Raw genomic sequence first — 456941 nt, 5'->3', positions numbered from 1 at the left:
AAGGCCGCCCAGTTCGTCCAGCTGGCCAACCAGCGCGACATCCCGCTGCTCTTCCTGCACAACACCACCGGCTACATGGTCGGCAAGGAGTACGAGCAGGGCGGCATCATCAAACACGGCGCGATGATGATCAACGCCGTCTCCAACTCGAAGGTCCCGCACCTCTCCGTCCTGATGGGCGCCTCGTACGGCGCGGGCCACTACGGCATGTGCGGGAGGGCCTACGACCCCCGGTTCCTCTTCGCCTGGCCCAGCGCCAAGTCCGCCGTGATGGGCCCGCAGCAGCTCGCGGGCGTGCTGTCGATCGTCGCCCGCGCCTCCGCGCAGGCCAAGGGGCAGCCGTACGACGACGAGGCGGACGCCGCGCTGCGCGCCATGGTCGAGCAGCAGATCGAGTCGGAGTCGCTGCCGATGTTCCTGTCCGGGCGGCTGTACGACGACGGGGTCATCGACCCGCGCGACACCAGGACCGTCCTCGGACTGTGCCTGTCCGCCATCCACAACGCACCGGTCGAGGGCGCCCGCGGCGGCTTCGGCATCTTCCGGATGTGAGCACGAGATGTTGAGGACGAGATGTTGAGGACGAGATGTTGAGGACGAACGTGATCACCTCCCTCCTGGTCGCCAACCGCGGCGAGATCGCCTGCCGCATCTTCCGCACCTGCCGTGAGCTGGGCATCTCCACGGTCGCCGTCCACTCGGACGCCGACGCGGACGCCCTGCACGTACGGGAGGCCGACACCGCCGTACGGCTGCCGGGCACCGCCCCCGCCGACACGTATCTGCGCGGCGACCTCCTCGTGGCGGCGGCCCGCGCGGCCGGGGCCGACGCCGTCCACCCCGGCTACGGCTTCCTCTCCGAGAACGCCGCCTTCGCCCGCGCCGTCACCGACGCCGGTCTGACCTGGATCGGCCCGTCCGCCGAGGCCATCGAGTCGATGGCCTCCAAGACCCGCGCCAAGAAGCTGATGGCCGACGCCGGGGTCCCGCTGCTCGCCCCCGTCGACCCGGACACCGCGACCGCAGCCGACCTGCCGCTCCTCCTCAAGGCAGCGGCGGGCGGGGGTGGGCGCGGCATGCGCGTCGTACGGGAACTGAGCTGCCTGGAAGGCGAGTTGGAGGCAGCTGTCGCCGAGGCGCGGTCGGCCTTCGGGGACGGTGAGGTCTTCGCCGAGCCGTACGTGGAGCGCGGGCGGCACGTCGAGGTGCAGGTCATGGCCGACGCGTACGGCACGGTCTGGACGCTCGGCACCCGTGACTGCTCCCTCCAGCGCCGCCACCAGAAGGTCATCGAGGAGGCCCCCGCGCCCGGCCTGTCCGACGCGCTGCGCCGTACTCTCCGCGAGGCCGCCACCGCGGCGGCCCGTGCGGTCGACTACCAGGGCGCGGGCACCGTGGAGTTCCTGGTGGCGGAGGGCGGCGACCGGGCGTACTTCCTGGAGATGAACACCCGCCTCCAGGTCGAACACCCCGTCACCGAGGCGGTGTTCGGCCTCGACCTGGTCGCGCTCCAGATCCGTACCGCGGAGGGCGCACCGCTCCCGCCCGACGGCCCGCCGCCCCCGAACGGCCATGCCGTCGAGGCCCGGCTGTACGCGGAGGACCCGGCCCACGACTGGGCCCCGCAGACCGGCGTCCTGCACCGGCTCCGCCTACCGGACCTACCGGTAGGCGGGGCGCCTGCCCTGCGTCTCGACACCGGCTACACCGACGGCGACACGGTGTCCGTCCACTACGACCCGATGCTCGCCAAGGTCATCGCCCACGCGCCCACCCGCGCCGAAGCCGTCCGCAAGCTCGCCCACGCCCTCGACCGGGCGCACGTGCACGGCCCGGCCACCAACCGTGACCTGCTCGTACGGTCCCTGCGCCACCCGGACTTCACCGCGGCCCGCATCGACACCGGCTTCTACGACCGCCATCTGCCCGAGCTCACCACCCCCGCCCCCGACCCGCTCGCCGCCCTCGCCGCGGCCCTCGCCGACGCGGCCCGCGCGCGGATCGGCGGCTGGCGGAACGTCCCGTCCCAGCCGCAGACCAAGACGTACCGCTCGGAGCCGGACGGCGCCACGCACGAGATCCGCTACCGGGTCACCCGCGACGGGCTGCACGCCGAGGGCTTCCCGGATGTGCGGCTGCACCGCGCGGCGCCCGACCGTGTGGCGCTCGAAGTCGACGGCGTACTGAGGAAGTTCGACGTCGCGGTGTACGGCGACCGGACCCACGTCGGCCCGCACACCTTCACCCGGCTGCCCCGCTTCCCCGACCTCACGACCCGTACCGCCCCGGGATCGCTGCTGGCCCCGATGCCCGGCACCGTCGTCCGTGTCGCGGAAGGGCTCGCGGTCGGGGCCGAGGTCGCCGCCGGGCAGCCGCTGATCTGGCTGGAGGCGATGAAGATGGAGCACCGCATCACGGCTCCCGCCTCCGGCACGCTCACCGCACTCCACGCCGCCCCCGGCCGCCAGGTCGAGGTCGGCGCGCTGCTCGCCGTCGTACGCGAACCGGCAGAAGACGCCCTGCCCGACGCCTAGCTCGACGGCCGATGCAACACCCCTGCCCGTCGCTCAGTCCGCTGTCCAGTCCGCCGTTCAGGAGGAACCGAAGCCATGAGCACCGCCCGCAACAGCACCGCCGGCAAGAGCACCGCAGGCAAGAGCACCGCCCGCAAGAGCACTGTCCTCGAAACCGAAGAGCACCAGGCGCTGCGCGCCGCCGTCGCCGCACTCGGCAAGCGGCACGCGGGCGGCACCCACCGTGACTACGACCGGCAGGCCCTGTGGACCGAGGCCGCCAAGCTCGGCTACCTCGGTGTGAGCCTCCCCGAGGAGTACGGCGGCGGAGGCGGCGGCATCACCGAACTCTCCATCGTGCTGGAGGAGTTGGGGGCCGCCGGCTGCCCGCTGCTGATGATGGTCGTCTCGCCCGCCATCTGCGGCACGGTCATCGCCCGCTTCGGGACCGAGGCACAGAAGCAGAAGTGGTTGCCCGGCCTCGCCGACGGCAGCCTCACCCTGGCCTTCGGCATCACCGAACCCGACGCCGGGTCCAACTCGCACCGCATCACCACCACCGCCCGCCGCGACGGCGAGGACTGGCTGCTCACCGGGCGGAAGGTCTTCATATCCGGGGTGGACATGGCCGACGCGACGCTCATCGTCGGCCGCACCGAGGACGCCAGGACCGGGCGTCTCAAGCCCTGCCTCTTCCTCGTGCCGCGCGACGCCCCCGGCTTCGGGCGGACGCAGATCGACATGGAGATCCAGGCCCCGGAGAAGCAGTTCGAACTGGTTCTGGACGACGTACGGGTGCCCGCCGACGCCTTGGTCGGCAACGAGGACGCCGGGCTGCTCCAGCTCTTCGCCGGGCTCAACCCCGAACGCATCATGACCGCCGCCTTCGCGATCGGCATGGGCCGCTACGCGCTCGCCAAGGCCGTCGACTACGCGAAGACCCGGCAGGTCTGGAAGGAGCCCATCGGCTCCCACCAGGCCATCGCGCACCCGCTCGCACAGGCCCACATCGAGCTGGAGACGGCCAAGCTGATGATGCAGAAGGCGGCGGCCCTGTGCGACGCGGGCGACGACCTCGGCGCGGGGGAGGCCGCCAACATGGCCAAGTTCGCGGCGGGCGAGGCCTGCGTGAAGGCCGTGGACCAGTCCGTACACACCCTCGGCGGCAACGGCCTCACCCGGGAGTACGGCCTCGCCGCGCTCATCACCGCGTCCCGCGTCGCGCGGATCGCGCCGGTCAGCCGGGAGATGATCCTGAACTTCATCTCCCACCAGACGCTGGGCCTGCCCAAGTCGTACTGACAGCCGCTCCGAGGTAGTGCGAGATCGAGAGAGGTAGTGCGAGATCGAGAGAGGAAGCGCGCATGCCGACGTCCGAACCGAAGGCCGTCAGGACCGCCCACGAGCGGGGAATCACCACCCTGACCCTGGACTCGCCGAAGAACCGCAACGCGCTCTCCGCGCGTCTCGTCGCCGAACTCGGGGAGGCGCTGGAGACGGCCCGCTCGGACGATTCGGTACGCGCGGTGCTGCTCGCCCACACCGGGAACACCTTCTGCGCGGGCGCGGACCTGAAGGCACCGGCGGACCCCGGGGCGTTCGTGGCGCTGATGCGGGCGGTCGTCGCCCACCCGAAGCCGGTCGTCGCCCGCGTCACCGGCCACGTCCGGGCGGGCGGGCTCGGCCTGCTCGGCTCGTGCGACATCGCACTGGCCGGACCTGCGGCCGACTTCGCGTTCACCGAGTCCCGGCTCGGCCTGGCCCCCGCCGTCATCTCGATGCCGCTGCTCCCGCGCATGGACCCGCGCGCGGCGGGCCGCTACTACCTCACCGGGGAACGTTTCGACGCGGGGGAAGCGGCCCGTACCGGACTGGTCACCGCGGTCGCCGACGATGTCGACGAGGTGCTGGCCGCCGTACTCGACGGGCTCCGCAGAGCCTCCCCGCAGGGCCTGGCCGCATCGAAGTCCCTGGTCACCGCTACGGTGCTGGAGAACTTCGACCGCAATACGGAAGACCTGACCGCCCGCTCGGCGGCCCTCTTCGCCTCGGCGGAGGCCCGGGAGGGTGTGCAGGCCTTCCTCGAACGACGGGATCCCGCATGGGTGTGGTGAGCAGAGGCCCCGACGGCGGCCCCCGGCAGAACGGCAGCGGCGGACAGGCCGGCACCGGCCCTCACCTCCGAGGCCCCAAACAGGACCGCAGCCGCGCCACCCGGCAGCGGCTCCTGGAGGCCGCCGTGTCCTGCCTGGCCGAACACGGCTGGGCAGGCTCCACGGTGTCCGCCGTCGCCGAACGCGCGGGCGTCTCACGCGGCGCGGCCCAGCACCACTTCCCCACCCGCGAGGACCTGTTCACGGCGGCGGTCGAGTACGTGGCCGAGGAACGCTCCACGGCCCTGCGCACCCTCCCCCCGCAGGACCGCCGGACGGTGGTGGCCGCCCTGGTCGACCTGTACACCGGCCCGCTGTTCCGCGCGGCGCTGCACCTGTGGGTCGCGGCGTCCAACGAGCCGCAGCTGCACGCCCGGGTCACGGAACTGGAGGCCCGGGTGGGCCGCGAGTCGCACCGCATCGCGGTGGAACTGCTCCGCGCGGACGAGTCCGTGCCGGGGGTACGCGAGACGGTGCAGGGCCTGCTCGACATGGCCCGGGGCCTGGGCCTCGCCAACCTGCTGACGGACGACGCGGGGCGGCGGCAGCGCGTGGTGGCGCAGTGGGGAGAGCTGCTGGAGGGCGCGCTGGGGTGAGCGGGACCCACCCCGGCGCGCCCTCCGCCCACCCCGCTCACTTCACCCCACCCACCCCACCCGCTCACCTCACCCCGCGAGGTCGGCGAGGTCCTTGATGTCCGCGAACCCCTCGATCTCCCGGGGGTTCCGCGACCCGGGTCCCACGTACCGCGCCGACGGCCGCACCAGCCGCCCCGTCCGCTTCTGCTCCAGGATGTGCGCGCTCCAGCCCGCCGTACGCGCGCAGGTGAACATCGACGTGAACATGTGCGCCGGGACCTCCGCGAAGTCCAGCATGATCGCCGCCCAGAACTCCACGTTCGTGGCCAGCACCCGGTCCGGGCGCCGCGCGTGGAGTTCCTCCAGCGCCGCCTTCTCCAGTGCCTCCGCGACCTCGAACCGCGGCGCGCCCAGCTCCTTGGCCGTACGGCGCAGCACCCGGGCGCGGGGGTCCTCGGCGCGGTAGACGCGGTGGCCGAAGCCCATCAGCCGCTCACCGTTGTCCAGGGCCCGCCTGACGTACGCGTGGGCGTCGCCCGTCCGCTCGATCTCCTCGATCATGCCGAGGACGCGCGAGGGCGCCCCGCCGTGCAGCGGCCCGGACATGGCGCCCACGGCCCCCGACAGCGCGGCGGCGACGTCCGCGCCGGTCGACGCGATGACCCGGGCGGTGAAGGTCGAGGCGTTCATCCCGTGCTCGGCGGCGGACGTCCAGTAGGCGTCAACTGCCTTGACGTGCTTGGGATCGGGCTCCCCGCGCCACCGGATCATGAACCGCTCGACGACGGTGTCGGCCTTGTCGATCTCGCTCTGCGGAACCATCGGGCTGCCCTGCCCGCGGGCCGACTGGGCGACGTACGAGAGCGCCATGACGGCGGCCCGCGCCAGGTTGTCGCGGGCGGTCGCCTCGTCGATGTCGAGCAGCGGCTTCAGCCCCCAGACCGGCGCGAGCATCGCCAGCGCGGACTGCACGTCCACCCGGACGTCACCGGAGTGGACGGGGATCGGGAAGGGCTCGGCGGGCGGCAGCCCCGGGCTGAACGCACCGTCGACGAGCAGGCCCCACACGTTCTCGTAGGAGACGTGGCCCACCAGGTCCTCGATGTCGACACCGCGGTACCGGAGCGAGCCGCCCTCCTTGTCAGGTTCGGCGATCTCGGTCTCGAACGCGACGACCCCTTCGAGCCCGGGGACGAAGGCGGGTGCGGGGGCGGCAGCGGAGTCGGTAACGGGGTCGGACATCGGGCGGCTCCTCGTGACGGGGACGATGTACGGAGAGACGAGTCTGCTGGCTCCCGCCGGTGGGGGGAAGCGTGACATCCGGCACACCCCCCGCTTGGGGCAGGATGGCCCCGTGCCGAAACCTGATCTGGACCCCGCCGCGATGCGCGAGCAGTACCGCACCACCGTCCTCGCGGAGAAGGACCTCGCCGCCGGGCCGATGGAGCAGTTCACCCGCTGGTTCGCCGAGGCCGTCGCCGGTGGCCTGCACGAGCCGAACGCGATGGTGGTCTCGACGGCGACCCCGCAGGGCAGCCCCTCGGCCCGTACGGTCCTGCTCAAGCGGTACGACCAGGACGGCTTCGTCTTCTTCACCAACTACGACTCCCGCAAGGGCCGCGAACTGGCGGTGAACCCGCGGGTGTCGCTGCTCTTCCCCTGGCACCAGATCGCCCGCCAGGTCATCGTCACGGGCACGGCGTCCCGGGTCTCCCGCGCGGAGACGGCAGCGTACTTCCGCACCCGCCCGCACGGCTCCCAGCTCGGCGCCTGGGCCAGCGCCCAGTCCGCGGTGATCTCCTCGCGCGAGGAACTGACGGATCAGTACGAGGAGTTGGCGTCCCGCTACCCCCTGGGTACGGAGGTCCCGGTGCCGGAGGACTGGGGCGGCATCCGGGTGGTCCCGTTCGCGGTCGAGTTCTGGCAGGGCCACGAGAACCGGCTGCACGACCGGCTGCGGTACGTGAGCGAGGACACGGGGTGGCGGGTGGAACGGCTCTGCCCGTGAGCGCCCGGCGTCAGGGTGTCCGGCGGTCCGCGCGGTCCGCGCGGCCCCGGCGGCGTACGGTCGGCACCCGCCGTACGGTCGGCACACCCCGGCCGCGTACGGAACGCAGAAACCCGCGGGCTCTGGTCCCTCCGGAGAGGGGCCGGCCGGACTAACCGGCGAGCCCGCGGGTCGGTGACTGCTTGGGATTGCGGCCGGCGGTCTGCCGGCACTGCACAGAGTGCGACGACGGGCCGTCAGCCCGCAGCCACCTCGCAAGTCCGAGAAGAAATCACTTCCGGAACACCTCCCTTCTAGCGTGCGGCTTACGTTAGGCACCGCCGCGGCGGCCATCAAGCGATTTATTTCGGGTGGCTTTCGCTGGCGTCGACAACGATCGCGGAGGCTGGTCCATGGGGCCAGGACAGACCGGGCCGAGGTTCAGTCGCCGCGTGGACGCCAGGTCCGCGCTTGGCGGACGGCGACAGTTGTCGCCCAGAGCCACATGAGGATGCCGATGATGAAGACAACTCCCACGGATGCCCACAGGAGTTCACGGGTGATGTAGGACTCTCCCGTGGCGTTCACGGGAGCGGCCAGCCCCGCTGCGACGACGCTTCCCGCAAGCCCGGCCAGGGCCAGTGGCGCCAGAACAGACCATGCTGCGCTGGTGCGGAAGACACGCAGACCTCCGGTGAGAACGGACAGCGGTGCCAGGGCGCGTCCCTGGCGGAGGAACTCGGCCATGGCGCTCAAGCCTGCGGTCACGGTGAGGACGGCGATGCCGATGATGCCGAGCAGGGTGCTCCAGCGGCCCTGGTCACGGTTGGGGATACCTGCCGTGAGCTGGTCTTCCCCAGGGGCTCCCACGCGGGCGCCGCGTGGAAAGACTTTGTAGGACAGCTTTTTCACTGCGGGGACGGACAGAGTTCGGCCGTTTTCACTCACGACGGCCAGGGTGCTCTCTTCGGCGGAGGCGGCTGCCCTCTTGGCGAGTTCCCGGTCGGTAGTACGGCGTATCTCCAGGAGAAGTGCGCCGTGGGGAGTCCAGCGGATCAGTTCCTGCAGCCGCGGGTCCTGAGGCACACCGCCGAGGCGTTGGGCGTTCTTGGGACATTCGATGCGGATGGAGGCGAGTGCGTCGCAGTCTCCGTACAGGGTCATGGGCTTGGTGCTGTTGGGGCCCTGTGCCGGGGGTTCGAGCAGGAGAGCTTGGGTGTTCGGCAGACGCTGGAGGAACGTCTGCATGTCGGCGGTGTCCGTCCTGCCTCGGATCCCGACGGACAGAGCAGTGCGGCCGATGCGATCCAGGGTGTGCTGGGCTTCGGTGCTCTGGGAGGCGAACAGGCCCTGCCAGGCGACGGCCTGCATGAGCACGATCAGTGCGACGACGATGCCGGTGACCAGGCGGGCGGTTGCTTGGGGATATGTGCTGGTGCGTCGGCCGGCGACGAGGGTGCCGGGCAGGCCGCGGGTCTGCCCTGCGCGTGTGAGCAGGCGGCCGGCCGCGGCGGTGAGGGCGGCGACGGCGGCAGGCAGGGTAAGGATGGTGCCGGCGATGCCGGCCCAGCTGATCAGGGTGCGCCAGATGGAATCGGTTCCCACGAGGTCGGGGCCTCGGACTGCGAGCAGGATCATGATCGGGCACAGGCCGGCCAGGCGCGGTAGCCACCGGGAGTGGCTTGGGCCAAGGGGGCGGGTGCCGCTATTGGCCTGGCGCTGAGCGAGGTCGGCTGCCACGACTGCGCCCAGCACGAGGAGGAGGGCGGCGACCGGCGCCGCGGCCATCCACACACCGGTCCGGCGCAGGTAGGCGGCGGAGACGATGTAGTGCGCGTACGGAATGGTGAGGTCGGTGAGCAGGGCTGTGCCGAGGGCCGCGGCGCCGAGCGAAATGCCGGTCAGCGCGGGCAGGGCGGCTTCGCCGATGGCGACCAGGGCGCGGTCGATGCGTTGGCCGCCGAGGGCGGTGACCAGGGCGGTTCGCCGGTCACGGGCATGGGCGCCGGTGCGGACCGCGACGAAAAGCAGCAGCAGGGCGGGCAGAACGAGCATGGAGAGGATGGCGGACTGGAACATCCACTCCGGCTTGTCGTCCTCGCGCCCCGATCCGGGCTCGGCGCCTGGTGCCGGACGCCCCTGGGCGCGGGGGCCGAAGCCAGTAACGATGTCGCTGGGTCCGGCGGCGCTCAACGCCTCCCGAGGGCGGACATAGGCGAGCCGCTCGGTCGGCTCGTCCAGGCCTTCGGCCGTGATGGTGCCGGCCATGGTTCCGTATCGGTCGTCAATGCCTTCGGCGGCTCCGGCCTTGCGAAGAGCCGGGGACAGTACGGCCTGGCCCGGCTCGGGCCAGTGCTGAAGACCCGGCGGTAGCGGTGCGTTGCCGCGGTACGGGCTGAGGTAGACGACACTGAAACGCCGCTGCCCTTCCAGGGTGTCGGAGGCCACCAGCCATTTCGTCGCGTCGGCTGCGTGGGCGGCCTTGTCGTCGATGACAGGGGTGCGGGCCAGGCGTTGTTCTTCCTTGGCGGCGTAGGTTCCGTGCACCGCGACCAGGCTGCCCAGGCCGAGGGCGAGTGCCACGGCGGCAAGTAGCAGGCCGGCGAAGCGGACACCGCCGGCTTCGGCCCGGCGGCCTGCGGTGCGTCCGATGGCCAACAGATGCCGATACAGACTCCGGGGTTGGGTGACCATCAAATCCCTGCCTGAGAAGTGGTGTTCTGCAGGACTCCCGCTGTCAGGTGCAGGGTCTTGTCGGCGCGGGCCGCGATGGCTGGGTCGTGAGTGACCACCAGCAGTCCGCACGCGTAGCGGCGAGGCAGAGCGAACAGCAGGTCGGCCGTGCGGTCACGGGTCTCGGCGTCCAGGGCCCCGGTCGGCTCGTCGGCCAGGACGAGGGCGGGTTCGTTGATCAGAGCCCGAGCCACCGCTGTGCGCTGCCGTTCTCCGCCCGACAGCTCCTGGCTCGTCCGGGCCGCCGGGACACCCAGGTCCTCAAGAAGGCTTGCGGCCCTCCCCCGGCGATCCGTGCGCTTGCCGCGGGCCAGCAAGGAGGCAAGGACTACGTTGTCGACGGGGCTGAGCTCAGGTAGAAGCTCCCCGAACTGGAAGACCATGCCGATCGACTGCGCCCGCACTCGGGCGAGTTGCGAGCTTCGCAGCTGAGTGATGTCCGTGCCAGTGACGCGCACCGAACCCCGGTCCGGCTTGATGAGGCCCAGAACGCAGGACAGGAGCGTGCTCTTTCCGGAGCCGCTCGGGCCGGTCACGGCAACCGACTCGCCGGAATGCAGGGAAAGCGACAGCCCCTCGAACAGGGTCCGTTCGCCGATCGCGTGACTCAGTTCCTCGATGTCCAGCACAGTCGCCGCTGCGGCGTCACTTTCCTTCTCCACTCGCCTTGTTCCTCACTGTCGCCCGATCCTGCCCCGGAAATGACGGCAAGCGGTGGGGCGTTCCGGACCGCCCCACCGCATTAGACGCTTTCAGCAGCCGTCAGTTGCCTCAGCGGCCGTCACCAGGACGGTCGTCCGGGCCGCACTGGTCCGGCTTGAGCTGAATATTGACGCAGGCGGTCACTTTGCGGACGTAGTTGGTCGTGTCCATGCTGCTGCTCGCGGTGTTGCCGTTGCCGCTGTTGTTGTCCAGGCGCAGGCCCGTGTTGTAACGACGGTCGTAAAGGGTGTAGACGGAATGGCTGTCCCCCTTTGTGTCCTTCACCGCAACGGCGCCGTTGGTGCCATGGCTCCAGGCGGACGCCCCATTGGTCGACGAGTCGAGGCTCTCGCCCGCACCGGCGGCGAACGCGGCACCGGCACCCGAGAGTGCGAGCACAGCGGCACCCCCTACGGCGATCTTGCTCATGGAGTTACGGATAGACATAAATCCTCCCCTTTTTGACTGATTCATCCCCATGAATCAAGCGAACGTGTGTTCGAGTTCGTGATCACTCCGTAAAGCTTTCATGTCGTATGCGTGACCACAAACTCATTCCCCGTCACATCCGGAACCCCAGGCGCTTTATTCAGTCACGTAAGGTGTTAGGGCTGTCCGATATTACCGATTCGGTGAGACCTGGGGGATGCCCCCGCTCAACCGCCGGACTCCAGTCGTTACGGTAAGTGAATGGTGATAAATGGCACGTTTAGCGGCCGCGATCACAATTCGATACGAGATCTGGTGTCCGGTTTGCAACCGGGCGTCAAATTTTCCATTTGCTGCACCAGTGCGGCGGCCATCAACCGAATCATTTTCGGGCGAGTCCCACGCTCCGAGTTTCCAGGCAAGGAGCAGCCAGGTGATCACTCAAGGAGCGAAGGTCACAGCGCGATGCGAGGAGTGCGGCAGCGTGCTGATACGCGACACCGGCCAGTACATCGACCACGGGCAGTTGTGGTGGAGCACCGAAGGGGCCTGTGAGGCCTGCCCCAACAGGTGGTGCGAGCAGGACACGGGCGGAGCGAAACCCGAGGAGATCCGGAACGCCCTGCTGGCGGAACATGGGCCCGCCCAACTCCGTCTCGCGGAAGGCGAATCGAACCTCGTCCCCGTCCTGCGGGCCCTGCGCGAAGTGCTGCATCTGCCCCTGCATCAGGCACGTGCGACGGCCACCATGCTCAAGGAGGCAGGCCTGGTCGGCACGCTGGTCGAGATGGAGTTCATCGCTGCTGGGCTGGGGCGTCGGTCAGTAGTGGCAACGATCGAGAGATGCGGCACACGGTCCGGCAGCTGAATCCGCTGGGCTCCGGTTCGCGCGCGGTCTGGCATCCGCGTCAGGGCGGGTAATCGGTGGCGCCCTCCGAGCGGGTGGCGCGCGCCACAGTGTCGGCCGGTCTCTGTCGGTGCGCCTTGCTGAGCAGGCCTTGAGCACGCACGAGTCCCGGGTCCGCCGTTGTTACGAGGCGCCCGTCAGTCGGTCGGAACTGGTCAGATTCGCTCAGTCGGCCGGCTTCTCCCACACCGAGATGTGCTGGGTGCTGTCCTCCGTGAAGGGTTCGCGTGCCCAGCCGCCCCAGCGTTCGCGCAGGCGCAGCCCCGCGAGCTGGGCCATGAGGTCCAGCTCGGCGGGCCAGACGTAGCGGAAGGGCGTCGAATGGGCCTCGCCTCGACCGTCCTCCGTGATGTCGATGTAGTGGCAGGTCGCGTCCTGCGTGACCGTGTCGTAGACGGTGTAGGCCCACCCGGTCGGGCTCGTGTGGAACGGGACGATGTTCTGCCCGGCCGGGATCTTGCGCAGCTCCGGGACCATGACCTCGATGACGAAGCAGCCGCCCGGCGCGAGGTGCCGTGCGGCGTTGCGGAAGCAGGCGACCTGGCCCTCCTGGTCGGCCACATTCATGATCGTGTTGAAGACCAGGTACGCAAGAGCGAAGGGCCCGTCCGCCTCCGTGTCCACCGTCGTGGTGGTGAAGTCGCCGATCGAGACGCCGATGTCCCTGCCCTCCGGCTTGGCGTGCAAACGGGCCACCATCGCCCTGGACATGTCGATGCCATGGACCGGAACGCCCCGTCGCGCGAGCGGCACGGCAATGCGCCCCGTGCCGATCGCCAACTCCAGCGCCCGGCCACCATCAGCGAGTTCGGACAGAAACCCCACGGTCCTGTCGATGGCATCCGGTTGGAACTCGGAGCCCGTGGACTGGTCGTACCGGTCAGCTACTGCTTCTCCGAAGTACCCGTCTCCATCAGTCACCGGCGGACGATATCCCGGTGCCGGGCCCTGGTGCTGATATTTTCGCGGCCGAGAGCAACAACTGGCCCCCCGGAGGCGGCCGTTGACATGGACGGGGGCCTCACCGGCCGGGAAGCTGCACCGCGAGGGCATGGTGGAAGACGTTGCGCGGGTCCCAGCGCGCCTTCACCCGCTGTAGGCGCGGGTAGTTGTCCTTGTAGTAGAGGGTGGTCCAGGGCACCCCCGAGGTGTTCCACGCGGGGTCGGCCAGGTCGGTGTCCGGGTAGTTGATGTACGACCCGTCGCAGTTCCTGCCGGACACGGGTACGCCTCCGGTGTCCTGGTACACGTCACGGTAGAAGTCCCGTACCCAGGTGAGGTTGGCCGCGTCGTCGGCCTCGTCGGTCCAGATGGTGTGGAAGTCGGCCTTCATGACCGCGTCGCGCTGGGCCACCGCGGTCGCCCCCGGCCGGACCGTGTTCACCTGGCCTCCGTACCCGAACAGTTCCAGGGAACCGGCCATCAGGCGCGTACGGGACGCGAGTTCACCCGTTTCCGAACGCGTACGGCTGCGTTCGTGCGCGTACCGGGCGTACGGGATTCTGACCTGGGCCGACCGTCCTCACGGGGTCCGGGTCAGGGCGCGCAGGGCGTCGACCCGTTGGTGTACGTGGTGCGCTTCCGCCGATGCGGCCGGTTCGGGTGGGGTCGGTGTACCGGGGCGGCAGGTGCGGCAGAGGCCGTCGGGGAGTGCTTCGGGGCGGCCGGGGGTGCCGCACTTGGTGCATTCCACGAGGAGGCGGGGCGGTGTGGCTGTGGTGGTGTTGGTGGTGGGCCGGTGTGGTGGTTTCTTGTCCGTGAGCCTGCGGCGGACGAAGCCCCGGGGCGAGATGATCGGTTCGGCGGGGAGTCCTGTGGTGAGGGCCTGGACGAGGTGGGCGGGGGTGGCGCCGCGCTCCAGCCACTCCTGCGCGAGGTCTTCCAGGGTTGCGCAGTCGGCTGCCGAGAGGGCTAACCGGGGGTCGGTGCAGCCGAGTTGGGACAGTGCGTCGTACGCGGGCGAGGGGCGGTCGGGGTGTGGTGCCGGGTCCGGTGCCGGGTCTGATGCAGGGTCTGGTTCCGGCTGCTGCGGTACGGCGGGCGGGGCGGGCGCGGGGCTCGCCGATACCTGCGTCTCGGCCGGGGATCGGCCGTCCTCGGCGGCAAGGAAGGTGGTCCACCACTCGTTGTCGCGTGCGGTCCGCGACCAGAACGTCCGGAAGACCCAGCGGACTTGGTCGCCGTCCCCGGCCAGGCGGCGGATGCGCCGCAGGTATCCGGCGACGGACAGCGCCGTGAGGGCCGTGCTGACAGCTTGCTGCCCGTAGCGCGGGAGTTGCCGGGCGAGGGTCTTGACCGTCATCGCCGCGCCCTCGGGCAGCCGGTCGATGAACGCGGCGATGTACCGCTCACGCTCGGGCAGAAGAAGGAAGTCGTCCGTACGGCGGGGAGCCTGGTCCGGGGCGGAGCGTTTGCCGTAGCCGGGAGCCGCCATCGGATGGGCGGTGGAGGGTACGGATGATGCGGATGCGGGCGCGCGCAGGGCGGCGCTAAAATTCTCGGTAGCCACGGGATCGCTCTTTCGATCTTGGGGTGAGACCCCGGCTTGGTGCTGAGAACACCGCGTCGGGGTCGCTTAGTTGTCGTTGTCGGAACGGTAAGCAGCCACGCCCGCGCGCCGCAAGTTGGTCCCAATTAGTCGTACTTACGCGACGCAGCGGGGTTGGGAGGGGTGGGGAGGACTTCCCTAACCCCCACCCACCTACCAGACTTGGGAAGAAGCTCGACCCTCGGATCCCGCGTCCCGGCTCTCGAATCCCGAGCCCCGAGCTTCGGGCGCACCGACCCCGTACGTACCCCCGAACGAGTGACCGGCCGCTTCACGTGAGGCCCCCGGCCCTCGACTCCCGAGTCTCAAGTCCCGAGTTCCGGGCGCGCGGTCGCAGGTCCGGGCTGAACACGGCGATATCGGCGGCGTTGCGCCGTGGCAGCAACGGTCACGGCCTACTCGCCCGGGTCCCAGGCGCTGAGCTGGTCGAAGAGGCGTCGGTCGCCGTCGAGTTGCAGGGCGTTGAACGGGATACGGTCGTGCAGGATGAGGACCAGCTCGCTGGCCGTGCCCCGGGCGGAGGCGTTGGCCGCGTCCGGGCCCTGGCCGGCAGCGGTGGCCGATATGGTGCCGAGCCCGGGGAGACGGATGGTCCGTGCGCCGTCGGCGGAGAGCAAGAGGCGCCAGGAGCGGCCCTCGGAGGCGTGGAAGTCGATGGCAGCGGGCTTGTGCGGCCAGGCACTCGTCGTTGCGACGCAGGTGGACAGGAACTCGTCGACACCGTCGAGCGCCACCTGGGCCGGCAGCGGCTGCGGGGCACCCACGGTGATCTGGGCGTCGTACGTGTGCACCGCGAACTGCTGGAGCTGGTGCCGAGCTACGGCACCGGAGGTATGCGGCGACTGCGAGGTCTCCCACCACGTCCAGCAACCGCGATCCGGGCCGGCCTTCCGCAGTGCGTCCACCAGTTGCTCCGTGGACTCCGCCAGCCAGGCCAGCAGGGCCTCGCGCTCCCGAGGCGCAGCCGGGGCGCCCTCCGCTGCGGACTTGGCCGGAGCAGGTCCTGCGGCGACGGTGGCGGCCCAGTCGCGGCGCCCCTCGCCGATGTGCTGCGCCAGATCGAACAGCGTCCACTCGGGGCAGGTCGGCACCTGTACATCGAGGCTGGGCGCGGAGGCGACCGCGGCGCGGAAGGCGGCCGACCGTTCGTCTATCAGTCGCAGCAGGTCAGGAAGCTCAAGATTCTTTTCCACACCGGGTTTCTACACCGTGCTCCGATCAACCGGAATCGGTTTTTCACGGCCGACGCTGCGGACGCGCAGCACGGCCGCGAGGCACTCGGGTGACGCGGTGTCCTACTCGGACCGAGCGAGCTTCGGCAACGAGGGCACCGCCGCAACGAGGCGTGCGGTAGTGGTGGAGAGGTGCCCGAAACCGTCGTAATACGGAGTGTGCGTGGGGCTGCCGCCGGACGATGAGTGATGTGTGGGGGCCTGCACGCCCCCGCTGCCGCAGTTCACCGATGGCGATGACCGGGGGAATCTTGCTGAAACTGGACGCTCCGAACGGCAGCGTGGCCGAGTCCGCTATCTCCAACCACGATTACCCGGAGTCCTCTTCAGGGCGTACCGGCCCGGGGTGGAGCTGGATGTGGGTTCCGTTTCCCTTCAACTCCCAATTTGTGCAGGCACGGTTCGACAGCAGGGTGTACCGGCGGTACCAGACGGCACACACCGACCTCCGGGCCTTCATCGGTGAGAACCTCGTGGGGAACGACGAGCGCTGGTCAAAGGCCGCCGTTGCCGCCCTCCGGGACGTCACCGCGCAGGAATTCGTCCTGGTCTGCTCGCACGTCTGGGCGTTCGCCTCGTTCGAGGTCCGCGCGGGCGGGAGCGCGGAGGCGGGAACGGCCTTCTACAACGGGTGGGTGGGTGCGGTGAACGCCGATCCGCGGGCCTCGTACGCGCTGATGACCTCCGGGAAACCTACGCTCATGGTGTGGGGGTGAGCGGGGTGCCCGACGGTCACCGTCGGCCCGGTCCGGGGGATGCGGACTACGTACGGCTTCGCCTCGATGCGGGCACGAGGGCATAGGCTTGTCGGCCATGGAAGAGACTCCGCACGAGGTCGGCGCATGGCGTCAGGGACGGAATCCGCAGCGCCGGAAGGTCGGGGTGCTCGGCTGGGCGTTGCTGGTGTTGTTGCTGGTGGCCCTGTTCACCCTGTGGCCGCGCTGAGCCGATCCGTTCGCCGGGAGGCAGCGGGCCCGGACTTGGCCTGAGATCGCTTTTCCCCGCAACGATTTCCGAAAGTCGAGTGTGGGCCGCGTCACGTTCGCGTTGAATGATCTGACGTGCGGTACATGCGGTTCACGCGGAGGACGCTTCCTGTTGGGGGTGCCGGATGAGTGGTTCCCGGATCGAGACGAGCAGTGCGCTGGGGCCCGACGAGCCGGAGCACGATGCGGGCTCCGTGGGCGCCTCGGCGGTGCCGGGTCCCGCCCCGGGAGTCTCTGACGAGTCCGGCCGCCCCGGCGCCGATCTGCTCGCCGCGCTGCTCGACGGGATGGACGCCGCGCTCTGCGCGTTCGGCGCGGACGGGGTGATCACCCACTGGAACCGTGAGGCCGAGCGGATCCTCGGCTGGTCCGCCGGCGAGGCCGTCGGGCGGGCCGGTTTCGCGGGCTGGGCGGTGCGGACCGCCGACGCCGACGAGGTGCACGGCCGGCTGATGGCGGTGATGGACCGGCCGGGTCGGCAGGTCCACGAGTTCGCGCTGCTGCGCAAGGACGGCGGGCGGGTGCTCGTACGGACCCAGTCCGCCGGGGTGCGCGGCGCGGACGGGACACCGGCCGGGGTGTACTGCGCGTTCAGCGAGGTCCATACGCAGATCGATCTGGAGCGGGCGATCGCGCTCAGCGAGGCGATGTTCGACGACGCCTCGTGGGGGGTGGTCCTGGTCGACGCCGATCTGCGGCCCACCGTCGTCAACGCCCATGCGGCGCGGGCGCTCTCCACCGGGCGCACCACGCTGCTCGGCCGTCCGCTGGGCGAGTTGATCGTGCAGGGCGTCGAGGAGTTGGAGGGTGCGCTCCAGCACGTACTCGCGGAGGGGGCGCTGCCCGCGCCCGCCGAGATGTGGGTGACCGTACGGACCGCGGAAGGTGAGCGGCGGCGCTGCTGGCGCAGCGGGTTTCTGCGGCTGGCCTCACCGCTCGCGGAAGAACCGGTTCCGCTGGGGGTGGGCTGGCTCTTCCGGGACGTCACCGCGGCCAAGCAGGCCGAGCAGGAGGCGGACCAACTGCGCTTCCGCGGCAATCAGTTGACCCGGGCCTCGCGATCGGCCGCCGAGTGCGAGGACCCGATGGAGGCGGCGACGGCGTATCTGGACTTCGCGCTCGCCGGGTTCGCCGACCATGCGCTGATCGATCTTGCTCCCCTGGGTGGGGAGAAGGCGGACAGCTCGGGTGCTTCGGGCGGGCGGTTGGTGCGGGTGGCCGAGACGCCGTCCGGGGGCGCGCCGGGCCCGTGCCTGCCGGGCGCGGGCGCCCTTCCGGTGCGGTATGCGGCCGGGCATCCGGCACGCCAGGCGGTGGACCGGGTGGGCGCGGTACGGGCCAGTGCGGCGGCGGCTTCCCCGGCGGCGGAGTGGGCGGTGGAGCGGCGGTGGCCACGGGACACCGCGCACGCGCTGTGCGTGGTGCTGCGGAGCCGGGGGAGGACGCTGGGGGTGGTGACGTTCCTGCGCGGAGCGAGCCGTAGCGCGTTCGAGCGGCCCGACGCGGTGTACGCGGAGAGCGTGGCGGTACGGGTGGCTTCGGCGGTCGACCTGGCGCAGGCACTGGCAGCGGGCGGCGGGGAGCGGGACGGACGGTAGGGCGCGAGGGGGAAAGGGGGAGAGGGGGGGGCACGGACAGGGCGGCCCGCCGCGCCCGCCGTGCCCTCGGTGTCAGTGCCGGTAGAAGATCCGGTCGCCGTACTCCGTCATCACCCGGCGGTTCCACTCGTGGCCACCGTCCACGTTTCCGGACCGCAGCAGCGGCGGCTCGATGCCGCGCCGGGCCAGCTCGCCCGCTGCGGACGCCATCATCGCCTGCATCAGCGCGCTGGTGACCACGGTCGAGGCGGGCGCGAACGGTGCCTCGACGCCCTCGGCGGTCAGCTCCGCGTCACCCACCGCGATCCGGCTGTCCAGCACGATGTCGCAGTGGTCCTTCAGGAAGGTGCCCGAGGAGTGCAGGGACGTGGTCTCCTTCGCGTACGCGACCGAGGTCACGCCGATGACCTTCATGCCCAGGGCGCGGGCGTGCGTCGCCATCTCCACCGGGAGGGTGTTCCGCCCGGAGAGCGAGATGATCACGAGTACGTCCCCCGACTGCGCCGGGCCGGAGTCGAGCACGGCGCCCGCGAGGCCGCCGACGCGTTCCAGGGCCGAGCCGAGCGTGGCCGGCATGACGTCGACGCCGAGGGTGCCGGGTACGGCGAGGATGTTCATCAGAGCGAGACCGCCCGCGCGGTAGACGACGTCCTGCGCGGCGAGCGACGAGTGGCCCGCGCCGAAGGCGAAGAGCCGGCCGCCCGCCTCCACGGTGTCGGCGATGGCGGCACCGGCCGCCGCCACGTTCTCCGACTCCTCGTCCCGGACCTGCCGCAGCAGGCCGATCGCGGCATCGAAGAACTCCCCGGCAAGGCTGCTGCTTCCGCTGCTCTCGCTGCTCATGCCGATCACGGTGCGGTCCGGACCAGTGTGGTGTCAATACCGCTTCGGCACGCGCGGCCCGGTTGTCGGAGGTATGCGTCAGAATTGGATGAGGGCCAAAGCAGTAGCGGAACATAGGGGCACGTATGAGTGGGCTGATCGACACTACGGAGATGTACCTCCGCACCATCCTCGAACTGGAGGAGGAAGGTGTGGTTCCCATGCGGGCCCGGATCGCGGAGCGGCTCGACCAGAGCGGCCCCACGGTGAGCCAGACCGTGGCGCGTATGGAGCGCGACGGCCTGGTGGCCGTAGCCAGCGACCGGCATCTGGAGCTGACCGAGGAGGGGCGCAGGCTGGCGACGCGCGTCATGCGCAAGCACCGGCTGGCCGAATGTCTCCTCGTCGACGTGATCGGCCTGGAGTGGGAGCAGGTCCACGCCGAGGCGTGCCGCTGGGAGCACGTGATGAGCGAGGCGGTGGAGAAGCGGGTGCTGGAACTGCTCCGCCACCCGACGGAGTCTCCGTACGGGAATCCGATTCCGGGCCTGGAGGAGCTGGGCGAGAAGGCCGAGGCGGATCCCTTCCTGAACGAGGGCATGGTGAGCCTGGCGGAGCTGGACCCGGGTGCGGACGGGAAGAACGTGGTCGTACGGCGGATCGGTGAGCCCATCCAGACGGACGCCCAGCTGATGTACACGCTGCGTCGCGCGGGTGTGCAGCCCGGCTCGGTGGTGAGCGTCACGGAGTCGCCCGGCGGGGTGCTGGTCGGGAGCGGCGGGGAGGCCGCGGAGCTCAACCCCGAGGTGGCTTCGCACGTGTTCGTGGCCAAGCAGTAGTCCGCTTCGTGGCCTAGCAGTAGTCCGGGCAGTAGTCCGCGCGGTAGTCCGCGAGGGCCGGAGCCGCTTTGCGCGGCAACCTTCTGCAACCCCTGTGCAATGGCGCAGGAACGGCCCCGGCTGTGGGCAACCCGTGCAAGGCTGAGGCTTGTGACCTGACGGCTGCCGGTACGACTCGGCTCGCCCGTCCGGTCGGGGAGGGAGCAGGTGGATGCGTCCGTCGCACACGCACCGCGTCTCACAAGGGGAGGGCCCCGGCGCTCTGGAGCGCCGGGGCCTGACCTCCCCTTGTCCCGACCTGGAGCCCCGAGCTCTCAAGGTCGGTCGTGCCGGACCCTCATCCCCGAGTGGTCCGCCCCCGCAGAAAATCTCCCCTGGCCAGCAACCCTCAATCCTTGCGGGGTGTCACTCGAAGGTGGGGTGTTGCGCGAGGAAACCGTGTTTTCGAATGCGGGTTCGATAGTCTGCGGTGTGGCGACAGCGAGCACAGGATCGACCGCAGGGGCGAGCAGAACGGCCACTGAACGGAACGGTCACTGAACGGCCTGCGGCACTTGCGGGGCCGGATCCACTCGGGGGACTGAAGGGGGTGTCAGATCACATGGTGCGTCGCATCGACGTGACCGGACCGGACGGCGTGCGCCTTGCTGCCTGGGAGTTCGCCGACCCGCCCAAGGAGCCCGGCAGTGACGCCGAGCGCGCTCCCGGCGTCTTACTGCTGCACGGCCTGATGGGCCGCGCCTCGCACTGGGCGTCCACGGCGCGCTGGCTCTCCGAACGCCACCGCGCGATAGCCCTCGACCAGCGGGGTCACGGCCGCAGCGACAAGCCCGCCGACGGTCCGTACACCCGCGATGCGTACGTCGCCGACGCCGAGGCGGCGATCGAGCAGCTGGGCCTGGCGCCCGTGACTCTCATCGGCCACGCGATGGGTGCGCTCACCGCCTGGCAGCTCGCCGCCAAGCGCCCCGACCTGGTCCGGGCCGTGATCATCTGCGACATGCGGGCCTCGGCCCTGGGGACGGCCACCCAGCGCGAGTGGGAGGACTGGTTCGCGTCCTGGCCGGTCCCCTTCGCGACGCTCGCCGACGTCCGGAAGTGGTTCGGCGAGGACGACCCCTGGGTGGAGCGCCCGAATCCGGCCAGGGGCGAGTTCTTCGCCGAGGTCATGGCCGAGCAGGCCGACGGCTGGCGCCCCGTGTTCTCCTCCCGGCAGATGCTGAAGTCCCGCGAGACCTGGGTCTTCGAAGCGCACTGGGAGGAGCTGGCCCAGGTCCGGTGCCCGGCCCTGGTGGTCCGTGGCCTGGACGGTGAGCTGGGCCGCGCGGAGTCCCAGGAGATGGTCCGGGTGCTGACCCGCGGTGAGTACGCGGAGGTGGCGGACGCGGCCCATCTGGTCCACTACGACCAGCCCGACGCCTGGCGCGCCGCGATAGAGCCGTTCCTGGACGCGGTGGCCGTGAAGTAGTCCCGGGGCGACCGTGACCGACGGACCGACGGACCGACGGACCGACCGGCCGACGGACCGACCGGCCGACGGACCGACCGACCCCCGGTGCCGTCAGCCCTTGCTGACGGCCGTCAGGATCTCCGGGAGCCGGGTGGCCGCCTGCGGTGCGGCCACCCGCAGGCCGGCCCAGGCGGCCAGCGCGCCGTACCCGGTGCCCACCGGCAGCAGGATCCACAGCAACGGCTCGTTGCCCGTGGTGTGCAGCGTGATCAGCAGGACGATCACCGGGGAGCAGAGCAGCGACGCCGAGACCATGCCGCCGAAGATGGAGATCCAGGCGAGGCCCGCCTGGCCGGGGGCCACGTTCTTGTGGGCGTTGTCCTGGGGGATCGAGTACGGGAAGCGCGCCGAGGTCACGGCGCCCGTCGCCAGCATCGCACCGAGCAGCGCGAAGGCCAGGCCCATCGCCTCCGGCAGCGCCCGCCAGTCGCCGAGCAGCCCGGCCGTGACGACGGTGACCAGGGCGGTGTACGGGAGGGTGACCACCAGCAACGCCAGCGCCCGCGAACGCAGTTCGGTGTAGGCGTCCTGCGGGGTGGAGATCGTCTGCGCGACCATCCAGAACGCCGAGGTGTCCTGGCCGAACTGGTTGTACATCTGGATGCCGAGCATCCCCGACGCGAAGCAGGAGAAGTAGATCGACCCGCTGCCCTGGACCGCGTTGAGGACCGGGACGATCAGCCCGATCGCGAGCGATGCGATCCAGGCGGCCTTGGTCTTCGGGTCGCGCCAGATGTAGCGCAGGGTACGCAGCATCACGGTGCCGGTACGCCCCTCCGGGAGGAAGCGGGAGAGGCCCGCCGCCGACTCCTTGCGGCTCGGTTCGCCCGCCGCGATCGTCGAGCCGTCCGGGGACGTCATCAGCCGGACCAGGGTGCGCTGCCAGGCGAGGAGGAGCACCACCAGGGCCGCGGCGGCGATGAGGAGTTGGGCGGCGGCCTGCCCGTACGAGCCGCGGCCCGCCGAGTCCACCGCGCCGATCGCGGACGCCGGTGGCAGCCACCGCACCACGTCCCCGGCCGGGTCGAGCGCGGAGAGCCCGCCCGCCCTGCCGAGCCGCTGGACGCCGAAGTTGACCGCCTGGATGCCCACCGCGATGACCAGGCCGCTCAGTACGGCCAGATCGCGGCCCTTGCGCGAGGTGAGCAGCCGGACGTTGGCCGCCGCGACCGTCCGGGCCAGCGCCACACAGACCAGCACCGTGAGGGGCACCGCGACCACCGCCACCACCGCGCCCGCCGGGCCCGTCGCCACCGCGACGGCCGAGCCCAGGACGAGGCAGAGCGTGAACAGCGGGCCGATGCCCACGAGTGAGGTGACGAGCAGCGCCCGTACCAGCGGTTCGGGGCGCAGCGGCAGCATCACCAGACGGCTGGGGTCCAGCGTCTCGTCGCCGCCGGGGAAGAAGAGCGGCATCGCCGACCAGCCCACCGCCAGGACGGTGACGAGGATGACGGTCAGGGTGCCCGCGTGGGCGTTGCCGTGCAGGGCGATCAGCCCGAGGAGCAGCAGCACGGCGAGGAACAGTGCGAGCACCACCGAGGCGAGGTACGCGGCCCGGCGGCCCGACGACTGGCGCAGGCCGTTGCGCAGCAGCGACAGCTTGAGCCGGACGAAGACGGCGGTGAGGGGTTCGGCGGGTTGCTGGACGGTCGGCCCGGCGGGCGCGACCGGGGCCGCGGTCATCGGGGGCCACCGCCCAGCCAGTCGAGGCTGTCCCCGGTGTTCCTGCCGTGCGCGCCGACCAGTTCCAGGAAGGCCTGCTGGAGCGAGGGGGCGGCCCCGCGCACCTCGGCGAGCGGACCCTGTGCGCGGATGCGGCCCGCCGCCATCACCGCCACCCAGTCGCAGAGCGACTCGACCAGCTCCATCACATGGCTGGAGAAGACGACGGTCGCACCGGAGTGCGTGTAGCGCTCCAGGACGGTGCGGATCGTCTGGGCGGACACCGGGTCGACACCCTCGAACGGCTCGTCCAGGAAGAGCACTTCGGGGTTGTGGAGCAGCGCGGCGGCCAGCCCGATCTTCTTGCGCATCCCGGTCGAGTAGTCGACGACCAGCTTGTGCTGGGCGCCCGCCAGGTCCAGTACGTCCAGCAGCTGGGTCGCCCGTTTGTCGACCTCGGCGCCGGGCAGCCCGCGCAACCGCCCGCTGTACGCGAGGAGTTCACGTCCGGAGAGGCGCTCGAACAGCCGCAGCCCCTCGGGCAGTACGCCGATCCGGGACTTGACCGCGACCGGGTCCTGCCAGACGTCGTGACCCGCCACCTCGATGGTGCCCTGATCGGGCCGGAGCAGCCCGGTCACCATGGACAGGGTGGTGGTCTTGCCCGCGCCGTTCGGCCCGACCAGACCGATGAACTGGCCTGCGGGCAGTTCGAGATCGATCCCGGCGACCGCGATCTGTTCCCCGAACCGCTTCCACAGTCCCTCTACCCGTACGGCTGCCTGGTCCGGCATGGTGCAGCGCCTCTCGGAGTCCCAGCTCTTGGGGCCACCCTACGGGCGGACGCTGCACGACCCGGCGTTCCCGGGCGGTCGGACCCGTTGCGGGAGGGCAGGTCCTACGCGCGGCGGTCCCGTGTCTCCTGGCCGCAGGCGTACGCGAGCGGGCCGGTCAGCTCGTCCGCGTCCGGCAGCCAGCGGTTGGCGGCCGTCGGGCGGCGCACCCACTGCACCGCGCCGCCCGCCCCGACCCGGGTCGGCGGCGCCGCCAGGAAGCCGCCCTCGCCCCGCACCGTGAGGTCGATCGCCGCCGGGTCCCAGCCCAACCTCCGTACCAGGAACGGCACTTTGGCGCCGGTGCCGGGAAGTACGAAGAACTGCATCCGGCGGTCGGGCGTGCGGGTGACCGGACCGAGCGTCACCTCCATGCGTTCCATCCGCGCCAACGCCAGGAATCCGGCCGTCTCGGGGACGTCGACGGCGTCGAAGGCCCGCCCGGTCGGCAGCAGTACGGAGGCCGTCGGCTGCTCGGACCACTGGGCGCGGGCGACGACGGCGCTGCCGGTCGCCTGCGCCGCCCAGTCGGGGCGCGTGGGGTGCGCGCCGGGCGCGGAACACCCCGTATCGGCGCAGGAGCACCGTTCGACACCCTCTTTCGCCACCAGCCAGGTGCCGGAGAGCACGTCCCAGTGCCGTTGTTCGGCGTACCGTACGGCGGTGTCCAGCAGCGTTTCTCCGCGCTGCCCGGGGATCTGTGCGGCTTCCGTGCCCGTGGTGGTGTCATTCACGTTCAGCTCAACTCCCGCTGTCACCCGGGGTTACGGGCGCACCGCACCCGTCGCGGGGGCGGGCTCCCGGCATATGGGGCGCATGGAGGCACGAACGGGGGCGCGTACGCGAATGCACCCCGCGAGCGGGTATCCATGCCGATGTCCATCTGCGGGGGTGCACGGAGAATGCCGGGATTACTCCCGCTTTTCAGCGCATTCTCCCGACATTTGCCGGGCAGTGATCAGCCTGACCGCATCATTGATCGCCGCACGTCTCAGGGGGTACTCATGGCCGCCAGGCCTCTCGTCGCCCGCCAGCCGAACGAACGGCTGCAGACACTCATCCAGGAAGCGGGCTGCTCGAACGCGGGCCTCGCCCGCCGCGTCAACATGGTCGGCGCGGAACGCGGTATCGATCTCCGTTACGACAAGACGTCCGTCGCGCGATGGCTGCGCGGGCAGCAGCCCCGTGGCCGGGCACCGGGCGTCATCGCCGAAGCGCTGGGCCGCAAGCTCACCCGTACGGTCACGATCGACGAGATCGGCATGGCCGACGGCAAGAACCTCGCGTCCGGCGTCGGGCTCCACTTCGCGCCGACGGTGATCGGTGCGATCGAGCAGGTCTGCGAGTTGTGGCGCAGCGACGTGGGGCGCCGGGACTTCCTCTCGGGTTCCACGGTCGCCGCTTCGGCGCTGGTCGAGCCGAGCCGCGACTGGCTGATCACCGGCGCGGACCCACAGGTGGCGCGGGCCGCCGGGGCGCGGGTCGGCAGGTCGGACGTCGAGGCGGTGCGGGCCACGACCGCCGCGCTCACCGAACTCGACCACCGTTTCGGCAGCGGACATGTGCGCCCGATCGTCGTCCACTACCTGAACAGTGTGGTGTCCGGGCTGCTGGCCGGTTCGTACCGGGACGGGGTGGGCCGGGAGTTGTTCGGCGCGGTCGCCCGGCTGACCGAACTCGCCGGGTACATGGCGGTCGACACGGGCCAGCCCGGACTTGCCCAGCGCTACTACATCCAGGCCCTGCGGCTGGCCCAGGCGGCGGGCGACCGCGGTTACGGGGGATATGTGCTGGCCGCCTCGATGAGCCATCTCGCGGCCCAGCTGGGCAACCCGCGCGAGATCGCCCAACTGGCGCGGGCCGCCCAGGAGGGCGCGCGCGGGCGGGTCACGTCCCGTGTGGAGTCGATGTTCTACGCGGCGGAGGCGCGCGGTCACGCGCTGATGGGTGACGCCCGTACGACCCAGGCGGTGGCGGCCCAGGCGCTCGCCGCGATGGACCGCGCCGAGTCCGGCAAGGAATCCGGCGACGACCCGGAGTGGATCACCCACTTCGATCCCGCGTACCTGGCCGACGAACTGGCCCACTGCCACCGCGATCTCGGCCAGGGCGCGGCGGGTGTCCGGCGTGCGGAGGAGGCTCTGGCCGGCCTCCCGGTGACCAAGACCCGCCGCAGGGCGATCGGCCTGGTGCTGCTGGCGACGGCGCACGTCCAGGAACGAGAGGTGGAGGAGGCCTGCCGGACGGGGACGCGGGCGGTGGAGCTGCTGAGCACGGTGCGCTCGCACCGGGGGGCGGACTATCTGGACGATCTGCGGGAGCGGCTGGAACCGTTCGGGGAGGAGAAGTCGGTGCGGGAACTGGGGGCGCGGATGGAGATCCAGGCGGCGTAGCGGTTGTCCGGGACCGCGCCGGGAACGGGGGCGGGAACGGGGGCGGTGGGCGGCCATCGACCGGACAGGTCCTGGACCCGGCCGGTGGCCGTCGTCGATCTCCGGGTGACCACCTGGTGGGGGCGGGAGGGAACAAGCCACGCGAAGCGCCCGCCCGCCTCCACCGCCCCCATATCAGCGCCCCGCACGGCCCATGTGTTACATCCCACACCCCGGTCCGGCGCCCCGTGGCAGACGCGTCGGTTCACCCGGTAGCGTGAACCGACGATTCCGTAGGTCCACGTGCAGTAGGAGTCCCGGTGACGCAGAACGGACAGGGCGACGAGCCGCAGCTTCCCGCTGTACGGCGCGCGCACGAAGGTGTCGTACTGCCCTCGGACGGAAGTGGGCCGTGGGTGCCCGAGGTTGCCGGTGAGCACACGGTGCCCGCCGGTGGGCAGCCGTGGGGTCAGCCCTGGGGGCCGCAGGACGCGCAGGCGCTGCCGCCGCAGCAGATACCGGCGCAACAGCCGCAGTCCCAGCCGTACATGCAGTCGCCCCACCAGCCTCAGGCGCTGTCCCAGCCCCACCAGCCTCAGGCGCTGCCGCAGGCGCAGCAGCCGCAGCAGCACCTCCCGCAGCAGCCGCAGCCGCAGCCGCAGCCGCAGCAGCCGCAGCCGCAGCCGCAGCAGCACCTGCCGTACCAGGCCCCTCAGGCCCCCCAGGCGCAGCCGATGCCGCAGATGCAGCACCCGATGCACCCGCAGGCGCAGCCGCAATCGCCTTCGTACGCCCAGCCGTTGCCTCCCGAGGCCGTTCCCGGAATGGGCATGGGGCTGGGGCTGGGGGACAGCGACGCCACCCAGTTCATCGCGCCCATCTCCGTACCGCCCGAGAGCCCGGCGGAATCGACGCAGTTCCTCGGCCACCACCCGCAGCCCGGCGCGGCCCCCGGTTCGGACGCCGACGCGACGCAGTTCCTGCCGCCCGTCCCGGCCGCGCCCGCCGCCGCTCCGTACGACATCAGGCCGGGCGCCCCCGAGGACCGCGTGCCGCCCGCCGAGTTCGACAGCCTCTTCCGTTCGGACGCCGCGTCCGGCCCGCAAGCGGCGGGTGAGACACAGCAGTTGCCGGTCTTCGACGCGCAGCAGCCGTACGGGAACGACCGCCCGGGGAACGGCCCGGCAGGGCACGGCCCGGGGAACGGCCGGGGGAACGCCCCGTACGGCAACGGTGCGTACGGGCAGCAGCCCCCGCCTCCGCCGCAGCAGCAGTACGCCCCGCAGCCCCCGCCGCCCGGCTCCCGCGCCGCCGCCGGCGCGGACCGGCGCAGGTCCTCCCGGGTGCCCCTCATCGCCGCGGCCGTCGTCGGTATCGCCGTCGTGGGGCTGGGAGTGGGCGCACTGCTCAGTGGCGGCGGTTCGGACACCAAGGACGACAAGCAGCCCGCGGCCTCCACCGAGACCGCGGCGTCGAAGCCCGCGCAGGCCGCCGAGGACCCCGCGAAGGCGCAGGCGGTCGCGCTCGACAAGCTCCTCGCCGACAGCAACAGCAGCCGCTCCGCGGTGATCGCGGCGGTCGCCCACATCAACTCCTGCCAGAACCTGGACCAGGCGGAGCAGGACCTGAGCGGCGCGGCGAAGCAGCGGCACTCGCTGGTGACCCGGCTGGGCGCCCTCTCGGTCGACCAGCTGCCGGACCACGCGCAGTTGACGTCCTCCCTCACCACGGCGTGGAACGCGTCGGCCACCGCGGACGAGCAGTACGCCGCGTGGGCCCGCAACGTCGCGGACAAGGGCAAGAAGGGCTGCAAGCACGGCCGCGCCAAGCGGACCGAGGCGGCGGGCCGGGGCGACGCGGCCAGTGGTCAGGCGACCGCGGCGAAGAAGCAGGCGTCTGGTCTGTGGAACACCATCGCGGAGAAGTACAGCCTGACGACGCGCAGGGTCGACCAGCTCTGACGGTGCCAGGGCCGGCGGAAAGGCCGTAACCCGGCGGGACAGCCGTCACCTTCAGGGACAGCCGTCACCTTCAGGGACAGCCGTCACCCGCCGGGGGACAGGACCGCCCCCGCCGGGCCGGGCCGTCACCCGGTGAGTGAGGCTTTCTCCAGCGTCGGCCCCACATCCACCGCGCCCTTGCGCAGCGCCACCAGCCGCCCCTCGCGCACCACTTGGTACGTCACCTCGCGGTTGACGAGCCGCGGGAAGTCCCGGGACGCCAGCATGTCCTGGACGCCCCAGCGCAGCGTCGGGGTGAGCCCGCCCGTGCGGACGGCGAGTCCGCCGTCCAGCGCCCGGGTGAGGTCGTCGGCCGTGACGCGGTTCCTGTCGAGCGACTCGACGGCCTGCTTCAGCGCGGTGTACGCGATCCAGGTGGTCTGCACGCCCGCGTCGGCCGGGTCGAGGCTGTTGTCCCCGAAGGCGTACTCCGTGATCACGTCCCGCATCGGCTGCCAGCGCGCGTCCGTGGACTCCGGGTACCAGCCGGTGACGTACGCCCCTTCGTAGGGGCCGTTCTTGCCGCCCGTGCTGTCGACGACGCCCTGCCCGATGCTGCCGAGCACCGAGGCGATCCTGACCTGCTGGCCGGGGCGCTCCAGCCGCCGGAAGGAGTCGAAGAAGGTTTCCGTACGGCCGCCGAGCGCCGCCGTCACGCACCCCTTGGCCGCCTGTTCGGCCGCTCCCGCCCGGCCGAGCCGCGCGGGCTCGTCGGGCCCGGCGCCCACCGCCCGCAGCGCCGCGGCGGCCTGGGCGCCGTACTCGCCCGCGTTCTCGGTGGCCCGGATGTCGGCCGCCGGGGCCTTGCCGGTCTCGGCCAGGCCGGTGTCGAGGAGGACGGGGAGCTCGTCGCCGTCGACGGTCTCGGGGCGGACCAGCGCGACCCGTTCGCAGTCCCGGGCGAGCTGTTTGCCGTTGCCGGCCAGCAGCGCCGCCTGGCCGCCGTTGACCGGGTAGGAGAGCGCCGAGCGGAACTCCTCCGTGGAGACGCCGTAGCCGCCGAGGTACGGGATGCCCGCCGCTTCGAGCACCGGCATGAACGACTGCCCGTAGAGGCTGTACGAGCCGACGACCGCGACCGCGCCCTCGGTGACCGCCCGCCGGGCGCAGGTCCCGGCGGCGATCAGCTCGTTGCGGTCGTTGCAGGTGATGATCCTCAGCCGGTGCCCGTCGATGCCGCCCCGGGCGTTGACCGCGCGGGCGTACGCCCGCGCCAGGGCGGGCATTCCCGGCATGTTCGTCCCGCTGGTGCCCTCGGGTGCCCAGGTCATGACGGTGAGGGGCTCCCGGGAGCCGCCCGAACCGCCCGGCAGTACCCCGCAGCCGGTGAGCGAGGGGACCACGACGGCGGTGCTGAGTGCGAGGACGGTGAGGAAACGTCGCCAACCGGTCATGGACCGGAACACTTCCGCCCCAGGGGTAACGCGATGGTGGTCGGGCCTCGACACAGGGTGACGGCAGGGTGAATTGCGGGGGTCCGGCAGGCGCCCCGCGCCAGGAACGTACGATCGAAATCGTGCAAGGTTCCCCGAACGCTTCCCGCCGCGGCCGTAGCTCCACCACCATGGGCGGCATGCCGCTCACCGACATGCCGTGGTGGCGCTGGCGCGCCAATGTGCGCTCTGCGCTGCATATGCTCTCCGACCCCGTCTTCCACCAGGAGTTCTGGCTGACCGGCCGTGAGGAGTACGGGGACGTCACCGACGCCGTGTACCGGCTGGTCGAGGACACCTGGCTCGACAACTGGTCCGCCGAGAAGTACGTCGGGACCGTCTTCCGCGATTCCGGCGAGGCCGCCCTGGTCGATGTGGCCGTGCTGCGGGTGCTCCGCATCATGCACCAGGTGGGCGCGGACGCCCAGGTGTCGGTCTACATGGAGCACCACGGCTGGCCGGAGGCGGTACGGGCCGCGCGCGAGGCGCACGTCAGGCTGGCCGCGGCCGACGGTGACGACCCGGACGTACCGCCCCGCACCCTCGAAGTGCTCCGCATCGTGACCGGCGCCGCCTGACGGCGGACAGGTTGTGGCACCCTACTGGGCATGACCGACCAGTACGTCCTCACCCTTTCCTGCCCGGACAAGCAGGGCATCGTGCATGCCGTGTCGAGCTCCTTGTTCATCACCGGGTGCAACATCGAGGACAGCCAGCAGTTCGGGGACCGCGACACCGGTCTCTTCTTCATGCGCGTGCACTTCGCGGCCGAGCAGCCGGTGACGGTGGAGAAGCTGCGGGCCGGCTTCGCCGCCGTCGGCGACACCTTCGGGATGGACTGGCAGATCCACCGCGCCGAGGAGCGGATGCGGATCGTCCTGATGGTCAGCAAGTTCGGCCACTGCCTGAACGACCTGATGTTCCGCTCCCGTACGGGTGCGCTGCCGGTGGAGATCGCCGCGGTCGTCTCCAACCACCCGGACTTCGCCGAGCTGGTCGGTTCGTACGGGATTCCCTTCCACCACATCCCGGTGACGAAGGACAACAAGGCCGAGGCCGAGGCCGAACTGCTGGAGATCGTCCGCAGGGAGGACGTCGAGCTGGTGGTGCTCGCCCGCTACATGCAGGTCGTCTCCGACGATCTCTGCAAGGCGCTGAACGGCCGGATCATCAACATCCACCACTCCTTCCTGCCGAGCTTCAAGGGCGCGAAGCCGTACCACCAGGCGCACGCCCGGGGCGTGAAGGTGATCGGCGCGACCGCGCACTATGTGACGGCGGACCTCGACGAGGGCCCGATCATCGAGCAGGAGGTCCAGCGGGTGGGCCACCAGGTCACCCCGGACCAACTGGTGGCGATCGGGCGCGATGTGGAGTGCCAGGCGCTGGCGCGGGCGGTGAAGTGGCATGCGGAGCACCGGATCCTGCTCAACGGCAGCCGTACGGTGGTCTTCGCGTAACCCCCGGGCGCGCCCGGCGATCCCGGGCCTTTCGCGAAAGGCCCGGGGCCCGGGGGGCGGAGCGCGCGGCTACATCCGGCTCAGCGAAGCCGCCGCGAAGAGTACGTCGCGGATCGCCTCCCGGTCTCCCTCCTGACCGGCCACCGCCTCCTCGGGCTTCACGTGTCCTGCCGCCAGCTGGCAGAACTCCACGCCGTCCAGCGCCACATGTGCCACCGCGTGGTCCGGTGAGCCCGGCGCCGGGGAGTCCAGGGCGATGTACCACTCGCCGCCCCCGATGCCCTCGATCTCCAGCCGCAGCGAACGGCCCGGTGTGCCCGCGACCGGTTCGCGGGGCGGGCCCGCCAGGCCGGTGCTGCGGCGGCCCGCCAGGGTGACCGGGAGCATCCGGGCCGCCAGGTCGATCATCCGGTAGAGGTGCGCGGAGGTCGGCGGGTCGTACGGATAGTCCACCGCGTTCGCGATGTCGTCCGCGTGCACCCAGCACTCGAAGGCCCGGTCGAGGAGCGAGTCGCCCAGCGGGAGGGCGAAGCCCCCGTACGGTACGGCGAATTCGGTGGCCCGGGGGCCCGCGAAGGAAGCCGCGCGGATCAGCGAGTGGGACTGCGCGCGCCACGGCTCCCGGATCGTCCGGGTCGCGGGCTCGGTGAGCGTGCGCCAGTACCGGGCGGTGCGCTCCGCCGGGGAGCGCGGCGCGTCGTCGCCGAGGGCGCCGTTCAGGCCGTCGTCGAGTCCGAGCGCCGTGGACACCAGGCCGTCCACGGCGAGCAGGTGACCGATGACTCCGGCCACCGTCGTCCGCCGGGAGGTCGGGTGCTCCTCCTCGAACCACTTCAGCCGGACCGGGGCGTGCCACTCCGCGTCGCCGAAGTCGTTCAGCAGGGCGTCGAGCCTGGCGGTCTCCGTCTCGTAGGGCGCGGCCCACTCCGGTACCGGGATACGGGCGGGCCTTCGGCCCAGGCAGCCCTGAAGGACCCGGGAACGCAGCAGCGGGTCGAGGTCCAGGCTCCGCTCGGTGTGCAGCAGCGCCACCGCGTCCCGCAGCCGCAGCGCCTCTTCGGCGCAGGGCGCGCACTCGGGGAGATGGGCCTCGACGGACTCCGTCTCCTCCGGCGAGCAGGCCGACAGCGCCCAGGCCCCGAGCAGCGAACGCAGCACCTTGTGCGAGAGCTCCACCGGCGGCGTGGGCAGGAACGCGAGGTCGTCGGCGGCCCCGCGTGGTCCCGGTATCCGCGAGGGGAGTTCCTCGTCGGGGCGTCCGGACCGCTCCTCGGCCGGCCCGGTCACAGCGCACGGCCGTATCCGGGCGGTGGCGCCCCGTCCGCCGGGCGGGTGTTGGCCGTGGAGAGCAGCTGGAGTCCCAGCCGCAGCCGTCTGCGCGCCTCGTCCTCGGTCACGCCGAGGTCGGCGGCGGTCTGCCGGTAGTCCCTGCGCTGGAAGTACGCGAGTTCCAGCGCCTTCCGCAGCGGCGCGGGCATGGAGGTGACGATGTAGTCCGCGCGGGCTGCGGCGGATGCTCTGCGCACTTTCTGCTCCAGCTCCTCCGTGGTGCCTTCGCCGCTGGTGGCGAGTGACGCCGTCTCCGCCAGCCGCAGTTGCTGAACGGCCTGCCGGTGCGCGAGTGCGGCGACCCAGGACCGCATCGGTCCGTGCTTGGGCTCGTACTCGTCGGGGTGCTCCCAGATGTGGACGAAGACCTCGCGGGTGATCCGGTCGGCGGCCTCGTCGTCGTCGAGCACGCGGTGGGCCAGGCTGTGTACGAGGGACGCGAACCGGTCGTAGAGCTCTCCGAGCGCGGCGGCCTCGCCCCGTGCGAGTCGCTGCTGCATCCTGCGGTCCCAGCGGGGTGGTGCGTCCTTCGGCATTAGGCCCCCAAACATCTGCCCCTCGTCGCTCCGACAGTAGTCGGACGGGCAGTGGAGTGCGCCTCTTTGCACCAAGTGCGGCCTCTGGGCGGCCCGAGGTGGTAAAGGGGCCGACAGCGACAGCTTTTGGCCAGACCTGGGCGGTCAAATATGATCTTTCTGTCCGAAACCTTCCGCGTGTTCCCTGTGCGCACGGTGTTTCATGAGGGGGTGGTGGGGCAGCCGCGAGGTGGAACGGAAACTTCCGGATCTTCCGGACCGACAGCTGAAAGGTCCAGTCCCGTGATGCTGAACGTGAGGGAAGCCGAACACGGTGTATGGCTCGTGCTGCGCATATCGGGCGAAATGGATCTGGTCAGCTCGCCCGCTGTCCGCCAGCGCGTGCACGACGCGGTCGCGGTCGGCTGCCACGACGTGGTGCTCGACCTCTCGGACGTGGTGTTCTGCGACTCCAGCGGCGTCAGTGTCCTGATCGCGGCCCGCCGGCTGATGCGCTCCTGTCAGGGACGGCTGCGGCTGATCCTGCCGTCCGACGGTTCGGTGGGCGGCATGTCCGGCCGGGGCGGCGCCGCACACGTCAACAAAGTGCTGGCCGCGCTGGGCGTGCGCCGCCTCTTCGACGTGTACGCGGACGTGTACGAGGCCACGGCGGAGGACGACGCCCACCCGATCTCGGCCTGACCCCGCACCGGACAACGGCCGTCAGCTGTCGGCCAGCCCCCGCACCGGACGGCAGCCGTCAGCTGTACCGCTCCCGCAGCTTGTACTTGAGCACCTTCCGCAGCGCGTCGTTGCGCGGCAGCGCGTCCACCACCTCCAGCTGCTCCGGCAGCTTGTACACCGAGAGCCCCTGGCCGCGCAGGAACGCCGAGACCTCGGCCAGCGTCAACTCCCCGGCGCCGGGCGCCCGCTCGACCACCGCGCAGACCCGCTCCCCGCGCTCCGGGTCCGGTAGCCCGATCACCGCCGCGTCCCCCACCCCCGGGTGTTCATGGAGCAGATCCTCGATCTCCTTGGCGGAGATGTTCTCGCCCTTGCGGATGATGATGTCCTTCACGCGCCCGGTGAGCACGAGGTGGCCGCTCTCCGTGAGGTGCCCGACGTCGCCGGTGATCAGGAACCCGTCCGCGTCGAAGGTGTCCGCCGCCAGGGCCGGGTCCGCGTACCCCTGGCAGACCGCCTCCCCGTGCAGCCGCACGTCCCCGTCCACCCTGGCCGGTACCGGCTTGCCCGCCTCGTCCACGATGCGGATCTCCATCCCGGCAGGCGGACGGCCCTCCGTCGTGGCCAGGTTCTCCGCCGTGTCGTCGGGCGCCCCCATGGTGATCATGGGGACCTCGGTCATGCCGTACCCGTGGGTGAGCTGGACGCCCATCTCGCGTACGACCGCGTGGTAGATCTCCGGCGGTTTCGGCGCCCCGCCCCCGGCCAGCAGCCGCAGGGTGGGGATCAGCTTCCGGTCCGGGTCCTTGCGCTGCTCGGTGAGGAACATCGAGTAGAACGCGGTGGACCCGCCCGCGACCGTGACCCCGTGCCTGCGGTAGCCCTCCAGCGCCGCGGGCATCGCGAAGTGCTCGAACATCACGGCGGGGAAGCCGTAGAGGAGCAGCATCACCGTGTAGTCGGGGCCCGCGATGTGCGCGAAGGGGAAGGCCATCGAGCCGACGTCGGACGCCGACAGCTGGAGCGCGTGGGCCAGGCAGGAGCCGCCCGCGATCAGTGAACGGTCGGTGTGCAGCACGCCCTTGGGGTCGGACGTGGTGCCCGAGGTCCAGTAGATCCACCGCACCGCCGTACCGTCGGTGGGCGGCGGCGGGAGGACGGCGGGGTCGCCGTCCGGCAGGTCGTCGTACGCCTCGAACACCCCGCGCGCGCCCAGTCGTTCGGCCATCGCCCCGTGGTCGAAGCCGCGCCAGGTGCCCGGTACGGCGAAGAAGTCGGCCCGCGACTCGCGCAGCGCGAAGCCGACCTCGCGGTCCCGGTAGAAGGGGATCACCGGGGACTGCACCGCGCCGATCCTGGCCAGCGCGAAGGAGAGCAGCGCGGTCTCGATCCGGGTGGGCAGCTGCCAGGTGACGACGCTTCCCGGCCGTACGCCCATGCCGTACAGCCCGGCGGCGACCCGTTCCGAGCGGTCCCGCAGTTCGCCGAAGGTCAGGCGGCGGTCCTCCTGGAGCAGGACCGGCCGGTCCGGGGTGAGCGCGGCCCGGCGCTCGATGAGCTCCCAGAGCGTGCGGGACGCGCCCAGTGCGTGCGCGGTTTCGTCCATGCGGCGAACTCCCTCGCGGCAGACAGTACAACTGACGGGTAGTCAGATCGTGCGGAGAGCGTAGGGCTCTGTGCCTTGTCGGTCCAGAGGGTCGGGGCTAGCCTGGTTTCTGACGGGCCATCAGATATCCGCGCACCGGATGTCCGGCCACCGGATACGCCGGAAGGGACACCATGACCGAACTGCCCCGGATCATCAGCGTCGACGACCATGTGATCGAACCGGCGCATCTCTTCGAGACCTGGCTGCCCGCGAAGTACCGGGACCGCGGGCCGAAGCCGCTGACGGCGGGCATCGGCGAGCTGGCCTATGTGGCGGGGAAGTACCAGATCACCATGGACCCGGCGGGCCCGCCGACCGACTGGTGGATCTACGAGGACCTGAAGTTCCCGTACAAGCGCAACATCGCCGCCGTCGGCTTCGACCGCGACGAGATGACCCTGGAGGGCATCACCCGCGCCGAGATGCGGCGCGGCTGCTGGGACCCGGCCGCGCGGCTGAAGGACATGGACCTCAACCACGTCGAGGCCTCGCTCTGCTTCCCGACCTTCCCGCGCTTCTGCGGCCAGACCTTCGCGGAGGCGCACGACAAGGAGGTCGCGCTCGCCTGCGTCCGCGCCTACAACGACTGGATGGTCGAGGAGTGGTGCGGTGACAGCGGCGGCCGGCTGATCCCGCTCTGCCTGATACCGCTCTGGGACATCGACCTCGCGGTCGCCGAGATCCGGCGAAACGCCGCGCGCGGGGTGCGGGCGGTGACGTTCAGCGAGATCCCCACCTATCTGGGGCTGCCGTCGATCCACTCCGGGTACTGGGACCCGTTCTTCGCGGTCTGCGAGGAGACCGGGACCGTCGTCAACATGCACATCGGCTCGTCCTCGCAGATGCCCGCCGCCTCCCCGGACGCACCGCCCGCGGTGCAGGCCTCGCTGTCGTTCAACAACGCGATGGCGTCGATGATGGACTTCCTGTTCTCCGGGGTGCTGGTGAAGTTCCCGGCGCTCAAGCTGGCGTACAGCGAGGGCCAGATGGGCTGGATCCCGTACGCCCTGGAGCGCGCCGACGACGTCTGGCAGGAGCACCGGGCCTGGGGCGGGGTGAAGGACCTGATCCCCGAGCCGCCGTCGACGTACTACTACCGGCAGATCTTCTGCTGCTTCTTCCGCGACATGCACGGGGTCGCGTCGCTGGACACCGTCGGCCGGGACAACGCCACCTTCGAGACGGACTACCCGCACGTCGACTCGACCTTCCCGAACACCAAGGAGGTCGCCCTGGAGCACGTCAAGGGGCTCGACGACGAGACCGTCTACAAGCTGATGCGCGGCAACGCGATCCGCATGCTGGACCTCGACTTCGACAAGCCGGGCAGGACCGGCCGCTGATGGACCTCACGTCCACGGCGGAGGAGGAGGTCTTCCGCGGGCAGCTGAAGGAGTGGCTGGCCAAGGCCCTCCCGACGCTGCCGCCCGCGCCGGATCCGCTGGACTGGCCGGGACGGCGGGCGTACGACACGGCGTGGCAGCGGATGCTGTACGACGCCGGGTACGCGGGGCTGCACTGGCCCGCCGACGCGGGCGGGCGCGGCGCCACCCCCACCCAGCACCTGATCTTCCTGGAGGAGACGGAGCGGGCCGGGGCGCCGTACGTCGGGGCGAACTTCGTCGGGCTGCTGCACGCGGGCCCGACCGTCGCCGCCGAGGGCACCGCCGAGCAGCGGGCCCGCTGGCTGCCGCCGGTGCTGCGCGGCGACGAGATCTGGTGCCAGGGGTTCAGCGAACCGGACGCGGGCTCCGACCTGGCCTCGCTGCGGACCCGCGCGGTCCGCGACGGCGACCACTACGTGGTCAGCGGGTCCAAGATCTGGACCTCGCACGCCGAGGTCGCGGACTGGTGCGAACTGCTGGTCCGTACCGAGCCGGTCAGCGAGAGCGTCCCCAAGCACCGGGGGATCACCTGGCTGGCGATGCGGATGGACGCGCCCGGCGTGACCGTACGGCCGCTGCGGACCCTCGCCGGATCCACCGAGTTCGCCGAGATGTTCCTCGACGAGGTACGGATCCCGGTGACCGACCGGGTCGGCGAGGAGAACGACGGCTGGCGCGTCACCATGGTGACCCTGTCCTTCGAACGCGGCACCGCCTTCGTCGGCGAAGTGGTCGCCTGCCGCCGCGCGCTGGGCGAACTGGCGCGCGCCGCACGGGAGAACGGCCGCTGGTCCGACACCGTGCTCCGCCGCCGACTGGGCAGGATCGGCGCCGAGTTCGCCGCGTTGTGGCGGCTCACCCAGTGGAACGTGAGCGAGGCCCAGCGCAGCGGCGGGGTGCCGGGTACCGGTGGTTCGGTATTCAAACTCCGTTACTCGCACGCCCGCCAGGAGTTGTACGAGGTGGCTGCCGAGGTGCTGGGACCGGACGCGCTGGACCTCTCGCACCCCTGGAACCAGGACCGGCTGTCCTCGCTCTCGTACACGATCGCCGCCGGTACCTCGCAGATCCAGCAGAACATCGTCGCCGAGCGCATCCTCGGCCTCCCCAAGGGGCGCTGATGGACTTCCGGCTCACCGACGATCAACTGGCCCTGCGCAACGGCTTCCGCGAGCTGCTCGCCGGACGCTTCGACCGGGAGGCACTGCGGGCGGCCGTGGACCGGGGCACCCTGGACCGGGCGCTGTGGCGGGAGCTGGGCGACGCCGGGCTGTTCTCGCTGCGGCTCCCCGAGGCGCGGGGCGGTGTCGGGCTCGGACTGCCCGAGGCCGTACTCGTCTTCGAGGAGGCGGGGCGGGCGCTGCTGCCGGGCCCGCTGGTCGCCACGCACCTCGCGGCCGGCGCGGTGCCGGGCGCCGACACCGGGGAGGCGGTGGTCACCGCGTCGGACGGCGCCCTGGTGGAGTGGCTGGCGGAAGCCGACGACGTGCTGGGCCAGGACCTCGCCCAGGACGCCCGCCCCATCCGGTCGGTGGACCCGCTGACCCCGCTGCACCGGGTGGGCGGGGAACGGACCGCCGGGCCGGACGTGGTCCTGCCGCCGGGCACGAACGTGGTGACCCTGACGCTGCCACCGGACGCGACCGCGCTGACCGCGGCGCTGCTGACGGCGGCGCTCCAGCTCGGCAGCGCCGCCCGCACCACCGAGCTGGCCGTCCAACACGCCCGGCAGCGCGAACAGTTCGGACAGCCCATCGGAGCATTCCAAGCCGTCAAACATCTGTGCGCGCAGATGCTGGTACGGACCGAGATCGCCAGGGCGGCCGTGTACGCGGCTGCCGTCACCGCCGAGGCGGCGGCGGACGAGGCGGACGTGACGGGCGCGTGCGTGCCCGACGCGTACGAGGCGGCCGGTGCGAAGCTGCTCGCCGACGACGCGGCCGTCCGTAACGCCCGGGACTGTCTCCAGGTCCACGGCGGTATGGGATTCACCTGGGAGGCAGATGTTCATCTCCACCTGAAGCGGGCCTGGGTCAGGGCCGGGCAGTGGATCACCGCGGCCGAGGCCGAGGAACTGGTCGCGTCCCGGTTGTGAGGCGCCGGAGGCTCCGCCACCGACGCCGCCGCCGCTGTCCGGCGGGCGGCACGGCGGCCGTCGCGGCGGGGTCACCGAGCGTTGATATCGGGTTGTGTCCTCCGGCGGACTCGTCACGGGCCGGAGTCGGGGCCGCGCTCCGGTACGCTCCGAGTGATGCGAACGACCGTGTTGCGCGGATGTCCCGGTGTTGCCTGTGAGGTGGACACCGGGCGGGGAATGCGTGCCGTTCGCACCGTACGTGGGTGCGAGAAGTGCCCTCGTTCGACTGTCCGCAACAGGCGTCGCACAGTATGCACCACGCCTACTCCTTCGCGCTGGAATATGCCCGAAGCGCTTGTTGCGGTGACTGTACGTCAACCATGCTGTCTCTCAAGGGAATCACGGTCCGTGACTCCTGGGAGGCGCTAGGCGATGTTCCCCCGGTGCTTGAAAAGGGTGGGGGTACCCCCGGCCGGTTCGGATGGTGTGAGCGGTGCAGGTGCTTCAGGTGCAGCTGGAGATCGGACCCGATCCCGCGGAGGTGGGACGGGCCCGTAGATGGGCGCGGTCCAGGCTCGTCGGATGTGGAATAAAGGTCGACGAGCCACTGGCCGAGACGCTCATTCTGTTGATCTCGGAACTGGTCACCAACGCCGTGGTGCACACCGGTTGTCCGGCTGTGCTGCGGATGCTGTTCGGCCCGGCCGACGACACGGGCACGGTACGGGTCGAGGTCGCCGACACCAGCGCCTGCCCGCCCCGGCCGCGGCACGCGGAGGGCGAGGACACCAACGGCCGTGGCCTGGAGCTGGTCGACGGGCTCGCGGACCGCTGGGGCTGGCAGGCCGAGGGGCGCGGCAAGTCCATCTGGTGCGAGGTGGACCGGGGCGTGTGCGAGGCCGCGGGTGGTGCGCCGGGGCGCACGGAAGGCACCTGCGAGCCCAGGTATCAGCCCGTACGCCAGGTCACCCGTCCTGCGTGACGCGCAAAAGGTAATAAGTCGGTCGTAATGGTGCGGAGATGGCGGGCGGTTCTGCCGTCATCCGGAACGCACCTCCAGCCGGTCGCCCGTCACAGGACGGCCACCGGCGCGACCGGTGATCCCGTGCCACCCGCGAAGGGTTCGGGTGTCGCGGTGAGCAGGAAGGCGTACCGCCGCTCTTCTGCACAGGCTGTGGACAACTTTTCGAGATTCCAGTTCTGGCCCTGGAGCATGCCCATCTCCACCAGGTCCAGGGCGTGCACGGGCATCCAGAGATCCTCGATCTCGGGCGGGAACACCTCGAACGTGACGGTGTCGTTGGCGACCGCGGCGACATCCCTGGCGTGGAACCACTCCGGCGTACGGACGGACAGTCCCGGCGACGGATAGGTGTAGCCGTGCTTGTCGCCGCCCAGGTAGAGCTGCATCTGACCGGTCCGTACGAGCACGACGTCCCCGGCGCGCACCTTGACTCCGCCGAACTCCTCCGCCGCCTCCAGATCTTCGGGCGTCACCGCATGACCTCCCTCCAGGCGGTCCACGCCCCGGGCGCGCGCCACGTCCAGCAGTACGCCGCGCGAGACCAGGTGCCGCACGGTCCCGATCCCGCTGAACTCGGCTCCCGCGTGCGCGGTGACGGAGGTCGCGGGGCGGCCGTTGTAGATCTTCCCGGAGTGCGACGCATGGGTGAGCGCGTCCCAGTGGGTCGCCGTCTGGAGGCTCATCGTCACGATGTCGTCGCTGGTGGCGACGGTGCCGGGGCCGAAGAGCTCCTGGTTGATCTGGACCATCGCGTGCAGCGGGTTCACCCGCCCCGGGATCATGCCGGTCTGTACGCCGTCGTGCTCCAGCGGTATCGCGAGGGGGATCCGGCGGCCGGTGCGCACGGTCGCCGCGGCCTCCCGTACGACCTCGTCGGTGATCAGGTTCAGGGTGCCGATCTGGTCCTCGGAGCCCCAACGCCCCCAGTTGTTCACGCGTTTGGCGATGTCGTGGAATTCCGCCGGCAGGGACATCGGGCCTCCAGGGGGCTTGTGCTCGGCTGACTGGCTACCCGTAAAATCTAACGGTCCGTCAGAAACCGCGGGAAGGGGCCGGACATGGGGAACTTCTTGGCAGGCAAAGTCATCGCCGTGACAGGTGCCGGGCGTGGCATCGGCAGGGCGGTCGCATGCGCCGCCGCAGCCGAGGGCGCGAAGGTCGTCGTCAACGACTACGGCGTCTCCATCGAGGGAGGTGAACCCGCCAGCGAGGTCGCCGAGTCCGTCGTCAAGGAGATCGAGGCGGCGGGCGGCGAAGCGGTCGCGGTCGCCGACGACATCTCGACGATGGCGGGCGGTCAGCGGATCGTCGATGTCGCACTGGAGCGGTACGGGCGGATCGACGGCGTCGTGTGCGTCGCCGGGATCCTCCGCGAACGCATGCTCTTCAACATGTCCGAGGAGGAGTGGGACCCGGTGGTCGCCACCCATCTGAAGGGCACGTTCACCGTCTTCCGGGCCGCGTCGGCGGTGATGCGCAAACAGGGCTCGGGCACCCTCATCGGCTTCACCAGCGGCAACCACCAGGGCAGCGTCGCCCAGGCCAACTACAGCGCGGCCAAGGGCGGCATCATCTCGCTGGTCCGCAGTGCGGCGCTCGGCCTCAACAAGTACGGCGTGACCGCGAACGCGGTGGCCCCGGTGGCCCGGACCCGGATGTCCGCGAACGTACCCATGGAGCTGAAGGAGATCGGCGAACCGGAGGATGTGGCCGCCCTGGTGACGTACCTGCTCTCCGACCGGGCGCGCGCGGAGAAGATCACCGGCCAGGTGTACACGATCGCGGGCCCGAAGATCGCGGTCTGGGCCCAGCCGAGGGAGCTGCGGGCCGGTTACGCGGAGGGCGCGCCCTGGACGCCCGAGCGGATCGCGGACTTCCTGCCGGGGACGGTGGGGGTGGACCCGATGCCGATGCTGGCCCAGCTGGAGGAGATGGCGCGGGCGGCGGCGGCGAAGGAGCGGCCCAATGGGTGATCCGGCGGCCGTCCGCCGAGCCGGTCGCCCGCACGCTCCCGTGGAGGAGGCGCACCGTGGACTTCACCCCCGGGCCTGAGGACAGCGCCTTCCGCGCGGAGGCCCGCGCCTGGCTCGAAAGCCACTTCGTGGGCGAGTTCACCGCCGCCGAATCCATCGGCGGACCCGGCACCGAACACGAGGCACCGGAGCTGCGCCGCGCCTGGGAACGCGAACTGGGCGCGGGCGGCTGGGTCGGCATCGGCTGGGACGGCGAAGGCCGGGGCGGCGCCGGTCAGGGCGAAGGCCCGGCCGGTACGGGCCGTGGCCCGTACGGGAACCGGCGCGCCACCCTCACCCAACAGGTCGTCTGGGCCGAGGAGTACGCCAGGATCCGCGCCCCCGGCCGGGTCGGCCACATCGGCGAGAACCTGCTCGCCCCCACCCTCATCGCCTTCGGCGACGACGAACAGCGGGCCCGCTTCCTGCCGCCGATCGCCCGTGGCGAGGCCCTCTGGTGCCAGGGCTACAGCGAGCCGGGCGCCGGTTCCGACCTGGCGGCGGTGCGCACCGCCGCCGTACCGGACGGGGGCGGCGGCTACCGCGTCACCGGCCAGAAGATCTGGACCTCGCTCGCCCGGGAGGCCGACTGGTGCTTCGTACTGGCCCGCACCGAGGCGGGCAGCCGCGGCCACCGGGGGCTGTCGTTCCTGCTGGTCCCGATGGACCAGCCGGGCCGGATCGACGTACGGCCGATCCGCCAGCTCTCCGGCACCAGCGAGTTCAACGAGGTCTTCTTCGACGGTGCGCGGGCGGACTGCGTGGTCGGCGGCGAGGGCAACGGCTGGCGCGTCGCCACCGGCCTGCTCGCGCTGGAGCGCGGGGTCTCCACACTCGTCCAGCAGATCGGCTTCGCCGCCGAACTGGCCGAGGTGGTGCGCACCGCCGTCACGTCCGGGGCCGCCGACGACCCGGTGCTGCGCGACCGGCTGGTACGCCAGTGGGCCGAGCTGCGCACGATGCGCTGGAACGCCCTGCGCACCCTGGGCCGCACCGACGACGTCGGCGCCCCGAGCGTGGCCAAGCTGCTCTGGGGCGGCTGGCACCAGCGTCTCGGCGAGCTGGCCGTACAGGTGCAGGGGGCGGGCGGCGCCGTCGGACCGTACGACTGGGAGCCGGCGAACCCGTACCGACTCGACGCACAGCAGAGCCAGTTCCTCTTCAGCCGGGCCGACACGATCTACGGCGGCTCGGACGAGATCCAGCGCACCATCATCGCCGAGCGGGTGCTCGGCCTACCGAGGGAGCCGAGATGAGGGGTGTCGTCTTCGACGGCAAGCAGGCCCGGGTGGTCGACGACCTGGAGATACGTGACCCGGGGCCCGGCGAGGTCCTGGTGGACATCGCGGCGGCCGGTCTCTGCCACAGCGATCTGTCCGTGATCGACGGGACGATTCCCTTTCCCGCACCGGTCGTTCTCGGCCACGAGGGCGCGGGCGTCGTCGAGGCGGTCGGGGCGGGCGTGAAGCACGTGGCGCCTGGTGACCACGTGTCGCTGTCCACGCTGGCCAACTGCGGCGCGTGCGCGGACTGCGACCGGGGCCGCCCGACGATGTGCCGCAAGGCGATCGGCCGACCGGGGCAGCCGTTCTCGCGCGGTGGCCAACCGCTGTACCAGTTCGCGTCCAACTCGGCCTTCGCCGAACGCACGGTGGTCAAGGCGGTCCAGGCCGTCAAGATCCCCCAGGACATCCCGCTGACCTCGGCCGCCCTGATCGGCTGCGGGGTACTGACGGGTGTGGGGGCGGTACTGAACCGGGCGAAGGTCGACCGCGGCGACTCCGTGGTGGTCATCGGCACCGGCGGCATCGGCCTCAACGTCCTCCAGGGCGCGCGGATCGCGGGCGCGGCGACCGTCGTCGCGGTCGACGCGAACCCCGACAAGGAGGCGGTGGCCCGGCAGTTCGGGGCGACGCACTTCCTGACGTCGGTGGAGGGCGTACGGGAGATCCTGCCCAAGGGCGCCGACCACGCCTTCGAGTGCGTGGGCCGGGTGGAGCTGATCCGCCAGGCCATCGACCTCCTCGACCGGCACGGCCAGGCGATCATGCTGGGTACCCCGCCCGCGACGGCGGAGGCGTCGTTCCTGGTGTCGTCGATGTTCCTGGACAAGTCGATCCTGGGCTGCCGGTACGGGGCCTCGCGCCCGCAGCGGGACATTCCGCTGTACGCCGGGCTGTACCAGCAGGGGCGGCTGCTGCTCGACGAACTGGTGACGGAGACCTACCCGGTGGAGGACTTCGCGAAGGCGGTGGACGACGCGGAGCACGGGCGGGTGGCACGCGGGGTCCTGACGTTCTGATGCTCAGACGTTCTGAAACTCGGACGTTCAGACTCTCTGACTCTCTGACGTTCTGAGCCTCGGACTCTCCGACGTTCGGAAGCTCCGATGTCCGGACCTTCCGGCTACCCGGCCTTCCGGCTATCCGGCTATCCGGATACCCGGCTATCCGGCCTTCTGACTGTCCGGTGATCCGGCTGCTCGTTCGGAGCAGCCGGATTCGGCCGGGTTTCGGCCCGCCACGTGCCTTCCCCGCGTGCTCCGTCCAGTCGCTGCGGCCCCGGCGGCGGTACCCGGGGCTCGCGATCGCGCCTTTCCGGCAACCGTCACACGCACGATGCGTGGCGTTCAGCGGTACGGCCACTCGGTCCTGTGACTCTCGTTCGCGACAAGAGGCCCCAGGAGCCAGGGAGTCAATTCGCATGCCCGCAGCAGACGCAGCACGCTCCGCTCTCACCGGCCGCCGCCGGTTCCTCGCAGGTTCCGCCGTCGCGCTCGGCGCCGCGGCCACCGTCCAACTTCCGTTCTCCGGCGCCGCATCCGCCGCCACCCCGGCCCTCCCCGACGGGCTGTTCCGGCTCGGCATCGCGTCCGGCGACCCGCTGCCGGACGCCGTCGTCCTCTGGACCAGGCTCGCACCCGACCCGTTGAACGGCGGCGGGATGCCGGACGCCCCGGTCACCGTCGAATGGCAGATCGCCGAGGACGAGCGCTTCCGCACCATCGTGCGCCACGGCACCGAGAGCGCCGTACCGGAGCGTGCCCACAGCGTGCACGCCGACGCCAAGGGGCTGAAGCCGGACCACAGATACTGGTACCGGTTCCGCTGCGGCGGCCAGGTCTCGCCCGTCGGCCGCACCCGGACCGCGCCGGATCCGCTCTCCTCCGGCGGCAAGCTCCGCATCGCCCTCGCCTCCTGCCAGAACTGGCAGCAGGGGTACTTCACCCCGTACGCGGACATGCGCGCCCAGGACCCCGACCTGGTCCTCTTCGTCGGCGACTACATCTACGAGTCCACCCCGTCGGCCGCCGCCGTGCGCGTCCACGAGGGCCACGGCGAGCCGTACACCCTGGGCCAGTACCGCAACCGTTACGCCCAGTACCGCACCGACCCCGACCTCCAGGCGATCCACGCGCAGGCGCCCTGGGTGGTGACCTTCGACGACCACGAGGTCGACAACGACTACGCCGGCCAGGTCCCGCAGGATCCGGCCAAGCAGTCGCACGAGGCGTTCGTCGCCCGGATCACCGCCGCCTACCAGGCGTACTACGAGCACATGCCGGTGCGCGCCGCGCAGGTCCCGAACGGGCCGCACGTCCAGATGTACCGGCGCTTCGACTACGGCCGCCTCGTCCGGCTGAACGTCCTGGACACCCGCCAGTTCCGCAGCAACCAGGTCACCACCCAGGCGGGCGCGGAGGACCCGAAGCTCACCATGCTCGGCGCGCGGCAGAAGGAGTGGCTGCTGCAGGGGCTGCACCGCTCACCGGCCCAGTGGAACATCATCGCCTCGCAGATCATGATGGCCGAGACCGACCTGAAGCTCGGGGCGGGCAAGCTCTGGTACTACGACGCCTGGGACGGCTACCAGGTCGAACGCAACGCCCTGATGGCCGAGTTGCAGAAGGTCCACAACCCGGTGGTGCTCTCCGGCGACCGCCATCTGACGATGATCAGCGACCTGAAGAAGGACTTCGCGCACCCGTCGTCGGCGGTGGTCGGCGCGGAGTTCGTCGGTACGTCCATCTCCAGCGGCGGCGACCAGGACCTGGCGGCGTTCCACAAGGAGTGGGACCCGCTGAAGGCCGACAACCCGCACTGGAAGGTCATCGACGCGCACCGCGGCTACCACCTGTTCGACATCGGGCAGTCGTCGGTGGACGCGCAGGTGCGGGTGGTGGACACGGTGCTCAGCCGGAAGGCGAAGGCGAGCACCCTGGCCCGGCTGCAGGTGCGGTCGGGGCGGCCGGGGGTGCAGCTGCTGCGCTGAGCCCGGTGTTACGGTCCCGGCCGGTTCACGGTGCCACGCTCCCGGCCGGGGTGCCGTGTGCCTGGCGGTCCCCGGCCGGGGCGCCGTGTGCCGTACGGAACGTCCGCCGGTACGCGGTCGGCGTCACCCCCAGCGCCGCCTGGAAGTGCTGGCGCAGCGACTGCGCGGTGCCGAACCCCGCGTCCTGTGCCACCTCGTCGACCGACAGGTCCGAGGACTCCAGCAGATACCGGGCACGTTCCACCCGCTGACGGGTCAGCCACTGACCGGGGCTGATGCCCGCCTCCTCCCGGAAGCGGCGGGTGAAGGTGCGGACGGACATCGACTCCCGCGCGGCCAGGTCCCGCAGCCGGATCGGCTCGTGCAGCCGGCCCAGCGCCCAGGCCCGTGCCCCGGTCGTCGTCGCCGACTGCGCGTCCGGCAGCGGGCGTTGGATGTACTGGGCCTGGCCGCCGTCCCGGTGCGGCGGGACGACCGTACGGCGGGCCACGTCGTTGGCGACCGCCGTTCCGTGGTCGCGGCGCACGATGTGCAGACACAGGTCGATGCCCGCGGCCACGCCCGCCGAGGTCAGTACGTCGCCGTCGTCGACGAACAGGACGTCGGGGTCGACGCGCACGGCGGGGAACAGCCGCTGGAAGTGCTCGGCGGACGACCAGTGCGTGGTCGCGGGGCGCCCGTCGAGGTATCCGGCCGCGGCGAGGACGTATCCGCCGGTGCAGATGGAGACGAGCCGGGTGCCGGGCCGGATGTGGGCAAGGGCGGCGGCCAGCTCGCCGGTGAGCCTGCCCTCGGTGTGCACCGGGCCGAGTTCGTACGAGGCGGGGACGACGACGGTGTCGGCGGTGGCGAGCGCCTCGGGTCCGTTCTCGACGCTGATGGAGAAATCGGCGTCGGTACGGACGGTGCCCGGCGGGCGCACGGAGCAGGTGACGACCTCGTAGAGCGGGCGTCCGTCGGAGCCGTGCGGGCGGTCGAAGATGCGGTGCGGGATGCCGAGTTCGAAGGGGAGCAGCCCGTCGAGGGCGAGCACGACGATCCGGTGGGGCCGGGGCATGGGGCTCTCCGTTCCTCCTTGTGAGACAGGACTGGTGGTCCAGACCACTCCTTGATATGCATCAGACACTGTGACTGAAAAGCACCTGACCGACCAGGTCATTCCCGAACTCCCTTCCCCGCTCTCCCCGGCAGGCTTCGACAGTGAGCCGCTGACTCTCTGGAACCGCAACTTCCGCTACTTCTTCACCGCCCGTACCGTGGCCCGCTTCGGCGACGGCATGGTGCCCGTCGCCCTCGCCGCAGGGCTGCTGGACACCGGTCATGGCGCCTCCGCCGTGAGCTTCGCGCTCGGGGCCTGGACGGTGAGCTTCGCCGGGTTCGTCATCGTGGGCGGAGTGCTGGCGGACCGCTTCACCCCCCGCCGGATGATGGTGCTCGCGGATGCGATGCGCCTCGTCGCCACCACGGTGCTCGCGCTGGTCTTCGTGACGGGCGCGCCGCCGCTCTGGCTCGTGTACGGGCTGAGCGCGGTCAACGGCCTGGGCGCCGCGCTCTTCCAGCCGGGCGTCGCGAGCATGCTGCCCAAGGTCGTCCCCGACGTGCAGCGCGGCAACGCACTGCTGCGGGTCGCCGAATCGCTGACGACGATGGCGGGCCCCGCGGTGGCGGGCGCCCTGGCCGGAATGGGCGGCCCCGGCACGGTCTTCGGCCTGAACGCGGCGACCTTCGCGGTCAGCGGCATCTGCCTCTTCCTGATCCGGATGGCCCCGATGGCCCGCAGTCACGGCGAGTCGCTGGTGGCGGAAATCGTGGGTGGCTGGAAGGAGTTCAAGGCACGTACCTGGCTCTGGGGTGTCATCGCCGTCTGGACGGTGTACGGGGTGATGGTCCTGGGCCCGCTGATCCCGCTGGAGGCGGTCGTCGTCACCGGGCGGCACAGCTCCGCGATGTACGGCCTGATGATGACGGTCAACGGCGCGGGCAACGCGGTCGGCGGCCTGATCGCCATGCGCGCCCGCCCCCGCCGCCCGCTCTTCGCCGGTACCTTCGCCCTCTTCGGGATGATCGCCAACCTGCTGGTCCTGGCCTACGACGTACCGCTGGCGCTGCTCTCCCTGGGCTTCTTCATCGGCGGTGTGGCGTCCGCGTTCTGGCTGGTGATGTGGTCGACGACGGTCCAGACCCACGTACCGACGGAGGCCCTGAACCGGCTGCACGCGTACGACGTGGCGGGCTCGATGATCATGCTCGCGGTCGGCCGGGCGCTGGCCGGACCGGTCGCCGACGCGGTCGGTATGAAGCAGGTGCTGGTGACCGGGGTGGTGATCAACGTGCTGGTGTGCGCGGTGCTGTTCGCGGTCCCGGCGATACGGGGGCTGCGGCGCAAGGTGTAGGCACAGGCCGCGGGGCGTGCAGGCCGTACGGAGGGCGCGCACGCCGTCCGGGTCGCTCAGGGCCGTAACGGTCGCGCAGGCCACTCGGACCCGGTGGCCCGATCGTATCGAAGGCTGTCCCCCGGGCCACTCGTACGGCCCGGCCGCCCGCGTGATGCTGGGCCGCGTGACGCAGACAAGCGAACATCTCGCCGCCCCCGAACGGCCACCCCTCGGCCGCCGACCGCGCCTGCACCGCGCCTGGTTCGTCGCCGCGGTGACCTTTGTGACGATCATCGGCGCCGCGGCCTTCGCGTCGCTGCCGGGGCTCCTGATCGATCCGTTGCATCGGGAGTTCCACTGGTCGCGCGGCACGATCGGCTTCGCGGTCTCGGTGAACCTCGCGCTGTACGGGCTCACGGCGCCGTTCGCCGCGGCCCTGATGGACCGCTTCGGGATCCGCCGGGTGGTGGCGGTCGCGCTCACCGTCATCGCGGTCGGCTCGGTGCTGACGGTGTGGATGACGGCCGCCTGGCAGCTGATCCTCTACTGGGGCGTCCTGGTCGGTCTGGGCAGCGGCTCGATGGCGCTGGCGTTCGCGGCGACGGTCACCAACCGTTGGTTCGTCGCCAAGCGGGGCCTGGTCACCGGCGTCCTCACCGCGGCGGGCGCCTCCGGCCAACTGGTCTTCCTACCGTTCCTGTCCTGGCTGGTCGAACACCACGGCTGGCGCCCGGCTGCGGTCACCGTGGCACTGGCGGCGCTCGCGGTGGTGCCGCTGGTCTGGATCCTGCTGCGCGACCACCCCGCGGACGTCGGTCAATCTCCCTACGGTGCAACAGAGTTCGTACCTAAGCCGCCGCCCGCCACGGGTGCGGCCCGCCGTACCCTGGACGTGTTGTTCCGGGCGGCCCGCACAGGGCCGTTCTGGCTGCTGGCCGGTACGTTCGCGATCTGCGGCGCGTCCACCAACGGCCTGGTGAAGACCCACTTCGTCCCGGCCGCCCACGACCACGGCATGCCCGTCACGGCCGCCGCCTCGCTGCTCGCGGTGATCGGCGTCTTCGACATCATGGGCACGATCGCGTCGGGCTGGTTCACCGACCGCTTCGAGTCCCGCCGGCTGCTGGCGGTCTACTACGCGCTGCGCGGCATCTCGCTGCTCTTCCTCCCGATGCTGCTCGCTCCGTCCGTCCACCCGCCGATGGTCTTCTTCATCGTCTTCTACGGCCTCGACTGGGTGGCCACGGTCCCGCCGACCATCGCCCTCTGCCGTGAGCACTACGGCGAGGACAGCGCGATCGTCTTCGGCTGGGTGCTGGCCTCGCACCAGGTGGGCGCGGCACTGGTCGCGTACCTGGGCGGTCTGGCGCGGGACGTCTTCGGCTCGTACGACGTGATCTGGTACGCGTCGGGGGCGCTCTGCGCGGCGGCGGCGCTGATGGCACTGGTGATCAGGCAGCGGCCGGTGATGGCAGTCGCGGCGGGCTGAAACCTAGAGGGGGGGAGCTCCTCAGGCCGAGAAGCGGCTGCCCGGGTTCATGCACCGAGGTTCCAGCGTCGGCCGTCCGGTGCGTACCAGGCGTGCACATGGCCGTCCGGTGCACGAGTGATTCCGTAACGGGACTGGTCGGGCATCCCTTGCTCGGTCCACCACCTCCAGGCAGCTTCGACCTCCTCCCACAGCTCTCCGGGGCCGCCCCAGGTGACGGTCGCGCCTCCGTGTGGCGCTGTCAGCGGTGTGCGCGCCCATGCTCCGTCCGGTGTCTGGAGTTGCAGAGCGGTCCGGCCGTCGTCGTCGATGTGGTAGACGAGTTCGGCGTCAGGCAGGGTGAAACCGAGCAGCAGCCGGAACGGGTAGCAGCCACGGATGTCGGTGGCCGTCACCACGGTCGGTCGCGTTCCGGTCTCCGTCGCGTACGGCGCGCGTTGACGGTTCGGGTAGGTCGTGGGTGCGCTCCGTGCGGGCATGAAGCGCCCGCTCGTGCGGGTGTAGTGCCCGGTTGCCGTGCCGTCCGCTTCGACGGCGAGGCGGACGATCCCCCCGTCGATCCCGAACGCGAGGTCGGTGAGGACGAACCCGCCCGGCTCTGTCTGCTCGATCCACGCATCCGGGATCCGGGGCACCGAGCACGTGGCAATGATCCGGTCGAACCGTCCCCCTCCCGGGAAGCCGCTCTGCCCGTCTCCGACTGCGAGGTGCGGATGGAAGCCCAGCTGTCCGAGACGGGTCCGCGCGAGCTGTACGAAGTCCGGGTCCACGTCGACGGAGTGCACCAGATGGTCAGCGAGGCGGGCAGAGAGCAGGCCCGCGTTGTATCCGGTACCCGTTCCGATTTCCAGGACGCGCTGCCCGTCCTGCACCGACAGGTCGTCCAGCATTCCCGCCATCAGGCTCGGCAGAGTGCTGGACGACGTGGGGATCCCCGTCCACGCCTGGTCATCCACCTTCTCGGCCGAAGCCGGGTCGAGGGCCGTGACGAGCGTGCGGTCGCGGTAGACATCCTCAAGCCCGCCCTCGTGGACGGTGTGCCGCAGGCGCCACACCGTAATGCCCCTGGCATTGGTCTCCTGTTCGTACCAGCGGGGCACGAGAACGTGCCGGGGGACCTTGGAGAACGCCTCGGCCCACTGCGGCGTGCGGATCACGCCGGCCTTGGCCAGTTCGTCGGAGAGCACGGCCAGGTGCGGTCGTGCGATGTCGGCAGCTGACTGATTCACGCGGCTGCTCCTTGCAGTTCGTCGGCGATGGCTTCCGCGATCGGCAGATCCGTGGCGTGCGCGATCCAGTCCCATTGTCCGCACGGATTCGCCTCAAGAAACGTCCACTCCCCGGCGGGCGAGACGACGAAGTCCAAGGCGGCGTAGCGCAGATGAAGCATGTCGAGGAGTCGACGCACCCCGCTCGCGACGTCGGCGGGGGTGTCGGTTGCCGCATAGGTGAGCGACGCGTAGTCGGTGCGCCAGTCCTCGTACGCGGCATCGCTCCCGGCATGGATCTCCGCAGCGAACATGCGGTTCCCGACGACAGTGAGCCGTACTTCGTACGCCTTGTCGGCCCACGCCTGGAAAAGGTGCGCGGTGCTCTCGATGCCCCGCAGGTCCGTCAGGCCGTCCGCGTCCAGGCGCTTCGAGTAGACGGCCTTGAGCTGGTTGCCTTCGATGAACACCGGGGACGCGACGGGCTTGCACACGATCGGGCCCCGTGCCTCGGCCGCGAAGGCCCGTACGGATTCAGGTCGGTTGGTGATGAGGGTCGGAGCGATCCGCAGGCCGGCTTCCCGGGCTGCGGCCAGCTGGACCGGCTTGTACTCGGCGCGGGCCATGGCGGCTGGGTTGCTGACCCAACGGCAGCCCTCCAGAGCGGTGATGACCCCGCCGAGCCCGGCGCGGGCCTGCGCGGCGGCGAAACGCCGTTCAGGCCCGGACATGTCTTCGGGGAAGGAGAATCCTCCCGGCGCCCGGAAGTAGACAGCGTCGATGTCGGCCAGATCCACCGTCCGGCTGTCCGTGGCCAGTTCGCCGTGCCAGGTGGCCGCCTGATCGATCCGGGCCGCCACCCCCAAATGCTGGGGAAAGTCAGCGGTGTCCATGCGGAATACCCGCGCCCCGCGCTCGCCGAGAATCTTGATGACGCGGTCGGTCGGCCAGTCGTCCCGAGCCGCGATGACCAGGATCGCCGACATCAGTCCTTGGCCCCCTCATCCAGCGGGGGCGGGTTCGTGGTGCTGCCGTCGGGAATCGTCGGGGAGTGCGTATTGGCCATGACGGTGACCGGATTGCCGTCGGTGGTGAGCGACATCTGAAGTTCGTCGTCATAGGCGGTCTCGGGTACGACGGTGGCCTGCTGGGCGTCGGGGACTCGGACGAAACGGAGAATCCACGGTCGGCTGCTCACAGGGGAGGGCTCTTCCGCACTGGACGGCAGACGGTCGCCTTCAGGCGCCATGGGAAATGCTTCACGTGGGTGTGCGACTGTGGTCACGATCTCTCTCTTCCTTCGTAGTGGAGCGGGGCCGGGCCGCTCAAGCTCGATTACTCCTGGCCGTAGGCGAGTTGGGTAGTCGCCTTCTCTCTCTCATGCGTTGCGGTCGGAGGCCCGCTCCGGCCGGGTCTTACGGGACTCCGGCCGGGGCGGGTGTTGTCGGGTGCGACCCTTGAACCCGATTCGGTCGCCATGGGGTGTGGTGCGTGGGTTATACGGCCAGGTCGTGAACGCGGAACATGAGGAGCGGGACAGCGACGAGGCAGGAGAGCACCGTCAGGGCGGCGAGGCGGTTCTTCGGCTCACGCATCGCTGTTCCGGGGCGGTTGGTGATCGCAGGGGCAGGGACGGGGCTCACCCGGGCGCATCCGCCTGCCCTGCAACTCCGTACTGCTGACGCCCGTGCACCCGTCATGGTCCGTCCTGAACACCCGGGCCTGCATGCATGGTTCGCAGGCCAGCAGGGTTCGCGGGCCGAGCGCCGCATCCAACTGCTCCTCAAGCGCGGCCTTCAGCTGCTCCGCGTCGGTGAGGTAGCGCAACGGTTCAAGCGGGACCTTCCACCACAGGCCCGGTCCTTCGGTGCGCTCCACGGACGGTACGAATACGTACGAGGCGCTACCCAGTACGGTCACGCACGATCCGGGCCGGTGCTGCCATGTGTCGGCGGTGCCAGGCTTGATGAGCCAGTACAGCTTCTGTGCGTAGCCGTCCTGGATCACCGCGCCGCAGTTCTCGCCGAGTTGGTCGACGACGGTGGCTCCGATGCTGCACGGGGCACGGACGGCGTCCCAGGAGCGTCCGGCGGCCACCAGCTCGCCCACGGTCCCCTGCGGAGGCTTCCACGGTGCGACGCAGTCACTCACCGCACGCCTCCAGGTTCTCCAGGTGCGTGCACAACGCGTCCACCGAGCGCGCCAGGCGCTGCGCATAGCTGAGCACGACGGGCAGCCGGTATCCCTGTGTAGCGCTCAGGCGTCGACGCGCCTCACCGATACCGGCCGCCGTAGTAGCCCGCAGTTCGTCCTCCGGGGGGCGCTGAGAAGCGAGCTCCGAAACTTCAGGGATGAGCAGCATCAGATGCCCACGAAGTTGCAGGCACATGGTGTCGAGTTCTTTCAGAGAAGGGAGTTCTGCGTTCTCACCCAGCAGACGGGCGGTGATGACGCGCATCGTCTCGACATCGACCGGACGTGGGTCTCTGTTCGGCTGCGCCGGTAGAACTGTAGGTTTCTGCATGTCGGTCTGCTCCTCAGATCGGCCACGCCCCCGGGCCGTTCACGCGGCTGCGGGGGTCCTGACTCTCACTGTGCAGACAGAAGAAGGCCGGAACTGTCAGAGTTCACTGACAGTTCCGGCCAGAGGGTGACACTACGTCATAGGCCCAGCCATGAGCCGTAGTTGCCAAAGGTCTCGGGCATGCGGCGACGCGCGGCATGCAGTCCCGCGTACGTCTCACGGACCGTCGGGTGATAGCGAGTCTGCTGTGGAGCGAGTTTCCGCGCCGTCTGCAAGCTCTTGAACGCCGACTCGGTGTGCCCGGTCCACATCTGTGCCCGAGCCACCTCCGCGTAATGGTGCGCGAGTCGTGACGGCGGCCAGCCCTCCGGGACGGTGATCCTGGCCGCTTCTTCGACGGCCTCCGGGTACAGGTCCAGTTCAGCGAGGACGCCCACCCGGTGCACGCTGACATTCGTCGGTCCGAAGGAGAGCCAGTGGACCGTCTCCGCGGGCCCTGTGATCTCCGCGAGGCGCTTGGCTTCACCGAGATGCGCCTGCGCGGTCTCCCGGTCCTTGTCGCGGCCTGCCAGGACCGCAACGCCCAGGTGGAGCTGTCCCATGGCTACGTCCGTCACCCGGCCTGGCTCGGCCTGCTCCAGCGCGGACATGCCGAGCGCGATCAGCCGCTTGCCCGTTCGGTAGTCACTCGCCCGCAGGTAGGCCAGGGCGCGCATGTACTGCCTCAGCCCACTCAGTACCGGGTCCGATGCCCGCCGGGCAGCCCAGTCCATCCGGTCCAGGGCCACCGTGCACAGGTCCGCGAACCCGAGCTTGGTCGTCACGTCGTACGCAGTGCGGTACGTGCTCGCCAGGAGCTGCCACACCCGGTCACTGTCCTGCGTGTGCGCGGCCGTCGTCGCCTCATGGATGAGACTCGGCAGCGCGGCCGCGACCTGCTTGATGTTTGTCTTCCGCACCAGTGCGCACAGCCGCTCGGCGTCCGCCTCAAGCTCTTCCAGGGAACGCGGCGCGATGTCGGGGTCGGCACCGAGGTCGTAGATGTTCAAAGCCTCGCGGATGGGATTGATCAGACCGTCCAGCTGATCCTTTCGCAGCTCGTCCATGTACGGCTGGCCTGTCAGCTCCGTGATGGGGACGGACAGTGCACGGGCCAGCGCCCCCATCACGGATGGGCTGGCGGGCATCGCACCTTGCTCAACCTTGGTGATGGTGCTGTACGAGATGTGGGAGAGGTCGGAGAGTTCTCGCTGGGTCAGCCGACGGACCTTGCGAGCGTGGGCGATGCGTGCACCGGCGTGCTCTTCGACGTGCGGGGGCATACGGATCTCCGTTTCTGGCGGCCACTAGGAACGGTACGCCCGCTTGAGACGGTGCTGCCGGACGAAAGCCCCTGCGAAATAGCCTCGTTGGTCACTTTCGTGCCTGTCCGAACGGGTCTCCCGGACTCTGGTCGGACGGACATCCGTGGGAGGACGTGGTGGCCCGCTCGCTGATCGTGATCGCCGAGGGCCTGCGGTATCCCCATCAGGGGTGAGGCCACTGTGTGAATCTCTGGCGCTGGGCCCCGGAGAGCAGGGGCCACGGCAGCACCCAGGTGGCTGGTCGCCGGGCGGCTTTGCCCGCGTCGTGGGGTTGCTACTGGTCTCTGGGCTCGCTGTACGTGGACGCGAGCTCGACGCCTTGAATTCTGCGGAGCCAGCCGACGAACAGCCGGAGCGCGATTCCGCATCCGGCACACCAGCCCCAGCCCGCGGTGACAAGTGCTTGCAAAATCGGGCGCTCTGCGCGGGGGCCGAAGGCTGAGAGGGGCAGCCCCCTCAGGCCGTGAAGCGGCCGAACTTCCCCTGGTGGAACAGCAGCGGCACACCCTCGCCCGTGCCGCCCAGTGCCTCCACCCGGCCCACCACGATCAGGTGGTCGCCGCCCGTGTGCACGGCGTGGATGCGGCAGTCGATCCAGGCCGGTACGTCCGCGAGCAGCGGTGCGCCCGTCACGGGCGCGGGGGTGTGGACGACGCCCGCGAACTTGTCCGCGCCGCTCACCGCGAAGCCGCGGCACAGTGGGCCCTGGTCCGCGCCCAGGATGTTGACGCAGAAGGTTCCGGCGCGGGCGATGCGCGGCCAGGTCGTCGACGTACGGGCGACCATGAACGCGACCAGTGGCGGGTCCAGGGACAGTGAGGCGAACGACTGGCAGGCGAAGCCGGTCGGGCCGTCGGCGTCGGTGGCCGTGATGACCGTGACGCCGCTGGCGAAGTTGCCCAGTACGCGGCGGAATTCGGCCGGGTCCACCGGCAGCCGCTCGTCGTCCGCGACGGCCCGCAGGTCGGGGCGGGGGAGCGGGTCGACCGGCTGTGCCGTCGTCGGGGCGCCCACGGACCTGAGGTATCGGACGGCGGCGACCGCCATCCCTGCGTGTCCCATCACTCCTCCATTGAAGCTGACGGTGCGTCAGATGGGAACCCCCGGGCGCCCGGACGGCTTGTGGGGGTACCTGTCGGCGTTGCCCTGAGTCTGTGTCATCATCCTTTCACTAACACGTTAGTGAAAGAGGGTGGAGAGAGGGTGGAGATGGTCGCATTCCGGATCGACCGGCACAGCGGGGTCGCCACGTACCTGCAGATCGTCCATCAGGTGAAGACCGCGCTGCGCCTCGGCGCACTGGAGCCGGGGGACCGGCTCCCCACGACCCGGCAGGTGGTGGAGGCCACCGCGATCAACCCCAACACCGTGCTCAAGGCCTACCGCGAGCTGGAGCGGGAAGGGCTCGTCGAGCCACGGCCCGGCAAGGGGACCTTCGTGTCCCGCTCGCTCTCCAGACCGGAGGCCGCGGCGGGCTCCCCGCTCCGCGCGGAGCTTGCCGACTGGCTGGCGCGGGCCCGCGAGGCCGGGCTCGAACGCGAGGACGTGACGGCCCTGGTGGCCGACGCGCTGGACGAGAGCCATCCGCGTACCCAGAACATCCCGCGCTCCCAGGGCACCCCGCGTTCCCAGGACTCCCCGCGCTCGTCGAAGCCGCGCTCATCGAAGCCGGGCTCATCGAAGCCGGACTCGTCGGAGCCGGACTCATTGGAGGAAGAAGAGTGACTGTTCCGACCGCAGACACAGCGGTGCGGGCGCAAGGCCTCGGGCTCAGGTTCGGCAGCGGATGGGCCCTGCGTGACTGCGACTTCGCGGTACCGGCGGGCCGGATCACCGGCCTCGTCGGCCCCAACGGCGCGGGCAAGAGCACCCTGCTGCACCTCGTCTCCGATCTGATGCGCCCCACGACCGGCGAGGTCCGCGTCTTCGGTGCCCTGCCCGGCGCCCCCGGGGCCCGTGACCGTACGGCCTTCCTCGCCCAGGACAAACCGCTCTACGCCGGCTTCACCGTCGCCGACACCCTCCGGATGGGGCGCAAGCTCAACCGTGGCTGGGACGCCGCCCTGGCCGAGAGCGTCGTACGGGCCGGGGACATCTCCCCGCACGCCCGGGTGGGCACCCTCTCGCCGGGGCAGCGCACCCGGATCGCGCTGGCCGTGGTACTCGGCAAGAAGCCCGATCTGCTGCTGCTCGACGAGCCGTTGGCCGACCTCGACCCCGTCGTACGCCACGAGGTCATGGGCCTGCTGATGGCCGAGGTCGCCGAGCGTTCCATCAGCGTCGTCATGTCCTCGCACCTGCTCGCCGAGCTGGAGAACGTCTGCGACCACGTCCTGCTGCTCAAGGGCGGCGGGGTCCGGCTGACCGGTGACGCCCAGGACCTGTGCGACAGCCACACCCTGCTCACCGGCCGCGCCGACGAGGGCGCCGCCGACGGGCTGCCGCCCGAACTGGACCGCGCCACGGTCGTGGAAGTCACCGTCACCGGGCGCCAGGTCACCGCCATGGTCCGCGGCGGCGGTCCCGCCGGAAGCCGCTGGGACACCGCCCGCCCCTCGCTGGAAGAACTCCTGCTCGCCCACCTCCGCGCCCCGGTGCCGCCGCTCCCGGGCCAGGGCGCCGCACCGTCCGTACCCACCACAGAGGAGGCCGAAGCGTGAGGGGCACCCTCTGGCTGGCCTGGCGCCAGCAGCGCATCCAGATAGCCGTCGGCGTGGTCGTCGTCGCGGCCTGCGCGCTCTATGTCGCGCTGCAGCGCGCGGACATGACGTCGTTCATCGACAGTCATCACGTCGCTCTCTGCAAGGGGTGGAACGGCCCCTGCGTCGACAGCCCGTACGTTCTCGAACTGCTCTACACCCACGCCGACCACATCAGGATGCTCGGCTGGATCAGCGCGGCCCTGCCGGTGCTCATCGGCCTCTTCTGGGGTGCGCCCCTGATCGGCCGCGAGCTGGAGAGCGGCACCTACCGGCTGGCGCTCACCCAGGGCGTGGGACCGGTCCGCTGGTTCGTCTCCCGCTTCGGTCTCGCCGCGCTCTGCACGGTGGTGGGCTCGGCCGCGTTCGCCGGGCTCGTCGCCTGGTGGTGGGCGCCGATCTCCAACATGCTCGACGGCCCCTACTGGTACGACAGCGCCATCTTCGACGCCACCGGCCCGGCCGCCGTGGCCGGCGCCCTCTTCGGCCTCGCCGCCGGAACCGCGGCCGGGCTGCTGGTGCGCCGGGTGCTGCCCGCGATGGGGGTGACGCTGGTCGTCGTCCTGGGCGTCCGCGCCGTACTGGACGCGTGCCGCTTCCACCTCGGCTGGCTCACCCCGCTCACCCGGACCAGCCCCGGTATGCAGCCCAAGGCGCTGATCGGCAGCGCCAGGTCCGCCGGGGACTGGGGATACCTCACCCCGTCCGGCAAGCACGAGGGGATCGTCAACTGCGAGTTCTCGGGCGCCGAACTCAAGCGGTGCATGGCTGAACACGGTTATGTCGGCCGCTTCTACAAGGTCTATCCCAGCAGCGACTTCTGGTCCTTGCAGGCGATCGAGTCGGCCGTCTTCCTGGTGCTGGCCGTGGCGCTGATCGCGCTGATCGTCGTGAGGCTGCGCGGCCGGCGCTTCTAGGACGGGTCCCGGGGCCGGCCCGACTCAGCCCCGTCCCCGCCCGCCCGTCTCCGTTTCCCCGTCTCTGCCTCCCCGTCCACCCGTCCATCCGTCCACCCGTCCATCCGTACGCACGTCACACCACACCCGCCGTCACCTCGGAGGTCCGCACCGTGTCGTCCAAAGCCATGCTCAAAAACCGAACCAGCTTGTCCCACAAGGTCCGTTATGCAGTGATGAATCCCGCTCGGGTCGCGCCGTACGTGAAGCGGACCGCGCGGGACAGCTGGCTCCGTATCAAGCACCCGAACCACGTCGACTACTACCGCGCCGTCATGGCCTCCGACACTGCCCGCAACCCGGAGGCGGCCGTCGGCAGCCAGACCCACGACCGGTGGCTGGCGCTCGGCAAGATGCAGTTCGACTACCTCGGCGAGCACGGGCTCACTCCCGCGCACCGGATGCTCGACATCGGCTGCGGCAACCTCCGTGCGGGCTGGCGCTTCATCGATTACCTGGACAGCGGCCACTACTACGGCATCGACATCTCGCCCGACATCCTCATATCCGCCAAGGAGACCCTGACCAGGTACAACCTCCAGGCGAAGCTGCCGCACCTGACCATCACCCAGAACCTGAAGCTGGAATTCCTCCCGGACGCCCACTTCGACGTGGTGCACGCGCACAGCGTCTTCTCGCACTCGCCGCTCGACGTCATCGACGAGTGCTTCTCCCACGTCGGCCGCATCCTGGCACCCGGCGGCTTCTTCGACTTCACCTTCGACCGGACCGAGGGGACCGAACACCAGGTACTGCGGGAGGACTTCTACTACCGCACCGGGACACTGATCGCGCTGGCCGAGAAGCGGGGGCTGCGCGGCCGGTTCATGGACGACTGGGAGACCCGCAAGCACGGCCAGTCGAAGATCCGGGTCAGCAACCCGGAGTAGGACCGACCGGCATGGGGGCGGCGGCCGGGCGGCATACGCGCGCCCGGCCCGCTTTCCACCGGCCGGGCGCCCGCTCCGCCTTCCATCGAGAGGGTGCCCGGTCCGCCTTCTACCGGCCCCGGTACTCCGGCGCCCTCCGCTCCACGAAGCTCGCCACTCCCTCGTTCGCGTCGGCCGTCGTCATGTTGATCTCCTGGGCGGCGGCCTCGGCGGCGAACGCGGTGGCGCGGTCCGACTCCAGTGAGCTGTTCACCAGTTGCTTGGTGAGGGCGAGGGCGCGGGTGGGCCCCTGCGCGAGGCGCTCGGCCCAGGCGTGGGCGGTCTTCAGCAGCTCCTCGTCGGGCACCACCCGGTTGACCAGGCCCATCCGTTCCGCGTCGGCCGCCGGGAGCGAGTCGCCGAAGAACATCAGCTCCTTGGCGCGCTGCGGGCCGACCAGCCGGGGCAACAGATACGCGCCGCCGCCGTCCGGGACCAGCCCGCGGCGGACGAACACCTCGATGAACTTGGCGGATTCCGCGGCCAGTACGAGATCACAGGCCAGCGCGAGGTGGGCGCCGATCCCGGCCGCGGTGCCGTTGACCGCGGCGATCACCGGCTTCTCGCAGTCGAGTACGGCGGCTACGAGGCGCTGCGCGCCCAGCCGGATCGTGCGGGCCACATCGCCGGGGACCCGCTCGCCGGTGGCGGGCGCGCCCCGGAGGTCGGCGCCCGCGCAGAATCCCCTGCCGGTCGCGGTGATGACGACCGCCCGGATGTCCGGGTCGGCGGTGGCCTCCGCCAGCAGGCCGATGATGCGCTCGCGCTGCGACCAGGTGACCGCGTTCATCGCCTCGGGCCGGTTGAGGGTGATGAGGGAGACGGAGTCACGGACGGTGTGCAGGACGGTGTCCGGGACGGAGGTGGGGGCCGAGGTCGGGGCTTCGGGCGTCGTGCTCTCGGAAGTCATCGGGGCCTTTCGGCAGTCGGGCGGCCGGGTCACGGCGCCGGGTCGGGCGGGGCGTAACCGCGTGCGCGGACCAGTTCACGGGTCAGGTCGGTGAAGGCGCGGGCGGCGGCGCTCCGGTAGGCGCCCTCACGTCGCAGCAGCGTGACGGTTCGGGCCGGGAGGGGCGGTTCGAGGGGGACGGGCGTCAGATGGGGGTGGTCGTGGGTGATGGCGTCGGGCAGGACCGTGGCCAGCGGGGTGCGCCGGACGATTTCGGTCAGGGCCTGGATGGAGTTGGCCTCCACCGCGATGTGCGGTCGCACCCGGTGGGCCGCGAAGTAGGCATCGATGTGGCCACGGGTGGCGAAGTCCGCGCTGAGCAGCGCGAGTTGTTGTGCGGTCAGCTCCTGTACGGAGCGGGGCGCGCCGGGTTCGGCAGCGGCGCCCGGCCGGTGGTCGCCCACGACCAGGCTCAGGGTCTCGGTGAACAGTGCCGTCGAGGCGATACCGGCCGGACGGGGGCCGTCGAAGGCGATACCGAGGTCGACCGTGTCGGCCAGCAGCCCGGACTCGATGCGGTCCTGGGTCGTCTCCCGTACGTCCAGCGTGATGCCGGGGTGCCGGGTGTGGAGTTCGGCGACCAGGGGACCCACCAGGTAGGCGGTGAAGGTCGGGGTGACCGCCAGCCGCAGCGTTCCCCGCGAGAGGTCGGCGACATCCAGTACGGCGCGTTCGGCCGCAGCCAGATCCCGCAGGGCGCGGCGCGCGTAGTGCGTGTACGCCCGGCCCGCGTCGGTGAGCCGTACGGTGCGGCCCGTGCGGTCGAGCAGCTGGGCTCCCACGGTCCGCTCCAGCTGCCTGACCTGCTGGGACAGGGTGGGCTGGGAGACGCGCAGGTCTTCCGCCGCGCGGGTGAAGCTGCCGTGCTCGGCGACGGCGAGCAGATAGCGCAGATGACGGAGTTCCGGAGCCATGACCGCAACTATAGATGTCACCAATGGCTGGCATGCGTAGTGCGTCTTGGACGCTATAGGGCCAGCTCATGCATGGTGGATTCCGTCGGCCCCGCAGGACCGGCAGCCACCGAAGGGAGTGACCATGCATGACCTTGCCGAAGGCGTCGCCCGATTCCAGCACGACGTCTTCCCCGCCAAGGCGGAACTCTTCACGCACCTCGCCGGTACCCACCGCCCGACGACCCTGTTCATCAGCTGCTCCGACGCCCGGGTGGTGCCCGAGCTGATCACCCAGAGCGAGCCGGGCGAGCTGTTCGTCATCCGGACCGCGGGCAACCTCGTACCGGCGCACGCCCCCGGCCCGGACGGTGTCGCGGCCAGTATCGAGTACGCCGTCGCCGTCCTGGGGGTGTCCGAGATCGTGGTGTGCGGGCACTCCGCCTGCGGCGCCATGACCGCCCTCGCCGAGCAGCACGACCTCACCGGGCTGCCGGCGGTCGCCGACTGGCTGCGGCACGCCGATGCCTCCCGGGCGCGTGCCACCGCCGCGAACGGCGCGACGGGTGGGACCGGTGGGACCTGTGGGACGGACGTGGCCGCTCTGGTGCGCGAGAACGTACGGGCGCAGCTGGTGAACCTCGCGACCCACCCCTCGGTGGCCCGCGCCCTCGCCGAGCGCACGCTGAGCCTGCACGGCTGGGTCTACGACATCCCGGCCGGGACCGTCGAGGTGCTCGACCCCGCGGGGCCGCCACCTGCCATGGGCGCCACCGATTCCACCGGCTTCACCGATTCCCTGGGCCACCCGGCTGCCCTCGCGGCCTGACCGTTCGCCCGTACCCCCCACCCCGAACCCCCCGCCGCGCCCCGAACCCGGCGCACGGCACCCCTCCGGAAGGAAGTCCCTCCCATGCTGCACGCCCAGCTCGACCCCACCGCCCGCCAGGCCCTGGCCGTGACCGCCGTCGAGGCGAAGGTGCGCAAGGACCTGTCCTGGCAGCAGATCGCCGACGCCGCCGGTCTGTCGGTCGCCTTCGTCACCGCCGCCGTGCTCGGCCAGCACGCCCTGCCCGAGGAGTCCGCGCGCGCCGTCGCCGAGCTGCTGGGCCTGGACGACGATGCGGCGCTGCTGCTCCGTACCGTCCCGATGCGCGGCTCCATCGAGGGCGGCATCCCGACCGACCCGACCATCTACCGCTTCTACGAAATGCTCCAGGTCTACGGCACCACGCTGAAGGCGCTGGTCCACGAGCAGTTCGGCGACGGCATCATCAGCGCGATCAACTTCCGGCTGGACGTGCAGAAGGTCGCCGACCCCGAGGGCGGGGAGCGCGCGGTCATCACCCTGGACGGCAAGTACCTCCCGACGAAGCCCTTCTGAAGGCCGCATCGGTGATTGCCGAGCCGGTGACTGCCGCATCGCGGTGGTCACCGGCGCCCGGCCCCGGCCCCGCCCCTCACGCCCCCTGAAGGAGACCCGATGGACTTCGCACAGCGCACGATCGACCTCGCCCGCCGCAACGTCGAGGAGGGCGGGCGCCCCTTCGCGACCGTCATCGTCAAGGACGGCGAGATCCTGGCCGAGAGCGGCAACAAGGTCGCCCAGACCTCCGACCCCACCGCGCACGCCGAGGTGCTCGCCATCCGCGAGGCGTGCACGAAGCTCGGCACCGAGCACCTGACCGGCACGGTCATCTACGTACTCGCCCACCCGTGCCCGATGTGCCTGGGCGCGCTGTACTACTGCTCCCCGGACGAGGTGGTGTTCCTGACCACCCGCGACGCCTACGAACCGCACTACGTGGACGACCGCAAGTACTTCGAACTGGACACCTTCTACGGTGAGTTCGCCAAGGACTACACCCAGCGCCGCCTGCCGATGCGCCACGAGCCGCGCGAGGCGGCCACTGATGTGTACCGGACGTGGCAGGAGCGCAACGGCGGTGAGCGCCGGGTACCGGGCGCCCCCACCGCCTGACCGCCCACGGCCTGACCGCCCACGGCCTGACCGCCCACCGTCTGACGGCCCGCAGTCCGGCCGCCGATGGGGCGCCGGGTCCCCACGCCCCGGCGCCCCCGCTCGCGTCACCGGAACCGGAACCGTCACCGGAACCGTCACCGGCACACCGCGAGCGCGTCCAGCGCCACCGCCCCCTGCCCGCGTCCCAGCACCATCAGCGGATTCACATCCAGTTCCGCCAGCTGGTCCCCCAGCTCCAGCGCCATCCGCTGCACCCGGAGCACCACCTCCACCAGCGCGTCCACGTCCGCCGGCGGCGCCCCCCGTACCCCGCCCTCCAGCAGCGGGTGGCCGCGCAGTTCGCCGAGCATCGCCCGTGCCTGGTCCTCGCCGAACGGGGGCACCCGCACCGCTGTGTCGCCGAGCAGTTCGACCAGGACGCCGCCCAGGCCGACCGTCACCGTCGGGCCGAACAGGGCGTCCGTGGTGACGCCCACGACCATCTCCACCCCGCGTTCCACCATCTGGCAGACCAGGATGCCATCCAGTTCGATCCCTTCGTACCGGGCGATGTCGGTCAGCTCGCGGTACGCGTCCCGCACCTGGCTGGCCGAGGTCAACCCGACCTTCACCAGGCCGAGTTCGGTCTTGTGGGCCAGCTGCGCCCCCGACGCCTTCATGACGACCGGGTAGCCGACGAGACCGGCCGCCCGTACCGCGGCGGCGGCGCTCGTCACCAGCTGTTCGCGCGGGACGCGGATCCCGTACGCCCGTAGCAGTTGCTTCGCCGCGTGCTCGCTGAGCTGCTGGTTCGGGCGCATCAGGGCCTGCGCCTTGCGGAAGGAGGGGGACGGGGTGCGGGGCGCCTCGTCGAAGGGGGAGGTGTAGTGGGCGGTGAAGCGGTGGTGGTCCAGGTACGCCTTCACCGCGGTGACGCAGTTGCCGAAGGTACGGAAGGTGGCCACCCGGGACGAGCCGAGCAGCGTCGTGCGGTACGCCTCCTCGGTGCCGACCGGCGACCCCCACACCACACACACCAGCTTGTCCGTGGCCTCGGCCGCGTCCACCAGGTCCTGGGCCAGTTTGTCGCTCATCGGCGGGAACGGGCCGGTGATCGGACAGATCAGGACCCCCACCTCCGGGTCGGCGAGAATCGCGTCGATGATCTTCCGGCCGCGCCAGTCGCCCACCGGGTGGCCGCCGTTGTCGACGGGGTTCGCGACGTTCAGGTACTCCGGGATCCAGGTGTGCAGCTCGTCCTGCTTGTCGGCGGACAGCGTCGGCAGCGCGATGCCCGCCGCCGTCGCCAGGTCGGCGAAGTGCGCACCCGTGCCGCCAGAGATCGAGTAGACCACCACGCCTTCGGCCTGCGGCTTCCTGGCACGGGCCAACAGGGCGGAGGTGTCCTGGAGTTCGTCCAGCCCGTTCACCCGGACCACCCCGAACTGCCGCATGGCCGCGTCGACCACCTGGTCCGCGCCGGTGAGCTTGCCGGTGTGGGAAGCGGCCGACCTGGCGCCAAGCTCCGTACGCCCCACCTTGACCGCGACCACCGGCACCCCCGCGCGCGCCGCCCGGTCCGCGGCGAGCAGGAAGGAACGGCCGTCCTTCAGGCCCTCGACGTAGCACGCGATGGCCCCGACCTCGGGGCGCTCGGCGAAGTACGAGATGAAGTCGGAGGTCTCCAGGTCGGCCTCGTTGCCGGTGGGCGCCCAGTGCGAGAGGCGTATGCCCAGCTCCTGCATGGCGAAGACCGGGCGGCCCTGGTGGCCGGACTGGGTGATCAGCGCGACCGCCGGGCCCTCCAGGTCGTCGCGGAACTTCTCGAAGGCGTTGAGATTGGTGTTCGGGCCCAGCAGCCGCAGGCCCGAGCGCTCCACGGCCGCCGTCAGCCGGGTCTGGGCGCTCGCGCCCTCCTCGCCGGTCTCGGCGAACCCGGAGGCGAAGGCCACCGCGAACTTCACCTTGGCCTCGGCCAGTTGCTGGATGACCGGCAGTGGGTCGGCGACCAGCAGGACGGCCAGGTCGACCTGTTCGGGCAGCGCGGCCACGGTGGGCGAGCAGGGGATGCCGAAGACCGACTCGCGCGTCGGATGTACGGGGAACAGCCGGGCGCCCACCCGTTCCGACCAGGCCATCAGCTGGCGGGTGATCCCGGTGTTGGGCCGCCCTTCGGCGTCGGACGCGCCGATGACGGCCACCGACTCGGGCCGGAAGAACCGGTCCAGGTCGGGCACGGACGCGTACAGCGGGCGTCCGCTGACATCCAGGTCGCCTTCCGCTGCTGCCGTGCCGTGGACGGCGACGGGGGGCTGCTCCCCGCAGGCCACCACGCGCGCACGGAAGTCGGTGGTGAGGGTGCCGTGAGTCGATCCAAGCATCGTTTCCGCCCGCTCCTGCTCGATGGCCGAAGAACCTGACACTTAGTCAGGTTACTGAACTGACGGCCCGTCAGGAACAGTGCTGCAAGCAAAGACTGTGGCGGAGGGGGCGGCGTGGCCCGTCCCGCTCGGCCGGGCGAGGCGCCCCGGCTCGTCCCGGTCAGCCGGGTGAGGCGCCCCGGCCCGTCCCGGTCAGCCGGCCGAGGCGGCCCGGCGGTGGCCGCGCAGGGCGTGCACTCCCGCCGCTGCGGTGCCGACGCACAGGGCGGCGGCGCTGAAGCCCAGCGACGCGTGGACGCCGATGGCGGCGCCCAGCAGGCCGACGGTGAAGCCGCTGCCCGCGCGCAGTCCGTTGGCGGACATGCCGTAGACGCCGAGGACCCGGCCGCGGTCGGCGGCGGGGGCGACCAGCTGCACGACGGTCTGGCCGATCGACATCGAGGCCAGGTTGGCGACGCCGCCGACCAGCAGCAGCATCAGGGCCACCGGGTAGCTGGTGGTGAGGGCGAAGAAGAGGCTGGTCACGCCGTACACGGCGGTACTGATGACGGCGGCGGGCACATGGGGTTTGATCCACCCGGTCGCCTCCAGGACGATGCCGCCGACGACTCCGCCCGCACCGTTGGCGAACAGCAGGACCCCGTAGGCGAGTCCGGCACTTCCGGCGCCGAGGTCGTGGGCGAAGATCGGCATCGAGGACTGGAGCGAGGCGCCGACGAAGAAGGAGCCCAGACCGCCCAGGATGATCATGCTGACCAGGGTGCGGTTGGCCGCGATCTGCCGTATGACACGCAGCGATTCCAGTGGTCCCACCCGTGGCCGGCTGTGCCGGTCGCGGGTGTGGCCGGTGAATTTGGTACGGAAGAGGAAGAGCGTCAGCGGCAGGTAGAACGCGACGTTGGCGAAGATGCCGGCGGTGGGGCCGAGCCCCAGCAGCAGCGCGGATCCGACGACCGGGCCGAACAGGACGCCCAGGCTGCGGAAGGTGGCGTTCAGCCGTACCGCGCTGGGCAGTTCGGTGGGGCCGACGAAGTCGTGCAGCATCAACTGCTCGCCCGGACTCCACAGCGAACCGGCCAGGCCGTGCAGGACGAGCAGGACGCACGCCTCCCACATGTGGAGGGAGTCGGTGAGGAACAGGATGCCCCAGGTGACGGAGACCGCCATGAACAGGCCCTGCGCCGCCTGGATGATGCGGCGGCAGTCGTAGCGGTCGGCCAGCGAGCCGAACCACATCGAGAGCAGCAGGAACGGCACCCAGTGGCTGATGACCTGGAACCCGGTCAGCGCCGGGGAGTGGAACGTCTGCCACAGCACCCAGTAGGTGATGACGTGTTCGATGTTGTCGGCCATCATCGAGAGCGCCGCGCCGAACAGGTACGGACGGCAGTCGCGGTTACGCAGCGCGGCGAACCGCTGGGGCGGGCCCGCGGGCGGGGCGGAGTTCAGGGTCTTGTCGGTCAACGCCCCGGTGGGCGGGCCCTCTTCCGGCTCCGCCAGGTGGGTGGAAATGCCGCAGGCGGCACACATCCTCGGTTGTCTCCTCATGAGATTCAGGCTGTGAACGTGTGAGCGAAGGTGTAGCCGCTAGAGTAGACGCACCGTTGCGTGAGGTCTAGGGCGGCTGACTATCCTGGGGTAAAGGGAGGCGCCATGGGAGTTGCGGCAGGATCCGCCCGGGGTGGGGCCGTCGGTACGTCGGGCCGACGCCACCACGGCAATCGGCACGGGCGCAGCGAGATCGCCCGGTTCGCGGTGCTGGAGGCGGCCGACGACCTGCTCGCCGAGAAGGGCTTCGCGGGCGTCACGATGGAGGGCATCGCGGCGCGGGCCGGGGTAGCCAAGCAGACCATCTACCGCTGGTGGCGCACCAAGACCGAGGTCCTGATGGACGCCTTCCTGCAGGATGTGGCGGAGGAGCCGCCTTCGCTCGACCACGGCGATGTCGCGCGCGACCTGAGCGATCACCTGGGCCGGCTGGGCCACTTCCTCGGCGGGACCGATCCCGGGGCCGTCTTCAAGGCGCTGATGGCACAGAGCCAGCACGACCCGGCGTTCGCCGAGGTCTTCCGGGCCAGGTACCTCGACGAGCAGCGCCGCCGCGACCGTGCGCCGCTGGAGCGCGCCGTACTGCGCGGGGAGCTGCCCGCGGACCTCGACGTGGCCGCCGAGACCGACCAGATCGTGGGCCCGCTCTACTACCGCGTCCTGGTCACGGACGAGCCGGTCGGCAAGGACTTCACCGACCGGCTGGTCGAATCCTTCCTGCGCCGCCTGGGCTGACAGGGCGGCTGGCAGGGCGAGTGACGGGGCGGGTGACGGGGCGGCGCCCGTCGGGCCGGGCCGGTAGCGCCGTGCTCACCGCCGGGCGATGGCCGAAGCGATCTTCCGCGCGTCGATGGCCAGCTCGCGGAGCATCCCGCTGATCGGGTTGGTGAACCCGGTGAAGTAGAGCCCCGGCGCCTGCTTCGGCGTGCGGCGCCCGTGCGTGACCGGCCGCCCCCGTCCGTCCAGTACGCCCAAGTGCCCCACCAGCGGCTCCAGTCCGCGCCGGTAGCCGGTCGCCGCTATCACCGCGTCCGGTTGGATCCGGGCGCCGTCGGCCAGGACCACCGTGCCGCCGTCGAAGGAGTCCACGGCCGCGACCGGTTCGACCCGTCCGGTGCGCACCGCGGCGATCAGCCCGACGTCCTGCACGGGGATCGCCCCCTGGCGCACCCGCGAGTACAGACCGGTGTCGGGGCGCGGCAGCCCCTGCGCGGAGAGGTCGGGCACCGCGATCCGGCTCATCAGCCCGGCGGCCCGGTCCACCAGCCGGGTCGGCAGTCTGCGGACCAGGATGCCGGTGTACTGCGCGGGCCACCCGGCCGTCGAGCGCCGGAGGATGTGCGGAACCGTACGGATCGCCAGCCGTACCCGGGCCGCGCCGCCCTCCATCAGGTCGACGGCGATCTCCGCACCGGTGTTCCCCGCGCCGACGACGAGCACGTCCCGGCCCGCGTACGGACCCGCCTCGCGGTACTCGCCCGCGTGCAGCAGCTCCCCGCTGTACGTGTCCGCGCCCGCCCGGTCCGGCAGCGCCGGGGTGTGGTTGTAGCCGGTGGCCACGACCACCGCGCGCCCGTTCAACTGCCGTCCACCGGTGGCGTGCAGCAGCCAGCCGGAGCCCTCGGCGGGGGTGATGCGGGAGACCTCGACCCCCGTGACGATCTCCAGCTCCTGGTGCCGCGCGTACGTCTCCAGGTACCGCACGACGTCCTCGCGCGCCACCCAGCGCCCGAAGGAGCGCGGCATCCGCAGCCCCGGCAGGGACGAGTGCCGCCGGGTGGTGTGTAGGTGCAGCCGGTTGTAGTGGCGGCGCCAGGAGGCCCCGACGGCGTCGGACTTCTCCAGTACGACGGCCCGTACTCCCTGGTCGCGCAGCGCGGCGGCAACGGCCAGGCCACCCGGTCCGGCGCCGATGACGTAGACGGGCCGGGCGTCGTTCGTGTCGTCCATGAATCGGAGCGTAACCGCCCATTCCGTTGATAGGTCACGGTCAAGGTCACAACCGGTTGCGAATCGATCACGCCTGCACGCCCCTTGCGCGCGACACCTTCCATCGGCTGAACTGACGTACCGTCAGAAAGCTGATGGGTACGTTCGGAAGGCGAGTGAGGAAGCCCCGATGCATTCGATCTGGCTCAGCGGCGCCGAATGGCTCGCCGTACTCCGTATCGGACTCGGTCTGTGGTGGCTGGAGAGCTGGCGCCACAAGGACAAGTCGGCCTGGTTCGAACGGGGTACGGGCATCGCCTGGGCGGCGGACGTCGCGGGCAAGCACAAGTGGCCGGTGGTGAAGCGCGGCTTCGAGAAGGTGGTCGCGCCCCGCCCCAAGGTGATGGCGTACGTCGTCGTCTACGCCGAACTCGCCCTGGGGCTAGGCCTGGTGGTCGGCCTCCTGACCCCCGTGGCGCTCGTCGCGGGCCTCCTCCTGAACCTCCTCTACCTGGTGCTGATGATCCACGACTGGGCCGAACAGGGGCAGAACGCGATGATGGCGCTGATCTCCCTGGCCGCCCTCGGCGCGATGGCCTGGCAGACCTGGTCCCTCGACCACGCGATCGGACTCTTCTCATGACCAAGCCCGCGACCCCGTCCGCGACCCAGTCCGCCACGCCTGCCGCGACCCCGCCCGCGCGCCCGGCCGCACGGTTCGACCTCCCCGAACCCGACGCCTTCACCGAGCCCTACTGGGACGCCGCCCGCGAGGGCCACCTGCTGATCCGGCGCTGCGGCGCCTGCGCGAAGCCGCACCACTATCCGCGCGAGTTCTGCCCGCACTGCTGGAGCGAGGACGTCACCTGGGAACGGGCGAGCGGCCGGGCCACCCTCTACACCTGGTCCGTCGTCCACCGCAACGACCTGCCCCCCTTCGGCTCCCGCGTCCCGTACACGGCCGCGGTCGTCGACCTGGCCGAGGGGCCGCGCATGATGACGGAGATCGTCGACTGCCCGGAGGACGACCTGCGGATCGGCATGGCGCTGGACGTCACCTTCCGGGAGCTGACCCCCGGTACGTCCGTACCGGTCTTCCGGAAGGCTGCGACGCCGGACGCCGCGCGGTAGTCGCCGGAACGGCGGTAGGCGAAAAGGCCTGTGCAGGAAGCCACTTGGACCGCCAAAAGGCAACTTCGACATGGCCCGCAAAGGCAGCTACCTTCACCTGGCGTTCGGCGGTCGCCCATGGTCGTACAGGGGTTCCTTCAGGCTGAGCCACCTGTCACGGGACGAGTGGGTCACACCCCACGAATCCTCGCCCATGCGTAGTCCACCGAATCGGGTCCGCACCAGGCACCCCCGACCAGGGAGAGACGCATGCCCCATCTTGCTCTGTACACCTTCGGCGTCCTGAAATCACCCCTCGCCGATCCCGCACGTCTGACGAGGGAGTTCCACGAGAGCGGTGCGGCCGTCTACCGGGAGATCGGCGGGCACCCCGCGTACATCGCTCGTGCTGAAGCGGCAGATCGCAGCCTGGGCGCACGGACGGATTTCGAATCGGACTGGGGTGAGTGGGGAGAGTTCGCTGTTCCGGCCTGGTACGAGAAGGGCCGCACCCCGGAAACCATCGCCCTGGCCGCGACCCTCTCGCTCTGGACCGACCTGCGCCCCGCCTTCGACTCCCTCTACACCGGTCCGCACCGCGCGGCGCTCAGCAGGCGTTCCGACTGGTTCGAGAGGACGGGACACCCGGGTCATGTGCTCTGGTGGGTCGCCGACGGCACGATACCCACCTGGCAGGAGGGGGTTTCCGGGCTGGAACACCTCCACGACCACGGACCCGGGCCGCACGCCTTCACCTTCCACCACTCGTTCGCACCGGACGGAACTCCGACCAGGAGCGAAGGCGGCGGGCCGGGACCGACGCGCGTCGAAGTGCATTGAGCCGCAGATTCTCTAGAGTTGCCAAGAGCCCCGGCAAGGTCACGGCGGCGTAGAGGCAGCAGCCCGTGAGCCACGCCCTGGGTATCCCCGACGACCAGGACCTGTCCGGTCACGGCCGCAGCGATGAGTTCGGCCGATCCGGCGAGTCTCATCACCGTTGTCGACAACACAGGAGGAACACGTGGCTCAGCTACTGAGAGTCCAGAACATCACCGTCTCCAGTGACGGGATCGGTGCCGGTGAGGACCAGACCCTTGAGAGGCCGTTCGGGCATGTCGATCCCGAGAGGCTGTTCTCCTGGGCCGGCGCCACAGCCAGCTGGCCCATGCGCACCGACTCCGGCGGGAGCCGCGGCATCGACGACTACTTCACTCGGGACTTCACCCGCAACATCGGCGCCGAGATCATGGGCCGCAACAAGTTCGGACCCCAGCGCGGGCCCTGGCAGGACCACGACTGGCTCGGCTGGTGGGGCGACGAGCCGCCGTTCCACACCCCGGTGTTCGTCATGACCCACCACGAGCGGCCTTCGTTCTCGCTCTCCGACACCACGTTCCACTTCGTCGACGGCGACCCGGCCACCGTCCTCGAACAGGCGCGGGAGGCGGCGCAGGGCAAGGACGTCCGACTCGGCGGCGGCGTCACCACCATCCGGGAGTTCCTGGACGCCGACCTCGTCGACACCATGCACGTGGCGGTCTCGCCGGTGGAGCTCGGGTCCGGAGTGCACCTCTGGGAGTCACCCGACGAGCTGCTCGACCGGTTCCACCTCGAGGTCGTGGCCAGCCCGAGTGGTATGTCGCACCACCTGTTCTGGCGGAAGTGACGCACGGTCCCACTCGGGGGTGAGCGGGGTCAGCTGCTGGTTGCCGACCCCGCGCATCCACGACGTGGGCGGATCCCGGAGTCGAACATCCGGGAGACATCCGGGAGACATCCGGGAGACATCCGCAAAGCCTGAACACCCGCCCCCTCGGCGGACCCCCACCGCCCCCGCGTGTTCAATAGCCGTATGACCGACATGCGGAACCAGCCGGAGGTGTACGGACTCGGCCTCGGCCTGCGCCCCTGGGACGTGGCCGATGCCGCCGTGCTGCTGCGTGGTGTCACCGACCCCGAGTTCCGGCGCTGGAACACCGTCCGGCGCCCTGTCACCGATCTCGAATCCGCCCGCGCCGCGATCGAGAGGCGGGCCGAGGCCTGGCGCCGCGACGAGCTCGCGCAGTTCGCCGTCCTGGAGGACGGAGCGGTCGTCGGGGGCGTGGGGATCACCCGCATCGACCGTCATATGCGCCGCTCGGGCGTCGGCTACTGGGTGCTGCCGGAGCGCCGCCGCCGGGGCATCGCCACCCGCGCGCTGGAGCTGTGCAGCCGTTGGGCCTTCGAGCAGGAGAACCTCCACCGCATCGAGCTGGGCCACGCCCTGGAGAACGCCGGGTCCTGCCGGGTCGCGGAGCGCTGCGGCTATCTGTACGAGGGAACCCGGCGCGGGGCCATGCACCAGGCCCAGCGGATCGGCACCTACCGCGACCAGCATCTGCATGCCCGGCTGGCCTCGGACGCGTATCCGGAAGTCGACCAGCCGTGCCCACCTCGCCCCGGAGCGTAACGCTCCACCGGTCGAGGACGCAGGAACAGATGACGAAGGGGGTCCGGAAATGGGCGAGGGACGCGCGCTGACGGTCACTGGGTGGGTGCTGGGCGGAATCGGTGTCGTACTTCTGGCCGTCGCCGCCTACTGGGGATTCCGGGGGTACGAGTCGGTCACCATGTCGACCGACTCGATGGCACCGACCTTCCGCAAGGGGGACCGGGTGGCCGTCGAGAAGAGCAACGGCAACGGACTGCACCACGGTGAGATGGTCATCTACCGCACCTCCGACCGCTACGACGGCGCCGACGTACTGCAACGCGTCATCGCGCTCGGCGGCGACCACCTCGTCTTCGACGGGACCCAGCTCCTGCTCAACGGCTCGGCACTGGTCGAGCCGTACCTCGACGGCGGGAACCAGGGCACGTCGCCCGCCTACGACGTACAGGTCCCGAAGGGCCGGATGTTCACCCTCGGCGACAACCGTGCCGACTCGATGGACTCCCGCTTCTTCCTGGCCGACCAGTCGGGAACCCTCTCCGTACGGGTGGTGCGCGGCCGGACCATCGACAACCCCGCCATGACGCTGCTGCTGGGCGGGAGCGCCCTCGGCGGCACGCTCCTCGCCCTCGCGGGCGCCGGGTTCGGACTCGCGGGCCGGGTGGTCCGCCGCCGGCACCTGGCCGCCGTGGTGCCCTACGGCCAGAGCAGCTCCCGCCCCCAGCTGCGCCCCTTCGTACGCCGGTAACGCAGCCGCACATGACGCCGCCGGGCGTCGCCCTGGAAGAACTCGACCTCGACCGGGTCCAGTACGTACCGCGTCCAGGACGGCACCGGCGCCTCCGGCTCGGCCTGCGCCCGCTCCCACGCCGCGGCCGAGGCCCGCTCCAACTCGCCGAGCGAGCCCAGCACCTCACTCATCCGCCCGGTCAGCGCGGCGGCCAGCGCCCCCGTCGACCGCCCGTGCAGATCGGCCTGTCCCTCCGCCGACGGCGCCGCCGTCACCGGCCCGCGCACCCGCACCTGCCGGGCCTGCGCCGCCCAGTAGAACCCGAGCGCGGCAGCGGGCCGCTCGGCGAGCTGGCGCCCCTTCGCGCTGCCGGAGTGCGAGGCGAAGTGCCAGCCGCGCTCGTCCGCCCCGTGCAGCATCAGGGTCCGTACGTCGGGACACCCCTCGGCATCGACGGTGGCGAGCGTCATGGTGTGCGGCTCGGGCTGCCCGGCAGCGGCGGCGGAGCGCAGCCACTCCCGGAAGAGGGGGAGCGGCGCGTCGGGGGCCGAGTCCGGGTCGAACTGCGGAAGTTCGGGCAGGTCCCAGACGCGCAGGGTGTGCAGGAACTCGGTGAAGTCGTCCATACGGACATTGTGGCCATGCCGGGCCCCGGTCACCTCATGGTCTCCTCCGGATCGCGGCAGAGCTGCGCCGTGATCACCCCGTGCAGCAGCTCCGGATCGACGAACGTCCCCTCCACCGGCGGATCGCACCGCCACTGGAGCGGATACGTGTTGCCGTCCGGCGCCGGGATCCCGATGTACTGATCCCGCGCGGACGGCCCGTAACAGGTCACCCCCGGCGGCCAGTCGAACTCGTGCGAGGACCCCGGCGGAATCAGGAAGTACGTCCACCGGCCCCCGGCGATCTCCCGCACGACGGGCCCCGGGAACCCGTCGGTGAGCGTGGCGAGATGGTGCAGTACGGCCTCACCGCGCACACCCCGGACCCGGATGGCATCGAAGTGCACCCCGGTCAGTCGGAGTTGGTGGCCCGTGGCCGGTACCCAATCGGGGAGATTTTCCGTCGTCATGGCTACGAGCATCGGGCCGATTGCGTAGCGTGACCAGAGGAATCCGGTGCACATCGGGACGATGTGGAAAGGCAGGATGATCTTGTGGCAACCAGCAAGCCGAGTGAAGTGAACGCGGCCCAGCCGTCCCCGGCGAGGCGGCACGTAGGGGACCTGATCAGGAACTTCCGCTCCCGGGCGGGCCTGACCCGGCAGGACGTGGGCGAACGCCTGCTCATCTCGGAGTCCCTGGCCGGGGCGTACGAACGGGGCGAGCGCATCCCGACGACGAGCTTCCTGCACGACGCGGACGGGGTACTGGACGCGCGGGGCGCGCTCAAGTCCTGCATCCCGCTGATGGAGGACGAGAAGTACCCGCGCACGTTCGTGGGGTGGGTACGGCTGGAGAAGATCGCGTCCAGCATCAGCGCGTACGAGAACATGTTCTTCCCGGGTCTGTTGCAGACCGAGGAGTACATCCAGGCGCTGTACGAGGAGCGCGTCCCGCAGTTCTCCGAGGCGGAGATCGAGAAGCACGTCGAGGCGCGGCTGGAACGACAGGCGGTGCTGATGCGGGACCCGCTGCCGATCGTCTCGTACGTCATCGAGGAGTCGGTACTTGAGCGGCCGATCGGCGGGCGGACGGTGCTGCGGAACCAGATGCTGCACATGCTGAAGTGCATGCAGACGATGCACCATCTGATGGTGCAGGTGATGCCTACGGCGAGGCCTGCGCATGCGGGCCTGAACGGTCCGATCAAGTTGATCAGCACGCCGGACGGCCGCAATTGGGCCTACGAAGAGGTTCATGCCGGAGGTACGTTGATCTCCAAGCCGCAGCAGGTCAACCAGCTCATCGACCGCTTCGGGAAGCTGCGGGCCCAGGCGCTCACGCCCTGGGAGTCCGCAGAACTGATCGAGAGGATGGCAGATCGGCTATGAGCACCGAACTCACGTGGTTCAAGAGCAGCTACAGCAACAACGAGGGCGGTGACTGCCTCGAAGTCTCCTACGACTGGCGCAAGTCGAGCTACAGCAACAACGAGGGCGGTGCCTGCGTAGAGGTGGCAGCCCACCCCCACGCCATCCACATCCGCGACTCCAAGGTCCCCGACGGCCCGACCTTCACGGTCGCCCCGGCGGCCTGGACGACCTTCGTGGAGCAGCTCCCCGGCTGACCGCATCGAAGCAGGGCGGCGATCTCCGTACCGTCGACGGCGACACACGAGGTACGGAGAAGCCGCCCGTGCGGGACAGCGGGCTACGAGCACCGGCCGACGCGTTCGGCGGCCAGGCAGGTGCGGACGATCGCCACCCGGATCGTCGGTCCGCCGATGCCGCACTTGATCACGTAGAACAGGAAGACGTTGGTCGAGGCGACGGCGAGCGCGTACACGTAGGTGTCGTGCAGGAGTTGCAGGTAGAGAAAAGTGCCGATGGTCAGTACGGCCGTGGCGTAGAAGAGCGAGGTCGGCACCCACTGGGTGAACTGGGACAGGCCGGTGATCTTGCTGTCGTCGGAGGGGACCGTGCTGAGCCCGAGGTGTCGTGAACGGGCGATGACCGCGCGGATGTAGGCCAGGGTCAGGAAGTTCGCGAGCCAGGTCAGGCACTGCCCGATCGCGGAGTTGATCGGCCACCAGCGTGGCTCGACCAGGGTGATCGCCAGCACGAGCATGCACGGCGCGACGGCCATGATCCGCATGATCGTCTCCGTTGCCAGGGCAAGGCGGCTGAGCGCACCGGCTCTCCATCCGATCACGATGGGCGTGAGGCCGGAGAACAGCATCTGGTAGTACTTGGGCGCCGCGATCGCGTAGGAGAGCCCGACGATCCGGGCAGGCAGGTTCGCCCGCCAGTCGGGCACCCGGTAGTCGCTCGCCCGCCAGGAGTCGACGATCGGCAGGCCCGTGGGGTTGTGGCTGGCGTGCTGCACCAGGTCGACCAGTGAGTTTCCCCAGGAGAGGTCCAGGTCCCGCAGGATCCAGGTGAGGACGACGGTGTTCGTCACTGCCCAGATCAGCGCCGACAGCAGGGACCAGAAGAGCAGCCAGTTGGTGAACTGGCTGCGGTGTGCGTCCGGGCGGTCGCCCTGTCGCCTCCGCATCTGCCACAGCCGCCATTCCCGGCCCGGATCCCCGGCCAGCGGGCGCAGCAGCTTGGGCAGCGCCCGCCAACCGGCCTCGACCCGCAGAACGGTCTCGTCCCGCTCGGCGGCCTGCACCATGTCGAGCTCCGTCAGGAAGCCGCTCTTCAGCTCCGCGAAGGAGAATGCCGGCTCGGGTCCGGTCCCGGGTCCGGTGGAGAAGATGAGCAGTCTGCGCGCCGGGTCGGCATCGATCAGATCCTCGATGAAACGCGCGAGCGGCGTGGCGCGCATGTAGAAGATGTCCGGCACCACGCCGTCGGTGCCTGCTCGTCCGCTGCCGAAGAGGATCAGCAGCTGGCCGAGCGAGTAGAGGTCGGCCCGGCCGATCTCGTTGTCCCCGGCCTTCGCTTCCGGCGCGACGTAACAGGACTCGGCACCCGTCGTCCCCGTGATGGTGTGGGTGTAGAGGTAGTTCCGGCCGAGGTCGATGAGTTTGAAGGTGCCGTCGGCGTCGGACACGATGATGTTGGACGGCGAGAGGTCCGCGTGGAGGCCCTTGACCCGACTGTGCTCCGGACTGTCCTCCGCGATGCGCTGGAGCTCCTCCATCGCCTCGAAGAGCAGCAGCCCCTTTGTTCTGAGCCTGTCGAGCCGGAGCGTGGGTACCTGCCCTGCGGATGATTCCTGTTCCGACTCCTCGCGGACGACCTCGGCGAGCGTCTTGCCCTTGATGAAGTCCATCAGGATCCAGCTGTCGAAGCTGGCCCAGACGCGCACCAGGTGCTGTGAAGCGGTGCTCGAAGTGCCGTACGTCTCCGCGTACGTGCGCGTGGCATGCGCGAGGGTGCTGATCCGGGTGAACGGATAGAGGATGAGCTTGAGAGCGAATTCCGGCCGGGTTCCATGAACGGAACTCGCTGTGTTTCCGCGCAGGATCATGGACGTGGTGCCGTGCCGGTGGAACCGTAACTTCCGGTCCAGGGCCCGCCATTCGCGCTCGGCGGGATCCAGGTTCGCGTCGGCCCGTCGGCGGCCGGTGACCGGCTGCGGGCTGTAGACGGCGCTGACGGCTTCCGCGACCGCGTCCTCGGCGATGAGCACGCCGCAGATGCTGCCGCAGTCATGAGTCAGCGCCTGACCACTGCCGCCGGGGGGCGCCGAAGACTGCGGGAGCGAGCGCTGGGCCTCGGACTCCGCGAGGCCGAGCAGGGTCAGCAGGAACAGGCCGACGAACCCGAACAGCGCGTCCGGCCCCGCCTGGCGCCGCCTGCTCGGCGCGAGGTAGCCGAGGCACCAGGGGACCAGGCTCGCGAGGGTCGCCCGTCTGCTGCCGAGTCCGAACCGGCCGTCGAAGGAGACCTCGTCCAGCGATATGTCCTGGAGCAGCCGCCGCCACAACTTGAGGCGGCGGGTCCGCTGCCTAGCGGTCTCCGGCCGGCCGTCCGTGTCCAGCTCCAACAGGGTCCGCAGGGGAGCCAGACGCCGTTCGCTATACCCCGCCAGCTCGCGAAGTGCCGCTACCAGCAGATCCAGCGTCGCGCCTTGGCTCTCCATCCGCGCTCTCCACCACCATCAGTCTCGGCATGGCCCGTATGCTCCCCCGGCGAATCAGCTCGGGTGGCCTGCCTTCGGTGGCGCAGAACGCCGTCTCGTACGCCATCCGCGCGCTCTCCAGGATTTCGTGCTGGTCCAGTTCGTGGCGCTTGAGTTCGGGCATCCAGGGCAGCGGCGCCAGATCGAGGACGTACGGGGTGCCGGCCTCGGGTGCGGTGCGCATCCGGCGCAGCCATTCCTGGTCCCGGTGCTTCTGGCGGATCGCTGCCAGGTAGCCGCTGCCGAGGCCACGGCGCATGCGCTCAAGGTGCAGGTAGGTGTAGCGGTGCAGCAAGGAGAGCCCGGTACCGCTCGGACGCATCGGCCGCGTACTGAGGGACAGGATGTGCGTGCAGCCGTCGTCGACCGCCAGCCGGAACGGCAGCGCCGTGAGCACCCCTCCGTCGACGGCGCGTCGTCCGTCCGGTGTCCGCGCGGTGCCGGGAACGGCGATGGGCAGCCAGGCGGACGCGCGCAGCGCGGACTTGAGGTCCTGTGCGGAGGAGAACTCCCGCAGGACGACGGTCTCCAGGGCATCCACATCGGTGATCGGAACAGCCAGCCTTATCGGAGAGGCGATGACCGCCTCGTAGTCCAGTGGCTTGACGCGTTCCATGATGCGGTCGAAGGAGTAGCCCAGGTCCAGGATCGGGCGGCGGCGCAGAGCGCGGGAGAAGTCGACGAACTGCTTGGTCGTCAGGTCGTCGTAGTAGATCGAGAGCGGATACCAGGTCTCCCCGGCCAGGAAGTAGGCTCCGTTGATGCCGCCGGAGGAGCAGCCGTACACCACGTCGAAGGCGTTCTTGAAGCCGTAGTCCTCAAGTTGGGACAGCATCGCCGCCGACACCACCCCGCGCATGCCGCCGCCCTCGACGGCCAGGGCGACGGTCGCACCGTCGTCGCGCTGCCCCGGTAAGCTCCCGGAATCCCGCCGGGCACGCAGGATCTCCAGAACAGGATGCTCCGGATCCCAGTATTCGAGCGTGCTCTTGGCATCACCGGTCTGCATGGTTCCCCCGCAGGATCAGGTCCTTGGACTCCCGCCACCGCACATCAGCACTCTGGCAGAAACGGCTTCCACCGGCCACGGATTCCCCGAAAATCAGTTCGCAGTAGGGAAATCCGCGAACGAGCGGGAGGTGCCGCCCGGGTACCGCCTCGCCGGTCCCTTCGGTGCGCTGGTCGGTGGGCTGGTCGGTGGGCTGGTCGATACGGATGGTGAGGCCGGGCGTGCCCGCGCCCTGGCCGAGGCGGACCTCAGGAACGGCCCTCCGGCACTGGACCCGCAGGCGGTGGAAACCCAGAGGTACCTGCTGACCGACGCACTGGACGACCTCACCGACGCGACCGACCTCATCGAGCGCCTGGCGGTGGCCGGGTTCGTCCTCAACGCTGCGGCCGAACTGCTCTGCGGCTACCACCGCGCCTGGACCGGCAGCGGAAAGTGGCTGCCGCGCCGTGTGCTGGAGGCGGACGAACCGCGTGGGGGCGCCCTGTTGGACGGTCACTTGCACCTGTGCGAGTCGGGCGACCCCGCGCGCCTCATCGACGCGGCGTCGGAGATCCTCGCCCTGGTCGGTGGTCCGCTCCGCGAGGGCTATCGCCGGGTCTGGCACGGCGACCCCGAGCCGGTGGGCGCGGCGGTCGGGGGCTGACCGGAGGTCGCGACGCCTCTGACGACGACCTTCGCGGAGCAGCTTCCGGCCTGGCTCACGCCACGGTGTACTCGGCGTCGCCGAAGTCGGCGACCACGCGGAGACGCCCGCCGAGTGCCTGGACGTACGTGGTTTACGTGTCGAGCGTGGGCGCGGCCGGTACTGGTCCCGTGGCGTACTGCCTGCGCCGATCGGCGAGGCTGCGGTCGGTCACATCGGTGCTGTCGATGTACTGGTCGATCGCCCCGACAGGCGGCAGCGCCCTGACCCGGGGGTCGTTGACCGTGGCCATCAGGGCATCGGTGAAGCGGTAGCCGTCGATGACCAGGAACGGCCGGGTGTGGAAGTAGCGGGGTTCTGTCTCCAGCGGTTCGGTCAGGCCCAGGTCGTTGTGCATACCTGCGGCGATCTCGTAGGCCGGGGCCAGATGCCGCTCGCGTTCCTGCCAACTGCGCGCCGCCAGCGCGGCGGAGAGGAGCGGCTTGAGCGTCGCAGCGCACGGAAGTTCGGAGAACGCGGTGCCCAGCCATTTGCTGTAGGGCGGATAGACCCGGTTCATCAGCAGACAGAGCTTCATCAGGTCGCGTACCTGTCGGGCGGCCACCACTGCGGAACCCAGGTCGTCACCGACCTCACCGCAGCGCCCGACGAACGGTTCCTCCTGTGACAGGCGCATCCACTGAGAGGCCAGGACGTAGCGCCAGATGTCGTCCGGATACCAGGCGAGTTCCTTACGGTAGGAATCCAGCAGGCCGAGCCCGTCGTGGAAGACCGTGCCCCCGGTCAGCTCGCGCAGGACCTGCGTCGGCGTCGTCAGCCAGCCGGACGGCGACAGGCCGACGGCCGGGTCCTCGCCGAGCTGCTCGGTGAAGAAGGCCTGAAGGTCGTTGACGTGCACCCAGTGCCGGGCCGGTGCGTTGTCGGGAAAGGGGAAGCGGACCGGGTATCCGCGGAACGTCTGCGGCAGCTCGCGGTCCAGCTGGGCATCGAGTGCGTCCGCGTGCGTACGGAAGTCGTCGCTGCTGAGGAACACCTGCATCCTGGGGCCCCAGGCGTGGTCGGTGGAGCGCGCGGTGTCGAAACCCTGCACTTCGGAGCCCCAGCCGAGCAGCGCTGCCGAATACGGCACCCCGCCCAGCGCCGTGCTCAGGATGGGGGCGACGACCTCGGTGTGAAACAGCCGCGCCAGCTCAAGACCGGGCAGGAAGACACGTGTCATGGCCGCCAGCCTGACAGAAGCGTGCGACCCGCAGCCAACCGATATCGAGCGCGTTTGTGACGCTCCAGTGGGCGACCGGGCTGCCGCGCTTCAGGCTGGTCTCGTTGTCAACAGGGCGGAAGCCGAATTCCGGCCCTCGATCCACGCCCACGGGAAGCCGTCCTTGCGTACTGGCTGGCCGTGGCGTGAGGCACCGGCCCAGCTGTCAGGTACGGAGAGCGGCGACCAGCGCAGGCAGTTGATCCAGTTCGCGGTAGGTGCCGAGGCTGTCCATGTAGTCGCGGGCATGGACGATCCGGCCGTCCCGTACCTGGAGGATCAGAAGCCCGGTGGCCGAGAAGGTACGGGCCTCGGGCGCCGAGGTGCTGCAGGAGCCCATGGACCAGCCCTGGGGCCCACGCGACTGCGCGTTCCGGGACCCCTCGGGCAACATGGTGCGCATCTCGCAGGCGCCGAAGGGGTAGCGCGGCGGGCCGTCGGCATCAGTAGGGGCGCATCCGGTCGAGTACCCGCGCCCCGAGCTTGACGATCTGCTCGGCCTTGGGAAGGTCGTTCTCGACGTCCTCTGCCGTGATCTCGGGTGTGTCACGGTCCGGGTACTCGGCCCCGTTCCGCCGACGCCGCATGCGGTCGAAGGGGCGCAGGATCTTGCCCAGCGGCGGCTCGAACTGTGCCAGAGCCGCGTCGCGGATGGCGAGGTGCCCGCCTCTGCTCGTGGCCCTGAGCCCCTGGTTCTCCAGGGTGGCCGACAGCGCTTTACGCGCGGCGTCGTAGACGAGTTGGTAGGCCCCCACCGCATCGTTGGCTGCCGCTGCGCGCGCCGTTTCGAGGTGTCTGACCGCCTGCGCCATGAGGCGGTCCGCCTGCTCGCGGCTGGCCGCGACCTTCTGCAGTTCACCCTTGCTCAGCATGGCGTCGATTTCCGAACGCCCTTGTTCCCACCGCATGTCGGACCCTCCCCGGTCTCACTCCTCGGGGAGAACGAGCGGGACCATGGGCTGGGTACGCACGGTCTCCAGAAAGGGGCCGCCGTCCGTCTCGGCCCAGCTGCGGCGGGACACGCGGTGGATGTTCACCTCACGGCCCAGCCGGGATTCCGCGGACCGCGCGGCGTCGTCCAGGTCGTCTTCGTCGGCGGTGCCGATCACGAGGACGTCGATGTCGCGGGGGACCGGCCCCGGTACGCCTTCGTGGCGTGCGGCCCACGAGCCGTAGATGTACGCCTCGGCCACCCCGGCCACCTCTGCGAGCAGTTCTCCGAGTACGGGCAGCGGGCCGAAGGTGGCGGCCAGCAGATCCGTCAGTGGGCGGGAGACCACCGTGTCGGTGGCAGCCCGCACGAGCCGCATGTTGCCGTACCTGCGCTCCTTGATCAGCCCGGCCGCGCCCAGACGGTCGGCCTCGCGGCTGACCGTGGCCACGGACACCTGCAGCTGGGCGGCCAGTTCGGAGAGGGAGTACTCCTGCTCCGGGTGGAGGTAGAGCAGAGCGAGCAGCTCGCCCTGTGTCTGCGAGCGCAGTAGAGGCAGGAGCAGCGACACCGGCGTTTGCATAAGATGAAGCTTAGCTTGCATGTTATGCAAACGCCCGGAAGGCCTTCCGGCCGAGAACGCCGTGTGGCTTCAGCTGCGCCATGCCCCCGGTACCTGGTGGATCCCCCTCAGGGCTCTGTCAGTGCTCGCGTCTAGGTTCATGGGCGTGACTGAACCCACCTACCTCACCGCGGTCCGCGAGTCGTACGACACCGTCGCCGCCGACTACGTGGCGCGCGTCAAGAATCCCGCCGAGCTCGATCCCGTGTCGCGCGCGATGCTGGCCGCGTTCGCCGAACTCGTGCGGACCGCCGGCCGGGGGCCGGTCGCGGATCTGGGCTGCGGTCCGGGGAAGGTGACTGCGCACCTGGCGGGGCTGGGGGTGACGGCCTTCGGTGTCGACGTGTCACCGAGGATGGTCGAGCTGGCCCGGGAGGCCTACCCGGAACTGCGGTTCGCCGTGGGCTCGATGACCGCGCTGGAGCTGGAGGACGACGGACTCGGCGGCATCCTCGCCTACTACTCCACTCACCACACGCCGCCGGAACTGCTGCCGGTGGTGTTCGCCGAGTTCCACCGCACCCTGGTGCCCGGTGGCCATCTGATGCTGGCCGGCCATGTGGGCAACGACGAGGTCCGGCGGCCCGTGCAGGCCTACGGCGGTCACCCCGTGTCCTACGAGTCCCACCTGCTGCCACCGGCCCGGATCGCCGACCTGCTGGGCCGGGCCGGACTCGCCGTCAGCGCGCAGCTGGTGGAGGCGCCGGAAGAGGGGGCGACGCGGACGTACGCCACCTTCATGGCCCGCAAACCGGAGTCCGTGGCCGGTTGACGGGATCCCTGGCCCGGCGGGGGCCGGAATCCGCGGGCCTTTGAACGGAGGCCGGAATCCGGGGCCCTCTGGCCGGGGGTCGGCCCCCGTAGCCCGCCGACCGGCGTCCGCCTTCCGGCCGCCGCGCAGGGTCACCCCCGCCCCAGTACCACCGTCCCCGACGAGCAGAACCAGCCGCCCGTGCCCGACGCCACCGCGATCTCCGGGAGGCGTCCGCCCGACTTCAGGACCTGGCGGCCCTCGCCCGCCTCGCCGCGGAGCTGGCGTACCGCCTCCACCAGGAGGAACAGCCCGCGCATCCCCGGATGGCAGGCCGAGAGGCCGCCGCCGTCCGTGTTCACCGGGAGGTCGCCGTCGCGCAGCAGGCGGCCCTTCTCGACGAACGCGCCGCCCTCGCCCTTCGCGCAGAAGCCCAGGTCCTCCAGCGTCACCAGCGTCATATAGGTGAACGCGTCGTAGATCTCCGCGAGGTCCACGTCCGCCGGGCGTACCCCCGCGCGTTCGAAGGCCAGCCGACCGCTCACCGCCGCCGGGGAGACCGTGAAGTCGTCCCACTCGGACATCGTGGTGTGCGAGACGTGTTCGCCCGTGCCCAGCACCCACACCGGGGCCTTCGCGCAGTCCGCCACGTACTCCTCGGCGACCAGCAGGACCGCGCAGCCGCCGTCGCTCCTGATGCAGCAGTGCAGCTTGGTGAACGGGTCCGCGATCATCGGGCCCGCCAGGACCTCGTCCACGGTGATCGGGGTGCGGTACATCGCGTCCGGGTTGTGGGCCGCGTTGGCCCGTGCCTGGACGGCCACCGATGCCAGCTGTTCCAGGGTGGTGCCGTACTCGTGCATGTGGCGGCGGGCGGCCATCGCGTACTTGGCGATGAGCGAGTGGCCGTGGGGCACCTCGAACTGGAGCGGGCCGCGCGCGCCGAACGAGAGGTTGGACGTGCGGCGCTTGGCCTTGATGTCGGCGCGGGCGGTCGAACCGTAGACGAGCAGAACCGCGTTGGCGTGGCCCGCGGCGATCGCGTCGGCCGCGTGGGCCGCCATGACCTCCCAGGTGGAGCCGCCGACAGCGGTGGAGTCCACCCAGGTGGGTTTCAGGCCCAGGTACTCGGCGACCTCCACCGGGGCGAGGGTGCCGAGGCCGGCCGAGCCGAAGCCGTCGATCAGGTCGCGGCTCAGTCCCGAGTCGGCGAGCGCGCGGCGCGCGGCCTGGGCGTGCAGGGCGTAGGGGGTGGCGTCGTCGACCTTGCCGCAGTCCGACAAGGAGACACCGGCGACGGCAACTCGGCGCCGTGGCAGGGCAGATATGACAGAGGACATGAATCTGACGGTACATCAGATTTGGTGGGTGGTGCCGGTCCCGCGGGATCCGTGTACCGGCCGCCTCGTGAATCCCGCCACCGGCCGCCCGGCGCATCTCGCGGACCGGCCGCCTGGCACATCTCCTGCACCGGCCGCCCGGCGCATCTCGCGCACCGGCCGCCCGGCGCATCTCGTGTACGGACCCTGTGCATCTGGGACGGCGCGCTCTAGTATGACGCGCCGTCAGATCAGGAGAGGGGCCCGCCCATGGATGCCGCCTTCACCGCGGAGCAGGACGAGATCCGTCGTACCCTGCGCGAACTGCTCACCAAGCGATGCGGTCCGGACGAAGTCAAGGCCGCGGCGGCCACCGCTGCCGGGTACGACCGGGAACTCTGGGGGGCCCTCGCCGAGCAGCTGGGGCTGCCCGGCCTCGCGATCCCCGCGGAGTACGGGGGAGTGGGGTGCGGCACCGCCGAACTCGTGCTCGCCTGCGAGGAGACCGGGCGGGCGCTGCTGCCGTCCCCGCTGTTCGCGACCGCCGCGCTCGCCGCGCCGCTGATCGCCGCACTCGGTACGGAGGAACAGCGCGCCGACCTGCTGCCCCGGCTGGCCTGCGGGGAGCTGACCGCCACCCTGGCCGCACCGCTGGGGGCCGCGCTCGGACTGGTCGGTGCCAACACGGGCGACTGGGCGGGCGGCGGCCGGGCCGGTGGCGTACAGGCGCGGCCCGTGTCCGGCGCGTGGCGGCTGTACGGGCAGGCCGAGCAGGTCATCGACGGCCACAGCGCGGGGCTGCTGCTCGTGGCCGCGCACACCGGGGGGTTCGCCCGGAGCCGGACGCTGCTCTTCCTCGTACGGCCGGACGCCGCCGGGGTGTCCCGCGTACGGCAGACCGCCCTGGACGCGACCCGGCCGCAGGCCAGAATCGAACTTCGGGACGCAGAGGCGGAGTTGCTCGGCGGGAGTGACGAGGCCGATGTGCCGGGGGCGTTGGCACGCACCGGGTGCGTGGCGGCGGCCGTCCTGGCCGCCGAGGCGGTCGGCGCGGCGGACCGGGCGCTGGCGCGGACCGTGGAGTACGTCCAGCAGCGCGAGCAGTTCGGGCGGGCGATCGGTTCGTTCCAGGCGGTGAAGCACCGGCTGGCGGGGCTGTACGTCCAGGTGCAGGCGGCCAGGTCGGCCGCGTACTACGCCTCCTGGGACCCCACGGCGGGCGGGCTGGCGCTGGCACAGGGGCTGGAGGCGCTGCGCAGCGCGGCCTCCGAGGCGATCCAGCTGCACGGCGGGATCGGCTTCACCTGGGAGCACGAGGTGCAGCTGTACTTCAAGCGCGCGGCGTCCGACGAGCTGCTGTTCGGGCCGGTGCACGGGCTGCGCGCGCACGCGGCGGAGAGTGCGGGGCTGTTCACCGGCCCAGAGGCGGTCGCGGTCTGATGCTGCCGGGAAAACGACTGGTCCAGAAAGTCTCGTCCACGCGGACGTTCGCGAAGTTCGCGCCGCATGTCGTGCCGGTCATGGACCGCACGGTGCACCGGCTGACCCGCGGAAAGGTGCTGCTCAGCGCCCAGATGCTGCCGGGGGTGATCCTGACGGCGACGGGTGCGAAGTCGGGGCAGCCGCGGGTGACGCCGCTGGCGTGCATGCCGGAGACGGCCACCGGTACGTGGATCCTCGTCGGGTCGAACTTCGGGCGTCCCGGGCATCCCGCGTGGACGGCGAACCTGCTGGCGCACCCGGAGGCCGAGGTGAACTGGAAGGGGCAGGACATCAAGGTCACAGCGCGGTTGCTGCAGGGGGAGGAGCGGCTGCGGGTGTGGGACCGGGCGCTGGTGTTCTGGCCGCCGTACGCCGCGTACCAGGAGCGGGTGGACCGCGAGATCCGGCTGTTCAGGCTGGAGCGCCGCGGCTGAACGGGGGCTGCGGGGTGCCTCTGCGCTGCGGGGTGTTTCCGTGCCGCGGGGTGTCTCCCGGCAGGTACCCGCGGGGTGTCTCCGTGCCGTGGGTGTGGTGCCTCCCGGCAGGTACCCGCGGGGTGTATCCGTGCCGTGGGTGCGGTGTCTCCCGGCAGGAACACCGACGGCGGACCACCTCGGTGGTCCGCCGTCGGCGCGACAGGACGAAGGACGTGGTGCCGTCCCGAGGCCGTTACTTGGTCGGCTTCTTGCCCGTGATGCCCAGATGGACCAACATGGCGAGGTTCGGGCGGAGTTCGGCCTGTTTGACGCCCCAGGTCTGGAACCCCTTCTGGTGCGCGGCCACCGCGGCGAGCATCGCGACCAGGGAGCCCGCCATCGCGGCCGGGCTGACGTCCTTGTCGACCTTGCCCTTGGCCTGGAGCTCCTTGACCGAGTCGGTGAGGGAGTTGGTGACGGAGTTCAGGATCTTCATGCGGATCTTGTAGAACCGCTTGTCGCCCTCCGCCGCACCGAGGTCCACGACCCGGAGGATCGCGTCGTGGCGCCGCCAGAAGTCGAGGAATCCCTCGACGAGTTCTTCGGCGGTCTGCCACCCGGCCTTGCCGACCCAGGAACGGCCGGAGACCAGCTCGGTCAACCCGGCGCCCTCCTTGGCCATTTCCTCCGCGATCTCCAGGACCGCGCCCTCGACGTCGGGGAAGTACTGGTAGAAGGTCGCGGGCGAAGTCCCCGCCTTCCGGGCCACGTCGATGACTTTGACGTCCCGGTACGGCGAGGAGCTGAGCATCTCGCTGAGGCAGTCGAGCAGCTTCTGCCGCGTCGCCTGGCCTCGTCGTCCGGCCACGCGGCCGTCGACGGTGCGTACTTGTCCTGTCATGCCGTCAGCTTACCGAGGGGTGATCGGAGCGCGATTCGGCCGACTGCAAATGGGGTTCGGGCTGGTATTGGGGCGGCTCGTGAGAGCGGCATTGTTATCAACAGCCTGTGGACAACTTCAGTGGACAACTTTGCGAGGGGTGGTTTTCCGAGGGGGCGATGTCCGGGTAATGGGGCAAATGTTCGAATGTGATGGCTGTGGGTAACCGGTAGAAGCTGTGTGGCGATGGTGTGACGGGGGTCACCGTACCCGGGGTTCCGGGCCTGTTCGGCGCTGCTCGGCCCCGTTCGGCGCGTGAGGGCGTCCGGTACGGGCCGGTGCGCCGCCTGTCGGCCCCGGCGTACGCCGCGTCGTGTCCGGATCGCGGTAGGACACCCCGATCCGCCCCCGGGTTCGCCACCACCGCCCCAGCCAGGAACAATCGGGGTGCGCACCGCCAGGTGGTGCCCAGTGGTGAGACGCTGAACTCAGCTGTATGTCGCGGACCCCTTCCGTCGGGGCCGTACGGGGAGGTGGCAAGCGCGTGATGGAGCAGCTGACGCAGCACGATCCGAGGCGGATCGGCCCGTTCGAGGTGCTCGGGCGGCTCGGCGCCGGTGGTATGGGCCTCGTCTATCTGGCGCGTTCCGCGTCGGGCCGCCGGGTGGCGATCAAGACCGTACGGACCGAGCTCGCCGAGGACCAGCTGTTCCGCGTCCGCTTCTCGCGCGAGGTGGAGGCCGCCAGGGCCGTCAGCGGCTTCTACACGGCGGCCGTCGTGGACGCCGACGCACGGGCCGCGGTGCCGTGGCTGGCCACCGCGTACGTACCGGCGCCCTCCCTCGAAGAAATAGTGAACGAGTGCGGGCCGATGCCCGCCCAGGCGGTGCGCTGGCTGGCGGCCGGGATCGCCGAGGCGCTCCAGTCGATCCACGGCGCGGGCCTGGTGCACCGGGACCTGAAGCCGTCCAACGTCCTGGTGGTGGAGGACGGGCCGCGCGTCATCGACTTCGGGATCGCGTCCGGCGTCTCCAACACCCGGCTGACCATGACCAATGTCGCGGTGGGCACGCCCGCGTACATGTCGCCCGAGCAGGCCAAGGACTCGCGCAACGTGAAGGGCGCGAGCGATGTGTTCTCGCTGGGGTCGACGCTGGTGTTCGCGGCCACCGGGCACGCGCCGTTCCACGGGGGGAACCCGGTCGAGACGGTCTTCATGCTGCTGCGCGAAGGTCCCAACCTGGAGGGGCTGCCGGAGGAGCTGAGGCCGCTCATCGAGGCGTGCATGCAGCAGGACTTCAGGCAGCGGCCGAGCCCGGAGGACCTGCAGGCGCAGCTGGCCCCGCACCTGTTCTCCTCGGGCGGTGACGACAGCGGGACCGCGTCCGCGTGGCTCCCCGAGCGGGCCACCGCGATGATCGAGACCCGGCGCGGCGGACGGCCGCCCGCGCCGCCGAGGCCCGCACAGCCGTCCCCGCCGCCGAGGCCGACGTACGACCCGCCGCCGCCCCGCCGCAGGCCCGATGCCGGCCCGCAGCCGCAGCACCAGCCGCAACATCAGCAGCCCCAGCACCAGCAGCCGCAGGCTCCTCCGGGGCATCCGCAGTCCGACTGGCGGGACGGACCGGTACGGCTGCCCGGCGCGCAGGTGCCGATCGGCCCCGGGCCGCGCGTCTCGGAGGCCCGCGCGCACGCCGGCCTGCAGGCCGGACCCGCGACCGGCTGGGTACGGCCCCCCACCGGTCAGACCGGCGCGGAAGGGGCGCCCCCGGCGCCCGTACCGCCGCCGCAGCGCGCCCCCGAGGACCCCGTGCGCTGGCGCCCGTGGCGGTTCCGGATGTCGAACGACGTGTGGGGGACCCCGGCCGTCGAGGGCGACCTGCTGTACGTCACCTCCTTCGAGGTGCACGCCCTGGACGTGGGCAGCGGGCGGCGCCAGTTCAAGACCCGGGACGTGGCCTGGGCGATGGCCGTGTCCGCCGGCCGGATCCACGCCTCCGACGGGCCGACGCTGTACGCACTGGACGGCACCGACGGCTCCGACCGCTGGCGGGTGTCGACGGACGCCTGGGTGTACTCGCTCCAGGCCGTCCGGGGCACGGTCCTCACCGGTACGCGCGGTGGCGGTGTCCAGGCGTGGGAGGCGTCCAACGGCGAGAAGTTGTGGGAACTGACCGGCGCCCAGACCGACTTCGAGACACCGGAGTCCGGGCCCGCGATCCACGACGACACGGTGTACGTCTGGAAGGACGCCAGGCTCTTCGCGCTCGACCCCCGTACGGGCACCGAGCGCTGGTCGTACCCGGTCGGCGACGCGGCCTCGTGCGGGGGCGTGCCCGTCCGCGTGACGTCCGCCGACGACGGCTGCGTGTACATCGCGGCGGGCACCCGCGTCCTGTCCATCGACCGCGTCTCGGGCCTCGTCCGCTGGCACTTCGAGGCCCCCGCGGTGTTCCTCTCCGCCCCGGCCTTCGCCCCGGGACCCGCGGTGGCCGGGGGCGGCGTCTACCTCGCCGACTACCTCGGCACGGTGTACGCGCTCGACGCCACGACCGGCAAGGACCGCTGGCGCATCGCGACGGAGTCCCGGCAGTCGCTCCACCCGGTCCTGGTCACCCAGGGCAACGTCCATGTCGGCAGCGGCAGCGCGCTCTACACGCTGGACGCCGTGACGGGCACGCCGAAGTGGCGGTTCGCGGCGGGCGGCGAGGTGGTCGGCGCACCGGTGGTGGCCGACGGCCGTCTGCACTTCGGCTCGGCGGACCACTGCCTCTACACCCTGGACGCGGTCGGCGGACAGCTGCGCTGGAAGCTCGCGACGGGCGGTGAGATCACCGGGTCGCCGGTGGTCCGCGCGGGCGTCGTCTACGCGTGCAGCAAGGACCGGTGCGTGTACGCGCTGGACGCGGTGAAGGGAACGGGCACGGGGCGCAGCTGACCCCGGGGTCCGGCTCCCGGGGGACTCGTCTACTCCCCGGGCCGCCGCGCCCGCGTCGCCCCGCCAGGCTGGTCGTCCGCCCGCGCCCCCGAGCTCCCCGGCGCCGATTCCGGAGCGCCTTCAGGAGTCCCTTCCGGGGCGCCGTCCGGGGCCGTGAGCTCCGCCGGCAGATCGGCCGAACTGAACGACACGGTGTCGTGCTCCGTCCCCGGCTCGTACGGCTCGTACGGCTGGTACGGCGGCGGCTCCGTCCGCGGCCCCGGTCCCGGCTGCGGGGCGGACTCGTACGGACCGGGCTCGTACGGGGAAGCCCCGTACGGAGCGTCCTGGTACGGGGGCGGCGGGGGCGGCGGAGGCGCGTACCCCGCATCCGGCCCGGCCTGCTGCCGAGCCGCACTCCGCCGTCCGCTCATCAACGCCGAGCCCAGCAGCATCAACACCCCGCCCGCCAGCGCGTACGCGACGCCGATCCCCAGGCCCGTACCGTCCGAACTGATCGCCAGGGTGTGCTGCGCCATACCGACCCGGACCATCCACAGCACGGTGAAGCCGATGGTGATCACCCCGGCGAGCGCGACCAGCCAACGGGTGCGCAGCAGGATGCCGATCACGGTGACCAGCGCGGCGAACGCGAACGGGATCAGGATGGATCCGCCCCAGTCCGGTCTGGTCGCGGTGATCCCGTCGAACAGGTCCTGGATCCGGTACGCACTGCCGTGGCGGCCGTCGTACCAGTTACGGAAGGGGCTGTATACGGCGGCCGCCGCTCCGACGAGAGCGACGAGGGAGCCGGTGACGTTGCGGATCATCTACGGTCTCCTCGCCGGGTCTCGGTTCCGACGCTACGCCGGGGGTGTGGGCGACGCCACCAGGGAACACCCGCCCGGTTGCGCTCCACATACGGAGATTCCGTAGGCGCCGGACATCAATTCGGTGACGGAGCCCCCGCACCGGCATCTGCGCCCTCCCGCCCGCGAATTCCGGCCCCGGACGCCTGTTACGGTGACGCCCGAATCCGGGGGAGACAACATGATCGTGCGACGTTTGAAGTTCGGGGCCGTCCTGGTGGGCGTGGTCCTCTCATTGACCGGCTTCTCACGAGGCCACGGCTCCAGCCACGGCTCCAGCCACGGTTCCAGCCACAGTCACAGCTACGGTCACGGCTCCAGCCACAGTTCCAGCGGGGGTGGCTGCTCCAGCCACAAGACCCACAACAACGACTACAGCTCGTCGAACCGCAACAGTGACGACTCCACGCCCACCCACGCGGCGAAGCCCACGACCACTCCGTCGGCCACCGGCACGGTCGTCACCTGCGTACGGCCGGGCACGACCTCGGCCACCGTCCGGGTGTCCGCCACCTCGGGAAGCGGGAAGCGCACCTACCGCGTGGACATGAGCTTCCTGGGGGCGAACGGTTCCGTGGTCGACACCGGCATGGCGGACGTCGATCTGTCCGGCAGCAGAGGCGCGACAGCGACCGTGAAGGTGCCGATGAACGTGGCGTCCGAGGTCACGTCGGTCGACCACTGCCGGGTCGACTCGGTGTCGTTCCAGTACCAGTACTAGCTAGTACCGGTACTGGGGCCGCCTCACCGCACCCTGAACTCGGGCTTCCCGCCCCCCTTCCCCGAGGCTTTCTCCCCGCCCTTCCCCTTCCGCGCCCCGAACAGCTCCGCCTGCCGGTCGGCCGGGAGGTTGCCGAGGGCCACCAGGTGGGGGGCCTGTGCCAGGGCCTGGGCGCGGGCGCTCTCCTTCGCGGCCCATACCGCCCGTACCGTTCCCTGGACCGCATCCGTGGGGTACGAGGCGATCGTCGTCGCGCAGGTGACCGCTGCAGCCAACTCATCGCCGTCCGACGTGAGTTCGCTGACCAGGCCCGTCTCGTACGCCCGCCGGGCCGAGATGCGTTCCGCCGTGCCCATCAGTGCCATCCGGGCGACCTCCCCGAACGGCATCCGCTGGGCGAGGTAGATGGTCTCGTACGCGCTGACCATCCCGTACGTCGTGTGCGGGTCGAAGAACGTCGCCGTTTCGCCCGCGATGACGAACTCCGCCTCGCCCAGCAGGTAGAACGCCCCGCCGCAGGCCATCCCGCGCACCGCGGCGATCACCGGCTTCCACAGGTCGTTGGCCTTCGGGCCGATGGCGATCATCGGGTCGTCGATGGAGTACGGGGACGGCGGCTGCGCCACCGACACCGAGCGGTCGATCCCCGTGCAGAAGGCCCGGGTGCCCGCGCCGGTGACGACGGCCGCACGTATCGAGTCGTCGAAGCGCAACTCCCGCCAGACCGTGGAGAGTTCCACCGCCGTGGTCAGGTCGATGGCGTTCAGCCGGTCCGGCCGGTCGATGGTGACGACCGCGACGCCGGTCCCGGTGTCCCGCTCCACGCGCAGGCTCATGACCGCTCCTGTCGCCGGTGCGGCACCGTCGCGCCGCTCATGACCGCTCCCGCCGTCGGTCCGGCACCGTCGCGCCGCTCATGACCGCTCCAGCAGCCAGCGCGGCAGGGTCATGCCGTCCACCTCGGTGAACGCCACCTGCACCCGCGCCCCGATGCGCAGCCGCGCCGGGTCCACGGAGTTCAGCGGGGCGTCGGCGTCGGCCACGACGTTGCCGACGAGGCGGATCTGCGGGGCGTCGGCGAGTTCCACCAGGACCGCGTTGTACGGGGCCATCGCGGCGTAGTCGGGGAGCAGCGGCGGATGGGGGAGTACGTACGACCAGATACGGCCGCGTCCGCTCATCAGGCGCCACTCGCTGTCGAAGGACTGGCAGTGCGGGCAGCAGGGGCGGGGCGGGAAGCGCGGGGTGTCGCAGTCGGCGCAGCACTGGACGCGGAGCTCGTGCTGTGCGGTGTACTCCCAGAAGGGGGCGCCGTCGTCGTCGGGGACTGGCTGGAGCATCTCTGTCTCAACTCCTCAGGAGCAGTGCGGAGGTGGGGACTCCTTCACCCGCCGTGACCAGGCAGGTGGCGGCGTCGGGGACCTGGGCGGTGGAGTTGCCGCGCAGTTGCTTGACGCCTTCGTTGATGAGGTTGAAGCCGTGGACGTACGCCTCGCTGAGTCCGCCGCCGCCGGTGTTGAGCGGCAGCCGCCCGCCGATCTCCAGGGCGCCGCCCTCGGTGAACGCGCCGCCCTCGCCGCGCCCGCAGAAGCCGTAGCCCTCCAGGGAGAGCGGGATGAGGGGCGTGAAGGCGTCGTAGATCTGTGCGACATCCACGTCTTCGGGGCCGAAGTCCGCCTGCTTCCACAGGTGCCGGGCGGCGGTCCAGGCAGGGCCGGTGAGCGGGTCGTCGTTCCAGTAGTTGACCATGCCGTGGTGCTGGGCGGGCAGGCCCTGGGCGGCGGAGTGCACGTACACCGGCTTCTGCCGGCAGTCGCGGGCCCGTTCGGCGGAGACGATCACGCAGGCCAGCGCGCCGTCCGTCTCCAGGCAGTTGTCGAAGAGGCAGAGCGGTTCGCTGATCCAGCGCGAGGTCATATACATGTCGCGGGTCATCGGGCGTTCGTACATCATCGCCGCGGGGTTCTGGTTGGCGCGGTTGCGGCAGGCCAGGGCGACGTTGAAGAGATGGTCGCGGGTGGCGCCGTACTCGTGCATGTAGCGGCGGGCCAGCATCCCGATCTCGTCGGCGGGCCGCAGCAGGCCGAACGGGCGGGTCCACTGGGCCGGGGTGGGGAGTTGGACGGCCGTGTTCTTCCAGGGGCGCGGACCGCTGCCGCGTTTGCGGGAGCGCCAGGCGACCCCGACGGTCGCCTGCCCGGTCGCGACGGCCGCCGCGAGGTGCGCGACGGTGGCGCAGGATCCGCCGCCGCCGTAACCGATCTTGGAGAAGAAGGTCACGTCACCGGCGCCGACGGCCTTGGCGACCTCGACCTCGTCGGTCTCCTCCATGGTGTACGAGGAGAACGCGTCCACCTCGGACGGTGCGATCCCGGCGTCGTCCAGCGCGGCGAGGATCGCCCGGCAGGCCAACGTCTTCTCGGATTCGGGGAGTTGTTTGGCGAAGGGGGTCTGACCGACCCCGACTATCGCTGTTGCGTCTTTGAGCGTCGCCACTGCCATCGGCCACCTCCGGGGACGTCCTGACTGCTGACAGCGGGGAAGGCTACAGCTAATCTGACGGATAGTCAGCTACTGGGTTCTGGGAGGCATGCGATGCGCGGGGACTTGGAGTGGGGCAGCATTCCGGCGCTGGTGCGGTCCGCTGCCGAACGGTACGGGGACCGGGAGGCCGTCGTCGACGGCCGTACCCGGATTTCGTACACGGAACTCGGCGAACGGGTCGAGCGGGCGGCGGCGGCGTGCATGGCGTCGGGGGTCCGCGCGGGCGACCGGGTGGCGGTCTGGGCGCCGAACACCGTCGACTGGATCGTCTCGGCGCTGGGCGCGGTGACGGCGGGCGCGGTGCTCGTTCCGCTGAACACGCGCTTCAAGGGCGCGGAGGCGGCGTACGTACTGGAGCAGAGCCGCGCGCGGATGCTCTTCGTCACCGGCACCTTCCTCGGCACCTCGTACGTGGCGTCCCTGCGGCGGGCCACGGCGAAGGGCCCGGGAACCGGCCCGCTGCCCTCACTCCCGCATCTGGAGGAGGTGGTGGTCCTGGCGGACGACGCCCCCGACACCTTCCGGACCTGGAAGGACTTCCTGGCCGGCGGCGAACACATCCCGGCGGCAGCCGTACGGGAACGGGCGGACGCGGTAGCCACCGACGACCCCTCCGACATCATCTTCACCTCGGGCACCACGGGCCGCCCCAAGGGCGCGGTGATCACCCACGCCCAGACCCTGCGCGGCTACGGCATCTGGTGCGATCTCGCCGGTCTGCGCGAAGGCGACCGCTACCTCATCGTCAACCCCTTCTTCCACACCTTCGGCTACAAGGCGGGCGTCATCGCCTGTCTGATGCGGGGCGCCACGATGGTCCCGCAGCCGGTCTTCAACGTGGACACGGCGCTCGCCAACATCGCGGCCGAACGCATCTCGGTGCTGCCGGGACCGCCCACCCTCCACCAGTCGCTCCTCGACCACCCGGCCCGCGACCAGCACGACCTCAGCGCGCTGCGGCTGGTGGTGACGGGAGCCGCGGTGGTGCCGCTGCGGCTCGTCGAGCGGCTGCGTGGGGAGCTGCACATCTCGACGGTGCTGACCGCGTACGGCCTCTCCGAGGCGAGCGGCATCGTGACGATGTGCCGCCGGGGCGACGAGGCGGAGGTGATCGCCTCGACCTCGGGGCGGGCGATCCCGGACACGGAGGTGCGCGTGGTGTCCGCCGACCCGGACGGGCCCGGCGAGGTGCAGGTACGCGGATTCCACGTCATGCAGGGGTACTTCGAGGCACCCGAGGAGACGGCGGAGGCCTTCACGGAGGACGGCTGGCTGCGGACGGGCGACGTGGGGGTACTGGACGCGGCGGGCAATCTGCGGATCACCGACCGGATCAAGGACATGTTCATCGTCGGCGGCTTCAACGCGTACCCGGCGGAGATAGAGCAACTGCTCGGCCTGCACCCGGACGTGGCCGACGTCGCAGTGATCGGCGTACCGGACGGCCGGCTGGGCGAGGTCGGCAAGGCGTACGCGGTACGGCGCCCTGGCTCGACGCTCACCTCGGACGACCTGATCGCCTGGGCGCGGCGCGAGATGGCGAACTACAAGGTGCCCCGGGCGGTCGAGTTCGTCGCGGAACTGCCGCGGAACGCGAGCGGGAAGGTGCTGAAGACGGTGCTGCGGGGACGGGGGCAGGGGCTGCGCGCGGAGTGACGGGCCGCGGGCCCCGCCCTGGGTCTGACGATCACTGACCGACGGCCTGAAGAAGAAGCTCCGCGGCCCGCGGCCCGCGGCCCGCGGCCCGCGGCCCGCGGGTACCGGTGCGGTCCGTCCGGGGCCGGTGCGGTCCGTCCGGAGCCGTGGGACCGGCAGCGCGTGCCGGTCCCACGGCCGACGGGTTCGTCACCCGGCGCGGGACTCCAGCGGGACCGAAGTGATGTGGCCGTTGTCCGGGCCCACGGTGGGGCCGGTCCGGACGCGGACGGTGTCCGGGCCGGGGGCCGTCGCATGGGCGTTGGCCAGGGCCGGCGCCGCGGACACCGCGGCTGTGGCGACCACTAAGGCGGCGGTGGTGAACAGCTTCTTCGTCAGGGTCATGGCAGCTCTTTTCTTTACGGGTGGGTGCGGACATGCGGCAGTGGCCGTGGTGGCTCCCCCTCCGGGCCACCACAGCCACTGTTCCCCCGGTTCCCCCGTGCCCCGTCGTGATGGTCTCGGCTCACGCGAACCCGGTCCCGGTTCGCGGACTCGATCTCAGCTCACGCGGTCTTGTCGGTGATGTGCGCGTTGGCGGGCTTCACCGTGGTCTTCGCAGCAGTCGGCTTGTCCGTGATGTGCGCGTTGGCAGGCGCGACAGTCGGCTTGTCCGTGATGTGTGCGTTGTCCGGATCGGTGGGCGCATCAGTCTTCGGCTCTGCGGCCATGGTGCTCAACTCCCTGAAAGTATGCGCGGGATGGATATCGAGGTCCGTCCGGCTGCTCCCCCGAGCGCTGCCGGACGGACCTTCCACAGATCCGTCACCCTGGTCCGCGGGTGTGGGACCTGTTCTGACGACCCGTGTACCCCCCGTTGCGGCGGGTCGTCGATGGAATGAAGTATGTCGGACCGCGATAAACAAACGATGAACGGCAACGGCGTTCCGCCTCCGGCCGTACAGCGGGGCCCCTGGGCGCCAGGCCGCCGACGACGCGTCAGGCCACCGACGACGGGCTTCGGGCCGCCGCTGACGGGCCTCGGGCCACCGCCGACGACGGGCCTCAGGCCGCCGCGGCGGGCGTCAGCAGGGCGCGTACCCCGTCCGCCTCCGGTGACTTCAGCTCCTCGTAGATGGTCAGCGCCTCCAGCCAGCAGACCCGCGCGCGGTCGGACTGCCCTATGCCGGTCAGCGCGCGGCCCAGCGCGGTGAGTACGTTCCCGCGCCGCCACTGGCCACCGATGCCGCGCAGCACGGTCAGCGCCATCTCCGCCCCGGCCGCCGCCTGGGCCGGGCGGCCCGCCGCGATGTCGACCTCGGCCAGCCGGAAGAGAGCCATCCCCTCCCACAGGCGCTGGCGGCTGTCACGGAACACGTCCAAGGCCTCCTTCAGCTGGTCCGCGGCGGCGGTGAGCTGACCGCTCTGGGTCAGCGCGAGCCCCAGCGCGTAGCGGCCGTTGGCCCCCTTGAGCGCGTGTCCCATGCGGTCGTACATCTCCGTGCCCTGACGGGAGAGCAACACCGCGTCGGTGACGTCTCCGGTGACGAGGCGCAGCCGCGACAGATTGCACAGCGCGCTGGCCTCGCCCGCCATGTCCCCGCAGTCGCGGAACCCTTCGAGGGCCCGGGTGAGATGCTCCGTCCCGGTGTCGAAGTGGCCCTGGTAGAACGCCATGATGCCCAGCAGGTTGGCCGCCCAGCACGCGGACAGCCGGTCCGCGGTCCGCAGGGCGAGCCGGTCCGCCTCCTGCGCCTCCTGACCGGCCTGCTCGAACCGCCCCGCGACATGGTGCACATAGGTCAGGGTGATGGCCGCCCGTCCCTCGGCGTGTTCGTCCCGTCCGGCGCGCGCCGCGTCCCGCAGCAGGGTGGCGGCGTAGCTGTACTCCTTCGAGTTGGCCCCCGACTCGGCCAGGTCCAGCGAGGCCCAGAGCAGGTCCACCGCCCGCCGCAGCGTGCCCGGCCGCGTCGACTGGCGTACGCAGGCCAGCAGCGACATCGCCTCCGAGTACAGCCAGTCCTGCGCGTCGTGCCGGTGCGTGAAGACCAGGCCCTGGTACGTCGTCGGCTCCAGGTGGTCCACCAGCCGGTCGCCGGGCCGCTCGATCGCGTACACCCGCGCCGCCGTCGCCAGATAGAAGTCCAGCAGCCGCGACAGCGCCAGCTCCCGCTCCACCGGCGGGTGTTCGTCGCGCTCGGCGCACGCACGCGCGTAGAGCCGTACGAGGTCGTGGTAGCGGTACCGGCCGGGCGCCGCCGACTCCAGCAGTGAGGTGTCGACCAGCGACTCCAGCAGGTCCTCGGCCTCCCTGGCCGGCATGTTCAGTACGGAGGCGGCAGCCGCCAGCGAGATGTCCGGGCCGTCGGCCAGGCCCAGCAGGCGGAACGCGCGGGCCTGCTGCGGCTCCAGCTGGCCGTAGCCCAGCTCGAACGTCGCCTTCACCGCGAGGTCGCCCGCCTGGAGCTCGTCCAGCCTGCGCCGCTCGTCGGCGAGCTTCGCGGCCAGCACCGAGACCGTCCAGGTGCGGCGGGCGGCCAGGCGGGAGGCCGCGATGCGGATGGCCAGCGGCAGGAAGCCGCAGGCGGCCACCACGTCCAGGGACGCCTGGCGTTCGCTGGTGACCCGCTCCTCGCCGACGATCTTCGTGAAGAGCTGGAGCGCCTCCTCGGGCGACATCACGTCCAGGTCGATCAGGTGCGCGCCCGCCAGGTCGACCATCCGGGCGCGGCTGGTGACCAGTGCCGCCGAGCCCGTCGTACCGGGCAGCAGCGGGCGGATCTGGGCCGCGTCCCGGGCGTTGTCGAGCAGGACCAGCACCCGGCGGCCGTCGAGCGCGGTGCGGTAGAGCGCGGCGCGTTCGTCGAGGGAGTCCGGGATGGCGGAGTCCTGCGTACCGAGGGCGCGCAGGAACGAGCCGAGTACGGTCTCCGGTTCGGCGGCCCGTGCCCCCGCGCCCTGGAGGTCGACGTACAGCTGGCCGTCCGGGAAGTACGGCCGGGCCGCGTGCGCCACGTGCACGGCGAGCGTGGTCTTGCCCACGCCGCCGATGCCCGCCAGCGCCGACACGGCCATCACGGATCCCTCGTCGGTGGCGAGCCGTTCGCTCAGCTCCTTGACGAAGGAGGCCCGGCCGGTGAAGTCCGGGACGGTGGCCGGGAGCTGTGCCGGGCGCGCGGCGGTGGGCGCGGCGGGTTCGGGTTCCTCGGCGGGGCGGGCCAGCTCCGCGTCGGCCTGCAGGATGCGCTGCTGGAGCCTGGCCAGCTCCGGTCTCGGGTCGACGCCCAGTTCGTCGGCGAGCAGCCGGCGCGTGTCGGCGTACACGGCCAGCGCCTCCGCCTGCCGCCCGCTGCGGTACAGCGCCAGCATGAGGAGCTCCCGCAGGCGTTCGCGCAGCGGGTGGGCCGCGGTCAGGGCCGTCAGCTCGGAGACCGCCTCCGCGTGGGCGCCGACCTCCAGGTCCATGTCCAGCCGCGACTCGGTGAGCTGGAGCCGCCACTCCTCCAGGCGGGCGCGCTGGGTCTCGGCGTACGGCCCCGGCACGTTCGCCAGCGGCTCGCCGTCCCACAGTTCGAGGGCCTCGTCGATCAGGGCGCGGGCCGCCGCGCGGTCACCGGACGCGGTGGCCTTCTCGGCGCTCACGGCCAGCTGCTGGGCCCGGTTGAGGTCGACGGCCTCGGCCCGGATCCGGATCGCGTACCCGCCCGACTCGCTGACCAGGACCCCCGGATCGAGGATCTTGCGCAGCCGGGAGGCGTACGTCCGTACCGCGGCCAGCGCCTGCGAGGGCGGGTCGTCGCCCCAGATCGCGTCGATCAGCTCGCCCGCGGTGGCCGTGCGGCCGTCCCGTGTCAGCAGTGCGGCCAGCAGCGCGCGCTGCTGCGGGGAACCCGGCGGCAGCGCCTCGCCGTTCCGCCAGGCGCGTACCGGTCCGAGCACGCTGAAGCAGAGCCCCTGGTCCGGGGTCTGCCGCGGTGTCCGCTGCTCCGGTACGCGCGGCCCGCTGTCACGGTCCATAGCTGCCTCTGCCTCCTGCCGCATGCCCTGCTGCCCGTACCGCTCGTATGGCACAGGCCAGTTTGCCTTGTTCATGGCGACTGCGTCAGCTCTGGGTGGTCCCTCTCCACAAGCTCTTCGCCAAGCTCCTCGCCGAGCTCTTCGCCGACGTACGACGGTACGACGGCGGGACGACCACGGTACAGAGAGCTGACGGTTCGTCAGATCGGCGCTACGGTGGAGGACATGGAGACCTTCCCGAAGATCATCTCGGTGGACGACCACACGGTGGAACCTCCCCATGTCTGGCAGGACCGGCTCCCGTCGAAGTACCGGGACGTCGGCCCGCGTATCGTTCGCGCACCTTTGAAGGAAATGACCTTCATGGGCGGAAAGTTCGCCCCGGTCATGGGTGCCAAGGGCGACGACGGGCCGATCGGCGACTGGTGGGTGTACGAGGACCTGCACCGGCCGCTGACCCGCCTGGACACGGCGGTCGGCTACGACAGGGACGACATCAAACTCGAAGTCATCACCTACGAACAGATGCGGCCCGGCTCCTTCTCGGTGCCCGACCGCCTCGCCGACATGGACGTCAACCACGTCCAGTCCGCCCTCTGCTTCCCGACCTTCCCGCGCTTCTGCGGCCAGACCTTCACCGAGGCGAAGGACCGGGAGCTGGGGCTCCTCGGTGTACGCGCCTACAACGACTGGATGGTCGAGGAGTGGTGCGGCCCCGAGGCGCACGGCCGCCTCATCCCGCTGCCGATCGTCCCGCTGTGGGACGCGGAGCTCGCGGCGGCCGAGGTCAGGCGCAACGCCGCACGCGGGGTGCGCGCGGTGGCGTTCTCCGAGATACCCCCGCACCTGGGACTGCCGTCCATCCACTCGGACGACTGGGACCCCTTCCTCGCCGCGTGCGACGAGACGGGCACGGTCATCGGGATGCACATCGGCTCCTCGTCGAAGATGCCCTCGACCTCGGCGGACGCCCCGCCCGCGGTGGGTTCGACGATCACCTTCGCCAACTGCTGCTACTCGATGGTCGACTGGCTGATGAGCGGCAAGTTCGAGCGCTTCCCGAACCTGAAGATCATGTACGCCGAGGGGCAGATCGGCTGGATCCCGTACATCCTGGAGCGCGCCGACGTGGTCTGGGAGGAGAACCGCGGCTGGGGCGGGGTGGCGGACAAGGTGCACCGGCCGCCGTCCGAGCTGTTCACCGAGCACGTCTACGGCTGCTTCTTCGACGACGCGTTCGGCCTGAAGAACCTCGACTCGATCGGGGTGGGGAACGTGCTGTACGAGACGGACTACCCGCACTCCGACTCGACCTGGCCGAAGTCCAGGGAGGTCGGCGAGGCGCAGATGGGGCACCTCGCGCCCGACGTGGTGGACCGCATCGTCCGCGGCAACGCGATCGACCTGCTCGGCCTCACCCCGGACGGGCTCTGGCCCGGGGCGTAGGACGTGTCCGCAGTGTCCCGCCGTGTCCGCGTCGCACCGACCGGTCGCCGAGCACCGGTCGCTTACTGAGAGGGCTCCCATGACACGGGTCTTTCCCGAAGGGCGGCTGGTGTACGGGATGCAGTTGCCCGTGCAGTCGCAGAGCAGCATCTACGCGGAGGACTGGGAGGCGGCGGCCACCCCCGGTGACCTCGTCGAGATCGCCAGGACCGCCGACCGCAGCGGATTCGCGTACATCGCGTCCTGCGACCACGTCGCCATCCCGCGGCGGCTCGCGGACGCGATGGGCACCGTCTGGTACGACCCGGTCGCCACCCTCGGCTTCCTGGCCGGGGTCACCGAGCGGGTCCGGCTGATGAGCCATGTCGCCGTGGCCGGGCTACGGCACCCGCTGCTGTCCGCCAAGCAGTACGCGACCCTCGACCACCTCAGCGGGGGCCGGCTGATCCTCGGGGTGGGGGCCGGGCACGTGCCCGAGGAGTTCGACGCCGTCGGCGCCGACTTCCCCGGGCGCGGGGCGGTGCTCAACGAGACCATCGACGCGCTGCGGGCGGCGCTCGGCCCCGAGGAGTACCCCGAACACCACGGGGAGCGGTACGACTTCGAAGGGCTCGGGCAAATGCCCAGGCCCGCCCAGCGGCAGGTGCCGCTCTGGGTCGGCGGGTCCTCGCCCGCCGCGGTGCGCAGGGCGGCCGAACGCGGCGACGGCTGGCTGCCGCAGGGCGATCCGCGCAGCAGGCTGCCCGAACAGATCGCCCGGGTGAAGGCGCTCCGGGAGGCGGCCGGGGTGAGCGGACCGATCGAGATCGGGGCCATCACCGAGCCGCTGTACGTGGGGGAGCCCGGCTGGCCGACCGGCCGCCGGACGCTCACCGGCAAGGCCGACGCCCTCGCCGAGTCGCTGCGCGCGTACGCGGCGATGGGCGTCGACCAGATCCAGGTGCGGTTCCGCAGCCGGAGCCGCACCGAACTGACCGATCAGATGGCGGCGTTCGCCGCCGACGTGGCTCCGCACCTCAACGAGTAGGACCGGCAGGTCCAGGCAGGGAGAGCGGTATGGGCAAGCTCGACGGGCGGGTCGTCGTCATCACCGGCGCGGCGCGCGGGCAGGGCGAGCAGGAGGCACGGCTGTTCGTCGCCGAGGGGGCGAAGGTCCTCCTCGGCGACGTACTGGACGAGCAGGGATCGGCGCTGGCCAAGGAGTTGGGGGAGGCCGCCGTCTACGTCCACCTCGACGTGACGCAGGAGGCGGACTGGACGGCCGCCGCCGCAGCGGGCAAGGCGGCCTTCGGCAAGGTCGACGGGCTGGTCAACAACGCGGGCATCCTGCGCTTCAACGAGCTGGTGTCGACGCCGCTGGACGAGTTCCAGCAGGTGGTGCAGGTCAACCAGGTCGGCGCGTTCCTCGGGATACGCACCATCGCCCCCGAGATCGAGGCGGCGGGCGGCGGGACCATCGTCAACACCGCCTCGTACACGGCGCTGACCGGCATGGCCTTCGTGGGTTCGTACGCCGCGACCAAGGCCGCCATCGTCGGGCTGACCCGGGTGGCGGCGATGGAACTGGCCGCGAAGGGGATCCGGGTCAACGCGATGTGCCCGGGGGCCATCGACACCCCCATGAGCAACCCGGCGCAGCTCGACCCCACCGCGGACCCCGCCGAGTCCTCGGCGGCCCTCGACGAGCTGTACAAGAAGCTGGTGCCGCTTGGGCGGGTGGGCAAGCCGGACGAGGTCGCCAAGCTGGCGCTCTTCCTGTCCGGCGAGGACTCCTCGTACATCACCGGGCAGCCGTTCGTCATCGACGGCGGCTGGCTGGCCGGCGTGAGCATCTTCTGACTCACTTTCTGACTGACCGTCAGCTATTGACGGCCCATGCGCACGGTGCCACAGTCGACTCCATCGCAAACTGACGGTGTGTCAGATCAAGCTGGATGCGCCGGACGAGTCCCAGAACAGTGGGACAGAGACCTAGGGACGGTGAACCCCTTTGGAATTCGGGCTCTTTGTACAGGGATACGTACCGAAGAAGCGCGCCCAGGCCGATCCCGAGGCCGAGCACAAGGCGCTCATCGAGGAGACCGAGTACGTCATCCAGGCGGACAAGTCCAACTTCAAGTACGCCTGGGTCTCCGAGCACCACTTCCTGGAGGAGTACTCGCACATCTCCGCCAGTGACGTGTACCTCGGGTACCTCGCACACGCCACGGACCGCATCCACCTCGGATCGGGCATCTTCAATCCGCTGGCACCCGTCAACCACCCCGTCAAGGTCGCCGAGAAGGTGGCCATGATGGACCACCTGTCGCGGGGCCGCTTCGAGTTCGGCTCGGGGCGCGGCGCCGGGAGCCACGAGATCCTGGGGTTCATGCCGGGTATCACCGACATGAACCACACCAAGGAGATCTGGGAAGAGACGATCGCCGAGTTCCCCAAGATGTGGCTCCAGGACGAGTACACCGGCTTCCAGGGCAAGCACTGGTCCCTGCCGCCGCGCAAGGTCCTGCCCAAGCCGTACGGGAAGTCGCACCCGGCCATGTGGTACGCCGCCGGGTCGCCCGCCTCGTACGCCATGGCGGGCCGGAAGGGCCTCGGCGTACTGGGGTTCAGCGTCCAGAAGGTCTCGGACATGGAGTGGGTCGTCGAGTCCTACAAGAACGCGGTGAAGGAGGCCAAGGCGGTCGGCGACTTCGTCAACGACAACGTCATGGTGACCTCGACCGCGATCTGCGCCGAGACGCACGACAAGGCGGTGGAGATCGCCGTCAACGGCGGGCTGAACTACCTGCAGTCGCTGCTGTTCCGCTACCACGACACCTTCCCGAGGCCGGAGGGCATTCCGGAGTGGCCGGAACTCCTGCCGGAGTACAGCGCGGAGATCATCGAGCTGCTGATCGCCGAGGAGCTGATGATCTGCGGCGATCCCGGCGAGGTGCTCCAGCAGTGCAAGCGGTGGGAGCAGGCGGGGGCGGACCAGCTGTCGTTCGGGCTGCCGATCGGCATCTCGCCCGAGGACACGCTCAACTCGATCAAGCTGATCGGTGAGCACGTGATCCCGCAGATCGACACGGATCCGGTGCACCGGACGACCCGCTTCCGCCAGGCGGCGGGGGCCTGAGCGGGTCCCATGTCGGACGGCGACCTCATCCCGGAGGGGTGCTGTCCGGTTCCGGCCGGGGCGTACGGGGTGCGCGGCCTGCCCGTACGGCCCGGCCGGAGCCATGTGCGGTGACGGGGGCCTGGCCTGCCCGGCCGGGGTGTGGCCCCAATCGCCGGCCGGGCTCGATGTGGTTGCGCATGCTCCGTCGCCCGCCGGAAGTTACTGCCAGAGGCCGGCGCACGTCGGGCCCACTCCCAGCCCGTCCGGCGCTTGAGGACGAAAACCACCCGCCGGACGCGCCAGGCCACATCCAGCCCGTCCGGCGCCTGAGGACAAGGGGCCCGACCGCCACCCCAGGTCGCACCCCGCCCCGCCCACCCCACCCGTACAGAAGGGACCCACCCCCATGCTCGACCACCTCATCCGCAACGCAACCGTCGTGGACGGCACCGGCGCCCCCTCGTACGTCGCCGACCTCGGCATCCGGGACGGCCGTATCGCCGTCATCGCCGAACCCGGCACCGTCCCCGAGCCCGCCACCACCACCGAGGACGCCACCGGCCTCGTCCTCGCCCCGGGTTTCGTCGACCCGCACACGCACTACGACGCCCAGCTGTTCTGGGACCCGTACGCCACCCCGTCCATGAACCACGGCGTGACCACCGTCGCCGGCGGCAACTGCGGCTTCACCCTCGCCCCGCTCAACCCGGACCGGCCCGACGACGCCGACTACACGCGCCGCATGATGTCCAAGGTCGAGGGCATGTCGCTGGTCGCGCTGGAAGAGGGCGCGCCCTGGAACTGGTCGACGTTCGCCGAGTACCTGGACGCCCTGGACGGCCGTACCGCGGTCAACGCCGGTTTCATGGTGGGACACTGCGCCCTGCGCAGGCACGTCATGGGCCCCGACGCGATCGGCGGGCAGCCCACCGGGGAGCAACTGGCCGAGATGCTGCGGATCTTCCACGAGGCGATGGACGCGGGCGCCTGGGGGTTCTCCACCACGCAGTCCTCCACCCACTCCGACGGTGACGGCAAGCCCGTCGCCTCCCGGCACGCCGGGCCCGCCGAACTGCTCGCCCTGTCGAAGGCGGTCGGGGAGCACGAGGGCACCCAGATCGAGGCGATCGTCTCCGGGTGCCTCGACCAGTTCAGCGACGCGGAGATCGATCTCTTCGTGGAGATGAGCGCAGCCGCGGGCCGGCCGCTCAACTGGAACGTGCTGACGATCGACGCCGCCGAACCCGACCGCGTACCGCGCCAGCTCGGCGCCAGCGAACGGGCGCGCGCCGCGGGCGGCCGGATCGTCGCGCTGACCATGCCGATCCTCACCCCGATGAACATGTCGCTGGGCACCTTCTGCGCGCTGAACCTGATCCCCGGCTGGGGCGACATCCTGTCGCTGCCGGTGCCCGAGCGGATCGCGAAGCTGCGCGACCCCGACGTACGGGCGGAGATGCTGCGCCGCGCGGACAGCAAGGAGGCCGGGGTCTTCCGGCGGCTCGCCAACTTCGGGCGGTACGTCATCGGCGACACCTACTCCGACGCCAACGAAGGACTCAGCGGCCGGGTGGTGAACGACATCGCCGCCGAGCGCGGCCAGGAGCCGTTCCACTGCCTCGTCGAGATCTGCGCCAACGACCAGCTGCGCACGGTCCTCTGGCCGATGCCCACCGACAACGACCCGGACTCCTGGGCGCTGCGGCAGCGGACCTGGGAACACGAGGACGTCATGCTCGGCGGTTCGGACGCGGGCGCGCACCTGGACCGGATGTGCGGCGCCCCGTACACCACCCGTTTCCTCGGGGACTGCCTGCGCGGCCGGAAGCTCGTCGGCCTCGAAGCGGCGGTGAAGATGCTGACGGACGACCCGGCGCAGCTGTTCGGGCTGCGTGAGCGGGGCCGGATCGAGGAGGGCTTCCACGCGGACCTGGTGCTCTTCGACCCGGAACGGATAGCGGCGGGGCCCGCGACGCTCGTGCACGACCTGCCCGGCGACAGCCCCCGCCTCGACTCGCGGGCCATCGGCATCGTGTCGGTACGGGTCAACGGGGTCGAGACCATCAGGGACGACGAGATCACCGGCGCGGTACCGGGCACGGTGCTCCGCTCCGGCCGCGACACCAGGACGGTGGCCACCAAGTGAGTGCGGAACAAGTGAGTGCGGAACAAGGTCTGTTCATCGACGGCGAGTGGGTCGCACCCGACCGCGGCCACTACGACGTGATCAACCCGGCGACCGAGGAGAGCGTGGGCCCGGCGCCGGAGGCCAGCCGCGAGCAGGTGTACGCGGCGGCGGCAGCCGCCCGAGCGGCCTTCGCCGGCTGGTCGCGTACGAAGCCGGAGGAGCGGGCGGCGATCCTCGACCGGGCCGCCGGCATCATGCAGCGGGAGTTCCTGCCGTACGCGGAACTCGCCCAGGCGGAGAGCGGCGCCACCACCGGCACCGCGCGCGGGATGCAGGTCGGGGTGGGCGTGTCCCGCTTCCGGCGGTACGCGAAGGGCGCCCTGGAACCGGTCGAGACCGGGCTGCCCCCGCAGATCAACGAAGCCGGGCCGATGGGCAAGGCAGGCGTCTTCGGCGCGCTCGCCGTGCGCCAGCCGGTCGGGGTCGTCACCTGCATCACCTCGTACAACAACCCCTGGGCCAACCCGGCGGGCAAGATCGCACCCGCGCTCGCCATGGGCAACACGGTGGTCGTGAAACCCGCCCCGCAGGACCCGCTCTCCGTCTACCGCATGGCGGAGGCGCTGGCCGAGGCCGGTGTGCCGCGCGGGGTGGTGAACGTGGTCAGCGGGACCCGTACGGAGGTGGGCGAGGCGGCCGTCGACTCCCCGGACGTCGACATGGTCAGCTTCACCGGCTCCACCGGCGTCGGCCGGAGCATCGCGGAGGTCTGCGGCCGGGGCATGAAACGGCAGCTGATGGAGCTCGGCGGCAAGGGCGCGGCCGTGGTCTTCGACGACGCGGACCTCGACTCGGCGGTCGCCGGGATCGGCACGACGTTCGCCTTCTACAGCGGCCAGATCTGCACGGCCCCCACCCGCGTCCTGGCCCAGCGCGGCATCTACGACCAGCTGGTCACCCAACTGGCCGCGTACATGGGCTACTTGAAGGTCGGCGACCCGACGGTACGGGGCACGGTCGTCGGCCCGGTCATCTCGGCGGCGCACCGCGACCGCATCGAGTCGTACGTCGAACTCGGCCGCAAGGAAGGCGCGACCGTCGTCGCGGGCGGCGAACGCCCCGCCTTCGACAAGGGCTTCTACGTCACGCCCACGCTGCTCGCCGACTGCACGAACGACATGCGGGTGGTACGCGAGGAGATCTTCGGCCCGGTCGTCGTGGTCGTCCCCTTCGACGACGAGGAGGAGGGCATCGCCCTGGCCAACGACAGCGAGTACGGCCTGCTCGACTACGTCTGGTCGGGCGACGTGGCGAAGGCGTTCCGGGTGGCGCGGCAGCTGCGGGCGGGCGGGGTGGGCGTGAACACCATCGGCCGCAACATGGAGGCGCCGTTCGGCGGGTTCAAGCAGAGCGGGGTGGGCCGGGACGTGGGCTCGTACGCGCTGCACGCGTACAGCGAGACGCAGTCGATCGTCTGGCCGGGATAGGACCTTTCCGGTGCGCTGACTTCCGGAGTTCACCAGGGCGGACGGGTCTCCCGCACCGAAGGGACGGCACGGGCCGGGACGGCACGGCACGGCACGGGCCGGGACGGCACGGCACAGGATGGCACGGGCTTCCGGTCCGTGCCATCCGTCGTTCCCGAAGGCCCGCCTGCTTCCGCGCGGCGGTGAGACGGCCGGGCCGGTCGGGCTATCCATCGAGATACCGGTGTCCGACATGGCCTGCTGACTGGTCTGCCGCGTTGCCCCCTTGGGCGTTCCCCCCCCAGGCGTTCCCCCCTCAGGCGTTCTCCTCCCCGACGGCTCCCCCGTAGGACCGCGCCTCGGAGGACCGCGCCGCGGCGAGCACCGCAGGGGGCTCGGGCCGGGGGCGGCGGTCGCCGCGGGCCGGGATGCGGAGTCCGCGTTTGCGCATGCGGTCCAGTGCGGCCCCCGGGCTTCGTACCGGCAGGGGTTGCGGCAGGTCCGGCTGGTCGGTCATCGTCGGCCTCCTACGGATGACGTTCTCGGTAGAGACGGATGAATCGCTTCGCGAGGCGGGCGAGTTCGCTCATCTCGTACAGGGCGGAGTACAGCGCGGAGTACGGCGTGCCGTCCGCCGACCGGCCGGTCAGGTCCAGCAGGCGCCGGCCCGCGCGGTACATCTCCAGGGCGGCCGGGTCGGTCTCGTAGCCCAGGTCTTCGCTCATGAAGAGGTGGAGCGCGCGTCTCAGGCGCAGCGTCGTGGCGTGAACGGCCTGCCGGTCGGGCGGGGACAGCCGGATGGACAGGGCGTCCGCGATGGCGGCGCTGATCTCCGCGATGTCGACGGCACCGGGGTGGGGACCGGGGCGGGGACAGGGGTGGCCGTCGGCGGAGTCGGCCTGCTCGGAGCGGTGGTCCTTGTTCGTCGCGGTGGTCATCGCGCGTTCCTCGTTCTGCTCCCCCGGTGGGGAGCGGGTGGGGTGCGAGGCGTCGATCTGCTCGTTCCGCGCACCGATCGATGCGGTACGTGATCGACTGACTCCAGCGTGGCAGCAGAACCGCTAATCTTGAATGCCATCAGCAGAATTCTGATCTCAACTTTCGACGGCAAGTTCCATTGGCATGCGCCCAGTTCGTGGGGGAACGTGCAGCCTTCTGCTGGGACGCAGAACGTTTTTCGCCCGCGTGTGACGTCTTTCGCCGCACTGGGCGATGCCTACAGGGAGGTAGCAGATGATCACGGACATAGAGTCGGCCACGCCCGCTCTGTGCCGCCTGCAACTGGGTAGTGAACTGCGCCAGTTACGCATCGCGGCCGGGATGAAGGCGTCTCAGGTCGTGAAGCAGCTCCTGTGGAGCCCCTCGAAACTGACGAGACTGGAGACCGGCGAGAACGCGTCGGTCGAGAAGCCCGACGTGATGGCGCTCTGCGAGATCTACGGAGCCAGCGCCGAGAAGCGCGCCTTGCTCATCGGGTACGCGGCGGTCACGAAGACACGCCAGGACTGGTGGCAGTCGCCCGAGTACCGGCCGGTCATCAGCCCGGGATTCAAGGCGTTCCTCGGGCTGGAGGCGACCGCGTCCACGCTCCAGACGTACGAGTCCGAGTTCGTGCCGGGGCTGCTCCAGACCGAGTCGTACGTACGGGTCATCCACCAGCGGGCCCATGAGCGTCTCGGCACGGGCGAGGTCGACCGGCTCGTCGCGGTGCGGGTGACCCGGCAGGAGGTACTCCGCCGCGAGGTGGCTCCGCTCAAGTTCACGGCCATCATCAACGAGGCCGTGATCCGCCGGAGAGTGGGCTCCGCCGACATCATGCGTGAACAGCTCCGGCACATCGTCGACATGGCCGAGTCCATGCCCCATGTCCGGGTGCAGGTCGTCCCCTTCGGGCACGGTGCGCACTCCGGGATGAACGGCCCCTTCGTGCTCCTGCAATTTCCGGACAGATCGGTACTCAAGCCCATCGTCTACCTGGAGAACCTGGCGGACGCGTGGATCGCGCGACGGGACGCCACCGTCGAGCGCTACGCCGAAGTGTTCGCGGACCTGACTGCCTTGGCTCCGGGACCGCAGGAGTCCCTGCGCCTGATCAAGACAGTACTCAAGGAGTTTTGAACATCCATGCCCATGAGCACCATGGCTGAGACCGCGATAGTGCGCGGAGCGGACTGGTTCACGTCGTCGTACAGCAACGACCTGGGCGGCAACTGCGTGGAGGGCGCCAGGATAGAAGGGCGCGGGATGGCCGTCCGCGACTCCAAGGACGCCGGGCGCGGCGCGTTCGTGGTCCGGGCCCCTGCCTGGCAGGCGTTCCTCGACGACGTCAAGGCCGGTGTCGGTGCGGGTGCCGGTGCCGGTGCCGGTGCCGTGGTCGCGGACGGGCCGCGCGGCTGACGGATCCCTCCTGCAACCGGAGCCCTCAGCCGGCGGCGTCTCACTCAGCCCCCCAGGAACACCGGGTTCGTGAGCGCGGCCAGCGGTCCCGGCAGCCCCGCCGCCTTCGGGGCGTGCCGCACCTCGGCCCGTACGTAGGCGGCGTACGAGGGAGTCGTCTGCCACTCCACCGTGCCCGAGCCCGAAGCGGGCAGCTCGGTGCTGAAGAGCGTGCCCTGGTCCGTCACGAAGTTCGCCGTGCAGCCGGGCGCGCCGGTGACCTCCAGGCGGACGGTCACCGGGGTGTCGGCCGCCACCCGCAGCCGCTCGCCGATGCCCGCGTGCCGGGCCCGGCCGCCCGAGGCGCCGAAGGTGAGGGAGATCGCCGAGGACTCGGTGATGTACGAGTGGCCCGCGCGGATACCGGCCAGGATCGCGTCCCGGCTCAGGTCGTCGGCGAGGACGACGGTCTGCGGGGTGCCGATCGCGTCGGGGTCCTTGTGGGCGTCGCTGTTGCCCATGGCAGGCGTCCAACTGGCCCCGCTCACGAGCGTGTTGTCCCAGTCGGCCACCGACACCTCGTCGTCCAGGGTGTACGGGCCGTTCCACACCTCCACCGCGTCCGCCTCACCGAAGCCGAACTTCCAGTTGCAGCCGATGCAGGTCGCGTGCGGGTGCGCGGGCACCACCAGGCCGCCCGCGCGGCGGATCTCCCGGGCGTAGTGACCGAATCGGTTGTCGCGGGCCCGGTAGCGCCAGTCCACCCAGGTGCCGTGGTCGGTGGAGATCCCCAGTACATGGCCGTTGCGGGTGGTGATCTCCTCGCCGGTCAGGATCAGCAGGTCGTCACCCCACAGCCCGTCCCACGCGCTGTGGCCCGAACTGGTGTTGTGCTCGCTGGTGTTGATGAAGTCCAGCCCCGCCGTGCGGGCCAGCGCGGCGATCTCGGCCGGGGTGCGCTTCCCGTCCGAGTGCACGGAGTGGATGTGGCAGTCGCCCCGGTACCAGGCCCGGCCGCGCCCCTTGGCCCGCACCGGCGGATACACCGGCTTCGGCGAAGCGGGCGTCGGACCGAACCGCAGGGTGATCGTCACGGCGTACGGCAGGCCCCCGGGCGCCGTGGTGTACGGGCCGAGCGCGATGTTCCACCGCCCCGCGCGGACCGGACCCGGCAGATAGCCGGGCGTAGCCGCGTCGGCCCGGATGAAGAACTCGCTGCGCGCCCCGCCCGACCAGCCCCGGAACCCCTGCCCGCCGAGCGCGGTGCCCCGCTCGTCGAAGATGCCGATGTCCAGGGCATTGCCCTGGGTGCCCGCCGGGACGGGCGTCTTCTCGTACGTGTAGGAGACGGCCAGCTCCCGTACGCCACTCGGCACGTCCACCGGGAGATAGACGTAGTCGGGCGAACCGGGCGGGAGCGTGCCCCGCACGGTCTTCGTCCGGTCGGCCTGCGCCCCGCCGTTGTCCGCGCCGTCTGCCGGGGTTGCCGCGCTCGCGAAGCTCACGCTTCCCAACGTAAGCGCGCCGGCGGCTCCCGTCACCAGCAGGCCGCGCCTGCCCATCTCTCCAGTGGTCATGCCAACGGCTCCAAGGTCTGTGGGGGACACGAGCGATGCAGTTGAACCCTGGTATTCAGCCGTGAACCGGGAGAGAAGGGAAGAGGGCGTACGGGGGGCCGGGGCGCGGCGCCCGGACTTCGTTCGCCGCGCGTTCTCCGTACGCACTCGGAATTCCCACCCGTACGTCATAACCTCGCGCCCACGGGCCACCGAGGCCACGCGGCACCGAGGGATGAGGGCAGAAGTCATGCGGCTGAGCACCACGATCTTCCTGACCGACCGGACAGTCACCCCCGTACGACTCGCCCGCGAGCTGGAGCAGCGGGGGTTCGCCGGGCTGTATCTGCCCGAGCACACCCACATCCCGGTGGAGCGGACCACCCCGTACCCGATGGGCGGCGAACTGCCCGAGGAGTACGGCAGGACGCTGGACCCGTTCGTCGCGCTGGGCCAGGCCGCGGCCGTGACGGAGACCCTGACCCTGGGCACCGGCATCACGCTGATCGCCCAGCACGACCCGATCGACCTGGCCAAGCAGATCGCGACCCTCGACCACCTCTCGGGTGGCCGGTTCACACTCGGTCTCGGCTTCGGCTGGAACAAGGAGGAGGCCGCCGACCACGGAGTGAAGTGGACGACCCGGCGCGAACTCGGCAAGGACCGGATGGCGCTGATGCGGGCGTTGTGGGCAGCCGAACCTGCATCGTACAAAGGCGAGTTCGGCTCGGTCCGGGCCAGTCACGCGTACCCGAAACCGCAGGGCGGCAGCGTACGCACCCTGGTCGGCGGGGCGGCCGGTCCGAAGCTGTTCGCGGACATCGTGGAGTACGCGGACGGCTGGATGCCGATCGGCGGGCGCGGCCTGAGCGAGTCGATGCCGGTGCTGCGCCAGGCCTGGACGGACGCGGGCCGCGACCCGTCGAAGCTCCAGGTCGTGCCGTACGCGGTACTGCCGTCGCCCGGAAAGCTGGCGCACTACGCGGAGTTGGGCATCGAGGAGACCGTGCTGCAACTGCCTTCGGAGGGCGAGAAGGGCGTACTGGACGTGCTCGACGCGTACGCCTCTTTTCTGGGCTGAGCGCCGTCCGGGGGACCTGCCTGAAAGACCCGAGCCCCGGGCTTCGGGTGTCGGGCTTCGAGTTCCGGTACCGGCCGGTTCACTCTTTCGTGGGTACGAGGTGGGGGCCGGACCCGGCGCTTGAGCTTCGGGATCCGGTGGCCGGGACCCGGGCTCCGGGATCCGAGCGCTCTCTTCAACCGGTGGGTGGGGGAGGGGGGTTGGGGAATCCTCCCTCCCCTCCCGGACCCGTCGCGACCGGTAAGTATGACTATCGTGAGCGGCTTGCGACGCACCGTAACGGCTGCGTACGTTGCCCTCAACGAAAAAACGACCCCGACGCGGTGCTCACAACACCAGGCCGGGGTCTCACCACAAGATCGATGAAAGGTCGAAAGGTCGACCCCGTGGCTACCGAGAACCATAGCTCTGCCCTGCACGCACCCGCGTCGTCCCGCCCGCACCCGAAGGCCAACCACGGCTACGGCAAGCGATCCGCGTCGGACCAACTGCCTCCGTGTCCAGCGGACTTCACGATGCTGCCCGAACGGGAGCGCTACATCGCCGGTTACGTCGACCGTCTCCCCGACGGTGCGGCGATGGACATCAAGACGCTGGCCAAGAACATCCCGCTGTACGGGCAGATGGCCGTCGGCAGCGCCCTCAAGGCCCTGACCGTGGCCGGTCATCTCCGGCGCGCGCAGTGCCGGACCGGCGGGAGCGACAGCCGCTGGGTCACCCTCACGTACTGGTCGCGTACCGCGCGCGACAACGAGTGGTGGGACGCCTTCGCCGAAGCCGAGAACCACCGGGTCGTGGAGGACGTTACGGCGGCCGAACCCGAGGTTCCGCCGCCGTGGGCCCAGGCGGAAGCCCCCGTGGAGCAGGTCCGTGCGGAAGCCTCCGTGGCACTGCCCGCTCCTACGGCTCCCGTACTTTCCGTGCTTCCCGTGCCTTCCGTACCGTCCGCACCTTCCGTACCGCAGCAGCGAACCGCCGGAACGGTGGCGGCCCCGGACCACTCCTCGCCCGCCTATCTCGCCCTGGCCAGCCTCGGCCGTACCGACCCGCGGCTGGCGCTCTCCGCCGCCGACTGTGCGGTACTGGAACCTCTGGCCGCCGCCTGGCTGGACCGGGGCGTGAACCCGGACTACCTGACGCACGCGCTCAGTTCGGGCCTCCCGGCCCAGGTCGGCTCTCCTGTCGGCTTCGTACGCCGCCGCCTCCGCGACAAGATCCCGCCGCACCTGCCCGCCATCCCCGCACCGGCCGCGCCCGGCACTCCCGTACAACGCCGACTGCTGCTGGAATGCACGGAGTGCGGCGCACCCGGACCGTCCGGCGCCCTCCCCGACGGCCTCTGCCGCCCTTGCCGTACATCTGCGCAGGGCCTGTCCCCGACTGCTGCTGTCGACGTGCCCGCCGAACGTGACATCCACGCGCTGGTCGGCAACCTCCGCCGCCGGATCACCGCCCGGGGCAGGTCCTAGCCGGTCTCGCTGACAGCCGGGCGTACGCGCGCGTGGTTTTCGGCGGCCGGCACGATCCCCGCCAGCAGTGCAGCGCAGGCCGCCAAGACCTGGGGGTAGCCCCACCAAGAACCCGGAGTCCAGGTGCACCGGACACTCACCGTGCAGCCCCATCGTTCGGCGGCCCGCGCCTGGCGAGACTTGAGGAGTTCGCAGCAAGCGTCGAAAGCATTCAACAAGCCGATCGGCGCCCGGTGTTTTCCTCTCCCTCTGGAGCAGAGTCATGAGTGTCATGAATTCATCCGCATCATCGTCGCGCCGCCGCCGCCGTCAGGCAGCATTGACGACCGTGGCCTTGGCCGCTGTGGTGACCGGGGCCCTCGTCGCGTGCGGGAATTCCACGGGCTCGGCTGTCGCCGCCACACCGGCCGCAGCAGGTCGGCATTCGGCCACCGCAGCTGCTACCGGTACCGCAGCCGCTGATCCTTCGCTGCACATGATCGAGAACAACGGGCACAAGCTGGCCTTCCACGTCACGCCCGGCCACCTCCCGGCCATCGTCCTGGATGCCGGGGGCGGTCTGGACTCGTCGCAGTGGAAGAAGATCGCGCCCGCCCTGGCCAAGAAGACCGGATCCGAGGTCATCACCTATGACCGGACCGGAATGGGAAAGAGCGAAGAAATCATCGGCTCCTGGAATGCGGAGAATGCCGCATCGGATCTGGAGGCCGGTCTCACCAAGCTCGGTGTCACCCACAACGTGATTCTCGTATCGCATTCCCAGGCGGGCGAGGTGGCCACCTATTTCGCGAAGAAGAATCCGCGCTGGCTGTCCGGCGCCGTGCTTGTGGACGCGAGCCTGCCCAATTTCTACACGGACAGCGAAACTGCGCGAATCGAGGCGGCGAACCAGGGGCAGGTGGCGGCGCTCGACGGTCAGCTCTCGACGAGGGTGACCCGCCAGCTCCTGGCCACGGCAAGCAACTACGGGCCGATGCACCGGGCTTACCACGCGGTCTCGTGGCCGAAGAGCGTCCCTGCGACCGTTATCGCGTCGTCGGCGACGCCGTTCGACACGCCCGAGGACGCGCAGCTGTGGCGGGACGCGCTGCGGCAGTTCGCGGACGCGTCCGCGAACCGGCAGCTCGTCGTCGCGGAGAAGACCTCGCACGACATTCCGGCCGAGCGTCCAGATGTCGTCATCAAGGCCGTCGAGAACATGGTGAAGGCTCACGGGTGACGTCACGACAACACGGGTGACGTCACCACGACCGGGTGGTCAGGCTGTTCGGTCGACGGCTGTGGTGCACCAGATGTCTGACCTGTCGGGAGCCCTGACCTGTCGGCTCCCGGAGGTCAGCTGTCGGTCAGCAGCGGCCCGAAGGTCGTCCGGCCGATCCTCTCGGCACTCGCCTGGTCGACGACGGTGCCGTTCACATCGGGGTGCTGACCGGCCCAGGCCGAAGCGGTCCGGTCGGCGAAGAAGTTCAGGGTGTCGCAGCAGACGTCGGCAGCCGGCGCCGGGAGACTGCCCCGGCCGACCAGGTCCAGCGCGTCCCCCGCGCAGCAGTCGCCGTCCGCCGGGTCGGGCAGGCCCGTCGAAGTCAGGTCCGTCGAAGTCAGGCCCGCCGCAGTCAGGACCGTGCGCAGTTCGTCCACGCTCGGCGCCCCGTCGACTTCGCCACCGGCGTGCCGGTAGATCCGGCACGACACGCTCGGCGTCGCCCCGGCGCTCCCGAACGGGTCGACGCCGTCGAGCAGGACGGTCGGCGAGCCGGACATCCCCGCCCGTTCGGCCTCGGCCTGCTCGGATACCTCGACCAGCTCCATCTCGGCGTCCCGGCCACCCAGCGCGGTCGTGATCCGCGCTTGCACGACCGGCCCGTTGGGACAGTCCGGAACCGTCAGCACCGTGATCCGCATGGCGTCATCCTCCTGGTCGTCCGAAGCCTTTGCAGGCCCGTAGACCTCTGCTGGTCCGTAAGCCTCTGCAGTCGACGCTAGACCTTCCACCGCACTGGAAGGTCAAGAGCTAGCCTGAAGACATGCGCATCGGGGAACTCGCCACACGGAGCGGACTGACCACCAAGACGATCCGCTACTACGAACAGGCCGGCCTGATGCCGGAACCGCCACGGACCCCGGGCGGCTACCGCGACTACCCGGCCACCGCCGAGCCCCGCCTCGCGTTCATCCGCGACGCCCAGCACGCCGGCCTCACCCTCGCCGAGATCCGTGGCGTCCTCGCCCTCCGTGACAGTGGCGAGGCACCCTGCGGCCACGTCACCGACCTCATCCACCGGCACCTCGAAGAGATCGACCGGCGCATGGCAGAGCTCCGCAAGACCCGCACCGCCCTGCGTGGCCTCGCCCGGCTGGCCGATGAGACCGACCCGCAGTCCTGCAGCGACGCCGAGAACATCTGCCGCATCATCAGCCCACCCCGGCGGGACGAATCCTGAACTCCGGCTGCTCCGGCTGCTCCGGCTGATCCAGCTACTCCGGCCGCACCGTCCACTTCGGCCAGTCCCGCTACTTCGGCTACTCCGGCCCAGCCGCACCCGCGTGCTCCGCTACCTCGGTGTGTCCGGAACACGCGCGTTGAGATGCCGGTCCCGGCTGTGCCAGCGGCGGGACACCGTGCGCAGGTTGCCCTCCGGGGTGGTGGCGTCCTCGGGGTGGACCGCGTACAGCCGCGTGAACGAGCTGGCGGCGAACACGCACAGCCAGGTGGTGACGACGAAGGGCGCCGTCAGGACCGGCAGTCCCACCGGGGCGAGGACCGTGGTGAATGTGCCCTCCACGACGACGCTCAGCGCGGCGGCCACCGCGGCGAACACTGCCGAGCGGTAGCTGAGCAGGTAGTACAGACCTGCGAGGGCGATGGCGGTCAGTACCCCGTTGTACCCGGCCAGCCCGGACCGCAGCGTCGCCTCCGAGGCGCCGAGCCCCCACGCCACGAGCAGCCCGATCAGGCTCCCGGCCACCGTGGCCGCCGCGGAGATCCGCGAGTTGACGGCGATCCCGACCAGCAGCGCCACCCCGGTCCACAGGCCGGTCTGCAGCGGCACCTCGGCGATGCCGTTGAACAAGCCGTGCAGCAGATCGCTCGCTGTCAGGTCCTGCGCCCCGGACAGCGATTCGGTCGGCAGCCGCGCCGCGGGCAGGGCCGTGCTCCCGGACAGCCGGCCGAACTGGCGCAGTCCGGCGAGGAACACCCAGGTCGTCGCCACGAACGCGGCGGTCAGCGTCGGGATGTGCGCGGAGTTCACGAAGTTGTGGACGGCCGCGGTGAAGGCCGTGACGGCGACGCAGGCGAACACGACATAGCCGAACCGCGCGTATCCGTGGGTGGCGTAGGCGGACAGGGCGATCCCGGTCAGCGTGCCGTTGAATCCGTACAGGCCGTGGCGGACCGCTGCCCGGTCCACCCCCGCCAGCATCGCCGTGGCGGTGGCCACCGCGGTGCCCAGCAACGCGTACAGCCCCGCGGTCGTACTGCTCAGGAAGATCCCCACCAGGAAGATCGCCCCGGTCAGCGGGTTGTCCTGCAGCATCACCTGCCCCACACCGCGCAGCACCGCCTCGACGAAACTCCCCACCGGGGAGCGCACCACCGATGTCACCAGGCCCGATGCCACTCCGGTTCACCCCCGGTCCGCTGATGGGTCTTGTGCACGGCGGTCCCCTAACTGAATCTGTATTGATCTGGACGGATCTGTCTCTCTCTGTGAGAGATGTCTGATGTGCTTGATGGTGTCCCGTATCCGTCGTTCTCCAGAGGCCTACCAGCCGGCAGGCACCCGGCGTCGGAGACCGGCCGGGGAAGGCGCCGGAGACAGTGCCAAATGACGCTCGTATGCTCGGTTCATGACTGATCCGCAGCCCGCAGGACCCACCGCAAATGCCATGCGTCGCGCGCTCAAGCGGGCCAGGGACGGCGTCGCCCTCGATGCGGGGGAAGCAGCCGTACTGCTCCAGGCGCGCGGCGACGACCTGCGCGATCTCGCCGCTTCGGCCGCCCGCGTCCGGGACGCCGGACTGGAAGCGGCCGGGCGGCCCGGCGTCATCACGTACTCGCGCAAGGTGTTCATCCCGCTGACCCGGCTGTGCCGGGACAAGTGCCACTACTGCACCTTCGTCACCGTGCCCGGCAAGCTCAGGGGTGCTGGACACGGCATGTACCTGTCCCCCGATGAGGTACTGGAGATCGCCCGGCAGGGCGCCGAACTCGGCTGCAAGGAAGCCCTGTTCACCCTCGGTGACCGCCCCGAGGAGCGCTGGCCCGAGGCGCGCGAGTGGCTGGAGGCCGAGGGGTACGACGACACCCTCGCGTACGTCAGGGCCATGGCCGTCCGCGTCCTGGAGGAGACCGGCCTGCTGCCGCACCTCAACCCCGGCGTCATGACCTGGACCGACCTCCAGCGCCTCAAGCCGGTCGCCCCCTCGATGGGCATGATGCTGGAGACCACCGCCACCCGCCTCTGGAGCGAACCGGGCGGCCCCCACCACGGCTCGCCCGACAAGGAACCCGCCGTACGGCTGCGCGTCCTGGAGGACGCCGGGCGCTCCAACGTGCCCTTCACCACCGGGGTGCTGATCGGCATCGGCGAGTCGTACGAGGAGCGCGCCGACGCCTTCTTCGAGCTGCGCAGGACCGCCCGCTCCTACCACGGCATCCAGGAAGTCATCGTCCAGAACTTCCGTGCCAAGCCGGACACCGCGATGCGCGCGATGCCCGACGCGGAGCTGGAGGAACTGGCCGCAGCCATCGCGGTGGCCCGGCACATCCTCGGCCCGTCCGCCCGTATCCAGGCCCCGCCGAACCTGGTCGACGCGGAGTACGCGCTGCTCATCGGCGCGGGCATCGACGACTGGGGTGGCGTCTCCCCGCTGACCCCCGACCACGTCAACCCCGAGCGTCCCTGGCCGCACATCGACGAACTGGCCGCGCGGACCGCCGACGCCGGGTTCCAGCTGCGTGAACGCCTCACCATCTACCCGGAGTTCATCCAGCGTGGCGAACCCTGGCTGGACCCCCGGCTGCTGCCGCACGTCCGGGCGCTGGCCGACCCGGAGACCGGGCTGGCCCGCGAGGGCGTCAAGCCGTCCGGGCTGCCCTGGCAGGAGCCCGACGAGGGCTTCACCGCGACCGGCCGCACCGACCTGCACCACACCATCGACACCGAGGGCCGCACCTCCGACCGGCGCGACGACTTCGACGAGGTGTACGGGGACTGGGAGGCGCTGCGCGAGCAGGCCGCCCCCGGCATGGTCCCGTCCCGTATCGACACGGACGTCAAGCAGGCCCTCAGCCAGGCCGCCGCCGACCCGACGCTGCTCACCGACGACGAGGCCCTCGCCCTGCTGCACGCGGACGGCCCGGCGCTGGACGCCCTGACCCGGATCGCGGACGAGCTGCGCCGGGACGTGTCCGGTGACGACGTCACGTACATCGTCACCAGGAACATCAACTTCACCAACGTCTGCTACACCGGCTGCCGTTTCTGCGCGTTCGCCCAGCGCCGTACGGACGCCGACGCGTACACCCTCTCCCTGGACCAGGTCGCCGACCGCGCCGCCCAGGCGTGGGACGTCGGCGCCGTCGAGGTCTGCATGCAGGGCGGCATCCACCCGGACCTGCCCGGCACGGCGTACTTCGACATCGCGAAGGCGGTCAGGGAGCGCGTCCCGGACATGCACGTCCACGCGTTCTCCCCGATGGAGGTCGTGAACGGCGCGACCCGCACCGGTATGTCCATCCGCGAGTGGCTGATCGCCGCCAAGGAGGCGGGCCTCGGCTCGATCCCCGGCACGGCGGCGGAGATCCTGGACGACGAGGTCCGCTGGGTCCTCACCAAGGGCAAACTGCCCACGGCCACCTGGATCGAGGTCATCACCACCGCCCACGAACTGGGCATCCGCTCCTCGTCCACGATGATGTACGGCCACGTCGACCAGCCCCGCCACTGGCTCGGCCACTTCCGCACCCTGGCGCAGATCCAGCAGACGGCGCTGGCGAAGGGCGTCGAGGGCTTCACGGAGTTCGTGACGCTCCCCTTCATCCACACCAACGCCCCGGTCTACCTGGCCGGAATCGCCCGGCCGGGCCCGACCACCCGCGACAACCGCGCGGTCACCGCGATGGCCCGGCTGCTGCTCCACCCGTACATCCCCAACATCCAGACCAGCTGGGTGAAACTGGGCGCGGAGGGCGCGGCGGAGATGCTCCGCTCCGGGGCGAACGACCTGGGCGGCACGCTCATGGAGGAGACCATCTCCCGCATGGCCGGGTCGAGTTACGGCTCGTACCGCTCGATCCAGGACCTGATCGCCATCGCGGACCTGGCGGGCCGCCCGTCGCGCCCCCGGACGACGCTGTACGGCGAGGTGCCGGAGGAACGGGTGGCGGCGGCGACGGCCTCGGACGGTCATCTGCCGGAGCTGCTACCGGTGTTGGGGGACTGAGAGCTGTGGCATGAGCCGGTCCGCGCGGTGCGGTGCGCGCGGACCGGCTCACGGCTCGGGGCTGTTCGACGCCGTGGCCTCAGCAGAGAAGACCCTGTACGCCAACCCTTGCGAGCCCGGTGAGATCCTGGCATTCGAACTCGACAGCACACTGCGAGTCTTGATCGCTGCCGAGTCTGTTGATTGGCTGGCCGACATGACTGAACTCGGACCCGTCGCCTGGCCGCCTGCCCCGATCCGGACCGAGAGGCTCGTGCTCCGTGAGTCCGAGGCCCGGGACCGTGCGGCGTTCATCGAGCTGCTGGCGTCGCCAGAGGTGCACACCTACCTCGGCGGTCCCCGCCCTCGCGATGAGCTTGAGCGGGAGATGCCCGGGGTGCCCGAGCGGTGGCCCGGGAGCTTCGTCGTTGATCTCGACGGGGCGATGATCGGCCAGATCCTGCTCAGGAGAGCACCGGAGCACGGTCGCCCGGCTGCCGCGGGGAAGGTCGATCTCGGCTACCTGTTCCTGCCGGGGGCGTGGGGATTCGGGTACGCCGCCGAGGCGTGCGCGGCGGCACTCGACTGGTTCGACGGCGTCCTTCCCGGGAATCCGGTGGTGCTCCACACCCAGAGCGCCAACGTCGGCTCGATGCGCCTCGCGGCAAAGCTGGGATTCACCGAGGTGGAGCGGTTCCGGGCCTGGGACGCCGAGCAGTGGCTCGGCCTGCGGTCCCCGGTCCCGCCGTCCGCTTGAGCTCGTGCTCGACCCAGCCGGGACAGCGCCGGGATCGGTCCCAACAGTGCCGAGCCGACGTCACACATCCGAATTCGGCAGCAGCCCCTGGGCCACCGCCGCGTCCCTGACTTCCCGGTACAGCGTGGTCAGGGCCTCGCTCGCCTGGACGCGCGGCAGCTGGAGCCGGTCCAGTGCGGTTGCGTCGGCACCGACGTCCTGCCAGCCCTGACCGGTCAGGAGACGCATCAGCGCGGGGTTGAGCCGGTCCACTCCGCGTACGAGCCGGGCCTCGGGCGTCGCGCCCTCCTCGTACTCGTGCCACAGCCCGAGGAACTCGGCACCGAGCCCGTCCGGGAGCCCGGAGAACCGGCGCTGGGCGACCTCCTCCTCGATCCGGGCCTTGTCGCCGTCGGGCTGCGCGCTCCAGGCCGACGGGTCGCCCGCGTCGATCTCCACGAGGTCGTGCATCAGGCACAGCTTGAGCATCTTCTCCAGATCGAGCGCATGGCCGTATTCCCGCTCGAACTCGCGGTGCAGGATCCAGCTGACCAGCGCCAGGTGCCACGAGTGCTCGGCCACGCTCTCCTTCCTGGCGGAGGTGGCGTTGTTGTGCCGCTCGACTTCCCGCAGCCGGGCGGTGAAGGCGATGAAGTCGAAGAGTTCGCGGAGGTTGTCGTCCATGGCATCTGCCCTGCCTTTCCGTGACGTTGCCGAGCCCTGTCCAGCAGTCCGCCGTGAACAGCTTGGCCGGCGCGGGATCAGCACACTTCTACGCCGCCGTCAGCGTGGCGGCCAACTCATCCAGGCTGTTCGACCGCCAGCTGAAGGTGTCGGTCCTCTTCGGAGGATCCCCGACCGGTCTCCGAACGTATGCGGTTCGCATTCCGACCGTCTGAGCTCCGCGAAGGTCCCAGGCGTGGGCGGCGACCATCAATACGCGCTCCGGCGGGCATCCTGCCGCGTCGACCGCGAGCCGGTAGACGTCCGGCGCGGGCTTGTAGGCCTGGGCGTCTTCGGCGGAGAGAGCTTGGTGCCAGCGCAGCCCGGCGTACGCGTTGAGGCGGAGCAGGGTTGCGCGACTGGCGTTGGAGAGCCCCAGTACGGGAAATCGCCGCGCGAGGCGCGTGAGTCCGGAATGGGAGTCGTCCCAGGGACTCAGGCGCTGCCCTGCGGTCGCCAGTCGCTCGATGACCGTCGGATCGGTGAGTCCGGCGCGGGCGGCCACGCGTTGAGCTGCCTCACGGTCGATGATCTCGGTGTTGGCGTATGCCCGGCTGTCTTCGCCGATGCGTTGCTGCTCGTGCTCGACATGCTCTTGCCACACGGTGAGCAGGTGGTCGACAGACGCATCGTCGGACGCGGGCACCGCCTCGCGAATGGCTGCTCGAAGTCCGCCTTGCTCGTCGACCATCGTTCCGAGGACGTCGAAGACGACGACTTCGACGTCGCACACCTCGGCCATCCGGCCTCCTCTCGATGGTTGCGTCACTGGTTCAACCGGTGACGAGTGTTGCTCGACCTCGCGTCACCGGTCAAGATGGTGACGTGAGATTCGCATTCGTGAGTGGCAACCCAGCTCTGGACCTGGTGGGCACCGTGGGGTCCCGTCGGGACAAGCCCGTCGACCTCCTGGTCGCCCCCGCCGATCTTGAGCAGTGGGTCCTCGAATGCGACGAACTCCCCGACCAGGTGACCGCCGATGCCGCGACCTTCACAGCCGCGCTGCAGCTCCGCGAGGCGATCCACCAACTGGCGCTCGATCGCATGCGGGATCGTCGCTTCGCGCCGACCGCCCTGGAGATCGTCAATGACGCAGCCGTCGGGCCGGAACCCACGGTCGAACTCAGCGACGCAGGCTTGCATCTGTCAGGGGATCTCCGCTCCGCGCTGGCCCACGTCGCACGCAGCGGGATCGCCGTGCTCGCCGACCGCCACGCGTGCTTGAAGGAGTGCGGTCGCTCGGGCTGTACTCGCCTCTATCTCGACCGCTCCCGTGGTGCACGTCGCACGTGGTGCGGCATGGAGGCTTGCGGCAATCGCGTAAAAGCCGCGGCCTATCGAGCCCGCAGGCAAGCCGCCGAACAGGGACGCGATGTCGGGGGGAATCAGTCGCCGATGTTCCGGGAGCCGCGGCACCCGGAGTAAGAGCAACTCCCGTCCCGATCAGCCCCGATCAGCCCCGATCGGCCCCAATCAGGCCGGAGATCTGGTCGACCGTTGCCGCCGGACCCTCCGCCACGGGTGCGCCCCACCGGCCGCGGTTCAGTTGTCCTCGCCGTCCTTCAGGGCGAGCAGCACGGTACGGAGGTCGTTGTTCAGGCGGTGCTGGCGCTCCGCGGACAGCGCTGAGAGCAGCCGCAGTTCGGTCTCGGTCTTGGTGGCGAACACTTCCTCGGCGCGGGCGGCCCCCTCCGCAGTGAGGGTGACCGTGACCGAGCGGCGGTCGTGCGGTGCGAAATCGCGTACCAGCCAGCCCTTGGCCTCCAGCCTTCCCACCCGGTTGCTGACGGCTCCCGAGGTCAGCTGCATTTCGGTGGCCAGGGCTCCGGCGGTCAGTTGTCGCTGCGGCGCCCGGAGCAGGCATGCCAGGAGTTCCAGTTCCCACAACTCGATTCCGTGCGGGGCCAGTTCGCGCTTGAGTTCCGTCTCCAGGCGGTGGGCGACCCGGCGCAGCCGGTAGGCGAGCGCCTTGGCCTCCAGCAGTGCGGGGTCGTGCGTCTGCGCGAGGGTGGAAATCAGGCGGTCGATACCGTCGGTGCCACCGGCACCCTCGATACCGTCGGCATCCTTGACGCCTTTGGCACCCTCGATACCGCCCGTGCCCTCCGCGCCCTCGGTGCCCCCCGTGCCCTCGGTGCCGGATTTCTGGGTCATGTGATGCAGCGCTTCCTCTGTTGCAGCTCGTCTTGCCGGGCGAGTGCCGGAAGGCCCATATGTACAGGGTCAGTTGACCGAACGGCAGTGGCCGGAAGAGGTCTTCCGCCCGCCGAATCACCCGGCATAGGGTTCATTATCTTAACGTTCACAGGTTAGGGGAGAAGCCGATGCGAACAGCTCGGAAGAACGCCGGATCCCTGCCCCCGTCGCCACCGCGCCCGCGAGGAACAGCCCGATGAACGCGGACGTCGTCGTCGCCGGGGCGGGCCCGGTCGGCCTGCTGACCGCCGCACTGCTGGACGCCGCCGGGCTGAGCGTGCAGGTCTTCGAGCGCAACGCCGGGCCCAGCGCGCACTCCAAGGCCATCACCATGCATCCCCGCACGCTGGAGGCGCTCTCCACGCTCGAAGCCGGGGGACAGCGGCTGTCCGAGGTCCTGGTGGAACAGGGCCGGCCGACACCCCGCGCCCATTTCGCGGTGCTGCCCGAGATGCTGGACTACTCGGCGCTCGACACTCCGTATCCCTTCGTGCTGATGATCCCGCAGGCACGCACCGAGCGGATCCTCGCCGACCTCCTGCGTGAGCGCGCGGTCCCGGTGCACTACGGCCAGGCCGTCACCGGGTTCGAGCAGGACGCGTCGGCCGTACGGGTCAGGGTCGGGGACGCGGCGTACGAGGCCCGCTATCTGGTGGCCGCGGACGGTGGGCACAGTCTGCTGCGCGGCCTCGCCGGAATCGACTTCCCCGGCAGCCCGCCGACGACTGCGGGCTTCACGGCCGACGTGGAACTCGCGGATCCGCCCGCTGCGCCGCAGCACCGCTGGCACCGGGACACCGGCAGCCTGAGCATCGTGCCGCTGCCCGACGGGCAGTACCGGATCTTCGGCACCGAGGCCGTGGACACCGGCCTGGCGCCCGACGAGGTACGCAAGGTGCGGGCCGAACCGCTGACGCTGCCCGAGCTGCGGGCGAAGGTGCGGCGGATCACCGGGACCGACTGCGGGATACGGGACGTCTTCTGGAGCTCATGGGCGACGGACAGCACCCGGCACGCCGACCGGTACCGGTCCGGGCGGGTCCTCCTCGCCGGGGACGCCGCACACATCCATCTGCCCGCGGGCGGCCAGGGGATGAACGTCGGGATGCAGGACGCTGCCAACCTCTGCTGGAAACTGGCCGCCGAGCACCACGGCTGGGCCCCGGCCCACCTGGTCGACGGTCCCTTCGACTACACCCACGAACGCCAGCCAATAGCGGCCCGGCTGGCCGCCAACACCCTTGCCCAGGGCGTCCTGATGAACACCTTCACGCCCGGGGTCGAGGCCCTGCGGACGCTCTTCAGCGACCTGATCGCGCGGGGCGGCGACACCGCGCGAGAGCTGGCCGGCTGGCTCTCGGGACTGGACCTGGCCTACCCGGCCCCGGCGGGCGCCCACCCGCTGACCGGCACCAGGGCCCCCGACCTGACGCTGACCGGCGGCACGCTGCTGCACGCACTGCGGCAGGACCGTTTCGTACTGGCGGACTTCACACCGGAGCAGCGCTTCGCCGGGCTCGGTTCCCCCCGCGTGGACGTACGGTCCGCACGCCCACGCCCCGGCGTCTGGTCGGAGCTGGAGGCCGCCCTGATCCGGCCCGACGGCTACACCGCCGTGGCCACCGGGTCGGCCTCCCCGGACGAACTGTCGGCAGTGGTTGCCGAGTGGACCACGCCTGGCCAGGCCTGCTGACCCGTGCGGGCGGATCACTCGCCGCCCTGACCGGCGCTTCCGATCGGGCCGATCTTCACCGGCTCGCCGGAGCCGTCCGTGGCGGGCAGCGAGGCCTCGCCCGGCCAGTTGAGGGTGACCGAGTGCGTCTCGTCCGGCGGGGTCACGACGAGACCCGTGATGCGGACACCGGTGCCGCCCGTCTTGTTGAACGGGTAGTTGATCGGGAAGTCGATCTCCTTCCCGTTCTTGAGGACGGTCGAGATGGTCTCCTGACCCGTGCGCTTCGCGGAAATGGTCCCCGCGTTGGTCTTCAGGTCGACGCCCGCGTATCCGGAGATCCGGCAGTCGTGGCCGCTGGCGTTCGTGAGCGCCACCACGACGGTGGCGTCGGGGTCGCCGTCGATGGTGTTGTCCGTCGCCGAGATCTTCAGGTCGGAGGTGAGGCACTTGCCGATGCCGCTGCCGCTCGCGTGGGAGCCCGTACCAGCGGCCGTGCCCTTCCCGTTGGCGCTGGTCTCGGTAGCCGTGCCCTTCCCGCTGGTGGAGCTCGTTCCGGCGGCCGTACCCTTCCCGCTGCCCTGATCCGAACTGCCCGAGTCCGAACCGCTGCCCGAGGTGGACGCGGCAGCATCGGTGGACGTGGACGACTGGTCGCTCTTTCCGGTGGCGGCGGCGTTGTCGCTCTGGCAGGCCGTGAGCGAGAGACCGGCGGCAACGGCCAGGGCGGCGATGGTGAGCTTGTGAATGCGCATCGTGTTTTCCTCAGTGTCGGTTGGCAGTGCCGGCCGCTCGGTACGTGTCGGTACGAGCGAACGTTTCTGAACACCAGGACCCACCCGACCCGGTCAGCCGTTCCGCCCAACCACGCCCTAAGACACTCCTGTTACACGTGTGGTCGGGCATGATGCGCACCCACACCGGGCGCACCGTGCAGGGGCCCGCCGGAACGGCGGTTCCTGCCATCTCTCGGCATCCGGTGGCGGTTGCCGTCCCCTGGGACAGACCCGTGACCCGGCGGATCTTGACCGCGGCTGGTGGCATGCCGTCCTCAGGTCGCTTCTTCCGCGCCCCGAGCAGGCAGCCAGTCGGCCACACCACCGCGCGCCCGGCCGCGATTCGGACGCACACCTTGCGGTAGTCGGGTGCCAAGTCCCCCTCGGGGAGTCTGCGCGTCAACGGCAGGGCCTATCAGAATCCGTCGGGCTGCCTGAACATCAGCAACGAACCCGGCGACCTGGAAATCCGCAACCTTCTCCAGGGCAATGTGGTGACCGTCTGGGATGGCCCCAACTGCACGGGCGACCAGACCGGCGAGGTCGGCCCCGGTGACGGCCAGGACCTGTACGGAGCCAGCATCAAGATCGAGGAGTGAGACCTGACTCGTCCAGTCGGTGCGCCGCTGCTCACGGCTGCGTCTTTGAATCACCGTTTCGGGGCGCGGTCGTCCTGAGCTGAACGTCCGGTCGGGCCCGCCCCTGCGCTGCGGCTCGCGGCGCAGGGGCGGCCTACACGTTCCGCTTCGGAACTCGCCCGTCAGGCTGCTTACGGTGCGTCTGCCCGTACGTCCTGGACGAAGGCCGTCCAGGCGGCAGCTGGGAAGACGAGCGCGGGGCCGGTGGGGGCCTTGCTGTCGCGTACGGGGATGAGCCCGGGGAAGTTGTCGGCTACCTCGACGCAGTTGTTGAGGCCGCCGTCGCTGTAGCTGGACTTGCGCCAGCAGGCATTGGAGAGGTCGGGCGTGCGGTTCATTCTCTGTGCTCCTTCAGGACGCCCCTGATGAAAGCAATGGAGTCGGACGGGGGCAGCGCCAGATCTCGCAGCCGATCGTAGGACAGACGGGCTCGCGTGACGTCGGCCGGATCTTCCATCAACTCGGCGCACCGATTGCCCTCCGTGTAGGCAACTGCGCTCCCATCTTCCTGCCACAGCAGGGTAAGTGAGCCGTGCATCAAATGATGGGCTCCTGCAGAGAAGGGCAGAATCTGAAGGGTGACCAACGGCAACTCGGCCACCTCGATGAGGTGCTCCAGCTGTGCTTCCCACTCCTCGGCGTCAGCCACCGACCGTCGTAGCGCGTACTCGTCCATGATGATCCGGACCGAGGGAGCCGGATTGCGGTAGAGCAACTGCTTCCGACCCAGGCGCGCTATGACCTGGTCCTCCACGAGCTCTGCCTCGCTCTCCGTTTCCTGATCCCCGGACAACAGTGCACGAGCCACTTCCTCGGTCTGCAACAGCCCGGGGAGCCCAAGAGTGAAGACGTGCATGATCCGGGCGGTGAGTTCCAGCCGTACGACTTCCTTGTACTTGTTCTTGAACACCTCCCGCCGAGCCACCTTCCATAGCTGCACCAGCAACCCCCCGGTCTCGTAGTGCCGATCCAGGTCCTCCATCACCGCGAGCTTCGACAGCCGCTGGCTCACCTCCAGCCGGTACAGATAGCTCTTGTCGTACCGCGTCTCGCCGGCCAGCTGGCTCAGTGATTTCCCGGATTTCTCCCTCAGATACCGCAGGGTTCGCCCGAGCGCCGCGCGCCCCGACCCCTCTTCTACAGCGGTGACTTCGTCGGCCATCGCGTCCCTCCCGTTGCCGTGCGCGAAGGCAATCGCGCGTCTCTTTCCGAGCGTAGGGGCAAGCCGTAATCATCGGGACACGAACGGTAATCGCCGCTCGTCAGTGTGATCTCGACCCGTCCACCCCCACTCCCGTGAGGCACCGACATGCCTGATTCCCTGCTCCGTCTGCTCCCGTGGACCACCCCGGAAGGCAAGCCCTGCTACCTCAGCAGCGACAACCCCCGCAGCATGCTGTCCCGGCTGGCCGACGACCTGGAGGAGCAGCAAATCGACTCCGCCGAGCTGGTGTTGGAGGGGTCGCTCGCCGTGCTTGCCGATCGGGCGGCGGGTGAGCGCGCCGTGCGGTTCGCGCTCACCCGGGCCGCCGAGTCGCTGGGGGATGTGCTCCGTGTCGCGTGCAGCCGGGGTGCCCGCATCGGTGACGACGGGGCGGGTGCGGCGCACTGCGGAGTCGAGGGGGAGTGATGACGGTGACCGACGCGCCTGAGCTATTTGCCTAAAGGTGTTAGGTAAATGCATACTGGCTTCTGGTGAACGGGAGGCAGGATATGGCACGTGTAGGACTGACCAGGGAACGCCTGATCCAGGCGGGAGCGGAACTGGCCGACGAGGTCGGCTTCGAGCAGGTGACCGTCTCGGAGCTGGCCAGGCGGTTCGACGTCAAGGTCGCGAGTCTCTACTCGCACGTGAAGAACTCGCAGGACCTCAAGACGGGCATCGCCCTCTTCGCCCTGGAGGAGCTGGCCGACCGGGGCGCCGCCGCCATGGCGGGCCGGGCTGGGAAGGACGCCCTGGCCGCCCTCGGGAACGTCTACCGCGACTACGCGCAGGAGCACCCCGGCCGTTACGCCGCGACCCGGATGAGGCTCGACCCGGAGACGGCAGCCGCCAGCGCGGGCGTCCGGCACGCGCAGATGACGCGGGCCATCCTGCGTGGTTACGACCTGACGGAGCCGGACGAGACGCACGCGGTCCGGCTCCTCGGCGGCACTTTCCACGGCTACATCAGCCTGGAGCTGGGGGGCGGCTTCAGCCACAGCGCCCCCGACTCGCAGGAGACGTGGTCGCGGATCATCGACGCCCTCGACGCCCTGCTGCGGAACTGGCCCGCGCCCTGACCGGGGCTGTTACGGACGGCGCGAGCCCCGACCCGGGCCGACCTCGCCTCTCGCCCCTCACGACTCATTGACCACCAGGTGGAGAAGAGGAGAAGACCTGAGATGACCACGGACCCGACGGACACCACGGACACCATGGACACCACGGACACAGAGCAGAACTGGATCACGACGCCCGTCACCGAGGACCTGCTGCGCGGCGCCCTGGACCTGGAGCGCACCGAGCACGGGCTCCTGCCGCACCGGCTGCCCGCGCGGGCCCGTGCGCAGTGCGCCGACGGGCAGTTGGCCATGGCGGAGGCCCAGCCCTCCGGCGTACGGCTGGTGTTCCGTACCCGTGCCACTGCCGTCGAGCTGGACACCCTCCGTACGAAGATGGCCTACGTGGGCGCCCCGCCCCGGCCCGACGGGGTGTACGACCTGCTCGTCGACGGCCGCCTCGCCGGGCAGGCCGGTGTGAACGGCGGGAACGTACGGCTGGTGGACATGACCACCGGGTCCGTGGAGAACCGTCCGGGGCCGGTCGGCACCGTACGGTTCCCGGGGCTGCCCGAGGGCGTCAAGGACGTCGAGATCTGGCTGCCGTACAACGAGATCACCGAACTCGTCGCGCTGCGCACCGACGCCCCCGTCGAGCCCGCGACGGACCGGGGACGCAAGGTGTGGCTGCACCACGGGAGTTCGATCAGCCACGGCTCGGACGCCGCCAGCCCGACCACCATCTGGCCCGCGCTCGCCGCCTCGCGCGGTGGCGTGGAACTGATCAACCTGGGCCTGGGCGGCAGCGCGCTGCTCGACCCGTTCACCGCCCGTGCGCTGCGCGACACCCCCGCGGACCTGATCAGCGTCAAGATCGGCATCAACATCGTCAACGCCGACCTGATGCGCCTTCGCGCCTTCGGCCCGGCGGTGCACGGCTTCCTCGACACGATCCGCGAGGGGCACCCGACCACGCCGCTCCTGGTCGTCTCGCCCGTCCTGTGCCCCATCCACGAGGACACCCCGGGCCCCAGCGCACCGGACTTCAGCAACCTCAGCGAGGGGAGGCTCCAGTTCATGGCCGCGGGCGACCCCGCCGAGCGGGCGGCCGGGAAGCTGACGCTCAACGTCGTCCGGGACGAGCTGAGCCGCATCGTGAAGCAGCGGGCGACGGACGACCCGCACCTGTACTACCTCGACGGCCGCGAGCTGTACGGCGAGGCCGACTTCGCCGAACTGCCGCTGCCCGACCAGCTCCACCCGGACGCGGCCACCCACCACCGCATCGGCGAACGGTTCGGCGCGCTGGTCTTCGGGCCCGGGGGGCCGTTCACCACGGACGGTGCCTGAGGCGTCCGGCGTCCGGCGTCGATTGCGGCGCCGGCCGCGCCGGTCACTGTTCGGATCGGCCCTTCACGCAGATCAGTGTCTGCTGACCGGTCGCCACGAGCGTCCGCCGGTCGCCCTGGACCCCGAACACTTCCAACTGGCAGACGGTCAGCGTCCGTCCGGGCTTCAGGACCGTACCGACCGCCTCGATGTGATCGCCCTCGGCGGGTGCCAGGAGGTTGATCTTGTACTCCACCGTGAGCACCGAGGTGTCCTCGGGGAACAGGGTGAACGCGGCGTAGCCGCCCGCGCTGTCGGCGACGGCGCTGGTGGCGCCCGCGTGGAAGTAGCCGTGCTGCTGGGTCAGTTCCGGCCGATTCGGGAGCACGATGTGCACACGGCCGGGCCCGATGTGCGCCAGGCGCGCGCCGAGATGGGCCATCAGCCCCTGACGGTCGAAACTGGCCTGGACCCGGGCCTGTACCTCAGCGCTCGCCGGTTCGTGCGGTGTCTGGTCTTCCACGGGCGCTCCTTCAGTGGACGGACGGACGGAATGAGATGGACGGACGGGGCAGGGAAGCGGAGACGGTGATTTACGCTCCTCGGGTCCATTCCGAGTGCATCTTCCCGGCGGCCAGGGCGTACACATGGGCCAGTACGTTCGGGCCCTGCTCGCATTCCTCGTCGGTCAGAGTGCAGCCCATGCGGTCCCGCAGCACTTGCCGGGTGGTCGCAACACGCTCGGCGATCTGGGCGGCGCTGGGCTGCCGCGCGGCGATCTGCGCGACGAGTCGGCCCAGGCCCAGGCCCCGCTCCTCGGCGAGTTGGGCAAGATGATCGCGGGTCTCTTCCGGAACCTGGATGGTCGTGGTTGTCATGACGCCACTATGGAGGAGCCTTCGTGGTCCCTGGATGTCGTACATCGTGGGACCGTCCTCTGCCGGTCAAAAACGACCAGCAGGACGCCGAATCACATTCCTACGCGTACCCGGATCGCACCTTCAACCGACCGTTCCGGTTCGATTACAGTGCTGCGCAGTCGCACACGGACGGACCGACGGGGAGGGGCCGGGTGAGCACAGGGACCGCTGCCCTCTGGGGCCGTGCGGAGCAGCAGGACTTCCGCAGTCGTGTTCGCGGCTGTTTGCTCGGCGGTGCTCTCGGTGACGCGCTCGGCGCCGGTGTCGCCGGGCTCAGCCTGGCAGCGATACGGGAGGCCCACGGCGCCGGCGCCCTCACCGACCTCACTCCCGTACACGGCCGACGTGGTGCGGTGACCGCCGTCACCCAGCTCTCCCTGTTCACCGTGGACGGGCTGATCCGGGCCCAGGTGCGCCGCGACACGGGCGCCTGGCACCCGCCCACCGATGTGCACCGCGCGCATCTGCGGTGGGCCGCCACCCAGCGTGACTGGGGGCCCGACGAGCGCCGTGCGGACAACGGCTGGCTCGGCTGCGAGGAGTGGCTGTACCAGCGCAGGGACCCGGCGCGGGCCTGTCTGAACGGGTTCGGCGACGAGGTGATGGGGACCCTGGAGAAGCCCAAGAACCCCGAGGCCCGGGACGCCTCTGCCGTCAGCCGGTCCGCGCCCTTCGGGCTGCTCGTCGGGTGGGAGCCGGGGCTCGTCTTCCAACTGGCCGTCGAGTGCGCCGCGCAGACCCACGGCCATCCGACCGGGTGTCTCAGCGCCGGGGCGTTCGCCGTGATCGTGCACGGGCTGGCGCGCGGGGACAGCCTCGACGCGGCCGTGCAGCAGGCGCTCGGGCAGCTGACCCCGCGCCCGGGGCACCAGCCGGTCACCGACGCCCTGCAGCACGCGCTCGGCACCGTACGCCAGGGCATGCCGAACCCGGAGCGGGTCGAGAAGCTCGGCGACGGCTCGCTGGCCGAGGACGCGCTCGCGATCGGTGTGTACTGCGCGCTGGTCGGCGAGGACGTACGGCACGGGCTGCGGCTCGCGGTGAACCACAGCGGTCCCTCGCAGGCGACCGGCGCGATCTGTGGCAGCCTGCTGGGCGCCCTGCACGGCGAGACCGCGCTGCCGCCCGCCTGGCTGTCGGAGCTGGAGGGCCGGGCCACCGTGCTCGAACTCGCCGACGACTTCGCCATGGAGATGACCCAGGGTCCGGCACTGCACGGGCCCGCACTCACCACACCGGGGTGGCTGGCGCGGTACCCACGGGGGTGACCGGGCACGTGAGTACGGGTGGGCACGTACGGATGGGGCTTGTACCGGTGGAGCACGTACGGGTGGAGCACGTACCGGTGGAGCACGTACGGGTGGGGCCCGCCCCTGAAGCCGCTCGGGCTGTCAGAGGCGGGCCCCACCGGGTCCGTAAGGCCAACTGCCGTCAGCCAACTGCCAACTGCCGTCAGCCGTCAGCCGTCCGCGCCTTCGCGCCCCGTCACCTTCCTGTCCCGGGCCCCGTCCCGCGCCCCGGCCTGCGCCGGCACAGCCGCCCCGGCCCCGTCCGGACCGTCGCCGTCCGCGTTCACCTTCGCGATGATCGCGTCGCGTTCCGGGGTGTCCTCCGGCTTCACGAAGCCGATGAGGACGTAGAGCACCAGCGAGATCGCCAGCGGCAGCGAGACCTGCCACTCCAGCGCGACACCGGTGTTGACCGAGCCGTCCAGGTGGTAGTTGGTGAAGTAGAACGCGAGCAGCCCGGCCGCCCAGCTGACCAGCGCCGCCGTCGGCCCGGACTTCCGGAAGCTGCGCAGCAGGCCGAGCATGAACGGGATCGCGATCGGGCCCATCAGACCGGCGACCCACTTGATGACCACCGAGATGATGTCCTTGAACGTCGGCGAGTTGATCTGCGTCGCCAGCGCCATCGACAGGGCCAGGAAGCCGAGCGTCGAGACCCGCGCGGCCAGCAGACCGGTGCGGCTGCTCCACTCGCGGGCCGCCCGGGAGACGGCCGGGGCGATGTCCCGGGTGAAGACGGCCGAGATGGCGTTGGCGTCGGAGGAGCACATGGCCATCGTGTGCGAGAAGAAGCCGACGACGACCAGGCCCAGCAGCCCGTGCGGCAGTAGCGACTCGGTCATCAGGGCGTACGAGTCGGACGCGTCCGGCTTCTGCGCGTGCACCAGCAGCGGGGCACACCACATGGGGAAGAAGAGGACCACGGGCCACACCAGCCACAGCAGGGAGGAGAGCGTGGCCGAACGGGTCGCGGAGCGTGCGGAGTCGGTGGCCATGTAGCGCTGGGCCTGGTTCCACATGCCGCCGTTGTACTCGAAGGTCTTGATGAAGAGGTACGCCAGCAGGAAAGTCACCGTGTACGGCCCGGCCGTCGGGTCGGTGTGGCCGCTGGGCAACTTGTCCCAGACGGTCCAGATCGCGCTGAAGCCGCCCAGCTTGCCCATGGTGGCGACCAGCATCGCGACACCGGCGATCAGCTGGATGATGAACTGCCCCAGCTCCGTGAGCGCGTCGGCCCACAGGCCGCCGACCGTGCAGTAGACGGCCGTGATCACGCCGGTGATCAGGATGCCCTGGGTGATGGTGATGCCGGTGAACACGGCCAACAGGGTGGCGATGGCCGCCCACTTGGCGCCGACGTCCACGATCTTCAGCAGCAGACCGGACCAGGCGAGCGCCTGCTGGGTCTGGATGTTGTAGCGGTCCTTCAGGTACTCCAGCGGCGATGCCACGTGCAGACGTGAGCGGAGCCGGTTGAGCCGGGGGGCGAAGAGCTTCGCGCCGATCCCGATGCCGATGGCGATCGGCAGCGACCAGGTCACCATGGAGGTGAGGCCGTACTGGTAGGAGATTCCGGCGTACCCGGTGAACATCACCGCGCTGTAGCCGGACATGTGGTGCGAGATACCCGATAGCCACCAGGGCATTCTGCCGCCGGCGGTGAAGAAGTCGCTGACGTCGTCCACACGTTTGTGGGACCAGACGCCGATCGCGATCATCACGCCGAAGTAACCGATGAGCACGGTCCAGTCGAGACTGTTCATGTGCCCCCTCCAGGGGTCCGCCTGTACTGAGTTCATCTCGATGAACCTCGATGAACGGGAAACGCTTCGCCAGTACGTCGTGCGGGCCAAGTCCCCGTGCGGGACCGGGGACTTCACGGATTGAACCCTCTGCGCCAAGGGCGGGTCAAGGGTTTCAATGGTCACAAGCATGAACACGGATCAGCAAGTAGAACGAATTTACTCGCTCTTGACCTCTGGACCGGTTGCTCTCGGAGTGACGGGGGCCACACCATGAGCGGGCACTTCGCCAGACACAGCCGGAAGGCAGAGGCCAAAGGGCAGAAGCCGGAAGGAAGAGGTCGGTACGGAGAGGCCGGTACGAAGCGGTCTCGGCGGCCGAACGGAAAGACCGCACGGGATGCGGGTCCCGTGCGGTCGAGAAGAGGAGGTGTCGACGTCCCTGTTCAGTACATCGGTTCAGCGCATCCGTTCAGCGCATCAGTTCACCGGCGTTGACCAGCAGCGACTGGCCGGTGATCGCTCGCGAGCGGTCGGAGGCCAGGAAGATCGCGGCCTCCGCCACGTCTCCGTCCGTGGCGAGTTCGGGCAGTGCCATCCGGTCGGTGAGCCGCGCCAGGACGTCCGCCTCCGGGATCTGCTCGGTGTGCGCGGTGAACTGGACGAACGCCTGCACCGGCGGGCCCCACATCCAGCCGGGCAGCACGGTGTTGACCCGGATCCGGTACGGCCCCAGCTCGCGCGCCATCGAGTACATCGCCGAGGTGAGCGCCCCCTTCGACGCGGCGTACGCGGCCTGGTGCACCTCTGACGGGGCGGCGACGGCCGACTGTGTCCCCACGATGACGACCGCCCCGCCCCGCGCCTTGAGGCCCGGCAGGCAGGCCCGCGTCATCCGCAGCGTGCCGAGCAGATTGACGTCGATGACGCCCTGCCAGGTGCTGAAGTCGGCGTCCTGGATTCCACCGAAGTAGCTGTCCCAGGCGGCGACATGGACGACCGCGTCGATCCCTCCGAACCGCTCGACCGCCAGCGCGGCCAGTGCGTCGCACTGTGCCTCGTCGCCGATGTCCGTGGCCAGCAGGGCGGTGCGCGCGCCCGACGGGTCGATCTCGGCGGCGCACTTCACGAGGTTCGCCTCGGTGCGGGCGCCGAGCACGGCGTTGCCCCCGTCCCGTACGACGGCCGCGGCCACCTGATGACCGAGCCCGGCGCCCACGCCCGACACGACGACGGTCTTCCCGGTGAGCGAACCGGAAGGCGATCCGGTGGGCTGTTCGCCGGGCTGTTCGGTAGCGCGGGTTTCCAGGGGGTCGGTTTCCATGGTCGGGCCCTCCGGACTCTGGCAGTTTGTCTGACGGAGCGTCAGAGTAGGGCGGTCCGGTGGAGGAAGGAAGACGGAGGAAGCGGAAGGATGGCGGATCGGATGAGCCAGTCAGCAGGTGCCGGGAAGGCCGGGGGAGCCGAGAAGGCCGGGGGAGCCGAGGGGGCCGGGAAAGAGGACACCCGCAGCGGGACGTACGCCGAACTGGCGTCGGTCGGGCCGTACGGGGTGCGCCCCGGCCACGCGCTGATCACCATGGTGGAGCCGCACCCGGGCCACGAGTACGCGTACAACCGCTGGTACGAGGACGACCACTTCTACGCGGGCGCCATGGCGATGCCGTGGATGCAGGCGGGCCGCCGCTGGGTCGCCACCCGGGAACTCCAGGAGCTGCGCTACCCGGAGAAGTCGGCGGTCGCCCAGCCGGTGACGGCCGGCTGCTACCTCTCGACGTACTGGGTGACCGAGGGCCGCTACGACGAGCACATGAAGTGGACCGTCGGCATCAACAAGCGGCTGAACCGCGACGGCCGGGTCCATCAGGAACGTACGCATGTCTTCACGTCGTTCCAGGACCACGAGGCGACGGTCTACCGGGACGGGGACACCGGGCCACGGGACTTCCACGCGCTCGACCATCCGTACGCCGGGCTGGTCCTTGAGGTGATCGATGCCGAAGGGCCCGCGCAGCGCGCCGAGTTGCTGGAGTGGCTGCGGACCTCACACCTGCCGCAGCGGCTTTCCGGCGGGCCCGCAGCGATGGTGACGGTCTTCCGGCCGACACCGTTGCCGGGCGACCGGATGACGTACGTCAAGCAGGTGGAGGGGGTCGATACCCGGCTCACCCTGCTGTGGTTCCTTGAGGCCGACCCGCGGGAGGTCTGGCAGTCGCACTTCGCCGCGCTCGACGGGGACCTGGTCGAGCGCGGCCTCGGGCGGGTGGAGCTGGTCGCGCCTTTCGTACCTACCGTGCCGGGCACCGACCGCTATGTGGATCAGCTGCGGTAGCCCACCACTGCTGTACTCGGCAGCGGTGCGCTCGGTGGCGGCATGCTCGGCAGGGATGCGCTCGTTCGGGAGGAGCCCCCTCGGCTGGGACGGCGATCCAGTCGAGAGGGTCCTGTCCGATGCGCTGGTGAAAGGAGGCCCGGCATCAGCCGAGGTCGAAGGCGCCCCGGCTCACGTCCGTGACGAACGCAGTCCATGATCCGGGGGCGAAATCGATACGGGGCCCCGCGGTGACCTTGGAATCCCGTACGGAAATGGCCTGAACGGAGGGGGACTTGACCTCCACGCACGCGCCATTTCCGGCGGAATACGACGACTTGATCCAGTTCGTTGCTGCGCCTTGCTGAATTGCCATTTTCGCTCCGGTCTCGCCAGTGTCGATGGGTGCCAGCGTTCTCGATGACACGATCGACGCTACTCGTGAACCCTCAGCCACAAGACGGGCGTTCACTCGACCGGATGACATGTCCCCTCGAAGTCTTCCCTTGCCTGCGGGGAGGCCTGTACTCTTCGCCCGCTGCAATGGAATCCCTGTGTCAGAGAGCGAATTCCTTCGCGACCTTCGAGATGAACTCACGGGTCTGGTCGGCGTTCAGGGCCTGCGCCCGCAAGTGCTCGTACATGACGCTGTACCGCTGCACATCCGGCGATTTCTCCAGATACAGATCGCTGGTGACGCCCTCGATGTAGACCACGCTCGAATCGCCGGCGTCGGGGAACTCAAGAATGGCGTACTGCCCGGTCACTCCCGGATGCGCGCCCACCGCGAACGGCAGCACCTGCAGGGTGACATGCGGGAGTTGCGACCATTCGATGAGGGATTCCAGCTGCTCGATCATCGCCTGGCGGTCTCCCACGAGGCGGCGCAGGGTCGCCTCGTCGAGCACCGCCCACAGCCGCAGTGGGGAATCGGCGGCCCGGAGCCGGTCCTGACGGCGCAGGCGGACCTGCACGCGCTTCTCGATGTCGGTCGTCGAGGTCTCCGGCATGGCGCCGGTGATCAGCGCCTCCGCGTACCGGCTGGTCTGCAACAGCCCCGGCAGGACCTGCGACTCGTACACGCGGATCGAGGCGGCGTCCGTCTCCAGGCCGATGTAGACGCTGTACGGGATGTCGCCGAAGGCGTGCCACCAGCCCTGCTGGCGGGAGTCCTTGGCCATCTGCATCAGCGAGTCGACGATCCGGAGGTCCTCGACCTCGTACACCCCGCAGAGGTCGCGGACATCGCGCTGGCTGATGGAACGGCGGCCGTTCTCCAGGCGGCTGATCTTCGACTGGGAGACCAGCAGACGCTCGGCGACCTGCTCGGCCGTCATGTTCTTCTGCTCACGCAGTTTGCGGAGCTCCTGGCCGAGTCGGCGTCGCCTGACTGTGGGATTGACGTTGGACGCCACGGGAACAGCACCTCCGGCTTTTGACGTACACAGACCCACCTTGAGGGGGCGCGGTAGGTCTTACTGCTCAGCAGATTGCCACCAATGCAACGCGCTGCGCTGGGAAATGGCCAGAGAGTGAGCGCGCGGGGCCGACGACGTGTCGGCCCCGCGCGCTCGTGTTGCGGCTCCCGAACCGGGTCTGTGGGGACGTCGGTGCGGCGGTTCGCGTGGTGCTGGTGGTGCCGGCGCCCGGGTGGACCGGGCGCTCCGGTGGTGCGGGTCGCTCGTGTGACGCGTGTGCGGTGATGCGGTGTGCGGTTGCGCTCAGTGCGCCGCCACGCGGGCCATCGGCCCGTGGTGCGACTGCATCGGCGCGGCGTTACCCGGTGCCGGTGCTGTCCGGCGCGGCTGTGCGACCGCTCCGTTCTGGACGTCCATCACGGCGTGCGCCACGAGACCGCCCATGGGGTCGTGTCTGATCAGGTCCCGGAGGCGGGAGCGCGATGAACGCCCCTCGTTGCCGGGGTAGAGGTGCTTGCCGAGCCCCACTGCGTGAGCGAGCGCGGCGAGCGCCGCGGTCCGCGGGTCCGGCGGTACGCCGGTGCGGATCGCACTGTCCAACCGGGCGCGGATGTCCCGGCTGATGGCTGTCTCCGTCGCCTGGTAGCGAGTCGTCGGCAGCACTCCGCACATCTGGCCCGCCACGGCATGCACCATGCCGCACCGCTCCAGATGAGCGAGATAAATCTGGCGGAGCCCCAGCCGGGGCCCGCCGATCCAGTGGACTGCCCGAACCGGGCTGCCACGCCTGCGCAGCAGTTCCAGTGCGGAGTCCAGTGTCGGATCTCCTGTCGGCCGTGCCATCACCACGGCGATACGATCCCCGTCCGGGGCTATCCGTCCTGCCAGAGCCAGCTCTACTAGCTGGGCCCCGGCCAGGCCGAGGTCGAGCGACTGCGGCTGCGCTGTGGTACCCGTGGTCGGGTCCAGAGCGAGCAGTAGAAGCTCTTCCGGAATCGTTCTGCGGCTCCTGCCCATCCATGCCTCCCCGCGTGGATGAATGACAGGGTGACCCCTCTCACATTGGTCTGTCGAGAGCGCCTGGGTGTTTTGTGCGTCAATCAAGACGTATGTCGTTCTCGTCCAGTGCAGCGGTTAAGCGCCCACACAGGACACTGGTAGATGGTTCGGACAGGCGGGATTTCCCGCGCGGCGTATCGCAGGAGGCATCGGTGGCGGGCGAGTCCCCCGACAAGTCGGAGCAGCGGAAGTCGTCGGGGGTGACGACTCCGGATACCAGCGATCCGAGGCTTGCGGTCTTCCGCGACGCATCGGAACCCGAAGCGAGTGCGGTGTCCGGCTCGCAGTCGGGTGACGCACGGCTGCGCGCGGCGGTCGCCGCGTGGGTGGCGAAGGCGGACGGGCCGTCTTCCCCGGACGCGGAGCCGTCGGAGCCGTCGGGGGAGGACGGCGACGCGGATGCCTCTGCGGCTGCTGACGGCGGCGCGGAGCCCGCAGGGGAGCGCGAGGGGCGCGAAGGTAGCGAACCGGCGGAGGGGGGCGCTCAGGGCGCCTCAGTCGCCGCGCCCGCGGACGTCGCTTCCTCGGGCGCCTCCGAGAACGCGGAGGCCCGTACGGACGCTTCCGGCGACGCGGATGACGTGAACGACTCGGACGGCGTGGACAGCTCGGACGGTTCGGGCGACGACGGGGATGCGGTGGCCGACGCGTCGAAGGGCGAGACGCGTGCGGACGAGGCGCGTGCGGGCGAGGCGCGTGCGGACGACGCGGAGGAGCCGGAGGCCGCCGACGCGAAGGCGGACACCGCCGAAGCGGATGCCGAGTCCGAGTCCGAACCCGGGTCCGGGGCAGGCCCCGAGGCGGACTCCACCGCCGATGCCGGTAAGGCGAAGCCGGAGGCGGACGCGAAGTCCGACACGGACGCGGACGCGGACGACGGCGGGGCCGACGACTCCGACGACACCGAGGGTGACGGCGCGAAGCCGGATGCCAAGGCAAAGGCCAAGGTCAAGGCCGAGTCGGATGCCGACGACGCCCCTGAAGCGGACCTCCCTGAAGCCGACGCCCCTGAAGCGGACGCGAAGGCGACCGCTGGCGACACCGACGCGAAGAAGCCGGCTGCCGACGACACCGACGACGCTGGCGACGGCGACACCGACGACGCCGAGGACTCCTCCGACGTCACGCAAGCAAACCCCGTCGACCAGCCCACCGGCGTCTTCCGTGTGCCCACGCGCCCCGTGGTCGACCGGCCCACCACCACCCTGAAGCGCAGCACCTTCGTGCCGCTGCGCCCCGACGACGTACCCGGTGAGCGGAAGAAGAAGCCCGCACCGGTCCCCGCGCCGGCCGGACCTCCGAGCGAGGCGCCCGCCGCCACGCTCACCGTTCCGACCTGGGCCGCTGGTGGCACCGGCACCGCGGAGGCCGCGCCCGCGGACATCGTCGAGCCGACCCGGCAGCAGCCGATGCCGCCCAAGCCGCCGCTCGATCTGCTGGCCGAGCTGACCAACACGCCGCCCCCGCGGCAGACCCCGGTACGCACCGTCGTGCGCCGGTTCAAGATCTGGACACCGCTGGTCGTACTGCTCCTGATCATCTTTGCGGTTGCGCAGGCCGTACGGCCGCTGCCGACGCCGACCCTCGGGCTCTCCGCGGAGCCGACGTACACCTTCTCCGGCGGCAAGCTCTCCATGCCGTGGCCCGGCCAGGGCCAGTCGGCCGTCACGGTCGACGGCGTCGGCAGCATGGGTACGGACGGGACGCAGACGCCCGCACCCATCGCGAGCATGGCCAAGGTGATGACGGCGTACGTGGTCCTCAAGGACCACCCGCTCAGCGGAAAGCAGCAGGGCCCGGAGATCACGGTCGACAAGCAGGCGGGCGACGAGGCCAATTCGCCCGACGAGTCGACCGCGCCGATCAAGGAGGGGCAGCACTTCACCGAGCGCCAGATGCTCGAACTGCTGCTGGTCCCCTCGGGCAACAACGCGGCCCGGCTGTTCTCCCGCTGGGACGGTCCCTCGGCGGACTTCGTCAAGAAGATGAACGCCGCGGCCAAGGACCTCGGGATGACGCACACCACGTACACCGACCCGAGCGGCCTGAACCGTACGACCCAGAGCACCGCGTCCGACCAGCTCAAGCTGGCCGCCGCGGTCATGAAGAACGACGTCTTCGCCGAGATCGTCAATCTGCCCCAGGTCAAGGTCCCCGGCATCGACACGACGATCTACAACAACAACACCCTGCTGCTGAACCCGGGAGTGAGCGGCATCAAGACCGGTTCGTCCACCCCGGCGGGCGGCAACCTGCTGTGGGCCGCCGACACGGTCGTCGACGGCAAGACGCGCCGGATCCTCGGTGTGGTGATGGGGCAGCAGAGCCCCACGAAGGTCGTGAACGACAGTCTCGACCTGGCGAAGGCCAACGGTCTCAAGCTGATCCAGCACTCCCAGAAGACCGTCACCTCGGCCACGGTCGTGAAGAAGGGTGACGTCGTCGGGTACGTCGACGACGGGCTCGGCGGGAAGACCCCCGTCGTCGCCACCAAGGACCTGAAGGCGGTCGGCTGGCCGGGCCTGAAGGTCGACCTCGAGATCGGCGACGGCGGCAAGGCCGTACCGCACTCCGCGAAGGCGGGCACGGTGGTCGGCCAGGTGACGGTCGGTTCCGGCACCGGCCAGGTGGCCGCCCCCGTCGCCCTCCAGAAGGACCTCGCCGAGCCCGGGTTCGGCGCCAAGCTGACCCGTCTGGGCTGAGGGCCGGCCGAGCGAGAGCCGGGCCGGGCCGCAGCCGCCCGCCGGGCCGAGCGAACGGGATGCAAGGAGATACCCCCGCCGGGGTTCACAACCGGCGGGGGTATCCCATATCCGGAGGGGGCGTCCCATTTCGTACGTGTTAGCGTCGCTGGGCAACTCTGGGCGCGGGGACTGCGTCCTCCTTCGCAGGAGAGCGAGCCTTGGTGACCACTGCAGAACCGACACGTGAAGAAGACGGGAGCAGCCCCCGCGCCGGGGGCCGGATACGCCTGCCCTCATGGGGCGAGTCGCCGCCCGGATCGCGCCCTTCCGGCCGCATGCCGTGGTCCTGGCTGACCCGCCACCCGGTCGTCACGGTGACCGCCGTGGCGGCGGTCACGCACATCCTCTGGTTCTTCTTCTTCGCCAACAGCGGCGGCGACATCGCGGCGCAGGACGCCTGGGCGGAGTTCGTCGGCCGGCACCCCGCGTCCGCGTACAACCTCGCCTGGTACGGCGGGATGCACCCCGTCTCGTACAGCGTCGTCTCCCCGTACCTGATGTCGGTGCTCGGCGTCCGGTCCACGATGATGATCGCCGGTACGGTCTCGGCCGCGCTGACCACGCTGATCCTGGTCCGCCTCCGCGCGGTCCGTAATCCGCTGCTGTGCGGGCTCGCCGCCGACTTCGCGCTGCTCTGCAACGCCCTGTCGGGGCGGGTGACGTTCGGGCTCGGCACGATGTTCGGGCTGGGCGCGGTGGCGGCGGTGTTCTGCTGGCCGCACCGCTGGCGGACGAAGCGCTGGGCGAAGGCCGCGGTCGCCGCCCCGCTCGCCGGGCTCGCGACGGCGAGCAGCCCGGTGGCCGGTCTGTTCCTGGGCGTGGTGGCCACCGCCCTCTTCCTCAACAAACGGCGCCCCGGCGCGTACGCCCTGGGGCTCGCCCCGGTCGCCGTGGTCGCGCTCTCCGCCTGGCTGTTCCCGTTCTCCGGCACCCAGCCGATGTCGGTGGGCACGGTCTCACTGCCCCTCCTGTACGGGATCCTCGTCCTCCTGCTGGTCCCGAAGAAGTGGCGGACCGTCCGTACGGGCGCGGCCGTCTACTCGGTGGGCGTCGTCCTGACATGGCTGATCGACTCGCAGATCGGCTCGAACATCTCGCGCCTCCCGATGGTCTTCGCCGGGGTGGTGCTGCTGGCGGCGCTGCCGTACACGGTGCCGCGCTCCCGCAAGTGGTACGCGGTGGTGATCGCGTTCATCGGCCTCAACGTGTGGATCGGCTTCAAGGGCGTCGACGACGTGGTGCGCACCGCGCCCGCCGCTTCCTGGAGCCGCGAACTCGCCCCGCTGGTCAACGAACTCCAGAAGCTGGGCGCGGAGAAGGGTCGGGTCGAGGTGGTCCCGGCCAGCAGCCACCGTGAGGCGTCGGCGCTCTCCCCGTACGTCAACCTGGCCCGCGGCTGGAACCGTCAGGCCGACATGCAGCGCAACCCGCTGTTCTACGACGACACCCTGGACTCTGCCAGCTACCGCGCCTGGCTGAGCCGCTGGGCGGTGCGGTACGTGGTGCTGCCGATGGGCCAGCCGGACTCCACCGGGGCGGGCCAGGAGGAGAAGCTGGTCCAGGACGGGCTGCCGTATCTGAAGCGGCTCTGGGGCGACGAGAACTGGCAGCTGTTCGCGGTCGACCGGCCCACTCCGATGGCCGACCCGCCGGGGACGGTGGAGCGGGCGGCGGAGGGCGAGTTGACGCTCCGGGTGAAGAAGGCGGGCCGGGTGCTGATCCGGATTCCGTACTCGCCGTGGCTGGGCCTGGTGGACGAGCACGGCAAGAGCGTCGAGCCTCCGCAGGAGACCGAGGCTTCCAAGGGCCGGGCGGACGGGGAGCCGAAGGTCTTCTCCAACGTCAACGGCTGTCTGGTGAAGACGGACAAGGACGCGGACGGCGACGAATGGACGGAGCTGCTCGCGCCGAAGCCAGGGGTCTACCACCTGGCTTCCCCCTACCAGCTGCCGCGCGGCACCCCGTGCCCGGACGAGCTGAAGGACACGCTTCCGGCGGGCGGCGCGGTCCCCGGGGGCGATGTGCTCCCGGCGGCGAGCAGCGCGAGCGGTCCGGGCGGCTCGGGCGGTTCGGACAGCGCCAGATAATCGCTTGCACCCACAACCTGGTGCCCCTAGCTTTCCGGCGAGGGGCACCAGGTTTCTTGGCTTCTTGGTTCCGGCCGACCTCCGGACCAGGGTGGCAGGGAAGCGCTGGTCGCATTCGCCGATGCCTACCGGGAGTTCGCCCTGGCGCATCCCGGTCGGTACGCGGCGACGCAGATGCAGCTGCCCCCGGAGGCCGTCGCCGGATCGCAGGGCCTGGTGTGCTGCGGTGAGGCGACGTACGTAGGTACGGGAGACCATGAGCAACCTGAGGACAGGTACGAGGACAGGTACGAGGAGTGGCACCCTCCGCGTACCCGGCGCGACGCTCTACTACGAGGTGCGCGGCACCGGACCGCTCCTGCTGGTGATCCCCGGCGGAGGTGGTGACGCCACCATCCTCGGCGGACTGGCGGACGGGCTGGCCGCGCGGTACACGGTGGTCACCTTCGACGCCCGCGGCTACTCGCGCAGCCTGCTCGACGGCCCGCCGGTCGATCAGCGGGTGGAGGTCCAGAGCGACGACGCGCACCGGCTCATCGAACTGCTGGCACCGGCGGGGGAGCCGGTGTACGTGTTCGGCATCAGCTCCGGGGCCATCGTCGGCCTGGACCTGCTGGTCCGCCACCCGGAGCGGGTCCGCCTGCTGATCGCGCACGAGCCCCCGGCCGTGGAGGTACTGCCCGACGCGGCGGAGCAGCGGGCGTTCTTCGCGTCGGTCCACGCGACGTTCCGCAGGCAGGGGACCGCGGCGGCGACCGCCGAGTTCGCCCGGGGAATCGGCTTCTCCGTACCGGAGGAGCCGGAAGAACCGAAGGAGACAGAAGTGACGGGGGAGTCGGCAGGGCCTGCGGCGGAGGACCCGGAGACGGCCGCGATGATGGCGCGTCTGACGGTCAACCTGCCGCTCTTCCTGGAGCACGAGGTGCGGCAGTTCACCTCGCACCCCTTGGATGTTCCCGCGATCAAGGCCCGGCGCGCGCAGCTGGTCCTGGCGGCGGGCCGGGAGTCGCGCGGCCATCTCCCGTACCGCCCGGCGGAGTTGCTCGCCGAGCGCCTGGGGCAGCCGTTGCTGGAGTGTCCGGGCGGGCACACCGGTGCGGTCGAGTACGCGGCGGAATTCGTCGAGTTGCTGCACCGGACGTTCGAAGCTGGAGCGGCGCCGGGGCTGTCCGAGTCCCGGTGAACTGACCCTCGGGAAAGGGATGGCGGCGTGGCCGATTCCCATACCTGCGGACGTGCCGAGTGGCAGCATCCCGGTACGTGACCGACGACCGAAGCGCTTTCCGGGCCATTCTCCGGACCGTGTTCTGCTGCCGACCAGGAGCTTCCTCATGAGCGATGAGCCGGATCAGCGCGGTCAGCCCGGTCAGACCGGTCAGCAGATCAAGAAACCGTTCCTGTACGTCGTCGTGTGCGCGGCCGGAATCGCCGGAGACGTGCACCAACTGATCACGGCCGCCCAGCAGGCGGGCTGGGACGTGGGGGTCGTCGCCACCCCGCTGGGCCTCGGCTTCATCGACGCGAAGGCGGTCGAGGCCCGGACCGGCTACCCGATCCGCTCCGCATGGCGTTCCCCGGGCGACCCGCGCCCGCTGCCGCCCCCCGACGCCATCGCCGTGGCCCCGGCGACGTTCAACACGATCAACAAGTGGGCGGCCGGGATCTCCGACACCCTGGCCCTGGGCATCCTGTGCGAGGCCTACGGCTTCGGCCTCCCGACCTGCGCCCTCCCCTACCTGAACTCGGCCCAGGCCGCCCATCCCGCGTACCGGCTGAGCCTGGAGCGGCTGCGGGAGATGGGTGTCCTGATCGGGTCGCACGAACCCCACGAGCCCAAGTCCGTTGGCGGGGCGGAGAGTTTGCGCTGGGAGGAGGCCCTGGAGCTGCTGACCCCGAAACTGCCGGGGCCGGCCTGACGCCCTTGCGGAGACGGGCGGGACAACGAAGGCCGCGCCGGTTCCAGGCTTTCGGCCCGGAACCGGCGCGGCCTTCGTTCAGCCCGCTACGAGACGGTGAGATGAACCGGGGCGGTGGCCTCCGACAGCAGGCCGGTCACCGGATCGGTGCCGACCGCGGTGAGTACCGTCCGGCCGGACCGGACGTGCGTGTCGCAGTGCCAGTTGCCGTTCCGGTCGGTGGGGAGGTTCACGCAGGCCGGTGCGCCGGACAGCGAGACGGTGATCAGTTCGCCCGCGGTGGCGGTGCCCTCGATCCGCACCTGGCCGGGGTGGACCGTGGCCCGGTCCGCCGGCCTGGTGACCGTCGGTGTCGGGGCCGGCTTGCCGGGCCTGCTCACCAGGGCTCCGGCGATGGAGGCCCAGGTGCCTTGGGACGCGGGGTTCTTCGTGCCGGTGACGGTCACCGTCAGCGTGTGCTGCTTGTCCGGGTCGAGACCGGTGCGGGTGAACACCGAGGTCGGCGTCGGGCTGCCGCTGTCGCGGTAGAGGTCGACCGCGGTGGGGGTGCCACCGTCCAGCGATACGTCCACGATGCCCTGGTTGCTGTAGGTCAGGGACTGAAGGGTGACGTTGTCCCCCTGGAAGGCCAGCTCCGCGTGGTCACCGGTGGTGTTGTTCCAGGTGTTTCCGCTGCCGGACTGCCAGGTGCCGCTGTACTGCCACTGGTTCGTCGCGCTGCCCGTGGTGTCGTAACCGATGTTCGTCACCACTCCGGGGGCGTGCGCGCCTTCCGGCAGTGACACCGGGACGGCAAGGTCGGTCAGCGTGCTGACCTTGAGGTTGTCGTACTGGTCGCCGCCCGAGTAGCCGTCGGCGACGAGGCCGACCTTGCCCGCGGACAGGGTGGTGTCGGTGACCGAGCCGACCCTGGTGCCGTCGACCGAGGCGATGATCAGCGATCCGTCGAAGGTGAGCGCCAGGTTGTGCCAGGTGTTCAGCCCGGCGGCCGAGGGCAGGGTTCCACCGGCGAGGGACTTCGGGATGTTCCCGGAGCCGTTCGCCAGGTTGATCGACCAGGCACCGGCGTCGCTGAGGGTGAGCGAGTAGGAGTTCACCTTCGACGGGTCGCCGGTCTGGGCGCCGAGGTTGCTCTGGCGGCCCAGGATCCCGACGGAGCCCGGCTTGGCGTTCCGTACGTCGGCGGACACCTGGTAGTTGCTCCAGGCTTTGCCGCCGCCCGTCGTGTACGGGTAGAACGACTCGTGGCTGCCCCACTCCAACGGCCGTACCGGGGTGTCGAGTTGGACGCACTTGCCGTGACGGCCCGCGCACGGCTGGACGCTGAACGCGCCCTCCATGTTGGCCAGGAAGCGGGCCTGCTGGCCCTGGGCGCCCTTGTCGAACGAGTCGGCGTACGGCAGCGGGAGCGGCTTGCTCGAAGGCGAGGCGGCGTTCCCCTTGTGCTGCCCGGTCGTGGTGGTGAACGAGTAGATGGAGTCGGGCTTCAGGGTCATCGTGACCGTGCCGTGCGCGTCGGGCACGAGCGTCCGGTCCTGTACGAACCACTGCGAACGGTCACCGGACACCAGGTCGGTGCTCCAGACGTGCACGGGCCGGGTGGACAGGCCGCCGCTGACCGTGAGCGAGACCTTCTGCGGGCCGGTGGCCCGGGTCGTCTCGACGACGGAACTCCAGTCCTGGTGGTCGGGCGACTTGAGGGTCACATAACTGCCGACCTGGTCGGAGGTCTCGCCTCCCAGATAGCCGCTCCCGCCGTCCAGGTACTGCCATCCCGGCTGCGCGAACTGCGTCGTGTGCGCGGTCACCCAGGTCGACATCCCGACGTCGTACCGGCCCGACCAGGGTTCGTTGGCCAGGACGAGGCCCTGGTCGGCGTAGGCCACGTCCGAGTAGGCCGAGGCGACGACGGGCCAGTTGACGCTCGCGGTCATCCGGCCGTCGACGTAGTCGATGTTGTTGGCGCGCGCCATCGGCAGGCCGCCGGCGCTGTACTGCATCGAGCCCTGCTCGCTGGCCCACAACGGTGTCTTCAGCGCCTGGGTGTCCGCCGAGGTACGGCAGTCCGTCTCCACGTTCGGGTAATCGGAGACCGGCGTGGGGCCGTTCCACCCGCAGGGGTAGTGCTCGCCGATGACGGAGACGGCCTTGGCGAACTCCGCGTCCTGGGCCATGGAGCCACCGACCTCGGAGAACGAGTCCACCTGATCGGCGGCCACCAGCTTGACGGCTCCGAACCCGTGCTCGTCCAGAGCGGCCCGCAGGTCCTTCCACCAGGCCGTGGTCCAGCCGCCGCGCTCGTTCCAGCCGCCCAGGTAGGAGATGGTGAGACCCTGTTCCTTGGCGCAGCCCAGCCAGTCGAGCAGGAACTGGATGCCGTTCTGCGAGTACATGCTCGAACCGACCCAGCCCGGCGCCGACCAGGTCAGCCCGCTGAGCGTGAGGTGGGGGTTGCGCTTCACCGCCTGGTGGGCGAGCCAGAACTCGTACCCCACCTTGCAGTTGATCACCCCGCGGGTCTCTTCGATGGTCTGCTCCGCGCCGGACGTGGTGTTCCCGTCCCCGCCGGTCTCCAGCTTCAGCATCTGCAGGTTCGCGCCGTAGCCGGGCTTGAAGAGGTAGTCGAGGACGGCGTCGCGCTGCGCGGGCGGGTAGTCGGTCAGCAGTCGGCTGTTGCCGCCGCCGCCGCTGATCGCGCCGATCCCGTCGAAGGTCCGGCCGGTGTCCTGACCGTTTACCGCGATCGAGGTGTCCGGTATGGCGGTTGCGGTTGTAGCTGCGGCTGTGGCTGCGTCCGCTCGGGCCGGGGCCAGCAGGACCGCCGCGGCGGCCATGAGCATGGCCAGAACAGCGGTGATCGCGACGAAACGATCCCCGCCGCTCGCCCATCGCCTCTGTCGGTAGGTGTCCCTGTATGTATCCCTGTACGTGTCCATGGGGCTGTCTCCTGGAGGACGACGTGTTCATCGGGTGGATGACGAAAGCTGTGGAATCCCGTCCGGAAGCCGGCCGGAACCTGTCCGGCCGGTCCGTGCCGGGCCCGGAGGCCCGAACGACCGGGGCCCGAAGGCCCGGCACGGACCGGACCCGGCCGGCCGGACAGTTCTGCGTTCCTGTTGTTCCTGTTGTTCCTGTTGTTTCTGTTGCTCCTGTGTTCCTGGGTTTCTACGCCCTTACGCCCTTACGCCCTTACGCCCCTACGCCACGGTCAGCGCGAAGACGTGGATCTTCGGACTGGCCGGGAGCTCGACGGTCGCGATGGTTTTCCCGGAGTCGAGGGGGATCTCGTTGCGGAACACCCGGTAGGCGCCACTGGTGTTGGCGTATCCGCCGGGTGTGTTGCGTCCCTGGGTGGAGACGGCCAGCGTGGAGCCGAACTCGGTCGGGCTGGAGTCCGCCCAGTTCGGGAACCCGACGGACGCGGTGCTGGTGGTGCCGTCGGTGTAGGCGACCGTGACGTGGTCGGTCACGTCACCGGCCTCGGACCCGAGGAAGGCGAGCGTGCTGCCGCCCCGGCCGGAGCCCTGGATCACCGCTGAACTGCCGACGACATTGTCGGGCGTGCCCGCGGCAGCCTTCGGCCAGGCGAACGCCGTGCCCTTCACCGTCACGGTGGAGCCGGGGGTGACGTCGGCCGCGGCGAGCTGTTCGGCGGAGAAGCTGTTGCCGGCTCCGTCGAAGTTGCCGGGCGTGACATCGGTCTGCGAGGTGATTCCCACGTTGTCGAACGCCGACGTCAGGCTCAGCGTCCCGGTGGTGGGCTTCGGGTTCCCCTTGTGGATGGTGAAGGTCTGCCGTGCGTCCGGCGTCCCGGGAGCGCCGGTGCCGGTGAGGGTGAACGTGGAGGTGGCGCCGGTGGCCGGGATACCCGTGATGCCCCCGGTGTCGGCGTTGAGCCGCAGACCGGCGGGCAGGGCGCCCGCGGTGACGCGGTAGCGGATGATCGAGGGGACGTTCGCGGCAGGCCGTGCCTCGTACAGCTTTCCGGCCGTCATGCCTGGCAGGCCGGTGTCCCGGAAGCCCGGCTTCGGGACGGTGACCGTCCGCGGCGCGCCGATGTCCTTGCCGGAGGCGTCGCGCTGCTGAAGCGACCAGGACGAGCCGGGCGTGATGACGCTCAGGTGCCAGTGCGTGGACTGGTCGCGGAACTGCGCGCGCTGTCCGTCGGTGAACGCGCCGAGGTTACGGGCCGTCTCCCACTGCTTGACGGAGTCCAGCAGCGCCGACGTGTTCTGCCCGCCACCGGTCAGGCTGGACACGGAGGTCTCGAACCCGGCACCGGCGTTCAGACCGGCGCCCCGCGCGAGCGTGTCCTCGACGTTCGGCAGACCGGTGTTTCCCGGCAGCGCGATCCAGCCGAGCATCCCGGGCAGGTAATTGGCCTGGTAGTAGGCGTTGTTGATGAGTACCTGGCTCATGCTGGTCGAGCCGACCTCGCCCCAGCTCGCCCGGGACAGCCCGTCCCAGATGTTCGAACCCATCCGGCTGGTCTCGGAGATGAAGCCGTCCTTGGCCTTCAGCTGCGCGTAGGCCCCGTTCACCATGCGAGCCATGCCGTACTGGCCCCAGCCGGCGTCCGAGGCGGACTCCAGCCCGTCGAACGAGGTCGCGGTGATGCCGGTGGTGTTCCAGATGTCGGCGAAGCGGGTGGCGACGGAGTTGATGATGTTCAGGTTGCCGTAGGCACCGCCGTAGCCGTTCATCTGCACCCGGGCAACGGTGTCACCGGCGGCGTGGGAGGCCGCCGCCGACGACCACTGCCCGCGGGCCAGTCCGGTCACCTGGCACTCGCCGTCGACCGTGCTGGAACCGGTGTAGGTCAGGAACTCCTTGCCGATCAGCAGCCGGCTGCCCTGCAGTCCGGCGGCCAGCGGGGCGCAGCTCGCCAGGGAGAGCGAGGTGTCGCCGGCTGCCAGCGGCCGGGTCAGCGTGGTGCTCTGCCCGAGTGCGAGATCGGGGCTGGCGGTGGGGCTGACGTAGGAGTCGTTCGTGTCGATGAAGTTCGACAGGGTGTGGGCGCCGACCGCGACCCCGTTGGAGCTGGACGTCTTCACCAGACCGGTCGCGGCGGCGTCGTTGCTGCCGAAGCTGGAATTGAACTGGTAGTGCCCGGCCGACTGCCAGGGACCGTCGGCCCCGGGCAGCGAGTAGACCATGTCGATGCCTGCGGCCTTGGCGAACTTGTCGGCCGCATCGACGTTGCCGGTGTTGAGGTCCGACAGGACGAGGATGGACTTGGAGGTCGCCTGCGCCGTCTTCTGCCACTGCCCGTCGATCGTCGGGTACGGCAGGTTCTGGCCCTTGGCGATCGTCGACAGCACGGTCGGCGCGAGATCCGGCGTGGTGCCGTACAGCGCGACCTCCGACCCGACGATTCCGCCGCCGCTGGGCAGCGGCCCGACCGGGATCCGGTAGCCGGAATCGTTCATTCGCAGGCGCTGCTTGGTGTAGTCGAAGGTGAAGGCGCGCAGCAGGTTGCCCCAGGAGGTGTGGCCGCCGGTGCTCCACTGCTCCAGCGGCGCCACCTGCAGATCGGAGGGGTTGTTCGACACCTCGCTCTCCCAGCCCATGCCGGTGTCCTCGCGGGGCCAGCCGCCCTCGGTGCGGTCGTTGAGGACCTTCATCCCCGCCGTGAAGCCGCTGTTGCCGGCGACGCCGGCCGACTCCCCGAGCGTGTCGGTGAGCGTGGTGGCCAACGGGCCCCACAGCAGGGTCTGTACATCGGCGCCGTGCGGCGCCTTGACCTTGGTGACGGTGAGCGTCGTGTACGTCGTCCGGTCGAGCACCGCCACATCGATCTCGGTGCCGGCGGCGGAGTTCCTGAACACCAGCTTGTCACCGGCCCGCTTCAGCGAGGTCGGCCTCACCTGCTTCCCGCCGATCACCAGACTGACCAGGGGAGCCGTACCGTGCCCTGCCACCAGGTAGTTCCGGCCGTTGCGGGAGTCGACCAGACTCGTGACCGCTCCGGTGTCGTCCATTCCCACGCGCAAGTACCCGGCGTTCACCAGGACATCGCCGGAATGGTTCGATCCGGTCGCGGCCGACGCGCTCTCCGCACCTATCGCTACCGGTCCGGCGGTCAGCATGCCGGTGACCGCGATCGTGGCGGTCAGACGTGCGGTGAGTTTCCGTCTCGGGTTCATTCGTTTCAGGTTCATGCGTGATGCGTCCTTCCACGGACGAGGATGTGCACTTCACGGTGGTGGTGCGGTGACGCGATGACGCGATGACGCGATGACGCGATGACGCGGTGGTGCGGTGGCACCGGTGGCACCGGTGGGACGACACACCCGTCGCTCTCGTGAACCCGACCCCTCTCCTCCCGGAGCGCATCGCAACGGGTGCCTCACGTGACCCGCCGGAGCAGTTGGGGACCGGCGGACGCCTCTCAGGACCCGGCCTCCCCTCCGTCCTTGATTAGATAACAAGACTTCTTTAACATTTGGAGAAGATAGTGCCCCGCTTCGACCGGCTGTCAAGAGGGGAACCAGAACGATCACCTCCGAATCCCACTCCCACTCCGACTCCGACTCTCACCCCGACTCCCGAACCCCGAATCGAGCGATGGGCCAGATGCAAATCACGGGCGGGGGCCCGTCCGCGCTGCGCAGGCGGAACTTGGCGACGATGCTCCACCAGGTGCACGAGCAGGGAGCCCGGACGGTCACCGAACTCGCCCGGTCCACCGGCCTGTCCCGGCCGACCTGCGAGGAGGGGGTGGCCGAGCTGGTGGCCCAGGGCTGGGCCGCCGAGACGGCGCCACCGGACCCGACCGCCGCGCGCCAGCCGGGACGGCCGGCCAAGCGGTACGAGTTCAACGCCGACGCGGGCCGGGTCCTGGGTGTGGACGTCGGCGCCCACAAGATCCTCGCGACGGTGGCGGACCTGCGAGGCACCGTGACCGCGGTCCGGCGTACCGACGTCGATCCAGCCCTCCCCGCCGCCGAGCGACTGGCGGCGATGGGCGACGCCGTCACCGCGTGCCTGGCCGCCGAACGCGCCCCCGGCCGCAGCCCGTTGCTCGCCGCCGTGATCGCCTCCCCCGGGGTCATCGACGCCGAGGGCCGGGTCGTCCTGTCCAACCCGCTGCCGGAGCTGACGGGGCTGAACCTGGTGGACGAACTCGCCCGGGTCCTGGGGCCCGGCAGGGTCGACGGCCCGATCCGAGCCGAGAACGACATGCGCCTGGCCGCTCTCGCCGAACAGTGGCGGGGCGTCGCGGTCGGCGTCCCCGACCTCGTGTACATCCACGCCGGCCACCGCCTGGGTGCGGCTGTCCTGATCGACGGCAAGCCCTATCGCGGCCACCGGGGCGCGGCCGGGGAGATCGGCACCCTCGGCCTCCTGGACTGGGCGAACAGCTACCGCCGACTGCTGTCCTACGCCCCCGACAGCACGACGATCGACGCGACGCTGCGGGTCTTCACCGACCTGCGCGAGGGCAACACCCTGGCCCGCGAATTCGTCGACCGCTTCGCCCGCGACATGGCCACCGGGGTCGCTGTCATGTCGATGACCATCGACCCGACGCTGGTCGTCGTCGGCGGCGGCATCTCCCTGGCCGGCGACGCCATCATCGAACCGGTCCGCCGGCACCTGGTCGACCTGTGCCTGTTCCCACCGGACATCGAAGCCTCGAACCTCGGCGACGAGTCCGTCGCGCTCGGCGCCGTACGCTTCGGCCTCCAGCAGGTGGAGGCCCGCCTGTTCGGGGCAGCTCCTTCGTTTCCCCGGGAGGCCGTCTGACGCAAGGGAATTGCCCTTGATGTGACGGCCACGTGCGACGGAACGGAACCGCTACCGACCTGCCCGGCCTCAGCCGGTTCGTCCAACGCCTCGAACGCGACCGTGACGCCGTTGTCGCGGGCCCGACCCTGCCCTGGAACTCCGGCGTCATGGAAGGCCATGCCAGCCGTATCAATGTGCTCAACCGCCCAGATGTTCGGCCGCGCAGGCTTCGAACTCCTCCCCGAACGCGCCCTGTTGGCGTGATTGAGCGTCACCTCACCATACGAACCGGACCGACTCCGAAGATCAATGACAAGCTACGAAGCATGAGTCGCCGCGTCACTGCTCATCCAGGGGTGCCTGCCGGGCAAGGAACTCCTCGAACGCCGCCTTCTGCTTCGGATCCATGAAGCCTTGACGGACATCGCGGGCCTTCTCCTGGAGCCAGTGCGCCTCGCCGGGGTCCAGGAGCTCGGCGACCACCACGCCTTGGCGAGCAACCGCTGTGCGCCCTCCTACGCGACGGCGGAAGAGCGTGAACGCGCCGTATTCCGCTGGGTGGGCCAGCTCCGGCTCCTCCGCTCCGGCCCGGTTCCTGTCCCCGGCGCCACGCATCGGGTAGGCGGTGGGGGCCCAGTGCTCCCAGAGCGCCAGGGTGGCTGCGGGCACCAGCACCGCGCGTTCCGCCTCTTCACCCCCCTCCCATATGAACGTGACAGCGACGGGCTCGCCGACCGCCTCGGCCAACCCGAGCACCCTCTCCACCTCGTCGTTGACCGGGTAGTCCACCACTGCATTGATCTGAATTCCCATGGCGCCTGAGGCTACTGGCCGCCTCTGACATGCCAGGCCCACAACTCCTGCTCGCGCCTCGTCGACCACGGTGCACCGGGTGGACCGTCCAGGACCGGCGCGGTCCTGCTCGTGAGGGCTCGTACTTCACCGTCCGCTCACGCATCGCTCCCTTGCGAGAACGTTGAACCCCCTGCCGGGCTGTGGCCTTGCCGCGCTGTCGCCCTGGGGCGGGCGGGTGTCGTCGCGTAGGTGCGGAACATGGCGGGCAGGTAGCCGGGGGCGTCGATCCGGCCGCGCCCGGCACCGAATTCCTTCGGGCCGTGCCCACCTCCGGCCACGGTGCTGAGCTGGTGCGTGCAAGGGCCTGCCGTGCTGTACTGGCGAGGTGGAGCGAAAGCACGCACTGGCATCGGTCACCCACCTGCGGCGACACGGCGGGGCGGCGTCCGACCGTGTGAGTGACCGGCGGGCCGAGCAGGTGCGCACCCGGGTCCGGCTCATGATCGAGATCACGGCGCAGGCAGGGGCGTACCGGAAAGGGCTGGTCGCGGCCGCTCTTCGCCTCAGCCCGGAGGAAGCGGCGATCCTTTCGGATCTGGAGCGCCACGGACTACAGGTGCCCCAGTTGCACGACGTGCTGTGCGGCGGCCATGTGCTGGTCGATGATCCGCAGCTGTACGAGGACTGGCGGTTCGCCAAGGTGAGTCACAAGCGCCTGTCCAGCCATCACCGTGACATCGACAAGGCGCTCTATCCCGACATCGGGATGAGCGGGGACGTGGTGCGCGAGAAGCTGCACGGACGCACCGCCCAGGGCACCTGGGTGCAGTTGGAGAAGACACCGGCTGCTTTCGGCGGGCGGAAGCTGCCCACGGTGAGCGACCTTCGCCACCTCATGGACTACGTGGTCTACCGGGTCACGCGCAGCAATGTCGGGCCCTGGGGGCTCTCCCGGATGACCGAACGGCGCCCGCTGTACCTGGCGCCGCTCCTTACCGTGCCGACGTCCCTGACGCCCCCGGTCGCGCGGGTGCTGACCCAGGCACTGCGCCGGATCGAGGAGGCCGACGACGTCACTGCCGTTTCCGCGGACCTGGCGGCTCGGTTCCCGCCTCCGGACCGGGAGGACCTGGCCGGCGAGCTGGGACAGTCGCTGTCCGGCAGGGCGGGCCGTGGTCTGTTCGGCAACTCCGAGGTGTCGGTGACCGAGACCCTCTCACGCAGCGCTGCCACGGTGCTCCGTGAGAGTCGTGTGCCGCCTGCGGTAGAACTGTTGCAGCCGGGAGGACCGTCATGAGCGGCGACGATCAGCGGGATGTTCCACCTGCGGCGCCGTCGGACGCGGGTGCTGCGTCCGCCCCTTCGGGGCTGGTGTCGGCCGTGGTGAACCTGGTCGACACAGGACCGGTGCTGCTCGGCGCGTACACCATCGCGGAGCTCACCGCTGTGGACGCGATCGTGGACTTCCTGGAGGCCAGGCCGTCGGACGACGTGATCGCCGAGGCCGTCCGCTCGCTGGCGGCCCGACAACTGCTGCTGGCGGGTGACACGGGCGAGCAGGTTCAGGTGCAGGGAGACCTGGGCATCGCCGTGGCGTTCCAGCAAAGGGCCCGCAAGGTGCTCGACGCCCGCACGACCGGGTCGGGTCCGGGTGAGCCGTGGCGGATCCTGTTGCTCCCCCAACCCGAGCGGATCTGTCTCATGGTCCGCATCGATGCGCTCGGCGTCCACCAGATGGGGCTGTACAAGCTCGACGAAGCCCTGAACATGCTCACCGAGTGGCTGCCCCGAGGCTCGTCGGCGGCCCCTGATGAGGCAGCGGACACCGAGGCCGTGCTCGCTGCCGCGGAGCGCTCCGCGCTGATCACCGTCACCGACTACACGGCGCAGGGATCGGCCGAGACCGCGGGCAGCAGCAGGGATCTGGTGCTGGCCCGCAGTGGCGGACGGCTGCACGTCCTTGCCCGGGACCCCGGCGACCGGGAGAAATTGGTGCCGGACCCCGACGCAGGCAAGGACAACGTCCGCGAACGGCTCGTCGGCCTGCTGACGTAGACGACTGCCGAGAGCCCCTCCCTGGGGGAGAAACCCCCAGGTCAGAGCGGTAATGCTTTGTGCCCCCGGCAGGATTCGAACCTGCGACACCCGCTTTAGGAGAGCGGTGCTCTATCCCCTGAGCTACGAAGGCGGGGATCTGCCGGAAACCGTGTCCGAAACCCGGCCCGGGTGGGCGAGGGATTCAGGCCGGTCAGCCGACAGGGTTGTGGTGACCGGGCCTGTGAGGGCTAGGTCACCGCGGACAGTGTAGCGGGTGGGGCGGTGTCGGTCCGAGCGGCCGGGGAGCTGGGGAGGGTCTCTGGGGTGGGAAGGCCGGGTGCGGTGGTGGGGGGCCTGTTTCTCAGACCGATCTGAACCTTCAGTCGTGCGGCGACGCTCTTCGCTCACTCCAGCCGATACGGGCCCCTGCGGGTTGCGCGGGAGCCCGTGCGTGCGGTCTTCTGCCGTAGCCACTGCGTGAGCGGTGTCGTTGAAGGCGGGACGGGTTGGACTCTGTGACACGAGACGAGCTGATGAGGTCGCTGGCCGCGCTGCGGCAGGCACAGATCGGCAGCCGCCGGGCGCCGCACAAGCCGTTGCTGGTGCTCTGGCTGCTGGGGAGGTTCTCCGCGTCCGGCAGCACCGCAGTCACGTACGGCGAGGCGGAAGACCCCGTCAGCCGGCTGATCAACGACTTCGGTCCGGCCGTGACGAGCGTCGCCCGCGCGAGGCAGCGGGCCGCCATGCCGTTCGTGCACCTGGAACGCGACCTGTGGGATCTGCGGGACCGGGACGGGGTACCCATCGGGCCGGACGTAGCCGAGCGGGGTGGCCTCCTGCGGGATCGGGGTGCTCATGGGCGGCTGCGGCCCGAGGTCGAGATGCTGCTGGCCGATCCGGGGACCCTCGCGGCGGCGGCCCGGCTCCTGATGGAACAGCACTTCACTCCGGCGTTGGACGTGCTCATCCGCGATGCCGTCGGGCTGGATCTGGCCGATGCCGATGCCGACGCCGACGAGACGGAGCAGGCGCCGAGGGGGAGGAGACGGCGGAGGCGGCGGGCCGGGTTCGCCGAGGAGGTGCTCCTTGCCTATGGGTATGCCTGTGCCTTCTGCGGGTTCGACGGCGCGCTCGGGCGTCACCCCGTGGGGCTGGAGGCCGCGCACGTACGGTGGCACAGCCAGGACGGCCCCGACGAGGTGAACAACGGGCTGGCGCTGTGCTCCCTGCACCACACGCTCTTCGACCTCGGGGTTCTGGGGCTCCTGCCCGATCTGCGCATTCAGGTCTCCCAGCTGTACGTGGCGCGAAGTCGGGCCGGCCGGGCCGTCGACGACCTTCACGGACAGCCGGTCGCGACGGGCAGACCCGGGCGACCCGCTGTCGAGCCGGAGTTCGTCGTCTGGCACGGGAAGCAGGTCTTCAAGCGCCCGGGGGCGCAGGTGGGGCGATAGGAGGCGATAGGAGTGAGAGGGATCTTGAACTCGGCTGTAGTGAGCTGTAGTTGGGATCTGGGGGGTGGGCGGGACGTGCTCGCGCCCTGTGTCTATGCGCGAAGGTGATTGCAGGACCGCCTTTTCGGTCGTACCTGCGCACGACCTCTGGACCGTCACTTGGCCCGCCCCTATCGTCTGGCATCCGATGTCAGAGTCGTCGAGCCTCGGGACGGTACTGCTCATGAGACGTTTCATCCGGCATGTCCTGCCGGTCGTACTGCTCGTCGTCGGCGCCGCTCCCCTCGGAGTCGCGGGCGCCGCCTCCGCCTCCGCCTCGCCCGTCACTGCCGCTGCCGCCGCCGTCAATCGCGCTCCGGCCGTTCAGCCCGGGATCCGCGAATGGCGCGGCGGACACGGTGAGTTCCGTCTGGCGCCCCGCTCCCGGATCGTCCTCGGTGGCGCCGATGCCGCCGAACTCCGTTCCACGGCACGTACGTTCGCGACCGATCTGGGGGCTCTCGCCGGGCGCACCCTGCCCGTCGTCACCGGTACTCCGAAGGCTGGTGACATCGCGTTGCGGTCCCGTAGCGCCGATGCCCAACTCGGGGCGCAGGGCTACGCGTTGAACATAGGTAACGTCCTGGAGGTGGACGCCACCGGGGACGCCGGGGTCTTCTACGCCACCCAGACCATCGAGCAGGCCATCAGGCTCGACGACCGCCACACCTCGATCCCGCGCGGCACCGCCCGCGACTGGCCGGACGTCGAGCAGCGTGCGCAGATGCTCGACGTGGGGCGCAAGTTCTTCTCCATCGGCTACCTCAAGACGCAGATCCGTGAGATGGCCTGGCAGAAGCTCACCACCTTCCATCTGCACCTCACCGACTGGGAAGGCTTCCGCATCCAGCTGCCGCAGTTCCCCGGTCTTGCCGCAGCTGACTCCTACAACCCCGCTGACCTGCGGGAACTGCAGGACTATGCCCGTACGTACCATGTCGACGTCATCCCCGAGATCGACCTGCCCGGCCACGCCACCCCCCTCACCACCTACGATCCGAAGCTGCGCTTCGCCTGTACCTCGATGGACCAGGGGAAGTGGCCCGGTGGTGAACTCGGCGGCTGGACCCTGGACATCACCAAGCAGCACACCCGTGACTTCGTGCACGATCTCCTCGAAGCCGTCATCCCGTTGTTCGACAGCAAGTACGTGCATGTCGGCGGCGACGAGATCGGTCTGGACGACAAGAAGAACGCCTGCCCGGAGCTCGTCTCCTACAAGAACGCGCGTGGCTTCGGTTACGCCGGGGACGTCTTCGTCGACTTCCTCAACACCCTGAACAAGCAGGTGCGTTCGCACGGCAGGACCACCGAGGCGTGGGAGTGGTGGGACCAGTACGGACAGCAGTCCTCGATCGCACCCGACAGGACGATCGTCCTCGACGACTACATCGACAGTGATCCGTCGCCGCTGGTCGCCAAGGGCTACACCGTGGTCGCCTCGCCCGAGCCCGTGCTGTACGTGAGCCCCGGCTTCGGGCAGAAGATCGGCGACTACGGCTACGTCGACATCGGTGACACCTACGAGAACTACGCGTTCCCGACACCGGCGGTGGGCGGCGGACGGGTTCTCGGCTACAAGGTCTCCCGGTGGTCCGACAGCGCCGAGACGCAGAGCACCGCGTTCTTCGACCACTTCGCGCGCCGGCCCCTGGAGGTGTTGGCCGAGCGCACCTGGGGCTCGCCGCGGGTTCCCTCCGCATGGACGTTCCTGAGCCAGGTGGATGCCATCGGTGGCCCGCCCGGCAGCACCGCGTTCAGCCTGCGTGCGCTGCCCAAGGCCGGGATGACGGTCAGCACCGACAGCGAGGAGACCACCGCGGAGGACGGGCGCGCGATCAATGTCCTCGACGACGATCCGTACTCGGCCTGGCACACGGCCTACAGTCCGGCCGCGGCACCGATGCCGCACCACATCACCCTCGACCTGGGCGCGAACCGGCAGCTCGCCGGGTTCCGCTACCTGCCCCGGCAGGACGCCGGGACCAATGGGCGCATCGGGGCCTGGACCTTCGACGTCAGCTCCGACGGCGTCCACTGGCGTACGGCGGCCCGGGGGACCTTCGCCGACGACCAGACGGAGAAGGAGATCACCTTCCCGACGACCTCGGCACGTCACGTCCGGCTCACGGCGACCTCCGCGGCGAACGGCCTGCCGTACGCGGGGGCGGCCGAACTCACCCTGCTGCGGCCCGATTTCGACAGCGGGCCGGACAAGTCCTAGTGGGACGGACCCGGCCGGCCCGGGATGTCACCCGGGATGTCAGAAGACGTCGGTGTGGTCCCCGGTGGCCGTGGCGGACGTCCGTGTCCCGTCCGGGGCGGTGCCGGACACCGTCAGGTTCGGCGTGAATCCCTGGTCGAGGTCGGCCTGGGTGATCATCCGCCGGCCGCTCGCCGCGCCCCGGCAGATGTAGTCGGCGCCGGGCGCGAGGGTGGCTTGTGCGCACGCCGCCAGGTTGCCCAGATCGCCGGTCAACTGCACGTCGGTGAGCGGGGTGTTGAACGGGGTTGGACACCCGGATCCAGTACGACATGACGTCGTCGAGCGCTCCGGTGGCACCTGCTGCCTGGATGTTGTCGAGGACCGGCAGCGCCGATATCCGGGGCGCCGCCGGGGCGTTCGCGGCGGGGGTCACGCTGACGGTGGCCGTGCCGTAGGCGTGTGCGTCACGTACGGAGTAGACGGCCTTGAGCTGCGTCCGGCCCGTCGCGGTGAGGGGTACGTCGACGGGCAGCGTCACGGTGGCGCCCTGGCCCGGCTTCAGCGCCGGGACCGTCACCGCGGACGCCTTCCATCCGGCGGGCAGCTCGATCTCCGTACGGCCGGTCGGCAGGGGCTGGTCGTTCTGGTTGACCACACGGATCGACAGGTCCGTCCGCTCCCCCGCCTTCACTTCCTTCGGCGCGGTGACCGTGACGGGGGCGCAGACCCCGCCGAGCCACTTGAGGTCGAAGGAGGAGTAGGTGATGTGCTGGTAGCCGGAGCGTTGCCGGGGCTTCAAGACGCCCCTGGTGAGCCGTCAAGGGGTCCGTGGGACGGGTGAGTTGAGATGCCGTGACGCGAGAACGGCGAGCGGGGCGCGGCGTCCCGGAGGCGCCGCGCCCCGCTCGCTGATGCCTGGGAGGCTCATGTCAGGGAGGCTCATGTCAGGGAGGCTGATGCCCGGGTGGTCGATGCCCGGGTGGTCGATGCCCCGGGGGTCGATGTTCGGGAGCACGGACCCGCGCCTCCCCGCGCACTCCGGGATCTCGCCGGAGCGTGACTGGCTGACAGCTTCCTGAAGCCGCGGACCGGCCGGTGTCCGGAAGCGAGCGACGGGGTCTTCCCCGAGCCGGCGTACTCACGTGGGCGGGCTCGGAGAAGACCCCGGTGCGGGATCGCCGGGGATCCGTCCGATCCCCGACAGCCGTGTCTGTCAGGAACGGAACGACAGCAGCTGGGCCGGGTCCGTGCTCTGCGGAGCCGTCACGGCCGAACCGTGCTTGTCCAGGCTCAGGGCGAGCCCGCTGTAGCGGTTGACCAGGCGGTACGTGCCGGTGGCCTTCGAGGCGCCCCCCTTGGCCGGGGACTTCACGATCTCCTGGAGGTACCACTGGGCGGTGGCCGGTGTCTCGGCGCCCGCCGTACCGGACGATACGGCGGCGCCCCAGGCGCGGCCCTTCGTCCCGTCGGCGACGCGCAGCGGGCGCCCGTCGCCTCCGGTGACCGTGTAGAAGCCGTCACCGGTGCCGGTGACCTGCCACTTCTGGGGCTTGCCACCGGCCAGGGCGTTCGGACCGGACAGTGCGTTCGGACCTGCCAGTGCGTTCGGACCGGACAGGGGGACCGGCTGGGACAGGGCGACCGGCTTCCCGCCGGAGAGCGCGAGCGACCTGCCGTTCGCGGCCTTGATCTGCCGGGCCTTGCCGCCGGTCGGGGAGGCGGGCAGCTCCGTCTTCGACGTGGGCTCGATGGTGATGTCGGCGTACTCACCCGTGTACGTGTCGCAGTAGAACGAGCAGTACGAGCGGAACGTCCGGCCCACCACGTTGGACGTGGTCTTCGTCTCCGAGTCGAGGAACCACCGGTACCACGAGGCGTTCTGGTTCTCCGCGACGCTGCCCATGTCCACCCACTTCTGGGTGGCCAGGTCGTCCGTCGCGTAGAAGTGCAGCGGGGACTTGGTGTCGGTGGCCTGGGCGATGTTGTTCTGCGGGGTGCCGATGTACTTGCCCAGGTAGGCGTTCCAGGTGATGTTCATGACGGTCAGCTGGGAGTTGTCCGGCATGGCGCCCTGCGTGACCTGGTCCGCGGCCTTCCCGGCGGTGGACGGCTGGTACTCGTCGGCGGGTGCGGTGTAGCCGGTGCCGTTGCCGTCCGACGGGATGATGTTGGATTCCGCGCCGCCGGTGCCCGGCGACTGCCAGGTGCCGTCGTGCCACTTCCTCCATGAGGACGGCGCCATCTTCTGCGCGATGGGCGCGCGCGCCACGTGCTGGTGCCAGACGCTGCCGCCGCCGGACTTGTTCAGCACGCGGTCCGCGTAGAAGACGTAGAAGTACCCCGAGGCGTTGTCCACGTACAGGCGCGGGTCGCCGTCGCCGTAGTCGTACGTGTCCTTCGGGAACTGGCCGGTGTCGTCGCGCTTCGTGCTGTACGGCGAGGTGATGACGTGGTCCTCGATCGACCAGGTCCTGCCCTGGTCCTTGGAGACGGCGTAGTCGATGCCGTCGTAGTGCATGCCGTCGCCGAAGGGCTTCGGCGTGAACTCGTTGTGCACCAGGCCGTACCAGTCACCACTGCCCGGATCGACCCACACGCCCGCCAGGTCGCAGTAGTTGGGCTGGGCGTAACCCGTGGAGCCCGGGGTCGGGGTGGCCTCCTTGCCGGTGGGGCTGTTGTTGCAGCGCCATGTCGTGTCGTCGTTGCGGTCCTGCGCGTTGGCGGGGTTCACCGCGCCGGATATCGGGTCGGGCTTCGCGGAGTCGAAGTCGGCGCCGCTGAAGAACGCCCAGGTGCGCGGGTCGTTCGCGCCGTACAGGGCGTCCGACTGCTGGTAGTAGAACCGGCCGTCCTTCGCGGTGAACACTCCGGCCGGGGTGTCGTCGGGGTTGTCGTACGCGACGGGGGCACCGCCCGAGAGCCGGTACGCCGGGCCGGGCGCCGACCCGGCGGTCCACTGCTGGGTGAGCTGCTTCGGGTCGCACGAGGCGAGGCCGACGCGCGAGTGGTTCACGACCTGTCCTTGTACGGCCACGCACTTGCCGGACTTGGCGCTGTAGATGGTGCCGTCGGGCAGGTACCTGAACTTCTGCTGGTTCACCCGCGCGCAGTCGTAGAGCTGGACGAGCGCGCCGGTGGCGTCCGAACCGCCGGTCACGTCCAGGCACTTGCCGAGCACCTTGAGGGTGCCGTCGTCCGCCCAGCTGAACTGCTGGGCGGTGCCTCCGTTGCAGTCGAACAGCTGGAGGGCAGTGCCGTTGGCCGAGCTGCCGTCGGTGACGTCGAGACACTTGCCGCCGAGGGTCACCGTCCCGGAGGCCGCGGCTGTGCTTGCGGTGTTTGCGGTGCTTGCGGTGCTTGCGGTGTTTGTGGTGCCTGCGGCGGTTGCAGCGTTCGCGGCGGGCAGGCCCGCCACCCCCGCTGCCACTGCCATGGTGAGCGCGGACGTGGCCGCGAGTGCGGCCCGTCGTCCTGTTCCTGGCTTCACTGTTTCTCCCTCGGAATCACGTGATGAAGGTGGTACGGGGGGACTGCGCCGAACTGTCGGGAGCGTTCGCCGGGGCGCGCTCAGGTCCTGATGGTGGCCACGAGCCCGTCGATGAGCTCGGCCCACTCGGTGCGCGTGGCCGGTTTGCCGGGGACGCCCGGCCGGCTCTGCCAGGGCAGCGGGCCGTCCTCCCGCCGGTACTCGACGCCGAGCGCGTCGAGCCGGGCCAGGTGGGCGCGCAGCCGTACCCGGAAGTCGTCGAAGTCGCGCTCGCCCCCGCTCCACAGCGCCTCCGCGATCGCGCACAGGCGCGGGAAGACGTAGTAGTCGACGGTCCGGGGCGAATCCATGTGCTCGGTCCAGATGTTGGCCTGCCCGCCCAGGATCCGGGCCGTCTCCTGCTCGGTGAGCCCGTCGGGGACCGGGTCGAAGCGGTACGCGTCCGCGAGCGTCAGCGGCACCGCGAACGGGATCGGCTCGCTGTCCAGCTCCGACTGCCGGTAGTCCAGGTACACCTGGTCGTCGGGGCAGGAGATCACGTCGTACCCCCGGCGCGCCGCCGTACGGGCACCGGTCATGCCGCGCCAGGAGGCGACGGCCACTCCCTCGGGAACCTCCCCCTCCAGGATCTCGTCCCACCCGAACACCCGGCGCCCGCGCGCGGCGACATGCGCGCCGATCCGGCCGAGGAACCACGCCTGGAGCTCCTTCGAACCGCCGAGCCCCCGCTCACGCATCAGCTCCTGGGTGCGCGGGTCGGTGTCCCACTGGTCCTTGGGGCACTCGTCGCCGCCGATCCCGATGAACGGGGCCGGGAAGAGGTCCATCACCTCGTCGAACACCCCGAGGAAGAAGTCGACCGTCGACTCCTCGGCGTTCAGGATGTTCGTGTTGATGCCCCACCGCGGGCTCGTCTCCAACTGTTCGCCCCGTACGCCCAGTTCGGGGTAGGCGGCGATGGCGGCCTGCGAGTGGCCCGGTACGTCGATCTCCGGCACGACGGTGATGTGCCGCTGGGCGGCGTACGCGACGATCTCGCGCAGGTCGTCCTGGGTGTAGTAACCGCCGTGCGGGCGGCCGTTGTCGGGGGCGTCCGGTGCGGCGCCGAGCTGGGACTCGCGGCGCCAGGAGCCCACCTCGGTCAGCCGGGGGTGGCGCAGGATCTCCACCCGCCAGCCCTGGTCGTCGGTCAGGTGCAGATGGAGCGTGTTGAGGCGGTGCATCGCCAGCAGGTCGAGGAAGCGCAGTACGTCGTGCTTGGGCATGAAGTGCCGGGCCACGTCCAGCATCGCGCCGCGCCAGCGGAACCGCGGGGCGTCCTCGACGGTCCCGTACGGCACCGCCCAGCGCACCCCGGCCACCGGGGCCGCGCGGTAGACCTGCGGGGGCAGCAGCTGGCGGAGCGCCTGGCAGCCGTAGAAGACGCCCGCCGCGTCGCCACCCGCGAGGGCGACTCCGTCCGGGCCGCAGGTCAGGCGGTATCCCTCGGCGGGGAGGGCCGGATCCAGGGTCAGTGCCAGGGCGGGGCTGCCGGGGGCGGGGCCGGCCACGCCGGTCACCGGCAGCGGCAGGCCGGTCGCCGGACGCAGGACCGACTGGAGCCAGTGGGCGGTCGGCGCCAGTTCGCCGGGCGCGGTGATCCGGGTGGACGGGTCCAGCGGGAACGAGCCGTCGCCGGACGAGGCCGAAGCGGGGCGGGGAAGGAGCATGGTGCGGGTCATCCCTTCACGGCGCCGGCGGACATGCCGGACACCAATTTGCGTTGGATGATCAGGAAGAAGACGACCACCGGCAGGGAGAAGATCACCGAACCGGCCATCTGGCCGCCGAAGTCGGTGCCGGTGACCGGGGTGCTGAACGACGCCAGCCAGACCGGCAGCGTGTAGTGGTCCTGGTCCTTCATGAACGTGTAGGCGACCAGGTAGTCGTTCCACGCCGTGATGAACGCGAAGATGCTGGACGCGATCACGCCCGGCGCGACCAGCGGGAAGAGGATCCGGGTCAGGGTCTGCCAGGTGGTGGCGCCGTCGAGCCGCGCGGCCTCCTCGACCTCGGCCGGGACGGTGAGGAAGAACCCGCGCATGACCCAGATCGAGAACGGCAGCACGGTGGCCACGTATGCGAAGACCAGCCCGATGTAGGTGCCCAGCAGCCCGAGTTCGTTGAAGATCAGGAAGGTCGGGATGAGCAGCGCCGTGATCGGCAGCATCTGCACGATCAGGATGGCCACCATGAGGGTGCGCCTGCCGCGGAAGCGGAACCGGGACAGCGCCGCCGCGGCGAACGTCCCCAGGACCACGGCCAGCAGCACCGCGCCGCCCACCACGATCAGGCTGTTGCGCAGGCTGGTCAGGAAGCTGGTCTGGTTGATCGCCACGTCGAAGTTGCGCAGCGTGGGGGAGTGCGGCCAGAAGTGCGGGGTCGGCGTCATCGCCTCGGAGCGGGGCTTGAACGCCGTGTTGACCATCCAGTAGACGGGGAAGATCCACACGAGGCAGAAGGCGACGGCGAGGGTGTTGTTCAGCCGGCCGCCCCGGGGGCTCCCCGCCCGGTAGCGGCGGTTCTTCACGCGGTTTCCCGTACGGCCGCTCACAGATCCTCCCCCGAGCGCAGCAGGTTGCGGATGTACACAGCGGTGATCCCCAGCAGGATTGCGGTGGTGATGACCGACAGGGCCGCGCCCTGACCGATCCGGAACGATACGAACGCCGTCTTGTACGCGAAGATCCCCAGCGTGCTCGTCGCCGAGTCGGGGCCGCCCGCGGAGACCAGCCAGATCTGGTTGAAGACGTTGAAGTCCCAGATCACCGACATGATCGTGACGAGCAGCAGGGTCGGGCGCAGGAACGGCAGCGTCACCGACCACCACACCCGCCACTCGCCCGCCCCGTCCAGCCGCGCGGCCTCGGGCAGCTCCACGGGCATCTGCGTGAGCCCCGCGTACAGGGTCAGCGCGATGAACGGCACCGCCTGCCACACCACCAGCAGCCAGATCGACACGTACGCGAGCGAGGCGTTCTGCCCCCAGTCGGTGTTGGTCATGTCGCCGAACACGTGCACCTGGGTGAGCAGCCAGTTGACGACCCCGTAGCCGGGCTGGAACAGCCACTTCCACACCAGGGAGGAGGCGACGTTCGGCATGGCCCAGGCGAAGATCAGGACGACCGTCACCGTCATCCGCATCGCGGTGCGCAACCGGGTGAGGAGCTGGGCCACACCCATGCCGATCACGATGCTGCCCGCGACCATGGCCACGGTGAACAGCACGCTGCGCACCAGCGACTTCCAGAACTCCGGGTCGGAGAACATGTCGGCGTACTGCTGGGTGCCGACCATGTTGAACTCGCCGGTGAACAGGGTGCGTTGGTTGTAGTCCGTGAACGAGGTGAAGATCAGGAACAGTACGGGCGCCACGCTGAAGGCGGCCATCACCAGCCCGGCGGGCGTGAGCAGCCACACCACCGCCCACTGCCGGCGGGGCTTCACCGGCCGCTCTCCGGGCCGTCCGGTACGAGCCGTGGCGGGCGCTTCCGCATCCGGCTCCCGGCCCGGCTCGTGGCGGGGCTTGCGTTTCGACGTACGTGCCGACTTGCGTTCCGACTTACGTTCTGCGGGGTCCCGGTCCTCGGTGAGCAGGTCGCGGGCGCCCGGCGTGCGGGTGCGGCCCGCTCCGTCAGCCGGTCGCATTGAGGGCCTTGTCCACCGCCGCGTCGAAGATCCCGGCCGCGTCCGCCGGGGACTTCTTGCCGGAAGCGACCGCCGAGAACAGCTGGTTGACGGACTTGTCCGCCTCCAGCGCCGCCCACTTCGGGCTGGCCGGGGTGGCCCGGGAGTTCAGCGCGGCCTCGAAGAAGCCCTTCTTGAGCGGGGCGGCCTTGCCCATGGCCTTCTCGTTCGCCTCGGCGCTGTTCGGGTTCCAGCCGTCGTGTCCGACGATCCACGTGTCCTGGACGGCCGGGCTCGCGGCGATCTTCATCCACTGGAGAGCCAGGTCCTGGTGCTTGCTCTTGGCCGCCACGCCCCACACGGCGCCGCCCAGCATCACCGGCTGTGCGTGGCCGGAGGCGCCCGGCAGCGGGAACGACCCCAGGTCGGCGTCCGTGAGCTTGGGGTTGGCCTTCTCGATCTGGGCGATCTGCCCGCTGGTCGCGGTGATGGCGCCCGCCTTGCCGTCGGCGAAGACCTGGAGCTGGTCGGGGTTCTGCGGGTCGGCGGTACGGGAGGCGGGCGACGAGTACGCGTTCTGGAACTTCTTGAACGCGGCGAGACCGGCCTGCCCCTTGGCGGTACCGAAGCCGCCCGTCCACTTGTCGCCCTTCCGGGTGGCTATCTCGCCCCCCGCGTCCCAGACGAACTGCAGCCCGGTGGCCCAGTGCTGGCCGGGCAGGTAGAACGGCGAGAAGTCGGAGGCCTTGTTGGCCGTCCTGACCTTCGTCAGGGCCGCGGTCAGTTCCTCGTAGGTCTTCGGCGCCTGCTTGACGCCGGCCTTCGCCCACATCGTCTTGTTGTAGATCACGGCGCGCGCGGCGGCGAAGCCCGGCACGGCGTACAGCCTGCCGTCGACGGTGGAGGGGTCCTCCAGGCCGGGGAGCCATTTCTGGCCCTGCTTGAGGTCCTTGGCGTACGAGGTCAGGTCCATCAGGCCACCGCTGGAGGCGTAGCTCGCGACCTGGGTGTTGCCGAGGTCCAGCACGTCCGGCGGGGTGTCGGTGGCCAGCGCCGTGGTGAGTTTGGTGGCGATGCCGTCCCAACTCTGCGTCTGCATGCTGACCTTGGCGCCGGTCTTCTCGGTGAACGCCTTCTTCATCGCCGCGAGCGACTCGGGGGAGTAGTCGTCCTGCATGACCCAGACGGTGAGGGTCTTGCCCGTGCTCTTCGCGGCGGAGACCTTCTGATCCCCGCCGCCGGAGCCGCCCGTTCCGGAGCCGTGGCAGCCGGTCAGGGTGAGAACCGAAGCCAGTCCGAGGGCGCCGGCCGCGGCGAACCGTGAGTGTTTCATCGCAACTCCTGTGAGTAAGGGGAAGGATCAAGCAGGAAGAAGGGCGTGGGGAACGCGGAGAAGGTCGCAGGACAGCGCGCGGGTAGGGCCGACCGGTACATGGGGGCCGACCGGTTCGTGGGGGCCGGCCGGTACAGGGGGGCCGACCGGAACCTGGGGGCCGACCGGTACAGGGGGGTGGGCCCGTGTCACAGCACCCCCAGCTCCGCGGCGAGCACCAGACACGCACCGCCGAGCAGGGTCAGATCGGTGTCCCCGGCGAGGGAACGGATGTCGAGAGCGACGTTGACCGGGCCGAGCGTGCGCGCCCGTACGACCTCCCGTGCGGCGTCCAGGAATTCGCCGTCGACCAGTTCGGGCGGGCCGGTCAGCACGATCTCGTTCAGGTTCAGGACGCTGATGATCGGGGCGAGTACGGCGCCGAGCGCCCGGCCCGCCTCCGACCGGAGCGCGGGCCACTCCTCCTCGGCCGCCAGCTCCAGGCGCCTGCTCAAGTGGCCCGCGTCGATGGCCAGATCGAGGCAGCCGCGCCGCCCGCACATGCACAGCTCGCCGTCCTCGTCGACGGTGACGTGCCCGATCTCGCCCGCCGCGAACTGCTCTCCCTCGACGCGTTCGCCGCCGACGATCAGCCCCGCGCCGACACCGTGCTCGATCGAGATCACCATGAGGTTCTGGGTCCGCGCGTCCCGGAAGTGCAGCACCCCCAGCGCCGCGAGGTTCACGTCGTTGCCGACGTACGCCGGGATGCCGAAGTGCTCGGTCAGCTCCGCCGCCAACGGCAGGTCCGTCCAGCCGAGATGGGCGGCGAGACGGATGACCCCGGAGTCGTCGATGATGCCCGGCGAGCCGACGCCGATCCCGAGGACCCGGCGCGGCGCCGCCTCGACCAGTTCGGCGGTGAGCCGGAGCACCAGTTCGTGGGCCGCCCGGCCGAGGGCGTTGCCGAGCGGTACGTCCCGGCGTTCGACGGCCTCGCCCCGCAGGTTGAGCACCGCGCCGCTGAACCGGTCGTTGTGCGACAGGTCGAGCACCACGAGGTTCACCGCGTCGTCCTCGATCCGGACGAGGCTCGCGGGCTTGCCGAGCCGGGTGCCGTCCTGGCGCGGGCCGATGTCGGCGACGAGCCCGTCCTCCTCCAGGTCCGCGACCAGCGCGGAGATGGTCGGCGCGGTCAGCCGGGTCGCCCGTGCGATCTCCGAACGGCTCCGGGGGCCCTCGTGGTACAGCGTCGCCAGCACCAGCGACCGGTTGTGCACCCGGCTGTCCAGCGTGCTCGCCTTGGTCCGCTCCGGAGGCCGCCGCTCCAGCGCAGGCACCTGGAGCAGACTGCGCTGCGGACGGCGGGACCTGGCAGGGGGGACGGCGGATTCGGCCATGGAGTGAGAACGCTTCCTAAAGAGGCTTTACTTAAGATGCTTTAGAGAGTCGGGGTGCACCCCGGCCGCCGTCAAGAGGAAGGACGAAATATTTCGGCCACGCCAGGCGGCCCGGCGTGCGACGGCCTAGGCTCGATGGAGGCCGCCCGCGGAACCCGGCAGGCCGGGCGGGCGCACGGTTACGTCGCGGAGGACGCCATGGCGGAGAACGTCGGCTATCACCGGATCTATGACGACACCACGCCGCAGGACGGCACCCGGGTGCTGGTGGACCGGATCTGGCCGCGTGGCATACGCAAAGAGGACGCCCATCTCGACGAGTGGATGCGCGAGGTCGCGCCGTCGACCGAGCTGCGCAAGTGGTACGGGCACGATCCGGAGCGGTATCAGGAGTTCCGGCGCCGCTACCTCGTCGAACTTCGCGACAGCGAACATCAGCAGGCGTTCGAGCGCCTCGGTGATCTCGCCGGGAAGGGGCCGGTGACCCTGCTGACCGCGAGCCGGGACCTGGAGCACAGTCAGGCCGCGGTCCTCGCCGAACGGCTCTCCCGCAAGGGCCGGGCCGGGGCCTGAGCCGGGGCCTGAACAGGACTCGGACGCAAGGGGCCGGGGGCCCGAAACGCGTTTCGGCCACTGCCGGGCGTGCTGCCCCGGCAGTGGCCGAACGGTGTACGGATGGAGCCGCTCTCAGCCCGCCGACGCCGTTGCTACTCCCGTCGGCGCCGTCGCTACTTCAGTGCCCTCAGCGCCTTCATTGCCCAGCGCCCCCGACGTGTCCAGCACCTGCCGGATCGCCCGGCCCGAGGCCAGCTCCTCCAGCGCGTCGTTGATGCCGGTCAGCGGGAGCGTCCCGGTGTGCATCTTCTCCACCGGCATCAGGCCCGCGCGCCACAGGTCGAGGAAGCGGGGGATGTCCCGGCGCGGCACCGCGTCGCCCATGTAGGAGCCGAGCAGGGACTTGCCCTCGCCCGCGAAGGCCAGGGCCGGCACCTCCAGTACGCGGTCGGGGGCCGGGAGACCCACCGAGACGACCCTGCCGCCCCGGGCCACCGCGGTCAGGCACTCGGCCATGACCTTGGGGCTGCCCACCGCCTCCACCGCCAACTCGGGGCCGCCGGAGGTCAGTTCACGGATCGCGGCGAGCGCGTCGGCGGGTGCGTACGCATGGGTCGCGCCCAGCTGGAGCGCCAGGGCGCGCTTCTCCTCGACCGGGTCGACCGCGATGATCGGGTAGGCGCCCGCCGCCCGCGCGCCGAGCACCGCGGACAGGCCCACACCGCCGAGGCCGTAGACGACCGCCGACTGGCCGGGGCGCAGGGCCGCCGTGTTGATGACCGCGCCCGCGCCCGTCAGGACCGCGCAGCCGAACATCGACGCGACCGTGAACGGGACGTCCTTGGGGATCGGGACCAGCGACTCCTGTGCCACCACGGTGAGTTCGGCGAACGCGGAGACCCCCAGCTGGTGGTGGACCGTCCGGCCGGCCGAGTCCCGGAGGAGCGACGGACCGTGCAGCAGGCCGCCCGAGCCGTTGGCCGCCGCCGCCTGCGCGCACAGCGCCGGGCGGCCCGCCGCGCAGTCGCCGCAGAAGCCGCAGCTGGGGACGAACACCAGCGCCACGTGGTCGCCGGGGGAGAACCGGCGCACGCCGGGGCCGGTCTCCTGGACCACGCCCACCGCCTCGTGGCCGAGGGCCATCGGGAGCGGGCGGACCCGGTCGCCGTTGACGACCGAGAGGTCGGAGTGGCAGAGGGAGGCGGCGGTCACCCGGACCAGGACCTCGCCCTCGCGCGGACCGCCCAGGGTCAGTTCCTCCACCTCGACGGGACGGGTCCCGGAGTAGGGGCGCGCCGTCGACACGTCACGCAGCACCACCGCGCGGGTCTTCACGCCGTCACCTCCGGACGCGGGGCGCAGCGCAGTACGTCGCGGCTCTCCAGGAGCGGCACGACCTGGCCGAGCACGATCTCCTGGAAGTGCGGGGTGGCGCAGTGGGCGGTGAAGTCGGCCTCGGTCGCGTACTCCTCGTACAGCACGACCGCCCGCGGGTCCTCGGTGCCCTGGTGGACGCGGTAGCCGAGGTTGCCGGGCTCCTGGCGGGAGGCGGCGGACATCGTGTCGAGGAGGGCGAGGACGGTCTGTTCCGCGCCGGGCCGGGTGCGGTAGCGGGCTATGACCACGTACGTCATGGGGGTTACTCCTGGGGTGTGGCGGGCCTCTTGAGGGCGGACGGCGGGACCGGCGGCAGCTGGTCGCGGCGCAGGTGCCAGAGGCGGGGATCGGACGTGGCGGCGGCCACCGACCCGAGGGCCAGCGCGAGTGCCACGTCCGCGGGGGTTTCCACGAAGCCCGCGGCGACCGACGGGGACATCGCGCGCTGGGCCTGCGCGCTCATCCGGCCGATGATCGGGGCGGGCATGATCTCGACCAGGTCGGGCGCCCCGCGGGAGATCGCGTCGGTGGAGCGGCGCAGGTTGGACCGGTCGGTGACGAAGACCTTCATCATCGTCAGCAGGCCGAGCGGGCGGCCCTTCTCTATGAGGGAGAGCCGGGTGCTCACCACGCCGTGGGCGCCCATGTTCTTGATGAACTCCAGCGCGCCCCGGTCCTGTGCCAGACCGGGGCTGCTGTCGACGTTCACGAACACGGTCTTCCCCGCCCGGCCCAGCGCCGGTACGACCTGGGGCAGTTGCCCCACGGCGAACGACGCGAGGATGCACACCTTGACCGGTGCGGTCAGGAACTGCCGCAGCGGCTGGGCGCCGACGACCGACGCGATCACCGGCACCTCGGCGAAGGCCGGGGCGAGCCGGGGATCGAGTGCGGCGCCGGGCCGGGGGGAGGAGCTCATACGGATGCCTGCCTGGGACGGGCGGGTGGGTGCCCGCTGGGTCAGTTCAGCGGAGACGTACCGAATCGGCTGGGAAGCCCCAGTTTGCCAGGGTTGAGAATCCCGGTCGGGTCGAGGGCCGTCTTCACCGCGACGAACGTGGCGAAGCCCGCGCCGAGCGCCTCCTCCAGGTACGGACCGCGCAGCAGACCGCAGCCGTGGTGGTGGCTGAGCGCCGCGCGGTGCTTGATGAGCACGGCGTTGGCCGCGTCCCACACCGAGCGGTACCAGTCGCGGCGCGACTCGGGCGCCACCTCGCCGCGCAGCGAGAAGTAGACGCAGGCGCCGTCGGTGTACGCGTGGGACTGGTGGGCCGAGGCCGCCAGGGTGCCGGGCACCGACTGGATCGCGGCGACCACCTCGTCGTAGATCACCGGGAGGTCGGTCCAGGACGCGGCCATCTCCAGGGTGTCCGCGACGAAGCCGGGGCCCGGCGTGAAGCCGTCCGCGGACTTGCCGACCAGCATCCGCTCGTCCAGCCAGCGCTCGAAGACCGCCTTGCTGTCCAGCTCGGGTCCGAACGCCGCGCACACCTCGGACGCCACCTTGATCGAGGCGTCGACGATGGTGGGGTCGCCCTCGTCGGCGATCAGCAGGAGGTTGGTGTCCGGGTGCCCGAAGTGGGTGCCCGACTCCAGCTTGTCGTACAGACGCAGTACGGCCGGGGTCGCGCCGCGCTGCATGATCTCGCGGCAGGCGTCCAGGCCTTCGGCGAAGGTCGCGAAGCCGTACGCGACGGCGTTGGCGTACTCCGGCAGCGGGTGCACGCGCAGCCGCGCCGAGACGATGACGCCGAGGGTGCCCTCGGAGCCGACGAACAGCTGGCGCAGGTCGGGGCCGATGGCCGCGCGGGCGTAGTCGCCGTACGTGGCACGGGTGCCGTCCGCGTGGATCACGTCCACGCCGATGACCATGTCCTCGATCTTGCCGTAGCGGGTGGAGAGCTGACCGGCGCCGCGGCAGGCGATCCAGCCGCCGACCGTGGAGACGGCGAACGCCGACGGCCAGTGGCCGGTCGTGACGCCGTACTCCTCCTGGAGCTGCTTCTCGAAGAGGTCGCCGAACATGCCCGCCTCGACGTCCACCACGTTCGACTCGGCGTCGAAGCCGGTGATCCGGTTCAGCGCGCAGACGTCCAGGACGACACCGCCGAAGACCGGCAGCGCCGCGCCCGTCACGTTGGAGCGGCCCGCGGACGGGGTGACCGGGATGCCGGCCGCGTGGCAGATCCGCAGCACGGCCGCGACCTGGTCGGCGTCGGCCGCCTCGACGATCACGGCGTCCGTGGTCGCCGGGCGCCCCTCGGTCTCGCCGATCATCGAGCCGGCCCACCAGTCGCGGGTCCGGGTGACGACCTCGTCGCGGGAGGTGTGCACCGCGTGCGCGGCCTCACGCAGCGCCTCGATCACGGTCTCGGGGACCTCGACCGGGTTCACCTGGAGCGCGGCCTCGCCGTCGCCGATGGGGGTGTTCTGCGCCCACTTGGCGAAGCTGGGGGCGCCGACCGTGTAGTTGCCGCGGTTGAACGGGTGGGTGATGGTCTGACGGCTGATCATGCTGCTGCTCCTTCGAGGAGTACGGACTTCTCATGACGGACTGCTTCGAGGTACTCGGCGACCGAACGGTCCACCGCCGCCTCGTCGAGGTTCAGTTCGCGGCCGAGGATCTCGCCGACGGCGGTGGCCGCGTCGGCGGAGGCGTCCCGGGCGAACAGGCGGGCGCGCATCCGGCGGGAGAGGACGTCGTCGACCGAGCGGGCCAGCTCGGCGCGGGCCGCGTACACGACCTCCGCCTTCGTGTACGGGAGCCCCGCGACGATCGGTTCGGCCAGCGTCGGGTCGTCCTGGATCAGGTCGCCGACGAACCGGGCCTCGGTGCCGAACCGTTCGCCCAGGTGCGCGGCGATACCGCCGGACGCGGCGACGGCCTCGGCGTCGTAGCCGGCGCCGCCGAGCAGCGGCAGGTTCGCCGTACGGCTCTTGCCCTTGCGGCCGAGGACCGTCATCACCTTGTCGATGACGAGCTCGCCCATGTGACGGCTGGTGGTGAGCTTTCCGCCGGTCACGGTGACCATGCCGGTGCGGCCGACCGAGATGTGGTGGTCGCGGCGCATGTCGAGCGTCGCGCCCTCCTTGCCGCCGACCAGCGGACGCAGCCCGCCGATCGAGCCCACCACGTCGTCCGGGGTGAGCTTCCCCTCGAAGGCCGTGTTGGCGCCCTCCAGAAGGAAGTTCATCTCCTCGCGGGTGCAGTGCACATCGTCCGGGGAGCCCTGGTAGTCCTCGTCGGTGGTGCCCAGGACGACGCTGTTGCCCCAGCGGGTGCAGGTCGCGCGACGGGCCCGGCCGGGGATCGGCACGGTGACCGTGCAGTTGATCCGCACCTTGTCCCACGGCACCACGATGTGCACGCCCTTGGCGGGCCTGACCTGCGGCTGGTGGCGGTCGTCGGCCTTCGCGTCCAGCTCGTCGGTCCACACCCCGGTGGCGTTCACGACGGCCCGCGCCCGTATGTCGAGGGTGTCGCCGTCCACGGAGACCCGGGCGCCGGAGACCTTGCCCATCTGGGTCAGCAGACCCTCGGCCTTGGCGCCGTTGAGGACCGTCGCGCCGAGCGCGGCGGCGGTGCGGACGATGGTGAGGACCAGCCGGGCGTCGTCGGTGCGGGCGTCGAAGTACATCAGCCCGCCCTTGAGGTTCTCCGCGCGCAGCGTCGGCGCCTGCGCGAGGACCTCGGGGACCGACAGACGCTGGTGGAGCTTGCCGATCCGCCAGCCGCCGACCAGGTCGTACGTCCAGAGCAGCCCCTCGAAGCCCTTGGCCAGGCGGGCGTCGAAGATGCCCTCCTTCTCCAGGATCGGGAAGAGGAACGGCAGCCGGTGTACCAGGTGCGGGGCGTTCTTGCGGAAGCGGTGACGCTCCAGGAGCGAGTGGCGCACCAGGTTGACGTTGCCCTGCTCGATGTAACGCAGGCCGCCGTGCACCATCTTCGAGGACTTCGAGGACGTGCCGGACGCGAAGTCGTCCTTCTCGATCAGGGCCGCGCGCAGCCCGCGCGAGGCCGCGTCGAGGACGGCGTACGCGCCGGTGATGCCGCCGCCGATGACGAGCACGTCGTACGTGTCGTCGGCCAGCCGGCGCTTCGTCGCCGCGCGGTCCAGCAGCAGCGGCTTCACACGGGTCGCCGCGGCGCCGCGCCCCGGTTTCCTGGCGGGCATGGTGATCACAACATCAACTCCTGGTGGTTCGGTGCGACGGCCGCGCGGTCAGGTACGGGCCGTCCAGGCGACGGTCGGGGCCGTCGGTGGGGGGCGTGAGGTCAGTGAGGTTCAAGAGGTTTCAGGGCCGGGTCGTCCAGGTGCGAGATCAGGACGTCGCGCCAGGCGGCCCGCTGTCCGGTGCGGTCGGCCGCGCTGATCGCGGGCTCGAAGGTCGTGCCGCGCGGCTGCGCCTCGACGACCTCGTCCAGCGAGGACCACAACCCCTGGGCGACACCGGCCAGATAGGCGGTGCCGCGCAGGCTGGCGGTGGCCGAGTCGGCGACCCGCTCCAGCGACAGGCCGGTCAGGTCGGCCTGGATCTGCAGGAGCGGGTCGCTGCCGGCCACCCCGCCGCCGACCCGGAGCCGGGTGAACGGCGCGCCCATGGTGTCCGCGACCCCGTCGATGAGGTCGCACACCGAGTGCGCGATCCCGTCTAGCACGGCGCGGGCCAGGTCGGCGCGGGTGGTGGCGAGGGTGAGCCCGGTGAGGGAGGCGGTGGCCTCCGGATGCCAGACCGGCGTACGGACCCCGGCGAGTGCCGGGACGAAACGCGGGGTGCGGCCCGGCCGGGTGGGGACCCGGCCCGCCTCCTCACCGAGTTCCTTCGGCGATGCGAACAACCCCAGGTCGTCGCAGAGCCAGCGCAGCGCCGAACCCGCTGTGGAGGTGTAGGCCTCCAGGCTGTAGTGGCTGATGTCGCCCTGCCGCCGGCCGGGCTGGGCGAGCACCCCGGAGATGTCCGGCCGGGGCAGGGCGGGCTCGGTGCCGGTCGCCGCGTCCACGAAGGCGCCGGTCCCGTACATGCACATGCCCTGCCCGGCGGCGAGCCCGCCGAGCGCGATCAGTGCGGCGTGCTGGTCGCCCATGGAGGCGGCCAGCGGGACGGCGATCCCGAGGATGTCCGGGTCGGTCGTACCGAACCCGGCGTCGTCGGACCGGAGTTCGGGCAGCAGGTCGAGGGGGAAGCCGAGCCGGTTGATCCACTCCTCGTCCCAGGCGTGCTGTTCGAGCAGATAACCGCCGGTGGACGCGGCGTTGGTGGGAGTGGTGGCGTGCACGGCGCCACCGGTGAGGCGCCAGATCAGCCAGGTGTCGACGGTGCCGAAGAGCAGCCGCCCCGCGCGGTGCGCGGCGGCCACCTCCGGGTGCGCGGCGATCTGCCGGGCCGCCCAGAGGAACGGCGCGCGGGCGCCGACCGGCCGGCCCTGCCGGGCCAGCAGCGCGGCGTCCCACTCCTTCTCGTACGAGGTCAGCTCCTGCGCGTACCGCCGGTCCTGCCACACCACCGCGGGCAGTAGCGGCTGCCCGGTGACCCGGTCCCACAGCATCGCGGTGGCCCGCTGGGTGGAGAGCGCCACCGCGGTGATCCCGATGCCGTCCTCGCGGGCCCGGCCGACGGCGCGGCGCGCCACCTCGACGGTGGCGGACCAGATCTCCATCGGATCCTGCTCGACCGAGAGGTCGTCCGGATGGCTGACCTCGATCGACCGGTAGAACACCTCGTGGGCGGCGCCGGAGTCGAGGACGACTCCTGCTCTGGTGCCCGTGGTGCCTTCGTCGATGGCCAGCACACCGCGCCGTGGGGCGGCGCCGGGGAGCGTCTGCGTCATTGCAGCCCTTTCATTGCGAGCATCGCGAACGTGCTGAGGGGGAGGGGATCATCGTGTGGTGCGGCAGGCGCGGCGGACGGTCAGCGCGCGGTCGCGGGCTCCGGCGAACCTGCCGCACCCTCGGCCGCCGCCTCGTCGGGCGACTGCGCGCTCTTCGTCGGGTCCCACTTGATCGCCAGGCAGGTGATCATGCCGAGCAGCGGTACGACGGAGATCACCAGGAAGGTGTCGGCGAGCCCCAGCGAGTCCTTGATCTGCGGGAACACATACAGTCCGGCGACACTGCCGAAGCTGCCGACCATCCCGGTGACACCGGTGCCCAGGGCGCGCACATCACTGCTGTACGAGAGCGCCGCGATGGACTTGCCGTTGGCGCCGGGGCCCGCGGAGTGGCAGAGGATGAACAGCACGGGCAGCAGGAACGCCACGGCGGTCGGGACCTTCTCGAAGGTGAGGCCCATCGCGACCAGCGCGACGAACACCCCGCCGAACCCGAAGGCCGAGCTGAGCCGCAGGCCCAGGCGGCGGCCGAAGTACGCGGAGAGCAGGCCGCCCGCGATACCGAAGGCGTTGAACACCATCGAGCCGATGGTGGCCTTCTGGAAGCTCTCGCCGAAGATCGTCAGGCTGATCAGCGGGAGGTACCAGCCGACCGCGAAGTACTGCATGGACTGCCCCAGCGAGATCACCGAGGAGAGGATGGTCCGGGGCAGGTACTCGCCCTTGAAGAGCAGCCCGGCCTGGCGCATCCCGATCGCGGGGGCGGTGGTGGCGGCGCGGGTGGCGGCGTCGGGCTTCCCCGCGACGGCCTTGATCTTGTAGATCCGGTCCAGGCTGCGGACCGCGTCGTCCAGGCGGCCCTTGCCCGCGAGCCAGGTGGGGCTCTCGGAGAGCATCGTCCACTGGAGGATCAGCATCACAGCGGCCACGACCCCGGCGGAGCCGACCGACCAGCGCCAGATGTCCTGGCCCACGTCCAGGTTGAAGAAGACCAGGGCGAGCGCGAGGTTGCTGGTGGTGGCGACGTACCAGACGGCCTGCCACAGATTGAGCCGGCCGCTCATCTTCGCCGGGGTGTACTCGGCGAGCAGTGCCATGGCGACCGCGAAGTCGATCCCGTACGCGATGCCCACCAGGACCCGGCCCAGCCAGACGACGGTGAAGTCACCGGCGAAGCAGGCCAGCAGGGCGCCCGCGATGGCGAACACCTTGGCGATCAGCAGCGGGGGAACCCGGCCGAACCGGGTGGCGAGCCAGCCGCCGACCGGGTTGAAGATGATCGCCAGGGCCGGGGCGGTGGCCGTGAGGATCGAGACCTGGGTGCTGGACAGATGCATCTGGGCCGTCATGGGTCCCAGACCGGCGCTCAGCGCGGCGTTCGAGTAGGCGTCGAGGAACAGCCCGCCGAACACGAGGAACCAGATGACTTGCGCCCGGCCGGTGATCTTCCCCAGCCCATCGATGAGCGCAACGACGTCGGCGACGCCTTTGACGCTCGGACGTTGTGCCATGAATCCGCCTTCGAATGAAGACCCATCGGCGGCACGGGGAGCACAGAAAAAGCAGGCATGACGAAACCACCGACAGGTGGTCTATGTCTGTGCCTGCCAAAACACTGCGGAAAGCGCCGCAGCACGTGAACAACGAGAGTGCGTACTACTCAGTGAGGTTAGGAACCAGCCAGAGAAGCGTCAAGAGTTTCGGCCAGGTTACGCAAACGTGACGCGCGGCCCGCGTTGCGGGCCGCGCTCCGTACGCCTCGGTCCTGGCCGATCCCTGGGCCTGGCTGACCCCTGGCTCCGGCCGATCGCTGGCCCTGGCCCCCGCCTCAGTCCTCGACGAGCATTCCGCTGCGCAGCCGCTTCAGGATGCGCGCCAGCAGACGGGACACATGCATCTGCGAGATGCCGAGCTGCTCGCCGATCTGGGCCTGGGTCAGCTCCTCGCCGAAGCGCATCTCCACGATGCGGCGTTCGCGGGAGTCGAGCGTGTGCAGCAGGGGAGCCAGGGCGTGCAGGTCCTCGACCGTCTCCATCGCCGGGTCGGGCTCGCCCAGGACGTCGGCGAAGGTACGACCGCTCTTGGCCGCCTGGCTGTCGCTGCCCGAATCGTTGGGCATGTCCAGCGAGCCCGCGGTGTAGCCGTTGCTCGCGACGATGCCCTCGACGATCTCGTCCTCGGTGAGGTCGAGGTGCGCGGCCAGCTCGGCGACCGTCGGGTCGCGGTCCAGCAGAACCGCCAGGTGTTCCTTCCCCTTGGCGATCTCCACCCGCAGCTCCTGGAGCCTGCGCGGCACATGGACGGCCCAGCTGGTGTCGCGGAAGAAACGCTTGATCTCGCCGACGATATAAGGGACGGCGAACGTGGTGAATTCCACCTCGCGGGACAGGTCGAACCGGTCGATGGCCTTGATCAGACCGATCGTGCCGACCTGGGTGATGTCCTCCATCTCGCCGCTTCCGCGGTGCCGGAAACGGCTCGCGGCGAACCTGACGAGTGAAAGGTTCATCTCGATAAGGGTGTTGCGGGCGTACTGGTATTCATGGGTGCCCTCTTCGAGCACCTGGAGCTGATCGAAAAAGAGCTTGGAAAGTGCCCGCGCGTCCTTCGGTGCCACCTTCCCCGCATCCTCGATCCACGGAAGGCCGCCCACCTCCGGCGGAGCCGGAGCGGTCGGTACCGATCCTGCGGGCACAGCAGGTACCGGCTCGGTCGTGGCAGCATGCGCGGACTTCAGCGCCATGGTGTTCAGCCTCCCCAAGTAGCGGACCCCGTTCAATGTCCGCTCCTGCCCGGGGGTGATGTCTTCAATCCTCTCGCAGCGAAAAGCGGGCAGGATGGATGGGTTTGTTCTGTTATGGCCCATCCATCCTGCCCATCCCTGACGGGTGATGCGGTCTACCAGCGGTACCAACGTCCCCTGCGGCTGCTGCCTCCTGCCGGATGGATCAGGAATCCGAGCAGCCACACCACCAGCACCACGATCGCGATCCACCACAGTGCCTTCAGTGCGAAGCCCGCGCCGAAGAGAAGCAGGGCGAGAAGAAGAACAAGAAGTACGGGGCCCATCGATATCAGCCTCCACTGCATTCGTTTTATTCAGCGGTCTTTGTGTCGACGGTCTTCACGTCGACGGGTGCATTGATCCGCCGCTTCGTCGTTGCGCTGATCATTCGGCTGCCCGGCCTTTTCGATTTCATGCGTACGGGTGAACGGCAGGCTCTTTTCGCTGATTTCCCGCTGGATTTCGCTGGATCCGGCTGTCCGGGGTAGGCGCGCGGTGGCAAGAAGTGAGGCGAGTGCAAGGAATGCAGCAAACGTGCCGCGAGGGGCGTTTCTGTCGATGGGGTGAGTCATGTGCAGCGGGAAATGCGCCACGGATACGGCGATCGGTGCGGCGATCGGTGCGGCGGCGGACAAGGGCGGCCGGACCTCACCAACTGGACCTGTCGGCCGCAACTGGCGGCCGAGGCGCGGGAGGCGGTGTTCGGATTCCTGTCGGGACTGCATCCGGCGCCGCCCGCGCACACCAGTCAGAACCTGGTCCTGCTGGTCTCCGAGCTCGTCACCAACGCCCTGCGGCACGCGGGCGGTGTGACCGTGCTGCGGCTCACTGCCGACCGGCGGTGTCTTGAAGTCGCCGTCGCCGATCCCAGCCCCGCCCATCCGCAGGACCGCACGCCCGATCTGACCGGGTGCGGGGGCGGCTTCGGCTGGCCGATGGTGCGGCGGCTGGCCCGCACCGTCGAGGTGTCGCCCCGGCCGGACGGCGGCAAGGTCGTCTCCGCCACCCTCGTCCGCTGAGGTCGCTGAGGCCGGAGACCGGGTGAGGCCGGGTGCCGCCCAGTCGCACCGTTCAGGAGTATCAGAAGCATCAGGAACGCGTGATGCGCACCTCGTAGCGGCCCGACTTGTCCTTCCCGGTGACGGCGACGATGACCCCGCGCGCCGCGTCCGTGAAGGTCTGGCCCACCATGAACGGCGCGTCCGACAGCTCCGCCTGCACATTGGGGCGCATGGTGCAGCCGCTGCTGTCCGGGGTGCTGTCCTTGACGGTGATGGGGCCCTGGCCGGTGTCGACGTCCCCGTCGACGCGGTAGACGAGGACGCCGGCCCGGCAGACCGCGTCGTCGTTGCCCGAGCGGGTGCGGACCTCCAGTACGTAGGCGGCCGACTCCGACATCGGGATCACCGCCAGTTTGGTGCCGCCGCGGGTCTCCAGCGGGGAGAGCGTGGCCTGGTGGGTGCCCGGGGTCGACGCGCAGCTGACCTGACTGTCGTCCAGCCAGCCGAGCTTCCACTTGTGCCAGCCCAGCATGTCGTTGTCGGCGCCCCAGTCCTCGGACATGATGTCCCAGTGCCCGACCGAGCCGCCGCCGCTCGACGTGTAGAGGTCGGGGAGGCCGAAGTCGTGGCCGTTCTCGTGCGGCAGGACGCGGTAGCCGGTGTGGTCGTACGAGCCGGATCCGTCGTCCTGGCGGCTGTAGATGAACGACATGTTGGAGAGCCGGACGCCGTCGGTCACCGGGGCCTCGTCGTTCCCGGAGAAGGTCACGGAGAGCACGGTGTCCAGCGCCGAGGGGCCCGCGTTGGGGGTGGCGATGACGTTGACCAGGTCGTACTTGCGGAAGTCCACCTGGCTGCGGGCCGCTTTGACGATGTCCCGGGCGAGGTCGCGGTAGCCCGGTTCGTAGGGGGAGCCGCGCTGTATGCCGTACGCGGTGAACGGTTTCGGCATCCGCAGCCAGTGTTTGACGGGCGTATCCGGGCGGTAGTCGAGCCGCCCGTACGAGCTGGTGCGGTACCAGTCGGCGGTCTGCGGGAAGAACTCGTCGTACCGGCTCATCGCGTTGCCGCGGCCCTCCGCGTCCGGGAAGTCGATCATGAGGGTGAGCGCGTGGACCGTGCCGGTCGAGCGGGCGTAGCCGGGGGCGGTCGGCAGGCCCTCGGACATCTGGACGCCCATGGCGCCGCCGATCTTGCAGGGGCCGAGCGATACGGAGCCGCCGTGGTCGGTGGGGTGGGCGAGCCGCCCGGCGGACGCGGGGGCGGAGCCGCCCGACGGAGTCCTCGGTACGAGGGTGGTGCTGCCCGAGGTCAGTGCCGCCAGCGCGAGTGCGGCGAGGGTGACGACGGCCAGTGGGCGGCGCGGCGTACGTATCCGTGAGCGGCCAGTGCGGCTGCCGCTCGTCCTTGGGCGGGTCAGATGCATGCCTTCGCCTTCGGGCCGCGGCAGCCGACGGATCCGTACTGCGCTTGTTCGATCACCCTGTGTCGGGGGCGGCGGACGCGCGCGCTGAGTGGGCCGATCGTGGGTTCTTCGGCTCAAACGCACGTGACTCAGGTCACAAGCGTTGCGGGAAATAACCGGGGATGGTTTCCCCGTTTGAACCCTTGGTTGCAGCGAAGTGGGGAAACCCTCCCCGCTTGCGTGACGCCAGTGACACCAGCTCCATCAGTGACACCAGCGACTCGACCGATGACGTGAACCACATGACGTGAACCGAAGACCTCAGGAGAGGGAAGTGGACGCCGTGCACACCGCCACCGCCGCCCGGCCGCGCCCCAGGGCCGACGCCCTGCGCAACCGGGAGCGGATCGTCTGTGCCGCGCGTGAGGTCTTCGTGGAGCAGGGGCCCGACGTCCCGCTCGACGAGATCGCCCGCCGGGCCGGCGTCGGCAATGCCACGCTCTACCGCCACTTCCCCGACCGCACCGGCCTCTTCCGGCACGTGGTGCTCTTCGTCATGGCCCACTTGTCGGACCAGGTGGAGACGGCCATCGCCGAGGAATCCGACAGCTTCACCGCGTTGCGCCGCTTCGTGCACGCCGCGGCCGGGGAGAAGATCGGCGCGCTCTGTCCGATGCTCGCCGACGGCTTCGACCGTGCGGACGCGGAGATCACGGCCGCGCGTGACCGGCTCACGGACTCCGTGGAAGACCTGATGGAACGCGCACGCCACGAGGGGCAGCTGCGCGCCGACGTCGCCGTCGGAGACCTTTTCGTAGCCCTGTCCCAGCTCACCAGGCCGTTGCCGGGCACCGGCTGCCTGGACCTCGACCGCTTCGTCCACCGTCATCTGCAGCTGTTCCTCGACGGGCTCCAGGCCCCGGCGCGGACCGTCCTTCCGGGGTCACCGGCGACCCTCGAAGACCTGCGCCGTCAGTCGTGATCCAGCTGTAACGCCTCCGTATTCCACCTCCCGTCAACTCCTGTTCGGGACGCTGTCCTCAGACCTGTTCACCCTTCTCCGCACCCCTAGGTGGCCACCACCATGTCGAAATCCGCCATGCCGAAAACTGACGACATATCACTACCTGATCCCAACCGCTGGAAAGCGCTGGTCTTCATCGCGCTGGCCCAGCTGATGGTGGTGCTCGACGCGACGATCGTGAACATCGCGCTGCCGCACGCCCAGGTCGACCTCGGGATCTCCGACGCCAACAAGCAGTGGGTCATCACGGCCTACGCCCTCGCCTTCGGCGGGCTGCTGCTCTTCGGTGGCCGTATCGGCGACCTCTGGGGCCGCAAGCGCGCCTTCGTCATCGGGCTGCTCGGTTTCGCCGCGGCATCCGCGGTCGGCGGCGCCGCCGCCAACGAGGCGATGCTGCTCACCTCCCGTGCCGCGCAGGGTGTCTTCGGCGCGCTGCTCGCGCCGGCCGCGCTGTCGCTGCTCGCCGTGACCTTCACCGATGCCAAGGAGCGCGCCAAGGCGTTCGGCATCTTCGGAGCCATCGCCGGTGGCGGTGGCGCCGTGGGCCTGCTGCTCGGCGGATTCCTCACCGAGTACCTGGACTGGCGCTGGACGTTCTTCGTCAACATCCCGTTCGCGGCCGTCGCCGCGCTCGGCGCGTACTTCGTGATCCGTGAGCCCGCGGGCGGCCGTAACCGCTCGCCGCTGGACATCCCCGGTGTGCTGCTCTCCACGACCGGCCTGGTCTCGCTGGTGTACGGCTTCACGCGCGCCGCGTCCGACGGCTGGTCCGACCCGGTCACGATCGGCCTGTTCGTCGCCACCGTCGTGCTGCTCGGCGCGTTCGTCCTCGTCGAGTCGAAGGTCAAGGCCCCGCTGCTGCCGCTGCGCGTGGTCGCGGACCGCAACCGCGGTGGTATCTACGCCTCGCTGGGCCTGGCCATCATCGGGATGTTCGGTCTCTTCCTCTTCCTGACGTACTACCTCCAGGTCGTGCAGGGGTACTCCTCGGTCCGGACCGGCTTCGCCTTCCTGCCGATGGTCGCCGCCATGATCACGGGCTCCACGCAGATCGGTGCCCGGCTGATGACCCGGGTGCCCGCCCGGTTCCTGATGGGCCCCGGCTTCGCCGTCGCGGCCGTCGGCATGCTGCTGCTGACCCGCATCGAGGTCGGTTCCTCGTACGCCGGAGTGATCCTGCCGGGCATGATCCTGCTGGGCCTCGGGATGGGTACGGCGTTCATGCCTGCGATGTCCCTCGCCACGCACGGCATCGCGCCGCGTGACGCGGGTGTCGCCTCGGCGATGGTCAACACGTCGCAGCAGGTGGGTGGCGCGATCGGTACCGCGCTGCTGAACACGATCGCGGCCTCGGCCACCACCGCGTACCTCACGAGCCACGCGGCGGCCGGTGCCAACGCGAAGCTGGTCCAGGCCCAGGCGCTGGTGCACGGCTACACGAACGCCATCTGGGTGGCCGTCGGCATCCTGGCGATCTCCTCGGTGATCGCGCTGACGCTCATCAATGCCGGACGCCCCTCGGTCACTCCGGCGGCCTCTCGCCCCGGTTCCGGCTCTGGTTCCGGTTCCGGCTCCGGTGAGACCGACGCGGTCGAGGACGAGGTGCAGATCCCGGTGATCGCGCACTGACCGTTCCGAACGCAGCAGATCTGCCCTGGTCCCGCACCGGCACCGTGTTCCCTGCCGGTGTCAGCGGAGCCAGGGCAGATCCGCGTCCGTACCCGTCGGCTGGAGGCCCTCGGCCATCACGCGCATGATCTCGCCGAGCTGGCCGACCTGTTCGGGGGAGAGCCGGTCGAAGAGCGCCTGCCGTACGGCAGCGACATGGCCGGGCGCGGTCCGCTCCAGCACCTCCATGCCGTCCGGCGTCAGGACGGCGTACTGGCCGCGCTTGTCGGAGGGGCAGTTCTCGCGGCTTACCCAGCCGTTCTTCTCCAGCCGCGCTATCGCGTGCGAGAGCCGGGACCGGGTGATCTTCGCGTCCATGGCCAGCTCGGTCATCCGCATCCGCCGCCCGGGGGCCTGGGAGAGCTGCACGAGCAGCCCGTAATAGGTGTGCGGCATTCCGGCGTCGCGCTGCAACTGGCGGTCGAGGTGATCCTCCAGGAGCGTGGAGGCATGGAGATACGCACGCCAGGTGAGCTGCTCCTCGTCACTGAGCCAGCGCGATCCGGCAGCGGTTCCGGCGGCGGGGCCTTCGGCGGCTCCGGCGGCGGGGCCTTCGGTGGTTCCGGCGGCGGGGCCGTCGGAGCGGCTGTCAGGGGGCGGTTTCGTGGCCATGCGCTCCACTCTACGACTCTTTCTTGAAGATTAAACTAGATCTGGTCTAAGGTCTTGGGTGAAAGCTTGAGACTTCAAGTATGGGAGTTGCCGCCATGACCGCCACCGCCCCGGAGCGCATGCCCGCCCTCTATCTCTCCCACGGCGCGCCGCCGCTCGCCGACGACCCGGTCTGGCCCGGTCAGCTCGCGGCCTGGTCCGCCGGCCTGCCCCGCCCCAAGGCGATCCTGATGGTCTCCGCGCACTGGGAGGAGGCCCCGCTGGCGCTTGGCGCGACCGCGACGGTCCCCCTGGTCTACGACTTCTGGGGCTTCCCCGAGCACTACTACCAGGTGGAGTACGCGGCCCCGGGCGCACCCGTCCTCGCCGAGCGGGTCCGGAAACTGCTGCGCGGCGCGGGCTCCCCGGTCCAGGACATCGAGGACCGGGGGCTCGACCACGGCGCGTACGTCCCGCTGGTGGAGATGTTTCCGGCAGCCGACATCCCGGTACTCCAGATCTCCATGCCCACCCTCGACCCGCAGCAGCTGATGGACATCGGGCGCAAGCTAGCCCCGCTGCGGGACGAAGGGGTGCTGATCGTGGGCAGCGGCTTCTTCACCCACAACCTGGCCGCGCTGCGGCACGAAGGGATCCCCGGGTGGTCGGCGGAGTTCGACGCATGGGGGCGGGAGGCCCTGGAAGCACTGGACATCGACGCGCTGCTCGACTTCGAGAACAAGTCCCCGGCCGGACGGCTGGCCCACCCGCGCACCGAGCACTTCGCGCCGCTGTTCGTGACGCTCGGGGCGGCGGGCGAGGAACTGGGCGATGCGCGTCAGGTGATCGACGGGTTCTGGATGGGGCTGGCGAAGCGGTCGGTGCAGTTCGGATAGACGGTCCGGGCCTGTCCGGCCGGGCCTGTCGGATCAGCTCGGGGTCGGCCGGGCCTGGTCCGTGCCGAGGGGCCGCTCGAACCAGGCGACGTCGTGGTACGTGCCGAACTTCCGGCCGACCTCCCGGTAGGTGCCCACAGGGGTGAAGCCGAACCGCTCGTGCAGCCGCACCGAGGCGGCGTTGGGCAGGGTCACGCCCGCGTACGCCCGGTGCACGTCCTCGTTCTCCAGGGCCTCGAACAGGGCGGTGTAGAGCAGCGTGCCGAGGCCCCGGCCGCCCGCGTCGGGGGCGCAGTAGACGCTGACTTCGACGGACGTGGCGTACGCGGCTTTCGGCCGGAACGCGCTGCTGGTCGCGTACCCCAGAATTCGGGCGGACGGAACATCCTGCGCAACCAGGAGGCGGTGGGCGCCGTCTTCAGGGTGGGAGAGCAGCCACGGACGGCGTTCCTCGACGGTGAGGACATTCGTGTCAAATGTGATCGCAGTCTCACGGATGTAGTGGTTGTAAAGATCGGTGAGAGCGCCGAGGTCCGCCTCGATGCCCGGCCTGACCTGCACTTCCGTGCCTTCCATGGACATCTGCTCCCCCTCGGTGGCCGGACAGGGTACTGCATGATCACGAAAATCAGAGCGTGCCATGGGAATTCTGTCCGGATTCCAGTCGTTGTTTCCATCAGATGCAGGACACCGACCAGGGTGTTCCGCACCACACGAGCCACTGATTCGCGACCTCATCACGTTACTTACGTTAGGGAGCACGCATGGCAACCCGTGCCGTCGCCCGTCGTTCCGACAGGGCAAGCAGCGTTCGCGCCGTAGGCGGGGAGATCGCCGACCGCGACCTGGTCGGCATGTACCTCGACGAAATCGCACGTACGCCACTGCTCGACGCCGCAAAGGAGGTCGAGCTGTCTCAGACCATCGAGGCGGGGGTGTACGCCCAGCAGGTGCTCGACGGTTCCGTGCAGAGCGAGGCGGGCGGGGCCTCGCGTGAGGAACTGGAGGCGCTGGTCGCCGCGGGAGAGCGGGCCAAGGACGTCTTCATCCGCTCCAACCTGCGACTGGTCGTCGCTGTCGCCCGCCGCTATCCGCGAGCCGGGCTGCCGCTGCTCGACCTCATCCAGGAGGGGAACGCCGGCCTGGTGCGCGCGGTCGAGAAGTTCGACTACGCCAAGGGCTTCAAGTTCTCCACGTACGCGACGTGGTGGATCCGCCAGGCCATCACCCGGTCCATAGCCGACCAGTCCCGGACCATCCGGCTCCCCGTCCACCTGGTGGAGGAACTGGGCCGTATCCGCCGGGTCCAGCGGGAGTTCAACCGTGAGCACGGCCGGGACCCGGAGCACTCGGAGATCGCGGCCGAGCTGGACGCCAAGCCGGAGCGGATCAGCGATGTCCTCGACTGGGCCCGCGACCCGGTCAGCCTGAACATGCCGGTGGACGACCAGGGCGAGACACAGTTCGGTGACCTCCTGGAGGACACCTCGGCGGTGTCGCCCGAGCAGTCCGTGATGACGCTGCTGCGCAGCGAAGAGCTGGACGAACTGATCGGCAAGCTCGACCACCGCACGGCCTCGATCATCAAGATGCGGTTCGGCATCGACGACGGCCGGGAGCGGACGCTGACCGAGGTCGGCAAGGAGCACGGCCTGACGCGCGAGCGGATCCGGCAGATCGAGAAGCACGCCCTGCTCGAACTCAAGAAGATGGCCGACGACGTGGGCTTCGACGCTGCGGCGTGAGCGCCGCCCGCCCGCCTCGGCAGCGAAGCCGCACACCCCGACCGCCGTACGGACCGTTTATCGGTCCCGTACGGCGGTCGAGGTGCGTCCGGGGGTCGCCGGGGCAGGCGGCGCGTCCGGTACCGCGAGTGGTCCGGAGCGGTCCTGAGTGGCGCAGGCTCAGCCGGTGAGTACCGGCTCCTTCGCCTCGTCCGTCCCGGCCGGTCCGCCGACATCGCCGGCCTCGTCCGCCACCGACGCCGCTTCAGCACCGGCCGGCGCCCGCTTCGGCAGTGCGAACATCAGCAGGAAGATCGCGCCGAGCACCCCGGCCACCCACCACAGCGAGTTCATGAACGCGTGGGCGAACGCCGGACCCGTCGCGCTCGGGGCCAGTCGGTCGCTGATCGAACCGAAGAAGACCACGGACACCAGCCCGAGCCCCAGCGCGTTGCCCATCTGCTGCACGGTGTTGATCAGCCCGGACGCCGAACCCGAGTGCTCCTTCGGTACGTCCGCGAGCACCGCGTCCGTCAACGGCGCCACGATCAGACCCATGCCGAGTCCCATGACCACCAGCGGCAGCGCCATCTGCCAGGACGCGATCCCCATGCCGTACCGGTCGGCCTCCCAGATGTAGATCAGCAGGCCGGTCATCATCAGCAGCGCACCGGTCTGGAGCACCTTGCGGCCGAAACGCGGCACCAGCTTCTGTACGGACATGGCCGCAGCCACCGACACGGAGACCGAGAAGGGGATGCCCGTGGTCCCGGCCCGCAGCGCGCTCCAGCCGAGCCCGATCTGCATGTACATCGTCCAGACCAGGAAGAAGATCCCCAGCGCGATCCCGAACGTGGCCTGCACCGCGATGCCCGCGGCGAAGCTCTTCACCTTGAACAGTTCCAGCTCGATCAGCGGCGAACCGTCCCTGCGCGCCTTCTGCCGCTCGTACGCCACGAGCCCGGCGAAGACCAGGATGCTGCCCGCCATGCAGAGGAAACCCCAGACCGGCCAGCCCAGTTCACGGCCGCGGGTCAGCGGGTAGAGCAGCATCAGCAGCCCCACCACCACGAGCACCACGCCGACGACATCCAGGCGGAGTGCCCTCGGGGCCTTGGACTCGCTGATGAACTTCCGGCCGAGGAGCAGGCCGACCACACCCACCGGCAGGTTGATCAGGAAGATCGGCCGCCACTCCAGACCTGCGATGTTCCACTGGGTGAGCAGCGCGCCGAGCAGCGGGCCCGACACCGCGCCCAGGCCGACGATCGCGCCGAACAGGCCGAAGACCTTGCCGCGCTCCTCGGCGGGGAACGTGGCGTGCACGATCGAGAGCACCTGCGGGACCATCAGCGCGGCCATCGCGCCCTGCAGGATCCGCGAGGCGACCAGCATCTCCGGGTTGGCCGCGAAGCCGCACAGCGCGGACGCCAGGGTGAAGCCGGCTATGCCGATGAGGAAGAGCTTCTTGCGGCCGTGGATGTCTCCGAGCCGGCCGCCGGTGATCAGCCCCGCGGCGAAGGCGAGCGCGTAGCCCGCGGTGATCCACTGGATCTGGCTGAAGGTGGCGCCGGTGTCCTTCTGGATGGACGGAATCGCGATGTTGACGATCGTGACGTCGACGAGATCCATGAAGGCCGCGGTCATCACGATGGCCAGCGCGAACCACCGGCGGCGGTCCGCGCTGAGCGCCTTTTGCGCCGTCTGCGCGTTCTGCGCGGTCTGCGGGGGTGTTGAGGTCATGTCTCCAAGCTAAAGGGGATGTAGGTCAGAAAATGTCCCAGTGGGGCGGCATCCTGAGTGACATGACGGACACTCCGGCACGGCTGCTGCAACTGCTCTCGCTGCTCCAGACTCCGCGTGAATGGCCGGGGGGTGAGCTCGCCGACCGCCTGGCGGTCAGCCGGCGCACGATCCGGCGGGACATCGACCGGCTGCGCGACCTCGGCTACCCCGTGCAGGCCACGATGGGCGCCGAGGGCGGATACCGCCTGGTCGCGGGCAAGGCGATGCCCCCGCTGGTCCTCGACGACGAGGAGGCGGTGGCCATCGCGGTCGGCCTGCGCGCCGGGGCGGGGCACGCGGTCGAGGGCATCGAGGAGGCATCCGTACGGGCACTGGCCAAGCTGGAGCAGGTGCTGCCGTCCCGGCTGCGCCACCGCGTCGCCACGCTCCAGGCCGCGACCATCCCGCTGACCAGCGGCGACGGTGCGACGATCGACCCGGCGACCCTGACGGTGATCGCGGGCGCGGCCACCGGGCCCGAGCGGCTGCGCTTCGGCTACCGGGCCGGGGACGGTACGGAGACGAAGCGGCTGGTCGAGCCGCACCGCCTGGTCTCCACCGGGCGGCGCTGGTACCTCGTCGCGTACGACATCGACCGGGAGGACTGGCGTACGTTCCGGGTCGACCGGGTCAGCGAGCCGTTCCCGACCGGAGTGCGGTTCGTTCCGCGGGAGCTGCCTGCGGGCAATGCGGCGGAGTTCGTCAGCCGGTCGCTGTCGCGGCGCCAGCCGGTGGTGGATCTCGACGTCACCTTCGAGGCGCCGGCGGAATTCGTGGCGGCGCGGCTCCCGAACGGGATGGCCACGCCGGAGGCCCTGGGGGAGCGGCGCTGCCGACTGCGGCAGCCGATCGCCGACTCGCTGGAGTACCTGGGGCTGCGCCTCTCGCTGGTGGACGCGGAATTCACCGTCCACCATCCGTCCGAACTGATCGACCACCTGGCCGAGTTGGGGGCTCGGCTGGTCCGGGCAGCGAGTGACGGATGACGGATGACGTGGAAAGGGCGCCGACGCGAGGTCGGCGTGGAACCGGCGCGCGTCGCACGCGGGCGCGTCATCTCACGCGGGCGCGCAGCTCCATCGCGGTCCGGGCGGCGCTCTGCGAGGTGTACACCTCGCACATGTGGCGGCCGTCGGGCGTGGCCGTGTGCTCGACCTCCCAGAGGCTGAACTCCTGGCCGTCGAGCAGCAGGAAGGCGTGCTCGTAGAGGGTGAAGCCGGCGTCCTCCCCGGTCTCGAAGCGGCACTGGGTGCCGAAGGCCTGGCTGATCTGGTGGGCGAATGCGGAACGCAGCAGCCGGGCCACGTCCTCGCCGGGACGGTCCGGGTTCTCCGCGCGACGCAGTACGCGGCGGGCATGGTCGGCCGACCGGTCGGCCGAGTAGGTCCGGGCCACCGGGGCGGGCGGGGTGGACTTCAGGGCGCTCAGGATGCCGAGGTCGTCCTCCGGGTCCTCGTCCGGGAACATCGCGGCGGCATCCGCGCCACGGATACGGGTGACGGCGAGCCGGGCCTCCTCCTGGCCCGTGTACAGCTCGTGCTGCGGGCCCGCACCGGCACCCGTGTCGTACACCAGCTCCCACAGGGTCAGGTCGCTGCCGTCGGCGATGAGGAAGGTGTGCCGGTACGTCTCGCGGTGCAGCCCGGCGCCCGAGCTGTGGTGCGAGGAGTGCAGCGCGCTGTTGTGCGCCAGCGCGCAGTCGAGCCGCTCGATGGTGGCATCGGGCAGCTCGAAGGAGTTCAGCGCGCGGCCGAGGAGTCGCGCGAGGTGCTCCTCGGTCGTCTCATGCGGATCGCTCAAGGTCTCTCCAGGCCGTCGCGGCAAGTCATGGTTCTGGGACTCAACGTAGTCCCTGGGTCTGACAAGGTGGCCTTCGTTCGGCAAAACGTCCAGGGGGCGCGGAAAGTTCCTGTCCTCTCGGCCAACTCGCTTGTCCGGTACGTCAGTAGATGTGCCGTCAGTTCAGTACAGATCACGGTGGGCCGGGAACGTTCCGCCCGGCCCCTCCACCGACTCCGCCGCTCTCACCGCCCGCACCACGGCCCGGCACAGCGCGTCGGCACCTGCGGCCAGCACTTCGTTGAGCACCCCCGGATCGGGGAGCCGACATGTGCCGGTGGCGAGCGTGAACACGGTGTCGCCGTCGTGCAGCAGGTGGACGGGGCGTACGGCGCGCGCGAGTCCGTCGTGCGCCGTACCGGCCAGCTTCTGCGCCTGGGCACGGGTGAGTTCCGCGTCGGTGGCGACCACGGCGATGGTGGTGTTCAGCGGGGGGCGCGCGTGGCGCCCGCGCGCAGCGGCCAGCCGCCTCTGCGCCTCCGCGTGCACGGCGGCATCCGGATACTCGGGCCGGCCGTCGCCGTACTCGCCGTAGAGCACGCCGGTCTGCGGATCGACCGTCGAACCCACCGCGTTGACCACGGCGAGGGCGCCGACGGTGACACCCGAGGCGAGTGTGATGCTCGCCGAGCCCACACCGCCCTTGAGCCCACCGGCGACCGCTCCCGTACCGGCGCCCACGTTGCCCTGGGCGACCGGGGCGCCGGATTCCGTACGGGCGGCAGCCTCCACCGCCGCGCGTCCGGTCGCGGCGTCCGGCCTGGCCCGCCAGTCACCGCCGCGCCCCAGGTCGAAGATGCACGCGGCGGGGACGACCGGGACGACCTGCGCGGGGTCGGGCCCGACCTGGAAGCCGCGCCCCTGCTCCTCCAGCCAGGCCATCACACCGGACGCGGAGTCCAGCCCGTAAGCACTGCCGCCGGTCAGTACGACGGCGTCCACCCGCTGCACCAGATTCCGCGGATCGAGCGCGTCCGTCTCGCGGGTGCCGGGTCCGCCCCCGCGCACATCCACCGCGGCGACCGCCCCGCCGGGCGGGGTCAGCACGACGGTGGTGCCGCTCAGCGCCCGGCCGCCGGGCACTCGCGCGTGCCCGACCCGCAGACCGGCCACATCGGTGAGCGAGTCGGTGAGCGAGTCGGTGGGCGAGCCGGTGGCCGCGCCGCGGGCTGCGTCGACCGGCGCCTCCGCCGGCGCCTCCCGTGCGTCTTCCGGTGCGTCTGCTGGTGTCTGGTCCCCTGGTGTCATGACCCCATGGGACCACTGCGCCACTGATCCAGCGGCGTCCGAGCTGAATGCCATCTGCACCGCCGGTGAGCGACCGTACGCGCGTGACCGTCGGCGAAGTGGACGGAGGACGGCGGGACGGAGGACGGCGGGACGGAGGACGGCGGGACGGTACCGGCCGGTCGCCGTACCCTTGCCGTATGAGCAGCACCTCCGCCCCCGGCCCGCGTGACGACGAGCAGCCCAGGCCCAGGCCCAGGCCGACGCTGATCTTCGACGACCCGCTGGACCAGCAGTCCCCGGACGACACGGACCGGGGCTGGGGAGAGCGGCCCTCCTCGACCGACGGCGCGGCCGACCTGGCCCGCTTCCTTGACGAGAAGCCGCCTCACCACATCTGACCCACCACGGATCTGATCCACCACGGATCTGATCCACCGCGCCGGGGCGTCCGGTGACGTCAGCACATCGTCACCGCCAGTCTTGAGGTCGCGCCGGCGCCCGCCAGCGCGGTCGCTGTGGCGCGTGGGACCGCGAGGACGATCAGTGCCCCACCGTCGACGGGGAAGTCACCCGCACCCGCCGGTACATCGGCCACCCGGACACCTCTGGCCACCACCCTGGCGGTGCCGGTGCCGGTGCCGGTGTCCGCCGTCGCCGGTCCTGCTGTCGTGTCACCGGCCGCGATGACGTCGACCCGGTCACCCGGCGCCAGCAGCCGGACCGTCGCCGCGTCAGCGATACGCACCGGCGCCGACACCAGATCGGGTGGGCCGTGCCCGGGAACGGCCGGCGAAGCCCGTACGCCCGCCCGCTCCTCTGTCCGTTCACGAGCTCGTTCACCCGTCGGTCCGCCGGCCTGCGTACCCGCCCGCTCACCCGCATGTGCGGCTGCCTGCGCGGCAGCGGGCCCGGTGTCGCGCGACGCCCAGAGCGTCGGCGCGACAGCCGCGAGCACCAGTCCCGCCGCCATCGCCCGGCGCCGCCGGTTCAGGGCCTGCCACAGGCGGTGCCGCCCGGAGCGCACCCGCAACGGGGGGAACGACGGTACGCCGCGCGGTTCGGGCGCGGACACGACTGGTGCGGGCATGGGGATCATGACAACCACCGCCTGGTGAGAGGAGCTTGCTCGTGTCGAGTGCTCCCCACCATCCAGCGTTCCGCGCCGTCCCGCTGAGACCTGTGGGCTACCCGTGAGTTGTGGACAACTCACTCACCCCTGAGCACACCCAGCCCCCTGAAACAGCCCCCTGAAACAGCCCCTGAAGCAACCTCCTGGAGCAGCCGCTGAAGCAGCCCGCTAAGGCAGCTCGATCCCCGTATCGACCCCGTCCAGCGCGTGCGAGCACAGGCACTCCCGCGCGTTCTCCGCAGGCAGCCCGGCCACCGCGTCGAAGAGCACCGTACGCAGCCGGTCCACATTGGCGGCGAAGACCTTCAGCACCTCGTCGTGGGAGACCCCCTCGCCCGCCTCGGCGCCCGCGTCCAGGTCCGTCACCAGCGTCATCGACGCGTAGCAGAGCCCCAGTTCACGGGCGAGAACCGCCTCGGGGTGCCCGGTCATGCCGACCACCGACCAGCCCATCGCCGCATGCCACCGCGACTCGGCCCTGGTCGAGAAGCGCGGTCCCTCGATGACGACCAGCGTCCCGCCGTCCACCGGCTCCCAGTCCCGGCCACGCGCCGCCGCGAGGGCGGCCCGGCGCCCTGCGGGGCAGTAGGGGTCGGCCAGCGAGACGTGCACCACCTTCGGCCTGCTGCCGTCCGGCAGGGCGTGACCGTCGTAGTACGTCTGCGTACGCGCCTTCGTACGGTCCACCATCTGGTCGGGAACGAGCAGCGTGCCCGGTCCGAACTCCGGCCGCAGCCCGCCCACCGCACACGGGCCGAGCACCTGCCGTACGCCCACGGACCGCAGCGCCCAGAGGTTCGCGCGGTAGTTGATGAGGTGCGGCGGCAGATGGTGGCCGCGTCCGTGCCGGGGAAGGAAGGCGACCCGCCGCCCGGCGATCTCGCCGAGGAAGAGGGAGTCGCTGGGCTTCCCGTACGGGGTGTCCACCTCGACCTCGGTCACGTCCTCCAGGAAGGAGTAGAACCCCGAGCCGCCGATGACACCGATCTCTGCATTCGCCGCGTTCGCCATGCCGGTCACACTATCCGGGGCACCGGAAACGCCTAAGGCCCCACCGTCGGTGACGGCAGGGTCCTAGGGAAAGAAGTACTGGCGAGAGCAGTACGGGCAATACGAGGAGCAGTACGGGGACGGCACTTCCCGGACAGGTCCTAGGCGGCCGAGCTGCCGCTCGAAGAGCTGCTCGACGCGGAAGAGGACGACGAAGCCGAGGACGACGCCGACGACGCGGAAGCCGACGACGAGTCGGACGACTTGGCAGCGCCCGCCTTCGAATCGGAACCCGAGGAGCCCGAGGACCCCGACGAGGACGACCCGGCAGGCTTCGCGGAAGCCGCCGTGCTGCTCGACGAGGCTCCGCGGCTGTCATTCCGGTAGAAGCCCGAGCCCTTGAAGACGATGCCCACCGCCGAGAACACCTTCTTCAGGCGTCCTTCGCAGTTCGGGCACACGGTGAGGGAGTCATCGGTGAACTTCTGCACCGCCTCAAGGCCCTCGCCGCACTCGGTGCACTGGTACTGATAGGTCGGCACTTGCTCCTCCTGGCACTCTCACTCAGTGAGTGCTAACGACGTTCTATAGTGACGCATTCCGCTGGATCAGTCCACCGAGACCGGCACGCGGTGACCGATCCCACGCTCGGTCCCGCTCGTCCGTCGTGCTTCCGACGTTCCCGCGGACCCGGCTCCCGCCTCCGCGAACGCCGTGCCCGACACCGGCTCCGCGCCCTTCGGGGTGAGCCGGGAACGCAGTGCCAGCAGTGTGATCAGGGCCAGCACCGTGCCGCCCATCGGCACCAGGAATCCGGTGCTCGCGTTGTACGCGTCGGCCAGCTGCCCGGCCACCGAGACCGCCGCGGCCTGTCCCAGCGCCACCGATCCGGTCAGCCAGGTGAAGGCCTCGGTCCTGGCCGTGGCCGGCACCAGCTTCTCCACCAGCGTGTATCCGCTGATCAGGGCGGGCGCGATGCAGAGTCCCACCAGCAGTCCGAGCCCGGCGATCAGCGGCGCCGTGTGCATCGCCCAGAGCCCGGACGCGGTCAGCGCCAGCGCCGTGTAGGCGATCAGCAAGCGGTTCTTCGGACCGGTCTTCCAGGCGATGGCCCCACAGGCGATCCCCGCGAGCATGTTGCCCGCGGCGAAGATCCCGTACAGCAGACCGTTCATCCCGGGTCGGCCGATCTCCTCGGTGAACGCGGTGAGCGATACCTGCATTCCGCCGAAGACCGCCCCGATCCCCAGGAAGGCGATGGCCAGCGCCCGCACACCCGGTACGGACAGGGCGGAGGCGTGCTTCACGCGCGGCTGGCCCGCGACCCGGGCGCCGACGGCGGGCTGGGTGCGACGCTGCGCCGCGAAGACCAGACCGCCGACCAGGGTCAGTGCGGCCTCGGTGACCAGACCGGCCGCCGGGTGGATCCCGGTACACAGCGCGGTGGTCAGCACCGGACCTATGACGAAGGTGAATTCGTCCGTCACCGATTCGAAGGCCGCGGCGGTCGACATGAGGGGGGACCCCTCCAGCTTCACCGCCCAGCGGGACCGGACCATCGGGCCGATCTGCGGAATGGACGCACCGGTCGGCACCGCGGCGAGGAACAGCGCCCACAGGGGCGCGCCCGCCAGGGCCAGCACCACCAGGGCGCTCACCGACACCGCGTGGACGATCACGCCGGGGAACAGCACGGCGCGCTGCCCGAACCGGTCCGCGAGCTTGCCGCTCTGCGGTGCGAACAGCGCCATGGAGACACCGCTCACCGCGGCGACCACACCGGCGCTGCCGTACGACCCCGTCGTGTGGTCCACCAGCAGCACGATGCCGATGGTCAGCATGGCGAAGGGCTGCCGCGCGGCGAAGCCGGGCAGCAGGAACGTCCAGGCGCCCGGCGTACGCAACAACTGCCCGTATCCCGGACGGGCCTCGGAGACCGTGGACACCACGGCCTTGCCTTTCTGCCGCCTGGTGGCGCTCCCCTGCGGGTACGGCATGCGGGAGGCAATGCGTACGGGAGCTGCCGAGAGCTGTCCTCTTGCGCGGAACTGCGGTAGATGCCGGGCCGCCTCGGCGGGCAGAACGCATGTCACAGAGAAGCTGGACAACTGCGCGGGACCACGACGAGGGTGCCACGACCGCCATACGGTCGCGCCAGCTCTGCATCAGGCAGAGTTGGTCGATCAAGTCAATCGGTTCATGGTACCGCTGTTCGCCAGCCAACCGGCCAGCTTGCCGCCCTGGCCGATCGCCCGCAGCCGTGCCTCGGCCGCGTCCCGTACCGGGTCCGTCGCCACCACCAGCAGCTCGTCCCCCCGGCGCAGCACGGTCGACGGCAGCGGGACGAAGCTCGTGCCGTCCCGTACGACCAGAGTCACCGCGGCGCCCGCGGGCAGCCGCAGCTCGCCGACCTCCACGCCGTGCATCTTGGACTTCGCCGGGATCGCCACCGAGAGCAGATGGCCGCGCAGCCGTTCCAGCGGCGCCGACTCGATGCCCAGGTCGGAGGCGGTCTCCGCGTCGTCGCCGAGGTTCAGCTTGCGGGCCAGCCAGGGCAGGGTCGGCCCCTGTACCAGGGTGTAGACGACCACCAGCACGAAGACGATGTTGAAGACCCGTGAGCTGCCGTCGATGCCGGACACCATCGGGATGGTGGCCAGGATGATGGGGACGGCGCCGCGCAGCCCGGCCCAGGACATCAGCGTCTGTTCCTGCCAGGGCACCCGGAACGGGGCGAGGCTCAGCAGTACGGAGACCGGCCGCGCCACCATCGTCAGCACCAGGCCCACGATCACCGCGGGCCAGAAGTCGCTGCCCAGTTCGTGCGGGCTCACCAGCAGACCCAGCAGGACGAACATGCCGATCTGGGCGATCCAGCCGAGCCCCTCGGCGAAGCCCCGGGTGGCGGGCCAGTGCGGCAGTTTGGCGTTGCCGAGCAGCATCGCGGCGAGGTAGACGGCGAGGAATCCACTGCCGTGCGCCAGCGCGCCGCCCGCGTACGCCGTGATCGCGATGGCCATCACCGCGATCGGGTAGAGGCCGGACGCGGGCAGCGCCACATGCCGCAGCCCCCACGCACCGAGCCAGCCCACCGCGAGTCCGATGGACGCGCCGATCGCCAGTTCCAGCGCGATCTCGCCCACCAGCACGTACCAGTGCTCCACGGGGCCGACCGTCGAGAAGGCGACCACCAGGATCACCACAGGGGCGTCGTTGAACCCGGACTCGGCCTCCAGCACTCCGGTGATCCGGGAGGGCAGCGGGACCTTGCGCAGGACGGAGAAGACCGCGGCGGCATCCGTCGAGGACACCACGGCGCCGATGATCAGTGCCTGGCGCCAGTCGAGTCCGACCAGGTAGTGCGCACCGGCGGCGGTGATCCCCACGCTCACCGCGACACCGAGTGTCGACAGCACGACCGCCATCGGCAGGACCGGCTTGATCTCTTTCCACTTGGTGCCCAGGCCGCCCTCGGTGAGGATCACGACCAGCGCGGCGTAGCCGATCACCTGCGTCAGTTCGGCGTTGTCGAACTTGACGTTGAAGATGCCGTCCTGGCCTATCGCCATCCCGATGCCGAGGTACAGCAGCAGGCTGGGGAGACCGCTGCGCGACGAGATGCGCACGGCGGCCACGGCGATCAGCAGAACGAGCGAGCAGATCAGCAGGAGCTCGTTGAGATGGTGGACAGTCAGTGGCCGTTCCTTCCCTCGTACGCCTGCAGGTACTTCGTTACCCTACCTAATCCTTGACGTTTCCTTGACGCTTCGCGTGGTTGTGCGAACCCGGCTGTGGGCCTGGCTGTGAAGCCGTTGGCGAACCCGGTGGGGATACCGCGTCCTGACCGCGGCGGCGCTGCGCCTATGGTTGCTCCAGCACTCAGGACCACCCTGCCCCTCGAAGGACAGCGATGCCCGCCGCCACCATCTCCGCCGCCCCTTCCGGCACGAAGTCCCGCAAGAAGAAAGGGCGTCGCGCCCGCCTGCTCGTGATCGTCCTGGTCCTGGCGCTCGTTGCGGGTGTCGGATACGGGACGTACTGGGGCGTAAGCACCGTGCGGGCGTCCCTCCCGCAGACCACCGGGGAGATAAAGCTGCCCGGTCTCTCCGGGAACGTCGACGTGCAGCGCGACAACTACGGCGTCCCGCAGATCTACGCGGACACCGACGACGACCTCTTCCGCGCGCAGGGCTTCGTACAGGCCCAGGACCGCTTCTGGGAGATGGACGTACGCCGTCACATGACCTCGGGCCGTCTCTCCGAGATGTTCGGCTCCGGACAGGTCAAGACCGACTCCTTCCTGCGGACGCTCGGCTGGCGCCGCGTCGCGCAGAAGGAGTACGACACCAAGCTGTCGGCGAAGACCAAGGAGTACCTGCAGGCGTACGCGGCAGGGGTCAACGAGTACCTGAAGGGCAAGGACGGCAAGCAGATCTCCGTCGAGTACGCCGCCCTCGGACTCACCAACGACTACAAGCCCGAGAAGTGGACGCCCGTCGACTCGGTGGCCTGGCTCAAGGCCATGGCCTGGGACCTGCGCGGCAACATGCAGGACGAGATCGACCGTTCGCTGATGACCTCGCGGCTCGACACCCAGCAGATCGACGACCTGTACCCGGCGTACCCGTACAGCAGGAACAAGCCGATCGTGCAGCAGGGCGGGATCGACCCGGTCACCGGGAAGTTCGACCCGAACGCGAACCCGGCCGGTTCCGTCGACGGGACGAACACCGCGGGTGACGCGGTCCAGGGCATGCAGTCGCAGCTCTCCTCGCTCTCGGACACCCTGGACGAGATCCCGGCGCTGCTCGGCCCGAGCGGCAGCGGCATCGGCTCCAACTCCTGGGTGGTCTCCGGCAAGTACACGACCACCGGCGAGCCGCTGCTCGCCAACGACCCGCACCTGGCGCCGCAACTGCCCTCGCTCTGGTACCAGATGGGCCTGCACTGCCGGACCGTCTCCAGCAAGTGCGGCTACGACGTCGCGGGCTACACCTTCTCCGGCATGCCGGGCGTGATCATCGGCCACAACCAGGACGTGGCCTGGGGCTTCACCAACCTCGGCGCCGACGTGACCGACCTCTACCTGGAGAAGGTCAGCAGCACCGGCTATCTCTACGACGGCCAGGAGAAGCCCTTCACCACCCGCGACGAGACCATCAAGGTCGCGGGCGGCAGGTCGCGGCAGATCACCGTCCGCGAGACGAACAACGGCCCGCTGGTCTCGGACCGGGACACCGAACTGGCGAAGGTCGGCCAGAAGGCCCCGGTCGCCTCGGCGGCCCCGGACCGCGGCAACGGCTACGCGGTCGCCCTCAAGTGGACCGCGCTGCAGCCCGGCAACTCCATGGACGCGGTCTTCGAGCTCGACAAGGCCAAGGACTGGACGACCTTCCGCGCGGCGGCCAAGGACTTCGAGGTCCCCTCGCAGAACCTGATCTACGCCGACACCAAGGGCCACATCGGCTACCAGGCGCCGGGCACCATCCCGATCCGCGCCAAGGGGTTCGACGGCACGATGCCCGCCCCGGGCTGGGACTCCAAGTACGCCTGGAAGGGCAGCATCGCCTTCGACAAGCTGCCGTACGAGTACGACCCGAAGAGCGGCTACATCGTCACCGCCAACCAGGCCGTGATCGACGCGAAGAAGTACCCCTACCTGCTGACCGAGGACTGGGGGTACGGCGCCCGCAGCCGGCGGATCACCGATCTCATCGAGTCGAAGATCAAGGACGGCGGGAAGATCTCGACCGAGGACATGCAGAAGATGCAGCTCGACAACAGCAGCGAGATCGCCAAGCTGCTGACGCCGCTGCTGCTGAAGCTGAACGTCAAGGACCCGGATGTCCGCCAGGCGCAGAAGCTCCTCGAAGGCTGGGACTACACCCAGGAGCCGGACTCGGCGGCAGCCGCGTACTTCAACTCGGTCTGGCGCAACATCCTCAAGCTCGCCTTCGGCAACAAGCTGCCCAAGGAGCTGCGGGCCGAGGGCGACTGCCTCAACGTGCCGCCCGCCGACAGCTCCTCGGGCCCGGCCGACGAGCAGAAGAAGCTGGTGCGGGAGTGCGGCCAGCGCTCCGCCGACTCGGCCCAGCCGGACGGCGGCGACCGGTGGTACGAGGTCGTGCGCAACCTGCTGAACAAGCCGGACAGCGACTGGTGGAAGACGCCGCAGACCCGGCTGGACGCCGCCACGCACAACCGTGACGAGCTGTTCGGGCGCGCCATGAAGGACGCCCGCTGGGAGCTGACGGCCAAGCTCGGCAAGGACATGGACACCTGGAACTGGGGCCGGCTGCACCAGCTGACCCTGAAGAACCAGACCCTCGGCACCGACGGCCCCGGCGTCCTCAAGTGGATGCTCAACCGCGGCCCGTGGAACCTGGGCGGCGGCGAGGCGGCCGTCGACGCCACCGGCTGGAACGCGGCGGGCGGTTACGGCGTCGTGTGGGTCCCGTCGATGCGGATGGTCGTGAACCTCAAGGATCTCGACAAGTCGCAGTGGATCAACCTGACCGGGGCGTCGGGGCACGCGTACAGCGCGCACTACACCGACCAGACGGACATGTGGGCCAACGGCGACCTGCTCACGTGGTCGTTCAGCAAGAGCGCCGTCGACCACGGCACGGTCGACCACCTGGTGCTGAAGCCGTGACGCTCACCCGGTGAAGTGCTGGACGCCTCCGGGCGTCACCACCGCGTGAACGGGGTGGTCGTGCGGTTCCTCCGGGACCCGGGCGACCACCTCGTTCGCGTAGAGGAGCACCACCAGGGCGGGGTCGGCGCCCTCGCGCGCGAGCCGGGCGAGCACCCGGTCGTAACTGCCGCCGCCACGCCCCAGCCGCATCCCCCGCCCGTCGACGGCCAGTCCGGGCAGCAGCACGGTGTCGGCGTCGAGCACCGCGCGTACGCCGAGCCGCCCGCCGCCCGGTTCGAGAAGCCCGCGCCCGGCGCGTTCCAGTGAGCCCGCGCCCTCGTACGTACCCCAGTCGAGGTCGTTGTCGGGGAGCAGCACCGGGAGCAGCACCCGGACCCCCCGCGCGCGGAGCGCGTCCAGCAGGACGCGGGTGCCGGGCTCCTTCCCCACCGAGACGTACGCGGCGACCGTCCCGGCCCGCGCCAGCTCGGGAAGGGTGAGGGCCCGCTCGGCGAGAACCGCGGCGGCCGATTCTGCGTCGTTACTGGTCAAGAGCGCTCTTGCGGCGAGCAGTTGGCGGCGCAGGGTTGCTTTGTCCGGTTTTTCGGTGATCATGGGAAGCGCGCAATCCTCTCGTAACCTCAAATATGAGGATCTATTAACCGGAGCATCATCTTCCGCCCCGAGTCACCGGATATGGTGCTTCCCATGACTCAGTCGCGCCCCAGGATCAGCAAGGCTGTCATTCCGGCAGCAGGCCTCGGCACCCGGTTCCTGCCGGCCACCAAGGCCACTCCGAAAGAGATGCTGCCTGTCGTCGACAAGCCGGCCATCCAGTACGTCGTCGAGGAAGCGGTCGCGGCCGGACTCTCCGACGTACTCATGATCACCGGCCGCAACAAGCGCCCGCTGGAAGATCACTTCGACCGCAACTACGAGCTGGAGTCCGCGCTCACCCGCAAGGGCGACGCCGAGAAGCTCGCCCGGGTGCAGGAGTCCAGCGACCTGGCGACCATGCACTACGTCCGCCAGGGCGACCCCAGGGGCCTGGGCCACGCGGTGCTGTGCGCCGCTCCGCACGTCGGTGACCAGCCGTTCGCCGTCCTCCTCGGCGACGACCTGATCGACCCGCGCGACCCGCTGCTCGCGCGCATGGTGGAGATCCAGGAACGGCACGGCGGCAGCGTCATCGCGCTCATGGAGGTCGAGCCGAGCCAGATCCATCTCTACGGCTGTGCGGCGGTGGAACCCGCCGGGGAGTCCGACGTGGTGAAGATCACGGACCTGGTCGAGAAGCCCGCCGTGGCCGACGCCCCGAGCAACCTGGCGATCATCGGCCGCTACGTCCTGGACCCGGCGATCTTCGAGATACTGCGCCGGACCGAGCCCGGCCGCGGCAACGAGATCCAGCTCACGGACGCCCTCCAGCTGCTGGCCCACGACGAGAAGGTCGGCGGCCCGGTGCACGGCGTCGTCTTCAAGGGCCGCCGCTATGACACCGGCGACCGCGGCGACTATCTGCGTGCCATTGTCAGACTCGCGTGCGAACGTGATGACCTGGGCCCCGACTTCAAGGCCTGGCTTCGCCGTTATGTCACCGAGGAGATGTAGCACGTGAGCAACAGCCCGATCTGGTCGGTGGACGAGCACCTGGACGACATCCTCGGCACGGTCCGCCCACTCGAACCGATCGAGTTGCAACTGCCCGACGCCCAGGGCTGCGTCCTCGTCGAGGACGTCACGGTGGAGATCTGGCTGCCACCCTTCGACAACAGCTCGATGGACGGGTACGCGGTCCGCACGGCCGACGTGCAGGGCGCGAGCGAGGAGTTCCCCGCCGTCCTCACCGTGGTCGGGGACGTGGCGGCGGGCGCGGGTGAACTGCCCACCGTGGGACCGGGGGAAGCTGCCCGCATCATGACCGGCGCCCCGCTGCCGCCCGGCGCGGAAGCCGTCGTCCCGGTCGAGTGGACCGACGGCGGTACGGGCGGGGGCGCGGCCACCACCATGCGCGCCGCGAGCGGCGCACCCGAGGACGCGAGCGGTGAGGTCCGGGTGCACCGCCCCGCCGAGGCCGGTGCGCACATCCGCGCGCGCGGCAGCGACGTCCGCCCCGGTGACCCCGCACTCGAAGCCGGTACGGTGCTCGGCCCGCCGCAGATCGGGCTGCTCGCCGCGATCGGCCGGGGCACCGCCAAGGTCCACCCGCGTCCCCGCGTCGTCGTGATGTCGACCGGCAGCGAGCTGATCCAGCCGGGCGAGGTGCTCGCCGACGGCCAGATCTACGACTCCAACAGCTTCGCCCTGACCGCCGCCGCGCGGGACGCGGGCGCCATCTCGTACCGGGTCGGCGCGGTCGCCGACGACGCGGAGACGCTGCGCGCCGCCGTCGAGGACCAGTTGATCCGGGCCGACCTCCTGGTCACCACCGGCGGGGTCAGCGTCGGCGCGTACGACGTCGTCAAGGAGGCGCTCTCCTCCGTCGGCACGGGGGGCGAGGACGACGTGAGCGGCGGTGTCGACTTCCGCAAGCTCGCGATGCAGCCGGGCAAACCGCAGGGCTTCGGCACGATCGGACCCGAGCACACCCCGCTGCTCGCGCTCCCCGGCAACCCGGTCTCCAGCTATGTGTCGTTCGAGCTGTTCGTGCGCCCGGCGATCCGGGCCCTGATGGGGCTGAAGGACGTCCGCCGCCCGACGGTCCGCGCCACGCTGGAGGCCGACAAGGCGCTCACCTCACCGGCCGGACGGCGCCAGTTCCTGCGCGGCAGGTACACCCCGGCCACCGAGACCGCCCCGGCCACCGTCACCCCGGTCGGCGGGGCCGGATCCCACCTGGTCGCGGCCCTCGCGCACGCCGACTGCCTGATCGTCATCCCCGAGGACGACACCGGGGCCGAGCCCGGCGCGGAGCTCGAAGTGGTCCTCCTGGGCTGAACGCGGCGCTGTGGCGGTACCGTGTCTGACCACACAGGCCTGACCGGGAGCGCCACAGCAATGAGTACGCAGCAAGGGCTCACCCACATCGACGAGGTGGGCGCGGCCCGCATGGTCGACGTCTCGGAGAAGGACGTCACCGCGCGCACCGCGACCGCGAGCGGACGGGTCCTCGTCTCGCCGCGCGTCGTCGAACTGCTGCGGGGGGAGGGCGTCCCCAAGGGCGATGCCCTCGCCACCGCCCGTATCGCGGGCATCATGGGCGCCAAACGCACCCCGGATCTGATCCCCCTCTGCCACCCGTTGGCGGTCTCCGGGGTCACCCTGGACCTGGCGGTGGCCGACGACGCGGTCGAGATCACCGCGACGGTGCGGACCACGGACCGTACGGGTGTCGAGATGGAGGCGCTGACGGCCGTCGCGGTCGCCGGGCTCACCGTGATCGACATGGTGAAGGCGGTCGACAAGGGCGCGGTCATCACCGATGTCCGCGTCGAGGCGAAGTCCGGTGGCAAGTCCGGCGACTACCACCGGTCCGCGCCGACGGGCCCCGACGCATGACCGCGCCGTACACCGCCCTCGTGGTGACGGCGTCGAACCGCGCCTCCGCCGGTGTCTACGCGGACCGCGGCGGCCCCCTGATCGCCGCCGCGCTCACCGAACTGGGCTTCACCGTCGAAGGTCCGCGGGTCGTCCCCGACGGGGATCCGGTCGAACAGGCCCTGCGCGACGGTGTCGAGGCCGGGTACGACGTCGTCGTCACCACCGGCGGTACGGGCATCTCGCCCACCGACCGCACCCCCGAGGCGACCCGCCGCGTCCTCGACCGCGAGATCCCCGGCATCGCGGAGGCGATCCGGGCCGAGGGGCTGGCCGGGGTCCCGACGGCCGCGCTCTCACGCGGCGTCGCGGGGCTGGCGGGCACCACGCTGATCGTCAACCTCCCCGGCTCCACCGGAGGGGTGCGCGACGGACTGGCCGTACTGGGGCGGCTGTTGGTCCACGCCGTCGACCAGATCCGGGGCGGCGACCACCCCGGACCCAGCCCCCGGACGCAGTCCGGGAGGACCTCCGGGAGCATGAGCTGAACCTCTCACCGTGGCCCGTGGAACTGGCGGAAGGCCCCGTCGTTCTCCGCCCCATCAAACTGCGGGACCAGAAGATCTGGCGCGAGGTCAACCGGCGCAACCGCGAGTGGCTGCGCCCCTGGGAGGCGACCGTTCCGCCGCCGGCCCCCGGCGGCCCGGTGGCCCAGCGCCCCACCTACCGCCAGATGGTCCGCCATCTGCGCGCGGAGGCCCACGCGGGCCGGATGCTGCCCTTCGTGATCGAGTACCAGGGCCGGCTGGTCGGGCAGTTGACGGTCGCCGGGATCACCTGGGGCTCGATGTGCTCGGGCCATGTCGGGTACTGGGTCGACCGGGAGGTCGCGGGACGCGGCGTCATGCCGACCGCGGTCGCTCTCGCCGTCGACCACTGTTTCCGGCAGGTCGGTATGCACCGCATCGAGGTCTGTATCCGTCCGGAGAACGGGCCCAGCCGCCGCGTCGTGGAGAAACTGGGATTCCGTGCGGAAGGGATGCGTCCGCGCTATCTGCACATCGACGGCGGCTGGCGGGACCATCTGGTCTTCGCGCTGACCGCGGAAGAAGTGCCTGACGGGCTGCTCAACCGGTGGCGTCGGGCCCACCCGGGAACAGCCAGGAACATCCCGTAAATGAAATAAGTGTTCGAAAGCGATCGCGAATGACCAGTCTTCGGATGTGAACACGCCCACAATCGATGACTGTTGATCCGAACAATCATAAAAAAAGTTCGAGATATCAGCCGGATCGTGCGACACACCGGGCCAATTGGCAGATGGCCCCACGTGCACCCCTCTACGGTGTGAGGGTGAGCAGTAGTGGCCTCATCTACGCAGTCATCGTCGGGGCCTGGGCCGCCTACTTGGTGCCGATGTGGCTCCGCAGGCAGGACGAGTTGAACGAGGCTCGTCCGACGGAACGCTTCAGCACTGCCATCCGGCTCCTGTCCGGACGGGCGGGAATGGAGCGCCGGTACGCCAGGGAGCTGCAGGAACGCGCAGCCGGTGAGAGCGGTTCCGACGATGCGGACCCGGATGTCACGACGGAATCCCCGAGTTCTGTCGACGTCCGGTCCTTCGCCATGTCCCCGACGGATCCGCCCACGGCCCGCCAGGAGCGGACCGCCCCGCCGGCGCGCCCGGCGCGGCCCGCTGCCGGTCCTTCCGCCGAGCGAGCCCGCCGCACGAAGGCACTCGCGCGCCGCAGACGCACCACCGTGCTGCTCTTCCTCGCGTTCACCCTCGGCGCGATCGTGGCCGCGGTCGGCGGCCTCGGTTTCCTGTGGGCGCCGGCCGCCCCCGCGCTGCTGCTGAGTACGTACATCGTCTACCTGCGCACGCAGGAGCGGCGGCGCTTCGCCTTCACGATGGACCGGCGCCGGGCCGAGGTGGCGGCTCAGCGGCTGCGGGAGACCCGGTCGCGCCGTCCGGGCGCGGGCGCCGTCGAACAGGACGCCCCCGCCGACGACCGCCGGCACCCGGAACCCGAACCCGCACCCGCGGTCTCCGCGCAGGAGGCCGGCCGCCGCGCCCTGGTCGAGCAGACGGACCACGCGGAGTGGGTCGACCAGCAGCGCGAGCGCGGCCGGGTACAGGGGGACAGCTGGGAGCCGGTGCCGGTCCCGCTGCCGACGTACGTCACGGCCCCGGTCGCTCCCCGCGCACCCGGCAGCATCGACCTCGGAGCCCCGGACACCTGGAGCTCGGCCCGCTCGTCCAGCGTCGCCGAACCGGCCTCCGACGAGCCTCCGGCGCCCGCCCCGCGCGACCGGGGAGCGGCGGCCCGCCGCTCCCGCGAGCGCGGGCGTACGCCGCTCTTCGACCAGTACGAGGAAGAGGACCGGCCGCGTGCGGCCAACGAGTGACCGGGCATCCGTGACCAGCGGGGGAGCGGATTTCCGAGCACCCCGATCGAGGTGCTAAAGTTTCACTCGTTGCAAGGGCCTGTGGCGCAGTCTGGTAGCGCACCTCGTTCGCATCGAGGGGGTCTGGGGTTCAAATCCCCACAGGTCCACCGCAATGACTGTTCTTGAGTCCGCTCAGGAATGGTTGACGAAATCCCGTCCGATCGCTTCGATCGGACGGGATTTCGCGTTTTCCGAAGCGGTTTCGCGAAGGGGTCGTGACGCGTTCCACGATGCGTTCCCCCGACGTGTTCCCGATGCGATCCCGATGTGTTTCCCCGAGCCGACAGTCGGCCCCGCCGTTCAGGAGGTCCCCGTGAGCATTGCGTACACCGACGTCACCGCCGCCCGCGCCCGCATCGAGGGGCACACGCGGCGGGTGGCGCTCTCGCCGTCGGAGCATGGCGCGGAGGAGTTCGGCGGTGCGGAAGGGTGTTTCGCCTACGAGTTCGTGCAGCACACCGGGTCCTTCAAGGCCCGGGGTGCGGCCAACTTCGTTGCCGCGCACGCCCAGGCCGGTACCTTGCCGGAGGCGGGCATCGTCATCGCCAGCGGGGGGAACGCCGGACTGGCGTGTGCCTGGGCGGCGGCGCGGCACTCCACTCCGGCCACCGTCTTCGTGCCCGAGACCGCTCCCGCGGTCAAGGTGGCCCGGCTGCGGGCCCTCGGTGCACGGATCCGGCAGGTCGGCAGCGAGTACGCCGAAGCGCTGGAGGCATCCCGGAAGTACGCGGCCGAGACCGGCGCGCTGGAGAGTCACGCCTACGACCATCCGCTGATCGCCGCCGGGGCCGGCACGCTCCTGGAGGAGATCCGGGACGCGCGCCCCGACGTGGAGACCGTCGTGGTCGCGGTCGGTGGCGGCGGCCTCTTCGCCGGTGTCGCCGTCGCGGCCCATGAGCACGGGATCCGGGTCGTCGCCGTCGAGCCGGAGGGGAGCCGCGCCCTGCACGCGGGCCTGGCTGCCGGTGCGCCGGTCGACGTGCCGGTGCAGTCGGTGGCCGCGGACTCACTGGGCGCCCGCCGGGTCACCCCGATGGCGCTGGAGTGGGCGGAGCGCGCCGGAGCGGTCTCCGTGCTCGTCCCCGACGAGGCGATCACCGCGACCCGCGCTGCCCTGTGGGACCGGCGCAGGCTCGCGGTGGAACATGCCGCGGCCACCGCCCTCACCGCGCTGAGCACCGGGGCGTACGTCCCGGCCGCGGGGGAGAAGGTCTGTGTCGTGCTGTGCGGGGCCAACACCGGGCTGGGTGATTTCCCAGCCTCGTGACGGGGGTGGACGGGGCCGGAGCGGGCCCCGTTACGCTGGCCGCGATCCTGGTACGTGTTCCGAGATTCACCATCCGGAGGAGCGATCCCGTGACGGCCGCCAGCGACAAGCCCCTGATCGACACCAGCCGACCCCACCCGGCGCGCGTCTACGACTGGCTCCTGGGTGGCAAGGACAACTACCCGGTCGACCAGCAGGTGGGCGAGAGTCTGCCGCCGGAGGCGCGGGGCATCGCGGGGCGGAATCGGGCCTTCATGCAGCGGGCCGCGGCCTGGCTCGCGCGCAGCGGGGTGGATCAGTTCCTGGACATCGGCACCGGCATCCCGACCGCGCCCAATCTGCACCAGATCGTCCAGGCGATCACGCCCGCGGCCCGGGTCGTCTACGCGGACAACGACCCGATCGTGCTGCGGCACGCGGAGGCCCTGCTGGTCAGCAGCCCCGAGGGGGCCACCGACTACATCCACGCGGATGTGCGCGAACCGGAGCTGATCCTCGAACGCGCGCGTCAGCTGCTGGACTTCGACCGGCCCGTCGCCCTGTCGCTCATCGCGCTCATGCACTTCCTGCCGGACGACCAGGACCCGTACGGCATCACCCGCACCCTGGTGGACGCCCTGCCGTCCGGCAGCTATCTGGTCTTCTCGCACGGCACGGCCGATCAGCACCCGGAGCTGGAGGCCGAGACGGAGACCGCGTACAAGAGCGGCTCCATCGCGCTGCGGATGCGTACGCGCGCCGAGGTCGAGCCGTTCTTCGCGGGGCTGGAGCTGGTCGAACCGGGGCTGGTGCCCGCCGTGGAGTGGCACCGGGACGGGCCCGCGCCGAAGAAGGAGCGGAGCGGGTTCTACGTGGGGGTCGGCCGGGTGCGCTGAGCGGGCACCGGCCGCGGCCGTCTCAGCTGTCGGTGGGAGTGAGGCCGTCGGCGGGAGTGAGGCTGCCGACGGGGACGGATTCGTGGACCGGGGCGGGGCTGTCGGCGGGGGCGAGCTGCTTCTCGAAGCAGCGGCTGGTCTCGTACTCCCGGTAGTGGCCGAACTTCTCGCACAGCGTGTACCCGCTCGACAGGTACAGCGCTATCGCTTCCGGCTGCTTGTCGCCGGTCTCCAGCACCATCCGGATCCGTCCGGCCGCGCGGGCGCTCTCCTCCAGGGCGGTGAGGATCCGCCGGGCCAGGCCGAGGCCGCGTGCCTCGGGGATCACGTACATCCGCTTGAGCTCGGCGTCGCCCGGCCGGTACCCGTGGTCGCCCGCCGTGTCCTGGTTGCGCCAGCCGCCGGTGGCCACCGGCTGGTCGTGTGCGTCGTACGCGAGGAGATAGAGCCCGGACGGCGGGTCGAACATCGTGGCGTCGAGCGGGGTGACGTCCCCTCCGTCGCCGTAGCGCTCGTCGTATTCGAGCTGGACCCGGTCGTTGAGCTTGACGGCGTCGGGGTGGTCGTAACGGATCGGGCGGATATTCATGCGGACCATCGTACTTCTATGCGGGCGGATGCGAGGGTGTCGTGGGCTGTCGGTAAGGTGCCTTGATGCTCACTGTGACAACCGTAAACGTGAACGGACTGCGCGCCGCCGCCAAGAAGGGCTTCGTGGAGTGGCTGGCGCAGACCTCCGCCGATGTGATCTGCCTCCAGGAGGTACGGGCCGAGCCCCAGCAGCTGACCGACGAGGTCCGCGAGCCGGCGGGCTGGTTCACCGTCCACGCCCCCGCCGCCGCCAAGGGGCGCGCCGGTGTCTCGCTGTACGCCCGGCGTGAGCCGGAGCGGGTGCAGATCGGTTTCGGGAGCGAGGAGTTCGACGGGAGCGGGCGGTACGCCGAGATCGACCTGCCCGGTGTCACGGTCGCCAGCCTGTATCTGCCCTCCGGCGAGGTCGGCACGGAACGGCAGGACGAGAAGATCCGGTTCATGGCGGAGTTCCTGCCGTACCTCCAGGGGCTGAAGGAGCGGGCCGCCGCGGACGGCCGCGAGGCCGTGGTGTGCGGTGACTGGAACATCGCCCACCAGGAGGCCGACCTCAAGAACTGGAAGGGCAACAAGAAGAACTCCGGCTTCCTCCCCGAGGAGCGGGAGTGGCTGACCCGGGTCTTCGACGAGGCGGCGTACGTCGATGTGGTGCGGGCGATGCACCCGGACGTCGAGGGCCCGTACTCGTGGTGGTCCTACCGCGGGCGCGCCTTCGACAACGACTCGGGCTGGCGCATCGACTATCAGGTCGCGACCCCCGGACTCGCCGCGCGTGCGGTGAAGTCCTGGGTGGAGCGGGCGGCCACGCACGAGGAGCGGTGGAGCGACCACGCGCCGGTGACGGCGGTCTACGAGTCCTGAGTCACCGTGCGGGCAGCGGGCGGTCCCGGTCGAGCCCGTCCTTCTCCGCCCGGACCCGCCGGTCCAGGGACATCGACAGCTCCGCGTCCACCACGCTCTTCGCCAGCGGGCGCACCCGCTCCATCGCCCCGGCGAACTCCTCGTCGGGCAGCTGATCGCGGACCAGCTCGGCGAAGAGTTCGGTGAGGGCCTCCGTGTGCCGGCGGACCTCGTGGCCCGCCGTGAGGACCGCGGCGAGCGGGACGCCCTCGCCGACCAGGGCCGCCGACACGTCCAGCAGCCGGCGGCTGACGTGGATGATCTCGTCGCCGTCCGTCGCGAGATAGCCCAGGCGCAGCGCCGTGGCCAGGTTCTCCGCGGTGACCTCGCCCTCGAAGTAGTCCGCCAGCTGTTCCGGGGTGAGGCGGACCGGTTCCTCCTCGGTCCAGGCGGGGGCCTCGGTGGCGGCCAGGCCCAGGAGCTGCGCCACGTCCCGGCCGCTCTCGAACGCGGTGGCCAGGTCCGCGATGCCGCTGAGCGTGTGGCCGCGCTCCAGCAGGGCCGAAATCGTACGCAGCCGGGCCAGGTGGTGGTCGTCGTACCAGGCGATCCGGCCCTCGCGGCGCGGTGGCGGGATCAGCTTGCGCTCGCGGTAGAAGCGCAGCGTGCGCACCGTGATGCCGGCCATCTCGGCCAGCTCCTCCATGCGGTACTCGCGCCCCGTTGTTTCCTCTGCCACGCGGGCAGCCTATGCCGTGGGGGCGGGAACTTTCCGGCGCTTGCCCCCTACCCATGAGTACGGAGCTGCTCTACTCTCCGAACTGTGCCAGTGATTACTGGCAGGGTTCGGGGCACTGCGGGAGGCGGCAGCATGACCCAGCACGAGCATGTACGCGTGGCGGTGATCGGATCCGGATTCGGCGGCCTGGGCGCCGCCGTCCGGCTGCGCCGCGAGGGGGTGACCGACTTCGTCGTCCTGGAGCGGGCCGCTTCGGTCGGCGGGACCTGGCGTGACAACAGCTATCCGGGGTGCGCCTGCGACGTACCGTCCCACCTGTACTCGTTCTCCTTCGCCCCCAACCCGGACTGGCCGCGCACCTTCTCCGGGCAGCCGCACATCAGGGCGTACCTGGAGAAGGTCGCCGACACCTTCGGGCTGCGCCCGCACATCCGGCTGAACCACGAAGTGCGGCTGATGCGCTGGGACGGCGACGAACTGCGCTGGGAGATCGAGACCGCGCAGGGGACCCTGACCGCCGACGTGGTCGTCTCGGCGACCGGACCGCTCTCGGACCCGAAGGTCCCGGACATACCCGGTCTCGCCGGATTCGACGGCAAGGTGTTCCACTCCGCGCAGTGGGACCACGGCTACGACCTCCGTGGCAAGCGCGTCGCGATGATCGGGACCGGGGCGTCCGCGATCCAGATCGTGCCCGCGATCCAGCCCCAGGCCGGGCGGCTGACGCTCTTCCAGCGCACTCCGCCGTGGGTCATGCCGCGCATGGACCGGGCGATATCCGGTGCCGAGCGGTGGCTGCACGGGAAGCTGCCCTTCACCGGGGCCGCGCGTCGCCGACTGCTGTGGGGCATCCGGGAGTTGCAGGTCAGCGCGTTCACCAAGCACCCCAATGAGCTCGGGCTCATCGAGTCCCTGGGCAAGGCCAATATCGCCCGGTCCGTCAAGGACCCGGCACTGCGCAACAAACTCACGCCGTCGTACCGGATCGGCTGCAAGCGCATCCTGCTGTCCAGCGCCTACTACCCGGCGCTCGCGCAGCCCAACGTGGACGTCGTGGCCTCCGGCCTCGAGGAGGTCCGGGGCAATACCCTGATCGCCTCCGACGGAACCGAGACCGAGGTGGACGTCATCATCTTCGGCACCGGTTTCCATGTGACGGACATGCCGATCGCCGAGCGGGTGGTGGGCGCCGACGGCATCACCCTCGCCGAGGCGTGGAAGGACGGCATGGAGTCGCTGCGCGGGGCGACCGCGGCCGGGTTCCCCAACTGGATGACGATCATCGGGCCGAACACCGGCCTCGGCAACTCGTCGATGATCCTGATGATCGAGTCCCAGCTGAGCTATCTCGCCGACTACATGCGGCAGTTGAACGTCCTCGGCGGGCGCGTCGCGCTGAACCCGCGGGTCTCCGCGGTGAGCGCCTGGAACACCCGGGTGCAGGAGCGGATGAAGCGCACCGTCTGGAACACCGGCGGCTGCACCAGCTGGTACCTCGACGCCAACGGCCGCAACACCACGATCTGGCCGGGCACCACGAGCGAGTTCCGCCGGGCCACGCGGGCGGTGGACCTGGGCGAGTACGACGTCGTACGGGCGGGTGCGGGTGCGGGTACCGGCGCGGGTGCCGTTGCGGTGGGCGGGGCGGCTGCCGGTGCCGAGGCCAGTGCCGGTGCCGAGGCCAGTGCCGGTGCCGAGGCCAGTGCCGGGACCGTACCGGCCGCGCGCCGGGTCACGGACAAGGAGGCGGTGTGAGCGGCGTGCGTGAGCTGACCGCCGTCTCCGCCGACGGCGCGCGGATCCATGTCGAGGTGTACGGGCCCGAAGGCGCCCCCACCGTGCTGCTCTCGCACGGCTGGACGTGCTCGACCCGTTTCTGGGACGCGCAGATCAGGGACCTCTCGGCGGAGTTCCGGGTGGTGGTGTACGACCAGCGCGGGCACGGGCGTACGCCCGGCGCGGACCCACGCGGCTACTGCACGGACGAGCTGGCCGACGATCTGGAGGCGGTGCTCGCCGCCACGCTCGCGCCCGGTGAACGGGCCGTGCTGGCCGGGCACTCCATGGGCGGGATGACGATGATGGCCGCCTCCCGCCGCCCCGGATTCCGGGAGCACGCGGCGGCGGTGCTGCTCTGCAACACGGGCAGTTCGGACCTGGTGGCCGAGTCGACCGTGCTGCCGCTGCGGAAGGGACGGCTGCGGACCCGGCTGACCCGCGGCGTGCTCGGGGCGCGCGCTCCGCTCGGTCCGGTCACGCCCCTGTCGAAGCGGATCCTCAAGTACGCCACGATGGGCGCGGGTTCGGCCCCCGGCCGGGTGGCCGCGTGCGCGCGGATCGTGCACGACTGCCCCCGGACGACGCGGGTGGCCTGGTCGCATGTGCTCGCCGGGCTCGATCTCGACGCGGACGTACGGGAGTTGACCGTGCCCACCGCGGTGATCGCCGGGGCGTCGGACCGGCTGACCCCTGTTGTACACGCGCGGGCGTTGGCCGCCGCGCTGCCGCACTGCCTCGGCCTCACCGAGCTGGTGGGCGTGGGGCACATGTCGCCGATAGAGGCGCCCGAAGCGGTCGGGGGGCGACTGCGTGAGCTGGTCGAGGCGTACGTACGAGTGGAGAAGGAGGAGGCCGCATGAGCAGGAACAGCCTGGAGGGCCAGGTCGCGGTCGTCACGGGGGCCGCGCGGGGCGTCGGTGAACTGCTGGCCCGCAAGCTCTCGGCACGCGGCGCGAAGGTGGCGCTCGTCGGCCTGGAGCCGGACGAGCTGAAGGCCGTGTCGGAGCGGCTGCACACCGAGAGCGCGCACTGGCACGCGGACGTCACCGACCACGAGGCGATGGCGCGCGTCGCCCAGGAGGTCAAGGCGCACTTCGGCAAGGTCGACATCGTCGTCGCCAACGCGGGGGTGGCGTCCGGGGGACCGTTCGTGGACTCCGACCCCGAGGCGTGGCGGCGGGTCATCGAGGTCAACCTGGTGGGCGGCGCGGTGACCGGGCGGGCGTTCCTGCCGGTCCTGATGGAGAGCCGCGGCTACTTCCTCCAGATCGCCTCGCTCGCCGCGATCACGCCGGCCCCGATGATGTCCGCGTACTGCGCGTCCAAGTCCGGCGTCGAGGCCTTCGCCCACTGCCTGCGGGCCGAAGTCGGTTACAAGGGCGTGCGGGTGGGCGTCGGCTATCTGTCCTGGACGGACACGGACATGGTCCGCGGCGCCGACGAGGACGACGTGATGCGGGAGTTGCGGCAGCGGCTGCCGTGGCCCGCGAACCGTACGTACCCGCTGGGCCCGGCCGTCGACCGGATCGTGGCCGGTATCGAGCGGCGGTCCTCCCATGTGTACGCGCAGTGGTGGCTGCGCGGGATGCAGTCCGTACGGGGATACCTCCCGTCGCTGATCGGTACGGTCGGCCAGCGCGAGATGAGGCGTTTCGAGCCGCGGCTGGCGGGGGTCGGACGGGGGCTCGTCGGTGCGGGCGGGGCGGCGGACGAGAAGGCGCGCACGGAGAGTTACTGATCGAAATGCGTTGAATGTCCGTGCGTGTCAGTCTGGTCGAGGCCGAGAGGCCCAGGGGGCCGAGGCGCCCCCTACCCCGTCAGACTTCACATGGGAGTGAAACCACATGGGCATGAAGGACCAGTTCCAGGACAAGGCGCAGGAGCTTTCCGAGCGGGCCAAGAAGCAGATGGCCGGTGCGAAGGACGAGGCATCGGAGCGGTCTTCGCAGGGCCGGGACGCGGCGGACCAGGCGCGGGAGCGGGGCCAGGAGTCGGGGGGCCGGGCGGCCGACCGGGCTCGGGACGAGTTCGACTCCTGAACTTGAGTCGGTGAGGGCGCGTCTTCCCTTCGGGGGAGGCGCGTTCTTTCTTTGGGTGGGTGTGGGTGTGGGTGTGGGTGGGGGGTGCGGGTGCGCGTTCGGGGGCAGGGGGGCGCTGCCCCCGGACCCCCGGTCCTCAATCGCCGGACGGGCTTGAGTGGGTCCTCGATCGCCGGACGGGCTTGAGTGGGTCCTCGATCGCCGGACGGGCTTGAGTGGGTCCTCAATCGCCGGACGGGCTTGATTTTGGCCGCTGTTCGTTGGACGGGCTTGGTTTTTTCCGGTGTTCGTCGGGCGGGCTCGATGGGTGGGATGTCTACCGGGGCGGCAGTTCCGGGCGCCTCTTGTCCGGGACCGCGGTGTAGTCCGGTGGGGCCGCCGCCGGGTGGGCGGCCAGGAGGTCGAGTGCCGTCCATACCGCGTCGTCCAGCTGTGCGTGGCGCCCCTCCGCCCAGTCCAGCGGGGTGCGCAGGGCCTCGATGTCCGGTTCCACGCCGTGGTTCTCGACCGACCAGCCGTACGCGTCGAACCAGGCCGCGTTCATCGGCACCGTGATCACCGTGCCGTCGCCGAGCTGGTGGCGGCCGGTCATGCCGACCACGCCGCCCCAGGTGCGCTGGCCCACCACCGGGCCCAGGTTCAGCAGGCGGAAGGCCGCCGTGATCATGTCGCCGTCCGAGGAGGTGGCCTCGTCGGCCAGGGCGACCACCGGGCCGCGCGGTGCGTTCGAGGCGTACGAGACCGGCTGGGCGTCACGGGTGAGGTCCCAGCCGAGGATCCTGCGGGTGAGCTTCTCGACCACCAGCTCGCTGATGTGTCCGCCCGCGTTGCCGCGTACGTCCACGATCAGTGCGGGCCGGGAGACCTCCAGGCGCAGGTCCCGGTTGAACTGTGCCCAGCCCGAGCCGCCCATGTCGGGGATGTGCAGGTAGCCGCACCGGCCGTCGCTCAACTCCCGTACCACCGCGCGCCGTTTGGCCACCCAGTCCTGGTAGCGCAGCGGGCGTTCGTCGATCAGCGGGACCACCGCGACCCGGCGGGAGCGGCCCTCGCTGCCGGGCGGGCGGAAGGTCAGCTCGACCGTGGTGCCGCCCGCGGCGGCCAGCAGCGGGTAGGGGCCGGCCACCGGGTCCACCGGGCGGCCGTCCACATGGGTGAGCGCGGAGCCCTCGCGGATCCCCGTACCGGCCAGCGGGGAGCGGGCCTTGGAGTCGGAGGAGTCGCCCGGCAGGATCCGCTGGACCAGCCAGGCGCCGTCCCGGCACACCAGGTTCGCGCCGAGCAGGCCCATCGCGCGCTGGTAGTGCGGGGGGCCTTCGTTGCGGCGGGCGGGGGTGACGTACGCGTGCGAGGTGCCCAGTTCGCCCAGCACCTCGCGCAGCAGATCCGCGAACTCGTCGGGGGACGCGACCCGTTCGACGAGCGGGCGGTACTGCGCCAGGATCTCCGGCCAGTCGATGCCGCACATGTCCGGCTCCCAGAAGTAGGAGCGGATGATGCGGCCCGCCTCGTCGTACGCCTGGCGCCACTCCGCCGGCGGGTCCACCTCGTGCAGGATGCGGCGCAGGTCCAGATAGACCGTGGTGTCGTTGTCGCCGGGTTCGGTGGCGGGGACGGCCCGCAGGTCGCCCTCGTCCACCACGACCAGGCGGCTGCCGTCGCCGCTGATCGCGAACCAGTCGAGATGGCCGACCAGTTCGGCCTTGCGGGCCTTGGCGATGTCGAAGTGTTCGAGCGTGGGGCGCCCCGAGGTGTCGGCCGGGTTGGCGAAGGTCTCGCCGAGGGCGCCCGAGATCGGCCAGCGCAGCCAGACGAGGCCGCCTCCGCTGACCGGGCAGAGCGCCGAGTACTTGGACGCGGGCACCGGGAACGGGGTGACCCGGTTCTCCAGGCCCTCGATCTCCACCAGCATCCTGATGCCGTCCCCCACGTCCCCCACGTCCTCGACCGGGTCGAGGCCGCCCGCTGCCGGACGGCCGTCGGGGGACAGCGCGAAGGGCGAGGGGGTCGTGGAGGAGAGCGGCACCAGATACGGGCGGCAGCCCAGCGGGAAGGACAGGTCCCCGGTGTGGACGTCGTACACCGGGTCGAAGCCCCGCCAGGACAGGAACGCGAGGTAGCGGCCGTCGCTGGTGAAGACCGGGTTCTCGTCCTCGAAGCGGCCGTTGGTGACATCGACGACCGTGGGGGCCATCGGCCCGGCGATCTTCGCCATCTTGATCTGCCGCAGGGAGCGTCCGATGCCCGGGTGGGACCAGGTCAGCCAGGTGCCGTCGGGGGAGAAGGCGAGGTCGCGGACCGGGCCGTTCAGGGAGCGGATGAGTTCGGTGACCTCGCCGGGCGGCGCGGGCACGCCGACGCCGGGCTGCGGCTCCGTCCCGTCGGCAGTCGCGGAGCCGGCAGTCGCGGAGTCGCCAGTCGCAGGGCCGGGAGCGGCGGTGTCGGCAGCCGCGTCGTCGTCCGGCACGGTGAGCAGCAGCAGCCGCCCGTCGTGCGAGGCGATCGCCAGCCGTTCGCCCTCCGGGTCCGAGACCAGCTCCTGGACCCGGCCGAGCCCGCCCGACGCGAGCCTTCTGGGCGGCAGGTCGCCGCTGGCGCGTGGCATGTACGCGAGCTCGATCGCGTCCTCGCCCTCCGCGTCGGTGACGTAGACGACCTGGCCCGCGCTGCCGAGCATCTCGGGGAGGCGGACCCGTACCCCCGGGGTGTCGGCGAGGGTGCGGGCCGGGCCGTCGCGGTGGGTGAGCCAGTACAGGCTGCCGCGTACGACGACGGCGCTCGCCCGGCCCGTCTCGTCGACGGACAGCCCGTCGACGTTGCTCGACGCCGGGATCTGGTAGCTGCGGCGGCCCGTGCGCGGTCCGCCGGTCCGGATGTCCAGCTTGCGCGGCACCGCTCCGGGAGACAGGTCGTCGGCCAGCCAGAGGTCGCCCGCGCACTGGTAGACCACCCGGTGGCCGTCGGTGGACGCGTTCCGGGCGTACGAGGTGGCGTGGTCGGTGTGGCGGCGCAGGTCCGTGCCGTCCGGCAGGCAGGAGTAGAGGTTGCCGATGCCCTCGTGGTCGGAGAGGAACGCGACCCGGCCGTCCACCAGCATCGGGCAGGCCAGATGCCCCCCGATGTCGGCGAGCAGCCGCTCCCCGTGCAGCCAGAGGCGGCCCGTCGCACCACCCCGGTAGCGCTTCCAGACGGCCGGTTCGTGCGGTGGCTTCCCGGTGAGCAGGAGCGTGCGGCGCTCACCGCCGATGTCGCCGATCGCGATGTCGTGGACCGGGCCCCAGGGCAGTTTCGAGCCGGGGGAGCCGTCCGTGCCGACGGTGTAGGCCCAGCTGAAGTACGAGAACGGCTGGCTGTGCGAGGTCACGGCCAGGATGTCGCCCTCGGGGGTCCAGCCGCAGACCCGGGTGTCGAGCGAGCCCCAGTAGGTCAGCCGCCGGGACGGGCCGCCCTCCACCGGGGCCAGATGGATCTCCGGGTCGAGGCTGCGCCAGCTCGTGTACGCGAGGTGTCTGCCGTCCGGGGAGAAACGCGGCTGGCCGACCCTGGTCCGGTCGACGGTGATCCGCCGGGCCCGGTCGGGACGCACGCCTTCCGCGACGAGCGGGGCGACCCAGAGGTCGTCCTCGGTCGCGAAGCACAGCAGATCGCCGTGGAGGTGCGGGAAGCGGAGGTACGCGGCATCGCCTGCATCGACTTGGCTCACTCCTCAATGCTTTCCACGCGGAGGGGGCCCGGCAACTTGTGGCGGCATCCGATTGCGGGTGACCGGATGGCGGACGACAGTGCGGCGGTTCGACGACAGGCCCGTGCCACGACAGCACTTCGCGCGCCGACCTGGGAACGGTCGGCGCGCGAAGCGGGGTGGGAACTGTCAGTTGGCCGGCTCGTGGCCGAGGGCCACATCGAAGTCGGCGTGGTCGGCGCCGTTGATCCGCAGCGGTGTGGCGACCGGTGCGTAACCGCTGGCGATCACCGTGTACTCGCCCTGGTCGAGATCGGTGAACCCGAAGGTGCCGTCCGATCCGGTGGTGGCCGTGTGGATCACGTTGCCGGCGACGTCGATCAGGGTGACGTTGGCGTCCTCCAGCGGCCGGCCGCCGGGGGTGCGCACGGTGCCGCTGACCCGGGCTCCGGGCGAGAGCGGCACCTCGTACCAGTTCGAGGCGCCACTGGCGACCTCGACGGGCACGGCGGACGGACGGAACCCGTCCGAGCTGACCGCCAGGGTGTAGCTGCCCGGGACGAGTTCGCGCAGCTCGAAGCCGCCGTCGGCACCGGCCTTGCCGGAAGCGACGACCTCGCCGCGCAGATCGGTGGCCACGACCAGCGCGCCGGGCAGTGCGGCGCCGCCCACCGCGTTCCGGATCACGCCGGAGAGCGTCGCCGCCCCGCTGAGCAGCAGGTCGAAGCGGAGCGGTTCGTTGCCGACGGCCACGGTGGCCGCCTGCGGCTGCCGGGCCCCCGCCGAGCCGATCAGGATGTAGGTCCCGCTGCCGGGCGTACCGAGGGAGTAGCTGCCGTCGTCACCGCTCGACGTGCGGCTGAGCTGTCGGCCGCCGACGTCGATGAGGGTGACCACGGCCTGCGGCACCGTGTCGCCGTCGCTGTCGCGGACCTGGCCGTGCACGGCGGGGCCGGGAAGGCCGGGCCCGTCCGCGGGGAGCGTGTCGGCGCGGCGGTGGTGACCGTGGCCCGTTCCGGCGGCCTCGGCGAGGGCCGTCGGTGCGGCCTCGTGCGTGGGCTCGGCGGCCACCGCGGTTTCGGCGCCGGTGCCCGCGCTCTCGGCGTCCTCCGCCGCGCGGGCCTCAAGACCGGAGACCTGGCGCAGCGGCACCTCCTTGATGAACAGCACCAGCAGGAAGGCCAGCACGATGACGCCCGCACCCAGCAGGAAGACCACGTGCATGGAGTCGGCGAAGCCCTGCTTGAAGGGTTCGGCGAGGCGCGGGTCCAGCTTCTGGATGAACGAGGAGTCGCTGAGGACGCTCGCACCGCCGCCCGCACCCGGGTTCTTCAGCATGTCGAGCACCGGCTTGTTGGCCGGGTTCGACAGGACGGCCGGGTCGTGCAGCGCGGCCTGGAACTGCGGGGTGTGCGCGGCGGACTGGAACGCCGAGGAGATCTTGCCGCCGACATTGCTGAAGAGCACCGACAGGAAGATCGCGGTACCGGCGGTGGCACCCATCTGCCGGAAGAAGGTGGACGACGCGGTCGCCACACCCATGTCCTTCGGCGGTACGGCGTTCTGCACCGCGAGCACCAGGGTCTGCATGCAGCAACCGAGGCCGAGGCCGAAGACCAGCATGTAGATCATGGTCTGCCACAGCGGGGTGTCCCACTGCACGCGGAAGTGGAACAGCAGCATCGCCGCGACCATCAGCACGGTGCCGATGACCGGGAAGATCTTGTACCGGCCGGTCTTCGACGTGACCTGGCCTGCCGCGATCGAGCTGATGATCATGCCCAGCATCAACGGCAGCATTTCCAGGCCGGACTTGGTGGGGCTGGCGCCCTTCACGATCTGGAGGTACTGCGGGATCATCAGCATCCCGCCGAACATGCCCATGCCGATGAGCACGCCGAGCAGGCTGGTCTTGCTGAACGTCCCGTTGCGGAACAGCCGCATCGGGATCAGTGCGTCGTCCCCCATCCAGCGTTCCACGAAGACCCAGGCGATGATGCCGACGACGCCGATCCCGTAACAGGCGAGCGACCGCGTCGAACCCCAGCCCCAGTCCCGGCCCTGCTCCGCGACGAGCAGCAGCGGCACCACACCGACGGCGATGGTGAGAGCGCCCCACCAGTCGATCCGGCGGTTGCGGCGTACGTGGGGGATGTTCAGCACCTTCGCGACGACGAACAGCGCGAAGATCCCGATCGGGACGTTGACCAGGAAGACCCAGCGCCAGCCCGTGATGCCCAGGATGGAGTGCTGACCGGCCAGGAAGCCGCCGATCAGCGGGCCGGCCACGCTGGAGGTGGCGAAGGTGGCGAGCATGTAGCCCTGATAGCGGGCCCGTTCGCGCGGGGGCACGATGTCACCGATGATCGCCAGCGCGAGCGACATCAGACCACCCGCGCCGATGCCCTGGAAGGCGCGGAAGGCGGCCAGCTCGTTCATCGAGGTGGAGAAGGTGCACAGCGCCGAACCGACGATGAAGATGGTGATCGCGGCGAGGAAGTAGGGCTTGCGGCCGTGGAGGTCGGACAGCTTGCCGTACAGCGGCGTGGTGATCGTCGAGGTGATCAGATAGGCGGTGGTCGCCCAGGCCTGCTGGCTCAGCCCGTGCAGGTCGTCCGCGATCGTTCTGATCGAGGTGCTGACGATCGTCTGGTCCAGAGCGGCCAGGAACATGCCCAGCATCAGACCGCTCAGGATGGTGAGAATCTGCCGGTGGGTGAGCCCGCCCGCCGTGGGTATCGCTTTGGTCCCCTCGGCCGTGGGGGGTGCGGTGCTACTCATTCGTGCTTTCTCCCTGCTGTGCAGCGCTGTCCGAATGCCGTCCGGCCGCGCGCTGCAAAGGTTGATGTTTCACCAAGTCATCGGTCAGGCGGGCCAGCAGCCGCATCAGCTGGTAGCGGTCCTCACCGGGCCAGGCCTGCAGGAACTTGGTGAGTTCGGTGTCTCGTTGACTGCGGTACTGCTCGAACCTCTCGCGTCCTGCCCCGGTCGCGGACAGCAGCGAACCCCGCCGGTCCTCCGCATCGGGGTGGCGCTCCACCAGGCCGCGCTCCACCAGGGAGCGCACCTGTCTGCTGACGGTCGACAGATCGAGGTACGCGGCGGCGGCCAGATCGGTCGCCCGCTGGGGGCCGTCGGTCACCAGCCGGGCGAGCAGCACCCGGTCCGCGGCGCCCGCCTCGGTCTTGGCGCGCTGTTTCCACGCCGCGATCAGCCGGGTCATCCGGACCAGCTCCGTGCCCAGCGCGGCGGCGGCCTCCTCGGCACTTGCCGTGCCTTCGGCCGGAACCTGCCGCGTCGCGGACTCGCTGCTCTCGGTCGTACCGCAGTCCATCGCATTCCAAGTCGTTGCTCGTACACAGGTAGTTGCTTGTACTCAGCAAGTCAGCGTAATGCGTGCCCCAAGCAACTTTCGCCGGTTCGGCTCGACGCGGTGCAAAAACAGTTCAAAATGCTCGCTCTTATGTCGAGCTGACAACCGTGACGGACCCCACAAGCGAAACGTTGCCGTTTCGCTGAGGCGGGGCGTACCGTCGAGCTGTACGAAATCGTTTCGCTCCACCGGACCGGACAGGAGGTCGGGAATGGCCGGCAGACTCACACCTGAGCGTGAGGGTGAGCTGTACGAGGCCGTGCTCGACCTGTTGCGCGAAGTCGGCTACGACGCCCTGACCATGGATGCCGTCGCGCTTCGCACCCGGTCCAGCAAGGCCACCCTCTACCGTCAGTGGGGGAGCAAGCCGGAGCTGATCGTCCGGGCGCTGCGGCACAACAAGCCTGTCGGGGCCGACGAGATCGACACCGGCTCGCTGCGCGGTGACTTCCACGCCATGGTGGCCCGCGAGGACGACTGCGAGATGGAGAAGAACTCCGCACTGATGCGGGGCCTGATGCATGCCGTCCATGAGAATCCCGATCTTTTCCAGGCTCTCCGCGAGCTGCTGATCGAGCCCGAGATGACGGGCCTCGAACGGTTGCTGCGGCGGGCCGTGGAGCGCGGCGAGGTCAGTGCCGACAACCCCGCGCTGAATCTTGTTCCGCACATGCTGGTCGGCGCGGTCGTCGCCCGGCAGCTGATCGAGGAAAGGCCTGCCGACCAGGCCTTCCTCACCCGTTATCTGGACGCCGTGGTTCTCCCCGCTCTCGGCATCCAGCCCTGCGAACACACCGCCTGACCCGAGCCCTACCCCTCTCCACCTGACACGCCGCTCTCGTCGTCGGGCTGGTTCCTCATGCCCTTTCGCACCGACCTGACCGGGAGAAGCCCTCGTGGCCACGTACCTCTACAAACTCGGACGGTTCGCCTTCCGGCGCCGCCGTTATGTCGCCCTGGTGTGGGTGGCCCTGCTGGCGCTCGCCGGATTCGGCGCCGCCAGTGCCTCCACCGCGACCTCCAGTTCCTTCTCGATACCGGGTACGGAGGCCCAGAAGGCCTTCGACCTGCTGGAGCAGCGCTTCCCCGGAGGCGGCGCCGACGGCGCCACCGCACGGGTCGTCTTCAAGGCGCCGTCCGGCGAGAAGATGACGTCCGCGGCCAACAAGGCCGAGGTCAAGAAGGTCTCGTCCGAGCTGCGGGCCGGCTCCGACCAGATCATGACCGTGCACGACCCGTTCGCCGAGAACGCCGTCTCCAAGGACGGCAGCACGGTGTACGTGCAGGTCGCCTACAAGGTCAACTCCATGGAGCTGACCGACGAGACCAAGGACTCGCTCCAGCACACCGGGGAGAAGGCGCAGCACGACGGCTACACGGTGGAGATCGGTGGTGACGCGCTCCAGGCCATGCCGGAGACCGGCTCCGGCGAGATCATCGGGGTGGTGCTCGCCGCGATCGTGCTGGTGGTCACCTTCGGCTCGCTGATAGCCGCCGGACTGCCGCTGCTGACCGCGATCATCGGTGTCGGCGTCGGCGTCTCCACGATCACCGCGCTGGCCAACGTGCTGGACCTGGGCAACACCACGTCGATGCTGGCGATGATGATCGGCCTCGCGGTCGGCATCGACTACGCCCTCTTCATCGTCTCGCGCTTCCGGGCGGAACTCGCCGAGGGCCGCAAGCCGGAGGAGGCAGCCGGACGGGCGGTCGGCACAGCCGGGTCCGCGGTCGTCTTCGCGGGGCTCACCGTGGTCATCGCCCTGGTCGGCCTGGCCGTCGTGAACATCCCGATGCTCTCCAAGATGGGCTTCGCCGCCGCCGGTACGGTCGTGATCGCGGTCCTCATCGCGCTCACCCTCATCCCCGCACTGCTCGGCTTCGTCGGGAAGCGCGTGATCGGCCGCAAGGCCCGTAAGAACCCGCCGGTCAAGGGCGCCGAGGTCAAGGCCAACGGCGGTACCCGCTGGGCCCGCTTCGTGCTGCGCCGTCCGGTGATGGTGCTGCTCGTCGGGGTGATCGGCCTGGGTGCCGTCGCCGTACCGGCCGCCTCGCTGGAGATGGGCCTGCCGGACGACGGCTCCCAGCCCACCAGCACCACGCAGCGCAAGGCGTACGACCTGCTCTCGGACGGTTTCGGGCCCGGCTTCAACGGCCCGCTGCAGATGGTCACCGACGTCAAGGGGGTGGCCGACGGCAAGGCCGCGGTCGACCAGGTGCACCGCAAGGTCGCCGCGCTCGACGGCGTCGTGTCGGCCTCGCAGCCGGTCTACAACAAGGCGCACGACACCGCGATGATCACCGTCGTCCCGAAGGACCGGCCCTCCTCCGTGAAGACGGAGGACCTGGTCCACTCCATCCGGGACGTGGGCGCGCAGGTCAAGTCGGACACCGGGGCGACGGTGCTCGTCACCGGTGCGACAGCGATGAACATCGACTTCTCGCAGAAGATGAACGACGCCCTGGTGCCGTACCTGGCGCTCGTCGTCGGGCTGGCCTTCCTGCTGCTGATGTTGGTCTTCCGCTCGGTCCTGGTCCCGCTGAAGGCGGCGCTCGGCTTCCTGCTCTCGGTGGTCGCCGCACTCGGCGCGGTCGTCGCGGTCTTCCAGTGGGGCTGGCTCGGCTCGCTCCTCGGGGTCCAGCAGACCGGCCCGATCATGTCGATGATGCCGATCTTCATGGTCGGTGTGGTCTTCGGTCTCGCGATGGACTACGAGGTCTTCCTGGTCACCCGCATGCGGGAGGCGTACGTCCACGGGGAGAGCCCCGGCCAGGCCGTCGTCACCGGCTTCAAGCACGGTGCGCGTGTGGTCAGCGCCGCCGCCGTCATCATGATCGCGGTCTTCTCCGGCTTCATCGGAGCCAGCGACTCGATGATCAAGATGATCGGCTTCGGTCTCGCCATCGCGGTCTTCTTCGACGCCTTCGTCGTACGGATGGCGATCGTGCCCGCCGTCCTGGCGCTGCTCGGCAAGCGGGCGTGGTGGCTGCCGCGCTGGCTGGACCGCGCCCTGCCGAACGTGGACGTCGAGGGTGAGGGCCTGAACAAGCACACCGACGCGGACGAGGGCGAGCAGCGGGAGCTGGTCAGCGCCTGACGCTCGGACGTGCCGGACGCTCCGGCCGCAGAGGCTCCTCGTGCCGTACGGCGCGGGGGGCCTCCGCGTATGTCCCGCGCAGGAAGCGCATCAGCGGTGTGTTGTCGAACTGCACCACGGCGACCCCGTCGGCGGAGTGGAACTCCACCACCACCTGGGCCCGCCCGCACGGCCAGATCCCGATGTCGCCGGAGCGTTGGGGGCTGCGCAGTCCGGCTTCGAGGAGTTCCCGCGCGAAGACCCACTCGGTGCCGCCGGGGAAGAAGAACCGGACGATCCCGGGGGCGGCCTCGGCGTCGTACCGGAGCGCGACGTGCACCACCGTCCACTCGCCGGGGACATCCGTCACGACATGGCCACGTACGGGCACATCAAGGGCGGGGGACATCGCCAGCTCCTCACTCGGGGTACTCAGCACCGCTTTACGTCTATTTGTAATCTAATGTCCCATATATTCATCGAGGCTGCCCTGATCAGGGCGTGAAGGGGCAGGGGAGCGCACCTGGGAGGCAGGCGCTCTTGCGAACCATTCGCAACAAGGCTCTATCATCGAACGGTTCACCACCGCCGGTGCACCACCACGAGGAGAGAGTCGCCACATGCATGTCCCCGACGGATTCATCAACGCCCCCGTCTCGGCGGTGACCGGTGTGATCGCCGCGGGAGCCGTGGCCGTCAGCCTCCGGGGTGCCCGCCGGGAGCTGGACGAACGCACCGCGCCGCTCGCCGGTCTCGTCGCCGCGTTCATCTTCTCCGTGCAGATGCTGAACTTCCCCGTCGCCGCCGGGACCAGCGGACACCTGCTGGGCGGGGCGCTGGCCGCGATCCTGGTCGGCCCGTACACCGGCGTGCTCTGTGTGTCCGTCGTCCTGCTGATGCAGGGCATCCTCTTCGCCGACGGCGGCCTCACCGCGCTCGGGGTGAACATCACCGACATGGCGATCGTGACGACCGTCGTCGCGTACGCCGTCTTCCGCGGCCTGGTGAAGGTGCTGCCCCGCCGCCGCAGCTCGGTGACCGCCGCCTCCTTCGTCGCCGCGCTGCTCTCGGTGCCGTGCGCCGCGCTCGCCTTCACCGCGATGTACGCACTCGGCGGGACCACCGACGTCCCCCTCGGCAAGGTGCTCACCGCGATGGTCGGCGTGCACGTCCTCATCGGCATCGGCGAGGCCGCGATCACCGCACTCACCGTGGGCGCGGTCATCGCCGTACGCCCCGACCTGGTCTACGGCGCCCGCGGGCTGACCGCGCCGCTCAAGCTCCGGGTCGGCGGCGAACTGGTCGACGCGCCCGCCGCGGCCCCGGTCGCCGCCCGCTCGCCCCGCAAGGTCTCCAACCGCAAGGTCTGGGGCATCGGCCTGGTCACCGCCCTGGTGCTGGCCGGGTTCGTCTCCTTCTACGCGTCCTCCAGCCCCGACGGCCTGGAGAAGGTCGCCCACGACAAGGGCATCGACACCAAGACCAAGCCGCACCACACCGAGGACTCCCCGCTCGCCGGGTACGGCGTCAAGGACATCTCCGACGCCCGGATCTCCGGCGGCCTCGCCGGTCTGATCGGTGTCGGCACCACGATCGTGGTGGGCAGCGGCGTCTTCTGGGCGGTCCGCCGCCGCCGTACGGAGACCGCGGCCGGACCGCACGCGGAAGCCGTCTGACATGGGCGCGGGACACGCACACAAGCTCTACCGGGCCGGGCACTCGCCGGTCCACGCCCTGCCACCGCACTGCAAACTCGCCGCCGTCTTCGCCTTCGTGATCGTGGTGGTCTCCACCCCGCGCGAGGCGATGTGGGCGTTCGCGCTGTACGCCGTGCTGCTCGCGGCGGTCACCGCCGTGGCCCGCATCCCCGCCGCGTTCCTGCTCAAGCGGCTGCTGATCGAGGTCCCGTTCGTGGCGTTCGCGGTGCTCATGCCGTTCGTCGTCCCCGGTGAACAGGTCCACGTCCTGGGCATGTCGCTGGGCGTGAACGGCCTCTGGGGCGCCTGGAACGTCCTCGCCAAGGGCACCCTCGGCGTCGCCGCCTCGGTACTCCTCGCCTCGACGACCGAACTGCGCTCCCTGCTGCTCGGCCTCCAGCGGCTCAAGCTGCCGCCGATGCTCGTCCAGATCGCGTCCTTCATGATCCGCTACGGAGACGTCATCACCGACGAGATGCGGCGGATGTCGATCGCCCGCCGCTCCCGCGGGTTCGAGGCGCGCGGCGTACGCCAGTGGGGCGTCCTGGGGAAGTCCGCCGGGGCCCTCTTCATCCGCTCCTACGAACGGGGCGAGCGCGTGCACCTGGCCATGGTCAGCCGCGGCTACACCGGCACCATGCCGGTCATCGACGAAGTGACGGCCTCGGGCGCGCAGTGGCGGTCCGCCGCGGCACTCCCCGTCGCGGCGCTCTGCATCTGTCTGCTGGGATGGACCTTGTGATGGACCCTGTGACTACCGCTCCCGCATCCCCCGCACCCTCCCTCGACGTCTCCGGTCTCGCGTACGCCTACCCCGACGGCCACCAGGCCCTCTTCGGTGTGGACCTGACCGTCCGGCGCGGTGAACGGGTCGCCCTGCTCGGCCCCAACGGCGCGGGCAAGACCACCCTCGTCCTGCACCTCAACGGCATCCTGACCGGCGGCGCGGGCTCGGTCACGGTGGCCGGCCTGCCGGTCGCCAAGGAGAACCTCGCGGAGATCCGCCGCCGGGTCGGCATCGTCTTCCAGGACCCGGACGACCAGCTGTTCATGCCGACGGTCCGGGAGGACGTGGCGTTCGGCCCGGCGGCGTCCGGACTGCGCGGCCCGGAACTGGAGGCGCGGGTCGTCGCCGCGCTCACCCGGGTGGGCATGGAGTCGTACGCGGACCGGCCCCCGCACCACCTCTCGTACGGGCAGCGGCGCCGCGTCGCCGTCGCGACGGTCCTGGCGATGGAGCCCGAGATCCTGGTCCTGGACGAACCCTCGTCCAACCTGGACCCGGCGTCCCGCCGCGAACTGGCGGACATCCTGCGGGCGTTGGACGTGACCGTACTGATGGTCACGCACGACCTGCCGTACGCGGCGGAGCTCTGCCCCCGGTCCGTGGTCCTCAGCGGCGGGGTCATCGTGGGCGACGGCGCGACGGCGGACCTGCTCGCGGACGAGGAACTGATGGGCGCGCACCGTCTCGAACTGCCGTTCGGCTTCAACCCGCGGGCGGTCGTCTGACCGTCCGTCGCGGCCCGGTGTTCCGTACGGGGACGGGCAGCCGTCCGACCGGGCGCCCGCCCGTGACTCCGTACGGAAACGGGTGGAGCCGGGGTCAGGCGCGGCCCCGCGCCCGTTCGGCGACCCCGTCGAGGAGGCGGCGCCGCTGCCCCTCGGACGTCGCGGCCTCGACACCGGCCAGCGCCAGCGCGGTCGCCCCGTCGAGCACCGCCCGGTCGGCGCCCGGACTCTTCCCGTAACCGGTGAACTCGGGGGTGTGCTGCTTGGCGCCGCCGGTCTCGTAACCGATGGTGGGGTGGATCGTCGGCAGCTCCCGCGAGACGTTGCCCATGTCCGTCGACGCCAGGGTCTCCCCTTGCCGTGACTCCACCGTGCGGCCCAGCCCGCGGGCCGCGCGGACGTAGGCCTCCGTCAGGAACGGGTCCTGGCGCAGATCGGCGAAGTCCCGTCCGTGCACGCCCAGTTCGAGCTCCGCCCCGGTGGCGAGGGCCCCGGCCTGGAAGCAGGCCCGCACCCGCTGCCGCACCTGGTCCAGCTGCTCCAGTGTCGGGGCGCGGACCTCGTAACGGGCCCTGGTCCGGGCGGGGATGACGTTTACGGCCTGGCCGCCCTCGGTGACGATCCCGTGCACCACGGAGCCGGGTGGCAACTGCTGCCGCAGCAGCCCGACCGCGGTGTGGGCGAGGGTCATGGCGTCCAGCGCGTTGACGCCTTCCCAGGGGGCGACCGCCGCGTGCGCGGGCGCCCCGCGGTAGGTGATGTCCCAGGCGCCGATGGCGAGTGAGGAGGAGCCGACGGAGTCGTACGGCGCGGCGTGCACCATCATCGCCGCGGCCACGTCGTCGAAGACCCCGGCCTCCAGCAGCAGCACCTTGCCGCCGATGTCCTCCTCGGCGGGGGTGCCGATCAGCTTGACGGTCAGGCCGAGCCGGTCCGCGACGGCGGCCAGCCCGACGGCCGCGCCGACCGATGCCGCGCCGTTGACGTTGTGCCCGCAGGCGTGACCGATGCCGGGCAGCGCGTCGTACTCGGCGCAGAACGCCAGCACCAGATCGCCCGACCCCCGGGTGGCGACCAGCGCGGTGTCCAGGCCGCCGGTCCCGCGCGCGACCGCGAACCCCGCCGCCTCCAGCAGGTCCGCTGTCTTCGCGGCCGAGCGGTGTTCGGCCAGGGCCGTCTCGGGCTCGTCGTGCAGGCTGTGGCTCAGCGCCAGCAGCCGGTCGCCCCAGGACCGTACGGCCGCGGCCACCGCCTGCCGTACGTCGCCGGACCCGCTGCCGTGTTCGCCCGTCATGCGAGCCCACCTTCCTGAGATACGTGACCGGGCTGAGGTCCGGGCTGAGATCCGGGCCGGGATCCGGGCCGGGATCCGGAGTGCTGTACGGGCTCGGTGCCCGCGGCCCCCGGACTGCGGTAGCGCAGCGCCGCCGCCCCGCCCAGCAGCGCGACCACGGCGCACGCGCCCCAGGCCCACCGGAAACCGGACACCTCGATGTGTGTGGTGCCGTGCACCTCGTGCGCCGCGAAGAACGCGCCGATCACCGCGGCGCCGATGGCCGCGCCGAGCGACAGGGCCAGCTCGTTGATGCCGACCGCGAGCGCGGTCTCGTGCTCCTCGACGGCCTCCGCCGACAGGGTCCGGCTGATCGACTCGAAGACTCCGGTCGCCAGCCCCACCACGACCGCGGCGGTCAGGTACTCGGCGAGGGTGTCGTGGAAGAAGATCATCGAGAGGAAGCCCAGCGCGGCGAGCACACAGCCCGAGGCGAGCACGGCGCGGTCACCGGTCCACCGGGCCAGCCGCGGACTGAGCGTGGAGCCCACGAAACCGGCCAGCACCATGCCCAGGGAGACGGCGGCGATCGTCTGCGAGCCCATCCCCATGCCGTAGCCCGTCTCCGCCGGCGAAGCGCCGAGGAAGAGGGCGTTGGCGCCGAGGAAACCGATGGTGCCGAAGGCGGCGCAGAAGGTGTACCCGCTCACCACCGCCAGCCGGGGGTTGCCCAGCATCCGTACGTTCACCAGCGGATGCGCGGACCGGTACTCGACCGCCGCCCACGCCGCGAGCACCGCGACGGCCGCCACCGCGAGACCCAGGGTCAGGGGCGAGGACCATCCCCACACGCTGCCCTGCGCCAGCACCAGGACGAGCGCGACCAGCCCGGCGGTCAGCAGTGCCGCCGCCCCGAAGTGGAAGCGCCCGCCGCGCGGTACGGCGCTGTCGGGCAGCAGCAGCCCCGCCACCACCGCGAGGACCGCGACCGGAACGGCCGTCCACAGCCCCTTCGCCGCCTGCTGTTCGCTGAGCACGCCCGCCACCAGGCCGCCCACCCCGATCGAGATCAGCAGCACCCCGACGAGCAGCGAGATCCCGGTGCGGTTCCGCTCGGGCGCCCGGGACCGCAGGATGCCCACCAGCAGCGGGAAGAAGCCGACCAGCGCGCCCTGGAGCACCACCCCGACGGCCAGCGTCACCGCCGACGGCCACGCGGCCATCAGCAGCGAACCGCCCGCCACCATCGCCAGCGCCACCCGCAGCAGCTTGCGGTGCCCGTACAGATCGCCCAGCCGCGACAGCAGCGGCGTCATCACCGCGAAGGCCAGCTGGGACAGCAGATAGATGTTGTTCTGGCCGACGCTGCCGATGTGCAGACGGAGACCGAGGCCGGGCAGCAGGGGCGTCAGATAGCCCTGCACGATCCCGCTGAACAGCACGACGACCGCCATCGCGGCGAGCATCCCGGGACCGGAGCTCACCGCCCCCGGCCGGAATTGCGATATGCGAGTGGACACAGCCCCACCTCATCCGATGGCCGGAACCGACAGTGGTGGCTACTGTGCGGGTGGAGGTACGAGTGAGCCCGAATATCGTTGGATTCGTACGTACGGGGCAGGCCTGATGCAAGAAACGGTCACCCCGAGCGAGCTGGACCTCGCCCTGGTGAATGCCCTCCAGCTGCGGCCCCGGGCAGCCTGGACCGAGCTGGCACCCCTGCTCGGTGTGGCGGCGAGCACCCTCGCGCGGCGCTGGGACCGGCTGACCGGGGCCGGGCTCGCCTGGGTGTGCGCGGCGCCGGGGCGGGAGTTCTCCCGCGGCCGGGCCACCGCCTTCGTACTCCTCCGCTGCCGCCCCGGCGCACGCTCCCGGCTGGCGGACCGGCTCAGCAAGTTCCCCGAGACCGCCACCGTCGAGGTGACCGGATCCGGCAGCGCCGATCTGCTGCTGGACGTGCTCGCCCCCGATCTGCCCTCGCTCAGCCGCTTCCTGACCGGGACGCTGGACCAACTGCCCGGCGTCACCTCGGTCAGCTCCCTCTTCGCCACCTCGCTGTACGTCGAGGGGAGCCGCTGGCGGCTGCGCTCCCTGGACCAGAGTCAGCTGACCGCGCTCGGCAACTCCGCCTCCACGGCGCCGGAATCGGTGCATACGCGCGAACTCGACCTGGTCGACCACGCCCTGCTCGACGAACTCGTCCGCGACGGGCGGGTCGGCCTGGCCGAGCTCGGCCAACGCACCGGCACCAGCCCGGCCACCGTCCGCCGCCGGCTGCGCCGTCTGACGGACTCCGGCATCCTCACCTTCCGCTGCGACGTCGCCGCCCCGCTCGCCGGGCACCCGGTCCCGGTCTCCCTCCTCGCCCAGGTCCCCGCCCGCGACATCGGCACCGTGCACCGCACCCTGGCCGCCACTCCCGAGTGCCGCCTGGTGGCGGGCGTCACCGGGCCCGCCAACATCTTCGCCACGCTCTGGGTCCACGACATCGGCGACATCCAACGCCGCGAAACGGCCCTCTGCGCCCGCGTCCCCACACTCACCGTCACCGACCGCATCGTCGGCCTGCACACGGTGAAACGCATGGGCCACCTCCTCGACCACGAGGGCCGCCGCACCGGGGTGATACCGATCTCCCCCTGGTAACGGACCCCTTGAGCCCGCGCCGGGCACCCGCGCACTGCCGACGCCCGCGTATTCGGCGGGTCCGGTGTTCGAGGACGACCTGACGTGGCAGACACCCGCGCATTGCCGACGCCCGCGTATTCGGCCGGTCCGGCATTCGAGAGCGACCTCACGTGGCAGACACCCGCGCATTGCCGACGCCCGCGTATTCGGCCGGTCCGGCATTCGAGAACGACCTCACGTCGCAGACCCTGCACACTGCCGACGCCCGCGTATTCAGCCCGTCCGGCGTTTGAGGACAAGCCCACGCACCCAACACCCGCACAAATCCAGCCCGTCCGGCGATTGAGGACACACCCCAGCCGGTCCGGCGCTTGAGGACACCCCAGCAGCCCCCCACCCCGCACCCCACCCCCCCAACCCCACCCCCCGGCAACCCTCGCCGGAGCCGCCCCCCACCATGGACCTGTACGCCGACCGGGCGTGCGGGGAGACGTGGGAGCACGACGTGGTGGACGTCCAGGGCACAGTGGCGGACGGATTCGAAGCGGTCCGGGACGCGTTCGTACGTAACTTCGACCAGCGCGCGGAACGCGGCGCCGCCGTCACCGTCTACCGCGACGGCCACAAGGTCGTCGACCTCTGGGCCGGTACGAAGGACTTCGACGGCCCCGAACCCTGGGCCCTCGACACCGCGCAGATCGTCCGGTCCGCCACCAAGGGCGTCACCGCCGCCGTCCCCCTCCTCCTGCACCAGCGCGGACAGCTCGACCTCGACGCGCCCGTCTCCACGTACTGGCCCGAGTTCAAGTCGGGCGGCAAGGAACGCGCCCTCGTACGCCACTTCCTCGCGCACCGCACCGGAGTCCCGTTCCTCGACCGGCCGCTCACTCCGGAGCAGGCCATCGACGGGATCTCCGGCCCGCGCGCCGTCGCCGCGCAGCAGGCCGCCTGGGAGCCCGGCACCGATCACGGCTACCACGCGCAGACCTACAGCTGGCTGCTGAGCGAACTGGTCAAGCGGGTCACCGGCCGCACCATCGGCCGCTGGATCGCCGAGGAGATCGCCCGCCCCCTCGACATCGACTTCTGGGTGGGCCTGCCCGTCGAGGAGGCGCACCGCGTCGGACGGATCGGCAGTGTCGACACCGTCCCGGTGGGCGGCGGGCTGAAGTTGCGGCCCAAGCGTTCCGTGAGCGAGGCCTACCGCGACCCCGAGTCGTTCACCAGCCGCGCCTTCGGGGCCATCGCCCCCTTCCCCGACGAGAACGCCCCCGACTACCGCGCCGCCGAACTCCCCGCGTCCGCAGGCATTTCCACCGCCCGCGCCCTCGCCCGGGTGTACGCGGCGATGATCGGACACGTCGACAACGGCAACCGGCTCTTCGCCCCGGCCACCCTCGCCCTGGCCCGCACCGAGGAGTCCTCGGGGCCCGACCGCGTCCTCGTCGTCAACACCCGCTTCGGCCTCGGCTTCATGCTGCACGGCCCCTCGGCCCCGCTGCTCGGCCCCGGCTCGTTCGGCCACCCCGGCCGTGGCGGCTCGCTCGGTTTCGCCGACCCGGAGTCCGGGATCGCCCTCGGATACGTCACCAACTCCCTCCAGAAGGGCGTGACGGCCGATCCCCGCGCCCAGGCTCTGGTCAGGGCGGTCCGTTCGGCGACATGATCGCCCCATGGATGGAATGAGGCGGTTCGAGGGTTACTCAGTCCTGATCACCGGCGCGGGCAGGGGAATCGGCGCGGCCACCGCCCGCCGGTTCACCGAGGAAGGCGCCCGCGTCCTGGTCACCGACCTGGACGGCGCACGCGCCGCGAAGACAGCCGCCGAACTGCCCGGCGCACTGCCGTTCACCTGCGACGTCACGGACCGGGCGGCGGTCGAGGCGGCGGTGGCGTACGCGGTCGAGCAGTTCGGCGCACTCGACGTCCTGGTCAACAACGCGTACGCCTGCTCGCCGGACGCCCCGCTCTTCGAGGACGAGGACGACGAGTCCTGGCACCGCGACCTCGACGCGACCCTGTCCGGAGCCTTCCGGGCCTCCCGGGCCGCGCTTCCGCACCTCGCGGCGGCGGGCGGCCGGGGCGCGATCGTCAGCGTCGGCTCGGTCAACGGCGAACAGGACTTCGGCAACCACGCCTACAGCGCGGCCAAGGCGGGCCTCGCCAGCCTGACCCGCACCCTGGCGGGCCGGGCCGCGCCCAGAGGAGTACGGGTCAATCTGGTCGCCCCCGGGACGGTCGCCACGGACGCCTGGACGCTGCGCCGCCCCGGGGTCGGTTTCGAACGGGCCGCGGAACACTACCCGTTGGGCCGGGTCGGCCTGCCCGACGACATCGCGGCGGCCATCACCTTCCTCGCCTCCCGCGACGCGTCCTGGATCACCGGGATCACGCTCCCGGTCGACGGCGGCCTGCTCAGCGGAAACATGGGGCTGCGCGGCGCGCTGCAGTAACTGCGCCGTTCCGCACGAACAGTGCGCTCCCGGGCGGCAGTTGTCCTCGGTGCGCGCGGGCTCAGGCCGGCGCGGCCGTGGCTGCCGGAGCCGCGGCCTTCACCGGTGGCGGGCTGATCCGCGCCACGACGACATGGCAGACGACAACGGCGACGATCACCAGGGGCATGACGGTCACCCCGCTCTTCCCCAGGAGCAGCGTCGCGAGCAGCACGGCCGTCATCGGCAGCCTGAGCAGCGCCACCGCCAGCGCGCCCATCCCCATCGCGGCACCCGTCACGAACGGCAGCCCCGGCAGATGGGACAGCGCGATCCCACCGGCGGCCCCGATGTACAGCGCCGGGAAGACCGGCCCGCCCCGGAACGCTGACAGGGACACCCCGTAGGCGAGTCCCTTGCAGGCGATCAGCAGCGTCAGCACCCCAGCGGAGTACGCGCCGCTGTGCAGGAGGAGTCCCGGCAGCGCGCTCTCCCCGGAGAACAGCACGTCGGACGCGTCCTTCCCGCTGCCCTCCGCGTAGGCGATGGCCAGCCCCGCCACGACCAGACCGCAGACCGGGGTCCACACCAGGCGGCGGCGGTTCACTCCCGGCTGGAGGAAGAGCCCCAGGCGGCGGATGCCCGTACCGACGAAGCCCGCCGCGACGCCGATCAGCAGCGCGTAGCCGAACTGGGCGAGGTCGGGGCGGTCGGCCGGAGGAAGGTTCGGGATGATGAGCGTGCCCTTGCCGACGCCCGCCCACGTACCGAGGCCGGTGAACACCAGGGAGCCGATGCCCGAGGCCAGCAGTCCCGGAACGAGCACGATCCCCAGCATCGGCCCGCCAAGACCGGAGACCTCCATCAGCAGGAAGGCGCCGATCAACGGCGAGCCCAGCAAGGCACTGATGGCCGCGAAGCTGCCCGCCGCCGCCACGAGGGCCTGGGAGGAAGCGTCGGCTTCCGGCTTGATCAGCCGGAAGCCGTACAGTGCGATCCCGCCGCCCAGCGCGATCAGCGGGGCCTCTGGACCGACCACGGCGCCGAGGGTGAGGGAGGCGAGAGCCGCGAGCAGGACGCCGGGGAGCTCGGCGGCGGAGACCGTACCCTGGGCCTTGAACCCTTCGGCGGGCTGGTGGCCGCCGTTGCCCGGCAGATACTGAACCGTCGCCGCGACCAGCAGGCCGGCGAGGGCCAGCAGCGGCAGGGGCCACCAGAACGGAGCACCGTCGAAGCCGAGCGCCTTGGGCAGCGAGGTGTAGACGGCCTTCTCGATCTCTTCGACGGCTTGCAGGAAGCCGTACGCCCCGGCCGAGATCACCACCCCGAACAGCGCGGTCAGGGCAAGGAGCATGAGGTAGCCCCGGCTCCGCAGCGGACCGAACGGGTCCGCGCGCAGGGCGGCTTGAGGGTCTCCCACCGGCGCGTCCGCTGGCATCACTGTCTCCTCGGGGCTGTGGGCACTGCTGCCTGCCCGATCATGGCAGTAATGCGCCAATTTCTGAGTATTTGACCAGTGTGGATCCGGAAGAAGAGGGAGCACAACATGACGTCGGAGCCTGAGCCGGAGCGGTTCATCGTCCTCACCGGAGGGCCCGGATCAGGGAAGAGCACCCTGCTCGACTTCCTGGAGACCCAGGGCCACGCCCGGTCCCAGGAGGCGGGGCGCGGGATCATCCAGGACCAGGTCGCCATCGACGGGCGCGCGCTGCCCTGGACCGACCCGGCGCTCTTCGCCGAACTCATGCTCTGCTGGGAACTGCGCTCGTACCGCATCGCGGCAGCGCGGCCGGAACGGGTCTTCTTCGACCGGGGGGTGCCCGACATCGTGGGCTACCTGAGGCTGGAGGGACTGCCGGTGCCGGACCACGTCCACGCCGCCGCGAAGAGCTTCCGGTACCACCGTCGCGTGTTCCTCGCCCCTCCCTGGCCGGAGATCTACGCCCAGGACAGCGAGCGCAAACAGTCCTTCGCCGAGGCGGAGCGCACCCAGGGCCTTTCGTTTGGTTCACGCCGGGCTCGCGGGGTCTGGCACTTCCCCAAGGTCTCGGCTTCGCTCGACCAGGGGAGACCCCATTGCTCGCCGCGTTGTCGTCGGTCACCATGGCTCCTTCCCCAAGGCCTTGAGGGCCAGGGGAGACCCCATCTGCCTCCCTCCTCCGCCTTGCGATCGCACGCACCAGACCCCGCTCCCTGATCCGGCCTGATCCAAACGAAAGACCCTACGCGTCGATGGCCGCCACCTACACCGACTACGGCTACGAACTCGTACGGCTGCCCCTCGCACCGGTCGAAGAACGCGCCCGGTTCGTCGAAAGTACGTTGCTCGGGTAACCGCAGGGGTTGAGACTGCCGTCATGCCTTCCCTGGTCGCTCCCGCGATACCCACCGGTTCTCTTGCCGCAACCAGCCAGCCTGTTCTGCCAGTTGCGAGGGACGTGCTGCTGCGTCCCTGGCAGCTCACCGACGCGGAGGCGGTACGGGAGGCGTACCAGGACCCGGAGATTCAGCGCTGGCACGCGCGGTCGATGGACTCCGTGGACGAGGCGCGCGAGTGGATCGCGAACTGCCGGCGCGGCTGGCAGGACGAGACGGGTCTGCACTGGGCGGTGGCCGACGCCGGAAGTGACGTGCTGTTGGGGCGGATCTCGCTGAGAGACCTGGTTCTGGTGGACGGTCAGGCCGAGGTCGCCTACTGGATGGCCCCGGCGGGCCGCGGCCGGGGCGCCTGCACCGCCGCGGTCGTGGAGCTCTCCCGCTGGGCGCTGGAGGAGGGCGGCTTCCACCGGCTCCAGCTCGACCATTCGACCACCAACGAGGCGTCCTGCCGGGTCGCGATCAAGGCGGGGTTCGCGGCGGAGGGCACACGGCGCGGGGCGGTCCTGCACACGGACGGCCACCACGACATGCATCTGCACGCGCGGATCCGGGGGGACGGGCTGGCTGCGGGGGCGTAGGCCGGATGCCTCTCTGGTCGGCGTCCCGTCGGCCACGCGGTCCGCAGGGCATTGTCAGTGGCGGATGCGACGATCGTTCGCATGACTGAAGCAGCCTTCAACTGGCCTTCCTTCCTCCAGCGTTGGAGCGACGAGTGGGCGGATTCCTGGGCGCCCGATGAAGCCCTCGACGAGGCGGACGAGGAGGCCAGGCGCGCCCGCTGGCTCGGCTTCGCGCCCGCGTCAGCCGAGCGGATCGCCGCGCTGGAGGAGCGTCTCGGCTGCCCGCTCCCACCGTCGTACCGCTCGTTCCTTGAGGTCAGCGACGGATGGCGGAACGCAGGCGGTTTCGTCTACGTGCTCGCCGGAACCGAGAGCCACGGCTGGCAGGAGGACGAAGTCGGCATCGGGGAGATGTACCGGGAGGAGCTGGACGAGGACTCCACCGAGGAGGAGATCCGGCTCGTCGAGGACATGTGGGACCGCACGCTACCCCTGGACGTCGAGTCCGATGCCACCTACGTGATGCTGAACCCCGGGGACCTGGGCGCCGACGGTGAGTGGGCGGTCTACTGCTACCGCACCTGGGCCGGTGAGATGCCGGAACGGTACGCATCCTTCAGGGAGTTCATGGCGGAGATGTACCGGGAGTTCCACCACCTGCGGGCCGGTGACCCCGGCAGCGCCACGGAGTTCGTCAACGCCACGACCCGGAAGCTGGACGCTGTGGTCGAGCAGGCACGGTGCGACGCCCTGGCGGGGGAGTACCGGCGGGCCGAGGACGCTCTGGCCGAGGCGGTGGAGTACGGCAGGCCCCGCGCGGCGGCGCTGCGGGACCAGATCCGGTGGCTGCTGGGGGACAGCTACCTCGCCGGTTTCGACGGACTGACGGATGACCCGGTGTACGCACTGGAGATGCTGTCCGTGCTGGCGGTCGGGCATGTGGAGCGAAGCCATGACGACGCGGTGTGGGCGTACACCGTGCGGCCCGCTCCCGGTGATCTCCATGAAGCGGCCGACGAGATACGGCGGCAGGTCGGAGCGGGGACCTTCCGCTACGTCACGTCCGGCCCGTTCGGGGACGCACTGGACGAGGCACGGGAGCTGGCGCGCTGGGGCGAAGCGGACGCCGCCTGGCGGACGGTGCTGGCTGCGCTGCCGCAGTGGCGACCGCTGGGCCCCTGCCACCTGGCACCGATCGGCCTGCTGGCCGACGCTCTCCTCGGCCCGCTGCTCACCCCGGAGCGTGGCCGCGAACTGCTCGCCGCCCCTCGGGGCGAGGCGGCAGGCGGTGAGGTGGCGGCCCCTGTCGACCTGGAGCCCGGGGGCCTCGACTGGCTGGCGGCCCCCGGACCGCACCGGACCAGCCGCGAGGCATACCGCTTCATCCTGGTGGAATCGGCGCATCCGGCCGAACTGCCGGACCGTGTGGGCGCCGAAGGAAGTTCCGGGCTGAACACGCCGATGACGGCGTGCGAAACACAGACGACGCTGCTGAACCGCGGGGAGACCTCGTCGTACGACGACAAGGCACTGGCCTCGGTGGGGCGTGCCGGATCCGGCTGGAGCTTCGCCTTCGACGGGCAGCCGAGCCCCTTCGACGAGCAGCGCTTCGTCTCCCCTGCCGCAGCCGCCTCCGGGCCCGGACACTCCGGCTCAGGCCCCGGTTCGCGTTCCGGTTCCGGCTCGCGAGCGATGGTGGTCTGGAGCGATCCCGGCCTGCCTCACCATGGGTCCCCGGCCCTTTTCCACTTCTCCCTCGCGGAGAACGGCGAGGAGCGGTACGACTTCACGGTCCACGGTTCGACGATCCGGCGCAGCGGCGAGATACCTCCGGCGCTGGACCCGGATCGACTCTTCGGCAACGCCGCCGCGGACACGTCAGCCGATCCGGATGCCGATCCGGATGCCGACTCGAATGCCGACCGGGATGCCGATCCGGCTGCCGCGCGGGCGGAACAGCACGCGCTGGAGGCGATCGCCACGGAGTTCGGCGTCTCACTCCCGCGCTTCGCGCTGACACACGGGCGCCTGCACACGTTCCAGACATGTTCCTGGACGCGCCCACCGGGGCCGGGCGAGACGTACATGACGGTGACGCTCGGGCAAGTCGACGAGACCATCGCGCGCATGACCGATCTTCAAAGCGGAGCGACGTGAGGGGTGTTCGCGGGTTCGGCAGGTGATGACTCAGCGAATGCGCAGGCGCTGATGGCCGTCGAACAACAGTAGCCTCTGGCCATGGCTATGCGACCTGACGAGTTCTACGCCCACGCACGTACCGCTGCGGATGGTGAGCAACGGCTCCCGCTGGCCCGCATGACGGGGTGGGACATCAGTCCGTTCGAGCCGGACGGCCTGCGCGTCGCGCCGCTCCGCCCGCCGGTTCTGCCCGAACCGGCGCGGCACGGCGAGGACCCCTCGGACTGCGACGCGTGCCGCAGCCGGGACGAAGGGATCTGGCTCGACGACCGTTGGCGGCTCACCCGGATCGCGGGAGCCGGCGTGCCGCTGGTGCTGATGCTGCATCCACGCGATCACTTCGACCTGGCGGACCTGCCCGACGAACTGGCCGCCGAACTGGGCGTGCTCACGACCCACATCGCCCGCCACGTGCAAGCACTGCCGCACATCTCGCGGGCCCACGTCTACCGCATCGGAGACGGCGGCGCCCATCTGCACATCTGGTTCTTCGCCCGCCCCGAGGGCCAAGCCCAGCTGTACGGATCGTGGATGGTCCTCTGGGACGACCTGCTGCCGGAGTACCCGTCGGACGTGGCCGAGGCGGACGCGGAGATCGTGGCAGACGCGCTGGTCGCCTCCTACGGAGGCCATCGGCCGGATGTCGGCGAACTGCCGCGCACCTGATCTGCCGGAACGCAACCCCGGGCCCGCACCCTTGGCCGGGCAGGGTGCGGGCCCGGGGTGTTCCCCCCTCCCCGGCGCTGGGATCAGCCGTCGGTCCAGCCGGTCCAGGCCGTCAGCCGACGCTGAACTGCCCGGTGAACGCGGCGTTCCTGACTCCTCCGAAGGGCGCCCCGGCGGTGCACTTGCCCGCTCCGCCGAAGAGTGCGGTGGTGAACTCGCCGCTGAAGCTCTGCTCCTGGAACGGGCCTTGGCGGACGTGGCCGCTGACCGAGGACGTGTTGAGGATGGTGTGGTCGATCCTGAGGTCCACCTGGCTGGAGAGCTTCGTGCCGTCGTCCAGGGTCCACTCGATGATTCCCGATCCGCTGCCTGTACCGAATCCGCCGGCGACACAGCTGATGATCACGTCCCTGAACCCGGCGGAGATCTTCGCCTCCCGGATGCCGACGCCACTGTTGTCCACGCACCCGGAGTTCTTCCCCTCGTAGGCGATCTGTTGGGGCAGAGGGAAGAGCTGGACACCAGGAGAGAAGTGGGTCTCTCCGGCAGCCGTGCACGACACGGAGATGTGGGGATCCGCCTGGGCCGTGGCCGGGGCACTGAGGCTTACCCCGACGGCCATTCCGGCTGCGGTGAGGGTGAGGGAGGTGCGGCGGGTGAGGAGTGCTGCCTTGCTGTGGGTGCGGGAGTTCATTGCGGACGAGCCTTCCTGAGCGTGTTGAGCAGCGGCGCGGGCGGTCCAGGGTGAGCGGTGTCTGCCCTGGGAACGCGGCTGTCGGTGATCCGAAGTGGGACGTCCTCCACCTTGGATGGTCACGCAGAGCAAGGTCAATATGACAATGGGTAGTTGAGGGCACTTTCCCTCGACCGGATGACGTGCGCTGCCCGTAAACCGGTTCTGAGCGGCGCAAATGACTACTGATGAGGTGTGGTGGCGGAAGGAACCAACTGCTGTCGCGCCCGGCTCGCAACCCGAGAGCACCGCACGCTCCGTAACCGCCGGAGCCGCCCCTGAGGGCTGTGTGTCAGCTCGGGAGGGCTTGGGGTGCGGTCTCGACCGTGCGGCGCTTGATCAGCAACACGATGATCAGGGCGACCTGAAGGAGCACGACGAGGGCAATGCCCAGGGATACCTGGGGCTTGTCGCCCACGAGGTTGGAGAGCAGGCTGGTGTCCCAGAGCCCGTGGACGAGCATCGGTAGCAGGATGATGCCGCCGACGCGCAGGCACAGGTAGAAGAAGTAGCCCGAGGTGGAGACGACGAGGGCCTGAATGATGGCCTGTGATCCCTCGCCGAAGGCGTTGCTGATGTGCACGGCGCCGAAGACGAGCGAGGAATAGAGGGCGACCTTGCCCTCGGTGAGTCCGGCCCGGCGGAAGACGTGGACGCCGATGCCCCGGAACATGAGTTCCTCGCCGACGCCGACGAACAGGCCGAGCAGTAGCAGGCAGGCCACGAGGGAGACGCTCTGGTCGGCGAGGTGCCCGTAGTTCAGGCCGATCAGGGCAACGGTGATCATCGAGATCGGTACCCAGCGCACCCAGCGCCGCACGGGGACGCGGTAGTGCAGGATCTCGCGCCACCAGCCGAGCCACGTGACGACGGCGGCGGCGAACACGATGGACGCCCCGATCGGGATCAGTGCGTTGCGCACCAGTGATTCGGTGGTCGGGAACTGACTGTCGGAGTAGCTGGTGTCCACGCCGATCAGCCGGCCCAGGCCCTGGATGATGCCCGCGTACGCGATGACCACCACCAAGAACCATGGCCATGGCAGTCTGCGTCCGGGCCGGCTGTCCGGTATTGCTTCCGCACTGTCGTGCACTGTGTCGCCCATTCGTCGGGCGGCGGGGATCTCCACCCCATGGGGGCGCAGGCCTACGTCGCCGCAGCTCTCCCCCTAGAGTCTCATGCGAAATCAAACGTATGTCGTGGATGATCGCTTGGCCGACAAGATCAGTGAATGTCTGTATTCTTCGGCGCCCCTCCGACAGGATCCGGCGGTGCGCCGAGCAGGCAGACGGCCCCGGTCGGGTTCGGTACCGGGGCCGGTCTCGCGGGTGTCAGGCGGAGAGCCGGCCGCTCTTCACGGCGGCGACGAAGGAGGCCCAGCCGGTGGCGGGGAAGAGCAGCGCCGGGCCGTGGGGGTTCTTGGAGTCGCGTACGGGGACAGCGGCGTATCCGTCTGCCACTTCGAGGCAGTCGTCATTGCCGGGGCCGCTGAAGCTGGACTTGCGCCACTCGCGTATGAACGCCGGGTCGGGAACGATGCGCGCGTTACTGTTCACGTTCGTACTCCTTCGCTACGGCCCTGATCAGGGCCAGTGATTCCTTGTGTGGCAGCGCGTCGCCCAGAGCCAGATCGTAGGCGAGGTGACAGTGGTTCACCATGGCCGGATCGTCGAAGACATGCCCCGTCCCAACGCCCTCTACGTAGGCGATGGATGGAGCTTCGTCGAAGCTCATCAGATACAGCATCCCTGCCAGTAGAGCGTGCGCCCCGACGCCAAATGGCAGGACGTGCAGGCGGATTCGTTGCGCTTCCGCTAGGTCGGCGACCTTGTGCAACTGTTCGGCCATGACCTGTGGGCCACCGATCTTCCGCCGCAGTGCCGCTTCGTCCAGCAACACCCAAAATACGGTATCGGTCGATTCCGTAATGATCGGCGCACGTTGCATGCGGCTGACGACGTGCTCGTCAACAGGTGCCGTCGGGTCGAGCGCGGTGTGCGCGCTGAGTACCTCCCGTGCATACGCGGCCGTCTGGAGAAGGCCAGGGATCAGCGAGGCACCGTAGTGCCGCATCTCCCTGGCCTGTTGCTCGAACTCCGCCACCCGGGCGAAGTGGCTGGCGTACTTCGGATCCAGATCCCGCAGCCAGCGCGCGAAGAACCCGTCCGTCCCCAGTACCCGGTCCAGCCGCTGCGCATCGTCCGGGTTGGGCAGGCGGCGCCCCGCCTCGAAGTGGCTGATCAGCGTCGGGGAGCAGACCACCCCCTCGCTCACCGCCTCCTGGGTCAGACCCGCCGCCATGCGCCGGATCCTCAGCTCCTCGCCGTACTTCTGCCGGATCGAGCGTGGTTGGGGTGCTGCTGCCATGAGATCAACTCCCTCACTTGAATTGCCCGTTGTCAGGGCGAAACCCCTAGAAGCGTAGCGACGCAAGACACACGCTGTGAGTTATTCGTCACAGTGCGAGACGTTCGCACCGGACCCCGGCAGATCTTCTGAGGAGCTTCGCGATGGCACTGAGTTCGGAATCGGACAGCGCGGTGGTGCGCCGCTGGAGCAGGCGTCCGGGCTGCGTGGGGCAGGCGCGGGCGGATCTCCGTACGGCGCTGGCCGGTTGGGGGCTGTCGTACCTGACCGACGCGGCCGTACTGATCCTCTCGGAGCTGCTGACCAACGCCGGGCGGCATGCCGTCGTCTCGCCCGGCCGGGAGATCGAGACCCGGTTCCTGGTCGGCGGGGGTGTGCTCCGTATCGAGGTGCACGACGCGTCGTCCGTGCCGCCACGGATGCCGGTCCCGGACCTGGAGGCGCCGGGCGGGCGGGGGTTGTTGCTCGTGGCCGCGCTGGCCGACGACTGGGGGTTCGGCGCGCGGCTCGGGCCCGGCAAGGTCGTCTGGGCGGAACTGGCGCTGGGCGGCGGCGGTGCTCGACGTGGTACGTGAGGTGTGCGCCGTGCTGGTGCTGCGCGGTGACCTCGTACGGATCCGGGGGTGCTGGCACGAGGTGCGGGGTTCGCGGCTCGACCGGTTCGTCACCGGGGGAGCGGTCGTGGTGCTGACGCTCGCGGACCGGCGGCCGGTACGGATGCCGGTGTTCCTGCGGGTGACGGTGATTCGGGATCCGGCGCCCCGGGATCCGGCGCCCCGGGCTCCGGTGGCGACTCACCTTCCGGATGGCGATCCGGTCGCCCGATATGCTGTTGAATCTCCGTAAATGCGGCCTGGAAATACGGCAGGCATCGCGTCGTTGTCTCGGCTCCGGGAAGGTGCGTCTTGCCCAGTAGGCCCGTGGTTCACAGGGCGCCCGGCATCCGTGGCGAGTCCATGCAGCGGCTGCTGTTCGGCGGTGTGTACGGCGCCGTGCTCGCCAGCGCGCTCGCGGCGGCGCTGGACCACGACAGCGGCCTCCCGGACCCCGGTTACGACGCGGTGTGGGTGCTGGTCGCGGGGCTCGCGTCGGCTGCGGCGCACGGCTACGCCCACGCCATCTCCCACCGGACGGCTGACGGAACACCGGTCACCGTGCACGTCGTACGGTCCGTGCTGGAGGAATGGCCGCTGGTGGCCGCGGTGCTGCCCACTGTGGCGGTGCTGTCCGCCTCGTACGCGGGGTGGTGGAGCGAGGACACCGCGCTCGAAGTGGCCCTGGCCCTCAACACGGCGGCCCTGTTCGGCTGGGGGCTCTGGGCCGCGCGTGTGACGGGCCAGGGCTGGGCGTCGTCGTGCCGGGTGGGCGGCGCGGACATGCTGCTCGGGCTGTTCATCGTGGCGGCGAACGTACTGAGCAAGTGACGCAGGCGCAGCCGACCGGAGCCGGCCCTGGTGCTGTTTCCGGTCGTCCGGTGGAGGTTTGCCTCCGGCTACTGCGAGTTGTACGCCTGGATGCTCACGGCCGGGGCCTCGGGGCTCTGTGGCCGTACTCATCCACCACATCAGACAGCCCACACGCGGACAGCAAGGTCACGCCTAGAGCAACCGCCACGATGGCGGCACCAAGTCTTCGTCGTCCGAACCCCATGATGTGCCCCTCCCCTTGTCTGATGACTGTCGGCCAGACGCTGTCCGAGCGCGATCCCGGTCTGTTCTTCAACTCCGGTCCGCTGCCCGGTGCTTGCCGACGGATGAAATTGAGGTGCGTGCCGTCGGCTCGCTGACCAGACTCGCGGGCATGACCGAGAAGATCACCCGTATCAACCCCGAGCAGTTGCATCACACGCCCGGCTACCACCACGTCACCGTCGTCGAGGCCGGCCGCACGGCCCACCTTGCGGGGCAGTGCCCGCTTGACAGGAACGGTGACCTCGTCGGTCCCGGCTCCTTCGAGGAGCAGACCGACCAGGTTGTGGCGAACGCGTCCGTCGCCCTCGCAGCCGTGAGCGCTCAGCCGCACCATGTGGTGCGGTCGGTGATCTACGTGCGGAGCGACGACAGAGACGTTCTGGGAGCCACGTGGGACCGGCTCACCAACTCCGCCATCGGCCCGGCGTTCACCACCGCCAGCACCTTGCTGGGCGTCACCCAGCTGGGCTTCTCCGGACAACTCGTCGAGCTGGATCTCACCGTGGCGCTGCCCGACTGAGTCCGCCCCGCCGACAGGCCTCGCCGGCCTGGCTAAGCCGTATGCAGCATCAAGCCGATGCCGACCACCATCAGCCCCGCCGCCGCGATCCGCGGCAGCCCGAACTTCTCCTTGAAGAAGATCGCACCGATCGCCGCGCCCACGATGATCGACGACTCGCGCAGCGCCGCGATCGGGGCGAGCGGGGCGCGGGTCTGGGCCCACAGGACCAGGCCGTACGCGACGACCGACATCGCGCCGCCGATCAGGCCCTTCGTGGCGTACGGCCTGAGCTGCGCGACGAGTTGGCCGCGTCGGCGGTACGCCGCGTACGCCGGGATGGCGATGCCCTCCAGGACCATCAGCCAGGCGATGTAGCCCAGCGAGGAGCCGGAGTCGCGGACGCCGACGCCGTCGACCGTGGTGTACGAGGCGATGGCCAGGCCCGTCGCCAGTGCGGCGATGATCGCGGGCCAGTGCGGGCGGGAGCCCTTCAGGCCCCATACGGCGACGCCGACCAGCCCGGTGCAGGCGACGGCCACGCCCGCCAACTGCCAGCCGTTCGGGATCTCATGGACGAAGATCGCGGCCAGCACGGTCACCACGAGGGGCGCCGTGCCGCGGGCGATCGGGTACATCTGGCCGAAGTCGCCGAGGGTGAACGAGCGCATCAGCAGCAGCATGTACGTGACGTGCAGCGACGCCGATATGAGCAGGTACGGCCAGGCGGCGGCAGCCGGGAAGGGGACGAACGGCGCGGCCAGCAGGCCGATCAGCAGTCCGCCGCCGGAGATCAGCGTGAAGGAGACCAGCTGATCCTTGATGTGGTGGGCGATGGCGTTCCAGCTCGCGTGTGTGATCGCCGCGAGGACGACCGCGAGGATGACGACCGGTGTCACGCGGTCGGCTCCCGTGCATCGGTGAGCGTGAACCGAGGATGGGCGGCAGGTTCAGGAGTGGTCATGACCTGCACGCTAGCGTTTGCTGTACGGGCCACGCGAACGTGTTACGCGGGCGGTTCAGGACAGGCCTGCGCCCCGGCCGCCGGGATCGCGACCGTGTGACGATCCGGGCAGCCGGTACCGCCGTGTTTACGGCTCGGCCGCCCGAACCGCCGCGTTACGACCCGGCTGCCAGTACCGCCGCCACCACCGGGCCCGCCGCGTCCCCGCCGTGTCCGCCGGACTGGACGACCGCCGCCGCAGCCAGGTCGTTGCTGAACCCGGTGAACCAACTGTTGGACTTCCCCTGGGCGTCGACCTCCGCCGAACCGGTCTTGGCGCCCTTGTAACCCCCGACGCCGGACATGGCCACGGTGCCCGTGCCGTACGGAGCGGTCGCCGTCGTGTGCATCATGTCGCGCAGCTGCTGCGCCGTGTTGTACGGCAGCGGCTGGGCGGTCGCGACGGCCCCGTCGAGCATCGACCTGGGCACGATGACCGGTTGGTGGAAGCTGCCGCTGCGGGCGGTTGCGGTGACGGCCGCCATGTTGAGCGGGTTCATCTGGACCAGGCCCTGGCCGATCATCGCCGCCGCCGTGTTGGGGCCGGTCGTCTCCGGGACGCTGCCGTCGGCCGACGCGATGCCGACGTTCCAGACCTCACCGATGCCGAAGTACTTCTTGGCCGTCGACGGCAGCGCGGTGTCCGCGACGTGGAGGTCCGAGAGCTTGCTGAGCGGCTTGATGAAGGCGGTGTTGCAGGAGCGCGCGAAGCTCGTCTCCAGAGTGCCGCCGGCGATCGAGAAGTTGTCCAGGTTGTGGAAGGTCTGGCTGTGCCAGATGGCCTCCGACGGGCAGAGGACGGGGCTCTTCTCGGAGGCCACACCGTTGTTGATGAGCATCGCGGCCGTCATGATCTTCATCGTGGAACCGGGGGCGAGCTTGCCCTGCATGGCCGCGTTGAAGGAGTCGGCCCGGTGGTTGGCGACGGCGCGTATCTCGCCGGTGCTCGCCTTGACCGCCACCACCGAGGACTCGTCGAACTTCTTCACCGCCACCTCGGCCGCCGCCTGCGTCCGCGCGTCGAGTGTGGTGTGCAGCAGACCGGGGGTGCCCTTGGCGAGGACCACCAGCGTCTTGGCGGGGGCCGTGTCGGCCGACGTGCCGTCCGAGGACTTCTCGATGTACGTCTCGATGCCGGGCTTGCCGCCCGCCTTGCTGCCGTACCGCTCCCGCATGGCGTCCAGGATCGGGCCGAGCGAAGGGTACTTCTCCTTCGTCAGCTCGATGTTGTTCCGGTCGACGGCCTTGACCGGTGCGGCTTTCGCCTCACCGGTCGTGAGCGTGTCGCCCTTCTTGAGCTGCGGGTGGATGACGGACGCGTCCCAGTCGACCAGCGCCCGGCCGGTCGTCAGCCCCCGTACGACCGTGAGCGACGAGGAGTACGACCAGGGCTTGGTCTTCCCCTCGAACGACAGGGTGGCCTCGACGGTGAATGGCACCTTCGCGCCCGTCGGCGCACCGGGCGTCAGCGTCACCTTGGTGACGTGCACGTCCTCGCGGTAACCGGCCAGCAGGGGCTGCGAGTCCCCGGCGTTGTTGGTGAGCTGCGAGGCCTTCTCGGCGTCGCCGTCGGACCAGGCGGTGAGGAAGTCCTTCGCCGTCGAGCTGATCTCGTCGTCGGTCGGCGGGCCGGTGCGTACCGGCGCCGCCTGGGTCGTACTGCTCGTGCCGCTGCCCCCGCCGGAACTGTTCAGCCCGGTCCAGATGTTGTACGCGCCGTAGCCGACCCCACTGGCCACGACCGCCAGTACCCCGCTGACCATTCCTATCTTTGCCCCGTTGCGCATCGCTGCGTTCCCTCCCCAGGAATCTCCTTGAACACGTTCAAGAGAGTTACGCCGAGCAGCGTACGGGACAGCGGTGACACCCGGCCGGGGTCGTTACCCGACCGGGACCTGCGGCGGACGGGGCGTCCGAAACCGTTCCTAGATCCAGGTGTTCAGCCACATCCGGTTGTTCCACTGGCTCAGCGGAATCGCGTCCCCGGTGAACAGCGGCCAGAAATAAATGAAGTTCCACACGATCAGCAGCACCAGCACGCCCGCGCCGATCGCCCCCACCGCTCTGCGCCGCTCACTGGACCCGCGCGGCCCCAGCATCGCGCCGATCATCATGGCGACGGCCAGGCAGAGGAACGGCACGAAGACGACCGCGTAGAAGAAGAAGATCGTCCGCTGCTGGTACATGAACCAGGGCAGGTACCCGGCCGCGATCCCGCACGCGATGGCCCCGGCCCGCCAGTCCCGGCGGAAGATCCAGCGCCACAGGATGTACAGCACCGCGAAGCACGCCGCCCACCACAGCAGCGGGGTGCCCATCGCCAGGACCTCGCGGGCGCAGCTCTCGGTGCCCTTCGGGCAGCCGTCGACGCCCGGCTTGGGGGACTCGTAGAAGTACGAGACGGGGCGGCCCATCACGAGCCAGCTCCAGGGGTTCGACTGGTACTGGTGCCCCTCGGTCAGATTCACGTGGAAGCTGTAGACCTCGGCCTCGTAGTGCCAGAAGCTCCGCAGCGACGCCGGGACCCAGCTCATGTCGAACTGCGGCAGGTGGACCGTGCCCAGCACCGGGAGCTTGACGTGGTCGGGGGAGAGCCCGGCGCGGTGGGCGGCCCAGTCGCGGAAGTAGCCGCCCTTGGTCACGAACCAGCCGGTCCAGGACAGCATGTACGTCACCACGGCGACCGGCACCGTCGATACGAAGGCCGGGAGCACGTCGTGGCGGAGCACGGCCCGGTACGGGCGGACGGCGCCCGCCGTGCGGCGCGCGCCCACGTCCCAGAGCACGGCCATCACGGCGAAGAAGACCAGGACGTAGAGCCCGTTCCACTTGGTCGCCGACGCCAGGCCCAGCATCACGCCGGCCGCGATCCGCCAGGGGCGCCAGCCGAGCCGCAGGCTCCCGGCGACCGCGTTGTCGGGGCGCGGCCCGCCCTCCTCGCCGACCGGCAGGGCATCGGCGAGCCGGGCTCTGGCTCTGTCCCGGTCGATCAGCAGACAGCCGAAGGCCGCGACCACGAAGAACATGACGATGAGGTCGAGCAGCGAGGTGCGGCTCATCACGAAGTGCAGCCCGTCGACGCCGAGCAGCAGCCCGGCCAGACACCCCAGGAACGTCGAGCGCAGCAGCCGCCTGCCGATCCGGCAGATCATCAGCACCGAGAGGGTGCCGAGCAGGGCGGTCATGAAGCGCCAGCCGAACGGCGTGAACCCGAAGAAGTGCTCACCGAGGCCGATGACCCACTTACCGATCGGCGGGTGCACCACATAGCCGGGGTCGGTGGGCACCGAGACGCGCGAGGGGTTGGCGAGGATCGCGTTGTTGATGTTGTCCGGCCAGTGGCCCTCGTACCCCTGGTGGATCAGCGCCCAGGCGTCCTTCGCGTAATACGTCTCATCGAATATCACCGCGTGCGGGCTGCCCAGGTTCCAGAACCGCAGGATCCCGGCGACCAGCGTGACCAGCAGCGGACCGCCCCACGCCGACCAGCGCAGCAGCCGCTCGGCGAAGGCCGGGGAGATGCCCAGCACGGTGAACGCCTGGGGGCCCGGTGCGGCGTACGGAGGCACCAGCCGTTCGCGCAGACCGGTCCCGCGCGGGGCCGCGTAGCCGAACCGGCGCAGCCGGTGTCCCCAGCTGGGCGGCTGATTCCCGGCGTCGTGGCCCTTCGGGGGGTGAGGCGCTGTACTCGTCACCGCGCCATCGTAGGGAACCCGACTGTGTGAGTGGTGTGCACGGGGCTGGGAGAATGGAGTCGTGACAGGAACGCTGGTACTCGCAGGCACCCCCATCGGTGACGTCTCGGACGCGCCGCCCCGGCTGGCCAGGGAGCTGGAGACGGCCGATGTCGTCGCCGCCGAGGACACCAGGCGGCTTCGCAGACTGACCCAGGCTCTCGGGGTGCACACCACGGGGCGTGTCGTGTCGTACTTCGAGGGCAACGAGACCGCCCGTACGCCGGAGCTGGTCGAAGCGCTGGTGGGCGGTGCGCGGGTGCTGCTGGTGACGGACGCGGGCATGCCGTCCGTCTCCGACCCCGGGTACCGGCTGGTCGCCGCGTGCGTGGAGCAGGACATCAAGGTGACGGCCGTCCCCGGCCCGTCGGCCGTCCTCACCGCGCTGGCACTCTCCGGGCTGCCCGTGGACCGCTTCTGCTTCGAGGGCTTCCTGCCGCGCAAGGCGGGCGAGCGGCTGGGCAGGCTCCGGGAGAACGCCGCCGAGCGCCGGACGATGGTCTACTTCGAGGCCCCGCACCGGCTCGACGACACCCTCGCCGCCATGGCCGAGGTCTTCGGGGACGGGCGCAGGGCGGCCGTCTGCCGGGAGCTGACCAAGACGTACGAGGAAGTGAAGCGCGGGCCGCTGAAGGAACTCGCCGAGTGGGCCGCCGAGGGCGTACGGGGCGAGATCACCGTCGTCGTCGAGGGCGCGGGCGACACCGGGGAGCAGGACCTGGACCCCGCTGAGCTGGTGCGCAGGGTGCAGGTGCGCGAGGAGGCGGGGGAGCGGCGCAAGGAGGCCATCGCCGCGGTCGCCGCCGAGGCGGGACTGCCCAAGCGGGAGGTCTTCGACGCGGTGGTCGCCGCGAAGAACGCGGCCAAGGACACCGCGAAGAACGCCGCCAAGGACGCCTCGAAGGATGCTTAGAAGGACGCCGCTCGCGCGGGGACGCCGGGGGGCCGTGCCGTACCCCCGGAGGAGAATGCCACCGGAAGGTAAAGGACGCGCGTGAATGGCAAAGGCCGCAACGTGATCACGGGGCCTTTGCCCACGAGCAGGCCAAATCCGCTCCAATAGTCGGCTGCCCCTGGTGCATTCCGGGAGGTGGAGGCGTCCACTGGAAGTGGGACGAAATCGTTCCACGGAAGGCTTGTCCGCAGGGCAAGAGGAGCTGGCATGAGTGAGATCACTGAAACCACCGCTCACGAGGCGTATGCGTTCGCGTGCATGCGGTGTGGCCACGGCTGGGAACAGGCGTACGAGATAGAGCATCACGTCGATGCTTCCGGCCAGGCATTTGTTGTGTACAAGGCCGATGGCGAACGGGTTCCGTCGCCGCTGTCCAACCCGAGCTGCATGAACTGTGGCGGGCACGTCATCAGGATCATGCGGTCGGGGCGCGTCTCCTCCGTGCAGAACCTGCTGTACCACCCCGAGCGGGTGACCACCGCACCCGCGACCGCGACCACCACCGCACCCGCGACCACTCCCGCGTCGGCGCTCACGACCGCCGCCGCCCCCGAGCCGCTTCCCGTCCCGGTCGGCGGGGCGTCGCCGGCGCCGCACCACCACTGGCATCTCTCGGATCTGCTGCACCCGTTCCACCGGAAGTAGCCCGACGGCCACCGGGAGCAGCAGCCCGTCGGCCACCGGGAGCAGCCCGCCGGCCACCGGAAGCAGTCCACCGGGCGGGTGACCGTAGGATCGGGCGCCATGAGCCCGAAAGCCCCCAACGACACACCGCCGCCGCTGCCCGAACCGCTGAAGGTGCCGGTCGCGGACTCGCACACCCACCTGGACATGCAGGCCACCACCGTCGACGAGGCCCTGGAACGGGCCGCGTCGGTGGGGGTGACCACGGTCGTCCAGGTGGGCTGCGACCTGACGGGCTCCCGCTGGGCGGCCGAGACGGCGCGGGCGTACGAGAACGTGCACGCGGCGGTCGCGCTGCACCCCAACGAAGCACCCCGCATCGTGCTGGGCGATCCGGAGGGCGGAGCGCGGCAGGGGGTCCGCGCCCCGGGCGGCGAGGCGGCCCTCGACGAGGCGCTCGGCGAGATCGAGCGACTGGCGGCCCTCCCGTACGTGCGGGCCGTCGGCGAGACGGGCCTCGACCACTACCGCACCGGACCCGAGGGCATTACGGCCCAGGAACGGTCCTTCCGGGCGCATATCGAGATCGCCAAAAGGCACGGCAAGGCGCTGGTCATTCACGACCGCGAGGCCCATGCGGATGTGCTCCGCATTCTCGAAGAAGAAGGCGCACCCGAACGCACCGTATTCCATTGCTATTCCGGCGATGCCGCAATGGCGGAAATCTGCGCGGCAAAGGGCTATTTCATGTCCTTCGCGGGGAACATGACGTTCAAGAACGCCCAGCCGCTGCGTGACGCCCTCGCTGTCGCACCGCTGGAACTCGTTCTCGTCGAAACGGACGCGCCTTTCCTCACCCCGGCTCCGTACCGTGGGCGGCCCAATGCGCCTTATCTGATTCCGGTCACGGTAAGGGCGATGGCCCAGGTGAAAAGCGTCAGCGAGGACGCCCTGGCCACGGCGATCATGGCGAATACGGTCAGGGCGTTCGGGCTGGGCGGCGAAACCGGCTGAGGCGGAGTCGGGGGCGAGCCGGGGGCGCGTCAGGGGCGATACGGAGGCGATACGGGGGCGCACCGGGGCCGCCGGACCGGTCCGATGCGCCTACGAGCCTGGCGTCCGGCCCCGGGGGCGAGCCCGGAGCCGTACCGCGGCCGTAGGCTTTACGGGTGAGCAGCACTGAACCCGACGCCCCCGAAGCCTCCGACGCCCTTCTGGGCCCCGCCGACATCCGTGAGCTGGCGACCGCACTCGGCGTACGCCCGACCAAGCAGCGCGGCCAGAACTTCGTCATCGACGCCAACACGGTGCGCAGGATCGTACGGACGGCCGAGGTGACCCGGGACGACGTGGTCGTCGAGGTCGGCCCCGGCCTCGGATCGCTGACCCTGGCCCTCCTCGAAGCGGCGGACCGGCTGGTGGCCGTCGAGATCGACGACGTGCTGGCGGGCGCGCTGCCCGCGACGATCGAGGCCAGGCTGCCCGCCCGCGCCGACCGCTTCACGCTGGTCCACGCGGACGCGATGCAGGTCCAGGAACTGCCGGGCCCGCCGCCCACCGCGCTGGTGGCGAACCTTCCGTACAACGTGGCGGTCCCGGTCCTGCTCACCATGCTGGCCCGCTTCCCCACGATCGAGCGCACGCTGGTGATGGTCCAGGCGGAGGTCGCGGACCGGCTCGCGGCGGAACCGGGCAACAAGGTGTACGGCGTGCCGTCCGTGAAGGCCAACTGGTACGCGCACGTCAAGCGGGCGGGCTCCATCGGCCGCAACGTGTTCTGGCCCGCACCGAATGTCGACTCGGGCCTCGTCTCCCTGGTCCGGCGCACCGAACCGATCCCGACGACGGCCACCAAGGAAGAGGTCTTCGCGGTGGTCGACGCGGCGTTCGCACAGCGCCGCAAGACGCTGCGGGCCGCGCTGGCGGGCTGGGCGGGGTCGGCGGCGGCGGCCGAGGCGGCGCTGGTGGCGGCCGGGATCTCGCCGCAGGCACGCGGCGAGTCGCTCACCGTGGAGGAGTTCGCACGGATCGCGGAGGGCAAGGCGTGAGCGTCCCGGACAGTCGTCGCGTCCCGTCGGGTACGGGGGCTCCCGCGGGCGTGACCGTCCGCGTCCCCGCCAAGGTCAACGTCCAGCTCGCGGTCGGCGGCGCACGCCCCGACGGCTTCCACGACCTGGCCAACGTCTTCCTCGCGGTGTCGCTGTACGACGAGGTCACCGTGACCCCCGCCGACTCCCTCCGCGTCACCTGCACGGGACCCGGCGCGGACCAGGTCCCCCTGGACCGGACGAACCTGGCGGCGCGGGCCGCCGAACTGCTCGCCGCGCGCCACGGGATCACCCCCGACGTACACCTCCACATCGACAAGGACATCCCCGTCGCGGGCGGCATGGCGGGCGGCAGCGCGGACGGTGCGGGCGCCCTGCTGGCCTGCGACGCGCTCTGGTCCACCGGCGCCTCGCGCGAAGAACTCCTGGACATCTGCGCCGAGTTGGGCAGCGACGTGCCCTTCAGTCTGGTCGGCGGCGCAGCGCTGGGCACCGGCCGCGGAGAGCTGCTGACGCCGCTGACGGTCGGTGGCACGTTCCACTGGGTGTTCGCGATGGCCGACGGCGGCCTCTCCACCCCGACGGTCTTCCGCGAGTTCGACCGCCTCACCCCCGACGCCGCCCCGCCGGCAGCCGCACCGGCCCTGCTGGCGGCGCTGCGCACAGGCGATACGACGGCGCTGGCGGGGACCCTCTCGAACGACCTCCAGGCGGCGGCGGTCTCCCTGCGGCCCGCGCTCGCCGACACCCTCGCCGCCGGTACCGCGGCGGGCGCCCTGGCGGGACTGGTCTCCGGCTCCGGCCCCACGACGGCCTTCCTGGCCAAGGACGCGGAGTCGGCGGAACGGATCGCCTCCGAGCTGCGGGCCTCCGGGACCTGCCGGGCCGCCCGGGTGGCATCCTCGGCGGCGCCCGGGGCGACGGTGGTCGGCCGCCCCGCCAGGCGTCCCGGGCCCGGCAACGATCGGCCGGCCAGGTCCTAGGCCGGAGGAGGTGCGGCAAGGAGGCCCCGTCGCCGCGCCGTACCCTGGAGGCCGATCCATCCCCTTCCCAGGAGCGTCAATGGCCGTCAACCTCGTCAACGTCGAGGCCGTCAGCAAGGTCTACGGCACCCGTGCCCTGCTGGACGGTGTCTCTCTCGGCGTCTCGGAGGGCGACCGCATCGGCGTCGTGGGCCGCAACGGCGACGGCAAGACCACGCTCATCCGGATGCTCGCCAAGCTGGAGGAGCCCGACACCGGCCGGGTCACCCACAACGGCGGCCTGCGCAGCGGCGTCCTCACCCAGCACGACTCGCTGGACCCGGCAGCCACCATCAGGCACGAGGTCATCGGCGACCTCGCCGACCACGAGTGGGCGGGCAACGCCAAGATCCGCGACGTACTGACGGGACTCTTCGGCGGGCTCGACCTGCCCGGCTTCCCGCAGGGCCTGGACACCGTCATCGCCCCGCTCTCCGGCGGCGAGCGCCGCCGGATCGCCCTCGCGAAGCTGCTCATCGCCGAGCAGGACCTGATCGTGCTCGACGAGCCCACCAACCACCTCGACGTCGAGGGCATCTCCTGGCTGGCGGGCCACCTCCGCGCCCGCCGCTCCGCGCTCGTCGTGGTCACCCACGACCGCTGGTTCCTGGACCAGGTCTGCACGCGCATGTGGGACGTCCAGCGCGGCGCCGTGCACGAGTACGAGGGCGGCTACAGCGACTACGTCTTCGCCCGCGCCGAGCGCGAACGCATCGCGGCCACCGAGGAGTCCAAGCGCCAGAACCTGATGCGCAAGGAGCTCGCCTGGCTGCGGCGCGGCGCCCCCGCCCGTACGTCCAAGCCCCGCTACCGCATCGAGGCGGCCAACGAACTCATCGCCGACGTGCCGCCGCCGCGCGACACCTCCGAGCTGATGAAGTTCGCCAACGCCCGCCTCGGCAAGACCGTGTTCGAGCTGGAGGACGTCACCGTCCGGGCCGGTGACAGGACGCTGCTCCAGCACCTGACCTGGCAGCTCGGCCCCGGCGACCGGATCGGCCTGGTCGGTGTGAACGGCGCGGGCAAGACCTCGCTGCTGCGCGCGCTCGCCGAGGCGGCCCGTACGCAGGGCGATGTCCAGCCCGCCGCCGGGACGATCAAGGTCGGCAGGACCGTCAAGCTCGCCCACCTCTCGCAGGAGGTCTCCGAACTCAAGCCGACGCTGCGGGTCCTCGAAGCCGTCCAGCAGGTACGGGACCGGGTCGACCTCGGCAAGGGCCGGGAGATGACCGCGGGCCAGCTGTGCGAGCAGTTCGGCTTCTCCAAGGAGAAGCAGTGGACCCCGGTCGGCGATCTCTCGGGTGGCGAGCGGCGGCGGCTCCAGATCCTGCGGCTGCTCATGGACGAGCCCAACGTCCTGTTCCTCGACGAGCCGACGAACGACCTCGACATCGAGACCCTGACCCAGCTGGAGGACCTGCTCGACGGCTGGCCCGGCTCGATGATCGTGATCTCGCACGACCGGTTCTTCATCGAGCGGACCACGGACCGGGTCTTCGCGCTGCTCGGCGACGAGGCCCTGCGGATGCTGCCGCGCGGGGTCGACGAGTACCTGGAGCGCCGCCAGAAGGTCATCGAGTCCCGCACCCCGGCCGCTGTCCAGGCCCCCGCGAAGGACGTCCCGGGCGTCGTGTCGTCGAAGGACGGCCGCGCCGCGAAGAAGGAACTCCAGAAGATCGAGCGCCAACTGGACAAGTTCTCCGACCGGGAGAGCAAGCTCCACGCACACATCACCGAGAACGCCACAGACTTCGGGAAAGTGGCCGAACTGGACGCGCAGCTGCGCGAACTGAAGGCGGAGCGTGAAGAGTTGGAGCTGCGCTGGCTGGAGCTCGCGGAGGACGCGTAGCCGTACGGCGGGACTCGCGTAACGGCGGTATCACGGGCCGGTTCTCCCTTGGGAACAGGGGTGGACCGGCCCTGCTTGTCATGAACTCCGGGTGATAGAAAGAACTCCCGCTCGACTGACGTTGATCTGTGGGATCCACACCCGATTCGCTCCTTTCCGGCGCCGCTGGCTGCCGGAATTGCGGGGGAGGCCGGTCGGGCAGCGGACCCCGCGTGAAGAGGTGTGTGCTGATGACTCAGCCGCCTGACCAGCAGCCGCCGCAGGGCGGTTTCGGCGCTCCGCAGAATCCGCCCGGTGAAGGTCCGGGCGGTTTCGGCGCCCCGCCGCCGCCCGCTCAGCCGCCGCAGATGCCGCCACCGCCGCAGGCCCCGCCGGGTCCGCCGCCCGCGCAGGGTCCGCCGCAGAGCGGCCCGCCGAGCGCGCCCCAGGGGCCGCCGCCCCAGCCGCAGCCCGGTTACGGCTACCCCCAGCAGGCGCCGCAGCCCGGCCCGTACGGTCAGCCCCAGCAGGCGCCGGGACCGTACGGACAGCCGCAGGCCGGTCCCTACGGACAGCCGCAGCAGGGCCCGTACGCGCAGCAGCCGCCGCAGGGACCCTACGGTCAGCAGCAGGGTCCGTACGGCTACCCGCAGCAGCAGTACCCGGGCGCCCCGGTCCCGCCTCAGGGCGGTGGCAAGAACCCCTTCAAGGGCAAGCCCGGCGTCATCATAGGTGCGGCCGTCGCGGGGCTTCTCGTGGTGGGCGCCGGGGTGTACTTCGCGGTCGGCGGGGGCGGCGACGACAAGAAGCCGGTCGCGAGCGACACCAAGAACTCGGACGACAAGCCGTCCCCGACGGGAAGCGTGGACCGGGGCGACGGCACCGGGGACGGCCGTCAGGGGAACGACGACCTCAACGCCGGGCGCAAGCCCGGTGAGGCCAAGGTCGACTGGCTGCAGACGAACGACGTCGCGCTGCCGCAGAACGGCGCCGAGAGCTACGGCATGTGGTTCGCCGGCGACACCGTCGTACGCGCCATGTACAAGAAGGTCGTCGGCTACGGGGTGAGCGACGGCAAGGTGAAGTGGACGCTGCCGTTCGACCACGCGATCTGCGCCGCGCCGCACCAGGCCACCGCCGACGGCAAGATCGTCATCGCGTACAAGAACAACGACACCGACAAGTCCGACTGCAACCAGTTGCAGGTCGTCGACCTCGCCACGGGCAAGGGCGGCTGGAAGAAGGAGATCCCGAAGGAGGGTCTGTTCGACATCATGACCTCCGTGGAGCTGACGATCGCGGGCAACACCGTGACCGCCAGCCGGATGGGGTCCTCCAGCGCCTTCTCGGTCACCGACGGACACAAGATCTTCGGGAAGTTCGAAGGGGCGTGCCAGCCCGACGCGTTCGCGGGCGGCAGCAAGCTCATCGCGGTCGAGGAGTGCACCAAGAACGGCCAGCCGGACGCGACGGAGCAGGTGCAGGAGCTGGACCCGGCGACCGGCAAGTCCAAGTGGACGTTCGGGCTGCCCGCGGGCTGGCAGGTCAAGAAGGTCTACTCGGTCGATCCGCTGGTCATCTACTCGACCAACGAGAAGAAGAAGTCCTGGAACATCTCCGTCCTCACGCACAAGGGCGACAGGCGTTCCCAGCTGACCACCAAGGACAGTTTCCAGCCCGAGTGCGGCATGTCCTTCATCGACCGTGACCTCCAGGGCTGCACCGGCACCGCCGCCGACGCCAACACGCTCTACCTGCCGACCGAGGCGAAGAGCGGCGCCAACGACGTCGTGGCGTTCGACCTGAACACCGGCAAGGAGAAGTGGCGGGTGCCCGCGGACGACGACCGCACGATGCTGCCGCTGCGGATGGACGGTGCCAACCTCCTCGCGTACAAGGAGCCTTCGTACGACGGCGGTGGCGCGGTCGTCAGCATCCCGCCTACGGGCGGCAAGGCCACGGTGGTCCTCCAGCACCCGGAGTCGACCGCGAGCATCGAGAACTCCTTCTTCTCGAAGACGGTCGCCTACCAGGACGGACGGTTCTTCCTGATGTCCGGGCAGGTCAGGGGCAAGAAGGGCGACAACACCGAGAAGACGATGCTGGTCTTCGGCAAGTGAGCTGTCCCCGGTCCCTCAACTCCCCTTCCGCAAAGGCAGAAAAGCGATGACGCAGCCGCCCCAGCCGCCCGACGGACCCCCGCAGGGGGGTTTCGGCAAGCAGCCCCCGGCACAGCCCCCGGCCGGGGGGTACGGCGCACCGACGCCGCCCCTCAACCCGCCACCGGCCCCGCCGCAGATGCCCCCGCAGGCACCTCCCGTGCAGGCACCGCCGCCGCAGATGCCCCCGCAGGGTGGGCCTCCGCAGTTCGGCCACCCGCAGCACCAGCAGCCGCAGCCCGGTCAGCACCAGCAGCCCGGTCAGCCGCAGGATCCGGCGTACGGCTATCCGCAGACGCCGCCCGGCCAGCCCGGCTACGGCTATCCGCAGCACCAGCAGCCCACGCCGCCCTACGGCCACCCGCCGCAGCACCAGCAGGGTCAGCCGCCCGCGTACGGCTTCCCGACGCAGCCCACGCCGCAGTACGGCGGTCCGGGCGCCGGTCCGGGCGGCTCCGGCTCCGGCGGAGGCGGGAAGTTCGGCGTCCAGGCGAAGATCATCACCGCTGCGGCCGTAGCGATCGTGCTGATCGTCGGCGCGGGCTTCGTGTACTCGTCGAGCAAGGACGACAACAAGAACCAGGTGTCCACCGCGGGCCCGACCGGCGGCGGCAAGGACGGCAAGGGCGACGGCGGCGACAGCGGCACCGCGGGCGGCAAGGAGAAGGTGCCCGCGAACACCGACTCCAAGGTGCTCTTCCAGATCCCGGCGCCCAAGGTCGCCGACGTCACCGGTGTCAACGGCTCCTGGATGACGGACAAGCTGTACGTGAAGTCCGGCGTCAACGAGATCATCGGCTACGACGCGGTCAAGGGCAGCCAGGTCTGGAAGCTGCCGCTGCCGGGACCGCTCTGCGTGGCCAGCAGCGAGGTCAGCAAGGACCACCGGACGGCGATCGGCTTCCAGGAGAAGGTGCCGACCAAGGCCAAGCCGTACTGGGGCTGCACCGAGATCAGCGCACTCGACCTCGACACCGGCAAGCTGCTCTGGCAGAAGTCGTACAAGGACGGCGACCGCAAGGTCGACGTCAGCGAGCTCACGGTGGGCCCCGGCGTCGTCGCCGCGGGCAGCCTCAGCGGCGGCGCGGCCTGGGACCTGGAGAGCGGCGCCCTGCGCTGGTCGCCGAAGCCCACCACCGACCGGTGCGAGGACGCCGGTTACGGCGGCGGCAACGCCCTGGTCGCCGTGCGCCGGTGCGGCGACTACGAGAACCCGCAGCTCAGCATCCAGACCCTGGACCCGAAGACGGGGGCACCGGCCTCCACGTACCGGATGCCGTCGGGCATCCAGTACGGGCACATCGTCTCCTCGGACCCACTGGTGGTGGCCGCCGACATCAACGACAGCGCGGGTGACGGCAGCAGCATCTCCGACTACTTCTCCATCGACGGGAAGACCGGCAAGCTGCGCGCCCGGATCTCCGCCGACGCGGACCAGTACGGCGGCGACTGCGACAGCACCGAGGTCCAGCCGTGCACCAACCTGGCGGTCGGCAACGACCGGCTGTACGTCCCGACGGAGAAGCACGACGGTGTCGGCGAGGGCGCCGGCCAGACGAACGAGATCGTCGCCTTCGACCTGGCCACGGGCAACCTGGCCCCGGGCAAGGCCAACGCGGGACCCGGCTACGCCGCGTACCCGGTGCGGATGGACGGCTCCAACCTCATCGCGTACAAGACGGGCCCGTACGACAAGGGCGGCCAGGTCGTCTCCATCAACGGCACCACCCTCAAGGAGACGGTGCTGATGAACAACCCGGCGGACGAGGCGGTGCGCCGGGCGGAGCAGACGTTCCTGCCGGACCACGCCGAGATCCGGTTCGCCAACGGGCGGCTGTACCTGGCCGACGACACGATCAGCGACCTCACCTCCGAGTCGGAGAAGAGCTATCTGGCCATCGGCTTCGGTACGGGCTGACACCCGGTCCGACGCAGTGATGTGGGGGTGCCGCCCAGGACGGGGCGGCACCCCCACACGCATGTCCGGCCCGCGAATAGCCCTGATTGGCCGGGAATTAGACAATCCGGTGGGCTTCTGATCCGTAGAGGGCGCGCCGCGTCGAACTAGCGTGTAACTTGCCGGGGCAGGCGGGGGCCGGTGCGCCGGTGAGCCGACGGCAGGGGTGGCCCCGGTGCAGGGGTATCAGGGGGGAAGGGCTCGATGGGCGTGCGGCTCATGGTGGTCGACGACCACCGATTGCTCGCCGAGGCGCTGGCCTCGGCGCTGAAACTCCGCGGGCACCGGGTGCTCGCCGCCGCGGCGCCCACCGGGGGCGCGGCCGAACTGGTGGTGAGCCGGGCGCCCGAGGTGTGCCTGTTCGGTACGGCGATGCCCGCCGAGCCCGGGGTCTTCGACCCGATCACCCGGATCAGGCAGGAGCGCCCACAGATCGCCGTACTGGTGCTGGGACCGGTGCCCAGCCCGCGCGGCATCGCCGCCGCGCTCGCCGCCGGTGCCTGCGGGTACGTGCGCCACGACGAGCGCATCGAGGGCGTCGAGCGCGCCATGGTGAAGGCCAGGGCGGGGGAGGCGGCGATCGCGCCGCAGCTGTTGCAGGGGGCCTTCGCCGAACTGCTCAACCCGGCGGCCCAGCCGGACGACGAGGGGCTGCGGCTGCTGGAGCTGCTCACCCCGCGCGAGGCCGAGGTGCTGGTACGGGTCGCGGAGGGCGAGGACACCCGGCTGATCGCGGCCGGGATGCGGATAGCGCCCAGCACCGCCCGTACCCATGTGCAGCGGGTCCTGATGAAGCTCGGTGTCGGCTCCCGGCTGGAGGCCGCGGCGCTGGCGGCGCGCACCGGGCTGCTCGACCGCGCGACGAAGCGCGCCGAGGGTGCGTCGGCCGCGCCGGAACCGAGCTGAGACCGGCCGCTCCGCCGCCGGGCCTGACCTCGGCCGGTACCGGCCGTCCGCAGCGGGGCGGCGCCGGATGCCATGAGCCAGGCGCCCGTCAGCCCCTGGTGTTCTTTGTTTGATCGTGAGCGGGCGTACAGGCGTGCCCTGAGGGAAGCGCTTGCCGCAACTCAGCAATTCCCTCCCATTGACTGTTCTGTTGAGTTGTGGTTTGTTGTGTTCGGTTCTGTTGGGTGGGAGTGGGCGAGGAGCGCCAGCGTGAAGAAGACATCGACCCGACTCGCCGACGGTCGTGAACTGCTCTACTACGACTCCCGGGACGACGCGGTGCGTGCCGCCGTCGACCGGCGCCCCCTCGGCCCCGTGGCCACCGCCTCCGAGATCCGCCGCGACCCGCTGCTCGGTGACGCGGTCGCCGTCTCCTCGCACCGCCAGGAGCGCCCGTACCACCCGCCGGCCGACGAGTGCCCGCTCTGCCCGTCGCGGGACGGCAGACTGAGCGAGATCCCCGACGCGGACTACGCCGTCGCCGTCTTCGAGAACCGCTTCCCCTCGCTCGCCGGGGACTCCGGCCGCTGCGAGGTCGTCTGCTTCACCTCCGACCACGACGCCTCCTTCGCGGACCTCACCGAGGAACAGGCCGCACTGGTCCTCGGCGCCTGGACCGACAGGACCGCGGAACTCGCCGAACTCCCCCAGGTCAAGCAGGTGTTCTGCTTCGAGAACCGGGGCGCGGAGATCGGCGTCACCCTCGGCCACCCGCACGGCCAGATCTACGGCTACCCCTTCGTCACCCCGCGCACCGCGCTGATGCTCCGCTCCGCCGAGGCGTTCCAGGAGAGCAGCGGCGGGCGGAACCTCTTCGACGAGACCGTCGCCCGCGAACTGGCCGAGGGCACCCGGGTGGTGCTCACGGGCGAGCACTGGGTGGCGTTCGTCCCGTACGCCGCGCACTGGCCGTACGAGGTGCACCTCTACCCGCGCAAGCGCGTGCCCGACCTGCGCTACCTCGACGAGGAGGCGCGCACAGAGTTCCCACAGATGTATCTGGAACTGTTGAGGCGGTTCGACCGGATCTTCGGCGAGGGGGAGCCGCCGACGCCGTACATCTCCGCATGGCACCAGGCGCCCTTCGGCGAGCTGGAAGGATTCGGTGTCGACCGGGACGAATTCGCGCTGCATCTTGAGCTTTTCACCATTCGCCGTACTACGGGCAAGCTGAAGTTCCTCGCGGGTTCCGAGTCGGGCATGAACGTCTTCGTGAATGACGTGCCGCCGGAGGCCGCGGCCGAGCGACTGCGAGAGGTAGCGAGCAAGTGAGTAAGAAGTACCTGGTCACCGGTGGTGCGGGATATGTCGGCAGTGTCGTGGCCGCACACCTTCTGGAGGCCGGTCACGAGGTGACCGTGCTCGACGACCTCTCCACCGGCTTCCGGGAGGGCGTCCCGGCGGGCGCCGCGTTCATCGAGGGCCGTATCCAGGACGCCGCCCGGTGGCTCGACCCCTCGTACGACGGAGTGCTGCACTTCGCCGCGTCCTCACAGGTCGGCGAGTCGGTGGTCAACCCCGAGAAGTACTGGCTGAACAACGTCGGAGGCAGCACCGCGCTGCTCGCCGCGATGCGGTCCGCGGGCGTGCGCACGCTGGTCTTCTCCTCCACCGCCGCGACCTACGGGGAGCCGGAGAGCGTACCGATCAAGGAGAGCGCCCCCACCGCGCCGACCAACCCGTACGGCGCGACCAAGCTGGCCGTGGACCACATGATCGCCGGTGAGTGCGCGGCGCACGGCCTGGCCGCGACCTCGCTGCGGTACTTCAACGTCGCCGGTGCGTACGGGAGCCACGGCGAGCGCCACGACCCCGAGTCGCACCTCGTCCCGCTGGTCCTCCAGGTCGCGCAGGGCCGCCGCGACGCGATCTCGGTGTACGGCGACGACTACCCCACCCCGGACGGCACCTGCGTCCGCGACTACATCCATGTCGCGGACCTCGCCGAGGCCCATCTGCTCGCCCTCGACGCGTCGACGCCGGGCGAGCACCTGATCTGCAACCTCGGCAACGGCAGCGGCTTCTCGGTCCGCGAGGTCATCGAGACCGTACGGAAGGTCAGCGGCCACCCGATCCCCGAGATCGCCGCCGGGCGCCGCGCGGGCGACCCGGCCGTGCTCGTCGCCGCCGCCGACACCGCCCGCGACCGGCTGGGCTGGACCCCGTCGCGCTCCGATCTGGCCGGCATCGTCTCCGACGCCTGGACCTTCGCGCAGAACATCCGCCACGACAGTGGCATCTCACAGCAGGGGAGTTGCTGAGGCATGAGCTTCGAGGAGCTGTACGGAACCGCCCCGGAGGGCAGCTGGGCCGCACCGGGCCGGGTGAACCTCATCGGCGAGTACACCGACTTCAACGACGGCTTCGTGATGCCGCTCGCCCTGCCGCACACCGCCGTCGCGCAGGTCTCCCGGCGCACGGACGGAGTCCTGCGGCTGTACTCCGCGGACATCGAGGGCGGCATCGTCCAGCTCCGCACCGACGAGCTGGAGCCGCTCACCAACACCAGCTGGGCCGCCTACCCGGCGGGCATCGTCTGGGCGCTGCGCGAGGCGGGCCACGCGATAACGGGCGCGGACATCCACCTCAGCTCCACGGTCCCCACCGGCGGCGGGCTCTCCTCGTCGGCGGCCCTGGAGGTCGTCACCGCGCTCGCACTCAACGACCTGTACGAATTGGGCCTGAGCTGCCAGGAGTTGGCACTGGTCGCACAGCGCGCGGAGAACGCCTTCGTGGGTGTTCCCTGCGGCGTCATGGACCAGACCGCCTCGGCCTGCTGCACCGAGGGCCACGCGCTGTACCTCGACTGCCGTGACCTCTCGACCCGCCAGGTGCCCTTCGACCTGGCCGCGCAGGGGCTGCGGCTGCTGGTCGTCGACACCCGGGTGAAGCACGCGCTGGGCGACGGCGCGTACGCGGAGCGCCGCGCCGGATGCGAGGAGGGCGCGCGCATCCTGGGCGTCCCCGCGCTGCGCGACGTGCCGTACGGGGAACTGCCCGCGGCGCTGGCCAAGCTCACCGACCCCGTCGTGCACGGCTACGTCCGCCATGTCGTCTCCGACAACCACCGGGTGGAGCAGACCATCGCACTGCTCGAATCGGGCGATGTGCGCGGCGTCGGGCCGATCCTGACGGAGGGGCATGCCTCGCTCCGGGACGATCTGCACGTCTCGTGCGAGGAGCTGGACCTGGTGGTGGAGTCCGCGAACGCGGGCGGCGCGCTGGGTGCGCGGATGACCGGCGGCGGCTTCGGCGGATCGGCGATCGTACTGGTCGGCGAGGAGCACGCGGACGCCGTGGCGAAGTCGGTGACGGAGGCCTTCGCGGCAGCCGGTTACACACCGCCGCGGATCTTCCCCGCGGTGCCTTCCGCGGGGGCGCGACGGGTCTCGTAACGGCGCACGCACGGCGCTCCCGGCCGCGCATTGTCCCCAATCACCGTACGGGCTCCAGTTACCGCCCGTACGCTGAACCACCCGCACCGGTGGGGGCCGATGCGCGCTCTGGGGGTTCATGTGGTTCGTATCCGGGTTCTGGTCGCCGACGACCACCGCATCTTCGCCGAGTCGCTCGCCGCGGCTCTCGCCGCCGAGCCCGACGTGGAGGTCACCACGGCCGGCAGCGGGCCCGCGGCGCTGCGCTGTCTGGAGCGAGCCGTCGCCGACGGGCGAAGATACGACGTGCTCCTCGTCGACGCCGACCTCGGCGTCACGGTCCCGCGGGGGCGCGTCCCGTCGCAGTCGCCGTCCCTGTCCCCGTCCGCCTCCCCGTCCCCGGACGGCGCGGAAGGCGCCCGGGAGAGCGTCCCGGCCGACGGCATCTCCCTGGTCGCCGTCGTGCGCGCGGGCCGGCCCGCCGTCCGTATCGTGGTGCTCGCCGAGCAGGACGACCCGCGCAGAGCCGCCCTCGCGCTCCAGGCGGGGGCGTCCGGCTGGGTGGCCAAGGACAGTTCGCTCCAGCGGCTGCACGCGGTGATCCGGGGCGTCCTGCGGGACGAGACGCATCTGCCGCCCGCGCTGCTCACCGGCGTCCTGCGGGAGTTGACCGCGGCCCGCAAGCACCGCACCGAGAGCGAGCGGCTCGTCGAGGCGCTGACGCCGCGGGAGCGCGAGGTGCTGCGCTGCATGGTGGCGGGCTTGGGCCGCAAAGCCGTCGCCGAGCGGCTGTTCCTCTCCCCGCACACGGTCCGTACGCACATGCAGAACGTGCTGGGGAAGCTGGGTGTGCACTCCACCCTGGCGGCGGTCGCGCTGGCCAGACGGGCCGGGGTGGGACCCGCGGGCGCCGACCCGCTAGGGGATGTTGTCGAACGGGGCGGTCAACTGGCGTAGCAGATTGGCCAGTTCGCCCCGCTGGGTGCGCGACAGCTCGGCGAGCAGCGCGCGCTCCTGGGCGAGCAGCCCGGCCAGCGCCTGGTCGGCGCGGTCACGGCCCTCGGGGGTGAGGCGGACCAGGACGCCGCGCCGGTCGCTGGGGTCGGGCAGCCGCTCGACGAGGCTCTTGGTGGCGAGCCGGTCGATCCGGTTGGTCATGGTGCCGGAGGTGACGAGCGTCTGGGTGAGCAACTGACCGGGGGAGAGCTGGTACGGGGCGCCCGCGCGGCGCAGCGACGTCAGTACGTCGAACTCCCAGGGCTCCAGATTGTGCTCGGAGAAAGCCAGCCGACGGGCCCGGTCGAGGTGGCGGGCCAGCCTGGACACCCGGCTGAGCACCTCCAGCGGTTCCACGTCGAGGTCAGGGCGCTCTCGGCGCCACGCAGCAACCAGCCGGTCGACCTCGTCCTCCATATCGATCAGTGTAAAGGGTCCCTCGACATGAAGTCTCTTGATTTCAACTATCTCGATTCCAATGATCTCAAGGATAACTATCTTGACATCGAGACACATTGGCGGGAATGCTTCCACCATGACGCCACCCACCTGGGATCCACAGCAGTACCTGCGCCACGCGGACCATCGGACCCGCCCCTTCCACGACCTGCTCAGCCGCATCACCGGCACACCCACCCGGATCGCCGACCTCGGCTGCGGCGCCGGGAACGTCACGGCGCTGCTGTCCGAACGCTGGCCCGAGGCCCGGGTCACCGGCTTCGACAACTCCCCGCAGATGCTGGAACAGGCCCAGCGTTACGCGGGCCCGCGCCTGACCTTCCGGCCCGCCGACGCCGCGACCTGGACCCCCACCGTCCCCTACGACCTGCTCGTCTCCAACGCGCTGCTGCAGTGGGTCCCCGGCCACGCCGACCGCTTCCCCGACTGGCTGGACGCCCTCGCACCCGGCGGCACCTTCGCCTTCCAGGTGCCCGGCAACTTCACCGCCCCCAGCCACACGATCCTCGCCGACCTGCGGGAGTCCGCCCGCTGGAAGCCCCGGCTGGGCGGCGTCGGCGACCGCACCGCAGCCGTCCTCGCGCCCGGTCAGTACCTCACCCGCCTCACCGACCTGGGCTGCGCCGCGGACGTCTGGGAAACGACCTACCTCCAGCTCCTGACCGGCGACGACCCGGTCCTGGACTGGGTCAAGGGAACGGCCCTGCGCCCGGTCCTCACCGCACTGGCCGACGACCCGGAGGCCACCGGGGCCTTCCTCGCCGAGTACCGCGACCTGCTCCGGGCGGCCTACCCGCCGGGCCCGCACGGCACGGTCTTCCCGTTCCGCCGCATCTTCGCCGTCGCCCGCAAGAAGTCCTGAAGGAGTCCCGATGATCGCCGCACTCGACCATGTCCAGCTCGCCGCCCCGCCCGGCACCGAGGCGGAACTGCGGGCGTACTACGCAGGGGTACTCGGGATGACGGAGATCCCCAAACCGCCGGTCCTCGCCGCCCGCGGCGGCTGCTGGTTCCAGGCCGGGCCCGTACAGCTGCACCTCGGGACGGAGGACGGATTCCGCCCGTCCGCGAAGGCCCACCCGGCGCTGCGCGTCACGGACATCGAGGCGTACGCGGAACGGCTGACGGCCCGCGGCGCGAAGGTGACCTGGGACGGCAACCTCCCCGGCCACCGCCGCTTCTACTCCTGGGACCCGGTCGGCAACCGCATCGAATTCCTGGAACCGGTGTCCTGACCTCCCGACCCCTCTGACCTGCCAGATCTCACCCTTTCGGATGATCGGACCGCATACCGGCCCAGCGGGCCGCAGGGGCTCCTAGCTTGGCGGTGTCGCTTGTGCCGCAGTGGCGCCCGCGCCCACACTGATGGAGGAGGTGCTTCACGATGACCGCTCTCGCACACGAGGTTTCCCCGGCTGTGGACGAATACCCGGTCTCCGACCTGGACGAGGTCCTTTGGCAGGCGTGGAAAGCCATGGATCTCCCCGAGGGCTACCGGGCCGAGATCATCGAGGGGTCCATCGAGGTGTCACCTACTGGCCGTCGCCGTCACGGCGTGCTCATCGGACGAATCCGCCGGGCGCTGGACGCTCACCTGGCGGGCGGAGATCACGGAGACGTCGTCCACCATGACATCAACGTGATCCACCACCGGAAATCGTGGATTCCGGATCTCTTCGTGGCGCCGCTCGATCTGGACCAGATCCCGGACGAGGAAGGTCTCGGAGTCGATGCCGCCGGGGTCTCCATGGTCATCGAGGTTGTCTCCCCGGGGCACCGGAACGAGCAGCGGGACAGGGTCCGCAAGCGCCGTGAATACGCCCGCGCGGGCATTTCGCTCTACGTCCTCGTCGACGACCACGACGGCGACGGCACGGTCGTCGTACTGGCGTCGCCCAACTCGGAAAAGGCCAATTACGCCGACGAGCACCGAGTCCCGTACGGCACGGACGCGGTGATCCAGGAGGGCCCGGCGAAGGGCTTCGTCATCGGCGCGGACATCACCCGGAGCTGACTGCCGGGATCCCGGTCAGAGCTGCTCGAGGGTGCCCAGCGTGATGTCGATGTCGATGTCGTACGGAACGGTGACCTTGAGCTGGTCGTGATGGATGCCGGACAGCGCGTACGTCTTGGACAGCGGGTCGAGTTCGTAGACACGTACGACCGGGTGCTGGTCCGCCCCGGCCATCTCGACGAGCCAGAAGTACGGGATACCGGCCGCGGCGTACTTGCGTGGCTTGGTGTCGCGGTCACGGGACTCGGAGTCGGGGGAGACGACCTCGACGGCGAGCAGGAGGTCGGCGGCTTGGAAGCGGGTCTGTTCAAGGTGCGCCCGTGCTTCGGCCCGAACGATGCAGATGTCGGGTTCGGGCCCATTGCGCCGGTCCAGAACCACGGTCATCTCCCGGCGGACCTTCAGCTCCGGGGGCACGGTGCGACGCAGCCCGGCCATCAGCAGGTCGATCACTGTGCTGTGAAAATCCCGCTGAGGACTCGCGAATACCAGGCTCCCGTCGATCAGCTCTGTATGAGGCGGGAGATCAGGCAGCGTGAACAGATCGTCCACGGTGTAGCCGTCCTGTGGCGGCACAGGCCAGCGGCAGCCCGGTTCGGCGATCGACTCGGCGGTCATGGTGCCTCCCATGGGGGGATTGTCGGCCTGCCCTTCCAAGGTAGCGGTCAGGATCCGGCAGCGTCATCACGAAGAGTGACACCCCGCCCGATGGCGACTTCAGCCCCCACGGGCACCTGACTCACTTGCCCAGATCCCTGGCCCTGGCGGCACGCCGGGCGAGCATCTCGTCCTTCGACGCGGCCATTTCACGGAGGGCCGTCTTCCGTTCCCGCTGGGCGAGCCGGTCCAGGTACAGGCGGCCGTGAAGGTGGTCCGTCTCGTGCTGCAGGCAGCGGGCGAAGTAGCCCCGGCCCTCGATCACCAGCGGCCTGCCGTCCTTGTCACGGCCGCGTACGACGGCACGGTCCGGGCGGGGCACCACGCGGTACGGGCCGGGCACGGAGAGGCAGCCTTCCGGCTCCTCGATCAGCTCGCGCCGCTCGGCCGGGATCTCGTCCAGGACGGGATTGGCGAGGTGCCCGACGTGGCGCACCCCCCACTCGTCCGTGATGTCCCATACGAACAACTGCAGGTCCACGTCGACCTGGTTGGCGGCGAGCCCCGCGCCCTCCGCCACCTGGTTCGTGGCGAACATGTCGTCCACCAGCTGTGACAGTTCCGGCGTGCCGAACCGGGTGACCTCCTGGCACCGGCGGTGCAGGATCTGCTCCCCGACGACGGTGATGCGGCGCACCGCACCCCGTCCGGCCTCCGGTACGAGCCGGGGGTAGGAATCGACGGGTTCGCCCAGCACGCGTACCCGGCGGTCCTGTGCGGTGTCACCGGACCGACCAGCCATGAGTATCAACGCCTTCCGCGCGTGCAACGCGTGCCCCGGCCGCCCGACTTGACCGACCGCTTTGCAAAGTAGCACTCTTTGCAAAGTGAGCGATGAGAAACGTCAAGCCGCATCCGAGAACCCGCTGCTGAACCGCGCCCGGCAGGTCCTCCCCGACCATCCCGTGCGTATCGCCCTGCTGGACCTGCTCGCCGAGACCGGCACCGTCACGTCCACGCAGGCAGCGGCCCGCCTGGGCCACAGCTCCGGGCTCTGCTCCTTCCACCTGCGCCAGCTCGCCCGGCACGGCCTCATCGAAGAAGCGCCGCACGACGGCGGGCGGGCCCGGCCGTGGCAGCTCCGCTGGGCGCCCTCCCAGCCGTCCGGTCAGCCGTCGGGGCAGCCGTCGGGGCAGCAGACGCCGGAAGAGTTCGACGCGCTCGCACGCGGACTGGAGGACGAGAGCTACCAGCACTGGCTGGCCCACCGGGAGCAGGCGCCGGCCGAGTGGCAGCAGGACGAATCCTTCAGCGCCGTACTCCACCTCACCCCGGCGGAGACGGCCGAACTGGCCGCCGCCGTCCGCCACCTGCTGGCCGGCTACCGCGAACGGGACCGGAACCCCGCCACACGCCCCGCGGGCACCGCAGCGGTAGCGGCGGTCACCCGGCTGTTCCCCCTGCTGCCCGAGAACCCAGGGCAGCCACCGTCGGCCTGAGCTGCCCGGACCGGACGGCGGGCCGGGGCCGTCAGTTCTTCCGGTGCCCTATCAACCGCGGCTTCGGCTCCAGATTCTCCAGACCGTGCCACGCCAGATTCACCAGGTGCGCCGCCACCTCCGCCTTCGGCGGCTTCCGTACGTCGAGCCACCACTGGCCGGTCAGCGCCACCATGCCCACCAGCGCCTGCGCATACAGCGGCGCCAGCTTCTGGTCGAAGCCGCGGGCCTTGAACTCGCTGCCCAGGATGTCCTCCACCTGCGTGGCGATATCACTGATCAGCGAGGCGAACGTACCCGTCGACTGGGCCACCGGGGAGTCCCGCACCAGGATGCGGAACCCGTCCGTGTACTCCTCGATGTAGTCGAGCAGCGCGAACGCGGCCTGCTCGCACAGCTCACGCGGATGGCCCGCCGTCAGCGAGCCGGTCACCAGCTCCAGGAGCTGGCGCATCTCGCGGTCGACCACCACCGCGTACAGCCCCTCCTTGCCGCCGAAGTGCTCGTACACCACCGGCTTGGAGACCCCCGCCTTCGCGGCGATCTCCTCCACCGACGTGCCCTCGAACCCCTTCTCGGCGAAGAGGGTGCGGCCGATGTCCAGCAGCTGCTCGCGGCGTTCCTTCCCGGTCATCCGGACCCGGCGCGGACGCCGCCCCGAGGCCGTTCTGTTCTTTCTGCCGCTGGTACTGCTGCCTTCGATCGCCACGTCTGTCATCATGCCGTTTCTGTGAGCTCGCTCTTGCGCCGGGCATCGATCCGGGAAGCGGACGGCCAGCGCACGTCGTACGCCCAGCCGAACTGCTCGAACCAGCGGATCAGGCGGGCGCTGGAGTCCAGCTGGCCGCGCAGGACCCCGTGCCGTGCGGACGTCGGGTCCGCGTGGTGCAGGTTGTGCCAGGACTCCCCGCAGGACAGGACCGCGAGCCACCACACATTGCCTGAGCGGTCCCGCGACTTGAACGGGCGCCTGCCCACCGCGTGACAGATCGAGTTGATCGACCAGGTGACGTGGTGGAGCAGCGCCACCCGGACCAGCGACCCCCAGAAGAACGCCGTGAACGCGCCCCACCAGGACATCGTGACCAGACCGCCGACCAGCGGCGGGATCGCCAGCGAGACCACCGTCCAGTAGATGAAGTTCCGCGAGATCCACCGGATCGCCGGGTCGTTGACCAGATCAGGCGCGTACTTGCGCTGCGGCGTCTGCTCCTCGTCGAACATCCACGCCATGTGCGCCCACCACAGCCCCTTGAGCAGGGCCGGGAAGGTCTCGCCGTACCGCCACGGCGAGTGCGGGTCACCCTCGGCGTCGGAGAACTTGTGGTGCTTGCGGTGATCGGCCACCCAGCGGACCAGCGGCCCCTCGACCGCGAGCGACCCCATCATGGCCAGAACGAGGCGCAGCGGACGCTTCGCCTTGAAGGCGCCGTGCGTGAAATACCGGTGGAAACCGATCGTGATGCCGTGGCACCCGACGTAATACATCACCACGAGCAGCCCCAGGTCGAGCCAGCTCACACCGCCCCAGCTCCAGGCCAGCGGCACCGCCGCGACCAGAGCGAGGAACGGCACGATGATGAAGAGCAGAAGACCGAACTGCTCCACGGAGCCCTTGCTGTCCCCGCCCAGTGTCGCGGAGGGGAGTGGAGGGCCGGTCGGGGTCTGGGCGTCATCGATCAGATCGGGACCAATGGTCATGAGTGGACGTCCCCCGTGGGGTGAGGAGTGCGGCTGATGCCCGGCTACGGTTCCGTAACCTACGGCCTCGTAAGTATGTCAGCGGGGAGCCTCGCGGCAAGAGGCTGTGGGTGATGCCCCGAGGCGGACACCTATCCTGGGTGCGTGTCGTCGGACAGCGCGGTCCGTTCTGTGACTTCTGGGAATGACACCCAGACCCCTTTGCCAGTCGTGCCAACACTGCAAGGAGCCGCACCTGTGAGCAGTGCCGACCTGACCCCCACCCCGACCGCCAGCCCCGAGCTGCGCGCCGATATCCGCCGGCTCGGCGATCTGCTGGGCGAGACCCTCGTACGGCAGGAAGGCCCCGAACTCCTCGAACTGGTGGAACGCGTACGCGCGCTCACCCGCGAGGACGGCGAGGCAGCAGCCGAACTCCTCGGAGACACCGGCCTGGAGACCGCAGCCAAGCTGGTGCGCGCCTTCTCCACCTACTTCCACCTGGCCAACGTCACCGAGCAGGTGCACCGCGGACGCGAGATGCGCGCCGTACGCGCCGCCGAGGGCGGCCTGCTGGCCCGCACTGCGGACCGGCTCAAGGACGCCGACCCCGACCACCTGCGCGAGACCGTCAAGAACCTCAACGTACGGCCCGTCTTCACCGCGCACCCCACGGAAGCCGCCAGGCGTTCCGTACTGAACAAGCTGCGCCGTATCGCCGAACTCCTCGAGACCCCCGTCATCGAAGCCGACCGGCGCCGCCACGACCTGCGGCTGGCCGAGAGCATCGACCTCATCTGGCAGACCGACGAACTGCGCGTCGTACGTCCCGAGCCCGCGGACGAGGCGCGCAACGCCATTTACTACCTGGACGAACTGCACGCGGGCGCCGTCGGCGACGTCCTGGAGGACCTGGCCGCCGAACTGGACCGCGTCGGCGTGGAACTCCCCGCGGGAACCCGCCCATTGACCTTCGGCACCTGGATCGGCGGCGACCGCGACGGCAACCCCAACGTGACGCCCGCCGTCACCTGGGAAGTGCTGATCCTCCAGCACGAACACGGCATCACCGACGCGATCGACCTCATCGACTACCTGCGCGGTCTGCTCTCCAACTCCATCCGCTACACCGGCGCCACCCAGGAACTGCTCGACTCCCTCCAGCTCGACCTGGAGCGACTGCCCGAGATCAGCCCCCGCTACAAGCGCCTCAACTCCGAAGAGCCGTACCGCCTCAAGGCCACCTGCATCCGGCAGAAGCTCGTCAACACCCGCGAGCGCCTCGCCAAGGGCACCCCTCACCAGGACGGCCGCGACTACCTCGGCACCGCCGAACTGCTGACCGACCTGACGCTCATCCAGGTCTCCCTGCGCGCACACCGCGGCGGACTCTTCGCCGACGGCCGCATGGACCGCACCATCCGCACCCTCGCCGCGTTCGGGCTGCAGCTCGCCACCATGGACGTACGCGAACACGCCGACGCCCACCACCACGCCCTCGGCCAGCTCTTCGACCGGCTCGGCGAGGAATCCTGGCGCTACGCCGACATGCCCCGCGAGTACCGGCAGAAGCTCCTCGCCAAGGAACTCAGGTCACGGCGCCCGCTGGCCCCCACCCCGGCCCCGCTCGACGCCGCGGGCGAGAAGACCCTCGGCGTCTTCCACACCGTCAAGCAGGCCTTCGAGCGCTTCGGACCCGAGGTCATCGAGTCGTACATCATCTCGATGTGCCAGGGCGCCGACGACGTCTTCGCCGCCGCGGTACTCGCCCGGGAGGCCGGACTGCTCGACCTGCACGGCGGCTGGGCCAAGATCGGCATCGTGCCGCTCCTGGAGACCACCGACGAGCTGCGCGCCGCCGACGTCATCCTCGACGAAATGCTCGCCGACCCCTCCTACCGGCGCCTCGTCTCGCTGCGCGGTGACGTCCAGGAGGTCATGCTCGGCTACTCCGACTCCTCCAAGTTCGGCGGCATCACCACCAGCCAGTGGGAGATCCACCGGGCCCAGCGCCGACTGCGCGACGTCGCCCACCGCTACGGCGTGCGGCTGCGGCTCTTCCACGGCCGCGGCGGCACCGTCGGCCGCGGCGGCGGCCCCTCGCACGACGCGATCCTCGCCCAGCCCTGGGGCACCCTGGAGGGCGAGATCAAGGTGACCGAGCAGGGCGAGGTCATCTCCGACAAGTACCTGGTCCCCGCCCTGGCCCGGGAGAACCTGGAACTGACGGTGGCCGCCACGCTGCAGGCCTCCGCGCTGCACACCGCGCCCCGCCAGTCCGACGAGGCGCTGGCCCGCTGGGACGCCGCGATGGACGTCGTCTCCGACTCCGCCCACACCGCGTACCGCAGGCTCGTCGAGGACCCCGACCTGCCCGCGTACTTCTTCGCGTCCACCCCCGTCGACCAGCTCGCCGAACTGCACCTGGGCTCCCGCCCCTCCCGCCGCCCGGACTCCGGCGCGGGCCTCGACGGGCTGCGGGCCATCCCCTGGGTCTTCGGCTGGACCCAGTCGCGGCAGATCGTGCCCGGCTGGTTCGGCGTCGGCTCGGGCCTCAAGGCCCTCCGCGAAGCCGGACTCGACACGGTCCTGGACGAGATGCACGAGCAGTGGCACTTCTTCCAGAACTTCATCTCCAACGTCGAGATGACCCTGGCCAAGACGGACCTGCGGATCGCCCGGCACTACGTCGACACGCTCGTGCCCGACGAACTCAAGCACGTGTACGCCGACATCGAGGCCGAACACGAACTGACCGTCCGGGAGGTCCTGCGGATCACCGGCGGCCAGAAGCTGCTCGACTCCCACCCGGTGCTCCAGCAGACGTTCGGCATCCGCGACGCCTACCTGGACCCGATCTCGTACCTCCAGGTCTCCCTGCTCGCCCGCCAGCGGGCAGCGGCCGAACGGGGCGAGGACCCGGACCCGACCCTCGCGCGGGCACTGCTGCTCACCGTGAACGGCGTCGCGGCGGGACTGCGCAACACCGGCTGAGCCGACCGCCCGGCCCAGGCCCCCGGCCACCCCGGCCGGGGCACCGGACTTCTGTCCGGTGCCCCGGCCGGTGGCCTATCGTGGGTCCACCTGCACCCCCACGGATCGGCGATCATGAAGCGACCGGCGGCACCCGGAACGGCACACGCCGGCTTCCGCGGCCTGCTGGGACTGCTCGTCGCCGTCGTGGCGTTGCTCTGCGCGTTCGGCCACACCGAGCGCGGCGGACGCGTGGCCGAACGGGCCACCACCTCCGCCACTTCGCCCGCCGCCGCTTCTCCCGCCGCCGCTTCTTCCGCTGTGCCTTCTGCCGTGTCTTCCGCGGGCACCGCCCTGCACCACGTCCGGAACGCCTCCGCACACGCCACGGAAGCCGACGGCTCCACCCCCGCGTGCGGCAAGAAGGTGCTCCCGGACCCGCGAGCCCAGCGGGCGGAGAACCACCGGCACGCCGACAACTGCGCCGCCCGGCCCACCGGTCCGACACCGGTCACGCCCGAGCGGACCCCCCGCCCCGCGACGTCCCCCATAGGGCCCGCACCCCCACCCCCACCAGCCCTCCTCTCCGTTCTGCGGATTTAGGACCTGCCCGGTCCTGGACCGACCCCTGAGTCGCGTCCGTGAATCCTCGGAATCGGAGCAACTGAACATGTCCTCTTCCCCGCGCTCCCTGAGCCGGGCGGGTTCGGCACTGCGTCACTGGCAGCGCCACCAGTGGGCCGCGGCAGGCGCAGGCACGCTGCTGACCGCCGTACTGGTCGGCGTGCCCACCGACGTGATCCCCACCCCGCTGTTCTCCCGGTCGGTCCCCGTACAGGGCTGGAACTACCCGGCCCTCGCCGTCACCGCCGCCCTCGCAGGCATCGTCCTGAGCACCTACGTACGCGGGCCAGCGACATCCGCGACACCCACGGCCCCCTCGGCGCCGGACCCCGCGACCGGCGGCCGACTCGGCTCGCTCGGCGGCATCCTGTCGTTCCTCGCGGTCGGCTGCCCGGTCTGCAACAAACTCGTCCTGCTGCTGCTCGGCGCCTCCGGAGCGCTCAGCTACTGGGCACCCCTGCAACCACTGGTGGCCCTCGCCTCCGTCGCCCTGCTCACCGAAGCCGCACTGCGCCGCCTGGCGGGCCAGACCGCCTGCCCCGTACCGGCATCCGCCTGACCCCGGGCCCCCTTCACCCCTTTCTCGTCCTCCGCATCAGGACCTCCGCATCAGGAGAGGCACGCCATGCCCCACAACAGCACCACGCCCGCACCCCGCAGGAACCGCAAGCGGACCGTCCTCGCGTCCGCCGTCCTCGTGGCCGCAGCCGCCACCGCCACGTTCGCCCTCACCCTGAACGGCACCGACAGCCACACCCCCGAACCCGCCGCACGGCCCGCACCCACCGCCACCACGAGCGCGCCCGGCGACACCCCGTCACCGGACAACGAACTGGCCGCCCTGGCCCGCCGCGAGAAAACCGACCCACAGGCCACCGGGCGCGCCGACGCACCGGTCGTACTGATCGAGTACTCCGACTTCCAGTGCCCGTTCTGCGGGCAGTTCGCCCGCGAGACCCAACCCGCACTGCAACGCTCGTACGTCGACCAAGGCATCCTGCGCATCGAATGGCGCAACTTCCCCATCTTCGGCAAGGAATCGCAGCAGGCCGCCCTCGCAGGCTGGGCAGCCGGCCGGCAACACAAGTTCTGGGAGTTCCACACCCTCGCCTACAGCGAGCCGCACAAACGGAACACCGGCCACTTCGACCAGGACCAACTGACCACCCTGGCACGCAAAGCAGGCGTCGAAGACCTCGACCGGTTCCGCGCGGACATGACCTCCGCAGCCGCACACAAGGCCGTACAACGCGACCAGGAAGAGGGCTACGCCCTGGGCGTCACCAGCACCCCCGCCTTCCTCGTCAACGGCACACCGCTGCTCGGCGCCCAGCCCACCGACACCTTCCGCAAAGCCATCGACGCGGCGGCGAAGGCGGCCCGGCCATGACCGAGGTCAGCCTCCTCATGGCCTTCCTGGGCGGACTCCTCGCGCTGCTCAGCCCCTGCAGCGCCCTGCTGCTCCCGGCGTTCTTCGCGTACTCCTTCACCAGCCGCACCCGACTCGTCGCCCGCACCGCCCTGTTCTACGCCGGACTGTGCACCACCCTGGTACCGCTCGGCGTCGCCGGCTCCTTCGCCAGCCGTCTCTTCTACGGTCACCGCGACACACTGATCACCGTCGGCGGATGGACCGTCATCGCACTGGGAGCGGCCCAGATCCTCGGCCTCGGATTCGGCTCACGCCGCCTCCAACAGGCCGCCGGCGCCCGCCGCTCGGGATCGGCGGCCTCCGTCGTCGCACTGGGCGCCGTCTACGGACTCGCCGGGTTCTGCGCCGGACCCGTCCTGGGCGGAATCCTCACCGTCTCCGCCGTCGGCGGCGACCCGCTGCACGGCGGACTCCTGCTCGCCGTCTACGCCCTCGGAATGGCCCTGCCCATGTTCGTCCTGGCCCTCCTGTGGGACCGCTTCGACCTCGGCCACCGCACATGGCTCCGCGGCAGAACACTCACCGCGGGCCCCCTGACACTGCACACCACGTCACTCGTCGGCGGAACCCTGTTCATCCTGCTCGGCGCCGCGTTCCTGCTGTTCGACGGCGCGTCCGCGCTGCCGCCGCTGCTCAGTACACACACCGAATTCGCCCTGGAGGAACGGGTGTCGGCCCTCGGCACCGCCGTCCCGGACCGGGTGGCGCTCCTCGTCCTCGCGGGGCTCGCGGCCGTGGCAGCCGTCGCCGTTCTGCTGACACCCCACGGTCGGCGCACGGCCGACGACACCGACGCGCACGCTCACGGCCCGAAGGAGAGCGACTGACACCGCCGGGCCCGTACGGGACCCCCGCCACCGCACGGGCCCGGCCTCAACTCCGCTCAGCTCCGCGACGTACACCGCCCGGAGCGAACCCGCTCACAGCGCGAGGAACGCCGCCGCCAGCAACGCCGCACCCGCGCCGCCCGCCACCCACGCCGTACGCGTCATCCGCAGTCCACCACCGATCACCAGCGCCGCCAGCACCAACGCCCCGCCCAACGGCACCCAGGCGTGCAGCACCCCGGCCCACCCGGTCCGGATCGCCTCGTCCGACCCGGGACGGACCACCACCGGCAGCTCCTCGCCCTTCTTCGCCGCCGTCGACTTGTCGATGCTCAACCCCGAGTGCGGCTCCGACCCCGCCGACGGCGTGTACGGGCCGGTACAGGTGTCGCCCGCGCAGGAGGCCACCGTCAGCGTGCCGTGGTCGCGGCCCTTCGCGAGGATCACGTGCTGGGCCGTCCCCCACGAGGACCAGAACCCGGCGACCAGGATCAGCGCCGCGACACAGCCCATGGCTGCCCGGCGCGCGTACAGCAGGACGCCACGACTCCGCTTCATGGGGCGCGATCCTTGGCCATGCAACCGCATCCGGTCAACCCGGGCGGGAAGAACGCCCGGGGGAGTCAGGAGTTGTACGTGGTCTGCGCGCGCTCCAGCCCCTCGATGATCAGCGCCTCGACCGCGTCCGCCGCCCGGTCCACGAAGTACCCCAGCTCCTTGCGCTCCGCCGAGGAGAAGTCCTTCAGCACGAAATCGGCGACCTGCATCCGCCCCGGCGGACGCCCGATACCGAACCGGACCCGGTGGTAGTCGGGGCCCATCGACTTGGTCATCGACTTCAGACCGTTGTGGCCGTTGTCGCCACCGCCCAGCTTCAGCCGCAGCGTGCCGTAATCGATGTCCAGCTCGTCGTGGACGGCGACGATGTTCGCCGTGTCCACCTTGTAGAAGTCGCGCAGCGCGGTGACCGGACCGCCCGAGAGATTCATGTACGACATCGGCTTCGCCAGCACCACCCGGCGGTTGGCGGGACCCGGCGGACCGATCCGCCCCTCCATGACCTGGGCACGGGCCTTGTGCGCCTTGAACCTGCCCCCGATGCGCTCCGCGAGCAGATCGGCCACCATGAAGCCGACGTTGTGGCGGTTGGCCGCGTAGTCGGGGCCGGGGTTGCCGAGACCCACGACGAGCCAGGGCGCGGTCGGATCGGTCGTCATCTGCACGTCTCCCAGGGGCAGCCGGTGAAGCGGGTGAAGCCGGAAAGCGAGTGAAGCCGGAAAGCGGGTGAACCGGAAAGCGGGTGAAGCCGGGAAAGCGGGTGAACAGCCAGCCGCCGCCCGCGCCTTGCGGCACGGACGGCGGATTCAGCGAAGTCCCGGAACAACGCGGCCCGGGATCAGAGCGAGGCTCAGGCCTCGGCGCTCTCGCCCTCGGCGGCGTCGGCAGCGGGCTCCTCGGCCTGCGCGGCCACGATCTGGATGACCACGGCGTCCTCGTCGATGGCGAGGGTGGTGCCGGCCGGCAGCGGGATGTCCTTGGCCAGGATCGACGCACCGGCGTCCAGACCCGCGACCGAGACGGTGACCGACTCGGGGATGTGGGTGGCCTCGGCCTCGACGGTCAGGGTGTTGAGCACGTACTCCAGCAGGTTGGAGCCCGGCGCCAGGTCGCCCTCGGCCTGCACCGAGACCTCGACGGTGACCTTCTCGCCCAGCTTGACCGCGAGCAGGTCGACGTGGGTGATGGTGCGCTTGATGGCGTCACGCTGGACGGCCTTGGGGATGCAGAGCTCGGTGCGGCCCTCGATGTCCAGGCTGAGCAGAGCGTTGGCGGTCTTGAGCGCCATCATCAGCTCGTGGCCCGGAAGGGTGATGTGCACCGTCTCGGCGCCGTGACCGTAGATGACCGCGGGAACCTTGTTCTCACGACGGGTCTGACGGGCGGCGCCCTTGCCGAACTGGTTACGGACTTCGGCGCTGAGCTTGACCTCGGCCATGTGGCACTCCTCGTAGGTGACGAAAAACGGCTGGGTCACCCGGCCACGTATCGCGGCCTGCTACGAAGAGCGCGTCGATAACGGAGCGCCGTACCTATGAGTACGGCCTCCCTCGCCGAGCAACTCCGTGAGTCTACCCGGCGGGGAGGCCGTCCCAGAAATCGATCTTCAGGCTGCCCTCGGGCAGCCTTCAGACGGTTACTCCTGCTCCTCGAAGAGGCTGGTCACCGAGCCGTCCTCGAAGACCTCGCGCACCGCGCGGGCGATCGTCGGCGCCATCGAGAGCACCGTGATCTTGTCCAGGTCCAGATTGCCCGGGTCGGGCAGCGTGTTCGTGAAGACGAACTCGCTGACCTTCGAGTTCTTCAGACGGTCGGCCGCCGGACCCGAGAGGACACCGTGCGTCGCCGTCACGATGACGTCCTCGGCGCCGTTGGCGAACAGCGCGTCGGCCGCGGCGCAGATCGTGCCACCGGTGTCGATCATGTCGTCCACCAGCACGCAGACGCGGCCCTCGACCTGACCCACGACCTCGTGAACGGTGACCTGGTTCGCGACGTCCTTGTCACGGCGCTTGTGGACGATCGCCAGCGGCGCACCGAGACGGTCGCACCAGCGGTCGGCGACCCGTACCCGGCCCGCGTCGGGCGAGACGATGGTCAGCTTGGAGCGGTCGACCTTGGCGCCCACGTAGTCCGCCAGGATCGGCAGCGCGAAGAGGTGGTCCACCGGGCCGTCGAAGAAGCCCTGGATCTGGTCGGTGTGCAGATCGACCGTGAGAATGCGGTCGGCGCCCGCGGTCTTCATCAGGTCCGCGATGAGACGGGCCGAGATCGGCTCCCGGCCGCGGTGCTTCTTGTCCTGGCGGGCGTAGCCGTAGAACGGCACGATCACCGTGATGCTCCGGGCCGAGGCCCGCTTCAGGGCGTCGATCATGATCAGCTGTTCCATGATCCACTGGTTGATGGGAGCCGTGTGGCTCTGCATCAGGAAGCAGTCGGCACCACGGGCCGACTCCTGGAAACGGACGTAGATCTCGCCGTTCGCGAAGTCGAAGGCCTTAGTCGGCACCAGGTCCACACCCAGATTGGATGCGACCTCCTCGGCCAGCTCGGGGTGGGCGCGGCCGGAGAAGAGCATCAGCTTCTTCTCGCCGGTCGTCTTGATCCCGGTCACAGCACAGTCTCCTCAGACGTGTTGATTGCTGCTGGGCGAGCCAGCCGGTGCGATATGTCCGGGGCGAACCCCGTAAATCCGGCCCGAGAGCCGGGGCATGTCCGGCCCGTGGGCCGGTGCGTGTATCTATCACGGTACGCGCAGATGAACACACCTGTTTCCGGTCAGCTTTCGCTGACCGGCTCCTCCGACGCCGAGAGAGCGGCCTCCGCGGCGGCGCTTCCCGGACGCTTCCTGGCCACCCAACCGTCGATATTCCTTTGCTGGCCCCGGGCGACGGCCAGTGCGCCCGGCGGCACATCCTTCGTGATCACCGAGCCGGCGGCGGTGTAGACGCCGTCCCCGACCGTGACAGGCGCCACAAACATGTTGTCCGAACCGGTACGGCAGTGCGATCCGATCGTGGTGTGGTGCTTGTGCTGCCCGTCGTAGTTCACGAAGACGCTCGCGGCGCCGATGTTCGTGTACTCGCCGATCGTCGCGTCGCCGACATAGGAGAGGTGCGGCACCTTCGTGCCCTCGCCGATCGTGGCGTTCTTCGTCTCGACGTACGTGCCGATCTTGCCCTTGGCCCCGAGCCGCGTACCGGGCCGCAGGTAGGCGAACGGGCCCACGGTCGCCTGCTCGCCGACCTCTGCGCCGTCCGCCACCGTGTTGTCCACCCGGGCGAACCTGCCGACCGTGGTGTCCTTGAGCCGTGAGTTGGGGCCGACCTCGGCGCCCTCCGCGAGGTGGGTGGTGCCGAGCAGCTGCGTGCCGGGGTGGATGATCGCGTCCGGCTCGAAGGTGACGGTCGCGTCGATGAACACCGACGACGGGTCGATCACGCTCACCCCGTCCAGCATCGCCCGCTCCAGCAGCCGGGCGTTCAGCAGCGCGCGCGCCTCGGCCAGCTGCACCCGGTTGTTGATGCCGAGGATCTCCCGGTGGTCACCGGCGACGGACGCCCCGACCCGGTGCCCGGCCTCGCGCAGGATGCCCAGCACGTCGGTGAGGTACTCCTCGCCCTGGCTGTTGTCCGTACGCACCTTGCCCAGCGCGTCCGCGAGCAGCTGCCCGTCGAACGCGAACACCCCGGAGTTGATCTCCCGGATCACCAACTGCGTGTCGGAGGCGTCCTTGTGCTCGACGATCGCGGTCACGGCGCCGCAGTGGTCCCGCACGATGCGCCCGTAGCCGGTGGCGTCGGGCACCTCGGCGGTCAGCACGGTCACGGCGTTGCCGTCGGCGGTGTGGGCGGCCGACAGGGCGCTCAGCGTGGCGCCGGTGAGCAGCGGGGTGTCACCGCAGACGACGAGGACGGTGCCCCCGGGCACCGAGCCCAGCTCTTCGAGCGCGGTCCGGACGGCGTGCCCGGTGCCCTGCTGGGTCTGCTGCACGGCGGTACGGACGTCCGCGTCGATCTCGCCGAGGTGGGCCTGCACCTTCTCGCGCTCGTGCCCGACGACCACGACGAGGTGCTCGGGGTCCAGCTCACGGGCGGCGGCGACGACGTGCCCGACGAGGGAGCGGCCGCTGATCTCGTGCAGGACCTTGGGGACGGCCGACTTCATACGGGTGCCCGCACCCGCTGCTAGGACGACGACGGCCGGGGGGTTGGCGCTCACGGTGGTGCCCTTCGGCTGCGGGGGGTGGACACCCGCAGGATACCGGGGGGGTTCGGGACGGAAACGAAGGCGGGTCCCGGCCGTGGAGGCCGGGACCCGAATTGTGGCTCCGCCGGCTGGATTCGAACCAGCGTCTCAAGACTCCAAAGGTCTGCGGGATGCCGCTACCCCACGGCGGATCACAGCGTCAGACCCTACCTGAGGAGAGACCGCGTCTCATCCACGATGCCATGCCACCAGCCTTCGATGCGTCGGTACAGCTCAGCTCCCTGCGCGACGCGGATGACGAGGCAGCCCCGGTAGTTCTCACCGGTGTTCTTCCGAACCGTCTTCGGATTGTGTTTCTTGAGGGTCGTCTTCTGGAAGACGGAGACATCGACGCCTATCAGCTCGGCCCAGTAGAGCTTGGCTGTCTCCACATCGGCTGTCTCGTGAATCATCAGCCGGTAGCAGATACGCTCCGGGGCCACTTCGAGCAGCCTGAGCCATGCCAGGTAGACCTCGATCACCCCAGGGTCGCTGTTGACGAAGGTGACGTTCTCCCGGCGGTCGTACGGCTTGTCCTTGGTGCCTTCTGCCCAGTACAGGGCTACGCCGACGAAGAAGAGCTCCCGGTCGGACAGGGTGCCGATTTCGTCTGCCGCAGCGGCCTTGGTCTTCTGGCGCTCGATGTCGCGTACCGCCAGTTCGTGCTCCCATCGCAGACGGCCGGCGAGTTTCGCCTGCTCGGTGGTAGTGCGTCGGGGAGGCGTCGGCAGATCCCGCACCCACAACGAGATCGAACCTTTCGAGCACCCCAGCTCCACCTGTATCTGGTCGTACGTCATCCCCTGGAGCCGCAGCTCCCGTGCCTTCGCCCGCAGGCCGTCCTTGGCGCGGGGGCGTTTCGTCCACTCCGGCGCGGGCTCGCCCTGCAACAGGCGGTTGAGGATGTCGTTGTTGTCGATGTACAGCCGATCGCGGATCTGGCGGCGGCTCAGCCCCTCCCTCCGCAGAGCGACCGCCCGCTCACGCAACCCCTCGAAGTCGCTGTATTTGCTGCTGGTGTCCGTCATGTGACGAGCCTCATCCGATATGCGCTCACCCGCTTCGAAAGCTTGGCCGATTCACTGGTTCGGGTGGTCGTCGCGTATCGCACGTAACCTCCCGCATCGAAATTCGTGAGCCCGGGACCGGCCCGCCCGTACGCTGGACGGCATGACCGCAACGGGGGCGTACCAGGACGCCACGGCCACGGGACTGACCGCCCGTGGCTGGTGGTGGTGGGAGCGGCGGCGCAGCGCCGTGCTGGATGTGGGGCTGGGGGTCGTCTCGGCGCTGGAGTGTGCGCTGGAGGGGGTCGACTTCTCCGGGCAGGCGGGGCTTCCCCTGCCGTTCGGGGTGGTGTTCGGGCTGCTGGCCGGGGCGGTGCTGGTGTTGCGGCGGCGGTGGCCGATCGCTGTGGTGCTGGTGTCGGTCGCGGTCACGCCTGCCCAGATGGGCTTCCTCATGGGCATCGTCGGGCTCTACACGCTCGCGGCGTCCGATGTGCCGCGCAGACTGACCGGCGCGCTGACGGCGATGTCGCTGCTGGGCACGCTCATCGTGACGTTCGTGCAGCTCCGGCACGGACTGGGTCCGCGTGACGGCCTGTTCGTGGTGCTGGGGTCCGTCTTCATGTCGCTGGGTCTGACCGCGCCGCCGGTGCTGTTCGGGTTGTACATAGGGGCGCGCAGGCGGCTGATGGAGAGTCTGCGGGAGCGCGCGGACAGCCTGGAGCGTGAGCTGTCGCTGCTGGCGGACCGGGCCGAGGAGCGTGCCGAGTGGGCGCGTACCGAGGAGCGGACGCGGATCGCCCGGGAGATGCACGACGTGGTGGCGCACCGGGTGAGTCTGATGGTGGTGCACGCCGCGGCGCTCCAGGCGGTGGCGTTGAAGGACCCCGTGAAGGCGTCGAAGAACGCGGCGCTCGTCGGGGACATGGGCCGTCAAGCGCTCACGGAGCTGCGCGAGATGCTGGGGGTGCTGCGTACGGGGGATGCGGTGCGGGCTCCGGCGCCGGTGCCGTTGGCGGCTGTCGGAGCTGCGGCTGCCGCGGCGGCTGCGGCGGCCGGGGGTGACGGCCCGTGTCTGGACGAGCTGGAGGCGTTGGTCGGGCAGTCGAGGGCGGCGGGGATGGTCGTGGAGCTGGTGGTGGAGGGCGAGGCGGGGCGGTACGACGAGGTGGTCGAGCGGACCGCGTACCGCGTGGTCCAGGAGGCGCTCACCAATGTGCACAAGCATGCGGCGGGTGCGAAGACCTGGGTGCGGCTCGCGCACCGGGGGGCCGAGGTGGCCATGCAGGTGGAGAACGGTCCGTCGGACGCGGGGGTGGCCGATGCGGGGCTGCCCAGCGGGGGGAACGGCCTGGTGGGGATGCGGGAGCGGGTGACCGCGCTGGGCGGGGCGTTCGTCTCGGGGCCGACGGATGCCGGGGGGTTCCGGGTGTCGGCGCTGCTGCCGGGGCGGCAGGCGGCCTGAGCCGGTCGTGGTTCGTGAGGGCCCGGGTCGCGGGTGCGCGTGCCCCGGGCCTGCCGGGGGTCAGCCCGAGGTGAGCCGGAGGGGTTGCAGCCCGGTGATCAGCGTGGCGAGGCCTTGGTCGATGTCGGGGCCGAGGTACCAGTCGCCGGTGTGGTCGATGCTGTAGATCCGGCCGTCCGAGTCGATCGCGAGGAGGGCCTGGCCGTCTCCTTCTTCGCCGAGCGGGGCGATCTCGGTACCGAGGGCGCGTCCGAGGTCGGCGAGTGTACGGGCGAGGTGCAGGCCGGTGAGCGGGTCGACGAGGAACGGGGCCGGGGCGTTCTGGCGGCCGGGTGCCGGGCCGGTGATCCGCAGTCCGCCGAACTCTGCCCAGGCCTCGACGGCCGCGGGGAAGACGGCGTGCCGGTGGCCTCCGGGGGAGACGTGGGCGCGCAGGGCGTCGGCCCACTGCTCGGCGCCCCGGATGTCCCAGCGTCCGGGCAGCCAGCCCGCTGTGCGCAGCGCGGCGTCGACGGTGTCGGGGAAGCGGGTGCTGGGAGCGTCCGGCGCGTCCTGCGTGTGCGGCGGCATCTGCGGTGGTTCAGCCCTTCTCGGTGGTCGGATCGACTGCGCGTACCCCGAAGTGGGCGAGCATCGCCGTACAGGAGCGGCACGGCGGTGCGTAGCTGCCGTGCAGCGGGTCGCCGTCCTCGCGGATGCGGCGGGCGGTGATCTTGGCGTGTTTCAGGGTACGGCGGGCTTCGCCGTTGGTGAGGGGCTTGCGGGCGGCTCGTTTGGAGCGGGTGCCCTCGACGGCGGTGAGGTGCCGGGAGAGCAGGATCGCTTCGGGGCAGCGTCCGGTGAACCGTTCCCGCTGGCCGCTGGTGAGGGTGGCGAGGAAGTCCTGGACGAGGGGGTGGAGCGCGGGTGGCTGGTCGGCCTTGCCCGCGGTCGAGGTGAGGGTGTCGGCGCCGCGTACGGAGAGTGCCGCGGCGACGGTGGGCAGGATGCCGTCCCGGCGGTGCAGGAGCTCCGGCGGGCGGGATTCCGTACTGCTCCAGCGCAGGCGTGGGTCGCCCGATGGCCCGGTTTGTGGTGACTGTGCCGTGTGCATGGCTGTGATACCCCTCCCACCCCCTGCAGCTGTTGCTGCCGGTGTTGCGCCCCCCGTGTTGCGGGGTCAGCCTGCCAAATGGGACGGGTGGTGCGGAAGCTGGGGCTGTTGATCGGGGTGTTGTGTCGCTTGCGGGTCACTCGAACGTGACGGTCCGTTACGGCTGTGGGCCGGTGGGAACTGGGGCGGGGCCTCTTCTTGCCCCACCGCATAGGCTGTCCGTCACTAAGACCGCCCCGGGCGGTCTAAGCCATTCGCAGCAGGGGGCAACCGCCATGACGACAGGTCGGCTCGGGCAGCAAGCCGCGCCACCGAATGCGGCCTACACCGGGCAGCTCGTGAACTTCCCGGACCCGGTGCGGGCCGCGCGCCACCCCCGTGGTGTGCGGGTGGACGGAGACGGCTTCCCGGATTTCTCGCCGTACGCGCGTGCCGCCGCGGAGATCGCGGAGCCCCCCGAGGGGTTCGGTGTCGATGAACTGCGGCTGACGGACTACGTGTCGGCCAATGCGGCGCTGGCCGCTTCGGGGCACGAGTTGTGGGACACGATCCCGGCTGTTGCCACTCCGCACGGCTGGACCTGGCACCACGTGCCCGGGGGGCGTCGGCTCGAACTCGTACCGGTCGAGGTCAAGGCGTTGCTGCGGCACCACGGTGGGCTCGCGACGGCGGCTGTCGACCAGGAGAAGAGGGGTACCCGCCCGCTCCAGGACACGCGTCCGGCGCACTTCGGGCTGCCGAAGGGGTCGGTGGCGGTCGGTGAGCAGCAGGTTCTGGGTGTCGAGGAGGATCTGGGGTACCGGTTGCCTGCCGCGTACCGCTCGTTCCTGAAGGCGGCGGGCGGTTGCGCGCCGGTCGGTGCCGCGCTGGACGCGGAGTTGGGGCTGTTGGTGGACCAGCCGTTCTTCACGGTGCGGGACGAGGCCGCGGTCAATGACCTGGTGTACGTGAACAAGTGCTTGCGGGACCACCTGACGAAGGACTACCTGGGTGTCGGTTTCGTCCAGGGCGGGATCCTCGCGGTGAAGGTGAAGGGCGGCGGGGTCGGCTCGGTCTGGTTCTGTGCGTACGACGATGCGCGTGACCAGGATGCCTGGCCGCCGGCCGAGAGGGTGGAGCGGCTGTTGTTGCCGTGCGGTGCGGATTTCGATGCGTTTCTGGAGCGTCTTGCGGGGAATCCGCCGGAGCTGGAAACGGTGGCGAACCTGATGGTGGACGGCGGCTTCGCGCAGGCCGTCCCGGTCTCGGCCGAGGGGTGAAGAGCCGATGGTGACCTTTGCGCAGGCGCAGGAGCGCGCGGAAGAGTGGGTCAACGGGGACGTTCCCGCGTATCAGCACCGTGAGGTGCGGGTGCGGGAGTTCGACCTCGGGTTCGTGGTGTGGGCGGAGGACCGTGCGGAAGGCCCTTCGGGTGGTGGTGGCCGGCAGCGGCTGGTGATCGCGCGCGACAGTGGTGAGGCGACGCTGTGGCCGGGGCTCGCGGTGGGTGAGGTCGTCCGCCGTTTCGAGGAGGAGTACGGGGTGGCGGGTGAGGCGGCTGCCGCGTCGCCGGAACCGCCGCAGCGGATCGATCTGAACCAGACGTCGTTCCTGCTGACTCCGCCGGAGTGGTTGCAGGACGCGGCGGACAAGCTGGGGATTCCGGACCGGCGGTCGGGGGCGGGGTCCGGCTCGGATGCCGGTTCCGGTTCCGGTGCCGGGAGTCCCGTGGGCGCCGGTACGCCGTCGTCGGGCGGGAGTTGGGGTACGTCCGGCGGGACCCCGTCCGCCGATGCGGGCGGGTCGTCCTGGCCGAACGCCGGTGGCCCCGGTGCCGATCACGAGCCGACGGCCAATGACGGCGTTCCCGTGGACGGCACTCCGTGGGCCGGGACGGACACGAGCGCCGTTCCCGGCGGGGAGGACGCGTCCGTACCGCTGCCCGCGACGGTGTTCGCGCCACCGCTGGCCGGTTCGGACGACGAGAGCGACGCGCCGCCCGTGGTGGCGCCGGAGGCCAGGACCGCGCTGATGTCGGGCGGCAGCGGGTTGCCGTCGACGACGCTCGCGCCCGCGCTGGACGGTCCGGGGAAGCGGCCGGAACCGCACTCGCCGCAGTCCCAGGCGCCGCAGCAGTCCCAGGTACCGCAGTTGCCGTTGCCGTCGCAGCCGCAGCCGCCGTCTCAACCGCAGTCGCCTCAGCCTCCGCAGCAGCAGTCCCCGCTGCCCCCGCCGATGCCGTTGCCCGAGCGTTCGGCGCCGACGGCTCCGCCCGTAGCGCCCGCTGCCCGTCCCGGCCCCCTCCCCGCGCCCGGTCCTGCCGCGGGTGCGAGTGACATCGCCGACGCCGCGACCAGCAAGGCCACGGCGCCCCCGCGCGTGCCCAGGGGGGCCCGGGGTGCGGGTGCCGGTACTCCGCCGCCGCCCGGCGCCCCGGGTACGCCGGGTGCGCGTGCCCCCGAGGGTCCGCCACTGCCGCCCGGGGTTCCGGCCGGTGGATACGTCCCGACGCAGCTGGTCTCGCAGCTCGGCGCCGACCGGCCGCTGCCGCCCGGTGTCCCGGGCCCGCCCGGTATCTCGGGTGCGCCGCGACCGCCCGGTCCTCCGAAGCCGCCGTCCAGCGGCGGTACGGGTGGCGGCGGTACGGGCGGCGGGGGTGGGGTCCACCACGCCGCGACGATGCTGGCCACCCCGAGCCTGGGCGGCCAGGGCAGTCTCGGCGGGGCCCGGCCCCCCGGTCCGCCGCAGCCCCCGGGCCCGCCCGGTGTTCCCGGCGCGCCGCAGCCGCCCGGTCCGCCCGGTGTTCCGGGTGCGCCGCAGCCGCCCGGTCCGCCTGGTCCTCCGGCGCCGCCGTCCGGCGGCAGCATGGGCGGCGGGGTGCACCAGGCGGCGACCATGCTGGCCGGTCCGGCCGTGTCCGGTCCCGTAGCGCCGCCCGGTCCCGTGCCGCCCCAGCAGGGTGCCGCGTACGGGTATCCGCAGCAGCCGCCGACCGGGCTGCCGACCGTGGGCCCCGGTTACCAGGCGGTGCTGCGCTTCCGGGCGCCGGACGGGTCCGAGCAGCAGCTCATCCGGCGTTCCGCGCCCGGCACTCCGCACCCGGAGTGGCAGATGCTGCACGAGCTGCGTGCCATGAACGTGCCGCCGCAGCAGGTCATCGAGCTGCACACGGAGCTGGAGTCGTGCGAGCTGCCCGGCGGGTACTGCGCGCGGATGATCCGGGAGACGTGGCCGCAGGTGCGGATCACCAGCGTCGCCCCGTACGGCAGGGACCATGCCAGCCGTCAGCAGGGGATGCAGCACCTCCTGACCCACCAGGGTGAGCTGCACCAGGTGGCGGACGGTCCGGCGCGGCCCGCGCCGGTGCGTGCGCCGCTGCCCGCGGTGCAGCCGGCGCCGCCGCTCCCGCCGCAGGGCGTCGCGCAGGAACTGGCGCAGAGTTTCGGGCCGCAGGGTGTCTTCCGCTTCGATCAGCGGGCCGTTTCGCGTCAGGGTGTCCCGGACGTCGTGGCGCAGACGCTGGTGTGGGCGGGGCTGCCGGTGGACTTCGGTCCGTTCTTCTGGGCGCAGGCGGTGCCCGGTCAGCCGGTGCCGACACTGGCTGAACTGGCCGCCCAGCGGCAGGTGCAGGCCGCCTCGGACGCCGGTTCGTATCTGGTGATGGGGTCCGACTTCGGCCGGGCGCTCTGTGTCCAGTACGGGACGGCGAACATCGTGGCCGTGCCGGTGGAGGCGGGTCCCGGGGGGCAGCCGGTGCCGCCGCAGTTCGTGAACTCGGGGCTGCCCGAGTTCGTGCGTTCGCTGGCGCTGCTGGGCCGGATGTGGCGGCTGCGTTTCGGGCTCACCCCGGAGCAGGCGGGCCGCTGGACCGTCGATTTCCAGGCACAGTTGATGATGCTGGACCAGGCCGCGCTCGGTTCACCGGACAACTGGTGGTCGGTCCTGCTGGAGCAGATGTGGGACGGGCTGCTCTGACACAGCCTTCCTGGCACTGCCCTTCCTGACACAGCCCTTCCTGAGGCGCCCGGCCGCGATGCGCGGCCGGGCGCCTCTGTCGTGTGCGGGTGCCGGGAGCACCCGGTCCTGAGGGTCGGCCGGGGGCCGGATCCGGCCGCTGTCGGACCGCGATGCCGGCTTCCGGGACGGAGTGCCGCATCCTGGGTGGATGAGATGGGCGGAGTGTCGCGTTATGAGCGCTTCGCGATGATCTACCAAGATGTGCGCCGGGCCGTGTGGAATGCCGGGCCGCACATCGTGTTCGAAGAGGGGCTTGAAGGATGAGTTCAGCATCGGTGTCACCTCATGGCTTCACCGGCGTGCGGGGCCGCGGGTACCGGGCGGAGCAGGTCGACCGTTTCGTCGCGGGACTCTCGCAGGAGCGCGACGAGGCGTGGGAGCGGGCGGCGCGGCTGACCGTACTCGCGAAGGAGATGGAGGCCGCCGCCGTCGCCCTGGGTGAGCAGGTGGCCGCGCTCGCCCCGCAGACGTACGAGTCGCTCGGCGCTCGGGCGCAGACGCTGATCACGCTGGCCACGGAGGAGGCGGAGGGCCTGCGCTCCGAGGCGCTCGCGGCGGCTCAGCGGCTGTACGACGAGGCCGGAGCGGCGGAGCGCGCGCTGCGGGACGCGGCACGCACGGACGCGGACGCGGTACGGGCCGCCGCCGACGCGTACGCCCAGGAGCTGCTGGCGGGTGCGCAGGGCACGTCCGACGAGCTGCGGATCGGTTCGCGCCGGGACGCGAAGCAGTGGCGGGGCGAGTCGCTCGGCGTGCTGCGGGAGATGCGGGCGCGTACGGCGGACCTGCTGGCGGAGCTGGAGAAGGAGCAGGGCGAGCGGGGTGAGGCCGCGGAACACGAACTGGCCTCCAGGGAAGCCGACTTCGAAGCCCGTCACACCGAGCTGATCTCCCGCGCGGAGGCCCGCCTGGCGGAGGCGCAGCGCGCCCTGTCGGTGACGGAGGAGCAGGCGCGGCACGGCCAGGAGGATGCGGAGGCCCGCGGCGCCGAGCTGATCGCGCAGGCGCGGGTGCGGGCGGAGCGGGTGGAGCGCGAGACGGAGCGGGTCCTGCGGGAGAACACCGAGGCGCAGGAGGAACTGCGCGCGCACATGGCGCACGTACGGAGCAGCCTGGCGTCGCTCACCGGCAAGGCGCCGGCGGAGGGGTGAACGCCCCGGCCGGGGCGCGCACCTCTCGGGGCCGGGTCAGGGCTGGGCGAAGAGCTCCCCGGCGGATGCGACGGACCAGGCCCGGTCCAGCCAGGCGGCGAGAGTCGGAAGGTTCGTGCAGCGGTTGACGCGGTCCCGCACCTCGGGGGGAACGGCGACACCGCGCCGCTCCAGCACCATCAGCACGGCACCGGCCTGCGCTTCCGCCCGGCCTTCTTCGCGTCCCTCTTCCCGGACCTGCTGGGCGGCCTCGGACTGGAAGAAGTAACTCAGGGTGGTCATCAATTCCCTCCAGATCTGTCGTGCCCGGGTGTCTCCCAGGAACTGACCACGCGAAAAGGTTTTTCTCCGGCAAGCGCCGCACATGGGTGCGGGCTTGCTCTCACCCCAACGGGTCATCCCCCGCACGGCGTTGACGCCAACGGGATGACTAACCGCACTACCGCGGCCCGGTCGTCGTGCGCACCCGTATGTCCCGTCGTGCGTACCCGTACGTCCGCAGCCCGGTCCCCGGGGAACCCCTAGGGTCCGCCCCTTACACATGGCCGGGGAGCGTTCGTCCCGGCGGAGGACGAGCGGGACCGGGGCTGTTCCTTAACGTTTGTTCATGGCCGCTCGCACGACCGGGCGGCCCGCCGCAGGGGTGGGGTGGGGAAAACCCCAGGGCGGAGACGGAGACGTGCACCAGTGCGCCGGTGCACCCCGGATCGACAGACTTCTTGCCTGCTTGCTGACAAGCGGGTGTTGACCGACATAGGAGACTTACCGTGACAACGGCTGTGACCATTCCCAGGCACGGGGGTACTGGAGGGCGTACGGCTGTTGCCGCACGGGCGCGGCAGGTCGTCAAGGCGTACGGCTCGGGGGAGACCCGGGTCGTCGCCCTGGACCATGTCGATGTGGACATCGCCCGGGGGCAGTTCACCGCGATCATGGGGCCTTCGGGCTCCGGCAAGTCGACGCTGATGCACTGCCTCGCCGGGCTCGACACTGTCAGCTCCGGGCAGATCTACGTGGACGAGACCGAGATCACCGGGCTGAAGGACAAGAAGCTCACCCAGCTGCGACGCGACCGGATCGGCTTCATCTTCCAGGCGTTCAACCTGCTGCCCACGCTCAACGCGATCGAGAACATCACGCTGCCGATGGACATCGCGGGCCGCAGGCCCGACGCCGAGTGGCTGCGGCAGGTCGTGGAGACCGTCGGGCTCAAGGACCGGCTGAAGCACCGGCCGACGGAGCTCTCCGGCGGGCAGCAGCAGCGCGTCGCGGTGGCGCGTGCGCTGGCCGCCCGGCCCGAGATCATCTTCGGTGACGAGCCGACCGGGAACCTCGACTCCCGTGCGGGCGCCGAAGTGCTGGGCTTTCTGCGGAAGTCGGTCTCCGAGCTGGGGCAGACCATCGTGATGGTCACGCACGACCCGGTCGCCGCCTCGTACGCGGACCGGGTGCTGTACCTCGCGGACGGCAGGATCGTCGACGAGATGTACGGCCCCACGGCCGACCAGGTCCTCGACCGTATGAAGGACTTCGATGCGCGCGGGCGGACGTCATGACCGTCTGGAAGACCTCGATGCGCAACTTCTTCGCGCACAAGGGGCGGATGGCGCTGTCCGCCGTCGCGGTCCTGCTGTCGGTCGGCTTCGTGTGCGGCACGCTCGTCTTCACCGACACCATGAACACCACGTTCGACAAGCTCTTCGCGGCCACCGCGGCGGACGTCACGGTCAGCCCCGAGGCCGCGAAGGGGGCCGACGAGAACCCGCTGAACGGCAGGCCCGACTCGCTGCCCGCCTCCGTACTGGCGAAGGTCGGGAAGGCCGACGGGGTGAAGTCGGCGGTGGGCGGCGTCTCCAGCATGAGCGTGACCGTCGTCGACCGCCACAACACGGACATGGGCTCCAGCAGCGGCGCCCCGACGATCGCAGGCAACTGGACGGCCGACGACAGCAAGTCGATGGCGGTCACCTCCGGCCACCGGCCGCAGGGCCCCACCGAGGTGATGGTCGACGCCGACACGGCGAAGAAGCACCACCTGAAGCTCGGTGACGAGCTGCGCACCATCACCGCCACCGGTGACATCCGGGCGAGGATCAGCGGCATCGCCACGTTCAAGGTGACCAACCCCGGTGCCGCCGTCGTGTACTTCGACACCGCCACCGCGCAGCGGGGACTGCTGGGCGCCCCCGACCGGTTCACCAGCATCGGGGTCACCGCCCGACCGGGTGTCAGTGACATCGAGTTGAAGCGGAACGTGGCCGCCGCGCTGCCCGGACCGTACAAGTTCCAGACCCAGAAGGAGAACGCGGACGCCAACCGCGCCGACGTCGGCTCCTTCCTCGACGTCATGAAGTACGCGATGCTCGGCTTCGCCGGGATCGCCTTCCTCGTCGGCATCTTCCTGATCATCAACACCTTCTCGATGCTGGTCGCCCAGCGCACCCGGGAAATCGGCCTGATGCGGGCGCTCGGTTCCAGCCGGAAGCAGATCAACCGCTCGGTGCTGGTCGAGGCACTGCTGCTCGGCTTCTTCGGCTCGGTACTCGGCGTCGGCGCCGGTGTCGGCCTGGCCGTCGGGCTGATGAAGGTGATGGGCGCCACCGGCATGGACCTGTCCACGGACGATCTGACGGTCCTCTGGACGACCCCCGCGATCGGCATGCTCCTCGGCATCGTCGTCACGGTCGTCGCCGCTTACATCCCGGCCAGGCGGGCCGGGAAGATCTCCCCGATGGCCGCGCTGCGGGACGCCGGTACACCGGCCGACGGCCGGGCCGGCCGGCTCCGGGCAGTCATCGGCCTGGTGCTCACCGGCGCCGGTACGGCGGCGCTCCTCGCCGCCGCGGGAGCGGACAAGTCCGGCCAGGGATCGGCGTATCTCGGGATCGGCGTCGTCCTCACGCTCATCGGTTTCGTGGTCATCGGCCCGCTGCTCGCGGGTGTCGTGGTCCGGGCGATCAGCGCGGTGGTACTGCGGGTGTTCGGCCCGGTCGGCCGGATGGCCGAGCGCAACGCGCTGCGCAACCCGCGGCGTACGGGAGCGACGGGCGCCGCCCTGATGATCGGGCTCGCGCTGGTGGCCTGCCTGTCGGTGGTCGGCTCCTCGATGGTGGCCTCCGCCACGGACGAGCTGGACAAGTCGGTGGGTGCGGACTTCATCGTCCAGAGCCCCCGGGGCGCGCTGATCGTGCCGCAGGCCCGGAAGGCGCTCGCGGCGACGCCGGGCCTGGAGCACGTCACCGACTACAAGGCGGTCGACTCCGAACTGACCGCCCCGGACGGTACGAAGGAGAAGCAGCCGGTCGTCGCGGCCGACCCGACGTACGCGCAGGACCTGCGGCGCGAGACCGTCTCCGGTGATCTCTCGGCGGCGTACGGCAAGGACGCCATGTCGGTCGGTGACGCCTACGCGAAGAAGCACGGCATCAAGGTCGGAGACACCCTGACCGTCGCGTTCGAGGGCGGGCGTACGGCGAAGCTGCGGATCGCGGCCGTCACGTCCGACGACACGAGCGTCGACAAGGGCGCGATGTACATGAACATCACGACGGCCAAGCGGTACCTGCCCGCCGCGAAGGTCCCGCTGAACGTCATCATGTTCGCCAAGGCCAAGGACGGCCAGGAGAAGGCCGCTTACGCCGCGCTGAAGAAGACGCTGACCGACTACCCGCAGTACAAGGTGCAGGACCAGACCGACTTCAAGCAGACGCTGAAGGACCAGATCGGCCAGCTGCTCGACATCGTCTACGGGCTGCTCGCCCTGGCGATCATCGTGGCCGTGCTGGGTGTGGTGAACACCCTTGCCCTGTCGGTCGTCGAGCGGACCAGGGAGATCGGCCTGATGCGGGCGATCGGCCTCTCGCGCCGTCAGCTGCGCCGGATGATCCGGCTGGAGTCGGTGGTCATCGCGCTCTTCGGTGCGCTGCTCGGTCTGGGGCTGGGGATGGGCTGGGGCACGTCGGCCCAGAAGATCCTCGCGCTGGAGGGCATGGGCGTCCTGGAGATCCCGTGGACGACGATCCTCACGGTCTTCGTCGCCTCGGCGTTCGTGGGTCTGTTCGCCGCGCTGATACCGGCGTTCCGGGCGGGCCGGATGAACGTACTGAACGCGATCGCGACCGACTAGGACAGGTCCTTGGACCGGGGGAACGGGGGAACGGGGGAACGGGGGAACGGGGAGACGCGGCCCCGGCAGGCGCACCAGGCGCCTGCCGGGGCCGCGCCGTCGTCAGCCCCCCGGGGGCGGGTCGGTCGAGAGGAAGGTGGTGGACGGTGTCGTGGGGATGCTGCTGGGCCAGTCGGACGGGGAGGCCGTGGCGGAACCCGACCAGGGGCTCGTCCGGTCGCCGCGGACGGAACTCTGTGGGCCCGGCGGGGCGGCCGGAAGTACGGGGGCGGCGGACCGGAACTGGACCGCGGCCACCGCGGCGCCGCTCGCCAGCACGCACACCGCGCAGGCGGCGGCCGAGGCGAGCACCCGGCGCCGGCGCCGGGCCCCGCGCGCCGAGACCAGCGCGGCCGGTGCGGGCACGACGGCCCGGCTGCCCGCGTCGGCGGCCTGCTTGAAGGCGCGGGCGAGGGCGTCGTCGGGCTGGTACTCGTAGGTGTGCGTGCCGGCGGATCCCGTCCCGGATCCCGCCCAGGCGGATCCTGCTCCGGCACCTGCCCCGGATCCTGCTCCGGCGTTCGCTCCGGCGCCTGCCCCGGAGCCCGCCCCGTATCTCTCCCCGGCGCCGCTCCCGGAGCGGTCGTCCCACCCGTCGTCCTCGTGCTGGTACTCGGTCTCAGGCACCGTGCTCCTCCTCGGAGAGATGCGGCGCGAGCGCGGCTCGGGCGCGGGAGAGATGGGTCTTGACCGTGCCCGTCGATATCCCCGTCTCGGCGGCGACCTGCTCGACGGTGAGATCGCACACGTAGTGCAGGACCGCCACCCGCCGCTGCCGCTCGGACAGCTGCCGCAGGGCGGCGATCAGTACGACCGTGCCCGGATCGGGCTCGGACACCGCGGCCGGGCGGGCGTCGCTGTGGCGGCGCCAGGCGTCGGCGCTCCGGCCGCGCCCCCGCCACCGGCTCACCGCGAGCCGCCAGGCCACCGTCCTGATCCACGCCTCGGGCCCGGCGTCCTTCCGCAGCGCGGAGCGCCGGCCCCAGGCCCGTACGAAAGCCTCCTGCACCACGTCCTGGGCCTCATGCAGGTCCCCGGTCATCAGGTAGACCTGCCCCACCAGCTGCTTTACGGAGTGAGCGTAGAACTCCTCGAACTCCTCGACAGTCATGCAGCTCCCTGGCGGACGTGGTCCCATCTCATGAGGACATACGACCAGACGGCCACTCCGGTTGACACAGCACACCGACTTTGCCCGGAAGTCGTACGCTGGAGAACCCCGGCCCGTGACACGTGTCGGGTCCTTCGCGTTGCGCACCGCAGTACGGCCGCGCCACGCCCGCACGATGCCCGCCACCACCGGATCTCCGGATCTCCCGGACGGAAAGCGTTCTTCATGAGTCTGCACGGTCTGCTCGATGCCGCCCTCTCGGACCCCGCGCTCGCCGAAGCGGTGAAGGCCGCCACCGACGGGCACCGCATGCATGTCGACCTGGTCGGCCCGCCCGCCGCGCGGCCCTTCGCCGTCGCCGCGCTGGCGCGCGAGACCCGGCGGACCGTGCTGGCGGTGACCGCCACCGGCCGGGAGGCGGAGGACCTGGCGGCGGCGCTGCGCTCGCTGCTGCCGGAGGACGGGGTGGTGGACTACCCGTCGTGGGAGACGCTGCCGCACGAACGGCTGTCGCCCAGGTCGGACACCGTGGGGCGGCGGATCGCGGTGCTGCGCAGACTCGCGCACCCGCGTGCCGACGACCCGGCCGCCGGGCCGGTCAGTGTGGTCGTCGCGCCGATCAGGTCCGTACTCCAGCCGCAGGTCAAGGGGCTCGGCGACCTGGAGCCGGTGGCGCTGCGGTCGGGGCAGTCGGCCGATCTGGGTGAGGTCACCGGGGCGTTGGCTGCTGCCGCCTACGCCCGGGTCGAACTGGTCGAGAAGCGCGGCGAGTTCGCGGTCCGGGGCGGCATCCTCGATGTGTTCCCGCCGACCGAGGAACACCCCCTCCGGGTGGAGTTCTGGGGTGACGAGGTCGAGGAGATCCGCTACTTCAAGGTCGCCGACCAGCGCTCCCTGGAGATCGCGGAGCACGGGCTCTGGGCGCCGCCCTGCCGTGAACTGCTGCTGACCGACGAGGTACGGGAGCGGGCCGCGGCGCTGGCGCTGGCCCACCCGGAGCTGGGCGAACTGCTCAACAAGATCGCCGAGGGGATCGCCGTCGAGGGCATGGAGTCGCTGGCCCCGGTCCTCGTCGACGACATGGAGCTGCTGCTCGACGTGCTGCCCGCGGGGTCGATGGCCGTGGTCTGCGACCCCGAGCGGGTGCGGACCAGGGCGGCGGACCTGGTGGCCACCTCGCAGGAGTTCCTGCAGGCCTCGTGGGCGGCGACGGCGGGTGGCGGAGAGGCGCCGATCGATGTGGGTGCGGCCTCCCTGTGGGGGATCGCCGACGTCCGCGACCGGGCCCGTGAACTGGGCATGATGTGGTGGGCGGTGAGCCCCTTCGCCGCGGACGAGGACATCGCGGACGACATGATCAAGCTGGGGATGCACGCCCCGGAGTCGTACCGCGGCGACACCGCCCGTGCGCTGGCCGACACCAAGGGCTGGATCGCCGACGGCTGGCGCACCGTGTACCTCACGGAGGGCCACGGCACCGCCAGCCGTACGGTCGAGGTCCTCGGCGGCGAGGGCATCGCGGCCCGTCTCGACGCCGATCTCGTCGAGCTGACCCCGTCGGTCGTCCATGTCTCCTGCGGCTCCGTCGACCACGGGTTCATCGACCCGGCGATCAAACTCGCGGTGCTCTCCGAGACCGACCTGACCGGCCAGCGCACCGTCTCCAAGGACCTGGGCCGGATGCCGGCCCGGCGCCGGAAGTCGATCGACCCGCTGACGCTGGAGACGGGCGACTTCATCGTCCACGAACAGCACGGCGTGGGCCGCTACATCGAGATGGTGCAGCGCACCGTGCAGGGCGCGACCCGTGAGTACCTGCTCGTGGAGTACGCCCCGGCCAAGCGCGGCCAGCCCGGCGACCGGCTGTACATCCCCACCGACCAGCTGGAGCAGGTCACCAAGTACGTGGGTGGCGAGGCCCCGACGCTGCACCGGCTCGGCGGCGCGGACTGGACGAAGACCAAGGCGCGCGCCAAGAAGGCCGTCAAGGAGATCGCCGCCGATCTGATCAAGCTGTACTCGGCGCGGATGGCGGCGCCCGGCCACTCCTTCGCCCCGGACACCCCGTGGCAGCGCGAACTGGAGGACGCCTTCCCGTACGTGGAGACGCCCGACCAGCTCTCCACGATCGCCGAGGTCAAGGAGGACATGGAGAAGACGGTCCCGATGGACCGGCTGATCTGCGGTGACGTCGGCTACGGCAAGACGGAGATCGCGGTGCGCGCCGCGTTCAAGGCCGTCCAGGACGGCAAGCAGGTGGCGGTCCTCGTCCCGACCACGCTCCTCGTCCAGCAGCACTTCGGCACGTTCACCGAGCGGTACGCGCAGTTCCCGGTCACCGTCAGGGCGCTCAGCCGCTTCCAGTCCGACACCGAGGCGAAGGCGACGCTGGAGGGCCTGCGGGACGGTTCGGTCGACATGGTCATCGGCACGCACCGGCTCTTCTCCTCGGAGACGAAGTTCAAGGACCTGGGCCTGGTCATCGTCGACGAGGAGCAGCGCTTCGGCGTCGAGCACAAGGAGCAGCTGAAGAAGCTCCGCGCCAACGTCGACGTCCTGACGATGTCGGCGACGCCCATTCCCCGTACGCTCGAAATGGCGGTGACCGGCATCCGCGAGATGTCGACGATCACCACACCCCCGGAGGAGCGCCACCCGGTGCTGACCTTCGTCGGCCCGTACGAGGAGAAGCAGATCGGGGCGGCCGTCCGGCGCGAACTGCTGCGTGAGGGCCAGGTCTTCTACATCCACAACCGGGTCGACTCGATCGACCGTGCCGCGGCCCGGCTGCGGGAGATCGTCCCCGAGGCGCGGATCCAGACCGCGCACGGGCAGATGGGCGAGAGCGCGCTGGAGCAGGTCGTCGTCGACTTCTGGGAGAAGAAGTTCGACGTGCTGGTCTCCACGACGATCGTGGAGTCGGGCATCGACATCTCCAACGCGAACACGCTGATCGTCGAGCGCGGTGACAACTTCGGCCTCTCGCAACTGCACCAGCTGCGCGGCCGGGTCGGCCGTGGCCGGGACCGCGGTTACGCCTACTTCCTGTACCCGCCGGAGAAGCCGCTGACGGAGACCGCGCACGAGCGGCTCGCGACGATCGCCCAGCACACCGAGATGGGCGCGGGCATGTACGTCGCGATGAAGGACCTGGAGATCCGCGGCGCGGGCAACATGCTCGGCGGTGAACAGTCCGGCCACATCGCGGGCGTCGGCTTCGACCTGTACATCCGGATGGTCGGCGAGGCGGTGGCCGACTACCGCACGCTGGTCGACGGCGGTACGGAGGAGGAGCCGCCGCTGGAGGTCAAGATCGAGCTGCCGGTCGACGCGCACGTCCCGCACGAGTACGCCCCCGGGGAGCGGCTGCGCCTCCAGGCGTACCGGTCGATCGCGTCCGCCACCACGGAGGCGGACATCAAGGCGGTACGCGACGAGCTGACCGACCGCTACGGCAAGCTGCCCGAACAGGTGGAGAATCTGCTGCTGGTGGCGGGGCTGCGGATGCTGGCACGGGCCTGCGGGGTCGGCGAGATCGTCCTCCAAGGTCCCAACATCCGTTTCGCACCGGTGGAGTTGAGGGAGTCCCAGGAGCTGCGCCTGAAGCGGCTCTACCCGCGTACGGTCATCAAGGCGCCGGCCCGCCAGATCCTGGTCCCGCGCCCGACGACGGGGAAGGTCGGCGGGAAGCCGGTGGTGGGGCGTGAACTGCTGGCGTGGACCGGGGAGTTCCTGACGACGATCCTGGGGTCGTGATCACGGGCTCGTGATGACGGGGTTGCGATCTCCGGGGTGGGATCACGGGGGCGTGAACCCTGGGGTGCTCTCCGTCCCAGGGGTGCGGGTCGGGATCCCGGGGGTGCTCTCCGTGTCCGGCGCGCGGTAGTCGCGGGTGCGGGCGATGAGCAGTGCGACGTCGTCGTGGTTGCCCGGGTGCCGCAGCGCGCGGAGGAGGTGGTCGCAGGTGTCCTCCAGGGTGTTCTGTTCCTGGGTGAGCAGCGACAGCAGCGCGTTCAGCCGTACGTCGATGGCCTGGTCGCGGGTCTCGACCAGGCCGTCGGTGTACAGCACCAGCCGGTCGTCGAGGCCGAGTTGCAGGGTGGTCTGCTCGAAGGGGACGTCGCCGACGCCGAGCGGGGCACCGGTGGGCAGGTCGAGCAGTTCGGGTCCCCGGCCGCGGCGGACCAGGACCGGCGGCAGATGGCCCGCCATGGCGATGGAACACCGGGTGCGCTCCGGGTCGTACAGCGCGTAGACGCAGGTGGCGAACGCCGGATCGAGGTCGGCGGCGACGCGGTCCAGGTGCTGGAGGACGTCGGTGGGGCAGAGGTCGAGCCCGGCCAGGGTCCGGGTGACGGTGCGCAGCTGTCCCATGGTGGCGGCGGCGTTGACGCCGCTGCCCATCACGTCGCCGATCACCAGGGCGGTCTTGTTGCCGGCGACCGGTATGGCGTCGAACCAGTCGCCGCCGACCTCGACGGCCGCCTGGGCGGGCTGGTAGCGGTAGGCGAGTTCGAGGCCGTGCCGCTGCGGCGGCCGGGGCGGCAGCAGATGGCGCTGGAGGGTGAGGGCGGTGCGGCGTTCGCTCTGGTACAGCCGGGCGTTGTCGATGTACACCGCCGCGCGCGCGGCCAGTTCGCGGGCCAGGACGACATCGTCCCGGGTGAACGGCGCGGGGTTGCGGGCCCGTACCAGGTCCAGGGCGCCGAGGACCTCACCGCGGGCGATCAGCGGGACCGCCAGGTAGGAGTGCAGGCCCTCCGTCGCCAGCTGCTCGGCGGCCTCCGGGCCGGAGGCGATGCGCAGCAGGTCCTGTGCGTTCACGTGCTCCACGAGTACCGGACGGCCGGTGGTGACGCACTGGGTGATCAGACGGTTGGCGGCGTACGTGGCGATGTGGCCGACCGGGTCGGCGGCGTCGACGGCGGGCGTGGGGTACGCGGAGGTGACGGCCATCGCGCGGAAGAGCGTCGGCTCCCCGGGCGACGGGGCGGTGTGGCGGCGGCCGTCCAGGATGCTGTCGAGGATGTCCACCGCGGCCAGGTCGGCGAGTTCGGCCACGGCCACGGCGGCCAGTTCGTGGGCGGTCTGCTCGACGTCCAGGGTGGTTCCGATGCTGGCGGACGCGTCGGCGATGACGGCGAGCCGCCTGCGGGCCTGGGCCGCTTCCAGGGTGGCCCGGTGCTGTTCGGTCACGTCCACCACGGAGGTCGCCACGCCGATGACCCGCCCGGCGGGATCCTCCAGGCGGTAGTAGGACACCGACCAGGCGCGGTCGTCCTGCGCGCCGGGAGGGCGGCCGACCGTGAACAGGTTCAGTGCCGGTGTGCCGGTGTCCAGTACCTGGCGCATCGTGGCCGCGGCGGCCCCGGTGTCCAGGAACGGGAGGGTTTCGCGGACGTCGCGTCCGATGTGCTGCTCGGCGGACAGGGCGTTCATGGTCTCCAGCGCCGGGTTGACCATCACGTACCGCAGGTCGGTGTCCAGGACGGCGAGGCCGATCGGGGACTGGGCCACCAGCCGCACCGACAGCGCGAGGTCCTGCTCGACCTGGCGCAGGACGTTCTGGTCGGTGGCGATACCGAGGGCGTAGGAGTTCGCCTGTTCGTCGAGGAGCCGCATGTTGCGGAACTCGACCGGGCGGGTGCTGCCGTCCTTGTGGCGGATGGGGAAGACCCCCGCCCAGGTCTCGCCCCCGCCGATGACCTGCGCGAACAGCTTCAGCGCCAGAGCGACGTGCTCCGGGGCCACCAGGAGTTCGGCTGCGAACCGGCCGAGGGCCTCCTGCGCGCTCCAGCCGAACAGCGCCTCGGCCTGCGGGCTCCACAGGGTGATCCGGCCGTCCGCGTCCAGCATCACCGCGGCCACACCGAGTACGTCCAGCAGACCGCCGGGTTCGGACGGGCCTGCCTCCACCGGGCCCACCTCCACCGGCGCGGGATCGCCTGCGGCGCCGGGATCGCCTGCGGGGGAATCGTCTGTGGCGGAATCCTCCGAGGTGGAATCCCCTGGGGCGGAATCCCCCGGGGCGGAATCCTCCGGGAACGTGCCGGTCGCATCCATCGGAACACCTTCCTCCGCGCCCGGTCACCCGGTGGTGAGAGGTAGCCGGCTCTGGCCGTCCTGAATCCGCACGACCAGGATAGTTCGCCGGTACGGATCGGACGCGGTGTCCGGCGGACATTCCGGCACGGGAGGCGGACCCGGACGCCCGGTGGCAGGCTGGGAGCAGCGACGGTCCGGGGTGCCCGCCAGGGGCAGTGTGCGCCGGGCCGCGGCCCGCGCAGCGCGCGCCGGGCGGCCCCGGTAGTCCTGAGGGGGCACCCGGCATTGTCACCTGGTATCGGAGCGTGCCCCATGACGGACATCCAGCCGCAGTCGGAGCCGAACCTGAACCCGGAGGGGAACCCGGAGCCGAACCTGAACCCGGAGCCGAGCCGGGAGCCGCGCACCGCTGCGTACCAGCTGATCGCCGCCCATCTGCTCGAAGGGCGGGCGGTGCCCGGTGAGGAAATCGCGCTGCGGGTCGACCAGACCCTCACCCAGGACGCCACCGGGACCCTGGTCATGCAGGAACTGGAGGCCCTGGGCCTGGACCGGGCGCGTACCGAGGTCAGCGTCCAGTACGTCGACCACAACATCCTGCAGGCCGACGAGCGCAACGCCGAGGACCACGCCTTCCTGCGCTCCGCCGCGCACCGTTTCGGCCTCTGGTACTCGAAACCGGGCAACGGCGTCTCGCACCCCACCCACATGCAGCGGTTCGGGATCCCCGGTAAGACACTGATCGGCTCCGACTCGCACACCTGCGCGGGCGGCGCGCTGGGCATGCTCGCGATCGGGACCGGGGGCCTGGACGTGGCCCTGGCCATCGCCGGGCGCCCCCTCTACCTGCGGATGCCGAAGATCTGGGGCGTACGGCTGCACGGCAGCCTCCCGGACTGGGTCAGCGCCAAGGACGTGATCCTGGAACTGCTGCGCCGGCACGGAGTCAAGGGCGGCGTGGACCGCATCATCGAGTACCACGGCCCGGGGCTGGCACAGCTGACCGCGATGGACCGCCACGTCATCGCGAACATGGGAGCCGAACTCGGGGCCACGGCCACCGTCTTCCCCGCTGACGCGGCCGTACGGGACTTCCTGCGCGCAGAGGGCCGGGAGTCGGACTTCGTACCGCTCGAAGCCGAGCCCGGCGCCCGGTACGACCTCACCGAGGAGATCGATCTGGGCGCGCTGGAGCCGCTGATCGCCCGCCCGACGTCCCCCGGCAACGTGGTCCCGGTCCGGGAGGTCGTCGGTACGCCGGTCGGGCAGGTGGTCATCGGTTCGTCCGCCAACCCCGGGCTGCGCGACTACGCGATCGCCGCGGCGATGGTCACGGGTCGCCAGACGAGCAGTGAGGTCAGCTTCGACGTCAACCCCAGCAGCCGCGAGGTGCTCCAGGACCTGACCCTGACCGGGGGGACCTTCAAGCTCATCGCCGCGGGGGCCCGGATCCACCAGGCCGGGTGCATGGGCTGCATCGGCATGGGCCAGGCCCCGGCGCCCGGACGCAACTCGCTGCGGACCTTCCCCCGTAACTTCCCCGGCCGGTCGGGCACCACCGGGGACGCCGTCTGGCTCTGCTCCCCGGAGACCGCTGCGGCCTCCGCGCTGACCGGGGTGATCACCGACCCGCGGGAGTGGGCCGCGCGCGAGGGCGTCGAGGCGCCGGTCCTGGACCTTCCGGCGCGGGCCTCGGTCAACCTGGCCATGCTGGAAGCGCCGCTGCCGCCCGAGCAGGCGGCCGGGGTCGCACTGGAACGGGGGCCGAACATCTCCGCGCTGCCCGAACTGGACGCCCTGCCCGAGGTGATCCGGGGCCCGGTCCTGCTCAAGGTCGGCGACAACGTCTCCACGGACGAGATCTCCCCGGCCGGTACGGAGGCACTGCCGTACCGCTCGAACCTGCCCGAGCTGTCCGAGTTCACCCTGATCCGGATCGATTCCGAGTACCCGCGGCGGGCCCGTGCGGCGGGTACTCACCTGATCGTGGCGGGCGACAACTACGGGCAGGGTTCCTCGCGTGAGCACGCCGCGATCACTCCCCGGCTGCTCGGCCTGCGGGTGGTGCTCGCGAAGAGCTTCGCCCGCATCCACTGGCAGAACCTGGCCAACTTCGGTGTGCTGGCCCTGGAGTTCGCGGATCCGGCGGACTACGAGCGGATCGAGCAGGGCGACGAGCTCGAAGTGGCCGGGCTGCACGAAGCCCTGGCGCCGGGCAGTGAACCGGCGCTGCGGGTCCGCAACACCACCCGGAACGAGGACTACCCGGCCACCCACCGCCTGTCGGCCCGCCAGCGGGCTGCCGTGCTGGCGGGCGGGGTGATCCCGGCACTGGCGGGCGACTAGGCCGTGTTTTGAAAGTAGCGTCGTCCGCCCGAAGGGCGGGCGCAGGCGGGACTTTCAAAACACGGCCTATGGGCTGTCCCGTGGCCGCCGCCGCGCTCCGATCGGCTCGCGGAGCTACCTGCGGGCCGGTGCCTCCGTAGGGGTGCCGCCCGAGGGCAGCTTCAGGTCCGGGCAGCCCCGCAGCACCTTCGTCATGGCGTCCTTCTCCGCCTGCGTCACCCACACCCCGTACTTCTTCTTCACGGCGGTCTGCCCCGCCACGTAGGTGCAGCGGTACGACGCATTGGCGGGCAGCCAGGTCGCCGCGTCGCCGTCGCCCTTCTGCCGGTTGGCGGAGGAGTCGGCGGCGACCAGGTTCAGCGGGTCGTTCGCGAAGGCCCGCCGCTTGTCGGTGTTCCACTTCGCCGCGCCCTTCTGCCAGGCGTCGGACAGGGCGACGAGATGGTCTATGTCGACCTTGCTGTGTCCGCGTACGTAGGTGATGCGGGTCCCGGTGTACGGGTCGGGGTCGAGCGTTCCGCGCATGACCTTGCAGCCGTCGGCGGCGCGGGAGACCGAGTGGAGCTGACGGCCGAGTATGTCGTCGCGGGTCCCGCAGCCGTTGTGGTCGGTGTCGGCCCAGGCGGTGCCGAAGTCCTTCCGCTCGTAGCCGGTCTTGGGCGCCCTCCCCTTCACGGGAAGACTCTCGGCGGCCTTGAGGGCGGTTCCCGTCGCCGCGGGAGAAGTTCGGGTGGACGAGTCGTCCGTGCTGCCTGCCCCGTGGCACCCCGTCAGCGCGAGGGAACCCGTCAACAGGAGTGTGAGGGACGGGAGAAGGGCGGTCGTACGCCGGGCGGCGGTGCGCGGGGTGTACGGACGCGGGGCGGACGGGCGTCGGGCGGCGGGGCTGAATATCACGGCGGTCCAGAGTGAGGTGTCGACAGGGAAGCTGCCGCGCACCGAACACGTGAGCGGCAAATGGGCTCAACTGTATGCCGGTTACGGCAGTCCCCGACAGCAGTCCCCGACACCGGTCCCCGACACCGGTCCCTGTGGCAGCAGTCCCCGACAGGCGCCATCGGCCGTCTCCCCGTCGGCATCAGCCTTCTCCCCGAACGGCATCCGCCGTCTCCCCCGTGGACGGCGGATGCCGGCTCTGCGCCTGGCCGCGTCAGCCGGCCAGGTCGACTATGTCCTTCTTGGCGGGAGCCTTCGCGTCGACCGGCTTCTCGAACTCGGAGAAGGCCAGCGTGCCCGGCTGGTCGCCGCCCTTCATGATGGTCTTGAGGATGTACGGCTTGCCCTCGGCGGCGACGTACAGCGTGTAGTCCGTCTTGCCGTCCTTCTCGGTGAGGGTGGTCGCCTTCTGCCCGTCGACCGTGAGGTCCTTGCCCTTCTTGGCGGCGGTGTCGGTGCCCTTCAAGTCGCTGAGCAGGTCCTTGAGATCGCAGAGTGCGGCGAGGTCCTTGATGTCCGGGTCGGTGGGGGACATCTTGACCCAGTGGCCGGCGAGCATCTTCACCGCCGCGTCGACGTCCGCCTTGGACTCGCCCTTGCTCTGGGTGCGCAGCATCTTCTCGTCGTACTGCATGTAGACGACGCCGCCGGTCCGGATGATGCCCATGGTGCCCTCGTCACCCAGGCCCATCGTGCCCTTGCACTCGCCCTTCTTGTCCAGGCTGAGGTCCAGGCGGACCTTGCCCGATTCGCTGTCCGAGATGTCACCGTTCACGTGGAGCGAGGACGCGCCGCGGGTGGCCTTCATGGCCTTGGTGGCGAGCTCGCCGCCGTCTTCGGACGTCGGGTTGCAGGCCGTGAGGCCCAGCGCGGCGGTGAGGCAGAGCGCGGTGAGAGTGACGGTGCGGCGCATGGCGGATTTCCCCCCTGGGAAACGGTGGTTCGTCGATCGGGCGGGCAGCGGCGGGATGCGCCGAGCCGCGAAGCAGTGGGTCAATAAGAACAGAAGCTGTGAACCGAATCAACATGGCATTGGTTGAAGAGTGAGTTAACAGCGTGAATCGATGTCTCCGGTAATCATCGGTATGCTCGGCGCGCACGTGTACGGCCCCGCACGTGTACGGCCCGCAGGAGAACAGCGCGCAGTGAACGCCCGCAGCCGACGACCACGCGGCGGGCAACGGCGGAGACCGGCACGCACGAGGGACACGAGGGAACACGAGGGAGCAGTCAGGTGCCTGACGAGAGCACGGCAGAAGTGACCGCCGCCGGGATCGCCCGCCTCGCCGGGGTCGGCAGAGCCGCCGTCAGCAACTGGCGGCGCAGGCACGCCGACTTCCCCAAACCGGTCGGCGGCACCGAGACCAGCCCGTCGTTCGCGCTCCCCGAGGTCGAGCAGTGGCTGCACGACCAGGGAAAGCTCGCCGAGGTCCCGCTCCGCGAGCGCGTCTGGCAGCAGCTGGCCGCACACCCCGCGGGCGCCGCCACCGCCCTCGCCCACGCGGGCTGCGTGCTGCTGCTCGTACGGGACAGGCACCCCTCCTGGCTGGAGATCAGCGCCGTCTCCGACGCACGGCTGGCCCGGCTGCTGCCTACCGCCTTCGAAACGGTGCTCAGCGCCCGTTTCGGCGGCCACCCGGCGGTCCGCACACCGACCGCGCACGCGCTGCAGCCCTCCGTCCCGTTGCTGCGCGCGAGCGCCGAACTCGCCGCCGAGCTGGGCGCGTACGAAGCCTTCGAGTTCCTGCTCGGCCGTCACTTCGAGGCCAACCCCCGCCAGTACACGCTCACTCCGCCCGGCACCGCCGAGCTGATGGCGGCGCTCGCCGGGGTCTCGGCCGAGAAGTCCACCGCGGGCAGCCGCACCGGCACGGAACAGCCCGCGGTCACCGTCCTCGACCCCGCGTCCGGCACCGGGTCCCTGCTCTGCGCCGTACGCCGGCCCGCCGCGCTGTACGCACAGGAGGCCGACGCCGACCTGGCCGCCCTCACCGCCCTGCGGCTCGCCCTGCACTCCGGCGCGGACGTCGGCGCGCGGGCCGGTGACACCCTGCGCGCCGACGCGTTCCCGGAACTCGGCGCGGATGTGGTGCTCTGCCACCCGCCGTTCAACGAACGCAACTGGGGCCACGACGAGCTGGCGTACGACCCCCGCTGGGAGTACGGCTTCCCGGCCCGTACGGAGTCCGAACTGGCCTGGGTCCAGCACGCCCTGGCCCGGCTGCGCGAAGGCGGCACCGCCGTCCTGCTGATGCCGCCCGCCGCCGCGTCCCGCCGCTCCGGCCGCCGGATCCGCGCCGACCTGCTGCGCCGGGGCGCGCTGCGGGCGGTCGTCGCACTGCCCGCGGGCGCCGCGCCCCCGTACGGCATCCCCCTGCACCTGTGGGTGCTGCGCCGCCCCGGCGCCGCACAGCCCCACGCCCCCGAAGTCCTCCTCGTGGACGCGGCGGGCACCGGCCACGACAACGCGGGCACCGGCCACGACAAGCAGCCCTGGCCCGCCGTCCGGGCCACCGTCCTGGACGCCTGGCGCGCCTTCGACCGGCACGGCACCGCCGAGGAACAGCCGGGCGTGAGCCGCGCGCTGCCCGTCATCGGACTCCTCGACGACGATGTCGACCTGGCGCCCGCCCGCCATCTGCCGCCCCCGGCCGCCGACCGCGGAGCCGCCGCGCTCGACTCCGTACGGGAGCAGCTGACCGGCACCCTGCGGCGCACCGCCCGGCTCACCCCCCGCCCGGCCGCGCCCGCCGGGCCGGTACGGCTGCCGCTCACCACCGTCGGTGAACTGGCGCGCGCGGGCGCCCTGTTGCTCCGCGTGGGCGGCCCCGGAGCCGGGACCGTGGCCGGTCCCGTCCTCACCGAGCACGACGTCGTCGCCGGGACGGCCCCCTCCGGGGCGCTGCCCGACGGCCCCGACGAGGAGCCCGTACGCACCGAGGCGGGCGATGTCGTCCTGCCCGTGCTGGGCGGCGGCTCCGTCGCCCGGGTCGTCGACGAGGCGACGGCCGGAGCGGCACTCGGCCGCAACCTCCAGCTGCTGCGCCCCGACCCGGCCGCGCTCGACCCGTGGTTCCTCGCCGGATTCCTGCGCGGCACGGCCAACCACCGCCAGGCCAGCAGCTATGCCTCCACCGCGACCCGGCTGGACGTCCGCCGCCTCCAACTGCCCCGGCTGCCCCTGGCCGACCAGCGCCGTTACGGCGAGCGCTTCCGTACGCTGGCCGCCTTCGAGGACGCGCTGCGGCTGGCCGGACAGCTGGGCGAACAGCTGGTGCAAGGGCTGTTCGACGGCCTGACGGACGGCACGGTGAGCCCGGAGTGAGCCCGGAGTGAGTCCTGCGTGAGCCCGGAGTGAGCCGTCGGCGCCGCCCGTAGTGATCGGTCGGACAACGGTTCGGTACATCAGGGCCGGGCTGTGGGCACCGGTGTATACGCTCGAACCCGTATCGGCACACCGTTCGGTGGCCACCTCACCGTGACGTCCCCTGGATGTCCCGGCGGTGTCCGCAGCCCGCCCACAGGTTCCAGGAGCAGACATGTACGGCCCAGGCCCCGAGCCGTCCTCCCCCTCCCCGGCCCCGAGCGGGAACAGCCGGATCTTCCTGCGCGTACTGTTCGCCGCCTCCTCGCTGCTGACCTGCGGCTTCCTGATGAGCCTGCCGCTGTTCCGGATTGCGTTGCTGCGCGGGCGCCGCTACGACTGGGCGCTGGCCGTGGTGAGCGTGCCGGTGGCGGTCACCTGCTTCGCCGTCGTCGGCGAGCTGCCCGAGGCGGACCCCAGGACCGATATGGCCATGGCGTTCATGATGCTCTGCGCCGTGGCGAGCGCCGTCTACTTCCTGGTCGTCGACCTGCGTCACCACGACCGGCTGCAACAGGGCGCGGCCCCCGGGTACTTCGCCACACCCCAGGGTTACCCGCCGCACGCGCAGACGGTCAGCGGCTACGGATTCCCGCCCTCGGGCCACCCGATGCCGGGCCCCCAGCCGATGCAGCAGCCCGTGCAGCAATCCATGCAGCCGATGCAGCAACCCATGTCCCAGCCGGTGCCGCACCCCGCGCCCCAGCCGATGCCGGTACCCCAGCCGCAGCACACCCCGCCCCCTGCCCAGCAAGCACCGCACCAGCCTCCCCAACCCCCCCAGCCTCCTCACCGGAGCAGCCCGCACCGCATCGACCAGGTCAGGGCCGAACTGGACGAGCTGAGCGACTACCTCCGCAAGGAGGAGGGCCGTTGACCGGCGGACGGGTCGTCGCCGGGCGGTACGAACTGGCCTCGGTCATCGGCCAGGGCGGCATGGGCCAGGTCTGGACGGCGTACGACCAGCGCCTGGACCGCCGCGTCGCGGTGAAACTGCTGCGCCCGGACCGCGTCGCGGGTTCCGACGACGCCGAGGAACTGCGCCGCCGCTTCGTGCGCGAATGCCGGGTCACCGCCCAGGTCGACCACCCGGGCCTGGTCACCGTCCACGACGCGGGCAGCGACGACGACGACCTCTACCTCGTCATGCAGTACGTCGAAGGCGCCGACCTCGCCGACCATCTCGCCGAGCACGACCCGTACCCGTGGCCGTGGGCGATCACCGTCGCCGCCCAACTGTGCGCGGTGCTCTCCGCCGTACACGCGGTGCCGATCGTCCACCGCGACCTCAAGCCCCGCAACGTCATGGTGAAACCGGACGGCACGGTCACCGTCCTGGACCTGGGCGTCGCCTCGGTGCTCGACACCGACACCACCCGCCTCACCCACACCGGTACGCCCATCGGGTCGCCCGCGTACATGGCGCCCGAGCAGGCGATGGGCGGCGCCGTCGGCCCGTACACCGATCTCTACGCCCTGGGCGTGCTCCTGCACGAACTCCTCAGCGGGGACGTGCCGTTCGCCGGCTCCACCGCGCTGGGCGTGCTCCACCGCCACCTCTACGAACCACCGCTCCCGGTCCGCCGCCTGCGCCCCGAGATCCCGGCAGCGCTGGAGAGCCTGGTGCTGCGCCTCCTCGCGAAGGACCCGCAGCACCGCCCGGCGAGCGCGCAGGAGGTGTACGAACACCTCGCCCCGCTGCTTCCCCACCCGGGCGCGAACGGCCCGAACGGCCCGAACAGCGCGAACGGCCCGATGAGCCCCCTCTACCCGACCCGCCCCACGGGCCCCCTCGACCCGACCCGCCCCTTCCTGCGCCCGCACGCCCCGTGGCCCGACCGCGTCACCACCCCGCCCGCGGACCGCCCCACCCCCACGCCGACCCCGACCCGACCGGACGTGGCGGCGGCGGTCGACGAGGTCAAGCAGCTGCTGGGGGAGGGCCGCATCACCCAGGCCGTCGACATCCTCGGCGGCATCCTCCCGGCGGCGGCCGAACAGCACGGCGAGAAGTCCACGGTCGTCCGCATCCTGCGCAAGCAGTACGCGGCGACGCTGCTGGACGACGGCCAGTACCGCCGGGCCCTGCCCGAACTGCGCAGACTGGCCGACGCCCGCGCGACGGAGTCGGGCGCGGCCGACGAACAGGCCCTCCAGTACCGCTTCGACGCCGCCCAGTGCCTGGAACAACTGGGCGAGCCGGCGGCGGCACTCGCCGAGTACCGCGCGATCCTGCCCCCGTACCAGAACCAGTACGCGGCAGGCACCGACCCGGCCCGCTCCTTCGAAATCCGCCATCGCATCGCCCACTTGCTCCTGGCGATCGGCGACCACGGAGCGGCCCACCGCCAACTCCAGGAACTCCTCTACGACACGGAACGCCGGTACGGCCCGCACCACCCACTGCCCCTGGAACTGCGCCGCTCACTGGAACGCAACCAGGAGATGCGGCGGGGATAGGGCAATGGACAACCCTGGTGCTGTCATCACCGGGCCGCTGGCTCCCGAAGCGGTCTGGCGGCAGCGGGTGTCGGAGGTCCTGGCGGACTCGGCCCGCCTGAGCGATTTCTCCGCCGCCTTCAGCGCTACGACGCGTGAGGAGGAGCCGCCCACGCATCTGCATTTCCATGTGGCGCGGATTCTGCAGGGTGCGGTGGGGATCCCGGAGACGGTCGGGATGTACCGCGTGGCGATCGATGACGTCAGCGCTTGGACCATGGGCGACTTCAGCTACTTCAGCTACTCCGACCACTGAATCACTGCGCGCTGAGGAATCTCCCGGCACGCGGTGAGGGTCCGACCGGCGCCTGCCGGGTCGGACCCTCACTGTTGTTCTGGTGGCGGCTCGTGCCTGCCCGCCGGTCAGACGGCGGCAGGGGCACCGAGCATCGCGGAAGCCTGTTGGAACGGGCTGGGAGCCCGCTTGGGCGCGGCGGTGTGGGCAAGGCCGGGGCAGGTGAAGCCGAGCTGGGTCATGGCCCGGAGGATTTCACCGGCGCTGAAATCGCGGCGGTCCTGGCGCGTGATGACCTGCCCGACCTGCTTGATCGGATAGGTGCGGCGGCCGATGATCACGGACTCGCCGATGACCTGTTCGGGCTTGACGCCCTTCATGGATTCCAGGACGCCGCTCTTGGTGAGGTCGAACGGGAAGCGGGCGATAACACAGCGCATGAAGCCTCACAGAGGGGAAGAAGGGGATGGTTGTGCCGCGGTGAGGCGGTCAGTGGGCAAGGGCGAGGACGCCCGGAGCGCTGCACTGCTCGTCGATGACCGAGAGGGCCACTGCGACGGTCATGTCGTCGCAGACCTGCGGTCAGGCTGTGTCCATGGCGTCGGCCACCGTCCTGTGGGCAGGGGCGCCGCTCGACGGGCGGGGGTGCATGTGAATCAGTGCCGCAACGTGCCTCCTGCAGAGACAGGCCAGTTTCCTGATCACGGGTTCAGGCCGCCGCGTCGAAGGAGGACTGCCGCACGGTCGTGCGCCGGGCAGCTGATGCGGGGCTGCGTCGGCCGCGGGAGGCCGTGCTGCGGGTGCGCTCACGCCGTGCGGCCACCGGCGCGGTGATCGTCACGGGGATACCGGAGGGTGTCCGGGCGCCGGTGATCCGGCTGAGTGCTTCTTCCCCTGAGCGGACCGGGGTGGTCTGGGGGACGATGCCTGCGGCCGCCAGGAGGCGGGTCATGTCGCGGCGCTGGCCGGGGGTGACCAGGGTGACGACACGGCCGGACTCGCCGGCCCGCGCGGTGCGGCCACCACGGTGCAGGTAGTCCTTGTGGTCGGTCGGCGGGTCGACGTTGACGACGAGGTCGAGGTTGTCGACGTGGATACCGCGTGCCGCGACGTTCGTCGCGACGAGCACAGTGACGTGCCCGGTCTTGAACTGGGCCAGCGTCCGGGTGCGCTGCGGCTGCGACTTCCCGCCGTGCAGGGCAGCGGCCCGCACCCCGCTGTTCAGCAGATCCTGCGTCAGCCGGTCAACGGCGTGTTTGGTGTCCAGGAACATGATCACCCGGCCTTCGCGGGCCGCGATCGCCGTGGTCGTCCGATGCTTGTCGGCGCCGTGGATGTGCAGGACGTGGTGCTCCATCGTGGTGACCGCGCCTGCAGACGGGTCGACGGAGTGGACGACCGGGTCGGTGAGGTAGCGGCGTACCAAGAGGTCGACGTTGCGGTCGAGGGTGGCGGAGAAGAGCATCCGCTGGCCCTCGGGCCGTACCTGGTCCAGGAGCGCGGTGACCTGGGGCATGAAGCCCATGTCGGCCATCTGGTCGGCCTCGTCGAGGACGGTGATCGCGACCTGGTTCAGCCGGCAGTCGCCTCGGTCGATGAGGTCCTTGAGGCGGCCCGGCGTCGCGACGATGACTTCGGCACCACGCCGCAGTGCGCTGACCTGCCTGCCGATCGGCATTCCGCCGACGACGGTGGTCAGGCGCAGGCTCACCGAGCGGGCGTGGGGGGTGAGAGCGTCGGTCACCTGCTGTGCCAGCTCACGCGTCGGCACGAGGATCAGCGCCAGCGGCTGGCAGGGTTCGGCGCGCTGTCCGGCGGTGCGGGCCAGCAGGGCCAGGCCGAAGGCGAGGGTCTTACCTGAGCCGGTGCGCCCGCGACCGAGGACATCGCGGCCCGCGAGGGTGTTGGGCAGGGTCGCGCCCTGGATCGGGAACGGGATGCGCAAGCCTTGCACGGTCAGTGAGGCCAGCAGCCGCTCGGGCATGTCGAGATCAGCGAACGCCTCGACGGCGGGCAGCGCGGGAGTGACTGTCTTCGGCAGGGCGAACTCGCCCGAGACCGCTGCGGGCCGCCGGCCCTGGCCGCCCGGGCGGCTCGGCCCTGCGGAACGGCGCGGGGCGGGCGAGCCGAAGCGGTTGCCGCGTTGCGAACCAGCGCCAGAGCCGAAAGCGGGACCGCCGGTACGGCTGCGAGAGGAGCGGTTGTTCGTACGTGTGGGGTTCATTCAGAACCTTCCTTGATACGGCACGTATCAAGGAATTCCCGCAGCGGAAGAACAGTGCGGGGAATCACAAGAACGGACCGAACGAAATGCGAAAGCAGATCTGGCCCGCGGCGAATCCGGTGTGAGTGCAGGCTATGAAATGGGTGGCGTCATGTGGACGTTAAATCCCGGACGTCTACGGGCGCACCTTTGAAGAGGCCCGCATTGCTGAAGAGGAATCCGCGGCGTCGTTGCCCCACAGGGGTAGACGCGGGAAATGCCCGTAGCTGGGGCCTGCACCCCGAGGGATGCGGGCCCCAGCTACGAAGTGCTCGTCGGCGTCAGGCGGGAACGATGTTCTCGGCCGTCGGGCCCTTCTGGCCCGCCGCGATGTCGAAGGTGACCTTCTGGCCTTCGAGCAGCTCCCGGAAGCCATCGGCGGCGATGTTCGAGAAGTGGGCGAACACGTCAGCGCCGCCGCCGTCCTGCTCGATGAAGCCGAAACCCTTGGCCGCGTTGAACCACTTCACTGTGCCAGACGCCATGTCATATCTCCTTGTGGGGCAGTACGCCGGGACCCGCAATCCACGGATACCGGGTCGCCGCGATGATGCCCCACCCGAAGAATAACCGGAAATACAAAACACTTCCTGCGGCTGAAAATACCGGTGAAAGTGTTGAAGTTTTGGGAAACCACTACTGCAACTGGGATCGACAGTAGCATGCGGTAGCGGCCTGTGTACGGCTAATAACTTCAATCTGCTCGTTGCGGTAAACACACTGTCCGCGCGGCGCATTAAACTCTCGTCTCGCGGTCATAGATATTGGGCCACCTGAAATTCAGGGTTTCAGGAAGAGCGGTCGCTCTTTCCGGCTCGGCGCGCACCACTATTTGCGGGTGACACCGCCCTGCGGCGCCGCCCCCCATCAGCCCGTATGCCGGTCCCGGCGCTGAGCCCGTAGGCCGGTCCGGCGCAGATCAGCGCCGCGCAGCAGCAGTGCTGCTGCGCGGCGCTCACACGAGTGCCTCAGATACCACCACCATCGCGCGAAACAGGCGGGTGGCAGGGCCCATCCGGGAAGCGGCTGTATACGAGCGCGGGCGGGAAGGTCGGGCGGGTGCCGGGACGCGCCGCCTCAGTCCGCAGTCGTCGGGTTCTCCGACTCGGCGGCGTGGCGGTATTCGGCGTTGATGCGCTGGGCTTCTTCGAGCTGGTCCTCAAGGATGACGATGCGGCAGGCGGCCTCGATGGGGGTGCCCTGGTCGACGAGCTCCCGGGCGCGGGCGGCGATGCGCAGCTGGTATCGGGAGTAGCGGCGGTGGCCGCCCTCGGAGCGCAGCGGGGTGATGAGGCGGGCTTCGCCGATGGCGCGGAGGAAGCCCTGGGTGGTGCCGAGCATGTCGGCGGCCCGGCCCATCGTGTAGGCGGGGTAGTCGTCGTCGTCGAGACGGCCGAACGAGTCGTCTGCTGTCATTTGCACCTCTCTGTGGAACGCATGGAGGGGCCCGGGTGCCATATGGCACCCGGGCCCCGAAGGAACTGCTACACCATCTGCCGGCCCTGACGCTGCACCGGCCTTCTGTTTCCGCTGACCCGACCTGGAAGTTGTCGGGGTTGCGGGGATCGCGGTTGCTTGACCGGAGACCACCTCACTATCGATGTCCTGCGGTACCCGGGCTCAAGACTTCCGCCCGGGCGATCCTGATGGCGCCTGGTCCTCCGTTTCTTCCCTCTGGGATCAGTCACTTACCTACTGCTGGTACTGCTCTCCTGCGTACTGCTCTGTGACCTGTAAAGCGCCACTTTCCGACAGCCAGCCCCGTCGCCCGTCCTGCATATGCTCTGGCTTAGAACCCCACTGCCGAACCTCCCGGTGCGCGCGTCCGCAGCCGACGCCTTCACCGAGGTGCTGCTCACTGACTTCACTGCGTACTGCACTTGCGGGTACTCGTTACTGCGTGAACTGCGGTACTGCTCGCGGCGGCCCCTGATCACTGCGGGCCACCCGGTCCGGCCGTCAGCCCCGTCGCCATCCTGCAACAACCCTGGCTTCGGAACTCCACCACCGCACCGTCCTGCGAACTGCAATTGCGGTACTCCTGCCCGGCAGTTCGTCTCTGCCGGGCCCTGCTGTCTCTCTGGGCTACGAGAGAAACCATAGCCACACCACCGCTCAATGTCTACCCCGGCCGACACAGATTTCCGTGGCCCGGGTGGGGAGGTAGTCGACATCGGCCACGGAACAGATGCGCGGCGTCGCACTCCAGCCAGGCTCGCCCGCACCATCGCTGTGACCCGCCAGGCAGCCGACGGCAAACCCGTAAGCGCCCTCCTCGTCCGGTAGTGCCAAAACCGCCAGCACCTGCCGGCCTCCCCGGGATCGCTCTCGTATATGGCCGCTGTACCGAGGTGGTCAAGGCCGAAATCAGCGAACCCGCGCCCAGGTGTCGGCGCCTTCTCGGTCGTCTGTCTCCATGGGCAGGCGGGTGATGGCCGAGGGCGTCAGACGGTGGCCACCAGCAGGTCCTCGCCGCTCGACGGGCGCAGTCCGTCGGTCCGGTCGGCGAAGTACCGGTCGGCGAAAGAGCTTCCTGACACGTGCCGGGTGTTCTCGAAGCCCGCGTCGCGGGCCAGTGTGAGCATCTCCCGCGGGGTGTAGAAGCTGATGAACGGTGTTCCGGATGCCTTCGCCTGCGGTTTGGTCGCTTCCAGGGCGGGGCGGTCGGCGTCGTCGATGAGTTCGGTGGGCAGCATGAACGTCATGGCGAGTGTCGAGCCGGGGGCGAGCGCGGTGAGCGTGCGCAGGGTGGCCGTGGTGGCGTCCTTGGTGAGGTACATGGTGACGCCGGTGCAGACGACGACCGCCGGCCGGGTGGGGTCGAAACCGGCGTCGGACAGCTGCTGCCACCAGTCCCCGTCCGCCTCGAAGTCGACCGGTACCAGGCGCAGCCAGTCGGGGATCCCGTAGCCGAGTTCGATCAGGCGTCGGCGTTTCCAGGCCTGGGTGCCCGGCTGGTCGATCTCGAACACCCGCAGGTGGGAGGCGACTTCCGGCCTACGCTGGGCGAAGGTGTCCAGCCCGGCGCCCAGGACGACGTACTGAGTGACGCCGTGCCCGGCCTGCTCGACGACCAGGTCCTCGATGAAACGGGCGCGGGCCACGATGGCTGCCCGGAACCCGCTGGTGCCGCGCGGGTCCATGTCCGGGCGGCGCCGCCAGCCGTCGTCGGGGGCCACCAGCCGCAGCCCGACCTCGTCCTCGATCACGTGCGGCGGCGGGTCGGCCTGTACGTGCAGCGCCCGCCAGAGGGCGGTACGCACCGCGGTGCTGTCCGGCGCTTCGTTCTGTTCGTCAGCCATGGCGTTCCCCTGTCTGTCGCGGTCGTCGTCGGCGCGGTCAGTTCTTTGCGGGGGCCTGGAGGCTCCACAGTCGGCCGTCGGGGTCGCGGACGGTCATCTCCCTGGTCCCGAAATGGGTGTCGATGAACGGCGTGACCACCTCGACGGCAGGATCGGGACGGAACGTGTCCGCGTCCGGAACCTTCAGCACGATCTGGGTCTGCGGCTCTCGGTCCTCGGGGACCTCGGCGATGAAGAGGTAGGGGCCGTCACCGTTGCGGAGCCGGCCGGAGTTGTGGTCGGTCGAGAACTCCAGCTCGTAGCCCAGCCCCTGGAAGAACTTCGCCGCCTTGCCCCAGTTGTGGGTCGTCAGGAATACGGCCTCGATGCCTTCGGTCGCCATATCAGGTCTCCTTCTCGGACGATTGCGGTTGCTGCCCATGGGCGTCGTCGAGGTAGGCGCGCAGGGCATCTGCGACCAACGCCGACAGGGACGAGCCCGAATCGATGGCGCGGTATTTGACCTGCTTGATCAGCCCGACAGGCAAGTACACGTTGAACTGCTTGACCTCTTCGTCACTCACATAAACGATGCTAGCACTCTAGCAAGCTAGGCGCCCAGTCCTGTGGGAGGTGAGAGTCAACAGGTCGGCGTGGGCAGTGGCAGCGCACTCCTTGCACCGTCCCGGCTCCGGCGCACGGAAGGCGCGGTCGCAGGAGTCGCAGGTCTGGAACGGGTGCGGGCGCGCGTGCGGTGCCGGTTCCGGCGGGAGTGGCGCGGGCGCGGTCCGGGGCTGGTCGCGGGGGCGGGTCGGTGAGCTGATTACCCAGTACAGCGACTTTTCCCTGGGCGCGGTCGGAGCCTCCGTGCGTCGCGGAACGCTACTGGTACGCGAAGAGCCCCGACCGCCGCCCCGCACGGGCTGACGGCCAGGGCATACGGATCAGCGCCTCGGGCTCGGCACCACGAAACCGCGCACGGGACGGACCCCGCCACGCGACGGCATTTGTGCCCGATTCCACGCTGCGACCAGTTCGGCATATCGCGGGTCGATGCTCTCCTGCACGGCTGGTCTCCTTTCTTCCCGGAGACTCCCTATCGGCGAGGAGTGCCCGGGTGATGACGGGGATCGGGGACGGGTCGGGACCGGGGCTCGGAGGGCGCTCACACTGATCTCCTCTGATGCGTTCGGTGGGGATTGACCCCGCCCTGGCCTGCTGCTCCGCCAAGAGGTCTGGCCGGGGCGGGAGTTCTCGTACGGCAGGTCGCCGCGCGGGCAGTCGGTCATTTCCGCGTCTCCCTTACGATGCGGCGCAGTTGTGCGCCCACAGGGCAGCCGGTGGTCAGGCAGTCCGGGCACTGTTCCGCGTGGGCGAGCACGGCCCGGTAGGCGGCGGTGCCGTCGTGGCGCTTGCACGCGCGGGGGAACCACTGGGTGGTGTGGTCGAGTATCCGTACGTCACGCGGGCCGAGATCGACGGCCGTCCCGGGGGCGAGGGTGATCCCGCACCACACGCAGTCCATGCCGCGTTGCTGGCGCTGGGACAGCGAATCGATCGCCGGTAGGGGTCCGAGGGGTGTGGGCATCCCGTGCCTCCGCAACGTGGTGCAGATGGTCAGCCCGGCACGGGAGGTCGAGCCGGGCTGCTGCTCGGGACGCTAGAGGCGGTACGGGTGCCGCTGCTACTGATGTGCATGGATGTGCATATACGGGAGCGCCCTAGGGGGATGGCCAGTTCACACCCTTGACCCGTGCTCCACGGTCGATGAGATTGGTGCACATCACCGCACAGCAAGACACGGAGGGTGGCCATGAACTTAGAGTTCATCGGGATCGATCCGAACACAGGGCAGAACGGTTCACCGACCGCATGGGTGGACCGGGAGAATGCCGACATCGTGCTGCAGAGCTACACAGCCGACGACGCCACCCGCGCGCAGTGCATGGAGAACACCGCACCGGGACACGCGAAGGGAATCCCGGAACACGAGAGCGTCATCCGCGTTCCCGTCCACCTGGTGCCGATGCTGAGGGAGGCCTGCGATGCCGCAGAGCGAGCCAAACTTTCGTGAACTGATGGAGACGGCACAGCATTCCGCCGTCCACCTGGAGATGCGCGACGTCTACGGGGTGGGCGACGAGGCCGATGACTTCACCCGCTGGCAGACCACAGAGCTTCGCGACGTCGATCCCGCCTCGGCCTACTGGACACCGTGGGTCGACCTCATCTCCCGCGCCACAAAGCGCGGCGTTACCGTCCGTCGGGCGCGCGTGGTCTCCGAACCTGTCACCGAGTACATCCGGTACGAGCACGCAGGTACACCCGTCAACGTGCATGCCGGGGAGCAGGTTCGGTGGCTGCCGCGACATCGTGCCGCAGACCTTCTGCTCCCGGGCAGCGACTTGTGGGTCTTCGACGGATCGGCGGTGCTGTTCAACCACTTCACCGGTGAGGGGAACTGGGCCGTACCGGGGATGGAGTTGCGCACGGAGCCGGACCTCGTCAAGCAGTGTGCTGACGCGTTCGAAGCGGTGTGGGAGCGTGGGACCCCGCACGACCAGTACGAGATCCACTGACAGGAAGCACCGAACAGGCCGACTCATGCCCATCTCTCCGTCGTCCTCAGCCCAGGAAGCCCGCGAGAACGTGGCGCGGCGACTCCGTGACCTCAGGAAGGACGCCGGGCTCACGGTCGTCGAGCTGGCCGTTCAATGCGGCTGGCATCACGCCAAGACATCGCGGATCGAGAACGCGAGGACACCACCGTCCACGACGGACATTCGCCTGTGGTGCCGCACGTGCAGCGCGCCCGACCAGGTCGCTGATCTGATCGCCGCATCACGGCACGCCGAGTCCCTGTACACCGAGTGGCGGCGCCGGGTGCGCACGGGGCTGCGGCAGTTGCAGGACAGCTACGTGCAGCTCTATCGCTCCACCCGCACGTTCCGGGTGTACTCCCCGACGCTTGTCCCTGGTTTCCTTCAGACGGAGGGCTATGCGAGGGCGTTGCTCAGCACGAACGCGCGGTTTCTCGATGTCCCCGACGACGGGCCGGAGGCAGCGGTCGCCCGGTTGGAACGCTCGCAGATCATCCACGAGTCGGGGCATCACTTCCTCCTGCTCATCGAGGAAGCGGTGTTGCGCTACCAGCTGGGCGATGCCGAAGCCATGGCAGCACAGTTGGGACAGTTGCTGACCGCCGGTGCGCTGCCGGCCGTATCGCTCGGCGTCATACCGATGGCAACGCCGGAACGAGCGCTGTGGCCGCAGGAGACGTTCAACGTGTACGACGACACCCTGGTCTCCGTCGAACTGCTCTCGGCGCAGGTGAATATCACGCAGCCGTCCGAGATCGCCCTGTACCTCAAGGCATTTGACGAGCTACGGGGCATGGCCGTGTACGGTGCGGCGGCACGCGCTCTGATCGTCAAGGCGATCGAAGCCCTGCACTGACCCGCGTGCGCGTGCTGTGCCTGTCGAAGTGTCCGTGTGCCCATGAACAGGACGGTAGACGGCTGTGTTTCTCAGCTGGCGCCGTGTTTCTCGCTGTTTCTCTTCAGGTCCCGGTCGTTTCCGATGTTGCTCAGGCGGCTTCAAGGCATGCGCGGGCGCGGGCGTTGACGAACCAGGGGCTGGTCGCGTCGTGTGGAGGCGCGACTCCTCGGTGGAACTGGCGGTACTCCTCCGTGGCCTGGTCGGCGGCGTAGTCCCGGCGGGTCTCCAGCCGCCAAGCGGTGTGCTCGAAGCTCTCCCGGAAGAAGTCGAGGATCTCCTGGGCTGGAACGGCGTCCTGCACCGTCACTCCTTCGGCGAGAAATTGATCAGCAACGCCCGGTCGACCACGACCATGGTTTCACCGGACAGGGGATTGACCATCTGTGCGATGTCCTCCGGCTCGGCAACCTCGTCCGGTGCTGAGCAGGGAGCCGTACTCCGACGGTCGGATCGTCAGTTGCTGAGTGCCAGCCTCAAACCGAAGGCGCCGATGACCGTGCCGGTGATCCGGTCGAGCAGGCGACGGGCGTGGGGCTTGCGGAGCCAGCCATGCAGGACGCGAGCGAAGCCGATGAGGACGGCAGACCAGAGCAGACCGATCAGGATGTGCACCGTGGTGAGCAGGAGGCCCATGGTGAAGTGGCCGGTGCCTGGGGGGATGAACTGAGGCAGGACGGCGACGTAGAAAGCGCCCATCTTCGGGTTCAGGAGGTTGGTGAGCGTCCCCTGCCGCCAGCCGCCGCTGACCGAGTCCGCGCCGGCGGCCAGAAGGGAATCGTCCACATCTGCCGCAGGCAGTCCCCGGAAGGTGTCCCGGAGCATGCGGGCCCCCACCCAGATCAGGTAGACGGCACCGATCCAGCGCAGCGCGGTGTAGGCGAGATGGGAAGCCGTGAGAAGCGCGGTCACTCCGAGGGATGTGAACGCACCCCACACCAGGGTGCCGGTCTGAATTCCGAGGACGACGCCCCAGGCTCTGTTGCGTCGGCCAAGGGCCGACGTGCGCAGGATCAACGCGGTATCGAGTCCGGGAGTCAGAGTGAGAAGCCCTACAACTAGGGCGAAGGACCACAGGGCGGAGCTTATTACCATGCCAGCTTACCTCGCCAAATCGCCTGCTTTGCCAGCGGGTCCGGTGGATCTTGAGCTGGTTGGCTTCGACGCCGAGGAGACAGGCTCTAGCTTCCACCGGCAGCGCACTCCTTGCACCGTCCCGGTTCCGGCGCGCGGAAGGCGCGGTCGCAGGTCTCGCAGGTCTGGAACGGGTGTGGGCGTGCGTGCGGTGCCGGTTCCGGTTCCGGTGGGAGTGGTGGTGGGAGCAGGGTCGTGAGGCGGTGGGCCAGGAAGCCCGCCGGGTGGTGCAGGGGTTCCTGGGGCAGCAGTGTGGTGAGGGTTTGCTGTACTGCGGTGGGCTCGATGCCGCGTTCCAGCCAGGTGGACACGGCCGGGGTGAGCCTGCTGATGTCCGCAGCGGAGAGCAGCAGGCGGGGGTCCCGGGCGCGGAGTCCGGCCAGGAGATCGGCTGCGGTACGGGCGCGGGCCAGGTCGGGGGCCAAGGGCCGGGGGAGCGGAGTGGCGGCGGCGGTCGACGAGGTCAAGCAGCTGCTGGGGGAGGGCCGCATCACCCAGGCCGTCGACATCCTCGGCGGCATCCTCCCGGCGGCGGCCGAACAGCACGGGGAGAAGTCCACGGTCGTCCGCATCCTGCGCAAGCAGTACGCGGCGACGCTGCTGGACGACGGCCAGTACCGCCGGGCCCTGCCCGAACTGCGCAGACTGGCCGACGCCCGCGCGGCTGAGTCGGGCGCGGCCGACGAACAGGTCCTCCAGTACCGCTTCGACGCCGCCCAGTGCCTGGAACAACTGGGCGAACCGGCCGCGGCACTCGCCGAGTACCGCGCGATCCTGCCCCCGTACCAGAACCAGTACGCGGCAGGCACCGACCCGGCCCGCTCCTTCGAAATCCGCCACCGCATCGCCCACTTGCTCCTGGCGATCGGCGACCACGGAGCGGCCCACCGCCAACTCCAGGAACTCCTCTACGACACGGAACGCCGGTACGGCCCGCACCACCCACTGCCCCTGGAACTGCGCCGCTCACTGGAACGCAACCAGGAGATGCGGCGGGGATAGGGCAATGGCCAACCCTGCTACAAAACACCGGTGGGTCCGATGGACTGGCTGGCCGGTCCGCCACCTGCCCGCCGAACCGACCCACTGCCCCTCACCCTCACATGCTGCTCGATACGCCGCCCGGGAGCTCAGCCGAGCTTGGTCGTCAACTCCGGCATGTTGTCGTGGAACATCTTATGAATCCACAGCTTCTCGCCCCCGGATTCCAACGGCGCCCAAGTACCCGACAGCGGCCCTACCTTGGTCCCCTTCGGCAACCGGGTAACCACCTTGACCGGCTTCTTGGCGGTGAACTTGCCACAGGCGAGCAGCACCACGGACCGGTCGGTCTTGAGAATCACCCGGCGTGTGGTCAGCATCGTGGCGATCAACCAGCCAACGAACCCACCGACAAGCCCACCGAGCGCCCCGAAGCCGCCCGGCTGTCCCATGGCGCCGCTCAGCCCCCGAACGAGCACCAGCCCGACCACGGAGAAAGCGATCAGGGACCAGGGGTTGATTCCGCCTTGCGCGAGATAGACGCGCGACACGGACTCGCCTGGCTCCAGCAATCTCCGCGATTTCTCAGTCACCACATTTGCAATAGTTCGAGACATTAATTCCTCGGTTCGTGAAAGGTGGACTCGCGCTATTTTCAGCATTTATGGCGCGACGGCAGAGATGTGCATAATTTATGGAGGAGAATCACGAAAAGGCTTACTGGATGCGCCATTTGGTGCATCCCACCAAATTGTGTACTATCCGTGTTGTTTGAGATGTTTTGCACGAGTTCCAGCGAGGCGGTCTTTGCCCGGCAATGCCAAAGCGTCAAGCAGTCACCCAAGGAGGTCTTTGGGGTCAGAAGGTGGACCCGCTCTGCGCTCCCGGTAACGTCAACTGCGCACTCAAATTCACCAGGCGTCCGACCTGGTCTGATGACACGCTAACTCGCAAGAATTGTCAGAATGTTCCGTCTCCTATCGCCTGCTCGGACTTTGGGTGTTCCGGCATTCGGTAGGACTTTTTTCTGGAGATACTTGCTAATTTCACTACCGTGAGGCTTGTGAAATCCACTCCTCCAGTCCCAGTACAACCGTTTCTAGTTGGTCTTCGAAATTTGCTTCAGAGAGCTCTCCGCTGTCGAAAGATCGCCACAATTCGATCAGGGAGTCAATTAGATCAATCTGTCCCATGAGGAGATCGGCCAACTCTTCTCCGCTCCGCGAATGCTTTCCTCTGGAAAGCATCCAGACGACGCTGGCTGCATCCGCCGAGATTCCTCGGCCCGCGAACTCGACAGTACGCCACGAAACCCTTGAGTCAGCAGCAACTTTGAGGAATACATCTAGCGCTTCAGAATTTCTTGCAGCCATCCGTTTTCCTTATGATCGGGAACTCCGGCGAAGAGTTCGGGACGGCCCTCCTGGCGTCGCATCCGGGAGGCCACCCCGTCCTCGATATCGCGCACCACTCCGTGCAGGTCCGCGTACCGGGACAGAACGCTGCGCGCGTACTCCGGGGTCTGGAAGATCCCCGGGATGACGGATGCGGAGATGCCACGGAGGACCGTGGTCCTCTGATGCTGGGCACCGATCGCGTCCTGCACCGCTCGATGCCCGCCTGCGAGCTGCCGATGCCACGAGCGGTATCGGGACTCCAGCCCGGACAGGCGGCCTTTCAATTCCGCAGCCGCCTCCGGCCTGTTGACTCCCGCAGCCCACACGTCAAGGTCCCCAGGGGTCGCGGTCTGGCGGCCGTTCTCCAGCTTGGACACCTTCGACGGGGGCCACTGACATGCGGCGGCCAGAGCGCGGACGGTGAGCCCGGCCTCGGTGCGCAGCTCGCGCAGCCGTGCACCAAGGGCAGCCCTGGCCTGCTGGTAGTCGGTGCTCACATGGGGAAACGTACCCGCGTCTTGAACTCCTCGTAACGTGCGGCGTGATGCCAGGCCGCATCACGGGCCTGGCACGCCCTCAGGACCATCCCCGGATCTGACGTCAACTCCATGCGCCGTGCCGGGTCGTCCCAGTTGAAGACGGCCATAGTGCGGGAGTCGAACAGCCAGAAGTCGTATTCCGGCAAGCCGAGTTGGTTGGCATCCGGCCTCGTCATGAATCGGATGTCCTCACCTGCGGCCAGGTTGTCCGGGGTGGTGGCGAGGAGGTACTGCTGATTGTCCGAGGGCGGCTCATCGATCAGGCGCACCCGCTCGATCCGCTTGCCCCGGGCAGTCTGCTCGCGGGCGTTGACGAACCAGGGGCTGGTCGTGTCGTGCGGGGGCGCGACTCCTCGGAGGAACTCGCGGTACTCCTCGGTGCCCTGGTCGGCGGCGTAGTCCCGGCGGGTCTCCAGCCGCCAAGCGGTGTGCTCGAAGCCCTCCCGGAAGAAGTCGAGGATCTCCTGGGCTGGTACGGCGTCCTGCACCGTCACTCCTTCGGCGAGAAATTGATCAGCAACGCCCGGTCGACCACGACCATGGTTTCACCGGACAGGGGATTGACCATCTGCGCGATGTCCTCCGGCTCAGCAACCTTGCCCTGTACGAGGACTTCGCCGGTGTCGATGTCCTCGTACAGGGTCGGGCATTCGCCGGTCTTGCTGTTCGTACCGAGCATCCGCAGCCTGCGGGCCATGAGGGTCCCCTCTCGGTGGGCCGGTCTGGTGGGCCGGACGAAAGCTGACGGTAGTGGCGCGGGCGAGAAACACACCAGGGCTCCCGGACGAGAGCCCGCCACCCGGACGTACTCGCCGCCCAACGACGCGAACGCGCCCGCATCCGCAGCGAGAAACACATCCGCTGGGGCGGTAGACCTCTCCAGCTTGCGGCCTGAATCGGAGACGTGTTGGTTACAGCATCAGTCGTCGAACTCGAAGCCTGCCGTCTCGGCGCGGGCAACAATCTCGCGAACCGCGCTGAGGCTCGAGATCACGGGCTCAAGGACAGTCTTGAGCTGCGTGAGGTCACGCAAGCTCCCGAGTGCACAGAACATGCCGCCCTCGCTGTCGAAATCGAGGCGCTCAGCAAGATCCGGCCAGGCGAACTGCACAAGACCTTCCCAGAAGTACCCGTTGGGCTCGTGTCCGGCGGCAACCACAGCCGCATCAGCGGCCAGGCCGCCGACAGTGAGCGTCAGCGAGTGCTCACCATCAAAGTCATGCAGGGTGATAGTCACCACGCGATCTTCCCACTCCCAGTACACAGGCTGCCCAGCCCATTCAAACTGCTTGTCTGCTCCCAGCCCGGCGAACCTCTCCGGTCAGAGCACTAGCTTTCGTCGGCAGCGCACTCCTTGCACCGTCCCGGTTCCGGCGCGCGGAAGGCGCGGTCGCAGGTCTCGCAGGTCTGGAACGGGTGTGGGCGTGCGTGCGGTGCCGGTTCCGGTTCCGGTGGGAGTGGTGGTGGGAGCAGGGTTGTCAGACGGTGGGCCAGGAAGCCCGCCGGGTGGTGCAGGGGTTCCTGGGGCAGCAGTGTGGTGAGGGTTTGCTGTACTGCGGTGGGCTCGATGCCGCGTTCCAGCCAGGTGGACACGGCCGGGGTGAGCCTGCTGATGTCCGCAGCGGAGAGCAGCAGGCGGGGGTCCCGGGCGCGGAGTCCGGCCAGGAGATCGGCTGCGGTACGGGCGCGGGCCAGGTCGGGGGCCGAGGGCCGGGGGAGCGGGGCGGGGGTGGGCCGGGGCTGGTCGCGGGGGACGGTCGGTACGGGTACGGGTACGGGATCGGGAACCGGAACGGGATCGGGTCCAGCCGGTAGGGGTCCGGTCGGTACGGGCATGGGTACGGGCATCGGTGCGGGCGTGGGTACGGGTTCAGCCGGTACGGGTGTGAAGCCGGCCGGGGCGGGTTCAGCCGGTACGGGCCGAGGCGGCCGGAGGTCCATTGCGGGTGGCCGAGGGGCTGCGGGCCGTTCCCCATCCGGGTTGTTGAACGACGTCGTCCGCGTCACGATCCGCCCCGACGGCAGACGTACCTTCGTCCGGCTCAGATAGCCGTAGGCCTCTAACTCCCGTAACGCTGCGGCGATTCGGGACGCGCCCTCGCGGAATTTGGCGGCCAGGGACTTGATCCCGACCAGCGCGCCCTCCGGCAGCGACTGGATGTGGGTGGCCAGGCCGATCGCCGTCAGCGACAGAGCGGGGTGCTGGGCGAGGTGGTTTCCGACCACGGTGAAGCGCTCGGGGTGACGTACGACTACATGTCCAAGTCCCGTTCGGGAACGGCCGGAACCGCCGGACCGGGCGCGCACAGGCGCATTAAACTGCTGTTCAGCCATCGGGAAGCGCTTCTTCCTGGGTGGTCAGGCCCTCGTCCGGGATTGCAGTCCCGGCGGGGGCCGTCTCGTGTCGGTTGCGTGATGCGGCCGACCCTGCCCTACCGAATCCCTTGATCGCCAGCTGAGTTGCTACCTGTCACCCGTGCGGGTGACCAGGCCGGGAGGGGTGGGGTTGGGTTGGTTCTTTCCCCGGTTCTTTGGCTTCTGGCGTCGCGTCGGGCTGGATCGCGGAAGCCCGGATCACGGGAACCCGGAACCCGGTCGGACGCGCACCCGACCCCGTGCCCGACCCCGTGTCCGACCGAGTGCCGGACCGCGTGCCTGACCGGGTTCTTGCCCATGCGGTCACCGGGGTGAGATCCAGCTCCGCCCACACCGTCTTGCAGGGCGAGGGCCCGACGTACGTCCCCCAGCGGTCGGCGTACGCCTCCACCAGCAGCAGGCCCCGGCCGGATTCCGCTTCCCGGGGATGGGGGCGGCCCAGCTGCGGCAGACGCTCGGGGCGGGCATCGGTCACCTCGATGCGCAGCACGGAGGCCCCGCACCACATGAGCGTCAGACGGAAGCCTCTGCCGCGCACATGACCATGCGTAGCTGCGTTGGCGGCCAGCTCGGCCACGATCTGAGCGGCGGCGTCGAACGGGAGCCCCCAGTCGCTGAGTTGCTGCACGCTGAACAGGCGTGCCTGGTGGGCCCCTCGTCGAGTCGCGGACAGCAGCACGCTGAACTGCTGTACCGGGGCGGCGGAATGGGCGATTTCTTGGTTCATGTCACTCAGCGTGGCCAACTGTGTCTAGGCTGAAAAGGACTGACGCCGGTACGGAGCGTCACTGTCCGGGTGCGGTCCGGTTCTGTCCGGTCCGTACCCCGTGTCGAAGGTGGGCGGCATGGAACATGCGATGGACGACGAATCGGCTGCGGTGCTCAGGGCGGTCGGTCGGCAGATCAAGCTGTGGCGGGAGCGGGCAGGCCTGACGCAGTCGGAGCTGGGCGCTGCGATCGGGTACGGCGAGGAACAGGTCTCGTCGGTGGAGCGAGGGCGGCGCGTGCCGAAGCCGGAGTTCCTGGACGCGGCGGACCGGGTGCTGGGCGCGGGCGGGATCATCTCCGCGATGAAGAAGGACGTGGCGGACGCCCGACTGCCGAAGAAAGTAAGGGACTTGGCGAAGCTGGAAGCGGGAGCTGTTGAGCTGGGGGCGTACGGGAACCACAATCTCCAAGGACTGCTCCAGACCGAGGAGTACACGCGGGCGCTGTTCCAGATGCGACGGCCCGCCTACTCGGAGGACGAGATCGACCGTCAGGTCGAGGCGCGCATGGGACGCCGCATCATCTTTGAGCGGCGCCCCTCACCCACTCTCACCTTCGTGCAGGAGGAAGCGACGCTGCGCCGACCGCTCGGTGGCAGGCCGGTGCTGCGGCGTCAGCTTGAACACCTCCTGGAAGTAGGCCAGTTGCGTAATGTCGAGATCCAGGTGATGCCGACGGAGCGCGAGGACCACGCGGGAATGGGCGGAGAGATCCAGGTGCTGAAACTGGAGGACGGCTCGGCGGTGGGGTACACGGAGGCCTCGTTGTCCAGCTACCTGATCTCCGATCCGAAAGAGATTCAGATCCTTGAGCTCCGCTATGGGATCATCCGTTCCCAGGCGCTCACACCGCGCGAGTCGCTGGCCTTCATCGAAAAACTGCTGGGAGAGACATGACCGCCACCGAGCTGAAGTGGTTCAAGAGCAGCTACAGCGCCAGTAACAGCAACGACTGCGTCGAGATCGCAGTCGCGCCAGCTGTGGTTCACGTGCGTGATTCGAAGGACAGGGGCGGCGCCTGTCTCGGCTTTGCCAGGGATCCGTGGGCGGAGTTCGTGGCGTACGCCGTCGGCTGCTGAGGGAGAGACATGACCACCGCCGAACTGAAGTGGTTCAAGAGCAGTTACAGCGCTACTGCTGTGACCACATAGGTTCGCCGGGTTGGTCGTCGTGGCGGTTGGACGTGCGGTGACGTCCGATCCGACCGCTGGAGGCGCCGGTGGCCGAGCCTGTCCGTGTGCGCAGACCGACCGACCAGGAGGGGCAGCGGCTGGGGCCGGTTCAGGAGAAGGGCGGCTCCAGGGGAGAACGACTCAAGAGGCGGACGGCTCGATCTCTCCCGCGAAGACGATGACCTGGTCGATGAGGCTCCGCCGCAGATGGACGACGTCCGTTCCCGCCAGGCGGGGGCCTCCATCCGGCGTCGTGAAGACCCACTGGTACCGGGCCCACTCGTCCGGCATGTCCACCGCCGAACAGCGCACCATCGTGCCGGTCCCCGCGGGGTGGCGCCGGATGTCCAGCACGAACCGCTCGACCGCCTCGATCCCCTCACTGCGGCCCAACGGCCCCCAGAAGACCACGTCCGAGGTTAGGGCCTGGGAGAGCAGCGCAGTCACATAGCTGTCGTCCGAGGCGTTGAAGGCGGAGATGAACGTGTCGATCGCGGACCGCGCGGTCTCTTCTCGCATGCACCAGTAATACCAGTCGCCTCGCGGACCGCGCTCGTCCGTGAGCCGTCTCCCGACCACGGTGAACCATCCCGGTCACAGCACTGGCGACAACAACGACTGGGTCGAGGTCGCAGCCGCGCCTGCCGCTGTCCACGTGCGTGATTCGAAGGACAAGGGCGGCGCACGCCTCGACTTCGCCCGGGATTCGTGGGCAGAGTTCGTGACGTACGCCGCCGTGCCTGGTGCTACTTGCTGAAGTTCAGCGAGGCGGGCCGGGAGGCGTTCCCGTACGTGTCGAGGGCGACGACCTGGGCCGTGTACTTACCGCCGGCCGTGACCGCCGCAACAGGGACGTCAAGGGTGTTGGGGCGGGGCATGAAGTAGTACTCGGACAGGATCTTGGTGGAGAGCACCTTCTTGCCGGTGGCCTTGTCGGTGATGTCGACGTTGTAGTGGTGGACCATCTGGTCGTCCTTGGCCTGCTGGATCCGCAGCGCGGTGCCTCCGGCGTCGGTCCGGACGGCCGTAAGGGGCTGCTGGGCCGTGAACTTGGGCGCGACGGTGTTGCGGGCGGTGGCGGTGTAGCGGAAGTTCTTCTTGATCTCCTGGTTGTTCTTGCCCTTGAGCTGGAGGGTCCAGGTCGGACCGCTGAGCGTCCCGGAGCTGGAGTACGGCGGGTTCGGGTTCGCCGACCACTCGCCGCCCTGGTAGATGTCGTGCTTGTCGGCAGCCATGTTGACGCGCGCGATCTCCGTGCGGTCCTTGTAGACCTCGACGAAGAGGGCCTGCGCGGTGGTCGCCTCGAAGCGGTCGGCCAGGCCGGTGTCCGTGATGGCCTGGTAGCCGTGGTCGACCTCGACGTAGGACATCGATCCGTCGTTGACGGCGGTGAAGTCCTTCTGGGCGATGGACCGTTCGTCGTTGATGTTGAGGTGCGAGTGGCCGCTGAAGTAGACGGCCTGCGGGAACGCGGCCAGGTCCTGGGTGAGCAGCGGGTTGGACGTCTGCTGGTCGTCCATCACGGTGCTGCCGGTGGCGGGCCGGTGGCCCTGGATGAGGATCGGCTTGTTGACGCTGGCCGGATTGGCGGTGATCTGTGAGAGCCGCTTCTTGAGCCAGTCGCGCTGCGCGGTGTCGGAGTTGTACGTCTCGGTGTTGACGGTGAAGAGGTGCACGCCGTTGACGTTCGACTCGTAGTAGCCGCCGCCGTTGTCCGGGAACCACTCGCGGGGGTATCCGGCGCGGATCGCTGCGAGGCTGGCGTCGTGGTTGCCGTTGGAGATCAGCAGCTGGGTGTCGGTCATGCCCTTGCGGGCGAGGTTCGCCTCGAAGATCTCCGCCACGGCCTTGTGGTCGGGGCCGTGGCCGTCACCGTTGTCGTTGATCATGTCGCCGTTGGACAGGATGGCGTCGGGCTGCGGAAAGATCGAACCGATGGTGTTGAAGAAGGCGTTGTAGCGCGCGTCGCCGGTGGCGTGGCTGCCCGTGTGGACGTCGGACATGATCACGAGCTTGGCGACCGGCTCCTCCTTGGTCTTGATGAGGTAGCCGGCCGAGACCGCGGGGCTCGACGTCTTTCCGTTCTTCCCGCTCTTCCCGCTCTTCCCGTTCTTCCCGTCGAAGGCGGCGGCCGTCAGGTTGGTGTCCTTGCTGATCCGCAGCGGCTTTCCGGGGGTGTACGCGGGGCTCGTGTTCGTGGGGGTGGTCCCGTCGAGGGTGTAGCGGACGACGGTTCCGCGCTCGGACTTCAGCTGTACGGAGACGGCCTTCGTGTAACGACCGCCCGGGACGCTCATGGTGGGCGCGGCTATGGCGTGGCCCGTGGAGGCGGAGGCAGAGGTGGAGGCGGATGCGGAGGAGGAAGCAGGCGTGGGCTTTGCGTCGGCGTGCGCGAGTACGGGGGAGACGAGCGTGACGGAGGCCACGGCAATCGCGAGGGGCGCGAATCTCACGGGGGATTCCTTGTCGCTGGTGCGGATACGGATACGGATGCGGATGCGGATGCAGATAACGGATTGGTAACCGGTCTGAACCAAGAGATTAGGGCGCGCATGCCAGCAGAAAGGGGGCGTTCCGTGGTCCCCGCAGTGAAGCGACCGTGAACGTCCCGCCCCTGGGGTCGGTGGTGCGGGTGGTGGCCGTACCAGGGGGCGCCGGACCTTCACTTTCCATCCTGGAAAGTATGTGCCAGGATGAAAAACGCCAGGCCGGATGCACGTCCGGCGCACGAGGGACAGGAACCGGAGCGCGTGATGACGATGCACGAGGACAACCCCGCACCTGCACAGGGCGTGGCCATCACCGTCGACGGCGCGACGGACGCCCTGCGGAACATCGATGTGGCCAGGGAGCGGGCCGCCCTGAACTCGCGGCTGATGCCCGCCTGGTACGGCCCGGCCGCAGCGGCAGCCCTGATCGTGCCTGCCGCGGGGGAGGCCTGGGCCGGGAGCAAGGGCGCGTGGGGCGCGCTGCTGTCGCTCGTGCTGTCGCTCGGAGGTCTGGCGGTCGTCATCGCGCTCGCCGTGGCCGTGAAGCGTGCGGCGAGGGTTCAGGTGAGCCGGTCCCTGTCCTCGCGTCTCAGGCAGCGCTGGCTCGGGCTGCTGGTCGCTGTTGCTGCGGGTGTCGTGGCGTGGGTGGTGTGCTCGCTGTCCGGACTGGGTGCGGGTGCAACGCGTATAACGGTGTTCACCCTGTGGGGGCTCGGCGTGTGGTGCGTCTGCGTCGTACGCAACGCCGCGATCAAGCAGAAGCTCGGGGAGCTCGTGTGACCACCGACGGCAGACCTCCGGGGCCGGATGGCAGTCTGGGGGCGGATGATGGCCCGACGCCGGATGATCGCCCGGCTCTCGACGAGACGATCCATCACCCCACCCGGCTGGCTGTCGCGGCCTTCCTCTCCGCCTGCGACGAGGCAGAGTTCGCCGCCGTACGCGACGGCTGCCAGGTCTCCGACTCCGTCCTCAGCAAGACCTCCTCCGCGCTGGAAGCCGCCGGATACCTCACGGCCCGCAAGGGCTACGTCGGCAAGCGGCCCCGGACCTGGCTGTCTCTCACCCCGGCCGGACGGCACGCACTTGACGGGCATATCGCTGCGCTGCAGAACATCGCCGTCGCGGCCCGCGAGGTGGGCGCCAGGGGGCAGGCGGAGCGGGCGGGACAAGCCCGCCAGTAAACATACATCGATGTATGATACGTCGATGTATGTTACGGGGGCGACGGAAGGTGAGCGGGCGTGGACTTCTACGGACGCCGGTACGTATTCGACGACCTCGGCCGCCGACTGGACCGTATCCGCGACACCGGCACCGGTCAGCTGCTCGCTGTTCGCGGGCGACGACAGGTCGGGAAGTCCCGGCTCTTCACCCGGTTCGTGGAACGGTCCGGACTGCCGTATCTCTACTTCACCGCCGTCAAGAACGCGGCCCCCGCAGCTCAGCTCCAGACCCTGGCCGCCGACATGCGTACGTCGACCACCCCGCTGAAGGACGCGGATTCCCTCTTCGCCGCGCCGCCGACGGACTGGCGGGACGCGCTGGGCCGGATCGCTGTGGCCTGCCGGGATACGCCCTCCGTCGTGGTCGTCGACGAATTCCCGTGGGCGGCGGCGGCCGATCCGTCGCTCGAAGGGCAGCTGCAGAACGCCTGGGACCGCCAGTTGGAGCACACCCCCGTGCTCTTCGTGCTGATCGGCTCGGACGTCACGATGATGGAGCGGCTGACCGAGCACGACCGGCCGCTGTACGGGCGGGCGAAGAACCAGACGATCTCGCCGTTCAACCCTGCCGAATGCGCTGAAGCGCTGAGTGCTGGAGTCGGTACCGAAGCGGACGCCGTCGCCGCGTTCGACACCGCGCTGGTCACCGGCGGCTACCCCCGACTGGTCGCCGACCGGGCGCGTGCGGAGAGCACCACCGCGTTCGTTCACGAGCAGCTCGGCGACGAGAACAGCGATCTCGCGGTCATGGGGCAACGCTCCCTCGACGCCGAATTCCCCGATGCGCAGCAGGCCAGGAGGGTGCTCTCCGTCATCGGGGGCACCGAGATCGGCTCCAGTACGTTCAACCAGGTCGTGGGCCGGCTCCCCGGAGCTGACTCCACCGCGCAGACCGCGGTGACGCGTGCCATAAGGGTTCTCTCCGACAAGGGCGTGGTGACCGTCGACGTCCCCGTCGGGAGCGGCGCGAACAGCAAGCTGCGCCGCTACCGCATCGCCGATCCCTGTCTCCGCTTCTGGTTCCGTTTCGTCGAGGAGCAACTGCCGCACATCGCACGGGGGCGGCCGGACATCGCCCGCAGCGCGTTCGACCGCGGCTGGCTGAGCTGGCGCGGGCGGGCCGTCGAACCACTCGTCCAGGACGCCGTGTCGCGCCTCGGCCCCGACCTGCCCGGACTGGAGGGCGCAGGGCAGGCCGGCAGCTGGTGGAACCGTGACAACAGCACGGAGTACGACATCGTTCTTCCAGCGGCAGCCGGGAAGAAGGCGCTGCTGGTCGGCTCGGTGAAGTGGCGTGGGAACAAGCAGTTCGGCGCCCGGGACCTCGCTCATCTCGCCGAAGCGCGGCACCATGTGCCTGGCGCCGACACCGCCCAGTTGCTGGCGGTGTGCCCTGCCGGCCTGGCCGACGGGGTGCGGCCGGACGTGGCGCTCGGTCCGGCGGACCTGCTCGCTGCCTGGCAGAGCTGACGCACCGGCCTTGGGCGGGCAGGCCGATGCCCTGCCTCAGGTCGACGCCCGCCTCAGGCCGATGCCTGCCTCAGGTCGACGCCCGCCTCAGGCCGGTCCCGCGAGTGTCAGCGTGCTGCCCCCGCCGCTGCGCCGCGCCCGAACTGCCCGCCGTACGACCGCACTTCCCGCCAGCACCAGTACCGCCAGTGCTCCCGCCGCCGACCCCGCCCGCAGTCCCGGTGGCCGGAACGTGCAACTCACCGTCGTTGCCCGGCCGTTCAGGGGTACGGACACCAGGCCCAGGTAGGAGCCTGCCAGGTGGTCGGGGCCGTTTCCGGTGCGGCACTGCCAGCCGGGGATGCTCGGCATGGCAAGGACGGCTGTTCCCCTGGAGCTCGGGGGGAGTTGGGCGCGGATCGAGTCGTCCGTCACCGTGACCGAGGTCGCTCCGGTGGCCTTCAGATGGGCCACTGCCCGCGCCAGCCGTGCCTTCGACAGGCAGCCCGTCTCCCCGTGCGGCGACGATCCCGCCTCCCCGTGCGGCGTGACGGTCTCACCGTGCGGTGTGACCGTCTCCCCGTGCGGCGTGTCCCTCTCCCCGGACGTGGTGATCGCCGCACCTCCCGGCGTGACCGCGACCCCGCCCGGCGCCGTCCCCATCGGCTGCACGGCCGCCCGTCGGCCCTTCTGGCCGCCGTTCAGCGCCACCTCCGTCGGGCCCAGGCGCACCGTGCCCGTGAAGTTCGGCGCCGAGTAGTAGACCTCACTGCCCGCCGGGCACGCGGCGGCATACGTATATACGGACGCGCCCAGCAGCGCCTCCTGGTTGCGGAACGGCGAGCGGCCGAAGTGCGGTACCGGGCCCGGCGGGCGCACCGTCACCAGTGGGGGGACCTCGGCCCGGGTCACGGTCGGCGGCCGGGTCCCGTCCGGTGACGGGTCGTCCGGTGACGAGTGCACCCGTGCGCCCACCGAGAAGATCGCGTCGGTGACCGGGTTGTCCAGCGACTGGATGTTCCGCCCGCGCGAGGTCCAGCCGTCGCCGAGCGCCGCCATCGTCCGCGTGTACACGTCCGGCGTCATGCTGCTGTAGTACGAAGCCCCCTGCCCGCCGACCAGCAACGGGTCGTTCCCGGTGGTCTGTTCGCGCCCCGGGTCGGTGCGGTAGCGCGGCCAGCCGTCCGCCTTCGCGACCGCCGCCGCCTCCTGGTCCAGATGGCGGCCCCAGGGGGCGTAGTCGTCGAGGCGGTGGATCCGGACCCGGTCCGCGTACGCCGTCGTCGCCGCCGCCTGCCCCGCCTGCGAGGCCGCCAGCAGCAGCACCCCCAGCGCCACCATCCCCCGCCGGCCGGTGGCCCGCGCCAGTACCAGCAGGCCGCCCGCCAGGGCCGCCAGGCCCAGCACGAGGAGCGGGTACGTGAACACGGTGACGATCCGGGAGGACGCCGCGACTGCGCCGATCACGGCCAGCACCCCGCACCCCCCGAGCAGCGCGCGCCGGTCCGGCAGACCGTACGAGAGCGCGGTCCAGGCCGCGATGACCAGCAGCCCGCTGAGGACGAACGTCTGCCGGTACGGGCTGCCGTTCGGTGTCGCGAAGAGGTGCCAGAACAGATGCGTGGGCTTCCACTGCAACGACAGCGCGACCAGGACCACGAGCCCCGTCCAGGCGGCGCGTTCCCGGACCGGCACCGCCCGGTGGAAGGCCAGCGCGAAGACGAGCAGCAGGGTGCCGGTGCCGAGGAAGAGCGCGGGGGTGGAGAAGCTGTACGTCGCGGGGAGCGTCCGGGCGAACAGGTCCGTCCAGGACGCGGGCGTGAACTCCCTTGTCCAGCCCGGGTAGGCCTGCTCGGTCCCGAGGAACACCGGGTACAGGAGGGGCGCGGCGAGCGCGATGCCGAGGAGTACGGTCCGGGCGGCGCGGAGCAGCGCGCGTATCCGTATCCGCGCACCCGCCCCGACTGCCCCGGCTGCCTCCCCGGAGCCGCTCTCCAGGAGCAGCCGCACCACCAGCACCAGCGCGGCGCCGATCGTCGCCATGTACGCGGTGTAGAAGTTCGCCGTCCAGGCCAGCGCCACCACCACCGGTCCCAGCAGCGGCCGGCGGCTCTCCCTCGCCCACTCGCCGACCAGGCACAGCAGCGGGAAGGCGATCAGCCCGTCCAGCCACATCGGGTTGTACGACGCCTCCAGCACCGACCAGCCGCACAGCGCGTACGAGGCACCGAGCAGCCCGGCCGCCCACCAGCGGCCGGGCCGCAGGGTGAGGAGCAGCGAGGCCATCGCCGCCGAGGCCGCCGCCATCTTGAGCAGGGTCACGACGTACAGAGCGAGATCCACCCGGTCCTTCGGGAAGAAGCCGACGACCAGGGCGAACGGGCTGCTCAGATACGTCCCCAGGTCGGGCAGGAAGGACATCCCGAACCCGGACTGCCAGTTGACGAACAGCCCGCCGTCGGCCCGGCCGTGCAGCAGGTCCTGGAGGTGGGCGTGGAAGGGGACGTACTGATTGCCCAGGTCGCTGACGCTGCGGTGGCGCGGGCCGTACGGGTAGATACGGGCGGCGGCATCACCGGTGCACACGGCCAGTACGGTGAGCAGCGTCGCCAGTACGGTGGCGCGGAGGCGGGGCGGCAGGGCCCTACGGCGGAACGTCATCCGTCGAATATGGCAAGGAATCGGCTGAATTGGCCCGTAGTGCGGGGAGTTCACCGAACCGTCGCCCCGACTTCACCGGGAGGGGCTGCCCCTCCCGACTTCACCGAGAAGGGCTGCCTCTCCCTGACTTCACCGAGAGGGGTCGCCCCTCACCCCTGCCTCCTGGAGCTGTACGCAGATGACCGCCCCGATCGCCCAGCTGGTCCGCTTCGCGCTGGTCGGTGGGGTGAACACCGCCACGTACTACGGCTGTTACCTGCTGCTCCTCACCCAGCTGCCCTATCTCGCCGCGCACACCCTCGCGTTCTGCCTCAGCATGATCGGCTCGTTCTTCATGAACGCCCGGTTCACCTACCGGATCCGGCCGACCTGGCGGAAGTTCCTGCTGTTCCCGCTGACGAACGTGGCGAACTTCGTGATCACGACGGGCGGTGTCTACGTCCTGGTGGACCTGGCCCACCTCGGCCCGCACTACGCGCCGCTGGTCGCCGCCGCGGCGGCCATTCCGCTCACTTTCGTCATCTCACGGACGATCATGCTCCGCCCCGACAACCCGGAAGCCTCCGAATCGTTGGTCGAACCAGTGGCCCCCGCCACGCCGAATGCCTAACATCGATCACCGCAAGGCCTTGTGCTACCCGCTCGTCGCCAGGCCCTGAACCCCCTTGCCGGGGGCGCCGGGCACCCGCACCGATGTCTGCACAAACTCGCCGCCAGGAGGCTCCTTTGCACCGCCGCCGTCGCACTGCGCTCTCCGTATCCGCCGCGCTCCTCGGCGCAGCCCCGCTCCTCGCCGCCTGCGGCAGTCAGGCGCATCCCGGGGCCGCAGCCGTCGTGGGCAAGGACCGGATCACGGTCGCTGCCGTCCAGGCGCAGGTGAAGGAGGTGCGCGACGCCCAGAACAAGTCCCCGCAGGCCGCCGAGATGATCAAGAGCAGCAACAACCTCAGCGGAATGAAGCTCGGCGGCATGATCTTCGACCGGGTGCTCGCCAGGGCCGCGGCGGACGCCGGGGTCAAGGTCACCCGCAAGGACGTGCAGGACGCGCGGGACCAGCTCGCCAAGCAGGCGGGCAGCGAACAGCGGCTCCAGCAGGTCTACCTCCAGCAGAACGGCGTGGCCCCCAGCCAGATCGACGCGGCGCTCCAGGAGCAGGTCACCGCGTCGAAGCTGGCCCAGCAGCTGGGCGCCGACCTCGGTACCTCGGCCGGGCAGACCGTGGTGCTCCAGGCGATGGCGAAGACCTCCAAGGCCATGGGGGTCGACGTCAATCCCCGCTACGGGGTCTGGAACGCGAAGAAGAGCCAGCTCGGCGAGTACCAGGCACCGTGGATCGCGCAGACCGCCAAGGGGCAGGGCATCCAGACCGGGGCGTAGGGCCTCCGGCCGGCGGGGTACGTTCGAGGGGTGACCGCTGAAGACACCCCGAACGCCTCCGACGCCGCCTCCGTCCCCGCCGGTCCGGAAAGCCCCGACGGCGCCACCGGCCGCATCGTGCTGCTGACCACCAGCCACCGTGTCGCGCCGGGGCTGCTGTCCTGGCCCGCCTGGCAACTGCTGCACGCCGCCGACCGGGTGCTGTGCGGGGACGAGACCCACCCCCAGCTGCCGTACCTGCGGGAGGCGGGCGTCACCGTCGAGCACGCGTCGCCCGACGCGCACCGGCTCGTCGAGGAGTGCGCGGGCGGCCGTACGGTCGTGGTCCTCCCCTCCGGCGAGGGCGACCGGCCACTGACCGACGGTCTCGCCCGGCTCGCGGGCAGCGGCCGGGTGCGGATGCCGGACCTGGAGCTGCTGCCCGGCTCGTACGACCTGCCGGGCGCGCGCCTGCTCGACCTCGTCCAGGTGATGGACCGGGTGCGCCGCGAGTGCCCGTGGACCTCGCAGCAGACCCACCGGGGGCTGGCGAAGTACCTCATCGAGGAGGCGTACGAACTCGTCGAGGCGATCGAGGACGGCGACCGCGACGAACTGCGCGAGGAGCTGGGCGACGTACTGCTCCAGGTCGTCTTCCACGCGCGGATCGCGGAGGAGGCGAGCGGGGAAGAAGGGGACGAGCCGTTCTCCATCGACGACGTCGCGGGCGGCCTCGTCGACAAGCTCGTCCGGCGCCACCCCCATGTGTTCGGCGACGAGACGGCGCTGACCGCCGAGGACGTCCACGCGCACTGGAACCGCACCAAGGCGATCGAGAAGCAGCGGGCCTCGGTCACCGACGGTGTTCCGGTCGGCCAGCCCGCGCTGGCCCTCGCGGCGAAGCTCAGCTCCCGGGTGCGCGCCGGGGGACTGGACGTTCCGCTGCCGCAGGGGGAGGGCGTCGGCTACCAACTGCTCGCGCTCGCCGCACGGGCCGAGGCGGAAGGCACCGAACCGGAGTCCGCGCTGCGGGCCGCGGCGCGTGCGTACCGGGACGCGATCCGGGCCGCTGAGGCGGGAGTTGCTGAGTAACGTGGTGGCCTGGACGCCGTGATGTGGGGGAGCGATGGGTACGCAGGGGGACCGCTGGGCCGAGGACGGTGCGGCGCGCGTCAGTAACGGTGTGTCCGGTGGCACCGTGGGTCCCGTCGTTCAGTCGGGGTACATCGGATCCGTCCACTTCAACGGCGGCACGGGCCCACTGCCCGAATCGAGGCAGTGGCCGCCGGCAGCCGACGCGGACCCGGTCGCGCTCGGTGTACGGCGTCCCTGGCGGGCCAAGGGCAGCCCCGACCTTCCGCTGTACATCAGGCGGGACACCGACGACGAACTGCGCCACGCGGTAAGGGAAGTGGCGTGGACCGGAGGGCTGGTGCTCGTCACCGGCGAGCCCTTCTCGGGCAAAACCATGAGCACCTGGGCGGCGATGACCGCTGAGATGCCGAACGCCTGCGTTCTCGCGCCGCGCCGGGGCGCGCCGCTCCATACGCTTCCCCCGCTCTGCCGGACGAGCCGGCCCGACGAGCGCCCCAGGATTCTCTGGCTGGACGACCTTCCCCGCTACCTGGGGGAGAACCCGGGGGAGAACGGCCTGGAACCCGGCCTGTTGAACGAGTTGCAGAGGCAGCGGGTGGTGGTCCTGGCAACGATGCGGAACGAGGTCTACGAGAGGGTCCGGTACGGCACCGGACCCGCGTCCACCGTGCTCGACATGGCCAGGGCCACCGTCGATCTGGCGTCCGAGTGGAGTGACGCGGAGTTCGCGGGCCTGGCGTGGAAGGGCGATCCACGGCTGAACGACGTGCACCAGCGGTGGCGGCCGACGCGCCGGGTCGGTGAGTATCTGGCCGTCGGCCCGCTGCTGTGGGACGAGTGGCGGCGCTCCCGGCAGGCGGCAGGCAGACGGCGTGGGCACGCCCTGGTGCAGGCTGCGATCGACCTGGCCCGCTGCGAAGTTCCGGGACCGGTGTCGGCCCTGCGGCTGCGGGAGGCGCACGAGTTCTATCTGGATGCCGTTCCCGCAGCGGGTCGGGAGAGCCTGGACGAGGCGTTCGACTGGGCGTCCGGCGTACGCCACGGGGTGACCGGACTCCTCGTACCCGGTGAAGAGCAAGGGACCTGGCGGGCGTTCGGCTCCCTGGTGGTGATGGCCGCACACGATTCGGCACGGTCGCCCGTGCCGCTGGCGGTGTGGCGGTGCGCGTTGCGGGCGGCCGAGGGAACGGACGGCCACGACGCCGTGGTGAAGGCGGCGGCTGCCGCCTACCGGTCCGAGGCCGAGGCCGGAAGCGCCGAGGCGATGTTCGGCCTCGCCGATCTGTTCGTGGCGGCCGAGGACATGGACTCCGCCGAGGAGTGGCTACGGAAGGCGGCGGAAGCCGGTCATGTGAAGGCGGCCGGGCGGCTGGGCCGCATCCTGGTCGACCGGGGCGAGTTCCGGGAGGCCGAACCCTTCCTGGAAGTGGCGGCCGAGACCGGGGACTCCGACGCGGCGGGGCTGCTCGGACAACTGCTGCAGGACCGCGCGATGCGGTGGCTGCGCAGCGCGGCCGAACAGGGCAACGGCGAGGCGGCGCACGATCTGGGCGACATGCTGGTCGGCACGGGTGAGACGGCCGAGGCGATGCGTTTCTACCGCACGGCCGTGGCGGCGGGGCGCGAGGAGGTCGCGGCCAGTATCGGTTCGCTTCTCCACGACTGGGGGCAGACGGTGGAGGCGGAGAGCTGGTACCGCAAGGGGGTCGACGCCGGGGACGCGCGTGCTGCGCACAACCTGGCGCTGCTGCTGCATTACCAGGGTGGTTGGGCCGAGGAGGCGGAAGCCCTCTACCGGCAGGCCATGAAAGCCGGGCGTCCTCAGGCGCCCACCGGTCTGGCCGTACTGCTGGAACGGCAGGGGCGCTTGGTGGAGGCAGAGCCGCTGTACCGCCTGGGGCACGCGTGGGGCGACGAGGGGGCCGCGTTCCTGCTCGCGGGGAATCTGAAGCGGCGCCACCGGACCGCCGAGGCCAGGGAGTGGTACCGGAAGGCCGCGGACGCGGGCAGCGACCAGGCCGCGATCACCCTCGCCCAGCTCGACAGCGACGCGGCCCACCTGGAGTAGCACCGCCCCCTCTCCCCCTGTCCCTCTCTCCGGAGCCGATGCGGCAGACGGAGACAGGCCCGTCTAACGTCGAGACGTGACCGACGAGACTGCCGCAGGCCCCACCCTCGCCCTCTTCACCTGGGAGTTCGCCACCGATCCGTACCCCGCGTACGCCTGGCTGCGCGAGCACGCCCCCGTGCACCGGACCGCGCTGCCCAGCGGTGTGGAGGCCTGGCTGGTGACGCGGTACGCGGACGCCCGTACCGCCCTCGCCGAACCCCGGCTGTCGAAGAACCCCGCGCACCACGCCGAGTCCCCGCACGCGAAGGGCAAGACCGGCATCCCGGGGGAGCGCAAGGCGGACCTGATGACGCATCTGCTGAACATCGACCCGCCGGACCACACCCGGCTGCGACGCCTCGTCTCGAAGGCCTTCACCCCGCGCACCGTGGCGCTCTTCGCGCCCCGCGTGCAGGAACTGACGGACCAGCTGATCGACGCCTTCCTGGAAAAGGCGGATGCGGAGAAGGGGGAGGGAGAGAAGGGGGAGGCGGACCTCATCCATGAGTTCGCCTTCCCGCTCCCCATCTACGCCATCTGTGATCTGCTCGGCGTCCCGCGCGAGGACCAGGACGACTTCCGGGACTGGGCGGGAATGATGATCCGGCACGGCGGCGGCCCGCGCGGCGGGGTCGGACGGGCCGTCAAGAAGATGCGGAACTACCTGGCCGAACTCATCCACCGTAAGAGGGAGGACCTGGGCGACGACCTCATCTCGGGGCTGATCCGGGCGAGCGACCACGGTGAGCACCTGACGGAGAACGAGGCGGCGGCGATGGCGTTCATCCTGCTCTTCGCCGGGTTCGAGACAACCGTCAACCTCATCGGGAACGGCGTGTACGCCCTGCTGCGCAACCCGGACCAGCGCGCACGGCTCCAGGCGTCCCTGGCCGCGGGCGAGACGGAGCTGCTGGCCACCGGGGTCGAGGAACTTCTGCGCTACGACGGCCCGGTCGAGCTGGCCACCTGGCGGTACGCCACCGAGGAGTTGGAACTGGGCGGGCAGACGATCGCGGAGGGCGATCCGGTGCTCGTCGTCCTGGCCGCCGCGGACCGGGACCCCGAGCGCTTCTCCGAGCCCGACACCCTCGACCTCTCCCGCATCGACAACCAGCACCTCGGGTACGGCCACGGCATCCACTACTGCCTGGGCGCCCCCCTGGCCAGACTGGAGGCACAGACCGCGCTGGCCACCTTGTTGCGGCGGCTGCCGGACCTGCGACTTGCGGGGGAACCTGGCGATTTGCGGTGGCGCGGCGGGCTCATCATGCGCGGACTGCGCACCCTTCCGGTGGAGTTCGGCCCCAGCCAGAAGTGACGCACCGTCAAGGATGTGACATTCACGTGATCTGCGCTGCATCGACTTGTGACTGACGTTCGAGTACGGCTACGTTCACCCCTCGACTCATCCGTCACACGGAAGGCCACCGCATGCGCACCGGGAACGGTCGGCACCGCCGCCCCCGTCAGGCTCCAGCTCTTGTCGTAGCGGCAGGAGTCACGGGCTCCGCCATGGCCCTTCCACTGCTGGCCGCGACCGGGGCGCACGCCGCCGACGCCTCCACCTGGGACCGGGTCGCGCTCTGCGAGAGCGGCGGCCTCTGGAGCGCCGACCTCGGCAACGGGGCCTACGGCGGGCTCCAGTTCTCGCAGAAGACCTGGGACCAGTACGGCGGCACGCAGTACGCGGCCCGCCCCGACCTCGCCAGCCGGGCCCAGCAGATAGCCGTGGCGCAGAAGGTCCTCGCGGCCGAGGGTTCGAAGCCCTGGGCCAGCTGCGCGGACATCTCGGGCCTGACGGAGAGTGACACCGCGACCCCGTCCGTGGATCCGGGCGCTCCGGACACCGCGAGCCCCACGCCCTCGGCGACCGATTCCGCTTCGGATCCGGCTACGCCCGCACCGAAGTCCTCGGCCTCGGCGCCGCGATCGAAGGGCTCCGCTTCGGCCGCATCGCCCAGTTCGCCCGCTTCACCCACTTCACCCGGTTCATCAAATAAGTCCGGTTCATCAAGTAAGTCCCATTCTTCTGGACCGTCCGACTCTGCGAACCCCTCCGGCTCTGACTCCGGCTCACCTTCCGGCTCCACGTCGGCGCCTGAGGGTGCCACGGGATCCGGTCAGGGGGGAACGGCGGGCAGGCACCGTGGCGGTGAGGCGCAGGACGGTGCGGGTGTCGGCCGTGACGATTCCGGCCGCCACGCCTCGCGCTCCGCCGGTCCGGCTCGCGATACCGCCCGTACGGACGGCACTTACACCGTCCGCGAGGGTGACAACCTCTGGGCGATCGCGGAAGCGCACGATCTGCCCGGCGGATGGCCCGCACTCTATGAGGCGAACCAGCGGACGGTCGGCGCCGACCCGGACCACATCGTTCCTGGCCAGAGCCTTGATCTCGACCAAAAACAAGGGTAGTTCGCGGGGCTATGTCCGCTTCGTTCGAGTGAGACATGGCTCTCGTTCGACTTGCTGAATGTCCAGACTGTCCGCCCGGCGTGCGCCGCCCCTCACCTGCGAAAACAGGATGCGGGGGGTTGTAAACCAGGGCGTTCCGCCCTTCATGGTCATCTTTGAATATCGGAGAGTCCTGTGTTTTTGTCAGACCGCTCGCACCGCGGGCCTCTTCGATCGCCACGCCGAATCCTGCCATCGGTCGAGGGGAAACAGTCGACGCGTAAAGCGCCGTAGGCAGGAGCGGGGGACCCAGGTAAGCGCCGGGGCCGGCCGTCCGTTCGTGAGTCAGCGAACGGTACGAACTGGAACCGGCTTGGGGTGAAGCTGTGCGCTAGGTCGCGCAGCCGGGCAACTCATTGGCCCGAACCCGACAGCTCACCTCGTAGGCGTCGGTGAGGAGAGTCCCCATGCTGTTTTCCAGCAAGTCCAAGCACCGTCGCCCCTCCAAGGCCGTCCGCATCGCCACGCTCGCCGGTGTCGCCGGTGCGGCCGTAGCCGTGCCGCTGCTGGGCGCGACCTCGGCCTCCGCCGCTTCCGTCTCCACGTGGGACGCCGTCGCGCAGTGCGAGTCCGGCGGTAACTGGTCCATCAACACGGGCAACGGTTACTACGGTGGGCTCCAGTTCTCCGCCTCCAGCTGGGCCGCCGCCGGTGGTACGCAGTACGCCCCGCGTGCCGACCTGGCCACCAAGGACCAGCAGATCGCCGTGGCCGAGAAGCTTCTCGCCATCCAGGGCCCGGGTGCCTGGTCCTGCGCCGGTGCCGGAAACCTGAGCAACGACGGTGTCGACCCGGGCGTCAACACCTCCACGTCGAGCCACTCGGGCAGCTCCAGCGCCAGCTCCAGCACCAGCCAGCAGAGCAGCCGCGGCGAGCAGCAGACCGCTTCGCGCGGCGAGGCCCGCACCACCACGAAGGCCGCCCCGAAGCAGGCTGCCCCGAAGCAGGCCGCCCCCCGCCACGCCGCTCCCCGCCACGCCGCCCCGGTCGTGATCCAGAAGGGCGACGGCGAGTACAAGGTCAAGGCCGGCGACACCCTCAGCGAGATCGCCGCCGCCGCGCACACCCCCGGTGGCTGGCAGAAGCTGTACGACCTGAACAAGAACATCGTGAAGGACGCCGACCTGATCTACCCGGGTCAGCAGCTTCACCTGAGCTGATCCCCGGCTCTCCTCCCCTGAACGCCCCGGCCCGGCGCGACTCCCCCGTACGCGCCGGGTCGGGGTCTTTTGGCTACTGGTCAGTACTTCACTGACTTCCGTACCGTAATACGAGCTTTTGGGCCCTTTTTCGTCCCAGGGGCCGGGCGCCCTGCCGGTGGCGGTGCCCTGGGCGGTTAGGCTCTTGTCGCAAGGCCAAAGAGACCCTGCGCCCATAGCGTCACATCCCAGAAGGAGATGCTAGTGCCGTCGATCGACGTCGTCGTAGCCCGGGAAATCCTGGACTCCCGAGGTAACCCCACGGTCGAGGTCGAGGTCGGCCTCGACGACGGCAGCACGGGTCGTGCTGCAGTTCCGTCCGGTGCTTCCACCGGTGCGTTCGAGGCCATCGAGCTTCGCGACGGTGACCCGAACCGTTACCAGGGCAAGGGCGTCGAGAAGGCCGTCCTCGCCGTCATCGAGCAGATCGGCCCGGAGCTCGTCGGCTACGACGCCACCGAGCAGCGGCTGATCGACCAGGCGATGTTCGACCTGGACGCCACCGAGAACAAGGGCTCGCTCGGCGCCAACGCCATCCTCGGCGTCTCGCTCGCCGTGGCGCACGCCGCCTCCGAGGCCTCGGACCTCCCGCTCTTCCGCTACCTGGGCGGCCCGAACGCGCACCTGCTGCCCGTTCCGATGATGAACATCCTGAACGGTGGGTCGCACGCCGACTCCAACGTGGACATCCAGGAATTCATGATCGCCCCGATCGGTGCGGAGTCCTTCTCCGAGGCCCTGCGCTGGGGCGCCGAGGTCTACCACACCCTCAAGAAGGTCCTGAAGACCAAGGGTCTGTCGACCGGCCTCGGTGACGAGGGCGGCTTCGCGCCGAACCTGGAGTCGAACCGCGCCGCCCTCGACCTCATCCTCGAGGCCATCAAGGAAGCCGGTTACGCCCCGGGCAAGGACATCGCGCTCGCGCTGGACGTCGCCGCCTCCGAGTTCTACAAGGACGGCACGTACGAGTTCGAGGGCAAGTCCCGCTCGGCCGCCGAGATGACCGAGTACTACGAGGAGCTCGTCGCCTCGTACCCGCTGGTCTCCATCGAGGACCCGCTCTTCGAGGACGACTGGGCCGGCTGGAACGTCCTCACCGAGAAGCTGGGCTCCAAGATCCAGATCGTCGGCGACGACCTCTTCGTCACCAACCCGGAGCGCCTGGCCCGTGGCATCGAGGAGAACTCGGCCAACGCCCTGCTCGTCAAGGTCAACCAGATCGGTTCGCTGACCGAGACCCTGGACGCCGTCGAGCTGGCCCAGCGCAACGGCTTCAAGTGCATGATGTCCCACCGCTCCGGCGAGACCGAGGACGTCACCATCGCCGACCTGGCCGTCGCCACCAACTGCGGCCAGATCAAGACCGGCGCCCCGGCCCGCTCCGAGCGCGTCGCCAAGTACAACCAGCTCCTGCGCATCGAGGAGATCCTGGACGACGCCGCGGTGTACGCGGGCCGTTCGGCATTCCCGCGCTTCCGCTCCAGCTGATCCGCTCCCGCCTCCGTCCGTCCTCGCACCCGGTCCCGTACCGTGTCCGGGGACGGACGTGCGTACACGGGGAGGCGGCATGGCAGGGAACCGGGACCGGTTCTCCACCGCGACCAGACTGAAGGCACTCGGCGAGCAGACCGCGGCCCGCGTCTACCGCTCCCAGTCGAAGCGCCAGGCGCGCAGGCCCCGGCTCACCGGCCGGGCGGCGGTCCTGCTGATGGTGCTCTGCACGCTGGTGGTGGCCCTGGCGTATCCGATGCGGCAGTACGTGTCGCAGCGCAACGACATCGCCGACCAGCGACGTCAGGTGCATGACGCGAAGGCCAGGGTGGAGGAGCTGCGGGACGAGAAGGCCCGGCTCCAGGACGACGCGTACGTGGAGCGGCTGGCCCGCGAGCAACTGCACTACGTGCGGCCGGGGGAGACGAGCTACATCGTCGTCGACCCCGACTCCCGCACGCAGCGCCCCGAGAAGCAGGGGGCGGCCGACCGGCCCTGGTACGCGAACCTGTGGGACGGCGTGGACAGCGCCGACCACGACAAGACGCACTAGTGCACGACCGATCAGATTCAGATACCGACCGATGAGTTCCTGGCCGATCCGTTCATGACCGATCCGTTCATGACCGTTCGGTTCACGACCCACGAGTGACAGCCACTCAGATCCAAGGCAGGCATGGAAACGCCCCCTCCGCAGACCGACCGCACCGAGCCCACCGACGCGGACATCGCCGCGTTCAAGGAGCAGCTCGGCCGCCCGCCCCGCGGGCTGCGCGCCATCGCGCACCGCTGCCCGTGCGGCAACCCGGACGTCGTCGAGACCGCCCCGCGTCTGGAGGACGGCACTCCGTTCCCGACGACGTACTACCTGACGTGCCCGCGTGCGGCTTCCGCGATCGGCACGCTGGAGGCGAACGGGGTCATGAAGGAGATGACCGAGCGGCTCGGTACGGACCCCGAACTGGCCGCCGCGTACCGGGCGGCGCACGAGGACTACATTGCACGGCGTGACGCGATCGAGGTCCTGGAGGGCTTCCCCAGCGCGGGCGGCATGCCGGACCGGGTGAAGTGTCTGCACGTGCTCGTCGGGCACTCGCTGGCCGCCGGGCCGGGCGTGAACCCGCTCGGGGACGAGGCGATCGCGATGCTGCCGGAGTGGTGGCGCAAGGGGCCGTGCGTGTCGCCGTGCGGCGGGCCGGGCGAGGGCTGAGCGTTTCGTTCGGGGGCTCCGCCCCCGGGCCCCCGCTCCTCAATCGCCGGAGGGGCTTGAATCGGGGCCCCGCTCCTCGGTCGCCGGAGGGGCTTGAAAGGGGCGCCGGCCCCGGACTCGTGCTCCTCAATTGCCGGAGGGGCCAGATGCAGGAGTACTCATGACTCGCGTTGCCGCCATCGACTGCGGTACCAACTCGATCCGTCTGCTCATCGCCGACGCCGACCCCGCCACCGGTGAACTCGTCGATCTCGACCGGCGGATGACCATCGTCCGGCTCGGTCAGGACGTCGACCGGACCGGGCGCCTCGCGCCCGAGGCGCTGGAGCGGACCTTCGCCGCCTGCAAGGAGTACGCCGAGGCCATCAAGGCCCACGGGGCGAAGCATCTCCGCTTCGTCGCCACCTCCGCCTCCCGGGACGCCGAGAACCGCGACGCCTTCGTGAGCGGGGTGCTGGACATCCTCGGTGTCGAGCCCGAGGTGATCACCGGTGACCAGGAGGCCGAGTTCTCCTTCACCGGGGCCACCAAGGAGCTGACAGGGCAGGGCGGGGAGTACCTGGTGGTGGACATCGGGGGCGGCTCGACCGAGTTCGTCGTCGGTGGTGAACACGTCAGTGCCGCCCGGTCGGTGGACATCGGCTGCGTACGGCTGACCGAACGTCACGTCCGGCACGACCCGCCGACCCTCGGGGAGATCACCGCGGTCCGCGCCGACATCGCCGACGCGCTCGACCTGGCCGCGGAGACCGTCCCGCTGACGGGCGACCGTACGCTCGTCGGCCTCGCCGGATCGGTGACCACGATCGCCGCCATCGCGCTGGGCCTCGACACGTACGACTCCTCGGCGATCCACCACTCGCGGATCACCGCCGGGCAGGTCGCCGAGGTCGCCGGTTCGCTGCTCTCGGCGACCCACGAGGAGCGCGCGGCGATCCCCGTGATGCATCCCGGGCGGGTCGACGTGATCGTGGCGGGGGCGATGATCCTGCACGCCGTCATGCAGCGCACGGGGGCCTCGGAAGTGGTCGTCAGCGAGCACGACATCCTCGACGGGATCGCCTGGTCGCTCACCTGAACGACCCCTGGAGGCAGTCCGGTCGGTCCTCCGCGGGAAAGTTCGTGAAGTTCTTCACAAGGAATTGGCGCCTGTCGGCCGAAGATCCGGGGCCGTTGGTCCTTATCGGGGGCCCACAGGTCCCGGTTCTGCGCATTACGGGCAGTGTCGTGGGTGTTGCGGGCGGGTGAAATCCGGCAGTGGTCCACTCGGCTCTGCCCAGTGATTACCAGCTCAGCAGGGGTGAACAACGTTCATTCCGGGGCAGTGGTTCCCTCGCGGGAGGATGATCTCCGTCACGTGGGCCGCGCAGTGTAGCAGAGGCGCCCGAGGACCTTGTGAAGGGGCGCACGAGGTACCCCCCTCCTGGAGGTGGATACTCGTTGCCATGAGCACCACGGAGCGTCCCAGGATCCTCGTAGTTGGAGGCGGGTACGTAGGCCTGTACGCAGCTCGACGCATTCTCAAGAAGATGCGCTACGGCGAAGCGACCGTCACGGTCGTGGACCCGCGCTCGTACATGACGTACCAGCCCTTCCTCCCCGAAGCTGCTGCCGGCAGCATCTCGCCTCGGCATGTCGTCGTCCCGCTGCGACGCGTGCTGCCCAAGGCTGAGGTTCTCACCGGCCGAGTCACCACGATCGACCAGGACCGCAAGGTCGCCACGGTCGCGCCGCTCGTCGGCGAGGCCTACGAGCTGCCCTTCGACTACCTGATCATCGCGCTCGGCGCGGTCTCCCGTACCTTCCCGATCCCCGGCCTCGCCGAGCAGGGCATCGGTATGAAGGGTGTCGAGGAGGCCATCGGCCTGCGCAACCACGTCCTGGAGCAGCTCGACAAGGCTGACTCGACGACCGACGAGGACGTCCGCCGCAAGGCGCTCACGTTCGTCTTCGTCGGCGGTGGCTTCGCGGGTGCGGAGACCATCGGCGAGGTCGAGGACATGGCCAGGGACGCCGCCAAGTACTACACCAACGTCAAGCGCGAGGACATGCGCTTCGTGCTGGTCGACGTGGCCGACAAGATCCTTCCCGAGGTCGGGCCGAAGCTCGGCGCGTACGGCAAGGAGCACCTGGAGTCCCGCGGTGTCGAGGTCTACCTCAAGACCGGCATGGACTCCTGCGTCGACGGCCACGTGGTCCTGAACAACGGCCTCGAGGTCGACGCCAACACCCTCGTGTGGACCGCGGGCGTCAAGCCGAACCCGGTACTGGCCCGCTACGGCCTGCCGCTCGGTCCCCGTGGCCACGTGGACACCTCCGAGAAGCTCCAGGTGCAGGGCACGGACTACATCTGGGCCGCGGGCGACAACGCCCAGGTGCCGGACATGGTCGGCCGCAAGGCCGGCAACCCGAACGCCTGGTGCCCGCCGAACGCCCAGCACGCGCTGCGTCAGGCCAAGGTCCTCGGTGACAACGTCATCTCCGGGATGCGCGGCTTCCCGCAGGGCACCTACGAGCACGCCAACAAGGGTGCGGTGGCGGGCCTCGGCCTGCACAAGGGTGTCGCGATGATCGTCGTCGGCAAGATGAAGATCAAGGTCAAGGGCCGTCTCGCCTGGTACATGCACCGTGGCTACCACGGCCTCGCGGTGCCGACCTGGAACCGCAAGATCCGCGTCGTCGCCGACTGGACGCTCGCGATGTTCCTCAAGCGCGAGGTGGTCTCGCTCGGCGCCATGGAGACTCCCCGCGAGGAGTTCTACGAGGCGGCCAAGCCGGCCCCCCGTCCGGCCGCGGTTCCGGCCGAGACCGAGAAGGCCAAGGCCTGACCGGGCAGCACCAGCACGTCAGTTCATGCCCGAAGGGGCCGTTCGCCATCCGTGGTGCGAGCGGCCCCTTCGGCATTCCCGGACAGATATACATGTATCGACCATGGATTTTACGGTCCCGTTACGTGGTATTGGGACTGTGACGGCACGTGTGCGTTGTTTACCAACTGCTGAGCCTTTTCCATCTGTACGGAGGTGTGCGCCATGGCCGACGCCGCGCTGCGGCTGACCACTCTTGCCGAGGAGCTGCTGGGAGCCCCGCTCCCGGTCCGTATCCGGGCCTGGGACGGCAGCGAGTCCGGGCCCCCGGGGACACCCGTCCTGGTGATCCGTCACCGTCGGGCCCTCAGGCGGCTGTTGTGGAAGCCGGGAGAGCTGGGACTCGCCCGTGCCTGGGTGGCCGGTGAGATCGACGTGGACGGTGATCTGTACGCCGCGCTCGGGCTGCTGGCCGGACTGATCTGGGAGCGCGGCGACGACGAGGCGGACACCAAGAAGGCCCGCCACCCGCTGCTCGACCCGAAACTGCGGGCCGCCGCCCGGGGGCTGCTGGACATCGGCGGGCTGCTTCCCCCGCCGCCCCCGCCGCCCGAGGAGATCCGCAACCGCCGCGGCACGATCCACACCAAGCGCCGCGACAAGCAGGCCATCAGCCACCACTACGACGTGGGCAACGACTTCTACGAGCTGGTGCTCGGGCCCTCGATGGTCTACTCCTGCGCCTACTGGGACGAGGACTCCACCCTGGAGACCGCCCAGCGCGACAAGCTCGACCTGGTCTGCCGCAAACTGGCGCTCAAGGAAGGCATGCGGCTGCTCGACGTCGGCTGCGGCTGGGGCTCGATGGCCATCCACGCGGCCCGCGAGTACGGCGTACAGGTCACCGGCGTCACCCTCTCCCGCGAGCAGGCGGCGTACGCGCGCAAGCGCATCGCCGAGGAGGGCCTGACCGACCGGATCGAGATCCGCGTCCAGGACTACCGGGACGTCAGGGACGGCCCCTACGACGCGATTTCGTCCATCGGGATGGCCGAGCACGTCGGCTCGGTGCGCTACCGGGAGTACGCGGACGACGTCTTCGCCCTGCTGAAGCCGGGCGGACGGCTGCTCAACCACCAGATCGCCCGCCGCCCCGAGGCGGACGAATCGGCCTACGAGATCGACGAGTTCATCGACGCGTACGTCTTCCCGGACGGGGAGCTCGCGCCGCTCGGCCGCACCGTGTCGATCCTGGAGGAGGCGGGCTTCGAGGCCCGTGACGTCGAGACCCTCCGCGAGCACTACGCGCTGACCCTGCGCGAGTGGGTGGCCAGGCTGGAGGCGAACTGGCAGGAGGCGGTCCGGCTGACGAGTCCGGGCCGGGCCAGGGTCTGGCGGCTGTACATGGCGGCCTCGGCGCTCGCCTTCGAGCACAACCGGATCGGCGTCAACCAGGTGCTGGCCGTGAAGACCCCGGAGAGCGGGGCCTCCGGGCTGCCGCGCCGGGCGCGTGACTGGCGCCGGACGCACTGACGTACCGCTGTCGGCCCGTCGCTGATCCGCGGGGGACCTGACCTCCGGGGACGGCCGCGGGCGGGCGTACGGACGGGGAGGCCCCGGGACATCGAAACTGTCCCGGGGCCTCCCCGTCCGTGTACCCCCTGACGGAGGGCTACTCGGTCTTGATCGCCGTCAGCATGTTCAGCCGGGCGGCGCTGCGGGCCGGCCAGAGCGAGGCCAGCACCCCGACGAACGCCGCGAGCAGCAGGAAGATGCCGATCCGGCCCCACGGCATGACCAGGACGTAGTGCGGGATGCTCGACCTGATGGTCTGGCCGATCGCCCAGGCCAGGAACGAACCCAGCACGATCCCGACGACCGCGCCGAAGACCGAGATCACCACGGCCTCCAGCCGGATCATCCGCTTCACCTTGGCCCGGTCCAGGCCGATCGCCCGGAGCATCCCGATCTCCTGCTGGCGCTCGAAGACCGACATCGCCAGGGTGTTGACGACCCCGAGCACCGCGATGATCAGGGCCATCGCGAGCAGCCCGTACATGATGTTCAGCGCCGTGTTGATCATGCCGCCGAACGCGTTGCGGATGTCCTTCTGGTCCATGACCGAGATGGCGGGGTTGTCGCCCATCGCGTTCACCAGGGACTGCTCGGCCGCCTTGCTGCTGCCGCCGTCCGTCTTGACGAAGATCTCGCGGATCTCGGGCTTCTTCTCGTGCGGGGTCACCACCGTGGTGGAGGCCAGCACGTCGGAGACGAACTGGTTGTCCTCGAAGACCGCGCCGACGGTCAGTTCGCCCTTCTTCTCGTCCAGGTACGTCACCGGCAGCTTGCTGCCGGGCTTCCAGTGGTGCCTGTCGGCCGTCTTCTGCGCGATCGCGACCTCGCCCTTGCCGAGCGTGGCCAGCGAGCCGGAGACCGTCCTGACGTTCAGCACCTGCTGGACGGCGCCGGGAGCGACACCGGAGACCGAGAGGCCTTCGCCGCCCAGGATCAGCTGGGTGCCGATGTGCGGCGAGACCGCGGTGACGCCCTTCGCGTGGTCCAGCGCGGTGACCGTGGAGGGGGCCAGCGGCATGCCGTTCGCCATCTGGACCATGTAGTCGGCCTTGATGTTGTCCGTGGTCACCCGGTCCACGGCCTGGCTCATCGTGGCGCCGAGCACCGAGAGCCCGGTGACCAGGGTGAGCCCGATCGCGAGGGCGGACGCGGTGGCGCCGGTGCGGCGCGGGTTACGGACCGCGTTCTGGCCCGCCAGCTTCCCGGACACCCCGAACAGCCGGTTCAGCAGCGGCCGTACGAGGGCGATGACCGGCCGGGACAGCAGCGGGATCAGCACGATCACGCCGATCAGGGCCAGGAAGGCACCGGCCGCGATCATCATCCGGCCGTCGGAACCGGCCGCCGCGCCCGCCACGATCACGGCCGCGCCGAGCAGGGTGATGACGCCGCCGATGACGTTCCGCACCACCAGGGACTTGGTCGACGCGGGCAGGTGCGCACTGCCCATCGCGGCCACCGGCGGGATCCTCGCGGCCCGGCGGGCGGGCAGCCAGGCGGCGAGCATCGTGATCAGTACGCCGACCAGCAGCGCGGCCAGCGCGGTGGTGGGCGCCACGATCAGCGGACCGCCCGGCACCTTCGCACCGAACGCGCCCATCGCGGAGCGCAGTCCGACGGCCAGCCCGATACCCAGCCCGAAGCCGACCGCGGACGCCACCAGACCGACCACCAGGGCCTCGGCGAGCACCGACCGGGTGACCTGCTTGCGGGAGGCGCCGACCGCGCGCAGCAGCGCCAGCTCCTTGGTGCGCTGGGCGACCAGCATGGTGAAGGTGTTGGAGATCAGGAAGATCCCGACGAAGAGGGCGACTCCGGCGAAGGCGAGGAGCATCTGGTTGAGCCCCGACATGCCCTTCTCGATCTGCTTGGCCTGGTCGTCGGCGAGCTGCTTGCCGGTCTGCGCGGTGGCGTTCTCCGGCAGCAGCGGCCTCACCTGGGAGAGGAGCTGCGTGGCGGACGTACCGGACGCGGCGGAGATGTTGACGTCCTGGAAGTAGCCGGGCTCCAGATAGAGCTTCTGCGCCACGGCCGTGTCGAAGAGGACCAGGCTGCCGCCCGCGCTGACCGCGCCGTCCTCGGTGGTGAAGACACCGGAGAGGGTGTACTTCTGCACCGGCCCGTTGGTCGCCACCCGCACGGTGTCGCCGACGTGGTACTTGCCCTTGTCCGCGGTGTCCTGGTCGAGGGCGATCTGACCGTTCTTCACCGGGCCCGAGCCGTCGGTGAAGGTGTACTGGGCGTCCTTGCCCTGCGGTCCGGGTGCGAAGTTCCCGCCGGAGTTGGACCAGCCGTTGCCGATCAGCTTGCCGTTCCGGTCGGCGACCCCGGCGAATCCGGAGACCCGGCCGGTGGCCGAGGTGACCCCGTCCAGCCGCCCTATCTTCTCCAGGGCCGCCGCGCTGACGCCGGGGTTCTGCTTGCTGCCGTGGTCCTGGCGGTAGGAGGTGACGGCGACGGCGGTCTTGTCGTAGCTCTTCGCCGACTGGTTGCGGAAGGCGTGGCCGAGGGTGTCGGTGAAGACCAGGGTGCCGGAGACGAAGGCCACGCCGAGCATCACGGCGAGTACGGTCATCAGCAGCCTGGCCTTGTGCGCGAGCACGTTGCGCAAGGCGGTACGGAACATGGTGTGTCAGTCCTGAGGTGAGGAGCCGGCGGGGGTGGGGCAGGGCCGAGCGGGGTCGGCGGGTGCGGTCCGGTGTCAGCTGGTCCGGCCCCGGGCGTCGAACTCCTTCATCCGGTCGAGCACGCCGTCGGCGGTGGGCGACAGCATCTCGTCGACGATCCGGCCGTCCGCGAGGAAGATCACCCGGTCCGCGTAGGCGGCGGCCACCGGGTCGTGGGTCACCATGACGACGGTCTGGCCCAGTTCCCGTACGGAGTTGCGCAGGAAGCCCAGCACCTCCGCCCCCGAGCGGGAGTCCAGGTTCCCGGTCGGCTCGTCGCCGAAGATGATCTCGGGCTGCGAGGCCAGCGCGCGGGCCACCGCCACGCGCTGCTGCTGGCCGCCGGAGAGCTGGGTGGGCCGGTGGCTGAGCCGGTCCTTGAGCCCCACCATCTCGATGACGTTCGCCAGCCACGCCTTGTCGGGCTTGCGGCCCGCGATGTCCATCGGCAGCGTGATGTTCTCGGCCGCGGTCAGCGTGGGCAGCAGGTTGAACGCCTGGAAGATGAAGCCGATCTTGTCCCGGCGCAGCTGGGTGAGCTGCTTGTCCTTGAGGGTGCTCAGTTCGGTCTCACCGATCCGTACGGAACCGGAGCTGAACGTGTCCAGGCCTGCCACGCAGTGCATCAGCGTCGACTTGCCGGAACCGGACGGGCCCATGATCGCGGTGAACTCGCCCTGCCGGAAGTCCACGGAGACGCTGTCCAGGGCGACCACCTGGGTCTCGCCGTGGCCGTACACCTTCGACAGTTCGGTGGCGCGAGCGGCCACCGCGGTGGAGCGGCGAGCGGTGGTGGTCGTGGTCACGTGAGGCTCCTCGGGACAGGCTGTGGGGACCTCTTCATCCTGTCGCCGGTCCTGGGCCGGAACGTCCGTCCTCATGCCCGTTCCCGGGGCCGCCTTGAGACTGACCGAGGGCCGCTCGCCTCCTCCTCGGGGATGACACCGGCCCTGAGACGGTCCGCCGGAGGGACCGGGCGGACCGGCCGGGCGGCGACTTTCCGTCAATCCCGTACCCCCCAGTACGAGGCGTCCACCACGTGCGGCATGTGCCGATGGCCCATCCACTTGCTGACGCACCTTCAGGCATCAATAAAATAAGACAACATCGGGCTTCTCGTCCGATGCTCGGCGGGCGGGTCCGGATAGTCTCTGACTCGCGAATGCGGTGCCGCGCGCCCTGCCCGGATGGTGGAATGCAGACACGGCGAGCTTAAACCTCGCTGCCCCTCGGGGGCGTACCGGTTCAAGTCCGGTTCCGGGCACTTCGCCAGTTCCTGTGTGTCCGCTGGGAGAGCATCCCGCACTGATGTCGCGATTGTCCGGGTTCGCCGCGGAAAGATCCTTCTCAGGCAGTAGGGCCTTCTCTTTGCTGTCCCATTACTCTTGCCCTGAGGCCACGCACCGTGGCCACTGAGGAGTGAGATGAGGAGCAGCAACCCGGTCTTCTCGCGACGGGGCTTCAGCCGCGACAACGGCTACGCGGGCTTCAACGCGGCACCGCAGGCCGGGGGCCCCGCGGTAGGGACCAACCCGTACGTGACGAATCCGTATGCCACGAATCCGTACGCGCCCGACCCGCACGGCCCGCAGGCGCCCGCCCGTACCAACGCGATGACGATGGACGACGTCGTCTCCCGCACGGCCATGACGCTCGGCACCGTCGCGGTCGCCGCCGTACTGGCCTGGACGCTGCTGCCGGTCTCCACCACCAGCTACGGGCTGGCCTTCGGCTCCGCGCTGGTCGCCTTCGTGCTGGCCATGGTGCAGTCCTTCAAGCGCACGCCGGTGCCCGCTCTGATCCTCGGTTACGCGTTCTTCGAGGGCATCTTCCTCGGCGTGATCAGCGAGATGTACAACAGCCAGTGGGCGGGTGCGCCCTTCCAGGCGGTGCTGGGCACGATGGCGGTCTCGGGCGCCACGCTGTTCATGTACAAGCAGCGCTGGATCCGGGTGACCGCGCGCTACGCCCGCATGGGCATGACCGTCGCCTTCGCGTTCATGGGGCTCCTGCTGGTCAATCTGCTGCTGGTCGTCACCGGGGTGGCCGACCAGGGCGGGCTGCGCAGCTTCGGTCCGCTCGGTGCGCTCGTCGGGATCGCGGCGATCCTGATCGGCTGCTTCTTCCTGACGCTGGACTTCAAGCAGATCGAGGACGGCATCGCCTTCGGCGCCCCGCGCGAGGAGTCGTGGCTGGCCGCGTTCGGTCTGACGGTGTCGCTCGTGTGGATCTACACGGAGATGCTGCGGCTCGTTGCGATCTTCAGCGGTGACTAGCAGGAAGTACTGAGGCGACGTCAGGGGACTGACGTGTACCCGCCGATGGCCGCCCGGACCTGGTCCGGGCGGCCATCGCTGTTCCACCGTCAGCCGCGGCTCCTCGGGTGCCCCGTGGTGACCTCGATCGAGTCGATCAGCAGCTTCCGGTAGTACGCGGGCACGCTCTCCAGCGCCCAGGTCGACGCGACGTCGATCCGGACGTAGCGGGCCCTGGTGTCGAGGTCGATGAAGCGCACCGCCTTCGCGCTCTCCAGCTCCGCGCTCGCGATCACGGTCGACCAGTTCCGGCCGTCGCGGCTGACCTGGACCCCGTACTCCTTGATCCGGGCCGAGTCCTCCTTGCGCCCGAAGGTCTCGCGGTTCTGCGTCGGGGACCACTCGTGGTGGTTGACGCCGAGGCAGGCGACGTTGCGCACCTCGCCGAGATCGAGGGTGATCGAGACCGGGATGGTGTCGCCGGCGTCCCAGTACGTGGTGAAGTCACCGTCCACCAGGTTCGACGCGGGGAACCCGGCCTTCGACGAGGTGGCGGTGGCGCGGACCCGGTGGCCCGGCAGGACGAAGGCGCGGTCACCGGTGGTCCTGATGCGGAAGACGGTGTCGTAGTCGTCCCACGTGGAGACGGAACGGATCGTCAGGGTGCCGTTCTCCTGGACGAACGGCATCCGCCGGCCGGTGCGCAGGTCCTCGACGCGGGTGATCCGGTAGCCGTTGTCGCGGACCCGTACGAAGGTGTCCGACGTGGGGCGGGTGGTGACGTGCAGGTACTGGAGCCGGGGGTCGTGCCGGGCCACGGTGACCGCGGCGAACGCCCCGTCGTTCAGCCAGCCGGGCTGCAGGCCGCCGTACATGTAGCCGCCGCCCTCGGTGCCGTCGACGGACTCCCACATGCCGTCGAACCAGTCGGCGACGTAGTTGTTGAACGCCTCGATGTTCGGGGTGAAGCGGCCACTGTGCTGGGCGCCCTCGGCTATCAGCGAGCGGATCGAGGCGCCCACGTTGCTGATCACCCGGCGGATGGTCAGCGGGTAGTCGACGGTGTTGTTCTTGCCCTCGTACCACCAGTTGCCGCCGACCGTGAAGCAGCCCTCGGCCAGCCGCGGCAGCGGTGTCCAGGTGGCCGCCGAGTAGTCGTAGTCCGGCAGCATCCCCTTCTTCTGCTCATGGCTGACCATGTCCATGATCGGGGTGTCCTCGTTGTTGTTGCTGAGCGTCATGTCCGGGCGCTCGGTGCGGATGCGCTCGTAGAGCTTGTTGCGCTCCCAGTACTCGTTGTCGTTGTCGATCCAGAAACCCGCCAACTCCGGGTAGTTCCGCATGAGTTCGACGAAGACGTCGTAGGAGTACTCGCCGAAGCCCTCGCGGGTGGTGAGGTCGACGGCCTTGCCCTTGTACGCGGAGTAGGCGGCCGAGTCCAGGCACTCGGTCCCGGTGGCGTCGTGCCACTGGGGGTCGTCGGTGACGTAACAGATGACCTTCAGGCCGCGCTTCTTCGCCGCCGCGATCAGTTCGCCCAGGAAGTCGCGCCGGGTGGAGCCGCTGCCCGGGATCTGCGAGGGCCAGGCGCGGGCGTAGCCGAGGCGGCTGTGGAAGGTCACCAGGACCAGGTAGGACGCCTTGAGCTTGAGCGCTTCCCGGACCCAGTACTCGGCGGTCCAGCCGGAGCCGGTGACCTCCGCCTCCCACGCGGCGGCATCGGTGAAGGCGGGGGCGGTGAACATGCCCCAGTGCAGGAAGAGACCGGTGCGGGCGGTACGCAGCCAGGGGTGTTCCCGGTACAGCGGCGGGGTCGGGGCGGCGGGGGCGGTCAGGCCGGTGGACGACCGGGCGGCGGACGGCCCGGTGACGGACGCCGGGGCGGCGAACGCGGGTGCGGCGGCGCCCAGGCCGGTCGCGGCGCCGGCCACGGTGATGCTCGCGGCCAGGAAGCCTCTTCTGCCGATGGTGCTCATACGGTGTGCTCCTCGGGTGCGGTGGGGGTACGGGACCGGACAAGCGCCGGGGACGGGTGGAGCGTCTCCCCGGAGGTCATGAGGGCATGGCGAAGGTGCGCGCCGTGGGGGTGGCCGCGGCGGTGGTGGTAGGGGGCGTGGTGGGTGGCGGCGGTGGTGGGCGGGGGCGTGGTGGTGGGTGCGCCGCGGGGGTGGCGGTAGGGGGCGTGGTGGGTGGCGGCGGTGGTGGGCGGGGCCGTGGTGGTGGGTGGGCGGTCAGCTGGACGCGCGGATCACCAGGTCGGGGACGATCACGGCCTCCTCGGGCCGGTCACCGGACATCAGCGCCTCGACCTGGCGTACGGCGGCCCGGCCCAGCTGTTCCTTGTCGATGTGCAGCGTGGTGAGCGGGGGGTCGACGAGCCGCCCCAGCATCAGCCCGTCGCAGCCGACGAAGGCGCAGTCCCCGGGGACCGAGAGCCCCCGGGCCAGGGCGCGGCGCATGGCACCGATGGCGATGAGGTCGTTGTACGCGACCACCGCGGTGACCCCCGGAAGGGCCGCCAGCAGCCGGTCCATCGCCTCCGCGCCGCCGTCCAGGGAGTTCTCGGCGGGCAGCACCCAGGCCTCGTCCACGGGCAGCGCGTGTTCGGCGGCCACCCGCAGGAAGAGCCCGTGCCGGGTGTCCGGCAGCAGGGCGTCGCTGTTCGCGCGGTCGTCGAGCATGGCGATCCGGGTGTGGCCACGGGCGGTCAGATGGCCGACCGCCTGCCGGATCCCCGACTCGAAGTCGATCCGGACACCGCCCACCGAGGGCGGCGGCGCCTCGTGGTTCAGCAGGACGAGCGGGATGCCGGAGGCGCGGATGCGCTCCACCGCCACCGGGTCGATCATGAACGCCACACAGGCGTCGACGTGTTCGGCGACGGTGTCGGCCACCGACGACTCGCGTTCCGTCGCGTGGCCGGTGCTGTGGACGGTGACCTGCCAGCCGCGTTTGTCGGCGGCCTCCATCACCCCCGACACCACCTCGGGGAAGAAGGGGTTGAGGACGTCCGCGATGACGAGTCCGACGGTGGTGACCCCCTGGCTGACCATGCCGCGGGCGAAGCGGCTCGGCCGGTAGCCCATCGCGCGGGCGACCTGGAGCACGTGCTGCCGGGTCGCCGGGTCGATCTCGGGCTTGTCGTTGATCGCCCGGGACACGGTCTGCCGGGAGACCCCGGCCGACCGGGCGACGTCGTCGATCGTGGCCCGTCGTGACGTGCTGGCTGCGGACAAGTGCGTCGCCCTTCTTGCCCCGGCCGGTGAACGGCCGGTGAGGGATGGGAAGACGGTGAGGACGGTGGAGGGAGCCGGGTACGTGAGCGCTCCCGGGAGCGCTCACGGGGTCATGATTCTGGCGCCCGGGATGCCTGTCAATACCGCCGGATCTCTGAAATCCCTTCCGGGCGGCGGCACTTGGCCCGTCGGGCGTCGTGGGCGCTCGGTGCGTCCGTGGCACGGCTGCCCGGCACGTCCCGGCGTGCTCACGGTCAAGGCGCGCGGCACGACAGCACTTCGCCCCGCAGGCCGGAGCCGACGGGGCGAAGACGGGGGGAGGGGGACCGTACGCCTCAGCGCAGCCGTCGGGCGGCTCGCCGCAGGTCGTACTCGTGGATGATCGCCTTGGCGTGGCCGTAGGCCAGGTGGTGCTCGGTCCTGAGCCAGCTGACCTTCTCGTCGAAACGGACGAGGGTGGGGCCTTCGTCGACGGCACGGAGCCAGTCGGACACTTCGCGGCCCGTGCACTGGGGGATGCGGGAGAGCAGATTGCGATGGGTCTCTTCGGAGAAGACTTGGGACATCGGCGCCTCCGGAGGCGTTGCGCTGAGTCGGCCGTGGAGAGCCCGGTGGTAGCGGGACGGGCCCTCGTGCTGGTCCTTCACTGCACCGTGCCTGAGCGTCGGCCCGTTGGCAACAGTCCTGGACGGGCGCGTAAGGTCGCGGCGTGCTTGATACGACCCCCCTCACCGCCGCAGTGGAACGCTTCGCCGACCGGCTGCGCGCCGCCCCGCAGAGCCGTCTTCAGCGGGGCGCCGCCGCCGACGGGCTCGCGCTGGCCAGGGAACTCTCGTCCCGCGCACAGCGCTTGGAGGTGCAGCGTCGGCAAGGGGCGGGCGCTGCCGTGCGGGTCATGCCGGACGCCGGGATATTCGCCGTGGCCGACCAACTCGCCGTAGCGGGGAACGACTTGGCCCTGGAGCTGCGAACGGCCTCGTCCGTGGAGCTGGACGAGGCCGTGAAGTTGGTGGAAGCGGCCGAGGCCGGTTCGGGTCTGTGAGGGGCGGGTCGGGTCCGCGGAGGGCCGTCGGGTGCGGGTGCTGCGGGGACTGCGGGCGCTGAGGGCGCTGCGGGACTACAGGGACGCGATGACGCGGTCGGCGAGGATGTAGACGTTCTCCTCGCCGCAGGTGAAGGTCAGCGCGTACGCACCGGAGATGCCGGAACCGCCCAGCAGGACCGGGGTGTCGCCCGCGCGCAGCGCCTCGGCGAGCCGTTCGGCGGTCTCGCGGTGGCCCGGGGTCATGCAGAGCGTGGTGCCGTCGGCGAAGACGTACACATCGAGCGTGCCGAGCGGGCCGGGGCGTACGTCGGAGAGCGCGGTGCGGGTCTCGGCCAGCTCTTCCAGGCGGGTCACCATGCGCTCGTGGTCGGTCACCACCGGTGTCCGGACCGGTACGAAGTCGGGGTGCGAGGGGTGCCTGCGGCGGGCGGCGGCCAGCTCGGCACTGTCGTTGGCGTACTCGTCGACGCCCGGCTCGTCGTCCGCCTCGATGCCCGCGTCGACGGCCGGTTCGAGCTCCGGCGCGAAGGGCGATTCGAAGCCGCGCCCCAGAAGGGCGTCGTTCAGGGCGCTGTCCAGGCCACCGTCCGGACCGGATTCGAGGCCGGATTCGAAGCCGGTGAAGTCGGCCTGGCGCGGCAGGAAGAACGCGGCGTCCTCGCCGAGTCCGGCCAGACCGCCCAGCAGGGAAGGGGTGTCCGCGGCGTCACGGGACTCCTGCGCCGCCCAGAAGGCGCGCGCCTCGGCCAGTTCGCGTTCGCGTTCCTCGGCCAGCGCCTCGGCGACGGCCGCGCGTATCTCCGCGACCGGAGTCTCACGGGCGGCCGGTACGGTGGCGCCCCGGGTGCCGCGGGACGTGGCAGCCAGGTCGTCGCGCAGGGCGGCGATCTGACCGCGCAGGCCGTGCGCGGCATAGAGGGACGCAGCGCCGACGGCCGTGGCGGCGGCCGTCGTCAGCAGCAGGGCAATCGACAAAGTGCTCACTGACTTACTCCCGGATTCAATCGTTCCCCGACTTCCTACATCAGCTTGTCGTGAGAGTGCTCCCACCGGCAGTGCATTACGTCATGAATTGGACAGGTCTTTGTGCCCTATGTTCTGTCCCGATACTGCTGTGACCTGCGGAAACAACTCTCCCCCGGGACGTAGGTCACATCCTGGGGGAGATTCGGTCACAGCTGGGTGGCGAGAGGCTTACCTGAGGCACGGTTGTGACAGGGGCGGCATCAGCCGTGCCTCTGGGTAGCGGAGTACTTCAGGCCGAACAAGCTGATTCAGGTCAGCTGAGGCGCTCGATGACCATGGCCATGCCCTGGCCGCCGCCGACGCACATCGTCTCCAGACCGAACTGCTTGTCGTGGAACTGGAGGCTGTTGATCAGTGTGCCGGTGATCCGCGCGCCGGTCATGCCGAAGGGGTGACCGACGGCGATGGCGCCGCCGTTGACGTTCACCTTGTCCAGGTCGAGGCCCAAGTCCTGGTAGGACGGGATGACTTGAGCGGCGAACGCCTCGTTCAGTTCGGCCAGGTCGATGTCGCCGATGGTCAGACCGGCCCGCTTCAGCGCCTGCTTCGACGCCTCCACCGGGCCGTATCCCATGATCTCGGGGGACAGGCCGGTGACCCCGGTCGAGACGATCCGGGCCAGCGGGGTCAGCCCCAGCTCGCGCGCCTTGGTGTCGCTCATGATGACGAGTGCGGCGGCGCCGTCGTTCAGCGGGCAGCAGTTGCCCGCGGTGACCCGGCCGTCGGGCCGGAAGACCGGCTTCAGGCCCTGCACGCCTTCGAGGGTGACTCCGGCGCGCGGGCCGTCGTCCTTCGAGACGACCGTGCCGTCGGGGAGCGTGACCGGGGTGATCTCCCGCGCCCAGAAGCCGTTCTTGATGGCTTCCTCGGCGAGGTTCTGGGACCGTACGCCGAACTCGTCCATCTCCTGGCGGCTGATGCCCTTGAGCCCGGCCAGGTTCTCGGCGGTCTGCCCCATCGCGATGTACGCGTCGGGCACCAGGCCGTCCTCGCGCGGGTCGTGCCAGGAGGCGCCCTCGCTCTCCGCCACCGCCGCGGTGCGCGCCTCCGCGTCCGCGAAGAGCGGGTTGTGCGTGTCCGGGAGGCTGTCCGAATTGCCCTTCACGAAGCGGGACACCATCTCGACACCGGCGGAGATGAAGACGTCGCCCTCGCCCGCCTTGATGGCGTGCATCGCCATCCGGGAGGTCTGGAGCGAGGAGGAGCAGTAGCGGGTGACCGTGCAGCCGGGAAGGTGGTCCATCCCCATCTGTACGGCGACGATGCGGCCCATGTTGTTGCCCTGCTCGCCGCCGGGCAGCCCGCAGCCGAGCATCAGGTCGTCGATGTCCGTGGGATCCAGCTCGGGGACCTTGGCGAGGGCGGCCTGGATGATGGTGGCGGTGAGGTCGTCGGCGCGCAGGTCCTTCAGCGAGCCCTTGAAGGCGCGGCCGATGGGGGAGCGGGCGGTTGACACGATCACGGCTTCGGGCATCACGGCTCCAGAGGGTGCGGTGGTCGGGTGACGGGGTGCTGGGGGTGGTGGTCGGGTTGCGTGCGGGCGGCGCAGGAAGGCACGGCTGATTGGAAGTTACCCGGACGTACCGTGAAGGTCACCGGACCGGGCATGTGATGCGGGACTCTTTTCTAAGCGACCGCTCAGGACGCGCCGGGGCGGTCCCGGATCTCACCCGTGCGGCGCAGTGTCGGCCGGTTCCGACGCCTCCGGTGTCTCCGGCAGCCGCCTCCGCCTGCGGTGCTTCAGCAGCGCCCACGGGGCCCGCGCCCCGGTGACCTCGGTACCCGCCTCCGACGCCGCCGCCGATGCGGCCTTCGCCACCGGGAGCATGTCCTCGTCGCGGGTCGCGTCCAGCCGGTCGGCCTCCGGCCACAGGCCCAGGGCCGCGCAGAGGGTGGGCAGGACCGCCATCGCGGCCGTCGCGTACCCCTCCGCCGACGGGTGGTAGTTGTCCGGGCCGAACAGCTCGCGCGGGTTCGCCGCGAACTCGGGGCCCAGCATCTCGCCCAGCGACACGGTCCGCCCGCCCTGTTCGACCACGCCGATCGTCTGGGCCGCCGCCAGCTGCCGCGAGACGCGGCGGGCCAGCCAGCGCAGCGGCTGGTAGACCGGCTCCACCGTGCCCAGGTCGGGGCAGGTCCCGACGATGACCTCCGCCCCTGCCGTGCGCAGCCGCCGTACCGCCGTGGCCAGGTGCCGCACGGACCGGGTGGCCGGCATCCGGTGCGTCACGTCGTTCGCGCCGATCATGATCACGCAGACCTCCGGCGTACCGGCGGGATCCGTGAGCACCAGCGTCACCTGGCGGTCCAGGTCGTCCGACATCGCGCCGGGCAGCGCCACGTTCCGCAGGTCCACCGGCCGCTCGGCCACCGCCGCGAGCCCGGAGGCCAGCAGCGCGGCCGGGGTCTGGCCCGCCCGTCGTACGCCCTGCCCCGCCGCCGTCGAGTCGCCGAGCATCGCGAGCCGCAGCGGCTCCAGGCGTTCGGTGCGCCCGGCGAACGCCAATCCGTACCGCCCGTCCGCGCTCGGCGCGTCCGGGGCCCGCCCACCGCCCACCGACCGCTTCGCCAGCTGGACCTCCGCGAGCACCACACCCACCGCAGCCGCTCCGACCAGGCCGATGCTTCCTCCGCCGTACGCCGCGCCCGCGGCGATCCGGCGTGCCACCCTCGCCCTCGACACTGCCACCTCCTCATGGCCGGACACCTGCCGGGCGGTGTCCGGCCGACCAAGTCGTAACTGCCCGGAGACCGGTGCCGCTCAATCTTCTCCAATACGCTGACCGCCATGGTGCACTTCCACGACTCGATGATCAGCCTCGTAGGCAACACCCCGCTGGTGAGGCTCAACCATGTGACCGCCGGTATCAGGGCGACCGTCCTGGCCAAGGTCGAATACTTCAACCCGGGCGGCTCCGTGAAGGACCGCATCGCCGTACGCATGATCGAGGCGGCGGAGCAGAGCGGTGAGCTGCAGCCCGGCGGCACGATCGTCGAACCGACCTCCGGGAACACCGGTGTCGGCCTTGCGATCGTGGCCCAGCAGAAGGGCTACAAGTGCATCTTCGTCTGCCCGGACAAGGTGTCCACGGACAAGATCAATGTGCTGCGGGCGTACGGCGCCGACGTCGTCGTCTGCCCGACGGCGGTCGACCCGGACCACCCCGACTCGTACTACAACGTCTCCGACCGCCTGGTCAGGGAGACGCCGGGCGCCTGGAAGCCCGATCAGTACAGCAACCCCAACAACCCGCGCTCGCACTACGAGACCACCGGTCCCGAACTGTGGGAGCAGACGGAGGGGAAGATCACCCACTTCGTCGCGGGTGTCGGCACCGGCGGCACGATCACCGGCACCGGGCGCTATCTGAAGGACGTCTCGGACGGCCGGGTCCGGGTCATCGGCGCGGACCCCGAGGGCTCGGTGTACTCCGGGGGTTCCGGGCGGCCGTACCTCGTCGAGGGCGTCGGTGAGGACTTCTGGCCGACCGCGTACGACAGGACCGTCACGGACGGCATCGTCGCCGTGTCCGACAAGGACTCCTTCCGGATGACGCGCCGGCTCGCCAAGGAGGAGGGCCTGCTGGTCGGCGGCTCCTGCGGGATGGCGGTCGTGGCGGCGCTGAAGGTGGCGGAGGACCTGGGCCCCGACGACATCGTCGTGGTCCTGCTGCCGGACAGCGGACGCGGATACCTCTCGAAGATCTTCAACGACGAATGGATGAACGACTACGGGTTCCTGGAGCAGCCGGGCGACGAACCGTGCGTCGCCGACGTACTCGAGTACAAGTCGCACGGCATCCCCAGCCTGGTGCACATGCACCCGGAGGAGACGGTGGGCGAGGCGATCGAGGTGCTGCGGGAGTACGGCGTCTCGCAGATGCCGATCGTCAAGCCGGGGGCCGGACATCCGGACGTGATGGCGGCCGAGGTCATCGGCTCGGTGGTGGAGCGCGAGCTGCTCGACGCGCTGTTCACCCAGCGGGCCTCGCTGGGCGACGCCCTGGAGAAGCACATGTCGGCGCCGCTGCCGCTGGTCGGTTCGGGCGAGCCGGTCGGCGATCTGATGGCCGTGCTGGGCAAGGCGGACGCGGCGATCGTGCTGGTGGAGGGGAAGCCGAAGGGGGTCGTGACGCGGCAGGACCTGCTGGCGTTCCTCGCCAAGGTCGAGGCGTGACCGGCGCACGCTGAACGTGGAGCGTCCCTGATCCGGGCCGTCCTGATCCGGGCCGTGCCGGTTCGGGCCGTGCCAATTCGGTACGTGCGTGTCACGTCCGCGCAGCACGGGCTTAACACCACTGGGGCACATTGGTGAGTGCCGGAAGGGAAACCTTCCGGCACCACGAACGGCGTCAAGGACCTCCGGAGCGGCTCCCGGCCTCCAGGACGCCACGGACGCGGTACCCCGGCCCTGACCCGGGACCGCGTCCCTCGCGGGGACCGTCGTCGTCCCGCCCTCCGGCCCGCCGGAGGTGCGGCGGTCCCCGCGGTCACCTCTCCGGCGTTCAGCTGTCCCAGTCGGAGTGGGAAGAGGGGGCGGATGTCGGTGGCTTCGCCGGGTGGGGCCTGAGCAGCCCCCGTCCCGCGCTGCGTGCACCGCCGGAGGTGCGGCGGTCCCCGCGGTCACCTCTTCGGTGTTCAGCTGTCCCGGTCGGAGTGGGAAGAGGGGGCGGATGTCGGTGGCTTCGCCGGGTGGGGCCTGAGCAGCCCCCGTCCCGCGCTGCGTGCACCGCCGGGGGTGCGGCGGTCCCCGCGGTCACCTCTTCGGCGTTCAGCTGTCCCAGTCGGAGGAAGAGGACGAGGACGACGACTTCACCCGGTGGAACCCGAACAGCCCCCCGTCCCGCGCCGCGTGCACCATGTTGACGCCGACGATGCCGACCCAGGTGGCGATGAGGCCCGGCAGATGTGCGTTCACCACGCCGATCGCCGACAGCGGGACGGCCAGGATCATCGTGACGATCCCGAATCCGAACCGCTCACCGAATCCGCTCTCCGACTGCGCCGGACGGCTGCCCCGGGCCACCGCCACCTGCTGCTCGGCGAACTGCCGCCGGACCCGCCGGTCCACCGTGCTGTCGAGCCGCTGCTCCACCTTCTCCAGGAACGACTCGACCAGGGCGGAGTCGTACTCCTCGCCCAGCTCCCTGCGGGCGTGCAGGGCGGCGTCGAGTTCCTTCTTCAGCTCTGCGTCGCTGGCTTCCATGTCGTACACGGTACGAATCCGGGGGCCCCGGAGCAGTGGGGCTAACCCCCCAATCCGATTCGGGGCTGCCTCCGGTCCGGCTCGTTCCGCCGGCCCGGCACCTGGCCCGGCACCTGGCCCGCCGCCGTGACGATCGTCGCTTCCGGGATGTGTGACGTGTCCCGGCGGGCCAGCAGCCAGTACAGCGCCGCCGGGACCACCAGCCCCACGATCCAGGAGATGTCCGCGCCGCCCAGCGGGTCCACCAGCGGGCCCGTGTAGAAGGACGTGGCCAGGAAGGGGAATTGGGCCAGCAGCCCGATGCCGTAGACCAGGAGCGCGTCCCAGCGCCAGGCGCCGTAGCGGCCGTTCGGGTCGGACAGGGCGGGGATGTCGTAGCGCTCGCGGGAGATCAGGTAGTAGTCGACCAGGTTGATCGCCGACCACGGGGTGAAGAAGGCCAGCAGGAACAGCAGGAAGTCCTTGAAGGAGTTCAGGAAGCTGTCCTTGCCCGCGAGCGCCACCGCCGTACCGGCGAGCATGATGAGCAGGATGTAGAGCGTGCGTCCGCGCGGGGAGAGGGTCTTCTGGCCGCGGAATCCGCTGATGCTCGTCACCATCGACATGAAGCCGCCGTAGGTGTTGAGCACATTGATGGTGAGTTTGCCCAGGGCGATGACGAAGTAGAGGACCGAGGCCATCAGGCCGGTGCCGCCGAGGCCGACCACGTAACCGACCTGGTCGTCGAGGAACGCGTCGCCCGCCGTGGCCGCGACGAGGACGCCGAACGTCATCGACCACTGGGAGCCCAGCGCGGTGCCGCCGAGGGTCCACCAGAACGTGGCACGTCCGCTCGTCGTGCGCGGCAGGTAGCGCGAGTAGTCCGCGACGTACGGGCCGAAGGCCAGCTGCCAGGAGGCCGAGAGCGAGATCGCGAGGAGGAACAGCGGGACGGAGAAGCTGTGGTCGTGCAGGACCGTGGAGAGGTCGATGCGGTCCAGCAGCCGGATGCCCAGGTAGACGAAGGCCACCGCGCACACGATGCTCGCCACCCGGCCCAGCGTGTGGATGATCCGGTAGCCGATGACGGCCATCACGGCGGTGATCGCGCCGAAGACGATGATGCCGGTGGTGTCGCCGAGGTGGGTCAGCTTGCCCACCGCCTCGCCCGCCAGGACCGTGCCGCTGGCGAAGAACCCGACGTACATCAGGATGACGAGGAGGAGCGGGACCACCGCTCCCCTGACCCCGAACTGGGCGCGGGACGAGATCATCTGGGGCAGACCGAGCCGCGGTCCCTGCGCCGAGTGCAGCGCCATCACCGCGCCGCCCAGCAGATTGCCGAGCAGCAGGCCGACGATCGACCAGAGCGCGCCGCCGCCGAAGACCACGGCGAGCGCGCCCGTGACGACCGCGGTGATGTGGAGATTGGCGCCGACCCAGAGCGTGAACTGGGAGAAGGCGCTGCCGTGACGCTCCTCGTCCGGGACGACATCGATCGACCGCTGTTCCACCAGGCCTGCCATCCGACGGCCTCCTCTCTCGTCCCCCCGCACCCTCATGTATTGATCTATGCAGAGTGTGCGGTGATGAATGGAAGGTCAATAGGTGGCGGTCGATCGACTCGATAATCAGCGGATTCTCAGGCTGCGGGAGAGTCCATCGGTCGGAGTTCGTCCGCATATGAGACGGAATGGCGTCGCATCAGGCCGTCATCGCTGATGTCGTACTGGCCGAGCCGCCAGAGCGGCGGCGAGTACGCGTGGATCGAGACCGCGTCGTCCGTGGCCCCGGTGAGGCGGTGGATGTGGTCCGGGCCGAAGCAGAACGAGGTGTCCGCGCCGACCGCCGTGGCCAGGTGGTGGCCGCCGATGCGGGGGTTGGACTCGGTCAGCGCGCCCTGGACCACCCGGACCGCGCCGGACGAGATGTCGTGGTCGTGCCAGCCGGTGTCGTTCTGCCGGGTCCAGCAGAGCAGCCAGATGTCCACGTACTCGTCGCGGTGCAGCGAGGCGTAGTGGCGGTCGGTGTCGGAGAACGCGACCTCCGAGCGCCACAGCTCCGGCCTGGCCGCCAAGTCGTCGACCAGGGCCCGGAGTTCACGCTTGTCGAGATTGCGGTCGGGCAGCGCGGCGTCGTACGTCATGGGCGTGCTCCGTTCAGGAGGCGGGCGGGGTTGGTGGCACGCAGGGCGTGGACGGCGGCGTCGGCCCCGAGGTCGGGGTGGACGGGGACGGCGTACGGGCGGTCGCTGCCGGAGACGACCACATCGATGCCGACGGCCCGGACCAGCGCGTCCACGGCCCGGGTGCCGTACGAGGAGGTCTCGTAGAAGGCGTCGAAGTCCACCGGGCCGCGTCCGCCGCCGCGCGCCGCGAGGCGCTCGCCGTGCAGCGGGGCGAGGCCCGCCAGGGCGGCGAAGCAGATGCGCAGCCCGGGATGGCGCGGGCGGCCGAACGCACGGAAGGCGAACCACGCGGCGTGCATCTGCTGGAGGTACGGCACCAGAGCGGGCCACCACGGCGGCGCGCCGGGGTCGCCGGCCGGGGCCGCGCCCGGGTGGACGAAGAGCGGCTTGTCCGCGCGGGTGAGGGTGTCGATCAGCGGGGCGCAGTGGGCCCAGCCCGCCTCGTCCAGCAGCGCGGTGGCCGGGAGTTGGAGGCCCGCGCAGCCCCGGTCGAGGGTGTCGGCGAGCGAGTCCGGGTCGGGGGCGACGAGACCGGCCGAGGCCCAGACACCGAAGGGGGCGGGCAGCGCCAGGGCGCCCTCGTGGAAGGCGGCGAGGAGCGGGGCCGACTCGGCGGGTGGCAGATATTCGATACCGAGGGGGCTGGAGAGCGAGACGAGTGCCAGCCCGAGGCCGTCGGAGCGGGCGAGCGCGGTGCGGGCGGCGAGGTCGTGGTCGGCGGGGTCGACCTGGTACGGCGGTTCGCCCGGCAGGTGGAGCGTCCATCCGTCGAGGTGCGGACCTGTCCGGCGGGCGCGCAGCAGCTCCGTGAAGGCCGGGGGCCAGAGATGTTGGTGGACGTCTACAAGCAAGGGTCACTCTCGTGTTAAGCGGTTCAGTGATGCGCTTAAGTGAAGCGGTTAACGAGGCGGGGTGTCAAGAGCGGCCGGTAGGCTTCCGGGCATGGCCAGGCCCAGCAAGCGCACCACCCTCCGCGAGGTGGCCGAGGCCACCGGACTCTCCACTGCCGCCGTCTCGTACGCCCTGCGCGGCAAACAGGTCTCCAAGGAGACCGAGGAACGCGTCCGCAGAGCCGCCGCCGAGCTGGGTTACGAGGCCGATCCCATCGCCCGTGCCCTCGCCAGCGGCCGTACGAGCATGGTCGGCGTCCTCGCCGGTGACCTCCAGGACCTCTGGCAGCAGCAGTTGATGGCGGCCATAGGACGGGAACTGCTCGCGGGGGACCGGTACGCGCTGATCCTCGACGCGGGCGGCGACCCGGACCGGGAGCTCGTCCTCGCCAAACAGCTGCGTGACCAGCGGGTGGACGGCCTGCTGGTGTCGCCCGTCGACCCGTCGGCCGGGGGCTGGGCGAAGATCGCCGACGCGGTGCCGGTGGTCTCGATCGGGGACTCGCTCCAGCAGGCGAGCACCGCGGGCGAGGTGCTCTTCGACAACCGGGCCGGTATCGATGCGGTGCTCGGGTACCTGGCGGGGCTCGGGCACCGGTGCGTGACGGTGCTGACGCCCACCGGGCCCAGTACGCCCGACCGGCCCGCGGACGTGTATGTGCGGGAGGCGGCGGACCGGCTCGGCCTGGAGGTCGAAGTCGTGCCCTGCGCGCAGGAGTTGGGCGAGGCCACCGGGGTCGCCCGAGGGGTTCTCGGGGGGCGTTCGACGGCGGTCTTCTGCTTCTCGGACTCGATCGCGTACGGGGTGTACGCGGCGGCGGCGGAGGCCGGGCGGGTGATCGGGCGCGATCTCTCGGTGGTCGGCTTCGACGACCATCCGGTGTCGCGGGTGCTGACACCCGCGCTGACCACGCTGGACTGGGGGCTCGCGGAGATCGCCACGCAGGCGGCGCGGCTCGCGGTGGCGGCGATCGAGGGGCGCCGGGTACGGCGGAAGCGGGTGCTGTGCGCGCCGCGGCTGGTGGAGCGGGGGTCCGCGACCCGGGCCGGGTAGACCTGGGCCGGGCAGGCCTGGGCCGGGCAGGAAGTCCGGCCGGTCGGGAAGTCGGGCCGGTAAGGAAAGTCCGGCCGGTCTCTGCCCCGCCGGGAACGGAAAACACCGCAGGCCCGGTGCTTGCGCACCGGGCCTGCGGTCTTCAGTAGCGGGGACAGGATTTGAACCTGCGACCTCTGGGTTATGAGCCCAGCGAGCTACCGAGCTGCTCCACCCCGCGTCGGTAACCCCGACAGTACGGGTTCGGGGACCAGGTGGGAAATCGCCCCCGTCGCGCCCCTGCGCTCGCGGCCGTCATCCGAGCCCGGCGAAGCCCCCCCCCGGACATGGCCTACGCCGTCACCCAAGCCCGGCGAAGACCGGCCGGACACGGCCCGCGCCGTCATCCGAGCCCGGCGAAGACCCACCGGACACGGCCTACGCCGTCAGCTTCTGCCGCTTGAGCCACGCGTCGGCCACCCGGTCCGGGTCCTGCTTGTCCTTGTCCACCAGCCGGTTCAGCCGGGTCAGTTCCGCCGTGGTGAGCGCGTTGCCCAGCTCCGCCAGCGCCTTGCGGACCTTGGCGTCCGCCTTGCGGGCGGCGACCAGCGGGACGATGTGCTGCGCGGGCACCAGGTTCTTCGGGTCCTCCAGGACGACCCACTTGTTCGCCGCCACGTCCACGTCCGTCGTGAAGACGTTCGCCACGTCCACGTCGCCCTTCTTCAGCGCGCCCTTCACCAGCGGCCCCGACGAGTCGAGGGCCTTGAACTCCTTGAACTCCACGCCGTACTGGTCCTTCAGACCGACGACTCCGACGACCCGCTTCTTCATCTCGGCGGCGGCCCCGAAGACCAGTTTCCCGTTGGCCTTCTTCAGGTCGGCGAGGGTCTTCAGGCCGTACCTGTCGGCGGTCTCGCGGGTGACCGCGAAGCTGTCGCGGTCCTCGGCCGCCGCGTACGGCAGCACCTCCAGGCTCGCCGGGAGCACCGCGGCGAGCGCGTTCTGCATGGCGCCCGCCTCCGTCTCGGTGGCCTTCGGATCCAGGTAGAGCAGCAGGCTGCCCTGGTACTCGGGGAGCAGGTCGATGTCGCCGCCCTTCAGCGCGGGCACGATGATCTCCCGCGAGCCGAGGTTGGGCTTGACCGTGGTCTTGATGCCCGCGGCCTTGAGCACCCCCGCGTAGAGGTAGCCGAGTATCTGGTTCTCGGTGAAGTTGGCGGTGCCGATGACCAGGCCGCCCGAGCTGCTGCCGGTGTCGCCGCCGGATCCGTCCCCGTTCAGGGACGTGATGCCGGACGAGCAGGCGGCGAGCAGCGGTGCGGAGGCACCGGCCAGCAGGGCGGTGAGTGCGGTACGTCGGTTCATCTCGGGTCTCCAGAAGTTCAGCGGGCAGTCAGCGGGCGGTGGTGGGCCGGCCGCGCAGCAGCAGCCGCTGCACCCCGCCCAGGGCCAGGTCGGCGAGGACGGCGAGGACGGCGACGAGCACCGCGCCGCCGAGTACCTGCACCAGATCGCGCTGGGCCAGGCCGTCGAACACGTAGCGGCCCAGGCCGCCGAAGCTGACGTAGGCGGCGATGGTGGCGGTGGCGACGACCTGGACGGTCGCCAGCCGGATGCCGGTCATGATCAGGGGGAGCGCCAGGGGGAGTTCGACCTGCCAGAGGACCTGGTGCCCGCGCAGGCCGACGCCCTTCGCCGCGTCCTTGACCTCGGGGTCGACGGCGGCCATGCCCGCGTACGTATTGGTGATGATCACCGGCACGGCGAGCGCCACCAGCGAGATGTACACCGGCCAGATGGAGAGGCCGCCCGCGAGGAAGACCAGGGTGACCAGGCCGACGGTCGGCAGCGCGCGGCCGAAGGAGGCCAGGTTGACCGCGAGGAACGCGCCGCGTCCGGTGTGGCCGATCAGCATGCCGATGGGCAGCGCGATCACGGCGGCGACGACGGTGGCCAGCAGCGAGTACTGGAGGTGTTCGACGAGCCGGTGGGCGATGCCTTCCGGGCCGGACCACTGGGCGGAGCTGGTCAGCCAGGTGGCGAGGTTCTTGAGGAGTTCGATCACGGCTCAGGCACCTCGCTCGTGGGTCCACGGCGTGCACAGCCACTGGACGGTGACCAGCAGCGCGTCCGCCACCAGGGCGAGCAGCAGGGTCAGGACCACCCCGGCGACGACCGGGGTGGGGTAGTTGCGCTGGAAGCCGTCGGTGAAGAGCTGGCCGAGGCCGCCGTACCCGATGTAACTGGCCACGCTCACCAGGGAGATCGACATCACGGTGGAGACCCGGACCCCGGCCATGATCACCGGGAGTGCGAGCGGCAGCTCGACGGTGAGCAGGGTGCGCAGCGGCCTGGTGCCCATGGCGGTCGACGCCTCGCGCACCCTGGCGGGCACCGCGTCCAGGCCCTCGACGGTGTTCCGTACGAGCACGACCAGGGTGTACGCGGTCAGCCCGGTGATCGCGGTCGTCCGGGTCAGCCCGGTGATCGGGAGCAGCAGGACGAAGAAGGCGAGGGACGGGATCGTGTAGAGGATGTTGGAGAGACCGAGGGCGAAGCCGCGCAGCGGCCGTACCCGGTGGGCGAGGACCGCCAGGGGGAGCGCGATCAGCAGGCCGAGGAGGACCGCGGGTACCGCGGTGGAGAGATGGTCCGCGGTGAGATGGGTCATCTCACCGGTGTGGTCGGGGAACCAGCCCCAGTCGATGGTCATGCGGCGCTGCCCGTGCCCGCTGCCGCGTGGGCCTCGCCCGCGCGGTCGTGGATGTCGTCGCGCGCGGTGACGCCGGTCAGGACGCCTGCCGCGTCGACGCGGGCGACGAGACCGGCCGGGGAGGCGACCGATTCGTTGAGCGCGGAGAGCAGCGAGTCGGTGTCGCGCAGGGCCCGTACGGGCAGCAGCCGGGCGTCGCCCGCGGTGTCGTTCGTGGGGCCGGACGCCTTTTCGGCCTCGGCGTCGAGCCAGCCGAGCGGCTTGCCGTCGGCCGAGACGACCAGCTGCCAGCGGGCCGCGCCCTTGGCGGCGGAGAGCTTCTCGCCGGCCCGGACGGTGGGGGCCGCGGTCTGCGGTACGCCCGCGAGCGTGGACAGCGAGAGGAGCTTCAGCCCGCGCTCGGCGCCCAGGAAGTCCGCGACGAAGGCGTCGGCGGGACGGGCGAGGAGTTCGGCGGGCTCCGCGCACTGGACGAGATGGCCGCCGGTACGGAAGACGGCTATTCGGTCGCCGAGCCGCACGGCCTCGTCTATGTCGTGGGTGACGAAGACGATCGTCTTGTCGATGTCCTGCTGGAGCCTGAGCAGCTCGTCCTGGAGCTGGGTGCGGACCACCGGGTCCACCGCGCCGAACGGCTCGTCCATGAGCAGGACCGGCGGGTCGGCGGCGAGCGCGCGGGCCACGCCGACCCGCTGCTGCTGGCCGCCGGAGAGCTGGTGCGGGTAGCGCTTCGCGGTGTCGGCGTTCAGTCCGACGGTCTCCAGCAGCTCGGCGGCGCGGGCACGGGCCTTCTTCCGGCCCCAGCCGAGGAGGAGCGGGACCGTCGCCACGTTGTCGAGGATCGTCCGGTGCGGGAAGAGCCCGGACTGCTGGATGACGTAACCGATGCCGCGCCGCAGGTCGGCGGCGTCCGCCTCGCGGATGTCCTTGCCCGCGAGACGGATGGTCCCCGAGGTCTGCTCGACCATGCGGTTGATCATGCGGAGCGTGGTCGTCTTCCCGCAGCCGGACGAGCCGACGAGGACGGTGATCTGCCCCTCCGGCATGTCCAGGCTGAGGTCGTGGACCGCGGTGGTGCCGTTCGGGAAGCGTTTGTGCACGGAGTCGAATTCGATCATCGGTCATCCCTTGCCGGGCTGCATATGGTCATGCAGAGTTCTTGGTGGCTGAATAATTTGTCATGGGGCTGTGGTGAGAGGTCGGGCGGTACGAGGCCATGGGGCAAGACCGTATGTCGGAAAAAGGAGGCGTTCGCGCATGATGTCGTCCCGCACGGTGGATACCCCGACCGGCATCGTGGTCCTCGACGGTGAGTCCCTTCCGGTTTCCGATGTGGTGCGACTGGCGCGTGGTACGGCCAGGCCCGTACCCGGATCCGAAGCGATGAAGCGTGTCGAATGGTCGTGGGACGCGGCCCGTGAGCTCGCCGCGTCGGGCCGCGTGTACGGCCGCTCCACCGGTGTCGGGGCCAACCGTAACGAGTCCGTGCCCTCCGGCGCCGCCGCCGACCACGGACTGCGGCTGCTGCGCTCGCACGCCGGGGCCATCGGCGACCCGCTCCCCGCGCACGAGGTCAGGGCCATGCTCGCGGTCCGCGCCAACCAGCTGCTCGCCGGTGGGGCCGGACTGCGGCCCACCGTCGTCACCGCGCTCTGCGAGGCCCTGGAGTCCGGCGCCCACCCCGTCGTCAACGAGTTCGGCTCGGTCGGTACGGGAGACATCGCCGCCCTCGCCCAGCTGGGACTCGCCCTGGCCGGCGAGCACCCCTGGGAGGGCGGTGCGCCGCCCGCCGCGCAGCCCCTCGACAACAACGACGCCCTCGCACTGATCAGCAGCAACGCCCTCACCCTCGGCCAGTCCGCGCTCGCCCTCGACGAGCTGCGCCGGCTGGTGTCCGCGACCCAGGTGGTGGCCGCGCTGTCGCTGCTCGCCGTGGACGGCTCGTTCGAGGCGTACGCGGAACCGGTGCACGCGGCCCGCCCGCACCCCGGCTCGTACGCGGTCGCCGCCCGCAGCCGCTACCTGCTGGGCGCCCCCGAGCGGCCCACCCCGCCGCTGGGCCGCATCCAGGACCCGTACGGTTTCCGCTGCGTACCGCAGATCCACGGCCCCGCACACGACGCGGCCGACCTGCTGGAGCGGACCATCGCCATCGAGATCAACGCGGCGGCCGAGAACCCGCTGATCCGCCCCGCCGACATGGCCGCCTACCACCACGGTGGCTTCTACATGGCCCAACTGGTCCTGGCCCTCGACCACTTCAGGCTGGCCCTCACCCAGACGGCCCGGCTCTCGACCTCCCGGCTCTCCGCGCTGAACGAACCCGCGCTCACCCGGCTGAGGCCCTTCCTGGCCGACGGCGAGGCCGCCTCGTCGGGCGTGATGATCCTGGAGTACGCGGCCGGGGCGGCCCTCGGTGACCTGCGGGCCTTCTCCGCGCCGGCCTCGCTCGGGCATGCTGTTCTCTCCCGCGGCGTCGAGGAACAGGCCAGCTTCGCCTCACTGGCGGCCCGGCAGGCGCTGCGGGCCGGGCGGGCGTACCGGTACGTCGTCGGCTGCGAACTGGTCGCCGCCGTAAGGGCGTTGCGCCAGCGCGAGCTGCGGATCGACCCCGGCCTGCCGGTCGGCCGCGCCTTCGAGCTGGCGGACGCGGTACTCGATCCGGACCTGGCGGACCGGCCGCTGACCGGCGATGTGGAGGCGGCAGCCGCGCTGCTCGACCGGTTCAATGAACTCTGACACGGACATGGATCTTGAGGGGGACGGCATGAGCGACAGCCCGGCCGCACGGCTGCAACAGCTCTTCGAAGGGCACCGGCTGACGCCGACCCAACGGCGGATCGCGCACTGCATGGTGCGCCGGGCCGCCGACGCGCCGTTCCTCTCGTCGGTCGAGCTGGCCGAGCTGGCCGGTGTCAGCCAGCCCTCCGTCACCCGCTTCGCCGTCGCGCTCGGCTTCGACGGCTACCCGGCGCTGCGCAAGCACCTGCGGGAGGTCGCACCGAACGGGCGGGCGGTCGGCGGGGACAGCCTCAACGAGTACCAGCAGGCCGTCCAGGGCGAGTTGGAGAATCTGCGGCAGCTGTCCGAACTGCTCGCCGACCCGTCACTCGTGGAACGGGCGGGACGGCTGCTCGCCGGGTCGCCGACCCTGCCGGTGCTCGGCCTGCGTGCCGCGTCCTCGCAGGCCAGGGGGTTCGCGTACTTCGCGGCGAAGGTCCACCGGGACGTCCGGCTGCTCGACGAGGGCGGCACGATGCTGGCCGACCGCATCGACGCGTCGGTACGGGCGGGCGCCACGGTGCTGCTCTGTTTCGCGCTGCCGCGCCACCCGCGCGAGGTGGTCGAGGCACTGGCGTACGCGCAGTCGGCGGGGCTGACCGTGGTGACGGTCGCCGACTCGGCCTTCGCGCCGGTCGCCAAGCACAGCGACATCCTGATCCCGGCGGCGGTCGGCACCGGTCTGGCCTTCGACACGGCCTGTGGGCCGATGCTGCTCGGCCGGGTGCTGCTGGAGGCGATGTGCGACGAGCTGCCGCAGGCGCAGTCGCGGCTGGAGGAGTTCGACGCGCGGGCGGCGGCGCGGGGGCTGTTCGTGGAGTAGCGCCCGTTCTCGTGGTGTGCGCGGCGCCCTTCCGCGTCCACGGCGTGCGCAGGGGCCCGTTCTCACGGTGCCCCGTTCTCGCGGCGTACGCGGAGACCCGTTCTCACGACGTACTCAGAAAGCGTCGCTAATCTCCGCCCGGTCCAGGAACAGTGTGCGGAGGGAGCGGGAACGTGGGGCGTGGAAAGGCGCAGGGACAGGCGCGGACCGTGGCGAGGGTCGCGGTGCTGGTACGGGCCGGAGCCGCCCCGCTGTGGTGGCTCGGGCTGCTGGCCGCCGCTGTCGGTGTGCTGCTGCCCGGACCGACCGGGCGCCGGATCGGGCTGCTGGCCGGGGCCGCGCTCTTCCTGATCGTGGCTGCGGTCGTCGCCCTGGCCCGCGGGCGCCGGTTCGCCCATCTGTCGAAGTCCCCGGTGCGGGCCGGCCGGTCCGACTTCCTCCAGGACCGGGCCGTGACCGTACGGAACTGGCGGCGGGCGCACCGCTGGTGGCTGCTCGCCGCGTTCGTCGTGGCGGTGGGCTCGTCGTTCGCCCTCCCCGCGGCGGGTGGGCTGGCGCTGGCCGGGGCGGGCGCCGGACGCTGGCTCAAGGCGGTCCGGCTCGGCCGCCGGGAGCACGCGGACGACCTGCTCCTCTGGGTCCGTACGGACTGGATCGCCCGGGGCCCGGCCGGGAAGCAGGTCAAGGGCTACCGCTCCACGGGCGTACTGGCGGGCGACGCCGCACCCGGCGGGGCGCGGCGCCGCTGACCGGGCTCACACCTCCAGCTCGGCCTCGATCTTCCTCAGCTGGTGGCGGGCCATCGCGAGATTGGCCCGGGACTTGTCCAGCGCGAGGTAGAGGAACAGGCCCGTGTTGTCGCGTCCCTTGAGCAGCCGGATCAGGTGGTACTGCTCGCCCAGCGTGATCAGGATGTCCTCGATCTCGTCCTTCATGCCGAGGTGCTCCATGGTCCGCACCTTGGCGCGCACCACATCCGTGTTCCCGGCGGCGGCCACCGCCAGATCGAGGTCCTTGCCACCACCGAGCGTGCCGAGGGCCATGCCGCTGGTGAAGTCGACGAGCGCCGCGCCGAGCGCGCCCTCGATCGAGGTCATCGCGTCCTTGAGTGCGTTCTCGGTGTTCGCCATGAGGGGTGCACTTCCTTTCTCGTGGGTGGATTTCCTGGTGTGGTTCCGTGCGTGGTCCGGTGCGGTCCTGGCACGGGCGGCGCCGGAACGGCCCGCCCGTGAGGGGGAGTTGGTCATGGGCTCTCCAGCCGGTCGAGGGCGCCGTCGACCAGCTCGCCGATCCGGGTGCCGGCCCGGCGGGCTTCGAGGTGCAGGCGGCCCACGTTGACGCGCGGCCGGGCGAGCAGGGTGAGGACGGCGGACGGGCCTGCCGCGTAGGTCGCGACATAGCCGTTCTCGCCACGGACCAGCAGCTCGCGGAAGCCGCCCTGGCCCGTCGTCTCGGTCAGCCGCTGGGCGACACCGAGGGCGGCGGCGGTCAGTGCCGCGACGGACTCGGCCTCCGCCGCGGCGTCCTGCGCCAGCACCAGTCCGTCGACGGTGGCCGCGAGCGCCCCGCCGATCAGCGGCACCCGGGCTCTCAACCGGCGTAGCTCTTCGAGGACTTCGGACTCGGCGGACATCAGCTGTCTCCTCTCGGCGCGCTGCCGCAGGGAGCGGATCACAGCGTGGCCTCCAATGCGTCTCGCAGCCGTTGGAGCAGGGCGACATCCGGGTCCCGAGCCACCTCGCCGACCCAGGCGGGGACGGCGGAGGCGGGCGGCGCGGGTGTCCGCGGGGTCTCGACGGCGCCGGCGGCTGCCAGCCTGCGGACGTCGATGAGGACGTGGAAGGCCGGGCGCCCCAGCGTCCGCGCGATGTCCGGCGGGGTCCGTACGCCGTCGGCCAGCGCGAGTACCGCGCGCTGGCGCGGGGTGACGGGCGTGCCGGGGACGTCGGCCGCGCGGCTGCGGTGCGGGGCCCGCACCACGGGGGCGCTGTCGAGGTCGGGGTACGGCCACAGCCGGTCGAGCAGTTCACGGCGGCGCGCCGCCTCCCGCTCCACCGCGTCGGCGGGTACGGGGTGCACCGGGCCGATCCAGTGGGCCACCCCGTAACGGAACCGGGTGGGGCCGCTGCCCGGCGCCAGGGCGAAGTACGCCGCGTCGTGCAGCGCGCCCAGGTGGCAGATCTCCAGCTCGCCCCCGGCCACCTGCCCGCTCTCGACGAGGAACCGGCCGACCGATCCCTTGGCCCCGGCCCGGTCGACGGCCTGCTGCCACCCCTCGGGGCGGAGCCGTCCGGTGGTGGTCAGCAGGATGTCGATACCGGGGGCGGCCGGGCTCTCGGCGTGCACCACCTGGCCGTCGACCAGGTAGAGGGTGCCGCGGTCACGCAGCAGGGCGCCGGTGGCGCGTTCGCCCGCGAGGCGGACGAGCATCGGGGAGACGCTGCTCTGCGGCGCCGGGCCCATCACAGCACCAGTCGTTCGGCGAGGTCCCGCAACCGTAATCGGGCGAGCGCCAGATTGCCCTCGTCGCGGTTCAGCCAGAGATGGAGGAAGACGCTGCTGTCGAAGGTCGTCTCGACGAAGTGGAGGAGGTGGTAGCCGGTGCGGGTGGTGACGATGACGTCCTCCACGGAGAGGCCGCCGTCGTTCCCGTCGCCGTTCCCGTCGCCGCTCCCGTCGCCGCTCTCTCCGCTGCCCGCGGGCGCTGTCGCACCGAAGGCTGTCGCACCGAAGGCCGTCGCGCGGAAGGCGGGGTGCTCGGCGGCCATCCTGGCCAGCTCCGCCGTCTCGGCGGCGGTCGCCTCGTGGTCGTCGTTGGGTGACTGGCCGATGGTGCCGAGCGTCAGCCCGCTGGTCCAGTCGACCACGCCCGCACCGAGGGCACCGGGCAGTCGCATCGCTTCCAGCAGACACTCGTCGATTCCGGGCACGCGGAACTCCCCTCCCGGCGTGGTGCGCACGGTGGCCGTCGTGACCGCGGGGGGCGGCCGTGCGGCAGTAACCGTGAAGTTACGGGGACGGTCCTCCGGCCAGTGGGACTTCTGGCATTTTCCAGCGGAACATGCCCAGCGGGTCTAGAGTCCGCGACCCGGCGGGCGGCAACGGCCGGGACGGGAGCGGAAGGCAGGGCAAGTCCCTTTGGACACACGCGAGTTGCAGTCGTCGACAGCCCGCCTCAGAGCAGCGCGTCCGCGTGCTCGCCGCCCGACTCCGCCACGATCTCCGCCACGCTCTGCGCGTCCCGCACCACGGCGAACCGCACCCCGTCCGCCCCTGCGGTGAACCCGTGGATCCCCGGCCTGGCCAGGCTGTTGTACGCGTAGTGGTGCGCGAAGTAGTACGCCCCCGTGTCCAGCACCGCCGCGTAGTCCCCCGGCTCCAGCAGCGGCAACTCCCGGTTCTCCGCCAGCAGATCACCCGCGAAGCAGGCCGGTCCCGCCACGTCCTGCGCGACCGCGGGCCCGGTCCTGGGGCGCCCCTGCGCGTCGAACGCGGCGATCCGCAGCGGCCAGGACGCCGGCGCGTACACCGTGCGGGTCGCCACCTGGACCCCCGCGTGGGTCACCGCGATGGGCCGCCCGCCGGCGGACTTCGTGTACTCGACGCGGGCCAGGATCGTGCCGTGCCGGGCGAGCAGCGAGCGGCCGAACTCGGTGACCAGGCCGTAGCGGCCGTCCAGCAGTCCGGGCGCGGTCCTCTTGAGGAGGCGGGCGTAGTCGGCGTACGTGGGGGTCTCCTCGTCGGACGAGAAGTTGACCGGGAGGCCGCCGCCGATGTCGATGGTGTCGATCTGCTGCCGGCCGGCCGCGGCGTTGATCTCCTCGGCCAGTTCGTGGACGGTCCGTACCCCCTCCGCCATCAGGGCCAGCGGTACGCCCTGCGAGCCCGTGTGGGTGTGCAGCCGGGTCAGCCACGGGCGGTCCAGGTAGGCGCGTACGACCCACGCGCGGGCGCCCTCGTCGCGCAGCGCCACCCCGAACTTCGACGTCGCGGTGGCCGTCGACAGCGCGCCGATGGAGCCCGCGCCGATCTGCGGGTTGACGCGCACGCCCAGCGGGGACGTGGTCGGGGCCGACCGGACGAGCGCGTCGATGCGGGCCAGTTCCTGCGGGTTGTCGGCGTTGACCGCGATCCCCAGGGCCAGGGCCTCGCGCAGCTCGGCGGGGGTCTTGGCGGGGGAGTCGAGGACGGTGCGGGCGGGGCGTACCCCGGCCGCGCGGGCCAGCGCCAGCTCGCCCGGACTGGCGACCTCCGCGCCGATGCCCTCCGCTCCGAGCAGCCGCAGGACCGGCACGAGCGGGCACGCCTTCACCGCGAAGGCGTGCAGGACGGGTGTCCCCGGCGGGGTGACCTCGTCGAAGGCGGTACGCAGGGCGGCGGCGCCGCCACGGATGCCGGAGACGTCCAGCAGCGCGACGACGGGGTTGTCGGGGCCGACCAGGCCGGCCGCGACCGCGGCCTCGACCGCCTGCTCACGCCGTACGACGGTGCCTGTTTCGAAGGCCGGTCCGGAGCTCGTATGGGAAGCCATGCGATCCAGCCAATCACCGGCCGGGGGCCGGCGGGAGGCCCAGCGGTATTGACTAACTCTATTCAGCTCATCAAGATGTGAATAGTTCATGCAACAGTGGGAGATCGCAGCGTGAGGCCACGGTGCGGGATCACACTGCGACATCGAGGTCGCGACACCGAGGAGGCAGAACCATGTCAGGACCCCGGCCGGTACGGGCCCCGCGCGGTACGGAGCTGAGTGCCCTGGGATGGCAGCAGGAAGCCGCCCTCCGGATGCTGCAGAACAACCTCGACCCCGAGGTCGCCGAGCACCCCGACAAGCTCGTCGTCTACGGCGGCACCGGCAAGGCCGCCCGCGACTGGCGCTCCTTCGACGCGATGGTGCGTACGCTGCGCACCCTCAAGCAGGACGAGACCATGCTCGTCCAGTCGGGCCGTCCGGTCGGTGTGATGCAGACGCACGAGTGGGCGCCGCGGGTCCTGATCGCCAACTCCAACCTGGTCGGCGACTGGGCCAACTGGGAGGAGTTCCGGCGCCTTGAGTCGCTCGGGCTCACCATGTACGGCCAGATGACGGCCGGTTCCTGGATCTACATCGGGACCCAGGGCATCCTCCAGGGCACGTACGAGACCTTCGCCGCGGTCGCCGCCAAGCGGTTCGACGGCACTCTCGCCGGGACGATCACGCTCACCGCCGGTCTCGGCGGCATGGGCGGCGCCCAGCCGCTCGCCGTGACGATGAACGACGGCGTCGCGATCTGTATCGACGTCGACCCCCGCGCCATCGAGCGCCGGATCGAGCACCGCTACCTGGACGTACGCGCCGACAGCCTGGAGCACGCCCTCCAGCTCGCCGTCGAGGCCCGCGACGCCCGTAAGCCGCTCTCCATCGGCCTCCTCGGCAACGCGGCCGAGCTGCTGCCGCGGATGCTCGCCGAGGGCGCCCCGATCGACATCGTGACGGACCAGACCTCCGCCCACGACCCGCTCGCCTACCTCCCCCTCGGCATCGACTTCGACGACATGGCCGCGTACGCCGCCGAGAAGCCCGCCGACTTCACGGTGCGCGCCCGTGAGTCGATGGCCCGGCACGTCGAGGCCATGGTCGGCTTCATGGACGCGGGCGCCGAGGTCTTCGACTACGGCAACTCCATCCGCGGCGAGGCCCAACTCGCCGGATACAGCCGGGCGTTCGACTTCCCCGGCTTCGTCCCCGCCTACATCCGTCCGCTCTTCTGCGAGGGCAAGGGACCGTTCCGCTGGGCGGCGCTGTCCGGCGAGGCCTCGGACATCCACAAGACCGACAAGGCGCTCCTCGACCTCTTCCCCGAGAACGAGTCGCTGCACCGGTGGATCAAGATGGCCGGCGAGCGCGTCCACTTCCAGGGCCTGCCCGCGCGGATCTGCTGGCTCGGCCAGGGCGAGCGCGACAAGGCCGGGGCGCTCTTCAACGACATGGTCGCCGACGGCACCCTCGCCGCCCCGCTCGTCATCGGCCGCGACCACCTGGACTGCGGCTCGGTCGCCTCCCCGTACCGCGAGACCGAGGCCATGCTCGACGGCTCCGACGCCATCGCCGACTGGCCGCTGCTCAACGCCATGGTCAACGTCGCGTCCGGCGCCTCCTGGGTCTCCATCCACCACGGCGGCGGGGTCGGCATGGGCCGCTCCATCCACGCCGGTCAGGTGTCGGTGGCCGACGGCACGCAGCTCGCGGGCGAGAAGATCCGCCGGGTGCTCACCAACGACCCGGGGATGGGCGTCATCCGGCACGTCGACGCCGGGTACGACATCGCCGAGCGGGTGGCGGACGAGCGCGGGGTCCGCGTCCCGATGCGCGAGGGCGACGACGCGACCGGTGCCACCGCGGGCGCCGGCAGCACCACCGGCACCAACGGTGTCGCGAGCGGCGAGGGCGATCCCCGGTGACCTCCTCGTTCCACGAGATGTGGGCGGAGCTGCTGCCCGTCGGCCGCAGCTCCGCCTCCGGCGGGTACCGGCGGTACGCCTGGACCCCGGCCGACGCCGACTGCCGCGCCTGGTTCAAGGACCAGGCCGAGTCCCGCGGTCTCACGTACGAACTGGACCGCAACGGCAACCAGTGGGCCTGGCTCGGTGACCCGCAGGGCTCCGACGCCGTCGTCACCGGCTCGCACCTGGACTCCGTACCGGACGGGGGCGCCTTCGACGGCCCGCTCGGCGTCGTCTCCTCCTTCGCGGCACTCGACGAACTCCGTCGCAGGGGAGCGGAGTTCAGCAGGCCGCTGGCCATCAGCAACTTCGGCGACGAGGAAGGCGCCCGGTTCGGGCTCGCCTGCGTCGGCTCCCGGCTCAGCGCCGGACAGCTCACCGCCGACAAGGCCCGCCACCTGCGCGACGGCGACGGGATCTCCCTGCCCGAGGCCATGGAACGGGCCGGGTACGACCCGGCCGCCATCGGCCCCGACCCCGAGCGGCTGGCCAGGATCGGCGCGTTCGTCGAGCTCCACGTGGAGCAGGGCAGGGCCCTCGACCTCAGCGGCGACCCGGTCGGCATCGCCTCCGCCATCTGGCCGCACGGCCGCTGGCGGTACGACTTCCACGGCGAGGCCAACCACGCGGGCACCACCCGCCTGGTGGACCGCCGGGACCCGATGCTGACGTACGCCGAGACGGTCCTCGCCGCCCGCCGCGAGGCCGAACTCGCGGGTGCGGTCGCCACGTTCGGCAAGATCGCCGTCGAGCCGAACGGGGTCAACGCCATCCCCTCCCTGGTGCGCGGCTGGCTCGACTCGCGCGCCGCCGACCAGGCCACCCTCGACACCGTCATCGCCGGTATCGAGCAGGCCGCGAAGGAACGCGGCGAGCGCGACGGCGTGGACGTCCGCGTCACCCGGGAGTCCTTCACCCCCGTGGTCGAGTTCGAGCACGCCCTGCGGGACGAGCTCGGCAAGATCCTCGGCGGCGACGGCTCGGACATCCCCGTACTGGGAACGGGCGCGGGACACGACGCCGGAATCCTCTCCGCGTCCGTCCCGACCGCCATGCTGTTCGTACGCAACCCCACGGGCATCTCGCACTCCCCGGCGGAGACCGCCGGCGAGGACGACTGCCTGGCCGGGGTGACCGCACTCGCCGATGTTCTGGAGGGCCTGGCGTGCAGGTGACGTACTGGCTGGAGCATGCCTGGCTCGACACCCATGTCGAGCCGGGCGTCGCCGTGGAGACCGAAGGCGGCAGGATCACGGCCGTCAGCAGAGACGTGCCGCAGCCGCCGCCCGGCGCGACCGCCCTGCGCGGCCTGACCGTCCCGGGCCTGGCGAACGCCCACAGCCACGCCTTCCACCGCGCCCTGCGCTCCACGGCCCAGGTCGGCTCCGGCACCTTCTGGACCTGGCGCGACGTGATGTACGGGGTGGCCTCCCGGCTCACCCCCGACTCGTACCACGCGCTGGCCCGCGCCGTGTACGCCGAGATGGCGCTGGCCGGGATCACCGTCGTCGGTGAGTTCCACTACGTGCACCACGCGCCGGGCGGCAAGCCCTACGACGACCCGAACGCGATGGGCGAGGCCCTGATCGCCGCCGCGGCCGACGCGGGCATCCGCATCACCCTGCTCGACACCGCCTATCTCGCCTCCGGCATGCTCGACAAGCACCGCAGCGCGGCGCCCGAGAAGCACCAGCGGCGCTTCTCCGACGGCACCGCCCAGCAGTGGGCCGAGCGCGCCTCCCTGCTCAAGGACCGGGACCACGCCCGGATCGGCGCGGCCGTGCACTCCGTGCGCGCGGTGCCCGCCGACCAGCTCGCCACCGTGGCCCAGTGGGCCGAGGCGCGCACCGCCCCGCTCCATGTGCACCTCTCCGAGCAGACCGCGGAGAACGAAGCCTGCCTGGCGGCCCACGGCTGCACGCCCACCCGGCTGCTCGCCGACCACGGTGTACTGGGCCCGCGCACCACCGGCATCCACAACACCCACCTCACCGGCGAGGACATCGCCCTCCTCGGCTCGACGGCGACCGGTACCTGTATGTGCCCCACGACCGAACGGGATCTCGCCGACGGCATCGGCCCGGCGGTCCAGCTCCAGCGCGCGGGCAGCCCGCTCTCCCTCGGCAGCGACAGCCATGCCGTGATCGACATCCTCGAAGAGGCACGCGCCCTGGAGCTCGACGAGCGTCTGCGGTCCCGCACCCGCGGCCACTGGACGGCCGCCGCCCTGCTGCGCACCGCCACCGCGGGCGGCCACCAGGCCCTCGGCTGGTCCGAGGCGGGCATCATCGAGCCGGGCGCCCTCGCCGACCTCACGACGATCGCCCTCGACACCGTCAGGACAGCGGGACCGGTGCCACGCCTGGGAGCGGAGACCGCCGTATTCGCCGCCTCCGCGGCGGACGTACGCCATACGGTCGTGGGCGGCCGTCATGTCGTACGCGACGGGGTCCACGCCCTGGTACCCGACGTCCCGCAGGCGCTGGCCGACGCCATCGGGGCCCTGCACCCCTGATTCCGGCCCCGGCGCCGTTCCCGCTTCCGCCCCCGTCTCCGTTCCTGTTCCCGTTTCCGTAGGAGCACACCGCGATGCCGAGCACCACGGCCATCACCCACATCAGCAGCCTGGTCACCAACAACCCCTCCCTCGGTGACGGATCCCCGCTCGGTCTGATCCAGGACGCGGCGCTCGTCATCGACGGTGACCGCATCGCCTGGGTCGGTGAATCCAGCAAAGCACCCGCCACTGACAACGCGGTCGACGCGGGCGGCCGGGCGGTCCTCCCCGGGTTCGTGGACTCCCACTCGCACCTGGTGTTCGCCGGCGACCGCACGGCCGAGTTCAACGCGCGCATGTCGGGCCGCAGCTACTCGGCGGGCGGCATCCGCACGACGGTCGCGGCCACCCGCGCGGCCACCGACGAGCAGCTCTCGGCGAACGTACGGACGTATCTGGGCGAGGCGCTGCGCCAGGGCACCACCACGCTGGAGACCAAGTCCGGCTACGGCCTGACCGTCGCCGACGAGGCCCGCGCCCTGCGCATCGCGGCCGAGCACACCGACGAAGTCACCTACCTGGGCGCCCACATCGTCCCGCCGGACCACGCCGACGACCCCGCCGGTTACGTGGACCTGGTCACCGGTGACATGCTCGAAGCCTGTGCCCCGCACGCCCGTTGGATCGACGTCTTCTGCGAGCAGGGAGCCTTCGACGCCGACCAGGCCCGCACGATCCTCACCGCGGGCCGCGCCAAGGGCCTCCTTCCGCGCATCCACGCCAACCAGCTCAGCTACGGTCCCGGTGTGCGGCTGGCCGTGGAGCTGGACGCGGCGTCGGCCGACCACTGCACGCATCTCACCGACGACGACGTGACGGCCCTGGCCGACGGCAACACCGTCGCCACGTTGCTGCCCGGCGCGGAGTTCTCCACCCGCGCCGAGTGGCCCGACGCCCGCCGCCTCATCGACGCGGGCGTGACGGTGGCGCTCTCCACCGACTGCAACCCGGGCTCGTCGTTCACCTCCTCCGTGCCGTTCTGCATCGCCCTGGCCGTACGGGACATGGGCATGACCCCGGACGAGGCGCTCTGGTCGGCCACCGCGGGCGGCGCACAGGCCCTGCGCCGTACGGACATCGGCCGTCTCGACCCGGGGGCGCGGGCGGACCTGACGCTGCTCGACGCCCCGTCCCACGTCCACCTCGCCTACCGGCCCGGTGTCCCGCTGGTCTCGGGCGTGTGGCAGCGCGGGGTCCGGGTGGTCTGAGACCGACCGGCACCCGGGGGGTCCGGAAAAGCTCTGGCGGGCCCGGTGCCCAGGGCCGAGCATGGCGGGCATGACTGGACCCCTCAGACGTGCCGACATGTTCATCGACACCGCCGACGATCCCCGGGAGGACGGGCCCACCCTGGGCGGTGAGCTGGCCACACTCGTCGAATTCCTGCGCTGCCAGCGGCTGACGCTGGAGTTGAAGTGCTCCGGGCTCGACGCCGAAGCCCTGGCCCGGCGTGCTGTGGAGCCCTCCACGATGTCGCTGCTCGGGCTGGTGCGGCACATGGCCGACGTGGAGCGGCGGTGGTTCCGGGTGCGGATGGCCGGGCTCGACGCGCCGCCGTACTACCGCACCGACGCGGACCCCGACGGGGACTTCGACGGCGCGGTGGCCGATCCGGCGGTGGTCGCCGACGCCTGGGACACCTGGCGGGACGAGACGGCGTTCGCCGATCGGTTCGTGGCCCGGGCGCCAAGCCTCGACGTCATCGGGGACACCGGCAACGGCCCCATCTCGCTGCGGGAGTTGCTCGTCCACATGGTGGAGGAGTACGCGCGGCACAACGGCCACGCCGATCTGCTGCGCGAGCGGATCGACGGCAGGATCGGCGAGTAACCGGCCTTCCCCGACACAGAGGAGCCGGTCTCGACGCGGAAGAGCCGTCTCCCGACGCGGAAGAGCCGTCTCCTACACGGAGGAGCAGTCTCCCTACGTGGAAGAGCCGGTCCCGACGAGCGGGACCGGCTCTTCCACCGAGGAGCCCCGGGCTCCTCGCGGCGGTGCGTCACTGCTCCAGGGTCAGCCCCTTGCGCAGCTTCACCAGCGTGCGCGACAGCAGCCGCGACACATGCATCTGTGAGATCCCCAGTTCCTCGCCGATCTCCGACTGCGTCATGTTGGCGACGAACCGCAGCGAGAGGATCTGCCGGTCGCGCGAGGGCAGTCCGGCGATGAGGGGCTTGAGCGACTCGATGTACTCGACGCCTTCGAGGTCGTGGTCCTCGTAGCCGATCCGGTCCGCCAGCGCGCCCTCGGACTCGTCCTCCTCGGGCTGGGCGTCGAGAGAACTGGCGGTGTACGCGTTGCTCGCCGCCATCCCTTCGACGACCTCTTCCCTGGTGAGGTCGAGGCGCGCGGCGAGTTCCGCCACGGTCGGGGCGCGGTCCAGCTTCTGTGCGAGTTCGTCGCCCGCCTTGGCGAGGTCGAGACGGAGCTCCTGGAGGCGGCGCGGTACCCGGACCGACCAGGAGGTGTCGCGGAAGAAGCGCTTGATCTCGCCGATGATGGTCGGCATGGCGAAGGTCGGGAACTCGACGCCCCTGCTGAGCTCGAACCGGTCGATCGCCTTGATCAGGCCGATGGTGCCGACCTGGATGATGTCCTCCATCGGTTCGCTGCGGGAGCGGAAGCGGGAGGCGGCGAACTTGACCAGAGCCAGGTTCAGTTCGACGAGTGTGTTGCGTACGTACGCGTAATCGTGTGTTCCCTCTTCGAGGGATTCGAGACGCGCGAAGAGCGTCTTCGACAGGGCCCTGGCATCCAGCGGGCCCACCTCGTCGTACGGCGGAATCTCGGGAAGATCCTCGATTCCGGACTCGATCCGGTTGGGCTGGGTAGTCTGAAATTTCGACGGATCACTGTGGGATTCGTCGAGCCGGGGTGACATGGCGTCCTCCATGGTTCTCGGCATATGGCTGCCGATGCCTGCGTGTCAGCGGTGTAGCGGCGCCTCCAAAGCCGGCCGTGTTCGAATGCTGTCGCTCCTACCCCTATCGGCTAGTGAGGGACCAGCGCAAGTATCGAATGTCCGTATTGTGATGGTTCGTTGGCGTTGTTCGGGTACCGGACGGCGCGCGGAGGGCGTAGTCTTTCTCGCACGTCAACGACATCTCCAACACGGTGAAGAGGGACGGACATGGACCGCGGGACGGTCGGCAGCGCGAACCGGGGCCGGCTTCAGGTCGGAGTCCGGTCCGAAGGCCGGAGCGAAGTCGTGACCCCGGCGGGTGAGCTGGATCACCACACCGCCGAATTGCTGAGCGAGCCGCTGGACAGGGCTCTGGAGCGGGGTCGGTCCCGGCTGGTCATCGACTGCTCGGAGCTGGAATTCTGCGACTCCACCGGCCTGAACGTGCTGCTGGGGGCCCGCCTCAAGGCGGAGGCCGCCGGGGGCGGGGTTCATCTGGCGGGGATGCAGCCGGTGGTGGCCAGAGTGTTCGAGATCACAGGCGCCGAGGCGGTCTTCACCGTGCACGATTGCCTGGAAGACGCACTGCGCGACTGATCCGCACACTCTGTCGAAAGAAAATGAGTGTTGTCACCATTCGGCAGGGCAGGAGTCCCTGCGCAATCCCTGTAACGCTGACTTTTTGAACTGGTGAATCGGTGAGGTGAAGCGCTGATGAGCACCACCCGGCAGCAGCCGCCGGGGGACCTCGGCCCCGAGCGCGACAGCGCCGGACCAGCCTCGACCGTGTCCGCCGACGGCCGCATCCGCACGCTCTCCTTGCAGAGCGCCAGCGGCATCGTTCCGCTGGCGCGCGATTTCACGCGGCAGGCGCTGTACGACTGGGCCTGGCTGCCCGCGGCGAGCGCCGACCGGCGTGCCGCGGCGGAGGACGTCCTGCTGGTCGTGTCCGAGCTGGTCACCAACGCGTGTCTGCATGCCGAGGGCCCCGAGGAGCTGCGCGTCTCGTACGGGCCGAAGGTGCTCCGCCTGGAGGTCAGCGACCGCGGCGCGGGCCAGCCCGCGCCGCGCAGCCCGCACCGGGCGGGCCGCCCCGGCGGGCACGGCATGTTCATCGTCGAGCGGCTCTGTCTGGACTGGGGAGTCGTCCGTACGCCGGGCAGGCCCGGCAAGATGGTCTGGGCGGAGCTGGCCGCGCCCGCCTGAGGGCGGAACGGCCCGCACGGCAGTCCGTACGACCGGCGCACGGGAGCGCCTGAGCTCCCGGTGTCCGCCCCTGTTGTCCCGCATCCCCCAGAGCGCACCGATCCGGTGCGCTCTTTGTCTTCCCTCGGCAAGGCCCCGGGCGTACCTTGAGCGCCCAATCTGATGTGTCGTCAGTAACTTAGCGGCGGCATCCGGCATAAGGGGACACGAGGTGTCGTACCAGAAGCGGACAGCGTTTGCGCTGGCGGCGGCGGTCGCGGGCTCGGTGGTGCTGATGACCGCACCGGCGGCCCACGCCGACGTCGTGGACGTCAACTACCAGTGCAAGACGCCGATCGGGAACAAAGGAGCCGTCTCGCCCATCGACATCAAGGGCGTCAAGAGCGGCAGCGGCTACACCCTCAGCATGTCCTTCCAGAAGGGCGTCTCCTCCAGCCCGGTGGAGCTGGGCAAGGGTGCCATGAAGCCCAACGCGCTCATCCAGCTGGGTGGGGCGGAGAGCGGCACGGTCGCGGTCGCGGGACCGGCCAACGACGCGGCCATTCCCGCCAACACCCCCATCAAGATCAGCACTCTGACGGGCACGTACACGCCCAAGAAGAGCGGCAAGGTCACCTTCACCGCCTCGACGCTCACCATCAAGGCGCTCGGGACGACGACCACCTGCACCCCGTCCAACAGTCCCAAGCCTTCCCTGGAACTGACGGTCGCGGGCTCGGGCGGCGGCGCGAGCGGCGGTACCGGCGGGAGCAGCAGTTCCGGCGGCAGCAGTACGAGCGGTGGCACCTCCCAGAGCGCGTCGGGCGGCGACCTGCCGAAGACCGGACCGCTGGACTCCACGATGGCGCTCGGCACGCTCGGCGGGACCGTCCTGCTGACCGGCGCCGCGGGTGTCCTCTGGCTGACCCGGCGGGGCCGGCCGGCCTGAGGTCCGGTGTCCGCGTGTCCTCGCCTGTCCTCGCGTAAGCCGGTACCCGGGAGTCGTTTCATGCCGACGCGCATCGTCCGTTCCGCCGCGCTCACAGCCGCCGTGCTGCTGTGCTCGGCCCTGTCCGCACTCGTACCCGCCCACGCGGCGGGTCCCGCCGCGGGCGATCACGCCTGGACGGCGGCTCCCGCGTCCGGCGGCGGGAGCAGGCCCGGCGAGGACGGCCGCCCGTACTTCTACCTGGAGGGCGCGGCGGGAACGGTACTGGAGGACACCCTGACGCTGACCAACCCGGGCACGAAACCGGTGTCGGTACGGCTGCGCGGGGCCGAGGCGTACAACACGGCGTCCGGTGCCTTCGCGATCCGCGGTACGGACGACTCGTGGATCACCCCCGCCGTCCGTACGGTGAAACTCCCGGCGCGCACCCGGGCCGACGTCCCGTTCAGCGTCACCGTCCCCGCCACGGCCGCACCGGGCGATCACCCGGCCGCGATCGTGGCGTCGGCGGGCGGGCGCCAGGCCGGGGTACGGGTGCAACTGCGGGTCAGCGGGCCCACGCTGTCGGCGCTGACCGTCGAGGACGTCGGCGTCGACAAGGGCCGCGGGCTCATCCGCTACACCGTGGTGAACCGCGGCAACACCGCCCTCACCCCGAAGCTCGAAGTCCGCGCCGACGGCCTGTTCGGCCGTGTACTGCACCGGGCCCCGCACGCGCTGCCGATGGAAGTGCTGCCCGGCCAGCGTGTGCGGCTCACGGAGAAGTGGCCGCACCCACCGGCGCTGGACTCGGTACGGGTCCGGGTGACGCTGACGGCGGGAGGCGGCGCCCACGGCACCGGAACGGCCTCGGCGGTGTTCGTCCCCTGGGCGTGGGTGGCCGGTCTCGCGGCCGTCGTCGCACTGGGCGCCGGGGCGTGGTTCGTACGCCGGAGACGGCCTGCGGAACCGGAACGGGCGCCTGCCGCCGGGTCGGACAGCGGCGACGGAGCCGACGGGGCCGACGGAAATGGCGACGGAGCCGACGGGGCCGACGGAAATGACGAAACGCACGTGAAGAACAGCGAACCGGCTACGGCGGGAGCGGCAACGTGAAGATCAAACCCGTCCGGTCCCCGAGGGCTCCCCAGCCCCTGCGGACCCTGCGGAACCTGGGAGTCTGGGGGGCGGCCCTGACGCTGCTCCCCGCCCTGGTCCTCCTCCCGGCCACCGGCGCCGTCGCGGACGGTGGTCCGGGCGCCACCCTCTCCCAGCAGCAGGCGGGCAAGGGCGGCGACATCACCGTCAAGGGCACGGGCTGGCGCCCGCACGCCCTGCTGATGATGCTGATCTGCGGTCAGTCCGCGCCCGGCCGCGGCGTGATCGGCGGTACCAACGCCTGCGCCAACGCCGACGGGCGCGCGGTGACCACCGACGCCAAGGGCACCTTCGACAAGAAGCTGCCGGTCGCCGAGCCGCCCAAGCCCTGCCCCTGCGTGGTGCACATCGCGACGGTGACCGGTGAACCGGCCGCCGCCGACGTGGTGTTCAAGGTGGCGGGCCATCCGGTGGCGCCCCTCCCCGAGGCCCCGGCGGGCGGGCGGCTCGCGGTGCTGTCCGCCGCCCGGCTCGAAGGGTCGAGCGGGATCCTCACCTGGTTCGGGGCACCGCCCAGCCGGCAGATCGTCTTCACGGTGGGCAACCTCGGTTCGACACCGGTCAAGGACCCCCTCTTCTCGCTCGGCACCTCGCACGGGGTGTTCGCGCCCCAGTGGGAGGACCGGCAGTGGCACGGCACGATCGCGCCCGGCAAGAAGGCGCAGATCAAGCTGGACACCGAACTGTCGGCAGGAGCACACGGCGACTACCAGATCGCGGTCAGGTACAGCGGCAAGGTGCTGATCGAGCAGCCGTGGGGGGTGGGGCGTCCCTGGGGCGTCACGTTCTTCTGGCTGCTGCTGTGCGTGGTCGTGCCGGCCGCGGTGTTCCGTATCGGCATGGCGGTGGTCGACAAGGTCCGGCCGCGGACCGGGCGCGGACCTGGCGCCGGGCGCCACCGGACCGGGCTGCTGCCCGAACTCACCGTGAAGATACCCGCGTTCCGCAGGCCCGAGCAGGCGCCGAAGGCACCCGCCGACGGGCCGGAACCCCAGACCGCCACGGTTCTTCCGTGGTTCACCCCGGACACCGCACCGTCTGAGAACCATCCGACGAAGGGACATTCGTGACCAGACAACGGAGGATGAGCGCGGCGGGATTCGCGCTGATGCTCGGCGGCGCGGGAATCGTGCTGGCCGCGGGCCCCGCCCAGGCCGCAGACATCTCGTACAAGACCGAGTGCATACCCCCGGCGATCTCCGGCCTGCCGCCCATCGAGGGCACGACCAAAGTGGAGATCACGGCGCCCGCGACGGCAAAAGTGGGCGACGAGGTCGACGTGGTGTGGAAGACGGTCTCCGCCGCCTCCAACAATCCGAACATCCTCGACCTGGCCGCCGACACGGTCCAGCCCACGGGCACCGTCAAGGTGGCCGGGGCGCAGACCGCCGACCTGTCCATGCAGGGGCCCCGGACCAATCCGCCGATCGCCAAGGGCAGCCCGATGCTCTTGTCCGACATGACCGGCAAGCTGAAGCTGACCACGGCCGGTGACGTCACGCTGACCGCGGACCAGTACAACATCAACGTCAGCAAGCCGATCTCCACGGACACCAAGTGCACACCGAAGGAGACCGTCCCGAAGTCGGTCACCATCAAGGTGACGGACGGCGGCGGGGGGACGACCACGGGCGGTACCACCACGGGCGGTACGACCACGGGTGGCACCACCACCGGCGGTACGACCACCGGCGGTACGACCACCGGTGGTACGGACACGGGCGGGACGACCACCGGCGGTACCACCACAGGGGGCACGACCACCGGCGGGACGTCCACGGGTGGCACGACGACCGGCGGTACCGGCGGGGGCGCGACCGACTTCCCCGGCAAGCAGGTCGATGTCGCCTACACCTGCAAGACCCCCATCGGTGACAAGAAGGCCACCTCCCCGGTGAAGATCAGCGCCAAGAAGGACGGCGGCTCCTACGGCCTCACGGTGAACTTCGCCAAGTCCGTGATGGACAGCCCGGTCGACATCCCCGCGGGCGCGGTCGTTCCCTCGATGGAGGTCAAACTGGGCGGCTCCGACAAGGGCACCGTCCATGTCGTGGGCCCGGCCAACAAGGAGGGCTTCAAGCAGGGCGCACCGATCGCGATCCCTGACCTGACCGGTACGTACAAGCCGGGCGCCGACGGCAAGTCGACGCTCAGCCCCGGCGTGCTCACGGTCAAGGCGCTCGGTACGACCACCACCTGCACCCCGCCGGCGAACGTCGGCGTCTCGCTGGAGCTCGACACCTCGGCCCAGCCGGGCGGAGCCTCCGGCGGTACGTCGACCGGCGGCACCACCGCGGGCGGCACCGGCGGGAGCACCAGCAGCAGCGGTGGACTCGCCGAGACCGGTGCCAGCGACAACGGCAGCCTGCGGGCGCTCGGCCTGGTGGCCGGGACCGCGATCCTGCTGGGCGGCGCGGTGTTCACCTTCACCCCGTGGCGGAGGCTCCGCGGCACCCGCTGACCCGTGCACGCCACGTACCCCGCTACAGGAGAGGGCCCGGCCGCACCGGATCAACCGGTGCGGCCGGGCCCTCGCCCGTGTTCAGGACGGCGTCAGCGGACGTCGCCCATGAGTTCCTTCACCTTGCCGCGGTACATCCAGACCGCGAAGGCCGCGACCACCGCCATCGCGGCTTCGAGGCCGACCATGCCCGACTTGTCGAGGTTGACGCCGGCCAGGGACATCAGGCTGGTGAAGCAGTCGCCCGCCGTGACGGCGAGGAACCACACGCCCATCATCTGGCTGGCGTACTTCGCCGGGGCCATCTTCGTGGTGACGGAGAGCCCGACCGGGGAGAGGCAGAGCTCACCGACGGTCTGGATGAAGTAGATCGCCACCAGCCACATCGGGCTGACCTTCGACCCGTCGGTGGTCGACATCAGCGGCAGCATGAAGACGAAGAACGACACCCCGATCAGGAACAGACCCGACGCGAACTTGACGACGGTGCTCGGCTCCTTGCCCCTCCGGTTGAGCGCCAGCCAGATCCAGGCGACGACCGGGGCCAGCGCCATGATGAAGACCGGGTTCACCGACTGGTACCAGGACGTCGGGAAGTGGAAGCCGAACAGGGTGTTCGTGGTGGAGGAGTCGCCGAAGAGCGACAGCGTGGAGCCGCCCTGGTCGTAGATCATCCAGAAGACGGCAGCGGCCACGAAGAACCAGATGTACCCGGACATCTTCTTCTGCTCCAGGCCGGACAGGTCCTTGTCGCGCTTGATGCGCACCAGGACACCGATCGGGATGAGCAGGCCGAGCACGGTGATCGGGTAGAGCGCCCACTTCTCCGTGAAGAGACCGCCGAAGACGACGATGCCGTAGAACACCGCGGCGACGATCAGGCAGATCAGGCCCTTGGTCAGGGTGGCGTTGCGCTCCTGGACCGACAGCGGCTTCGGGACGACGCTGCTGCGCGCGCTCAGGTGGCGGGTGCCGACGAGGAACTGGACGAGTCCCAGCGCCATGCCGACGGCCGCCAGGGCGAAGCCGAAGTGCCAGTTGACGTTCTCGCCCACGGTGCCGATGACCAGCGGCGCGAAGAAGGCGCCGAGGTTGATGCCCATGTAGAAGACGGTGAAGCCACCGTCCCGGCGGGGGTCGTCCGGACCCTTGTAGAGATGGCCGACCATCGTGGAGATGTTGGCCTTCAGCAGTCCCGAGCCGAACGCGACGAGGGCGAGGCCCGCGAAGAACGCGCCGGTGCTGGGCAGGGCGAGCGTCAGATGCCCGACCATGATCACCGAGGCCGCGATCGTGACCGTTTTACGGGGGCCCCAGACCCGGTCGCCGAACCAGCCGCCGGGCATCGCGAGCAGGTAGACCATCGCCAGGTAGATCGAGTAGATCGCCGTGGCGGTGGCCACGCTCAGGTGCGGACCGCTGTTGGAGACGAGGTACAGGGGGAGCAGGGCCCTCATGCCGTAGAAGCTGAAACGCTCCCACATCTCGGTCATGAAGAGTGTTGCCAGGCCGCGGGGGTGGCCGAAGAAGGTCTTCTCCGCACCGGGGGCGCCGGTCGGGTCCTTCGTCAGGCTTGACGCCATGGTCGTTCCTTGCTTTTCGGGACGCGCCGCAGTCGGTGGTGCGCCCTGTGGGGGGAGGCCGGCACCGGTATGGCTCGTTCCCGCGCCCACGTCCGGGGGCCGGCCGGAATGGATCCGTGCCGAAGGGGAAGACCACACCGGGATCCACGCCCCGCGTGCTGTGTCGCACGCGGAGCCCGGCCGCTAGGTCAGTCACTTTGTACCCGGCCGACAGAGTCGACCGGGTACAGAAAAGGGGCCTTTGCCGCTCTATAGCGGGTCAAAGAGCCCCGAATACTGTTACAGACGTATCGCAACCATAAAGAGCAAGCTGGGGCATATGGAAGGACTTGAGAGATGGATCACAGGTGGATACGGAAACCAGCCAGCCAATTCAAAGGAAATGCTCGACATTAATTCTGTATCCGAAGGGCTTGTCGATCGCCTCACGAGCAGTACCTGTCGCGGACTACCATCACCCTCATGACCCGTGTACTGCTCGCCGAGGACGACGCATCCATCTCGGAGCCACTGGCCCGCGCACTGCGTCGGGAGGGCTACGAGGTCGAGGTGCGGGAGGACGGACCCACCGCGCTCGACGCCGGCCTCCAGGGAGGTGTCGACCTGGTCGTGCTGGACCTGGGTCTGCCCGGAATGGACGGCCTGGAGGTGGCCAGGCGGCTGCGCGCCGAGGGCCACACCGTGCCGATCCTGGTGCTCACCGCCCGCGCCGACGAGGTCGACACGGTGGTCGGCCTGGACGCCGGTGCCGACGACTACGTCACCAAACCCTTCCGCCTCGCCGAACTGCTGGCCCGCGTACGGGCCCTGCTGCGGCGCGGCGCCACCGAGACCACCCCCCAGCCCGCCACCCACGGGGTGCGCATCGATGTCGAGTCGCACCGCGCCTGGATGGGGGACGAGGAACTCCAGCTCACGGCCAAGGAGTTCGACCTGCTGCGGGTCCTGGTCCGGGACGCGGGCCGGGTCGTCACCCGGGACCAGCTGATGCGTGAGGTCTGGGACACCACCTGGTGGTCGTCCACCAAGACGCTCGACATGCACATCTCCTGGCTGCGCAAGAAGCTCGGCGACGACGCGGCGAACCCGCGCTACATCGCCACCGTGCGCGGCGTCGGCTTCCGCTTCGAGAAGAGCTGATCCCTTCCGGGGAGCTCCGGCTGCGAGACTGACGGCATGCGCCGCCGACTCATCAACTCCACGCTCGCCGTCGTGCTCGTCGTGATCGCCGTCTTCGGTGTCTCGCTCGTCATCGTCGAGACGCGCACCATCAACAGCAGTGCCCAGGAGAGCGTGGACTCGGAGGCGCTGCGGCTGGCGAGCATCGTCGAGAGCCGGCTGGTCGGCGACGAACGGGTCACCCAGGCGATCCTGCGGGACCAGGTCGCCGTCGACCGCTACGCCGTGATCACCATCCCCGGCAAGCAGACCATCCGGCTCGGCACCGAGCCGCAGGGCGGCGTCATCCGCGGGAAGGCCACCGGCGGCCACGGCGAGCACGTCACCGTCGAGGAACCGGCCTCCACCGTCACCCGCGAGGTCGGCCGCACCCTGCTCATCATCGGCGCGGTGGCGCTGCTCGCGATCGTCTCGGCGGTACTCCTCGCCGTACGCCAGGCCAACAAGCTGGCCTCCCCGCTCACCGATCTCGCCGAGACCGCCGAGCGCCTCGGCTCCGGCGACCCGCGCCCCCGGCACAAGCGGTACGCGGTGCCCGAGCTGGACCGGGTCGCGGACGTGCTGGACTCGTCGGCCGAGCGGATCACCAGGATGCTCACCGCGGAACGGCGGCTGGCCGCCGACGCCTCGCACCAGCTCCGTACGCCACTGACCGCGCTCTCCATGCGCCTGGAGGAGATCACCCTCACCGACGACCTGGACACGGTGAAGGAGGAGGCGACCATCGCACTGACCCAGGTCGAGCGGCTGACGGACGTGGTGGAGCGGCTGCTGACCAACTCCCGTGACCCGCGCACCGGTTCTGCCGTCACCTTCGATCTCGACGACGTGGTGAAGCAGCAGCTCCAGGAGTGGCGTCCGGCGTACCGCAGCGCCGGGCGGGCGATCGTGCAGTCGGGCAAGCGCGGGTTGCAGGCCATCGGCACCCCGGGCGCGGTGGCCCAGGTGATGGCCGCACTGATCGAGAACTCGCTGATGCACGGCGGCGGGACCGTGGCGGTCCGCACCCGGGTCACCGGCACCCAGACGGTCGTCGAGGTGACGGACGAGGGGCCCGGCGTACCGCCCGACCTCGGGGCGCGGATCTTCGAGCGGACCATCAGCGGACGCAATTCCACCGGCATCGGGCTGGCCGTGGCGCGTGACCTTGCGGAGGCGGACGGCGGACGGCTGGAAATGCTCCAGCAGCACCCGCCGGTCTTCGCGCTCTTCCTCAGCCGGGTCTCCAAGAACCCGCCGCCGCCCGCGGAGAACCCCGAGCCGACGATCAGGTGAGGCGGTTCAGCGGGCGAGAGGCTCCGCGACCGGAGCGCCGTCCCGCACGGGCAGTGCCCGGAACACCCAGGTGCGGTAGGACCAGAAGCGGAAGAGCGTCGCGACGGCGATGCCGAAGAATTTGAAGAAGTTGCTCTGCAGCGGGGAGTTCCAGTCGGCGCCGTACGTCGCCGCGTACAGGATCCCGTTCTCGATGACCGCGCCGACCACGCTGAACAGCAGGAACAGGGTCATCTCCCTGGCCCGCCCGCTCTTCTCGCGGTCCCGGTAGGTGAAGTACCGGAAGCCTATGTAGTTGAAGACGATCGCGAGCGCGGTGGCCACCAGGCTGGCCCGGACCACCTGCAGGGAGGTCGTGTGGCGCAGGAGGTTGAACGCCGCCATGTTGACCAGCAGGCCCAGAGCCCCCACCAGGCCGAACTTGGCGACCTCCCGCCAGAGCCGTCGCACCCGCGTCCGCACGCCGCCGGAATCGCTCATGGTGGTCGCTGGCCCCGTTCGGTCGGTTGAGTCGACTCACCCATGTGATCGAGTCAACATGCCCATGCTAACCAGTTCCCCCTTCGGGTGCCTCTCGCGGACCGGGTACGGGTGGCGAGCCCTCGGCCGGCCTGCGGATACCCTGGGATACGTGACGTTCCCCGTAGTCGGCATGGTCGGTGGCGGTCAGCTCGCCCGTATGACCCACGAGGCGGGCATCCCCCTCGGCATCAGATTCAAGCTGCTCAGTGACACCCCCCAGGACTCGGCGGCCCAGGTGGTGAGCGAAGTCGTCGTAGGCGACTACCGCGACCTGGCCACGCTGCGCGCCTTCGCGCGCGGCTGCGACGTGATCACTTTTGATCACGAGCATGTGCCGACCGAGCACCTGCGGGCCCTGGAGGCGGACGGCATCCCCGTCCGGCCGGGCCCCGAGGCGCTGGTGCACGCCCAGGACAAGGGGGTGATGCGCGAGAAGCTCACCGAGATCGGCGCGCCCTGCCCCCGCCACCGGATCGTCTCGGACCCGTCCGACGCGATGGCCTTCGCGGACGAGGTGGGCGGCCTCCCGGTCATCCTCAAGACCGTGCGCGGCGGCTACGACGGCAAGGGCGTCTGGTTCGTACGCTCCCGCGAGGACGCCGAGGCGCCCTTCAAGGCGGGCGTCCCGGTGCTGGCCGAGGAGAAGGTCGACTTCGTACGGGAGCTCGCGGCCAACGTCGTCCGCTCCCCGCACGGCCAGGCCGTGGCGTACCCGGTCGTGGAGTCCCAGCAGGTCGACGGCGTCTGCGACACCGTGATCGCCCCCGCGCCCGGCCTCGACGAGGACCTCGCGGGCGAAGCGCAGCAGCTCGCCCTGCGGATCGCCGCCGAGCTCGGAGTGACCGGCCATCTGGCGGTCGAGCTGTTCGAGACCCGGGGACCGGACGGCAAACCCGGCATCCTCGTCAACGAACTCGCGATGCGCCCGCACAACTCCGGCCACTGGACCCAGGACGGCGCGATCACCTCGCAGTTCGCCAACCACGTCCGGGCCGTCCTGGACCTGCCGCTCGGTGACCCGCGCCCGCGCGCCCGGTGGACGGTCATGGGCAACGTCCTCGGCGGCGACTACCCGGACATGTACCAGGCGTACCTGCACTGCATGGCCCGCGACCCGCAGCTCAAGATCCACATGTACGGCAAGGACGTGAAGCCGGGGCGCAAGGTCGGCCACGTCAACACCTACGGCGACGATCTCGACGAGGTGCTGGAGCGCGCCCGTCATGCCGCCGGATATCTGCGAGGGACGATCACCGAATGACCTCTCCTGTAGTAGGCATCGTCATGGGTTCGGACTCCGACTGGCCGGTCATGGAGGCGGCGGCCACCGTCCTGGAGGAGTTCGGCGTTCCGTACGAGGTCGACGTCGTGTCGGCGCACCGGATGCCCCGCGAGATGATCACGTACGGCGAGCAGGCGGCCGGGCGGGGCCTCAAGGCGGTCGTCGCGGGCGCCGGGGGCGCGGCCCATCTGCCGGGCATGCTCGCCTCGGTCACCCCGCTGCCGGTGATCGGCGTTCCCGTACCGCTGAAGTACCTCGACGGCATGGACTCCCTGCTCTCCATCGTCCAGATGCCGGCCGGTGTCCCGGTCGCGACGGTCTCGGTGGGCGGCGCCCGCAACGCCGGGCTGCTCGCGGTCCGCATCCTGGCCGCGTCCGACCCCCAACTCCTCGTGAAGATGCAGGAGTTCCAGCAGGAACTGAACGACCAGGCGACCGAGAAGGGCAAGCGGCTGCGGGCCAAGGTCCAGGGCGCGGGCTCCTTCGGATTCGGGAAGTAGAACGTTCGGATCCGGAAAAGTAGAGACGAGAGGCTCCTGATGGGCAATCACCTCACCGAAGCGCTTGATCTGCTCGCCGAGTACCCGGTCGTCGACGGTCACAACGACCTGCCGTGGGCGCTGCGCGAGAACGTCCGCTACGACCTCGACCGGATGGACATCGCCCGCGACCAGACGGGCCACCTCCACACCGACCTGCACCGGCTGCGCAAGGGCGGCGTCGGCGCGCAGTTCTGGTCGGTCTACGTCCGTACAGACCTGACGGGCGACGAAGCGGTCAGCGCGACGCTGGAACAGATCGACGTGGTCGCCCAGTTGCTCGACCGCTACCCCGGCGACCTGGTCCGCGCGCTGACCGCCGACGCCATGGAGTCGGCCAGGAGCCAGGGCCGCATCGCCTCGCTGATGGGCGCCGAGGGCGGCCACTCCATCAACAACTCGCTGGGCACGCTGCGCGCCCTGCACGCCCTGGGCGTGCGGTACATGACGCTGACCCACAACGACAACATCGCCTGGGCCGACTCGGCGACCGATGTCGTGAAGGCCCACGGGCTGACCGCCTTCGGCCACGAGGTCGTACGCGAGATGAACCGCACCGGCATGCTGGTGGACCTCTCGCACGTGGCGGCCTCGACGATGCGCGACGCGCTGGCGACCTCCACCGCGCCGGTGATCTTCTCGCACTCCTCGGCCCGCGCGGTCTGCGACCACCCCCGCAACATCCCGGACGACGTGCTGGCGCAGCTCCCGGCCAACGGCGGCATCGCGATGGCCACCTTCGTACCGAAGTTCATCCTCCCGGAGGCGGTCGAGTGGACCGCCCGCGCGGACGAGAACATGCGCACCCACGGTCTGCACCACCTGAACACCACGCCCGCGGGCATGAAGGTCCAGCGCGCCTTCGAGGAGGCGCACCCCCGCCCGGTGGCCACCCCCTCGACGGTCGCCGACCACCTCGACCACATGCGTGAGGTCGCGGGCGTCGACCACATCGGCATCGGCGGCGACTACGACGGCACGGCCTTCACCCCGGCGGGCCTGGAGGACGTGGCGGGCTACCCGAACCTGATCGGTGAGCTGATCGGGCGCGGCTGGTCGAAGACGGACCTGGCGAAGCTGACCTGGCAGAACGCGGTACGGGTGCTGCGGGCGGCCGAGGACGTGGCCCGCGACCTGCAGTCGAGGCGCGCCCCGTCGAACGCGACGCTGACCGAGCTGGACGGCTGACCGTACGGTCCACGGCCCCTCAGCCCTCAGCCCTCAACCGCCGGCCGGGTCACCCCCGGTCGGCGGTCGGGGTCGGCCGGTCGGCACCCCCGCGTCCGCCGGGAACCGCAGCGTGAACACCGACCCGGCCCCCACCGTGCTCTCCGCGGTGACCGACCCGCCGTGCGCCTCGGCGAGCTTCCGTACGATCGACAGCCCCAGACCGCTTCCGCCCGTCCGACGGCTGCGTGACTTCTCCGCCCGCCAGAACCGGTCGAAGACCTGCGGCAGTTCACCGGGCCCGATACCGGTACCCGTGTCGGCCACCTCGATGAGCACCACGTCGCCCTCCCGCCGGGACCGGAGGGTGACCGAGCCGCCGGGCGGGGTGTGCCGGACGGCGTTGGTGAGCAGGTTGCCGACCGCCTGGCGCAGCCGTACGGGGTCGGCCTCCAGCTCCAGGCCGTCGGGCGCCGACACCACGAGCGACACCCCGGCGCCGTCCGCCCCGCCCCGGTGGGCGGCGGCCGTCTGGGCCAGCAGTTCGGCCACCTCGGTCCGTTCCGTACGGATCCGCAACTCGCCCGCGTCCGCCGCCGACAGGTCCCGCAGATCGTCGATGAGGTGCTGGAGCAGCAGCGCCTCCTCGTGGAGCGAGGCGAGCAGCACGTCGTCGTGCGGGACCACCTCGTCCTGCGCGGCCTCCAGCCAGCCGCGGATGTTGCTCAGCGGAGTCCGCAGCTCGTGGGCGACATCGCTGACCATCGCCGTGCGGGCCGCCTCCAGCTGCTCACGCCGCCGGGACATGGAGTTGAAGGCCAGCGCGAGCCGTCCGATCTCGTCGCCGCCGGTCACCCGTACCCGGGCCGAGGCGTCCCCGCGCTCCATCCGCTGCGCCGCGTCCGTCAGCGCCCGCAACGGCCTGACCAGCCGTACCCCGGCCAGGGTGGTGACCGCGAAGGTCACCAGCAGGACCAGCGCGGCGCCCCCGGCGATCCGGGCCCGGTTGCCCGCCGACAGGTCGAAGAAGGTCGTCGCGCTGCGGCCCGGACTGCTGACGTACAGCAGGGCGGCGGGGGCGACATAGGGGGTGAGCTGTTCGGTGCGGCTCCGGTCGACGCACGAGGTGACGAGCGAGGGATCGGTCGTCGCGCGCGGGTCGCGCGGCGTCCAGCTGCCGTCCAGCGCGAGCCGCACCCCCGGCGCCCGGCCGCGCGCGAGGCAGGTGTCGACCAGCCTGTTGAGCGCGGCGAGCGCCTCGGCCTCGGTGGGGGTGGGCCCGGCCAACTCCTCGGCGGCGCACCGGACACCGGGCGTGAGCGGGCCGTTCGCGGAGTCCGTACGTGGGCGCCCGCTCGGCCCCTCGACGACCTGCGCGTCGATGTGCAGCGTGGTGCGCAGACAGGCCGCGGAACGCTCGGCGGCGGTACGCAGCCGGGCCCGTTCCCCCGGCGGGAGCCGGAAGGGCCCCACGGCCCGTGGATCGATGCGGTCGGGGGCCGAGCCGGGCAGCAGCTCCGGGTCGACCGCCAGTGGGTCGATGACCGCCGTGGGCTTGGCGGGTGGCTCGTACGGGCGGCCGGGATCGGGGGCGGAGTCGCCGACCGGAGCATGGTCCCGGGTGGTCAGCACGATGCGGTGGCCGGTCAGCCGGGCCAGCGAGGCGACCGTACCGGCCACCGAGTCCCAGTCGGGGTGGCTCGCCGCGTACCCGAGCAGCGCGTCGTAGACCCGGGCGTCGTCGGCGAGCGCCTGGCCCTGCTCCTGCTGGATCGCGACGGCGGTGGTGCGGATCACCAGCCAGGCGGTCGCCGCCACCGAGCAGACGCCGACCAGCGCGGACACGGCGAGCAGCCGCAGCAGCAGACTGCGCCGCAGCGGCACCTCACCGGGCACGGTGCGGCTCCTGAGGCTCCTGCGGTTTCTGAGGCTCCTGAGGTTTCTGAGGCTCCTGCGATTCCTGAGGCGCCCGCGGGCCGCTGTCAGCGAGCTTGTAGCCGACCCCGTACACCGTCACCAGACAGTCGGCCCTGCGCGGATCGCGCTCGATCTTCCGGCGCAGATTCATGATGTGCACATCCACGGTCCGCGAGGTGATGTACCGGTCGAAGCCGTGCAGATGATCGAGGATCTGCGCGCGGGTGAAGACCTGGCCGGGTCGCGAGGCCAGCACTTCGAGCAGCCGGAACTCGCCCGGGGTGCAGTCGATCCGCCGCCCGTGCGCCCACACCTCGTGGCGGCCCGGATCCACGGTGAGCGCGCCGACCGTCAGTACGGGATCGGCGGCGGCCCGCTGCCCGTGACCGCCGCGCCGCAGCAACGAACGGATCCGGGCCATCAGTTCGCGCGGGCTGAACGGTTTGGACATGTAGTCGTCGGCGCCCAGATCCAGGCCGAGCAGCAGATCGTCCTCGGTCGACCTGGCGGTCAGCATCAGGACCGGGAGCGCGGCGAACTCCGGCTCGGCGCGCAGGATCCGGCACACGTCCAGACCGTCGGTCCTCGGCATCATCACGTCCAGCACGAGCAGGTCGGGCGTGACCCCGCGGACCGCCTCCAGCGCCGCCCGTCCGTCGTGCACGACCACCACACGGTGCCCCTCGCGCTCCAGATAGCGACGGACCAGCTCGGCCTGCTTCTCGTCGTCCTCGGCCACCACCACATGCGCACACATGACGGTGAGTCTAGGAACGTCCGTCCGGGTACGGGCGCCCGCGAGCCCCGGGACCATCACCGCGCCACGGCTTCCTGACAGCTTTCTGACATCTTCAGGAAATCGTCGGGGCCATGCCGAACCAGACAGTCCGCAGTACCCCGGTGGCCCGTGCCGCAGCCCTCTGCGCCGCCGCCCTGATCTCCCTGGGCGCGCTCAGCGCATGCAGCAGCGGCATCAGCGAGGTGAAGGGGGAGAAGAGCGAGAAGGGCGTCGACTCGCTGGCCGACGGCGCATCGACGTCCGGCTCCGCCGCGCACGGCAAGGGCAACACCACGCCGAAGGACAGCACCGCGGGCCGCCCCCAACTGCGCCTCGACACCTCGCCCGAGGAGGCGCAGCGCCTCGATGACACCTACAACGCCTGTCTCCAGGCCCACGGTGTCCCGATGAACACCAAGCGCGCGGCTCTCGCGGGCGCCAAGCAGGCGGCGCCGCTCCAGAATCCTGACCCCACGAAGGCGCATCAAGCGGCCTACGACGCCTGCGAGATCAAGCTGCCGCTCCGGCCGCCGGAGACGAGGCCGGAGACCAACGCGCACTTCGCCGACGACTACCGCGCGTATGTGAAGTGCCTCCAGAAGCGCGGCATGAGGATCCACATGGTGCCCGACACCAGCGTCAGCCCCGACGGTCTGTCCTGGCGGTACGACGACAGCAGCGGCGAGACCCTCTCGGACGCCGAGCAGACCAAGGCCGACCGCGACTGCATGACGGAGGCCTTCGGTGGCAAGGGATAACGCCGCCGCCCACGCGCCCCGCCGCCGTACGGGCCGGCGCATCGCCCTCACCGCGGCGGTGGCCGTCCTCGTCGCGGGCGCCGGGGCCGGAGCGATGGCGCTCTCCGCGCACGGCCACGCCTCGGACCCGAAGCCCGCGGCGGCCCCGTCCGCCCGCACGGTCGCGATCGTACGGACGGACCTGTCGGACAGCCGCTCGGTGACCGGGACGCTGGGCTTCGGTGGTGGCTCCCCGGTCAAAGGAGCGGGCAAGGGGCTTGTCACCCGCCTGCCGGAGCCGGGTACGACGGTGGCCCGTGGCAAGCCGCTGTACTGGGTGGACGACCGGCCGGTCATGGTCTTCTTCGGGGACACCCCGGTCTTCCGCGAGCTGGCGAAGCCGGGCGTCACCGGCCGTGACGTCACGGTGCTCGCGGAGAACCTCCAGGCGCTCGGGTACGACACGGGCCCGGTGCGGCAGCACGCGGACGGCGCCGAACTCACCCCCGCCCTCGCCGCCGCCCTCAAGCGGTGGCAGCGCGACACCGGGCAGCAGGCCACCGGAACCCTGGGGATCGGGCAGGTCGCCGTACTGCCGGGGGAGGTACGGGTCAGCGCGGTCAAGGCGCAGCTCGGCGACGAGGCGGCGGCCGGCGAACTGCTGACCGTCACCCCGGTCGCCAAGGTCGTCTCGGTGAAGATGGACGCGGCGGACGCCGAACCGGTCCGCAAGGGCGACCGGGTGACCATCACCCTGCCCAGCACCAAGACGGTCCCCGGCAAGGTCACCGCGGTGGGACAGACCGTGCAGGGCGGCGCGGACGACGACGGGTCGGGCGAGCAGGCCCCGCCGACGCTCGGGATCACCATCGTGCCGACGGACCCCGGCACCGTGAAGAAGCTGGACTCCGCCTCCGTACAGGTGCAGTTCACCACCGGGACCAGGAAGCACGTCCTGGTGGTGCCGGTCGGATCGCTGCTCGCGCTGAGCGAGGGCGGCTACGCGCTCCAGAGCCCCGAGGGGAAGCTGCGGGCCGTGCAGACCGGGCTCTTCGCGAAGGGCATGGTCGAGATCTCCGGGCCGGGCATCAGCGAGGGCGACCGGGTGGTGACCACCTCATGACGGCGCCCCCCGCGGCCGGCCCGGCGGCCGGTGCCCCCAGGACCGCGGCCGACCCGGCGGCCGGTGCTTCCGGTGCCACGGCTACGGGCCCCGCGGGCCCGCCGCCGGTGCTGGCCGTCCACCGGGCGAGCAAGGCGTACCCCGGCGGAGTCACCGCACTGGACGACGTCTCGCTCTCCGTCGGCCGGGGCGAACTGCTCGCCATCGTGGGCCCGTCGGGCTCCGGCAAGTCCACCCTGCTCAACATCATGGGCACGCTCGACCTCCCGACCAGCGGCTCGGTGGAGTTCGGCGGCGTGGACGCGGCGGAGCTGTCCGACCGGCGGCTCTCGGCGCTGCGCGGGCGCTGGCTCGGCTTCGTGTTCCAGCAGTGCCACCTCACCGACGGGCTCAGCGCCGAGGAGAACGTCGCCACCGGCCTGCTGTACGCCGGGGTGCCGCGCCGCAAGCGGCAGCCACTGGCCCGTGCGGCGCTGGCCCGGGTGGGCCTCGCCTCCCGGGTGCGGCACCTCCCGCACCAGCTCTCCGGCGGCGAGCGCCAGCGCGTCGCCATCGCCAGGGCGCTGGTCAACGAGCCCGCACTGGTCCTCGCCGACGAACCGACCGGCGCCCTGGACACCGCCAACGGCCGGGCCGTACTCGACCTTCTGATCCAGCTGAACAGTGAGGGCACCACCATCGCCGTCATCACCCACGACCGGGACATCGCCGCCCGGCTGCCGCGCCGCGTCGAGATCCGCGACGGCCGCGTCACGGCCGACACCGGTTCCGGAGGGTACGTATGACATCCGCCGCGCCCGCCTTTGATTCCGATCCTGCACCCGATTCCGCGCCCGGCTCCGACCGTACGAAGCCGGTGCGGCTGGCGCCCTCCGACGTGCTGCGGCTCGGGCTGCTCGGGATCCGTACCCGCCGCATGCGCGCGGCGCTCTCCGCGCTCGGCATCTCCATCGGCATCGCCACCCTGATCCTGGTGACGGGCATCCCGGCCTCCAGCCAGCGGGACCTGAACGCCCAACTGTCCGCGCTGGGCACCAACACACTGCGCGCCGAACCGCAGCCGAACCAGAGCCCGCCGGTGCTGCTGCCCGAGAACGCGGACGAGTCGGCCGCCCGCATCGGTCCGGTCACCGTGGCCAGCAGCGTCGCCAACACCCATGCGCTCGTGCGGCGTTCGGACCGTACGGATCCGCAGGACGGCTCGGGACTGACCGTGCTGGCCGCCAAGTCCGACCTGCTGCCCGCGGTCAACGGGAAGATCCGTTCCGGCCGGTTCCTGAACGCGTCGACCGAGCGGTTCCCCACCGTCGTACTCGGCTACCGGGCGGCGTCCCGCCTCGGCATCCCCCGGCTGGTACCGGGCGCGGAGGCACCGCAGATCGTCATCGACGACCGGTGGTTCACGGTCATCGGCGTCCTCGACGAGCTGCCGCTCGCGCCCGATCTCGACCGCTCCGTACTCGTCGGATGGCAGGCGGCCCGTACCGAGCTGGGCTTCGACGGCCACCCCACGGTGATCTACGTGAAGGCCCGCGAGGACGCCGTCGAGGACGTCGCCGCGGTGCTGCCCGCGTCCCTGTACCCCGAACTGCCCGGCATGGTCAGGGTCAGCCGCCCCTCGGACGCGCTGACGGCGAAACGCGCCACCGAGACGACGTTCTCCGCGCTCTTCCTGGGCCTCGCGGGGGTCGCCCTGCTGGTCGGCGGGATCGGGGTCGCCAACACCATGTACATCTCGGTCCTGGAACGCCGCAGGGAGATCGGCCTGCGCCGGGCACTCGGCGCGGGCCGCGGGCAGATCCGCGTGCAGTTCCTGACGGAGTCGGTCGCGCTGTCGGTGCTCGGCGGCATCGCGGGCACCCTCATCGGCGTGCTGGCGACGCTCGCCTACGCCCTGTACCAGGGCTGGCCCGCGGTCGTCCCGCCCACCGCGCTCGTCGGCGGCACGGTGGGCGCGGTGCTGATCGGGATGGCGGCGGGCGTCTACCCCTCGGTCCGCGCCGCCCGGCTGACCCCGACGGAGGCGCTGGCCGCGACGTGACCCCGTACGGTGCGCGGGCTCAGTCGAAGCAGAGGCAGAACGGGTGCCCCGCCGGGTCCGCGTACACCCGCCAGTTGCACGACGGGTCCGTCGCGTCCGGCGCGTCCAGCAGCTTCGCGCCCAGTGCCAGGACCTGTTCCTCCGCCGCGTCGATGTCGGTGACGGAGAAGTCCAGATGGAACTGTTGAGAGCCGTCGGCGGACGGCCACGACGGGGGTACGAATCCGGGCGCCTCCTGGAACGCGAGACGCGTGCCCTCGTGCCCTTCGAGGACCACCCACCGCACCTCTTCGCCGTCCTCGGCCACGGGCGTGCCACCGATGACGGCGGCGTAGAACGCGGCGAGCGCGTGCACGTCCGGACAGTCCAGGACGACACTGCGCAGCTTGGCTACGGTCATGGGTTCTCCCTAGTTCGAGGCCGCTGGTTACCGCTTGCAGGGCTCATCCGGTAACCGTTACCTCATGCTGCCGCATGGAAGGTAACGTCGCAAGGGTGAATGAGAGGGCAACCGCCCCGGGCGGGCTCGCGCTCGTGGAGGCGCTGGTGAACACGGTGAGCCTCGACACCGGCGACGACCGGCTGGCCGAGGAGTTCTCACTCGGCGGCGGCGCACTGGCCGAAGCGGCCGAGCTGCGCGAGGCGCTGCGCGCGGCCTGCCGGGCGCACGCGGGCCAGGACATGCCGACAGCGCAGCGGGAGACCCTGGCCCGGCTGCTGTCGGACGCCCCGCTGGTGGTCACGGTCGACAAGGAGGGCGTGGCCGCGCTGGCCCCGAAGGACCCGTCCGCGCTCACCTCCCGTGTCGCGGCGGCCGTCGCGACAGCGGTCACCGAGGGCACCTGGCAGCGCCTCAAGGCCTGTGAGGCGGAGGACTGCCAGTGGGCGTACTACGACCGCAGCCCGGCGGGCCGCGGTCGCTGGTGCACGATGGCGGCGTGCGGCAGCCGGGCGAAGATGCGCGCGTACCGGGCCCGGAAAGCGGGCCGCACGGCATCGGATCCGCCCGGCACCTGAGGGGCCGGCGCCGGGCCCGCACCAGGAATGCGTACCCGGGGACTACGCCCGGGGCCGTCCCATCGCCCGGTAGACCCACCCGGCCTCCCGCCACGCCACCGGGTCCAGCGCGTTGCGCCCGTCCAGCAGTATCCGCTCCGAGGCCACCGCCCCCAGCTCCGCCGGGTCCAGCTCGCGGAACTCGCGCCACTCCGTCAGGTGCAGGACGACATCCGCACCCCGCACCGCGTCCAGCGCGGTCTCCGCGTAACCGAGCGTCGGGAAGAGCCGCCGCGCGTTCTCCATGCCCTTGGGGTCGTAGACCGTGACCTGGCCGCCCTGGAGATGGATCTGCCCGGCGACATTGAGCGCGGGCGAATCCCGTACGTCGTCCGAGTCCGGCTTGAAGGTCGCGCCGAGCACCGCGACCCGCTTGCCCAGGAACGAACCGCCGCCCACGGCCTCACGGGCCAGCTCCACCATGTGCCCGCGGCGCCGCATGTTGATCGAGTCGACCTCGCGCAGGAAGGTCAGCGCCTGATCGGCGCCCAGCTCGCCGGCGCGGGCCATGAAGGCCCGGATGTCCTTGGGCAGGCACCCGCCGCCGAACCCGATCCCGGCCCGCAGGAACTTCTTCCCGATCCGCTCGTCGTGCCCGAGCGCTTCCGCGAGCTTCGCGACGTCGCCGTCGGCGGCCTCGCAGACCTCGGCCATCGCGTTGATGAAGGAGATCTTCGTGGCGAGGAAGGAGTTCGCCGCGGTCTTCACCAGCTCGGCGGTGGGGAAGTCGGTCACCACGAACGGCGAACCCTCGCCCACCGGTCCCGCGTACACCTCACGCAGCAGCTTCTCGGCCCGCTCGCTCTCCACGCCGACGACGATCCGGTCGGGGTGCAGGGTGTCCTGGACGGCGAAGCCCTCGCGCAGGAACTCCGGGTTCCACGCCAGCTCCACCGCGGCCCCGGCCGGAGCCAGCTCCTGGAGCAGCCCCACCAGCCTGGCCGCGCTGCCGACCGGCACGGTCGACTTCCCGACGACCAGCGCGGCCCGGTTCAGATGCGGTGCGAGCTGGGCGAACGCGGTGTCGACGTACGACATGTCGCACGCGTACTCCCCGTGCTTCTGCGGAGTGTTGACGCACACGAAGTGCACATCGCCGAACTTTCCGGCCTCTTCCGGCGAGGTGGTGAACCGCAGCCGGCCGGTCGATCCCTCGATCCCCGCGACGTGCCGCCGCAGCAGTTCCTCGAGACCGGGCTCGTACATGGGGACCCGCCCCTGCGACAGCATCTCGATCTTCTCGGGCACCACATCCAGCCCGAGCACCTCGAACCCCAGCTCAGCCATGGCCGCGGCGTGCGTGGCACCGAGGTATCCGGTACCGATCACGGTGATTTTCAGGGCCATGAAGATGCTCCAGGGGGCGTACGGGATCGGGTGCGCGCCCGAGCATAGTCGGGCTGTCCGATGGCGGGCTTTCCCCCTGTCGCCAAGCTCACGTATCCCTGGGGGCGGCCAGCCCCTAAAATCGGGTTACTTAACGGTAGTTAGCATCTGGGGAGTGAGTGACCTTGGCAGGTTCGCCCGAATTCGACCTGTACCGCCCGGCCGAAGAGCACGACATGCTCCGCGACTCGGTCCGCTCCCTGGCCGAGGCGAAGATCGCGCCCTTCGCGGCTGCGGTCGACGAGGAGGCGCGCTTCCCGCAGGAGGCGCTGGACGCGCTGAGCGCCGCCGACCTGCACGCGGTGCACGTACCGGAGGAGTACGGCGGCGCGGGCGCCGACGCGCTCGCCACGGTCGTCGTCATCGAGGAGGTGGCCCGCGTCTGCGCGTCCTCCTCCCTCATCCCGGCCGTGAACAAGCTGGGCTCGCTCCCCGTGATGCTCTCGGGCTCCGAGGACCTCAAGCGGAAGTACCTGACCAAGCTCGCGCAGGGCGAGGGCATGTTCTCGTACTGCCTCAGCGAGCCGGACGCGGGCTCCGACGCGGCGGGCATGAAGACCAGGGCCGTCCGCGACGGCGACTTCTGGGTCCTCAACGGCGTGAAGCGCTGGATCACCAACGCGGGCGTCTCCGAGTACTACACGGTCATGGCCGTCACCGACCCCACGAAGCGCTCCAAGGGCATCAGCGCGTTCGTCGTCGAGAAGTCGGACGAGGGCGTCTCCTTCGGCGCCCCCGAGAAGAAGCTCGGCATCAAGGGGTCCCCGACGCGCGAGGTCTACCTCGACAACGTCCGTATCCCCGCCGACCGCATGATCGGCGAGGAGGGCACCGGCTTCGCCACGGCGATGAAGACCCTGGACCACACCCGCATCACGATCGCGGCCCAGGCTCTCGGGATCGCCCAGGGCGCCCTCGACTACGCCAAGGGCTACGTCCAGGAGCGCAAGCAGTTCGGCAAGCCGATCGGTGACTTCCAGGGCATCCAGTTCATGCTCGCGGACATGGCCATGAAGCTCGAAGCGGCCCGCCAGCTCACCTACGCGGCAGCGGCCAAGTCCGAGCGCCTGGACGGCGACCTGACCTTCTTCGGCGCCGCGGCGAAGTGCTTCGCCTCGGACGCGGCGATGGAGATCACGACGGACGCGGTCCAACTGCTGGGCGGGTACGGGTACACGCGGGACTATCCGGTGGAGCGGATGATGCGGGACGCGAAGATCACCCAGATCTACGAGGGCACGAACCAGGTCCAGCGGATCGTGATGGCGCGGAACCTGCCGTAGAGCGGTTCTCGCCGGGCCGTAGCCATCCTTGGTGGCCGGCGGTCAAGGAACGCCCCCGTCAGTCACGACGGGGGCGCTCGTCTGCCAGTGGGCAGCATGCTCAGCCGGAGTCCGGCGCATCGTCAATCTTTATCAGCAGATGTGACCGCAGCCGGGCGCCTCTCTGTCCGCCCGTTCGGTCGACGTGGGGAGTCCCTGTCAGGCGGAGCGCTTGCGTACCAGCCCCCGCAGTTGACGGACCAGATCCTCGCCCGCCTGCACTGCCGCACGGGGGAATTCCAGCCGGGCGACCCGGCCGTCGGCAACGCTGATGTCCACACGCAGAGCCTTCGCCATGCCCGTGGTCAGTACGGGCTTGGAAACCCCGTCCACGTCGTCGAGCTCTATGTCCCAGAGCAGTTTCCTCGGCTGCGGCGTGATGAACCCGCCGAGCGAGAAGATGAGCACCCGGCCGGTCGTCAGGGCCAGGACGTTGCGTTCGTTCACCGGGAAGTCGGCCCCGGCGGACCGGTCCGTGGCGGCGTCCGTAGCGCGCTTGCTCCTGTCCCGTGCGATCTTCTTGCCCGCGAGCGCCCCGGCACCGCCGCCCCCCGCTGCCCCGAGCACCTCCCCCTTCATCCCGGACACGACCCGCGCCACCCGCCCCGCGGGGTAAGCCAGCGCGACGGCCAGCACTTCCTCTCCCTCGATTCCCTCGGACGTCAGATACTTCCGGACTCGGCTCTCCTGTGACGGCTTCACCTGCGATTACGCCTCCGATGTCGTCAACTCGCTGGCACAGTCGACTTATTGAAGCACCGGCCCGCGACGGCCGCAGCGGTGAAGCCGGAGAACAGGGAAACTGGCCGGTCAGCCGCCGCGCAGGGGGGACACCCGGCCAGTGGTCTCGGGCCGCTGCCCGCAGGACCGCGTCACCGAATCACCTTTCTTCTGTATTTCCGCCCACTTGCCGGTTCCGGTTCGGCACAGTGGAACGATGGATGAGCAGAAGCAGAGGCCGCCGGACCACCTCGTCATCAACGTGGAGCACCGCGAGGATCCGGTGGCCCGGGTCACCGAGGTCGATGCCTTCGCTGCCACCAGGAAGTACGGGAAGATCGTCGTCCGCGGCCCGCTCTTCGGCTACGCCGAGCAGCGGCCTGGCGAGCGGCCCCGGTGGCGCCTGCTCGGCGGCATGGACACCGGGTACCCGCAGGACGCGCGGGACGATCTCAACTCGTACCTCTGGCTCAAGGCGAGGGACGAGGCCGAGGACCACCTGGAGCGTCGCGCCCTGCTGGCCGGGGTGGCCCGGCTGGAGACCGAGCCGGTGGACAGCCTGACCGCCGCCGGTACGCGCTACCGCATCGTGCGCGCCGACGAGTTCGCCAGGATCGGCGAGCACCAACTGGAGCCCCCGCGGCCCACGGATATCGACCTGGACGGCTGGGACGACAGCCAGGACGGCGGCCGGTCGCCGGCGCACACCGAGGGCGTCGTGATCGACCACGCGGCGGCCGTCGGGCTGACGGAGGGCCTGGACCGGGTCGGCCTGCTGCCGGTCTCGTACACCTCCGAACGGTTCCCGCCGGACGTACTCGCCGATTCCCGCCGCGCGTTGACGACACATCCGGGTGTGGTGCTGCTGCCCCCGGTCTTCCGGGTGATGGAGCACAAGGAGCTCTCCTGGTCCATGGTGGGCGGCGGCTACCACGGCACCCCGCAGGAGGCCCGGCGGGCGCTCGTCCACTACCTGACGGAGTTCCTGCCGATGTATCACCGGATCGAGGAGAAGGACGTCGCGGTGTACGCGAAGGCGGCCGAACGGTTCAAGCAACAACGCCGGGCGAACGAGCTGCGGGTGCGCGGGCGTTGCTTCGAGATCGTCCGGGTCGAACGGATGATGCGCATCGGCCCGGACGGCCCCGAGCCCCCGCGCCGGTCGGACACGGACATCCAGGAGCCGATGAAGATCCGCCCCACGATGGACGAGTGGGGGACGATCACCACGCAGTCGGCGAGCGAGGAGTGAGGGGCGGTCGGATGCGGTTGCGGGATGTGCGGATCAGCGATGTGGATGCGTACGTACGGATGCGGTGCGACCCGGTCATGATGGCCGAACTGGGCGGCCCGCTGCCCCGTGAGGGCATGGCCGACAAGGTCCGGCGCGACGTCCGGAGCGCGGAGGCCGGCACCGACTGGATCAAGATGATCGTCCCCGACCGGCGCGAAGACGGGGACGGGGCTGGAGTCGGATCCGGCGAGGCGGCAGGCATCGTGACCCTGTACACCCACACCGCGGACGGGGAGCTGATCTCCGAGATCGGGTGGATGGTGCTGCCCGAGTTCCAGGGGCAGGGGCTCGGCAAGCGTGCCGTCCGCGCCGTACTCGAACGGGCTCGGGACGACGGCCGTTGGGGGCTCGTGCACGCGTTTCCCTCGGTCACGAACGCCGCGTCGAACGGCATCTGCCGAACCCTCGGCTTCACGGCCGTGGGGGAGAAGGACGTGCCGTTCGCGGGCCGGATCTTCCGTACCCGCCACTGGACGATCGACCCCGCGCTCATTCCCTGCCAGGCCCCGTGACGTCCCACGCGGGGCGGGAACGGGATTCCCGCCACGTCCTAGACTCGGTCGAATGGCCAACGACACCACCACCACGTCCACCCGCCCGGTCGTGCTTCCCCCGGACCCCGCCTGGCAGTCGCGCGGTCGCGCCATCGCCGACGAGCTGTGCGCGGCGCTCGCCCCACTGGCACTGCGGATCGAGCACATCGGCTCCACCGCGATCCCCGGCATGGCGGCCAAGCCGGTCTACGACCTCCAGGCGAGCGTCGAGGACCTGGCAGCAGCGGCCGACGCGTTCGCGGGGCCGCTGGCGGCCCGTGGGTTCCAGCGCTCTCCGTACGAACGCGACCACGTACCGGCCGGGTCCGACGACGACCCCGCCCGCTGGGGCAAGCGGCTGTGGTGGCTGCGCTCGGAGACGGGCGAGGACGTCAACCTCCATGTACGGGTGGCCGGTTCACCCAACGAGCGGCTCGCGCTGCTCTTCCGCGACTGGTTCCGGGCCCACCCGGAGGCGGTGCCCGCGTACGCGGCCTTCAAGCGGACCCTCGCCGACGCGGTGCCCGACGTGGGGACGTACGCCGATGTGAAGGATCCGGTGGTGGACCTGGTCGTGGGGATCGCCGAGCAGTGGGTGACCGAGACCGGCTGGACGCCGCAGGGCTGACGGCCTGGTTCAGGCGCGGTCGGCCCGGGGCGTGTTGCCGCGTTTGACTGTGGCGAGCAGGGCGCCGAGTGATGCGGGGGTCGTGGTGAGGATCGCGCTGGGGGAGTCGCTTTCCCGGAGTGCGATGCCGCCGTCGGGGGCTATGGCGACGTTGACGCAGTTCGCGCCCTCGGTGCTGTACGAGGACTTCTGCCAGGTGTATACGGGCACAGGGGATCCCTTCTCAGATGCTCTTCGTGATTCTGCGGGTGAACTTCCGGTGCCTGACTGCGGCGAGCAGGGCGCCGAATGAGGCGGGGGTCGTGGTGAGGATCGCGCTGGGGGAGTCGCTTTCCCGGAGTGCGATGCCGCCGTCGGGGGCTATGGCGACGTCGACGCAGTTTGCGGCTTCGCCGCTGAAAGAAGACTTCTGCCAGCGATAGGTGTCCATGTGCGCCCCTTCAGATGGCCTTTGCGATCTGACGAATGAAGTCACGGCTCTTGCCCGGTGGAAGCGCACAGGTCTCCATGCGGTCCAGGACAGACCGGTACCGGTACACCTGCGCCTCCGCGTCCAGAAACTCACAGCCGTGGTCGGAGTCCAGCAGGACGGTATCCAGCTGCGGGACCGGCCCGCTTGCATAGCTGATGGGCTGGCCGGAGGCCGGGAAGTGTGGCCGGTCGAAGGGCACGACCAGAATCCGCACGTTGCCCCGTTCGCTCATCGCGATCAAGTGACTCAGCTGGTCGCGCATGATGTCCGGCCCGCCGAAACCCATGCGGAGTGCGGCCTCATGGACGATAGCCGTGTACGGGGTGGGCGGACTTGAGTGGAGAACAGCCTGACGCTTCACCCGGAATGACACCCGGTGCTCGATCTCATGTGGATGCATCGTGGGAACGCTCTGCTGGAATGCGACCCGGGCGTGCTCAAGGGTCTGTACGAGACCGGCCATCGCCACGACTACACCCACTCGCAACTCGGTTGCGTAGTGCTCGAATTCGGCAACTTCGACCAGCGAGGCGGGAAGAAGCTCGCGGTACTCGTCCCACCATCCTCGACCGCGCCCGCCCGTCATCGCTGCCAATGCCTCGACCAGGGTCGTATCGGGGCAGGCGTAGGCAGACGCGAGTGCGCGGACGCGGTCGGCGCTGACCGCGTACCTGCCAGCTTCGATCATGCTCATGCGGGCTTGCTGGATGCCGACCTCAGCAGCGGCGGCGGTGGAGCTCAGTCCCGCCCGTTCGCGCAACTTTCTCAACTCGGTGCCCAAGCGGCGTTGCCGCAATGTCGGTGGCATTGCCGTGGCCATACACATCCTCCCGCTGTCACTTTTATGTCCCGGCCCGTCACCCACATGGATGAAAGTGGGAGCTGGATCAGTGCATTACTGATAGATCTACTAGGCCCTGGCTAGGGTTACTCGATGAGTCAACTCGCATCCTGGACAGAGGACTTCACATGGCAACCGTATCCCCGGAGCAACCCGCCTCCGCCCGTCCCGACGGCTTCGACCAGGAAGTCCGCGACCTCGTCGAAGCCACAGCCCCACGCCTCTTCGCCGTGGTGGAGGAGTTCCGCGCAGGTGACGGCGACGCCGATCTAGACGCCCACGTCCTCGCCTGGGGCCTGGCCCATCCCGACGGCAGCGCCGATGTCTCTGCCGTTTCGGGTGGCTCCCGCATGGTGCTGCGCTCGCCGGAGCGGGCTGTCATGTGGTTCTCCCGGCTCGCGGGCGGCGGAGTACGGCTGGTGTGGCCGTGCGCCAGGTAGGCGCGGAGTGTCCCGTGCCGCACCTCCCGTACGGAAACGGCTGCCAGACTGGGCACATGCAGGACAACCATTTTGCGCTGACCAGGGTCAGGCTCCGGCAGTACCGAAGCATCGCGGAGGCTGACGTCAAGCTGGGGCGGCTGCTTCTCCTGGTAGGGCCCAACGGGTCGGGCAAGAGCAATTTCCTCGACGCGCTGCGGCTGCTTTCCGAGTCACTGCAGACCTCGCTCGACCAGGCGCTGCGGAGCCGTGGCGGGGTCGCGGAAGTACGGCGGCGGTCCACCGGGCATCCGACGCACTTCTCCATCGACCTGGAGTTCAGCGGCCCCGGTTACGAGGGGGAATACGGGTTCGAGGTCGCCGCGGTGAAGGGCGGCGGGTTCCGGATCGCCCGCGAGAACTGCGGGGTGTGGTTCGACGCGCGGACCGGCGAGGGGCAGCGGTACGCCGACGCCCGGTTCCGGGTCGAGAAAGGGGTGCTGGCGGATCAGTCCGAGCCGGTGATGCCGCCGGTGAACGACAGGCGTCTCTACCTGGTGTCCGCGGCGGGGCTCGACGCGTTCCAGCCGGTTTTCGACGGGCTCGCCGGGATCAGTGTGTTCAGCCTGACGCCTGATGTCATGCGGCAGCCGCAGACACCCGACTCCGGGGAGTTCCTGCACCGGGACGGCGCCAATATCGCCAGCGTGCTGCACCGGCTGGACCGGGCCGACAAGGCAAGGGTCGAGGCGTATCTGCACCAGATCGTTCCCGGGATGCGCGAAGTGTCCCGTTCGGAGCTGGGTAATGGGGAGACGCTGGAATTCGTCCAGGACGTACCCGGGGCGAAGAACCCGTGGCGCTTTCAGGCCCAGTCCATGTCGGACGGCACACTTCGGGCGCTCGGCGTGCTGGTCGCTCTCTTCGCCGGCACGGGGCAGACGCTCAGCCCGGTCGGCATCGAGGCCCCGGAGAGCGCGCTCCACCCGGCAGCGGTATGTGTCCTACTGGACGTGCTGCGCGACGCGAGTGAACGGCGCCAGGTCATCGTGACCACCCACAGCTCCGACCTGCTCGACCGCCATGACTTCGAACTGGCGCAGCTGCGCGCGGTCCGCTCGATCGGTGGCGAGACGAAGATCGGGGCACTCGATGCCGCCGACGCGCTCGCCATGAGCGAACAGCTCTACACACCAGGCGAGTTGCTCCGAACCGACCAACTTCTCCCGGTGACGAAGCTCCTCTCCGGTCAGGTCCGGTGAAGGCTCAGATGCGAAAGACAGCTGGACAGCGAAAGAGCCCGGACAGTGAAAGGTTCGGACAGCGAAAGAGCCGCGCAGCGAGAAGGCCCGGACGGCGAACCGTCCGGGCCTTCTCGCAGTCGCCGTCTAGTTCCCGGTGACCGTCACCGTGTCGTCGTCCTTCAGCTGCTGCACCAGCTCCTTGACCTTGGTCTTGTCCCAGACCAGGTTGCCGCCGGTGGAGCCCGAGATCGGCATGTTCATCTGCTTGCCGTCGCCGCCCGACACACCCTTCATGGCCCAGAACATGGACGCCAGGTTCCACAGGCTCATGTCCTTGTCCACGATCACCGTGTCCAGCCCCGCACCCATCACCGGGTAGAGCTTGAACGGGTTCATGACCGTGGTCGGGGTGGCCGTCTGGCTCGCCAGTGCCGCCAGGAACTTCTGCTGGTTCTTCGTACGTTCCAGGTCGCTCGCCGCGAAGGCGTGCCGGGTACGGACGAAGGCGAGCGCCTGCTGGCCGTTGAGGGTCTGCTCGCCCGCCTTGAAGTCGGCGCCCGAGTACTTGTCCTTGAAGCCCTTGGGGAGGTTCATGTCCACACCGCCGACCGCGTCCACGATCTTCGCGAAACCGTCGAAGCCGATCTCCGCGTAGTGGTCGATGTGCAGCCCGGTGTTGTACTCGATGGTGCGCACCAGCAGTTCGGGGCCGTCCTCCGCGTACGCGGCGTTCAGCTTCTCCTGGCGGCCGGTGTTCGGGTAGAGCTTGCCGGACTGGGAGCCCTTGTACGACGGGACCGTGACGTTCGAGTCGCGGGGGAGCGAGATCATCGTGTTCCCGTGGTCGCCCACGTGCAGGATGATCATGGAGTCGGTGCGCTTGCCCTCGGCCGAGCCCGTGTGGAGCTTCTTCTTGTCGGCGGCCGACATCCCTTCGCGGCTGTCCGAGCCCACGATCAGGTAGTTCGTGCCCTTGCCGGTGGCGGGGCGGTCGATGACCTTGGACAGGTCGACCTCGCGGCGCAGCTTGCCGTCGGCCCAGAAGTACGTACCGATCGAGGTCGCGAGGACGACGACGACCAGGACCAGCACACCGACTCTGATCCGGCGCCCCCAGTTCGGGGCGCGGCCGGGGCGGGCGCCGGTGCGGGGGCCGCCGGGACCGGGGCCGCCGGGGCCGCGCTGGTTCCCGGGACCGCCCTGGCCGTAGACCTGGCCCGTGTTGTAGCCGCTGTCGTACGAGCTGTCGTAGCCCTCTTCGTACGTCCGGCCCTGGCTCTGCTGCCCGTACTGCCGCTGGGCGGGTGCCGAACGCTGCACGTGCCGCATGACCCGAGCGCCCTCGGGCTGCGCGTTCTCGCTGCCGCGTCCGTAGCGGTCCCTGTCATCCATGTGGACCAGTGTGCCGTCACGGCGCGTTCGTATTACAGGGTGGGTGACGGATCGGGGCAGGGCTGTTGCGAAGCTGATGCAATGTGCTGGTGAGCGGCCCCTCCCGGCGCTGCGGGGAAAACCGGAAATGAGCCCTAAGCTGGCACGTATGACTGATATTCCGGGCAAGCCCACCTCGGCCTCCCGTACCACCCTGAGCCACATCATGACGGGCACCGACACCAATCTCCTCGGCACGGTGCACGGTGGCGTGATCATGAAACTGGTGGACGACGCGGCCGGTGCCGTGGCCGGGCGGCACTCCGGCGGGCCCGCGGTCACCGCCTCCATGGACGAGATGGTCTTCCTGGAGCCGGTACGGGTCGGTGACCTGGTCCATGTGAAGGCCCAGGTGAACTGGACGGGCCGGTCCTCGATGGAGGTCGGGGTCCGGGTGCTCGCCGAGCGGTGGAACGAGTCCACCCCGGCCCAGCAGGTCGGCAGCGCCTATCTGGTCTTCGCCGCCGTGGACGCGGACGGCAAACCCCGCGTCGTACCGCCGGTGGTCCCCGAGACCGAGCGGGACAAGCGGCGCTACCAGGAGGCGCAGATCCGCCGTACGCACCGGCTCGCCCGGCGCCGCGCGATCAAGGAGCTCAGGGAACAGCGCATCGCCGACGGCATCGACGACTGACGCTGCCCCCCTGTCCCCTGTCACGGACGCCCCGGTCCGTCCACCCGCCGCCGCGCCGCCCTACCGGCAGACCACCTGGTCGCCGGTGACCGCGCCGAACTGGCCGGCGGCCGGTTCCTCCGGCCGCACCGGTGTCACCGACGTGAAGTCCGATCCGAGCGTCACCTTCAGCGTCGGGCCGAGCCCGTTCACCTTCCGCAGCTCGGCGCCCGGCAGGGCCGCCGCCACGGACTGCACCGAGCGGTTCCAGCGTGGGTCGTACTCGATGTAGGTGTGCTTGACGTTCTGCGGGGCCGCCCGGCCCGGGGCGGTGACCGCGACCGACGACAGGAAGCCGCTGGCGTGCAGGCCCTTGTCGGCGCGGGCGGCCAGACCGGTGGTGGCGGTCCCGTTGGCCACCTGGACCCGGATCTGGTTCGGTTCCACATCGACCTGTTTGGTCTTCGCCGTCGCCGACCGGTGCTGGGCGATCGGCTTGTCGTCGCGGAGCGCCCGGAAAAGCTTCCCAGCCTTCCGGGCGTCCCACTTCACGGTCGAGCCAATGCCCCTGACCAGGTAGTTCATCTGCCCGATGGGCACGGACGTGAACTCCGACGACGACGGGGAGAAGCCGCGCATCGCCTGGCCGAGGCTGAGCATCTGGTCGGCGTCGAAGCCCTTGTCCGCGCGGACCGAGTCGAAGACCGTGGACGTCACCTCGCGGAACCTGACCGGGTTCAGCAGCACCCCGCTGCTGGTGGCCTTCTCGATCAGGGATGCCATGAAGCGCTGCTGGCGCTGCATCCGGCTGATGTCGGACGCCCCGTCGACGTGCCGGGAGCGCACGTACTGGAGCGCCCCGCCCCCGTCGAGCCTGCTCGTCCCCACCGGCAGGTCGAGGCCGCTGTACGAGTCCTTCAGCGGGCGGACCGTGCAGACGTCGACCCCGCCGAGCACGTCCACCGTCTTCATGAAGCTGGTGAAGTCGACCTCCAGGTAGTGGTCGACCTTCACCCCGGTCATCTGCTCCACGGTCCGTACGGTGAGTCCGGGGCCACCCTCCGCGTAGGCCGCGTTGAGCTTGATCGGGTGGGCGTCGCGCTTCCGGCCGTCCGCCTCGGTGCGGGCGGGAACCATCGCGTAACTGTCCCGTGGCAGGCTCACCACACTCACCCGTGAGCGGTCCGCCGAGACGTGGACCATCATCAGCGTGTCGGTGCAGTGACAGGGCGCCCCGCCCAGGTGGTACTTCTTCTTCTCCTCCGGCGTGATCTTGTCCCGGCCGTCCGTGCCGACCAGCAGCACATTCATGCCCCGGCCCGCGGCGGGACGATTCTTCATGTCCTTGAAGGGATCGATCCTGCCGATGCCGTCCAGCTCGCTGAGGAGCGCGTGGCCGATTCCTCCGGCGCCGAGGACCAGCACGGAGAGGGTGGTGGTCAGCCGCATGCCCCAGCGGGGACGCTTCGGCGGCGGCCTGCGGCGGCGGGGCGGGGGCACGGGGGACACGGAACACCTCAGAGGGGGACGGGCGGGGAAGCGGCCACCGTATGCCTTTGTGATCAGCATTCCGGGTATGCCGCCCCGGGCGCCGCTCCGGGTGTCCCCCGTTCGCGGTAACGTGGCCCGTCTATGAACGCCACGCCCGCTGTTTCTGTGATCATGCCGGTCCTCAACGAGGAACGGCATCTGCGCAACTCGGTCCGCCACATCCTGGAGCAGGAGTACGACGGCGAGATGGAGGTGGTGATCGCCATCGGCCCGTCGTCGGACCGTACCGAGGAGATCGCCGCCGAGCTGGTACGGGAGGACCCGCGGGTCCACACCGTCGCCAACCCCACCGGCCGTACCCCCGCGGCACTCAACGCCGCGATCAAGGCCTCCCGGCACCCCGTCGTGGTGCGGGTCGACGGCCACGGCATGCTCTCGCCGAACTACATCGCCACCGCGGTCCGCCTCCTGGAGGAGACCGGCGCGATGAACGTCGGCGGCATCATGCACGCCGAGGGCGAGAACGCCTGGGAGGACGCGGTCGCCGCCGCGATGACCTCCAAGATCGGCGTCGGCAACGCGGCGTTCCACACCGGCGGCAAGGCGGCCCCCGCGGAGACCGTCTACCTGGGGGTCTTCCGGCGCGAGGCGCTGGAGCAACAGGGCGGGTACAACGAGGAGTTCATCCGCGCCCAGGACTGGGAGCTGAACTTCCGGATCCGCGACGCGGGCGGCCTGATCTGGTTCTCGCCCGAACTGCGCGTCCAGTACCGGCCGCGCCCCTCGGTCCGGGCGCTCGCCAAGCAGTACAAGGACTACGGCCGCTGGCGGCATGTCGTCGCCCGCTACCACGAGGGTTCGATCAACCTCCGCTACCTCGCGCCGCCGACCGCGGTCTGCGCGATCGCGGCGGGCATCGTGGTCGGCGCCGCCGTCACCCCGTGGGCGTTCCTCGTACCCGCGGCCTACGCCGCGGCCATCGTGGCGGGCTCGGTGCCGGCCGGCAAGGGCCTGTCGCTCAAGGCGCGGGCGCAGATCCCCGTCGCGCTGGCGACGATGCACATGTGCTGGGGCTTCGGCTTCCTGACCAGCCCCCGCTCGCTGGCCCGGAAGGTCATCGCCAGCCGCCGCCCGACGGTCCGCGCCGCGGCCTGACCCGGTCCCGTACGCACCTCCGCCCCCGACAGCCTGAGCCGTCGGGGGCGGAGTGCGTTCCGGGCCGCGCTACCAGGTGTACGCGGGGTCGACGTGCATGCACGCCGACTCGTCGTCACCCTGGAGCGCCTCCGCCGATTCCGGCGTCTTGCCGTCGTCCGCCTGGGACTTGGGGTAGGTCGTCCCCGTACGCCAGTCGCTGCCCACGATCACCGTGACTCCGGTGACGTCGGTGGACTTCTTCACGGAGTGCAGCGGCACTCCCATCGCCTTCGCCACCGCCTGGGCGTCGCCCTCCAGGTCGGCGCTGGGGAAGAGCACGGTGGTCTTCGCCTGCGGATCCAACTGCTGGGAAGCAGTGGCCCGGGTGAAGCCCTGCCCGGTGAGCAGCGCGGTGATCTCTCCGGCGCGGCCCTTCGTGGGCAGCCCGCCGTCCCCTGCCGTGCCGTTCTGCACGGTGATGCCGATCTCCGCCTTGGGAGCCGCCGGATCGTCGGAGACCTTCTCGGCGGGCTTCTTCCTCTTGGAGGCCTTGCCGTCCAGCGGGATGTCGTCACGGACCATCGAGAACAGCTTGTCCGCGTCGCCCGCCTTGGGGTCGACCTTCTCCTCGAAACCGGGCCGTACGGAGTTGACGTTCGGCATCGTGGTCATGGTGATCCGCGAGGTCGGGACCTTCTTGAGCTCCCCGGCCAGGTCGTACAGCTTCAGGCCCGTGTCGATCGCGTCGTCCACGGTGAGTGCGTTGGTCGCCGCCTCGGCGAGGTCCATCAGCTTGCCGGGATTGGTGAGCTTGGTGCCCTTGCGCAGCTGGCGGACCATCGAGTTCATGTACATGTGCTGGGCCTTGGTCCGTACGACATCGGTGTCCGGCCAGAACCCGTAGCGCGTACGCAGCCACTGGAGCGCCTGCTGCCCCTTGACCGGGGTGGTGCCCTTCCTCACCTTCAGCCCGGAGCCGTGGCCGTCGTGGGTGTGCGAGTAGACGTTGGCGTCCACGCAGACCGGGACACCGCCGATCGCGTCGGCCATCGAGACCACACCCGAGAAGTCGATCTTCATGAAGTGGTCGATGTGGATGCCGGTGAGGGACTCCCAGGTGGCGACGGTGCAGCCGGGACCGCCGCGCCCCAGCGACTCGTTGGCCAGCGTCCAGCCCGTCGCCGGGTATTCCTTGCCGTCCTTGGCCGTGCACTTGGGGATCTTCAGCACGGTGTCGCGCGGCAGGCTCACCACCGACATGTTGCTGCGGTCCGCCGAGACGTGCAGCAGCATCTGCACATCGGCCAGCGGCGGGGCGCCGAAGGTGTTCTTGGCGCCGCCGAGCTTCTGGTTCTCCTTGGAGTCCCGCGCGTCGGAGCCGATCAACAGGATGTTCAACGGGGTCTGGCCCGCCGCGTTGGCCTTCGTCTTCGGGGCCTGGTGGTCGCCGAGGTTGAGCGCGTCCTTCTTCAGATTGCCGTTCAGGTGGCGGTAGTAGAGATAACCGGCGCCGGCGGTGCCGATGATCACCAGGGAGACGGCAGCCGCCACCCAGCGGAGTATTCGGCGTTTCCCACGCCGCCCGCGTCCGCGCGGTCCGCCCTGTCTGCGGCGTCCGCCACCCTCGCCGCCAGGACCCGGGCCGGCAGCCCCCGGCTCGTAAAGACTGTCGTCCCAGCCGAGTTGACGGGCGCGTGAGTTCCGCGTCCCCTCGCCCCGCACGCTGCTCTGTCCCACCAGGTCCCCCTGCTATTCACGTGTCCGTACGCCCCGGAGAACTGGCGTCACTTGGGACACACGGTCTTGTCTGCTTCCACGCGCTGGATGTCTTCCGGCGCCTTTGCCGGAGCGGCTATCGGTGTCCCCGCGGCCTTGAAGTCGGCTCCCAGGACGAGAGTCATCGGGGTGAGGCCGACGGAGTCCGTCGTGCCGGGCTTCAGCGCCGATGCGGGCAGGCCCATGAGGTCCGCGAGCTTGCGGGCCTGGTCTGCCTGGTTCGGCGCGTACGTGAGGGTGGTCTTGGCCAGATCGGGCTTGTGGTTGCCGCCGTTCTCCGACTTCAGTACGCCCTCGGTGTTCTGCAGCCAGGTCAGCGTGGTCTGTGCGGAGCCCGAGACGGCGCCGCCGTTGAGGACCTTGACCCGGACGTCGGACGCCTGGGCCCGGGGGCCCTTGAGGAGTGCGGCCTGCTTGCTCTCGGCCGCCTTCGCCTTCTTCTTCACCTCGGTGAGCGAGACGTCCTCGCGCATCATCGAGAACACCGGGTCGGCCTTGGCGCTGTTCAGCACCACGGTGACGGGGACCTTCTCCGCCGGGTTGTCGAGGACCGGCAGCGTCGTGAAGGTGACGTTCTTCGGATTGACCTTCTTCAGGTCCATCGCGAGGTCCTTGAGCTTGTCGATGCTGCCGATCGCGCTGTCGACCGTGAGCGCCTTGGTCGCCGCGTCCGCCAGGGTGTACAGCTTGGTGGGGCTGGTGAGGATGTCGCCCGAGGTCATCTTGCGGATCAGCGAGGCGAGGAACTGCTGCTGCACCTGGATACGGTCCAGGTCGCCGTGGTTGCCGAAGCTGTGCCGGGTGCGGACGAAGGCCAGTGCCTGCTCGCCCTCCACCGTGCTCTTGCCCTTGGGGAGCTTGAGGTGCGATTCCTTGTCGTCGATGTCCCTGCCGACGCAGACCTCGACCCCGCCCACCGCGGTGCTGAGCGTCTTGATGGCGTTGAAGTCGGCCATCATGAAGTGGTCGACGTTCAGACCGGTGAGTTCCTTGACCGTCTTCATGGTGCAGCCGGGGTCGCGGCCGTCCTGGCCGAGGCTGGTGTTGAAGCGGACGTGCGGCGTCCCCGGGATGACCTTCGTCGAGCCGTCCGGCTGCTTGGTCTCGCAGTCCGGGATGTCGGTGATCAGGTCGCGGGGGATGGAGAGCGCGGTGGCGTTCGTCCGGTCCTTGGAGACGTGGAACAGGATGTTGGTGTCGGCGTGGCCGACGCTGCCCTTGTCGCCGTAGCCCTCGTTGCCCTTGCCGGTGCGCTTGTCCGTACCGATCAGCAATATGTTGACGGCCCTGTCCTTGGTGGAGCCGGTCGAACCGCCCACCACGTCAACGGTGTTGAGGTTGCCCTGGAAGTGCTCGTAGAGGGCGTACCCGCCGACGGACACACCGACGAGGACGAAGGCCACCACGCCGCCCGTCCACATCAGGGCCTTCTTCTTGCGCGCCTTCGGCTGCTTGCGCTTGCGGCGGCCCGCCGCGGACTGCTGCGGACCGTCCGGCCCGTCGCCCCCCGCGCTTCCCGCCCGGCGGCTGCGCTGGGCCGGCACGTCCCGGCGCGGCGACTGCTGCGGCACCGACGGCTGCCGCGACGAACGCCGGGAGCCCTGCGCGGGAGGCGAATCCCGGCGCCGGGTACGGCCGGAACCGGATTCGGATCCCCGCGGCGCATTTCCCCCTGATTGCGTTCCGGAGGGATTCAGTCGCAGTTCGTAATTGCCGGTGTCCGGGTTGAGTACCCATTGGTCCGCGGGGTCGATATCGTCATCGCCCGCCCGCCCACGGCTATGCGCGTCCACGGTTGCCTGCGTCCTCCGTCGGTGCCACGCGATGCGCCCTCCCCCCAGGCGCTCGGTCTTTCGATCCAGCAGTGCGCGGCCATCTGGCCGGATGCACCGGGTTGCGTCACACTATCTGCCCGGATCGCCGTCCAGCGACGTGCGTGACACATTCAGCACTTCTTACAACTGGGCATAACGCGCAATCCACATGCGCTGTGCATCCGGGTTTGAAAATTGTTTACCCGCACGCCCTGACAGAGGCGTTCGTACCCGCGAAAGTGGACTGCGGGGAAGGGGTGGCCGACCCCTTCCTGCCCGATTCCGACCCCGTCCGGGAACTGCTCGCGGGTTCGCCGCTGCTGCCGTGGGTCACCACGACCGGGGCGTCGTCGCGCAGCCGCTTGAAGAGGTTGTCCGCGTTCGGCTGGACGAGCTGGTCGCGGTTCCGGTCGGCGGCGTACGGCTCGCGCGGCACGGTCAGGAACTGGACCTTGTCGGTGGGGATGTCCCGCATCCGCCGCGTCAGGTCGTACAGGTCCTTGAGGGTGTCCAGACCCGGGTCGGTGGTGACCGACTTGGTCGCCGCGTCGAGGACCGGGTAGAGCCGCGTCGGGTTCAGCAGGACGCCGTTGCTCTGCACCTTCTTCACCAGCGAACCGAGGAACTGCTGCTGGCGGTCCATGCGTTCGGTGTCGCTGCCGTTGCCGATGGAGTGCCGGGCGCGCACATATCCGAGCGCCTGCTCGCCGTTGAGCGTCTGACGGCCCGCGGGCAGCTTGAGATGGGCGTCCTTGTCGTCGACCGGCTTCTTGAGACAGACCTCGACACCGTCGACCGCGTTGACCATGCCCTTGAAGCCGTTGAAGTCGATGACCATGTAGTGGTCGATGCGGATGCCGGTCATCTTCTCGACCGTACGGACGGTGCAGGCCGTGCCGCCGAACTCGAACGCCCAGTTGAACTGCACGAATTGCTTCTTCGTGCGGGTCTTGTCCGCCTTGATGCAGCTGGGCACGTCCGACATCAGGTCACGCGGGATGGAGACGGCCGTCGCACTCTTCTTGTCCGCCGAGAGGTGCAGCAGGATCGTGGTGTCGGAGCGCTGCGACCCCTCGTCCCTGCCGTACTTCTTGTTGTCGCCCGAGCGTGAGTCGGAGCCGATCAGCAGGATGTTCTCCGCGTTGGCCGCGACCGGGGCGGGGCGTTCCTTCTCGTACGTCCGCAGCTCGGCGGTGGCGGTGTTGTCGGTCTTGATGTTGTGGTCGAGCTTGTTGTAGAACCACCAGCCCACGCCCGCGGCGGCGAGCACCACGAGCGAGACGCCGAGCGCGGTCCAGCGCAGCCAGTGCCGTGTGGGCCGGTCCGGCGGCGGGGGTGCGGTCGCAGCGGTCGCTCCCGGGTCCGAGTCCGGTGTGTCCGACTGGGGCTCGTCATCGGGCGTGCCAGCACTGTCCGTCACGTCTGCGTCCATCCTTCACGGAGTCGGCGACGCGCTGGGCCGCCGATCGAACGGATAGACGACTGAACCGCGCGCTTGGTTGTGCTCTCTGCTGATCATGTACCGGAGACCGCGCGTGTTCCTGAGGACTCGGCCCGCGGTGGGCCGGACGGGTGGCCCGGACGGTCGGTCCGGACCCCCTGGACGGGCGGTCCCGGCTTCCGTACGGGCGGCCCGGACTACTGCGGCACGGAGTGCGTGACCCGCTCGCTCTCGATCCGCTTCTCCAGCCCGCCGTCCGCCAACTGGTCCAGATTGCGGCAGAGGACCACCGACGCGCCGGCCGCGAGCGGGGCGTAGAGCCCGTCCGAGAGACCGGCCCAGGTGTCGTAGCCGCGACCCGACAGGATCCGCGCGCCGGGGGCGAGCCCGACCCCGGCGGCATCGGCGAGGGACCGCTCCACCAGCCCGGCGCCCGTCAGCTCGGTCCCGCCGACCGCGAGCGCGGGTGCGTTCGCGTCCACCGGCGCGTACGGCTCGAAGCGGTCGCCCTGGCTGGGGACCTCCACGGCGTAGTCCGCGAAGCCGGCCGGGGGCTGCGGGAAGCGGCCACCGAGCGGACGCAGCGCCAGCGCGACGCGCTCGCCGCCGCAGGCACGCGCCTCCTCCAGGGTGTCCGGACCGCTGACGACCAGATCGGCCTTGCCGGGTTCACCGCCGACATCGGCGAGCACCCCCACCGACGAGCAGGCGAGCAGCCAGACCGCGGTCTGCCAGTGCGCGGGGAGCAGCAGCGCCAGCCGGTCGCCGGGCTCGGCGGACAGCTCGCCCTGGAGCAGATTCGCCGTCTTGGCCACCCAATTGGCGAAGGTCGCCACGGAAAGTTCGACGCGCTCGCCCGTCGCGTCGTCGTAGAACGTGACAAGAGGGCGGGCCGGTTCCCGGGCGAGTGCGGATCGCAGCAGGTCGGCGGGGGTGTGGTCGCTGGCAGTCATCTGCGAAGGGTACGTGGCCGAGTGCGCCGGGGGCGGCTGTCGGCGCGGAGCCGATGACCCGGGTGACCCGACGCGCCGTCAATTCCCGGATGGACAGAGTTATCCAGCTATGCCCAACATCGTATTTATGCGTGCTCATAAGTCTGCCTCCGTCCTCTCCGCGTCGATCGCCGTGGCGTGCGCCGCCGCGCTCGCCCTCCCGTTCGCCGCGCCGGCCGGTGCCGCGTCCCCCGCCAGGCACGCCGGTACGCCGGACACGGCGGTCCCCGGCTCCACCCGGTCGCTGAGGCTCACCCCGCTCGCCTCCGGCCGGTCCGCGGGCGCCACCGCCGGTGCGGAGCTGTCCGAGCAGCACGTCAAACCGTTCTCACTGCTCGGTGTGGTCTGGAACGACCGGCACGCCGAACTCGACGGGACCGTCCAGGTCCGCACCCGGCACGTGGGCTCCACGGCCTGGTCCGGCTGGCAGGACGTCGAGACCCACAACGACGACCACGCCGCCGACACCGGTACCGCGGAGGCCGACGCACCCGGCGTGCACGGCTCCACCGCACCGCTCTGGGTGGGCAACTCGGACGGCGTCCAGGTCCGCGTACGCCCCGCCGCGCCCGCCGCCCCGGCGCGTACCGGGGTGCGCGGCGCCTCCGTACGGCCCACGGCAGCCCCGCTGCCCGCGGGCCTGCGGCTGGACCTCGTGGACCCGGGGCCCGACCCCGGTCCGCAGCAGTCCGCGGACGACCGCACGACGTCCGGCGCCGACGAGGGCAACGGTCCCGCGGCGGACACCGGGCAGGAAGGGGACACCGGGGTGGCCGCCGGATCCGGGGACACCCCCGCGCTCGCGCCGGAGGGCCCCACCGAACTGCCCGCGCTCAGCAAGGCGGACACCGAGGCCGACCTCGCGGCCTCCACCGGCCGGCGGGCGGACACCTTCGTGGGGCCCCGGCCGCGCATCGTGACCCGCAGCGGCTGGGGCGCCGACGAGAGCATCCGCGAGTCCCAGTTCCTCTACACGAACACCGTGAAGGCCGCCTTCGTGCACCACACGGCGACCGGCAACAACTACACCTGCGCACAGGCGCCCTCGCTCATGCGGAGCATCTACCGCTACCACGTGAAGAGCAACGGCTGGCGGGACATCGGCTACAACTTCGTCATCGACAAGTGCGGGAACATCTACGAGGGCCGGGCCGGCGGGGTGACCAAGGCCGTCATGGGCGCGCACACCCTCGGGTTCAACACGGACACCACCGGCATCGCCGTCCTCGGCACCTTCACCTCGGCCGATCCGCCCGAGGCCGTCGTCAGCGCGCTCGCCCACCTCAGCGCCTGGAAGCTCGGGCTGACCGGCGCGGACCCGAGCGGCCGGACCACGCTCGTGTCCGGCGGCGGCAACCGCTACCCGAAGGGCACCGACGTCAAGCTCGATGTGATCTCCGGACACCGCGACGGGTTCGCGACCGACTGCCCCGGGGAGCGCCTCTACCAGGAACTCCCCGCGATCCGGGACGCAGCCGCCGACCTCCAGGGCCGCTGACCCGCCCGCCGGACGGCCGGACCGCCGACCGGTCCGTACGGCCTGCCCGCAACGGCCCTTCACCGTCTGCATACACTGGCCAGCCGGTTAGGACAGGTCCTAACGGCCCGCCCCAGCAGGAAGCAGAGACGTCAAGGTGACAGAAGCGATTCTCCTGGTCGGTGGCAAGGGCACGCGGCTGCGACCGCTCACGGTCAACACGCCCAAACCGATGGTCCCCGCGGCCGGAGTCCCCTTCCTCACCCACCAGTTGGCACGCGCGCGGGCCGCCGGGATCGACCACATCGTGCTCGCCACCTCGTATCTCGCCGAGGTCTTCGAGCCGCACTTCGGCGACGGGTCCGCCCTGGGCCTGCACCTGGAGTACGTCACCGAGGTCGAGCCGCTGGGCACGGGCGGCGCCATCCGCAATGTCGCCGGACGCCTGCGCTCGGAGCCCGGTGAGCCCGTCCTCATCTTCAACGGGGACATCCTCACCGGCCTGGACATCGAAGCGCTCGTCACCACCCACGAGACCTCGGGCGCGGACGTCTCCCTCCACCTGACCAAGGTCGAGGACCCGCGCGCCTTCGGGCTGGTCCCGACGGACGACACCGGCCGGGTGACCGCCTTCCTGGAGAAGCCGCAGACCCCGGAGGAGATCGTCACCGACCAGATCAACGCGGGCGCCTACGTCTTCACGCGCTCGGTCATCGACACGATCCCGACGGGCCGCCCGGTCTCGGTGGAACGCGAGACCTTCCCCCAGCTGCTGCGCTCGGGCGCCCACCTCCAGGGCATGGTCGACTCGACGTACTGGCTCGACCTGGGCACCCCGCAGGCCTTCGTACGCGGTTCGGCCGACCTGGTCCTCGGCCATGCGCCGTCCCCCGCCGTGCCCGGCCGCTGCGGCGACCGGCTGGTGCTGGACAGCGCCACCGTCGCCCCGGACGCCAAGGTGACCGGCGGTACGGCGATCGGCGAGGGCGTGGTCGTCGGCGCCGGGGCCACGATCGACGGCAGTACGGTCCTGGACGGCGCGGTCGTCGAGCCCGGTGCGGTGATCACCGATTCGCTGATCGGTGCCGGAGCCCGGATCGGCGCCCGCTCGGTGCTGACCGGCGCGGTCGTCGGGGACGGTGCGCGGGTGGGCGCGGACAACGAGCTGCGCGCGGGCATAAGGATCTGGTGCGGGGCGGTCCTGCCGGACGGTTCCGTGCGTTTCTCGTCCGACCAGTAGCCTCTACGGGGTGGCAGGACGTTTCATCGCGAGGAGCGGCCCCGTCGACCTCGCCCTGGTCCTCGGGGTGCTCCGCCGTGGCCCGTGGGACCCCACGTACCGGATGACGCCGGACGGCGCGGTGTGGCGGGCCAGCCTGACTCCCGAAGGACCCGGCACGCTGCGGATCACCGCGGACGGCGCCGAGGGCTGGGGTCCGGGCGCCGACTGGCTGCTGGACCGGCTGCCCGCGCTGCTGGGCGAACTGGACGACCCGTCCGCGTTCGTACCGCGCCACCGGCTGGTCGCCGACGTGCACCGGCGCCGCCCGCAGCTGCGGCTCTGCCGCACCGGTCTGGTCCTGGAGTCGCTGATCCCGTCGGTCCTGGAGCAGAAGGTCACGGTCGACGAGGCCTACCGGGCCTGGCGCCTGCTGCTCCGTAAATTCGGCGCACCGGCGCCCGGTCCGGCCCCCGCACACATGCATGTCATGCCCGACCCGCGCACCTGGGCGCTCATCCCGTCCTGGGAGTGGCACCGCGCGGGCGTCGACAACAAACGCGCGTCGACGATCCTGCGGGCGGTCCGGGTGGCGCGCCGGCTGGAGGAAGCGGCGACGATGCCCCCGGCCGAGGCCGCCCGCCGACTGGAACTGATCCCCGGCATCGGCCCCTGGACCTCGGCGGAAACGCTCCAGCGCGCCGTCGGAGCACCGGACGCGGTGACGGTCGGCGACCTGCATCTGCCGGGAATCGTCGGCTACGCGCTGACGGGCCGCCGGGGCGTCGACGACGACGGGATGCTGGAACTCCTGGAACCGTACGCGGGCCAGCGCCACCGCGCGGTCCGGCTGATCCTGCTGACGGGGCGGGTGCCGGGGAGGCGGGTACCGAAGATGCCACGGACGGACATCGCGCGGCTGTGAGGTCACATTCCAGCCCTGCCGGGGGGACTGGAATCAGCCCCTCCGGCGTTTGAGGAGCGGGGTGCGGGGCGGAGCCCTGAAACACAGGCGCCGCCCCGCTCCAAGCTCACCGCACCGCGATGAACCCCTCCACGTCCCGCTCGGCCCGTTCCGCAGGAGCACCCGCCGGACGTCCGATCGCCACCGCCCCCATCGGCTCCCACTCCGCAGGCAGCCCCAGCACCTCGCGCACCACGTCCCGGCAGAACATCGTCGAGGAGACCCACGCCGATCCCAGCCGCTCACCCGCCAGCGCCACCAGGAAGTTCTGCACGCCCGCACCGGTCGCCACGGTGAACATCTCGCGCTCCGCCGCGTCCCGCCGGGGGTCCCCGTAGGTGTGCGAGCCGTCCAGCACCATGCAGGGCACCGCCAAGTACGGTGCCCGCCGCAGTACTTCACCGCGGCGCACCCGCTTGGCGACGGACTCCTCCGACTTGCCGTCGCGCCGCAGGTCCTCGATCCAGGCGTCCCGCATCGCGTCGAGCAGCCGGGTGCGCGACCCCGCGGACTCCAGGAGTACGAAACGCCACGGGGCGGTGTGGTGCGGGGCCGGGGCGGTGACGGCCGCCGCGACCGCGCGGCGCACCGCGCCCGGGTCCACCGGATCGTTGGTGAACTCACGGACGGTACGCCGCTGGGTGACCGCTTCCCGTACCGCCTCGGACGTACCGAGCCGGAACATGTCGTCGGCGGCGACCCGCACCATCGCACGGGCACCTCCGTCCTGGTCCTCCCCTTCGCCCTCGCCGTGAGCCGTGACGACGTGCGGCAGGCCGCGCACCACGGCGACCGGCAGGCCCGCCGCCTTGCCCTTCACCAGGTCGCCCGCGGCGGCCAGTTCATCGGCGGTGGCGACGACGGTGGCGCTGAGCGGATTGCCGTACGCGTCCTGGCCGCCGCGCAGGTCGTCGAGCACCCGCACCCCGGCGGCCCCGATCGCCACATCGGTGAGGCCGTTGCGCCAGGGACGCCCGAAGGTGTCCGTGACGACGACGCCCACCTCGACGCCCAGCGTGTCCCGCAGCCCCCGGCGGATGACCCGCGCCGAACTGTCGGCGTCCTCCGGCAGCAACAGCACGGTCCCGGCAGGGGTGTTGGAGGCATCGACACCGGCGGCGGCCATCACCAGGCCCTGCTTGTTCTCGACGATCCGGAGGGCGCCGCGCCGCGCCACCACCCGTACCGTCTCCGCGTCGATCGCCGCCTCGCGGTCCTGGGCCTGCACGATGCGGCCCTCGGCCTTCGAGACGATCTTGGAGGTGACGAGGACGACATCGCCGTCCGTCAACTCCGGCGCGGCCCCGGCGATCAGCTTCGCGAGATCGTCGCCGGGCTGCACCTCGGGCAGCCCGGGTACGGCCCAGACGCGGTAGGACGTCACACCCGCACCTCCTCGGCCAGGGCGAGCGCCTCGCGGGCCATCGCCGCGGTGGTGTCCGGATCGGTCATCATCAGCGGCACGGCCCGGCAACGGATGCCCGCCTCCTCGACCCTGGCCACCGACGCGGCGTCGACGGTGTCGACCAGCCAGCCGTCCAGCAGACCCGAGCCGTAGTGCTCGGCGACCGCCGCGGCCGTGGACTCGACGCCGACCGCGGCGAGAACCTTGTCGGCCATCCCGCGCACGGGTGCGTCCCCGACGATGGGCGAGAGCCCGACGACCGGTACCCCCGCGTCGGCGATCGCCTCGCGTATCCCGGGCACCGACAGGATGGTGCCGACCGAGACCACCGGGTTGGACGGCGGGAAGAGGATCACGTCGGCGGCGGCGATGGCTTCGAGGACGCCCGGCGCGGGCTTGGCCTGTTCGGCGCCCACCGGCACGACGGCCTGCGCCTCGACCGAGGCCCGCAGCCGCACCCAGTACTCCTGGAAGTGGACGGCCTTGCGCTCGCCGTCGACATCGACGGCGACATGCGTCTCGACGCGGTCGTCGGACATGGGGATGAGCCGCACGCCGGGCTGCCACCGCTCGCACAGCGCCTCGGTGACCGCGCTCAGCGGATAGCCCGCGCCGAGCATCTGGGTACGGACGATGTGCGTCGCGAAGTCACGGTCGCCGAGGCCGAACCACTCGGGTCCCACGCCGTACGCGGCGAGTTCGCTCTTGACGGTGAAGGACTCGTCGGTACGCCCCCAGCCCTGTTCCTCGTCGATGCCACCGCCCAGGGTGTACATCACCGTGTCGAGGTCGGGGCAGACCTTCAACCCGAACAGATGAATGTCGTCACCGGTGTTGCCGATGACGGTGATGTCCGCGTCAGGCGCGGCCTGCTTGAGGCCACGCAGGAATCGGGCACCACCGATGCCTCCGGCCAGAACCACAATGCGCATGAAGACAGTGTGTCAGGCGGAGCCTCATCGGATGAGGGGTGGTGGCCGGGGGACCGGGCGGGCCTGTCAGGTGGCGACGGCGACCGGGGCGCACTGCGGGCTGTGCATCGGCATCGTGGTCAGGCCCGGGTAGTACACGTGCAGGCTGACCGCGGGCTCCAGGGAGTCGTTGACGACCTCATGGGCGTAGCCGGGTGCGAAGACCCGCTGCGCGCCCGCGGTCAGTGTGTGCCTGCCGCGCTCGGTGCGTTCGGTCAGCCGGCCGTCGAGGACCGTGAGCACACCGGACGACGGACCGTGGTCGTGCAGTCCGCTGCCCTGACCGGGAACCCAGCTCAGCAGCCAGACCTCGTACCCGGGCCCCTCGTGCAGCCGGTGGTACCAGCGCGAGACGGCGTCGTACCTGACGAGGTGCTGCCACCGGCCGCGGTCGGCGGCGAGGGAGCGCGCGAGTCCGGCGAACTCGGCCACGGTGGCCGGGTGCTCGCGGGCGGGCTGGAGCAGGTGCTGGACGGCGAGGATGTCGCCGGCGATCTGGAGGTCGCTGTCGCTGTTCATGATGCGGGGGTTCCTCGGCAGTGAAGTGCTGGGGTGTCGCAGAAATGTGCAGAACGTACGGAACGTGACGTGCGGAGCAAGCAGTCAGGACTGCGGAGAGACGCTGGAGCGCGGAGGCATCAACAGCTGGAACAGCAACAGCACGCCTGGACAGCGCTACGGAACCCACGGGCGTGGGTCGCGGAGAACGCTGCGGTCGCTGGCATGAGGTCTAGGAGAACGGCTCGCGTTCCGACTGTCAACTCAATGACCGATATGGCGGTAATGATTCACCTCATCCGGTTACTCCGCCCGGCGGGAGGTTTGCTCTCGGAGTGTTGCGGAGATGTGGCGCAGCAAGCCCCGTCGCAAACGTCGCGACGGCCTCGTAATCGGACTGTGATCTGAATCGCTTCGGAGCGCAGGGCGTAACGGGGTCGACCTCGGCGGAGTCTCTCTCCAGGAGGGGGCGTGGGTATGGGCCAGTGGCATGTGTCAGGTTTTTAGTGATTTGAACACTTTCCGCATAGCCTTGGTTCCGCAGAGTGAATAAGGGGCCCAATAGCAGATCTCGGCTTGACTGGCCCGTATCCACACACTTGTAATTTCACTCGTGTCGTTCGGCCGAAATCGGTAGCGACAGCAACACGGGGACGCAAAGACGGACAAGGGGCGCACATGACCGAGCTGTTCCAGCAACTGCTGGTCGAGGACGCGGATGAGGAATTCGGCTGGCAGGAGCGTGCACTGTGCGCCCAGACCGACCCCGAGTCCTTCTTCCCCGAGAAGGGCGGTTCCACCCGTGAGGCCAAGAAGGTCTGCCTCGCCTGCGAGGTCCGGTCCGAGTGCCTTGAGTACGCCCTCGCCAACGACGAGCGATTCGGCATCTGGGGCGGTCTGTCCGAGCGTGAACGCAGGCGGCTGAAAAAGGCTGCTGTCTAGTCACTTGGCCACATGAATTGATCGCCTAAACGGCACAAGACCGACACAGGTCGGTACGGAGCAACCGGTCCGCCGCCCGTCCCCCGACGACGGGCGGCGGACCGCTGTCCGAGGCAGCCGTTAGTGTGGGGCCCCGTCCGCGATGCACCAACGTCCCCACGGGGCGCGTGCGTCCACCGCATCCGCACAGCGCCTTCCGGGGGAGAACGACCCCCGGACCCCGGCCGGAGGGGCCCGTACCTCGATGTCCGTGCACAGCCAATCGACGGCCCCTTACGAGGCCGCAACGCCTGCGTTCGCTTCCGCCCACCCACCAGAGTTCCCGCGGCACGTCGTCACCGCCGTGCTCGTCTCCCACGACGGCGCCCGCTGGCTGCCCGACGCGCTGGCCGGACTGCTCGGGCAGGAGCGGCCCGTACAGAACGTCGTCGCGGCCGACACCGGCAGCGCCGACGCGTCGGCGGGCCTGGTCACCGAAGCGCTCGGCGCGGAGCGGGTGTTGCACCTCGCCCGCCGCACCGGCTTCGGCACCGCCGTCGACGAGGCGGTCCGCACAGCAGGCGTCCTCGGTCCCGAGGAACTGCCGTACCTGAAGCGGCCCAGCGGCTGGGACCCGGTGAGCCGCAGTTGGCGCGACGACACCTACGACCTGCCCGAACTGCCGCACGGCGAACCGGTGCAGTGGCTCTGGCTGCTGCACGACGACTGCGCGCCCGACCCCGACGCACTCGCCGAACTGCTGCGCGTCGTGGAGAACGACCCGCACGCCGCCGTCGTCGGCCCCAAGCTCCGCGGCTGGTACGACCGTAAGCAACTGCTCGAAGTCGGCGTCTCGATCGCCAACAGCGGTCGGCGCTGGACCGGTCTCGACCGCCGTGAGCAGGACCAGGGACAGCACGACCAGGTGCGCTCCGTACTGTCCGTGTCGACCGCGGGCATGCTCATCAGGCGGGACGTCTGGGAGGAGCTGGGCGGCTTCGACCGCAGGCTGCCGCTCATGCGCGACGACGTCGACCTGTGCTGGCGCGCGCACGCCGCCGGCCACCGGGTCGTGGTCGCCCCCGACGCCGTACTGCGCCATGCGGAGGCATCGGCCCGCGAACGCAGGCCCATCGACTGTGTCGGACGCTCCGTCGCCAACCCGCACCGCGTCGACAAAGCGGGCGCCGTCTACACCCTGCTCACCAACACCCGGGGCAGGGGCCTCCCGTACGTCATGCTGCGGCTGGTCCTCGGCACCTTGATGCGAGTGGTCGCCTACCTCGTCGGCAAGGCGCCGGGACAGGCGCTCGACGAGGTCGCCGGGCTGGTGGGCACCCTGCTGCGTCCCGAGCGGATCCTGGCCGGGCGGCGCAGACGCGGCAGCGGAACGGTCGACGCGAGCGAACTGCGCCCGCTCTTCCCGCCGCCCGGCGCCACCGTCAAGGCCACCGCCGAACAGGTCGTCGGACACTTCGGCGGCAGCACCGACGCGGAAGCCGGATCGCGGCACGGCGCCGTCGAATCCGGTCCGGGCGGTGACGACGCCGACTTCCTGGAGATCGAGCAGTTCGCCCGGCTGAAGCGGATCGCGCGCAAACCGGGCCCCGTGCTGTTCGCCGTGCTCCTCGTGGTGTCGCTCGTCGCCTGCCGGGCGCTGCTCGGCGCAGGCGCACTCGCGGGCGGCGCACTGCTGCCCGCGCCCGAGCACGTGTCGGAGCTGTGGAACCGGTACGCCGACGTGTGGCACCCCTTCGGCACCGGCGGCACGCAGTCCGCCCCGCCGTACCTCGGGATCATCGCCGCACTCTCCGCCGTCCTCCTCGGACACGTCGGGCTGGCCCTCACCCTGCTGCTGGTCTGCTCCGTGCCGCTGGCCGGGCTCACCGCGTACTTCGTCTCCCGCCCGCTCACCGGCTCCCGCCTGCTGCGGGCCTGGGGCAGCGTCGCGTACGCCTTCCTGCCCGCCGCGACCGGCGCACTGGCGTCCGGCCGGGTCGGGACGGCCGTACTGGCGGTCCTGCTGCCGCTGATCGCCCGCTGCGCCGTGTCCGCCGCCGGACTGCGCGGTGCGCGCGGAAGCTGGCGCGCGGTCTGGGCGTACACCTTCCTGCTGACCCTCGCCATGGCCTTCACCCCGATCGTGTGGCCGCTCGCCGTGGTCCTGGGGATCGCCGTCCTGGCGCTGCGGCGCGACGACCTCGTGGCGTACGGACTGCGCTTCCTCGCGCTCGTCGGCACCCCCCTGCTGGTGCTCGCGCCCTGGTCGCTCTCCCTGCTGTCGAGCCCGTCGGACTTCTTCCGCGAGGCGGGCATGGAGTTCGGCAAGGGCTCGGCCTCCGCGCTCGACCTGCTGGGGATGAGCCCCGGCGGGCCGAAGACCGCGGGCGGCGTACTGCTGATCGGCGTGGTGCTCGCCGCACTGGCGGCCCTGCTGCGCGGGGAACGGCAGTTCGCGATCCGCGGCGCCTGGGCCGTGGCCCTGGTCGGGCTGGTCTTCTCCGTCCTCGCCAACAACGCGGGCTGGGCCGGTCCCGCCACACTCGTCTACGGCATCGCCCTGCTCGCCGCGGCCGTGCTCGGCGCGGAGGGCGCGCGCGGACGCGTCGCCACCCAGAGCTTCGGCTGGCGCCAGCCGGTCGCCGGGCTGATCGCCGTCGCGGCCCTCGTCGCCCCCCTGATCGCCGCCTTCGGATGGATGGCCAGCGGTGCGGATGGGCCGCTGGAGCGGCGCGACCCGGTGCAGGTACCGGCGTTCGTCGCCGAGGAGAGCGGCACCCGCGACCAGGCCCGCACCCTGATCCTCGGCGGGAAGTCCGACGCGGAAGTCTCGTACACGCTGGTACGCGGCTCCGGCGGCAGGCTCGGCGACGCCGAGCTGGCCCGCGCGGGCGGCGACAGCCCCCGGCTCGACAAGATCGTGGCCGGTCTGGTCGCGGGCTCCGGCGCCGACCAGTCCGACCAGCTCAGCGGGTACGCGATCCGCTACCTGCTGGTCCGCGACGGCGCGCCGCCGGCCATGAGCCGGGTACTGGACGCCACACCGGGGCTGAGCAGGCTGAGCCAGCTGGACGGCAGCGCCCTGTGGCGCGTCGACCGGCAGGTCGCACGGGCCACCATCATCCCGGGCACGTCGACGACCGCGTCCGGTGGCGCGGCCGACGCCGCCGAACCGATGTCCGTGGCAGCGGGCCCGGTGGACATCCACACCACGGTCCCGGCGGGCACGTCGGGCCGCGTCCTGCGGATCGCCGACTCCGTGGCGCCGGGCTGGACGGCCACCCTGGACGGCCGCGCCCTCACCAGGACGACGGTCGACGGCTGGGCCCAGGGCTTCGAACTCCCCACCCAGGGCGGGAAGCTCGACGTCACGTACGACCAGCCGTTCACCCACACCCTGTGGACCTGGGCCCAGGTGGTCCTCGTGATCGTCCTGCTGGTGCTCGCCCTGCCCGGCCGCCGCAAGGAGATCGACGACGACCTCCCCGAGGAGGAACTCCCCGTACCCGCGGAGCCGGTGGCGGGCGAGGGACGCCGGGCACGACGGCTGCGTGCCGCGGCCCAGGCGGAGGCCGAAGCGGGCGCGGAGGACGAGACGGACGGCGCGGCACCGGCCGGGGCGCAACCCCTGCCCGAGCCCGCGGCGGACGATCCGTACCGGCCCGCCGAGCCGGACGAGGAGAAGCCCGGGATGCCCGCGGCAGAGGGCGACTTCGCGCCGCAGTACGGGGCCGACGTACCGCAGCAGCCCGCATACGGCGAGTGGGACCAGCCGGCGTACCCGCCGGCCGGTCAGTACGCGGGCGGTCAGTACGCCGGTGAGCAGTACCGGAACGAGCAGTACCAGGACGGTCAGTTCCAGGGTGGCCGGTTCCCGGACGGTCAGTACGCCGAAGGCCGGTACCCCGACGCGCAGTACGGCAACGAGCCGTACCAGGACGGGCAGCAGGCCCACGGCGGTCAGTACCAGGACGGCCAGTACCAGGAAGGTCACCAGGAAGGTCAGTACCAGGACGGGCAGCAGTACGACCCGTACCCGCAACAGGCGCCGCAGGAAGGCGAGTACGACCCCTACGGCTACGGCCGGCAGCCCCGGCAGCAGCCGTACCCCGACGAGACCGAGCACCGCCCCGACGGGAGCAACCAGTGAACCGCACCGCCCTCGCCCTCGCCGCGGCCGTCGCCGCCCTCGCGGCCGTCACCGGATTCGCCTCCGTCAGCGCCCCGTCGGGCAGCACGGCCGGGGCGAAGACAGCCGCGCGGCTGCCCGTCGAGCGCTCCAGCCTGGTCTGTCCCGTGCCCAGCACCTCCGACGTGGCAGAGACGACGTACACCGCCTTCACCCCGGCGGGGAAGGGCGGCGGAGCGGCCGGTACCGCCCAGCTGCTGCCGTCCGTGACCGGCCCCGGGACGGACGCGAAGAAGCCCGAGAAGGGCAAGAAGGGCGGACCGGCGGGCACGGAGAAGCCCGTCGTGTCGCTCAAGGAGCCCGGCAAGCCGGTCACCGACAAGGAATCGGGCGGTGACTCCCCGGCCCTCATCGGCTCGGCCGACGGCCTGCTGGCTCCCGGCTGGACCGCCCAGCAGACCACGACCGTCGACGTCGGCGGCTCGCGCGGAGTGCTCGGCACCAACTGCACGCCGCCCGACACGGACTTCTGGTTCCCCGGCGCCGGCACGTCCACCGGCCGTCAGGACTACGTCCACCTCACCAACCCGGACGACAGCGCGGCCGTCGTCGACATCGAGCTGTACGGCAAGGACGGCGTCATCAAGTCCGATGTGGGGGAGGGCATCACGGTTCCGGCCAGGTCGACGGTCCCCGTGCTGCTCTCGACGCTCGCGCCCCACCCCACCGAGAACCTCACCGCCCATGTCACCACCCGTACCGGCCGGGTCGGCGCGGTGGTGCAGTCCATGGACGACAAGCTCGGCAGCGACTGGATTCCCGCGTCGGCCGCCCCGGCGCGCAGGCTGGTGCTCCCCGGCATCCCCGCGGACGCCACCTCCGTACGGCTGGTGGCCTTCACACCCGGCTCGGACGACGTGGACCTGAAGGTCCAACTGGCCGCCGCCGACGGCACGATCACCCCGGCGGGCCACGAGACACTGCACCTCAAGTCGGGCATGACCGCCGCCGCCGACCTGGCGGACGTCACCCGGGGCGCCGCGGGATCGCTGGTGCTCTCCCAGTCCGGCAACGGCAAGGCGCCCGTGGTGGCCGCCCTGCGCGTGGTGCGCGGCAAGGGAACCAAGCAGGAGGTCGCCTTCATCCCGGCGACCGCGGCGGTGGGGGAGCGGTCCTCGGTGGCCGACAACCGCTCCAAGGGCTCGGTGCTCTCGCTGGCCGCGCCGTTCGCCACGGCGAAGGTGAAGGTCACGTCGTCGGCGGGCAGCGAAGGCGGGCAGCCGGTCGTCAAGACGTACACGGTCAAGGGCGGGACGACGCTCGCGGTGAAGCCCGAAGTACCGGCCGGGCTCAAGGGTTCGTACGCGCTGACGGTGGAGCCCGAGCCGGGCGGCGGCCAGGTCTACGCGGCGCGCACGCTCGAACTCCCCCTCGACGGCGTCCCGATGTTCACCGTGCAGACCCTCCCCGACGACCGGGGGACGGTCTCCGTACCGCAGGCGAAGCAGGACCTGACGCTGCTCGGCAACTAGGCCGTACACGGCCTGGGAGCCGGGGTGAACGGCCGCCCGCGCCGCGGGCGGCCCGTCGGGAAGGCCAGAGGGGAAGGCCAGAGGGGAAGGCCGTCCGGAAGGTCAGTCCTGCCCGTACCGCGGATCGACCGACTCCGGCGCCAGGCCGAGCAGTTCGGCCACCTGCTCGACGACGATCTCGTGCACCAGCAGTGCCCGCTCGTCGCGGTTCTTGGTACGGATCTCGACGGGCCGCCGGTAGACGACGATCTGCGCGGGCCGGTTCTTTTCAGCCGAGATCGCGTTGCCGAGCGGGACGGACACATCGCTGGGCCACGAGTCGGGGTCGTCGCCGATCTCGGTACGGGGCACGTCCAGCACCAGGAAATCGACCTCGGCCAGCTGCGGCCAGCGGCGTTCGAGGCGCTCCACGGAGTCCTGCACCAGATCGCGGAAGGAATCCGCGCGACTGGTGGAGAGCGGAACCTGGGGCGGGGCGACGGGCCCGCGCATTCCCCGGCCGTGCCGGTCGCGACGGCGCGGCCGGGGCTCGGCGGGCGGGGGCGGTAGGGAGTTGTCCATCACTGACGCAGGGTAGCCCTCCCCGGGGCACGGCGAGCCCGACGGCCGGGCCGTTCTCGCCATGTCGCGGAATGGTCATTCCGGACATGTTCGCGATCGGCTCTCCGGCGACTTCCGATCGGAGATTTCGCTGCGAGTGACTGGATGTCACCGCCGCCACGACCGCATCCGGTCAGTCACTGGCTGTGTGCGACTGTACCCGTGCAGGTCAAGCGAGTTGCCCCGAAAGGGACCGGGGTGCGGATCGGGCCACGACACGGAGGAGTGACGCCGGGGCGTGTCGTCGCGGCCCGCTCAAGAGTGCGGTACGGTCCCATACCGTGAGCCCTGTACGTCGCTGTTCTCGCACTGCGTGCGGCCGCCCTGCCGTCGCGACGCTGACGTACGTCTACGCCGACTCGACCGCGGTCCTCGGCCCGCTCGCCACCTATGCCGAGCCCCACTGCTACGACCTGTGCGCCGAGCACAGTGAGCGGCTGACCGCTCCGCGCGGCTGGGAGGTCGTCCGTCTCACCGACGGCTCCACCCCCGCCCGGCCCAGCGGTGACGATCTCGAAGCCCTCGCCAACGCCGTACGGGAAGCCGCCCGGCCGCACGAGCGCACCCCCGAGCCCGGCAGCACCGCCCGCTCCGCCAACCCGGTCGAGGCCGGCCGCCGCGGCCATCTCCGGGTACTGCGCTCACCGGAATCCTGAGCGGGCCCACCGGGCCGTGGAACCCACCGGCCTGACGGGCCGACGGGCCGTTCCGGTTGACGCCGTGTTTCTCATCCTTACGGGTAGTTTGAGTGCCCCGTAATGGAATTCAGGAGGACCGACGTGGCTGGTGCTGTCGATTTGTCGCAGGTCGTGAAGGCGTACGACGTACGGGGGGTCGTGCCCGATCAGTGGGACGAGTCACTGGCCGAACTCTTCGGCGCCGCCTTCGTGCAGGTGACGGACGCATCGGCGATCGTCGTCGGCCACGACATGCGCCCCTCGTCCCCCGGCCTGTCCGGAGCCTTCGCGCGCGGGGCCGCGTCCCGTGGCGCCGACGTCACGCTCATCGGCCTGTGCTCGACGGATCAGCTGTACTTCGCCTCCGGCCAACTCGACCTGCCCGGAGCGATGTTCACCGCCTCGCACAACCCCGCCCGGTACAACGGCATCAAGATGTGCCGGGCCGGAGCCTCGCCGGTGGGACAGGACACCGGGCTGACGGAGATCCGGACGCTGGTCGAGACATGGTCGGCGACGGGCGCCCCGGCCGCTGCCGCCACCGCGGGAACCGTCACCGAACGCGACACGTTGAAGGAGTACGCGGCCCACCTCCTCTCCCTGGTCGACCTCTCGGCGATCCGCCCGCTGAAGGTCGTCGTGGACGCGGGCAACGGCATGGGCGGGCACACGGTCCCCACCGTCCTGGCACCGCTCCCGCTCGAAGTGGTCCCGCTGTACTTCGAGCTGGACGGCACCTTCCCCAACCACGAGGCCAACCCCCTGGACCCGGCCAACCTGGTGGACCTCCAGGCGAAGGTCCGCGAGACGGGTGCCGACCTGGGCCTGGCCTTCGACGGCGACGCGGACCGTTGCTTCGTCGTCGACGAGCGCGGCGAGGGCGTGTCCCCGTCGGTCATCACGGCCCTGGTGGCCGCCCGCGAGCTGGCCAAGCACCCCGGCGGCACCGTGATCCACAACCTGATCACCTCCTGGTCCGTCCCCGAGGTGGTCCGCGAGAACGGCGGCACCCCGGTGCGCACCCGGGTCGGCCACTCCTTCATCAAGCAGCAGATGGCCGGCACCGGCGCGATCTTCGGCGGCGAGCACTCGGCCCACTACTACTTCAAGGAATTCTGGAACGCGGACACCGGGATGCTCGCCGCCCTGCACGTCCTGGCGGCCCTGGGCACCCAGCCCGGCACCCTCTCCGACCTGGTCGCCCAGTACGACCGCTACACCGGCTCGGGCGAGATCAACTCCACCGTCACCGACCAGACGGCGACCACGGCGCGGGTGCGAGAGACGTACGAGCAGTTGGACGGCGTCACCCTGGACGACCTGGACGGCCTCACCGTGACCTCGGCCGACTGGTGGTTCAACCTCCGCCCCTCCAACACCGAGCCGCTGCTGCGACTGAACGTGGAGGCCCGGGAACCGGCCACGATGGCGAAGGTGCGGGACGAGGTGCTGCGGCTGGTGCGCGGGGATGCCTGACCGGCCCGCCCGCGAGGGGCGCCCGGAGCAGCGGCGGGACGGGCGGCCCCCGGTCCGGGGCGACCGCCGGGCGCGGGTCCGTCCGCCGGGGCGCCCCCGAACCGCCCCGGTGCCCCGCGGCCACCCCGACCCGGCGGTACGCTGACCTGGCCCAAACCGTATGTTCGAAGGGACCACCCCATGCCGCTCGAAGCCGGTCTCCTGGAGATCCTTGCCTGCCCCGTCTGCCACGCACCGTTCGACGACCGGTCGGCGGCCGAGGAGAACCCCGAGCTGATCTGCACCGGTAAGGAATGCGGCCTCGCGTACCCCGTGCGGGACGGCATCCCCGTACTCCTCGTCGACGAGGCCCGCCGCCCCGCGTAACGCCACCCGGCATACGCCCGCGGAACCGCCCCGGTCACACCCCGCACTCCACGCTCCCGTACACCCGCGCCCCTACACGCAAGGCGAATCGGAGGCAGACCCCGATGCTCGACGAGTCGTTGCTCGACGCCCCGGAAGCCCTGGCACGAGCCGACCGCCGCGGACTCCTCCGCGGCGCAGCCGAGGCCGGAGCCCGCGTCCGTACCGCCGCCCGGCTCGCCGCCGAAGCGGGCCTCGCGGACCTGGAACCGGAGGGCCGCCCCCGAGCCGTACTCGTCGCGGGAGCCGGCGCCGCCGCGACCGGTGTGGCCGATGTGGTGGCCGCACTGGCCGGGGCCGCCGCTCCGGTCACCCGGCTGCGCCCGACCGGCGTGGCCCCGGCCGCGGGCGCGCTGCGCTGGGCGCTCCCCGGCTGGACGGGCCCGGTGGACCTGCTGCTCATCGCCACCGCGGACGGTACGGAACCGGGCCTCGCGCTCCTCGCCGAGCAGGCCTACCGCCGGGGCTGCACCGTCGTCGCCGTCGCGCCGCGCCGCACCCCGCTGACCACGGCGGTCGACGGGGCGCACGGCCTTGTCGTACCGATGGCGACGGCTCCGTACGAGGAAGGGGCCGAGGTGCCGTTCACCGCGGTCGGCCCCGGCGCCCTGTGGGCGCTGCTCACCCCGCTGCTGGTCCTGCTCGACCGCGTGGGCCTGGTCGGCGCACCGCCCGAGACCCTCCAGCACCTGGCCGACCGCCTCGACAGCACGGCGGAACGCTGCGGACCGGCCATCGCGACCTACAACAACCCGGCCAAGACCCTCGCCTCCGAACTCGCCGACTCCCTGCCGCTCATCTGGACGGAGGGCACGGCCGCGGCGCCGGCCGGCCGCCGCTTCGCGGCCGTACTGACCGAGCTGGCAGGGCGGCCCGCGCTGGCCGCCGAACTGCCCGAGGCGCTCCCCTCGCACGGCGCTCTGCTCGTCGGACCGTTCGCGGGCGACGCCGACCCCGAGGACTTCTTCCGCGACCGGGTGGACGACCCGCAGGCGCTGCACGCCCGCGTGGTCCTGCTCCGGGACCGCCCGGCGGGCGGCCTGACCGCTGCGCCCGCGGCCCGCGAGATCGCCCTCGCCCAGGACACGCCGATCAGCGAACTCGAACCGGAGGAGGGCAGCGAACTCGAAGCTCTCGCCGAGCTCCTCGCGGTCACGGACTTCGCCGCCGCCTACCTGGCCCTCGCCTCGGCCTGACCGCCGGCGCGGGAACCCGCTCCACCCGATCCGAACACCTGGGCCCGCGGTCGACAGTCCGGCTGGCGCGCCCGGTCGACAACCCGGCCAACGGCCTGTCAACGACCCGCTCGTCGCCCCCGGGGTGACCTCAACAGCCACCCACGCCCCAGCTGCCCCATCCACCTCGTCCGCCCCACCGAAGCAACCCGGAAAGTAGCCACATGGACCGCCTAGCCAACACCGTGCGCCCTTACGCCTGGGGCTCGACGACCGCCATCCCGACCCTCCTCGGCATCGCCCCCACCGGCGAACCGCAGGCGGAAATGTGGCTGGGGGCCCACCCCGGAGCCCCGTCCCGCATCGACCGCGGCACCGGCGACCACGCGCTGTCGGCGGTCATCGACGCGGACCCCGAGGCCGAACTGGGCACCCCGGCCGTCGAGAAGTTCGGCCCGCGCCTGCCGTTCCTCCTCAAGCTCCTGGCGGCCGGCGCACCGCTCTCCCTCCAGGTGCACCCCGACCTCGCACAGGCGAAGGAGGGCTACGCGGACGAGGAACGCCGGCACGTCCCGATCGACGCCCCGCACCGGAACTACAAGGACGCCAACCACAAGCCCGAACTGATCTGCGCCCTCACCCCGTTCGACGGCCTCTGCGGGTTCCGTACGCCCGCCGAGTCCGCCGATCTGCTCGCGTCCCTCGAAGTGGACTCGCTCGAACCGTACGTGGACATCCTGCGCGCCCGCCCCGAGGAGGCGGCCCTGCGCGAGGTCCTGACGGCCGTTCTGACCGCGGATCCCACCGAGATGAAGGCGACGGTCACCGAGGCCGCCGCCGCTGCCGAACGCCTCGGCGGTGCCCTCGCCCCGTACGCGTCGATCGCCCACCACTACCCGGGCGACCCGGGCGTCATCGCAGCGATGCTGCTCAACTACGTACAGCTGCAGCCCGGTGAGGCACTGTTCCTCGGAGCGGGCATCCCGCACGCCTACCTCAACGGCCTGGGTGTCGAGATCATGGCGAACTCGGACAATGTGCTGCGCTGCGGGCTGACCCCGAAGCACGTCGACGTCCCCGAACTGCTCCGCATCGTGCGCTTCGAGGCGACCGAGCCGGGCATCCTGCGCCCCGAGGCGGCGCCGGACGGCGAGGAGTTGTACGACACCCCGATCGACGAGTTCCGGCTCTCCCGCTACGTACGCTCCGAAGGGTCCGCACCGGTCCGGCTCCCGGACGCCACCGCCCAGATCCTGCTCTGCACGGCAGGCACCCCCTGGGCGGGCGAACTCGCCCTCGCACCCGGCAGGTCGGTGTTCGTCCCGGCGGGCGAAACCGTCGAGCTGACGGGACCGGGCACGGTCTTTCGCGCGACCGTCGTGGCCTGATGCGACAATGTGCGGCCGAATAGCGGCACCAAGGCCGCGGCACCGACGAAGGGAACACGTCCACCCATGAGTGCGTCAGGTGGAACCAAGGCGATCGTGGCGGCGCTCGGCGCCAACCTCGCGATCGCGGTAGCTAAGTTCGTGGCGTTCCTCTTCAGTGGCTCGTCGTCGATGCTTGCCGAAAGCGTCCACTCGCTCGCCGACTCCGGCAACCAGGGACTGCTGCTGCTCGGCGGCAAGAAGGCCCAGCGCGAGGCCACCCCCCAACACCCCTTCGGCTACGGCCGGGAGCGGTACATCTACGCGTTCCTCGTCTCGATCGTGCTCTTCTCGGTCGGTGGCATGTTCGCGGTCTACGAGGGCTACGAGAAGGTCAAGCACCCGCATTCGCTGGACAACTGGTACTGGCCGGTGGGCGTCCTGGTCTTCGCGGTCATCGCGGAGGGCCTGTCCTTCCGTACGGCGATCAAGGAGTCCAACCAGACCCGCGGCGACATTTCCTGGTCCCAGTTCATCCGCCGCGCCAAGGCTCCCGAGCTGCCGGTCGTGCTGCTCGAAGACTTCGGCGCGCTGATCGGTCTGGTGCTGGCGCTGGCCGGTGTCGGACTGGCCGTCGGGACGGGCAACGGGGTCTGGGACGGCATCGGCACGCTCTGCATCGGCACGCTGCTGATCCTCATCGCGCTTGTCCTGGCGGCGGAGACCAAGTCGCTGCTGCTGGGTGAGTCGGCGGGCGCCGAGGAGGTCGACAAGATCAAGGAAGCCATCGTCGACCACGACACCGTCACCGCCGTGATCCACATGCGTACGCTCCACCTCGGCCCCGAGGAGTTGCTGGTCGCCGCCAAGATCGCGGTCCAGCACGACGACACGGCAACCGAGGTGGCCGACGCGATCGACGCCGCGGAGGCCCGCATCCGTGCCGCCGTCCCGATCGCGCGGGTGATCTACCTGGAACCGGACATCTACAGCGAGGCGGAAGCCGCGGCAGGGAACAACCCGGCGGCAACACCGGGCGGCCCCACGCCGACGCCGGCCCACTGATCACGGGGGGCGGGGCCGTGCCCGCGCCGCACCAGGACACCGTTCGCCCGCCCAGGGAATCCCCCACAACTTGGCCGATCCGCCCCGGGCGGGCTGGGGCCCGCTGGGCCGATCGGTGTAGATTCGACCGGAGCCAGACGTCGCTGCTGATGGCGGTCGGGCGGTCCGCGCTGCGGACCGGCCGAGGGAGAGAGGGCCTCCGACGGACTGCGCCGCGAGCGCTCGGGCATTCCTGTGCCTTCACGCCCGTCGCCGCAGCATCCAGCCCGTACACCCTCGACCCATCTTCCGAGGAGCAGCTCGTATGACGACCGACGCCATCACCCAGGACTTCAAGGTCGCAGACCTTTCCCTGGCCGCCTTCGGGCGCAAGGAGATCACTCTCGCCGAGCACGAGATGCCCGGTCTGATGTCGATCCGCAAGGAGTACGCAGCGACGCAGCCGCTGGCCGGAGCCCGTGTCACCGGTTCGCTGCACATGACGGTGCAGACGGCGGTCCTGATCGAGACCCTGGTCGCCCTCGGCGCCGAGGTCCGCTGGGCCTCCTGCAACATCTTCTCCACCCAGGACCACGCCGCCGCGGCCATCGCGGTCGGGCCCAAGGGCACCCCGGAGGCCCCTGCGGGCGTCCCGGTCTTCGCCTGGAAGGGCGAAACGCTCGAAGAGTACTGGTGGTGCACGGAGCAGGCGCTGACCTGGCCGAACACCCCCACCGGCGGCCCGAACATGATCCTCGACGACGGTGGCGACGCCACCCTCCTCGTCCACAAGGGCGTCGAGTTCGAGAAGGCCGGAGCCGCCCCGGACCCGGCCACCGCGGACAGCGAGGAGTACAGCTACATCCTCAAGCTCCTCAACCGCACCCTCGGTGAGAACCCGCAGAAGTGGACCCAGCTGTCGTCCGAGATCCGCGGTGTCACCGAGGAGACCACGACCGGTGTCCACCGTCTGTACGAGATGCAGCGCGACGGGCAGCTCCTCTTCCCGGCGATCAACGTCAACGACGCGGTCACCAAGTCCAAGTTCGACAACAAGTACGGCTGCCGTCACTCCCTGATCGACGGCATCAACCGCGCCACGGACGTCCTCATCGGCGGCAAGGTCGCGGTCGTCTGCGGCTACGGCGACGTGGGCAAGGGCTGCGCGGAGTCCCTGCGCGGCCAGGGCGCCCGGGTGATCATCACCGAGATCGACCCGATCTGTGCCCTGCAGGCGGCCATGGACGGCTTCCAGGTCTCGACCCTCGACGATGTCGTTTCCCTCGCCGACATCTTCGTCACCACGACCGGCAACAAGGACATCATCATGGCCACGGACATGGCCAAGATGAAGCACCAGGCCATCGTGGGCAACATCGGCCACTTCGACAACGAGATCGACATGGCCGGCCTGGCCAAGATCCCGGGCATCGTCAAGGACGAGGTCAAGCCGCAGGTCCACACCTGGACGTTCGCCGACGGCAAGACGCTGATCATCCTCTCCGAGGGCCGCCTGCTGAACCTGGGCAACGCGACCGGCCACCCGTCGTTCGTGATGTCCAACTCGTTCGCGGACCAGACGCTGGCCCAGATCGAGCTGTTCACCAAGCCCTCTGAGTACCCGACCGACGTCTACGTGCTTCCCAAGCACCTCGACGAAAAGGTCGCCCGCCTCCACCTGGACGCCCTGGGAGTGAAGCTCACGACGCTCCGCCCCGAGCAGGCCGCCTACATCGGCGTCGAGGTCGAGGGCCCGTACAAGTCGGACCACTACCGCTACTGATCCACCCTCCTACGCACTGTCGGCAGTAGGCGCCGATCAGCAGTAGGCACTGAGTGCAGTCAGCACCAGGTGTCAGGTCAGCAGTAGGTACCAGGCAGGCCCCCGCACCCCCGTGTCGGGGGCCTGCCTCGTACCGGCCTCAGAAAGACCCAAGGACCCCATGCCCCGCGGCCGCTATTCGCTCCATGATCTGCACGACCACACCCCCCTCGGTGAAGAACACTTCCACTGCGCGCCAGGCCCGTCCGGCTGGCGCTACGTCTCCCAGACCACCGCCCCCTCCGGTGATCACGCCGGCTCCGTCGATCTGGCCATCGACGAACTCGGCCGTCCCATCCGTCTCGAACTCCACGCCGCGAGCTGGCAGGTACGCGGCGCCGCCGTGGACGGCGTCACCTGGGTCCGCACGGACCCCACGGGAACCCACGCCACCGAGGGCAACGCCCCCGCCCATGCCTTCGCCGGCACGTCCCCCGCGTTCCTCGTCGCCACAGCTCGTCTGCTCGGCCTCACCCCCGGTTCCCCCGCCACTCGTGTCCGCCTCGTCGCTTTCACCGACCCGGTCCTGGCCCCCCGTACCGTCGACCGGTCCTGGGCGCTGGTGAAGAGTGAAGCGCATGCCACTGACAACGGCCCCTTGTTGGTGGACGAGTACCAGGTCAGCGCCCTGGACACCGGTGAGCAGTACGCGGTCCACATCGCTGGAGACGTCGTTCTCTCGGCCCCCGGCATCGAACTCGAACACCTGGAATCGCCGCCGTCGGCTTTC

General features: G+C 70.5%; 418 protein-coding genes, 5 tRNA genes, 6 pseudogenes and 1 riboswitch (2 of these 430 only partly in view). Of the genes and pseudogenes, 229 read left to right on the top strand and 200 right to left on the bottom strand.

Annotation, left to right across the window (positions count from 1 at the left end; genetic code table 11):
- The 5 genes from OG709_RS15385 to OG709_RS15365 form a co-directional block, all read left to right on the top strand.
- A protein-coding gene (locus OG709_RS15385; RefSeq protein ID WP_329166536.1) for an acyl-CoA carboxylase subunit beta crosses the window boundary here: on the top strand, nt 1–552 show its final stretch. 1050 nt of this gene lie to the left of the window's left edge; only the last 552 of its 1602 coding nucleotides appear in the window; its start codon lies off the left edge, out of view; its stop codon occupies nt 550–552.
- 50 nt (nt 553–602) lie between these two features.
- The gene (locus OG709_RS15380; protein WP_329166534.1) at nt 603–2534 is read left to right on the top strand and encodes an acetyl/propionyl/methylcrotonyl-CoA carboxylase subunit alpha; all 1932 of its coding nucleotides are present in this window, start codon (nt 603–605) and stop codon (nt 2532–2534) included.
- Between the two features lie 75 nt (nt 2535–2609).
- Nucleotides 2610–3815: an acyl-CoA dehydrogenase family protein gene (locus OG709_RS15375; protein WP_329166532.1), complete on the top strand. Its 1206-nt coding sequence runs from the start codon at nt 2610–2612 to the stop codon at nt 3813–3815.
- Between the two features lie 62 nt (nt 3816–3877).
- Nucleotides 3878–4627 (top strand): enoyl-CoA hydratase family protein, encoded by a 750-nt coding sequence (locus OG709_RS15370; RefSeq protein ID WP_266642397.1) that lies wholly within the window; start codon nt 3878–3880, stop codon nt 4625–4627.
- The gene (locus OG709_RS15365; protein WP_250301172.1) at nt 4615–5262 is read left to right on the top strand and encodes a TetR/AcrR family transcriptional regulator; all 648 of its coding nucleotides are present in this window, start codon (nt 4615–4617) and stop codon (nt 5260–5262) included. The genes OG709_RS15370 and OG709_RS15365 overlap by 13 nt, the downstream gene beginning before the upstream one ends.
- A 69-nt stretch (nt 5263–5331) precedes the next feature.
- Here OG709_RS15365 and OG709_RS15360 read toward each other — a convergent pair whose 3' ends face one another.
- Nucleotides 5332–6486, bottom strand: a complete 1155-nt coding sequence (locus OG709_RS15360) for a citrate synthase 2 (protein ID WP_250301173.1) — start codon at nt 6484–6486, stop codon at nt 5332–5334.
- 142 nt (nt 6487–6628) lie between these two features.
- Between OG709_RS15360 and pdxH the strand changes: the two genes are divergently transcribed.
- Entirely contained in the window at nt 6629–7252 is a 624-nt protein-coding gene (pdxH, locus tag OG709_RS15355; protein ID WP_329169124.1) for a pyridoxamine 5'-phosphate oxidase, read from the top strand.
- Between the two features lie 420 nt (nt 7253–7672).
- Here pdxH and OG709_RS15350 read toward each other — a convergent pair whose 3' ends face one another.
- The 3 genes from OG709_RS15350 to OG709_RS15340 form a co-directional block, all read right to left on the bottom strand.
- The gene (locus OG709_RS15350; protein WP_326694618.1) at nt 7673–9889 is read right to left on the bottom strand and encodes an ABC transporter permease; all 2217 of its coding nucleotides are present in this window, start codon (nt 9887–9889) and stop codon (nt 7673–7675) included.
- 35 nt (nt 9890–9924) lie between these two features.
- Nucleotides 9925–10590, bottom strand: a complete 666-nt coding sequence (locus OG709_RS15345; protein WP_326695615.1) for an ABC transporter ATP-binding protein — start codon at nt 10588–10590, stop codon at nt 9925–9927.
- Nucleotides 10591–10735: 145 nt separating this feature from the next.
- Entirely contained in the window at nt 10736–11095 is a 360-nt protein-coding gene (locus tag OG709_RS15340) for a hypothetical protein (RefSeq protein WP_329166529.1), read from the bottom strand.
- Between the two features lie 433 nt (nt 11096–11528).
- Here OG709_RS15340 and OG709_RS15335 point away from each other — a divergent pair, with 433 nt between their 5' ends.
- The gene (locus OG709_RS15335) at nt 11529–11963 is read left to right on the top strand and encodes a hypothetical protein (protein ID WP_326694620.1); all 435 of its coding nucleotides are present in this window, start codon (nt 11529–11531) and stop codon (nt 11961–11963) included.
- Nucleotides 11964–12167: 204 nt separating this feature from the next.
- Here the strand turns inward: OG709_RS15335 and OG709_RS15330 are convergent, their stop codons facing one another.
- The 4 genes and pseudogenes from OG709_RS15330 to OG709_RS15315 all read right to left on the bottom strand — a co-directional run bounded on the left by OG709_RS15330 (nt 12168) and on the right by OG709_RS15315 (nt 15743).
- Nucleotides 12168–12923: a class I SAM-dependent DNA methyltransferase gene (locus OG709_RS15330; RefSeq protein ID WP_329166526.1), complete on the bottom strand. Its 756-nt coding sequence runs from the start codon at nt 12921–12923 to the stop codon at nt 12168–12170.
- A 100-nt stretch (nt 12924–13023) separates the two neighbouring features.
- Nucleotides 13024–13419, bottom strand: a pseudogene (locus OG709_RS15325) (BBE domain-containing protein); the annotation flags it as partial.
- A gap of 105 nt (nt 13420–13524) precedes the next feature.
- Entirely contained in the window at nt 13525–14511 is a 987-nt protein-coding gene (locus OG709_RS15320) for a MarR family transcriptional regulator (protein WP_329166524.1), read from the bottom strand.
- Nucleotides 14512–14945: 434 nt separating this feature from the next.
- Nucleotides 14946–15743 (bottom strand): maleylpyruvate isomerase N-terminal domain-containing protein, encoded by a 798-nt coding sequence (locus tag OG709_RS15315; protein ID WP_329166523.1) that lies wholly within the window; start codon nt 15741–15743, stop codon nt 14946–14948.
- Nucleotides 15744–16018: 275 nt separating this feature from the next.
- On the opposite strand from OG709_RS15315, the gene OG709_RS15310 reads away from it, so the two are divergent.
- The 3 genes from OG709_RS15310 (at nt 16019) to OG709_RS15300 (ending at nt 18366) form a co-directional block, all read left to right on the top strand.
- Nucleotides 16019–16498: a hypothetical protein gene (locus tag OG709_RS15310; protein WP_329166520.1), complete on the top strand. Its 480-nt coding sequence runs from the start codon at nt 16019–16021 to the stop codon at nt 16496–16498.
- A gap of 97 nt (nt 16499–16595) precedes the next feature.
- Complete coding sequence (locus OG709_RS15305; protein WP_266642408.1) at nt 16596–16727, top strand: hypothetical protein; 132 nt, start codon at nt 16596–16598, stop codon at nt 16725–16727.
- A 166-nt stretch (nt 16728–16893) separates the two neighbouring features.
- On the top strand, nt 16894–18366 hold the full coding sequence (locus OG709_RS15300) for a PAS domain-containing protein (protein ID WP_326694624.1): 1473 nt from the start codon (nt 16894–16896) through the stop codon (nt 18364–18366).
- Nucleotides 18367–18438: 72 nt separating this feature from the next.
- Here OG709_RS15300 and OG709_RS15295 read toward each other — a convergent pair whose 3' ends face one another.
- Nucleotides 18439–19209: an SIS domain-containing protein gene (locus tag OG709_RS15295; RefSeq protein ID WP_250301191.1), complete on the bottom strand. Its 771-nt coding sequence runs from the start codon at nt 19207–19209 to the stop codon at nt 18439–18441.
- A gap of 125 nt (nt 19210–19334) precedes the next feature.
- On the opposite strand from OG709_RS15295, the gene OG709_RS15290 reads away from it, so the two are divergent.
- Both OG709_RS15290 and OG709_RS15285 read left to right on the top strand, forming a co-directional pair.
- Nucleotides 19335–20027 (top strand): metal-dependent transcriptional regulator, encoded by a 693-nt coding sequence (locus OG709_RS15290; RefSeq protein ID WP_250301196.1) that lies wholly within the window; start codon nt 19335–19337, stop codon nt 20025–20027.
- Nucleotides 20028–20628: 601 nt separating this feature from the next.
- On the top strand, nt 20629–21495 hold the full coding sequence (locus OG709_RS15285) for an alpha/beta fold hydrolase (protein ID WP_326694626.1): 867 nt from the start codon (nt 20629–20631) through the stop codon (nt 21493–21495).
- A gap of 93 nt (nt 21496–21588) precedes the next feature.
- On the opposite strand, the gene OG709_RS15280 is transcribed toward OG709_RS15285, so the two are convergent.
- The 3 genes from OG709_RS15280 to OG709_RS15270 all read right to left on the bottom strand — a co-directional run bounded on the left by OG709_RS15280 (nt 21589) and on the right by OG709_RS15270 (nt 24769).
- Nucleotides 21589–23223, bottom strand: a complete 1635-nt coding sequence (locus OG709_RS15280; protein WP_266642414.1) for a transporter — start codon at nt 23221–23223, stop codon at nt 21589–21591.
- Nucleotides 23220–23996: an ABC transporter ATP-binding protein gene (locus tag OG709_RS15275; RefSeq protein WP_266642416.1), complete on the bottom strand. Its 777-nt coding sequence runs from the start codon at nt 23994–23996 to the stop codon at nt 23220–23222. The genes OG709_RS15280 and OG709_RS15275 overlap by 4 nt, the downstream gene beginning before the upstream one ends.
- A gap of 104 nt (nt 23997–24100) precedes the next feature.
- The gene (locus OG709_RS15270; RefSeq protein WP_250301200.1) at nt 24101–24769 is read right to left on the bottom strand and encodes a bifunctional DNA primase/polymerase; all 669 of its coding nucleotides are present in this window, start codon (nt 24767–24769) and stop codon (nt 24101–24103) included.
- Nucleotides 24770–25039: 270 nt separating this feature from the next.
- Between OG709_RS15270 and OG709_RS15265 the strand changes: the two genes are divergently transcribed.
- Nucleotides 25040–26428, top strand: coding sequence for a transcriptional regulator (locus OG709_RS15265; RefSeq protein ID WP_250301201.1), 1389 nt, complete (start codon nt 25040–25042; stop codon nt 26426–26428).
- Between the two features lie 299 nt (nt 26429–26727).
- Nucleotides 26728–28368 carry a hypothetical protein gene (locus tag OG709_RS15260; RefSeq protein WP_329166517.1) on the top strand — a complete coding sequence of 547 codons (1641 nt, stop codon included), beginning with the start codon at nt 26728–26730 and terminating at the stop codon, nt 28366–28368.
- A gap of 125 nt (nt 28369–28493) precedes the next feature.
- On the opposite strand, the gene OG709_RS15255 is transcribed toward OG709_RS15260, so the two are convergent.
- Nucleotides 28494–29801, bottom strand: a complete 1308-nt coding sequence (locus OG709_RS15255; RefSeq protein ID WP_250301204.1) for an ABC transporter substrate-binding protein — start codon at nt 29799–29801, stop codon at nt 28494–28496.
- Between the two features lie 170 nt (nt 29802–29971).
- Between OG709_RS15255 and OG709_RS15250 the strand changes: the two genes are divergently transcribed.
- Complete coding sequence (locus OG709_RS15250) at nt 29972–30418, top strand: SCO4402 family protein (protein ID WP_250301359.1); 447 nt, start codon at nt 29972–29974, stop codon at nt 30416–30418.
- A gap of 30 nt (nt 30419–30448) precedes the next feature.
- Nucleotides 30449–31300: a formyltetrahydrofolate deformylase gene (purU, locus tag OG709_RS15245; RefSeq protein ID WP_250301206.1), complete on the top strand. Its 852-nt coding sequence runs from the start codon at nt 30449–30451 to the stop codon at nt 31298–31300.
- A gap of 69 nt (nt 31301–31369) precedes the next feature.
- Here purU and OG709_RS15240 read toward each other — a convergent pair whose 3' ends face one another.
- Entirely contained in the window at nt 31370–32587 is a 1218-nt protein-coding gene (locus OG709_RS15240; RefSeq protein ID WP_329166516.1) for a zf-HC2 domain-containing protein, read from the bottom strand.
- A complete protein-coding gene (locus tag OG709_RS15235) occupies nt 32584–33165 on the bottom strand; it encodes an RNA polymerase sigma factor (protein ID WP_250301212.1) in 582 nt (193 codons plus the stop codon). Before OG709_RS15235 ends, OG709_RS15240 begins: the two co-directional genes overlap by 4 nt.
- Before the next feature lie 282 nt (nt 33166–33447).
- On the opposite strand from OG709_RS15235, the gene OG709_RS15230 reads away from it, so the two are divergent.
- On the top strand, nt 33448–33846 hold the full coding sequence (locus OG709_RS15230) for an STAS domain-containing protein (RefSeq protein ID WP_250301213.1): 399 nt from the start codon (nt 33448–33450) through the stop codon (nt 33844–33846).
- Nucleotides 33847–33904: 58 nt separating this feature from the next.
- On the opposite strand, the gene OG709_RS15225 is transcribed toward OG709_RS15230, so the two are convergent.
- Nucleotides 33905–35434: a class I adenylate-forming enzyme family protein gene (locus OG709_RS15225; RefSeq protein WP_329166514.1), complete on the bottom strand. Its 1530-nt coding sequence runs from the start codon at nt 35432–35434 to the stop codon at nt 33905–33907.
- 173 nt (nt 35435–35607) lie between these two features.
- Here OG709_RS15225 and OG709_RS15220 point away from each other — a divergent pair, with 173 nt between their 5' ends.
- The 4 genes from OG709_RS15220 (at nt 35608) to OG709_RS15205 (ending at nt 39920) form a co-directional block, all read left to right on the top strand.
- Complete coding sequence (locus tag OG709_RS15220; protein WP_250301217.1) at nt 35608–36819, top strand: amidohydrolase family protein; 1212 nt, start codon at nt 35608–35610, stop codon at nt 36817–36819.
- Nucleotides 36819–37982, top strand: coding sequence for an acyl-CoA dehydrogenase family protein (locus tag OG709_RS15215; protein ID WP_329166513.1), 1164 nt, complete (start codon nt 36819–36821; stop codon nt 37980–37982). Before OG709_RS15220 ends, OG709_RS15215 begins: the two co-directional genes overlap by 1 nt.
- On the top strand, nt 37982–38956 hold the full coding sequence (locus tag OG709_RS15210; RefSeq protein ID WP_266642424.1) for an acyl-CoA dehydrogenase family protein: 975 nt from the start codon (nt 37982–37984) through the stop codon (nt 38954–38956). Before OG709_RS15215 ends, OG709_RS15210 begins: the two co-directional genes overlap by 1 nt.
- Before the next feature lie 475 nt (nt 38957–39431).
- A complete protein-coding gene (locus OG709_RS15205) occupies nt 39432–39920 on the top strand; it encodes an ATP-binding protein (RefSeq protein WP_326694631.1) in 489 nt (162 codons plus the stop codon).
- An 89-nt stretch (nt 39921–40009) separates the two neighbouring features.
- Here the strand turns inward: OG709_RS15205 and OG709_RS15200 are convergent, their stop codons facing one another.
- Entirely contained in the window at nt 40010–40936 is a 927-nt protein-coding gene (locus tag OG709_RS15200; protein WP_250301222.1) for a cyclase family protein, read from the bottom strand.
- A gap of 84 nt (nt 40937–41020) precedes the next feature.
- On the opposite strand from OG709_RS15200, the gene OG709_RS15195 reads away from it, so the two are divergent.
- The 4 genes from OG709_RS15195 to OG709_RS15180 all read left to right on the top strand — a co-directional run bounded on the left by OG709_RS15195 (nt 41021) and on the right by OG709_RS15180 (nt 46246).
- Nucleotides 41021–41935, top strand: a complete 915-nt coding sequence (locus OG709_RS15195) for an SDR family NAD(P)-dependent oxidoreductase (protein ID WP_250301223.1) — start codon at nt 41021–41023, stop codon at nt 41933–41935.
- 56 nt (nt 41936–41991) lie between these two features.
- Nucleotides 41992–43230 carry an acyl-CoA dehydrogenase family protein gene (locus tag OG709_RS15190; protein WP_326694633.1) on the top strand — a complete coding sequence of 413 codons (1239 nt, stop codon included), beginning with the start codon at nt 41992–41994 and terminating at the stop codon, nt 43228–43230.
- Nucleotides 43227–44276: a Zn-dependent alcohol dehydrogenase gene (locus OG709_RS15185; protein ID WP_250301225.1), complete on the top strand. Its 1050-nt coding sequence runs from the start codon at nt 43227–43229 to the stop codon at nt 44274–44276. Before OG709_RS15190 ends, OG709_RS15185 begins: the two co-directional genes overlap by 4 nt.
- Before the next feature lie 401 nt (nt 44277–44677).
- Nucleotides 44678–46246 (top strand): alkaline phosphatase D family protein, encoded by a 1569-nt coding sequence (locus tag OG709_RS15180; RefSeq protein ID WP_266642427.1) that lies wholly within the window; start codon nt 44678–44680, stop codon nt 46244–46246.
- 25 nt (nt 46247–46271) lie between these two features.
- Here the strand turns inward: OG709_RS15180 and OG709_RS15175 are convergent, their stop codons facing one another.
- Nucleotides 46272–47303, bottom strand: coding sequence for a GlxA family transcriptional regulator (locus OG709_RS15175; RefSeq protein WP_266642429.1), 1032 nt, complete (start codon nt 47301–47303; stop codon nt 46272–46274).
- 70 nt (nt 47304–47373) lie between these two features.
- Between OG709_RS15175 and OG709_RS15170 the strand changes: the two genes are divergently transcribed.
- On the top strand, nt 47374–48639 hold the full coding sequence (locus OG709_RS15170; protein ID WP_250301228.1) for an MFS transporter: 1266 nt from the start codon (nt 47374–47376) through the stop codon (nt 48637–48639).
- Between the two features lie 154 nt (nt 48640–48793).
- Entirely contained in the window at nt 48794–50110 is a 1317-nt protein-coding gene (locus OG709_RS15165; protein ID WP_329166508.1) for an MFS transporter, read from the top strand.
- A 47-nt stretch (nt 50111–50157) separates the two neighbouring features.
- Here OG709_RS15165 and OG709_RS15160 read toward each other — a convergent pair whose 3' ends face one another.
- The 7 genes from OG709_RS15160 to OG709_RS15130 all read right to left on the bottom strand — a co-directional run bounded on the left by OG709_RS15160 (nt 50158) and on the right by OG709_RS15130 (nt 56253).
- Complete coding sequence (locus tag OG709_RS15160) at nt 50158–51339, bottom strand: methyltransferase domain-containing protein (protein WP_329166506.1); 1182 nt, start codon at nt 51337–51339, stop codon at nt 50158–50160.
- Complete coding sequence (gene tgmB / locus OG709_RS15155; protein WP_266642433.1) at nt 51336–52304, bottom strand: ATP-grasp ribosomal peptide maturase; 969 nt, start codon at nt 52302–52304, stop codon at nt 51336–51338. The genes OG709_RS15160 and tgmB overlap by 4 nt, the downstream gene beginning before the upstream one ends.
- The gene (tgmA, locus tag OG709_RS15150; protein WP_266642435.1) at nt 52304–52516 is read right to left on the bottom strand and encodes a putative ATP-grasp-modified RiPP; all 213 of its coding nucleotides are present in this window, start codon (nt 52514–52516) and stop codon (nt 52304–52306) included. The genes tgmB and tgmA overlap by 1 nt, the downstream gene beginning before the upstream one ends.
- A 389-nt stretch (nt 52517–52905) precedes the next feature.
- Entirely contained in the window at nt 52906–53469 is a 564-nt protein-coding gene (locus OG709_RS15145) for a hypothetical protein (RefSeq protein ID WP_266642437.1), read from the bottom strand.
- A complete protein-coding gene (locus tag OG709_RS15140) occupies nt 53462–53842 on the bottom strand; it encodes a DUF6415 family natural product biosynthesis protein (protein WP_266642439.1) in 381 nt (126 codons plus the stop codon). Before OG709_RS15140 ends, OG709_RS15145 begins: the two co-directional genes overlap by 8 nt.
- A 137-nt stretch (nt 53843–53979) precedes the next feature.
- On the bottom strand, nt 53980–55164 hold the full coding sequence (locus OG709_RS15135) for a helix-turn-helix domain-containing protein (RefSeq protein ID WP_266642440.1): 1185 nt from the start codon (nt 55162–55164) through the stop codon (nt 53980–53982).
- A 498-nt stretch (nt 55165–55662) separates the two neighbouring features.
- On the bottom strand, nt 55663–56253 hold the full coding sequence (locus tag OG709_RS15130; RefSeq protein WP_329169122.1) for a flavin reductase family protein: 591 nt from the start codon (nt 56251–56253) through the stop codon (nt 55663–55665).
- A gap of 162 nt (nt 56254–56415) precedes the next feature.
- Here OG709_RS15130 and OG709_RS15125 point away from each other — a divergent pair, with 162 nt between their 5' ends.
- The 4 genes and pseudogenes from OG709_RS15125 to OG709_RS15110 all read left to right on the top strand — a co-directional run bounded on the left by OG709_RS15125 (nt 56416) and on the right by OG709_RS15110 (nt 59751).
- On the top strand, nt 56416–56931 hold the full coding sequence (locus OG709_RS15125; protein ID WP_266642441.1) for a GntR family transcriptional regulator: 516 nt from the start codon (nt 56416–56418) through the stop codon (nt 56929–56931).
- Nucleotides 56928–57422, top strand: a pseudogene (locus OG709_RS36065) (ATP-binding cassette domain-containing protein); the annotation flags it as partial. The gene OG709_RS15125 and the pseudogene OG709_RS36065, both read left to right, overlap by 4 nt.
- Before the next feature lie 440 nt (nt 57423–57862).
- Nucleotides 57863–58822, top strand: coding sequence for a transporter (locus OG709_RS15115; protein WP_250301236.1), 960 nt, complete (start codon nt 57863–57865; stop codon nt 58820–58822).
- 167 nt (nt 58823–58989) lie between these two features.
- Nucleotides 58990–59751, top strand: a complete 762-nt coding sequence (locus tag OG709_RS15110; protein ID WP_250301237.1) for a class I SAM-dependent methyltransferase — start codon at nt 58990–58992, stop codon at nt 59749–59751.
- A 109-nt stretch (nt 59752–59860) separates the two neighbouring features.
- Here the strand turns inward: OG709_RS15110 and OG709_RS15105 are convergent, their stop codons facing one another.
- Both OG709_RS15105 and cynR read right to left on the bottom strand, forming a co-directional pair.
- Nucleotides 59861–60700: an enoyl-CoA hydratase/isomerase family protein gene (locus OG709_RS15105; RefSeq protein WP_284348080.1), complete on the bottom strand. Its 840-nt coding sequence runs from the start codon at nt 60698–60700 to the stop codon at nt 59861–59863.
- A 29-nt stretch (nt 60701–60729) separates the two neighbouring features.
- Nucleotides 60730–61653: a transcriptional regulator CynR gene (cynR, locus tag OG709_RS15100; protein WP_266642447.1), complete on the bottom strand. Its 924-nt coding sequence runs from the start codon at nt 61651–61653 to the stop codon at nt 60730–60732.
- Between the two features lie 124 nt (nt 61654–61777).
- Here cynR and OG709_RS15095 point away from each other — a divergent pair, with 124 nt between their 5' ends.
- The 3 genes from OG709_RS15095 (at nt 61778) to OG709_RS15085 (ending at nt 63613) form a co-directional block, all read left to right on the top strand.
- Nucleotides 61778–62461, top strand: coding sequence for a carbonic anhydrase (locus OG709_RS15095; protein ID WP_266642449.1), 684 nt, complete (start codon nt 61778–61780; stop codon nt 62459–62461).
- Between the two features lie 84 nt (nt 62462–62545).
- The gene (cynS, locus tag OG709_RS15090; protein ID WP_250301240.1) at nt 62546–63016 is read left to right on the top strand and encodes a cyanase; all 471 of its coding nucleotides are present in this window, start codon (nt 62546–62548) and stop codon (nt 63014–63016) included.
- Nucleotides 63017–63115: 99 nt separating this feature from the next.
- The gene (locus tag OG709_RS15085; RefSeq protein ID WP_250301241.1) at nt 63116–63613 is read left to right on the top strand and encodes a nucleoside deaminase; all 498 of its coding nucleotides are present in this window, start codon (nt 63116–63118) and stop codon (nt 63611–63613) included.
- A 137-nt stretch (nt 63614–63750) separates the two neighbouring features.
- Here OG709_RS15085 and OG709_RS15080 read toward each other — a convergent pair whose 3' ends face one another.
- Entirely contained in the window at nt 63751–65976 is a 2226-nt protein-coding gene (locus OG709_RS15080) for an acetate--CoA ligase family protein (protein WP_250301242.1), read from the bottom strand.
- Nucleotides 65977–66168: 192 nt separating this feature from the next.
- Nucleotides 66169–67524, bottom strand: coding sequence for an MFS transporter (locus OG709_RS15075; protein WP_250301243.1), 1356 nt, complete (start codon nt 67522–67524; stop codon nt 66169–66171).
- Nucleotides 67525–67629: 105 nt separating this feature from the next.
- On the opposite strand from OG709_RS15075, the gene OG709_RS15070 reads away from it, so the two are divergent.
- Nucleotides 67630–68259: a TetR/AcrR family transcriptional regulator gene (locus OG709_RS15070; RefSeq protein ID WP_266642453.1), complete on the top strand. Its 630-nt coding sequence runs from the start codon at nt 67630–67632 to the stop codon at nt 68257–68259.
- 75 nt (nt 68260–68334) lie between these two features.
- On the opposite strand, the gene OG709_RS15065 is transcribed toward OG709_RS15070, so the two are convergent.
- A complete protein-coding gene (locus OG709_RS15065; RefSeq protein ID WP_266642454.1) occupies nt 68335–69474 on the bottom strand; it encodes a flavin-containing monooxygenase in 1140 nt (379 codons plus the stop codon).
- 169 nt (nt 69475–69643) lie between these two features.
- Between OG709_RS15065 and OG709_RS15060 the strand changes: the two genes are divergently transcribed.
- From OG709_RS15060 to lepB, 6 genes are all read left to right on the top strand, one after another.
- Complete coding sequence (locus tag OG709_RS15060) at nt 69644–70096, top strand: DoxX family membrane protein (RefSeq protein WP_250301246.1); 453 nt, start codon at nt 69644–69646, stop codon at nt 70094–70096.
- Nucleotides 70093–70584: a Zn-ribbon domain-containing OB-fold protein gene (locus tag OG709_RS15055; RefSeq protein ID WP_266642456.1), complete on the top strand. Its 492-nt coding sequence runs from the start codon at nt 70093–70095 to the stop codon at nt 70582–70584. Before OG709_RS15060 ends, OG709_RS15055 begins: the two co-directional genes overlap by 4 nt.
- Before the next feature lie 249 nt (nt 70585–70833).
- Nucleotides 70834–71403 carry a DUF3291 domain-containing protein gene (locus tag OG709_RS15050; RefSeq protein WP_329166494.1) on the top strand — a complete coding sequence of 190 codons (570 nt, stop codon included), beginning with the start codon at nt 70834–70836 and terminating at the stop codon, nt 71401–71403.
- 181 nt (nt 71404–71584) lie between these two features.
- A complete protein-coding gene (locus OG709_RS15045) occupies nt 71585–72229 on the top strand; it encodes a dihydrofolate reductase family protein (protein ID WP_250301249.1) in 645 nt (214 codons plus the stop codon).
- 186 nt (nt 72230–72415) lie between these two features.
- Nucleotides 72416–73012, top strand: a complete 597-nt coding sequence (locus OG709_RS15040) for a GNAT family N-acetyltransferase (protein WP_250301250.1) — start codon at nt 72416–72418, stop codon at nt 73010–73012.
- A gap of 49 nt (nt 73013–73061) precedes the next feature.
- The gene (gene lepB / locus OG709_RS15035; protein WP_250301251.1) at nt 73062–73742 is read left to right on the top strand and encodes a signal peptidase I; all 681 of its coding nucleotides are present in this window, start codon (nt 73062–73064) and stop codon (nt 73740–73742) included.
- On the opposite strand, the gene OG709_RS15030 is transcribed toward lepB, so the two are convergent.
- A complete protein-coding gene (locus tag OG709_RS15030; protein WP_250301252.1) occupies nt 73691–74350 on the bottom strand; it encodes a pyridoxine/pyridoxamine 5'-phosphate oxidase in 660 nt (219 codons plus the stop codon). The genes lepB and OG709_RS15030 overlap by 52 nt on opposite strands.
- Nucleotides 74351–74379: 29 nt before the next feature.
- Nucleotides 74380–74799, bottom strand: a complete 420-nt coding sequence (locus OG709_RS15025; RefSeq protein ID WP_250301253.1) for a hypothetical protein — start codon at nt 74797–74799, stop codon at nt 74380–74382.
- Nucleotides 74800–74883: 84 nt separating this feature from the next.
- On the opposite strand from OG709_RS15025, the gene OG709_RS15020 reads away from it, so the two are divergent.
- Together OG709_RS15020 and OG709_RS15015 are read left to right on the top strand one after the other, a co-directional pair.
- Entirely contained in the window at nt 74884–75720 is an 837-nt protein-coding gene (locus OG709_RS15020) for a helix-turn-helix domain-containing protein (protein WP_329166492.1), read from the top strand.
- A complete protein-coding gene (locus OG709_RS15015; protein ID WP_329166491.1) occupies nt 75717–75956 on the top strand; it encodes a DUF397 domain-containing protein in 240 nt (79 codons plus the stop codon). Before OG709_RS15020 ends, OG709_RS15015 begins: the two co-directional genes overlap by 4 nt.
- Nucleotides 75957–76039: 83 nt before the next feature.
- Here OG709_RS15015 and OG709_RS15010 read toward each other — a convergent pair whose 3' ends face one another.
- Nucleotides 76040–78421 (bottom strand): hypothetical protein, encoded by a 2382-nt coding sequence (locus tag OG709_RS15010; RefSeq protein ID WP_329166490.1) that lies wholly within the window; start codon nt 78419–78421, stop codon nt 76040–76042.
- Nucleotides 78357–79469 (bottom strand): patatin-like phospholipase family protein, encoded by a 1113-nt coding sequence (locus OG709_RS15005; protein ID WP_250301257.1) that lies wholly within the window; start codon nt 79467–79469, stop codon nt 78357–78359. Before OG709_RS15005 ends, OG709_RS15010 begins: the two co-directional genes overlap by 65 nt.
- 130 nt (nt 79470–79599) lie before the next feature.
- On the opposite strand from OG709_RS15005, the gene OG709_RS15000 reads away from it, so the two are divergent.
- On the top strand, nt 79600–80115 hold the full coding sequence (locus OG709_RS15000) for a hypothetical protein (protein WP_329166488.1): 516 nt from the start codon (nt 79600–79602) through the stop codon (nt 80113–80115).
- Between the two features lie 133 nt (nt 80116–80248).
- Here the strand turns inward: OG709_RS15000 and OG709_RS14995 are convergent, their stop codons facing one another.
- Both OG709_RS14995 and OG709_RS14990 read right to left on the bottom strand, forming a co-directional pair.
- Nucleotides 80249–81334: a DUF4037 domain-containing protein gene (locus OG709_RS14995; protein WP_329166486.1), complete on the bottom strand. Its 1086-nt coding sequence runs from the start codon at nt 81332–81334 to the stop codon at nt 80249–80251.
- A gap of 205 nt (nt 81335–81539) precedes the next feature.
- A complete protein-coding gene (locus OG709_RS14990) occupies nt 81540–81713 on the bottom strand; it encodes a hypothetical protein (RefSeq protein ID WP_329169279.1) in 174 nt (57 codons plus the stop codon).
- On the opposite strand from OG709_RS14990, the pseudogene OG709_RS14985 reads away from it, so the two are divergent.
- A pseudogene (locus tag OG709_RS14985) lies at nt 81670–81798 on the top strand (VOC family protein); the annotation flags it as partial. The gene OG709_RS14990 and the pseudogene OG709_RS14985 overlap by 44 nt on opposite strands.
- An 18-nt stretch (nt 81799–81816) precedes the next feature.
- Here OG709_RS14985 and OG709_RS14980 read toward each other — a convergent pair.
- Together OG709_RS14980 and OG709_RS14975 are read right to left on the bottom strand one after the other, a co-directional pair.
- On the bottom strand, nt 81817–82281 hold the full coding sequence (locus OG709_RS14980; protein ID WP_250301262.1) for a HEPN domain-containing protein: 465 nt from the start codon (nt 82279–82281) through the stop codon (nt 81817–81819).
- Between the two features lie 18 nt (nt 82282–82299).
- Nucleotides 82300–82887 (bottom strand): MarR family transcriptional regulator, encoded by a 588-nt coding sequence (locus tag OG709_RS14975; RefSeq protein ID WP_250301263.1) that lies wholly within the window; start codon nt 82885–82887, stop codon nt 82300–82302.
- Nucleotides 82888–83032: 145 nt separating this feature from the next.
- Between OG709_RS14975 and OG709_RS14970 the strand changes: the two genes are divergently transcribed.
- Nucleotides 83033–83698 (top strand): class I SAM-dependent methyltransferase, encoded by a 666-nt coding sequence (locus OG709_RS14970; protein WP_250301264.1) that lies wholly within the window; start codon nt 83033–83035, stop codon nt 83696–83698.
- Nucleotides 83699–83829: 131 nt separating this feature from the next.
- On the opposite strand, the gene OG709_RS14965 is transcribed toward OG709_RS14970, so the two are convergent.
- On the bottom strand, nt 83830–85017 hold the full coding sequence (locus tag OG709_RS14965; RefSeq protein ID WP_250301265.1) for a thiolase C-terminal domain-containing protein: 1188 nt from the start codon (nt 85015–85017) through the stop codon (nt 83830–83832).
- Nucleotides 85018–85266: 249 nt separating this feature from the next.
- Between OG709_RS14965 and OG709_RS14960 the strand changes: the two genes are divergently transcribed.
- Together OG709_RS14960 and OG709_RS14955 are read left to right on the top strand one after the other, a co-directional pair.
- The gene (locus OG709_RS14960) at nt 85267–86436 is read left to right on the top strand and encodes an acyl-CoA dehydrogenase family protein (RefSeq protein WP_250301266.1); all 1170 of its coding nucleotides are present in this window, start codon (nt 85267–85269) and stop codon (nt 86434–86436) included.
- A complete protein-coding gene (locus OG709_RS14955; RefSeq protein ID WP_250301267.1) occupies nt 86436–86912 on the top strand; it encodes a nitroreductase family deazaflavin-dependent oxidoreductase in 477 nt (158 codons plus the stop codon). The genes OG709_RS14960 and OG709_RS14955 overlap by 1 nt, the downstream gene beginning before the upstream one ends.
- Nucleotides 86913–87147: 235 nt before the next feature.
- Here OG709_RS14955 and OG709_RS14950 read toward each other — a convergent pair whose 3' ends face one another.
- Nucleotides 87148–87795, bottom strand: a complete 648-nt coding sequence (locus tag OG709_RS14950; RefSeq protein WP_250301268.1) for a TetR family transcriptional regulator — start codon at nt 87793–87795, stop codon at nt 87148–87150.
- A 526-nt stretch (nt 87796–88321) separates the two neighbouring features.
- On the opposite strand from OG709_RS14950, the gene OG709_RS14945 reads away from it, so the two are divergent.
- Nucleotides 88322–90712 (top strand): outer membrane protein assembly factor BamB family protein, encoded by a 2391-nt coding sequence (locus OG709_RS14945; RefSeq protein ID WP_266642472.1) that lies wholly within the window; start codon nt 88322–88324, stop codon nt 90710–90712.
- 29 nt (nt 90713–90741) lie between these two features.
- On the opposite strand, the gene OG709_RS14940 is transcribed toward OG709_RS14945, so the two are convergent.
- Entirely contained in the window at nt 90742–91521 is a 780-nt protein-coding gene (locus tag OG709_RS14940; RefSeq protein WP_329166482.1) for a hypothetical protein, read from the bottom strand.
- A gap of 220 nt (nt 91522–91741) precedes the next feature.
- Between OG709_RS14940 and OG709_RS14935 the strand changes: the two genes are divergently transcribed.
- Complete coding sequence (locus OG709_RS14935) at nt 91742–92281, top strand: hypothetical protein (RefSeq protein WP_329166481.1); 540 nt, start codon at nt 91742–91744, stop codon at nt 92279–92281.
- Nucleotides 92282–92304: 23 nt separating this feature from the next.
- On the opposite strand, the gene OG709_RS14930 is transcribed toward OG709_RS14935, so the two are convergent.
- The 3 genes from OG709_RS14930 to OG709_RS14920 all read right to left on the bottom strand — a co-directional run bounded on the left by OG709_RS14930 (nt 92305) and on the right by OG709_RS14920 (nt 94783).
- Entirely contained in the window at nt 92305–93117 is an 813-nt protein-coding gene (locus tag OG709_RS14930) for an enoyl-CoA hydratase/isomerase family protein (protein WP_329166479.1), read from the bottom strand.
- A 78-nt stretch (nt 93118–93195) separates the two neighbouring features.
- Nucleotides 93196–93621 carry a Zn-ribbon domain-containing OB-fold protein gene (locus tag OG709_RS14925; protein WP_250301273.1) on the bottom strand — a complete coding sequence of 142 codons (426 nt, stop codon included), beginning with the start codon at nt 93619–93621 and terminating at the stop codon, nt 93196–93198.
- A gap of 7 nt (nt 93622–93628) precedes the next feature.
- Nucleotides 93629–94783 carry a lipid-transfer protein gene (locus OG709_RS14920; RefSeq protein WP_250301274.1) on the bottom strand — a complete coding sequence of 385 codons (1155 nt, stop codon included), beginning with the start codon at nt 94781–94783 and terminating at the stop codon, nt 93629–93631.
- A gap of 93 nt (nt 94784–94876) precedes the next feature.
- Between OG709_RS14920 and OG709_RS14915 the strand changes: the two genes are divergently transcribed.
- A complete protein-coding gene (locus OG709_RS14915) occupies nt 94877–96481 on the top strand; it encodes a FadD3 family acyl-CoA ligase (protein ID WP_326694660.1) in 1605 nt (534 codons plus the stop codon).
- Between the two features lie 189 nt (nt 96482–96670).
- On the opposite strand, the gene OG709_RS14910 is transcribed toward OG709_RS14915, so the two are convergent.
- The 3 genes from OG709_RS14910 to OG709_RS14900 form a co-directional block, all read right to left on the bottom strand.
- Entirely contained in the window at nt 96671–96865 is a 195-nt protein-coding gene (locus tag OG709_RS14910) for a hypothetical protein (protein ID WP_250301276.1), read from the bottom strand.
- A gap of 161 nt (nt 96866–97026) precedes the next feature.
- Complete coding sequence (locus OG709_RS14905; RefSeq protein ID WP_266642479.1) at nt 97027–97191, bottom strand: hypothetical protein; 165 nt, start codon at nt 97189–97191, stop codon at nt 97027–97029.
- 334 nt (nt 97192–97525) lie between these two features.
- Entirely contained in the window at nt 97526–100477 is a 2952-nt protein-coding gene (locus OG709_RS14900) for an AfsR/SARP family transcriptional regulator (RefSeq protein WP_329166475.1), read from the bottom strand.
- 225 nt (nt 100478–100702) lie between these two features.
- Between OG709_RS14900 and OG709_RS14895 the strand changes: the two genes are divergently transcribed.
- From OG709_RS14895 to OG709_RS14870, 6 genes are all read left to right on the top strand, one after another.
- Entirely contained in the window at nt 100703–101923 is a 1221-nt protein-coding gene (locus OG709_RS14895; RefSeq protein ID WP_250301279.1) for an amidohydrolase family protein, read from the top strand.
- A gap of 79 nt (nt 101924–102002) precedes the next feature.
- Complete coding sequence (locus OG709_RS14890; protein ID WP_250301280.1) at nt 102003–102950, top strand: LLM class F420-dependent oxidoreductase; 948 nt, start codon at nt 102003–102005, stop codon at nt 102948–102950.
- Between the two features lie 29 nt (nt 102951–102979).
- Nucleotides 102980–103762 carry an SDR family NAD(P)-dependent oxidoreductase gene (locus OG709_RS14885; RefSeq protein ID WP_326694661.1) on the top strand — a complete coding sequence of 261 codons (783 nt, stop codon included), beginning with the start codon at nt 102980–102982 and terminating at the stop codon, nt 103760–103762.
- 151 nt (nt 103763–103913) lie between these two features.
- A complete protein-coding gene (locus OG709_RS14880) occupies nt 103914–105041 on the top strand; it encodes an LLM class flavin-dependent oxidoreductase (protein ID WP_250301282.1) in 1128 nt (375 codons plus the stop codon).
- Between the two features lie 388 nt (nt 105042–105429).
- Entirely contained in the window at nt 105430–107169 is a 1740-nt protein-coding gene (locus tag OG709_RS14875; RefSeq protein WP_250301283.1) for an N-acyl-D-amino-acid deacylase family protein, read from the top strand.
- Between the two features lie 11 nt (nt 107170–107180).
- A complete protein-coding gene (locus OG709_RS14870) occupies nt 107181–108638 on the top strand; it encodes an aldehyde dehydrogenase family protein (RefSeq protein WP_329166470.1) in 1458 nt (485 codons plus the stop codon).
- Nucleotides 108639–108933: 295 nt separating this feature from the next.
- Here the strand turns inward: OG709_RS14870 and OG709_RS14865 are convergent, their stop codons facing one another.
- Entirely contained in the window at nt 108934–109134 is a 201-nt protein-coding gene (locus OG709_RS14865; RefSeq protein ID WP_250301285.1) for a hypothetical protein, read from the bottom strand.
- A gap of 10 nt (nt 109135–109144) precedes the next feature.
- Complete coding sequence (locus OG709_RS14860; protein WP_250301286.1) at nt 109145–109555, bottom strand: hypothetical protein; 411 nt, start codon at nt 109553–109555, stop codon at nt 109145–109147.
- Between the two features lie 295 nt (nt 109556–109850).
- Between OG709_RS14860 and OG709_RS14855 the strand changes: the two genes are divergently transcribed.
- Nucleotides 109851–110735 carry a helix-turn-helix domain-containing protein gene (locus OG709_RS14855; RefSeq protein WP_250301287.1) on the top strand — a complete coding sequence of 295 codons (885 nt, stop codon included), beginning with the start codon at nt 109851–109853 and terminating at the stop codon, nt 110733–110735.
- Between the two features lie 12 nt (nt 110736–110747).
- Nucleotides 110748–111014 carry a DUF397 domain-containing protein gene (locus OG709_RS14850; protein ID WP_329166468.1) on the top strand — a complete coding sequence of 89 codons (267 nt, stop codon included), beginning with the start codon at nt 110748–110750 and terminating at the stop codon, nt 111012–111014.
- 44 nt (nt 111015–111058) lie between these two features.
- Here OG709_RS14850 and OG709_RS14845 read toward each other — a convergent pair whose 3' ends face one another.
- Nucleotides 111059–112570 (bottom strand): CehA/McbA family metallohydrolase, encoded by a 1512-nt coding sequence (locus OG709_RS14845; RefSeq protein WP_266642487.1) that lies wholly within the window; start codon nt 112568–112570, stop codon nt 111059–111061.
- Nucleotides 112571–112799: 229 nt separating this feature from the next.
- Here OG709_RS14845 and OG709_RS14840 point away from each other — a divergent pair, with 229 nt between their 5' ends.
- The 3 genes from OG709_RS14840 (at nt 112800) to OG709_RS14830 (ending at nt 116318) form a co-directional block, all read left to right on the top strand.
- Entirely contained in the window at nt 112800–113630 is an 831-nt protein-coding gene (locus tag OG709_RS14840) for an LLM class F420-dependent oxidoreductase (protein WP_266642489.1), read from the top strand.
- Nucleotides 113631–114016: 386 nt separating this feature from the next.
- A complete protein-coding gene (locus OG709_RS14835) occupies nt 114017–115099 on the top strand; it encodes a MarR family transcriptional regulator (protein ID WP_329166464.1) in 1083 nt (360 codons plus the stop codon).
- Between the two features lie 475 nt (nt 115100–115574).
- A complete protein-coding gene (locus OG709_RS14830) occupies nt 115575–116318 on the top strand; it encodes an alpha/beta fold hydrolase (RefSeq protein WP_266642492.1) in 744 nt (247 codons plus the stop codon).
- A gap of 116 nt (nt 116319–116434) precedes the next feature.
- Here OG709_RS14830 and merB read toward each other — a convergent pair whose 3' ends face one another.
- Entirely contained in the window at nt 116435–117001 is a 567-nt protein-coding gene (gene merB / locus OG709_RS14825; RefSeq protein WP_329166461.1) for an organomercurial lyase, read from the bottom strand.
- A 122-nt stretch (nt 117002–117123) separates the two neighbouring features.
- On the opposite strand from merB, the gene OG709_RS14820 reads away from it, so the two are divergent.
- Nucleotides 117124–117540 carry a heavy metal-responsive transcriptional regulator gene (locus OG709_RS14820; protein ID WP_326694666.1) on the top strand — a complete coding sequence of 139 codons (417 nt, stop codon included), beginning with the start codon at nt 117124–117126 and terminating at the stop codon, nt 117538–117540.
- A 111-nt stretch (nt 117541–117651) separates the two neighbouring features.
- Here OG709_RS14820 and OG709_RS14815 read toward each other — a convergent pair whose 3' ends face one another.
- Nucleotides 117652–118719: an urea transporter gene (locus OG709_RS14815; protein WP_250301296.1), complete on the bottom strand. Its 1068-nt coding sequence runs from the start codon at nt 118717–118719 to the stop codon at nt 117652–117654.
- Nucleotides 118720–118948: 229 nt separating this feature from the next.
- On the opposite strand from OG709_RS14815, the gene OG709_RS14810 reads away from it, so the two are divergent.
- Nucleotides 118949–121546: a bifunctional FO biosynthesis protein CofGH gene (locus tag OG709_RS14810; RefSeq protein ID WP_250301297.1), complete on the top strand. Its 2598-nt coding sequence runs from the start codon at nt 118949–118951 to the stop codon at nt 121544–121546.
- A 196-nt stretch (nt 121547–121742) separates the two neighbouring features.
- Nucleotides 121743–122282: a GNAT family N-acetyltransferase gene (locus tag OG709_RS14805; protein WP_266642497.1), complete on the top strand. Its 540-nt coding sequence runs from the start codon at nt 121743–121745 to the stop codon at nt 122280–122282.
- Between the two features lie 60 nt (nt 122283–122342).
- Here the strand turns inward: OG709_RS14805 and OG709_RS14800 are convergent, their stop codons facing one another.
- Together OG709_RS14800 and OG709_RS14795 are read right to left on the bottom strand one after the other, a co-directional pair.
- Nucleotides 122343–122945: an HD domain-containing protein gene (locus OG709_RS14800; protein ID WP_250301299.1), complete on the bottom strand. Its 603-nt coding sequence runs from the start codon at nt 122943–122945 to the stop codon at nt 122343–122345.
- Nucleotides 122946–123033: 88 nt separating this feature from the next.
- The gene (locus OG709_RS14795) at nt 123034–123726 is read right to left on the bottom strand and encodes a haloacid dehalogenase type II (RefSeq protein ID WP_250301300.1); all 693 of its coding nucleotides are present in this window, start codon (nt 123724–123726) and stop codon (nt 123034–123036) included.
- 98 nt (nt 123727–123824) lie between these two features.
- Between OG709_RS14795 and OG709_RS14790 the strand changes: the two genes are divergently transcribed.
- Complete coding sequence (locus tag OG709_RS14790) at nt 123825–124409, top strand: CGNR zinc finger domain-containing protein (RefSeq protein WP_250301301.1); 585 nt, start codon at nt 123825–123827, stop codon at nt 124407–124409.
- Between the two features lie 117 nt (nt 124410–124526).
- Here OG709_RS14790 and OG709_RS14785 read toward each other — a convergent pair whose 3' ends face one another.
- Complete coding sequence (locus OG709_RS14785) at nt 124527–125138, bottom strand: MarR family winged helix-turn-helix transcriptional regulator (RefSeq protein ID WP_329166458.1); 612 nt, start codon at nt 125136–125138, stop codon at nt 124527–124529.
- A 238-nt stretch (nt 125139–125376) separates the two neighbouring features.
- Between OG709_RS14785 and OG709_RS14780 the strand changes: the two genes are divergently transcribed.
- A complete protein-coding gene (locus OG709_RS14780; protein WP_329166457.1) occupies nt 125377–126873 on the top strand; it encodes an FAD-dependent monooxygenase in 1497 nt (498 codons plus the stop codon).
- Nucleotides 126874–126887: 14 nt separating this feature from the next.
- Here OG709_RS14780 and OG709_RS14775 read toward each other — a convergent pair whose 3' ends face one another.
- The 3 genes from OG709_RS14775 to OG709_RS14765 all read right to left on the bottom strand — a co-directional run bounded on the left by OG709_RS14775 (nt 126888) and on the right by OG709_RS14765 (nt 129428).
- The gene (locus OG709_RS14775) at nt 126888–127607 is read right to left on the bottom strand and encodes a DUF4232 domain-containing protein (RefSeq protein WP_329166455.1); all 720 of its coding nucleotides are present in this window, start codon (nt 127605–127607) and stop codon (nt 126888–126890) included.
- Between the two features lie 790 nt (nt 127608–128397).
- A complete protein-coding gene (locus OG709_RS14770) occupies nt 128398–128604 on the bottom strand; it encodes a DUF397 domain-containing protein (RefSeq protein WP_329166453.1) in 207 nt (68 codons plus the stop codon).
- The gene (locus tag OG709_RS14765) at nt 128601–129428 is read right to left on the bottom strand and encodes a helix-turn-helix domain-containing protein (protein WP_329166452.1); all 828 of its coding nucleotides are present in this window, start codon (nt 129426–129428) and stop codon (nt 128601–128603) included. Before OG709_RS14765 ends, OG709_RS14770 begins: the two co-directional genes overlap by 4 nt.
- 147 nt (nt 129429–129575) lie before the next feature.
- Between OG709_RS14765 and OG709_RS14760 the strand changes: the two genes are divergently transcribed.
- The 3 genes from OG709_RS14760 (at nt 129576) to OG709_RS14750 (ending at nt 131878) form a co-directional block, all read left to right on the top strand.
- Entirely contained in the window at nt 129576–129896 is a 321-nt protein-coding gene (locus OG709_RS14760) for a hypothetical protein (RefSeq protein WP_266642509.1), read from the top strand.
- An 83-nt stretch (nt 129897–129979) separates the two neighbouring features.
- Nucleotides 129980–130549 (top strand): TetR/AcrR family transcriptional regulator, encoded by a 570-nt coding sequence (locus OG709_RS14755; RefSeq protein WP_250301315.1) that lies wholly within the window; start codon nt 129980–129982, stop codon nt 130547–130549.
- Nucleotides 130550–130684: 135 nt separating this feature from the next.
- Nucleotides 130685–131878: a GDSL-type esterase/lipase family protein gene (locus OG709_RS14750; protein WP_266645010.1), complete on the top strand. Its 1194-nt coding sequence runs from the start codon at nt 130685–130687 to the stop codon at nt 131876–131878.
- 43 nt (nt 131879–131921) lie between these two features.
- Here OG709_RS14750 and OG709_RS14745 read toward each other — a convergent pair whose 3' ends face one another.
- Entirely contained in the window at nt 131922–132299 is a 378-nt protein-coding gene (locus OG709_RS14745) for a PaaI family thioesterase (RefSeq protein WP_401277908.1), read from the bottom strand.
- A 151-nt stretch (nt 132300–132450) separates the two neighbouring features.
- Nucleotides 132451–132735 (bottom strand): hypothetical protein, encoded by a 285-nt coding sequence (locus tag OG709_RS14740; RefSeq protein ID WP_266642512.1) that lies wholly within the window; start codon nt 132733–132735, stop codon nt 132451–132453.
- 194 nt (nt 132736–132929) lie between these two features.
- On the opposite strand from OG709_RS14740, the gene OG709_RS14735 reads away from it, so the two are divergent.
- Nucleotides 132930–134045, top strand: coding sequence for an ADP-ribosylglycohydrolase family protein (locus OG709_RS14735; protein WP_250301318.1), 1116 nt, complete (start codon nt 132930–132932; stop codon nt 134043–134045).
- A 191-nt stretch (nt 134046–134236) separates the two neighbouring features.
- Here OG709_RS14735 and OG709_RS14730 read toward each other — a convergent pair whose 3' ends face one another.
- Complete coding sequence (locus tag OG709_RS14730) at nt 134237–135829, bottom strand: sodium:solute symporter family protein (protein WP_266642513.1); 1593 nt, start codon at nt 135827–135829, stop codon at nt 134237–134239.
- A gap of 451 nt (nt 135830–136280) precedes the next feature.
- The gene (locus OG709_RS14725; protein WP_266642515.1) at nt 136281–137132 is read right to left on the bottom strand and encodes an SDR family oxidoreductase; all 852 of its coding nucleotides are present in this window, start codon (nt 137130–137132) and stop codon (nt 136281–136283) included.
- A gap of 102 nt (nt 137133–137234) precedes the next feature.
- On the opposite strand from OG709_RS14725, the gene OG709_RS14720 reads away from it, so the two are divergent.
- Nucleotides 137235–138140 carry a hypothetical protein gene (locus OG709_RS14720; RefSeq protein ID WP_266642516.1) on the top strand — a complete coding sequence of 302 codons (906 nt, stop codon included), beginning with the start codon at nt 137235–137237 and terminating at the stop codon, nt 138138–138140.
- 145 nt (nt 138141–138285) lie between these two features.
- Here the strand turns inward: OG709_RS14720 and OG709_RS14715 are convergent, their stop codons facing one another.
- The 3 genes from OG709_RS14715 to OG709_RS14705 form a co-directional block, all read right to left on the bottom strand.
- Nucleotides 138286–138495: a DUF397 domain-containing protein gene (locus OG709_RS14715; RefSeq protein WP_250301322.1), complete on the bottom strand. Its 210-nt coding sequence runs from the start codon at nt 138493–138495 to the stop codon at nt 138286–138288.
- Nucleotides 138496–138676: 181 nt separating this feature from the next.
- A complete protein-coding gene (locus tag OG709_RS14710) occupies nt 138677–139534 on the bottom strand; it encodes a helix-turn-helix domain-containing protein (protein WP_250301323.1) in 858 nt (285 codons plus the stop codon).
- A 306-nt stretch (nt 139535–139840) separates the two neighbouring features.
- On the bottom strand, nt 139841–140554 hold the full coding sequence (locus tag OG709_RS14705) for a GOLPH3/VPS74 family protein (protein ID WP_250301324.1): 714 nt from the start codon (nt 140552–140554) through the stop codon (nt 139841–139843).
- 194 nt (nt 140555–140748) lie between these two features.
- Here OG709_RS14705 and OG709_RS14700 point away from each other — a divergent pair, with 194 nt between their 5' ends.
- The 5 genes from OG709_RS14700 to OG709_RS14680 all read left to right on the top strand — a co-directional run bounded on the left by OG709_RS14700 (nt 140749) and on the right by OG709_RS14680 (nt 147343).
- Nucleotides 140749–143298 carry a D-alanyl-D-alanine carboxypeptidase gene (locus OG709_RS14700; RefSeq protein ID WP_329166444.1) on the top strand — a complete coding sequence of 850 codons (2550 nt, stop codon included), beginning with the start codon at nt 140749–140751 and terminating at the stop codon, nt 143296–143298.
- Nucleotides 143299–143501: 203 nt separating this feature from the next.
- On the top strand, nt 143502–145427 hold the full coding sequence (locus OG709_RS14695) for an MFS transporter (RefSeq protein ID WP_405685502.1): 1926 nt from the start codon (nt 143502–143504) through the stop codon (nt 145425–145427).
- A gap of 105 nt (nt 145428–145532) precedes the next feature.
- Nucleotides 145533–145814: a TetR-like C-terminal domain-containing protein gene (locus OG709_RS14690; protein WP_329169119.1), complete on the top strand. Its 282-nt coding sequence runs from the start codon at nt 145533–145535 to the stop codon at nt 145812–145814.
- A complete protein-coding gene (locus OG709_RS14685) occupies nt 145765–146610 on the top strand; it encodes an alpha/beta fold hydrolase (RefSeq protein WP_323136659.1) in 846 nt (281 codons plus the stop codon). The genes OG709_RS14690 and OG709_RS14685 overlap by 50 nt, the downstream gene beginning before the upstream one ends.
- 148 nt (nt 146611–146758) lie before the next feature.
- Entirely contained in the window at nt 146759–147343 is a 585-nt protein-coding gene (locus OG709_RS14680; RefSeq protein ID WP_329166442.1) for a flavoprotein, read from the top strand.
- 86 nt (nt 147344–147429) lie between these two features.
- On the opposite strand, the gene OG709_RS14675 is transcribed toward OG709_RS14680, so the two are convergent.
- Both OG709_RS14675 and OG709_RS14670 read right to left on the bottom strand, forming a co-directional pair.
- The gene (locus tag OG709_RS14675) at nt 147430–150279 is read right to left on the bottom strand and encodes a galactosylceramidase (RefSeq protein ID WP_329166440.1); all 2850 of its coding nucleotides are present in this window, start codon (nt 150277–150279) and stop codon (nt 147430–147432) included.
- 261 nt (nt 150280–150540) lie between these two features.
- The gene (locus OG709_RS14670; RefSeq protein ID WP_329166438.1) at nt 150541–153504 is read right to left on the bottom strand and encodes an Ig domain-containing protein; all 2964 of its coding nucleotides are present in this window, start codon (nt 153502–153504) and stop codon (nt 150541–150543) included.
- Between the two features lie 406 nt (nt 153505–153910).
- Between OG709_RS14670 and OG709_RS14665 the strand changes: the two genes are divergently transcribed.
- Nucleotides 153911–155092 (top strand): ROK family transcriptional regulator, encoded by a 1182-nt coding sequence (locus OG709_RS14665; RefSeq protein ID WP_250301331.1) that lies wholly within the window; start codon nt 153911–153913, stop codon nt 155090–155092.
- Nucleotides 155093–155413: 321 nt separating this feature from the next.
- Here OG709_RS14665 and OG709_RS14660 read toward each other — a convergent pair whose 3' ends face one another.
- The gene (locus OG709_RS14660; RefSeq protein ID WP_266642528.1) at nt 155414–155887 is read right to left on the bottom strand and encodes a hypothetical protein; all 474 of its coding nucleotides are present in this window, start codon (nt 155885–155887) and stop codon (nt 155414–155416) included.
- Between the two features lie 367 nt (nt 155888–156254).
- Here OG709_RS14660 and OG709_RS14655 point away from each other — a divergent pair, with 367 nt between their 5' ends.
- Both OG709_RS14655 and OG709_RS14650 read left to right on the top strand, forming a co-directional pair.
- On the top strand, nt 156255–157166 hold the full coding sequence (locus OG709_RS14655) for a hypothetical protein (protein ID WP_250301333.1): 912 nt from the start codon (nt 156255–156257) through the stop codon (nt 157164–157166).
- Nucleotides 157163–157924, top strand: a complete 762-nt coding sequence (locus OG709_RS14650) for a hypothetical protein (RefSeq protein WP_266642531.1) — start codon at nt 157163–157165, stop codon at nt 157922–157924. The genes OG709_RS14655 and OG709_RS14650 overlap by 4 nt, the downstream gene beginning before the upstream one ends.
- A gap of 60 nt (nt 157925–157984) precedes the next feature.
- On the opposite strand, the gene OG709_RS14645 is transcribed toward OG709_RS14650, so the two are convergent.
- Nucleotides 157985–158057, bottom strand: a tRNA-Arg gene (locus OG709_RS14645).
- A gap of 364 nt (nt 158058–158421) precedes the next feature.
- Between OG709_RS14645 and OG709_RS14640 the strand changes: the two genes are divergently transcribed.
- Nucleotides 158422–159360, top strand: coding sequence for a phosphorothioated DNA-binding restriction endonuclease (locus OG709_RS14640; protein WP_329166435.1), 939 nt, complete (start codon nt 158422–158424; stop codon nt 159358–159360).
- Nucleotides 159361–159583: 223 nt separating this feature from the next.
- On the top strand, nt 159584–161623 hold the full coding sequence (locus tag OG709_RS14635; protein WP_329166433.1) for a family 20 glycosylhydrolase: 2040 nt from the start codon (nt 159584–159586) through the stop codon (nt 161621–161623).
- Between the two features lie 39 nt (nt 161624–161662).
- On the opposite strand, the gene OG709_RS14630 is transcribed toward OG709_RS14635, so the two are convergent.
- Complete coding sequence (locus tag OG709_RS14630; RefSeq protein WP_329169277.1) at nt 161663–161878, bottom strand: hypothetical protein; 216 nt, start codon at nt 161876–161878, stop codon at nt 161663–161665.
- 32 nt (nt 161879–161910) lie between these two features.
- On the opposite strand from OG709_RS14630, the gene OG709_RS14625 reads away from it, so the two are divergent.
- Entirely contained in the window at nt 161911–162060 is a 150-nt protein-coding gene (locus tag OG709_RS14625; RefSeq protein WP_266645176.1) for a hypothetical protein, read from the top strand.
- Nucleotides 162061–162143: 83 nt separating this feature from the next.
- On the opposite strand, the pseudogene OG709_RS14620 reads toward OG709_RS14625, so the two are convergent.
- From OG709_RS14620 to OG709_RS14590, 7 genes and pseudogenes are all read right to left on the bottom strand, one after another.
- Nucleotides 162144–162260 (bottom strand): annotated as a pseudogene (locus OG709_RS14620) (hypothetical protein); the annotation flags it as partial.
- Between the two features lie 558 nt (nt 162261–162818).
- The gene (locus tag OG709_RS14615; protein ID WP_329166431.1) at nt 162819–165092 is read right to left on the bottom strand and encodes a ricin-type beta-trefoil lectin domain protein; all 2274 of its coding nucleotides are present in this window, start codon (nt 165090–165092) and stop codon (nt 162819–162821) included.
- 80 nt (nt 165093–165172) lie between these two features.
- Nucleotides 165173–166813: a beta-N-acetylhexosaminidase gene (locus OG709_RS14610; RefSeq protein ID WP_329166429.1), complete on the bottom strand. Its 1641-nt coding sequence runs from the start codon at nt 166811–166813 to the stop codon at nt 165173–165175.
- Nucleotides 166810–167685 carry a carbohydrate ABC transporter permease gene (locus tag OG709_RS14605; protein ID WP_250301800.1) on the bottom strand — a complete coding sequence of 292 codons (876 nt, stop codon included), beginning with the start codon at nt 167683–167685 and terminating at the stop codon, nt 166810–166812. Before OG709_RS14605 ends, OG709_RS14610 begins: the two co-directional genes overlap by 4 nt.
- Nucleotides 167682–168779 (bottom strand): carbohydrate ABC transporter permease, encoded by a 1098-nt coding sequence (locus OG709_RS14600; protein ID WP_326694685.1) that lies wholly within the window; start codon nt 168777–168779, stop codon nt 167682–167684. Before OG709_RS14600 ends, OG709_RS14605 begins: the two co-directional genes overlap by 4 nt.
- Entirely contained in the window at nt 168766–170091 is a 1326-nt protein-coding gene (locus OG709_RS14595) for an extracellular solute-binding protein (protein WP_250301802.1), read from the bottom strand. Before OG709_RS14595 ends, OG709_RS14600 begins: the two co-directional genes overlap by 14 nt.
- Before the next feature lie 188 nt (nt 170092–170279).
- The gene (locus OG709_RS14590; protein ID WP_250301803.1) at nt 170280–171470 is read right to left on the bottom strand and encodes an ROK family transcriptional regulator; all 1191 of its coding nucleotides are present in this window, start codon (nt 171468–171470) and stop codon (nt 170280–170282) included.
- A gap of 198 nt (nt 171471–171668) precedes the next feature.
- On the opposite strand from OG709_RS14590, the gene OG709_RS14585 reads away from it, so the two are divergent.
- Nucleotides 171669–172043 carry a DUF488 domain-containing protein gene (locus OG709_RS14585; protein WP_250301938.1) on the top strand — a complete coding sequence of 125 codons (375 nt, stop codon included), beginning with the start codon at nt 171669–171671 and terminating at the stop codon, nt 172041–172043.
- A 114-nt stretch (nt 172044–172157) separates the two neighbouring features.
- On the opposite strand, the gene OG709_RS14580 is transcribed toward OG709_RS14585, so the two are convergent.
- From OG709_RS14580 to OG709_RS14535, 10 genes are all read right to left on the bottom strand, one after another.
- Nucleotides 172158–173360 carry a zinc-binding dehydrogenase gene (locus OG709_RS14580; RefSeq protein WP_250301804.1) on the bottom strand — a complete coding sequence of 401 codons (1203 nt, stop codon included), beginning with the start codon at nt 173358–173360 and terminating at the stop codon, nt 172158–172160.
- Nucleotides 173357–173659, bottom strand: a complete 303-nt coding sequence (locus tag OG709_RS14575; protein ID WP_250301805.1) for a putative quinol monooxygenase — start codon at nt 173657–173659, stop codon at nt 173357–173359. Before OG709_RS14575 ends, OG709_RS14580 begins: the two co-directional genes overlap by 4 nt.
- Nucleotides 173660–173664: 5 nt before the next feature.
- Nucleotides 173665–174321: a glycerol-3-phosphate responsive antiterminator gene (locus OG709_RS14570; RefSeq protein ID WP_266642551.1), complete on the bottom strand. Its 657-nt coding sequence runs from the start codon at nt 174319–174321 to the stop codon at nt 173665–173667.
- 41 nt (nt 174322–174362) lie between these two features.
- The gene (locus tag OG709_RS14565; protein ID WP_326694687.1) at nt 174363–175916 is read right to left on the bottom strand and encodes an FAD-binding oxidoreductase; all 1554 of its coding nucleotides are present in this window, start codon (nt 175914–175916) and stop codon (nt 174363–174365) included.
- Nucleotides 175913–177586, bottom strand: a complete 1674-nt coding sequence (locus OG709_RS14560; RefSeq protein WP_250301808.1) for a glycerol-3-phosphate dehydrogenase/oxidase — start codon at nt 177584–177586, stop codon at nt 175913–175915. The genes OG709_RS14565 and OG709_RS14560 overlap by 4 nt, the downstream gene beginning before the upstream one ends.
- 92 nt (nt 177587–177678) lie before the next feature.
- Entirely contained in the window at nt 177679–179232 is a 1554-nt protein-coding gene (locus tag OG709_RS14555; RefSeq protein WP_250301809.1) for an FGGY family carbohydrate kinase, read from the bottom strand.
- Between the two features lie 80 nt (nt 179233–179312).
- Nucleotides 179313–180743: an MFS transporter gene (locus OG709_RS14550; RefSeq protein WP_250301810.1), complete on the bottom strand. Its 1431-nt coding sequence runs from the start codon at nt 180741–180743 to the stop codon at nt 179313–179315.
- 317 nt (nt 180744–181060) lie between these two features.
- Nucleotides 181061–181975 (bottom strand): RNA polymerase sigma factor SigF, encoded by a 915-nt coding sequence (locus tag OG709_RS14545; RefSeq protein WP_250301811.1) that lies wholly within the window; start codon nt 181973–181975, stop codon nt 181061–181063.
- A 155-nt stretch (nt 181976–182130) separates the two neighbouring features.
- Nucleotides 182131–182301, bottom strand: a complete 171-nt coding sequence (locus OG709_RS14540; RefSeq protein ID WP_250301939.1) for a DUF5670 family protein — start codon at nt 182299–182301, stop codon at nt 182131–182133.
- A gap of 30 nt (nt 182302–182331) precedes the next feature.
- Entirely contained in the window at nt 182332–182652 is a 321-nt protein-coding gene (locus OG709_RS14535) for a hypothetical protein (protein WP_250301949.1), read from the bottom strand.
- Nucleotides 182653–182691: 39 nt separating this feature from the next.
- Between OG709_RS14535 and OG709_RS14530 the strand changes: the two genes are divergently transcribed.
- A complete protein-coding gene (locus OG709_RS14530) occupies nt 182692–183036 on the top strand; it encodes an ATP-binding protein (RefSeq protein ID WP_266645012.1) in 345 nt (114 codons plus the stop codon).
- A 70-nt stretch (nt 183037–183106) separates the two neighbouring features.
- Here OG709_RS14530 and OG709_RS14525 read toward each other — a convergent pair whose 3' ends face one another.
- Nucleotides 183107–184444, bottom strand: coding sequence for a M6 family metalloprotease domain-containing protein (locus tag OG709_RS14525; protein ID WP_326694688.1), 1338 nt, complete (start codon nt 184442–184444; stop codon nt 183107–183109).
- A 313-nt stretch (nt 184445–184757) separates the two neighbouring features.
- Between OG709_RS14525 and OG709_RS14520 the strand changes: the two genes are divergently transcribed.
- Nucleotides 184758–185405, top strand: coding sequence for a TetR/AcrR family transcriptional regulator (locus tag OG709_RS14520; RefSeq protein ID WP_250301813.1), 648 nt, complete (start codon nt 184758–184760; stop codon nt 185403–185405).
- A gap of 102 nt (nt 185406–185507) precedes the next feature.
- On the top strand, nt 185508–187076 hold the full coding sequence (locus OG709_RS14515) for an MFS transporter (protein ID WP_326694689.1): 1569 nt from the start codon (nt 185508–185510) through the stop codon (nt 187074–187076).
- Nucleotides 187077–187136: 60 nt separating this feature from the next.
- On the opposite strand, the gene OG709_RS14510 is transcribed toward OG709_RS14515, so the two are convergent.
- Nucleotides 187137–187727 (bottom strand): MarR family winged helix-turn-helix transcriptional regulator, encoded by a 591-nt coding sequence (locus OG709_RS14510; RefSeq protein ID WP_250301815.1) that lies wholly within the window; start codon nt 187725–187727, stop codon nt 187137–187139.
- A 95-nt stretch (nt 187728–187822) separates the two neighbouring features.
- On the opposite strand from OG709_RS14510, the gene OG709_RS14505 reads away from it, so the two are divergent.
- The gene (locus OG709_RS14505; protein WP_250301816.1) at nt 187823–188602 is read left to right on the top strand and encodes a dioxygenase family protein; all 780 of its coding nucleotides are present in this window, start codon (nt 187823–187825) and stop codon (nt 188600–188602) included.
- A gap of 33 nt (nt 188603–188635) precedes the next feature.
- Here the strand turns inward: OG709_RS14505 and OG709_RS14500 are convergent, their stop codons facing one another.
- A complete protein-coding gene (locus OG709_RS14500; protein ID WP_329166419.1) occupies nt 188636–189184 on the bottom strand; it encodes a GNAT family N-acetyltransferase in 549 nt (182 codons plus the stop codon).
- 182 nt (nt 189185–189366) lie between these two features.
- Between OG709_RS14500 and OG709_RS14495 the strand changes: the two genes are divergently transcribed.
- A complete protein-coding gene (locus tag OG709_RS14495) occupies nt 189367–190347 on the top strand; it encodes a sigma-70 family RNA polymerase sigma factor (protein WP_250301818.1) in 981 nt (326 codons plus the stop codon).
- A gap of 159 nt (nt 190348–190506) precedes the next feature.
- Here OG709_RS14495 and OG709_RS14490 read toward each other — a convergent pair whose 3' ends face one another.
- Nucleotides 190507–192069 carry an MFS transporter gene (locus tag OG709_RS14490; RefSeq protein WP_250301819.1) on the bottom strand — a complete coding sequence of 521 codons (1563 nt, stop codon included), beginning with the start codon at nt 192067–192069 and terminating at the stop codon, nt 190507–190509.
- A 62-nt stretch (nt 192070–192131) separates the two neighbouring features.
- On the opposite strand from OG709_RS14490, the gene OG709_RS14485 reads away from it, so the two are divergent.
- Entirely contained in the window at nt 192132–193097 is a 966-nt protein-coding gene (locus tag OG709_RS14485; protein ID WP_250301820.1) for a helix-turn-helix transcriptional regulator, read from the top strand.
- 67 nt (nt 193098–193164) lie between these two features.
- On the opposite strand, the gene OG709_RS14480 is transcribed toward OG709_RS14485, so the two are convergent.
- Together OG709_RS14480 and OG709_RS14475 are read right to left on the bottom strand one after the other, a co-directional pair.
- Nucleotides 193165–193911, bottom strand: coding sequence for a DUF6227 family protein (locus OG709_RS14480; protein ID WP_250301821.1), 747 nt, complete (start codon nt 193909–193911; stop codon nt 193165–193167).
- Between the two features lie 162 nt (nt 193912–194073).
- The gene (locus tag OG709_RS14475; RefSeq protein ID WP_329166414.1) at nt 194074–195198 is read right to left on the bottom strand and encodes a P1 family peptidase; all 1125 of its coding nucleotides are present in this window, start codon (nt 195196–195198) and stop codon (nt 194074–194076) included.
- A gap of 179 nt (nt 195199–195377) precedes the next feature.
- Between OG709_RS14475 and OG709_RS14470 the strand changes: the two genes are divergently transcribed.
- A complete protein-coding gene (locus OG709_RS14470; RefSeq protein ID WP_329166413.1) occupies nt 195378–195578 on the top strand; it encodes a hypothetical protein in 201 nt (66 codons plus the stop codon).
- 59 nt (nt 195579–195637) lie between these two features.
- On the opposite strand, the gene OG709_RS14465 is transcribed toward OG709_RS14470, so the two are convergent.
- From OG709_RS14465 to OG709_RS14445, 5 genes are all read right to left on the bottom strand, one after another.
- On the bottom strand, nt 195638–196267 hold the full coding sequence (locus OG709_RS14465) for a hypothetical protein (RefSeq protein WP_329166411.1): 630 nt from the start codon (nt 196265–196267) through the stop codon (nt 195638–195640).
- 210 nt (nt 196268–196477) lie between these two features.
- Nucleotides 196478–197320: an S-methyl-5'-thioadenosine phosphorylase gene (locus tag OG709_RS14460; protein WP_266642568.1), complete on the bottom strand. Its 843-nt coding sequence runs from the start codon at nt 197318–197320 to the stop codon at nt 196478–196480.
- A gap of 140 nt (nt 197321–197460) precedes the next feature.
- Complete coding sequence (locus tag OG709_RS14455; protein WP_250301826.1) at nt 197461–197841, bottom strand: FmdB family zinc ribbon protein; 381 nt, start codon at nt 197839–197841, stop codon at nt 197461–197463.
- A gap of 66 nt (nt 197842–197907) precedes the next feature.
- Nucleotides 197908–199245 carry an MFS transporter gene (locus OG709_RS14450; RefSeq protein ID WP_443068577.1) on the bottom strand — a complete coding sequence of 446 codons (1338 nt, stop codon included), beginning with the start codon at nt 199243–199245 and terminating at the stop codon, nt 197908–197910.
- A 237-nt stretch (nt 199246–199482) separates the two neighbouring features.
- Nucleotides 199483–200994, bottom strand: a complete 1512-nt coding sequence (locus OG709_RS14445) for a potassium/proton antiporter (RefSeq protein WP_250301942.1) — start codon at nt 200992–200994, stop codon at nt 199483–199485.
- Nucleotides 200995–201209: 215 nt separating this feature from the next.
- Between OG709_RS14445 and OG709_RS14440 the strand changes: the two genes are divergently transcribed.
- Nucleotides 201210–203954: a penicillin acylase family protein gene (locus OG709_RS14440; RefSeq protein ID WP_329166408.1), complete on the top strand. Its 2745-nt coding sequence runs from the start codon at nt 201210–201212 to the stop codon at nt 203952–203954.
- A 3-nt stretch (nt 203955–203957) separates the two neighbouring features.
- On the opposite strand, the gene OG709_RS14435 is transcribed toward OG709_RS14440, so the two are convergent.
- Nucleotides 203958–204551 carry a 5-formyltetrahydrofolate cyclo-ligase gene (locus tag OG709_RS14435; RefSeq protein WP_329166407.1) on the bottom strand — a complete coding sequence of 198 codons (594 nt, stop codon included), beginning with the start codon at nt 204549–204551 and terminating at the stop codon, nt 203958–203960.
- A 93-nt stretch (nt 204552–204644) separates the two neighbouring features.
- On the opposite strand from OG709_RS14435, the gene galU reads away from it, so the two are divergent.
- From galU to OG709_RS14390, 9 genes are all read left to right on the top strand, one after another.
- Nucleotides 204645–205547 (top strand): UTP--glucose-1-phosphate uridylyltransferase GalU, encoded by a 903-nt coding sequence (gene galU / locus OG709_RS14430; protein WP_250301829.1) that lies wholly within the window; start codon nt 204645–204647, stop codon nt 205545–205547.
- A 3-nt stretch (nt 205548–205550) separates the two neighbouring features.
- A complete protein-coding gene (gene glp, locus OG709_RS14425) occupies nt 205551–206873 on the top strand; it encodes a molybdotransferase-like divisome protein Glp (protein WP_250301830.1) in 1323 nt (440 codons plus the stop codon).
- Between the two features lie 60 nt (nt 206874–206933).
- Nucleotides 206934–207434, top strand: a complete 501-nt coding sequence (gene moaC / locus OG709_RS14420) for a cyclic pyranopterin monophosphate synthase MoaC (protein ID WP_266642577.1) — start codon at nt 206934–206936, stop codon at nt 207432–207434.
- Nucleotides 207431–207961: a MogA/MoaB family molybdenum cofactor biosynthesis protein gene (locus OG709_RS14415; RefSeq protein WP_250301832.1), complete on the top strand. Its 531-nt coding sequence runs from the start codon at nt 207431–207433 to the stop codon at nt 207959–207961. Before moaC ends, OG709_RS14415 begins: the two co-directional genes overlap by 4 nt.
- A 17-nt stretch (nt 207962–207978) precedes the next feature.
- Nucleotides 207979–208590 carry a GNAT family N-acetyltransferase gene (locus tag OG709_RS14410; protein ID WP_250301833.1) on the top strand — a complete coding sequence of 204 codons (612 nt, stop codon included), beginning with the start codon at nt 207979–207981 and terminating at the stop codon, nt 208588–208590.
- A 176-nt stretch (nt 208591–208766) separates the two neighbouring features.
- Nucleotides 208767–209822: a divisome protein SepX/GlpR gene (sepX, locus tag OG709_RS14405; RefSeq protein WP_250301834.1), complete on the top strand. Its 1056-nt coding sequence runs from the start codon at nt 208767–208769 to the stop codon at nt 209820–209822.
- 75 nt (nt 209823–209897) lie between these two features.
- A tRNA-Ala gene (locus tag OG709_RS14400) sits at nt 209898–209971 on the top strand.
- Nucleotides 209972–210129: 158 nt separating this feature from the next.
- Nucleotides 210130–211131 (top strand): serine/threonine dehydratase, encoded by a 1002-nt coding sequence (locus tag OG709_RS14395; RefSeq protein WP_266642630.1) that lies wholly within the window; start codon nt 210130–210132, stop codon nt 211129–211131.
- Nucleotides 211132–211220: 89 nt separating this feature from the next.
- A complete protein-coding gene (locus OG709_RS14390; protein WP_326694698.1) occupies nt 211221–212006 on the top strand; it encodes an SAM-dependent methyltransferase in 786 nt (261 codons plus the stop codon).
- Between the two features lie 22 nt (nt 212007–212028).
- Here OG709_RS14390 and OG709_RS14385 read toward each other — a convergent pair whose 3' ends face one another.
- Nucleotides 212029–212595 carry a GNAT family N-acetyltransferase gene (locus OG709_RS14385; protein ID WP_266642634.1) on the bottom strand — a complete coding sequence of 189 codons (567 nt, stop codon included), beginning with the start codon at nt 212593–212595 and terminating at the stop codon, nt 212029–212031.
- Between the two features lie 65 nt (nt 212596–212660).
- Here OG709_RS14385 and OG709_RS14380 point away from each other — a divergent pair, with 65 nt between their 5' ends.
- On the top strand, nt 212661–213458 hold the full coding sequence (locus tag OG709_RS14380; protein WP_329166404.1) for an exodeoxyribonuclease III: 798 nt from the start codon (nt 212661–212663) through the stop codon (nt 213456–213458).
- 1 nt (nt 213459) lies between these two features.
- Here OG709_RS14380 and OG709_RS14375 read toward each other — a convergent pair whose 3' ends face one another.
- On the bottom strand, nt 213460–214143 hold the full coding sequence (locus OG709_RS14375; protein WP_250301943.1) for a MerR family transcriptional regulator: 684 nt from the start codon (nt 214141–214143) through the stop codon (nt 213460–213462).
- Between the two features lie 165 nt (nt 214144–214308).
- Between OG709_RS14375 and OG709_RS14370 the strand changes: the two genes are divergently transcribed.
- From OG709_RS14370 to OG709_RS14355, 4 genes are all read left to right on the top strand, one after another.
- Complete coding sequence (locus tag OG709_RS14370) at nt 214309–215931, top strand: flavin-containing monooxygenase (protein WP_329166402.1); 1623 nt, start codon at nt 214309–214311, stop codon at nt 215929–215931.
- Nucleotides 215928–216815, top strand: a complete 888-nt coding sequence (locus OG709_RS14365) for an alpha/beta fold hydrolase (RefSeq protein WP_266642640.1) — start codon at nt 215928–215930, stop codon at nt 216813–216815. The genes OG709_RS14370 and OG709_RS14365 overlap by 4 nt, the downstream gene beginning before the upstream one ends.
- Complete coding sequence (locus OG709_RS14360; protein ID WP_250301842.1) at nt 216812–217693, top strand: SDR family oxidoreductase; 882 nt, start codon at nt 216812–216814, stop codon at nt 217691–217693. The genes OG709_RS14365 and OG709_RS14360 overlap by 4 nt, the downstream gene beginning before the upstream one ends.
- 106 nt (nt 217694–217799) lie before the next feature.
- The gene (locus tag OG709_RS14355) at nt 217800–217994 is read left to right on the top strand and encodes a hypothetical protein (protein WP_326694701.1); all 195 of its coding nucleotides are present in this window, start codon (nt 217800–217802) and stop codon (nt 217992–217994) included.
- Nucleotides 217995–218310: 316 nt separating this feature from the next.
- On the opposite strand, the gene OG709_RS14350 is transcribed toward OG709_RS14355, so the two are convergent.
- The 3 genes from OG709_RS14350 to OG709_RS14340 all read right to left on the bottom strand — a co-directional run bounded on the left by OG709_RS14350 (nt 218311) and on the right by OG709_RS14340 (nt 225010).
- Complete coding sequence (locus tag OG709_RS14350; protein ID WP_329166396.1) at nt 218311–221697, bottom strand: S41 family peptidase; 3387 nt, start codon at nt 221695–221697, stop codon at nt 218311–218313.
- A 168-nt stretch (nt 221698–221865) separates the two neighbouring features.
- Nucleotides 221866–224457 (bottom strand): MFS transporter, encoded by a 2592-nt coding sequence (locus OG709_RS14345; RefSeq protein ID WP_250301848.1) that lies wholly within the window; start codon nt 224455–224457, stop codon nt 221866–221868.
- Entirely contained in the window at nt 224450–225010 is a 561-nt protein-coding gene (locus OG709_RS14340) for a MarR family winged helix-turn-helix transcriptional regulator (protein WP_250301849.1), read from the bottom strand. The genes OG709_RS14345 and OG709_RS14340 overlap by 8 nt, the downstream gene beginning before the upstream one ends.
- A 250-nt stretch (nt 225011–225260) precedes the next feature.
- Here OG709_RS14340 and OG709_RS14335 point away from each other — a divergent pair, with 250 nt between their 5' ends.
- Nucleotides 225261–225851 carry a TetR/AcrR family transcriptional regulator gene (locus OG709_RS14335; RefSeq protein ID WP_250301850.1) on the top strand — a complete coding sequence of 197 codons (591 nt, stop codon included), beginning with the start codon at nt 225261–225263 and terminating at the stop codon, nt 225849–225851.
- A gap of 94 nt (nt 225852–225945) precedes the next feature.
- Nucleotides 225946–228147 carry an MMPL family transporter gene (locus OG709_RS14330; RefSeq protein ID WP_266642644.1) on the top strand — a complete coding sequence of 734 codons (2202 nt, stop codon included), beginning with the start codon at nt 225946–225948 and terminating at the stop codon, nt 228145–228147.
- On the opposite strand, the gene OG709_RS14325 is transcribed toward OG709_RS14330, so the two are convergent.
- Nucleotides 228137–228535, bottom strand: coding sequence for an SsgA family sporulation/cell division regulator (locus tag OG709_RS14325; RefSeq protein ID WP_250301863.1), 399 nt, complete (start codon nt 228533–228535; stop codon nt 228137–228139). The genes OG709_RS14330 and OG709_RS14325 overlap by 11 nt on opposite strands.
- Before the next feature lie 211 nt (nt 228536–228746).
- Between OG709_RS14325 and OG709_RS14320 the strand changes: the two genes are divergently transcribed.
- The 3 genes from OG709_RS14320 to OG709_RS14310 are packed head-to-tail and all read left to right on the top strand — an operon-like array spanning nt 228747 to nt 231335.
- Complete coding sequence (locus tag OG709_RS14320; protein ID WP_250301864.1) at nt 228747–229802, top strand: energy-coupling factor ABC transporter permease; 1056 nt, start codon at nt 228747–228749, stop codon at nt 229800–229802.
- Between the two features lies 1 nt (nt 229803).
- The gene (gene cbiQ / locus OG709_RS14315) at nt 229804–230565 is read left to right on the top strand and encodes a cobalt ECF transporter T component CbiQ (RefSeq protein ID WP_326694704.1); all 762 of its coding nucleotides are present in this window, start codon (nt 229804–229806) and stop codon (nt 230563–230565) included.
- Nucleotides 230565–231335 (top strand): energy-coupling factor ABC transporter ATP-binding protein, encoded by a 771-nt coding sequence (locus tag OG709_RS14310; RefSeq protein WP_250301867.1) that lies wholly within the window; start codon nt 230565–230567, stop codon nt 231333–231335. Before cbiQ ends, OG709_RS14310 begins: the two co-directional genes overlap by 1 nt.
- 94 nt (nt 231336–231429) lie before the next feature.
- Here OG709_RS14310 and OG709_RS14305 read toward each other — a convergent pair whose 3' ends face one another.
- Together OG709_RS14305 and OG709_RS14300 are read right to left on the bottom strand one after the other, a co-directional pair.
- Nucleotides 231430–232629, bottom strand: a complete 1200-nt coding sequence (locus tag OG709_RS14305) for an amidohydrolase (protein WP_329166388.1) — start codon at nt 232627–232629, stop codon at nt 231430–231432.
- Nucleotides 232626–234128 carry an MFS transporter gene (locus tag OG709_RS14300; protein ID WP_329166386.1) on the bottom strand — a complete coding sequence of 501 codons (1503 nt, stop codon included), beginning with the start codon at nt 234126–234128 and terminating at the stop codon, nt 232626–232628. Before OG709_RS14300 ends, OG709_RS14305 begins: the two co-directional genes overlap by 4 nt.
- A gap of 106 nt (nt 234129–234234) precedes the next feature.
- On the opposite strand from OG709_RS14300, the gene OG709_RS14290 reads away from it, so the two are divergent.
- The 3 genes from OG709_RS14290 to OG709_RS14280 all read left to right on the top strand — a co-directional run bounded on the left by OG709_RS14290 (nt 234235) and on the right by OG709_RS14280 (nt 237689).
- Nucleotides 234235–235254: an Lrp/AsnC family transcriptional regulator gene (locus OG709_RS14290; protein WP_250301871.1), complete on the top strand. Its 1020-nt coding sequence runs from the start codon at nt 234235–234237 to the stop codon at nt 235252–235254.
- Nucleotides 235255–235744: 490 nt separating this feature from the next.
- Nucleotides 235745–236902 carry a serine hydrolase domain-containing protein gene (locus tag OG709_RS14285; protein WP_405688424.1) on the top strand — a complete coding sequence of 386 codons (1158 nt, stop codon included), beginning with the start codon at nt 235745–235747 and terminating at the stop codon, nt 236900–236902.
- Between the two features lie 16 nt (nt 236903–236918).
- Entirely contained in the window at nt 236919–237689 is a 771-nt protein-coding gene (locus OG709_RS14280; RefSeq protein WP_250301944.1) for an SDR family NAD(P)-dependent oxidoreductase, read from the top strand.
- Nucleotides 237690–237750: 61 nt separating this feature from the next.
- Here OG709_RS14280 and OG709_RS14275 read toward each other — a convergent pair.
- Nucleotides 237751–238797: pseudogene (locus OG709_RS14275) on the bottom strand (chloride channel protein); the annotation flags it as partial.
- 417 nt (nt 238798–239214) lie between these two features.
- Between OG709_RS14275 and OG709_RS14270 the strand changes: the two are divergent.
- The 4 genes from OG709_RS14270 to OG709_RS14255 all read left to right on the top strand — a co-directional run bounded on the left by OG709_RS14270 (nt 239215) and on the right by OG709_RS14255 (nt 243472).
- The gene (locus tag OG709_RS14270) at nt 239215–239865 is read left to right on the top strand and encodes an AAA family ATPase (RefSeq protein ID WP_326694706.1); all 651 of its coding nucleotides are present in this window, start codon (nt 239215–239217) and stop codon (nt 239863–239865) included.
- 160 nt (nt 239866–240025) lie between these two features.
- A complete protein-coding gene (locus OG709_RS14265) occupies nt 240026–240625 on the top strand; it encodes a GNAT family N-acetyltransferase (RefSeq protein WP_250301876.1) in 600 nt (199 codons plus the stop codon).
- An 81-nt stretch (nt 240626–240706) separates the two neighbouring features.
- The gene (locus OG709_RS14260; RefSeq protein ID WP_329166381.1) at nt 240707–242764 is read left to right on the top strand and encodes an SMI1/KNR4 family protein; all 2058 of its coding nucleotides are present in this window, start codon (nt 240707–240709) and stop codon (nt 242762–242764) included.
- An 81-nt stretch (nt 242765–242845) separates the two neighbouring features.
- Complete coding sequence (locus OG709_RS14255; protein ID WP_329166379.1) at nt 242846–243472, top strand: hypothetical protein; 627 nt, start codon at nt 242846–242848, stop codon at nt 243470–243472.
- Nucleotides 243473–243584: 112 nt separating this feature from the next.
- On the opposite strand, the gene OG709_RS14250 is transcribed toward OG709_RS14255, so the two are convergent.
- The 4 genes from OG709_RS14250 to OG709_RS14235 all read right to left on the bottom strand — a co-directional run bounded on the left by OG709_RS14250 (nt 243585) and on the right by OG709_RS14235 (nt 246572).
- Nucleotides 243585–244166 (bottom strand): hypothetical protein, encoded by a 582-nt coding sequence (locus OG709_RS14250; RefSeq protein ID WP_329166378.1) that lies wholly within the window; start codon nt 244164–244166, stop codon nt 243585–243587.
- A 331-nt stretch (nt 244167–244497) separates the two neighbouring features.
- The gene (locus OG709_RS14245) at nt 244498–245226 is read right to left on the bottom strand and encodes a CPBP family intramembrane glutamic endopeptidase (protein WP_250301881.1); all 729 of its coding nucleotides are present in this window, start codon (nt 245224–245226) and stop codon (nt 244498–244500) included.
- 310 nt (nt 245227–245536) lie between these two features.
- A complete protein-coding gene (locus OG709_RS14240; protein ID WP_250301882.1) occupies nt 245537–245761 on the bottom strand; it encodes a DUF397 domain-containing protein in 225 nt (74 codons plus the stop codon).
- Nucleotides 245751–246572: a helix-turn-helix domain-containing protein gene (locus tag OG709_RS14235; RefSeq protein ID WP_326694709.1), complete on the bottom strand. Its 822-nt coding sequence runs from the start codon at nt 246570–246572 to the stop codon at nt 245751–245753. Before OG709_RS14235 ends, OG709_RS14240 begins: the two co-directional genes overlap by 11 nt.
- 143 nt (nt 246573–246715) lie before the next feature.
- Between OG709_RS14235 and OG709_RS14230 the strand changes: the two genes are divergently transcribed.
- From OG709_RS14230 to OG709_RS14220, 3 genes are all read left to right on the top strand, one after another.
- Nucleotides 246716–247147 (top strand): ATP-binding protein, encoded by a 432-nt coding sequence (locus OG709_RS14230; protein WP_250301884.1) that lies wholly within the window; start codon nt 246716–246718, stop codon nt 247145–247147.
- A 345-nt stretch (nt 247148–247492) separates the two neighbouring features.
- Complete coding sequence (locus OG709_RS14225; RefSeq protein ID WP_250301885.1) at nt 247493–247996, top strand: hypothetical protein; 504 nt, start codon at nt 247493–247495, stop codon at nt 247994–247996.
- Between the two features lie 376 nt (nt 247997–248372).
- Complete coding sequence (locus tag OG709_RS14220; RefSeq protein ID WP_266642664.1) at nt 248373–248783, top strand: RidA family protein; 411 nt, start codon at nt 248373–248375, stop codon at nt 248781–248783.
- A 32-nt stretch (nt 248784–248815) separates the two neighbouring features.
- On the opposite strand, the gene OG709_RS14215 is transcribed toward OG709_RS14220, so the two are convergent.
- From OG709_RS14215 to OG709_RS14205, 3 genes are all read right to left on the bottom strand, one after another.
- On the bottom strand, nt 248816–249661 hold the full coding sequence (locus OG709_RS14215; protein WP_250301887.1) for a DMT family transporter: 846 nt from the start codon (nt 249659–249661) through the stop codon (nt 248816–248818).
- Between the two features lie 220 nt (nt 249662–249881).
- Complete coding sequence (locus tag OG709_RS14210) at nt 249882–251552, bottom strand: penicillin-binding transpeptidase domain-containing protein (protein ID WP_329166372.1); 1671 nt, start codon at nt 251550–251552, stop codon at nt 249882–249884.
- A 138-nt stretch (nt 251553–251690) separates the two neighbouring features.
- The gene (locus OG709_RS14205; protein ID WP_250301889.1) at nt 251691–253460 is read right to left on the bottom strand and encodes a dolichyl-phosphate-mannose--protein mannosyltransferase; all 1770 of its coding nucleotides are present in this window, start codon (nt 253458–253460) and stop codon (nt 251691–251693) included.
- A 61-nt stretch (nt 253461–253521) separates the two neighbouring features.
- On the opposite strand from OG709_RS14205, the gene rsmI reads away from it, so the two are divergent.
- From rsmI to OG709_RS14140, 13 genes are all read left to right on the top strand, one after another.
- On the top strand, nt 253522–254412 hold the full coding sequence (gene rsmI, locus OG709_RS14200) for a 16S rRNA (cytidine(1402)-2'-O)-methyltransferase (RefSeq protein ID WP_250301890.1): 891 nt from the start codon (nt 253522–253524) through the stop codon (nt 254410–254412).
- A 249-nt stretch (nt 254413–254661) separates the two neighbouring features.
- Nucleotides 254662–255099 carry a hypothetical protein gene (locus OG709_RS14195; RefSeq protein ID WP_329166369.1) on the top strand — a complete coding sequence of 146 codons (438 nt, stop codon included), beginning with the start codon at nt 254662–254664 and terminating at the stop codon, nt 255097–255099.
- Between the two features lie 99 nt (nt 255100–255198).
- Nucleotides 255199–256092, top strand: a complete 894-nt coding sequence (locus tag OG709_RS14190; RefSeq protein ID WP_329166368.1) for a TatD family hydrolase — start codon at nt 255199–255201, stop codon at nt 256090–256092.
- 155 nt (nt 256093–256247) lie between these two features.
- Nucleotides 256248–257126: a 16S rRNA (adenine(1518)-N(6)/adenine(1519)-N(6))-dimethyltransferase RsmA gene (gene rsmA / locus OG709_RS14185; RefSeq protein WP_250301893.1), complete on the top strand. Its 879-nt coding sequence runs from the start codon at nt 256248–256250 to the stop codon at nt 257124–257126.
- Entirely contained in the window at nt 257123–258109 is a 987-nt protein-coding gene (locus OG709_RS14180; RefSeq protein ID WP_329166367.1) for a 4-(cytidine 5'-diphospho)-2-C-methyl-D-erythritol kinase, read from the top strand. The genes rsmA and OG709_RS14180 overlap by 4 nt, the downstream gene beginning before the upstream one ends.
- 79 nt (nt 258110–258188) lie before the next feature.
- Nucleotides 258189–259997, top strand: a complete 1809-nt coding sequence (locus OG709_RS14175; RefSeq protein ID WP_250301895.1) for an ABC-F family ATP-binding cassette domain-containing protein — start codon at nt 258189–258191, stop codon at nt 259995–259997.
- Nucleotides 259998–260227: 230 nt separating this feature from the next.
- Nucleotides 260228–262096, top strand: a complete 1869-nt coding sequence (locus OG709_RS14170) for an outer membrane protein assembly factor BamB family protein (RefSeq protein WP_250301896.1) — start codon at nt 260228–260230, stop codon at nt 262094–262096.
- Between the two features lie 46 nt (nt 262097–262142).
- Entirely contained in the window at nt 262143–264053 is a 1911-nt protein-coding gene (locus OG709_RS14165) for an outer membrane protein assembly factor BamB family protein (protein WP_266642674.1), read from the top strand.
- Between the two features lie 243 nt (nt 264054–264296).
- The gene (locus OG709_RS14160; protein WP_250301898.1) at nt 264297–264998 is read left to right on the top strand and encodes a response regulator transcription factor; all 702 of its coding nucleotides are present in this window, start codon (nt 264297–264299) and stop codon (nt 264996–264998) included.
- Nucleotides 264999–265247: 249 nt separating this feature from the next.
- The gene (gene galT, locus OG709_RS14155; RefSeq protein WP_266642676.1) at nt 265248–266309 is read left to right on the top strand and encodes a galactose-1-phosphate uridylyltransferase; all 1062 of its coding nucleotides are present in this window, start codon (nt 265248–265250) and stop codon (nt 266307–266309) included.
- Nucleotides 266306–267298 carry a UDP-glucose 4-epimerase GalE gene (gene galE, locus OG709_RS14150; RefSeq protein ID WP_250301900.1) on the top strand — a complete coding sequence of 331 codons (993 nt, stop codon included), beginning with the start codon at nt 266306–266308 and terminating at the stop codon, nt 267296–267298. Before galT ends, galE begins: the two co-directional genes overlap by 4 nt.
- A 3-nt stretch (nt 267299–267301) precedes the next feature.
- The gene (galK, locus tag OG709_RS14145; protein WP_250301901.1) at nt 267302–268432 is read left to right on the top strand and encodes a galactokinase; all 1131 of its coding nucleotides are present in this window, start codon (nt 267302–267304) and stop codon (nt 268430–268432) included.
- A 99-nt stretch (nt 268433–268531) separates the two neighbouring features.
- Nucleotides 268532–269368 (top strand): response regulator transcription factor, encoded by an 837-nt coding sequence (locus OG709_RS14140; protein ID WP_266642679.1) that lies wholly within the window; start codon nt 268532–268534, stop codon nt 269366–269368.
- Here OG709_RS14140 and OG709_RS14135 read toward each other — a convergent pair.
- Nucleotides 269330–269824 (bottom strand): MarR family winged helix-turn-helix transcriptional regulator, encoded by a 495-nt coding sequence (locus tag OG709_RS14135; protein ID WP_250301903.1) that lies wholly within the window; start codon nt 269822–269824, stop codon nt 269330–269332. The genes OG709_RS14140 and OG709_RS14135 overlap by 39 nt on opposite strands.
- Nucleotides 269825–269942: 118 nt before the next feature.
- Here OG709_RS14135 and OG709_RS14130 point away from each other — a divergent pair, with 118 nt between their 5' ends.
- The 3 genes from OG709_RS14130 (at nt 269943) to OG709_RS14120 (ending at nt 271880) form a co-directional block, all read left to right on the top strand.
- A complete protein-coding gene (locus tag OG709_RS14130; protein ID WP_329166361.1) occupies nt 269943–270728 on the top strand; it encodes a trans-aconitate 2-methyltransferase in 786 nt (261 codons plus the stop codon).
- Between the two features lie 10 nt (nt 270729–270738).
- Nucleotides 270739–271101, top strand: a complete 363-nt coding sequence (locus OG709_RS14125) for a VOC family protein (RefSeq protein ID WP_266642681.1) — start codon at nt 270739–270741, stop codon at nt 271099–271101.
- Nucleotides 271102–271250: 149 nt separating this feature from the next.
- The gene (locus OG709_RS14120; RefSeq protein ID WP_250301906.1) at nt 271251–271880 is read left to right on the top strand and encodes a Uma2 family endonuclease; all 630 of its coding nucleotides are present in this window, start codon (nt 271251–271253) and stop codon (nt 271878–271880) included.
- Between the two features lie 15 nt (nt 271881–271895).
- On the opposite strand, the gene OG709_RS14115 is transcribed toward OG709_RS14120, so the two are convergent.
- Both OG709_RS14115 and def read right to left on the bottom strand, forming a co-directional pair.
- On the bottom strand, nt 271896–272498 hold the full coding sequence (locus tag OG709_RS14115) for a Uma2 family endonuclease (protein ID WP_406116446.1): 603 nt from the start codon (nt 272496–272498) through the stop codon (nt 271896–271898).
- A 121-nt stretch (nt 272499–272619) separates the two neighbouring features.
- Nucleotides 272620–273279 carry a peptide deformylase gene (gene def, locus OG709_RS14110; RefSeq protein WP_266642684.1) on the bottom strand — a complete coding sequence of 220 codons (660 nt, stop codon included), beginning with the start codon at nt 273277–273279 and terminating at the stop codon, nt 272620–272622.
- Nucleotides 273280–273364: 85 nt separating this feature from the next.
- Here def and OG709_RS14105 point away from each other — a divergent pair, with 85 nt between their 5' ends.
- Nucleotides 273365–273976 carry a winged helix-turn-helix domain-containing protein gene (locus tag OG709_RS14105; RefSeq protein WP_250301908.1) on the top strand — a complete coding sequence of 204 codons (612 nt, stop codon included), beginning with the start codon at nt 273365–273367 and terminating at the stop codon, nt 273974–273976.
- A 31-nt stretch (nt 273977–274007) separates the two neighbouring features.
- Here the strand turns inward: OG709_RS14105 and OG709_RS14100 are convergent, their stop codons facing one another.
- On the bottom strand, nt 274008–274697 hold the full coding sequence (locus OG709_RS14100; protein WP_250301909.1) for a TetR/AcrR family transcriptional regulator: 690 nt from the start codon (nt 274695–274697) through the stop codon (nt 274008–274010).
- Nucleotides 274694–275677, bottom strand: coding sequence for an acyl-CoA desaturase (locus OG709_RS14095; protein WP_266642687.1), 984 nt, complete (start codon nt 275675–275677; stop codon nt 274694–274696). Before OG709_RS14095 ends, OG709_RS14100 begins: the two co-directional genes overlap by 4 nt.
- Before the next feature lie 237 nt (nt 275678–275914).
- Between OG709_RS14095 and ppc the strand changes: the two genes are divergently transcribed.
- The 5 genes from ppc to OG709_RS14070 all read left to right on the top strand — a co-directional run bounded on the left by ppc (nt 275915) and on the right by OG709_RS14070 (nt 281512).
- Nucleotides 275915–278650: a phosphoenolpyruvate carboxylase gene (gene ppc, locus OG709_RS14090; protein WP_250301911.1), complete on the top strand. Its 2736-nt coding sequence runs from the start codon at nt 275915–275917 to the stop codon at nt 278648–278650.
- 114 nt (nt 278651–278764) lie between these two features.
- Nucleotides 278765–279232, top strand: coding sequence for a hypothetical protein (locus OG709_RS14085; RefSeq protein WP_329166354.1), 468 nt, complete (start codon nt 278765–278767; stop codon nt 279230–279232).
- A 67-nt stretch (nt 279233–279299) separates the two neighbouring features.
- Nucleotides 279300–279812: a hypothetical protein gene (locus tag OG709_RS14080; protein WP_329166352.1), complete on the top strand. Its 513-nt coding sequence runs from the start codon at nt 279300–279302 to the stop codon at nt 279810–279812.
- A 66-nt stretch (nt 279813–279878) separates the two neighbouring features.
- Nucleotides 279879–280643 carry a DsbA family protein gene (locus tag OG709_RS14075; protein ID WP_326694717.1) on the top strand — a complete coding sequence of 255 codons (765 nt, stop codon included), beginning with the start codon at nt 279879–279881 and terminating at the stop codon, nt 280641–280643.
- Entirely contained in the window at nt 280640–281512 is an 873-nt protein-coding gene (locus OG709_RS14070) for a cytochrome c biogenesis CcdA family protein (RefSeq protein ID WP_329166350.1), read from the top strand. Before OG709_RS14075 ends, OG709_RS14070 begins: the two co-directional genes overlap by 4 nt.
- Nucleotides 281513–281605: 93 nt before the next feature.
- Here OG709_RS14070 and OG709_RS14065 read toward each other — a convergent pair whose 3' ends face one another.
- The 7 genes from OG709_RS14065 to OG709_RS14035 all read right to left on the bottom strand — a co-directional run bounded on the left by OG709_RS14065 (nt 281606) and on the right by OG709_RS14035 (nt 287346).
- A complete protein-coding gene (locus tag OG709_RS14065; protein ID WP_250301916.1) occupies nt 281606–282070 on the bottom strand; it encodes a hypothetical protein in 465 nt (154 codons plus the stop codon).
- A 65-nt stretch (nt 282071–282135) separates the two neighbouring features.
- Nucleotides 282136–282729 carry an aminoacyl-tRNA hydrolase gene (pth, locus tag OG709_RS14060; RefSeq protein ID WP_250301917.1) on the bottom strand — a complete coding sequence of 198 codons (594 nt, stop codon included), beginning with the start codon at nt 282727–282729 and terminating at the stop codon, nt 282136–282138.
- 191 nt (nt 282730–282920) lie between these two features.
- Nucleotides 282921–283508, bottom strand: a complete 588-nt coding sequence (locus OG709_RS14055) for a 50S ribosomal protein L25/general stress protein Ctc (protein ID WP_250301945.1) — start codon at nt 283506–283508, stop codon at nt 282921–282923.
- Nucleotides 283509–283706: 198 nt separating this feature from the next.
- The gene (locus OG709_RS14050; protein ID WP_250301918.1) at nt 283707–284684 is read right to left on the bottom strand and encodes a ribose-phosphate diphosphokinase; all 978 of its coding nucleotides are present in this window, start codon (nt 284682–284684) and stop codon (nt 283707–283709) included.
- Nucleotides 284685–284848: 164 nt separating this feature from the next.
- Nucleotides 284849–286291 carry a bifunctional UDP-N-acetylglucosamine diphosphorylase/glucosamine-1-phosphate N-acetyltransferase GlmU gene (gene glmU, locus OG709_RS14045; RefSeq protein WP_326694718.1) on the bottom strand — a complete coding sequence of 481 codons (1443 nt, stop codon included), beginning with the start codon at nt 286289–286291 and terminating at the stop codon, nt 284849–284851.
- A gap of 104 nt (nt 286292–286395) precedes the next feature.
- Nucleotides 286396–286470 (bottom strand) — tRNA-Gln (locus OG709_RS14040).
- 15 nt (nt 286471–286485) lie between these two features.
- Nucleotides 286486–287346, bottom strand: coding sequence for a hypothetical protein (locus OG709_RS14035; RefSeq protein ID WP_329166345.1), 861 nt, complete (start codon nt 287344–287346; stop codon nt 286486–286488).
- Between the two features lie 142 nt (nt 287347–287488).
- Here OG709_RS14035 and OG709_RS14030 point away from each other — a divergent pair, with 142 nt between their 5' ends.
- Nucleotides 287489–288790 carry a sensor histidine kinase gene (locus tag OG709_RS14030; protein WP_250301921.1) on the top strand — a complete coding sequence of 434 codons (1302 nt, stop codon included), beginning with the start codon at nt 287489–287491 and terminating at the stop codon, nt 288788–288790.
- Between the two features lie 60 nt (nt 288791–288850).
- Here OG709_RS14030 and OG709_RS14025 read toward each other — a convergent pair whose 3' ends face one another.
- Together OG709_RS14025 and OG709_RS14020 are read right to left on the bottom strand one after the other, a co-directional pair.
- Complete coding sequence (locus OG709_RS14025; RefSeq protein ID WP_250301922.1) at nt 288851–289360, bottom strand: SUKH-3 domain-containing protein; 510 nt, start codon at nt 289358–289360, stop codon at nt 288851–288853.
- Between the two features lie 10 nt (nt 289361–289370).
- Entirely contained in the window at nt 289371–289883 is a 513-nt protein-coding gene (locus OG709_RS14020; RefSeq protein WP_250301923.1) for a YwqJ-related putative deaminase, read from the bottom strand.
- A 275-nt stretch (nt 289884–290158) separates the two neighbouring features.
- On the opposite strand from OG709_RS14020, the gene OG709_RS14015 reads away from it, so the two are divergent.
- The 3 genes from OG709_RS14015 (at nt 290159) to OG709_RS14005 (ending at nt 295030) form a co-directional block, all read left to right on the top strand.
- Nucleotides 290159–291142 (top strand): SMI1/KNR4 family protein, encoded by a 984-nt coding sequence (locus OG709_RS14015; protein WP_329166342.1) that lies wholly within the window; start codon nt 290159–290161, stop codon nt 291140–291142.
- 7 nt (nt 291143–291149) lie between these two features.
- Nucleotides 291150–293837: an SUKH-4 family immunity protein gene (locus tag OG709_RS14010; protein WP_329166341.1), complete on the top strand. Its 2688-nt coding sequence runs from the start codon at nt 291150–291152 to the stop codon at nt 293835–293837.
- A gap of 302 nt (nt 293838–294139) precedes the next feature.
- Nucleotides 294140–295030, top strand: a complete 891-nt coding sequence (locus tag OG709_RS14005) for a cellulose-binding protein (RefSeq protein WP_266642701.1) — start codon at nt 294140–294142, stop codon at nt 295028–295030.
- Nucleotides 295031–295066: 36 nt separating this feature from the next.
- Here the strand turns inward: OG709_RS14005 and OG709_RS14000 are convergent, their stop codons facing one another.
- Nucleotides 295067–295312: a hypothetical protein gene (locus tag OG709_RS14000; protein ID WP_329166338.1), complete on the bottom strand. Its 246-nt coding sequence runs from the start codon at nt 295310–295312 to the stop codon at nt 295067–295069.
- Between the two features lie 485 nt (nt 295313–295797).
- Here OG709_RS14000 and OG709_RS13995 point away from each other — a divergent pair, with 485 nt between their 5' ends.
- Together OG709_RS13995 and OG709_RS13990 are read left to right on the top strand one after the other, a co-directional pair.
- Entirely contained in the window at nt 295798–296586 is a 789-nt protein-coding gene (locus tag OG709_RS13995) for an ABC transporter ATP-binding protein (RefSeq protein WP_250301928.1), read from the top strand.
- Nucleotides 296583–299156, top strand: coding sequence for an ABC transporter permease (locus OG709_RS13990; RefSeq protein WP_329166335.1), 2574 nt, complete (start codon nt 296583–296585; stop codon nt 299154–299156). Before OG709_RS13995 ends, OG709_RS13990 begins: the two co-directional genes overlap by 4 nt.
- A 102-nt stretch (nt 299157–299258) precedes the next feature.
- On the opposite strand, the gene OG709_RS13985 is transcribed toward OG709_RS13990, so the two are convergent.
- Nucleotides 299259–299822, bottom strand: a complete 564-nt coding sequence (locus OG709_RS13985) for a hypothetical protein (protein ID WP_250301930.1) — start codon at nt 299820–299822, stop codon at nt 299259–299261.
- Entirely contained in the window at nt 299815–300306 is a 492-nt protein-coding gene (locus tag OG709_RS13980) for a SigE family RNA polymerase sigma factor (protein ID WP_250301931.1), read from the bottom strand. Before OG709_RS13980 ends, OG709_RS13985 begins: the two co-directional genes overlap by 8 nt.
- A gap of 225 nt (nt 300307–300531) precedes the next feature.
- On the opposite strand from OG709_RS13980, the gene mfd reads away from it, so the two are divergent.
- Nucleotides 300532–304062, top strand: coding sequence for a transcription-repair coupling factor (gene mfd / locus OG709_RS13975; RefSeq protein WP_329166332.1), 3531 nt, complete (start codon nt 300532–300534; stop codon nt 304060–304062).
- Nucleotides 304063–304104: 42 nt separating this feature from the next.
- Here the strand turns inward: mfd and OG709_RS13970 are convergent, their stop codons facing one another.
- Complete coding sequence (locus OG709_RS13970; protein ID WP_405685394.1) at nt 304105–306369, bottom strand: SpoIIE family protein phosphatase; 2265 nt, start codon at nt 306367–306369, stop codon at nt 304105–304107.
- A 294-nt stretch (nt 306370–306663) separates the two neighbouring features.
- On the opposite strand from OG709_RS13970, the gene OG709_RS13965 reads away from it, so the two are divergent.
- Complete coding sequence (locus tag OG709_RS13965) at nt 306664–308697, top strand: aconitate hydratase (protein WP_250301933.1); 2034 nt, start codon at nt 306664–306666, stop codon at nt 308695–308697.
- 114 nt (nt 308698–308811) lie between these two features.
- On the opposite strand, the gene OG709_RS13960 is transcribed toward OG709_RS13965, so the two are convergent.
- Nucleotides 308812–309492, bottom strand: coding sequence for an HNH endonuclease family protein (locus OG709_RS13960; RefSeq protein ID WP_374211294.1), 681 nt, complete (start codon nt 309490–309492; stop codon nt 308812–308814).
- A 355-nt stretch (nt 309493–309847) separates the two neighbouring features.
- Nucleotides 309848–310546 carry a hypothetical protein gene (locus tag OG709_RS13955; protein ID WP_250301934.1) on the bottom strand — a complete coding sequence of 233 codons (699 nt, stop codon included), beginning with the start codon at nt 310544–310546 and terminating at the stop codon, nt 309848–309850.
- A gap of 345 nt (nt 310547–310891) precedes the next feature.
- Between OG709_RS13955 and OG709_RS13950 the strand changes: the two genes are divergently transcribed.
- The 4 genes from OG709_RS13950 (at nt 310892) to OG709_RS13935 (ending at nt 315752) form a co-directional block, all read left to right on the top strand.
- Nucleotides 310892–312958 carry an N-6 DNA methylase gene (locus OG709_RS13950; RefSeq protein WP_443068576.1) on the top strand — a complete coding sequence of 689 codons (2067 nt, stop codon included), beginning with the start codon at nt 310892–310894 and terminating at the stop codon, nt 312956–312958.
- Between the two features lie 214 nt (nt 312959–313172).
- Nucleotides 313173–313874, top strand: a complete 702-nt coding sequence (locus tag OG709_RS13945; protein ID WP_329166325.1) for a hypothetical protein — start codon at nt 313173–313175, stop codon at nt 313872–313874.
- 59 nt (nt 313875–313933) lie between these two features.
- The gene (locus tag OG709_RS13940; RefSeq protein ID WP_443068575.1) at nt 313934–315457 is read left to right on the top strand and encodes a protein kinase domain-containing protein; all 1524 of its coding nucleotides are present in this window, start codon (nt 313934–313936) and stop codon (nt 315455–315457) included.
- A 4-nt stretch (nt 315458–315461) separates the two neighbouring features.
- Complete coding sequence (locus OG709_RS13935; RefSeq protein ID WP_266642714.1) at nt 315462–315752, top strand: hypothetical protein; 291 nt, start codon at nt 315462–315464, stop codon at nt 315750–315752.
- Between the two features lie 107 nt (nt 315753–315859).
- Here OG709_RS13935 and OG709_RS13930 read toward each other — a convergent pair whose 3' ends face one another.
- From OG709_RS13930 to OG709_RS13895, 8 genes are all read right to left on the bottom strand, one after another.
- Nucleotides 315860–316171 carry an SCO5918 family protein gene (locus OG709_RS13930; protein ID WP_250301951.1) on the bottom strand — a complete coding sequence of 104 codons (312 nt, stop codon included), beginning with the start codon at nt 316169–316171 and terminating at the stop codon, nt 315860–315862.
- Between the two features lie 269 nt (nt 316172–316440).
- On the bottom strand, nt 316441–317955 hold the full coding sequence (locus tag OG709_RS13925; protein ID WP_250301952.1) for a DEAD/DEAH box helicase: 1515 nt from the start codon (nt 317953–317955) through the stop codon (nt 316441–316443).
- Nucleotides 317956–318275: 320 nt separating this feature from the next.
- Entirely contained in the window at nt 318276–318479 is a 204-nt protein-coding gene (locus tag OG709_RS13920) for a cold-shock protein (protein ID WP_250301953.1), read from the bottom strand.
- A 592-nt stretch (nt 318480–319071) separates the two neighbouring features.
- On the bottom strand, nt 319072–319410 hold the full coding sequence (locus tag OG709_RS13915; RefSeq protein WP_250301954.1) for a MerR family transcriptional regulator: 339 nt from the start codon (nt 319408–319410) through the stop codon (nt 319072–319074).
- A gap of 1028 nt (nt 319411–320438) precedes the next feature.
- Nucleotides 320439–321296: a class I SAM-dependent methyltransferase gene (locus tag OG709_RS13910; protein WP_250301955.1), complete on the bottom strand. Its 858-nt coding sequence runs from the start codon at nt 321294–321296 to the stop codon at nt 320439–320441.
- 37 nt (nt 321297–321333) lie between these two features.
- Nucleotides 321334–321678, bottom strand: coding sequence for a VOC family protein (locus OG709_RS13905; RefSeq protein WP_250301956.1), 345 nt, complete (start codon nt 321676–321678; stop codon nt 321334–321336).
- A gap of 1 nt (nt 321679) precedes the next feature.
- The gene (locus tag OG709_RS13900; protein ID WP_250301957.1) at nt 321680–321859 is read right to left on the bottom strand and encodes a CopG family transcriptional regulator; all 180 of its coding nucleotides are present in this window, start codon (nt 321857–321859) and stop codon (nt 321680–321682) included.
- Between the two features lie 701 nt (nt 321860–322560).
- Entirely contained in the window at nt 322561–322863 is a 303-nt protein-coding gene (locus OG709_RS13895; RefSeq protein ID WP_250301958.1) for a hypothetical protein, read from the bottom strand.
- Between the two features lie 225 nt (nt 322864–323088).
- Between OG709_RS13895 and OG709_RS13890 the strand changes: the two genes are divergently transcribed.
- Genes OG709_RS13890 through OG709_RS13880 form a run of 3 tightly spaced genes read left to right on the top strand, consistent with a single transcriptional unit; the run spans nt 323089 to nt 324731 of the window.
- On the top strand, nt 323089–323349 hold the full coding sequence (locus tag OG709_RS13890; protein WP_250301959.1) for a hypothetical protein: 261 nt from the start codon (nt 323089–323091) through the stop codon (nt 323347–323349).
- Nucleotides 323321–323854 (top strand): DUF6879 family protein, encoded by a 534-nt coding sequence (locus tag OG709_RS13885; RefSeq protein ID WP_250301960.1) that lies wholly within the window; start codon nt 323321–323323, stop codon nt 323852–323854. Before OG709_RS13890 ends, OG709_RS13885 begins: the two co-directional genes overlap by 29 nt.
- Nucleotides 323855–323879: 25 nt before the next feature.
- Entirely contained in the window at nt 323880–324731 is an 852-nt protein-coding gene (locus OG709_RS13880) for a helix-turn-helix domain-containing protein (RefSeq protein WP_250301961.1), read from the top strand.
- 130 nt (nt 324732–324861) lie between these two features.
- Here OG709_RS13880 and OG709_RS13875 read toward each other — a convergent pair whose 3' ends face one another.
- The 3 genes from OG709_RS13875 to OG709_RS13865 all read right to left on the bottom strand — a co-directional run bounded on the left by OG709_RS13875 (nt 324862) and on the right by OG709_RS13865 (nt 326371).
- Nucleotides 324862–325074 carry a DUF6879 family protein gene (locus OG709_RS13875; protein ID WP_250301962.1) on the bottom strand — a complete coding sequence of 71 codons (213 nt, stop codon included), beginning with the start codon at nt 325072–325074 and terminating at the stop codon, nt 324862–324864.
- Between the two features lie 152 nt (nt 325075–325226).
- On the bottom strand, nt 325227–325865 hold the full coding sequence (locus tag OG709_RS13870) for a LysE family translocator (RefSeq protein ID WP_250301963.1): 639 nt from the start codon (nt 325863–325865) through the stop codon (nt 325227–325229).
- 86 nt (nt 325866–325951) lie between these two features.
- Nucleotides 325952–326371, bottom strand: a complete 420-nt coding sequence (locus tag OG709_RS13865) for a hypothetical protein (RefSeq protein ID WP_329166313.1) — start codon at nt 326369–326371, stop codon at nt 325952–325954.
- On the opposite strand from OG709_RS13865, the pseudogene OG709_RS13860 reads away from it, so the two are divergent.
- Nucleotides 326346–326906, top strand: a pseudogene (locus OG709_RS13860) (serine/threonine protein kinase); the annotation flags it as partial. The gene OG709_RS13865 and the pseudogene OG709_RS13860 sit on opposite strands and share 26 nt — an antisense overlap.
- A 128-nt stretch (nt 326907–327034) precedes the next feature.
- Here OG709_RS13860 and OG709_RS13855 read toward each other — a convergent pair.
- From OG709_RS13855 to OG709_RS13815, 8 genes are all read right to left on the bottom strand, one after another.
- Entirely contained in the window at nt 327035–327436 is a 402-nt protein-coding gene (locus tag OG709_RS13855) for a hypothetical protein (RefSeq protein WP_266642716.1), read from the bottom strand.
- Nucleotides 327437–327934: 498 nt separating this feature from the next.
- The gene (locus OG709_RS13850) at nt 327935–328258 is read right to left on the bottom strand and encodes a hypothetical protein (RefSeq protein ID WP_326694730.1); all 324 of its coding nucleotides are present in this window, start codon (nt 328256–328258) and stop codon (nt 327935–327937) included.
- Nucleotides 328231–328779: a Scr1 family TA system antitoxin-like transcriptional regulator gene (locus OG709_RS13845; RefSeq protein ID WP_329166310.1), complete on the bottom strand. Its 549-nt coding sequence runs from the start codon at nt 328777–328779 to the stop codon at nt 328231–328233. The genes OG709_RS13850 and OG709_RS13845 overlap by 28 nt, the downstream gene beginning before the upstream one ends.
- Nucleotides 328776–329309 (bottom strand): DUF6879 family protein, encoded by a 534-nt coding sequence (locus tag OG709_RS13840; RefSeq protein WP_266642717.1) that lies wholly within the window; start codon nt 329307–329309, stop codon nt 328776–328778. Before OG709_RS13840 ends, OG709_RS13845 begins: the two co-directional genes overlap by 4 nt.
- 2 nt (nt 329310–329311) lie before the next feature.
- On the bottom strand, nt 329312–329518 hold the full coding sequence (locus OG709_RS13835; protein WP_266642719.1) for a hypothetical protein: 207 nt from the start codon (nt 329516–329518) through the stop codon (nt 329312–329314).
- Between the two features lie 222 nt (nt 329519–329740).
- Complete coding sequence (locus OG709_RS13825; RefSeq protein WP_329166307.1) at nt 329741–330058, bottom strand: Imm51 family immunity protein; 318 nt, start codon at nt 330056–330058, stop codon at nt 329741–329743.
- Between the two features lie 92 nt (nt 330059–330150).
- The gene (locus tag OG709_RS13820; protein ID WP_329166305.1) at nt 330151–331047 is read right to left on the bottom strand and encodes a helix-turn-helix domain-containing protein; all 897 of its coding nucleotides are present in this window, start codon (nt 331045–331047) and stop codon (nt 330151–330153) included.
- Nucleotides 331048–331291: 244 nt separating this feature from the next.
- On the bottom strand, nt 331292–331924 hold the full coding sequence (locus tag OG709_RS13815) for an ATP-binding protein (protein ID WP_329166304.1): 633 nt from the start codon (nt 331922–331924) through the stop codon (nt 331292–331294).
- A gap of 118 nt (nt 331925–332042) precedes the next feature.
- Between OG709_RS13815 and OG709_RS13810 the strand changes: the two genes are divergently transcribed.
- Both OG709_RS13810 and OG709_RS13805 read left to right on the top strand, forming a co-directional pair.
- Complete coding sequence (locus OG709_RS13810; protein WP_266642722.1) at nt 332043–332861, top strand: helix-turn-helix domain-containing protein; 819 nt, start codon at nt 332043–332045, stop codon at nt 332859–332861.
- A complete protein-coding gene (locus OG709_RS13805) occupies nt 332858–333043 on the top strand; it encodes a DUF397 domain-containing protein (protein ID WP_326694734.1) in 186 nt (61 codons plus the stop codon). Before OG709_RS13810 ends, OG709_RS13805 begins: the two co-directional genes overlap by 4 nt.
- Before the next feature lie 234 nt (nt 333044–333277).
- Here OG709_RS13805 and OG709_RS13800 read toward each other — a convergent pair whose 3' ends face one another.
- On the bottom strand, nt 333278–333655 hold the full coding sequence (locus OG709_RS13800; protein ID WP_250301999.1) for a nuclear transport factor 2 family protein: 378 nt from the start codon (nt 333653–333655) through the stop codon (nt 333278–333280).
- 40 nt (nt 333656–333695) lie between these two features.
- On the opposite strand from OG709_RS13800, the gene OG709_RS13795 reads away from it, so the two are divergent.
- A complete protein-coding gene (locus OG709_RS13795; protein WP_329166301.1) occupies nt 333696–333893 on the top strand; it encodes a DUF397 domain-containing protein in 198 nt (65 codons plus the stop codon).
- On the opposite strand, the gene OG709_RS13790 is transcribed toward OG709_RS13795, so the two are convergent.
- A complete protein-coding gene (locus tag OG709_RS13790; RefSeq protein ID WP_329166299.1) occupies nt 333883–335589 on the bottom strand; it encodes a chitobiase/beta-hexosaminidase C-terminal domain-containing protein in 1707 nt (568 codons plus the stop codon). The two genes, OG709_RS13795 and OG709_RS13790, sit on opposite strands and share 11 nt — an antisense overlap.
- 300 nt (nt 335590–335889) lie before the next feature.
- Here OG709_RS13790 and OG709_RS13785 point away from each other — a divergent pair, with 300 nt between their 5' ends.
- Genes OG709_RS13785 through OG709_RS13775 form a run of 3 tightly spaced genes read left to right on the top strand, consistent with a single transcriptional unit; the run spans nt 335890 to nt 338321 of the window.
- Complete coding sequence (locus tag OG709_RS13785) at nt 335890–336405, top strand: hypothetical protein (RefSeq protein WP_250302001.1); 516 nt, start codon at nt 335890–335892, stop codon at nt 336403–336405.
- Nucleotides 336402–336809: a winged helix-turn-helix domain-containing protein gene (locus OG709_RS13780; protein ID WP_401277803.1), complete on the top strand. Its 408-nt coding sequence runs from the start codon at nt 336402–336404 to the stop codon at nt 336807–336809. Before OG709_RS13785 ends, OG709_RS13780 begins: the two co-directional genes overlap by 4 nt.
- Nucleotides 336810–336869: 60 nt before the next feature.
- Nucleotides 336870–338321: an ATP-binding protein gene (locus tag OG709_RS13775; RefSeq protein ID WP_266642726.1), complete on the top strand. Its 1452-nt coding sequence runs from the start codon at nt 336870–336872 to the stop codon at nt 338319–338321.
- 87 nt (nt 338322–338408) lie between these two features.
- On the opposite strand, the gene OG709_RS13770 is transcribed toward OG709_RS13775, so the two are convergent.
- Entirely contained in the window at nt 338409–340961 is a 2553-nt protein-coding gene (locus tag OG709_RS13770) for a YfhO family protein (protein ID WP_329166294.1), read from the bottom strand.
- A 178-nt stretch (nt 340962–341139) separates the two neighbouring features.
- On the opposite strand from OG709_RS13770, the gene OG709_RS13765 reads away from it, so the two are divergent.
- From OG709_RS13765 to OG709_RS13705, 13 genes are all read left to right on the top strand, one after another.
- Nucleotides 341140–341571, top strand: coding sequence for a GtrA family protein (locus OG709_RS13765; protein WP_250302005.1), 432 nt, complete (start codon nt 341140–341142; stop codon nt 341569–341571).
- A 116-nt stretch (nt 341572–341687) separates the two neighbouring features.
- Nucleotides 341688–342338 (top strand): SurA N-terminal domain-containing protein, encoded by a 651-nt coding sequence (locus OG709_RS13760; RefSeq protein WP_250302006.1) that lies wholly within the window; start codon nt 341688–341690, stop codon nt 342336–342338.
- Nucleotides 342339–342368: 30 nt separating this feature from the next.
- On the top strand, nt 342369–343409 hold the full coding sequence (locus OG709_RS13755) for a nucleoside triphosphate pyrophosphohydrolase (protein WP_329166288.1): 1041 nt from the start codon (nt 342369–342371) through the stop codon (nt 343407–343409).
- Nucleotides 343410–343443: 34 nt separating this feature from the next.
- A complete protein-coding gene (locus tag OG709_RS13750) occupies nt 343444–345480 on the top strand; it encodes a tetratricopeptide repeat protein (RefSeq protein WP_329166287.1) in 2037 nt (678 codons plus the stop codon).
- A 76-nt stretch (nt 345481–345556) separates the two neighbouring features.
- Nucleotides 345557–346840 carry a cytochrome P450 family protein gene (locus OG709_RS13745; RefSeq protein ID WP_329166285.1) on the top strand — a complete coding sequence of 428 codons (1284 nt, stop codon included), beginning with the start codon at nt 345557–345559 and terminating at the stop codon, nt 346838–346840.
- A 194-nt stretch (nt 346841–347034) separates the two neighbouring features.
- Entirely contained in the window at nt 347035–347937 is a 903-nt protein-coding gene (locus tag OG709_RS13740; RefSeq protein WP_326694741.1) for a LysM peptidoglycan-binding domain-containing protein, read from the top strand.
- 255 nt (nt 347938–348192) lie between these two features.
- Nucleotides 348193–348380, top strand: a riboswitch (cyclic di-AMP (ydaO/yuaA leader).
- A 3-nt stretch (nt 348381–348383) separates the two neighbouring features.
- Entirely contained in the window at nt 348384–349136 is a 753-nt protein-coding gene (locus tag OG709_RS13735) for a transglycosylase family protein (protein ID WP_250302010.1), read from the top strand.
- A gap of 237 nt (nt 349137–349373) precedes the next feature.
- Nucleotides 349374–350663 (top strand): phosphopyruvate hydratase, encoded by a 1290-nt coding sequence (eno, locus tag OG709_RS13730; protein WP_250302011.1) that lies wholly within the window; start codon nt 349374–349376, stop codon nt 350661–350663.
- A 79-nt stretch (nt 350664–350742) separates the two neighbouring features.
- Nucleotides 350743–351219, top strand: coding sequence for an FtsB family cell division protein (locus OG709_RS13725; RefSeq protein WP_250302012.1), 477 nt, complete (start codon nt 350743–350745; stop codon nt 351217–351219).
- Between the two features lie 123 nt (nt 351220–351342).
- Entirely contained in the window at nt 351343–351876 is a 534-nt protein-coding gene (locus tag OG709_RS13720; protein ID WP_266642736.1) for a DUF501 domain-containing protein, read from the top strand.
- A 160-nt stretch (nt 351877–352036) separates the two neighbouring features.
- Nucleotides 352037–352954: a Ppx/GppA phosphatase family protein gene (locus OG709_RS13715; protein WP_266642738.1), complete on the top strand. Its 918-nt coding sequence runs from the start codon at nt 352037–352039 to the stop codon at nt 352952–352954.
- A gap of 367 nt (nt 352955–353321) precedes the next feature.
- Complete coding sequence (locus OG709_RS13710) at nt 353322–354704, top strand: NAD(P)/FAD-dependent oxidoreductase (protein ID WP_250302015.1); 1383 nt, start codon at nt 353322–353324, stop codon at nt 354702–354704.
- Nucleotides 354705–354908: 204 nt separating this feature from the next.
- On the top strand, nt 354909–356216 hold the full coding sequence (locus OG709_RS13705) for an SAM-dependent methyltransferase (RefSeq protein WP_250302016.1): 1308 nt from the start codon (nt 354909–354911) through the stop codon (nt 356214–356216).
- Nucleotides 356217–356355: 139 nt separating this feature from the next.
- Here the strand turns inward: OG709_RS13705 and OG709_RS13700 are convergent, their stop codons facing one another.
- Nucleotides 356356–358884: an ABC transporter permease gene (locus tag OG709_RS13700; protein ID WP_250302017.1), complete on the bottom strand. Its 2529-nt coding sequence runs from the start codon at nt 358882–358884 to the stop codon at nt 356356–356358.
- Nucleotides 358885–358959: 75 nt separating this feature from the next.
- Entirely contained in the window at nt 358960–359730 is a 771-nt protein-coding gene (locus OG709_RS13695; protein ID WP_250302018.1) for an ABC transporter ATP-binding protein, read from the bottom strand.
- 375 nt (nt 359731–360105) lie between these two features.
- On the opposite strand from OG709_RS13695, the gene OG709_RS13690 reads away from it, so the two are divergent.
- A tRNA-Leu gene (locus tag OG709_RS13690) sits at nt 360106–360188 on the top strand.
- A 160-nt stretch (nt 360189–360348) separates the two neighbouring features.
- Nucleotides 360349–361200: a Bax inhibitor-1/YccA family protein gene (locus OG709_RS13685; RefSeq protein ID WP_329166273.1), complete on the top strand. Its 852-nt coding sequence runs from the start codon at nt 360349–360351 to the stop codon at nt 361198–361200.
- Between the two features lie 89 nt (nt 361201–361289).
- Here the strand turns inward: OG709_RS13685 and OG709_RS13680 are convergent, their stop codons facing one another.
- The 3 genes from OG709_RS13680 to OG709_RS13670 form a co-directional block, all read right to left on the bottom strand.
- On the bottom strand, nt 361290–363155 hold the full coding sequence (locus OG709_RS13680; RefSeq protein WP_266642793.1) for a discoidin domain-containing protein: 1866 nt from the start codon (nt 363153–363155) through the stop codon (nt 361290–361292).
- Between the two features lie 255 nt (nt 363156–363410).
- Nucleotides 363411–364415 carry a LacI family DNA-binding transcriptional regulator gene (locus tag OG709_RS13675; RefSeq protein ID WP_266642795.1) on the bottom strand — a complete coding sequence of 335 codons (1005 nt, stop codon included), beginning with the start codon at nt 364413–364415 and terminating at the stop codon, nt 363411–363413.
- A gap of 335 nt (nt 364416–364750) precedes the next feature.
- On the bottom strand, nt 364751–364981 hold the full coding sequence (locus tag OG709_RS13670; RefSeq protein WP_250302131.1) for a DUF4287 domain-containing protein: 231 nt from the start codon (nt 364979–364981) through the stop codon (nt 364751–364753).
- 143 nt (nt 364982–365124) lie between these two features.
- On the opposite strand from OG709_RS13670, the gene OG709_RS13665 reads away from it, so the two are divergent.
- Nucleotides 365125–365457, top strand: a complete 333-nt coding sequence (locus OG709_RS13665) for a hypothetical protein (RefSeq protein WP_329166269.1) — start codon at nt 365125–365127, stop codon at nt 365455–365457.
- Between the two features lie 75 nt (nt 365458–365532).
- Here OG709_RS13665 and OG709_RS13660 read toward each other — a convergent pair whose 3' ends face one another.
- The 3 genes from OG709_RS13660 to OG709_RS13650 form a co-directional block, all read right to left on the bottom strand.
- Nucleotides 365533–366444: a hypothetical protein gene (locus OG709_RS13660; RefSeq protein ID WP_250302133.1), complete on the bottom strand. Its 912-nt coding sequence runs from the start codon at nt 366442–366444 to the stop codon at nt 365533–365535.
- Between the two features lie 295 nt (nt 366445–366739).
- Nucleotides 366740–367960, bottom strand: coding sequence for an acetyl-CoA C-acetyltransferase (locus OG709_RS13655; protein WP_250302134.1), 1221 nt, complete (start codon nt 367958–367960; stop codon nt 366740–366742).
- A 192-nt stretch (nt 367961–368152) separates the two neighbouring features.
- Nucleotides 368153–369154, bottom strand: coding sequence for an SGNH/GDSL hydrolase family protein (locus tag OG709_RS13650; RefSeq protein WP_250302210.1), 1002 nt, complete (start codon nt 369152–369154; stop codon nt 368153–368155).
- 123 nt (nt 369155–369277) lie between these two features.
- Here OG709_RS13650 and OG709_RS13645 point away from each other — a divergent pair, with 123 nt between their 5' ends.
- A complete protein-coding gene (locus OG709_RS13645) occupies nt 369278–370663 on the top strand; it encodes a cystathionine beta-synthase (protein ID WP_250302211.1) in 1386 nt (461 codons plus the stop codon).
- Nucleotides 370664–371257: 594 nt separating this feature from the next.
- On the opposite strand, the gene OG709_RS13640 is transcribed toward OG709_RS13645, so the two are convergent.
- The 4 genes from OG709_RS13640 to OG709_RS13625 all read right to left on the bottom strand — a co-directional run bounded on the left by OG709_RS13640 (nt 371258) and on the right by OG709_RS13625 (nt 374710).
- Complete coding sequence (locus tag OG709_RS13640) at nt 371258–371692, bottom strand: hypothetical protein (RefSeq protein ID WP_250302135.1); 435 nt, start codon at nt 371690–371692, stop codon at nt 371258–371260.
- Nucleotides 371693–371733: 41 nt separating this feature from the next.
- Nucleotides 371734–373197, bottom strand: a complete 1464-nt coding sequence (locus OG709_RS13635; protein WP_329166265.1) for a purine-cytosine permease family protein — start codon at nt 373195–373197, stop codon at nt 371734–371736.
- A 116-nt stretch (nt 373198–373313) separates the two neighbouring features.
- Nucleotides 373314–373817, bottom strand: coding sequence for a cysteine dioxygenase (locus tag OG709_RS13630; RefSeq protein WP_250302137.1), 504 nt, complete (start codon nt 373815–373817; stop codon nt 373314–373316).
- The gene (locus OG709_RS13625) at nt 373814–374710 is read right to left on the bottom strand and encodes an amidohydrolase (protein WP_250302138.1); all 897 of its coding nucleotides are present in this window, start codon (nt 374708–374710) and stop codon (nt 373814–373816) included. Before OG709_RS13625 ends, OG709_RS13630 begins: the two co-directional genes overlap by 4 nt.
- Before the next feature lie 91 nt (nt 374711–374801).
- Between OG709_RS13625 and OG709_RS13620 the strand changes: the two genes are divergently transcribed.
- Complete coding sequence (locus OG709_RS13620; protein WP_250302139.1) at nt 374802–375803, top strand: LacI family DNA-binding transcriptional regulator; 1002 nt, start codon at nt 374802–374804, stop codon at nt 375801–375803.
- A gap of 146 nt (nt 375804–375949) precedes the next feature.
- Here OG709_RS13620 and OG709_RS13615 read toward each other — a convergent pair.
- The 5 genes from OG709_RS13615 to OG709_RS13595 form a co-directional block, all read right to left on the bottom strand.
- Nucleotides 375950–376023: transfer RNA gene (locus tag OG709_RS13615), tRNA-Met, on the bottom strand.
- A gap of 197 nt (nt 376024–376220) precedes the next feature.
- The gene (locus tag OG709_RS13610; RefSeq protein ID WP_250302140.1) at nt 376221–377150 is read right to left on the bottom strand and encodes an ABC transporter substrate-binding protein; all 930 of its coding nucleotides are present in this window, start codon (nt 377148–377150) and stop codon (nt 376221–376223) included.
- Between the two features lie 28 nt (nt 377151–377178).
- Nucleotides 377179–377850 carry an ABC transporter permease gene (locus tag OG709_RS13605; RefSeq protein ID WP_250302141.1) on the bottom strand — a complete coding sequence of 224 codons (672 nt, stop codon included), beginning with the start codon at nt 377848–377850 and terminating at the stop codon, nt 377179–377181.
- A 3-nt stretch (nt 377851–377853) separates the two neighbouring features.
- A complete protein-coding gene (locus tag OG709_RS13600; RefSeq protein WP_329166257.1) occupies nt 377854–378498 on the bottom strand; it encodes an ABC transporter permease in 645 nt (214 codons plus the stop codon).
- Nucleotides 378495–379616, bottom strand: coding sequence for an ABC transporter ATP-binding protein (locus OG709_RS13595; protein WP_266642800.1), 1122 nt, complete (start codon nt 379614–379616; stop codon nt 378495–378497). The genes OG709_RS13600 and OG709_RS13595 overlap by 4 nt, the downstream gene beginning before the upstream one ends.
- A 142-nt stretch (nt 379617–379758) precedes the next feature.
- Between OG709_RS13595 and OG709_RS13590 the strand changes: the two genes are divergently transcribed.
- The 3 genes from OG709_RS13590 (at nt 379759) to OG709_RS13580 (ending at nt 382851) form a co-directional block, all read left to right on the top strand.
- On the top strand, nt 379759–381237 hold the full coding sequence (locus OG709_RS13590; protein ID WP_329169112.1) for an aromatic amino acid ammonia-lyase: 1479 nt from the start codon (nt 379759–379761) through the stop codon (nt 381235–381237).
- 28 nt (nt 381238–381265) lie between these two features.
- Complete coding sequence (locus tag OG709_RS13585) at nt 381266–382102, top strand: MurR/RpiR family transcriptional regulator (RefSeq protein WP_250302144.1); 837 nt, start codon at nt 381266–381268, stop codon at nt 382100–382102.
- A 173-nt stretch (nt 382103–382275) separates the two neighbouring features.
- Nucleotides 382276–382851, top strand: coding sequence for a hypothetical protein (locus OG709_RS13580; protein WP_266642802.1), 576 nt, complete (start codon nt 382276–382278; stop codon nt 382849–382851).
- A gap of 6 nt (nt 382852–382857) precedes the next feature.
- On the opposite strand, the gene OG709_RS13575 is transcribed toward OG709_RS13580, so the two are convergent.
- The 5 genes from OG709_RS13575 to OG709_RS13555 all read right to left on the bottom strand — a co-directional run bounded on the left by OG709_RS13575 (nt 382858) and on the right by OG709_RS13555 (nt 386633).
- Nucleotides 382858–383232 carry a hypothetical protein gene (locus tag OG709_RS13575; RefSeq protein ID WP_250302145.1) on the bottom strand — a complete coding sequence of 125 codons (375 nt, stop codon included), beginning with the start codon at nt 383230–383232 and terminating at the stop codon, nt 382858–382860.
- 113 nt (nt 383233–383345) lie between these two features.
- The gene (locus OG709_RS13570) at nt 383346–383735 is read right to left on the bottom strand and encodes a roadblock/LC7 domain-containing protein (RefSeq protein ID WP_250302146.1); all 390 of its coding nucleotides are present in this window, start codon (nt 383733–383735) and stop codon (nt 383346–383348) included.
- A 38-nt stretch (nt 383736–383773) separates the two neighbouring features.
- Entirely contained in the window at nt 383774–384532 is a 759-nt protein-coding gene (locus OG709_RS13565) for a transcriptional regulator (RefSeq protein WP_250302147.1), read from the bottom strand.
- A 32-nt stretch (nt 384533–384564) separates the two neighbouring features.
- Nucleotides 384565–385032, bottom strand: a complete 468-nt coding sequence (locus tag OG709_RS13560) for a hypothetical protein (RefSeq protein ID WP_329166252.1) — start codon at nt 385030–385032, stop codon at nt 384565–384567.
- Between the two features lie 245 nt (nt 385033–385277).
- Nucleotides 385278–386633, bottom strand: coding sequence for a diaminopimelate decarboxylase (locus tag OG709_RS13555; protein WP_329166250.1), 1356 nt, complete (start codon nt 386631–386633; stop codon nt 385278–385280).
- 173 nt (nt 386634–386806) lie between these two features.
- Here OG709_RS13555 and hutU point away from each other — a divergent pair, with 173 nt between their 5' ends.
- From hutU to OG709_RS13530, 5 genes are all read left to right on the top strand, one after another.
- Nucleotides 386807–388543, top strand: coding sequence for a urocanate hydratase (gene hutU, locus OG709_RS13550; protein WP_266642808.1), 1737 nt, complete (start codon nt 386807–386809; stop codon nt 388541–388543).
- 17 nt (nt 388544–388560) lie between these two features.
- Complete coding sequence (locus OG709_RS13545) at nt 388561–389760, top strand: allantoate amidohydrolase (protein WP_250302213.1); 1200 nt, start codon at nt 388561–388563, stop codon at nt 389758–389760.
- Nucleotides 389751–391100 (top strand): formimidoylglutamate deiminase, encoded by a 1350-nt coding sequence (locus OG709_RS13540; protein WP_266642810.1) that lies wholly within the window; start codon nt 389751–389753, stop codon nt 391098–391100. Before OG709_RS13545 ends, OG709_RS13540 begins: the two co-directional genes overlap by 10 nt.
- A gap of 74 nt (nt 391101–391174) precedes the next feature.
- Complete coding sequence (gene hutI / locus OG709_RS13535; RefSeq protein WP_250302152.1) at nt 391175–392350, top strand: imidazolonepropionase; 1176 nt, start codon at nt 391175–391177, stop codon at nt 392348–392350.
- A 70-nt stretch (nt 392351–392420) separates the two neighbouring features.
- Nucleotides 392421–392972 (top strand): DinB family protein, encoded by a 552-nt coding sequence (locus tag OG709_RS13530; protein ID WP_266642813.1) that lies wholly within the window; start codon nt 392421–392423, stop codon nt 392970–392972.
- Nucleotides 392973–393141: 169 nt separating this feature from the next.
- Here the strand turns inward: OG709_RS13530 and OG709_RS13525 are convergent, their stop codons facing one another.
- Nucleotides 393142–394035, bottom strand: a complete 894-nt coding sequence (locus OG709_RS13525; RefSeq protein WP_250302154.1) for an RNA polymerase sigma factor SigF — start codon at nt 394033–394035, stop codon at nt 393142–393144.
- Between the two features lie 237 nt (nt 394036–394272).
- On the opposite strand from OG709_RS13525, the gene OG709_RS13520 reads away from it, so the two are divergent.
- From OG709_RS13520 to OG709_RS13495, 6 genes are all read left to right on the top strand, one after another.
- Entirely contained in the window at nt 394273–394641 is a 369-nt protein-coding gene (locus OG709_RS13520) for an STAS domain-containing protein (RefSeq protein ID WP_250302155.1), read from the top strand.
- A gap of 117 nt (nt 394642–394758) precedes the next feature.
- Nucleotides 394759–395250 (top strand): ATP-binding protein, encoded by a 492-nt coding sequence (locus tag OG709_RS13515; protein ID WP_250302156.1) that lies wholly within the window; start codon nt 394759–394761, stop codon nt 395248–395250.
- A 211-nt stretch (nt 395251–395461) separates the two neighbouring features.
- Nucleotides 395462–396178 carry a peptidase gene (locus OG709_RS13510; protein ID WP_250302157.1) on the top strand — a complete coding sequence of 239 codons (717 nt, stop codon included), beginning with the start codon at nt 395462–395464 and terminating at the stop codon, nt 396176–396178.
- A 60-nt stretch (nt 396179–396238) separates the two neighbouring features.
- Entirely contained in the window at nt 396239–397273 is a 1035-nt protein-coding gene (locus OG709_RS13505) for a COG1470 family protein (RefSeq protein WP_329166244.1), read from the top strand.
- Nucleotides 397274–397311: 38 nt separating this feature from the next.
- Nucleotides 397312–398385 (top strand): hypothetical protein, encoded by a 1074-nt coding sequence (locus OG709_RS13500; protein WP_374211297.1) that lies wholly within the window; start codon nt 397312–397314, stop codon nt 398383–398385.
- Nucleotides 398386–398399: 14 nt separating this feature from the next.
- Nucleotides 398400–399776: a hypothetical protein gene (locus OG709_RS13495; RefSeq protein WP_329166242.1), complete on the top strand. Its 1377-nt coding sequence runs from the start codon at nt 398400–398402 to the stop codon at nt 399774–399776.
- Between the two features lie 92 nt (nt 399777–399868).
- Here OG709_RS13495 and OG709_RS13490 read toward each other — a convergent pair whose 3' ends face one another.
- Nucleotides 399869–401359, bottom strand: coding sequence for a peptide MFS transporter (locus tag OG709_RS13490; protein WP_329166240.1), 1491 nt, complete (start codon nt 401357–401359; stop codon nt 399869–399871).
- 462 nt (nt 401360–401821) lie between these two features.
- Between OG709_RS13490 and OG709_RS13485 the strand changes: the two genes are divergently transcribed.
- Entirely contained in the window at nt 401822–402499 is a 678-nt protein-coding gene (locus OG709_RS13485; protein ID WP_250302161.1) for a response regulator transcription factor, read from the top strand.
- A 36-nt stretch (nt 402500–402535) separates the two neighbouring features.
- Nucleotides 402536–403813, top strand: a complete 1278-nt coding sequence (locus OG709_RS13480) for an ATP-binding protein (protein ID WP_250302162.1) — start codon at nt 402536–402538, stop codon at nt 403811–403813.
- Nucleotides 403814–403819: 6 nt separating this feature from the next.
- Here OG709_RS13480 and OG709_RS13475 read toward each other — a convergent pair whose 3' ends face one another.
- A complete protein-coding gene (locus OG709_RS13475) occupies nt 403820–404293 on the bottom strand; it encodes a GtrA family protein (RefSeq protein ID WP_250302163.1) in 474 nt (157 codons plus the stop codon).
- 151 nt (nt 404294–404444) lie between these two features.
- Between OG709_RS13475 and OG709_RS13470 the strand changes: the two genes are divergently transcribed.
- Genes OG709_RS13470 through OG709_RS13460 form a run of 3 tightly spaced genes read left to right on the top strand, consistent with a single transcriptional unit; the run spans nt 404445 to nt 407344 of the window.
- Nucleotides 404445–405596, top strand: a complete 1152-nt coding sequence (locus tag OG709_RS13470) for a 5-(carboxyamino)imidazole ribonucleotide synthase (protein ID WP_250302164.1) — start codon at nt 404445–404447, stop codon at nt 405594–405596.
- Nucleotides 405593–406117: a 5-(carboxyamino)imidazole ribonucleotide mutase gene (gene purE, locus OG709_RS13465; RefSeq protein WP_250302165.1), complete on the top strand. Its 525-nt coding sequence runs from the start codon at nt 405593–405595 to the stop codon at nt 406115–406117. The genes OG709_RS13470 and purE overlap by 4 nt, the downstream gene beginning before the upstream one ends.
- A 39-nt stretch (nt 406118–406156) precedes the next feature.
- The gene (locus tag OG709_RS13460; protein WP_329166234.1) at nt 406157–407344 is read left to right on the top strand and encodes a dipeptidase; all 1188 of its coding nucleotides are present in this window, start codon (nt 406157–406159) and stop codon (nt 407342–407344) included.
- A gap of 33 nt (nt 407345–407377) precedes the next feature.
- On the opposite strand, the gene OG709_RS13455 is transcribed toward OG709_RS13460, so the two are convergent.
- On the bottom strand, nt 407378–409219 hold the full coding sequence (locus OG709_RS13455; RefSeq protein ID WP_250302167.1) for a sensor histidine kinase: 1842 nt from the start codon (nt 409217–409219) through the stop codon (nt 407378–407380).
- Nucleotides 409209–409997, bottom strand: a complete 789-nt coding sequence (locus tag OG709_RS13450; protein WP_266642819.1) for a response regulator transcription factor — start codon at nt 409995–409997, stop codon at nt 409209–409211. The genes OG709_RS13455 and OG709_RS13450 overlap by 11 nt, the downstream gene beginning before the upstream one ends.
- Nucleotides 409998–410110: 113 nt before the next feature.
- On the opposite strand from OG709_RS13450, the gene OG709_RS13445 reads away from it, so the two are divergent.
- Genes OG709_RS13445 through OG709_RS13430 form a run of 4 tightly spaced genes read left to right on the top strand, consistent with a single transcriptional unit; the run spans nt 410111 to nt 413919 of the window.
- A complete protein-coding gene (locus OG709_RS13445; RefSeq protein WP_250302169.1) occupies nt 410111–410776 on the top strand; it encodes a hypothetical protein in 666 nt (221 codons plus the stop codon).
- Entirely contained in the window at nt 410763–411878 is a 1116-nt protein-coding gene (locus tag OG709_RS13440; RefSeq protein ID WP_250302170.1) for a peptidoglycan-binding protein, read from the top strand. Before OG709_RS13445 ends, OG709_RS13440 begins: the two co-directional genes overlap by 14 nt.
- Nucleotides 411875–412663: an ABC transporter ATP-binding protein gene (locus tag OG709_RS13435; protein WP_250302171.1), complete on the top strand. Its 789-nt coding sequence runs from the start codon at nt 411875–411877 to the stop codon at nt 412661–412663. The genes OG709_RS13440 and OG709_RS13435 overlap by 4 nt, the downstream gene beginning before the upstream one ends.
- A complete protein-coding gene (locus OG709_RS13430; RefSeq protein ID WP_250302172.1) occupies nt 412660–413919 on the top strand; it encodes an ABC transporter permease in 1260 nt (419 codons plus the stop codon). The genes OG709_RS13435 and OG709_RS13430 overlap by 4 nt, the downstream gene beginning before the upstream one ends.
- Before the next feature lie 19 nt (nt 413920–413938).
- Here OG709_RS13430 and OG709_RS13425 read toward each other — a convergent pair whose 3' ends face one another.
- Entirely contained in the window at nt 413939–414319 is a 381-nt protein-coding gene (locus OG709_RS13425; RefSeq protein WP_250302173.1) for a VOC family protein, read from the bottom strand.
- Nucleotides 414320–414414: 95 nt separating this feature from the next.
- Between OG709_RS13425 and OG709_RS13420 the strand changes: the two genes are divergently transcribed.
- Nucleotides 414415–414936, top strand: coding sequence for a CGNR zinc finger domain-containing protein (locus OG709_RS13420; RefSeq protein ID WP_250302174.1), 522 nt, complete (start codon nt 414415–414417; stop codon nt 414934–414936).
- A gap of 42 nt (nt 414937–414978) precedes the next feature.
- On the opposite strand, the gene OG709_RS13415 is transcribed toward OG709_RS13420, so the two are convergent.
- Entirely contained in the window at nt 414979–416322 is a 1344-nt protein-coding gene (locus tag OG709_RS13415; protein WP_329166226.1) for a UDP-glucose dehydrogenase family protein, read from the bottom strand.
- A 164-nt stretch (nt 416323–416486) separates the two neighbouring features.
- Between OG709_RS13415 and OG709_RS13410 the strand changes: the two genes are divergently transcribed.
- The gene (locus tag OG709_RS13410) at nt 416487–417644 is read left to right on the top strand and encodes an acyl-CoA dehydrogenase family protein (protein WP_250302176.1); all 1158 of its coding nucleotides are present in this window, start codon (nt 416487–416489) and stop codon (nt 417642–417644) included.
- Between the two features lie 198 nt (nt 417645–417842).
- Here the strand turns inward: OG709_RS13410 and OG709_RS13405 are convergent, their stop codons facing one another.
- The gene (locus OG709_RS13405; protein ID WP_250302177.1) at nt 417843–418319 is read right to left on the bottom strand and encodes a hypothetical protein; all 477 of its coding nucleotides are present in this window, start codon (nt 418317–418319) and stop codon (nt 417843–417845) included.
- 301 nt (nt 418320–418620) lie between these two features.
- Here OG709_RS13405 and OG709_RS13400 point away from each other — a divergent pair, with 301 nt between their 5' ends.
- Genes OG709_RS13400 through OG709_RS13390 form a run of 3 tightly spaced genes read left to right on the top strand, consistent with a single transcriptional unit; the run spans nt 418621 to nt 420858 of the window.
- Complete coding sequence (locus OG709_RS13400; protein ID WP_266642822.1) at nt 418621–419655, top strand: DUF5954 family protein; 1035 nt, start codon at nt 418621–418623, stop codon at nt 419653–419655.
- 11 nt (nt 419656–419666) lie between these two features.
- Complete coding sequence (locus OG709_RS13395) at nt 419667–420209, top strand: GNAT family N-acetyltransferase (RefSeq protein ID WP_329166222.1); 543 nt, start codon at nt 419667–419669, stop codon at nt 420207–420209.
- A 52-nt stretch (nt 420210–420261) separates the two neighbouring features.
- Entirely contained in the window at nt 420262–420858 is a 597-nt protein-coding gene (locus tag OG709_RS13390) for a GrpB family protein (RefSeq protein WP_329166219.1), read from the top strand.
- 9 nt (nt 420859–420867) lie between these two features.
- Here the strand turns inward: OG709_RS13390 and OG709_RS13385 are convergent, their stop codons facing one another.
- The 3 genes from OG709_RS13385 to OG709_RS13375 are packed head-to-tail and all read right to left on the bottom strand — an operon-like array spanning nt 420868 to nt 422150.
- Entirely contained in the window at nt 420868–421068 is a 201-nt protein-coding gene (locus OG709_RS13385) for a DUF397 domain-containing protein (protein ID WP_329166217.1), read from the bottom strand.
- Between the two features lie 13 nt (nt 421069–421081).
- A complete protein-coding gene (locus tag OG709_RS13380) occupies nt 421082–421288 on the bottom strand; it encodes a DUF397 domain-containing protein (RefSeq protein WP_329166215.1) in 207 nt (68 codons plus the stop codon).
- Nucleotides 421289–421298: 10 nt separating this feature from the next.
- Nucleotides 421299–422150: a helix-turn-helix domain-containing protein gene (locus OG709_RS13375; RefSeq protein WP_250302183.1), complete on the bottom strand. Its 852-nt coding sequence runs from the start codon at nt 422148–422150 to the stop codon at nt 421299–421301.
- Between the two features lie 149 nt (nt 422151–422299).
- Here OG709_RS13375 and OG709_RS13370 point away from each other — a divergent pair, with 149 nt between their 5' ends.
- Nucleotides 422300–422611 (top strand): hypothetical protein, encoded by a 312-nt coding sequence (locus OG709_RS13370; protein ID WP_329166213.1) that lies wholly within the window; start codon nt 422300–422302, stop codon nt 422609–422611.
- Nucleotides 422612–422667: 56 nt separating this feature from the next.
- Nucleotides 422668–423852: an AAA family ATPase gene (locus OG709_RS13365; RefSeq protein WP_329166211.1), complete on the top strand. Its 1185-nt coding sequence runs from the start codon at nt 422668–422670 to the stop codon at nt 423850–423852.
- Nucleotides 423853–423978: 126 nt separating this feature from the next.
- Here OG709_RS13365 and OG709_RS13360 read toward each other — a convergent pair whose 3' ends face one another.
- Nucleotides 423979–425226, bottom strand: a complete 1248-nt coding sequence (locus tag OG709_RS13360) for an LCP family protein (RefSeq protein ID WP_250302186.1) — start codon at nt 425224–425226, stop codon at nt 423979–423981.
- Between the two features lie 148 nt (nt 425227–425374).
- Between OG709_RS13360 and OG709_RS13355 the strand changes: the two genes are divergently transcribed.
- Entirely contained in the window at nt 425375–425899 is a 525-nt protein-coding gene (locus OG709_RS13355; RefSeq protein WP_250302187.1) for an acyl-CoA thioesterase, read from the top strand.
- 60 nt (nt 425900–425959) lie between these two features.
- On the opposite strand, the gene OG709_RS13350 is transcribed toward OG709_RS13355, so the two are convergent.
- Nucleotides 425960–427447, bottom strand: coding sequence for an LCP family protein (locus OG709_RS13350; protein ID WP_443068536.1), 1488 nt, complete (start codon nt 427445–427447; stop codon nt 425960–425962).
- 63 nt (nt 427448–427510) lie between these two features.
- Here OG709_RS13350 and OG709_RS13345 point away from each other — a divergent pair, with 63 nt between their 5' ends.
- Complete coding sequence (locus OG709_RS13345) at nt 427511–428524, top strand: glycosyltransferase family 2 protein (RefSeq protein WP_250302188.1); 1014 nt, start codon at nt 427511–427513, stop codon at nt 428522–428524.
- A gap of 69 nt (nt 428525–428593) precedes the next feature.
- Here the strand turns inward: OG709_RS13345 and OG709_RS13340 are convergent, their stop codons facing one another.
- The 4 genes from OG709_RS13340 to OG709_RS13325 all read right to left on the bottom strand — a co-directional run bounded on the left by OG709_RS13340 (nt 428594) and on the right by OG709_RS13325 (nt 434490).
- Nucleotides 428594–430243, bottom strand: coding sequence for an LCP family protein (locus tag OG709_RS13340; protein ID WP_250302189.1), 1650 nt, complete (start codon nt 430241–430243; stop codon nt 428594–428596).
- Between the two features lie 47 nt (nt 430244–430290).
- Complete coding sequence (locus tag OG709_RS13335) at nt 430291–432075, bottom strand: LCP family protein (protein WP_266642837.1); 1785 nt, start codon at nt 432073–432075, stop codon at nt 430291–430293.
- A gap of 220 nt (nt 432076–432295) precedes the next feature.
- Nucleotides 432296–433516, bottom strand: a complete 1221-nt coding sequence (locus OG709_RS13330; RefSeq protein WP_405685320.1) for an LCP family protein — start codon at nt 433514–433516, stop codon at nt 432296–432298.
- 218 nt (nt 433517–433734) lie between these two features.
- On the bottom strand, nt 433735–434490 hold the full coding sequence (locus OG709_RS13325; protein ID WP_266642839.1) for a TIGR03089 family protein: 756 nt from the start codon (nt 434488–434490) through the stop codon (nt 433735–433737).
- Nucleotides 434491–434599: 109 nt separating this feature from the next.
- On the opposite strand from OG709_RS13325, the gene OG709_RS13320 reads away from it, so the two are divergent.
- The 3 genes from OG709_RS13320 to OG709_RS13310 all read left to right on the top strand — a co-directional run bounded on the left by OG709_RS13320 (nt 434600) and on the right by OG709_RS13310 (nt 438150).
- Nucleotides 434600–436027, top strand: a complete 1428-nt coding sequence (locus OG709_RS13320; RefSeq protein ID WP_329166205.1) for a peptidoglycan recognition protein family protein — start codon at nt 434600–434602, stop codon at nt 436025–436027.
- Nucleotides 436028–436163: 136 nt separating this feature from the next.
- Nucleotides 436164–437246, top strand: coding sequence for an NDP-sugar synthase (locus OG709_RS13315; protein WP_329166203.1), 1083 nt, complete (start codon nt 436164–436166; stop codon nt 437244–437246).
- A gap of 10 nt (nt 437247–437256) precedes the next feature.
- Complete coding sequence (locus OG709_RS13310) at nt 437257–438150, top strand: DNA-3-methyladenine glycosylase family protein (RefSeq protein ID WP_250302195.1); 894 nt, start codon at nt 437257–437259, stop codon at nt 438148–438150.
- A gap of 106 nt (nt 438151–438256) precedes the next feature.
- Here the strand turns inward: OG709_RS13310 and OG709_RS13305 are convergent, their stop codons facing one another.
- The 3 genes from OG709_RS13305 to OG709_RS13295 form a co-directional block, all read right to left on the bottom strand.
- Entirely contained in the window at nt 438257–439573 is a 1317-nt protein-coding gene (locus OG709_RS13305; RefSeq protein WP_329166201.1) for a coenzyme F420-0:L-glutamate ligase, read from the bottom strand.
- A complete protein-coding gene (gene cofD, locus OG709_RS13300; protein WP_250302197.1) occupies nt 439570–440526 on the bottom strand; it encodes a 2-phospho-L-lactate transferase in 957 nt (318 codons plus the stop codon). Before cofD ends, OG709_RS13305 begins: the two co-directional genes overlap by 4 nt.
- A 66-nt stretch (nt 440527–440592) precedes the next feature.
- Complete coding sequence (locus tag OG709_RS13295; RefSeq protein WP_250302198.1) at nt 440593–441084, bottom strand: cysteine dioxygenase; 492 nt, start codon at nt 441082–441084, stop codon at nt 440593–440595.
- A gap of 657 nt (nt 441085–441741) precedes the next feature.
- On the opposite strand from OG709_RS13295, the gene OG709_RS13290 reads away from it, so the two are divergent.
- From OG709_RS13290 to OG709_RS13280, 3 genes are all read left to right on the top strand, one after another.
- Entirely contained in the window at nt 441742–442005 is a 264-nt protein-coding gene (locus OG709_RS13290; RefSeq protein ID WP_164266780.1) for a WhiB family transcriptional regulator, read from the top strand.
- Nucleotides 442006–442249: 244 nt separating this feature from the next.
- Nucleotides 442250–446134 carry a glycosyltransferase gene (locus OG709_RS13285; protein WP_266642849.1) on the top strand — a complete coding sequence of 1295 codons (3885 nt, stop codon included), beginning with the start codon at nt 442250–442252 and terminating at the stop codon, nt 446132–446134.
- Nucleotides 446131–447645 (top strand): DUF5719 family protein, encoded by a 1515-nt coding sequence (locus tag OG709_RS13280; RefSeq protein WP_250302200.1) that lies wholly within the window; start codon nt 446131–446133, stop codon nt 447643–447645. The genes OG709_RS13285 and OG709_RS13280 overlap by 4 nt, the downstream gene beginning before the upstream one ends.
- Nucleotides 447646–447747: 102 nt before the next feature.
- On the opposite strand, the gene OG709_RS13275 is transcribed toward OG709_RS13280, so the two are convergent.
- Complete coding sequence (locus tag OG709_RS13275; protein ID WP_250302201.1) at nt 447748–448206, bottom strand: metallopeptidase family protein; 459 nt, start codon at nt 448204–448206, stop codon at nt 447748–447750.
- A 320-nt stretch (nt 448207–448526) separates the two neighbouring features.
- Here OG709_RS13275 and OG709_RS13270 point away from each other — a divergent pair, with 320 nt between their 5' ends.
- From OG709_RS13270 to OG709_RS13235, 8 genes are all read left to right on the top strand, one after another.
- Nucleotides 448527–448901: a DUF3499 domain-containing protein gene (locus tag OG709_RS13270; RefSeq protein ID WP_329166195.1), complete on the top strand. Its 375-nt coding sequence runs from the start codon at nt 448527–448529 to the stop codon at nt 448899–448901.
- 123 nt (nt 448902–449024) lie between these two features.
- Nucleotides 449025–450398, top strand: a complete 1374-nt coding sequence (locus OG709_RS13265) for a phosphomannomutase/phosphoglucomutase (RefSeq protein WP_250302203.1) — start codon at nt 449025–449027, stop codon at nt 450396–450398.
- A 180-nt stretch (nt 450399–450578) separates the two neighbouring features.
- On the top strand, nt 450579–450764 hold the full coding sequence (locus tag OG709_RS13260) for a Trm112 family protein (RefSeq protein ID WP_250302204.1): 186 nt from the start codon (nt 450579–450581) through the stop codon (nt 450762–450764).
- Between the two features lie 104 nt (nt 450765–450868).
- Nucleotides 450869–451999, top strand: a complete 1131-nt coding sequence (locus OG709_RS13255) for an SIS domain-containing protein (RefSeq protein WP_266642854.1) — start codon at nt 450869–450871, stop codon at nt 451997–451999.
- Between the two features lie 203 nt (nt 452000–452202).
- Nucleotides 452203–453366 carry a mannose-6-phosphate isomerase, class I gene (gene manA, locus OG709_RS13250; protein ID WP_266642855.1) on the top strand — a complete coding sequence of 388 codons (1164 nt, stop codon included), beginning with the start codon at nt 452203–452205 and terminating at the stop codon, nt 453364–453366.
- A gap of 66 nt (nt 453367–453432) precedes the next feature.
- Entirely contained in the window at nt 453433–454410 is a 978-nt protein-coding gene (locus OG709_RS13245) for a cation diffusion facilitator family transporter (RefSeq protein WP_250302207.1), read from the top strand.
- A gap of 304 nt (nt 454411–454714) precedes the next feature.
- The gene (gene ahcY, locus OG709_RS13240; RefSeq protein WP_250302208.1) at nt 454715–456172 is read left to right on the top strand and encodes an adenosylhomocysteinase; all 1458 of its coding nucleotides are present in this window, start codon (nt 454715–454717) and stop codon (nt 456170–456172) included.
- Between the two features lie 160 nt (nt 456173–456332).
- Nucleotides 456333–456941, top strand: the 5' portion of a protein-coding gene (locus tag OG709_RS13235) for a hypothetical protein (RefSeq protein WP_326694778.1). 6 nt of this gene lie beyond the right edge of the window; only the first 609 of its 615 coding nucleotides appear in the window; the start codon lies at nt 456333–456335; its stop codon lies off the right edge, out of view.

It is taken from the genome of Streptomyces sp. NBC_01267 (genome assembly GCF_036241575.1).
GTDB lineage: Bacteria > Actinomycetota > Actinomycetes > Streptomycetales > Streptomycetaceae > Streptomyces.
Note: the sequence above shows the minus strand (reverse complement) of the source record. Positions and strands in the feature narration are given on the sequence as shown.

What these genes read in the sequence shown, in the direction of transcription:
- OG709_RS14475 (WP_329166414.1), bottom strand. Translation starts at nt 195,198, where the DNA reads ATGACACCAGGGGACCAGACACCAGCAGACGCACCGGAAGACGCACGG.
- OG709_RS14885 (WP_326694661.1), top strand. Translation starts at nt 102,980, where the DNA reads ATGGGCAAGCTCGACGGGCGGGTCGTCGTCATCACCGGCGCGGCGCGC.
- OG709_RS15130 (WP_329169122.1), bottom strand. Translation starts at nt 56,253, where the DNA reads ATGGCGGTCGCCGCCGTCCGATACCTCAGGTCCGTGGGCGCCCCGACG.
- OG709_RS14015 (WP_329166342.1), top strand. Translation starts at nt 290,159, where the DNA reads ATGACGACAGGTCGGCTCGGGCAGCAAGCCGCGCCACCGAATGCGGCC.
- pdxH (WP_329169124.1), top strand. Translation starts at nt 6,629, where the DNA reads ATGCGCGAGCAGTACCGCACCACCGTCCTCGCGGAGAAGGACCTCGCC.
- purU (WP_250301206.1), top strand. Translation starts at nt 30,449, where the DNA reads ATGACCGACCAGTACGTCCTCACCCTTTCCTGCCCGGACAAGCAGGGC.
- OG709_RS14435 (WP_329166407.1), bottom strand. Translation starts at nt 204,551, where the DNA reads ATGATCACCGAAAAACCGGACAAAGCAACCCTGCGCCGCCAACTGCTC.
- OG709_RS13355 (WP_250302187.1), top strand. Translation starts at nt 425,375, where the DNA reads ATGACTGATATTCCGGGCAAGCCCACCTCGGCCTCCCGTACCACCCTG.
- OG709_RS14575 (WP_250301805.1), bottom strand. Translation starts at nt 173,659, where the DNA reads ATGACGTACGTGGTCATAGCCCGCTACCGCACCCGGCCCGGCGCGGAA.
- OG709_RS14415 (WP_250301832.1), top strand. Translation starts at nt 207,431, where the DNA reads ATGACCGCGCCGTACACCGCCCTCGTGGTGACGGCGTCGAACCGCGCC.
- OG709_RS15365 (WP_250301172.1), top strand. Translation starts at nt 4,615, where the DNA reads ATGGGTGTGGTGAGCAGAGGCCCCGACGGCGGCCCCCGGCAGAACGGC.
- OG709_RS15200 (WP_250301222.1), bottom strand. Translation starts at nt 40,936, where the DNA reads ATGTCCCTGCCGGCGGAATTCCACGACATCGCCAAACGCGTGAACAAC.
- OG709_RS13245 (WP_250302207.1), top strand. Translation starts at nt 453,433, where the DNA reads ATGAGTGCGTCAGGTGGAACCAAGGCGATCGTGGCGGCGCTCGGCGCC.
- OG709_RS13915 (WP_250301954.1), bottom strand. Translation starts at nt 319,410, where the DNA reads ATGACAGCAGACGACTCGTTCGGCCGTCTCGACGACGACGACTACCCC.
- OG709_RS14555 (WP_250301809.1), bottom strand. Translation starts at nt 179,232, where the DNA reads ATGACGCAGACGCTCCCCGGCGCCGCCCCACGGCGCGGTGTGCTGGCC.
- OG709_RS14130 (WP_329166361.1), top strand. Translation starts at nt 269,943, where the DNA reads ATGACGCCACCCACCTGGGATCCACAGCAGTACCTGCGCCACGCGGAC.
- OG709_RS14500 (WP_329166419.1), bottom strand. Translation starts at nt 189,184, where the DNA reads ATGTCCATGGAAGGCACGGAAGTGCAGGTCAGGCCGGGCATCGAGGCG.
- OG709_RS14550 (WP_250301810.1), bottom strand. Translation starts at nt 180,743, where the DNA reads ATGGCACAACGTCCGAGCGTCAAAGGCGTCGCCGACGTCGTTGCGCTC.
- OG709_RS14855 (WP_250301287.1), top strand. Translation starts at nt 109,851, where the DNA reads ATGATCACGGACATAGAGTCGGCCACGCCCGCTCTGTGCCGCCTGCAA.
- OG709_RS14975 (WP_250301263.1), bottom strand. Translation starts at nt 82,887, where the DNA reads ATGCAAACGCCGGTGTCGCTGCTCCTGCCTCTACTGCGCTCGCAGACA.
- OG709_RS15275 (WP_266642416.1), bottom strand. Translation starts at nt 23,996, where the DNA reads ATGCCGGACCAGGCAGCCGTACGGGTAGAGGGACTGTGGAAGCGGTTC.
- OG709_RS14070 (WP_329166350.1), top strand. Translation starts at nt 280,640, where the DNA reads ATGACCGAGGTCAGCCTCCTCATGGCCTTCCTGGGCGGACTCCTCGCG.
- OG709_RS13435 (WP_250302171.1), top strand. Translation starts at nt 411,875, where the DNA reads ATGACGGCGCCCCCCGCGGCCGGCCCGGCGGCCGGTGCCCCCAGGACC.
- OG709_RS14005 (WP_266642701.1), top strand. Translation starts at nt 294,140, where the DNA reads ATGAGTTCAGCATCGGTGTCACCTCATGGCTTCACCGGCGTGCGGGGC.
- hutU (WP_266642808.1), top strand. Translation starts at nt 386,807, where the DNA reads ATGTCAGGACCCCGGCCGGTACGGGCCCCGCGCGGTACGGAGCTGAGT.
- OG709_RS14375 (WP_250301943.1), bottom strand. Translation starts at nt 214,143, where the DNA reads ATGGAGGAGCTGGCCGAGATGGCCGGCATCACGGTGCGCACGCTGCGC.
- OG709_RS15010 (WP_329166490.1), bottom strand. Translation starts at nt 78,421, where the DNA reads ATGGAGAGCCAAGGCGCGACGCTGGATCTGCTGGTAGCGGCACTTCGC.
- OG709_RS14895 (WP_250301279.1), top strand. Translation starts at nt 100,703, where the DNA reads ATGGAGACCTTCCCGAAGATCATCTCGGTGGACGACCACACGGTGGAA.
- OG709_RS14670 (WP_329166438.1), bottom strand. Translation starts at nt 153,504, where the DNA reads ATGAACCTGAAACGAATGAACCCGAGACGGAAACTCACCGCACGTCTG.
- OG709_RS15375 (WP_329166532.1), top strand. Translation starts at nt 2,610, where the DNA reads ATGAGCACCGCCCGCAACAGCACCGCCGGCAAGAGCACCGCAGGCAAG.
- OG709_RS13375 (WP_250302183.1), bottom strand. Translation starts at nt 422,150, where the DNA reads ATGGCCACGGCAATGCCACCGACATTGCGGCAACGCCGCTTGGGCACC.
- OG709_RS14095 (WP_266642687.1), bottom strand. Translation starts at nt 275,677, where the DNA reads ATGACCATTGGTCCCGATCTGATCGATGACGCCCAGACCCCGACCGGC.
- OG709_RS15340 (WP_329166529.1), bottom strand. Translation starts at nt 11,095, where the DNA reads ATGAGCAAGATCGCCGTAGGGGGTGCCGCTGTGCTCGCACTCTCGGGT.
- OG709_RS15250 (WP_250301359.1), top strand. Translation starts at nt 29,972, where the DNA reads ATGGGCGGCATGCCGCTCACCGACATGCCGTGGTGGCGCTGGCGCGCC.
- OG709_RS14175 (WP_250301895.1), top strand. Translation starts at nt 258,189, where the DNA reads ATGGCCGTCAACCTCGTCAACGTCGAGGCCGTCAGCAAGGTCTACGGC.
- OG709_RS14085 (WP_329166354.1), top strand. Translation starts at nt 278,765, where the DNA reads ATGAAGCGACCGGCGGCACCCGGAACGGCACACGCCGGCTTCCGCGGC.
- OG709_RS14565 (WP_326694687.1), bottom strand. Translation starts at nt 175,916, where the DNA reads ATGATCAGCCGTCAGACCATCACCCACCCGTTCAACCGCGGCAACTAC.
- OG709_RS13890 (WP_250301959.1), top strand. Translation starts at nt 323,089, where the DNA reads ATGAACTTAGAGTTCATCGGGATCGATCCGAACACAGGGCAGAACGGT.
- OG709_RS13490 (WP_329166240.1), bottom strand. Translation starts at nt 401,359, where the DNA reads ATGGCGTCAAGCCTGACGAAGGACCCGACCGGCGCCCCCGGTGCGGAG.
- OG709_RS15065 (WP_266642454.1), bottom strand. Translation starts at nt 69,474, where the DNA reads ATGGACGACACGAACGACGCCCGGCCCGTCTACGTCATCGGCGCCGGA.
- OG709_RS14595 (WP_250301802.1), bottom strand. Translation starts at nt 170,091, where the DNA reads ATGAAACACTCACGGTTCGCCGCGGCCGGCGCCCTCGGACTGGCTTCG.
- OG709_RS13460 (WP_329166234.1), top strand. Translation starts at nt 406,157, where the DNA reads ATGGGCAATCACCTCACCGAAGCGCTTGATCTGCTCGCCGAGTACCCG.
- OG709_RS14705 (WP_250301324.1), bottom strand. Translation starts at nt 140,554, where the DNA reads ATGGGCAGGAGCCGCAGAACGATTCCGGAAGAGCTTCTACTGCTCGCT.
- OG709_RS13725 (WP_250302012.1), top strand. Translation starts at nt 350,743, where the DNA reads ATGGCAGGGAACCGGGACCGGTTCTCCACCGCGACCAGACTGAAGGCA.
- OG709_RS14745 (WP_401277908.1), bottom strand. Translation starts at nt 132,299, where the DNA reads ATGGCCCATCTCGGCGCGCGCCTGGCGCACATCGGGCCCGGCCGTGTG.
- OG709_RS14875 (WP_250301283.1), top strand. Translation starts at nt 105,430, where the DNA reads ATGCTCGACCACCTCATCCGCAACGCAACCGTCGTGGACGGCACCGGC.
- OG709_RS14740 (WP_266642512.1), bottom strand. Translation starts at nt 132,735, where the DNA reads ATGACAACCACGACCATCCAGGTTCCGGAAGAGACCCGCGATCATCTT.
- OG709_RS15290 (WP_250301196.1), top strand. Translation starts at nt 19,335, where the DNA reads ATGAGTGGGCTGATCGACACTACGGAGATGTACCTCCGCACCATCCTC.
- OG709_RS15235 (WP_250301212.1), bottom strand. Translation starts at nt 33,165, where the DNA reads ATGCCGAAGGACGCACCACCCCGCTGGGACCGCAGGATGCAGCAGCGA.
- OG709_RS14590 (WP_250301803.1), bottom strand. Translation starts at nt 171,470, where the DNA reads ATGGCCGAATCCGCCGTCCCCCCTGCCAGGTCCCGCCGTCCGCAGCGC.
- OG709_RS13345 (WP_250302188.1), top strand. Translation starts at nt 427,511, where the DNA reads ATGAACGCCACGCCCGCTGTTTCTGTGATCATGCCGGTCCTCAACGAG.
- OG709_RS15080 (WP_250301242.1), bottom strand. Translation starts at nt 65,976, where the DNA reads ATGCTTGGATCGACTCACGGCACCCTCACCACCGACTTCCGTGCGCGC.
- OG709_RS15255 (WP_250301204.1), bottom strand. Translation starts at nt 29,801, where the DNA reads ATGACCGGTTGGCGACGTTTCCTCACCGTCCTCGCACTCAGCACCGCC.
- OG709_RS15310 (WP_329166520.1), top strand. Translation starts at nt 16,019, where the DNA reads ATGACCGGGGGAATCTTGCTGAAACTGGACGCTCCGAACGGCAGCGTG.
- OG709_RS14160 (WP_250301898.1), top strand. Translation starts at nt 264,297, where the DNA reads ATGGGCGTGCGGCTCATGGTGGTCGACGACCACCGATTGCTCGCCGAG.
- galK (WP_250301901.1), top strand. Translation starts at nt 267,302, where the DNA reads ATGAGCTTCGAGGAGCTGTACGGAACCGCCCCGGAGGGCAGCTGGGCC.
- OG709_RS15110 (WP_250301237.1), top strand. Translation starts at nt 58,990, where the DNA reads ATGCTCAAAAACCGAACCAGCTTGTCCCACAAGGTCCGTTATGCAGTG.
- OG709_RS15210 (WP_266642424.1), top strand. Translation starts at nt 37,982, where the DNA reads ATGGACTTCCGGCTCACCGACGATCAACTGGCCCTGCGCAACGGCTTC.
- OG709_RS14470 (WP_329166413.1), top strand. Translation starts at nt 195,378, where the DNA reads ATGAGCAGCACCTCCGCCCCCGGCCCGCGTGACGACGAGCAGCCCAGG.
- OG709_RS15175 (WP_266642429.1), bottom strand. Translation starts at nt 47,303, where the DNA reads ATGCCCCGGCCCCACCGGATCGTCGTGCTCGCCCTCGACGGGCTGCTC.
- OG709_RS15195 (WP_250301223.1), top strand. Translation starts at nt 41,021, where the DNA reads ATGGGGAACTTCTTGGCAGGCAAAGTCATCGCCGTGACAGGTGCCGGG.
- cbiQ (WP_326694704.1), top strand. Translation starts at nt 229,804, where the DNA reads ATGGGCGCGGGACACGCACACAAGCTCTACCGGGCCGGGCACTCGCCG.
- OG709_RS13360 (WP_250302186.1), bottom strand. Translation starts at nt 425,226, where the DNA reads ATGGATGACAGGGACCGCTACGGACGCGGCAGCGAGAACGCGCAGCCC.
- OG709_RS13710 (WP_250302015.1), top strand. Translation starts at nt 353,322, where the DNA reads ATGAGCACCACGGAGCGTCCCAGGATCCTCGTAGTTGGAGGCGGGTAC.
- OG709_RS13450 (WP_266642819.1), bottom strand. Translation starts at nt 409,997, where the DNA reads ATGTGTGCGCATGTGGTGGTGGCCGAGGACGACGAGAAGCAGGCCGAG.
- OG709_RS13990 (WP_329166335.1), top strand. Translation starts at nt 296,583, where the DNA reads ATGACCGTCTGGAAGACCTCGATGCGCAACTTCTTCGCGCACAAGGGG.
- mfd (WP_329166332.1), top strand. Translation starts at nt 300,532, where the DNA reads ATGAGTCTGCACGGTCTGCTCGATGCCGCCCTCTCGGACCCCGCGCTC.
- OG709_RS15265 (WP_250301201.1), top strand. Translation starts at nt 25,040, where the DNA reads ATGGCCGCCAGGCCTCTCGTCGCCCGCCAGCCGAACGAACGGCTGCAG.
- OG709_RS15360 (WP_250301173.1), bottom strand. Translation starts at nt 6,486, where the DNA reads ATGTCCGACCCCGTTACCGACTCCGCTGCCGCCCCCGCACCCGCCTTC.
- OG709_RS14165 (WP_266642674.1), top strand. Translation starts at nt 262,143, where the DNA reads ATGACGCAGCCGCCCCAGCCGCCCGACGGACCCCCGCAGGGGGGTTTC.
- OG709_RS13895 (WP_250301958.1), bottom strand. Translation starts at nt 322,863, where the DNA reads ATGCCCACACCCCTCGGACCCCTACCGGCGATCGATTCGCTGTCCCAG.
- OG709_RS15040 (WP_250301250.1), top strand. Translation starts at nt 72,416, where the DNA reads ATGACCGACATGCGGAACCAGCCGGAGGTGTACGGACTCGGCCTCGGC.
- OG709_RS14080 (WP_329166352.1), top strand. Translation starts at nt 279,300, where the DNA reads ATGTCCTCTTCCCCGCGCTCCCTGAGCCGGGCGGGTTCGGCACTGCGT.
- OG709_RS14280 (WP_250301944.1), top strand. Translation starts at nt 236,919, where the DNA reads ATGAGGCGGTTCGAGGGTTACTCAGTCCTGATCACCGGCGCGGGCAGG.
- OG709_RS14140 (WP_266642679.1), top strand. Translation starts at nt 268,532, where the DNA reads ATGCGCGCTCTGGGGGTTCATGTGGTTCGTATCCGGGTTCTGGTCGCC.
- OG709_RS14780 (WP_329166457.1), top strand. Translation starts at nt 125,377, where the DNA reads ATGAACGCGGACGTCGTCGTCGCCGGGGCGGGCCCGGTCGGCCTGCTG.
- OG709_RS13785 (WP_250302001.1), top strand. Translation starts at nt 335,890, where the DNA reads ATGACGATGCACGAGGACAACCCCGCACCTGCACAGGGCGTGGCCATC.
- OG709_RS13910 (WP_250301955.1), bottom strand. Translation starts at nt 321,296, where the DNA reads ATGGCTGACGAACAGAACGAAGCGCCGGACAGCACCGCGGTGCGTACC.
- OG709_RS14890 (WP_250301280.1), top strand. Translation starts at nt 102,003, where the DNA reads ATGACACGGGTCTTTCCCGAAGGGCGGCTGGTGTACGGGATGCAGTTG.
- OG709_RS14545 (WP_250301811.1), bottom strand. Translation starts at nt 181,975, where the DNA reads ATGGCGCTGAAGTCCGCGCATGCTGCCACGACCGAGCCGGTACCTGCT.
- OG709_RS13430 (WP_250302172.1), top strand. Translation starts at nt 412,660, where the DNA reads ATGACATCCGCCGCGCCCGCCTTTGATTCCGATCCTGCACCCGATTCC.
- OG709_RS14260 (WP_329166381.1), top strand. Translation starts at nt 240,707, where the DNA reads ATGACTGAAGCAGCCTTCAACTGGCCTTCCTTCCTCCAGCGTTGGAGC.
- eno (WP_250302011.1), top strand. Translation starts at nt 349,374, where the DNA reads ATGCTAGTGCCGTCGATCGACGTCGTCGTAGCCCGGGAAATCCTGGAC.
- OG709_RS14460 (WP_266642568.1), bottom strand. Translation starts at nt 197,320, where the DNA reads ATGGCGAACGCGGCGAATGCAGAGATCGGTGTCATCGGCGGCTCGGGG.
- OG709_RS13320 (WP_329166205.1), top strand. Translation starts at nt 434,600, where the DNA reads ATGCCCAACATCGTATTTATGCGTGCTCATAAGTCTGCCTCCGTCCTC.
- lepB (WP_250301251.1), top strand. Translation starts at nt 73,062, where the DNA reads ATGGGCGAGGGACGCGCGCTGACGGTCACTGGGTGGGTGCTGGGCGGA.
- OG709_RS14795 (WP_250301300.1), bottom strand. Translation starts at nt 123,726, where the DNA reads ATGGCCGAGGTGTGCGACGTCGAAGTCGTCGTCTTCGACGTCCTCGGA.
- OG709_RS15030 (WP_250301252.1), bottom strand. Translation starts at nt 74,350, where the DNA reads ATGGACGACTTCACCGAGTTCCTGCACACCCTGCGCGTCTGGGACCTG.
- ahcY (WP_250302208.1), top strand. Translation starts at nt 454,715, where the DNA reads ATGACGACCGACGCCATCACCCAGGACTTCAAGGTCGCAGACCTTTCC.
- OG709_RS14030 (WP_250301921.1), top strand. Translation starts at nt 287,489, where the DNA reads ATGACCGCAACGGGGGCGTACCAGGACGCCACGGCCACGGGACTGACC.
- OG709_RS14515 (WP_326694689.1), top strand. Translation starts at nt 185,508, where the DNA reads ATGTCGAAATCCGCCATGCCGAAAACTGACGACATATCACTACCTGAT.
- OG709_RS14960 (WP_250301266.1), top strand. Translation starts at nt 85,267, where the DNA reads ATGGATGCCGCCTTCACCGCGGAGCAGGACGAGATCCGTCGTACCCTG.
- OG709_RS14485 (WP_250301820.1), top strand. Translation starts at nt 192,132, where the DNA reads ATGACGGACACTCCGGCACGGCTGCTGCAACTGCTCTCGCTGCTCCAG.
- OG709_RS13290 (WP_164266780.1), top strand. Translation starts at nt 441,742, where the DNA reads ATGACCGAGCTGTTCCAGCAACTGCTGGTCGAGGACGCGGATGAGGAA.
- OG709_RS14115 (WP_406116446.1), bottom strand. Translation starts at nt 272,498, where the DNA reads ATGACCGCCGAGTCGATCGCCGAACCGGGCTGCCGCTGGCCTGTGCCG.
- OG709_RS13350 (WP_443068536.1), bottom strand. Translation starts at nt 427,447, where the DNA reads ATGCTGATCACAAAGGCATACGGTGGCCGCTTCCCCGCCCGTCCCCCT.
- OG709_RS13425 (WP_250302173.1), bottom strand. Translation starts at nt 414,319, where the DNA reads ATGACCGTAGCCAAGCTGCGCAGTGTCGTCCTGGACTGTCCGGACGTG.
- OG709_RS13370 (WP_329166213.1), top strand. Translation starts at nt 422,300, where the DNA reads ATGGCAACCGTATCCCCGGAGCAACCCGCCTCCGCCCGTCCCGACGGC.
- purE (WP_250302165.1), top strand. Translation starts at nt 405,593, where the DNA reads ATGACCTCTCCTGTAGTAGGCATCGTCATGGGTTCGGACTCCGACTGG.
- OG709_RS14395 (WP_266642630.1), top strand. Translation starts at nt 210,130, where the DNA reads ATGTGTTTCCCCGAGCCGACAGTCGGCCCCGCCGTTCAGGAGGTCCCC.
- OG709_RS14980 (WP_250301262.1), bottom strand. Translation starts at nt 82,281, where the DNA reads ATGCGGTGGGAACAAGGGCGTTCGGAAATCGACGCCATGCTGAGCAAG.
- OG709_RS14720 (WP_266642516.1), top strand. Translation starts at nt 137,235, where the DNA reads ATGAGCCAGTCAGCAGGTGCCGGGAAGGCCGGGGGAGCCGAGAAGGCC.
- OG709_RS15005 (WP_250301257.1), bottom strand. Translation starts at nt 79,469, where the DNA reads ATGCAGACCGGTGATGCCAAGAGCACGCTCGAATACTGGGATCCGGAG.
- OG709_RS13955 (WP_250301934.1), bottom strand. Translation starts at nt 310,546, where the DNA reads ATGCGCCGCACCGTCACTCTCACCGCGCTCTGCCTCACCGCCGCGCTG.
- manA (WP_266642855.1), top strand. Translation starts at nt 452,203, where the DNA reads ATGGACCGCCTAGCCAACACCGTGCGCCCTTACGCCTGGGGCTCGACG.
- OG709_RS14860 (WP_250301286.1), bottom strand. Translation starts at nt 109,555, where the DNA reads ATGACCACCGCGACGAACAAGGACCACCGCTCCGAGCAGGCCGACTCC.
- OG709_RS13485 (WP_250302161.1), top strand. Translation starts at nt 401,822, where the DNA reads ATGACCCGTGTACTGCTCGCCGAGGACGACGCATCCATCTCGGAGCCA.
- OG709_RS15295 (WP_250301191.1), bottom strand. Translation starts at nt 19,209, where the DNA reads ATGAGCAGCGAGAGCAGCGGAAGCAGCAGCCTTGCCGGGGAGTTCTTC.
- OG709_RS13415 (WP_329166226.1), bottom strand. Translation starts at nt 416,322, where the DNA reads ATGGCCCTGAAAATCACCGTGATCGGTACCGGATACCTCGGTGCCACG.
- OG709_RS14820 (WP_326694666.1), top strand. Translation starts at nt 117,124, where the DNA reads ATGCGCATCGGGGAACTCGCCACACGGAGCGGACTGACCACCAAGACG.
- OG709_RS14525 (WP_326694688.1), bottom strand. Translation starts at nt 184,444, where the DNA reads ATGCATCTGACCCGCCCAAGGACGAGCGGCAGCCGCACTGGCCGCTCA.
- OG709_RS15180 (WP_266642427.1), top strand. Translation starts at nt 44,678, where the DNA reads ATGCCCGCAGCAGACGCAGCACGCTCCGCTCTCACCGGCCGCCGCCGG.
- tgmB (WP_266642433.1), bottom strand. Translation starts at nt 52,304, where the DNA reads ATGTCGGCGATCCTGGTCATCGCGGCTCGGGACGACTGGCCGACCGAC.
- OG709_RS15125 (WP_266642441.1), top strand. Translation starts at nt 56,416, where the DNA reads ATGGTCGCATTCCGGATCGACCGGCACAGCGGGGTCGCCACGTACCTG.
- OG709_RS13530 (WP_266642813.1), top strand. Translation starts at nt 392,421, where the DNA reads ATGACTGGACCCCTCAGACGTGCCGACATGTTCATCGACACCGCCGAC.
- OG709_RS14270 (WP_326694706.1), top strand. Translation starts at nt 239,215, where the DNA reads ATGACGTCGGAGCCTGAGCCGGAGCGGTTCATCGTCCTCACCGGAGGG.
- OG709_RS14000 (WP_329166338.1), bottom strand. Translation starts at nt 295,312, where the DNA reads ATGACCACCCTGAGTTACTTCTTCCAGTCCGAGGCCGCCCAGCAGGTC.
- OG709_RS13905 (WP_250301956.1), bottom strand. Translation starts at nt 321,678, where the DNA reads ATGGCGACCGAAGGCATCGAGGCCGTATTCCTGACGACCCACAACTGG.
- OG709_RS14850 (WP_329166468.1), top strand. Translation starts at nt 110,748, where the DNA reads ATGAGCACCATGGCTGAGACCGCGATAGTGCGCGGAGCGGACTGGTTC.
- OG709_RS14490 (WP_250301819.1), bottom strand. Translation starts at nt 192,069, where the DNA reads ATGACCTCAACACCCCCGCAGACCGCGCAGAACGCGCAGACGGCGCAA.
- merB (WP_329166461.1), bottom strand. Translation starts at nt 117,001, where the DNA reads ATGCGGATCACGGTGCTGACGGTTCCGGACTGTCCCAACGGGCCGGTC.
- OG709_RS14540 (WP_250301939.1), bottom strand. Translation starts at nt 182,301, where the DNA reads ATGGGCCCCGTACTTCTTGTTCTTCTTCTCGCCCTGCTTCTCTTCGGC.
- OG709_RS14020 (WP_250301923.1), bottom strand. Translation starts at nt 289,883, where the DNA reads ATGCACACGGCACAGTCACCACAAACCGGGCCATCGGGCGACCCACGC.
- OG709_RS13505 (WP_329166244.1), top strand. Translation starts at nt 396,239, where the DNA reads ATGCCGACGCGCATCGTCCGTTCCGCCGCGCTCACAGCCGCCGTGCTG.
- OG709_RS13680 (WP_266642793.1), bottom strand. Translation starts at nt 363,155, where the DNA reads ATGAGCACCATCGGCAGAAGAGGCTTCCTGGCCGCGAGCATCACCGTG.
- OG709_RS14290 (WP_250301871.1), top strand. Translation starts at nt 234,235, where the DNA reads ATGCAAGAAACGGTCACCCCGAGCGAGCTGGACCTCGCCCTGGTGAAT.
- OG709_RS13685 (WP_329166273.1), top strand. Translation starts at nt 360,349, where the DNA reads ATGAGGAGCAGCAACCCGGTCTTCTCGCGACGGGGCTTCAGCCGCGAC.
- OG709_RS13885 (WP_250301960.1), top strand. Translation starts at nt 323,321, where the DNA reads ATGCCGCAGAGCGAGCCAAACTTTCGTGAACTGATGGAGACGGCACAG.
- OG709_RS14250 (WP_329166378.1), bottom strand. Translation starts at nt 244,166, where the DNA reads ATGAACTCCCGCACCCACAGCAAGGCAGCACTCCTCACCCGCCGCACC.
- OG709_RS13925 (WP_250301952.1), bottom strand. Translation starts at nt 317,955, where the DNA reads ATGAACCCCACACGTACGAACAACCGCTCCTCTCGCAGCCGTACCGGC.
- OG709_RS14830 (WP_266642492.1), top strand. Translation starts at nt 115,575, where the DNA reads ATGATCGAGAACAACGGGCACAAGCTGGCCTTCCACGTCACGCCCGGC.
- OG709_RS15185 (WP_250301225.1), top strand. Translation starts at nt 43,227, where the DNA reads ATGAGGGGTGTCGTCTTCGACGGCAAGCAGGCCCGGGTGGTCGACGAC.
- OG709_RS14385 (WP_266642634.1), bottom strand. Translation starts at nt 212,595, where the DNA reads ATGAATATCCGCCCGATCCGTTACGACCACCCCGACGCCGTCAAGCTC.
- OG709_RS14765 (WP_329166452.1), bottom strand. Translation starts at nt 129,428, where the DNA reads ATGGCCGACGAAGTCACCGCTGTAGAAGAGGGGTCGGGGCGCGCGGCG.
- OG709_RS14360 (WP_250301842.1), top strand. Translation starts at nt 216,812, where the DNA reads ATGAGCAGGAACAGCCTGGAGGGCCAGGTCGCGGTCGTCACGGGGGCC.
- OG709_RS14495 (WP_250301818.1), top strand. Translation starts at nt 189,367, where the DNA reads ATGGCAACCCGTGCCGTCGCCCGTCGTTCCGACAGGGCAAGCAGCGTT.
- cynR (WP_266642447.1), bottom strand. Translation starts at nt 61,653, where the DNA reads ATGGCTCCGGAACTCCGTCATCTGCGCTATCTGCTCGCCGTCGCCGAG.
- OG709_RS14125 (WP_266642681.1), top strand. Translation starts at nt 270,739, where the DNA reads ATGATCGCCGCACTCGACCATGTCCAGCTCGCCGCCCCGCCCGGCACC.
- OG709_RS14990 (WP_329169279.1), bottom strand. Translation starts at nt 81,713, where the DNA reads ATGGGCTCCTGCAGCACCTCGGCGCCCGAGGCCCGTACCTTCTCGGCC.
- OG709_RS14755 (WP_250301315.1), top strand. Translation starts at nt 129,980, where the DNA reads ATGGCACGTGTAGGACTGACCAGGGAACGCCTGATCCAGGCGGGAGCG.
- pth (WP_250301917.1), bottom strand. Translation starts at nt 282,729, where the DNA reads ATGACGACCGATCCGACCGCGCCCTGGCTCGTCGTGGGTCTCGGCAAC.
- OG709_RS14340 (WP_250301849.1), bottom strand. Translation starts at nt 225,010, where the DNA reads ATGGACTGCGGTACGACCGAGAGCAGCGAGTCCGCGACGCGGCAGGTT.
- OG709_RS15085 (WP_250301241.1), top strand. Translation starts at nt 63,116, where the DNA reads ATGGACTTCGCACAGCGCACGATCGACCTCGCCCGCCGCAACGTCGAG.
- OG709_RS15070 (WP_266642453.1), top strand. Translation starts at nt 67,630, where the DNA reads ATGGGAGTTGCGGCAGGATCCGCCCGGGGTGGGGCCGTCGGTACGTCG.
- OG709_RS14935 (WP_329166481.1), top strand. Translation starts at nt 91,742, where the DNA reads ATGATCGTGCGACGTTTGAAGTTCGGGGCCGTCCTGGTGGGCGTGGTC.
- OG709_RS14785 (WP_329166458.1), bottom strand. Translation starts at nt 125,138, where the DNA reads ATGACCCAGAAATCCGGCACCGAGGGCACGGGGGGCACCGAGGGCGCG.
- OG709_RS13260 (WP_250302204.1), top strand. Translation starts at nt 450,579, where the DNA reads ATGCCGCTCGAAGCCGGTCTCCTGGAGATCCTTGCCTGCCCCGTCTGC.
- OG709_RS13920 (WP_250301953.1), bottom strand. Translation starts at nt 318,479, where the DNA reads ATGGCGTCTGGCACAGTGAAGTGGTTCAACGCGGCCAAGGGTTTCGGC.
- OG709_RS14845 (WP_266642487.1), bottom strand. Translation starts at nt 112,570, where the DNA reads ATGACCACTGGAGAGATGGGCAGGCGCGGCCTGCTGGTGACGGGAGCC.
- OG709_RS14800 (WP_250301299.1), bottom strand. Translation starts at nt 122,945, where the DNA reads ATGGACGACAACCTCCGCGAACTCTTCGACTTCATCGCCTTCACCGCC.
- OG709_RS15055 (WP_266642456.1), top strand. Translation starts at nt 70,093, where the DNA reads ATGACCAAGCCCGCGACCCCGTCCGCGACCCAGTCCGCCACGCCTGCC.
- OG709_RS14510 (WP_250301815.1), bottom strand. Translation starts at nt 187,727, where the DNA reads ATGGCCACGAAACCGCCCCCTGACAGCCGCTCCGACGGCCCCGCCGCC.
- OG709_RS13445 (WP_250302169.1), top strand. Translation starts at nt 410,111, where the DNA reads ATGCCGAACCAGACAGTCCGCAGTACCCCGGTGGCCCGTGCCGCAGCC.
- OG709_RS13700 (WP_250302017.1), bottom strand. Translation starts at nt 358,884, where the DNA reads ATGTTCCGTACCGCCTTGCGCAACGTGCTCGCGCACAAGGCCAGGCTG.
- OG709_RS13400 (WP_266642822.1), top strand. Translation starts at nt 418,621, where the DNA reads ATGGATGAGCAGAAGCAGAGGCCGCCGGACCACCTCGTCATCAACGTG.
- OG709_RS13935 (WP_266642714.1), top strand. Translation starts at nt 315,462, where the DNA reads ATGGACAACCCTGGTGCTGTCATCACCGGGCCGCTGGCTCCCGAAGCG.
- OG709_RS13715 (WP_266642738.1), top strand. Translation starts at nt 352,037, where the DNA reads ATGACTCGCGTTGCCGCCATCGACTGCGGTACCAACTCGATCCGTCTG.
- OG709_RS14750 (WP_266645010.1), top strand. Translation starts at nt 130,685, where the DNA reads ATGGACACCACGGACACAGAGCAGAACTGGATCACGACGCCCGTCACC.
- OG709_RS13810 (WP_266642722.1), top strand. Translation starts at nt 332,043, where the DNA reads ATGGAACATGCGATGGACGACGAATCGGCTGCGGTGCTCAGGGCGGTC.
- OG709_RS14055 (WP_250301945.1), bottom strand. Translation starts at nt 283,508, where the DNA reads ATGGCCGAGGTCAAGCTCAGCGCCGAAGTCCGTAACCAGTTCGGCAAG.
- OG709_RS15165 (WP_329166508.1), top strand. Translation starts at nt 48,794, where the DNA reads ATGCTGGGCCGCGTGACGCAGACAAGCGAACATCTCGCCGCCCCCGAA.
- OG709_RS15280 (WP_266642414.1), bottom strand. Translation starts at nt 23,223, where the DNA reads ATGACCGCGGCCCCGGTCGCGCCCGCCGGGCCGACCGTCCAGCAACCC.
- OG709_RS15285 (WP_326694626.1), top strand. Translation starts at nt 20,629, where the DNA reads ATGGTGCGTCGCATCGACGTGACCGGACCGGACGGCGTGCGCCTTGCT.
- moaC (WP_266642577.1), top strand. Translation starts at nt 206,934, where the DNA reads ATGAGTACGCAGCAAGGGCTCACCCACATCGACGAGGTGGGCGCGGCC.
- OG709_RS14380 (WP_329166404.1), top strand. Translation starts at nt 212,661, where the DNA reads ATGCTCACTGTGACAACCGTAAACGTGAACGGACTGCGCGCCGCCGCC.
- cynS (WP_250301240.1), top strand. Translation starts at nt 62,546, where the DNA reads ATGCTGCACGCCCAGCTCGACCCCACCGCCCGCCAGGCCCTGGCCGTG.
- OG709_RS13610 (WP_250302140.1), bottom strand. Translation starts at nt 377,150, where the DNA reads ATGAACCGACGTACCGCACTCACCGCCCTGCTGGCCGGTGCCTCCGCA.
- OG709_RS14170 (WP_250301896.1), top strand. Translation starts at nt 260,228, where the DNA reads ATGACTCAGCCGCCTGACCAGCAGCCGCCGCAGGGCGGTTTCGGCGCT.
- OG709_RS14920 (WP_250301274.1), bottom strand. Translation starts at nt 94,783, where the DNA reads ATGGCAGTGGCGACGCTCAAAGACGCAACAGCGATAGTCGGGGTCGGT.
- OG709_RS14775 (WP_329166455.1), bottom strand. Translation starts at nt 127,607, where the DNA reads ATGCGCATTCACAAGCTCACCATCGCCGCCCTGGCCGTTGCCGCCGGT.
- OG709_RS14220 (WP_266642664.1), top strand. Translation starts at nt 248,373, where the DNA reads ATGACCGAGAAGATCACCCGTATCAACCCCGAGCAGTTGCATCACACG.
- OG709_RS14965 (WP_250301265.1), bottom strand. Translation starts at nt 85,017, where the DNA reads ATGTCCTCTGTCATATCTGCCCTGCCACGGCGCCGAGTTGCCGTCGCC.
- OG709_RS13720 (WP_266642736.1), top strand. Translation starts at nt 351,343, where the DNA reads ATGGAAACGCCCCCTCCGCAGACCGACCGCACCGAGCCCACCGACGCG.
- OG709_RS13295 (WP_250302198.1), bottom strand. Translation starts at nt 441,084, where the DNA reads ATGAACAGCGACAGCGACCTCCAGATCGCCGGCGACATCCTCGCCGTC.
- galU (WP_250301829.1), top strand. Translation starts at nt 204,645, where the DNA reads ATGACTCAGTCGCGCCCCAGGATCAGCAAGGCTGTCATTCCGGCAGCA.
- OG709_RS14680 (WP_329166442.1), top strand. Translation starts at nt 146,759, where the DNA reads ATGAGCGATGAGCCGGATCAGCGCGGTCAGCCCGGTCAGACCGGTCAG.
- OG709_RS13565 (WP_250302147.1), bottom strand. Translation starts at nt 384,532, where the DNA reads ATGCTCGTCCGCCTCGCGGGCGAACGCGCCACCGGCGCCCTGCTGCGT.
- OG709_RS14810 (WP_250301297.1), top strand. Translation starts at nt 118,949, where the DNA reads ATGACTGATCCGCAGCCCGCAGGACCCACCGCAAATGCCATGCGTCGC.
- OG709_RS13770 (WP_329166294.1), bottom strand. Translation starts at nt 340,961, where the DNA reads ATGACGTTCCGCCGTAGGGCCCTGCCGCCCCGCCTCCGCGCCACCGTA.
- OG709_RS15060 (WP_250301246.1), top strand. Translation starts at nt 69,644, where the DNA reads ATGCATTCGATCTGGCTCAGCGGCGCCGAATGGCTCGCCGTACTCCGT.
- OG709_RS13800 (WP_250301999.1), bottom strand. Translation starts at nt 333,655, where the DNA reads ATGCGAGAAGAGACCGCGCGGTCCGCGATCGACACGTTCATCTCCGCC.
- OG709_RS14600 (WP_326694685.1), bottom strand. Translation starts at nt 168,779, where the DNA reads ATGCGACCGGCTGACGGAGCGGGCCGCACCCGCACGCCGGGCGCCCGC.
- OG709_RS13620 (WP_250302139.1), top strand. Translation starts at nt 374,802, where the DNA reads ATGGCCAGGCCCAGCAAGCGCACCACCCTCCGCGAGGTGGCCGAGGCC.
- OG709_RS13870 (WP_250301963.1), bottom strand. Translation starts at nt 325,865, where the DNA reads ATGGTAATAAGCTCCGCCCTGTGGTCCTTCGCCCTAGTTGTAGGGCTT.
- OG709_RS14900 (WP_329166475.1), bottom strand. Translation starts at nt 100,477, where the DNA reads ATGGACCGTGACAGCGGGCCGCGCGTACCGGAGCAGCGGACACCGCGG.
- hutI (WP_250302152.1), top strand. Translation starts at nt 391,175, where the DNA reads ATGCCGAGCACCACGGCCATCACCCACATCAGCAGCCTGGTCACCAAC.
- OG709_RS14940 (WP_329166482.1), bottom strand. Translation starts at nt 91,521, where the DNA reads ATGATCCGCAACGTCACCGGCTCCCTCGTCGCTCTCGTCGGAGCGGCG.
- OG709_RS15370 (WP_266642397.1), top strand. Translation starts at nt 3,878, where the DNA reads ATGCCGACGTCCGAACCGAAGGCCGTCAGGACCGCCCACGAGCGGGGA.
- OG709_RS14440 (WP_329166408.1), top strand. Translation starts at nt 201,210, where the DNA reads ATGCCCGCCGCCACCATCTCCGCCGCCCCTTCCGGCACGAAGTCCCGC.
- OG709_RS14570 (WP_266642551.1), bottom strand. Translation starts at nt 174,321, where the DNA reads ATGAGCTCCTCCCCCCGGCCCGGCGCCGCACTCGATCCCCGGCTCGCC.
- OG709_RS15215 (WP_329166513.1), top strand. Translation starts at nt 36,819, where the DNA reads ATGGACCTCACGTCCACGGCGGAGGAGGAGGTCTTCCGCGGGCAGCTG.
- def (WP_266642684.1), bottom strand. Translation starts at nt 273,279, where the DNA reads ATGGCTGGTCGGTCCGGTGACACCGCACAGGACCGCCGGGTACGCGTG.
- OG709_RS14585 (WP_250301938.1), top strand. Translation starts at nt 171,669, where the DNA reads ATGGCGGAGAACGTCGGCTATCACCGGATCTATGACGACACCACGCCG.
- OG709_RS13475 (WP_250302163.1), bottom strand. Translation starts at nt 404,293, where the DNA reads ATGAGCGATTCCGGCGGCGTGCGGACGCGGGTGCGACGGCTCTGGCGG.
- OG709_RS15305 (WP_266642408.1), top strand. Translation starts at nt 16,596, where the DNA reads ATGGAAGAGACTCCGCACGAGGTCGGCGCATGGCGTCAGGGACGGAAT.
- OG709_RS15140 (WP_266642439.1), bottom strand. Translation starts at nt 53,842, where the DNA reads ATGCAGAAACCTACAGTTCTACCGGCGCAGCCGAACAGAGACCCACGT.
- OG709_RS13670 (WP_250302131.1), bottom strand. Translation starts at nt 364,981, where the DNA reads ATGTCCCAAGTCTTCTCCGAAGAGACCCATCGCAATCTGCTCTCCCGC.
- OG709_RS13520 (WP_250302155.1), top strand. Translation starts at nt 394,273, where the DNA reads ATGGACCGCGGGACGGTCGGCAGCGCGAACCGGGGCCGGCTTCAGGTC.
- OG709_RS14675 (WP_329166440.1), bottom strand. Translation starts at nt 150,279, where the DNA reads ATGGACACGTACAGGGATACATACAGGGACACCTACCGACAGAGGCGA.
- OG709_RS13850 (WP_326694730.1), bottom strand. Translation starts at nt 328,258, where the DNA reads ATGGCTGCAAGAAATTCTGAAGCGCTAGATGTATTCCTCAAAGTTGCT.
- OG709_RS14210 (WP_329166372.1), bottom strand. Translation starts at nt 251,552, where the DNA reads ATGCGCAACGGGGCAAAGATAGGAATGGTCAGCGGGGTACTGGCGGTC.
- OG709_RS15015 (WP_329166491.1), top strand. Translation starts at nt 75,717, where the DNA reads ATGAGCACCGAACTCACGTGGTTCAAGAGCAGCTACAGCAACAACGAG.
- OG709_RS13525 (WP_250302154.1), bottom strand. Translation starts at nt 394,035, where the DNA reads ATGGAGGACGCCATGTCACCCCGGCTCGACGAATCCCACAGTGATCCG.
- OG709_RS13640 (WP_250302135.1), bottom strand. Translation starts at nt 371,692, where the DNA reads ATGGAAGCCAGCGACGCAGAGCTGAAGAAGGAACTCGACGCCGCCCTG.
- OG709_RS14760 (WP_266642509.1), top strand. Translation starts at nt 129,576, where the DNA reads ATGCCTGATTCCCTGCTCCGTCTGCTCCCGTGGACCACCCCGGAAGGC.
- OG709_RS13930 (WP_250301951.1), bottom strand. Translation starts at nt 316,171, where the DNA reads ATGCGCTGTGTTATCGCCCGCTTCCCGTTCGACCTCACCAAGAGCGGC.
- OG709_RS13835 (WP_266642719.1), bottom strand. Translation starts at nt 329,518, where the DNA reads ATGGCCCGCAGGCTGCGGATGCTCGGTACGAACAGCAAGACCGGCGAA.
- OG709_RS14335 (WP_250301850.1), top strand. Translation starts at nt 225,261, where the DNA reads ATGGCCGGCAGACTCACACCTGAGCGTGAGGGTGAGCTGTACGAGGCC.
- OG709_RS14305 (WP_329166388.1), bottom strand. Translation starts at nt 232,629, where the DNA reads ATGACGGGCGAACACGGCAGCGGGTCCGGCGACGTACGGCAGGCGGTG.
- OG709_RS13940 (WP_443068575.1), top strand. Translation starts at nt 313,934, where the DNA reads ATGGGCCAGGTCTGGACGGCGTACGACCAGCGCCTGGACCGCCGCGTC.
- OG709_RS13575 (WP_250302145.1), bottom strand. Translation starts at nt 383,232, where the DNA reads ATGGCGAACACCGAGAACGCACTCAAGGACGCGATGACCTCGATCGAG.
- OG709_RS14035 (WP_329166345.1), bottom strand. Translation starts at nt 287,346, where the DNA reads ATGACGGACACCAGCAGCAAATACAGCGACTTCGAGGGGTTGCGTGAG.
- OG709_RS14320 (WP_250301864.1), top strand. Translation starts at nt 228,747, where the DNA reads ATGCATGTCCCCGACGGATTCATCAACGCCCCCGTCTCGGCGGTGACC.
- OG709_RS13655 (WP_250302134.1), bottom strand. Translation starts at nt 367,960, where the DNA reads ATGCCCGAAGCCGTGATCGTGTCAACCGCCCGCTCCCCCATCGGCCGC.
- OG709_RS13495 (WP_329166242.1), top strand. Translation starts at nt 398,400, where the DNA reads ATGAGCGCGGCGGGATTCGCGCTGATGCTCGGCGGCGCGGGAATCGTG.
- OG709_RS13815 (WP_329166304.1), bottom strand. Translation starts at nt 331,924, where the DNA reads ATGAACCAAGAAATCGCCCATTCCGCCGCCCCGGTACAGCAGTTCAGC.
- OG709_RS13390 (WP_329166219.1), top strand. Translation starts at nt 420,262, where the DNA reads ATGGCCAACGACACCACCACCACGTCCACCCGCCCGGTCGTGCTTCCC.
- OG709_RS15220 (WP_250301217.1), top strand. Translation starts at nt 35,608, where the DNA reads ATGACCGAACTGCCCCGGATCATCAGCGTCGACGACCATGTGATCGAA.
- OG709_RS14195 (WP_329166369.1), top strand. Translation starts at nt 254,662, where the DNA reads ATGAGTGAGATCACTGAAACCACCGCTCACGAGGCGTATGCGTTCGCG.
- OG709_RS14255 (WP_329166379.1), top strand. Translation starts at nt 242,846, where the DNA reads ATGGCTATGCGACCTGACGAGTTCTACGCCCACGCACGTACCGCTGCG.
- OG709_RS14370 (WP_329166402.1), top strand. Translation starts at nt 214,309, where the DNA reads ATGACCCAGCACGAGCATGTACGCGTGGCGGTGATCGGATCCGGATTC.
- OG709_RS13595 (WP_266642800.1), bottom strand. Translation starts at nt 379,616, where the DNA reads ATGATCGAATTCGACTCCGTGCACAAACGCTTCCCGAACGGCACCACC.
- OG709_RS13275 (WP_250302201.1), bottom strand. Translation starts at nt 448,206, where the DNA reads ATGGACAACTCCCTACCGCCCCCGCCCGCCGAGCCCCGGCCGCGCCGT.
- OG709_RS14905 (WP_266642479.1), bottom strand. Translation starts at nt 97,191, where the DNA reads ATGGCCGCAGAGCCGAAGACTGATGCGCCCACCGATCCGGACAACGCA.
- OG709_RS14910 (WP_250301276.1), bottom strand. Translation starts at nt 96,865, where the DNA reads ATGACCCTGACGAAGAAGCTGTTCACCACCGCCGCCTTAGTGGTCGCC.
- OG709_RS15135 (WP_266642440.1), bottom strand. Translation starts at nt 55,164, where the DNA reads ATGCCCCCGCACGTCGAAGAGCACGCCGGTGCACGCATCGCCCACGCT.
- OG709_RS13970 (WP_405685394.1), bottom strand. Translation starts at nt 306,369, where the DNA reads ATGGATGCGACCGGCACGTTCCCGGAGGATTCCGCCCCGGGGGATTCC.
- OG709_RS13750 (WP_329166287.1), top strand. Translation starts at nt 343,444, where the DNA reads ATGGGTACGCAGGGGGACCGCTGGGCCGAGGACGGTGCGGCGCGCGTC.
- OG709_RS14065 (WP_250301916.1), bottom strand. Translation starts at nt 282,070, where the DNA reads ATGAAGCGGAGTCGTGGCGTCCTGCTGTACGCGCGCCGGGCAGCCATG.
- OG709_RS14635 (WP_329166433.1), top strand. Translation starts at nt 159,584, where the DNA reads ATGAGACGTTTCATCCGGCATGTCCTGCCGGTCGTACTGCTCGTCGTC.
- OG709_RS14025 (WP_250301922.1), bottom strand. Translation starts at nt 289,360, where the DNA reads ATGCCGCCGCACACGCAGGACGCGCCGGACGCTCCCAGCACCCGCTTC.
- OG709_RS13570 (WP_250302146.1), bottom strand. Translation starts at nt 383,735, where the DNA reads ATGTCCGCCGAGTCCGAAGTCCTCGAAGAGCTACGCCGGTTGAGAGCC.
- OG709_RS14100 (WP_250301909.1), bottom strand. Translation starts at nt 274,697, where the DNA reads ATGATGACAGACGTGGCGATCGAAGGCAGCAGTACCAGCGGCAGAAAG.
- OG709_RS13380 (WP_329166215.1), bottom strand. Translation starts at nt 421,288, where the DNA reads ATGGACACCTATCGCTGGCAGAAGTCTTCTTTCAGCGGCGAAGCCGCA.
- OG709_RS13635 (WP_329166265.1), bottom strand. Translation starts at nt 373,197, where the DNA reads ATGGCAGGCCTGGTGGAACAGCGGTCGATCGATGTCGTCCCGGACGAG.
- OG709_RS14345 (WP_250301848.1), bottom strand. Translation starts at nt 224,457, where the DNA reads ATGAGTAGCACCGCACCCCCCACGGCCGAGGGGACCAAAGCGATACCC.
- OG709_RS14805 (WP_266642497.1), top strand. Translation starts at nt 121,743, where the DNA reads ATGACTGAACTCGGACCCGTCGCCTGGCCGCCTGCCCCGATCCGGACC.
- OG709_RS13515 (WP_250302156.1), top strand. Translation starts at nt 394,759, where the DNA reads ATGAGCACCACCCGGCAGCAGCCGCCGGGGGACCTCGGCCCCGAGCGC.
- OG709_RS13285 (WP_266642849.1), top strand. Translation starts at nt 442,250, where the DNA reads ATGTCCGTGCACAGCCAATCGACGGCCCCTTACGAGGCCGCAACGCCT.
- OG709_RS13965 (WP_250301933.1), top strand. Translation starts at nt 306,664, where the DNA reads ATGACGGACATCCAGCCGCAGTCGGAGCCGAACCTGAACCCGGAGGGG.
- OG709_RS15025 (WP_250301253.1), bottom strand. Translation starts at nt 74,799, where the DNA reads ATGACGACGGAAAATCTCCCCGATTGGGTACCGGCCACGGGCCACCAA.
- OG709_RS14235 (WP_326694709.1), bottom strand. Translation starts at nt 246,572, where the DNA reads ATGGCAGCAGCACCCCAACCACGCTCGATCCGGCAGAAGTACGGCGAG.
- OG709_RS14355 (WP_326694701.1), top strand. Translation starts at nt 217,800, where the DNA reads ATGGGCATGAAGGACCAGTTCCAGGACAAGGCGCAGGAGCTTTCCGAG.
- OG709_RS13365 (WP_329166211.1), top strand. Translation starts at nt 422,668, where the DNA reads ATGCAGGACAACCATTTTGCGCTGACCAGGGTCAGGCTCCGGCAGTAC.
- OG709_RS14230 (WP_250301884.1), top strand. Translation starts at nt 246,716, where the DNA reads ATGGCACTGAGTTCGGAATCGGACAGCGCGGTGGTGCGCCGCTGGAGC.
- OG709_RS13805 (WP_326694734.1), top strand. Translation starts at nt 332,858, where the DNA reads ATGACCGCCACCGAGCTGAAGTGGTTCAAGAGCAGCTACAGCGCCAGT.
- OG709_RS13880 (WP_250301961.1), top strand. Translation starts at nt 323,880, where the DNA reads ATGCCCATCTCTCCGTCGTCCTCAGCCCAGGAAGCCCGCGAGAACGTG.
- OG709_RS13980 (WP_250301931.1), bottom strand. Translation starts at nt 300,306, where the DNA reads ATGACTGTCGAGGAGTTCGAGGAGTTCTACGCTCACTCCGTAAAGCAG.
- OG709_RS13480 (WP_250302162.1), top strand. Translation starts at nt 402,536, where the DNA reads ATGCGCCGCCGACTCATCAACTCCACGCTCGCCGTCGTGCTCGTCGTG.
- OG709_RS15300 (WP_326694624.1), top strand. Translation starts at nt 16,894, where the DNA reads ATGAGTGGTTCCCGGATCGAGACGAGCAGTGCGCTGGGGCCCGACGAG.
- OG709_RS14715 (WP_250301322.1), bottom strand. Translation starts at nt 138,495, where the DNA reads ATGGCAATTCAGCAAGGCGCAGCAACGAACTGGATCAAGTCGTCGTAT.
- cofD (WP_250302197.1), bottom strand. Translation starts at nt 440,526, where the DNA reads ATGCGCATTGTGGTTCTGGCCGGAGGCATCGGTGGTGCCCGATTCCTG.
- OG709_RS15105 (WP_284348080.1), bottom strand. Translation starts at nt 60,700, where the DNA reads ATGACTTCCGAGAGCACGACGCCCGAAGCCCCGACCTCGGCCCCCACC.
- OG709_RS13705 (WP_250302016.1), top strand. Translation starts at nt 354,909, where the DNA reads ATGGCCGACGCCGCGCTGCGGCTGACCACTCTTGCCGAGGAGCTGCTG.
- OG709_RS15225 (WP_329166514.1), bottom strand. Translation starts at nt 35,434, where the DNA reads ATGGACGAAACCGCGCACGCACTGGGCGCGTCCCGCACGCTCTGGGAG.
- OG709_RS13765 (WP_250302005.1), top strand. Translation starts at nt 341,140, where the DNA reads ATGACCGCCCCGATCGCCCAGCTGGTCCGCTTCGCGCTGGTCGGTGGG.
- OG709_RS13585 (WP_250302144.1), top strand. Translation starts at nt 381,266, where the DNA reads ATGAGCGACAGCCCGGCCGCACGGCTGCAACAGCTCTTCGAAGGGCAC.
- OG709_RS14930 (WP_329166479.1), bottom strand. Translation starts at nt 93,117, where the DNA reads ATGAGCCTGCGCGTGGAGCGGGACACCGGGACCGGCGTCGCGGTCGTC.
- OG709_RS14955 (WP_250301267.1), top strand. Translation starts at nt 86,436, where the DNA reads ATGCTGCCGGGAAAACGACTGGTCCAGAAAGTCTCGTCCACGCGGACG.
- OG709_RS14770 (WP_329166453.1), bottom strand. Translation starts at nt 128,604, where the DNA reads ATGAACCGCACGCCCGACCTCTCCAATGCCTGCTGGCGCAAGTCCAGC.
- OG709_RS14135 (WP_250301903.1), bottom strand. Translation starts at nt 269,824, where the DNA reads ATGGAGGACGAGGTCGACCGGCTGGTTGCTGCGTGGCGCCGAGAGCGC.
- OG709_RS14310 (WP_250301867.1), top strand. Translation starts at nt 230,565, where the DNA reads ATGGACCCTGTGACTACCGCTCCCGCATCCCCCGCACCCTCCCTCGAC.
- OG709_RS14665 (WP_250301331.1), top strand. Translation starts at nt 153,911, where the DNA reads ATGGGCCAGATGCAAATCACGGGCGGGGGCCCGTCCGCGCTGCGCAGG.
- OG709_RS14915 (WP_326694660.1), top strand. Translation starts at nt 94,877, where the DNA reads ATGCGCGGGGACTTGGAGTGGGGCAGCATTCCGGCGCTGGTGCGGTCC.
- OG709_RS15050 (WP_329166494.1), top strand. Translation starts at nt 70,834, where the DNA reads ATGCCCCATCTTGCTCTGTACACCTTCGGCGTCCTGAAATCACCCCTC.
- OG709_RS14120 (WP_250301906.1), top strand. Translation starts at nt 271,251, where the DNA reads ATGACCGCTCTCGCACACGAGGTTTCCCCGGCTGTGGACGAATACCCG.
- OG709_RS13255 (WP_266642854.1), top strand. Translation starts at nt 450,869, where the DNA reads ATGCTCGACGAGTCGTTGCTCGACGCCCCGGAAGCCCTGGCACGAGCC.
- OG709_RS13600 (WP_329166257.1), bottom strand. Translation starts at nt 378,498, where the DNA reads ATGACCATCGACTGGGGCTGGTTCCCCGACCACACCGGTGAGATGACC.
- OG709_RS13590 (WP_329169112.1), top strand. Translation starts at nt 379,759, where the DNA reads ATGTCGTCCCGCACGGTGGATACCCCGACCGGCATCGTGGTCCTCGAC.
- OG709_RS14660 (WP_266642528.1), bottom strand. Translation starts at nt 155,887, where the DNA reads ATGGGAATTCAGATCAATGCAGTGGTGGACTACCCGGTCAACGACGAG.
- OG709_RS14505 (WP_250301816.1), top strand. Translation starts at nt 187,823, where the DNA reads ATGACCGCCACCGCCCCGGAGCGCATGCCCGCCCTCTATCTCTCCCAC.
- OG709_RS14075 (WP_326694717.1), top strand. Translation starts at nt 279,879, where the DNA reads ATGCCCCACAACAGCACCACGCCCGCACCCCGCAGGAACCGCAAGCGG.
- OG709_RS14995 (WP_329166486.1), bottom strand. Translation starts at nt 81,334, where the DNA reads ATGACACGTGTCTTCCTGCCCGGTCTTGAGCTGGCGCGGCTGTTTCAC.
- OG709_RS14925 (WP_250301273.1), bottom strand. Translation starts at nt 93,621, where the DNA reads ATGCTCCAGCCAGTCCCCGACGACGACGGCGCCCCCTTCTGGGAGTAC.
- OG709_RS14865 (WP_250301285.1), bottom strand. Translation starts at nt 109,134, where the DNA reads ATGACCGACCAGCCGGACCTGCCGCAACCCCTGCCGGTACGAAGCCCG.
- OG709_RS14010 (WP_329166341.1), top strand. Translation starts at nt 291,150, where the DNA reads ATGGTGACCTTTGCGCAGGCGCAGGAGCGCGCGGAAGAGTGGGTCAAC.
- OG709_RS13545 (WP_250302213.1), top strand. Translation starts at nt 388,561, where the DNA reads ATGTGGGCGGAGCTGCTGCCCGTCGGCCGCAGCTCCGCCTCCGGCGGG.
- OG709_RS13740 (WP_326694741.1), top strand. Translation starts at nt 347,035, where the DNA reads ATGGCCCTTCCACTGCTGGCCGCGACCGGGGCGCACGCCGCCGACGCC.
- OG709_RS13735 (WP_250302010.1), top strand. Translation starts at nt 348,384, where the DNA reads ATGCTGTTTTCCAGCAAGTCCAAGCACCGTCGCCCCTCCAAGGCCGTC.
- OG709_RS13395 (WP_329166222.1), top strand. Translation starts at nt 419,667, where the DNA reads ATGCGGTTGCGGGATGTGCGGATCAGCGATGTGGATGCGTACGTACGG.
- OG709_RS14730 (WP_266642513.1), bottom strand. Translation starts at nt 135,829, where the DNA reads ATGAACAGTCTCGACTGGACCGTGCTCATCGGTTACTTCGGCGTGATG.
- OG709_RS14945 (WP_266642472.1), top strand. Translation starts at nt 88,322, where the DNA reads ATGGAGCAGCTGACGCAGCACGATCCGAGGCGGATCGGCCCGTTCGAG.
- OG709_RS14190 (WP_329166368.1), top strand. Translation starts at nt 255,199, where the DNA reads ATGAGCCCGAAAGCCCCCAACGACACACCGCCGCCGCTGCCCGAACCG.
- OG709_RS13325 (WP_266642839.1), bottom strand. Translation starts at nt 434,490, where the DNA reads ATGACTGCCAGCGACCACACCCCCGCCGACCTGCTGCGATCCGCACTC.
- OG709_RS14265 (WP_250301876.1), top strand. Translation starts at nt 240,026, where the DNA reads ATGCCTTCCCTGGTCGCTCCCGCGATACCCACCGGTTCTCTTGCCGCA.
- OG709_RS14650 (WP_266642531.1), top strand. Translation starts at nt 157,163, where the DNA reads ATGAGCGGCGACGATCAGCGGGATGTTCCACCTGCGGCGCCGTCGGAC.
- OG709_RS13630 (WP_250302137.1), bottom strand. Translation starts at nt 373,817, where the DNA reads ATGACGTACGACGCCGCGCTGCCCGACCGCAATCTCGACAAGCGTGAA.
- OG709_RS14325 (WP_250301863.1), bottom strand. Translation starts at nt 228,535, where the DNA reads ATGTCCCCCGCCCTTGATGTGCCCGTACGTGGCCATGTCGTGACGGAT.
- OG709_RS14950 (WP_250301268.1), bottom strand. Translation starts at nt 87,795, where the DNA reads ATGACAGGACAAGTACGCACCGTCGACGGCCGCGTGGCCGGACGACGA.
- OG709_RS15075 (WP_250301243.1), bottom strand. Translation starts at nt 67,524, where the DNA reads ATGAGGAGACAACCGAGGATGTGTGCCGCCTGCGGCATTTCCACCCAC.
- OG709_RS14725 (WP_266642515.1), bottom strand. Translation starts at nt 137,132, where the DNA reads ATGGAAACCGACCCCCTGGAAACCCGCGCTACCGAACAGCCCGGCGAA.
- OG709_RS15095 (WP_266642449.1), top strand. Translation starts at nt 61,778, where the DNA reads ATGCATGACCTTGCCGAAGGCGTCGCCCGATTCCAGCACGACGTCTTC.
- OG709_RS14465 (WP_329166411.1), bottom strand. Translation starts at nt 196,267, where the DNA reads ATGCCCGCACCAGTCGTGTCCGCGCCCGAACCGCGCGGCGTACCGTCG.
- OG709_RS14840 (WP_266642489.1), top strand. Translation starts at nt 112,800, where the DNA reads ATGCGGCTGAGCACCACGATCTTCCTGACCGACCGGACAGTCACCCCC.
- OG709_RS14610 (WP_329166429.1), bottom strand. Translation starts at nt 166,813, where the DNA reads ATGACCCGCACCATGCTCCTTCCCCGCCCCGCTTCGGCCTCGTCCGGC.
- OG709_RS13945 (WP_329166325.1), top strand. Translation starts at nt 313,173, where the DNA reads ATGTACGGCCCAGGCCCCGAGCCGTCCTCCCCCTCCCCGGCCCCGAGC.
- OG709_RS13555 (WP_329166250.1), bottom strand. Translation starts at nt 386,633, where the DNA reads ATGGCTTCCCATACGAGCTCCGGACCGGCCTTCGAAACAGGCACCGTC.